Source organism: Marinobacter fonticola (genome assembly GCF_008122265.1).
Lineage (GTDB): Bacteria > Pseudomonadota > Gammaproteobacteria > Pseudomonadales > Oleiphilaceae > Marinobacter_A > Marinobacter_A fonticola.
On record NZ_CP043042.1, the window covers coordinates 3794918 to 4256290 of the forward strand.

At 58.5% G+C, this 461373-nt stretch carries 403 protein-coding genes, 2 tRNA genes, 2 other RNA genes and 2 pseudogenes (2 of these 409 only partly in view); 217 read left to right on the plus strand and 192 right to left on the minus strand.

Going from position 1 to position 461373, the window contains the following annotated elements:
- From hsdR to FXO11_RS16945, 6 genes are all read left to right on the plus strand, one after another.
- On the plus strand, positions 1-2199 hold the 3' portion of the coding sequence (hsdR, locus tag FXO11_RS16920) for an EcoAI/FtnUII family type I restriction enzme subunit R (protein WP_148864123.1). The gene continues 222 nt to the left of window position 1, outside the view; 2199 of the gene's 2421 nt are visible here — the last part of the coding sequence; its start codon lies off the left edge, out of view; it ends in the stop codon at positions 2197-2199.
- 54 nt (positions 2200-2253) lie between these two features.
- On the plus strand, positions 2254-3750 hold the full coding sequence (locus FXO11_RS16925; protein ID WP_148864124.1) for a type I restriction-modification system subunit M: 1497 nt from the start codon (positions 2254-2256) through the stop codon (positions 3748-3750).
- Positions 3747-5486: a restriction endonuclease subunit S gene (locus FXO11_RS16930; protein ID WP_148864125.1), complete on the plus strand. Its 1740-nt coding sequence runs from the start codon at positions 3747-3749 to the stop codon at positions 5484-5486. The genes FXO11_RS16925 and FXO11_RS16930 overlap by 4 nt, the downstream gene beginning before the upstream one ends.
- Complete coding sequence (locus FXO11_RS16935) at positions 5486-6466, plus strand: Abi family protein (protein WP_202980243.1); 981 nt, start codon at positions 5486-5488, stop codon at positions 6464-6466. The genes FXO11_RS16930 and FXO11_RS16935 overlap by 1 nt, the downstream gene beginning before the upstream one ends.
- A 178-nt stretch (positions 6467-6644) precedes the next feature.
- On the plus strand, positions 6645-7628 hold the full coding sequence (locus FXO11_RS16940; RefSeq protein ID WP_148864126.1) for a restriction endonuclease: 984 nt from the start codon (positions 6645-6647) through the stop codon (positions 7626-7628).
- Positions 7629-8474: 846 nt separating this feature from the next.
- Entirely contained in the window at positions 8475-9332 is an 858-nt protein-coding gene (locus tag FXO11_RS16945; RefSeq protein ID WP_148864127.1) for a Crp/Fnr family transcriptional regulator, read from the plus strand.
- 401 nt (positions 9333-9733) lie between these two features.
- Here FXO11_RS16945 and FXO11_RS16950 read toward each other — a convergent pair whose 3' ends face one another.
- Together FXO11_RS16950 and FXO11_RS16955 are read right to left on the minus strand one after the other, a co-directional pair.
- A complete protein-coding gene (locus FXO11_RS16950; protein ID WP_148864128.1) occupies positions 9734-9979 on the minus strand; it encodes a hypothetical protein in 246 nt (81 codons plus the stop codon).
- Positions 9980-10301: 322 nt separating this feature from the next.
- Positions 10302-10988 carry a DUF2959 domain-containing protein gene (locus tag FXO11_RS16955; protein ID WP_148864129.1) on the minus strand — a complete coding sequence of 229 codons (687 nt, stop codon included), beginning with the start codon at positions 10986-10988 and terminating at the stop codon, positions 10302-10304.
- Between the two features lie 252 nt (positions 10989-11240).
- Between FXO11_RS16955 and FXO11_RS16960 the strand changes: the two genes are divergently transcribed.
- A complete protein-coding gene (locus tag FXO11_RS16960; RefSeq protein ID WP_148864130.1) occupies positions 11241-11516 on the plus strand; it encodes a TIGR02647 family protein in 276 nt (91 codons plus the stop codon).
- Positions 11517-11535: 19 nt separating this feature from the next.
- Here FXO11_RS16960 and FXO11_RS16965 read toward each other — a convergent pair whose 3' ends face one another.
- A complete protein-coding gene (locus FXO11_RS16965; protein ID WP_148864131.1) occupies positions 11536-11733 on the minus strand; it encodes a hypothetical protein in 198 nt (65 codons plus the stop codon).
- 692 nt (positions 11734-12425) lie between these two features.
- Here FXO11_RS16965 and FXO11_RS16970 point away from each other — a divergent pair.
- The 5 genes from FXO11_RS16970 (at position 12426) to astE (ending at position 16627) form a co-directional block, all read left to right on the plus strand.
- Positions 12426-13196, plus strand: a complete 771-nt coding sequence (locus FXO11_RS16970; protein WP_148864132.1) for an ABC transporter ATP-binding protein — start codon at positions 12426-12428, stop codon at positions 13194-13196.
- Positions 13197-13366: 170 nt separating this feature from the next.
- A complete protein-coding gene (locus tag FXO11_RS16975) occupies positions 13367-14122 on the plus strand; it encodes a transporter substrate-binding domain-containing protein (RefSeq protein WP_148864133.1) in 756 nt (251 codons plus the stop codon).
- Between the two features lie 57 nt (positions 14123-14179).
- The gene (locus FXO11_RS16980) at positions 14180-14884 is read left to right on the plus strand and encodes an ABC transporter permease (RefSeq protein ID WP_148864134.1); all 705 of its coding nucleotides are present in this window, start codon (positions 14180-14182) and stop codon (positions 14882-14884) included.
- Positions 14885-14888: 4 nt separating this feature from the next.
- Positions 14889-15608 carry an ABC transporter permease gene (locus FXO11_RS16985; RefSeq protein ID WP_148864135.1) on the plus strand — a complete coding sequence of 240 codons (720 nt, stop codon included), beginning with the start codon at positions 14889-14891 and terminating at the stop codon, positions 15606-15608.
- Between the two features lie 2 nt (positions 15609-15610).
- Entirely contained in the window at positions 15611-16627 is a 1017-nt protein-coding gene (gene astE / locus FXO11_RS16990; RefSeq protein WP_148864136.1) for a succinylglutamate desuccinylase, read from the plus strand.
- Between the two features lie 51 nt (positions 16628-16678).
- On the opposite strand, the gene FXO11_RS16995 is transcribed toward astE, so the two are convergent.
- Positions 16679-19705 (minus strand): efflux RND transporter permease subunit, encoded by a 3027-nt coding sequence (locus tag FXO11_RS16995; RefSeq protein WP_148864137.1) that lies wholly within the window; start codon positions 19703-19705, stop codon positions 16679-16681.
- A complete protein-coding gene (locus tag FXO11_RS17000; protein ID WP_148864138.1) occupies positions 19702-20796 on the minus strand; it encodes an efflux RND transporter periplasmic adaptor subunit in 1095 nt (364 codons plus the stop codon). Before FXO11_RS17000 ends, FXO11_RS16995 begins: the two co-directional genes overlap by 4 nt.
- Before the next feature lie 221 nt (positions 20797-21017).
- Between FXO11_RS17000 and FXO11_RS17005 the strand changes: the two genes are divergently transcribed.
- Positions 21018-21656 (plus strand): TetR/AcrR family transcriptional regulator, encoded by a 639-nt coding sequence (locus FXO11_RS17005; RefSeq protein WP_148864139.1) that lies wholly within the window; start codon positions 21018-21020, stop codon positions 21654-21656.
- A 326-nt stretch (positions 21657-21982) separates the two neighbouring features.
- Here FXO11_RS17005 and astB read toward each other — a convergent pair whose 3' ends face one another.
- The 7 genes from astB to FXO11_RS17040 all read right to left on the minus strand — a co-directional run bounded on the left by astB (position 21983) and on the right by FXO11_RS17040 (position 30995).
- A complete protein-coding gene (gene astB / locus FXO11_RS17010) occupies positions 21983-23326 on the minus strand; it encodes an N-succinylarginine dihydrolase (RefSeq protein WP_148864140.1) in 1344 nt (447 codons plus the stop codon).
- Between the two features lie 199 nt (positions 23327-23525).
- Positions 23526-25007 carry a succinylglutamate-semialdehyde dehydrogenase gene (gene astD, locus FXO11_RS17015; RefSeq protein WP_148864141.1) on the minus strand — a complete coding sequence of 494 codons (1482 nt, stop codon included), beginning with the start codon at positions 25005-25007 and terminating at the stop codon, positions 23526-23528.
- 19 nt (positions 25008-25026) lie between these two features.
- Positions 25027-26085 (minus strand): arginine N-succinyltransferase, encoded by a 1059-nt coding sequence (gene astA / locus FXO11_RS17020; protein WP_148864142.1) that lies wholly within the window; start codon positions 26083-26085, stop codon positions 25027-25029.
- Positions 26086-26118: 33 nt separating this feature from the next.
- Positions 26119-27132: an arginine N-succinyltransferase gene (locus FXO11_RS17025; protein ID WP_148864143.1), complete on the minus strand. Its 1014-nt coding sequence runs from the start codon at positions 27130-27132 to the stop codon at positions 26119-26121.
- Between the two features lie 72 nt (positions 27133-27204).
- Positions 27205-28416, minus strand: a complete 1212-nt coding sequence (locus FXO11_RS17030) for an aspartate aminotransferase family protein (RefSeq protein ID WP_148864144.1) — start codon at positions 28414-28416, stop codon at positions 27205-27207.
- A 148-nt stretch (positions 28417-28564) separates the two neighbouring features.
- Positions 28565-29494 (minus strand): GlxA family transcriptional regulator, encoded by a 930-nt coding sequence (locus FXO11_RS17035; RefSeq protein WP_148864145.1) that lies wholly within the window; start codon positions 29492-29494, stop codon positions 28565-28567.
- A 34-nt stretch (positions 29495-29528) separates the two neighbouring features.
- Complete coding sequence (locus FXO11_RS17040; protein WP_148864146.1) at positions 29529-30995, minus strand: exonuclease domain-containing protein; 1467 nt, start codon at positions 30993-30995, stop codon at positions 29529-29531.
- A 199-nt stretch (positions 30996-31194) separates the two neighbouring features.
- Here FXO11_RS17040 and FXO11_RS17045 point away from each other — a divergent pair, with 199 nt between their 5' ends.
- Both FXO11_RS17045 and FXO11_RS17050 read left to right on the plus strand, forming a co-directional pair.
- Positions 31195-32361, plus strand: a complete 1167-nt coding sequence (locus FXO11_RS17045) for a DcaP family trimeric outer membrane transporter (protein ID WP_148864147.1) — start codon at positions 31195-31197, stop codon at positions 32359-32361.
- Between the two features lie 605 nt (positions 32362-32966).
- Positions 32967-33368, plus strand: a complete 402-nt coding sequence (locus FXO11_RS17050) for a hypothetical protein (RefSeq protein ID WP_148864148.1) — start codon at positions 32967-32969, stop codon at positions 33366-33368.
- 757 nt (positions 33369-34125) lie between these two features.
- Here FXO11_RS17050 and aceF read toward each other — a convergent pair.
- Positions 34126-36171, minus strand: a complete 2046-nt coding sequence (gene aceF / locus FXO11_RS17055) for a dihydrolipoyllysine-residue acetyltransferase (protein ID WP_148864149.1) — start codon at positions 36169-36171, stop codon at positions 34126-34128.
- Between the two features lie 10 nt (positions 36172-36181).
- Complete coding sequence (gene aceE, locus FXO11_RS17060; protein WP_148864150.1) at positions 36182-38842, minus strand: pyruvate dehydrogenase (acetyl-transferring), homodimeric type; 2661 nt, start codon at positions 38840-38842, stop codon at positions 36182-36184.
- A 688-nt stretch (positions 38843-39530) separates the two neighbouring features.
- Between aceE and FXO11_RS17065 the strand changes: the two genes are divergently transcribed.
- The 4 genes from FXO11_RS17065 to FXO11_RS17080 all read left to right on the plus strand — a co-directional run bounded on the left by FXO11_RS17065 (position 39531) and on the right by FXO11_RS17080 (position 44171).
- Entirely contained in the window at positions 39531-40283 is a 753-nt protein-coding gene (locus FXO11_RS17065; RefSeq protein ID WP_148864151.1) for a (Fe-S)-binding protein, read from the plus strand.
- The gene (locus FXO11_RS17070; RefSeq protein WP_148864152.1) at positions 40280-41722 is read left to right on the plus strand and encodes a LutB/LldF family L-lactate oxidation iron-sulfur protein; all 1443 of its coding nucleotides are present in this window, start codon (positions 40280-40282) and stop codon (positions 41720-41722) included. Before FXO11_RS17065 ends, FXO11_RS17070 begins: the two co-directional genes overlap by 4 nt.
- Positions 41719-42360 (plus strand): LutC/YkgG family protein, encoded by a 642-nt coding sequence (locus FXO11_RS17075; protein WP_148864153.1) that lies wholly within the window; start codon positions 41719-41721, stop codon positions 42358-42360. Before FXO11_RS17070 ends, FXO11_RS17075 begins: the two co-directional genes overlap by 4 nt.
- A gap of 434 nt (positions 42361-42794) precedes the next feature.
- Positions 42795-44171: a KamA family radical SAM protein gene (locus tag FXO11_RS17080; protein ID WP_148864154.1), complete on the plus strand. Its 1377-nt coding sequence runs from the start codon at positions 42795-42797 to the stop codon at positions 44169-44171.
- Between the two features lie 118 nt (positions 44172-44289).
- On the opposite strand, the gene FXO11_RS17085 is transcribed toward FXO11_RS17080, so the two are convergent.
- On the minus strand, positions 44290-44604 hold the full coding sequence (locus FXO11_RS17085; protein ID WP_148864966.1) for a hypothetical protein: 315 nt from the start codon (positions 44602-44604) through the stop codon (positions 44290-44292).
- A 33-nt stretch (positions 44605-44637) separates the two neighbouring features.
- On the minus strand, positions 44638-45501 hold the full coding sequence (gene trxA, locus FXO11_RS17090) for a thioredoxin (protein ID WP_148864155.1): 864 nt from the start codon (positions 45499-45501) through the stop codon (positions 44638-44640).
- 214 nt (positions 45502-45715) lie between these two features.
- Between trxA (FXO11_RS17090) and lon the strand changes: the two genes are divergently transcribed.
- Positions 45716-48145 carry an endopeptidase La gene (lon, locus tag FXO11_RS17095; RefSeq protein WP_148864156.1) on the plus strand — a complete coding sequence of 810 codons (2430 nt, stop codon included), beginning with the start codon at positions 45716-45718 and terminating at the stop codon, positions 48143-48145.
- Positions 48146-48497: 352 nt separating this feature from the next.
- Here lon and FXO11_RS17100 read toward each other — a convergent pair whose 3' ends face one another.
- Positions 48498-48998 carry a MarR family winged helix-turn-helix transcriptional regulator gene (locus FXO11_RS17100; RefSeq protein ID WP_148864967.1) on the minus strand — a complete coding sequence of 167 codons (501 nt, stop codon included), beginning with the start codon at positions 48996-48998 and terminating at the stop codon, positions 48498-48500.
- A 505-nt stretch (positions 48999-49503) separates the two neighbouring features.
- On the opposite strand from FXO11_RS17100, the gene FXO11_RS17105 reads away from it, so the two are divergent.
- The 9 genes from FXO11_RS17105 to FXO11_RS17145 all read left to right on the plus strand — a co-directional run bounded on the left by FXO11_RS17105 (position 49504) and on the right by FXO11_RS17145 (position 59350).
- On the plus strand, positions 49504-50445 hold the full coding sequence (locus FXO11_RS17105) for a TPR end-of-group domain-containing protein (protein ID WP_148864157.1): 942 nt from the start codon (positions 49504-49506) through the stop codon (positions 50443-50445).
- Between the two features lie 204 nt (positions 50446-50649).
- Positions 50650-51762, plus strand: coding sequence for a branched-chain amino acid ABC transporter substrate-binding protein (locus FXO11_RS17110; RefSeq protein WP_148864158.1), 1113 nt, complete (start codon positions 50650-50652; stop codon positions 51760-51762).
- 205 nt (positions 51763-51967) lie between these two features.
- Complete coding sequence (gene livH / locus FXO11_RS17115; RefSeq protein WP_148864159.1) at positions 51968-52894, plus strand: high-affinity branched-chain amino acid ABC transporter permease LivH; 927 nt, start codon at positions 51968-51970, stop codon at positions 52892-52894.
- Positions 52894-54165, plus strand: a complete 1272-nt coding sequence (locus FXO11_RS17120; RefSeq protein ID WP_148864160.1) for a high-affinity branched-chain amino acid ABC transporter permease LivM — start codon at positions 52894-52896, stop codon at positions 54163-54165. Before livH ends, FXO11_RS17120 begins: the two co-directional genes overlap by 1 nt.
- Positions 54166-54171: 6 nt before the next feature.
- Complete coding sequence (gene livG, locus FXO11_RS17125) at positions 54172-54927, plus strand: high-affinity branched-chain amino acid ABC transporter ATP-binding protein LivG (protein WP_148864161.1); 756 nt, start codon at positions 54172-54174, stop codon at positions 54925-54927.
- 9 nt (positions 54928-54936) lie between these two features.
- Complete coding sequence (locus FXO11_RS17130) at positions 54937-55638, plus strand: ABC transporter ATP-binding protein (RefSeq protein ID WP_148864162.1); 702 nt, start codon at positions 54937-54939, stop codon at positions 55636-55638.
- 448 nt (positions 55639-56086) lie between these two features.
- Positions 56087-56548, plus strand: a complete 462-nt coding sequence (locus FXO11_RS17135; protein ID WP_148864163.1) for a DUF3015 domain-containing protein — start codon at positions 56087-56089, stop codon at positions 56546-56548.
- 85 nt (positions 56549-56633) lie between these two features.
- Positions 56634-58514: an Lnb N-terminal periplasmic domain-containing protein gene (locus tag FXO11_RS17140; RefSeq protein WP_148864164.1), complete on the plus strand. Its 1881-nt coding sequence runs from the start codon at positions 56634-56636 to the stop codon at positions 58512-58514.
- Entirely contained in the window at positions 58484-59350 is an 867-nt protein-coding gene (locus tag FXO11_RS17145) for an alpha/beta hydrolase (RefSeq protein WP_148864165.1), read from the plus strand. The genes FXO11_RS17140 and FXO11_RS17145 overlap by 31 nt, the downstream gene beginning before the upstream one ends.
- A 99-nt stretch (positions 59351-59449) precedes the next feature.
- Here FXO11_RS17145 and pnp read toward each other — a convergent pair whose 3' ends face one another.
- From pnp to rlmE, 14 genes are all read right to left on the minus strand, one after another.
- Positions 59450-61564 (minus strand): polyribonucleotide nucleotidyltransferase, encoded by a 2115-nt coding sequence (gene pnp / locus FXO11_RS17150; protein WP_148864166.1) that lies wholly within the window; start codon positions 61562-61564, stop codon positions 59450-59452.
- A 672-nt stretch (positions 61565-62236) separates the two neighbouring features.
- Complete coding sequence (gene rpsO, locus FXO11_RS17155; RefSeq protein ID WP_148864167.1) at positions 62237-62506, minus strand: 30S ribosomal protein S15; 270 nt, start codon at positions 62504-62506, stop codon at positions 62237-62239.
- Positions 62507-62595: 89 nt separating this feature from the next.
- Positions 62596-63504: a tRNA pseudouridine(55) synthase TruB gene (gene truB / locus FXO11_RS17160; RefSeq protein WP_148864168.1), complete on the minus strand. Its 909-nt coding sequence runs from the start codon at positions 63502-63504 to the stop codon at positions 62596-62598.
- Positions 63501-63908, minus strand: coding sequence for a 30S ribosome-binding factor RbfA (gene rbfA, locus FXO11_RS17165; protein ID WP_148864169.1), 408 nt, complete (start codon positions 63906-63908; stop codon positions 63501-63503). The genes truB and rbfA overlap by 4 nt, the downstream gene beginning before the upstream one ends.
- 209 nt (positions 63909-64117) lie before the next feature.
- A complete protein-coding gene (gene infB / locus FXO11_RS17170) occupies positions 64118-66655 on the minus strand; it encodes a translation initiation factor IF-2 (RefSeq protein ID WP_148864170.1) in 2538 nt (845 codons plus the stop codon).
- An 18-nt stretch (positions 66656-66673) separates the two neighbouring features.
- Positions 66674-68167 carry a transcription termination factor NusA gene (gene nusA, locus FXO11_RS17175; protein ID WP_148864171.1) on the minus strand — a complete coding sequence of 498 codons (1494 nt, stop codon included), beginning with the start codon at positions 68165-68167 and terminating at the stop codon, positions 66674-66676.
- Positions 68168-68210: 43 nt separating this feature from the next.
- The gene (rimP, locus tag FXO11_RS17180; protein WP_148864172.1) at positions 68211-68672 is read right to left on the minus strand and encodes a ribosome maturation factor RimP; all 462 of its coding nucleotides are present in this window, start codon (positions 68670-68672) and stop codon (positions 68211-68213) included.
- 399 nt (positions 68673-69071) lie between these two features.
- Positions 69072-69156: transfer RNA gene (locus tag FXO11_RS17185), tRNA-Leu, on the minus strand.
- Between the two features lie 7 nt (positions 69157-69163).
- On the minus strand, positions 69164-69595 hold the full coding sequence (gene secG, locus FXO11_RS17190; protein ID WP_148864173.1) for a preprotein translocase subunit SecG: 432 nt from the start codon (positions 69593-69595) through the stop codon (positions 69164-69166).
- 11 nt (positions 69596-69606) lie between these two features.
- Complete coding sequence (gene tpiA / locus FXO11_RS17195; RefSeq protein ID WP_148864968.1) at positions 69607-70353, minus strand: triose-phosphate isomerase; 747 nt, start codon at positions 70351-70353, stop codon at positions 69607-69609.
- A gap of 246 nt (positions 70354-70599) precedes the next feature.
- Positions 70600-71946, minus strand: coding sequence for a phosphoglucosamine mutase (gene glmM / locus FXO11_RS17200; protein ID WP_148864174.1), 1347 nt, complete (start codon positions 71944-71946; stop codon positions 70600-70602).
- Positions 71939-72769: a dihydropteroate synthase gene (gene folP, locus FXO11_RS17205; RefSeq protein ID WP_148864175.1), complete on the minus strand. Its 831-nt coding sequence runs from the start codon at positions 72767-72769 to the stop codon at positions 71939-71941. Before folP ends, glmM begins: the two co-directional genes overlap by 8 nt.
- A 215-nt stretch (positions 72770-72984) precedes the next feature.
- Positions 72985-74928, minus strand: a complete 1944-nt coding sequence (ftsH, locus tag FXO11_RS17210) for an ATP-dependent zinc metalloprotease FtsH (protein WP_148864969.1) — start codon at positions 74926-74928, stop codon at positions 72985-72987.
- Between the two features lie 197 nt (positions 74929-75125).
- Positions 75126-75749 (minus strand): 23S rRNA (uridine(2552)-2'-O)-methyltransferase RlmE, encoded by a 624-nt coding sequence (gene rlmE, locus FXO11_RS17215; RefSeq protein WP_148864176.1) that lies wholly within the window; start codon positions 75747-75749, stop codon positions 75126-75128.
- A gap of 244 nt (positions 75750-75993) precedes the next feature.
- On the opposite strand from rlmE, the gene yhbY reads away from it, so the two are divergent.
- Positions 75994-76305, plus strand: coding sequence for a ribosome assembly RNA-binding protein YhbY (yhbY, locus tag FXO11_RS17220; RefSeq protein ID WP_148864177.1), 312 nt, complete (start codon positions 75994-75996; stop codon positions 76303-76305).
- Positions 76306-76367: 62 nt separating this feature from the next.
- Here yhbY and greA read toward each other — a convergent pair whose 3' ends face one another.
- The 7 genes from greA to grpE form a co-directional block, all read right to left on the minus strand.
- On the minus strand, positions 76368-76829 hold the full coding sequence (greA, locus tag FXO11_RS17225; protein WP_264766237.1) for a transcription elongation factor GreA: 462 nt from the start codon (positions 76827-76829) through the stop codon (positions 76368-76370).
- Between the two features lie 23 nt (positions 76830-76852).
- Complete coding sequence (gene carB / locus FXO11_RS17230) at positions 76853-80068, minus strand: carbamoyl-phosphate synthase large subunit (RefSeq protein WP_148864179.1); 3216 nt, start codon at positions 80066-80068, stop codon at positions 76853-76855.
- A 72-nt stretch (positions 80069-80140) separates the two neighbouring features.
- A complete protein-coding gene (gene carA, locus FXO11_RS17235; RefSeq protein WP_148864180.1) occupies positions 80141-81283 on the minus strand; it encodes a glutamine-hydrolyzing carbamoyl-phosphate synthase small subunit in 1143 nt (380 codons plus the stop codon).
- A 320-nt stretch (positions 81284-81603) separates the two neighbouring features.
- Positions 81604-82413, minus strand: coding sequence for a 4-hydroxy-tetrahydrodipicolinate reductase (gene dapB, locus FXO11_RS17240; RefSeq protein ID WP_148864181.1), 810 nt, complete (start codon positions 82411-82413; stop codon positions 81604-81606).
- 56 nt (positions 82414-82469) lie between these two features.
- Positions 82470-83594 (minus strand): molecular chaperone DnaJ, encoded by a 1125-nt coding sequence (dnaJ, locus tag FXO11_RS17245; RefSeq protein WP_148864182.1) that lies wholly within the window; start codon positions 83592-83594, stop codon positions 82470-82472.
- Between the two features lie 162 nt (positions 83595-83756).
- Positions 83757-85682 (minus strand): molecular chaperone DnaK, encoded by a 1926-nt coding sequence (gene dnaK / locus FXO11_RS17250; protein WP_148864183.1) that lies wholly within the window; start codon positions 85680-85682, stop codon positions 83757-83759.
- Between the two features lie 111 nt (positions 85683-85793).
- On the minus strand, positions 85794-86480 hold the full coding sequence (gene grpE / locus FXO11_RS17255; RefSeq protein WP_148864184.1) for a nucleotide exchange factor GrpE: 687 nt from the start codon (positions 86478-86480) through the stop codon (positions 85794-85796).
- Between the two features lie 268 nt (positions 86481-86748).
- Between grpE and recN the strand changes: the two genes are divergently transcribed.
- Positions 86749-88428 (plus strand): DNA repair protein RecN, encoded by a 1680-nt coding sequence (gene recN / locus FXO11_RS17260; protein ID WP_148864185.1) that lies wholly within the window; start codon positions 86749-86751, stop codon positions 88426-88428.
- A 345-nt stretch (positions 88429-88773) separates the two neighbouring features.
- On the opposite strand, the gene fur is transcribed toward recN, so the two are convergent.
- Entirely contained in the window at positions 88774-89187 is a 414-nt protein-coding gene (gene fur, locus FXO11_RS17265; RefSeq protein ID WP_148864186.1) for a ferric iron uptake transcriptional regulator, read from the minus strand.
- Between the two features lie 122 nt (positions 89188-89309).
- On the opposite strand from fur, the gene FXO11_RS17270 reads away from it, so the two are divergent.
- Positions 89310-89636 carry an outer membrane protein assembly factor BamE gene (locus tag FXO11_RS17270; RefSeq protein ID WP_148864187.1) on the plus strand — a complete coding sequence of 109 codons (327 nt, stop codon included), beginning with the start codon at positions 89310-89312 and terminating at the stop codon, positions 89634-89636.
- 72 nt (positions 89637-89708) lie between these two features.
- Here the strand turns inward: FXO11_RS17270 and FXO11_RS17275 are convergent, their stop codons facing one another.
- Genes FXO11_RS17275 through FXO11_RS17285 form a run of 3 tightly spaced genes read right to left on the minus strand, consistent with a single transcriptional unit; the run spans position 89709 to position 92185 of the window.
- Positions 89709-89990 (minus strand): RnfH family protein, encoded by a 282-nt coding sequence (locus FXO11_RS17275; RefSeq protein ID WP_148864188.1) that lies wholly within the window; start codon positions 89988-89990, stop codon positions 89709-89711.
- An 8-nt stretch (positions 89991-89998) separates the two neighbouring features.
- Positions 89999-90445 (minus strand): type II toxin-antitoxin system RatA family toxin, encoded by a 447-nt coding sequence (locus tag FXO11_RS17280; protein ID WP_148864189.1) that lies wholly within the window; start codon positions 90443-90445, stop codon positions 89999-90001.
- Between the two features lie 57 nt (positions 90446-90502).
- Complete coding sequence (locus tag FXO11_RS17285; protein WP_148864190.1) at positions 90503-92185, minus strand: sodium-dependent transporter; 1683 nt, start codon at positions 92183-92185, stop codon at positions 90503-90505.
- Between the two features lie 434 nt (positions 92186-92619).
- Between FXO11_RS17285 and smpB the strand changes: the two genes are divergently transcribed.
- The 3 genes from smpB (at position 92620) to ssrA (ending at position 95161) form a co-directional block, all read left to right on the plus strand.
- The gene (gene smpB, locus FXO11_RS17290; protein ID WP_148864191.1) at positions 92620-93102 is read left to right on the plus strand and encodes an SsrA-binding protein SmpB; all 483 of its coding nucleotides are present in this window, start codon (positions 92620-92622) and stop codon (positions 93100-93102) included.
- Positions 93103-93254: 152 nt separating this feature from the next.
- A complete protein-coding gene (locus FXO11_RS17295; protein WP_227545951.1) occupies positions 93255-94688 on the plus strand; it encodes a wax ester/triacylglycerol synthase family O-acyltransferase in 1434 nt (477 codons plus the stop codon).
- Positions 94689-94796: 108 nt separating this feature from the next.
- Positions 94797-95161: a transfer-messenger RNA gene (gene ssrA / locus FXO11_RS17300) on the plus strand.
- A gap of 161 nt (positions 95162-95322) precedes the next feature.
- Here the strand turns inward: ssrA and FXO11_RS17305 are convergent.
- The 6 genes from FXO11_RS17305 to FXO11_RS17330 all read right to left on the minus strand — a co-directional run bounded on the left by FXO11_RS17305 (position 95323) and on the right by FXO11_RS17330 (position 99675).
- Positions 95323-95589, minus strand: a complete 267-nt coding sequence (locus FXO11_RS17305) for a hypothetical protein (RefSeq protein ID WP_148864192.1) — start codon at positions 95587-95589, stop codon at positions 95323-95325.
- Positions 95590-96142: 553 nt separating this feature from the next.
- Positions 96143-96397, minus strand: coding sequence for a hypothetical protein (locus tag FXO11_RS17310; protein WP_148864193.1), 255 nt, complete (start codon positions 96395-96397; stop codon positions 96143-96145).
- A 155-nt stretch (positions 96398-96552) separates the two neighbouring features.
- Complete coding sequence (chrA, locus tag FXO11_RS17315) at positions 96553-97722, minus strand: chromate efflux transporter (protein ID WP_148864194.1); 1170 nt, start codon at positions 97720-97722, stop codon at positions 96553-96555.
- Between the two features lie 327 nt (positions 97723-98049).
- Positions 98050-98544 (minus strand): copper chaperone PCu(A)C, encoded by a 495-nt coding sequence (locus FXO11_RS17320; protein WP_148864195.1) that lies wholly within the window; start codon positions 98542-98544, stop codon positions 98050-98052.
- A gap of 316 nt (positions 98545-98860) precedes the next feature.
- Positions 98861-99109 carry a hypothetical protein gene (locus FXO11_RS17325; protein ID WP_148864196.1) on the minus strand — a complete coding sequence of 83 codons (249 nt, stop codon included), beginning with the start codon at positions 99107-99109 and terminating at the stop codon, positions 98861-98863.
- Between the two features lie 194 nt (positions 99110-99303).
- Positions 99304-99675, minus strand: a complete 372-nt coding sequence (locus FXO11_RS17330) for a VOC family protein (RefSeq protein ID WP_148864197.1) — start codon at positions 99673-99675, stop codon at positions 99304-99306.
- 181 nt (positions 99676-99856) lie between these two features.
- On the opposite strand from FXO11_RS17330, the gene FXO11_RS17335 reads away from it, so the two are divergent.
- The 3 genes from FXO11_RS17335 (at position 99857) to FXO11_RS17345 (ending at position 105189) form a co-directional block, all read left to right on the plus strand.
- The gene (locus tag FXO11_RS17335; RefSeq protein ID WP_148864198.1) at positions 99857-100669 is read left to right on the plus strand and encodes an ATP-grasp domain-containing protein; all 813 of its coding nucleotides are present in this window, start codon (positions 99857-99859) and stop codon (positions 100667-100669) included.
- Positions 100670-100984: 315 nt separating this feature from the next.
- Positions 100985-102118, plus strand: coding sequence for an efflux RND transporter periplasmic adaptor subunit (locus tag FXO11_RS17340; RefSeq protein WP_148864199.1), 1134 nt, complete (start codon positions 100985-100987; stop codon positions 102116-102118).
- Entirely contained in the window at positions 102118-105189 is a 3072-nt protein-coding gene (locus FXO11_RS17345; protein WP_148864200.1) for an efflux RND transporter permease subunit, read from the plus strand. The genes FXO11_RS17340 and FXO11_RS17345 overlap by 1 nt, the downstream gene beginning before the upstream one ends.
- Before the next feature lie 164 nt (positions 105190-105353).
- Here FXO11_RS17345 and FXO11_RS17350 read toward each other — a convergent pair whose 3' ends face one another.
- Positions 105354-107087 carry a carbohydrate-binding module family 20 domain-containing protein gene (locus FXO11_RS17350; RefSeq protein ID WP_148864201.1) on the minus strand — a complete coding sequence of 578 codons (1734 nt, stop codon included), beginning with the start codon at positions 107085-107087 and terminating at the stop codon, positions 105354-105356.
- 290 nt (positions 107088-107377) lie between these two features.
- Positions 107378-108874: a malate dehydrogenase (quinone) gene (mqo, locus tag FXO11_RS17355; protein ID WP_148864202.1), complete on the minus strand. Its 1497-nt coding sequence runs from the start codon at positions 108872-108874 to the stop codon at positions 107378-107380.
- Positions 108875-109158: 284 nt separating this feature from the next.
- On the opposite strand from mqo, the gene nhaD reads away from it, so the two are divergent.
- Positions 109159-110406, plus strand: a complete 1248-nt coding sequence (nhaD, locus tag FXO11_RS17360; protein ID WP_148864203.1) for a sodium:proton antiporter NhaD — start codon at positions 109159-109161, stop codon at positions 110404-110406.
- A 100-nt stretch (positions 110407-110506) separates the two neighbouring features.
- Complete coding sequence (locus FXO11_RS17365) at positions 110507-111145, plus strand: Rossmann-fold NAD(P)-binding domain-containing protein (RefSeq protein ID WP_148864204.1); 639 nt, start codon at positions 110507-110509, stop codon at positions 111143-111145.
- A 3-nt stretch (positions 111146-111148) separates the two neighbouring features.
- Here FXO11_RS17365 and msrB read toward each other — a convergent pair whose 3' ends face one another.
- A complete protein-coding gene (msrB, locus tag FXO11_RS17370) occupies positions 111149-111577 on the minus strand; it encodes a peptide-methionine (R)-S-oxide reductase MsrB (RefSeq protein ID WP_148864205.1) in 429 nt (142 codons plus the stop codon).
- A 67-nt stretch (positions 111578-111644) separates the two neighbouring features.
- Entirely contained in the window at positions 111645-112292 is a 648-nt protein-coding gene (msrA, locus tag FXO11_RS17375; protein ID WP_148864206.1) for a peptide-methionine (S)-S-oxide reductase MsrA, read from the minus strand.
- 238 nt (positions 112293-112530) lie between these two features.
- On the opposite strand from msrA, the gene FXO11_RS17380 reads away from it, so the two are divergent.
- Positions 112531-113505 carry a metallophosphoesterase gene (locus tag FXO11_RS17380; RefSeq protein WP_148864207.1) on the plus strand — a complete coding sequence of 325 codons (975 nt, stop codon included), beginning with the start codon at positions 112531-112533 and terminating at the stop codon, positions 113503-113505.
- Between the two features lie 120 nt (positions 113506-113625).
- Here FXO11_RS17380 and FXO11_RS17385 read toward each other — a convergent pair whose 3' ends face one another.
- From FXO11_RS17385 to FXO11_RS17445, 13 genes are all read right to left on the minus strand, one after another.
- A complete protein-coding gene (locus FXO11_RS17385) occupies positions 113626-114105 on the minus strand; it encodes a CDP-archaeol synthase (protein WP_148864208.1) in 480 nt (159 codons plus the stop codon).
- 11 nt (positions 114106-114116) lie between these two features.
- Positions 114117-115508 (minus strand): class II fumarate hydratase, encoded by a 1392-nt coding sequence (locus tag FXO11_RS17390; protein WP_148864209.1) that lies wholly within the window; start codon positions 115506-115508, stop codon positions 114117-114119.
- Positions 115509-115712: 204 nt separating this feature from the next.
- A complete protein-coding gene (locus FXO11_RS17395) occupies positions 115713-115997 on the minus strand; it encodes a hypothetical protein (protein WP_148864210.1) in 285 nt (94 codons plus the stop codon).
- Between the two features lie 116 nt (positions 115998-116113).
- On the minus strand, positions 116114-117955 hold the full coding sequence (locus FXO11_RS17400; protein ID WP_148864211.1) for an alpha/beta hydrolase family protein: 1842 nt from the start codon (positions 117953-117955) through the stop codon (positions 116114-116116).
- A gap of 1 nt (position 117956) precedes the next feature.
- Positions 117957-119111 carry a pyrroloquinoline quinone biosynthesis protein PqqE gene (pqqE, locus tag FXO11_RS17405; protein WP_148864212.1) on the minus strand — a complete coding sequence of 385 codons (1155 nt, stop codon included), beginning with the start codon at positions 119109-119111 and terminating at the stop codon, positions 117957-117959.
- Positions 119077-119355, minus strand: a complete 279-nt coding sequence (pqqD, locus tag FXO11_RS17410; protein ID WP_148864213.1) for a pyrroloquinoline quinone biosynthesis peptide chaperone PqqD — start codon at positions 119353-119355, stop codon at positions 119077-119079. Before pqqD ends, pqqE begins: the two co-directional genes overlap by 35 nt.
- Positions 119352-120110, minus strand: coding sequence for a pyrroloquinoline-quinone synthase PqqC (pqqC, locus tag FXO11_RS17415; RefSeq protein WP_148864214.1), 759 nt, complete (start codon positions 120108-120110; stop codon positions 119352-119354). Before pqqC ends, pqqD begins: the two co-directional genes overlap by 4 nt.
- Positions 120107-121039 (minus strand): pyrroloquinoline quinone biosynthesis protein PqqB, encoded by a 933-nt coding sequence (pqqB, locus tag FXO11_RS17420; protein WP_148864215.1) that lies wholly within the window; start codon positions 121037-121039, stop codon positions 120107-120109. The genes pqqC and pqqB overlap by 4 nt, the downstream gene beginning before the upstream one ends.
- A gap of 104 nt (positions 121040-121143) precedes the next feature.
- Positions 121144-121215, minus strand: coding sequence for a pyrroloquinoline quinone precursor peptide PqqA (gene pqqA, locus FXO11_RS17425; RefSeq protein WP_007153157.1), 72 nt, complete (start codon positions 121213-121215; stop codon positions 121144-121146).
- Positions 121216-121543: 328 nt separating this feature from the next.
- A complete protein-coding gene (gene exaC, locus FXO11_RS17430) occupies positions 121544-123064 on the minus strand; it encodes an acetaldehyde dehydrogenase ExaC (RefSeq protein WP_148864216.1) in 1521 nt (506 codons plus the stop codon).
- Positions 123065-123490: 426 nt separating this feature from the next.
- The gene (locus FXO11_RS17435; protein ID WP_148864217.1) at positions 123491-125002 is read right to left on the minus strand and encodes a methyl-accepting chemotaxis protein; all 1512 of its coding nucleotides are present in this window, start codon (positions 125000-125002) and stop codon (positions 123491-123493) included.
- Positions 124999-125505 carry an SCO family protein gene (locus tag FXO11_RS17440; RefSeq protein ID WP_168203193.1) on the minus strand — a complete coding sequence of 169 codons (507 nt, stop codon included), beginning with the start codon at positions 125503-125505 and terminating at the stop codon, positions 124999-125001. Before FXO11_RS17440 ends, FXO11_RS17435 begins: the two co-directional genes overlap by 4 nt.
- Before the next feature lie 632 nt (positions 125506-126137).
- Positions 126138-128150, minus strand: a complete 2013-nt coding sequence (locus tag FXO11_RS17445) for a methyl-accepting chemotaxis protein (RefSeq protein WP_148864219.1) — start codon at positions 128148-128150, stop codon at positions 126138-126140.
- A gap of 930 nt (positions 128151-129080) precedes the next feature.
- Here FXO11_RS17445 and FXO11_RS20545 point away from each other — a divergent pair.
- Positions 129081-130072 (plus strand): annotated as a pseudogene (locus FXO11_RS20545) (IS30 family transposase).
- A gap of 579 nt (positions 130073-130651) precedes the next feature.
- Here the strand turns inward: FXO11_RS20545 and FXO11_RS20595 are convergent.
- Positions 130652-130783 (minus strand): hypothetical protein, encoded by a 132-nt coding sequence (locus tag FXO11_RS20595; protein WP_264766185.1) that lies wholly within the window; start codon positions 130781-130783, stop codon positions 130652-130654.
- Positions 130784-130792: 9 nt separating this feature from the next.
- On the minus strand, positions 130793-131287 hold the full coding sequence (locus tag FXO11_RS17455) for a glutathione S-transferase family protein (protein WP_227545952.1): 495 nt from the start codon (positions 131285-131287) through the stop codon (positions 130793-130795).
- Between the two features lie 125 nt (positions 131288-131412).
- On the opposite strand from FXO11_RS17455, the gene FXO11_RS17460 reads away from it, so the two are divergent.
- Complete coding sequence (locus FXO11_RS17460) at positions 131413-132375, plus strand: helix-turn-helix transcriptional regulator (RefSeq protein WP_148864220.1); 963 nt, start codon at positions 131413-131415, stop codon at positions 132373-132375.
- A gap of 141 nt (positions 132376-132516) precedes the next feature.
- Here FXO11_RS17460 and FXO11_RS17465 read toward each other — a convergent pair whose 3' ends face one another.
- Positions 132517-133707: a CynX/NimT family MFS transporter gene (locus FXO11_RS17465; RefSeq protein WP_148864221.1), complete on the minus strand. Its 1191-nt coding sequence runs from the start codon at positions 133705-133707 to the stop codon at positions 132517-132519.
- A gap of 696 nt (positions 133708-134403) precedes the next feature.
- On the opposite strand from FXO11_RS17465, the gene FXO11_RS17470 reads away from it, so the two are divergent.
- From FXO11_RS17470 to FXO11_RS17495, 6 genes and pseudogenes are all read left to right on the plus strand, one after another.
- Entirely contained in the window at positions 134404-135333 is a 930-nt protein-coding gene (locus FXO11_RS17470) for a LysR family transcriptional regulator (protein WP_148864222.1), read from the plus strand.
- Positions 135334-135609: 276 nt separating this feature from the next.
- Positions 135610-136362, plus strand: a complete 753-nt coding sequence (locus tag FXO11_RS17475; protein WP_148864223.1) for an NAD(P)H-dependent oxidoreductase — start codon at positions 135610-135612, stop codon at positions 136360-136362.
- A 104-nt stretch (positions 136363-136466) separates the two neighbouring features.
- A complete protein-coding gene (locus FXO11_RS17480; RefSeq protein WP_148864224.1) occupies positions 136467-136760 on the plus strand; it encodes a YkgJ family cysteine cluster protein in 294 nt (97 codons plus the stop codon).
- A gap of 206 nt (positions 136761-136966) precedes the next feature.
- Entirely contained in the window at positions 136967-137521 is a 555-nt protein-coding gene (locus FXO11_RS17485; protein WP_227545953.1) for a GNAT family N-acetyltransferase, read from the plus strand.
- A 91-nt stretch (positions 137522-137612) separates the two neighbouring features.
- A pseudogene (locus FXO11_RS17490) lies at positions 137613-137858 on the plus strand (DHCW motif cupin fold protein); the annotation flags it as partial.
- A complete protein-coding gene (locus FXO11_RS17495) occupies positions 137851-138189 on the plus strand; it encodes a hypothetical protein (protein WP_202980371.1) in 339 nt (112 codons plus the stop codon). The pseudogene FXO11_RS17490 and the gene FXO11_RS17495, both read left to right, overlap by 8 nt.
- A 138-nt stretch (positions 138190-138327) precedes the next feature.
- On the opposite strand, the gene FXO11_RS17500 is transcribed toward FXO11_RS17495, so the two are convergent.
- Positions 138328-138927: a DUF502 domain-containing protein gene (locus FXO11_RS17500; protein ID WP_148864225.1), complete on the minus strand. Its 600-nt coding sequence runs from the start codon at positions 138925-138927 to the stop codon at positions 138328-138330.
- A gap of 523 nt (positions 138928-139450) precedes the next feature.
- On the opposite strand from FXO11_RS17500, the gene FXO11_RS17505 reads away from it, so the two are divergent.
- On the plus strand, positions 139451-139651 hold the full coding sequence (locus FXO11_RS17505) for a CsbD family protein (RefSeq protein WP_148864226.1): 201 nt from the start codon (positions 139451-139453) through the stop codon (positions 139649-139651).
- Between the two features lie 30 nt (positions 139652-139681).
- Here the strand turns inward: FXO11_RS17505 and FXO11_RS17510 are convergent, their stop codons facing one another.
- From FXO11_RS17510 to FXO11_RS17520, 3 genes are all read right to left on the minus strand, one after another.
- Positions 139682-140440, minus strand: a complete 759-nt coding sequence (locus FXO11_RS17510) for a Crp/Fnr family transcriptional regulator (protein ID WP_148864972.1) — start codon at positions 140438-140440, stop codon at positions 139682-139684.
- Between the two features lie 134 nt (positions 140441-140574).
- A complete protein-coding gene (locus tag FXO11_RS17515) occupies positions 140575-140976 on the minus strand; it encodes a DUF1090 domain-containing protein (RefSeq protein ID WP_168203194.1) in 402 nt (133 codons plus the stop codon).
- A gap of 224 nt (positions 140977-141200) precedes the next feature.
- Positions 141201-142106, minus strand: coding sequence for a LysR family transcriptional regulator (locus FXO11_RS17520; RefSeq protein WP_148864228.1), 906 nt, complete (start codon positions 142104-142106; stop codon positions 141201-141203).
- A 110-nt stretch (positions 142107-142216) separates the two neighbouring features.
- Here FXO11_RS17520 and trpB point away from each other — a divergent pair, with 110 nt between their 5' ends.
- From trpB to FXO11_RS17575, 11 genes are all read left to right on the plus strand, one after another.
- Positions 142217-143422 (plus strand): tryptophan synthase subunit beta, encoded by a 1206-nt coding sequence (gene trpB, locus FXO11_RS17525; RefSeq protein ID WP_148864229.1) that lies wholly within the window; start codon positions 142217-142219, stop codon positions 143420-143422.
- Positions 143423-143442: 20 nt separating this feature from the next.
- Positions 143443-144309 carry a tryptophan synthase subunit alpha gene (gene trpA, locus FXO11_RS17530; protein WP_148864230.1) on the plus strand — a complete coding sequence of 289 codons (867 nt, stop codon included), beginning with the start codon at positions 143443-143445 and terminating at the stop codon, positions 144307-144309.
- A gap of 325 nt (positions 144310-144634) precedes the next feature.
- Complete coding sequence (locus FXO11_RS17535; protein ID WP_148864231.1) at positions 144635-145642, plus strand: DctP family TRAP transporter solute-binding subunit; 1008 nt, start codon at positions 144635-144637, stop codon at positions 145640-145642.
- Positions 145643-145703: 61 nt separating this feature from the next.
- Positions 145704-146198, plus strand: coding sequence for a TRAP transporter small permease (locus tag FXO11_RS17540; protein ID WP_148864232.1), 495 nt, complete (start codon positions 145704-145706; stop codon positions 146196-146198).
- Positions 146188-147492 (plus strand): TRAP transporter large permease, encoded by a 1305-nt coding sequence (locus tag FXO11_RS17545; RefSeq protein WP_148864233.1) that lies wholly within the window; start codon positions 146188-146190, stop codon positions 147490-147492. The genes FXO11_RS17540 and FXO11_RS17545 overlap by 11 nt, the downstream gene beginning before the upstream one ends.
- 176 nt (positions 147493-147668) lie before the next feature.
- Positions 147669-148019, plus strand: coding sequence for a hypothetical protein (locus FXO11_RS17550; RefSeq protein WP_148864234.1), 351 nt, complete (start codon positions 147669-147671; stop codon positions 148017-148019).
- 257 nt (positions 148020-148276) lie between these two features.
- A complete protein-coding gene (locus tag FXO11_RS17555) occupies positions 148277-148885 on the plus strand; it encodes an outer membrane beta-barrel protein (RefSeq protein ID WP_168203195.1) in 609 nt (202 codons plus the stop codon).
- A gap of 234 nt (positions 148886-149119) precedes the next feature.
- A complete protein-coding gene (locus tag FXO11_RS17560) occupies positions 149120-149746 on the plus strand; it encodes a hypothetical protein (protein ID WP_148864236.1) in 627 nt (208 codons plus the stop codon).
- A gap of 306 nt (positions 149747-150052) precedes the next feature.
- Positions 150053-151207: a TAXI family TRAP transporter solute-binding subunit gene (locus FXO11_RS17565; protein ID WP_148864237.1), complete on the plus strand. Its 1155-nt coding sequence runs from the start codon at positions 150053-150055 to the stop codon at positions 151205-151207.
- A 68-nt stretch (positions 151208-151275) separates the two neighbouring features.
- Positions 151276-153264 (plus strand): TRAP transporter permease, encoded by a 1989-nt coding sequence (locus tag FXO11_RS17570; RefSeq protein ID WP_148864238.1) that lies wholly within the window; start codon positions 151276-151278, stop codon positions 153262-153264.
- A gap of 159 nt (positions 153265-153423) precedes the next feature.
- Positions 153424-154389 (plus strand): zinc-binding metallopeptidase family protein, encoded by a 966-nt coding sequence (locus tag FXO11_RS17575; RefSeq protein WP_148864239.1) that lies wholly within the window; start codon positions 153424-153426, stop codon positions 154387-154389.
- A 190-nt stretch (positions 154390-154579) separates the two neighbouring features.
- On the opposite strand, the gene FXO11_RS17580 is transcribed toward FXO11_RS17575, so the two are convergent.
- From FXO11_RS17580 to FXO11_RS20295, 5 genes are all read right to left on the minus strand, one after another.
- Positions 154580-154756 carry a DUF2897 family protein gene (locus FXO11_RS17580; protein WP_148864240.1) on the minus strand — a complete coding sequence of 59 codons (177 nt, stop codon included), beginning with the start codon at positions 154754-154756 and terminating at the stop codon, positions 154580-154582.
- Between the two features lie 128 nt (positions 154757-154884).
- Positions 154885-155220, minus strand: a complete 336-nt coding sequence (locus FXO11_RS17585) for a DUF3703 domain-containing protein (RefSeq protein WP_148864241.1) — start codon at positions 155218-155220, stop codon at positions 154885-154887.
- Positions 155213-156028 carry a cation transporter gene (locus tag FXO11_RS17590; protein ID WP_148864242.1) on the minus strand — a complete coding sequence of 272 codons (816 nt, stop codon included), beginning with the start codon at positions 156026-156028 and terminating at the stop codon, positions 155213-155215. The genes FXO11_RS17585 and FXO11_RS17590 overlap by 8 nt, the downstream gene beginning before the upstream one ends.
- A gap of 168 nt (positions 156029-156196) precedes the next feature.
- Positions 156197-156272, minus strand: a tRNA-Thr gene (locus FXO11_RS17595).
- A gap of 316 nt (positions 156273-156588) precedes the next feature.
- Positions 156589-156762: an RSP_7527 family protein gene (locus FXO11_RS20295; protein ID WP_168203196.1), complete on the minus strand. Its 174-nt coding sequence runs from the start codon at positions 156760-156762 to the stop codon at positions 156589-156591.
- A gap of 128 nt (positions 156763-156890) precedes the next feature.
- Between FXO11_RS20295 and gcvA the strand changes: the two genes are divergently transcribed.
- The 3 genes from gcvA (at position 156891) to FXO11_RS17610 (ending at position 160302) form a co-directional block, all read left to right on the plus strand.
- Complete coding sequence (gene gcvA / locus FXO11_RS17600) at positions 156891-157817, plus strand: transcriptional regulator GcvA (protein WP_148864243.1); 927 nt, start codon at positions 156891-156893, stop codon at positions 157815-157817.
- A 229-nt stretch (positions 157818-158046) separates the two neighbouring features.
- Positions 158047-158265, plus strand: coding sequence for a hypothetical protein (locus tag FXO11_RS17605; protein ID WP_148864244.1), 219 nt, complete (start codon positions 158047-158049; stop codon positions 158263-158265).
- A gap of 201 nt (positions 158266-158466) precedes the next feature.
- Positions 158467-160302: a sensor domain-containing diguanylate cyclase gene (locus tag FXO11_RS17610; RefSeq protein ID WP_148864245.1), complete on the plus strand. Its 1836-nt coding sequence runs from the start codon at positions 158467-158469 to the stop codon at positions 160300-160302.
- Positions 160303-160309: 7 nt separating this feature from the next.
- Here the strand turns inward: FXO11_RS17610 and FXO11_RS17615 are convergent, their stop codons facing one another.
- Positions 160310-161884 (minus strand): methyl-accepting chemotaxis protein, encoded by a 1575-nt coding sequence (locus tag FXO11_RS17615; protein WP_148864246.1) that lies wholly within the window; start codon positions 161882-161884, stop codon positions 160310-160312.
- Between the two features lie 237 nt (positions 161885-162121).
- Positions 162122-162895, minus strand: coding sequence for an SDR family oxidoreductase (locus FXO11_RS17620; RefSeq protein ID WP_148864247.1), 774 nt, complete (start codon positions 162893-162895; stop codon positions 162122-162124).
- Between the two features lie 188 nt (positions 162896-163083).
- On the opposite strand from FXO11_RS17620, the gene FXO11_RS17625 reads away from it, so the two are divergent.
- Positions 163084-163869, plus strand: coding sequence for a substrate-binding periplasmic protein (locus tag FXO11_RS17625; RefSeq protein WP_148864248.1), 786 nt, complete (start codon positions 163084-163086; stop codon positions 163867-163869).
- Between the two features lie 21 nt (positions 163870-163890).
- Here FXO11_RS17625 and FXO11_RS17630 read toward each other — a convergent pair whose 3' ends face one another.
- Positions 163891-164100: a hypothetical protein gene (locus FXO11_RS17630; protein WP_148864249.1), complete on the minus strand. Its 210-nt coding sequence runs from the start codon at positions 164098-164100 to the stop codon at positions 163891-163893.
- A gap of 229 nt (positions 164101-164329) precedes the next feature.
- On the opposite strand from FXO11_RS17630, the gene FXO11_RS17635 reads away from it, so the two are divergent.
- Positions 164330-165283 (plus strand): bile acid:sodium symporter family protein, encoded by a 954-nt coding sequence (locus FXO11_RS17635; RefSeq protein WP_148864250.1) that lies wholly within the window; start codon positions 164330-164332, stop codon positions 165281-165283.
- Between the two features lie 485 nt (positions 165284-165768).
- Positions 165769-166959, plus strand: coding sequence for an AGE family epimerase/isomerase (locus tag FXO11_RS17640; protein ID WP_148864251.1), 1191 nt, complete (start codon positions 165769-165771; stop codon positions 166957-166959).
- A gap of 47 nt (positions 166960-167006) precedes the next feature.
- Here the strand turns inward: FXO11_RS17640 and FXO11_RS17645 are convergent, their stop codons facing one another.
- Positions 167007-167711 carry a dienelactone hydrolase family protein gene (locus tag FXO11_RS17645; protein WP_148864252.1) on the minus strand — a complete coding sequence of 235 codons (705 nt, stop codon included), beginning with the start codon at positions 167709-167711 and terminating at the stop codon, positions 167007-167009.
- A gap of 274 nt (positions 167712-167985) precedes the next feature.
- On the opposite strand from FXO11_RS17645, the gene FXO11_RS17650 reads away from it, so the two are divergent.
- From FXO11_RS17650 to FXO11_RS17660, 3 genes are all read left to right on the plus strand, one after another.
- The gene (locus tag FXO11_RS17650) at positions 167986-169215 is read left to right on the plus strand and encodes an FAD-dependent oxidoreductase (RefSeq protein WP_168203197.1); all 1230 of its coding nucleotides are present in this window, start codon (positions 167986-167988) and stop codon (positions 169213-169215) included.
- A 198-nt stretch (positions 169216-169413) separates the two neighbouring features.
- The gene (locus tag FXO11_RS17655) at positions 169414-169791 is read left to right on the plus strand and encodes a hypothetical protein (RefSeq protein WP_148864254.1); all 378 of its coding nucleotides are present in this window, start codon (positions 169414-169416) and stop codon (positions 169789-169791) included.
- A 126-nt stretch (positions 169792-169917) separates the two neighbouring features.
- Positions 169918-170706, plus strand: a complete 789-nt coding sequence (locus FXO11_RS17660; protein ID WP_148864255.1) for a hypothetical protein — start codon at positions 169918-169920, stop codon at positions 170704-170706.
- Positions 170707-170780: 74 nt separating this feature from the next.
- Here the strand turns inward: FXO11_RS17660 and FXO11_RS17665 are convergent, their stop codons facing one another.
- Complete coding sequence (locus FXO11_RS17665) at positions 170781-171731, minus strand: choline ABC transporter substrate-binding protein (RefSeq protein WP_148864256.1); 951 nt, start codon at positions 171729-171731, stop codon at positions 170781-170783.
- A gap of 678 nt (positions 171732-172409) precedes the next feature.
- On the opposite strand from FXO11_RS17665, the gene FXO11_RS17670 reads away from it, so the two are divergent.
- Positions 172410-172922 carry a hypothetical protein gene (locus FXO11_RS17670; RefSeq protein ID WP_148864257.1) on the plus strand — a complete coding sequence of 171 codons (513 nt, stop codon included), beginning with the start codon at positions 172410-172412 and terminating at the stop codon, positions 172920-172922.
- A 57-nt stretch (positions 172923-172979) separates the two neighbouring features.
- Here FXO11_RS17670 and FXO11_RS17675 read toward each other — a convergent pair whose 3' ends face one another.
- The gene (locus FXO11_RS17675) at positions 172980-173981 is read right to left on the minus strand and encodes a Gfo/Idh/MocA family protein (RefSeq protein ID WP_148864258.1); all 1002 of its coding nucleotides are present in this window, start codon (positions 173979-173981) and stop codon (positions 172980-172982) included.
- Positions 173982-174225: 244 nt separating this feature from the next.
- On the opposite strand from FXO11_RS17675, the gene FXO11_RS17680 reads away from it, so the two are divergent.
- Entirely contained in the window at positions 174226-178797 is a 4572-nt protein-coding gene (locus FXO11_RS17680) for an EAL domain-containing protein (protein ID WP_148864259.1), read from the plus strand.
- Between the two features lie 216 nt (positions 178798-179013).
- On the opposite strand, the gene FXO11_RS17685 is transcribed toward FXO11_RS17680, so the two are convergent.
- A complete protein-coding gene (locus FXO11_RS17685; RefSeq protein WP_148864260.1) occupies positions 179014-180024 on the minus strand; it encodes a LacI family DNA-binding transcriptional regulator in 1011 nt (336 codons plus the stop codon).
- A 315-nt stretch (positions 180025-180339) separates the two neighbouring features.
- Between FXO11_RS17685 and FXO11_RS17690 the strand changes: the two genes are divergently transcribed.
- From FXO11_RS17690 to FXO11_RS17725, 8 genes are all read left to right on the plus strand, one after another.
- Complete coding sequence (locus FXO11_RS17690; protein WP_148864261.1) at positions 180340-181398, plus strand: sugar phosphate isomerase/epimerase family protein; 1059 nt, start codon at positions 180340-180342, stop codon at positions 181396-181398.
- A 13-nt stretch (positions 181399-181411) separates the two neighbouring features.
- Positions 181412-182584, plus strand: a complete 1173-nt coding sequence (locus FXO11_RS17695; RefSeq protein ID WP_148864262.1) for a Gfo/Idh/MocA family protein — start codon at positions 181412-181414, stop codon at positions 182582-182584.
- A complete protein-coding gene (locus tag FXO11_RS17700) occupies positions 182577-184103 on the plus strand; it encodes a sugar ABC transporter ATP-binding protein (RefSeq protein ID WP_148864263.1) in 1527 nt (508 codons plus the stop codon). The genes FXO11_RS17695 and FXO11_RS17700 overlap by 8 nt, the downstream gene beginning before the upstream one ends.
- Positions 184100-185086: an ABC transporter permease gene (locus FXO11_RS17705; protein ID WP_148864264.1), complete on the plus strand. Its 987-nt coding sequence runs from the start codon at positions 184100-184102 to the stop codon at positions 185084-185086. Before FXO11_RS17700 ends, FXO11_RS17705 begins: the two co-directional genes overlap by 4 nt.
- Positions 185087-185210: 124 nt before the next feature.
- A complete protein-coding gene (locus FXO11_RS17710; protein WP_148864265.1) occupies positions 185211-186179 on the plus strand; it encodes a substrate-binding domain-containing protein in 969 nt (322 codons plus the stop codon).
- A 180-nt stretch (positions 186180-186359) separates the two neighbouring features.
- Positions 186360-188987, plus strand: a complete 2628-nt coding sequence (locus FXO11_RS17715; protein ID WP_148864266.1) for an intermembrane phospholipid transport protein YdbH family protein — start codon at positions 186360-186362, stop codon at positions 188985-188987.
- A 64-nt stretch (positions 188988-189051) separates the two neighbouring features.
- Positions 189052-189273, plus strand: a complete 222-nt coding sequence (locus FXO11_RS17720; RefSeq protein ID WP_148864267.1) for a YnbE family lipoprotein — start codon at positions 189052-189054, stop codon at positions 189271-189273.
- 22 nt (positions 189274-189295) lie between these two features.
- Entirely contained in the window at positions 189296-189640 is a 345-nt protein-coding gene (locus tag FXO11_RS17725) for a YdbL family protein (RefSeq protein WP_148864268.1), read from the plus strand.
- Between the two features lie 65 nt (positions 189641-189705).
- Here FXO11_RS17725 and FXO11_RS17730 read toward each other — a convergent pair whose 3' ends face one another.
- Positions 189706-190332 carry a PEP-CTERM sorting domain-containing protein gene (locus FXO11_RS17730; protein ID WP_148864269.1) on the minus strand — a complete coding sequence of 209 codons (627 nt, stop codon included), beginning with the start codon at positions 190330-190332 and terminating at the stop codon, positions 189706-189708.
- A gap of 409 nt (positions 190333-190741) precedes the next feature.
- On the minus strand, positions 190742-192145 hold the full coding sequence (locus tag FXO11_RS17735; RefSeq protein ID WP_148864270.1) for a WS/DGAT domain-containing protein: 1404 nt from the start codon (positions 192143-192145) through the stop codon (positions 190742-190744).
- A gap of 502 nt (positions 192146-192647) precedes the next feature.
- Here FXO11_RS17735 and FXO11_RS17740 point away from each other — a divergent pair.
- On the plus strand, positions 192648-193574 hold the full coding sequence (locus tag FXO11_RS17740) for an alpha/beta hydrolase (RefSeq protein ID WP_148864271.1): 927 nt from the start codon (positions 192648-192650) through the stop codon (positions 193572-193574).
- A 60-nt stretch (positions 193575-193634) separates the two neighbouring features.
- Here FXO11_RS17740 and FXO11_RS17745 read toward each other — a convergent pair whose 3' ends face one another.
- Entirely contained in the window at positions 193635-193916 is a 282-nt protein-coding gene (locus tag FXO11_RS17745) for a polyhydroxyalkanoic acid system family protein (protein ID WP_148864272.1), read from the minus strand.
- 386 nt (positions 193917-194302) lie between these two features.
- Between FXO11_RS17745 and ubiE the strand changes: the two genes are divergently transcribed.
- The 9 genes from ubiE to FXO11_RS17790 all read left to right on the plus strand — a co-directional run bounded on the left by ubiE (position 194303) and on the right by FXO11_RS17790 (position 200658).
- Positions 194303-195094, plus strand: a complete 792-nt coding sequence (gene ubiE, locus FXO11_RS17750) for a bifunctional demethylmenaquinone methyltransferase/2-methoxy-6-polyprenyl-1,4-benzoquinol methylase UbiE (RefSeq protein WP_148864273.1) — start codon at positions 194303-194305, stop codon at positions 195092-195094.
- Positions 195094-195741: a ubiquinone biosynthesis accessory factor UbiJ gene (locus tag FXO11_RS17755; RefSeq protein ID WP_148864274.1), complete on the plus strand. Its 648-nt coding sequence runs from the start codon at positions 195094-195096 to the stop codon at positions 195739-195741. The genes ubiE and FXO11_RS17755 overlap by 1 nt, the downstream gene beginning before the upstream one ends.
- The gene (gene ubiB / locus FXO11_RS17760; protein ID WP_148864275.1) at positions 195738-197387 is read left to right on the plus strand and encodes a ubiquinone biosynthesis regulatory protein kinase UbiB; all 1650 of its coding nucleotides are present in this window, start codon (positions 195738-195740) and stop codon (positions 197385-197387) included. Before FXO11_RS17755 ends, ubiB begins: the two co-directional genes overlap by 4 nt.
- A gap of 19 nt (positions 197388-197406) precedes the next feature.
- Entirely contained in the window at positions 197407-197835 is a 429-nt protein-coding gene (gene hisI / locus FXO11_RS17765; protein WP_148864276.1) for a phosphoribosyl-AMP cyclohydrolase, read from the plus strand.
- A complete protein-coding gene (locus tag FXO11_RS17770; protein WP_148864277.1) occupies positions 197832-198209 on the plus strand; it encodes a phosphoribosyl-ATP diphosphatase in 378 nt (125 codons plus the stop codon). Before hisI ends, FXO11_RS17770 begins: the two co-directional genes overlap by 4 nt.
- A gap of 169 nt (positions 198210-198378) precedes the next feature.
- Positions 198379-198618, plus strand: coding sequence for a twin-arginine translocase TatA/TatE family subunit (tatA, locus tag FXO11_RS17775; protein WP_148864278.1), 240 nt, complete (start codon positions 198379-198381; stop codon positions 198616-198618).
- Positions 198619-198629: 11 nt separating this feature from the next.
- The gene (tatB, locus tag FXO11_RS17780) at positions 198630-199109 is read left to right on the plus strand and encodes a Sec-independent protein translocase protein TatB (protein WP_148864279.1); all 480 of its coding nucleotides are present in this window, start codon (positions 198630-198632) and stop codon (positions 199107-199109) included.
- A 101-nt stretch (positions 199110-199210) separates the two neighbouring features.
- Positions 199211-199942, plus strand: a complete 732-nt coding sequence (tatC, locus tag FXO11_RS17785) for a twin-arginine translocase subunit TatC (RefSeq protein WP_227546168.1) — start codon at positions 199211-199213, stop codon at positions 199940-199942.
- Positions 199939-200658, plus strand: a complete 720-nt coding sequence (locus FXO11_RS17790; RefSeq protein ID WP_148864281.1) for a 16S rRNA (uracil(1498)-N(3))-methyltransferase — start codon at positions 199939-199941, stop codon at positions 200656-200658. The genes tatC and FXO11_RS17790 overlap by 4 nt, the downstream gene beginning before the upstream one ends.
- Here FXO11_RS17790 and FXO11_RS17795 read toward each other — a convergent pair.
- From FXO11_RS17795 to FXO11_RS17810, 4 genes are all read right to left on the minus strand, one after another.
- On the minus strand, positions 200655-201875 hold the full coding sequence (locus FXO11_RS17795) for a UbiH/UbiF/VisC/COQ6 family ubiquinone biosynthesis hydroxylase (protein ID WP_148864282.1): 1221 nt from the start codon (positions 201873-201875) through the stop codon (positions 200655-200657). The two genes, FXO11_RS17790 and FXO11_RS17795, sit on opposite strands and share 4 nt — an antisense overlap.
- The gene (gene ubiH, locus FXO11_RS17800) at positions 201872-203140 is read right to left on the minus strand and encodes a 2-octaprenyl-6-methoxyphenyl hydroxylase (protein WP_148864973.1); all 1269 of its coding nucleotides are present in this window, start codon (positions 203138-203140) and stop codon (positions 201872-201874) included. The genes FXO11_RS17795 and ubiH overlap by 4 nt, the downstream gene beginning before the upstream one ends.
- Positions 203141-203165: 25 nt before the next feature.
- A complete protein-coding gene (pepP, locus tag FXO11_RS17805; RefSeq protein WP_148864283.1) occupies positions 203166-204482 on the minus strand; it encodes a Xaa-Pro aminopeptidase in 1317 nt (438 codons plus the stop codon).
- Positions 204483-204574: 92 nt separating this feature from the next.
- Positions 204575-205165 (minus strand): UPF0149 family protein, encoded by a 591-nt coding sequence (locus tag FXO11_RS17810; protein WP_148864284.1) that lies wholly within the window; start codon positions 205163-205165, stop codon positions 204575-204577.
- A 138-nt stretch (positions 205166-205303) separates the two neighbouring features.
- On the opposite strand from FXO11_RS17810, the gene FXO11_RS17815 reads away from it, so the two are divergent.
- Positions 205304-205891 (plus strand): ZrgA family zinc uptake protein, encoded by a 588-nt coding sequence (locus FXO11_RS17815; RefSeq protein ID WP_148864285.1) that lies wholly within the window; start codon positions 205304-205306, stop codon positions 205889-205891.
- Positions 205892-205918: 27 nt separating this feature from the next.
- On the opposite strand, the gene FXO11_RS17820 is transcribed toward FXO11_RS17815, so the two are convergent.
- The gene (locus FXO11_RS17820) at positions 205919-206422 is read right to left on the minus strand and encodes a DUF3299 domain-containing protein (RefSeq protein ID WP_227545955.1); all 504 of its coding nucleotides are present in this window, start codon (positions 206420-206422) and stop codon (positions 205919-205921) included.
- 77 nt (positions 206423-206499) lie between these two features.
- On the opposite strand from FXO11_RS17820, the gene FXO11_RS17825 reads away from it, so the two are divergent.
- The 6 genes from FXO11_RS17825 (at position 206500) to FXO11_RS17850 (ending at position 210227) form a co-directional block, all read left to right on the plus strand.
- Entirely contained in the window at positions 206500-207204 is a 705-nt protein-coding gene (locus FXO11_RS17825; RefSeq protein WP_148864287.1) for an ATP-binding cassette domain-containing protein, read from the plus strand.
- Positions 207201-208469 (plus strand): ABC transporter permease, encoded by a 1269-nt coding sequence (locus FXO11_RS17830; RefSeq protein ID WP_148864288.1) that lies wholly within the window; start codon positions 207201-207203, stop codon positions 208467-208469. The genes FXO11_RS17825 and FXO11_RS17830 overlap by 4 nt, the downstream gene beginning before the upstream one ends.
- Before the next feature lie 196 nt (positions 208470-208665).
- The gene (locus tag FXO11_RS17835; RefSeq protein WP_148864289.1) at positions 208666-208872 is read left to right on the plus strand and encodes a TIGR02449 family protein; all 207 of its coding nucleotides are present in this window, start codon (positions 208666-208668) and stop codon (positions 208870-208872) included.
- Positions 208872-209168, plus strand: a complete 297-nt coding sequence (locus tag FXO11_RS17840) for a cell division protein ZapA (protein ID WP_148864290.1) — start codon at positions 208872-208874, stop codon at positions 209166-209168. Before FXO11_RS17835 ends, FXO11_RS17840 begins: the two co-directional genes overlap by 1 nt.
- A gap of 72 nt (positions 209169-209240) precedes the next feature.
- Positions 209241-209422, plus strand: a non-coding RNA gene (ssrS, locus tag FXO11_RS17845) — 6S RNA.
- A gap of 49 nt (positions 209423-209471) precedes the next feature.
- Positions 209472-210227: a 5-formyltetrahydrofolate cyclo-ligase gene (locus tag FXO11_RS17850; RefSeq protein ID WP_148864291.1), complete on the plus strand. Its 756-nt coding sequence runs from the start codon at positions 209472-209474 to the stop codon at positions 210225-210227.
- Between the two features lie 393 nt (positions 210228-210620).
- Here FXO11_RS17850 and ilvA read toward each other — a convergent pair whose 3' ends face one another.
- Positions 210621-212162 (minus strand): threonine ammonia-lyase, biosynthetic, encoded by a 1542-nt coding sequence (gene ilvA / locus FXO11_RS17855; RefSeq protein WP_148864292.1) that lies wholly within the window; start codon positions 212160-212162, stop codon positions 210621-210623.
- 209 nt (positions 212163-212371) lie between these two features.
- On the opposite strand from ilvA, the gene rpiA reads away from it, so the two are divergent.
- Positions 212372-213043 carry a ribose-5-phosphate isomerase RpiA gene (rpiA, locus tag FXO11_RS17860; protein ID WP_148864293.1) on the plus strand — a complete coding sequence of 224 codons (672 nt, stop codon included), beginning with the start codon at positions 212372-212374 and terminating at the stop codon, positions 213041-213043.
- Between the two features lie 287 nt (positions 213044-213330).
- Here the strand turns inward: rpiA and oadA are convergent, their stop codons facing one another.
- Positions 213331-215133 (minus strand): sodium-extruding oxaloacetate decarboxylase subunit alpha, encoded by a 1803-nt coding sequence (gene oadA / locus FXO11_RS17865; protein WP_148864294.1) that lies wholly within the window; start codon positions 215131-215133, stop codon positions 213331-213333.
- Positions 215134-215146: 13 nt separating this feature from the next.
- On the minus strand, positions 215147-216568 hold the full coding sequence (locus FXO11_RS17870) for an acetyl-CoA carboxylase biotin carboxylase subunit (protein ID WP_148864295.1): 1422 nt from the start codon (positions 216566-216568) through the stop codon (positions 215147-215149).
- A gap of 332 nt (positions 216569-216900) precedes the next feature.
- On the opposite strand from FXO11_RS17870, the gene FXO11_RS17875 reads away from it, so the two are divergent.
- Positions 216901-218040 carry an acyl-CoA dehydrogenase family protein gene (locus FXO11_RS17875; protein ID WP_148864974.1) on the plus strand — a complete coding sequence of 380 codons (1140 nt, stop codon included), beginning with the start codon at positions 216901-216903 and terminating at the stop codon, positions 218038-218040.
- A 184-nt stretch (positions 218041-218224) separates the two neighbouring features.
- Here FXO11_RS17875 and FXO11_RS17880 read toward each other — a convergent pair whose 3' ends face one another.
- Together FXO11_RS17880 and FXO11_RS17885 are read right to left on the minus strand one after the other, a co-directional pair.
- Positions 218225-218761 (minus strand): DUF898 domain-containing protein, encoded by a 537-nt coding sequence (locus FXO11_RS17880; RefSeq protein WP_148864296.1) that lies wholly within the window; start codon positions 218759-218761, stop codon positions 218225-218227.
- Positions 218762-219085 carry a DUF883 family protein gene (locus FXO11_RS17885; RefSeq protein WP_148864297.1) on the minus strand — a complete coding sequence of 108 codons (324 nt, stop codon included), beginning with the start codon at positions 219083-219085 and terminating at the stop codon, positions 218762-218764.
- Positions 219086-219470: 385 nt separating this feature from the next.
- On the opposite strand from FXO11_RS17885, the gene ppa reads away from it, so the two are divergent.
- Positions 219471-220001: an inorganic diphosphatase gene (gene ppa, locus FXO11_RS17890; RefSeq protein WP_148864298.1), complete on the plus strand. Its 531-nt coding sequence runs from the start codon at positions 219471-219473 to the stop codon at positions 219999-220001.
- Between the two features lie 163 nt (positions 220002-220164).
- Here ppa and FXO11_RS17895 read toward each other — a convergent pair whose 3' ends face one another.
- Together FXO11_RS17895 and FXO11_RS17900 are read right to left on the minus strand one after the other, a co-directional pair.
- Positions 220165-221199, minus strand: coding sequence for a DUF2333 family protein (locus tag FXO11_RS17895; protein ID WP_148864299.1), 1035 nt, complete (start codon positions 221197-221199; stop codon positions 220165-220167).
- 142 nt (positions 221200-221341) lie between these two features.
- A complete protein-coding gene (locus FXO11_RS17900; protein WP_148864300.1) occupies positions 221342-223312 on the minus strand; it encodes an EAL domain-containing protein in 1971 nt (656 codons plus the stop codon).
- A 484-nt stretch (positions 223313-223796) separates the two neighbouring features.
- Here FXO11_RS17900 and FXO11_RS17905 point away from each other — a divergent pair, with 484 nt between their 5' ends.
- The 12 genes from FXO11_RS17905 to FXO11_RS17960 all read left to right on the plus strand — a co-directional run bounded on the left by FXO11_RS17905 (position 223797) and on the right by FXO11_RS17960 (position 238285).
- The gene (locus FXO11_RS17905; protein WP_148864301.1) at positions 223797-225410 is read left to right on the plus strand and encodes a diguanylate cyclase; all 1614 of its coding nucleotides are present in this window, start codon (positions 223797-223799) and stop codon (positions 225408-225410) included.
- A gap of 499 nt (positions 225411-225909) precedes the next feature.
- Entirely contained in the window at positions 225910-226350 is a 441-nt protein-coding gene (gene aroQ, locus FXO11_RS17910; RefSeq protein WP_148864302.1) for a type II 3-dehydroquinate dehydratase, read from the plus strand.
- A gap of 59 nt (positions 226351-226409) precedes the next feature.
- Complete coding sequence (accB, locus tag FXO11_RS17915) at positions 226410-226868, plus strand: acetyl-CoA carboxylase biotin carboxyl carrier protein (protein ID WP_148864303.1); 459 nt, start codon at positions 226410-226412, stop codon at positions 226866-226868.
- 17 nt (positions 226869-226885) lie between these two features.
- A complete protein-coding gene (gene accC / locus FXO11_RS17920) occupies positions 226886-228232 on the plus strand; it encodes an acetyl-CoA carboxylase biotin carboxylase subunit (protein WP_148864304.1) in 1347 nt (448 codons plus the stop codon).
- Positions 228233-228401: 169 nt separating this feature from the next.
- Positions 228402-229298, plus strand: coding sequence for a 50S ribosomal protein L11 methyltransferase (gene prmA / locus FXO11_RS17925; protein WP_148864305.1), 897 nt, complete (start codon positions 228402-228404; stop codon positions 229296-229298).
- A 171-nt stretch (positions 229299-229469) separates the two neighbouring features.
- Positions 229470-230738, plus strand: coding sequence for a DUF3426 domain-containing protein (locus tag FXO11_RS17930; protein ID WP_148864306.1), 1269 nt, complete (start codon positions 229470-229472; stop codon positions 230736-230738).
- 419 nt (positions 230739-231157) lie between these two features.
- Positions 231158-232156: a tRNA dihydrouridine synthase DusB gene (gene dusB, locus FXO11_RS17935; RefSeq protein ID WP_148864307.1), complete on the plus strand. Its 999-nt coding sequence runs from the start codon at positions 231158-231160 to the stop codon at positions 232154-232156.
- Entirely contained in the window at positions 232153-232470 is a 318-nt protein-coding gene (gene fis, locus FXO11_RS17940) for a DNA-binding transcriptional regulator Fis (protein WP_148864308.1), read from the plus strand. The genes dusB and fis overlap by 4 nt, the downstream gene beginning before the upstream one ends.
- 83 nt (positions 232471-232553) lie before the next feature.
- Positions 232554-234134, plus strand: a complete 1581-nt coding sequence (purH, locus tag FXO11_RS17945) for a bifunctional phosphoribosylaminoimidazolecarboxamide formyltransferase/IMP cyclohydrolase (RefSeq protein WP_148864309.1) — start codon at positions 232554-232556, stop codon at positions 234132-234134.
- Positions 234135-234250: 116 nt separating this feature from the next.
- Positions 234251-235543, plus strand: a complete 1293-nt coding sequence (purD, locus tag FXO11_RS17950; protein WP_148864311.1) for a phosphoribosylamine--glycine ligase — start codon at positions 234251-234253, stop codon at positions 235541-235543.
- Between the two features lie 81 nt (positions 235544-235624).
- The gene (locus FXO11_RS17955; RefSeq protein WP_148864312.1) at positions 235625-236605 is read left to right on the plus strand and encodes an alpha/beta fold hydrolase; all 981 of its coding nucleotides are present in this window, start codon (positions 235625-235627) and stop codon (positions 236603-236605) included.
- Positions 236606-236698: 93 nt separating this feature from the next.
- On the plus strand, positions 236699-238285 hold the full coding sequence (locus FXO11_RS17960) for a cation:proton antiporter domain-containing protein (protein WP_148864313.1): 1587 nt from the start codon (positions 236699-236701) through the stop codon (positions 238283-238285).
- Positions 238286-238325: 40 nt separating this feature from the next.
- Here FXO11_RS17960 and cadR read toward each other — a convergent pair whose 3' ends face one another.
- The 3 genes from cadR to FXO11_RS17975 form a co-directional block, all read right to left on the minus strand.
- Positions 238326-238778 carry a Cd(II)/Pb(II)-responsive transcriptional regulator gene (gene cadR, locus FXO11_RS17965; protein WP_148864314.1) on the minus strand — a complete coding sequence of 151 codons (453 nt, stop codon included), beginning with the start codon at positions 238776-238778 and terminating at the stop codon, positions 238326-238328.
- A gap of 156 nt (positions 238779-238934) precedes the next feature.
- A complete protein-coding gene (gene ybaK, locus FXO11_RS17970) occupies positions 238935-239405 on the minus strand; it encodes a Cys-tRNA(Pro) deacylase (protein WP_148864315.1) in 471 nt (156 codons plus the stop codon).
- Between the two features lie 47 nt (positions 239406-239452).
- Positions 239453-241414: a CASTOR/POLLUX-related putative ion channel gene (locus FXO11_RS17975; RefSeq protein ID WP_148864316.1), complete on the minus strand. Its 1962-nt coding sequence runs from the start codon at positions 241412-241414 to the stop codon at positions 239453-239455.
- Positions 241415-241908: 494 nt separating this feature from the next.
- Between FXO11_RS17975 and FXO11_RS17980 the strand changes: the two genes are divergently transcribed.
- The gene (locus tag FXO11_RS17980) at positions 241909-243309 is read left to right on the plus strand and encodes a sigma-54 dependent transcriptional regulator (RefSeq protein WP_148864317.1); all 1401 of its coding nucleotides are present in this window, start codon (positions 241909-241911) and stop codon (positions 243307-243309) included.
- Positions 243306-244361, plus strand: coding sequence for a transporter (locus FXO11_RS17985; protein ID WP_148864318.1), 1056 nt, complete (start codon positions 243306-243308; stop codon positions 244359-244361). The genes FXO11_RS17980 and FXO11_RS17985 overlap by 4 nt, the downstream gene beginning before the upstream one ends.
- A gap of 29 nt (positions 244362-244390) precedes the next feature.
- Here FXO11_RS17985 and FXO11_RS17990 read toward each other — a convergent pair whose 3' ends face one another.
- From FXO11_RS17990 to FXO11_RS18010, 5 genes are all read right to left on the minus strand, one after another.
- Positions 244391-244954, minus strand: coding sequence for a hypothetical protein (locus tag FXO11_RS17990; protein ID WP_148864319.1), 564 nt, complete (start codon positions 244952-244954; stop codon positions 244391-244393).
- A gap of 4 nt (positions 244955-244958) precedes the next feature.
- Positions 244959-245654: a C39 family peptidase gene (locus FXO11_RS17995; RefSeq protein ID WP_148864320.1), complete on the minus strand. Its 696-nt coding sequence runs from the start codon at positions 245652-245654 to the stop codon at positions 244959-244961.
- Positions 245655-245669: 15 nt separating this feature from the next.
- Positions 245670-246074 (minus strand): hypothetical protein, encoded by a 405-nt coding sequence (locus FXO11_RS18000; protein ID WP_148864322.1) that lies wholly within the window; start codon positions 246072-246074, stop codon positions 245670-245672.
- Between the two features lie 59 nt (positions 246075-246133).
- A complete protein-coding gene (locus tag FXO11_RS18005; RefSeq protein WP_227545957.1) occupies positions 246134-247120 on the minus strand; it encodes a hypothetical protein in 987 nt (328 codons plus the stop codon).
- Positions 247121-247463: 343 nt separating this feature from the next.
- Positions 247464-249059, minus strand: coding sequence for an isocitrate lyase (locus FXO11_RS18010; RefSeq protein WP_148864323.1), 1596 nt, complete (start codon positions 249057-249059; stop codon positions 247464-247466).
- A 441-nt stretch (positions 249060-249500) separates the two neighbouring features.
- Here FXO11_RS18010 and FXO11_RS18015 point away from each other — a divergent pair, with 441 nt between their 5' ends.
- The 15 genes from FXO11_RS18015 (at position 249501) to FXO11_RS18085 (ending at position 267088) form a co-directional block, all read left to right on the plus strand.
- Entirely contained in the window at positions 249501-250577 is a 1077-nt protein-coding gene (locus tag FXO11_RS18015; RefSeq protein WP_148864325.1) for a PA0069 family radical SAM protein, read from the plus strand.
- A 133-nt stretch (positions 250578-250710) separates the two neighbouring features.
- Positions 250711-252753: an LTA synthase family protein gene (locus FXO11_RS18020; protein WP_202980248.1), complete on the plus strand. Its 2043-nt coding sequence runs from the start codon at positions 250711-250713 to the stop codon at positions 252751-252753.
- A gap of 58 nt (positions 252754-252811) precedes the next feature.
- Positions 252812-253210: a GtrA family protein gene (locus FXO11_RS18025; RefSeq protein ID WP_168203198.1), complete on the plus strand. Its 399-nt coding sequence runs from the start codon at positions 252812-252814 to the stop codon at positions 253208-253210.
- On the plus strand, positions 253203-254234 hold the full coding sequence (locus tag FXO11_RS18030; RefSeq protein ID WP_148864327.1) for a glycosyltransferase family 2 protein: 1032 nt from the start codon (positions 253203-253205) through the stop codon (positions 254232-254234). The genes FXO11_RS18025 and FXO11_RS18030 overlap by 8 nt, the downstream gene beginning before the upstream one ends.
- Positions 254235-254283: 49 nt before the next feature.
- Positions 254284-255696, plus strand: a complete 1413-nt coding sequence (locus FXO11_RS18035) for an ArnT family glycosyltransferase (RefSeq protein ID WP_227545958.1) — start codon at positions 254284-254286, stop codon at positions 255694-255696.
- A gap of 7 nt (positions 255697-255703) precedes the next feature.
- The gene (locus tag FXO11_RS18040) at positions 255704-256447 is read left to right on the plus strand and encodes a response regulator transcription factor (RefSeq protein WP_148864329.1); all 744 of its coding nucleotides are present in this window, start codon (positions 255704-255706) and stop codon (positions 256445-256447) included.
- On the plus strand, positions 256444-257727 hold the full coding sequence (locus tag FXO11_RS18045) for a sensor histidine kinase (protein ID WP_148864330.1): 1284 nt from the start codon (positions 256444-256446) through the stop codon (positions 257725-257727). The genes FXO11_RS18040 and FXO11_RS18045 overlap by 4 nt, the downstream gene beginning before the upstream one ends.
- A 346-nt stretch (positions 257728-258073) precedes the next feature.
- Positions 258074-259639 carry an ABC transporter substrate-binding protein gene (locus tag FXO11_RS18050; protein ID WP_148864331.1) on the plus strand — a complete coding sequence of 522 codons (1566 nt, stop codon included), beginning with the start codon at positions 258074-258076 and terminating at the stop codon, positions 259637-259639.
- 149 nt (positions 259640-259788) lie between these two features.
- On the plus strand, positions 259789-260835 hold the full coding sequence (locus FXO11_RS18055) for an ABC transporter permease (protein WP_148864332.1): 1047 nt from the start codon (positions 259789-259791) through the stop codon (positions 260833-260835).
- Entirely contained in the window at positions 260832-261770 is a 939-nt protein-coding gene (locus FXO11_RS18060; protein WP_148864333.1) for an ABC transporter permease, read from the plus strand. The genes FXO11_RS18055 and FXO11_RS18060 overlap by 4 nt, the downstream gene beginning before the upstream one ends.
- Positions 261771-261773: 3 nt before the next feature.
- Entirely contained in the window at positions 261774-262772 is a 999-nt protein-coding gene (locus FXO11_RS18065; RefSeq protein WP_148864334.1) for an ABC transporter ATP-binding protein, read from the plus strand.
- Positions 262769-263782 carry an ABC transporter ATP-binding protein gene (locus tag FXO11_RS18070; RefSeq protein ID WP_148864335.1) on the plus strand — a complete coding sequence of 338 codons (1014 nt, stop codon included), beginning with the start codon at positions 262769-262771 and terminating at the stop codon, positions 263780-263782. The genes FXO11_RS18065 and FXO11_RS18070 overlap by 4 nt, the downstream gene beginning before the upstream one ends.
- Before the next feature lie 51 nt (positions 263783-263833).
- On the plus strand, positions 263834-264748 hold the full coding sequence (locus tag FXO11_RS18075) for a LysR family transcriptional regulator (protein ID WP_148864336.1): 915 nt from the start codon (positions 263834-263836) through the stop codon (positions 264746-264748).
- Positions 264741-266036 (plus strand): Xaa-Pro dipeptidase, encoded by a 1296-nt coding sequence (gene pepQ / locus FXO11_RS18080; protein WP_148864337.1) that lies wholly within the window; start codon positions 264741-264743, stop codon positions 266034-266036. Before FXO11_RS18075 ends, pepQ begins: the two co-directional genes overlap by 8 nt.
- Positions 266037-266053: 17 nt before the next feature.
- Positions 266054-267088 carry a threonine aldolase family protein gene (locus tag FXO11_RS18085; protein WP_148864338.1) on the plus strand — a complete coding sequence of 345 codons (1035 nt, stop codon included), beginning with the start codon at positions 266054-266056 and terminating at the stop codon, positions 267086-267088.
- 5 nt (positions 267089-267093) lie between these two features.
- Here FXO11_RS18085 and FXO11_RS18090 read toward each other — a convergent pair whose 3' ends face one another.
- Both FXO11_RS18090 and FXO11_RS18095 read right to left on the minus strand, forming a co-directional pair.
- Positions 267094-267768 (minus strand): substrate-binding periplasmic protein, encoded by a 675-nt coding sequence (locus FXO11_RS18090; protein WP_168203199.1) that lies wholly within the window; start codon positions 267766-267768, stop codon positions 267094-267096.
- Between the two features lie 395 nt (positions 267769-268163).
- The gene (locus FXO11_RS18095) at positions 268164-268592 is read right to left on the minus strand and encodes an Lrp/AsnC family transcriptional regulator (RefSeq protein WP_148864340.1); all 429 of its coding nucleotides are present in this window, start codon (positions 268590-268592) and stop codon (positions 268164-268166) included.
- Between the two features lie 244 nt (positions 268593-268836).
- Between FXO11_RS18095 and astA (FXO11_RS18100) the strand changes: the two genes are divergently transcribed.
- From astA (FXO11_RS18100) to FXO11_RS18110, 3 genes are all read left to right on the plus strand, one after another.
- A complete protein-coding gene (astA, locus tag FXO11_RS18100; RefSeq protein ID WP_148864341.1) occupies positions 268837-269973 on the plus strand; it encodes an arginine N-succinyltransferase in 1137 nt (378 codons plus the stop codon).
- Complete coding sequence (locus FXO11_RS18105) at positions 269963-270769, plus strand: DUF1338 domain-containing protein (RefSeq protein ID WP_148864342.1); 807 nt, start codon at positions 269963-269965, stop codon at positions 270767-270769. The genes astA (FXO11_RS18100) and FXO11_RS18105 overlap by 11 nt, the downstream gene beginning before the upstream one ends.
- A 102-nt stretch (positions 270770-270871) precedes the next feature.
- Positions 270872-271411: a Mut7-C RNAse domain-containing protein gene (locus FXO11_RS18110; RefSeq protein ID WP_148864343.1), complete on the plus strand. Its 540-nt coding sequence runs from the start codon at positions 270872-270874 to the stop codon at positions 271409-271411.
- 4 nt (positions 271412-271415) lie between these two features.
- On the opposite strand, the gene FXO11_RS18115 is transcribed toward FXO11_RS18110, so the two are convergent.
- Both FXO11_RS18115 and bla read right to left on the minus strand, forming a co-directional pair.
- Positions 271416-272543, minus strand: coding sequence for a fatty acid desaturase (locus FXO11_RS18115; RefSeq protein ID WP_148864344.1), 1128 nt, complete (start codon positions 272541-272543; stop codon positions 271416-271418).
- A gap of 319 nt (positions 272544-272862) precedes the next feature.
- The gene (gene bla / locus FXO11_RS18120) at positions 272863-273759 is read right to left on the minus strand and encodes a class A beta-lactamase (protein WP_148864345.1); all 897 of its coding nucleotides are present in this window, start codon (positions 273757-273759) and stop codon (positions 272863-272865) included.
- Positions 273760-274112: 353 nt separating this feature from the next.
- Between bla and FXO11_RS18125 the strand changes: the two genes are divergently transcribed.
- Complete coding sequence (locus tag FXO11_RS18125) at positions 274113-275537, plus strand: sodium/glutamate symporter (RefSeq protein WP_148864346.1); 1425 nt, start codon at positions 274113-274115, stop codon at positions 275535-275537.
- 156 nt (positions 275538-275693) lie between these two features.
- Here the strand turns inward: FXO11_RS18125 and FXO11_RS18130 are convergent, their stop codons facing one another.
- From FXO11_RS18130 to FXO11_RS18155, 6 genes are all read right to left on the minus strand, one after another.
- Positions 275694-277013: a PQQ-dependent sugar dehydrogenase gene (locus FXO11_RS18130; protein ID WP_202980250.1), complete on the minus strand. Its 1320-nt coding sequence runs from the start codon at positions 277011-277013 to the stop codon at positions 275694-275696.
- A gap of 171 nt (positions 277014-277184) precedes the next feature.
- Positions 277185-279281: an FUSC family protein gene (locus FXO11_RS18135; protein WP_148864347.1), complete on the minus strand. Its 2097-nt coding sequence runs from the start codon at positions 279279-279281 to the stop codon at positions 277185-277187.
- Positions 279282-279293: 12 nt separating this feature from the next.
- Positions 279294-280154, minus strand: a complete 861-nt coding sequence (locus tag FXO11_RS18140) for an efflux RND transporter periplasmic adaptor subunit (protein WP_148864348.1) — start codon at positions 280152-280154, stop codon at positions 279294-279296.
- A gap of 6 nt (positions 280155-280160) precedes the next feature.
- Positions 280161-280367 (minus strand): DUF1656 domain-containing protein, encoded by a 207-nt coding sequence (locus FXO11_RS18145; RefSeq protein WP_148864349.1) that lies wholly within the window; start codon positions 280365-280367, stop codon positions 280161-280163.
- A 318-nt stretch (positions 280368-280685) separates the two neighbouring features.
- Positions 280686-281063, minus strand: a complete 378-nt coding sequence (locus tag FXO11_RS18150; RefSeq protein WP_148864350.1) for a nuclear transport factor 2-like protein — start codon at positions 281061-281063, stop codon at positions 280686-280688.
- 242 nt (positions 281064-281305) lie between these two features.
- Positions 281306-281548 carry a hypothetical protein gene (locus tag FXO11_RS18155; protein WP_148864351.1) on the minus strand — a complete coding sequence of 81 codons (243 nt, stop codon included), beginning with the start codon at positions 281546-281548 and terminating at the stop codon, positions 281306-281308.
- 262 nt (positions 281549-281810) lie between these two features.
- On the opposite strand from FXO11_RS18155, the gene FXO11_RS18160 reads away from it, so the two are divergent.
- From FXO11_RS18160 to FXO11_RS18170, 3 genes are all read left to right on the plus strand, one after another.
- Entirely contained in the window at positions 281811-282659 is an 849-nt protein-coding gene (locus FXO11_RS18160; RefSeq protein ID WP_148864352.1) for an ABC transporter permease, read from the plus strand.
- A 17-nt stretch (positions 282660-282676) separates the two neighbouring features.
- Positions 282677-283993, plus strand: a complete 1317-nt coding sequence (locus FXO11_RS18165) for an ABC transporter ATP-binding protein (protein WP_148864353.1) — start codon at positions 282677-282679, stop codon at positions 283991-283993.
- Positions 283994-284088: 95 nt separating this feature from the next.
- On the plus strand, positions 284089-285174 hold the full coding sequence (locus tag FXO11_RS18170) for a glycosyltransferase (protein WP_148864354.1): 1086 nt from the start codon (positions 284089-284091) through the stop codon (positions 285172-285174).
- A gap of 69 nt (positions 285175-285243) precedes the next feature.
- Here FXO11_RS18170 and FXO11_RS18175 read toward each other — a convergent pair whose 3' ends face one another.
- The 7 genes from FXO11_RS18175 to FXO11_RS18205 all read right to left on the minus strand — a co-directional run bounded on the left by FXO11_RS18175 (position 285244) and on the right by FXO11_RS18205 (position 292263).
- Positions 285244-286320 carry a glycosyltransferase family 4 protein gene (locus FXO11_RS18175; RefSeq protein ID WP_148864355.1) on the minus strand — a complete coding sequence of 359 codons (1077 nt, stop codon included), beginning with the start codon at positions 286318-286320 and terminating at the stop codon, positions 285244-285246.
- Between the two features lie 81 nt (positions 286321-286401).
- Positions 286402-288426: a glycosyltransferase family 2 protein gene (locus FXO11_RS18180; protein ID WP_148864356.1), complete on the minus strand. Its 2025-nt coding sequence runs from the start codon at positions 288424-288426 to the stop codon at positions 286402-286404.
- A 10-nt stretch (positions 288427-288436) separates the two neighbouring features.
- The gene (locus FXO11_RS18185) at positions 288437-289549 is read right to left on the minus strand and encodes a glycosyltransferase family 61 protein (RefSeq protein ID WP_168203200.1); all 1113 of its coding nucleotides are present in this window, start codon (positions 289547-289549) and stop codon (positions 288437-288439) included.
- A gap of 637 nt (positions 289550-290186) precedes the next feature.
- On the minus strand, positions 290187-290609 hold the full coding sequence (locus tag FXO11_RS18190; protein WP_227545959.1) for a PaaI family thioesterase: 423 nt from the start codon (positions 290607-290609) through the stop codon (positions 290187-290189).
- Between the two features lie 18 nt (positions 290610-290627).
- Positions 290628-290879, minus strand: a complete 252-nt coding sequence (locus FXO11_RS18195; RefSeq protein ID WP_202980252.1) for a YciI family protein — start codon at positions 290877-290879, stop codon at positions 290628-290630.
- 90 nt (positions 290880-290969) lie between these two features.
- On the minus strand, positions 290970-291512 hold the full coding sequence (locus FXO11_RS18200; protein WP_148864359.1) for a DinB family protein: 543 nt from the start codon (positions 291510-291512) through the stop codon (positions 290970-290972).
- A 154-nt stretch (positions 291513-291666) separates the two neighbouring features.
- Positions 291667-292263, minus strand: a complete 597-nt coding sequence (locus FXO11_RS18205; protein ID WP_148864360.1) for an NADPH-dependent FMN reductase — start codon at positions 292261-292263, stop codon at positions 291667-291669.
- A gap of 442 nt (positions 292264-292705) precedes the next feature.
- On the opposite strand from FXO11_RS18205, the gene FXO11_RS18210 reads away from it, so the two are divergent.
- Together FXO11_RS18210 and FXO11_RS18215 are read left to right on the plus strand one after the other, a co-directional pair.
- The gene (locus tag FXO11_RS18210) at positions 292706-294034 is read left to right on the plus strand and encodes an SAM-dependent methyltransferase (protein WP_148864361.1); all 1329 of its coding nucleotides are present in this window, start codon (positions 292706-292708) and stop codon (positions 294032-294034) included.
- Positions 294035-294036: 2 nt separating this feature from the next.
- Entirely contained in the window at positions 294037-295164 is a 1128-nt protein-coding gene (locus FXO11_RS18215; protein ID WP_148864362.1) for an NAD(P)/FAD-dependent oxidoreductase, read from the plus strand.
- Positions 295165-295332: 168 nt separating this feature from the next.
- On the opposite strand, the gene FXO11_RS18220 is transcribed toward FXO11_RS18215, so the two are convergent.
- Positions 295333-295806, minus strand: a complete 474-nt coding sequence (locus tag FXO11_RS18220; RefSeq protein ID WP_148864363.1) for a Dps family protein — start codon at positions 295804-295806, stop codon at positions 295333-295335.
- Positions 295807-296076: 270 nt separating this feature from the next.
- Here FXO11_RS18220 and FXO11_RS18225 point away from each other — a divergent pair, with 270 nt between their 5' ends.
- The 7 genes from FXO11_RS18225 (at position 296077) to FXO11_RS18255 (ending at position 303674) form a co-directional block, all read left to right on the plus strand.
- Positions 296077-296349, plus strand: coding sequence for a DUF2061 domain-containing protein (locus FXO11_RS18225; protein ID WP_148864364.1), 273 nt, complete (start codon positions 296077-296079; stop codon positions 296347-296349).
- 193 nt (positions 296350-296542) lie between these two features.
- A complete protein-coding gene (locus FXO11_RS18230) occupies positions 296543-298591 on the plus strand; it encodes a TonB-dependent receptor plug domain-containing protein (RefSeq protein WP_148864365.1) in 2049 nt (682 codons plus the stop codon).
- 64 nt (positions 298592-298655) lie between these two features.
- Positions 298656-299843, plus strand: coding sequence for an HmuY family protein (locus tag FXO11_RS18235; protein WP_148864366.1), 1188 nt, complete (start codon positions 298656-298658; stop codon positions 299841-299843).
- Between the two features lie 17 nt (positions 299844-299860).
- The gene (locus FXO11_RS18240) at positions 299861-300955 is read left to right on the plus strand and encodes a hemin-degrading factor (protein ID WP_148864367.1); all 1095 of its coding nucleotides are present in this window, start codon (positions 299861-299863) and stop codon (positions 300953-300955) included.
- Positions 300946-301809: a heme/hemin ABC transporter substrate-binding protein gene (locus tag FXO11_RS18245; RefSeq protein ID WP_148864368.1), complete on the plus strand. Its 864-nt coding sequence runs from the start codon at positions 300946-300948 to the stop codon at positions 301807-301809. Before FXO11_RS18240 ends, FXO11_RS18245 begins: the two co-directional genes overlap by 10 nt.
- Positions 301799-302836, plus strand: a complete 1038-nt coding sequence (locus FXO11_RS18250; protein ID WP_148864369.1) for a FecCD family ABC transporter permease — start codon at positions 301799-301801, stop codon at positions 302834-302836. Before FXO11_RS18245 ends, FXO11_RS18250 begins: the two co-directional genes overlap by 11 nt.
- Before the next feature lie 7 nt (positions 302837-302843).
- Entirely contained in the window at positions 302844-303674 is an 831-nt protein-coding gene (locus FXO11_RS18255) for a heme ABC transporter ATP-binding protein (RefSeq protein ID WP_148864370.1), read from the plus strand.
- A 1-nt stretch (position 303675) separates the two neighbouring features.
- Here FXO11_RS18255 and FXO11_RS18260 read toward each other — a convergent pair whose 3' ends face one another.
- The gene (locus FXO11_RS18260; RefSeq protein WP_148864371.1) at positions 303676-305130 is read right to left on the minus strand and encodes a dihydrolipoyl dehydrogenase; all 1455 of its coding nucleotides are present in this window, start codon (positions 305128-305130) and stop codon (positions 303676-303678) included.
- Positions 305131-305368: 238 nt separating this feature from the next.
- Here FXO11_RS18260 and FXO11_RS18265 point away from each other — a divergent pair, with 238 nt between their 5' ends.
- Positions 305369-306013 (plus strand): LysE family translocator, encoded by a 645-nt coding sequence (locus tag FXO11_RS18265; RefSeq protein WP_148864372.1) that lies wholly within the window; start codon positions 305369-305371, stop codon positions 306011-306013.
- Between the two features lie 165 nt (positions 306014-306178).
- Here FXO11_RS18265 and FXO11_RS18270 read toward each other — a convergent pair whose 3' ends face one another.
- Complete coding sequence (locus FXO11_RS18270; protein WP_148864979.1) at positions 306179-307267, minus strand: 3-deoxy-7-phosphoheptulonate synthase; 1089 nt, start codon at positions 307265-307267, stop codon at positions 306179-306181.
- Positions 307268-307792: 525 nt separating this feature from the next.
- On the opposite strand from FXO11_RS18270, the gene FXO11_RS18275 reads away from it, so the two are divergent.
- Positions 307793-308578 (plus strand): secretin N-terminal domain-containing protein, encoded by a 786-nt coding sequence (locus FXO11_RS18275; RefSeq protein ID WP_148864373.1) that lies wholly within the window; start codon positions 307793-307795, stop codon positions 308576-308578.
- Position 308579: 1 nt separating this feature from the next.
- Here the strand turns inward: FXO11_RS18275 and FXO11_RS18280 are convergent, their stop codons facing one another.
- Positions 308580-309107: a DnaJ domain-containing protein gene (locus FXO11_RS18280; protein ID WP_148864374.1), complete on the minus strand. Its 528-nt coding sequence runs from the start codon at positions 309105-309107 to the stop codon at positions 308580-308582.
- 221 nt (positions 309108-309328) lie between these two features.
- On the opposite strand from FXO11_RS18280, the gene FXO11_RS18285 reads away from it, so the two are divergent.
- The 5 genes from FXO11_RS18285 to FXO11_RS18305 all read left to right on the plus strand — a co-directional run bounded on the left by FXO11_RS18285 (position 309329) and on the right by FXO11_RS18305 (position 314873).
- Positions 309329-310201, plus strand: coding sequence for a prephenate dehydratase (locus FXO11_RS18285; RefSeq protein ID WP_148864375.1), 873 nt, complete (start codon positions 309329-309331; stop codon positions 310199-310201).
- A 2-nt stretch (positions 310202-310203) separates the two neighbouring features.
- On the plus strand, positions 310204-310533 hold the full coding sequence (locus FXO11_RS18290) for a DUF3301 domain-containing protein (RefSeq protein ID WP_148864376.1): 330 nt from the start codon (positions 310204-310206) through the stop codon (positions 310531-310533).
- Between the two features lie 229 nt (positions 310534-310762).
- Positions 310763-312427 (plus strand): acetolactate synthase large subunit, encoded by a 1665-nt coding sequence (locus tag FXO11_RS18295; protein ID WP_148864377.1) that lies wholly within the window; start codon positions 310763-310765, stop codon positions 312425-312427.
- 215 nt (positions 312428-312642) lie between these two features.
- On the plus strand, positions 312643-313938 hold the full coding sequence (locus FXO11_RS18300) for a pyridoxal phosphate-dependent aminotransferase (RefSeq protein ID WP_148864378.1): 1296 nt from the start codon (positions 312643-312645) through the stop codon (positions 313936-313938).
- A 125-nt stretch (positions 313939-314063) separates the two neighbouring features.
- Positions 314064-314873 carry an inositol monophosphatase family protein gene (locus FXO11_RS18305; RefSeq protein ID WP_148864379.1) on the plus strand — a complete coding sequence of 270 codons (810 nt, stop codon included), beginning with the start codon at positions 314064-314066 and terminating at the stop codon, positions 314871-314873.
- 3 nt (positions 314874-314876) lie between these two features.
- Here FXO11_RS18305 and FXO11_RS18310 read toward each other — a convergent pair whose 3' ends face one another.
- The 11 genes from FXO11_RS18310 to FXO11_RS20300 form a co-directional block, all read right to left on the minus strand.
- Complete coding sequence (locus FXO11_RS18310) at positions 314877-315689, minus strand: substrate-binding periplasmic protein (protein WP_148864380.1); 813 nt, start codon at positions 315687-315689, stop codon at positions 314877-314879.
- A gap of 286 nt (positions 315690-315975) precedes the next feature.
- Positions 315976-316572: a nucleoid occlusion factor SlmA gene (gene slmA / locus FXO11_RS18315; RefSeq protein WP_148864381.1), complete on the minus strand. Its 597-nt coding sequence runs from the start codon at positions 316570-316572 to the stop codon at positions 315976-315978.
- Positions 316573-316859: 287 nt separating this feature from the next.
- Complete coding sequence (locus FXO11_RS18320) at positions 316860-317654, minus strand: thiazole synthase (RefSeq protein ID WP_148864382.1); 795 nt, start codon at positions 317652-317654, stop codon at positions 316860-316862.
- 75 nt (positions 317655-317729) lie between these two features.
- The gene (gene thiS / locus FXO11_RS18325) at positions 317730-317930 is read right to left on the minus strand and encodes a sulfur carrier protein ThiS (RefSeq protein WP_148864383.1); all 201 of its coding nucleotides are present in this window, start codon (positions 317928-317930) and stop codon (positions 317730-317732) included.
- A 1-nt stretch (position 317931) separates the two neighbouring features.
- A complete protein-coding gene (locus FXO11_RS18330) occupies positions 317932-318315 on the minus strand; it encodes a DUF423 domain-containing protein (RefSeq protein WP_148864384.1) in 384 nt (127 codons plus the stop codon).
- Positions 318316-318322: 7 nt separating this feature from the next.
- Positions 318323-319126 (minus strand): symmetrical bis(5'-nucleosyl)-tetraphosphatase, encoded by an 804-nt coding sequence (locus FXO11_RS18335; protein ID WP_148864385.1) that lies wholly within the window; start codon positions 319124-319126, stop codon positions 318323-318325.
- Positions 319123-319959, minus strand: a complete 837-nt coding sequence (gene rsmA / locus FXO11_RS18340) for a 16S rRNA (adenine(1518)-N(6)/adenine(1519)-N(6))-dimethyltransferase RsmA (RefSeq protein ID WP_148864386.1) — start codon at positions 319957-319959, stop codon at positions 319123-319125. Before rsmA ends, FXO11_RS18335 begins: the two co-directional genes overlap by 4 nt.
- Positions 319952-320953 (minus strand): 4-hydroxythreonine-4-phosphate dehydrogenase PdxA, encoded by a 1002-nt coding sequence (gene pdxA, locus FXO11_RS18345; RefSeq protein ID WP_148864387.1) that lies wholly within the window; start codon positions 320951-320953, stop codon positions 319952-319954. Before pdxA ends, rsmA begins: the two co-directional genes overlap by 8 nt.
- A complete protein-coding gene (locus FXO11_RS18350; RefSeq protein ID WP_148864388.1) occupies positions 320950-322332 on the minus strand; it encodes a peptidylprolyl isomerase in 1383 nt (460 codons plus the stop codon). The genes pdxA and FXO11_RS18350 overlap by 4 nt, the downstream gene beginning before the upstream one ends.
- Positions 322333-322381: 49 nt before the next feature.
- Entirely contained in the window at positions 322382-324703 is a 2322-nt protein-coding gene (locus tag FXO11_RS18355; RefSeq protein WP_227545961.1) for an LPS-assembly protein LptD, read from the minus strand.
- 267 nt (positions 324704-324970) lie between these two features.
- Positions 324971-325123: a hypothetical protein gene (locus FXO11_RS20300; protein ID WP_168203201.1), complete on the minus strand. Its 153-nt coding sequence runs from the start codon at positions 325121-325123 to the stop codon at positions 324971-324973.
- A gap of 45 nt (positions 325124-325168) precedes the next feature.
- On the opposite strand from FXO11_RS20300, the gene FXO11_RS18360 reads away from it, so the two are divergent.
- From FXO11_RS18360 to FXO11_RS18370, 3 genes are read left to right on the plus strand one after another with little or no spacing between them, the layout of a single operon-like run.
- A complete protein-coding gene (locus FXO11_RS18360) occupies positions 325169-326176 on the plus strand; it encodes an aminoglycoside phosphotransferase family protein (RefSeq protein WP_148864390.1) in 1008 nt (335 codons plus the stop codon).
- Positions 326173-326922, plus strand: coding sequence for an N-acetylmuramate alpha-1-phosphate uridylyltransferase MurU (murU, locus tag FXO11_RS18365; protein ID WP_148864391.1), 750 nt, complete (start codon positions 326173-326175; stop codon positions 326920-326922). The genes FXO11_RS18360 and murU overlap by 4 nt, the downstream gene beginning before the upstream one ends.
- Positions 326919-327680: a co-chaperone DjlA gene (locus FXO11_RS18370; RefSeq protein ID WP_148864392.1), complete on the plus strand. Its 762-nt coding sequence runs from the start codon at positions 326919-326921 to the stop codon at positions 327678-327680. Before murU ends, FXO11_RS18370 begins: the two co-directional genes overlap by 4 nt.
- A gap of 67 nt (positions 327681-327747) precedes the next feature.
- Here FXO11_RS18370 and FXO11_RS18375 read toward each other — a convergent pair whose 3' ends face one another.
- The gene (locus tag FXO11_RS18375; RefSeq protein WP_168203202.1) at positions 327748-328761 is read right to left on the minus strand and encodes a DUF3530 family protein; all 1014 of its coding nucleotides are present in this window, start codon (positions 328759-328761) and stop codon (positions 327748-327750) included.
- A gap of 116 nt (positions 328762-328877) precedes the next feature.
- Here FXO11_RS18375 and rpe point away from each other — a divergent pair, with 116 nt between their 5' ends.
- The 11 genes from rpe (at position 328878) to FXO11_RS18430 (ending at position 345065) form a co-directional block, all read left to right on the plus strand.
- Positions 328878-329555, plus strand: coding sequence for a ribulose-phosphate 3-epimerase (gene rpe / locus FXO11_RS18380; protein WP_148864394.1), 678 nt, complete (start codon positions 328878-328880; stop codon positions 329553-329555).
- Complete coding sequence (locus FXO11_RS18385) at positions 329552-330235, plus strand: phosphoglycolate phosphatase (protein WP_148864395.1); 684 nt, start codon at positions 329552-329554, stop codon at positions 330233-330235. Before rpe ends, FXO11_RS18385 begins: the two co-directional genes overlap by 4 nt.
- Positions 330236-330476: 241 nt before the next feature.
- Positions 330477-331964 (plus strand): anthranilate synthase component I, encoded by a 1488-nt coding sequence (gene trpE / locus FXO11_RS18390; protein WP_148864396.1) that lies wholly within the window; start codon positions 330477-330479, stop codon positions 331962-331964.
- 280 nt (positions 331965-332244) lie between these two features.
- Positions 332245-332850, plus strand: a complete 606-nt coding sequence (locus FXO11_RS18395) for an aminodeoxychorismate/anthranilate synthase component II (RefSeq protein ID WP_148864397.1) — start codon at positions 332245-332247, stop codon at positions 332848-332850.
- 26 nt (positions 332851-332876) lie between these two features.
- Positions 332877-333905 carry an anthranilate phosphoribosyltransferase gene (gene trpD / locus FXO11_RS18400; protein ID WP_148864398.1) on the plus strand — a complete coding sequence of 343 codons (1029 nt, stop codon included), beginning with the start codon at positions 332877-332879 and terminating at the stop codon, positions 333903-333905.
- A 135-nt stretch (positions 333906-334040) separates the two neighbouring features.
- A complete protein-coding gene (gene trpC / locus FXO11_RS18405; protein ID WP_148864399.1) occupies positions 334041-334853 on the plus strand; it encodes an indole-3-glycerol phosphate synthase TrpC in 813 nt (270 codons plus the stop codon).
- A 426-nt stretch (positions 334854-335279) separates the two neighbouring features.
- Positions 335280-335798, plus strand: a complete 519-nt coding sequence (locus tag FXO11_RS18410) for an Hcp family type VI secretion system effector (RefSeq protein WP_148861191.1) — start codon at positions 335280-335282, stop codon at positions 335796-335798.
- Between the two features lie 426 nt (positions 335799-336224).
- Positions 336225-338294: a type VI secretion system Vgr family protein gene (locus tag FXO11_RS18415; RefSeq protein ID WP_148864400.1), complete on the plus strand. Its 2070-nt coding sequence runs from the start codon at positions 336225-336227 to the stop codon at positions 338292-338294.
- A complete protein-coding gene (locus tag FXO11_RS18420; RefSeq protein WP_148864401.1) occupies positions 338287-339081 on the plus strand; it encodes a DUF4123 domain-containing protein in 795 nt (264 codons plus the stop codon). Before FXO11_RS18415 ends, FXO11_RS18420 begins: the two co-directional genes overlap by 8 nt.
- A 2-nt stretch (positions 339082-339083) precedes the next feature.
- Positions 339084-343928 (plus strand): RHS repeat-associated core domain-containing protein, encoded by a 4845-nt coding sequence (locus tag FXO11_RS18425; protein WP_227545962.1) that lies wholly within the window; start codon positions 339084-339086, stop codon positions 343926-343928.
- Positions 343929-344681: 753 nt separating this feature from the next.
- Positions 344682-345065, plus strand: coding sequence for a hypothetical protein (locus tag FXO11_RS18430; RefSeq protein ID WP_148864402.1), 384 nt, complete (start codon positions 344682-344684; stop codon positions 345063-345065).
- 316 nt (positions 345066-345381) lie between these two features.
- Here the strand turns inward: FXO11_RS18430 and FXO11_RS18435 are convergent, their stop codons facing one another.
- From FXO11_RS18435 to FXO11_RS18450, 4 genes are all read right to left on the minus strand, one after another.
- Positions 345382-346047, minus strand: a complete 666-nt coding sequence (locus FXO11_RS18435; RefSeq protein WP_148864403.1) for a glutathione S-transferase family protein — start codon at positions 346045-346047, stop codon at positions 345382-345384.
- Positions 346048-346058: 11 nt separating this feature from the next.
- Complete coding sequence (locus FXO11_RS18440) at positions 346059-346676, minus strand: glutathione S-transferase family protein (protein WP_148864404.1); 618 nt, start codon at positions 346674-346676, stop codon at positions 346059-346061.
- Between the two features lie 129 nt (positions 346677-346805).
- The gene (locus FXO11_RS18445; protein ID WP_148864405.1) at positions 346806-347552 is read right to left on the minus strand and encodes an alpha/beta fold hydrolase; all 747 of its coding nucleotides are present in this window, start codon (positions 347550-347552) and stop codon (positions 346806-346808) included.
- Between the two features lie 64 nt (positions 347553-347616).
- A complete protein-coding gene (locus tag FXO11_RS18450) occupies positions 347617-348717 on the minus strand; it encodes a M14 family zinc carboxypeptidase (protein WP_148864406.1) in 1101 nt (366 codons plus the stop codon).
- Between the two features lie 133 nt (positions 348718-348850).
- Here FXO11_RS18450 and FXO11_RS18455 point away from each other — a divergent pair, with 133 nt between their 5' ends.
- Both FXO11_RS18455 and FXO11_RS18460 read left to right on the plus strand, forming a co-directional pair.
- Positions 348851-349294: a GNAT family N-acetyltransferase gene (locus FXO11_RS18455; protein ID WP_148864407.1), complete on the plus strand. Its 444-nt coding sequence runs from the start codon at positions 348851-348853 to the stop codon at positions 349292-349294.
- A 36-nt stretch (positions 349295-349330) separates the two neighbouring features.
- Complete coding sequence (locus FXO11_RS18460) at positions 349331-349963, plus strand: SagB/ThcOx family dehydrogenase (protein WP_148864408.1); 633 nt, start codon at positions 349331-349333, stop codon at positions 349961-349963.
- Between the two features lie 64 nt (positions 349964-350027).
- On the opposite strand, the gene FXO11_RS20305 is transcribed toward FXO11_RS18460, so the two are convergent.
- A complete protein-coding gene (locus FXO11_RS20305) occupies positions 350028-350183 on the minus strand; it encodes a hypothetical protein (protein WP_168203203.1) in 156 nt (51 codons plus the stop codon).
- A 256-nt stretch (positions 350184-350439) separates the two neighbouring features.
- Here FXO11_RS20305 and FXO11_RS18465 point away from each other — a divergent pair, with 256 nt between their 5' ends.
- The gene (locus FXO11_RS18465) at positions 350440-352125 is read left to right on the plus strand and encodes a methyl-accepting chemotaxis protein (RefSeq protein WP_148864409.1); all 1686 of its coding nucleotides are present in this window, start codon (positions 350440-350442) and stop codon (positions 352123-352125) included.
- Between the two features lie 51 nt (positions 352126-352176).
- Here FXO11_RS18465 and FXO11_RS18470 read toward each other — a convergent pair whose 3' ends face one another.
- The 3 genes from FXO11_RS18470 to FXO11_RS18480 form a co-directional block, all read right to left on the minus strand.
- Positions 352177-352752, minus strand: a complete 576-nt coding sequence (locus FXO11_RS18470; protein WP_148864410.1) for an NnrU family protein — start codon at positions 352750-352752, stop codon at positions 352177-352179.
- Between the two features lie 126 nt (positions 352753-352878).
- On the minus strand, positions 352879-353598 hold the full coding sequence (locus FXO11_RS18475; RefSeq protein WP_148864411.1) for a YebC/PmpR family DNA-binding transcriptional regulator: 720 nt from the start codon (positions 353596-353598) through the stop codon (positions 352879-352881).
- A gap of 120 nt (positions 353599-353718) precedes the next feature.
- The gene (locus FXO11_RS18480; RefSeq protein WP_148864412.1) at positions 353719-354912 is read right to left on the minus strand and encodes a benzoate/H(+) symporter BenE family transporter; all 1194 of its coding nucleotides are present in this window, start codon (positions 354910-354912) and stop codon (positions 353719-353721) included.
- Between the two features lie 150 nt (positions 354913-355062).
- Between FXO11_RS18480 and FXO11_RS18485 the strand changes: the two genes are divergently transcribed.
- Genes FXO11_RS18485 through FXO11_RS18495 form a run of 3 tightly spaced genes read left to right on the plus strand, consistent with a single transcriptional unit; the run spans position 355063 to position 357048 of the window.
- Complete coding sequence (locus FXO11_RS18485; RefSeq protein WP_148864413.1) at positions 355063-355629, plus strand: helix-turn-helix domain-containing protein; 567 nt, start codon at positions 355063-355065, stop codon at positions 355627-355629.
- A gap of 53 nt (positions 355630-355682) precedes the next feature.
- Entirely contained in the window at positions 355683-356744 is a 1062-nt protein-coding gene (locus FXO11_RS18490; RefSeq protein ID WP_148864414.1) for a beta-N-acetylglucosaminidase domain-containing protein, read from the plus strand.
- 22 nt (positions 356745-356766) lie between these two features.
- On the plus strand, positions 356767-357048 hold the full coding sequence (locus FXO11_RS18495; protein ID WP_148864415.1) for a DUF1330 domain-containing protein: 282 nt from the start codon (positions 356767-356769) through the stop codon (positions 357046-357048).
- A gap of 130 nt (positions 357049-357178) precedes the next feature.
- On the opposite strand, the gene crp is transcribed toward FXO11_RS18495, so the two are convergent.
- On the minus strand, positions 357179-357820 hold the full coding sequence (crp, locus tag FXO11_RS18500; RefSeq protein WP_148864416.1) for a cAMP-activated global transcriptional regulator CRP: 642 nt from the start codon (positions 357818-357820) through the stop codon (positions 357179-357181).
- A 545-nt stretch (positions 357821-358365) separates the two neighbouring features.
- Here crp and FXO11_RS18505 point away from each other — a divergent pair.
- The 4 genes from FXO11_RS18505 (at position 358366) to FXO11_RS18520 (ending at position 361502) form a co-directional block, all read left to right on the plus strand.
- Complete coding sequence (locus FXO11_RS18505; protein WP_148864417.1) at positions 358366-358788, plus strand: OsmC family protein; 423 nt, start codon at positions 358366-358368, stop codon at positions 358786-358788.
- A gap of 272 nt (positions 358789-359060) precedes the next feature.
- Positions 359061-359852 (plus strand): adenosylmethionine decarboxylase, encoded by a 792-nt coding sequence (speD, locus tag FXO11_RS18510; RefSeq protein WP_148864418.1) that lies wholly within the window; start codon positions 359061-359063, stop codon positions 359850-359852.
- A 150-nt stretch (positions 359853-360002) separates the two neighbouring features.
- Positions 360003-360605, plus strand: coding sequence for an FMN-dependent NADH-azoreductase (locus tag FXO11_RS18515; protein ID WP_148864419.1), 603 nt, complete (start codon positions 360003-360005; stop codon positions 360603-360605).
- A 51-nt stretch (positions 360606-360656) separates the two neighbouring features.
- The gene (locus FXO11_RS18520; RefSeq protein WP_148864420.1) at positions 360657-361502 is read left to right on the plus strand and encodes a pirin family protein; all 846 of its coding nucleotides are present in this window, start codon (positions 360657-360659) and stop codon (positions 361500-361502) included.
- 66 nt (positions 361503-361568) lie between these two features.
- Here the strand turns inward: FXO11_RS18520 and FXO11_RS18525 are convergent, their stop codons facing one another.
- On the minus strand, positions 361569-362435 hold the full coding sequence (locus FXO11_RS18525; protein WP_148864421.1) for a phosphoribulokinase: 867 nt from the start codon (positions 362433-362435) through the stop codon (positions 361569-361571).
- A gap of 98 nt (positions 362436-362533) precedes the next feature.
- The gene (locus FXO11_RS18530; RefSeq protein WP_148864422.1) at positions 362534-366274 is read right to left on the minus strand and encodes a DUF1631 family protein; all 3741 of its coding nucleotides are present in this window, start codon (positions 366272-366274) and stop codon (positions 362534-362536) included.
- Positions 366275-366468: 194 nt separating this feature from the next.
- Here FXO11_RS18530 and FXO11_RS18535 point away from each other — a divergent pair, with 194 nt between their 5' ends.
- Positions 366469-367569: an aminopeptidase gene (locus FXO11_RS18535; protein ID WP_148864423.1), complete on the plus strand. Its 1101-nt coding sequence runs from the start codon at positions 366469-366471 to the stop codon at positions 367567-367569.
- Here FXO11_RS18535 and argA read toward each other — a convergent pair.
- From argA to FXO11_RS18550, 3 genes are all read right to left on the minus strand, one after another.
- Complete coding sequence (gene argA / locus FXO11_RS18540; protein ID WP_148864424.1) at positions 367540-368850, minus strand: amino-acid N-acetyltransferase; 1311 nt, start codon at positions 368848-368850, stop codon at positions 367540-367542. The genes FXO11_RS18535 and argA overlap by 30 nt on opposite strands.
- A 56-nt stretch (positions 368851-368906) precedes the next feature.
- Positions 368907-370091 carry an acetylornithine deacetylase gene (argE, locus tag FXO11_RS18545; protein ID WP_148864425.1) on the minus strand — a complete coding sequence of 395 codons (1185 nt, stop codon included), beginning with the start codon at positions 370089-370091 and terminating at the stop codon, positions 368907-368909.
- A 105-nt stretch (positions 370092-370196) separates the two neighbouring features.
- A complete protein-coding gene (locus FXO11_RS18550) occupies positions 370197-371597 on the minus strand; it encodes an LSm family protein (RefSeq protein ID WP_148864426.1) in 1401 nt (466 codons plus the stop codon).
- Between the two features lie 207 nt (positions 371598-371804).
- On the opposite strand from FXO11_RS18550, the gene FXO11_RS18555 reads away from it, so the two are divergent.
- Entirely contained in the window at positions 371805-372281 is a 477-nt protein-coding gene (locus tag FXO11_RS18555) for a PilZ domain-containing protein (RefSeq protein WP_148864427.1), read from the plus strand.
- 65 nt (positions 372282-372346) lie between these two features.
- Here the strand turns inward: FXO11_RS18555 and argB are convergent, their stop codons facing one another.
- From argB to coaBC, 4 genes are all read right to left on the minus strand, one after another.
- Positions 372347-373243 carry an acetylglutamate kinase gene (argB, locus tag FXO11_RS18560; RefSeq protein ID WP_148864428.1) on the minus strand — a complete coding sequence of 299 codons (897 nt, stop codon included), beginning with the start codon at positions 373241-373243 and terminating at the stop codon, positions 372347-372349.
- A 176-nt stretch (positions 373244-373419) separates the two neighbouring features.
- A complete protein-coding gene (locus tag FXO11_RS20630) occupies positions 373420-376065 on the minus strand; it encodes a phosphomannomutase/phosphoglucomutase (protein ID WP_148864429.1) in 2646 nt (881 codons plus the stop codon).
- A gap of 231 nt (positions 376066-376296) precedes the next feature.
- Positions 376297-376758, minus strand: coding sequence for a dUTP diphosphatase (gene dut / locus FXO11_RS18570; RefSeq protein WP_148864430.1), 462 nt, complete (start codon positions 376756-376758; stop codon positions 376297-376299).
- Between the two features lie 145 nt (positions 376759-376903).
- Entirely contained in the window at positions 376904-378106 is a 1203-nt protein-coding gene (gene coaBC, locus FXO11_RS18575; RefSeq protein WP_148864431.1) for a bifunctional phosphopantothenoylcysteine decarboxylase/phosphopantothenate--cysteine ligase CoaBC, read from the minus strand.
- Between the two features lie 187 nt (positions 378107-378293).
- Between coaBC and radC the strand changes: the two genes are divergently transcribed.
- The 3 genes from radC to rpmG all read left to right on the plus strand — a co-directional run bounded on the left by radC (position 378294) and on the right by rpmG (position 379577).
- Complete coding sequence (gene radC / locus FXO11_RS18580) at positions 378294-378971, plus strand: RadC family protein (protein WP_148864432.1); 678 nt, start codon at positions 378294-378296, stop codon at positions 378969-378971.
- A gap of 202 nt (positions 378972-379173) precedes the next feature.
- Positions 379174-379410, plus strand: a complete 237-nt coding sequence (rpmB, locus tag FXO11_RS18585; RefSeq protein ID WP_148864433.1) for a 50S ribosomal protein L28 — start codon at positions 379174-379176, stop codon at positions 379408-379410.
- 11 nt (positions 379411-379421) lie between these two features.
- Positions 379422-379577: a 50S ribosomal protein L33 gene (gene rpmG, locus FXO11_RS18590; RefSeq protein ID WP_148864434.1), complete on the plus strand. Its 156-nt coding sequence runs from the start codon at positions 379422-379424 to the stop codon at positions 379575-379577.
- Between the two features lie 98 nt (positions 379578-379675).
- On the opposite strand, the gene FXO11_RS18595 is transcribed toward rpmG, so the two are convergent.
- The 3 genes from FXO11_RS18595 to FXO11_RS18605 form a co-directional block, all read right to left on the minus strand.
- Positions 379676-380542 (minus strand): endonuclease/exonuclease/phosphatase family protein, encoded by an 867-nt coding sequence (locus tag FXO11_RS18595; protein WP_148864435.1) that lies wholly within the window; start codon positions 380540-380542, stop codon positions 379676-379678.
- Between the two features lie 26 nt (positions 380543-380568).
- Complete coding sequence (locus FXO11_RS18600; protein ID WP_148864436.1) at positions 380569-381204, minus strand: thiol:disulfide interchange protein DsbA/DsbL; 636 nt, start codon at positions 381202-381204, stop codon at positions 380569-380571.
- Positions 381205-381419: 215 nt separating this feature from the next.
- Positions 381420-382028 (minus strand): c-type cytochrome, encoded by a 609-nt coding sequence (locus FXO11_RS18605; protein ID WP_148864437.1) that lies wholly within the window; start codon positions 382026-382028, stop codon positions 381420-381422.
- 345 nt (positions 382029-382373) lie between these two features.
- Between FXO11_RS18605 and yihA the strand changes: the two genes are divergently transcribed.
- Positions 382374-383063, plus strand: coding sequence for a ribosome biogenesis GTP-binding protein YihA/YsxC (yihA, locus tag FXO11_RS18610; RefSeq protein ID WP_148864438.1), 690 nt, complete (start codon positions 382374-382376; stop codon positions 383061-383063).
- A gap of 335 nt (positions 383064-383398) precedes the next feature.
- On the opposite strand, the gene FXO11_RS18615 is transcribed toward yihA, so the two are convergent.
- The gene (locus FXO11_RS18615) at positions 383399-384088 is read right to left on the minus strand and encodes a TetR/AcrR family transcriptional regulator (protein ID WP_148864439.1); all 690 of its coding nucleotides are present in this window, start codon (positions 384086-384088) and stop codon (positions 383399-383401) included.
- Between the two features lie 297 nt (positions 384089-384385).
- Between FXO11_RS18615 and FXO11_RS18620 the strand changes: the two genes are divergently transcribed.
- From FXO11_RS18620 to ggt, 4 genes are all read left to right on the plus strand, one after another.
- Positions 384386-385831, plus strand: coding sequence for a coniferyl aldehyde dehydrogenase (locus tag FXO11_RS18620; RefSeq protein WP_148864440.1), 1446 nt, complete (start codon positions 384386-384388; stop codon positions 385829-385831).
- 152 nt (positions 385832-385983) lie between these two features.
- Positions 385984-386472, plus strand: a complete 489-nt coding sequence (gene coaD / locus FXO11_RS18625) for a pantetheine-phosphate adenylyltransferase (RefSeq protein ID WP_148864441.1) — start codon at positions 385984-385986, stop codon at positions 386470-386472.
- A 183-nt stretch (positions 386473-386655) separates the two neighbouring features.
- Positions 386656-386904: a YfhL family 4Fe-4S dicluster ferredoxin gene (locus FXO11_RS18630; protein WP_148864442.1), complete on the plus strand. Its 249-nt coding sequence runs from the start codon at positions 386656-386658 to the stop codon at positions 386902-386904.
- A 15-nt stretch (positions 386905-386919) separates the two neighbouring features.
- Positions 386920-388623, plus strand: coding sequence for a gamma-glutamyltransferase (gene ggt / locus FXO11_RS18635; protein WP_148864443.1), 1704 nt, complete (start codon positions 386920-386922; stop codon positions 388621-388623).
- A gap of 75 nt (positions 388624-388698) precedes the next feature.
- Here the strand turns inward: ggt and FXO11_RS18640 are convergent, their stop codons facing one another.
- From FXO11_RS18640 to hemB, 4 genes are read right to left on the minus strand one after another with little or no spacing between them, the layout of a single operon-like run.
- Complete coding sequence (locus FXO11_RS18640) at positions 388699-389991, minus strand: DUF945 family protein (RefSeq protein WP_148864444.1); 1293 nt, start codon at positions 389989-389991, stop codon at positions 388699-388701.
- On the minus strand, positions 389988-390893 hold the full coding sequence (locus FXO11_RS18645) for a cobalamin-binding protein (protein ID WP_148864445.1): 906 nt from the start codon (positions 390891-390893) through the stop codon (positions 389988-389990). The genes FXO11_RS18640 and FXO11_RS18645 overlap by 4 nt, the downstream gene beginning before the upstream one ends.
- A gap of 1 nt (position 390894) precedes the next feature.
- On the minus strand, positions 390895-393000 hold the full coding sequence (ppk1, locus tag FXO11_RS18650) for a polyphosphate kinase 1 (RefSeq protein ID WP_148864446.1): 2106 nt from the start codon (positions 392998-393000) through the stop codon (positions 390895-390897).
- A gap of 37 nt (positions 393001-393037) precedes the next feature.
- A complete protein-coding gene (hemB, locus tag FXO11_RS18655; RefSeq protein ID WP_148864447.1) occupies positions 393038-394054 on the minus strand; it encodes a porphobilinogen synthase in 1017 nt (338 codons plus the stop codon).
- Between the two features lie 293 nt (positions 394055-394347).
- Here hemB and FXO11_RS18660 point away from each other — a divergent pair, with 293 nt between their 5' ends.
- Positions 394348-396486, plus strand: a complete 2139-nt coding sequence (locus FXO11_RS18660; protein ID WP_148864448.1) for an FAD-dependent oxidoreductase — start codon at positions 394348-394350, stop codon at positions 396484-396486.
- Positions 396487-396634: 148 nt separating this feature from the next.
- Here the strand turns inward: FXO11_RS18660 and FXO11_RS18665 are convergent, their stop codons facing one another.
- Complete coding sequence (locus FXO11_RS18665; protein WP_148864449.1) at positions 396635-396856, minus strand: hypothetical protein; 222 nt, start codon at positions 396854-396856, stop codon at positions 396635-396637.
- Positions 396857-397132: 276 nt separating this feature from the next.
- Between FXO11_RS18665 and FXO11_RS18670 the strand changes: the two genes are divergently transcribed.
- From FXO11_RS18670 to FXO11_RS18690, 5 genes are all read left to right on the plus strand, one after another.
- Positions 397133-397777 carry a TetR/AcrR family transcriptional regulator gene (locus FXO11_RS18670; RefSeq protein ID WP_148864450.1) on the plus strand — a complete coding sequence of 215 codons (645 nt, stop codon included), beginning with the start codon at positions 397133-397135 and terminating at the stop codon, positions 397775-397777.
- A gap of 4 nt (positions 397778-397781) precedes the next feature.
- Complete coding sequence (locus tag FXO11_RS18675) at positions 397782-399488, plus strand: isovaleryl-CoA dehydrogenase (protein WP_148864451.1); 1707 nt, start codon at positions 397782-397784, stop codon at positions 399486-399488.
- A gap of 107 nt (positions 399489-399595) precedes the next feature.
- Positions 399596-399937, plus strand: coding sequence for a DUF503 domain-containing protein (locus FXO11_RS18680; protein WP_148864452.1), 342 nt, complete (start codon positions 399596-399598; stop codon positions 399935-399937).
- Between the two features lie 268 nt (positions 399938-400205).
- On the plus strand, positions 400206-401876 hold the full coding sequence (gene panP / locus FXO11_RS18685; RefSeq protein WP_148864453.1) for a pyridoxal-dependent aspartate 1-decarboxylase PanP: 1671 nt from the start codon (positions 400206-400208) through the stop codon (positions 401874-401876).
- 106 nt (positions 401877-401982) lie between these two features.
- Complete coding sequence (locus tag FXO11_RS18690; RefSeq protein WP_148864454.1) at positions 401983-402453, plus strand: Mpo1 family 2-hydroxy fatty acid dioxygenase; 471 nt, start codon at positions 401983-401985, stop codon at positions 402451-402453.
- A 215-nt stretch (positions 402454-402668) separates the two neighbouring features.
- On the opposite strand, the gene FXO11_RS18695 is transcribed toward FXO11_RS18690, so the two are convergent.
- A complete protein-coding gene (locus FXO11_RS18695) occupies positions 402669-402935 on the minus strand; it encodes a hypothetical protein (RefSeq protein WP_148864455.1) in 267 nt (88 codons plus the stop codon).
- Positions 402936-403043: 108 nt separating this feature from the next.
- A complete protein-coding gene (locus FXO11_RS18700) occupies positions 403044-404606 on the minus strand; it encodes an inorganic phosphate transporter (RefSeq protein ID WP_148864456.1) in 1563 nt (520 codons plus the stop codon).
- Between the two features lie 234 nt (positions 404607-404840).
- Here FXO11_RS18700 and FXO11_RS18705 point away from each other — a divergent pair, with 234 nt between their 5' ends.
- Both FXO11_RS18705 and FXO11_RS18710 read left to right on the plus strand, forming a co-directional pair.
- The gene (locus tag FXO11_RS18705; protein ID WP_148864457.1) at positions 404841-405296 is read left to right on the plus strand and encodes a flavodoxin domain-containing protein; all 456 of its coding nucleotides are present in this window, start codon (positions 404841-404843) and stop codon (positions 405294-405296) included.
- A gap of 152 nt (positions 405297-405448) precedes the next feature.
- Positions 405449-408016, plus strand: a complete 2568-nt coding sequence (locus FXO11_RS18710) for an EAL domain-containing protein (RefSeq protein ID WP_148864458.1) — start codon at positions 405449-405451, stop codon at positions 408014-408016.
- 36 nt (positions 408017-408052) lie between these two features.
- Here FXO11_RS18710 and tesB read toward each other — a convergent pair whose 3' ends face one another.
- Positions 408053-408928 (minus strand): acyl-CoA thioesterase II, encoded by an 876-nt coding sequence (gene tesB / locus FXO11_RS18715; protein ID WP_148864459.1) that lies wholly within the window; start codon positions 408926-408928, stop codon positions 408053-408055.
- Here tesB and FXO11_RS18720 point away from each other — a divergent pair.
- On the plus strand, positions 408927-409475 hold the full coding sequence (locus tag FXO11_RS18720) for a hypothetical protein (RefSeq protein ID WP_148864460.1): 549 nt from the start codon (positions 408927-408929) through the stop codon (positions 409473-409475). The two genes, tesB and FXO11_RS18720, sit on opposite strands and share 2 nt — an antisense overlap.
- Positions 409476-409496: 21 nt before the next feature.
- Here FXO11_RS18720 and FXO11_RS18725 read toward each other — a convergent pair whose 3' ends face one another.
- Together FXO11_RS18725 and FXO11_RS18730 are read right to left on the minus strand one after the other, a co-directional pair.
- Complete coding sequence (locus FXO11_RS18725) at positions 409497-410648, minus strand: FAD-dependent oxidoreductase (RefSeq protein WP_148864461.1); 1152 nt, start codon at positions 410646-410648, stop codon at positions 409497-409499.
- Positions 410649-410800: 152 nt separating this feature from the next.
- Entirely contained in the window at positions 410801-410968 is a 168-nt protein-coding gene (locus FXO11_RS18730) for a rubredoxin (protein ID WP_148864462.1), read from the minus strand.
- Between the two features lie 264 nt (positions 410969-411232).
- Between FXO11_RS18730 and FXO11_RS18735 the strand changes: the two genes are divergently transcribed.
- From FXO11_RS18735 to phoR, 5 genes are all read left to right on the plus strand, one after another.
- A complete protein-coding gene (locus tag FXO11_RS18735; RefSeq protein ID WP_148864463.1) occupies positions 411233-411787 on the plus strand; it encodes a hypoxanthine-guanine phosphoribosyltransferase in 555 nt (184 codons plus the stop codon).
- A complete protein-coding gene (locus FXO11_RS18740) occupies positions 411768-412367 on the plus strand; it encodes a chorismate--pyruvate lyase family protein (RefSeq protein WP_148864464.1) in 600 nt (199 codons plus the stop codon). The genes FXO11_RS18735 and FXO11_RS18740 overlap by 20 nt, the downstream gene beginning before the upstream one ends.
- Before the next feature lie 78 nt (positions 412368-412445).
- The gene (gene ubiA, locus FXO11_RS18745; protein ID WP_148864465.1) at positions 412446-413333 is read left to right on the plus strand and encodes a 4-hydroxybenzoate octaprenyltransferase; all 888 of its coding nucleotides are present in this window, start codon (positions 412446-412448) and stop codon (positions 413331-413333) included.
- 197 nt (positions 413334-413530) lie between these two features.
- Positions 413531-414223 carry a phosphate regulon transcriptional regulator PhoB gene (gene phoB, locus FXO11_RS18750; protein WP_148864466.1) on the plus strand — a complete coding sequence of 231 codons (693 nt, stop codon included), beginning with the start codon at positions 413531-413533 and terminating at the stop codon, positions 414221-414223.
- Positions 414224-414308: 85 nt separating this feature from the next.
- Positions 414309-415622, plus strand: coding sequence for a phosphate regulon sensor histidine kinase PhoR (gene phoR / locus FXO11_RS18755; RefSeq protein ID WP_148864467.1), 1314 nt, complete (start codon positions 414309-414311; stop codon positions 415620-415622).
- Between the two features lie 48 nt (positions 415623-415670).
- Here phoR and FXO11_RS18760 read toward each other — a convergent pair whose 3' ends face one another.
- Positions 415671-416498: a response regulator gene (locus FXO11_RS18760; protein ID WP_148864468.1), complete on the minus strand. Its 828-nt coding sequence runs from the start codon at positions 416496-416498 to the stop codon at positions 415671-415673.
- A gap of 181 nt (positions 416499-416679) precedes the next feature.
- On the opposite strand from FXO11_RS18760, the gene FXO11_RS18765 reads away from it, so the two are divergent.
- From FXO11_RS18765 to rsuA, 4 genes are all read left to right on the plus strand, one after another.
- Positions 416680-417930 (plus strand): lytic murein transglycosylase, encoded by a 1251-nt coding sequence (locus FXO11_RS18765; protein WP_227545966.1) that lies wholly within the window; start codon positions 416680-416682, stop codon positions 417928-417930.
- A 5-nt stretch (positions 417931-417935) separates the two neighbouring features.
- Positions 417936-418490 carry an ADP compounds hydrolase NudE gene (gene nudE, locus FXO11_RS18770; protein ID WP_148864980.1) on the plus strand — a complete coding sequence of 185 codons (555 nt, stop codon included), beginning with the start codon at positions 417936-417938 and terminating at the stop codon, positions 418488-418490.
- A 225-nt stretch (positions 418491-418715) separates the two neighbouring features.
- On the plus strand, positions 418716-419621 hold the full coding sequence (locus FXO11_RS18775) for a metal-dependent hydrolase (protein WP_227545967.1): 906 nt from the start codon (positions 418716-418718) through the stop codon (positions 419619-419621).
- A 305-nt stretch (positions 419622-419926) separates the two neighbouring features.
- Positions 419927-420616, plus strand: coding sequence for a 16S rRNA pseudouridine(516) synthase RsuA (rsuA, locus tag FXO11_RS18780; RefSeq protein WP_148864470.1), 690 nt, complete (start codon positions 419927-419929; stop codon positions 420614-420616).
- 6 nt (positions 420617-420622) lie between these two features.
- Here rsuA and FXO11_RS18785 read toward each other — a convergent pair whose 3' ends face one another.
- The 7 genes from FXO11_RS18785 to FXO11_RS18815 form a co-directional block, all read right to left on the minus strand.
- Positions 420623-421129 (minus strand): asparaginase domain-containing protein, encoded by a 507-nt coding sequence (locus tag FXO11_RS18785; protein WP_148864471.1) that lies wholly within the window; start codon positions 421127-421129, stop codon positions 420623-420625.
- A gap of 15 nt (positions 421130-421144) precedes the next feature.
- Positions 421145-422086 (minus strand): D-alanyl-D-alanine endopeptidase, encoded by a 942-nt coding sequence (gene pbpG / locus FXO11_RS18790; RefSeq protein ID WP_148864472.1) that lies wholly within the window; start codon positions 422084-422086, stop codon positions 421145-421147.
- A 301-nt stretch (positions 422087-422387) separates the two neighbouring features.
- Positions 422388-422858: a CopD family protein gene (locus tag FXO11_RS18795; RefSeq protein ID WP_148864473.1), complete on the minus strand. Its 471-nt coding sequence runs from the start codon at positions 422856-422858 to the stop codon at positions 422388-422390.
- 181 nt (positions 422859-423039) lie between these two features.
- Positions 423040-423366, minus strand: a complete 327-nt coding sequence (gene trxA / locus FXO11_RS18800) for a thioredoxin (RefSeq protein WP_148864474.1) — start codon at positions 423364-423366, stop codon at positions 423040-423042.
- A 224-nt stretch (positions 423367-423590) separates the two neighbouring features.
- Positions 423591-424217, minus strand: a complete 627-nt coding sequence (locus FXO11_RS18805) for a TetR family transcriptional regulator C-terminal domain-containing protein (RefSeq protein WP_227545968.1) — start codon at positions 424215-424217, stop codon at positions 423591-423593.
- 169 nt (positions 424218-424386) lie between these two features.
- Positions 424387-426063 carry a dihydroxy-acid dehydratase gene (gene ilvD, locus FXO11_RS18810; protein ID WP_148864476.1) on the minus strand — a complete coding sequence of 559 codons (1677 nt, stop codon included), beginning with the start codon at positions 426061-426063 and terminating at the stop codon, positions 424387-424389.
- Positions 426064-426159: 96 nt separating this feature from the next.
- Positions 426160-426750: a DUF938 domain-containing protein gene (locus FXO11_RS18815; protein WP_148864477.1), complete on the minus strand. Its 591-nt coding sequence runs from the start codon at positions 426748-426750 to the stop codon at positions 426160-426162.
- A gap of 287 nt (positions 426751-427037) precedes the next feature.
- Between FXO11_RS18815 and FXO11_RS18820 the strand changes: the two genes are divergently transcribed.
- Positions 427038-429590, plus strand: a complete 2553-nt coding sequence (locus tag FXO11_RS18820; RefSeq protein ID WP_148864478.1) for an EAL domain-containing protein — start codon at positions 427038-427040, stop codon at positions 429588-429590.
- Here the strand turns inward: FXO11_RS18820 and FXO11_RS18825 are convergent.
- The 3 genes from FXO11_RS18825 to FXO11_RS18835 all read right to left on the minus strand — a co-directional run bounded on the left by FXO11_RS18825 (position 429554) and on the right by FXO11_RS18835 (position 433024).
- A complete protein-coding gene (locus FXO11_RS18825) occupies positions 429554-431095 on the minus strand; it encodes a flavin-containing monooxygenase (RefSeq protein ID WP_148864479.1) in 1542 nt (513 codons plus the stop codon). The genes FXO11_RS18820 and FXO11_RS18825 overlap by 37 nt on opposite strands.
- 157 nt (positions 431096-431252) lie before the next feature.
- Positions 431253-432176: a ferritin-like domain-containing protein gene (locus FXO11_RS18830; RefSeq protein ID WP_148864480.1), complete on the minus strand. Its 924-nt coding sequence runs from the start codon at positions 432174-432176 to the stop codon at positions 431253-431255.
- A gap of 20 nt (positions 432177-432196) precedes the next feature.
- Complete coding sequence (locus FXO11_RS18835; RefSeq protein WP_148864481.1) at positions 432197-433024, minus strand: SDR family NAD(P)-dependent oxidoreductase; 828 nt, start codon at positions 433022-433024, stop codon at positions 432197-432199.
- 156 nt (positions 433025-433180) lie between these two features.
- Between FXO11_RS18835 and FXO11_RS18840 the strand changes: the two genes are divergently transcribed.
- Positions 433181-433840, plus strand: coding sequence for a TetR/AcrR family transcriptional regulator (locus FXO11_RS18840; RefSeq protein WP_202980254.1), 660 nt, complete (start codon positions 433181-433183; stop codon positions 433838-433840).
- A gap of 44 nt (positions 433841-433884) precedes the next feature.
- Here the strand turns inward: FXO11_RS18840 and FXO11_RS18845 are convergent, their stop codons facing one another.
- A complete protein-coding gene (locus tag FXO11_RS18845) occupies positions 433885-434493 on the minus strand; it encodes a Yip1 family protein (protein ID WP_148864483.1) in 609 nt (202 codons plus the stop codon).
- Positions 434494-434774: 281 nt separating this feature from the next.
- On the opposite strand from FXO11_RS18845, the gene FXO11_RS18850 reads away from it, so the two are divergent.
- On the plus strand, positions 434775-435575 hold the full coding sequence (locus FXO11_RS18850) for a dienelactone hydrolase family protein (protein ID WP_148864484.1): 801 nt from the start codon (positions 434775-434777) through the stop codon (positions 435573-435575).
- Between the two features lie 181 nt (positions 435576-435756).
- On the opposite strand, the gene FXO11_RS18855 is transcribed toward FXO11_RS18850, so the two are convergent.
- Positions 435757-436326: a glutathione S-transferase family protein gene (locus FXO11_RS18855; RefSeq protein WP_148864485.1), complete on the minus strand. Its 570-nt coding sequence runs from the start codon at positions 436324-436326 to the stop codon at positions 435757-435759.
- A 167-nt stretch (positions 436327-436493) separates the two neighbouring features.
- On the opposite strand from FXO11_RS18855, the gene FXO11_RS18860 reads away from it, so the two are divergent.
- The 8 genes from FXO11_RS18860 (at position 436494) to FXO11_RS18895 (ending at position 449954) form a co-directional block, all read left to right on the plus strand.
- Positions 436494-439262, plus strand: coding sequence for an endo alpha-1,4 polygalactosaminidase (locus FXO11_RS18860; RefSeq protein ID WP_148864486.1), 2769 nt, complete (start codon positions 436494-436496; stop codon positions 439260-439262).
- Entirely contained in the window at positions 439262-442687 is a 3426-nt protein-coding gene (locus tag FXO11_RS18865; RefSeq protein WP_168203204.1) for a tetratricopeptide repeat protein, read from the plus strand. The genes FXO11_RS18860 and FXO11_RS18865 overlap by 1 nt, the downstream gene beginning before the upstream one ends.
- A 10-nt stretch (positions 442688-442697) precedes the next feature.
- On the plus strand, positions 442698-443237 hold the full coding sequence (locus FXO11_RS18870; protein ID WP_148864488.1) for a hypothetical protein: 540 nt from the start codon (positions 442698-442700) through the stop codon (positions 443235-443237).
- 10 nt (positions 443238-443247) lie between these two features.
- Positions 443248-444576, plus strand: a complete 1329-nt coding sequence (locus tag FXO11_RS18875; protein WP_148864489.1) for a PelD GGDEF domain-containing protein — start codon at positions 443248-443250, stop codon at positions 444574-444576.
- A complete protein-coding gene (locus FXO11_RS18880) occupies positions 444566-445552 on the plus strand; it encodes a HEAT repeat domain-containing protein (RefSeq protein ID WP_148864490.1) in 987 nt (328 codons plus the stop codon). Before FXO11_RS18875 ends, FXO11_RS18880 begins: the two co-directional genes overlap by 11 nt.
- Entirely contained in the window at positions 445549-447072 is a 1524-nt protein-coding gene (gene pelF, locus FXO11_RS18885) for a GT4 family glycosyltransferase PelF (protein ID WP_148864491.1), read from the plus strand. Before FXO11_RS18880 ends, pelF begins: the two co-directional genes overlap by 4 nt.
- Positions 447072-448448: an exopolysaccharide Pel transporter PelG gene (pelG, locus tag FXO11_RS18890; protein WP_148864492.1), complete on the plus strand. Its 1377-nt coding sequence runs from the start codon at positions 447072-447074 to the stop codon at positions 448446-448448. The genes pelF and pelG overlap by 1 nt, the downstream gene beginning before the upstream one ends.
- A 192-nt stretch (positions 448449-448640) precedes the next feature.
- On the plus strand, positions 448641-449954 hold the full coding sequence (locus FXO11_RS18895) for a glycerophosphodiester phosphodiesterase family protein (protein ID WP_148864493.1): 1314 nt from the start codon (positions 448641-448643) through the stop codon (positions 449952-449954).
- Between the two features lie 28 nt (positions 449955-449982).
- On the opposite strand, the gene FXO11_RS18900 is transcribed toward FXO11_RS18895, so the two are convergent.
- The 6 genes from FXO11_RS18900 to cysZ form a co-directional block, all read right to left on the minus strand.
- A complete protein-coding gene (locus FXO11_RS18900) occupies positions 449983-451254 on the minus strand; it encodes a D-amino acid dehydrogenase (RefSeq protein WP_148864494.1) in 1272 nt (423 codons plus the stop codon).
- Between the two features lie 207 nt (positions 451255-451461).
- A complete protein-coding gene (locus FXO11_RS18905; RefSeq protein WP_148864495.1) occupies positions 451462-451668 on the minus strand; it encodes a cold-shock protein in 207 nt (68 codons plus the stop codon).
- 373 nt (positions 451669-452041) lie between these two features.
- Positions 452042-452422 carry a fluoride efflux transporter CrcB gene (gene crcB / locus FXO11_RS18910; RefSeq protein ID WP_148864981.1) on the minus strand — a complete coding sequence of 127 codons (381 nt, stop codon included), beginning with the start codon at positions 452420-452422 and terminating at the stop codon, positions 452042-452044.
- 120 nt (positions 452423-452542) lie between these two features.
- Complete coding sequence (locus FXO11_RS18915) at positions 452543-454993, minus strand: acyl-CoA dehydrogenase (RefSeq protein ID WP_148864496.1); 2451 nt, start codon at positions 454991-454993, stop codon at positions 452543-452545.
- A 293-nt stretch (positions 454994-455286) separates the two neighbouring features.
- The gene (rapA, locus tag FXO11_RS18920) at positions 455287-458157 is read right to left on the minus strand and encodes an RNA polymerase-associated protein RapA (protein ID WP_148864982.1); all 2871 of its coding nucleotides are present in this window, start codon (positions 458155-458157) and stop codon (positions 455287-455289) included.
- 44 nt (positions 458158-458201) lie between these two features.
- A complete protein-coding gene (gene cysZ, locus FXO11_RS18925; protein ID WP_148864497.1) occupies positions 458202-458951 on the minus strand; it encodes a sulfate transporter CysZ in 750 nt (249 codons plus the stop codon).
- A gap of 122 nt (positions 458952-459073) precedes the next feature.
- Here cysZ and FXO11_RS18930 point away from each other — a divergent pair, with 122 nt between their 5' ends.
- Positions 459074-459490, plus strand: coding sequence for a VanZ family protein (locus tag FXO11_RS18930; protein ID WP_227545970.1), 417 nt, complete (start codon positions 459074-459076; stop codon positions 459488-459490).
- A 517-nt stretch (positions 459491-460007) separates the two neighbouring features.
- Here the strand turns inward: FXO11_RS18930 and FXO11_RS18935 are convergent.
- The gene (locus FXO11_RS18935; protein ID WP_148864498.1) at positions 460008-460682 is read right to left on the minus strand and encodes a class I SAM-dependent methyltransferase; all 675 of its coding nucleotides are present in this window, start codon (positions 460680-460682) and stop codon (positions 460008-460010) included.
- A 90-nt stretch (positions 460683-460772) separates the two neighbouring features.
- On the opposite strand from FXO11_RS18935, the gene mnmH reads away from it, so the two are divergent.
- Positions 460773-461373: the 5' portion of a tRNA 2-selenouridine(34) synthase MnmH gene (mnmH, locus tag FXO11_RS18940; protein ID WP_148864499.1), read on the plus strand. Its footprint extends 518 nt past the window's final position; 601 of the gene's 1119 nt are visible here — the first part of the coding sequence; it begins with the start codon at positions 460773-460775; its stop codon lies off the right edge, out of view.

The following is a 461373-nucleotide window of genomic DNA, read 5'->3' on the forward strand; positions in this document are numbered from 1 at the left end:
AAGGACAACAACCACAGCCTGGGCGACGGTATGCAGCAAGCCCTCGCCTACAGTGATGCCCTCGCTGCACCGTTCGTATTCAGCAGCAATGGCGATGGCTTTCTCTTTCACGACCGTACGGGATTGATTAGTAAAACCGAAACGTCTCTGTCCCTGGATGAATTCCCCTCGCCTGAGCGCCTCTGGGAGCTCTACTGCCAGCACAAAGGCCTAACGCAGCCCGAGGCCCGGGAAACGGTGGAACAGCCCTACTACGACGATGGCAGCGGCCGAGTGCCGCGCTATTACCAGATGGTGGCCGTTAACCGAACTATAGAAGCTGTCGCCAAAGGTCAGGACCGCTTGCTGCTGGTTATGGCCACCGGAACCGGCAAGACTTTTACCGCTTTCCAGATTATCTGGCGCCTCTGGAAATCGAAGCAGAAGAAGCGAATTCTGTTTCTGGCCGATAGGAACATCCTCGTCGACCAAACTAAGAACAACGACTTCAAGCCGTTCGGCCAGGCCATGACGAAGGTGACGAATCGTACTGTCGATAAGTCCTACGAAATTTACCTCTCCCTTTACCAGGCCGTCACAGGCAGCGAGGAAGAGAAGAACATCTACAAACAGTTCTCACCGGATTTCTTCGACCTAATCGTTATCGACGAATGCCACCGCGGCAGCGCAGCCGCAGACTCCGCTTGGCGGCAGATTCTCGATTACTTCTCCAGCGCCACGCACATCGGTTTAACGGCCACCCCGAAGGAAACGAAAGACGTCTCCAACATCGACTACTTCGGCGACCCGGTTTACACCTACTCGTTGAAACAAGGCATTGAGGACGGTTTTCTCGCGCCCTACAAAGTCGTTCGCGTGGATTTGGACAGGGACCTACAGGGCTGGCGCCCCAGCAAGGGCCAGACCGACAAGCACGGCGAGCTCATTGAAGACCGGATATATAATCAGAAAGATTTCGACCGCAATCTGGTGCTTGAGAAGCGCACTAAGAAGATTGCTGAGAAGGTTACCGAGTTTCTAGAAAATACCGATCCCTACCAGAAAACCATCGTGTTCTGTGAAGATATCGACCATGCCGAGCGCATGCGCCAGGCACTAGTTAATCTGAACCCTCGGCGCGTACAGGAAAACCGTAAATACGTGATGCGCATTACGGGTGACGAACAGGAAGGCAAAGCCGAGCTGGACAACTTCATCAACCCGGAAGAGCGCTATCCGGTCATCGCGACCACCAGCAAACTTATGACAACGGGCGTAGACGCCCAGACCTGCAAACTCATTGTGCTGGACCAACGCATCCAGTCCCTGACTGAGTTCAAGCAGATTATCGGCCGCGGCACGCGCATCAATGACGACTACAACAAGCACTGGTTCACCATCCTCGACTTCAAGAAGGCGACCGAGCTGTTTGCTGACCCGGCGTTTGACGGCGAACCAGTGAAAGTCTATCAACCCAAGGGCGATGAGCCCATTGTGCCCGACGATGAGCGTGAAGCCTTTGACCCCACGGCCAGCGAATTTGGTACGGAAGAAGAACCCCATGATTACGCCGTCGATTCAGACCAAGTCTGGCAGAGCGACGACAGCAACCCGGGCGCGTCGGATGATGCCAAAGGCAAGCGCATCAAATACGTTGTCGGCGATGTCGAGGTCAACGTCATGGCCGAGCGAGTGCAATACCTGAGCCCCGACGGCAAGCTCATTACAGAAAGCCTGCGAGACTACACCCGTAAGAAGGTCAAAGAGCAGTACGCTTCCCTGGAGGACTTCCTGCGCCGCTGGAATACCTCTGACCGCAAGCAAACCATTGTCGAGGAACTGGCCGAACAAGGCGTGTTCTGGGACGACCTCACCAAGGATGTCAGCAAGAAACTGGGCGCCGAACCGGACCCCTTCGATGTCATTTGCCACATCGTTTACGACCAACCGCCATTGACCCGCAAGGAACGCGCGGAACAGGTCCGCAAGAAAAACTATTTCAGCAAATATGAAGGCGCCAGTCGTCTGGTTCTGGACGCCCTGCTCGACAAGTACACCGATGCCGGCATCGAGCCTATCGAAGACGTCAAAGTGCTCACCCTCGCACCTTTCGACCGCATAGGTGCCCCGATGGAACTTCTGCAGGCCTTTGGCGGCAAACCTGGCTATACCGACGCCGTGAAAGATCTCGAAGACGCCCTCTACCAAAAGACCTCGTAAGCGATACACTCACGCGCGTATATACATCTCCGAAAATTCAGGAACAGCGAAGTCATGCCAATCAGCACCACCATCAAATCGATCCAAGACATCATGCGCAAAGACGTTGGCGTCGACGGCGACGCACAGCGTATCGGCCAGTTAGTCTGGATGCTGTTCCTAAAGATATTCGACGACCGGGAGCAGGAGTGGGAGCTTTTCTACGACGGCTACAAGTCGCCGATTCCGGACAATCTCCGCTGGCGTAATTGGGCCTCCGACCCCGAGGGCATGACCGGCGATGAGCTCAAAGACTTTGTCGATAACACTTTGTTCCCGGGATTACAGAACCTTGAGGCCGCCGGCGATGACTATCGCGGCATTGTCATCCGCAATGTGTTCGAGGATGCCTACAACTACATGAAGTCCGGGCAGCTTATGCGCCAGGTCATCAATAAGCTTCAGGACGGCATCGATTTCAACAAATCCGCTGAGCGTCACGAACTCGGGGATATGTACGAACAGATCCTGAAGGACCTACAAAGCGCCGGGAATGCGGGCGAGTTCTACACGCCTCGGGCGGTAACGCAGTTCATGGTGAATCAGGTCGACCCAAAACTGGATGAATTGGTAATGGACCCGGCCTGCGGTACCGGCGGCTTCCTGACTTGCACCATCGACCACAAGCGCAAGCACTACGTAAAGACACCCCAAGACGAGGAAGTTCTACAACGCAGCATTATAGGTGTCGAGAAGAAGCCGTTACCGCACCTGCTGGCGACGACAAACATGGTTCTGCATGGCATTGAGGTGCCGGACCAAATCAAGCACACCAACACCCTGGCGCGTCCTCTCATCGACTGGGGGCCGCGCGAGCGGGTAAACGTCATTGTCGCCAACCCGCCTTTCGGCGGCATGGAAGAGGACGGCATCGAAACCAACTTCCCCAGCGCCTTCCGCACCCGGGAAACCGCCGACCTATTCATGACCCTTTTCATTCACTTACTGAAAGAGGGTGGCCGCGCTGCCGTGGTGCTGCCAGACGGCTTTCTGTTCGGCGAAGGCATGAAAACCCGCCTCAAGGAAAAACTGCTGCACGAGTGCAACCTGCACACCATCGTGCGCCTGCCCAACGGCGTGTTTAACCCCTACACCGGCATCAAGACCAACCTGCTGTTCTTCACCAAGGGCAAGCCCACCGAAACCTTGTGGTACTACGAACACCCCTACCCGGAAGGCTACAAGAGCTACAGCAAAACCAAGCCCATGAAGTTCTCCGAGTTCCAGACCGAAATCGACTGGTGGGGCACCGAGGCCGACGGATTCGCGAGCCGTGAGGAAACCGAACAGGCCTGGGAAGTGTCCGTCGACGACATCAAGGCCCGCAACTACAACCTGGACATCAAGAACCCTCACGTAGGCGAGCAGATCAGCCACGACCCGGACGAACTGCTGGCCAAGTACGAACAACAACAGGCCGAGATTCAGGAGATCCGCCACCAACTTAGGGACATCCTCGCCGATGCACTTTCCCACAACAACGGTGAGAGCACCGATGGAGGTGCGGCGTGAGTGCGCGGGAGCTGATTACCGAGCACCTGGATTTGTGGACCGGGGCGGTTACGAAAAAGTCCAGCAGTGGCCGGGGGAGTAATGGCAAGGTTGAGCTGACTGGGGTTAAGAAGCTTCGGGAGTTGATTCTGGAGTTGGCTCTATTGGGCAAACTAGTTAAAGCAGAGGAAAGCGATGAACCAGCGCACCAGCTGTTGTCGAAGATTGAGTCGGAAAAATCTCGCTTGGCTGCCGAGAAGGTAATCAAGAAACCCAAAAAACTTGAAGCCGCCAGTGGTGGGGAACCCTATCAAGTTCCGTCAAATTGGTGCTGGGTTCGCCTAGGGCAAGTAACGAACTACGGAGTCACAGACAAAGCTGAACCCAATCAGGTTGCTGATAATACATGGGTATTAGAGCTGGAGGATATTGAAAAAGAGAGCTCCAAGCTTCTCAACAAAGTTCGCTACACGGAGCGCCAGTTCAGGAGCTCGAAGAATCGGTTTGAGCGGGGTGATGTACTTTATGGAAAGCTACGCCCCTACCTCGATAAAGTGCTCGTTGCGGATGAGCCTGGTGTTTGTACGACCGAAATCATCCCCATTCGGGGCTACTTGGGACTATTGCCAGAATTCCTTCGGTTGGCGCTGAAGTCGCCGAGTTTTAGGCGGTACGCAAATGATTCCACGCATGGTATGAATTTACCTCGACTGGGAACCGACAAGGCCAGATTGGCCATGATTCCGTTGCCCCCTGAACGAGAACAACACCGCATCGTCCAAAAAGTCGATGAACTCATGGCCCTTTGCGACCGGCTGGAACAACAAACCAGCGACCAGCTCGAAGCCCACGAAACCCTCGTGGACACTCTGCTCGGCACCCTCACCCAATCCGAAAACGCCACCGAACTGGCCGACAACTGGGCCCGCCTCGCCGCCCACTTCGACGCCCTGCTCACCACCGAGCAGAGCATCGACAAGCTCAAGCAAACCATTCTGCAACTGGCGGTGACGGGGCGGTTGGTGAAGCGGGATGTGGGGGATGAGCCCGCCTCAGAGTTACTTAATAGTGTTACTGCTGAACGCCGGGAGTTAGTTCAGTCAGGGAAGGTACGGGCACCCAAAATCCCTGCGAACACCGACTTGCAGATATCGCCGCCGTTTCCTTTGCCACGCAACTGGAATTGGGTCCGGCTCGGAGAACTTTTCGCAATCGTGACAGATGGAGACCATCAAGCTCCGCCCAAGAGCGAAGAGGGCGTCCCCTTCTTGGTTATCGGCAATTTAAACACCGGCCGTATAGACTTTGCGGGCTGCAAACACGTCAACGAGAACTATTATTCCCAGCTGGACTGGAGCAGAAAACCAACCAATGGCGACCTCCTCTATACCGTCACAGGTTCATACGGTATTCCTATTAAGGTGCTTACATGCAAAGCCTTTTGTGTTCAACGTCACGTCGCAATACTTAGAGCCACAGCCTCAACTCCGCGCGATTACGTCAAGCTAGTTCTTGAGAGCGAATACGGGCAGTTCTACGCCGACGAGATTGCAACGGGTATAGCGCAAAAGACTGTCCCCCTGACGGGACTACGTAAAATGCCAATTCCCTTGCCCCCTCAGGCGGAACAGTACCGCATAGTCCAGAAAGTCGATGAACTCATGGCCCTCTGCGACCAACTCAAGGAACGCCTGAACCAGGCCAGCGAAACCCGCTGTCAGTTGGCCGAATCGATAGTAGAAGGAGCCCTGAGCTAATGGTGTACAGCAGGCCATGGAAGTCCTTCCCTGAGCAACTGGAACTGCTGAAATCTCGGGGCATGGTGGTCACCGATGAAGCCGCCGCCCTGGATTACCTGGAGCGTGTGGGCTACTACCGCCTGAGCGCCTACTGGTATCCATTTCGAAAGTTCGAAGTGGTTCAGGACAATAACACTGGAAAACTTGCCTCCCAGGCTTTGGACGAGTTCCATCCGGACACTCAGTTTGTCGATGCGGTGCGCCTCTACCTTTTTGATAAGCAGCTGCGTCTGTATCTGGCGGATGCTCTGGAACGGATTGAAATTTCCCTGCGGGTAGACCTGTCTTACCTCTTGGGCAAACGCAGCTCTTTTGCCCACATCGAGAACACCAAGGCTCACTTTCACCCAGGCTTTGCAAGCCGACCGTTCCACAAGGGCAGCCCGCATTCTGCCTTTGATGCCTGGCTGAACAAATACCGGGGGCTGGTCAGTCGCTCCAAGGAAGACTTCGTTCGGCATTACCACACTAACCATGGTGAAGAACTGCCGATATGGGTAGCAGTGGAGGTGCTGGATTTCGGTGCCATCTCCCAGTTGTTCAGCATGCTCAACGTTAAAGACCAGCTGACCATTGCCAACCGCTACGGCGTGAACGACTGGAAGGTGTTCAAAAGCTGGCTGTTCAGTCTGAGTTACCTGCGCAACCTGGTAGCCCACCACAGCCGCCTGTGGAACCGGAACATCACCTCCAAGCCAATGCTCCCCAAACGAGGCGAGATAGCCTGGTGCGATTCGTTCATCGACAACGAAGACACCCGCTTCAAGCCGTTCCTGCTGCTGGCCATTTCACGCACGCTGGTGAAGTCGATATGTCCAAATACCCAGTGGCACAACCGCCTGGCACAACACCTGGAACAGTTTCCGGAGCAGAACTCATCGAGAAAGCTGGATTTGAGCGGAATGGGGATTACAGAAGACTGGAAGGACTGGTGGTAGCCAGAAAATAAAAACCCCAGCGTAAGTTGCAAGCAACCAAGAGGCCAGGGTCATGTTGAGAGAAAGATTAGAGACTAGCCCAACTATTGTCAAGTCGACGCATACGCAGCCTGAAATGGCAGCCAGCGATTGGGCATAGTGAAACCTCCAATTTTCAATTAAATGCAGGGAGTCCTACGTGGAAAATTCGAAAGTTTATCTCGTTCGCAGTCCCAGTAAACTCATTACTGAGAACTTGGCGGGTTACGGATGGCCCCAGGTTAACTTTTCAGAAGCAGAAGACATCGCCCGTCTCATGGCGCTATTTGCAGAAAAGAGCATTAATCCGGGACGTCATCGCAACCAGATAAAGCGATTCTTCGCGATTCAGGAAGGTGACATTGTGGTTGTTCCCCTTCACCGAGCAGCGGCCTTCGGGATAGCGACAGGCAAGAGGTCTTACGCGAGGGACATTGGTTACGGAGAGAATCGTATTGGCGTGGAATACTTCCGCCACGAAGATGGCTCCGTTGTTCGGGTGCCTCGCTCGGAACTACCGGAAGCGTTGTCTACTCGGCTCAAAATTCGTATGTCGGTCGTCTCCCTCGGGGAGTTCAACGACGACATCATCCGCATCATCAATCAAATTAAGGACAAGGGAGCTGCAAGTTTCGACTCCCATATTCAGGAGTTAGAAGCAGACGCTCTGAGTAGCCTTCGCGAACAACTCCTGAATAACATTCGAGCCGGCAAAACCAACCTTGAGAGCGGTGGGATTGGGCTTGAAAAGCTGGTAGCCGAGCTTTTACGCACAGAGGGATATGCAGCAAAGATTCTAGCCAAAACAGCTTTTGAAGGGCGCGCTGACGCTGATATCGAAGCATTCCGTGAAGACCGTTTCACCTCAAACAAATTGCTGATTCAGGTGAAACATCATAACGGCAATACTGGACACCACGCGCTACGGCAGCTTCAACAGCTCGACAGCGATGACGATATTCAGAGGTGGCTCATCACTACCGGGGATGTCCAGCAAGAGCTGATAGAAGAGGCAGAAGGCCAAGGCATTGGAGTTATGGACGGCGAGCGTTTCGTCGAGTGGGTGATAGAACGCTCTGACCGGCTATCTCCAGCAACACTCAATCGGCTTGGATTATCGACGGGGCCTTCATTGCTGATTTAACAACGGGTTACAAAGATGCCCTCTCAATTAAAATCGCAGATAATGAAGCTACCAGTCACTCCGCTGACCTACCTTGCCCAGGATGAGAAATGGCGTTATGACTGGCGCTCTTCACAGCGGACGCTTCCCCGGAGTCGAAACTGCCCCATGGGGCAGTTATGGGACAGTAACTGATAAAATCAGGCGGTTACTGACGGCATCTAGCAAGATCAGTAAAGCGGTACCGGGGAGAAACGGGGACGGGGAGAAATGGGGACCGAGATCTATTAGAGGCAACCACCGAATTAACCGCCAGCCACTTTGCCGTTGTTCGGCTCGTCATCACCGTCACCTTCCGGATCCGTAGTTCAACGGCACGTTCTCGCAGAATGCGTTTCTTCTCTGCGTCTGCAAATCGCTTCTAGACCTGACGAATCAGGGGGCTGATAGCCAATGCCATTGATCTCAGCGATCATCTTGTAATCGTCAATGAGCGACTGCTGCAAGCGAATGGAAATCGGCTTCAAGCCGACGGCTTCGTTCAGCGGGCTTCATCGACGTTGGTCGATACACGCACATATTCTTCATCGCGCCCAAGACTCCCGTCTTCCCAGACCTTCGGGCGTGCCTTCTATCTTGCGATGCTTACCCATAATGCTCTCCTCCAGTCGCCTTAATTCTTATGCGCTGTTCCCTTGCCCGACAATCAGCCGCAAACAACTGCTTAACCTATGTTATTGCTTAGATTGTTAATTTTAGCGACTTGTATAAATATAAGAACTGGCGACTCGGCTGGGGATGCAACACGCATGGTCGAACACCCCCGCACAGATAACCACCCATTAACGACCGGACAAAGGACGGCCAATGAACTCCAATGTAAGTGATCTCTCCCACTTCGATTCTTCACTTGCACCGCTACTTCGCAAACTTGGCAAACACGTTTCGCTCACCCCAGCGGATGTGCACCAGCTGCAACAACTCGTCGTCCGCAAAGAGGAATTCCGCAAAGGCGATGAAGTGATTGTCCGCGGCAGGCACCACGAAGAAATTCATGTCATCGAAGAAGGCTGGGCCTCTCAGGATATTCTGTTGGAAGATGGTCAGATCTGCATCATTGGCTTCCTGCTGCCCGGAGATACCACAGAGATCAATAGTTCCCTGACACCGACGTCTGACTTTGCCGTTAAGGCAATCACTCCGCTGAAAACCATGCGCATAGCCTCCAAAGAGCTGAAGAAGGTGCTGGCCGGTAACCCCAACCTCACCCGTGCTTTTTCATTGGTCAAGCTGGGCGGCGAAGCCATCGATCGGGAACTGCTGATTAACGTGACGGCAAAACCTGCCGAACAACGGCTCGCGAACCTGCTCTGCGAGCTCGCATTCCGGGCCAGCACGGTCCAACCGGAAAATCCTGTGCGAGGAGAAAACCATACCCACGCGGGGGGAAAAAATGGACAGCCGCAGGCCAATGCGTCGCTAAAGATCCCGCTGACCCAGGCCCACCTGGCCCGGGCGCTGGGCCTGTCTGCCGTTCATGTTAATCGGGTGGTTAAGCGATTGCGGCAGGAGGGGCTGGTCGCGGTGACTTCGGGAAACATCACCGTGCTGGACTGGTCAGCGCTGGCAAACTTCGGCAGTTTCCATAGCCATTATCTGACCCAGTATCAGAGCGAACCGGACGAGCCGTTCGCGCAAATGGCGTCTAGTGTGCCATGCGGTTAATTCGCTGATCTACTGATCCCCTGAGAGCTTTGAGAGCAAGGCGCGGTGGCGAAGGTTCGGTGGTTCCAAATCGAGCCAGCGCAACGCGGCTATCAAAGCTCTCAGGGGCTCCCGAAGGGCGCGTCGCTGACGACGCTGGGCCGTCGTTCCCAAACCTTGACGGGGAACCACCCCGCCTGCGGCTTGGCGCCTTGTCCAGCGTCGTCAGCGACGCGCAGTAGATCAGCGAATTAACCGCACGGCACACTAGAAGTGCAGGATGAAAAGGCTGGTGTCAGAACTCTCCCTGACAAGTCACACCACTGTGCAGGTGTCGCTTCCGCCAGGCATCCCAGCCGGCATCGTTTTAAACAACGCTATCGGTTTCACGATCACTGGTTAATCCACGCGCGGACGTCGATTCAAGCCCGGCGTTCCAGCGGTTCGCCCTGTGCAATCAGGTTGAACTGCCACTCCCCTGCACAGTAGGCGCATAGGTGGGCGCGCCTGAAGAGCGTTTTTGCCGGTCGCAATGCCGTCTCGGGCCGGTGGTGATAGCCGAGTAAGCGGCATTCATGCGACTCAGGTAGGAGACTGCAGCCCTCAACATGGACTTCATGGCTGCCGTTCGGGTGCGGAACCTTATCGACAAAGTATCTGTTAGCCATAAGTCAGATCCTCATGAAGCTCTCATACTGCTCTACTAGAAAGCCTCCGCACGCCCCTCGATTCAAGTTAATTTGCCTTCCCTGACCGGCTTTTAATGGTGCGAATACGAACCGACTTTTCGTTTACCAACAGCGCTTCGAGAGAACACCGGTAGCGACTGAACTTACTCCTCACCCGTGATTTTAAAGAGGTTTGTTTAATGCCTACCATTTTTTAATGTGCTTCATTTTGGTCCAGCTAATGCTTTATCGGTAACCGCCCCAACCCTAATGAAGCACATTGTATCCTCAGTAGCCTGTGCGACTGATGCCCCACCGGCGATTACTGGCCATTCTGGAAGCGCTGGATAAACGCTTCGGATTCGGCGATGGAAGCTTCCATATTCTGTATGAGCGCATCCACATCCTGACGGATATTGCCTAGCTCGTTTTCAAGTGACCCGATCGCCTGAGCGTTAAGGTTGTGCTTGAGGAACAGCACCTGATCCTCGAAGGCCTGCAACACCGGATCCATGCGCTCCTCCGCCTGATGCATACGATCAACGAGCTGGCTGTACTGCTGGCGGGTTTCGCGCAGTTGTTCTTCGCTGGACTGACGCAAGGAGGCGCTTTCATACGCGTCCAGTTCGTCTTCCCACTCCTCGAACAGAGCACCGGAAACATCCTCCACAGCATCAATGCGGTCGCTCACCTCTTGAGCCACATCCTGACTGTCTTCGAAGGCGCTACTGATCCGCGCATATTTTTCCTTCAATTCGGTATCCGGCGAACCGACTACACTCTGGAACCGCTCAAGGGCAGACCGGAAAGTCTCTTGCGCCTCGGACTGGGCGTCTCGCGCTTCTTCGACACGATCCACGAGGATCTCCCGCTTTTCAAAGCCTAGATTCTCCATAGCGCTGTAATACATGGAACTGCAGCCGCCTAAGGCCAACGCCATTAGGCAGAGCGAGAGTAGTTGGACGAACGAACCGTACTGCAGATTCGGGGTTGGTTTACGGTTGAGCATCAGTTCCCTCCTTTAAAATTAGTGTCGCTGAGTCGATACCCAGCGCCGTATTCTTTTTACCTTGCGCCTATCTCCACCGGGACACAATTGACTCCACAGGGGGCCAACTGGCGTCACGAGCACACTGTGGGCTTTACTTTTGCCCTTGGGATAACGCAACTGGGCTGCCTGCAACTTGCGAATCCCGCCAGGTCGTATACAACTGTGTAAAGAGACTTACAAGAATTGGCCACAACATAGGATAGAACCCATATGCCCTTTACCCCGGAACTGGTTGCGGAACTCAACTTGCTGGCGCTATTCAATCTGCATTCGACACAGGAGGGTATCAAAGTCCACCAGCACTCTGCTTCGCCCGAAGCGGTAGCCGCCGCCGAGCGGCTGTATAGCAAAGGGCTGACAACGCAAATGGACGGCGGTTACCTCACGCAACTGGGTATAGAAGTGGCCGAGCACGCGCAACGGGTGCAGGATATTCTTGCCCACTCTCCTAAGCAGACCCAACAGAACCCATCTCAACAGTATTGAGCTTAATAGGAATGAACACTTATTCACCGGTGGCCGGCGCCACCATATCCACGAACTGGCAAGCCTCGTCGAAGGTCGGGAAAGTCTGAAGCACTTCCTGGCCGACGATTTCCACATCGTATGTCAGGTCACGGGGGCAAGGCGCTTTTTCGCAGGGGCGGGCCACAATCCGCAGCAAGCCGCGTTCGAGCAATACAGTGTTTTGCGTAACAGCCATTAAACGCGTTCCTGTTGTTTTTTTGTCTGAACGACTTGAGTGTACAGTAAGCCTCCTTCCCGGGCGCATGCCGTAAAAACTAACAGAATCAGACCCTCGTTAAGATTAAAACCGTATCTTTTTGTGACGCGTATCGCCCTCCGCGGTATTTATGAAGTTCGCCGTAAGCGTCTATCTACACTCTGTTTTTTTGACTTTTACGTCTTAAATCACCGGCATCGCCGATCCCAGCCAAGTCATGCGCCTATTGATTTTTACCCCAACAGTCCGTAAAACTTTATGCTATCAAGCCGCGTTCCATACGCAATTTCCGTGTCGGCAAAATCCATCAGCACGGCAATTGTCGGACAAGGTCCACAAAACGAGAAAGGCAATGCCGAGGTCGGTGATCCCGACTAAGACGGCTGGAAAAAGCAGAATGCAAAGCCTTCAAATAACGACAGACCCATCAACAATCCCTACGGTGATTCGTCCGCGCCTTCAACCGGCCGCACTGATCGGACAGTCTCCCGTGGCTAAGCTTGTGCTCGCGAAAGTCCTCGACGAGTAGATTCCCCCCTCACCCTCTTGCATCGGATGCAGTAGCCTCGTTAACCACGTGGAGTTCGTGGTTCAGTGGGTTAGTGCAGCCGCTCGAATGCGTCTATCTTTATCGAGTACCGACTGTTTCAGAACAGGACCAGGAGTCATCCATGGCGGACAACGCGCCCTTGATCTGTAAAGACATCCACAAAACCTTCAACGATAACGAGGTCCTCAAGGGGATTTCACTGGAAACCCGCAAAGGCGATGTGGTGTCGCTGATCGGCAGCTCCGGTTCCGGCAAGAGTACCTTCCTGCGCTGTATCAACCTCCTGGAAACGCCCACATCCGGGGAGGTGATCGTTCACGGTGACCCCATTCGGTTCAAGCACAATCGCAAGGGCACGCGTATTCCGGCAGATACCAAACAGGTGGAATTGATTCGCGCCAAGCTCTCCATGGTGTTCCAGAGCTTCAACCTTTGGTCCCACATGACGGTACTGGAAAACATCATCGAAGCGCCGATCCACGTACTTAAAGTGCCCAAGAAAGAGGCCATCGAACGTGCCGAAGGCTACCTGCACAAGGTCGGCATCTACGAGCGCAAAGATTACTACCCGTCGCAGATGTCCGGTGGCCAGCAGCAGCGTGCGGCTATTGCGCGCGCATTGGCGATGGAGCCGGAAGTCATGCTGTTCGACGAGCCCACCTCGGCCCTGGACCCGGAATTGGTCGGCGAAGTGTTGCGCGTCATGCAGAGTCTGGCCGAAGAAGGCCGCACGATGATCGTGGTGACCCATGAGATGGCCTTTGCCAGGGATGTGTCCTCGCAGGTCCTGTTCTTGCATCAAGGGCGTATTGAAGAACAAGGGACCCCGGAAAAAGTCTTCGACAATCCCGACTCGGAACGTATGAAACAGTTTCTGGCACCCAACTTCTAAGGAGCCTAGGTACAAGTCCTGAATACCTTCTGGTGTTCGGAGGCTCCCGAAACCGAATTCTGATCCGTCACGGCAGGTGCTACCTTGGCCCTGTCAAAACAGTTCAGAGATAAGGCGGTGCCTGCACCGCCGATAAAAAAGCCAAACGGCAAACAATGGAGAAGCGACTCATGAAAAAGCTGATTGTTGCAGCAAGCTGCGCACTGGCACTCGTGGCCGGCACGGTACAGGCAAAAGAATGGAAGAATATCCGTATTGCGTTTGACGTGCCCTACGAGCCGTTCGAGTACAAAACCCCGGATGGCGAGTTGACCGGTTTCGAAGTTGAATTGGCCGAAGCCATGTGTAAAGAAATGAACGCCCAATGCGACTTCGTTATCCAGGCATGGGACGGCATGATTCCGGGCCTGCTGGCGCGTAAGTTCGACGCCATCATGTCGTCCATGTCTATCACCCCTGAGCGCGCCGAGAAGGTGCTGTTCTCCGAACCCTACTACAACACGCCGGGCGCCTGGTTCGCCAAGACCGACGAAACCACCGACCCGTCCGACAAGGACGCCCTGAAAGGCAAGGTCGTGGGCGTTCAGCGCGGCACCACCATGGATAGCCACGTCACCGAGAACATGAGCGACGTGGTCGACATCAAGCGCTACACCACCGCCGACGACATGGTCCTGGACCTGGAAGGCGAGCGTCTGGACATGATCTTCGTTGACTACCCGGTAGGCGAGCAAGTTTTGGCTGGCCGCGAAGGCTTCCACGAAATCGGCGAGCAAGTAAAGCTGGGCGAGGGCGTTGGCGTTGCGATGCGTAAGCGTGACGAGGACCTGGCCAAGCAGATCAACGCCGCGCTGGAAACACTGAAGAACGACGGCACCTACGACGAGATCATGAAGAAGTACTTCAGCTACGACATCAAGATGTAAAACCTGACGCGGCCGCCGGAAAATAGCCGGCGGCCCGTCCCTGACTCGGACCTATCCATGCTCGATTTGCACGGCTACGGCCCTTCATTGCTGGAAGGCGCATTTGTCACCGTTCAACTGGCGCTGGCATCGCTGGCACTTGCACTCGCCCTCGGTTTGATTGGCGCCTCGTCAAAGCTTTCAGGGAGCCGCGGGCTCTATGCCGGCGCGACCTTTTACACCACCGTGATCCGTGGCGTACCCGACCTGGTCATGATGTTGCTGTTCTACTACGGCGGCCAGGTGCTGGTGAACATGATTTCCGATTTCCTCTACTACGAGTTCGAAATCGACTGGTTTCTGCAATTCAATCCTTTTATTGCAGGTGTTCTGACCATCGGCCTGATCTTTGGCGCCTATATGACGGAAACCTTCCGCGGTGCTTTTATGGCCGTCGACTCTGGTCAGATCGAAGCTGGCAAGGCCTACGGCTTCACCCGCTGGCATACCTTCCGCCGCATCATGTTTCCGCAGATGCTGCGCCATGCCCTGCCGGGTATCGGCAACAATTGGCAGGTGTTGCTCAAAACAACCGCGCTGGTGTCCATTATCGGTCTGACCGATATGGTACGTGTGGCGGAACAGGCCAGTAAGGCCGAGCACGAACCGTTCAAGTTCTTCATTCCGGTCGCCGCCGTCTACCTTATCCTGACGGCCATCTCGGAACTGTTCATCAAGTGGCTCCATGCCCGAGTCAGTGTCGGCGTTGCCAAAGGGGACTGAGCTCATGCCTGAATTTATTGCCGAATGGCTGAACCAGAACGATGTCTTCACCGCGACCACCATGCTGCACTATTGGGATGGCTTGGTGACCACGGTTCAACTGGTATTCCTGTCGCTGATCATCGGCTTGGTACTCTCCATCCCGCTGGCGCTGATGCGCACCTCCCGCAATCCGCTAATCAATGCCCCGGTTTGGCTCTATACCTACCTCTTCCGCGGCACGCCGCTGCTGATTCAGCTCTACATCATCTATTACGGTGTGGCGCAGATCGAAGGTATCCAGGACACGTTCTGGTGGGTGATCTTCAAGCAGCCGTTCTACCCGGCCCTGCTGGCCTTTGTGCTCAACACCACGGCGTATACCACGGAGATCATTCGCGGCGCTATCGTGGCGACGCCTCATGGAGAAATCGAGGCCGCCAAGGCCTATGGCATGTCCTGGATCATGCGGGTCCGCCGTATTATCCTGCCCAGCGCGGCGCGGCGGGCACTACAGGCCTACTCGAACGAGGTGATTTTCATGCTCCACGCCAGCGCCATCGCCAGCGTGGTGACCATTGTCGACCTCACCGGCGCAGCCAGAGATATATACTCGCGCTTCTATGCGCCGTTCGACGCCTTTATCGCGGTGGCGCTGATCTACATGGCGCTGACCTTCACCATCGTGTTTATCTTCCGACACCTTGAAAAACGGATGCTTCGGCACCTCAAGCCAGCCAATTAATCATGTCTGTACGAGAAAACCTGTTCGACGGCGAGCCTGATTGGCTCGCTCACACCCTCGCCTCTCACGGCCAATCGTCCTCACCGGTGGCCGTCACGCTGCCGGACGGCGCCCGTATCGAGCTTCTGGATACCGGTCTGCTCGAGCTGACGCCACCCCACGGGGACGGCGAGCGGCTGATCGTCTCTGCCGGTGTACACGGGAACGAAACCGCCCCCATCGAGGTTGTCAACGGCTTGGTCAATGAGCTGCTTGATGGCGAGTGGACCCTGGGAAAACGCACGCTGCTGATACTCGGCAATCCGCCATCGATGGCAAAGGGCGACCGCTTCGTCGAGTTCAACATGAACCGTCTTTTCGCCGGCGCCCATGCCAAGGCACCCTATGCGGGTACGCCGGAAGCAAACAGAGCCGCGCTGCTGGAATCGGTATGCCGGGAGTTCGCGAAGGGAGCGGGCGCATTGGTGCACTATGACCTGCATACGGCGATTCGCCCTTCGCATCGGGAGAAGTTTGCGCTCTATCCCTTTGTGGAAGGACGTACGGTGCCGCAACGGCAATGCGATTTCCTGCTGGAAGCCGACGTGCCGACGCTGCTACTGCAGCACAAGAGCGGCACAACGTTTTCATCGTTCTCCTCGACCCACCTGGGTGCCGAGAGCTTTACCATCGAGCTGGGCAAGGTTAGCCCATTCGGCCAGAACGATCTCAGCCGTTTTACCGGCGTCCAGAGCGCCTTACGTCGCCTGCTGAAAGGTAAACCGACGCCCAAGCCGGCTCGCTCTCAAGAGCTGGCCGTATTCGAAGTCGTTCACGAAATTCTCAACACCGGCGATAGCTTCCGGTTTCACGTGCCCGATGACGTAGCTAATTTTACGGCTTATGAACCCGGGACGGTGATTTGGGAAGATAATGAGACGACGTACCGGGTCGGCGACCGACCGGAGGCGATTATCTTTCCGAACCGGAATGTCCCGGTTGGGCAGCGCGTGGGGTTATTGGTCAGAGAGAAGTCATAGGCGACCTCCAGTGTCGCTGATGGGGCGGTCCGCTCCCATCAGCGACACTGGTCAAGCCGGCACATTCTCCATATCCGGCACCCGCCCCCGAATCACCTTGATGCATAGCGATGGCACCACCAACAGCGTCAGGACCGTCGAAGCCAAAAGGCCCGAGATAATGGCCCAAGCCATCGGCGGCCACAGCGTCGAACTGGAAAAAGCCAGCGGCAACAACCCCGCAACCGTCGTCCCGGTCGTCAGCAGGATCGGCCGCGTGCGCTGCTCCACCGCCATCCGCACCGCATCGCGAATCGACTCGCCCGCCTCCAGCTTGCGATCCATCACATCCAGCAGGACGATAGCGTTGTTCACCACAATCCCCACCAGCGCAATCACGCCCAGCAGCGACTGAAAACCGAACGGCGATCCGGAGAGCACCAGTCCCGGAAAAATCCCCACCGTCGCCAGCGGTACGGTCAGCAGAATAATTCCTACCCGCTTGAACGAGTTGAACTGCAACAACAAGAAGAATAGCAGTAGTAGCACACCGATGGGCGCGGTGGTCAGCAGCGCATTGTTGGCATCGTCGGAGCCTTCGGCGTCGCCGCCATACTCCAAACGCGTCCCGGACGGGAGCGGATTCTGCACCAGATAATCCTGCAATCCGTTCAGAGCCTGACTGAAACTGTAACCGGTTTCTAGATTGGCCGTTACGGTATTCACGCGAACGCCGTTGCGCAGGTAGCGCGCTGCCGGTTCCCAGGTCGTCTCCACGGTGGCAATCGCGGATAAAGGCACCGCATCGCCGCGGTCGGTGTAGACGTTGATCGACAGCAATCGCGACAGGGAAAGCTGGGTGCCGTCCCGCGAGCGCAATACCAGCGGGATAGGGTCGTCTTCACGGCGGAACTGCTCGGCTATGATACCGAAACTCTGGCCGTAAAGGCTCTGGGCCACATCCGCCCGGTTGATGCCGTAACGGGCAGCCGTGGCGTCGTCGACGTTGATGCGAACGCTGGGAATGCCCGGATCCAGGTCATGACGAACGTCGACAGTACCCGGCGCCTGCCGCAAACCGGCAAAGACCTGTTCGATAGCCTCTGCACGCACAGCATCGTCCGGATGGTACAGCCGGACTTCGACCGGCGCCGCCCGGGGCGGGCCTTGCCCCAGGATACCGACGGTCAGGTCCAGTTCAGGTAGGGCCTGGGCGGCGTAGTCGCGAATCCAGTGGACCAGGCCGGTGGTCTGCGCCAGAGTCCCGGTCTTCACCACGATACGGCCCCGGTTGGGCGCCTGCGGCGCACGCTGGAGGTTGTAGTAAAAACTGGGGCCGGTAAAGCCGACAAAACGGTGGACGTTAACGGTTTCCGGCCGGCTGCGAATGGCCTTCTCAAGTTCCGCTGCAATGCTGGCTGTCCTTGCCTGGTCCGTTCCCTCCGGCATGTGCATCTCAACAATCACCCGGGGCCGGTCGGCGTTGGGGAAGAATTGCTGCTTGAGGAACGGGGTCAGCGCGACGCTGGCCGCGACCATAACCAGACCGGCCAGCACCAGCAGGCCTGGCGCCTTCGAAACCAACCCGCCGAGGAATCGGGCCAGACCTGCCAGACGATCCGCTCGCACCTGTTTGCGTGGTTTCAAGAACCGGCTCGCCAGCAACGGCACCGCCGAAATCGCCAGCAGGTAGCTGATCGAGAGCGTCAGCATGATCATCACCGGAATGCCCCGAGTGAAATCCGCCGTACCCCCCTTGGACAGCAGCAAAGGTGCAAAGGCCGCCAGCGTGGTGCCGGTTGACGCGCCCAGCGGACCGGCCAGTTCCCGGACCGACTGCTTAAGCGCATCCAGCCGGCGGACGCCCTGATCCAGCAGGGCCTGAATATTTTCGACAATCACGATGGCGTTATCGATCAGGATGCCCAGCGATATGACCATACCGATGACGGCAATCTGATGCAGCACCCCGCCACCCAAGTCATACAGGCCGATACTGATCAGCGCCACCATGGGCAGAATGGTCGCCACCAGCAACCCCATCCGAATGCCCATTCCGGTAAACACCACGGCGACGATAATGACAACCGATAGCACCAGACTCCAGGCCAGATTGTCCAACCGATCTTCCACCTTGTCCGGCTGGAAGAACATTTCCTTGAGGGTGTAGGGCGCAAAGTCGCCCTGTATTTCAGCCAAGCGCTCGCGCACCCGCTCGCCGAAGCGAATGGCATCCGTGGTGCCCTCTTCCATGATCAACGACAGCAGAACCACCCGCTCGCCGTCATACCAGGTTTCCGGCTGACGCGGTTCCACCGGTCCACGCCAGACCTCGGCAGCCGCAGCCAGCGGTACCTGGGAGCCATCCGGCAACTCAATCGGCGTGGCGCGAATGGCATCGATGTCGTCGAATTCACTGTTGGGCAGGATCGACAGCCGCTGACCGTCCACCACGAGGAAGCCGCCCGGGATCACTTGATTACGCTGGGCCAGAGTATCGAGCACGCGGGACGGAGAAATGCCCAGGCGATAGAGCGCCGCATCGTCGAGCGCCAGGGTGATCTGCTCATCCACGTCCCCGTCCAGTTCGACGCGGGACACACCGGGGATATCCAGCAGATTGTTCTTGAGGCGTTCCGCCTGACCTGACAGTTCAGTGATCGAAGGCGAACCGCCCACCGCCAGCACGATGGCCGGAATATCGATCAGCCGATCCTCCAGGGCCATTCGGCCGACGTCATCCGGAAACTCAAGCCGTGCCCGTTCCATGGCCTGGCGTACCCGGTCCCAGGCCGCATCGGTGTCGTAAATATCATCGTTGAGGCGGATGTTGACCACGGCAACGCCGGTGCGTGCGGTACCTGAAGCGAAATCCACTTCCTCAACCTGCAAAAGCTCATCCGCCAGCGGTCGCATGACCAGACGTTCGACAGCGTCAGCATTAGCGCCGGGGTAGCTAACCGTCAGCATCCCCGCACGGTAAGGAAACGAGGGATCTTCTTGGCGCGGCATTGTGCTGTAGGCCGCAATCCCCAGCAGGCAGAGCATGATCACCACCATGCCCAGCAAACGCTGGCAGCGCAGCAGGCGGGCGGTCACGGTAGAATCTCCACCGCATCGCCCTGTGTGACACGCGTCATGCCGGCATAGACCACCTGATCGCCGGCTTCGAGCGAACCCTCACCGATAATCGCCTGTTCCCCGGCAATGCGCTCGACAGTGACGCTCACCCGCTCGGCGGAGGGACGATCACCGTCCTCGACGACGCGAAAAACACTGGTACCGGTGGCGGAGCGGATAATCGAAAGCAGCGGTACGGTGGTCAACGATTCCGACGGTGGCGCGATGCCGACTTCGACGGGGACGCCCGCCTCCAACGTACCACCGGGCACACCAACCAGAACCGCATGCAACTCACCCCGCACGGCACTGGGCGAGGCGATTTCGACAATATCGCCGGACACCGGGGGACGACGGCGATCCTGTACCGACCAGATGGGCAGTTTCTGGCCGAGCCGGACCTGTTCCAGCAAGTAGGCCGGCACACGCAGTTCCACTTCGCGGCCGCTGGGAGACGACATACGCGCTACCGGCTGGCCTGCGCTCACAAACTCATCTCGTTCTACCAGCAAGGCTTCCACCCGCCCGGAAAAGGGTGCCTTCAGCGTGCTCTCGGACACCATACGCCGAGCCTCTGCCAAGGCGGCCCGTGCGGTGGCGACACCCGCTTCCAGACTGTCCCGACGGGCGTCCAGTTGCTCCAGGGTCTGTTCGGATACCACGCCTCGCTTAAACAGTTTGCCGGACCGATCCGACTCCCGGCGGGCCTGATCGAGCTGTGTTTGCAGCTCTTGCAGTCGCGCGGCGGCAGAATCCCGTGCCGGCTCCAACCCCGGATTGTAGAGTGTGGCCAGCACTTGGCCGGACTCCACCTGCTCGCCCAACGCGACAGGCCGCTCCCGCAAAGTTCCGCTGACCTGAAATGTCAACGTCGCCCGTTGCCGGGCCTGAACGATGCCGGCAAACCGCAGGGGTTCGGTAGCGGATTCGCGGGTGGTCACCGGCGCTGTGCGTACGGTGATCGCGGATGCGGACGCGGCGGGAGCGCTGACGGAGTCGGCACAACCCGCCAGCACGCCGGTCAGAAGGAGAGGGATAAAGGGCATGAAAGCGCGGATCGTCGGGCTCATGGAGCGTCACCTGCTAGCGGGCGTTGGCGTGGAGTGACATTGGCGTGGAGTAACAATGCGGCCTATGCGGACTTGTCTTCCTGCGCCGATTACCGGATGATTTTAGACATGATGTCACTCTTTGACACTTTGTCAACGATTCATCTATGCATAGAGTTGCGAATCGGATCACGGTTCATTTCATTCCAGCGGTACGCCGCTCGCAGCGGAAGGGCAAGCTTATGAGCGACCTGCAAAAACGGCGGGAACGGGAAAAGCAGCAGCGACAAGACACCATCCTGGACGCTGCCGAAACCATGTTCGGCGAGAAAGGCTACGACCGAACGTCAATGGACGATATCGCCCGCACCGCCAGCCTGAGTCGCGCCCTGCTTTATGTTTATTTCAAAGACAAAGCAGCGATCCAACGAGGCATCATGCTACGGGCCGCCGAGCGGCTTCGGGAGCGGTTCCGCGCGGCATTGGATTCGGCGGATTCCGGGTTGGAGAAGATCATGGCCGTAGGCCAGTCCTACTATCGTTTCTGGCAGGAGGAGCCGGACTACTTCGAGGCACTGACCAAGGCGAGCACCGCCATGCAGGATGCCGACGACGACGAAGTCCAGGTCATGACCGGCTGTGAACTTGAGAGCATGCAGTTGATGGTGGAAGCGCTGGATGTGGGCCTGAAAGACGGGAGCATCAGCGCCGAACAGGTCAAGGATCCGTTCCAGACCGCGCTTTATCTACGGGGCGCGCTCCATGGCGTTATTATGATGTGCCAGCAGGAAATGGGGGACGACGGGCCGCTGGCAATGTATCCCTGCGATGCCCTAATCAAGCACACCATGGAGATGCTGGTGCGATCGATTAAGGCCTGATGGGTTTTAGAGCGGAATAGATGGCCGGCTGGGGCTTTCACCCCGGGATGCGTCTTCGCCAGGGCAGCCCTGCAGGCTGCTCCGAAGCTGAAGAGGGTGTTGCAAAACGTAGCGAGCGAAGGCCAGGCAAGGCGGAAATTCGCGAAAAAGCGCAGTTTACTGATAGTAAATGAGCATTTTGAGCGGATTTCCAACGCCGCATGGCCGAGCGCAGTAGTTTTGCAACACCCTCTGAAGCATCGGCTACATTTTGAGATTAACTCGAGTATGTAGCAGAAGCTTCAGCTTCTGAGGCGTCGAAGGCGCCCACGGGTTTCCCGCAAGCGCTACCGCTGGAAATCGTAGATCGAGCCCAGCCCAAGGATACCGCTTAATTCGTCCAACGCATGCCGGCACTCATCAAGCAGCATCGGGTCGGCCAGATCCGCCTGGGTTAACTCGTCCCGGTAATGGCCTTCCACCCACGTCACCAAACGCTCGTACAGGGCATCGTTGAGTAGCACTCCATCGTGCATGGCCTTGAGTTCGTCGTCGGTCAGTACGACCCGCAGACGCAGGCAGGCCGGACCGCCGCCGTTGCGCATCGACTGCTTCACGTCGAACACTTCCACCGTGCTGATCGGACCGCCCTGGGCCACCAGGTTGTCGAGGTAGCGGCTGACGGAATCGATCTCTCGACACTCTCCCGGCACGGCGAGGAGCATGGAGCCGTCTTTCTGAGTCAGCAACTGACTGTTGAACAGGTAGGAGCTCACGGCATCGGCGATAGGCACCTCGTCGGAACTAACCCGCACGCCTTGCAGTTCGGCTCCCTTCAGCTTGCCGCGGATATCCGCCAGCACCCTTTCCTCGTTGAGAAAAGCCTGATCGTGGTAGAACAGCACGTTGCCGTTACCCACCGCGATCACGTCGTTGTGAAACACACCGGCATCGATCGCGCTCGGATTCTGTTGAGCAAACACCGCGTGGTTATCGCTCAGGCCATGCAAGCGGGCGATAGCCTGGGAGGCTTCCAGGGTCTGGCGTGCCGGGAAACGCTTTGGCGCAGGCGCGGCTTCGTCGAAAGCGGTCTGCCCGTATACGAACAGCTCCACACCCGGCTCGCCGTAGGCACTGCACAGGCGCGTGTGGTTGGCTGCGCCCTCGTCGCCGAAGTGACTGACGGAAGGCAGGGCCTTGTGGTGGGCGAAGTAGGCTTCATCCGTAAAGATGGAAGCCAGTGCCCGCCCGGTCACCTCGTGCTCGATGGAGCGGTGGAACTTGGCGCTCAGGTTCGCCGGGGTGAAGTGTACCCGGTGATCCTTGGTATCCGCACTCGGTGAAACCGTGGCCGCATTGGCGGTCCACATCGTGGAGGCGGAAGCCGCAGCGGAGAGAATCACCGGGTTGCTTTTCGCCGCCGCAGCCAGCACGTCGGCGTCACTGCCCGTGAAGCCCAGCTTGCGCAGCGTGGGAATATGCGGACGTTCATGGGGCGGCAGAATGCCTTGAACAAACCCCCGGTCCGCCAGGATCTTCATCTTTTTAAGGCCCTGGAGCGCCGCTTCCTTGGGGTTGGATACCGCACTGACGTTGGATTTAGAGGCCACATTACCCCAGGACAGGCCCGCGTAATTGTGGGTCGGTCCAACCAGACCGTCGAAATTGGCTTCTGTGGCGTGTTGGGTCATGCAAACCTCGCTGGAAATCGTCTTGATAAATCCGTGTTGGCTCGGCTTAACGGAGGCAGTACCACCGATGTAACCGACGCTTTAGCTTCGGAGCAGGCGCAAGCCTGCCGGGAACTATCGGGGGACTGGCGTCCCCTCCGAAGCTGAAGCGTCGGCTACATTTAGTATCGTGGCACGTTGCACTAGCCTGGCCTTGTCTCTATTCGAAGCTCAGGCCCGGGGCCAGGCTGTCCGGCATCGCGCTCTTGTCGGATTCCAGCGAGGCCATCGGCCAAGCGCAGTAATCCGCCGCGTAGTAGGCGCTCGGACGATGGTTGCCGCTGGCGCCCACGCCGCCGAACGGCGCGGCACTGCTGGCGCCGGTGAGCGGACGGTTCCAGTTGACGATACCGGCACGGACTTCCTCGGTCAGCCGTTCGTAAAGTTTACGGTCGTCGGTCAGGATGCCGGCGGACAGCCCATAACGCGTGTCATTCGCGATGGCCAGGGCCTGATCGAAGTCGTCGTAGCGAATGACGCTCAGCAGCGGACCGAAAAACTCTTCATCCTCGACATCATCGGCGTCAGTGATATCGATAATGCCTGGCGTCAGCATGGCGGGGCCGTCATCCGCACGGCGCAGTTCCAGCAGTGACTTGGCGCCTTTCTCCAACAGGTTAGCCTGAGCATCCACTAGTCGCTGCGCCGCAGCGGCCGATACCAGCGAACCCATGAATGGCTGGGGGTCGGCGTCGAAGCGGCCGACCTTGATGCTCTTGGCGACTTCGACGAGGCGCTCGATAAACTGATCGCCCTCCTTGCCTTTGCGAACCAGCAGACGGCGCGCACAGGTACAGCGCTGTCCAGCGGAGAGAAAAGCGGATTGGATGGCGTGATGTACGGCGCCGTCCATGTCCGAGATATCCTGGACAATCAGCGGATTATTGCCACCCATCTCCAGTGCGAGGATTTTCTCCGGCTGACCGCCAAACTGCTGGTGTAGCTGATGGCCAACGTTGGAGCTGCCGGTAAAGAACAAGCCGTCGATGCCCGGATGCCCCGCCAGCGCGATACCCGCCTCCTTCTCACCTTGAAGCAGGCTGATGACCGAGTCCGGCAATCCCGCCTTGATCCAGAGGCGGACCGTCAGCTCGGCCACGGCGGGCGCAATTTCGCTGGGCTTAAAGATAACGGTATTGCCTGCCAGCAGCGCCGGAACGATGTGCCCGTTGGGCAGGTGGCCCGGGAAGTTGTAAGGTCCGAATACAGCCACCACGCCATGAGGCCGGTGACGCAGAACCGCTTGACCACCGGCCATAGCGGACTCGGAATAGCCGGTACGATCCTCGTAGGCTTTCTTGGAAATACCGATCTTGCCAATCATCGCCGCCACTTCGGTACGCGACTCCCATAGCGGCTTACCGGTCTCCTCACCGATGGTGTGGGCCAACTCTTCCTTATGCGCTTCGAGCTCCTTGCCGAAGGCTTCGACAATGGCCAGGCGCTCCTCGAAGGTCTTGCGGCGCCACTCGGGGAAGGCCGCCCTCGCGGCGCGCACGGCGGCATCCACATCTTCCACGTCGGCGCTCTGGCCACTCCAGACGGTGTCACCGGAAACCGGCTGCAGGGATTCCATGTCCGGGCCGTGGCCGGTCAGCCATTTACCCTGAATCAGAAGTTCTCCGGTCAGTTCGATACTCATCTGTCACTCCTTCTCTGAATTATTTGGCCGTGCGGACATTCGCGCCGTCTTTCAGCGGCGAGAGACGCACCATGTCCCCGGAGGATACCTGCAGCGCCTCCGCCACTTCGGCGGGCATGCTCACGGTATCTGGCTTGATGCATTTCATGGGCAGCGTGGTCACGCGAAAATCGCGGAACGACCGGTTGGACACCATGACGCGCTGTTCGGCAGGCACATCCAATTCTACCGGCTGACGCGTAACGAGCACGTGGCGCTTGATGCTTTCCCGCACCGTGCGTACGTTGTGAATAAACGCTTCAACCACCGGGCCGGCATCGAAGATGTCCACCAGGCCATTGAAGTTGAACCCTTCGGCCTGAAGCATTCGCAGGGCGGGCTTGGTGTTTTCGTGAACCTGGCTCACCACCTCCCGCGCGGATTGCGGCAGTAGCGGCAGGTAAATCGGATATTTCGGCATCAATTCGGCGATGAAGGACTTGTTGCCCATGCCGGACAGAAAATCCGCCTCGCTGAAGTCCATATCGAAGAACCGGCGGCCCAGAGCGTCCCACAATGGACTGCGGCCATTCTCGTCGGAATAGCCGCGCATTTCCGCAAACACCTTCTCGGAGAAAAGATTCCGGAAATCCGCCATAAACAGAAAACGGCAGCGGGATAGCAGCAGGCCATTCCCCCCCTGGCGATGGGTTTTCGACAGCAGCAACGAACAGATCTCGCTGGTATCGGTCATGTCGTTGGTCAGATGCAGGGTCGGCGTGCGCACATGGACGCCCAGCTCCCGCGAGGCATTGACCGTCGTGCTCAACCGGTAGTTGTACCAGACTTCGTCCAGACCCACGCGAGCCTCGATACCACTGATACCCACGCACTTACCCTGAGCGGTATCTTCCAGCGCGAACAGGTACATGCCCGCTTCCGGCTCGCAGCGCTCGCCGAAGGTATCCTCCGAACGCGCAATCTTGCGGGCCAGGAGATCGCGGTTGGGGGGCAGTGACGTCAGGCCCTTGCCGGCTCCTTCGGCCATTTTGTGCAAGTCTTCCAGATCGCCCTGGTTAATGGGTCGAATCAATAGCATGCGTACTTTCTCCCATTCATGCGTGTTCCCCCTTTATAGAGCGACCAGAATCAAGTCGTCGCCGTCACTCACCTGGAGCACATCGGCAACCGACGTATTTAATCGGACGACGTCACCCAGCCCATCGCTGACGTTGGTCAAGGTGCAGCGGAAAGCTTCGCTCTCGCCATTGGCCACCAGGTAACGAAGCCCGCGGCTGCCTTCACCCCGGCGAACGGTCTTGATGCGACGGCTAGTGAGCGTACTTAATGCGTCGGTACGGGCTTCCAGCACCGGGCCGCCGTCAAAGATGTCGATATGCTTGCCCATGCGGAAGCCTTCACGCTCCAGCAACTGACAGGTGCGTTCGGCGGCTTCGTGAGGCTGGCTGATCGCTGTTTGAGCCGCTTCGGACAAAAGCGTGACGTAGATCGGGTTGGGCGGCATCAGCTCGGCGATGAAGGTCTTGCTCTTCACGCCGGAATAGTAGTCCGCAGTGGCAAAATCCATGTGGAAGAAGTGGCGGCCCAGGCTATCCCAGAATGGCGCGTCGCCCTCTTCGGTTTGTACGCCTTGGATTTCCACCACCAGATCGTTGGCAAAGCGCTCCCGGTGCCGGTCGATAAACAACAGACGGGACCGGGACAGCAGCTCGAACGCGTCGCCATCACGCAGCTCGGGATCGATCGTAAACGAACACAGCAAGGTATCGCCGGTCAGCTCGTGGGTCGGGTAGAGCACCGCCACGCGCTTGGAGACATCCAGCTCATGGGAGGCGTGAATCAGCTCGTCGCGGCGGTAGTTGTAAAACGGCTGGCCATTACCCGCACGGGCGTCGATGCCGGCGGTGCCGTGGATCTTGCCGGTTTCGCTATCCTCCAGCACGAACAGGAACCGCTCGCGCTCCAGCAGGGCCGGATCGCTTGCCAGAGAGCGTAGCGAATGGTCGATTTTCTCGCTCAGCTTGTCCCGGGACTGGGGCAAGGTGGAAACGCGGGCACCGTGACCGGTCGCCAGCTTCTCGATGCCGGCCAGATCCTCATGCCGTGCGGGGCGGACTATCCACATAGTTCCTGTTCTCCTGTTATTCGCGGCAAACGCCGGAGCCTGCGCAATCAGCGCAGGCCCTTTGTTGAGGACTTAGCCAGCGACCTTGGCGACGGCGCGCTCGAAACGCACTAGGGCTTCGTCGATATCGGATTCAGGAATAATCAGGGATGGCGCCAGACGCACCACGTTCAGACCGGCCACCAGAACCATGACGCCTTCGTCCAGGCCGGCATTGAGGAAATCCTTGGCCTTGCCCTGCCACTTCTCGGACAGCACACCGCCGAGCAGCAGGCCAGCACCGCGGACGTGATCAAATACACCATACTTCTCGCCGATGGCTTCCATCCCCTGACGCAAACGCAGCGAACGGGCTTCCACGCCTTTGAGCACATCCGGCTGGCTGACGATATCGATCACGCGCTGAGCTACGGCACAGGCCAGCGGGTTGCCGCCATAGGTGCTGCCGTGAGTGCCCACGCCCAAGCTGTCTGCGATCTTGGCGGTGGTCAGCATGGCCCCGATAGGGAAGCCCCCACCCAGAGCTTTGGCGGTCGAGAGAATATCCGGGGTCACGCCGTATTTTTGATAGGCGTAAAGGTGGCCGGTGCGGCCAACACCGGTTTGTACCTCATCGAAGACCAGCAAGGCGTCATGCTTATCGCACAGCTCGCGCAGGGCTTCGAGGAAGCCGGGCTTCGCCGGTAGGATGCCGCCTTCACCCTGGATCGGCTCGACGACGATGGCACAGGTCTTGTCGGAAATCAGTTTCTCGACACTGGCCAGGTCGTTGAAGTCCGCATGATGAATGCCTTGGGGCGCAGGCTCGAAGCCTTCCAGGTATTTTGGCTGGCCACCGACGGACACGGTAAACAGGGTGCGTCCGTGAAAACTGTTTTTGAACGCGATGATTTCGTGCTTGTCCGGGCCGTGGTGCTGCCACGCGTAGCGGCGAGCCAATTTGAAGGCGGCTTCGTTGGCTTCACCGCCGGAGTTGGCGAAGAACACACGCTCGGCGAAAGTCAGATCACACAGGGTTTTGGCCAGATGAATCGCCGGCTCGTTGGTCATGACATTGGACAGGTGCCAGATCTTCTCCGCCTGGGAGGTCAGTGCACCCACCAGACCGGGATGGGCGTGGCCCAGAGAGGTCACCGCGATCCCGCCGGCCAGGTCCACGTACTCCTTCCCTTCCTGATCCCAGATTCGCGAACCTTCGCCGCGTACCGGGATGATCTTGCCCGGGGCATAATTGGGAACCATAACGTCATCGAACATGGCACGGGTAATGGCGGCTGTAGTCATAACATCCTCTCGTTGTATTGGCACACGCTGCAGGCAGTCTAGACGGATGGGAACGATGTCGCTTTCATGTTTGCGACCCGGGCGTTACAGGAATGCGACCTGGGTTGGGGCCAGGGTCGTTAAATGTAGCCAGATGAGAGACCCGTTTTTAAACCTCCCGATCTTCGGACGGCGTCAACCCAAATGCGTTACGGTAAGTGGTACTGAAATGCGCCCCCGAGGAAAATCCACAGGCCATGGCGATATCCGTCAGGCTGAGCCCGCTGCTGCGCACCAGCTCTCGCGCCTTGTCCAGACGGATCTTGAGGTAATAGCGGGAAGGCACTGTGTCGAGGTACTTACGGAATAGTCGCTCGAGCTGCCGGCGTGAGAGATTGACATGGCCGGCAATGTCGTCGCCGGATAGCGGCTCTTCGATGTTGGCGAACATCAAGTCCACCGCTTCGGCCAGAGCCGGTTGTTCAGACCGCGTAGCCTGATCCAGTTCCGCACCGGCCCCCAATTCGGGCTCGCCAACCCGCTCGCGGACAAACCATTGCGCCAGGGCCTCGGCAACGTCCCGACCCAGCTCACGACCGATGGTCCAAATCATCAAATCCTGGGCGGCCGTGGCGCCACGGCAGGTCAGGCGGTTGCGGTCGACGCAGAAGACATCGTCTGCAAGCCGCACGCCGCTATAGCGCTGGCGCAATTCCGGCGCTGGCAAGCCATGCAGCGTCGCCCGATAGCCATCCAGCAGGCCAGCATCCGCTAGCACCAACGAGCCACTGGCCAGTCCGCCCACGACAGGAACGGCGTTACAACGATCAACGAGGGTTTGCGTCAGATCTGCGGGCAATCCCCGGCACGGTGCATGGCCGCCCACGACGAGAAGCCAGTGGAAGTTGTCGAGGCAGTCGCCAAGCGGCGTTTCCGGCAAGGGCAACCCGGAGCTGAAAGCGGCGCCGAGTCCTAAATGGCGAAGGGCAAAGCTGTTCTCGCCCAGCAGCCGGTTACACGCCTGCAGCGGCTCGACCGCAGCGGCATAAGACAATGCGGACGCCCCTGGAAGCAACAGCAACCCCACATTCAGCGTCAATATTCCCCCTACGGCTCTGGATTTTATTCGGTGATCAACCGGTATTCGCGTCAGGCATCAGGATATCCGGCGAGTGAACGGCCGGCAGCTCAATGAGGCGGCGACGATGGCCGTCGCGCTGATGCAAGGCTTTAATCACCAGTTTATAGGAATCCAGATCGAAGGTAACACTCTGCCCGCGCAGAGAGAGATCGCTCATGTCGCTTTCATCATGCAGCGTCGTGATATGCATCCAATTATAGATAACCAGGATATCGGTGCGTTCTCGCCGGGGATTATGCTCAACGACGCCGACGGGGCCCGCCCACGGCCAGGTTTTCAGGCGCAGTGCGTGGAAGCCGATCTGGGTGCGCAGATTGTAGCGGGTGACGTCTTCGCCGCCATCGCAGGCCCCCTTACACCGGCCAAGGGTCCTCTGGAAGCAGGGGCCCTCGTTTCCAAACTCCAAGCCGAGTAGCCGGTTGCAGAGTTCGTTCTTCGCCGAAATGCCCTTCAACGCTCGCTCGGCATCGCGAATACTGCGAAAAAGGCCATAGTAATCGCCTAGCCGGTGGGGCTCGATTTCACGCACCAGCCGAGCCTGAAGGTATCCCTGATCGTTCTGCCTCAGCTCGATACTTACCAGATTTTTCGCCGGGCGGGAGCGCCGGTTGTATAGCGGGCTCAGGGTTTTGATCTGTTTCAGTTCCAGCAACAAAGCGCCCAGTTCACCTGCGGTCTCGGTCCATTCCACCCGGCGCAGGCTCTGGGACATGCGTATCCCGCGGTGTGAGTTGTGATCGCCAGAAAAATGCGAGGCCACCCGCTGCAGGATATTGGTGCTCTTCCCCACATAGAGCAGCACGTCGTTTTCGCCATAGAATCGATAGACACCCGGACACTGGGGCAACGTATCCAGCACGTCGTTGGGCAAATGCGACGGGATGCTAGGCCGCTTCAATAATGCACGGGATGTGTGCTCCACCATCCCATAGCCATGATCGGCCAGCGCCGTTTCGAAAAAGGCATGCATCGCATGAACATCGCCCATGGCCCGATGGCGCTCGACAACCGGTAAGCCATGGCGTGCGATGAGCTCATCCATATTGTGACGCCGATAAGCGGGATAGAGCCGGCGCGACAACTTCACGGTGCAAAGCACTCGCGCCGAAAAGGCCTGCCCCAACCGACGAAATTCCGCTTTGACGAAGCCATAGTCGAAGCGGGCGTTGTGGGCGACGAACACACAATCCTTAAGTTTCTCGCGCAGCGTGTCGGCGACATCTTCGAACAGGGGTGCGTCCGCCACCATGGCGTTCGTAATGCCCGTCAGTTGTTCTATAAAGGGGGAAATACGGGTCTGGGGGTTAAGTAACGTTTGCCATTCATCGACAACCTCGCCGTTGCGCCAGAAACGGATACCAACCTCCGTAATACGGTCACACGACGCATTACCACCGGTGGTTTCCAGATCGATAAAGGCAAGGGTACACGAGTCCAGGAACGGGCTTGATTCATTCATGCTTGCTATCTACGCGAAATGTTCAGGACTGGACCGAAAAATAAGACGCCCATGTGTGAGTGGCTGTTAACGCCTGCGGCCGCCTCTGGAGGGCCTTTAGACCTTGGTATAAATAATGTGCAATCTGTTTGAATTGTCATTAATCCGTAACTACTTTGAAGAAGACGCAACACAACAATAACGCACGGAGAACACTTCAATGAACCGCAACACAATAACAATTGCAGTTCGGGCGGCGACCTCTGTACTAGCTCTCGGCTTCGCTGGATCGACAATGGCGCTGGGTATCGCAGGGAAGACCAGCGATGGGATGGAGTATAGTGCAGAGATATATGGTTACGCCCGCCTCAACGCTTCCTACGATGTCGACGAAGACATTTCTAACAGTACTCGCTCCGGGGATTTCAGCAAGGTGAATACCGGCGATGACGAGGACAACGAAATATCCGGTCATTTTGGCGCAGACGCGGTTCAAAGCCGCCTAGGGGTGAAGGCTATGTTGCCGCACGACGTTAAGGTCGTGGTTGAGGGCGATTTCCGTCCAGGCAGCTTGCGACTCCGACATGCGTATGGTGAGTACATGGGCTGGATGGCAGGACAAAACTGGTCCAACTACACAAGCTTTGTCGGGTTTACGCCCACCCTGGATTTTGACGCTCTCCCAGGAAACGCGGGAGTGCAGTTCCGAGCCGCACAGCTGCGCTATACAAACGGCCCTCTATCCATTTCTGCAGAAGAACCTCTTAGTTATAGTGGATTAATTGATGGCGCAGGCGGAGATGCTGAAAAAGAAGGACTTCCCGTTCTAACGGCGCGGCTTGAAAACAAATCCGGCGTTTTCTCCTATTCTACCGCCGCGATTTTGCGACAAGTCAGCTACGACACCGGCACAAACGATGATGATGCTATAGGCTACGGGGCATTTGCAGCAGTTACCCTCTCTGCCACGGATAGCCTCAAGCTCTATGGCGTTATCAACTACACCAATGGCGCAAATACTTATCTATATCGCTCCGGGGAGAATTTCGCTGCAGAAGACGGCTATGTCGATGGTAGTGGAAACCTTGAACTCATCAGTGGGTACGGGGGCACGGTTGGCTTAACGATTGACCTTGGGAGTGATCGTTCAATCAATGCCGGTGTTGGCATGACCGAAGTCGATTGGGACGATGCTGAACAAGACTTGGGATCTGCCGTTATTGGCGACAAGCACGAAACCAACACCAGCGCTATGATCAACTACCAGTGGCACCTTCAAAAGAACGTAACCATGGGTATTGAATACGCCTACTACATGGTAGATGAGGTGGATGGCGACGATGGCGACGCCAGTCGGCTACTGTTCGCTGCCCAATATAACTTCTAAATAGTTAAACGATAAGCACTGAATGACATGGCCTAACAACCCAGATTGTCATTCAGTGCAAGTCAAACCCGGCTTTGGCCCGGAGACTGCCCCTGACGCATTATCAACATAAGCGTCACACGGTCAGTAGTGGTGAGGTGGTGATAATGATTTCGCATGGCAACACGATACTCGATTAGAGGGGATTGCACTTAATTATTGAGCGTGCGCTGCCTTAGCCACAAGAACTCCGCGGCTTCTTGCCTGCTCGCCGCCGTGTATCCAGTTCTTGTTTATCAGCTCATGGTTTACGATCCACGCTTTCCCCATGGGCGATACTGCCCGTAGCTGCCCTTCACTCCATTCGCTGTGGCCAGTTTACGGAGGGCCTTACACCTCCAAGAGTACGGCGGACATACAAAAAAGGAGGCTTAAGCCTCCAAACGCAGAAATCTAAGTTAACTCGCAAGTATATTTAACATGTTTAACTGAAGCCAAACTGAAAATTAAAATAATAGCCATCCATTTTAAATCCGAAAAAACATTGGCATTCAGGGTGGATTCAGAATCACCTGCTTAACTAACAGTAACGAGGCCCATTCGGGCAAGAAGCAGGAGATTACACCATGATTCCCAAGTACATCACTATCACTTTAACAGCCCTTTCTATCACCATTGCGTCTATTGCGAGTAACGCCCAAGGCCTGGCGGACCGTAAGAGCGATGTTTGGTCTTCAAATAAGTCTATCGTGCATCTTCATAGTCAAAACAACGACATGCCAAGAAAACCGCAGCCTACTTTTGGCAGCGGTGATAGCTTTGCGGAGCGACAGCAGATAGGCATAGAATCATTGTCTAATGATACACCTGATCACAGTCACAAACTCTATGAGAACAAACCTAATATTGCGCAGCCTGAGCATCCGCACTGGAAACACATCCACACAATAACTAGTGTCAAAATACCTGACGATGCTAAAACGGCTTATGATGCCAAACGATACATATTTGATAGCCAAACCTTCTAGGGCTGCAATATTACAAATAATGTGACCTTTTAATTTCGCGGCCTTGTGAATACATCTGTGCGGTAGCGTAATAACGTTTAAGTCTAAGCGTTAATGTTACATTTCATAAAGGCAAGGACATTTGACTGGATATTTTTTTACCAAGCGATCCCATCGCCGGGAACCGCATCGGTTCCCGGCTTTCTTTCCTTTTCGCCGCATTTACCTAAAACACCAAAATTGTGTATTTTTTGCACACTTACGCCGAGCTAGCGCACTGTCAATTTAATCGATGTTTTACCGATTAGCGTAAGCGTCCATTGTAGGTATATGCGTAAAGCTTCAGAGCTGTCCGACCCGTTGGCATAGCTCATGCTGTGAACCCTGCTAAGGGTTAACTAGAGGTCGGCGCCTGCAATCAAAAGAGCAATCAAAAGAGGAATCAAAAGAGCCTTCAAGGAGGTGACACCTTATGAAACGCGCTGATAGCAATCGTATTTTGTTCGAACTCACCCAGCCCCATGAGCGTGAGGTGATGGAAGATCTTCATCAGTATCTGGACTGGATGTTCTTCGCCAACTGATTCTATGCCGTGCCTGGCTTGAGCCGGGCACGCCCCTCCCGATCCATTGACCGCCTTCGCTCGCGCCGCCTCTGCAACACTTCACGAGTCCCCGATGATCCCTGTCCCGCCAGCCTGTGCCTTGGAAAGCGCGACCCAAAAAAAGCAGGCCGGAGCCTGCTTTTCATATTTCTTCTTCGCCAACTCTCCTTTCCGTTAGAGCAACAACCGGCGCACATCGCCCAGCAAGTTGCCGAGTAACGTGGTAAAGCGTGCGGCATCCGCGCCATTGACAGCGCGATGGTCGTAGGACAGGGAGAGCGGCATCATCAACCGCGGCTGGAATGCCTCGCCATCCCATGTCGGTTTCATGGACGCCTTGGATAGCCCCAATATGGCCACCTCCGGCGTGTTGACGATGGGCGTGAACGCGGTGCCGCCGATCCCCCCCAAGCTGGTAATGGAGAAGCAGGCGCCCTGCATTTCGTTGGGTTTGAGCTTCTTCTCCCGCGCTTTGGCGGCCAACTCCGAGGCTTCCGCCGCTAGCTCCCACAGGCCTTTCTTGTCGACATCCTTGATGACCGGCACCATCAGACCGGCCGGCGTGTCCACCGCAATGCCGATATGCACGTAACGCTTACGGATCAGCTCTTTGCGCTCCATGTCCAGAGACACGTTGAACTGCGGCAGTTCCGCCAGCGCGTGAGCGCAGGCCTTGAGTACGAAAGGCAGTGGTGTCATCTTCACACCCCGCTTCTCGCCTTCGGCTTTCAGGTCCTTGCGGAAGGCTTCCATATCGGTGATATCCGCATCTTCGTGCTGGGTGACATGAGGCACGTTGAGCCAGCTGCGCTGCATATTGGTGGCCGTAGCCACCTGCATGCGCGACATGCTTTCCCGCTCGATCTCACCGAATTGGCCGAAGTCCGGCAGTTTGATGCCCGGGATACCAGCCCCGGCCGATGCAGAACCTCCTTCCTGGGTGCGCTTGAGCTCGGACTTCACATAGCCCTGGACATCGTCCTTGAGAATGCGTCCTTTCGGTCCGCTGCCCTTGATCCGGCCCATGTCCACGCCGAACTCTCGGGCCAGCTTGCGGACCGCAGGCCCCGCATGCACCTTGGCACCATCGGTGCGGGGCACCGGCTCGGAGTCGTCGGATTTCCCGGCATCTTCCTTTTTCGAGGCAGCTTTCTTCTCGCTTTGCTTTTGCTGGGACGCTTCTTCCTCGGCCGCTTCGTCCGATTCGTCCTCGGCAGCGTCTTCCTCACCTTCGTCGGTGACGGTCAACTCAAGCAGATCATCGCCTTCCGACAGTTTGTCGCCTTCACTGACCAGCACCTTGGTGACTTTGCCAGCATAGGGGGAAGGAATTTCGAAGGTCGCCTTATCCGATTCGACGGTGACCAGCGGATCTTCCTCGGCCACCTCATCCCCATCCTTGACGTTAATCTCGATAACCGGCACATCCTCGGCGCCATCCATGCTGGGCACCTTGACGATTTCCTTGCGGGTACCACCAGAGGACTTCTTGGTTTTTCCTTTCTTCGGCTCGGATTCCGCTTTTTCCTCGGATTTGTCTTCAGCCTCGCTCTCGGGTTCGTCGGTCGGCGCTTCATCGGCGGCCTCATCACCCTCGCCGGAGAGTGTCATTTCCAGCAGATCGTTGCCTTCCGAGAGCTTGTCGCCCTCCTTTACCAGCACTTTTTCCACTTTGCCGGCGTAGGGCGACGGAATCTCGAAGGTCGCCTTATCGGACTCCACGGTGACCAGTGGATCCTCTTCGGCCACTTCGTCGCCAGGCTGAACGTTGATCTCGATAACCGGCACATCTTCGGCGCCGTCCATGCTGGGGACTTTGACCGTCTCCTTGCGAGAGCCGCCAGCGGATTTCTTCTCCGCCTTTTTGGGCTTTTCTTCCTTATCGCCCGTATCCTTCTTACTGCCTTTATCTTCCTTATCTTCCTTTTCAGACTCGGCCGGTTTTTCCTCCTCCGGCTCATCGTCATCGGCGCCGTCGGCATCGTCGGTTTCGATCATGCCGACGACATCGCCTTCCTTGACCTTGTCGCCCACCTTGGCGGTGATTTTGGTGATCTTGCCCGCCGCGGGTGACGGCAGATCGACTGAGGCTTTGTCGGATTCCACCGTCAGGATGGAATCTTCCTCCTCGACCGTGTCGCCCTTGCTGACGGTGATCTCGATGATCTCAACTTCGTCCGCACCGCCGAGATCGGGAACCTTGATTTCCTGTTCGCTCATGGCGGTCTCCTTAAACCTTCAGCGGGTTGGGTTTGTTGCGGTCGATACCGTATTTACGCATCGCCTCAAGCACTTGATCCTGCTTGACCTCCCCTTCCCGGGACAACGCCGTCAGTGCCGCAACCACCACATGGTAGCGATCGACCTCGAAGAAGCTGCGTAGGCGCTCGCGTGTATCGCTGCGACCGTAGCCATCGGTGCCAAGCACCTCGTATTCGGTCGGAATCCAGCGGCGTACCTGATCGGCGTAGAGCTTCATGTAGTCCGTGGATGCGACTACCGGGCCCTTCTGCTTTTCCAGGCATTTGGTAATGTAAGGCTGTTTCGCCTTATCGTCCGGATGAAGCCTGTTCCAGCGGTCCACGTGCTGGCCGTCGCGGGCCAGTTCGTTGAAGCTGGTCACGCTCCACACGTCGCTGGCCACGCTGAAGTCATCTTTGAGTAACTGGGCGGCCGCCCGGACCTCGTTGAGGATCGCGCCGCAACCCAGTAGCTGAACCCGAGGCGTCTTCTTGCGGCCTTTGGTTTCGACGGACTCCAGTTGGTACATGCCTTTGACGATGCCGTCCTCGACACCTTTGGGCATGGCCGGCTGCTGGTAATTTTCGTTCAGCAACGTGATGTAATAGAAAACATTTTCGTTGTTTTCGTACATTCGCTTCATGCCATCGTGCACAATCACGGCCAGTTCGTAGGCATAGGTGGGGTCGTAGGACACGCAGGACGGGAACGTCTGGGCCAGGATATGGCTGTGCCCATCCTGGTGCTGCAAGCCCTCGCCGTTGAGCGTGGTACGGCCGGAAGTGCCGCCCATGAGGAAGCCTCGGGCCTGGATATCGCAGGAGGCCCAAGCCAAGTCGCCCACCCGCTGGAAACCGAACATGGAGTAGAAACTGTAGAACGGAATCAGCGGGAAATCATTGGTGCTGTAGGAGGTGGCACACGCCATCCAGGCGGCCATCGAGCCATCCTCGGTGATGCCTTCCTCGAGGATCTGGCCCTGCTTGTCCTCCTTGTAGTACATGATCTGTTCACGGTCCTGGGGCGTGTATTTCTGCCCCTCGGAGGTATAGATCCCCATCTGGCGGAACATCCCTTCCATGCCGAACGTTCGCGCCTCGTCCGGTACGATAGGCACCACCCGCTTGCCAACGCGCTTGTCCTTGGACAATGAGGTCAGAAGGCGCACAAACGCCATGGTGGTTGAGATTTCCCGGTCGCCGGAACCGTCCAGCAGATTGCTGAAAATGTCGACTTTCGGAATTTGCAGCGGCTGGCTGTCCCTGCGGCGTTTGGGATAGAAACCACCCAGTTCCTGCCGGCGCTTTTTCATGTAGACCATTTCCGGACTATCCGGCGCCGGACGGTAATAGGGCACGTCCTTGAGTTCTTCGTCCTTCAACGGGATGCCGAAACGATCACGGAAAGCCTTGAGCCCCTCAATATCCATCTTCTTAAGGGAATGGGCGGTGTTCTGCGCCTCGCCGGCGGCGCCGAAACCATAGCCCTTGATGGTGTGCGCAAGAATGACCGTCGGCTTGCCTTTATTATGAACGGCGTTGTGATAGGCGGCGTAGACCTTGTACGGGTCATGACCGCCACGGTTGAGCTGGTTGATGTCGTCGTCGGTCATGTCCTCGACCAACTTCGCCAGCTCCGGGTACTTGCCGAAGAAGTGCTTACGGGTATAGGCCGGACCATTGCTCTTATAGTTCTGCAGTTCACCGTCGCAGATTTCATCCATGGCGTGCTGCATCACACCGTCGGTATCGCGTTCAAACAACTGGTCCCACATGCGGCCCCAAACCACCTTGAGTACGTTCCAGTTGGCCCCCCGGAACACACCTTCCAATTCCTGGATGATTTTGCCGTTGCCACGCACCGGGCCGTCCAGGCGCTGCAGGTTGCAGTTGATGACGAAGATCAGGTTGTCCAGCTTTTCGCGGCCGGCCAGCGCGATAGCGCCCAGGGTTTCCGGCTCGTCGCATTCGCCATCGCCGATAAAGCACCACACGTGGCGGTCGCCCATATCGATCAACTCGCGACTGTGGAGGTACTTCATGACGTGCGCTTGGTAGATCGCCTGAATGGGCCCCAACCCCATGGAAACGGTGGGAAATTCCCAGTAATCCGGCATTAACCAAGGGTGCGGGTAGGACGACAAGCCGTTGCCATCGACCTCTTCGCGATATTTATCCAGGTGCTCTTCTTCAAATCGCCCTTCCAGATAAGAGCGGGCGTAGATACCCGGCGACGAATGACCCTGGAAATACACCGAATCGGATTCTTGCTTCTCGTTGCCGGCATTAAAGAAGTAGTTGAAACCAACATCGTAAAGCGTGGCCGCCGACGAGAACGAGGATACGTGTCCGCCCAGTTCGCCTGGGCGCTTGTTCGCCCGCAGCACCATCGCCAGGGCATTCCAGCGGATCAACGAACGAATGCGGCGTTCCATGAACAGGTCGCCCGGCATCCGTGATTCCTGGGTGACGGGAATGGTGTTGCGAAACGGCGTGGTAATCGAATAGGGAAGCTGGGTACCGTCCCGGCTGGCACGCTCGGAAAGACGTTCCATGATGAACTTGGCACGCTCCAACCCCTCATTCTCGATGAGGGAGTCCAGCGCCTCCATCCATTCCTGGGTTTCGATAGGATCTTCGTCCTGATACATCCGACCCTCCTAAAGGTGTCAGTTGAGGCGCCTTGTGGGCGCTCCTGATTGCGGCAAATCATTGCGCTCGTTGCGCGGGGTTACTGCACTCATGACAGCATGACGTTCACGGCGGGAGCGGTTTGGCTCCCTCGACGGCTTGAAACAGGAAAGCAGGTATGCCGGGGCCCAGTAAAGCAAAATTCAATAGCCGGATGACCTGCGTCAGGCGCCTTGAACTCGCTGGACATCGTCCCGCTGTGGCCAGCGTGTATTTTCGCAGGCACTCTCTAAGCCCAACTAAGCCCAACTAAGCCAAAATTAAGCCCAACTAAGCCAAAATTCCTAAGCCAGAAACCCCTAAGCATAGAACAGGATCAACAACTTGCTTATGACGAACCGTTAAGGAATCCTTGAGCAGGCTCTGTATAGCGTCCGGCTTCAACGCAGGCTGAATGCTCTTCAGGGCCTGTTCAAAGGCTCCTTAGGCATGTCCATGACCTACCGTCATACAAGACAGCTAGGATGAAATGTTCCGCCGATAGTCACAAGGGCTATGCGACCAATTTCTAAGAACGCTTGAGAAAAGCGCCAGCGAACCGCCCCGCCCGTTCGATTTTGGCGTCAGTCCACACTAGTCTAGTGAGAGACATAAAGACCTCAGAATATGCAAAGGTGTCACAAGACTGATGAGAGATCGCGCATCCGTATGAACGCTACGCCTGTAAATCGTGTCTATCTGTTCGGAACTTGCCTAGTCGATGTGTTCCACCCCCGCGCCGGTATGGCCGCCGTCCGTCTGCTGGAACGCGAGGGCATCTTCGTCGATTTCCCGCCCGAGCAAACCTGCTGCGGTCAGCCGCCTTATAACTCGGGCTACGATGAACAAGCTCGGGACGTTGCCCGGCAGGTGGTCGAGCGTTTCAGCGATCCGATCCCCGTTATCGTCCCCTCCGGTTCTTGTGCCGGTATGCTGCGCCACCACTACCCCAGCCTGCTCGCGGACGACCCCCTTGCCAACGCCGCACAGGATCTGGCGGCACGTACCTATGAGCTGCACGAATTTCTGAATCGCGTACTTAAGATTCGCCTGGAGGACCAGGGCGCCCCTGTCCGCGTGGCGATGCACACCGCGTGCTCCGCGCGGCGCGAGATGGGCGTACGGGACGATGGGCTCGCCCTGCTGGGTCAGTTGAAACACGTCGAAGTGTGCGAGCCGGAGAATGCAGAAGCCTGCTGCGGTTTCGGCGGCACCTTCGCGGTGAAAATGTCCGAGGTTTCCGCTGCCATGGCCTCAGATAAGTGCGGGGCGATCCGGGCCACCGGAGCCCGTCAGTTGCTGAGCAGCGACTGTGGCTGTCTGATGAATATCGACGGCATGCTGCGTAAGCAAGGACAGGACCTGAACGGCGAACATCTGGCAGAATTTATCTGGAAGCGGACGGGAGGCGAACCTTTATGAGTGGATTCAGCACCCATCCCGATCACGACTTCGACGTTCGCATCCACGATGCCCTGGGCAACGCGGAGTTACGCGAGAGTTTTCACGGGGCAATGCATTTTCTGCGGGATAAGCGTCGCACCCAGTTTCCGGACCCGAACGCCCTGGAAGCCCTGCGCGACCGTGGTGCCGCCATCCGCGACCGCGCGTTGGCCCGGCTGCCCGATTTGCTCGAGCAGCTCGAGCGCAACTGCACCCGCAACGGCATACAGGTGCATTGGGCGGAGACCGCCGAAGAGGCAAACACCCTGATTACCGGTCTGGTCAACGCCGCCCAGGGCAAACGCATCGTCAAAGGCAAATCGATGGCCACCGAGGAAATAGGCCTGAACTCGGCTTTCGAAGCCGCCGGCTTTACCTGCCTGGAATCCGATATGGGCGAATACATCGTCCAGCAAGCGAACGAAACGCCGTCCCACATCATCATGCCGGCGATTCATCGCAACAAGGCAAGCATCGCGCGTCAGTTCCACACGCAGATCCCCGAGACGCCGTACACGGAGGATGTGGATGAACTGATCGGCACCGGACGCCGGGTTCTGCGCCGGGCGTTTGCCGAGGCGGATGTGGGCATTTCCGGCGTCAATTTCGCGGTGGCCGAAACCGGCACCCTCTGCCTGGTGGAGAACGAAGGCAACGGCCGCATGTCCACCACGGTACCCGACATGCACATCGCCGTGATGGGTATCGAGAAAGTTATTGAGCGTTTGGCCGACCTGCCGGACCTACTGCGGCTGCTCACCCGGTCCGCCACCGGCCAGGCTGTCACGACTTATCTCAACTTGATCAGCAGCCCCCGCAAGCAAGACGAGTGCGACGGCCCGCGCCAGGTGCATTTGGTGCTTCTGGACAACGGCCGCAGTCGGATCTATGCCGACCGCCAGCTACGCGAAACCCTACGCTGTATCCGTTGCGGCGCATGCATGAATCATTGCCCCGTCTACGAGCGCTTGGGCGGACACGCTTACGGCACAGTTTACCCGGGGCCCATCGGACAGGTCGTCATGCCGCAACTGCACGGGCTTGACCGCGCCGGCAAGCTGACCCAGGCCTGCAGCCTCAACGGCGCCTGCGGCGAAGCCTGCCCCGTACGCATCCCCCTCCCCGACCTGATCCGCCGACTGCGGCATGAAGGTGTCACCCAGGACACCGGGAGTCCGGTCAAAGGCCATGGCCGCCAGCGCAAACCGGCAGAGGCGCTGACCTGGAAGATCTGGAGCCTGATCCACCGTACGCCTTGGCTCTATAGCCTGACCACCCACCTCGCCACCCGGGCGCGGAAGCTGTTGCCACCCTGGCCCCGCGCCTGGACAAACCACCGCGCACCGCTCGAACCTGCCGAACGGAGTTTCCGCGAGATGATGGAGCAGCGCGGACGTGATCCCGGAGGCAAGCAATGAACAGTAAAGAGCGCATCCTGGCCCGCTTGCGACACGGTCGCGCAAGCTCGCCGGCAACGCCCTACGATGCCGGTGGCAGCCCGGCGGAAACGCCCGTTCAGCTCGACATCGACAGCATGATTCAAGCGTTGGAAGCGGCACACGCCACAGTGTTTCGCTTACCGGCGAAGGACTGGCCCAACCATTTGGCCGGCTTGGCCAAGGAGCGGGAATGGACGCGCTGGTGGATCGGCCGCGACGAAGCTGGAAAAACCTGGCAAAACCGTGAGCCGAATTCGCCAGCCACCCTATTCACCGATTGGGACACCCAGAAACACGACCTCTTCGACAATGCGCAAGTCGCCCTTAGCCAAGCCCAGGGCGGCATTACCGAAACCGGCACCCTGATCGTCGAGAGCCATTCCAACGTGCCCCGCACGCTCTCGCTGGTGCCGCCGGTCCACATCGTGATCGTGCACGAGTCGACGCTGGTGGCCACGCTGCAGCAGGCGCTCGATCAGTATGGGCCAGGCAAGATGCCCACTAACCTGATCTTTATTTCCGGTCCCTCGAAGACCGCCGATATCCAACAAACCCTGGCCTATGGCGCTCATGGACCTAAAGAGCTGGTCGTTTATCTCTGCACCGCCGAGGACTGACCTGGCACTGAGGCCTATCCGCTATTTTCCTTTTTGGCGGGTGTAATTCGCTTACCGTTCTAAATATACCCTCGGTCGAGCTTGGTGCGTTCCGCCTTAGAGCGCATACGTTTTTACGGTATTTCTTTTGAAATCGCTGAAAACAACGCAGATAAACCGTGGATGGCCGGCAGCTTTCCCGAGACATTTAATTAGACCTGAAAATAAATCGCCATTCCGGTATACTCCGCGTCCCGTTTATTGCCGGGGGTTAAGGAGGGTGAGACAGAAGGAATTCGTGTAGCGCGATCGCACAAGCGTGCGGCCCTCTCTTGCTCCATAAAACGAGCCGTCAATGCCCATAAGAAGGCATTCGCATCAGCACCAAGACCTAAGTGCTGAGACCGAGATAGTAGTGCCGAGACCAAGACATTAGCGCCGTGAGAGGGAGGCCCATGAATTCCATCGTCAACGTCCCCGAAAATTTTTCCAACCGTATTCCCACCGTGGAATTTGAAGAGCGCCGCTTCCAGGTCTACACCGACCGCCAGCTCGACAAGATCGAAGCCATTCAATCGCTGCCCGAAGACACCCTTTTCGAGATGAAGGTGGTCTCCAGCGTGCTACCGTTTCGGGTCAACGAGTATGTAATCAACGAGCTCATCAACTGGGACAAGGTCCCCAACGACCCGCTCTATCAATTGGTTTTTCCCCAACGCGAGATGCTCAAGGCCGAGCACTATGAGCGCATGGCCCAGCTGCATCGCAGTGGCGCCGACAAGAAGGAGATCCAAGCGGTCGCCAAAGAGATTCGCGAGGAACTGAACCCGCATCCGGCGGGCCAAATGCAGATGAATCTGCCTGAGCTGGATGGCGAAGTTCTCGAGGGCGTGCAGCACAAATACCGGGAAACCGTGCTCTTCTTCCCCGCCCAGGGCCAGACATGCCACTCCTACTGCACCTTCTGCTTCCGCTGGGCACAGTTCGTCGGCGATAAAGACCTGAAAATGTCCAGCACCGATGCCGAGAAACTGCACGGCTACCTGCGCGAACATACCGAGATTTCCGACCTGCTGGTCACCGGCGGCGATCCCATGGTGATGAAAACCAAGAACCTGGTGCAGTACCTGGAGCCATTGCTGGAGCCAGAGTACGACCACATCCAGACCGTCCGTATCGGTACCAAGGCACTGACCTTCTGGCCATACCGCTTCGTCACCGACAAGGACGCGGACGCGTTGATCGACCTGTTTGCACGCCTGGTCGACGGCGGCAAGCACGTCGCCATCATGGCCCACTATAACCACTGGCAGGAAATCACCACCGACATCGCCGAAGAAGCGATCCGCCGTATCCGCGCTACCGGCGCCGAGATCCGTGCTCAGGGCCCCATTATCAAGCACGTCAACGACGACGCCGAAGCCTGGTCCAAGATGTGGAAGAAGCAGGTGAAGCTGGGCATCATCCCCTACTACATGTTCGTCGAGCGGGACACCGGCGCAAAGAACTACTTCGAACTCCCACTCGCGCAGGCGTACGACATCTACCGCGAAGCTATGAAGCAAGTCTCCGGCCTTGGCCGCACCGCCCGCGGCCCCTCCATGAGCGCAGGTCCGGGCAAAGTCGAAGTCCAGGGTATTGCCGAAATCAAAGGCGAAAAGGTTTTCGTCCTACGCTTCCTCCAGGGCCGCAACCCGGATTGGGTCCAGCGTCCGTTCTTCGCCAAGTACAGCGACACAGCGACCTGGCTGCATGAGCTGGAGCCGGCCTTCGGAGAGGAGAAGTTCTTCTTTGAGGACGAATATGAGGCGATGAGGAAGGGGAATGGTTAAGCCGCATTCGCACGACTCGGAAGCCGGACCTTGTGTCCGGTTTTTTTGAGAGCAAAGCAGGTCAATCTGGACGACAAGAACGAGGAAATCTCTACCCCACCCCACGGGGCTAACGGGGCTAACGCTTCGGCACAAACCCTTCCGGCTTATCCTTCAACCACTCGACGAACGTCCGCAGTTCTTCAAGCGCCAGCAGCTTCTCCCGGGTGTTGAAGGTCATCCCCAGTTCATATTCCGAGCAGGCTGAGTGAATGGCATTATGGCAAGGTCGGCAGACCCAGAGGGTTCGGGTGATCATGTCTTCACGGCTAAACAGTTTCCGGAAGCGCTTCTTGCTGTGCAAACGGCGGGGAATAAGATGGTGCCGTGTGAGCTTGGCCACGGGGCGCTGGCAAAGCTCACAGGCTTCCGGCTGGGGCGGGAGTTTCAGCATCGTCACGATACCGCTCCCGCAGCCACCGGTTGATCAGTGCATGAGGGTATACAGTTTACGGCGGTAGGTACGCACATCCGGATTGCTATTGCCCAGTTTATCGAACAGTTCCACCAGGGTCGTCTTAGCCACGCCCTCTTTGTAGCCGGCATCCACCTGCATCAGACGGATCAGCAGCGCCATGGCCTCGGCGTTGTTCTCCTTCAGTACGTGCTGGAGCGCCAGCTGGTGCAATGCTTCGCTATCCTTGGGATCGGCTTCCAGCCGCTTTTCCAGCTCAGCCACCGGGGGTAGCTGGCCCGCCTGTTCCATGAACTTCAGACGGGCGACCAACTGGCGCGCATGAGGCTGCATTTTGTCCTCGGGCGCCAGACTGTCGAGAATCTGCTGAGCCGTTTCGGCGTCACCAAGCTCCGCCTTGATCTGTGCCAGATCGATGAGCACGGCGGTATCGTTCGGGTCTTGCTGATTCAAAGTGGTCAGGATGGCCAGTGCGCCCTCGAGATCCCCTTCTTCCCATAGACGGTTGGCCTTGTCGTGGGGGTTCTCTTCCGGCGGCTCGACATGCTTGTCCAGCACCTTGCGTATCTCGCCCTCAGTCAATGCGCCGTTGAACCCGTCAACGGCCTGGCCGTTCTTGATCAACATCACCGTGGGCAAGCTGCGGACACCCAGATGGCCGGTTAGCTCCTGCTGCTCGTCGGCGTTCACCTTAGCCAGGGCGAAGGCGCCTTTGTATTCCGTCGCCAATCGCTCCAATACCGGCATCAACTGCTTGCAGGGCTCGCACCAATCGGCCCACACATCCACCAGCACCGGCGCCTGCATGGAAGCCTGCAAGACCTTTTCCTGGAAGTTCTCGAGGGTGGCATCAAAGATGTAGGACGTCTCACTCATGGTGCAAACCTTGTCTGTTATCAGATCGGAGCAAATCCGACGGCAAAAGTGGTGGTAATGAACGAAGCTCTACTATGGAGTCAATGGCGCTAAATTCAAGCTCCCCGATTACGTACGCAGTGGCTTGAAATTACAGACGGTGCCGTCACATACGAAAGATACTGGTTCACATCTGAAGATATTGGTTCACATCTAATAGGGACACAGAGCGACAATGACTGACGCACACCACGACGACGATGAAACCATGGAATATATCGGCAAGGACGAGAACCGGCAAAGCCTGGCACTGCCCCAGCAGATGATGCCCAAGCGCATGTATCTGCTGCCGGTCCAGAACAGGCCGTTCTTCCCGGCTCAGGTTCAGCCCGTCGTGGTGAACCAGGATCCCTGGCAAGAAACCCTTAAGCGCGTTGGCGAAACCGACCATCACGTGGTGGGCCTTTGCTTCGTCGATGCCGATGAGGAGATGAACGTCCCGGAAAGCGACGACCTGGAAATCATGGGCTGTGCCGCACGGGTTCACCAAAGCCAACGGGAGAGCGGCAAGATCCAGTTCATCGCCCAAGGCCTGCAGCGCTTCCGTATTGTACAGTGGCTGCGTCGCAAGCCGCCTTACCTGGTGGAAGTCAGCTACCCCCAGGAACCGGAGGAAAATGCGGACGAGCTGAAGGCCTATACGCTGGCCATTATCAGCGCCATCAAGGATCTGCTGCGCACCAACCCGCTCTACGGTGAAGAGGTGAAACAGTACCTATCCCGCTTCGGGCCGGACGACAGCTCGCCGCTGGCCGATTTCGGCGCTTCGATGACCAGCGCCAAGGGTCCGGAACTGCAGGATGTACTCGATACCGTACCGCTGCTACGCCGCATGGAGAAAGTCCTGCTACTGATGCGCAAGGAGCAGGAAGTTGCCCGCTTGCAAGCGGAAATCAACGACGAGGTGAACACCAAGGTCCAGAAGCACCAGCGAGAATTCTTCCTACGCGAGCAGCTCAAGGTGATCCAGCGCGAACTGGGTATGTCCAAGGACGACAAGACCGCCGACGTGGAGCGGTTCAAAACCCGCATGGCGGAACTGGAACCACCCGAACACGTGCAGCAGCGCTTCGACGACGAGGTACAGAAGCTATCTGTGCTGGAACAGGGCTCGCCCGAATATGGCGTCACCCGCAACTATCTCGACTGGCTGACGCAAGTGCCTTGGGGCCGATACTCTGAGGATCACTTCGACCTTGCCGCTGCGCGTCAGGTTCTGGACCGGGATCACGATGGCCTCGAAGACGTCAAAGACCGCATCATTGAGTTTCTCGCTGAAGGGGCGTACCGCGGAGAAGTTTCGGGCTCCATCGTTTTGCTGGTCGGCCCGCCCGGCGTCGGCAAGACGTCCGTTGGCCGCTCTGTTGCCGATGCATTAGGTCGCAAGTTCTACCGCTTCAGCCTGGGCGGTATGCGCGACGAAGCGGAGATTAAGGGCCATCGCCGAACCTATATCGGCGCCATGCCCGGCAAGCTGGTGCAGGCACTGAAGGATTCCCAGGTGTCGAATCCGGTGATCATGTTGGACGAAATCGATAAAGTCGGCGCTTCTTTTCAGGGCGATCCGGCCTCAGCCCTGCTGGAAACCCTCGACCCGGAGCAGAACAGCGATTTCCTGGACCACTACCTGGATGTGCGCATGGACCTGTCCAAGGTTCTGTTCATCTGCACCGCCAACGTGCTGGATACCATTCCGCGTCCGCTGCTCGACCGCATGGATGTCATCCGCCTGTCCGGCTATATCACGGAGGAAAAGCTGGCCATCGCCAAGCATCACCTGCTGCCTCGATTGCTCAAAAGAGCGGGACTGCTCAAGAAACAGCTCAACATTACCGACGCCGCCATCCGCCAGGTGATCGAAGGTTATGCCCGAGAATCCGGCGTGCGTAACCTGGAAAAGACACTGCACAAAATCGTCCGCAAGGGCATTGTTAAACTGCTGGAAGAGCCGGATACACCGATCAAGGTCGGTGTTGGCGACCTGCAGGACTTTCTGGGGCAGCCGTACTTCAAAAAGGAGAAGTCGCTTAAGGGTATCGGCGTGGTGAGCGGCCTGGCTTGGACAGCCATGGGCGGGGCGACGCTGAGCATCGAAGCGTCGCGCATTCATTCCAGCCAGCGCGGTTTCAAACTCACCGGGCAACTGGGTGACGTCATGCGGGAGTCGGCGGATATTGCCTACAGTTACGTCTCTTCGAATCTCAAACGCTACAAGGGCGATCCGACGTTTTTCGACAAATCCTTCGTGCACCTGCACGTCCCCGAGGGCGCGACACCGAAAGACGGCCCCAGCGCAGGCGTCACCATGGCCACCGCCTTGCTGTCCATCGCCCGGAAGGAAGCACCCCAGCCGGGCATTGCCATGACCGGCGAATTAACGCTGACAGGCCAGGTGCTCCCCGTGGGGGGCATCCGCGAAAAAGTGATTGCCGCACGGCGCCAGAAGATCAATACATTAATCTTGCCGGAAGCCAACCGCGGTGATTACGAAGAGTTGCCTGATTATTTGAAAGAGGGACTGGATGTGCATTTCGCGAAGCATTTTTCGGATGTTTATCCGGTGTGTTTCAGCCACAAACCCCGCGGTGGAACCAGCGTCCATTAATCATGCGTCGTAGTTTTACGGCATGCCCTGCAGGCCTCTCTGCCAGCGGCCTGCAGGGTCCGGAAAACTTCGTACGCGCAATCCACTATGGCTGGGATTCAAGCCGATACTTATACTTCTAAACATTGAATTCATCGCAATCGCGTCGAATTCCTGTCATCTGAGAAGAGCCCATTAGGCGTCACGTTTGTGGCGTCTTTTTTTTGCTCCGGGAAAGGCTCACGCGCCCGAAGCCCTCGCCTCCCCCGACATCCGATCAACGGTTGCCGATAAAACGCGCCACCAGATCATGCAGACCAAACAGTGAACTCTCGTGCTTGTAGTCCTTTATCGAGACTGGTAACTGTGGCCCCTAGCGCTTCTTCTGAGCCTTCCAACCGTCTTCACGGTTGATCGGTCCTAAATCGAGAACAGGCGAGGCGTCGATTTCATCCGCATCCATCATGTTGGCCACGCGCTGAAGAGAAGCCACGATCATGCTCTGCTCCCATTCGTGGAGGTTCTGGAACTTCTGGATGAACTCTTCCTGCAAAGGCTGGGGAGCGGAGGCCAGCAGGGCGGCCCCGTCGTCGGTAAGGTGCGCATGAACTTTACGCTTATCCGAGGTGCTGCGTACCCGATACACCAGCTTGCGATGCTCAAGACGATCGAGGATTGTGGTCACCGTCGCCTGACTCAGACTGACTTTGTCCGCAATGGTCCCAATGGTCACCTGACCGAGATCCCGGATCGTCCGCATAATCAGCAACTGGGGCGCCGTAAGCCCGGCATTTTTACTGAGTCGCTTGGAATGAAGATCGGTTGCGCGAATCACGCGCCTGAGAGCGACAAGCACCTGCTCGTAATTATTCATGAAGGTATCCCACTCTGCCGGATCGGCAAGCTCGCGATTATAGTGTCCCATCTTTTTCGAGTACAAAACTTTCTCGTCCAACATACTTTCCAATATCACGACCTTGTTGGCCCGCGAAACCTCGAGAAGCTTCCGGCACTGAGGGCGCCAGCCACATCCGGGTTACACATCGGCGCAGACTCTTGCTCAAAAGACAACGATAGCCATAAACATTGTTTATAACTCTAACTATTTGAGCACGTAAAGTCTAATCAGATGTTTTTACAGGGTTTTGCCTCCTAGCGCCCGGTGAGGCACTATGCAGGATGCCCGCGCGGAGAGCGGCGGCAAAAGGCCTGAGTGGCCAACCGTTAATCGTTTATGCTTCAAAATAACCAGGACCGTGATGACGACATTTAGGGAATGGCTCCCTCAACACCGCTATGCAACGCTTATCCGCACGGAGCTGCCTCATCGCCTCATCGTGCCCCGTTTGTTGCTTAAAGTTTTGTTCACTAAAACTTTAATGCTCAAAACGACGTTCCTTGCAGCGACCCTATTCCTTGCCCTGACCGCCCCGATCTCCCTCGCTCAGACCGTGGAGCCCGCCGAAGAGGAGGCGCCGACAAGCGCTGACGCCGAAGACGTACGCGAGCGCGTGAACGCCCTGGAAGAACCGCTCTATAACCCGTTCGTCGAACGCTACCTTCTTGACGAGGTCAAGATACTGCGTACCGAAATGCTGAACACGCGGGCCGAACTGATCGAGAAAGTGGTCGATAAAGAGCTCACTGTGGCGGACAAAACCATGTCCTACGCCACCGACACCGTGACCTACTTTTTCTACCTGATTGCCGGTGCCACCTCGATTCTCGTTGTCATCGGCTGGAACTCCATTCGCGATATGCGCAACCAGTTGCACAGCGTGGCCGAAAAACGGGTGAACGAACTGGTGGTGGAATACGAGAAGCGCCTGAAATTCATCGAGGAACAGCTGCAGCAGAAGTCGGACATTATCAATCGGAACCAGGAAGAGATCGAACGCACCAACGAAGTGCACTCCCTATGGCTTAAGGCCAGCCAGGAAACGTCCCAGCAAAACAAGATCTCTGTTTACGACCAGATTCTCGATCTGCGCCCGGACGACGTCGAGGCGCTCAGCTACAAAGCCGACGCGGTGCTGGAGCTGAACGAACCCCTATGGGCCATCAGTTTGTGCCTGCGCGCCCTCAAACTAGCGCCGGAAAACGGCCATGCCCACTACCAGCTGGCGTGCGCCTACGCGGAGATTGGTCGCTGGGAAGACGCCATCAAAACCCTCACCAGCGCCATTGAAATGGGCGAGGCCTATCGTGACGATGCCTCGGTGGATCCAAGCTTCGATCGCCTGCGGGATTTCGACCAATTCAAACAGCTGGTCAGTCCCGATAATCTGGATGACCCGGACCTGACACCGCCTTCGGCTTGATACTGGCACGAACCCTGCCCGTTTCACGAACTTCGCGACTTGAGTCGCTACCGGACAATTGCTTGGTTCTTCTTGCACCGTTTCTTGACAACGAAGAACGGGTGGTGTTTGTTTGTTGCATCGTCACGATTGGCATCGGCCCTTGTGACTGCATAAAAGATCAAAAAAATATTCTCAGAGATATCCAAGGCAGGACACACCAACATGAAAACCAAACTGAACAAGCTTGTTGTCGGGGTAGGCGCTTCTCTGGCCGTTATGGCCGCAGGTACGGCCCACGCCGAAATCAAAATCGGTATCGCGGGGCCGATGACCGGTGCTGTCGCTCAATACGGCGACATGCAATTCTCCGGCGCTCGCATGGCGATTGAGCAAATCAACAAGAATGGCGGCGTGATGGGAGAAGAGCTTGTCGCGGTCGAACAGGACGACGTTTGCGATCCGAAACAGGCCGTCTCCGTAGCCAACAACATGGTCAACGAAGGCGTGCGCTACGTGGTGGGTCATCTGTGCTCCAGCTCCACGCAACCGGCGTCCGACATCTACGAGGATGAAGGCATCCTGATGGTGACGCCGGCCTCCACCAGCCCGGCGATCACCGAGCGCGGCTACGAGCTGGTCTTCCGCACTATCGGCTTGGACAGCATGCAGGGCCCGGTGGCCGGCAACTACATTGTTTCGCAGAAGCCAGAGCGCGTTGCCGTCATTCACGACAAGCAGCAGTACGGTGAAGGGATTGCCAGCGCGGTCAAGTCCACGCTGGAAGACAAGGACATCAACGTGGTGATGTATGAAGGCGTCACCGCCGGTCAGAAAGACTTCTCTTCTCTGGTGACCAAGCTCAAGCAGGCCAATGTGGACTTCGTCTACTACGGTGGCTACCACCCGGAACTGGGCTTAATCCTGCGCCAGGCCGAACAGGCAGAGCTGGATGCCCAGTTCATGGGACCTGAAGGCGTGGGCAACAAAGATATCAATACCATTGCTGGCGGCGCGGCCGAGGGCCTGCTCGTGACCTTGCCACCGAGCTTCGACCAGCAGGCCGAGAACCAGGAACTGGTCGCGGCCTTCGAGGAAAAAGGGGAAGACCCCTCCGGCCCGTTCGTATTGACCTCTTACGCCGCCGTACAGCTGATTGCCGAGGGCATCGAAAAAGCCGAATCCAAGGATCCGTTCGACGTGGCCCAGGCCCTGCGCGAAAGCTCATTCGAGACGCCGATCGGCACGGTTGAGTACGACAAATCGGGCGACCTGAAATCGTTCGAGTTCGTTGTGTACGAATGGCATTCAGATGGCAGCAAAACTCCGGTAAACTAAGCACCGTTAAAAATCAGTAATGGAAGCGAGAGTCGTGGCGCCATCGCCCGCGCTCTCCGCTAACACCTTCCCTCATAAGGGGAAGGTGTTTTTTTGGAACCCTGATTGCATTTCATGGATGTAAGCGTTTGAGCACTGCGCCACAAGCAGCTTTCCGTCCGTGTTAATGCAAACAGGGTTTTTCTATATCGGAGTTCCAAAAAAAATGAACGATGTACTGTACTTTCTCCAACAGCTCATCAACGGGCTGACGGTAGGAAGCGCTTACGCCCTGATCGCCATCGGCTACACCATGGTGTACGGCATTATCGGCATGATCAACTTCGCCCACGGTGAAATCTACATGATCGGCGCCTATGTCTCGCTGATCGTGATCACCGGCCTGGCAGTAATGAGTCCGGCCTGGCTCCCCCTGGTCCTTCTTGTGGCCCTGATCTGTGCGGTAATCGTTTCCAGCTCCATGGGCTGGGCTGTCGAGCGCGTTGCCTATCGTCCCGTTCGCGGACAACACCGGCTGATCCCGCTGATTTCCGCCATCGGTATGTCCATCTTCCTGCAGAACTACGTCCACCTGGCTCAAGGCTCACGCAACATCGGCTTCCCGCTGTTGATCGAAGGCGGCCTGTCCCTCGGTGGCACTGAAGACGGTTTCCAGGCTTCATTGTCCTACATGCAGATTACGATTTTTGTCACCACACTGATCTGCATGACCGCGCTTTCCCTGTTCATCTCCCGGTCCCGCATCGGACGCGCTTGCCGTGCGGTGTCCCAGGACCGAAAAATGTCCAACCTGCTGGGCATCGACACTAACCGCATCATTGCTGCAACGTTCGTGATCGGCGCCGCTCTGGCAGCCGTCGCAGGTCTGTTGCTGGGCATGTACTACGGTTCCATCGATCCACTGTTTGGCTTCATCGCCGGCCTCAAGGCGTTTACCGCAGCGGTATTGGGCGGTATCGGCAGCATCCCCGGCGCCATGCTGGGCGGTCTCATCCTCGGCGTGGGCGAAAGTTTCACCGCTGGCTATTTGAGCAGCGAGTATAAAGATGTGGTGTCCTTCGGACTACTGATCCTCATCCTCCTGTTCCGGCCCACCGGCCTTCTCGGCAAACCGGAAGTGGAGAAGATCTGATGGTTGCACAGAATTTCCGACACGCGCTGTTCTGCGCGTTCATCACACTGATTATCTCCTATCCGATCCTGGGGCTCGATTTGGTTGCCCAAGGCATCGATATCAAGCTGGAAGGCGGCGATACCTCCACGTTTATCGGCATCGCGCTGGCCGTACTGGCTGTCTTCCTGTTCCAGCTCTTCCGGCCGGCCGTCATGGGTGGTTTGAGCGCGCTCAAAACCATCAACCCGCTAGCAGACCGGGCCCCCATGCCCGAAGCCAAGCGCCAGCTGCTGGAAAAAGCCGTGATCATGCTGATTGTCGTGGGCGCCCTGATCTGGCCGTTTATGGGCTCACGGGGCGCGGTGGACCTGGCGACTCTGGTACTGATCTACGTCATCCTCGCTCTGGGCCTGAACGTGGTGGTCGGCCTGGCGGGACTGCTTGATCTGGGCTACGTGGCCTTCTATGCGGTCGGCGCCTATACATTCGCGCTGCTGTCCCAGTATTTCGGCGTATCCTTCTGGTTCGCCTTGCCCCTCGGCGCTATCCTGGCCGCTGCTTTCGGCTTTGTACTGGGCTTTCCGGTACTGCGGCTGCGCGGCGACTATCTGGCGATCGTGACTCTGGGTTTCGGTGAGATTATCCGGATTCTGCTGAACAACCTGACCTGGCTCACGGGCGGACCCAACGGCATAGGCGGCATTCCCGAACCCACCCTGTTCGGCATGGAATTCGGTCGCCGCGTCAAGGAGGAAGGCAACACCTCATTCCATGAAACTTTCGGTCTGGCCTATGACAGTACCGACAAAGTCATCTTCCTCTACTTGATCGCTTTGGTACTGGCATTGATTACCCTGGTTGTCATTCGCCGCCTGATCCGCATGCCTGTCGGCCGCTCCTGGGAGGCGCTACGCGAGGATGAGATCGCAGCTCGTTCACTGGGCCTGAGCCGGACCGGCGTGAAGCTCTCCGCGTTCACCATCGGCGCGTTCTTCGCCGGTTTCGCCGGTACCGTGTTTGCCTCCAAGCAGGGCTTTATCAGCCCGGAATCGTTTGTTTTCCTCGAGTCCGCCATCATTCTGGCCATCGTGGTGCTGGGCGGCATGGGGTCGCAGCTGGGCGTTATCCTCGCCGCTATCGCCGTGACCATCCTGCCGGAACTGGCACGTGAGTTCTCGGAATACCGCATGCTGATTTTCGGCGCCGCCATGGTGCTGATGATGGTCTGGCGTCCGCAAGGCCTGCTGCCCATGAGCCGTGTCCATATCAAACTCAAACAGCAGGAGTGACCGAGCATGCTTGACGTACGCAATCTGTCCATGCGATTCGGCGGCCTGCTGGCTGTGGACCAGGTATCGCTGGACGTAAAGGAACGGGAAATCGTTTCCATCATCGGCCCCAACGGGGCCGGAAAAACCACGGTGTTTAACTGCCTGAGCGGCTTCTATCGCCCTACCGGCGGCCAAATCCTGTTCAAGGGTCAGGAGATCCAAGGCAAACCGGACTACAAAATCTCCCGCCTGGGATTGGTTCGCACTTTCCAGCACGTGCGGCTATTCAACAAGATGACGGTGGTGGAAAACCTGCTGGTGGCCCAGAACCGTCACCTGAACACAAATCTGTTTGCCGGCCTGATAAAGACCCCGGATTACCGCAAGCGGGAAGAAAAATCCTTAGAGCGCGCATCTTACTGGCTGGAACGGGTTGGTCTGCTGGAACTGGCCAACCGGGATGCCGGCAACCTGGCCTACGGTCAGCAGCGCCGTCTGGAAATTGCCCGCTGCATGGTCACCGAGCCCGAGCTGCTGATGCTGGATGAACCGGCAGCCGGCCTGAACCCGAACGAGACCCGCGAACTCAACGAGCTGATCATCAGCCTGAAGGAAGACTACTGCGTCTCCGTTGTGCTGATCGAACACGACATGAGCCTTGTAATGGGCATCTCCGACCGGATCAACGTCATCAACCAAGGCCGCCCGCTGGCCAGCGGGACGCCGGATGAAATCCGGCAGAACGATGACGTCATCAAGGCCTACTTGGGCGAGGAGTAAGGATCAACCATGCTGGTACTTGAAAACATCCATACCCATTACGGGAAAATCGAGGCGCTGCATGGCGTCTCGGTTGAGATCCAGAAGGGCGAGATCGTTTCGCTAATCGGCGCCAACGGCGCTGGCAAAACCACCTTGTTGATGACGGTGTGCGGGGATCCGCAGGCCAGTTCCGGGCGTGTACTGTTCGAGGACGAAGACATCACCCACAAACCGACGGCGGACATCATGCGCTCCGGGATTGCCATCGTGCCGGAAGGGCGACGCGTATTCCCGGGCCTGACAGTTGAAGAGAACCTGCACATGGGCGGTTTCTTCAATAGCAAGGCAGAAATACGTAAGAGTCAGGCCCACGTGTTCGAACTATTCCCCCGCTTGAAGGAGCGAATGCATCAGCGCGCGGGCACGATGTCCGGCGGTGAACAGCAAATGCTGGCCATTGGCCGCGCGTTGATGTCCAAGCCGAAGATGATCATCCTCGACGAACCCTCTCTCGGCCTGGCACCGATCATCATCAAGCAGATCTTTAGCATCATTGGCACCTTGCGCGACGAAGGCATCACCGTCTTCCTCGTTGAGCAGAATGCCAAGCAGGCATTGAAGCTGGCCGATCGGGGTTATGTGCTGGAAACCGGACGCATTCGCCTGGAGGATTCCGGCGAAAACCTGCTGGCCAACGAAGATGTACAAAAGGCCTACCTCGGCGGCTAGCGCCGTGCATCCTTCTACCCTCCGGATGACAGCGTCTTTCAGGACGGGATAAAGCAAGCACAAAAGCCGGGCCTCAAAACCCCGGCTTTTTCTATGCCTTCCACGGCATGCTCCCAGCGTATGAATGAGCATTCTGCCCAGTGCATATGGTAAGCACTCTGGCGAACACAACGGGAGAGCGACGACGGGCCGAGTCTTTTAGCGAAGTGAATTCATTGGATGAGGTGGCTAACTCTCTTTAAAGAATATACAAGAGCACCGTATTTACTTTTTTATCCATACAATCAGTAAATTGAGCACAATGAACCATCGCGGCTGACGGATTATGTTCTATACTCGAGACAACGGTCAGGTATCCGCGGCTGACGACCACCCGCGCGATCAAAAACGTCAGGGCCGTTAGTCATTGTTTTCACATCGATGATAAAACACGACAAGGAGTTGAATAATGAAAAAATTGATCGCAGGTGCCATGCTTTTAGGCGCGTCCAGCCTTGCCTTCGCTCAACCGGGTTGTGGTGTAGGCGCCATGATCTGGAAGGGCCAGTCGGGTATTGCTCCGCATGTCCTGGCAGCGACCACTAACGGCACGTTCGGCAACCAGACCTTTGGCATGACCACCGGTACCCTGGGCTGTAATACCAACGAGTCCGTTAAATCCATGGCCATGTACATGGACAGCAATATCGACAAGATCGCCCGTGATATGTCACGCGGCGAAGGCGAAAACCTCGACACCCTGGCTGTCTTACTGAACGTGGAGCAGAACGACCGCGCGGCGTTCCGCCAGCTGCTTCAGGACAACTTCGCAACCGTTTTCCCGTCTTCCGACACTACGTCTGACGAAGCGGTTTCCGCCATCGTTGCCCTGCTGGAATCTCACGCGTCATTCAGCAAGTACGTCGCCTAATTCAGCGGCACAGGGATGAATCACGCACCAGGGACGGTGCATCGACCGGCTTCGGCCATTCCCACCCTGATCGACTCGAGTCTACATGCACCGACATCTTGCGTCGGGGCGCGTGCCCCGCTTGTTCCTCGCATTACTGGCACTCGCGCTAACCTGCCCGATTTTGGCCAACGAGCAGCTTAAGAACCTGGCCCAAGATCCAGCTTGGCTGACGCTGGGGCACTATCGGCCCGATACTCTGGGCTCCAGCTATACCTCGCAGGCGGACGATCCCGGCTTTTTTCTCAGCGCCGGTGGCAAAACATCGCCTTACGCCGAGCTCGTTGCCACGCTGGACGCCATTCGCAAGTCCGGCGCCGGAGACCGCCATGCCCGCTGCCGTTTTCCAGCCCGGGACCGCTGGCTACGCGAACAACTGGATCTACCTCAAACCCAGGTCTCCTGCCCGGCCTTCGAGCAATGGGAGGAGACGCTGAATACGGAAACCGTCACCCTGGTGTTCGCCGCTTCATACCTTAATAGCCCCTCTTCCATGTTCGGCCACACGTTTATCCGTCTCGATCCGCCAAAAGTGGACGAGCAGGCCGACCTGCTGCTGGCGAGCACTATTTCCTATGCGGCTGACGCCGCCGCCCACGACAGCGAGATCATGTTCGCCTATCGCGGCATCTTCGGCGGTTATCCCGGTATTACCACGATCCAGCCGTATTACGAGAAAATTCGGCTTTACTCGGATATCGAAAACCGCGACCTGTGGGAGTATCGGCTCAACCTAACGCCGGAAGAGACCGGCATGCTGCTGGCGCATGCCTGGGAAATTCGGGGAAAGAACTTTGACTACTACTTTTTTGACGAAAACTGCGCCTACCGACTACTGGCGCTGATCGACGTTGCCCGACCGGGCACCCACCTGCTGGATGAAGTGAGCACACATGCCATCCCATCCGACACGGTGCGCTGGGTGGTGGATCATGACCTGGTAGCTTCGGTTCACTACCGGCCGTCCTCGGCAACGGTGGTCGAGCACTATATTGACCAACTGCCACCGGATCACCGCACCCTGGCGGCCGATCTGGCGAGCGGGGATTTGAGTGTCAACGCTGAAGCCATCCAGTCGGTACCGCCGAAAGAGCGGGCCAGGATTTTGGATGCTACCTATGACTACGTGCGCTACCAGACTCAAGAGGAAGGGTGGTCCCGCGAGCGAGCCGCCCCGCTATCCTACGACCTACTGAGGGCCCGTAGCCGGATTGAGCAGTCGGCACCGTTGGCGCCACCGCCTGAACCGGCCGTTCGCGATGATCAGGGTCATGCTACGTTCAGGGCTAGTCTACTAGGCGGACGCCAGGGCGAACGCAATTTCACGCAGCTTACCCTTCGCCCGGCTTACCATGATGTGCTCGATCCACCCGAGGGCTATCGCCGCGGCGCCCAGCTGCAATTTCTGCGTCTCGATACGCGGCTTTACACCGACAATCAGGAATTTCAGGTCGAACAACTCACCGGCGTGGAGATCCGATCCCTCTCCGTACGCGACCGCTTCTTCTCTCCGCTCTCCTGGCAGGTCGGCTTCGGGGGGCGGCGCAGTGAGATTGAATCGGACCAGCGAATCTTCACCCCCTACCTGGATGGCGGAGCCGGGTTTGGCTGGGCGCCGACACCCCAGAGCCAGCTCTTCGCCATGGCCACGGCCGACCTGGAGATCGACAACGATTTACCTAAGGGCTACGACGCGGCGCCCGGTGCCGATCTCGGCTGGTTATACCAAGGGCACCTTGTGAGCATCATCGGGGGCATCAAGACCAAAGCCTGGTTTGTTGGCGACGAGCACCGCGAAGACACCGCCTACGCCGAACTGAACTGGCATATCACCCGGGATTTTGGTCTGTCCGCCGGCTGGGAACGACAACATCACTTCGACAGGTATGAAACGGCATGGCAAATCGGACTCAACGCCTACTTCTGAAACTTATGCTGCTGAGCTGGCTGGCAGCGGTGAGCGGCTGCTCCAGCCTGTTTTTTTACCCCGACAACACGGTTTACATCACCCCAGACCGCCTCGAACTGGACTACCAGGATATCTACCTGGACACAGCCGACGGCGAGCGCCTGCACGGCTGGTGGATACCGGCGACCACCGAAGCCAGCGGCACGGTCTACTTCCTCCACGGCAACGCCCAGAACATCAGTAGCCATTTACTGAACGTCGCCTGGCTGCCCAAGGAAGGCTACAACGTGTTCATGATCGATTACCGGGGCTACGGGCAATCCACGGGTGCTCCGGATATCGAAGGCGCGCTACACGACTCTGAGATTGGCCTGCGCTGGCTAGTGGACGCCAAGGCTGGCGAAAGCCCGTTTTTCATGCTGGGGCAAAGTCTGGGCGGCGGACTTTCCATCATGCTGGCCAGTGAGTGGGTACAGCGCGAAGAACAGCCTCCCCTGGCCGGCGTTATCCTCGACAGCGCCTTTGCCGGTTTTCGAGACATCGCCCGGGAAAAACTGGACGGTTTCTGGCTGACCTGGCTATTCCAGGCACCCCTGAGCTGGACAATTCCGGACGACTACGAGGGCATCGACCACATTGCCCGGATCAGCCCGGTACCGGTGATGATCACCCACAGCGTACGTGACGGCATCATCCCTTTTCATCACGGCCAGGACCTATACGACGCCGCCCGGGAGCCGAAACGATTCCTGCAAACGGACACGCCCCATGCGGGGACCTTTGTCATCCCAGCCTACCGACAGGCGGTGATGGCGTTTATGGAGGATGCGGCGGGGGGCGAACACGACCAATAGCCACCCCCGGGAATAGGGGTAAACCTTATTCAGGACGAGTCAAGAGCATAAAAAAAGCCGCCTCGCAAAGCGGGGCGGCTTTTTCACAACGGGCCTAAATCAGGCGCCGAAGTCGGTCGGCTGTTCGCCTTCCTTCACTTCCTTCATGGACAGCTTCACGCGACCGCGGTTGTCCACATCCAGCACCTTAACCAGTACTTCCTGGCCTTCGCTGAGTTCGTCGGTGACGTTCTCAATGCGGCGCTCGGCGATCTGGGAGATGTGCACCAGGCCGTCCTTACCCGGCAGGATGTTCACGAAGGCGCCAAAGTCGACAATGCGTTCAACCTTGCCTTGGTAAATCGCACCCACTTCGATCTCGGCGGTAATCTCCATGACGCGCTTCTGCGCTGCCTGGGCAGATTCCTGATTATCGGCGTAGATTTTTACGTTGCCGTCGTCATCCAGGTCGATAGACGCACCGGTATCGTCACAGATGGATCGAATCACAGAACCACCCTTGCCGATGACATCGCGGATCTTGTCCGGATGAATCTTCATAGTGGTAATGCTCGGCGCCCGGTCAGACAGGCTCGAACGCGGCTCGGCGATCACCTTGGCCATCTCGCCCAAGATATGCTGGCGTGCATGATGAGCCTGCTCTAGGGCAACTTCCATGATTTCTTCGGTGATACCGTTGATCTTGATATCCATCTGCAGCGCAGTGATACCTGCTGAAGTACCGGCCACCTTGAAGTCCATATCGCCCAGGTGATCCTCGTCACCCAAGATGTCGGTCAGGACGGCGAACTGCTCACCTTCCTTCACCAGCCCCATGGCGATACCGGCGACGGGCGCCTTGATAGGCACACCCGCGTCCATCAGCGCCAGGCTGGAACCACAGACTGACGCCATGGAGCTGGAACCGTTGGACTCGGTGATCTCGGAGACTGCACGAATGGTGTACGGGAATTCTTCGATGGTTGGCATGACCGCGGCAACACCACGCTTGGCCAGACGACCGTGACCGATCTCACGACGGCCCGGCGCACCCACACGGCCGGTTTCGCCAACACTGTAAGGAGGGAAGTTGTAGTGGAATAGGAACGGGTCCTTTCTCTCGCCTTCCAGCGCATCGATAATCTGCATGTCGCGCGCGGTACCCAGGGTGGTAGTCACGATAGCCTGGGTTTCGCCACGGGTGAACAGTGCAGAACCGTGCGTGCTGGGCAGCACACCCACCTCGATCTCGATCGGACGGACAGTCTTGTTGTCACGACCATCGATACGTGGCTTGCCTTCGATAACCTGACGACGAACGATGGCCTTTTCCAGCTTACCGAAGTAGGCCTTCACTTCCTCTTCGGAAGGTTGACCTTCCTCCTCGCCAGCCAGCTTCTCGACAGCCTGACTGCGAATGTCGCTCAGACGGCCGTAACGCTCCATCTTGTCGCGGATACCGTAGGCATCGGTGACTGCGCTCATGAACTCGGCTTTGAGCGCGTCGGCAAGCGCCGTGTTCTCCGCTTCAGCCTGCCAGTTCCAGCGTGGCTGACCCGCTTCAGCAGCCAACTCGCGGATTGCAGCGATTGCAGTTTGCATTTCCTGATGGGCGAAAAGCACGCCACCCAGCATCTGGTCTTCGGTCAGGCCTTGAGCTTCGGACTCGACCATCAGCACGGCGTCTTCGGTACCGGCCACGACCATGTCCAGGCTGGAGCTTCCCAGTTGTTCAAAGGTCGGGTTCAGAAAGTAACCCTGCTCTTCAGTGAAACCGACACGAGAGGCGCCTACAGGGCCTTCGAACGGTACGCCAGACAGAGCTAACGCCGCTGAAGCCGCCAGCATACCCGCGATATCCGGATCCTGGGTCTTGCTGGAAGACATGACCGTACAGACGACCTGAACTTCGTTCATGAAGCCTTTCGGGAAAAGCGGACGGATCGGGCGGTCGATCAAGCGTGATGTCAGGGTTTCTTTTTCCGAGGGGCGGCCTTCGCGCTTAAAGAAACCACCAGGAATACGCCCAACGGCGTAAGTCTTCTCGAAGTAGTTGACGGTCAGCGGGAAGAACGGTTGACCCGGCTTGGCTTCCTTTGCCGCGACAACAGTACCCAGTACCGAGATATCGTCGATAGTCACCAGTACAGAACCAGTAGCCTGACGGGCAATGCGGCCCGTTTCGAGGGTGACGGTCTTGCCGCCTAGTTCAAATGTCTTTTTTACCGGATTCACGGTAACTCCTTACTCGTTTTCGCATCGCTGCAATGAATAATTGCAACGTCGATAGTTGAAATTGAATGTGCAAATGGCCGGAGCCACTTGGTTCTGCGGCATGGAGGCGATCGGAGTGCGGGACTTACCGGACTGAAAGCTAACAGGCTGTTGGAAATCGTTCCGGCTATGGAAGCTAACGACTTTCAACAACCTGCTAATGTTCGGGCTTTCATCACTGACCGGCGCGTCGAAAACAGTTCCTGATACCCTTCATGTCAATAACTTGCATGTCAATAACTTGCCAACTATTTCCCAGCTATCTTTACCAACTATTTTCGCAAACTATTGTTGTAAACCATCTGTGTAAACCAGGGTGCCTGATTGTCGCCGGCGGGACTGTTTTTGCCGGCGGGTCTACCGGGCCTGGAAACAACATGCTGTCTTGCACTTAAGGTCGGCAGAGTCGGCTTCTTTCCAGGTGATCCACTCCGGTATTACCAGATCTGGCCTGGGCTTTTAAGCTGGGCAGTACAGCGGGCGAGAAAACTGCCTGGAGAGCTTTCGCTCTCCGGACAGCACCGGCAAATGCGCTGCTCGCCTTGCCCGATTAAAATCGAGAGCTGATAACTCCGATTGGAATCGAGGACTGACAACATCTTTGCCGATGCAGAGATTGTCGCGATCAGACGATCAACGACGCAGACCGAGACGCTTGATCAGGTCGATATACCGATCCGCGTTCTTCTTCTTCAGATAGTCCAACAGTTTACGACGCTGGTTAACCATCCGAATCAGACCACGGCGGGAATGGTGATCCTGCTTGTTGGTCTTGAAGTGATCTTGCAGCTTGTCGATGTTGGCACTCAGAAGAGCAACCTGCACTTCCGGAGAACCGGTATCACTGTCACCCTGCTGAAAATCCTTGACGATCTGTGACTTCTCTGTGGCAGTCAACGCCATAACTCACCTCATTACTTGCGATGCCAATGATTCGGCCGAACCGCGCATCTCTACAGTCCGGCTAGAGACCGAATACGGCTTTGGCCGATTCAGTCCTGCTTGACCAGACGCCGGGGTGCAACCTCGCCATCTGGTAACTGCTCACCCAACCCGAGAAAACGATCGCCTCCGAAAAGGCGGACCCACCCAGGTGGATGACCCGACATTTTAACGGGTTGTCCGTTCAATATCGATACAATCTGCGCATCCTGGAGCATTAATTTAGGAAAGTCCGCGAGCGCGGTTTCAACCGGAATCAGCAACGGGTCCAGAGACTCGCCCGCTTCCCGCAACTGTTCCAATGCACTGACCTGGCTCGCCTGATCGAGGCCAAAGCCCGCTGCACACGTTCGTCGCAAGCTGGTAACGTGAGCGCCGCACCCCAAGGCTTGGCCGATGTCCTCCACCAGGGAGCGGATATAAGTACCCTTGCTACACGTGACAGCAATCTCGAACCGGTCACCCTCGAATCCGACCAGATCCAGCGCATGAATGGTCACTGGCCGCGCGGGGCGCTCGACCTCGATTCCCTCTCGGGCATACTCATACAGCGGCCGCCCCTTGTGCTTAAGCGCCGAGTACATGGAAGGCACCTGTTCGATATTGCCGCGAAATGCCGCCAGCACGCTCTCCAGCGTCTCGTGGGTGAGGTCTGCCGGTATCGCTTGTTCGGCCATAATCCGGCCATCGCTATCGCCACTATCGGTGACCACCCCCAGCTTGCCCACGGCCACGTAGGACTTATCGCTGTCGAGCATGAGCTGGGAAAATTTAGTCGCTTCCCCAAAGCATAGTGGCAGGACACCGGTGGCCAGGGGATCCAGGCTTCCGGTATGGCCGGCCTTCGCAGCACCGTAGAGCCGCTTGACCTGTTGCAGCACCCCATTCGACGTGACGCCCTGTGGCTTGTCGACAATCAGGATACCGTTAACGTCACGTCCTCGACGCCGCCGACTCAACCCTCATTCTCCCCACTATCCGGGCCGACCACAGGCTTCTTGCCCACGGCCTGGTTGATCAGGCTGTCGATCCGGCGGCTTTTGCCGCCCAGGGTATCGAAATGAAAACGCAGCTGGGGAACAACGCGCAATTTCATGGCTCGGCCGAGCTGGGTGCGAAGAAAACCGGCGGCATTGCGCAAAACTTTGAGCGAATCGCGCACGCGCTCATCGTCTTCGCTCAGTTCTTCAGCGGTCAGTAAGGAGATATAAGCGTCGGCATAGCCGAGATCCCGGCTCACTTTGACGTCATTAATAGTCACCATGCCCAGGCGGGGATCTTTGATTTCCCGCTGCACCAGCAACGCCAACTCTTTCTGGATCTGATCGGCAACCCGTTCTACACGGCTGAACTCTTTCGGCATGTTTACGCCCTGTCGATGGAGCGCCCGCGAACAATGGTTTCGCCGGTCTCCTGGTGAAGCCAAAGTATGTGGACAAACTCAAGTATTCGATCTGTCACGTATGCGATAGATCAAAGAATGTCATAAACCTACGTATGGGCCTGCTGAAATGCACAGCGCCCCGGGAGCCGGGGCGCGTGTCTTTTCAGGCTGGGCTTTCGTCTCGCGGATCAGCTCTCGAGCTGACGCTCGACTCTTACCCGATCGAAGACCTCGATCTGATCGCCAACCTTGACGTCATAACCCTTAACGCCAATCCCGCACTCAATCCCTTTCTTAACTTCCGGCACGTCGTCCTTGAAGCGGCGCAAGGATTCCAGCTCACCTTCAAAGATAACCACGTTATCGCGCAGGACACGGATTGGTTTGTTACGGAAAACGCTGCCTTCGGTCACCATACAGCCAGCGACCTGACCGAACTTGGGCGAGCGGAATGTATCCCGTACGTCGGCGATGCCCACGATGTCCTCGCGGAACTCCGGCGCCAACATGCCGGTCAGGGCTGCTCGCACATCATCGATCATGTTATAGATGATGCTGTAGTAGCGCAGATCGATGCCTTCCTGTTCCACCAGCCGCTTGGCCGACGCATCGGCACGCACGTTGAAACCGAAGATCACCGAGCTTGTGGCAAGCGCCAGGCTAACATCGGTCTCGGCAATACCGCCAACGCCGGAAGAGACGATCTTGACCTGAACTTCCTCGTTACCGATGTCCTGAAGCGCCTTGGTAATGGCTTCCAGCGAACCGCGCACGTCGGTCTTGAGCACCACATTGAGAGTCTTGACCTCGTCCTTGCCCATGTTCTCGAACAAGTTCTCAAGCTTGGCCGCCTGCTGGCGCTGCAAGCGCTGTTCACGCTCACGCTTCTGACGGAACTCAGCCAGCTCTTTCGCTTTGCGCTCATCGGCCACAACGAAGAACTCATCACCGGCATCCGGCGTACCGTTCAGACCCAATACTTCAACGGGAATGGATGGACCAGCTTCTTTCACCTGGTCGCCAGTTTCGCTCATCATCGCCCGAACCTTACCGAAGTAGGCGCCGGCGACCAGCATATCGCCCTGACGGACGGTACCATTCTGAACCAGGATCGTCGCTACGGAGCCACGGCCCTTCTCCAGACTGGACTCGACCACCACACCGGTACCCGGTGCTGTAGGAACGGCTTCCAGCTCGAGAATCTCCGACTGCAGCAGGACCGCTTCCAGAAGATCGTCGATCCCCTCGCCAGAGTGCGCCGACACCGGCACGAACTGGACGTCACCGCCCCAGTCCTCTGGGATCACGTCCATACCTGACAGTTCGTTCTTGATCCTGTCAGGATCCGCCTGCTCCTTGTCCATCTTATTGATCGCCACTACCAGCGGAACACCCGCAGAGCGTGCGTGGTTGACCGCTTCCTTGGTCTGCGGCATAACACCATCGTCAGCCGCAACCACCAGAATAACGATATCCGTGCTCTGGGCGCCTCGCGCACGCATGGCTGTAAAAGCCGCGTGCCCCGGAGTATCCAGGAACGTGATCATGCCGTGGTCGGTCTCGACATGGTAGGCGCCAATATGCTGGGTGATGCCACCAGACTCGCCAGCAGCCACTTTGGTACGGCGAATGTGGTCCAGCAACGAGGTCTTACCGTGGTCGACGTGGCCCATTACACTGATAACCGGGGCCCGTCTGACTTTATCGCCCTCAAAGGAAATCCCGCTAAGCACTTCCTCCTCGAACGCATCCTCGCTAGTCGTCCTGGGTTTGTGACCCAATTCTTCGGTCACCAGAACTGCGGTTTCTTGATCCAGCGGCTGGTTGATCGTCGTCATGACGCCCATATTCATCAGCGTCTTGATCACGTCGGCGGCTTTGACAGCCATCCGCTGCGCCAGATCACCCACGGTAATGGTTTCCGGAATTTCTACTTCACGCACCATAGGCTTGGTCGGCTTCTCGAAAGCGTGTCTTTTTTGCTTGGGTTTCTTTTTGGCCCGCAAAGGCTTGCGCAGGGTGGTTTCCTCTTCGTCTTCCGTGAGGGCCACCGGCTCTACCGGGCGGTTGCGTGGACCACGATGGCCGGCCGATTTTTTCTTCGGCTTGCCGTCCTCGACCTCCTCCGGACGTTCACGCACTTTCTCTTTCTTTTTCTTAGGCTTGCGGTCCTTGGAATTCTCTTCGTCAGCCGGCGGAATGGGCATATCCTCCAGCGCTGGCTCAGGCACAACCTCATCCTCAACCGGCTCTTCGATAGCCGCTTCTTCTGGCTCAGGAGCAGACTCCGCGTCAGGCTTAGCCTCCTCGGCTACCGACACTGTCTCCTCAGGTGCCGTAGGTTCGCTGACCTCCGGCTGAATCGGTGTTTCCTGCGGTGCCTCTTCCGCTACGAGTGTTTCTTCAGATTCCTGCTGGGGCGTCTCGGTCCGCTTGATGTAAGTCCGCTTTTTGCGGACTTCCACGTTAACCGTCTTGGCGCGGCCAGCACCGCTGCCCGCCTTCAAGGTCGTCGTGGTTTTTCGCTTGAGCGTGATCTTGCGCGGATCGGCATCGGATTCGCCGTGGTTTTTGCGCAGGAACGCCAGCAGTTGCTGCTTTTCATCGCTGCTGACAGCATCATTCTCAGAACGGGCTTTCAGGCCAGCCTCTACGATCTGGCGCAGCAAGCGGTCCACGGGAGCGCCTACGTCATCGGCCAGCTGTTTTACAGTTACTTCAGCCATCTGGTCCTCCTCTCCCGATTATTCCTGGTCCTGGAACCAGGGCGCACGTGCGGTCATGATTAACTGGCCCGCGCGCTCTTCATCCATATCTTCAATTTGCATGAGATCGTCGACGGACTGTTCTGCCAAATCGTCCATCGTACGAATACCCATTCCAGCCAACTTAAAGGCCAAGGAACGATCCATGCCATCCATACTCAGCAAATCATCTGCCGGCTCGTTGCCCTCCAGGGCTTCCTCACTGGCCAGCGCCTGATTCAGCAGACGATCTTTGGCCCGGCGGCGCAGTTCGGTCACTGTGTCCTCGTCGAAGCCTTCGATTGCCAGCATTTCATCCATGGGAACGTAGGCCACTTCCTCAAGAGAAGTGAACCCCTCCTCAATCAGGAAGCCCGCCAGCTCCTCATCAACATCGAGGTTTTCAGTAAAATTATTCAGCAAGCGATTATATTCCTGTTCCTGCCGCTCCCCCGCTTCCTCCTCGGTCATGACGTTGAGCGTCCAACTGGTCAACTCACTGGCCAGACGGACATTCTGCCCATTGCGACCAATGGCCTGCGCCAGGTTGTCCTCGGCAACAGCCACTTCCATGGTTTGGCGATCTTCGTCCATAACGATGGAAGCAACTTCCGCCGGCGCCATGGCATTAATCACCAGTTGGGCCGGGTTGTCGTCCCAAAGCACGATATCGACACGCTCGCCACCCAGCTCATTAGACACTGCCTGAACCCGTGAACCACGCATACCCACGCAGGCGCCAACCGGATCAATGCGACGATCATTAGTTTTGACCGCAATCTTGGCACGCGAGCCCGGGTCACGAGCCGCGCCACGAATCTCGATCAGCTCCTCGGCGATTTCCGGCACTTCGATGCGGAACAACTCGATCAACATGGCGGGATTGGTCCGACTCAGAATCAACTGCGGACCGCGATGGTCTGTGCGGATTTCCAGCAGCAGCGCGCGCACTCGATCGCCCATGCGGAAGGTTTCACGCGGAATCAATTGATCCCGGGGTAAAAGTGCTTCGGCGTTAGCACCCAGATCAACAATAACGTTGTCGCGGGTGACTTTCTTGACGGTACCGGAAACCAGCTCGCCTACTCGATCGCGGTAGCTGTCGACGATCTTCATCCGCTCGGCTTCGCGAACTTTCTGGAAAATGATTTGTTTGGCGGCCTGAGCGCCGATACGACCGAAGGATACCGACTCCACTTTTTCCTCGTGGACGTCGCCCGGCTGCAAACTCGTATCGATCTCTTCGGCTTCCTGCATGGTCAATTCGGTGCCCAAGGCCGGTACAGCCTCGTTGTCGACGACCAGCCAGCGGCGGAAGGTTTCGTATTCGCCGGTTTTGCGGTCTATCTGGACGCGAATATCCGCTTCCTCTTCTTCATAACGTTTCTTGGCTGCTGTAGCCAGGGCAAGTTCGATGGCCTCGAAAATGACCTCTTTTTCCACGCCCTTCTCATTGGAGACGGCTTCAACTACCAGCAAGATCTCTTTACTCATCAGATTGCCCTGCCCTTAACCCTTAGACTTGCAGTCAAACGATTTACTTAAAAACCGGAACGATATTGGCTTTGTCGATACTGTCGATGGGAAGCAGATATTCGTGGTCATCCACGATAACAATGACATCGCTTCCTTCGATTCCATTGAGGAGTCCCTCAAACTTCCGACGCCCCTCGAACGCCATACGCAGGCGAACACGAACCCTATGACCCGCCCAGGCCTCATACTGCGCAAGATAGAAAAGCGGGCGGTCCATTCCCGGCGAAGACACTTCCAGCGTGTACTCAGTTTGGATCGGATCTTCTACATCCAGCACACCACTGACCTGCCGGCTTACCGTCTCGCAGTCCTCAACGCTGATACCATTCTCTGTATCTTCGATGTAGACCCGAAGAACTGACTTGTGGCCCTGAGAGTGGAATTCAATCCCCCAACAGGCATAACCCAAGCCTTCGATTACCGGGACCAGGATATTTTCGAGTTGCTTTACCTTGGCTGACAAATTGCTGCCATCTCCGCTGTTCTGGGAGCCGCATAGCTCCTGGATCGTCTCTGCGCACCCTTCTAGGCTTCCAGAGCCATTCAGAGGCTCCTTGCTTTGCAAAAACCAGTTTCGCACAAACAAAAAAAGGGCCTGTATCTCAGCCCTTTTTCAAGCAATCGGGCCCTTGCGCCAGGCCCCTGAACCAAAAAACCCCTAATAAAGCGGGGCCTTCTGAAGTCGTTGCGTGCCAGAAGCGTTTGAACCGCGACGCTTCCGCCGACAGACACCTGGCCTGTCTGAGCGGGTTCGGCTTACGCCGATGCCCACTGCAATAATCGCCGGAGTATAAGGACGCCGACAAGACTGGTCAAGGACTGACCAAAAAAAACGGCTTGGTATTCCAAGCCGTTTCAATAATGGTGCCGAAGGCCGGACTCGAACCGGCACGGCTTACGCCACTACCCCCTCAAGATAGCGTGTCTACCAGTTCCACCACTTCGGCAATAACCTCACTCAAGCTCAGGAAGTGAATTGTCACTTCCGGTCTTCGATTCTTCATTCGCAGCGCCTTCCGAATCAGAAGAGCCTGCTGGCGATCCTTCCTCAAGCGCCGGCGTCGATTCTTCAGCAGGCACACCTTCCTCGGTGGCCGAACCGCCGTGCTGAACGCTCGGAATGCCGGTCTGACCGGCAACTTCCGCGCGCTGCTTGGCAAAAACTGCCAATGTAAAACTTGTCACAAAGAACAGGACGGCTAAAAAGGTCGTTACACGGGTCAAAAAGCTACCGCTACCTTGACTACCGAAAACCGTCTGAGATGCACCGCCACCAAAAGCAGCACCTGCGTCCGCGCCCTTGCCCTGCTGAATCAGAACGAGACCCACCAGCGCCACCGCAATCACGACGTGCGCAACGACAACCAGTGTTTCCATCCAATCCATAAAAAACTCTCTTAAAACGCCTCGCAAATGGCGAGGAAATCTGACGCCTTCAAGGAAGCGCCGCCGATCAGTCCGCCATCGATATCCGGCTGGGCGAACAACTCAGCCGCATTATTCGGCTTAACACTACCGCCATAAAGCAAGGACAAATCCTGCGCCGGAGCGCCCATCTCAGCGAGCACGCTGCGCATGGCACCATGAACGGCCTGAGCATCTTCCGCCGTTGCGGTTTTCCCTGTACCGATGGCCCAAACAGGCTCATAGGCAACTACAATGTGCTTCCAGTCGCTTCCGGACACGCCCTTTAAGGCTTCCTTCAGCTGCGCGCTGACAACATCAACTGCCAGCCCCGCCTCTCTCTGATGCAAGGTCTCGCCCACACAGAGAATCAAATTCAGCTTAGCGGCCAGCCCTTGGCTGACCTTATCCGCAATCACCGCATCGGTTTCACCGAACAGTTCGCGGCGCTCGGAATGACCGACGATGGCAAACCGGCATCCGGAATCAGCGGCCATGCCAGCCGAAATCTCGCCGGTGTAGGCTCCCTCGCCCCAGGGCGCAATATCTTGCACACCGAGCCAGGCTCTCTCGCCGACGAGCTGTTGAACCCTCGCGATATATAGAGCGGGAGGAATAATAACAACCTCCACGCCATTATCAAGCTTCGCCAAGCCTTCTCGAACCTCGCCGACCAAGGCGTCAGCCAAGTCGTTCGATCCGTTCATCTTCCAGTTGGCAGCTACAATTTTGCGTCGCATCAACAGCCCTCTATTCAAGGGAGGGCGAACTATACAGCAGTCCTCAAACGGACACAACCTGAAGAGAGGGGGAGCAAACAATTCGCCCACCGGATCGCGCTTGTGCCTATATACGAGTGCCTGTATCAATGCACCAGCGGGCACGACCCACTCTCCAACCCCTCTTCACCTGACTTCGACCCCAGGGGTTACCTGGCCTCGATTCCAGGGGCTGAACCTGCACAGTTAACGCCCTCAATAACGTATTTAACCCGCAGGGGAGCCTTTCACTACGTCCGCCAGCTTTTTCGCCCAACGGTGCATTTCCGCTTCGTCCTGACCCTCGGTCATCACCCGGATCAACGGCTCGGTTCCCGACGCCCGTAGCAGAACCCGTCCGGTGGCACCCATTTCTTTCTCTGCCACAGCCACCGCCTCAGCAATATCCGGACGGGACAGTGGATCAAAACGCTGGTCGACACGGACATTGATCAAAACCTGCGGCAAGCGGGTCATTTCATGGCGCAGCTCGGTAATCGAGCGCCCGGAACTCCAGGACGCCAGCAGCACCTGTAGTGCGGATACGATGCCGTCCCCGGTTGAAGTACAGTCGCGCACCACCAAGTGCCCCGAGCCCTCGCCGCCGAGATGCCAACCGTTGGCAACCAGCCGCTCCATCACGTAGCGGTCACCCACCTTGGCCCGTTCGAACGGTATGCCTTTCTCTTTCAACGCCAGCTCGACCCCCAGGTTGGTCATCAAGGTGCCGACGACCCCGCCTTTTAAGCGCCCTTCGATCTGACGCTGCGCGGCAATGATGAACATTAACTCATCGCCGTCGATCACCGAACCGTCACGGTCGATCATCAGCACCCGGTCACCGTCGCCATCAAAGGCAATACCGAGATCTGCATTGCCCTCCAAGACTTTTTCGCGGAGGGTGTCCAAATGGGTGGAGCCAACCTTTAGGTTGATATTGAGACCGTCTGGCGACGCACCCAGCACAGTGACGCTGGCGCCAAGCTCCCGGAATACTTTGGGCGCCACATGATAGGTGGCGCCGTGAGCACAATCCAGGACGATACGCTTGCCCTCTAACGTGAAGTCGTTCGGCACGGTGCTCTTGCAAAACTCCACGTAGCGGCCCGGCGCATCATCGACCCGCGAAGCCTTACCCAGCTCTCCCGGCGCGCAGACATCAATCTCGCGTTCGAGCCAAGCTTCAATTTCCGCCTCCACACTGTCATTCAGCTTGGTACCTTGGGGCGAGAAAAACTTGATGCCATTGTCATAGTGCGGGTTGTGCGAGGCACTGATCACGATACCCGCCGATGCGCGGAAGGTACGCGTCAGATAGGCAATGGCGGGCGTTGGCATCGGTCCAAGCAATGACACATCCACGCCTGCCGCGGAAAGCCCGGCTTCCAGCGCTGACTCGAACATGTAACCGGACAGCCGGGTGTCCTTGCCGATAATCACGCGATTGCGCTGCCCGTCTTGCTTGAATACCTGGCCGGCGGCCCAGCCCAGCTTAAGCATAAAGTCCGGCGTGATTGGTGCCGAACCGACACGACCGCGAATACCGTCCGTTCCAAAATACTTACGTTCACTCATTGAATAGCACCCTTAGTGCAGCCACCACTTTGACGGCGTCTACAGTTTCCTTAACATCATGCACCCGAAGAATCGCGGCGCCTTTCATAGCCGCTATTGTCGCGACTGCAAGACTTGCCGGCAACCGCTCGGAAACATCACGCCCGGTAATTTCGCCCAGCATGGATTTGCGCGACATTCCCACCAGCAAGGGATAACCGAGAGCCCCGAGCTGCTCCAGCGCATCTAGCAACTGGAGGTTGTGCTCAAGGGACTTGCCGAAACCGAACCCTGGATCGAGAATCAGCTTTTCCGATGGAATGCCCGCGTCCTTCGCCGCGGCTACGCGGGCCATCAGAAAGGCCGTCACCTCGGCCTTCACGCTGTCGTATTGCGGGCGCCGCTGCATCGTGCCGGGCTGTCCTTGCATATGCATCAGGCAGACAGGCAGGCCTGTAGTTGCCGCCGCATCTAAAGCTCCCTCACGCTGCAATGCGCGCACATCGTTAATTAACCCCGCCCCCAGCCTTGCCGTATGAACAATAACCTCAGGCGTACTGGTATCTACAGAAATAGCCACATCGAGACGCTCATGGATCGCCTCGACCACCGAGCACACCCGATCAAGCTCTTCCTGTACGGTGACCTCGGCCGCCCCGGGACGGGTTGACTCCCCACCGACGTCGATAAAGGCTGCCCCCTCCCGTACGAGGCGCTCCGCCTGGGCCAACGCGGTATCCAGGCGATTAAATTGGCCGCCATCGGAAAAGGAGTCCGGCGTTACGTTGACGACGCCCATGACTTGAGGTTGCGACAAGTCAACCGTATGCCCTGCAAAATCCATTTTCACTTCGCCTCCACCTCTCTATCGGAGGAACCCGATAGCCACCCACAAAGCGGCGCCTTATGATTCAGAGCCGCCCCGCGGCCTGCTCGAAGCCAAAATCGCCCCTTCTGCTCGCACCAACCTGCAAAAACCAAAAAAAACGCCGCCCCGTGGGACGGCGTCTGACTTGACATTCAGGTTACGCTTTTAGCATCCGATTAAACGCCAGACCTTTAGTGCTCGCCGGCCGGGCTGCCGATGCCGTCACCCGGACGACGGCCACTGTCCGAATCACCAGCTGGCCTTGCCACCGGCTCAGGATCATCGCTGGACGCGTTACCGCCCGCACTTGGTCCGTTCCACCCTTGGGGTGGACGCGGCGTTTTGCCCGCCATAATGTCATCGATCTGGTGGCGGTCAATGGTCTCATAGCGCATCAGCGCATCGGCCATCATTTCCAGCTTGTCGCGGTTTTCGATCAATAGACGGCGTGCCGTTTCGTAGCAGTCGTCAATGATTGAACGCACTTCCTCATCGATGCGCTGAGCAGTCTCCGGCGAGTACACCGTATGACTTTGACCTGCCGAGCGACCCAGGAACGGCTCTTCACTGTCGGTATCGTACTGCAGCGGGCCCAGCTTCTCGGACAACCCCCAGCGAGTCACCATATTGCGGGCCAGACTGGTCGCACGCTCGATATCGTTGGAAGCCCCGGTTGTCACACCCTCGAAGCCAAGGGTCAACTCTTCGGCAATACGGCCGCCGAACAGGCTACAGATTGAGCTGACCAGGTAGCGCTTAGAGTGGCTGTACCTATCCTCTTCCGGCAGGAACATGGTGACACCCAATGCTCGGCCGCGCGGAATAATACTGACCTTGTACACCGGATCGTGCTCCGGCACGAGACGCCCGACGATGGCGTGACCGGATTCGTGATACGCGGTATTGAGCTTTTCTTTCTCGTTCATGACCATGGATTTGCGCTCGGCGCCCATCATGATCTTGTCTTTGGCCAACTCAAGCTCTTCCATAGATACCAGCCGCTGGTTGCGACGTGCTGCGAACAGCGCTGCCTCGTTTACCAGGTTGGCCAAGTCAGCACCGGAAAAGCCGGGCGTGCCGCGGGCAACAAGCTTGGGATCTACACCATCGGCCATCGGAACTTTCTTGAGATGGACCTTCAAAATCTGCTCGCGACCAACAATATCCGGCAGATTGACCACGACCTGGCGATCGAAGCGACCCGGACGAAGCAACGCAGGGTCCAGCACGTCCGGACGGTTCGTGGCTGCGATGACAATGACGCCTTCGTTGCCTTCGAAACCATCCATTTCCACCAGCAGCGCGTTCAGGGTCTGCTCGCGCTCGTCGTGCCCACCACCCAGGCCAGCGCCACGGTGACGGCCGACGGCGTCGATCTCATCGATAAAGATGATGCACGGGCTCTGTTTCTTGGCCTGCTCGAACATGTCACGCACACGGGATGCGCCCACACCTACGAACATTTCCACAAAGTCCGAACCGGAAATCGAGAAAAACGGTACCTTGGCCTCGCCGGCAATCGCCTTGGCGAGAAGGGTTTTACCCGTGCCGGGAGGCCCGACCATCAGCACACCCCGGGGAATGCGGCCACCCAGGCGCTGGAATTTGCTTGGATCCCGCAGGAAATCCACCAGCTCCTTGACGTCCTCTTTAGCTTCGTCGACACCGGCAACATCAGAGAAGGTCGTCTTGATCTGGTCTTCGCTCATCAGGCGAGCCTTACTCTTACCGAACGACATGGGGCCTTTGCCGCCCCCACCGCCTTGCATCTGTCGCATGAAAAAGACGAACAGTGCAATGATGATCAAGATCGGGAACGATGCCACCAGCAACTGAGTCCAGATGCTCTGACGATCCGGCTCCTTGCCGACAATCTCGACGTTGTTGGCCAGTAGATCATCCATCAGCTTGTTATCGGGGACCTGCGGACGAATCGTCTCGAAGCGGCCGTTGTCTTCACGCACCCCCTGAATTTCAAGCCCGTCGATAGTGACCTGCTTGATTTGTCCCTGCTGCACCATCTGTACAAACTGGGAATAATTGACTTGCTGCCCCGTCGTAGTCGGCGAGAAGTTTTGGAAAACCATCAGCAAGACGGCTGCTATTATCAGCCAGAGAACCAGATTTTTAGCCATATCGTTCAAGGATCATCACCTGTGAATGTACGGGCCACACGCTCGGCGCAACCCCGAAGAAAATGCCCGGCCTCCTACCGAAACACTCCCTTTTTACCAACCTTACATCAATTGTACGCTCCACCACTAGCAATGGTGCAGTATGGTTAATACGCAGTCACCGAACCGCCAGCCTTACTGCCAAGCGAGGTAAGCCGCTATTCACCCTTAAAGCCCCGACATACTTGATAAACCTCCCGAGAGCGGGACCGGGACGCGCCCGGCTTGCGGCTCACCACTGAGCGAAAGTTCACCTTCATGTCTTGCAAGAGGACATCAAACCCCTCCCCCTGAAAAACCTTAGCCACAAATACGCCGTCGACCTTTAACACCTGCTTCGCCATATCCAGCGCCAATTCCACCAGATCCATGGCCTTGGGAATGTCCACGGCAGGCATACCACTCATATTGGGGGCCATATCGGAGATTACAACGTCTGCCCGCGCATCGCCGAGGACCTCCAACAGCGTATCCAGCACCGACTGGTCGGTGAAGTCGCCCTGTACGAAGTCGACTCCGGCAATAGGGTTCATCTCCAGGACGTCGCTTGCGACTACACGGCCTTTATGTCCAACCCGGTCCATTGCCACCTGAGACCACCCACCAGGCGCCGCTCCCAGGTCCACCACAAGCTGCCCTGGCCGGAGAAAACGATCTTTGTCGTCCAGCTCAATCAGTTTGTAGCTTGCCCGGGACCGATAACCATCAACCTGAGAACGTTTGACATACTCATCGTCAAAATGTTCTTTCAACCAGCGTTTGCTGGATTTGGAACGCGCCAAAACATTTCTCCACGGAGGCAACACAACATGAACGACTATGCGTTGCTTAGTAATACGCGGTGACAGCCACCTGGCGCCCCGCCTAACGGATACGATCTAACGGATACGTAGTGACAGCAATTCAACGTACGCCGGGCTGCTGCTACAATGTGCCGATTACACCCGAACAATCACAAATTATACGGGATAGCGCCGTCACCTGCTGCCCGATAATTTTAAATCGCTTTCATAAAGAGACTGAATTATGAGCCTGTCGCCGGAACAGCGCCGGGAGTACCGCGCTATTGCCCACCATCTCAAGCCGGTCGTCATTATCGGCGATAAAGGCTTGAGCGAAGGCCTGCAGCAGGAACTGGACCGAGCCCTGAACGACCATGAACTGATCAAGATCAAGGTTGCCAGCCCGGACCGCGACGAGCGCCGCGAAGCCATTGAGGCTCTGTGCGCCGGATCCGGCGCCGAGCTGGTGCAGATGATCGGCAAAGTTGCCATCATTCTGCGCCGTGCAAAAGAGCCCAACCCCAAGCTCTCCAACCTCCAGCGCCATAAGTCCTGAAGCCTTCCGGGCACGAACAAAAAAGCCGGCAAGCGCCGGCTTTTTTGCGCATCACGAAAGTGTCAAAGGTGCTCGACAGTTTCGATCTCGTACTCAACGGTTCCCGACGGCACACGTACCGCGACAACGTCCCCTTCGCTCTTGCCAATTAAAGCCCGCGCGATCGGTGACGATACGGACAGCTTGCCGGCTTTCACGTCCGCCTCGTCTTCGCCACAGATCTGATAGCTGACTTCCTCGTCAGTATCGGCATTGATCAACTTGACGGTCACACCAAAGATCACTTTCCCGGTATTTTCCATCTTGGTCACATCGATGACCTGAGCGGCCGACAGCTTGCCCTCGATTTCCTGAATGCGGCCTTCGATAAAACTCTGCTGCTCTCGCGCCGCGTGATATTCCGCATTTTCTTTCAGGTCGCCGTGTTCACGCGCTTCCGCGATGGCCGCGATAACCCGGGGGCGATCCTCGCTCTTGAGCTTTTTGAGCTCCTCGCGCAGACGCGCTTCACCGTTGATTGTCATCGGCACTCGATTGTTCATAGCGTTCAAATTCCTGCGTGTAAGTCCTGGAGTCGGCGCACCGTCCGCTCCGGTCCGAATTTAATGGCACGACAGAATGCCTCGCCACCAGCCAGGGTCGTGGTGTATGTCACTTTGTGCTGCAAGGCGGACTGGCGAATCTGGGCCGAGTCGGAAATAGCCTTGCGCCCTTCTGTCGTGTTGATAATCAACTGGATCTGACCGTTTTTGATGGAATCGACAACATGCGGACGTCCTTCACGAACCTTATTCGCCCGATCCACCTCGATACCGGCCTCACGCAGTGCCTTTGCGGTACCGGTGGTTGCCACCAGACGGAATCCGGCATCGATCAGGTCACGGGCAACCTTGACGGCACCGCACTTGTCCACATCCCGCACCGATATAAAGGCTGTGCCCTTTTCCGGCAGACGTTCACCGGAGGCCAGCGCGGCCTTGGCAAAAGCTTCGTCAAAGCTATCACCCAATCCCATGACCTCGCCGGTCGATTTCATCTCCGGGCCGAGGATGGGGTCGACCGCAGGGAACTTGTTAAACGGGAAGACGGATTCCTTCACCGCATAATACTTGGGCACCACCTCTTCCGTGAAGTTCTGATCCACCAACGAGCGCCCGGCCATGCAGCGAGCCGCGACTTTAGCCAAGGAAACGCCAATGGCCTTGGAGACGAAAGGTACGGTCCGGGATGCCCGAGGATTCACTTCGATGACGTAGACGGCATCGTCCTGCCAAGCCAACTGGACGTTCATCAGACCCACTACTTCCAGCTCGATGGCCATGCGGCGCACGGTTTCGCGCATCTCGTCCTGCACCGCCTTCGGCAGCGTATAGGGCGGCAACGAACAGGCGGAGTCGCCCGAGTGCACACCGGCCTGTTCGATGTGCTGCATGATGCCGCCGATCACAACGTCTTTTCCGTCACTGACTGCATCGATATCCACTTCGATGGCCGCATTGAGAAAATGATCCAGCAGCACAGGACTGTCGTTGGAAACCAGCACGGCATTGCGCATGTAGCGCACCAGCTCCTGCTCGTCGTAGACAATTTCCATGGCGCGCCCACCCAGCACGTAGGACGGGCGAACTACCAGCGGGTAGCCGATTTCACGCGCCGCCGTCACGCCTTCCTCGTGACTGCGCACGGTCGCGTTATCCGGCTGACGCAGATTGAGACGGTTGATCATCTGCTGGAAGCGCTCGCGGTCTTCGGCACGATCGATCGCATCCGGCGTGGTGCCGATAATCGGCACACCCGCCGCCTCCAGGCCGCGCGCCAGCTTCAGTGGCGTCTGGCCGCCAAACTGGACGATCACGCCCTTGGGCTTCTCGATATTCACGATCTCCAGCACGTCTTCGAGAGTAATCGGCTCGAAGTAGAGGCGATCGGACGTATCGTAATCCGTGGAGACGGTCTCCGGATTGCAGTTGATCATGATGGTTTCGTAACCGTCCTCGCGCATGGCGAGAGCGGCATGGACACAACAGTAATCGAACTCAATGCCCTGGCCGATCCGGTTCGGCCCACCACCGATGACAATGATCTTCTCTCGGTCGGACACGTCAGACTCGCACTCCTCCTCATAGGTGGAGTACATATAAGCGGTATCAGACGCGAATTCGGCAGCGCAGGTATCGACGCGCTTGTAAACCGGGCGGATGCCCAAATCATGACGATGCTTGCGCAAGCTCGCTTCGGAGATGCTCAGCAGCTTAGCCAGGCGCGCGTCGGAAAATCCCTTGCGCTTGAGGCGGAACAAGGTGGCATGATCGATGTCGGTTTTACCGGCAGTCTTGAGCGCGGCTTCCTCACGGATCAAGTCCTCAATCTGGACGAGGTACCAGGGATCCACATTGGTATGACGATAAACCTCGTCCACCGTCATTCCGGCGCGAAACGCATCGCCGATATACCAGATACGCTCCGCACCTGGCACGTTCATTTCCTGGATCAGGGTTTCGCGGCCATTGTCAGTGTCGACATCGACCATCTCCTCGAAGCCCTCGGAACCCACTTCCAGGCCACGCAGCGCTTTTTGCAGAGATTCCTGGAAGGTCCGGCCAATTGCCATCACCTCACCGACAGACTTCATCTGCGTCGTCAGGCGAGCATCCGCCTGCGGAAATTTCTCGAAGGTAAAGCGGGGAATCTTGGTAACGACGTAGTCAATGCTGGGCTCGAACGAGGCCGGCGTGATGCCGCCGGTAATATCGTTCTGCAACTCGTCCAAGGTGTAACCCACGGCCAGCTTGGCCGCGACCTTGGCAATGGGGAAACCCGTGGCCTTTGAGGCCAACGCCGACGAGCGTGAAACCCGCGGATTCATCTCAATGACCACCATGCGGCCGGTTTCCGGATGGATACCGAACTGCACGTTGGAACCGCCTGTTTCCACACCAATTTCACGCAGCACCGCCAGGGAGGCGTTGCGCATGATTTGGTACTCTTTGTCAGTCAGGGTCTGCGCCGGCGCCACAGTGATCGAGTCGCCGGTATGAACACCCATGGCATCGAAGTTTTCGATGGCACAGACGATGATGCAGTTGTCCTTCTTGTCGCGGACAACCTCCATCTCGTATTCCTTCCAGCCGATCAGGGACTCGTCGATCAGTAGCTCGTTCGTTGGAGAGAGATCGAGACCGCGGGCACAGATCTCCTCGAATTCGTCACGGTTGTAGGCAATACCGCCGCCGGAACCACCCATAGTGAAAGACGGGCGGATAATGCAGGGGAAGCCGATACTATCGAGAACCCGAAGGGCTTCTTCCATGGTATGCGCGATGGACGCGCGCGGGCACTCCAGGCCGATGGACTTCATCGCCTTATCGAAGCGCTCCCGGTCTTCCGCCTTATCGATGGTATCGGCATTGGCACCAATCATTTCTACGCCGAACTCATCCAGCACACCGTGCTTTTCCAGGTCTAGCGCGCAGTTCAGCGCGGTCTGCCCGCCCATGGTCGGCAACAAGGCGTCCGGCCGCTCCTTCTCGATAATCTTGGCGACTGTCTTCCAGGTAATGGGCTCGATGTAGGTGGCATCGGCCATGGCCGGGTCGGTCATGATGGTGGCAGGATTGGAGTTCACCAAAATAACGCGGAAGCCTTCTTCCCGCAGCGCCTTACAGGCCTGAGCCCCGGAGTAGTCGAACTCGCATGCCTGCCCGATCACGATGGGCCCGGCGCCCAGGATCAGGATGCTTTTGATATCAGTACGTTTTGGCATTTCGTAGTAAACCTGTCAGCAGCTTAAATCAGTCTTCAGCGCGTACCGCGTCGGTGCGGCGATCCAAGGCCCTCAGGCCGTCTTGGAGGCTGCCCCTTCGTCCATCAACCGGATGAAGGTATCGAACAGCGGCGCCACGTCGTGGGGTCCCGGACTGGCTTCCGGGTGGCCCTGAAAGCTGAAGGCCGGTCGATCTTTCCGACGAATTCCCTGTAGAGTGCCGTCAAACAGAGACTTGTGGGTCGCGATGAGGCTGTCGGGCAGGCTGGACTCATCCACCGCAAAACCGTGGTTCTGGCTGGTAATCATCACAGTGCCGTCTTCCAGATTCTGTACGGGATGGTTGGCACCGTGATGGCCATGCCCCATCTTCAGGGTCTTGGCCCCACTGGCCAGCGCCAGCAACTGATGACCTAGGCAGATACCAAACACAGGGACCTCAGTCTCGAGGATGTCGCTGATGGCCTTGATGGCGTAGTCGCAGGGCTCGGGATCACCGGGGCCGTTGGACAGAAAAACACCATCCGGATTCATTGCCAACACCTCGGCTGCCGGCGTTTGGGGCGGCACTACGGTAATGTCGCAGCCACGGGACGCAAGCATACGCAAAATATTCAGCTTGATGCCGTAATCGTAGGCCACCACACGGTACGTGGGCGCAGCCTGCTCACCGTAACCGTCCACCAGGCTCCAGGCCGTCTGGTTCCATTTATAACTGGTTTTGCTGCCGGTTTCCTTGGCCAAATCCATGCCCTTGAGTCCCGGAAAAGCACGCGCCAGCTCCAGTGCTCGCTCTTCCGTGGCCTCCGCACCGGCCACAATAGCACCGTTCTGCGCGCCCTTATCACGCAGGATGCGTGTCAGGCGGCGAGTATCTATACCGGCGATGCCGACCACATTGCTGTCACGCAGATAGACATCCAGAGGCCGTGTCTGGCGCCAGTTACTGGCCATCAACGGCAGGTCGCGAATAATCAGTCCGGCTGCCTGAATCCGATCGGACTCAACGTCCTCTTCGTTGACCCCGGTATTGCCGATGTGGGGGTAGGTCAGCGTGACGATCTGGCGGACATAGGATGGGTCTGTCAGAATTTCCTGATAGCCGGTCATGGCGGTATTAAACACGACCTCGCCACTGGTTTCGCCGTCAGCGCCGATGGCGATTCCTTTGAACAGGCTACCGTCTGCGAGTGCAAGGATTGCGGGTGTACTCAAGGCTTGTATCCTCATCGAGTGGCGTATCGTTAGTTCCGAATCGGGCCTTCCCGCTCCGCAGCCGTACACTACACATACAGGCACACGAGAACAGGCGACCTCAACGTCACGAACAGGAACGCAAGCGCAAATTCAGGTCGCAAAAAAGCGAGAGGGAGATTTATCACTCCGTCCCGCTCTTTCGTTGCTAGCTTTTTCAAACTAAGCCGTTTTCAAACCACGCTTGGTGCAGTTAAACCGTCCCATTGTAGAAAATTCGAGCTTTTCTGTCCACGAGAAAAGCCGCGAACGGACGGTATATCCGCGACGGACTAAAGAACTCAGCTGGCGTCCTTAAGGTTTAGCACATCCTGCATGTCGTACAGCCCGGCCGGCTTGCCTTCCAACCACTGCGCCGCCCGCATAGCGCCTTGGGCAAACGTCATGCGGCTGCTCGCCTTGTGTGTGATTTCAACCCGTTCGCCAATGCCGGCAAACAACACCGTGTGATCACCCACGACATCGCCGCCGCGAATGGTTTCAAAACCAATCTCAGTACGCGAACGCTCGCCGACGAATCCTTCACGACCGTAAACCGCACACTCCCGCAAATCACGCCCCAGGGCATCGGCTACCACTTCACCCATGCGCACCGCGGTGCCGGACGGCGAGTCCTTCTTGTGGCGGTGATGCGCTTCGATAATTTCGATATCGTAGTCATCGCCCAATGCCTGCGCCGCCGTGCGCAGTAAATTCAACACCACGTTGACGCCGACACTCATATTCGGAGCGAGCATAATGGGAATATCAGCTGCGGCCTGGCTCAGCTCACTGCGCTCAGCCTCCGTCATGCCCGTTGTGCCAACGACCATCTTCTTGCCGTGGCTCCGGCAAAAGGCGGCATTCCGGAGCGTCAGGTCCGGAAAGGTGAAATCGATGAGCAGGTCGAAGTCATCCTTAACCTGATCCAGACTGTCGACCATGAGCACACCGGTTTTGCCGATACCGGTCATTTCACCGGCATCGGCGCCAATCAAGCTACTACCGGGCTCGACCACGGCGGCGCCCAGCTCGACGCCGTCAGCCTCTTCAACCGCCTCGATCAACACCTTGCCCATGCGCCCGGCGGCGCCCATGATCGCTACCTTCATGGTGACCATCCTTATGATGACTCTTGTGGTTGCTACTCTTAGAGCTTCTAAAACTTCTAGAACTTCATTTCGTCAAAGAAGCTTTTTACACCTTCAAACCACGACGTCTTGCGGGGCGCATGATTATTGCCGTCCTGACCATCCAGCGTTTTCTGGAATTCGGCCAGGAGCTCCTTCTGACGCTTGGTCAGATTGACCGGCGTTTCTACGATGACGCGGCACAGCAGGTCGCCGGATGGACCGCCACGCACCGGCGCTACACCCTTGTTACGCAAACGGAACAGCTTGCCGGTCTGGGTTTCCGCCGGGATCTTGAGCTTCACTCGACCATCGAGGGTCGGCACCTCAAGCTCGCCGCCAAGCGTCGCGTCGATGATGCTGATGGGCACCTCGCAATAGAGGTTGCGGCCATCCCGCGTGAAAATAGAATGCTCGCGCACCGCAACCTGCACATAAAGGTCGCCCGCCGGGCCACCCTCCATGCCCATTTCGCCCTCACCGGATAACCGTATCCGGTCGCCTGTATCGACGCCGGGCGGCACCTTCACAGACAACGTCTTAGGCTGCTCGACACGGCCTGCGCCGTGACACTTCTTACAGGGATTCTTGATGACCTTGCCAGCACCCCGACAGGTCGGACAGGTCTGCTGCACGGCAAAGAAGCCCTGCTGCATGCGCACTTGCCCCATACCGGCACAGGTTCCACAGGTTTCTGCAGTACTGCCTTTCTCCGCTCCGGAACCATGGCAGAAGTCACATTCCACATGCCCAGGCACTTTGATCTGAACCGTAGTCCCTTTGACCGCCTGCTCAAGGTCCAGCTGAAGGGTGTAGCGCAGGTCCGCGCCGCGATTGCTACGACCACGCCCACCGCCGAAGATATCGCCGAAAACATCGCCGAAGATATCAGAGAAGCTCCCGCCACCCCCGCCGAAGCCGCTGCCTCCACCCTGACCGTCGACACCGGCATGGCCGAACTGGTCATAAGCGCTGCGCTTGCTCGCGTCCGCCAGAATTTCGTAAGCCTCGCTGGCTTCCTTAAACTTGTTCTCGGCTTCTTTATCGTCCGGATTGCGATCCGGGTGATACTTCATCGCGAGCTTGCGATACGCGCGCTTTATTTCTTTCTCATCCGCATCCCGGGAGACGCCGAGAATCTCGTAATAGTCGCGTTTGGCCATGTTCCGATACCCATTTCAGACTCCATCTGGTCAGGAGCCTTGTGACTACTTTCAATCGCAACCGCCCGCAAACGGACGTCTGCAATTTATGATTCCATCAAACGAGCAAAACGCGGGAAGCAAGCCCCCCGCGTTTTGCTCACTCTCATGAAGACTCCGCGCTTACCGCTTGTCTTCGTCTTTCACTTCTTCGAACTCAGCGTCAACCGCGTCGTCGCCGCTGGACTTGGCGCTTTCCTGGCCTTCGGCCTGGTCACCTGCCTGCTCGGCTTGATCAGCGTACATCTTCTGCGCCAGTTCGGATGAAGCTTCGGTCAGCTTCTGGGTCTTCGCTTCGATGTCGTCCTTATCATCACCTTTCAGCGCCTCTTCAAGCTCGCTGATGGCGGTTTCGATGGACTCTTTCTCCTGCTCGGACACCTTATCGCCCGCCTCGGAGAGCGTCTTGCGCACGGCGTGGATCATACCATCGCCCTGGTTGCGCGCCTGCACCAGCTCTTCGAACTTGCGATCTTCCTCGGCATTCGCCTCGGCATCCGCGACCATCTTATCGATCTCGTCGTCGTTCAGGCCGGAAGAGGCCTTGATGACGATGGACTGCTCCTTACCGGTTGCCTTGTCCTTGGCGGACACGTTGAGAATACCGTTGGCATCGATGTCGAAGGTGACCTCGATCTGCGGTACGCCACGGGGCGCCGGTGGAATGTCAGCCAAGTCAAAGCGGCCCAGCGACTTGTTCTGGGTCGCTTGCTTGCGCTCACCCTGAACCACGTGAATGGTTACCGCAGTTTGGTTGTCATCCGCAGTCGAGAAGGTTTGCGACTTCTTGGTCGGAATCGTCGTGTTCTTCTCGATTAGCGATGTGGACACACCGCCCATGGTTTCGATGCCCAGGGTCAGCGGGGTCACGTCCAGCAGCAGTACGTCTTTAACGTCACCTGACAGAACGGCCGCCTGGATGGCCGCACCCATGGCGACGGCTTCATCCGGGTTCACATCCTTACGCGCTTCCTTGCCAAAGAAGTTCTTAACCTTTTCCTGAACCTGCGGCATGCGCGTTTGGCCACCGACCAAGATCACTTCGTCGATTTCGCTGCTGTCCACACCGGAATCAGCCAGAGCGATCTTGCAAGGCTCGAGACTGCGATCGACCAAGTCTTCCACCAACGCTTCCAGCTTGGCCCGGGTCAGCTTGACGTTCATGTGCTTGGGACCGCTCTGATCTGCCGTGATGTATGGCAGATTGACATCCGTCTGCTGGCTGCTGGACAGCTCGATCTTGGCCTTCTCAGCCGCCTCTTTCAAACGCTGCATCGCCAGTGAATCACCACGCAGGTCGATGCCACTGTCTTTCTTGAACTGGTCCGCCAAGAACTCGATGATCTTCATATCGAAGTCTTCACCACCGAGGAAGGTATCGCCATTGGTGGCCAGTACTTCGAACTGATGCTCGCCGTCAACGTCTGCGATCTCGATGATGGAGATATCGAAGGTACCGCCACCCAGGTCGTATACAGCGACCTTGCGGTCACCGCTTCTCTTATCCAGGCCATAAGCCAACGCGGCCGCAGTGGGCTCGTTGATGATTCGCTTGACCTCGAGACCGGCGATCTTGCCGGCATCTTTGGTGGCCTGACGCTGGCTATCGTTGAAATAGGCCGGAACGGTAATAACCGCTTGAGTGACCTTCTCGCCAAGATAATCCTCAGCGGTTTTCTTCATCTTCTTCAACACTTCCGCAGAAACCTGCGGCGGCGCCATTTTCTTGCCTTTCACTTCAACCCAAGCATCACCGTTGTCCGCGCTGGCAATCTTGTAGGGCACCATCTTGATGTCTTTCTGAACGACGCTGTCTTCAAAGCGACGGCCAATCAGACGCTTGATGGCGTATAGGGTATTGTTCGGGTTGGTCACCGCCTGACGCTTGGCTGACTGACCGACCAGCGTTTCACCCTCTTCGGTATACGCGATGATGGACGGCGTCGTGCGATCGCCTTCCGCGTTCTCGATCACCTTGACCTTGTCGCCATCCATGATGGCTACACAAGAGTTGGTGGTCCCCAGGTCGATACCAATAATCTTACTCATTGAATGACTCCAGTTCCTGTAGCTGCTGATCTGCTTCGCTTGCGAATAAATTCTTGGGTTCGATCGGCTTAATTACCGTTTAATGCCTATATTGGCTCGGACCGCTCGTTTTCAAGCCTGTTCGTCAATTTTTGCTGAATCATCGGGACGAGCGACCACGACCATAGCCGGGCGTACCAAGCGCTCGTTCAAGGTGTAACCCTTCTGAATGCATGCGACGACACTATTGGGCTCGGCATCGGGCGCCGGCACCATGGACATGGCTTCGTGGAGCTGAGGATCGAATGGCTCACCCACGGGATTGACCTGTTTCACATTGAACTTTTCGAGACTGTTCATGAACAGGTTGAGTGTCATCTCCGCACCTTCTCGAATGGAGGCAACGACCTCATCGGAAGACGTCTTGCCTTCGGTGCTTTCCACCGCCTTTTCCAGGCTATCGGCTATCGGCAGCAGTTCCTTGACGAACTTCTCAAGCGCAAATTTGCGAGCCTTATCCACATCAATCTCGGCGCGGCGGCGCACATTCTGCATCTCCGCCTGAGTCCTCAACACCAGCTCCCTCTGCTCGGCCACCTGTCCCTGCAGCGCCTCAAGTTCACCGGCTTCCCGATCGCCCTGATCGTCTTCCGGCTGCTTCGACTGCGCCTGGGGCTCGGCTTGCTCGGCCTTCTCGGAGCCGGCTTCGGGCTTGCGCTCGCTGCCTGCGCGTCCGCTTCTCGCCGGGTCGAGAGCATCCTCAGGAACCGCTTTCAGCTCGTCCTCGTTGTGTTCTTTGCGGGTGTCTTCTGCGCTCATCAGTCAACTCCTGATCAATCATCTCAGACGGGCGAAACCGCCCTTATCCAATAGCTTGCCAGCGATATGGGGATCAGCCGGAACGCTTTCAACCGTTGCCTATCGATTAACGCTACGCCGTCCATGTTTTTGCTTGCATCGCGAAATTTCACTGTATATATTCACAGCTACTGTATATTTGAACAGATCGACGCACTTAAACCGATCACAGCGCTCACCCCGAACAACCGTCTTGCACCACGGAAGCGCCAGGAAACCGGAGTCCACCATGCTGAATCAACTGATCGTCGCCAATTACGCCATTGCCGAGCGCGTCGAACTACAGTTCCGCCAGGGCATGACCACCCTGACCGGGGAAACCGGTGCCGGCAAATCCATCGTTCTCGACGCGCTCGGCCTGGTACTGGGTGGCCGTGCCGACGCCGGCGCAGTCCGGCATGGCGCCAAGCGCGCAGACATCACGGCCAGCTTCGACGTCAGCCGCATTCCAGAAGCCCAACTTTGGCTGGAAAATCATGATCTCGATGACGAACACGAGTGCATCCTGCGCCGCGTGATCAGCAAGGACGGTCGTTCCCGCGCCTACATCAATGGCCAGCCCTGCCCGCTGGCCGACCTGCGCGAGCTGGGCGGTATGCTGATGGACATCCACAGCCAGCATCAGCACCAGTCCCTACTACAGAAAGACACTCACCGCAAACTGCTCGACGAGTTTGCCGGCGCAGAGAAACTGGCGGAAGCAACCCGCACAGCCTGGAAACAATGGCACAAAACCCGTCAACGTCTGAGTGAGCTTCAGTCCTACAAGGATGAAAACGAAGCCCGCCTGCAACTGCTGCGCTATCAAGTCGAAGAACTGGACGGCCTGGCTTTGGGCGAGAACGAACTGACCGAACTGGAAAACGAGCAGGCCCAACTCGGCCATGCAGAAACCGTCCTGCGCAATTGCCACCAAGCGTCTTTACTCTGTAGCGAAGACGAACCCAGCGCCGCCTCCCTGGTCCAGCAGGCCCTACAGCAATTGGAGCAACTACCGGTCGAGATCCCACAACTGGCCGACACTCTCCAGATGCTTAACGAAGCCCAGATCCAACTCAGCGAGGCAGGCAACAACCTTCGGCATTTCATCGATGACTACGAAGCGAACCCCGCTCGACTGGAAGAAGTTGAAACACGACTGAGCACAATCTACGACCTGGCACGCAAACACCGGGTCACTCCGGAAACCCTCGGCGAACTGCACACTCAACTGCAGTCCGAACTGGATGAACTGGACGGCGGTGAAGGCAGCCTGGAAAAGCTGGAAGCCGATGTAGAGACGTTTCGCGATGAATGGCAGGCGCAGGCTGATGCCCTTACCGGAAAACGGGAGAAAGCGGCGGCGGAATTGGACAATCGCATTGCCGAGGAACTGGCTCAGCTGAGCATGCCCTCCGTGCAATTCGTCACCCGCCTGGCCCGGCAGGAAAAAGCCGAACCTGCGCCCACGGGCAACGAAGACATCGAGTTCCTGATCAGTGCCAACCCGGGCCAGCCCGCGCGCGCGCTGAGCAAGGTGGCCTCAGGCGGCGAGCTGTCTCGAATCAGCCTGGCGATCCAGGTGGTTGTCGCCCAGACGTCCACCATTCCCACGCTGGTTTTCGACGAGGTGGATGTGGGTATCGGCGGCGGTACAGCAGAGGTGGTCGGACGACTGTTACGCCAGCTAGGTCAGAACGGCCAAGTACTGTGCGTAACGCACCTGCCACAGGTTGCCGCTCAAGCGCACCAGCACCTTTTCGTCAGCAAGTTCAGCGAGCAGAACGCCACTTTCTCACGCATCGAGACGCTTAACGACGATGGCCGGGTGCGCGAGGTCGCTCGCATGCTCGGTGGCGTAGACATGACTGAACAAACCCTGGCTCATGCCCAGGAAATGGTCCAAAAAGGCCAGGCTACCCACCATTGAACGCCAAGGCGACGGAGCATTGCCGTCGCCCTAACCGAGCATTTCCCCTACGCTCAAACCCCGAGCGTTGCCTGAGGCAGGCCTTCCTGCCTCCTTTTTAACGTCCTTGATTCGTGATTGCCCATTCGCATTAGACTCTATAAGCAAGCGAGCAATAATTAAGCAAGCAAGCAATAATAAAGTGCCGCTCAACATCAGGAGAGATCACCCAAAAATACGGGCAGAGAACGAATCGGAAGGACGATCAACAATTAGAGGGGAGGGACGAACAAACAGGAATACAAATGCCCATGGACCTTGCAGGTGCCCCACAGGCATTCTGGAAGAAGAATCTGAGACTAGAGATCAGCGCTTCTTCATCGGCCTTACATAGAGAATCAGGCTGTGATCGACAATTTCGTAGCCGTGCTCCTCGGCGATCTTACGCTGACGCTCTTCGATCACTTCGTCAACGAACTCGACCACCTCACCCGTCTCGGTACACACCATGTGGTCATGGTGATCGTCACGGGCCATTTCGAACACGGCGTGGCCGCCCTCAAAATTGTGGCGCAAGACAAGACCGGCCGCCTCGAACTGGGTGAGCACACGGTATACCGTGGCCAAGCCCACGTCATCACCGGCTTCCAAGAGTTTTTTGTAAACATCTTCTGCGCTTAGATGATGCTCATTGGAGCTCTCGAGGATATTGAAGATCTTGACCCGAGGCAGGGTCACCTTGAGACCGACCTTGCGTAATTCAGCGTTTTCGGATGACATGCTGCTGTTTCGCTCTTTGGTGAACTGTCTGGTTCCGTTATGATAGCCAGCGCAGAGACGGCTGACCAAACGTTTTGCCCGCCGTCGGGCAAGCACTCCAAGATAGAGGATTTCACCCCCTGATGCAAAAGCTCGCTGCCCTACTCTCCCTTGTCCTCCTGGCCGGTTGCGTATTCCCGGGCGTGTACAAGATCAACGTCCAGCAAGGAAATATTGTCGACGACGAAGCACTTGGCCAGCTGGAAGAAGGCATGCCCAGAAACCAAGTCCATGCGATCCTGGGGACACCCATCATGCTCAACCCAGTCGACGACTCTCGCGAGTATTATACGTATACGTACCAAAAAGCCGGCGGCGAAATAAAGGAGCAGCGGGTCATCGTTTACTATGAGGCCGATAGCTATTTGCACTACGAGGCACAGCTACTTGAGGAAACGCCAGCCTACTAATGCACGAGTGCCCTTAGAACTATCGACACAGCATAGGACCATCAGCACCGGCCCGTGCGCTACGTATCCGTTTTATGTCTTTTTACGAGCCCGGTTGAGCCGGGCCTGTTTCGGATCGATCTTCAAGGGCCGGTAGATTTCCACACGGTCGCCGTCCCGTAATTCATAGCTCTTAGGGCCTTTGATAACCTTGCCAAAAATACCCATATCAGAGGCTTCCGGATCAATCTCGGGAAAAAGACTGCAGATCGCCGATTTCAATACCGCATCGTAAGCACTGGCCCCTTCGGCCACTTGGAGCGTGCAGATTTCCTGCCTCTCCGGTGTAGCGTACGCCACTTCAACCCGAATCATGCCCTCGCTCATCGCGCTCCACTTCCGTAGACGTCATGGGCACGCTGGCAAAACGCATCCACCATCGTATTGGCTGCCTGACTGAAAACCCGGCCGAATGTCATGCGGGCAAGGGAACCTGAAAATTCGAAATTCAGACGCAGGATGACCTTGCACGCGCCCTCGTCCAATGCCAGAAACTCCCAGGTGCCGCCCAGATTCCTGAACGGACCCTCGACCAACGACATGCGGATTTCGCTCGGCGATTTCAGGCGATTTCGTGTGGTCAACCTATGACGTACGCCCGAACGGGCAACGTCAATCGATGCGACGATTTCGGATTCGTTTTCCTCGTGAATCTCCGTACTGGCGCACCAGGGAAGAAAATCAGGGTAGCGACCGATATCGTTGACCAGATCGTACATTTGTTCGGCGGAGTGCCAGACCAGGGCTGACTTTTCGATGACGTGGGCCATGCGGTCGTAACTGAACCTGAAAGTGAGAGAATGTGAGTCGGACGGTCGCCCGGCAAATCAGACGCTATGGTAAAGCATATCGCCGTCCGATGGGCCGGGATCACCCTCAACGCCTGCTGGATTGGCCTGACGGGGCGATCCAGACCTATTGGCGCCGGGCGCCCGGTCCTCGGAACTTTGATCGTCCGGCACAATATCCGGCATTTCTTCCGGCAGTTCAATTTCCGGCGCGGAATCGGGCCTTGGCTGTTCCGGGGACGTCCTCTCTTCGCGCTGATCGTCGTCGCGCCGATCGCTCATATGGCACCAGAAGGGCTCATTTTCGTCATGACGTGGCTGCTCGGCGTTACAAAGGGAAGTGCCGGACTGGATTGCATAATGGATACCGATGTACAGGATGGCGGCTGGCAGCAGCAAGCGAATGACCCAATGCCAGAGGAGTCGAGCCAGGCGGGGGCTGCGCCCCAGTAACCTATGGGCCAGACGATCCGGCAGAGCCCAGCCGGCAAAAAAGGCCAGCAAAACACTCACGATGGGAATGAGGAACGTGCTCGTCACAAGCTCGATCCAGCGATAAGGCGTCCCGCCAAGGACACGGATATCTGCCCAGGCGTTGAACGAGAGCAGACTCGCCAAGCCAAGCAACCAAGCCGCAAACCCGACGACAAGCACACTCCAGCCGCGAGGCGAGGCGATGCGTTCCTGTAGCCAGCCAACCGCCGGCTCCAGCAGTGCGATGGACGAACTCCAGGCCGCCAGTACGATGGTGACGAAAAAAGCCGTCGTGACAAACTGCCCGCCCGGCATACTGGCCAAACTTTCCGGCAAGGCCAGAAACACTAGACTGAAGCCCTGCATTGGATCCGCACCCGCGGGCAGGCTGCTGAACACAAAGGTATAAATCACAAGCCCGGCCAGGATCGCGATCAACGTATCCATCAGCGCCACAGCTAATACCGAGCGCTTCAGGGGTGTCGTCGGAGCCGAGTAGGCGCCAAACACGATCAGCACGCCCGTGCCCAGCGACAGTGTGTAAAAAGCATGCGTCAATGCCATGCGTATGCTGTTGAAAGACACCTGTTCAGGACGCATCTGCAGGATGAAATCAGCTGCAGCCTGGACGTCGCCGTGGCGCACGCCGAACACGAAAAGTCCTAGCAACAGCAACACAAACGTTGGCATCACGAACCGGAAAGCCCGTTCCAGCCCGTAGTGAACGCCCTGCATCGAGGTGGCCACCACCAGCATCAGGAAGAACGCATGCCAACCCATGAATTCACGGTAGTTCTCCGGCTGCTGCACCAGGGCTGTCAGCAGTCCGGCCAGCTTCTCGGGAGACGCACCGTCCAACCGGCCATAGGCCGCATAAAAGACGTAGGCCAGGCAGATGCCGCCGATCACGGCATAAAAAGACAAGACCAGGAAGCCCGCCAGAACGCTGAGCCGTCCACCCCAGATCCAGCGCGAGGGTTGTTGCGCTTCTCGCGCGAGCTCGTCGACCGCCAGCACCGCGCCATGACGGGCACCGCGGCCGATAATGGATTCGGTCAGCATCAAGGGCAGCGTGAGGACAAGCAGGCAAGCCAAATAGAAGAGAATGAAGACGCCGCCGCCGTTTTCACCGGCCAAATGCGGAAAGCTCCAGAGGTTGCTCAGCCCAACGGTGGCACCGATCGTGGCCCAGAAATAGGTGGTTCGGTGCGACCAGGCGCCAACCGGGGTTTGATAACGACCTAGCATTCAAGGAGCCTCTGAATAATTCATGCAGCAATTCTGCGGCGCCTCTGAAAAAGAACATCCTGTGGCAGGAGCGCAAGAAGCGAGGCATACCTTGCGGTAGCCGTGAGCTTGATCGCGTCGCGATTTTCCACAGAATGGACTTTTACCGAGACGCCCTGGCTTTCAGGGCACAACCTGGAGCAGGCACCAGCGATCCGTTCATGCAGTGGCCAGCCTCTCTGCGGGCACGACCGAGCGTTATCGTCCCGAGGCTCCGAGGAGTCCAATTCCACTGGCATTGTAGCCGAAACCTGTCGCCGCAATAACCCATTGAGCCAGCAGACGGCGCGCACCCGTGACCCGGTTTGCGGAACTGAGCTACAATGCTGCGTTTCGCCGGGCGGACAGCGATCCCCGATCCGCCGACGCATTCCCGATTCACAGATCAGGCACCCATGAGCAAGAAGAAACCCGGTACAGGCAGTAGCACGATCGCGCTGAACAAAAAGGCCAAGCACGAGTACCACATCGAAGAACGTTTCGAAGCAGGTCTCGCCCTGCTGGGCTGGGAGGTCAAATCCCTACGCGCTGGCAAATGCCAGCTGGTGGACGCTTACGTTCTGCTCAAGGGCGGCGAAGCCTTTCTGCTTGGCGCCCACATCACGCCGCTCATCGCAGCATCCACCCACGTTATCGCCGATCCGACACGAACCCGTAAGCTGCTGCTTCACGCCAAGGAAATCAGCAAACTCATCGGCGCGACTCAGCAACAAGGCCACACCTGTGTTCCACTCGCCCTGTACTGGAAGAAAAACAAGGTGAAATGCGAGATCGCTATGGTGAAAGGCAAAAAGCAGTACGACAAACGACAAACGGAAAAAGAGCGGGACTGGAACCGCCAGAAGCAGCGGGTCTTGAGGGAAGTCAACCAAAGCTGAGGGGGACAAGCTCCGAAATCCCGTCGCCTATAGCATCACTTTTATCGCCTGCACCATGGATCTATACTACTGCGCTCCGGGTGGGTACGTGCCCTGAGCCTGCAGTCTGACTCGGCGATCTCATCCTCTCAAACATGGAAGAAGAGAGGCTTATGACTCGTTCAAGAACACCGATGACATCTGTTGACCGCTCCTGGTTGCGGATGGAATCTCCAGAAAATCCAATGATGATCGGCGTCGTCCTGGTGTTCGACGAGCCCATTTCAATAGTGCGTTTACGCCAAGTGCTCGACGAACGATTCCTACGCTTTCGCCGGTTTCGTCAAACCGTCGCCCATTCCGGCGACCGCACCTACTGGCAGGACGACCTTTCGTTCGATCTGGACAACCACATCCAGATCATCGCATTACCCGGCAAGGCCGATCAGCATGCGCTGCAGTCGCTGGCCAGCGACCTGAACAGTGCGCCGCTGAACCCCTTTCGTCCGCTGTGGCAGATCCACTATGTGGACAACTATCAGGGTGGCTGCGCGCTCGTCATACGCATTCATCACTGCATTGCCGATGGCATCTCGCTGGTGCGCGTACTCATGGCCCTAACCGACGACGCCCCCGGCCGGCACCTGCATTCGGTGCCCAGCGTGGAGCATCAGCGGGAAACGCGCTGGGAACGTCTGCGTCGTGGCGCGAGGGAGCTGCGGCACAGCGCGGCGACAGGAATCGAGCAGCTCGGCTATTTCCGCAAAAACGTGCAGGACAAGCCCTCCTATGCGCTCAAGCTGTTGCGCACTGGCGGCCAAATTGGCATGGAATGCGCCAAGCTGGCACTGGCCCCTGCTGATCCACCGACTCTGCTGAAGGGCTCGCTCACCGGCCGCAAGCGTGTTGCCTGGGCCGAACCTCTCCCCCTCAAGGACGTTAAGGACACTGCTAGAGCGCTCAAAGGCACCGTCAACGATGTACTGATGACAGCTGCCACCGGCGCCATTCATCAGTATTTGGTCGACCAGAATGAGACACCGCCGGACTGCGGCATTCGGGTTGCGGTACCGTTCAATTTGCGCCCTCTACGCCAACCGGTGGAAACGCTGGGTAATCAATTCGGGCTGGTGCTGGTACCTCTACCGGTGGATGTCGTGTGCCCGCGCATGCGCTTCCGCCAAGTGCAAGATCACATGAACCGGCTCAAACGCTCCTGGCAGGCGCAGGTCACCTATAGCCTCCTGGACTTGTTTGGACGAGGCCCGGACATCCTTGAGCGGCGTGCGCTGCACCTGCTTAGCCGGAAGGCTTCAGCGGTGCTGACCAACGTACCAGGCCCGCGCAAGCACGTTTACCTGGCCGGAGCCAAACTGACCCAACCGATGTTCTGGGTGCCGCAGACCGGCGGCATTGGTATCGGCTTGAGCATTTTCACCTACGCGGACACGGTTCAATTCGGCATTATCGTCGACAAGAATCTGGCCGTGGACCCGGCGCGGGTGATGGATGCCTTCTCCCAAAGCTTTGCCGATCTACAAAGCGTCGCTGGCAAGCCGGGCACCTATCCGCAAGTAGAGCGTCGTAGAGCGGCCGCCTCCGTTTAATGGCCGGGCCTGGCTTCACGCGCAAAAGGCGATAAGAGCAAATACGGAGTCAGCCCACGATTTAAGCCTTGAAGTCGTAGGCTTCAGCCCCATATACTCTCTTCAAAGGGGGACGACATGGCTTCGACGCCGGTTGCAAACCCTTGGGTGCATGTCGAGATGGCAGCCAATCTCGTTAATCCAAAGCTGCATTCAAATAGTCGCAAACGACGAAAACTACGCACTAGCAGCGTAAGCTGCTAGTCGTCCTGACTGGGGTGCCTGTAACCCAGAAGCAACACCTCAGGACGTCATCGCTTACAGGATGCTCTATCAGTCAGAGCTCACTGGCTGATGGCTAAGATATAAAGAGCTCGCCTCTTGCGCCCTGACCTTCGGGCCGCTTGAGGTTAAATTAATAGAAGGAAGCTAAGCATGTAGATCTCAAGGCAGAGTACTGGCGGACGCGGGTTCGATTCCCGCCGTCTCCACCACGATCCTTAAAAAGCCTCTGATTTTCAGGGGCTTTTTTATTCCCGGCGGAAGCTCACTACTCACTGGAACGCACATTCGCTGTGAGGCGCAAACCGAGGTACAAAAAAGCCGCTGAACGACAGCGGCTTTTCGATAACCTGAACACATGCGCTGGCGAGACTTAGAAATTCTCGCAGCGAGCAAACGTTTCCTCGGGATGAGGTGCGTCGATAGCCTGCGCCTCGTGCTCCTGAAGCTCCTCTTCGATTCCAGCCGTTATTTCTTCCAGCAGCGCCAAACCCTGCGCATACGACAAGCCCACCTGGAAGAGTTCTCCGTTCGGCTCGACCACGATGTGGTATTCGCGTGTCACTTCGCCGTTTTCGCGGACGACTGAAATCTTCATCAGCTTATAACCGCTGATGTCCTTCACCACCATTGCAGGCATACTACGCTCCCCTCTCAATAACCTGACAGTTGAGCAGTTTGCCACCACTCCTCCCTCTTGTGTGTAGTGTTTTGAAATGCAATTGTTTTCCCCATTTCACATTTTTCACGAAGGCTAACGGTGGGGCACTTTATGCAACATAAAGCCGCAAATTACTGCCTTGTTTTGCCATGCAAAACGCGCATTCCGTATGCGGTATTCCAATGGATGGAGACGAGCTTGCGAGGTGGAAAACGGGACGTTTGCAGGAGGGAATCTGCACCAGATTCAGGCCGAAGAACGCTCCAATACGCCGACTAACGAGACATCGGTTACAGAGCTACCGATCCGGCTTACAGATTATTACGATCATTCGGAGAAAAGCGGAGCAGCTTAAGCCGTAAACCAACGCAAACGACCAGCACCACAGTCTACTCGTCCGTGGACCCGGAGAAACCCGAATCTCAGCTGCTCGAATTGGCTACCCCCACCTACGTTCGCGCCTCTTAAGGGACAGATCACAGTCGCGCTGACAGGCGACGAACGTGTGTTGAGGGACACTGGCAGCCACCGTTTACCCTTCGCTGTATAGCCCTACCGTCTTGCGGTCGATCAGTTCGCCATCAGCGTCGTACTCGAAATACCCGAAGAAGCTGTCTTCCATTGCCCAGGCATTAAACCGGGCAATCAGGTTGCCTTCCCCGTCGACGAGTTGGAAGTTTTCAGCTTCGTAGGTGGTCGCCCGCTCAGGATCGGGCTCGGAATCGAGGTGGACCAAGTGATGGCCTTCAGGAATGCGGATGCTTCTCTTGAGTTGCTGCTCAATCATGATCGCCTCCTTTTAACGCATGAGTCGTTGTGCTCAAACGTTGATCAGTAAGCGACGTTAAACCATTTAACGCGGCTCGACAATCAAACTTCTTGAGCCCAGCAAAAAGATTCTCGCTGTCATATTTTCCTCATATTTCACTGTCATACTGCGGCTCAGGCGACCGATATCAGCAGCCCGCCTGCCGCCGATACTACCACCACAATCCACGGTGCCACTTTCCAGACGGTCAGCATGACGAAGCAAACCAGCGCCAGAGCAAAGGCGCTAGAGCCCGTGATGGCGGCGGTCCATACCGGGTCGTAGAGAGCCGCGCCAAGAATCCCCACGACCGCTGCATTTGTCCCGCGCATCAGCGCCGGAGCCCAGGCGTTCTGCCGCAAGGATGCCCAGTATGGCAAGACGCCAACCAGCAGCAAAAACCCGGGTACGAAGATAGCCACCAAGGCGACTAGAGCCCCGGAAACGCCACCGAGAAGCGTGCCGAGGTACGCGGAAAAGGTGAAGAGTGGCCCCGGAACCGCCTGCGCCGCACCATAGCCAGCGAGAAAGTCACCGGCGCTCATCCAGCCCGAACGCACCACTTCCGATTCCAGCAAGGGCAGTACCACATGCCCTCCGCCAAAAACCAGCGCACCGGCGCGATAGAACACGTCGAATAGGTCTATCAGCCGGGACGGTGCTGCCGAGGCCAGCACGGGTAAACCTATCAGCAAGAGGACAAACGCCACCAAAGCGAGGATGCCGACCCGGCGAGTCACCGGATGAGCAATATCCCGGGCTGCTTCAGCCACTCCGCTTCGGCAGAAGCTATAGCCCGCTATCGCTCCAGTAAGAATGGCAAACACCTGTCCGCCCGGGCCACCAAAGCCGACCACAATCAACACTGCAAGCACGGCAATGGCCGACCGTGTGCGATCGGGACACAGGCTGCGCGCCATACCCCATACCGCCTGAGCGACAATGGCAACCGCAACGATTTTCAGGCCGGACACAACGCCCTGTCCAATGGTGTTGTCCAAGGCAAAACCGACACCGGCCAACACGGCAAGCAGAATCGCGGACGGCAGGGTGAACGCCACCCAGGCCGCCAATGCACCCGCGTAGCCGCCCCGGAGAAGGCCGATGGCAAAACCCACCTGACTGCTGGCCGGCCCCGGCAAAAACTGACATAAGGCGACAATATCGCCGTAGGCCGCGTCACTCAGCCAACGGCGGCGTTCGACGAACTCCGTTCGAAAATAGCCCAAATGAGCGATGGGGCCGCCAAACGACGTCAGACCCAACATTAGGAAGGCGCGGAAAATTTCTGCACATCGCCGCAAGACGGCCTCCGGAAATACGTCGCTTATTCGACAGGCGGGTAGCGGCTACTCGCAGCTTGGTTAGAGAGCATCAGCTCTGACCTGCAGAGCGATTCAGTCGCCAACGACAAAAAATCTCTTGGGAATTAAAGCAAAAAAATGGCCGGTCAAAAGCCGGCCAAAAGTTTCACAGTGTAATAACAGAAGACTGACACGCATCTCAGATGTCATTTGTTCAGCTTAGAGCGGCGACCATTTCAGTTTCATGACACAAGCCTCGTTCGAGGTTCGACGGTCGCAACCGAGGCCGGTCGTGAGCTCAATACGCCATAAATCAGGGAGAAAGGACTAATGCTCATGAGCGGACATGGCCTCCGAAGATCCTGGGCCATGCTCAATCCGGACGTCCAGTTCGATGTTGTCCTGTTGAGCGAATTTCAGCGTCAGCGGGAAGCTTTTGCCTTCTTTTAGCGGCTCGTCGAGATTCATCAGCATCACGTGATAGCCATTCGGCTCAAACCGCACGGTTTCACCGGGCGCGATTTCCAGACCGCCCTCTACGGCGCCCATACGTAGGGTGCCGCCCTCTTCCCGGGTCTGATGCATACTGGCCATATCGGTTATTGGCGTACTGATACCTTCGAGGATTGCAGCCCTGTCGCCGTGGTTACTGATAACGAAATAGGCGGCGCCATTGATAGGCTTCACCGGCGGCGTAGGCCGGGCCCAGGGCTGGTCGACCTGGATGCCCTGATGGTGGGATTCATGCGCCATCGCACCTGACGCCGTCAGAATGGCATACGTCAACATCATGGATATCATAATGCGTGTCGCTACTTGCATAGATTGCCTCCGGAAATCCGTTCTGCTCCAATGCTAGAACCTTAGCATGGCAGTGGCCATTCGACTCCCGAGTTCAACCATCACCTTTAGAGATATTGCCTTTGGAGGCATTACAGAAGGGCGAGGAGTGGAAGGCGGCGCTGACAACACAACCGGTCATTTTTGCTTGCCAAAAATAGCGGAGGGTGCTTGCCAAAAATAGCGGAGGGTGCTTGCCAAGATCTACGGAGGGTACTTGCCAAAAATAGCGAAGGGCGCTGGCGCCCTCCACTCCACGCGCGTTGCCAGCTCATTGGCAACTTACTTTCAGGGCCCGTCAGGCGGCCCGGCATCGCAGCCGCTTTATCATTTCATTGGCCGCCGAATAGCTGGTCAGTGCCCGCAGATAACTTTCCACTGTGGAAAGATAAGTACAGGTTAACAACGTGCCTTCTCCGTCGATCAAAACCTTGAATTCCGTGGGTCGGTCCGTGTGCTTATCGGCAAAAACCTGAATCGGGCCTTCGCTGAGTAACAGCTCCATAACAGCGTCCTCCGGTACAACGGATGGGGCGGCTGACGTCATCAGACGCCTACTACTAATGTAGCATGCGGGAATTATCTGTCAGGCACATTGACATAGGTTATGACGCAACAGAAGAAGGGCCATGTCCGTGTTCAAACCGCTAGGTGTGGACGATGAGAGTGTGAACGATGAGAGGGCGTCCGATCTGCTTGCACAGATGCCGGGCTAAGGCCCGGCATTTTCTGGCCCAAAGTCTAGCCAAAGTGAAAGAAGGCAACTTTGTTGCCATCAAGATCGTGGATGTAGGCGCCGTAAAATCGATCCGCAATACGCTGTCCCGGCTCGCCTCCACACGTCGCACCCAGATCGATAGCCTTGCGGTAGCAGTCATCCACGGCTTCTTTCGATCCCGGTTGAAACGCAACCATGTTGCCGTTGCCCGGCTGGTTGGGTTGCTCGTTGTGGGGTGTACAGACCGCCAGCATGGGTTCGCTCATGCGCTTGCCGATAAACGCAATGCGCCCCATATCCATGAGCACTTTGCCTCCCATGTCGGCTAACAGGTTGCTATAGAAATCCTTGGCCCGTTCCATATCGCTGACGCCGATCGTGACGTATCCAATCATGAGTCGTGCTCCTTTTGTGTGTCCCATTGCCGATTTTCAGCGGTGTCGACGCGTAGAGTCGCCCTTTCGAGAAGCAGCATACGTTAAGGGAGTCGAAGCAGGCCAGCTTCGAGAATTCGCTTGCCGGCGAAGAAAAACTGACTAAAATGCGCGCAACCTGCTCATCGCCAGACGTACCTTGATGTTCATATCCTTTGATATCTTCCGCACCCTCGGCTTTCCCGACACCCGCGTCCTAAAGCCCGAGCAAATGTTTGCCGAGAAAGAATTGCTGCGTAGCGCGGACTGGGTACTATTTCCCGAATATTGGCAGCTCAACGCGCTGGTGCACGGATTAAAGTGCCGGGTCTTCCCAAGCATAGCCAGTTATCAGATCGGTCATAACAAGATCGAAATGACCCGCGCCTTTCAAATGCTGGTACCCGGCCACACCCCGTTTACCGTCATTGAAGCTAACGGGCCTCAAGAGCGGGAAAAGATCTGGGACACGCTGCCACTGCCGTTTGTCGCCAAGTTGCCGCGTGCGAGCATGGGTGAAGGTGTTTGGCTGATCGAGAACCGGGCCGACTGGCAACGCTACTGCGAGCGCACCGACGTGCTCTACGTCCAGGAATACCTACCTATTGACCGGGACCTACGCATCGTCGTCATCGGCTACCGTGTGGTCACGGCTTACTGGCGTCATCAAGCCGAGCAGGGTTTCTACAATAACGTGGCCAAAGGCGGCCGCGTGGAGCATGGGCCAGTCCCCAAAGCGGCGACCGATCTCGCTCTGCGCGTTGCCCGGGAGCTTGGCGTCGATCACGCCGGTTTCGATGTGGCCATGGTGGGCGGGCACCCGTACCTGCTGGAGTTTAATCGCCTGTTCGGCAACCAGGGCCTGCAAGGTGGCATGCTGCGTGAGGCCATCCTCGACTACCTACAGCGGGAGGCCTCTCCCCAGGACCCGGACGGACCACCTCCGCCCCAGGAGCTGTTCCCCATCGCGGTCTGAACGATGGAGCCTCTGGATAATGCCAGGCTGCGCGTTTTGCGTGGCCTGTACATTATTGTCAAACCCGTCTCGTATAGCCTAGAAAGCCCTTAAATTGAGGCACCCAGCCAACCAACCTAAGGGATTGTGCGTATCTACGTTAATGATTCGAGAAGTTATATATGAGCGTTTGGATGGATCCGGCCTTCCGGTTGGGATGACCAAACCGCTCCAATTGCCCTCTGCGGGAACCGAGGCTTGTGTAGCTGCCTAATCTTTCCGCTATACTCTGGCGCTTATCCATAATCAAGTGACGAAAAACACAGGGAACCCCTCATGCGCACCGCGTCCCGCTTTGCCATTGTCATCGTTGTTCTGGTGGTCGTTCTTGGCGGCATTTTCGGTTATACCTTCCATCGATTCGGGAAAATGCAGGAGCAAATGTCCCAGCCCCAGCCGCCCGCTATTGTAGAAGCGACAACCGCCCAGAGTGACACCTGGATCCAGGCCATCAAAGCCGTCGGCAGCATTACCGCCATTAATGGTGTCGAGATTGCCAATGAAGTGGCCGGGGTGGTTGAATCCGTTGGCTTCGAATCGGGCGACCGGGTAAAGAAGGGCGACACCCTGTTGCGGATGGATACGTCTACCGACGAGGCGGCACTCCGGACCCAGCGGGCCGACGCGCAACTGGCACAACAGCAGTTCGACCGAAATGCAAACCTGCTGCCCAAGCGCGCGGTGTCCCAGGCTCAATACGATGAAGCTAAGGCTAACATGGAAGCGGCACAGGCCCGCGTGAACGAAGCAGAGGCCCAGCTCCAGAAGAAAGTTATCAAGGCCCCGTTCGATGGCACGCTGGGCCTGCGCCTCGTGGATCAGGGGCAATACCTGGGTGTCGGCACCTCAATCGTCGAGATCAACATGCTGGACCCGATCTACGTCGACTACACCCTCCCTGAAAAAGAACTAGCCAACGTCGATGTGGGACACGATGTCATCGCCACCGTCGCCGCCGTGCCCAACAAGTCCTTCCGCGGCAAGGTCAGCGCTATCAACAGCTCGGTTAACCCGCAAACACGCACGGTCCGCATCCGCGCCACCCTGCCCAACCCGGAGCAGGCGTTGCGGCCAGGCATGTTCGCGACGATCCAGACCGTTCGCCCGGAAGACCGCGACGTGGTGACCTTACCGCGTACCGCCATCTCTTTTAATACGTACGGCGACTTCGTTTACGTCTTAAAGAAGAACGATCAGGACCAACTGGTAACCGAGCGCCGTGGCGTGGAAACCGGGGGAACCCGAGAAGGTCGCGTGGAGGTCACCCAGAACCTGGACGCCGGCGAACGAGTTGTCGCCACAGGCCTGCTGCGACTGCGCGCCGACCAGCCGGTCAAGCTCGCGTCGGAAGAGGACACCTCATCATCCGCGAAACCGGGTGAATCCAGTGGCGGGGAGGCCGGCAACTGATGCGTTTCACGGACATATTCGTACACCGTCCTGTCCTGTCGACGGTTGTCAGTCTGCTGATCCTATTGCTAGGTGTACGCGCCGCCATGGATATGGAAGTGCGCGAATACCCGCAGCTGGAGAGCACGACCGTCACGGTGACCACCGCCTATCCCGGCGCCAGCTCGGACCTGATCAAGGGCTTTATTACCACGCCCTTGCAGCAGGCCATCGCCGAAGCCAGCGGCATCGACTACCTCACATCTACCAGCTCCCAAGGCACGTCGACCATCGAAGCCCACATGGAGCTGAACTACGACGCCAACGCCGCGCTGGCGGAGATCCAGGCCAAAGTGGCCAGTCAGCGCAACGTGCTGCCGGAAGACGCCCAGGACCCGGTAATCACCTCCACCACCGGTGACAGCACGGCGCTGATGTACATCGCCTTCTACAGCGAAACCATGCCGGTGCCGCGAATCACCGACTACCTGACCCGCGTGGTTCAGCCCAAGCTCCAGGCTCTCTCCGGCGTGGGCAAGGCCGAACTGCTGGGACGAACCTTCGCACTGCGGGTTTGGCTCGATCCGCAGCGTCTGTCGGCGGTCGACATGACCGCCAGCGAAGTGGTTCAAGTTCTACTCAATAACAACTACCAGGCCGCAGTTGGCAACACCAAGGGCGAATTGGTCCAGATCAGCCTCACCAGCGATACGGATGTGGGCAGCCTTGAGCAATTCCAGGACCTGGTCATTAAAGAATACGAAGGCTCGCTGATCCGGCTGCAGGATATCGCCCGAGTCGAGCTGGGTGCCGAAAGCTACGAGAACCTGGCGCTCTACAAAGGCCAGCCGTCCACCTACGTCGCCATCGAAATGTCCCCTGGGGCCAATCCGCTGACGGTCGCGGAGCTGGTCAAGAACGAGCTGCCGGGCATCGAAGCCCAACTGCCGTCCGAACTCAAAGTGGAACTGCCGTACGACGCCTCCGAGTTTATCGAGGATTCCATCAACGAAGTGGTTCAGACGCTGGGCGAAGCGATCATCATCGTTCTCGTGGTGGTTTTCCTATGCCTCGGCTCCTTGCGGGCTGCGATCGTCCCCTCTGTGGCGGTGCCGCTATCGATTGTTGGTGGCGCCTTTATCATGCTGATGCTCGGCTACTCACTGAACCTGATGACGCTGCTCTCCATGGTTCTCGCCATCGGCCTGGTGGTGGACGACGCGATCATCGTGGTGGAAAACGTCCATCGTCACATCGAGGCGGGTGAATCCAAATTCGATGCCGCAATCAACGGCGCGCGTGAAATGGCCACGCCGATCATCGCGATGACCACGACCCTGGTGGCGGTCTATGCACCCATCGGTTTTATGGGCGGCTTGGTCGGCTCGCTGTTCACCGAGTTCGCCTTCACTCTGGCCGGCACGGTGGTGATTTCAGGCATCGTGGCGCTGACGCTCTCGCCGATGCTATCGGGCAAGGTGCTCAAACCTCACGGTCAGCCGACCAAGTTTGAATCCAAGGTAGAGAACTTTTTCAACGGCTTGGCGAACGGCTATAGCCGGGCGCTGGCTTCAACCCTGGAAACAAAGTCGGTCACCATTTTCTTCGCCTTGGTGCTGCTGGTATCGATCTACGGCATGGTCTCACTGAGCCAGAACGAACTGGCGCCGAACGAAGACCAGGGCATCCTGCTGTTCCAGGGTACCGGCCCGCAGACATCGACCTTGGATTACCTACAAAAGTACGGTGCCGAGATGCAGTCCTTGATGGAAGAGCTGCCCGGCTACGACGAGACCTTCATGCTGCTGGGCGTCACCAGCCCCAACGCCGTCTTTGGGGGCTTCAAGATGAAGCCCTGGAGCGAGCGAGAGGTATCCCAGTTCGCGGTCCAGCCGCAGTTACAGCAAAAACTGCAACAGGTCACCGGCTTGCAGACCGCTGTTTTCCCGATTCCGGCCCTGCCCGGTTCCAGTGGCGGCCTGCCGTTCCAGTTCGTGATTACGACCGGCGCCAGCTATGACCAACTGGACGGCGTGGCGGACCAGCTACTGGGCAAGGCGATGGAGAGCGGTAACTTCATGTTCGTGCGCAAGTCGATCGAGATCGACCGGCCGATCACGACCATCAAGGTGGACCGGGATCGCGTAGCGGATTTAGGTCTGTCCATGCAGGACATCGGTCAGGCGATGTCGAGCATGCTCGGCGGCGGCTACATCAACCGCTTCAATATGGAAGGCCGCTCTTACCAGGTCATCCCCCAGGCCGAACGCTATGCCCGGGAGGATTTGGAAAAGCTGAACGAGTACTACATCCGTGCGGACTCGGGCGAACTGGTGCCGCTCTCCAGCGTTATTACCTTCGAGGAAGGTGTGGAGCCGTCCCAGCGCACCCAGTTCAACCAACAGAACTCGCTAACGCTGGAAGGCATTCCCATTGTGCCGATGGGCCAGGCCATCGATTCCTTGACCCAGGCCGCAGACGAGATTTTCCCCCAGGGCTTCACCTACGATTTCAAAGGGGATTCCCGCCAGTACGTGCAGCAAGGCAGCGCGTTGGCTGTGACGTTCTTCCTGTCCCTGTTGGTAATCTACCTTGTACTCGCGGCGCAATTCGAAAGCTGGCGTGACCCGTTTATCATCCTGGTCTCGGTCCCCATGTCGGTGGCCGGTGCCATGGCGTTTATCGTGACCGGCTTCACCACCATGAACATCTACACCCAGGTGGGCCTGATCACCCTGATCGGCGTGGTGTCGAAGAACGGTATCCTGATCGTGGAGTTCGCCAATCAGCTTCAACACGACAAGGGGCTGAATAAGCTGAAAGCGGTTATCGAGGCGTCGTCCATTCGCCTGCGCCCGATCATCATGACGTCACTGGCGCTGATCGTGGCCATGGTGCCGTTGTTGATCGCAGTGGGGCCGGGTGCTCAGAGCCGGTTTGCTATCGGCCTGACCATCGCGACCGGACTGGGGATCGGTACGTTGTTCACGCTGTTCGTACTGCCGGCATTCTATGTGCTGCTGGCGAAGGACCATAACGCCAGCCGGGACGAAGGCGCCAAGGCAAACGCCGAACCTGCGCAGTCTCCCTAGTCACCCTGAACGAATAGTCACGCTGATCGAATAGTCACGCTGAACGAGCAGCGGGCTCAAGAAAGGGGCCCAAGAAAAGGGCCCCTTTTTTGTTTTTACAGCTTGAATTGCCGCGGCCTTGAGACAGGGATGAGTCCCAAAGGCCGCCTACTTGTCCATCCAATTCAGAAACTGCTTGAAGCCGTCACGGTGCTACCCGCGCTTTGCCCTGCCAGAGCATTATTCGCCCCACCCTGCCAGACAAGCTGCTGGTCGGGGTCGCTCTCGCTACGCTTGATGCATTTCCACTCCGCGGCGGTATCCGGCGGGATCTCAACGGTACCGGTCCAGTTTGGGTAGTTGTCGGCAGACAGCATGATGGCCGAAGCCGGATTCCAATTGCCCAATTCGCCGGTGCTGCCGGTCACGTACACGCTCTGCCCCGTGACCGTAGTGCCATTCCGGCACTCAAAATTCACCGTTACCTGGCTGCCGGTCTCGTTGCCTGGGCCACCGGCATCACCGCCGCCATCGCAAGGCGCACCCACATGCAACGCCGCTGCCTGCATGGCGGGGACGTTCAGATTTATCTGCCCGCCCGACACGGTAATACAGGCACCGTCTCCCGCGACATTCTCGTAGCTGCCATCCGGCAGACCCGTGGCGAAGCTGCGATTAAGCGCGCCACCTTCGCGGTTGATCGCCACGAAGCCACGGTCGCCACGGCCAAAGGCAATCTGATCGTTGCCGTTGTCCCACCAATTGCTGACTCCGGTCCCCTCGGTTGCATTCCGGAAGGCCACCATGTTGGCGATGGAGGACCAGCGGTGTTCACAGATCCACGCGCCGCCACATTGGGCGGTGCCATTCTGATAGACCGGTGACGCCGGCGGTCCTTGGTCGCCGCCCGAAAACGCATAGCTGGACATCACCTTGGGATAGCCGTATGGCCAGGCCAGCATGAACACGTTGGCGAGGTTGTACAGCGCGCCGTCCTTGTAGGTGAGCACATTGCTACCACCGGCACCGTGGCCGCGCTGGTTATCGTGATTGTCGGTGAACACCACAGCCCGTTGGCTGCCGATAAAGCCCCAGTTCTCGCCAAACTGATTCAGGTTGCTGAGTTGCTGGTTCTTGAACACATCACCGATAGAGGCGCTGTAGCGAAACTCGGTCACGTCGGCCTGACCGGTGTACTCCGAAGCGCTGACCGCCTCGCCCCCCAGGTCGATTACTTCTTGAAAGGCATACAGATTGCCGTTCACCCGGCCGAGAATGCCGGCGATATCTCCCGGTGACATATGCTTGGCGGCGTCAATACGCACGCCCTTCACGCCCAGGTTGACCATGGTGTTGAGGTAGTCGGCGATGGTCTGCTGCACGTAGTTGTCGGCCGTATTCAAGTCCGGCAATCCCACCAACTGGCAATTGCGCACCCGCCAGGCATCGCCCGCATAGTCACCGCTGTTAATCGTGCAGGGACTGTGGAAATCCTGGCGGCTATACATCGGATAGCTCATGCTGCCGGCATCGTAACCGGAGCCCGCCGTACCGGTGCCCGACCCCGCCGCCGTATGGTTGATCACCGCATCGGCGTAGACATCGACACCCACGGCGTTGCAGCGTGAGACCATGTTGGCGAAATCAGCCGCATTACCGCTGCGGCTGAGCAACTGATAACTCACCGGCTGGTACCGGGTCCACCATTGACTACCCTGGATATGCTCTTGCGGCGGCGATACCTGTACCGCAGAAAAGCCCTTAGGCCCCAGAAAGCTCTCGCATTCCTCGGCGACATCGTTCCACGACCACTCGAACAGATGCACGAAGGCGCCCGCCTGAGCCTGGGACGCAGGACCGAGCAACAGCAATGAGGAAGCGACGGCAGCTAAGGCATGCCCTTGGTTGATTACTTTCATTGTTAGCTCCTTGAGCCTCCTTGAGAGGCTCTTCTTGTATTTGTTTTGGGGAGCATCCAACTGCGCAATTCATCACGCACGAGCAGCTGATGAATCATGGATTCCCATGTGCAACGTGCGCTGAACGGGGATTAACCAACAACCTCCTTCAAGACGCAAAAAAGGGGCGTAGCAAGGGGGCGTATCGGAGACAGAGCGCTCATTAACGCTGCCGGACAGCTTTGAGTCGCCGAGGGAAAACAGGGGGGGAAAGAAGACCCACGGCTTTAAAAAGCTGTGGGTCCGAACAACTAGCGGGGACGCAATTTGTCTAATTTTAGGGTCGACAGTGTGCGGGAACGAACGTCGTTCAGCAGTTCCGCATCGTCGACCAGCGATTGACCGTAAGACGGGATCAGCTCGCGCATGCGCGCCTGCCACTCCGGCGATTTGATGCGCTCGGGGAAACAGCGTTCGACGACGTCGACCATCGCGTTCACCGCAGTGGATGCGCCGGGCGAGGCGCCTAACAAGGCGGCCAGTGAGCCATCCTTCGCCGCGACGATCTCGGTACCGAATTCCAGTTTGCCGCGACCGTCAGCCGACTTCTTGATGATTTGCACCCGCTGGCCCGCTTCGCGCAAATGCCAATTCTCCGCCTTGGCATCGGTGAAGAAGTCGCGCAGTGCCTCCATTCGATCCTCGTGAGACTGGAAAGCCTCCTTGATCAGGTAGCGGGTCAGATCCATGTTGCTCTTGCCCACCTGCATCATCGGCACAATATTCCCACCTTTGACCGATGAGAACAGGTCCATGACTGACCCCTGCTTGAGGAACTTGGTGGTGAAGCCGGCAAAGGGACCGAACAATAGCGCCGGTTCGCCGCCAATGATGCGGGTATCGAGGTGCGGCACCGACATGGGCGGTGCACCGACCGGCGCCTTGCCGTAGACCTTGGAGTAGTGCTGCTTGACCACCTCCGGGTTCTGGCACACCAGCCATTGACCGCTGACCGGGAAGCCGCCATAGCCTTTCGCTTCGTCGATCTCGGATTTCTGCAGTAGGGGCAAGGCCGCGCCACCGGCACCAATAAAGACAAAACCCGCCTCAATTTTCTTGATTTCGCCGGAGTTTTCGTCCTTTAGCCGCACTTTCCAGCGGCCATTATCACGCCGGGCGAGCCGTTTCACCGAATGGCTCAACAGCACGTCGAAGTTAGGCTCTTTGCTGAGCCACTCGACCATGTTGCGGGTCAAGGAACCGAAATCCACGTCCGAGCCATGCTCGACCCGGGTCGCAGCGACCGGCTGCATCGGGTCGCGATTCTGGATGATCAGCGGCATCCATTCCTTTAGGGTTTCGGGGGACTCGGTATAGCGCATGTCCTTGAACAGATGATGCTTGCTCAGCAGTTCATGGCGCTTACGCAGGTAAGCGACGTTATCTTCACCCCACACGAAACTTTGGTGCGGCGTAGCGTTAATGAACTGGGCCGGGTCGGGCAAGGCGCCCTGCTCCACCAGATAGGACCAGAACTGCAGCGAGACTTCGAAGGCTGCATTGATGGTCAGCGCCCGTTCGATCTGAACGCTGCCATCTTCGGTTTCCGGGGTGTAGTTCAGCTCGCAGTAGCCGGCATGACCGGTCCCCGCATTGTTCCAACCGTCTGTGCTTTCATGGGCCACGTGATCGAGACGCTCTACCATGACGATGTCCAGGGACGGATCTAGCTGCCTGAGCATCATGCCGAGGGTAGCGCTCATGACGCCACCGCCGACCAGCACGACATCTGCCTGTCTTGCAGTCATTATTTTTCTACCTTAATCCGATGATCAAAACGGAGTTCAGGGAACCCCCCGATAAATGCTCTATCGCTGCACCCCCTCTGCTACGGGCTTGTCCAGGGATTCCTCGGATGGGGCACGATTATCCGTTTTTTTGGCGCAAGATGAAATTGCCTAGAGCAATCGTCACAGAACTCGCGTGACCGAGGCAAAGATGCCAGTGGCCGCTGCCGGACCCCGGGGAGTAAACTCCTCGGCTGCTTTCACACCTGTTCTATACGTAACAGCCTTCGGATGGTTTGTCCCTTATGCATTGGTTGGATATTACGCTGGTCAGCTTTGCCGTTCTGGCCTTGCTGGGCGTCATCTTCGAAGAAGTCACCCACGTCAACAAAGCAAAGGTCACCCTGTTTTTCGGTACTCTGTCTTGGTTGCTGCTATTCATCGGCAGCGAGTCTCCAGCGCAAACGCAAGCGGTCTCGCACGGCTTGGCGGAAAGCATCTCGGAAATTGCCGGACTCTGGCTGTTTCTGGTGGCGGCCATGACTTTCGTGGCCTATCTGAACAAGAAAGGCATGATCGAGAACCTGATCTATCTGATCATGCCCAAACGGATCAAAGAGAACCACCTCCTTCTGCTGACAGGGCTGTTCTGCTTCGTTTTCTCGTCTCTGGCGGACAACATTACCGCCACACTGGTGTCTTGCGCGCTGATCCTCTCTCTACATCTGGACAGGAGAAAGCAGATCAGGTTCATCACGCTGGTGGTTTTCGCGGTGAACTCCGGCGGCGTCGCCCTGATCACGGGCGATGTCACCACGCTGATGATCTTCCTGGCCGATAAGGTGGAAATCCTCACCCTGCTAGCGTTGTCGTTACCTGCCGCCTGCGGTGTGTGCCTGCTGGCGCTGTTGCTGTCCCGCGGCATGACGGACGAAGTGGCGCTGGTGCATGACCGCAACGAGGTGCGCCGGGTGGATATCGTTATTGCCGGACTTTTCCTGCTGACGATTGTCTCGACCATCGTCTTTAACGTGCTGTTTCAGGTTCCGCCGATGCTGATGTTCCTGTTCGGATTGTCGGTGATGTTCCTGATATCCCGCTTTTTCAGCTCGGATTCCGACCTGGATCCGATTCTCGAATATATCCGCACCATCGAATTCGAAACCCTGCTGTTCTTCCTGGGCATCCTGCTGATCGTCGGCATGCTCAAGGAAATCCAGGCCCTGGGCAGCTTCGTTGCCATCTACGACGTTCTGCCGCCGCTGGTAGCCAATTATCTCATGGGTATATTCTCGGCGATTATCGACAACGTGCCTCTGACGGCTGCGCTACTGAAGGCGGGTATCGAGATGTCCCCAAGCGAGTGGCTGGGACTGACCTATGCGGTGGGTGTGGGCGGCTCGCTACTGGTGATTGGCTCGGCTGCCGGCATCGTCGCCATGAGCAAGATCCCTGGTCTCACGTTTGCCAGTTACCTGCGCTACAGTCTGTGGCTACTGGTGGCTTATACGGTGGGTTACGCGGGCGTATACGTCCTGGGCATGTTTCTTTGAATGGCGGCGGATAACCGTCTGCTCGGCTATAGTCGAGGTCATAAGCGAGCAAAGAAAAAGCATTATCCCTGATGCCGGGAATGCTAAACGCGGAGTGACTATGGAACTATTACTCTTGGGCGCCACCGGCGCCGTCGGACGTGAAGTGCTGGACATGGCACTGGCCGACCCGTCGGTGTCGCGAATCACCGCGCCGACGAGGCGGGCGCTGCTCCCGCACGACAAGCTGCACAACCCGGTATTGGATTTCGACAAGGGGCTGCCCGATGCCGATTGGTGGCACGCAGACGCCCTCGTTTCCTGCCTGGGGACCACCATACGCAAGGCCGGTGACCGGGCGGCCTTCCGGCGTGTGGATCACGACCTGATTCTGATGTGTGCCCACCGCGCCAAAACCCAGGAAACACCGGTTATGGTGCTGAACTCATCAGTAGGCGCCAATCCGCGGAGTCGGAATTTTTATTTGCGTACCAAGGGCGAAATCGAGAAATCCCTGCAGAAACTGGCTTTCGAGCGGTTAGTGCTGGTGCGTCCGTCGCTGATCGATGCGCAACGGGACGAGCCCCGGCTGGCTGAACAGGTGAGCTTGTTAGCCAGCCGTTTGATGCGCCCCCTGACGCCAGCGCGTTACCGGCCCGTGACGGCACGGCACATCGCCGATTGCCTGTTGCGGGCCACTCGGGGCGATGCCGGCGTGTCGGTTATCGAATCCGAAAAGATCCGATCCGCCGGCGCCTGAAGACTAGGCCTCCTTGGCTTCGAACACCATTGCGATGGAGTTCAGGCAATAACGCTGCCCGGTAGGCGGCGGGCCGTCCGGAAAAACGTGCCCCAGGTGGCTGTCGCAACGCGGACAACGGATTTCCGTTCGCGCCATCCCCATGCTGATGTCTTCCAGGTAACGGATGTGGTCTGGATCGTAGGGGGAGAAGAAGCTGGGCCATCCGGTGCCGGAATCGAACTTGTGCTCGGAGCTGAACAGCGGCAGCTCGCACAGCCGGCAATGGTAGGCGCCGCTTTGCTTGTTATCCAGCAAGGTGCCGCAGAAAGGTTGCTCGGTGCCGTGGTCGAGCAGAATCCGGCGCTCGTCCTCGCTCAGGCCGGCAGCCCGCTTGTCGATCTCTGCCTTGGACAACGGGGTGAGATCGTATCCCGCTTCAGATGTGGACATGGCTTACGCTCCTGGTAACTGACTCTTGTAACTGGCTTTCGTAACTGACTGTCGTAACGGGCTTTCATCAAGCCTGGTCGTCGTTGAATTCAGGTTTCAGCCGGTCGCCGAAATTGTCACGCAGCTTTTCCATTTTCGGCGCGGCTACCGCCATCACATACGGTTGGTATGGATTGCGGGCGGCAAAGTTCTGGTGATAGTCCTCGGCCGGGTAAAAGGCCTCCAGCGGTTCTAGCGTGGTGACCACCGAATCGCCAAACACGCCGGATTCGTTCAGTTTGCGGATATAGGCTTCCGCCACCTGGCGCTGCTGCTCGCTCTCGTAGAAGATCGCCGACCGGTACTGGGTACCGCGATCATTGCCCTGGCGATTGAGCTGGGTGGGATCGTGGGCAACCGAGAAGAAGATACGCAACAGCTCGCCGAAGCTGGCCTTGGCTGGATCGTAGCGCACCTCGATGACCTCGGCGTGCCCTGTTGTACCGCTGCAGACACTCTCGTAATTGGCGGTTTCCGCCGACCCGCCGGCATATCCGGAGGTCACCGCGCTGACGCCGTCGACCGCCAGGTACACGGCCTCGGTGCACCAGAAACAGCCGCCACCCAGAACCGCCCGCTGCTCGCCGGCTTCCGCCGGTACGTCCAGATCGTCATCCGGTGCCGGAAAACGGCTACGGGGGACGTTCATACCCGGTATATCACAAGACTGGCTCATGCTACCTCCACGATGAAAAGACGTTCCGAGGGCGTTTCAGCGCCCTGTTCGATAGGCCATTTTCGCCCTTATCACCCTGATTTACCAATACGACGTGAACTTGGATCAGGTCGTTGGTGTGCGGCTTGGTCAATCAGTCGCATTTACTGTGCTCCGTCACCGGCTCATACTTGGGAAATATTTCTGACATCGACGTCAAGGTTCCGGTTTACGCCGGGGTCAAAGCAAGGAGCGGAGAATGACGCAGGTCGCCCCTGAACCGCAACATGACGACGAGCTTCTGGCATACCGTCTGTCCCTCAGACTCGGACCCGTGCATGCACGTCAACGGCTGGGTATCGAGCGCGAATTCGAGACGCGGCTGATCGATCGCGAAGGCAATTTCTGCCATCTCGAGAAATGGTACTCCATCCACGGCGTCATTCGCGGCTGTCTGCGCATGGCTGGCCTGCTGGGCCGGGCGCGGGCCAACGCCCGGCGTATACGCACGGTGGACCATCGCTTCGTACTACAGGATCTACCGGAAGCCTTGGAGGGTTTTCGCATTCTGCAGTTAACCGATCTGCACGTCGATATGGATGCCGAAGCTCTGGACGCGATGGTCCAGCACGTATCCACGCTGGATTACGACCTGTGCGTGCTTACCGGAGACTACCGCAAACTCACCTGGGGCCCGATCGAAGCCAGCCTGGAAGGCATGCGCCGGCTGCGCAACGTGATCAAGGGCTCGCCCCTGGCCGTATTGGGAAATCACGACAGCATTCGCATGCTACCGGCGCTGGAGGATATGGGCTACCAGTTGCTGGTGAACGAAAATACCGTCGTGGAGCATAACGGCGCCAAGCTCTACGTTGCCGGTGTCGACGACGCCCATTTCTACAAAGTGCACAACCTGCAGCGCGCGGCAGAGGGAATAGAACCGGGCTACACCTCGCTACTGCTGAGTCACACCCCCGAAATCTATCTGCAGGCTGCCCATGCCGGCTATGATATTTTTCTCTGCGGCCACACTCATGGCGGCCAGATCTGCCTGCCCGGCGGTATTCCCATCCTTCTCGATGCGGATTGCCCGCGCTTCGTCGGCAAGGGGCCTTGGCAACACATGGGCATGCAAGGGTATACCTCCTGCGGCGCCGGAACGTCCGTCGTCCAGGCCCGGCTGAACTGCCCGCCCGAGGTGAATATGCATACGCTTACGCGGGGACCGACCTGACACCGATCTTTCGGGCTTCACGCGCATTGCTTATCAACGCAGCCCCTGAGAGCTGCGATAACACCCATTCCCTTCAATCAAGTTACAGTGTCATATGGGAACGGAACTTGGTTTCATGCATCAATACGGCCGCCGCCGAATGCCTATGCGATACAGCATTGGCGAGAGCACCATGTTCGCGATCATGAAAGCCACCACGGTTACCACCACAACGACCCAGCCATAGCCAATCCAGAAGGCTCCGAATAGCGCCGGCAGGAAGGCTTCGGGAAGCTGATCCAGACCGGTAGCGCGGGAGCTGGGGCGCATGTGGTTGCGGCGTTTGATAAAGCTGCTAATCAGATCGCCCATTAACCCCAGCGCACCAAAAAGGGCGCCGAATAAGGCGCCCATGCCCATCGACGCACTGCACAACGTCGTTGCCGCTACGCCGATGATGAGCCCGCGCCATGTCTTGCTGTCGCCCAGCAGACGTTCGCCGTCGCGCCAGATGCGCCCGCCGTCCACCGGCTTGCCGCCGCGATGCCCCAACAACACCCGGCCCAATACCGGGGAGCCGTGGGTGGCAAGCAGCAAGACCAGAAGCTGGAGAATCAGCATGACGGTCACCGTCAGCTTTCCAGCCCTCCCCGGGTTAGCTTGAGTGGATCGAGAATTTTCTCCAGCTGAGAGCGGGATAAATCCGTTCGCTCCTCGGCAACATCGATAATCGAACGTCCGCTGGCATAGGCTTCCTTGGCGATTTCCGCAGCCCGGCTGTAGCCGATTTCCGGGTTCAGTGCGGTCACCAGCACCGGGTTCTTATCCACGGCATCCGCCAGATGTTGCGCGTTGACGGTGAAACCGGCAATCGCCTTGTCCGCCAGCACACGGCAGCTGTTGCTCAACAGACCGATCATTTCCACCAGGTTGGCGCCTACCAGCGGCAACATCACGTTGAGCTGGAAGTTACCGGACTGACCGGCAATGGCCACGGCGCTATCCAGCCCCATCACCTGGGCTGCCACCATCGCGGTGGACTCGGGAATCACCGGATTCACCTTACCCGGCATGATGCTGCTGCCCGGTTGCAACGCGGGGAGACTGATCTCCGCCAGACCGTGGATCGGCCCACTGTTCATCCAGCGCAGGTCATTGGCGATCTTCATCAGCACCACGGCCGCGCCCCGCAACTGCCCGGATAGGCTGACCGGTCCGTCGATCGCGCTTTGACCCACGAATTTGTGCTCCATCGTTCTGAAGAAAAACCCGGTCTTTTCGTTGAGTGCGGTAATGAAGCGGTCGGCGAAGTGCGAGTGAGCGTTAACCCCGGTACCTACGGCAGTGCCGCCCTGAGGTACCTCCAGTAGTTGCTCGCAGGCCCACTCGATGCGTTTTTCCACCGCTGCGAGCTGCTCGCGCCAGGTTTGCAACTCTTGACCCACGGTGACCGGCATGGCGTCCATCAGGTGCGTCCGGCCGGTCTTCACGATCTCGGACAGCGCGCCCTCGCGCTCGTAAATCGTGCCCTGCAGGTGGGACAGCGCCGGTAACAGCTCAGTCTGGATCAGCGTTACGGCGCTGACATGGATAGCCGTGGGGATCACATCGTTGGAGCTCTGGCTCATGTTGACGTGGTCGTTGGGATTAATCTCAACGCCATTGGTCTTGCCATGAGCGTTCGCAATCTGAGCGATCACCTCATTGACGTTCATGTTGGTGCTGGTGCCAGAGCCAGTCTGGTAGATATCGACCGGAAACTGGTCCCGGTGCTCGCCCCAGAGCAGGTCGTCACAGGCTTTGACAATCGCGTCCCGATGGCTGTTCTCAAGCAGGCTGAGTTTGCTATTGGCCTGAGCCGCCGCCCGTTTGATCTGAACCACCGCATCGATAAACGCAGGCGGCATGGGGCGCCCGCCGATGGGAAAATTATCTACCGCACGCTGGGTCTGGGCGCCCCAAAGCGCATCTTGCGGTACTTTAACCTCGCCCAGACTATCCTTCTCGATCCGATAATCACTCATCACAGCCTCCTTTCCTTCGAAACGCCTTGAAGCGTCATCGGCCCGAGCCGCTCTCCCACGGCCCGCCAGTGCCAAACACCGAGGCCGGACGCCTGTATTAATGCTCTACTTGCCGTTCACCGTAGGTCTGTCGATCACCATAGATCTGTCGGTCACCATAGCCTTGTCATTCACCTTAGGTGTATCACTCACCCCCGAGCGAACTCACTGGTCGGGATGGTGCTTGAGTCTTACATGATCACAGACCCCCGTCACTTGGGAAAAGTTCAGGATCAGGGTGTGAACTGTGTTGGTATAGGTATCGTGCAGGAAGAACTTGAAACGCTTCTGCGGCTCGCCTTGAAGAAAGGCGTCGTACTCCTTGACCAATTCCCGCACGTCGCCCCCGGCATCCTTGGTCCAGGTGGCATTGAATGGGCCCAGCACGGCTCCGCCACTCAGGCAGACCGTCACTTCATGGTTCGTCAGCGGATTGTCATTAGCTTGCATGGTTGCAGTCCCCTTAGGTCATGGACGAGCAGACGAAGACCGTTCTCCGGGAACGATCCGTTTTCATGCAGTGTAGTCGGGGCACGCCGGTCCCGTCAGGCCTAAAATAACGCCCCTTACGCGACAGGTAAGCACTCACGGAAGAACTGCAGAGTCTCCCGCAACACCCTTGCCTGGTTTTCCGCGCGCCGGAAACCATGCCCCTCGTCCGGGAAGCGTACAACCTTTACCGGCACGCCACCGCACTCCAGCACGTGCGCCATGCTATCGGTCTGCTCCGGCACCACCACGGCGTCCTGCTCTCCCTGGAAGAAGATCACCGGGCAAGTAATGCGATCGGCCCAGAACAGCGGGGTGCGTTGCTGCCAGGTTTCCAGGTGCGTGTCCGGGTTGCCCAGCAGCCAATCCAGGTAGCCGGATTCAAAGCGGTGGGTCATGTGGCGCAAGGATTCCGGATCGCTGACGCCGAACAGACTCGCCCCGGCCAAAAACACATCGGAATGGATCAGCGCATTGAGTACGGTGAACCCACCGGCGCTGCGTCCCATCACGAAGGCACGGCGCCCATCCACGAGCGTCTGCCCCGCGAGGTGCGTCACCGCGTCGCAGATATCCTCCCAGTCCGATTGGCCCCACTGGCCCTTTAGGGACATTCGGAAAACGCGCCCGTAGCCGGTGCTACCGCGATAGTTGACGTCAGCCACGGCAAAGCCGTTCGAGGTCCAGAACGCAACCTGAGGATCAAACACTGCGTAGGCCGCGGACGTCGGCCCACCGTGGACACGCACGATCACGGGCGGGGATGGGCTCTCCTCTCCGGCGGGCCGGTACAGGTAGCCATGTACGGTCTGATTGTCCCGGGCGCTGAAGTCGAACGGTTCCGGTGGCGGCATACGTTGGCAGGCCGGCGTCGTCTCGCCCCCGGCCAGCACCCGGTAGATCCCGCTGTCCGGCTCGATCTGCAGAACGCTATCGAGGCTCTCGCTGCGGCGGGCAATCACATAGATCTTGCCATCCATCACCTGCAGCGAGCGAAAGTCGGTGTACTCGTCCGCCAGCCGGCGTGTCACCCGGCCAGCTTCATCGGTCAGGACCAGCGACGCCCATCCTTGATCGTAACGCACCCGCACCCAGCACCCGTCGCCAAGCCAGGCATAATGGCGTTCGTCGAGTTGCCAGGGCGCGTTGGCATAATCCACTTGGTCCAGCGACTGCACGATCCAGCGACCGTAATGATCGACCCAATAGGGCAGCCACCACCCCGCATGATCGGACAGCGCGTAGAGCTGATCGCCAATGAAAAGTGGCTGCTGGATGGCCGCCGGCGCGGGAGTCGGGCACTCCTCCGTAGCGCTGACGGCACCTGCCTCATCTAGCACCGCCCGGCGCAGACGGGTCTGCTCCCAGGGCATGGCAGGCAGCGTCCACTCGACCCAAGCCAACCCGTGGCCATCGGCCGATAGCGTGGCGCAACCCAGATTCACGCGCCCGCGATAGTCCCCGGCAAGCTGCATCGATTCGCCGGTCGCTGCATCCACCGAGACCAGTGTCTGCCCGACCCCATAACCCTCGTCGAGGTGTTCGCACACCGCGAGGATACGTCCGCGGACGGGATCAGCCACCAAAGCACCGAAGCGCACGCCGGTCTGATGGGTCAAGGGCCGCTGACTATCATCCGCCAGGTTCAGCATCTGGATCTGCTGATCTGTGCCATCGACGAAGTAGACACACTCGCCCAGTATGCAGAAGGCACCGCCGCCATAGCCATTGACCTGACTGCGCACGCTGACCTCCGGCGGTGTCAGTGCCTGAACGCCGTCGTCACCGTAACGAAGCAACCGATTGTTGCCGGTCGCGGGCTCGGTTTCCAGCCACAAGAGCTGCCCCGCCCCCACACGCAGATTCCCGCGCTGGGCGTGGGCGGCTATCGCTTCTTCGGCGGACAGGGGGCGTGTCACATCAGGCCTTGGCAATAACGCGCGAATTCCTGGCGTTGCGGTAGGTCAGATCGGCCAGTGATGCAGTGGCGTGATCTGCCGCGCGGCGGGCCGCCAGGACGCGATCGTGGTGGGGGGATTTGCTGCACACCGGGTCGGCGTTGTCGGCGTTGCCGGTCAACAGGTAGGCCTGGCAGCGGCAGCCGCCGAAATCCTTGTCTTTTTCATCACAGGACCGGCAGGGGTCAGGCATCCAGGCATCGCCCCGGTAATGATTGAACCCTGGGCTGTCGTACCAGATCGACCTCAGGGTCTGATCCCGGACATTGGGGAATTCGATGGGAAGAATACGCGCACTGTGGCAGGGCAACGCCGTACCGTCGGGCGCAATGGTCAGGAAGATACTGCCCCAGCCGTTCATGCAACCTTTGGGGCGCTCCTCGTAATAATCCGGCGTGACGAAGATCAGCTTCATGGCGGAGTCCGCTTCGCGCAGCCGCTGGCGGTGGGCCTGCACCCGGTCTTCGGCGGTGTCCAGTTGCGCCTTGGAGGGCATGAGACCCTCACGGTTCTCGAACGCCCAGCCATAATACTGGCAAGTGGCCAGTTCAACGTAGTCGGCGCCGAGCTCTTCGCACAGGTAAATAATGTCATCCATCTGATGGATGTTGTGCCGGTGGATAACGAAGTTGAGCACCATGGGGTAGCCGGCTTCGCGCACGGCCCGGGTCATCGCCAGCTTTTTCTCGAAGGCCTTGCGCGAACCGGCGACGGCGTTGTTCAGCTCCGGATCGGAGGCCTGGAAGCTGACTTGAATATGATCCAGCCCGGCCTCGCGGAACTGCTCGATCTTGGCTTCGGTGAGACCGATACCGGAGGTGATCAGGTTGGTGTAGTAACCCAGCTTACGGGCCTCAGCGATCAGTTCCGGCAGATCCGGGCGCACCAGAGGCTCGCCGCCGGAAAAGCCCAATTGCGCGGCCCCCATGTCCCGCGCCTGGCGCAGTACGCTGATCCAGCCGTCGGTGTCCAGCTCCTGCTGGGTATTGACGAAATCCAACGGATTGGAGCAATACGGGCATTGCAGTGGGCAACGGTATGTGAGCTCGGCCAGCAGCCATAGCGGCGGGCCGGGCTGCGTTCTATTCGAGGCTGATCCAGTGTTGCTCACGGGCATCCTCCAGGAACTGGCAAATGTCATCCGACAGGTCACCGGCGTCGGCGAACCGGGCTTCCAGATTGCGGATGATCTGGTCCACCGGGGTCTTGCCATCCACCTCGCCGAGGATGGCGGCGGCGCTCTCGTTGAGCTTCACCATCCCCTCCGGATAAAGCAGAACATGCGCCTCTTGGGCCGGCTCCCACTGGAAGCGGAAACCCGGCCGCAATCGCGGTATTTCATCGATCATTGGAGCACTCATTGGTCGAGCCCCCGGTGCCAGACCTGCTCGCGGGTCACGGTGTGATAGGGCGGCGTCTGGTGGATATAGGCCATGGTCAGCGCGTCCAGCATCGTCCATAGGATATCCAGCTTGAATTGCAGTATCTCCAGCGCTCGCTGTTGCTGCTCAGGCGTGTTGAAATGATCCAGGGTAATCGTCAGACCGTGCTCGACATCCCGGCGGGCTTCGCCCAGGCGCTTGCGAAAGTAGCTGTAGCCGGATTCTTCAATCCACGGATAGTGCTGGGGCCAGCTATCCAGGCGCGACTGGTGAATCGCGGGTGCGAACAGTTCGGTCAATGACGAACAGGCCGCTTCTTGCCAGCTCGCCCAACGGGCAAAGTTGACGTAGGCATCCACCGCAAAACGCACCCCCGGCAACACATGGCGCTGGTCGGTCACTTCTTCCCGGGTCAGGCCCACGGCCTCGGCCAAGTTCAGCCAGGCCTCGATACCGCCGGGCCCGGTGCCGTCGCCGTCATGATCCAGCACCCGTTGCAGCCACTGGCGCCGAACATCTGCGTCCGGGCAATTCGCCATAATGGCGGCATCTTTGCGAGGAATATTAATTTGGTAGTAGTAGCGGTTGGCCACCCAGCCCTGAATCTGTTCGCGGCTACACGCCCCGGCGTACATCGCCTTATGGTAAGGGTGATGGATATGGTAGTAGTCGCCCTTTTCACGCAGGGCCTGTTCGAAGGCGGCACGGTCCAGTGCCACATTCGGCGCATTCATGCGGCACCTCCGCCCAGATCCAAATGCAACCCGTCGTAGGCGACTTCGATGTTGTGGATCTTGAGGATGGCGCGCTCCATCGAGTCGTCATCGAGAATCGGGTTGGTGTTGTTGATGTGGATCAGGATCTTGCGCTTGGCCGGCATCGTATCCAGCAGTTCGATCATGCCACCTGGTCCATGCTGGGCCAGGTGCCCCATCTCCCGGCCCGTTTTGGTGCCCACTTCGAGGCGCTGCATTTCATCATCGTCCCAGACCGTGCCATCCACCAGCAGAATGTCCGCGTGGCGCATCCACTCCTTCAACCGGTCGTCCGGCTGCCCCAGGCCCGGGGCGTAGAGTACGCGGGTACCGGTGCGGGTGTCTTCGATAAACAGACCGACATTATCGCCGGGAATCGTCTTGCCCCGGCGTGGCGAATACGGGGGTGCGTTGGAGAGCAGCGGAATTGCGGTCAGTTTCAGAGACGGCGCTGCCGGAATCCAGAACGATTCGCTATCCTCCGTCGGCATTTCTCGCCAGTTCAATCCGCCGTTCCAGTGCTTGAGCATGGGAAACAACGGAAAGCCGGTGGACAGGTCCTCGTGGACCTGGGGTGTACACCACACATCCAGCGGACAGCCCTCGCGCAGAGTTAGCAGGCCCGTCGTATGATCGATCTGGCTGTCCATCAGCAACACCGCGTCGATGCCGGTATCGCGGGCGTGGCGAGCCGGTTGTAGCGGCGCAAAGTCAGCCAGCTGACTACGAATATCCGGCGATGCGTTGCACACAATCCAGCGCTCGCCATCTTCGCTGATAGCAATGGATGACTGGGTGCGGGGCGTGGCGTTCAACGTACCCTTGCGCACGCCATCGCAATTGGGACAGTTACAGTTCCACTGCGGGAAGCCCCCGCCGGCCGCGGAGCCGAGGACATGAATCTGCATGGGGTTTCTCCTGAAAAAGCCTCTGGAGAACTCACGAACGCATCATGAATTTTCCAGAGGCCTTCATGTCGACGGCCGGCAGAACGCCGGCCGTCACGTACACCTTAGCGGTTGGCGAAGTACATGGTGACTTCGAAGCCGATCCTCAGGTCTTCATAGGCTGGCTTGGTCCACATAATCCTTACCTCGTCTCTATCGTCAGTGAATGAAAATCACAAGCTGATCATAGAAGGCGTTTCACGGGTTTCGTGATGTACTTTGGAACACATTTCGTTCCCATTCCACCTTCCTTAGTGGCATTACGATAAGAATAGTTCACCGGTTTGATACAACCCTCCGGCTTCTTTCAATGTTCCTAATACGAGTGTTAACGAACACTAGCTTAACCCGACTATAAAGCCTGACGCTGCCGGTAAACACAACCCAGGTCAATTGGCGTGTCGAGAGACCATTATACGCAACCCGCGGAGTGACCCGCAGTGTAGCCGGACTTTCCGCCGGACCTCAGAAAAAGCCCAGCGGATTGGTGTCGTAGCTGATGAGCATGTTCTTGGTCCGCTGATAATGCTCAAGCGCCATCTTATGGGTTTCACGGCCCACACCCGACTTCTTGTAGCCGCCAAACGCCGCATGCGCCGGATAGGCGTGGTAGCAATTCATCCACACACGGCCAGCCTGGATACCGCGCCCCATGCGGTACTGGCGATTGGTATCGCGCGTCCACACACCGGCGCCCAGCCCGTATTCGGTGTCGTTGGCGATGGCCAGGGCTTCCGCCTCGTCCTTGAAGGTGGTCACCCCCACCACCGGGCCGAAGATTTCCTCCTGAAACACCCGCATCTTGTTGTCGCCCTTAAACAACGTCGGCTGGACGTAGAAGCCGTTGTTGAACTCCACATCCAACTCCTCTCGACCGCCGCCCGTCAGCACTTCAGCGCCTTCCTGTTTACCGATTTCCAGGTAGGACATGATCTTGTCGAACTGTTCCTTGCTGGCCTGGGCGCCAACCTGAACATCAGTGTCCAGCGGGTTACCGCGCTTGATGCTCTTGGTGCGCTCCACCACCTTGGCCATGAACTCCTCGTACATGTCTTCCTGCACCAACGCACGGGACGGGCAGGTGCAGACTTCACCCTGGTTGAAGAACGCCAGCACCAGACCTTCGACGCACTTATCGATGAACTCCGGCTCGCCCTGCATGACATCGGAGAAATAGATATTCGGCGACTTGCCACCCAACTCCACCGTGGACGGAATAATGTTCTCGGCGGCGCACTTCAAAATGTGCGAGCCCACCGGCGTGGAGCCGGTGAAGGCGATCTTGGCGATACGCTTGCTGCTGGCCAGCGCCTCACCGGCTTCATTGCCGTAGCCATTGACGATGTTGATCACCCCCGCAGGCAGCAGATCGCCGATCAGCTCCATCAGCACCAGGATGGATGCCGGGGTCTGCTCGGCCGGCTTGAGTATGGTGCAGTTACCGGCGGCCAGGCACGGCGCGAGTTTCCAGGTCGCCATCAGGATCGGGAAGTTCCACGGAATGATCTGACCGACCACACCCAACGGCTCATGGAAGTGGTACGCCACGGTATTGCCGTCAATCTCGCCCATATGGCCTTCCTGAGCGCGAATGCAGCCAGCGAAGTAGCGGAAGTGATCCACCGCCAGCGGGATATCGGCATTCAGAGTCTCGCGCACCGCCTTGCCGTTATCCCAGGCTTCCGCGACCGCCAGCATTTCGAGGTTCTGCTCGATGCGGTCGGCAATCTTCAGCAGGATGTTGGAGCGCTCGGCGGCTGACGTCTGCCCCCAGGCCGGCGCGGCCTTGTGCGCAGCATCCAGCGCCAACTCGATATCTTCCGCGCTGGAGCGTGGGATGCTGCAAATCACATCCCCGGTGATGGGGGTAATGTTCTCGAAATACTGCCCCTTGACCGGCGCGACCCACTCGCCGCCGATATAGTTCTCGTATTGGGATTTGAAGGAGACGACGGAACCTTCCTTGCCAGGCTGTGCGTAGATCATGACAGAGTCCTTTTATTGTGGAATCGCGTGTTATCGAACCGAAACGGAGTTGCGTACCGCGACAGGCGTGGGACGACTTCCATAGCATCCCTCAGCCACCTATACCCGCCGAATGCTCCCTTCGGAGCGCTCACCTCGTCATTTGGTAGTAGGCTAAAAATGCTGCGAATACAAATATTAAAAGGATTGCTGGGGGTGGTTTTTCATGACTTCTGGACCTGAACGGACGAACCGTTGCAGGCCACCGCGCCCTTGGCGCTTTGCAGGGTGTTACCGTGTTTGCGTGATTCGGCTCAAGCCAGGCGATCTCATATCCCATACCAAGTTTAAAGCGGCGTCACTAAATCGCGGCATTTTCTATACCGCTTCCAAGTCTACTCTTGGGTCGAGCTAAAGGGGTCAGAGTGAACTGCCCCCAATTACTCCCTAACGCTTATACTCGGCGATAAATTGGCGCATATCGTCGACTAGTTCCTCAAGCGCGGTCGCGGTCGAATTAACGCGCTCGGCCTCTTCAAGCACTTTGCGGTTCTGGTTTGCCGCCTGCTGTAAGCTCTGGTTGATATCCAAGGAGGCTGCGGCCTGCTGCTCAGAGGTCGAGGCGATTTGGTAGTTCATCTCGTTCACTTTGGCAATCGCTGATTCTATATATTGAATAGAATCGCCCGTTTGGCGGATGGATTCGCTGGTCTCCAAGGACTGGCTTTGGCCTTGCCCGATAGCCGAAAGCGCCGCCTGAGCACGATTAGCCAGAGCATCAATCGTCTGCCGGATATCTTGTGTGAACTCCTGCGTCCGACGGGAGAGGGAGCGAACCTCATCAGCGACGACCGCGAAGCCCCGCCCCTGCTCACCCGCCCGCGCCGCTTCGATGGCCGCATTCAGAGCCAGCAGGTTGGTTTGTTCAGAAATATCGTCAATCGATCCGATAACCTGGCTAATGGTAGCGACGTTTTTGACGACCAAGTCGACCGTGTCGGCGGATTCTTGCAGGGACCGATTCGTCGCCTCGGTGAGATCAATCGACTGATGGATTCGGGCTTGGCCTTCTGCCGCATGGCGGTATGCCACGTCCGACGCTTCAGACGCGACCTGCGCATTGGTAGCAACAGCCTGAACGGTTGTGGTCATTTCCTCGGTCGCAGAGGCGGCCTTTGCCGTCTCGAGACTTTGAGCTTCCAAAACCGTATGCGAGCCATCGCTCAGTGAACTCAGCGTCGCGGCATTGGCGCTCACCCGTTCAGCGAGTCCGCCGACTCTTTCAATTAATGCCCCAAACTGGCTGAGCAAATTGTTGAACGACGATACCGTGATGTCGTCGCCGCGGCCTTGCAGTCGGAGCGTTAAGTCCTTGTCGTTACAAAATTTTTCCACGAGCCCGATCATAGCATGCGATGTCTGTCGCTCGCGCCCGAGGCCCAGGGCAAAATAGATGAGGACGCCTGCCTCAAATATAACGAAGGCGGCGTGAAGTAACGCGATCGACCAGCTGCATCCATAATTAAAAACCATCAACGGCAGTCCGCCAATCGATGCCTCGCTTAACTGGAGCGCCGTCAGTGCCAAATGATGCACCGCTATGAGTCCGGCTGCGGCGACAACAGGAAGCCAGTCGCGATAAGCCATGATGATGGCAAGCGCCGCAAAAATGTGGAAGTGCATTTCAATCCGTCCAAGCTGGGCCTGAATCATGATTGCGGAAAACATCATCAATACAGCCGCAGCGACGACCGAGAAGCCCCTGGTGCCCCTGAGAAAGCTGTAACCAAGCATTGCCAGGCCGCTCGCAATAATCACTCCGGCAATGGCAAACGAGTGGGTGCCATACCCGACGGGCACCCAGAGTGCGACTACCGGTGTATGGGCCATGATGATAAACATTAGCTGGCGATCTGTTTTAAGACGTTCGCGCTTTGAGTAGGAAGATGTGCTGCTCATTTTGTGCTCGGACCGAATGGTCTTACTTCAGCGATCAGACGATGCATGTCCTCTTGCAGCCGCTCTAGATCTAAGTTGGAGGTGGGATAAACCAGGACCTTACGGCCCGCCTTGGTTACCACATGTAAGAAAGCGTTATGATCGAGTCTGCCATTTCTGGGGATACCATTGACGTTTGCCTGATAAGCGTGCGCCAGACGCCGCGCAGCCTCCTCGCTTGGCGGGAGGTTAAGTCGGAAATTTGGACCGAAGTGTTCGAGGGTGCGGGCAATGGCCCCGTCTTTATCCTGCGACGGCATCAAGCTGACAAAGACATAGTGAATGGGTAGATCGGTCAGCCGTTGGCTGATTTTGTAAAGGTTTGCAAGCTGGGGCGGACAGACATCATCACAGTGTCCGTAACCGAAGAAGACTATACTAAGCTCACTGCTATCGAGCGGGGGCACCTCGACATCGGTGCGGAAGCCGTAGTAACCCGACTCATTCGAGAGCGTCAACAGCATTGGCAACGATGCTATGGCGAGTGCACAGGCAAAAAAAAGCAGGCAACAGCGTAAAATATACTTCGATCGGCTCATTGTACGAATGTCAATCTACTACATGTTATTGGACACGAATGCTACTTACGTCGCGCGTGGCTGATCAGATCAGTGGAGACACGGTGCGGCGCTTTTAGAGCCAAAGTCGGGCGTGCGACAGTCAACCATTGCCAAAGGGGAACTTGCTTATTGCTAGCAAGCTTTCGAAAGGCAAAAGCCAAGGCCAACCCCCGTGCGTACTTCCTGCTTGATTGTGTATGGGGCGAGATTGTCCGGATTGCGCTTTTCTTTTTTGTGCGAGGCGGGTACTCAACATCGATCTCGTCACCTCAACAATTGTCGATTGCTGAGCGGGTTATTCTAAATAGCGCGCATGTTTGTTACTGCTCGCATCATTAGCCGGTTAGCTAACAGCGATGACTGTCTGGATTACACTTTGGCGCAATCGCACACCCCAACGACCCCGGCCTTGCGATGAGGCTCATATTGCACTTCAGCATCGCCCTTCCCCCGTGGCTCAAGGGAAGGGTATGACTCGCACTTTATGAAATCACTCTCCCGAGTGAGGCGGACGGACACCTCACTCATCCCGGGTATTAGTGTGTATTTGCAGAATGAGAAGTATTAGTCGTGAATTCAGCCACCAATGCCTGCAACTCCGTAGCCATTTTTGCAAGATTTACGCTGGCCAGGGCCGCCTGCTCAGACCCTTCGGTGGTTTCGTCGAATGATAGATTGATGCTGGTGATCGTTTTATTGATTTCTTCACAGACAGCGCTTTGCTCTTCCGCTGCACTCGCAATCTCGGCGCTCATGTTGACGATTCGATTAGTGGACAGTCCGATGGATTCGAGAGCGGCGCCAGAGGCCTGGGATTTCGTCACGGCATCGTCGCTCTGGTTCTGACTCTGACGAATCAGTCGAACCACCTCATTCGCACCATTGTGTATCTTTTGGATGATATCCTTGATTTCTTCGGTACTATCTTGGGTTTGCTTGGCCAAAGAACGAACTTCATCCGCAACCACGGCAAATCCGCGTCCATGCTCACCGGCCCGTGCCGCCTCAATAGCCGCATTCAGGGCCAACAGATTGGTTTGCTCAGCCACCCCCCGGATTACATCAAGTACGGTTCCAATCGCCTCACTGTTCGTGGCGAGGGCATTGACCGCTTCAGCCGAGTCGTCAATGCTCCGTTCGACGACGTTGATTGCCGAAATAGCTGCTTCTACGATCGACTGCCCCTGCTCTGCGTTGGTTTCAGCGTGCCCCGCGGTTTCGCGCGCTAACTCTGTGTTTCGGGCTACTTCCTGAATGGAGGCACTCATTTCATTGATCGCGGTTGCCAACTGCTCGGTATCGGCTTGTTGGCGCTGCATCGTCTGGCTTGTCTGTTCCGAGATAGCAGAGGTTTCTTCCGCCGACGACGACAATTCAATACTGGTTTGCGAGACCTGCTCGATGACACGTTCAAATTTGTCCATTGTTTTGTTAAACGAGGCGGCCATCTCGCCCAACTCGTCCTTGGCCATGACCTCCGCTCGCGATCGCAGATCAAGTTGTTTACCAACCCGCGTAATTGCGTTTGTGAGGCTTTGAACCTGCGCATTCAGCCCTTTCGCAATATTGAAGCCCAACAGGCCAGAAACAGCGAGAATAGCGAGAGTAATACTGCCGAACACCATCATGCCCGTAAACGTCGAAGTCTCCTGCGCTTCGGCCACGTCGCGAATGGTTTCACCAGTTGTTCCAATGACGTTGCCGAGGGCAGCAATACGCTTGCTGGCTAAGTCAAACCATTGCGGTCCCGTCAATGCTAGAGACTCAAGCCGGCCCGTATCCATGATGGTATTCTGCACCCGTGCAATGGCCTGGTTTTCGGACGATGACATGAAGTCGGAAATCTGCCGCTCGACCGCCGGCCACGCCAGAAAAGCGGCGTTTTCCAATGCGTTACGCTGTTCGGTAATTTTCGGGGCATGGTCAATTGCGGTCATTCGGTCGTAGCGATCGTCAGTGAAGGCTGCGGCAAGTATGCCGCGCTCAATCCCGGCTGCCTCCTGCGCTTCGACCAGATAGCCCTGATAGGTCAGCATCTCGGCGAGTGACGGGTCCCCCATGCTGCCGGCGATCCGCCGGATCGATCGGATAAAGGCCTCGGTGATCTCCGTATAACTCTCCATGATCTCTGCCGAGCTCATCTCGCTGCGATCGACTCGTGACCGTGTACTTTGCACAACATCAAGACGATTCTTCAGCTTTCCGAGAGAACCTTGAATCGAATCACGCCCCTGCGTCACTGAAATGGCATCAATAGCTACCTTGACCTGACGCCACTGGGAATCAACCTGCTGTCGTTGATCACGCAATTTGGCCAGCATGTCCGTCGAAGCAGCGGCGGCAACGGCAGCGGACAGGCCGCGCTCTTTTTGGAGCGCGACTAAGCCAGGAAGTAGCGTTTCGATAAGCGCAACATTCTCTTGCGCAAGTACAGCCTGCTGATGCTTGTATTTCCGATCCCCTATATCATCAACCGCAAAAAACATGAGGCTGACAAGGGGGATAAATAGTGCGATTTGGAGCTTTCTCTTGATAGACAGTGCTGACATCTTTTTTAGTCCGGGGATAGAAAAAACGAATTAATCATACCCCTAGATATCGAAAAAATATGCTACCCAATTTTAAACTATTGAAAAATCATAGACACAAACACTAAGCAAATATACTTATCTGCTAAAGCATTAAACGCGCATTTTAAAATATGCGCCGCCAAGTACAAACAGACATATAAGAAAGCCGTTATCAAAGGAACGACACAAAGGGCAACTTGGAAAAACAGAATAAGTCGATGACTCGACTATAATATTATCGTGATCTGTGTCGCTAATTAACATTAAATGACAATTAATAACCTACAACTCAGAAAAACGACTTTTTGAGGCATTAAAAACTACCTATAGCAGTTAATATTACTTCGAATCATTGCACTAATTTTTGGGGCTGCCGTATTTATTAATAGAAGCCGACTAAACCATCAATGCAGTCAATCTATCGTTTGATATCTGTTAGCGAGGCCAGTCCCTCTTCGAACATCATCTCTGCCCCTTCACCGATCTATTTAATACACATGATACTCCAATAAATCTCCTCTGCAGCACTATGCTGCTACCACTCAATTACGTCCGAGATACCGCCACAATGCGCTCTGAATATCATGTAGCCCGCCCCAATGATTGGGGGGTCTGATTCGGTGGGCCAGTGATTCGGTCGATTCGGGGGTCAGATTGAGTTAATTTTTATCAGATCTACCAATCGCTTAGTCCGGCTACCCCCAAGTTTTGAGAACAAAGAGCAGTATGTGCCCTGTCTTAAGGCAGGAGCTTGGCGAATGGTGCACCGATTTCACCTTGCTGCGCAGGACGTTTAGCTCTTAGCTCCTGAATTCAGATAATAACCGCAGCACTTTGGCGTAACCGGGTAGAGGAAGGAGGGCCGCTGCCGGTACCCTCATTCGCTTTACCGACCAAAGTGAAGCAGTGATGGGATACCGACAACTGACCCAAGAGCAACGATACCAGATTTCCGCCCTGCTTGTGGCGGGCAAGAGCCAGCGACAGATCGCTACCTTGTTGGGCTGTCACAGCAGCACGATCAGCCGAGAATTGAGGCGTAACGGCACATCGCAGGGTTATCAGGCGGACAGAGCACACCGAAGTAGCGAACAACGACGCAGCTTGGCGACCAAGGCTCACAAGCAGGTGTACACCTTGATTGACTGGGTGAGCAGCCTGATCCGAAAGCGCTGGAGCCCGGATCAGATCGCCGGAGTGATGGCGCGACTGGAATCGCTTCGGGTCAGCCGTCAATGGATCTATGACCTCATTCATCGTGACCGGATTAAGGGCGGCACGCTCTGGACCTATGGCCGCCAACCTCGACGACGCCGTTGCCAGAGGAGTCTGGCCAAACGGGCCGGGTTGGGCAAGATCCCGAACAGAACCGGCATTGAGCACCGCCCTCGGAGATTGATAAGCGAGGTCACCTGGGGCACTGGGAAGGCGACACGGTCCTGTACGGCCATAAGCAGTCGGGCGTTGCCACACTGGTGGAGCGTCGGAGCGGCTACCTGCTGGCAGGCCAGCTAAACCGTGTCACGGCCGGCCTGACCACGAGCGCGATCATACGGTTAATGCGACCGATCCGGGGCGCGGTGAGAACGCTAACGCTGGATAACGGCAGCGAGTTTGCGAACCACCAGTGCATGGCCAGGACATTGAACATGAAAACGTACTTCTGCGATCCGTACCGCTCGGGACAACGAGGTACCAACGAGAACACCAACGGTCTGCTCCGCCAATATTTTCCCAAGGGAACGGACTTCGCGAACATCAGTCAGCGCGAGCTTAATTGGGTCGTGGACGAGCTCAACAATCGCCCCAGAAAACGGCTGGGATATCGGACACCGGCAGAGGTGTTCTGGGGTGAATACTCCGGAGCACTACCAACGAGTGGTGCTGCACTTATTACTTGAACTCAGGAAAACAGGTGCTTATTGCAACGTAAGGTAAATGACGGCGTGGCTGCCCTATGTGTCAGCGTAGTTGTCGCCTGATGATTTCAGTGACTAACGGGGGTCGGAGTGCATTAAATTTGATCAGTTCCGTACATGCTAGTGGCTTGTTTAGCCGGACAGACTCCAGACGGCATCGAATCGCTCCAGCGACGATGCTTCCGTGCTGAGCCAATCCATTATGCGCCGCGCCTGCTCGGCGCCGGCTTGATCTTGATGTCGTAAGCGTCCGGCCCTGACCAGCGTGTCCCTCGTGCTGACGCGTATCGGCGACGGTCTAAAATTAATTCGATCTGACCTCTGGAACCTCCCTCACTCAAGTTGATTTGAGGATTTTATCGCCTCTACTCCCGGAGAAAGCGGGACAGAATTATTTCGATGTTCAACATGCTCAAGGAGTCATAACGATTTATTGTTGTTCATATTGATGACAATTAAACCAATCTGAAAGTCAGGTAGCCAACCTGCATTGTTGCCTTTGGGTCCGGAAGACTTCCACGGCCCACCACTCTGGCAGACCATGGAAGCAGAACCGAAGAATTAGGCGATAGCCCCGCTTATCCGTTCAGCCAGCTCGTCGTCAATCTGGTTGGCCTTTTTTGCGGCGGGCCGGCTTTCCATGCGTTTGACGTAGTCCTGAAAGATGTCATTCGGTGGCAGGTTCTTCTGCATCGTCTCCCATCATAGGTAGCTGCTGACCAGCACATCGGCAGCGGTGAACTGTTCCCCACAAATATGCGCCCCTGTCGATAGCGCCTGCTCCAGCGATCCGATGACGTCTTGCAGGCGGCCACAGCCCACGGCCTGAACATTGGAATCGTCGATGCGCCAATCGTAGGCGGTGGCGGTGGTCGCCATTTCGAACGGCCCGGCCATGAAGAACAGCCAGCGGTAGTAAGGCCCACGTTCAGGGCTGTCTACAGGCGGCGCCAGCCCCTTATCCGGGAACCGGTCGGCCAGGTAGGTGCAGATGGCCGCCACCTCGGTAACCACGGTGTCGCCGTGCTTGATGGCGGGCACCTTACCCATGGGGTTGATGGCGAGGTAATCGGGCGTCTTCATTTCCGCACCAAAGGACATGATCTCGGTTTTATAGGGGATGGCCAATTCTTCGAGCATCCAGCGCACGACCCGACCGCGGGACATCGGGTGGGTATAGAACGTCAATTCTGGCATGGCGGTTTCCTTCCTTGTTGGTGAACATGACTGCTGCAAGGTCAGATTAGAGTGGTAATAGGAGAGAAAGCGTCCTATATAAGCGGGATCATAAAAATTTAACGCTTAGCCGAAAGGGGGGAATTATGTCGGGGCCCACAACCCGCGTACTGGCAGCATTGGAGCTGCTTCAGTCCCACCGACAAATAGGTGGAGGCGAACTGGCGGAACGCCTGGGGGTGGATCGCCGTACCGTGCGCCGTTATATCTCGGTGTTGGAGGAGCTGGGCATTCCCGTCACCACCGAGCAGGGGCGCTATGGCGGCTATTCCCTGGTGGCGGGCTTCAAGCTGCCGCCGATGATGTTCACAGACGAAGAAACACTGGCTATCGCCCTGGGTCTGCTGACCGCCCGCCAACTGGGGCTGGCGGCCTATGCACCCGCCATTGCCGGCGTGGAAGCCAAGCTGGAGCGGGTCATGCCGGAGAAGCTGAAGCGCCGGGTACGCGCGGTCCGCGACACGACCCGTGTAATCCTGCCCCGGGGCGAACCCAGCCTCGACGACAATGCTCTGCTAACCCTCACCCATGCTGCCGAAGACAGCCAACGGGTGGCCTTCCGCTACCACTCGCCCGAGCTAGGCATGATGGACCGGGCCATCGATCCCTATGGTGCCGTGTTCCGGCAGGGACGATGGTATGTCATCGGGTTCTGCCACCGGCGCCAGGCTATGCGCTCCTTCCGGCTCGACCGGATTGATCGCGTGGTGGCGCAGCCGGAGACGTTCCAGCGGCCGCCGGGTTTCGATCCCGCGGAATTCCTTCAGGATAGCCTCTCCTCCTGGGGTCAGGCATACGAGGTGAGCGTGCTACTACACACGGACCGCAAGACTCTCGCTGCCATGGGCACCTTTATGCCCGAGTGCACGGGACCGTTCGAGTCCCACGAGGATGGCTTGCTGCTGAACACCCACACCGACAGCCTGCAATGGTTTGCCGGGTGGCTGGCGCAACTGCCCATCCGCTTCACGGTTCTGGCCCCGGAGGGGCTGAAGCAGGCGTTGCGCCGACATGCGCAGCAATTGATGACGGCCTGCGGCCCTGATTGAAGGAAACAGCCGTGGGTCGGCTAACTTCGGGAATATATGAAAACGGGACGCCTATGTGAAAACGGAATACCCATTAGCCAACCTCCCCTAGCCCTGCTCCAGTTCCGCTGATGATCGGTTGACGGCCTCAAGCCGATACCTTCAGCGCACGTCGCCCACGTAAAGCGGACGGCCAGCGGCGATACCAAACAGGAGAGTCGCGAGGGCAATCACGCCAATGAATACGCCGGCCACCTGCCAGTTGTGGAAGGAGTCGTGCAGCAGCCCCAGCACCAGCGGGCCGGTGGCCGCCAGAGTGTAGCCGACGCCCTGAGCCATGCCGGACAGGCGCGCGGCGGTCTCGTGGTCCCGGGCGCGCACGGCCAGCAGCGTCAGCGCCATACTGAATGTCCCGCCCTGGCCCAGACCGAGGATAACCACCCAGAACCAGATGCCACCGATCGGCGCGTAAATACAGCCCAGCAGCCCCGCGCCGGTAAAAAGGACGACCAGCGCTATCATTACCCGCTGGTCCCGCATATGACTGCTGATCCATGGCGCTGCGATAGCTGAGCCGATCTGAATTAGGATCGAGACGGACAGGCCAATACCGGCATCCACCGGAGTCAGCCCGCGATCCTGCAGAATGGTCGGTAGCCAGCCAAACACCGAATACGCCAGGGACGATTGCAGTCCCATATAGAGCGTCACCTGCCACGCGAGCGGATCACGGAACAGCGAGCGGGCCGGTTTGGACGGGGGCTTCGGGATGTGCTTGCCGTCAAGCTGCAGCCACCAGAATACAACGGCCACCCAGGCCGGGATCGTCCAGATCGCCAGCGCTGCCTGCCAGTCGCCACCGAAGGCCAAGCGCAGAGGCTCGGTTGCGCCAGCGGCGGCCGATGCACCGAGGCAGAGCACGGCGGTATAGAACCCCGTCAGGATGCTGGCGGTCGCCGGGAAATCGCGCTTGACCACGCCCGGCAGCAGCACGCCCATCACGCCGATACAGCCGCCGGCGATTAGCGTGCCGGCAAACAAGCCGATAACACCGCTATAGGGTCTCAGAAGCAGAACCGTGCCCAGCATTGCCGTCGCCGCCAACACAGCCCGGTCTACCCCGATACGTCGGGCCAGCCGGGGCGCCAGCGGTGCGCACAGACCCAGGAACAGGACCGGCAACGTCGTTAAGATTCCCTGGCCGAAAGACGACAAGGCCAGTCCCTCGCCGATGCGCGTCAGCACGGGGGACACGCTGGTCAGGGCCGGGCGCAAATTGAGCGCCACAAACAGCAGGCCGGTCAACGTGAGGAGGGTGGACGACGCACGGGATTTCACAGAGGCCTGAGTCATAAGATCATGTATCTGCCAGAAGTGGGTTCGAGTGAACGACGATCACCGGACTCACGACACTGGGGGGACGGTCGTGAGTTATGTCGCTTGTACGGATTGCCCGTGACACAGATCGGATGGGCTGGAAAAAAGAAACTCTCGATCAATAAACTTAATAATTACAAGCATTTGTTGCACCCCGGCCTGCAAAGAGATAGTACCTCAGGCGGCATATTGCAGCCAGCCAAGTATTTGGCGTGCCGGCGCACAACCCAAAACTAAACCGTTGGTCTCCTTTGATTGCTGGCTAGGGCTCTCGCTGGCCCGGCTACAGACACCGACTCAGTCGAGCTAGCACGGTCCGCACAACCTGGCGCCGGGCTCGACGCTGATCCCGCTTCACCTGCTCCAGATCAATACCTCCCAGTCCATCTCGATATCTGGTTGGAATACTTACCTTGAGCGCGTCATCGCTACGTTCACTTCCGCCTTTATCCTGGTCCCGGAAAATTAATGGACTGGCGTTGCGAAAGTACTGTGCTTCTCCTGAAATCATCATCTTCCGACCTCCTTAACGCCGCCCTGACGTGACGCGTTGGTTATCTCATGGGTTCGGTAAGATGCTAGCCTTGTTCTAGACTGCAAGACATTCCCCAAGCGCGAGTGTTTACTTTGCAAAAACGAACAGACAAACAAGAGAAGCGTGCTGCGCCTGCAATGCAGAAAACACGTAATCATCTGGCGTGGAACGACTTTGAGTTGGTTCTGGCCATTGCGGCTGCCGGCTCTCTGTCTGGTGCCGCTCGCACTCTGGGCGTCAGCCACGCGACCGTTTTCAGACGTCTTGGCGATACCGAACAACGACTGGGGGTGACACTCTTTGACCGGAGTCGTACCGGCTATCAACCGACACTCGCCGGTGAAGAGCTCGCCGAAACCGCCAAGGTGATGGACGAGGCCGCCCTGACCGCCGAGCGTAAAGTCGCGGGTCGTGATCTGGAACCTAGCGGGGAAATCTGGGCTACAACAACGGATTCCTTGCTCATGGGACTGTTGGCGCCCCTGTTTACGCAGTTCCGAGATAAGTATCCGGGCATTCTGCTGGATGTGGCCGTTTCCAATCAGCTATTCAACCTGACACGGCGGGAGGCGGACGTTGCCATTCGCCCGTCCAACCGGCCACCGGAAAACCTGATCGGCCGGCCGCTGACGACCATTGGCCAGGCCGTTTATGGGCACCGTAGCTTAGGCCTGTCACCGGGGGAGACTATCGATGCCTATGCGGGCCAGCCCTGGATCGGGGCCGGGCCGCGACTGACCGATTCAGCACTGGACCAGTGGATGGACAGTCACGCATTGAAAACGTCCTGCATCTACCGCGTCGATACTTTGGTCAGCATATTGAGCGCCGTTCGTTCCGGAATGGGCCTTGCGGTCCTGCCGTGTTATCTGGCGGATGGTGATACAGACGTTGTCCAGCTCACCGATCCAATCCCTGAATTGGAGTACGGCTTGTGGTTTTTGATGCATCCTGATCTGCGAGGCGTGGTCCGGATTCATGCCCTGATGGATTTTCTGACGGATGCCATACGGGCACAGAAAGACCGTCTTGCGGGAACCGCAGTTCTAACGGGCAAGTCGAATTAACCCTGATCCGTCAAGGAAGCCTCCGCTTCGGGGATACTCGAACGGGCCAGCCCAACCACTATTCCCTATTCGTAAGCCGACTAAAGGCGGTGGCGTGGCTGATGCCGAGTCGCCCCCGAAAAGACAGGCGCTATCGGAGTTAGCCTGCACGATCTGAAGGTCATCCTGGCGAATCGCCTGTTCATTCATGCAAGCGTATCTTTCAGTTTTCGGGAATACCTGTTACCTCATGAACAGCTTAGGCTGTTGGAAAATGGACGTAACAGGGAGCCATGTATGAATATCCTCATTGTGCTTGCCCATCCCGAGCGCGACTCATTCAACGGGGCCTTGGTGGATGTGGCGATGGCGAGGCTTCAGGAGGCCGGACACGCGGTTGAATTGGATGATCTCTACCGGGATAACTTCGATCCCGTGGAACGGGCCTCGAACTATCCGATGGATTCTGCTGCTGACCACTTCTCGCCGTTAGCCGTACAGCGGGAGAACTACAAGCAAGGTAGCCTGCCAGCAGACGTGCAGCGGGAAATCGCCCGGTTGGAATGGGCGGATCTGGTGATTTTCCAGTTCCCGCTATGGTGGCACGCGCAGCCCGCTATCCTGAAAGGGTGGTTTGACCGTGTGCTGGTTTATGGCGGACTCTATTCCGGTAGCATGCGCTATGACCGGGGGTATTTCCGGGGCAAGCGAGCGATCTGCTCGGTCACAACAGGATCGCCTGAACAGGCATTCATGCCCTTCGGCCGCGCGGGCAACATGGTCGAATGGCTATGGCCAATGCATTCGTCCCTTTACTATGTCGGGTATGAGGTTCTTGCGCCCCAGGTGCACTATGGTGTGCAGGGCGGCGGTATCCAATATCAGGAGGAAGCGGCGTTTAGGGCCAGGCTTGTATCCATGGAAGAAGCCTGGGCCTCACGGCTCGCTGGCTTGGCGCAGGAATCTCCGATTCCCTTTAGCACTTGGGACGATTGGGATGAGAACGGCGTCCTGAAACACTCCCACCCACTGCGGTGGCGACTGTCCTAAGCCTTGCGTCATTTAGGGTCTACCAATGGCGGATGGGTTTTCGAGGGTCAATTTTCGGGATCAGAGCACGTTAATTTTTATCAGAAAACAGGTACGTGATAAGAATGAAGATTGAAACGACGAGCCTACCTAGCGCCGACGTAACATGCGCGACATGCCGAGCGAATTGTTGCCGCTTAGAGGTCATGCTGATTACGGAAACGGGTGTGCCCGAAAGGTATGTTGAGTTTGATGACTGGGGTGGAATGGTGATGGCTCGCCTGGAAGACGGTTGGTGTGCAGCTTTGGACCGATCGACCATGCTTTGTAGTATCTATGACAAACGCCCATTGATCTGCCGTGAATTTGAAATGGGCGGCTATGACTGTCTCGCTGAACGAGCTGCTCATATCGAATAAGTAGAAGGGACCTGGCTGCATTGATCTCGATCATCACGAAGCCCGGCGTTCAGCCTCTTTCGGGTGCAGCGAAGCGCCCTGAGCTATCCTCCCTGTATACTCTCAACGATCTGGCTCGCCGAAGCCCTTCCGGCGGGGCCTGTTCGGCCCCTTCCTAAGCTCCGCAAAAAACGCCGTTGAGTAATGAAGTTATGCACAGGGAGACAATGGTGCAAATTTGCGAAACAGAGAGGTTGATTGTTCGCCCGTTATCCCTCGCGGACGTTCCCGCATTGACCGAAATTCTAAGCGATCCTGAAGTGATGAAACACTCGGTCCGTGGTGTTTGTGATGAGGCCGCCACCCGCAAGTTCATCGAGTGGTGTTTAGCCTGTTACGAGTCACATGCCGTGGGGCCGTGGGCACTCATCGATAAAAAAAGTTCTGACCTCATAGGCTTCTGCGGTGTGGGACCAGAACTGGTCGCTGATGTTGAGGAAATCAGCCTTGGCTACCGACTTGCCAAGCGCTGCTGGAATAAGGGGCTGGCATCTGAGGCAGCCAGAGCTGTTCTAAATTACGCTTTCGGGAAGAAGCTGTTCCACTCGGTGGTCGTGATCATCGAGCCTGATCATGTGGCATCGCTGAAGGTTGCTGAGAAAGCAGGGTTTACCAACTTCGATGCCCTCGAATTTCATGGCCGTCCAGTGAGAGTGTACCGGCTGACCCCAGAGCAGTGGGGCTCATTGCAGAATAACGCAATGCACGCGTCGAGCGCCTGATAACTGCCACTACGAATAACGCACATCCCATCGCTGCTATTGGATAATTTTTAACCGCTTTGCTACTCCAAAATAGCTGCAAAGCCCCGTTATGTGCTTAAGGAGAAGCCGTTTGAACATTAGGGATCTGCCCTTCGGGGTTACAGACTGGTCTGAAGTTGAGAAGACTGAACACACAGGGGAACAGGGTGCTGCTTATTGGCAAACCCGTACCTTCGGTGATATCCGTGTTCGTATGGTCGAGTACAGCCCCGGTTATCTGGCTGATCATTGGTGCGCCAAAGGGCACATCCTGCTCTGCTCGGAAGGTGAGCTCCACACTGAGCTAAATGAAGGCTACAGCAAATGCTATGGGCATCCATGCTGAAGACGAATCACTTTGGTCAGATACCCAGCACGTCAGGGAGATGTTGTCGCACGCCGGAGCCGAGACGTCGGCCGATGAAATTCCTTTTGAATCATGGAATACGCTGCCGGATTTGGCATTACTGTCCATCAAGCACCATCAGGAAGATGGAAAAAATTTCTGGCACTGGGTGGTTTTCAAGCGCATAGATGGTCAGGGTTTTGTCCTGGATTCAGCGAGTTACCTGCCATCCAATATTCGAACGGACTTCAATGAGATGGACCCTAAGTGGTTCATTGAGGTAAAGAAGCCAAGCTGTTAAATACGCCCGGGCGGTCGCCGGGCGCTTGTCACTCGCGCCGTTTTTAGCCGGCGTTAAAGCCTTATGCAGTTCGAGGCGGCGGATTGAATTAGTTTTGGTCAACTCTCGCCCCGACTGGTTTGATAACAAATCGCGCGGTTACTGGCCCGAAGGTGTTTCTTCGCGCAAAGCCGCCGCCAGAATATCGCTCCCGCGTCCCAGCCGCCGCAGGTGGCTCACCGCCTGCGGCACAGTCATCGCCAGCGGACGAATGCGATCTTCAACGAAATAAGCCACCGAGCCCGACCAAGGATCTGGCGCTCCCGGCAGGTAAACCACCACGTTGCCACTGTCTAGCCGCTCGATCTCGAACCCTAGCTGGGCATTGTCGTCGAACTGCACCAACACCGGCTGCATGCTGCGGGTTTGGCCCTCTTCCATCTGCAAGTGATCGGCGAAGCCCTTAACGAAGGCGTAGCCGGGAATGGCTAGAAGGCCGTTGTCGATTCGTCGATAGGCCCGGCGCGCCAGTTTGCTACGAGCCGCTAGTCCCGCAATGAAGCAGATGAACAGGAGCGCCAGCAACGCCAGTATCTCGGCGACAGCCACACCCGCCACAGAATCAACGGGCAGCAGGCGCCCTAACGGTTTGGCCAAGTGCAGCATGAGCGCATAAGCCTTGCCCAGCACGACAAGAATGACCACCAGCGGCAGCAGAAACACGATTCCACCGACGATAGTCGTGCGGATAAATGTCATGAGTGCTCCTCTTTATGCGTCACGCCGTCGGGCTTTCCCTAGGTTGTGCGTGGGCATTGGGCCCGTTTGCTTAAACCTCGGGCCTTCAGCGAAGGATATTGAGGCACGACCTTAAGCGTAGTCTTCAAATCGCGCGCCCGCCGGTCCGTGCAATGCCGTCGACTCGTTATGATCGAACGCTAAGGAAAGGCCACAGCCAAAGAACACACGATCCTAGACAAAATATAAACCACCGAGCCCGGTCAAAGTCCCGGTGAGGCCAACAAAGGGCAAACCAATCCCTCAAAGATCCCTCGACGCATTGAAATAACGTAACCTCTTTATGTGTCCCACCGCACAGATTCCACACGCGCCCTTATCGGATCATCAGTGTTGCACACCGACCAACTTAACGACGGATAAGGGTAGCCAGGCTGGCTCGAATGTCGCCATTGCCGCCGGTGTGCCAGGCATGGTCGACAGGTTTTTTTGGCAGCCCCATACCAGGCACCCTCCTTCCGTACGCTACCAAAGGATTGACGCTATGAACTGGGACAAAATCGAAGGCAACTGGAAGCAGATGAAGGGTGATGTCAAAACTCGGTGGGGCAAACTTACCGATGATCAGCTCGATGTCATCGGCGGCAAGCGCGAGAAGCTGGCTGGTCAAATTCAGGAAAGCTATGGCGTTGGCCAAGAAGAAGCCGAGAAGCAAATCAAGGAGTTCGAAGATACCTCCAGATAATCTGCTTTCGTAGCCCAGAAGAAGCCATCACTAGGTGCTGTGAACTCGTGATGGCTTCCGCCTGTTGGTATCTGCTGCACCCGGATCGGGCAGCAGTCTGTCGTACTCTTTTTTGACCACCGCATAACACTCGCAGCTCAGCCGTTCGAGCGCGCCGCGATTGAGCACGCTGATATGGCCCCGCTTGTAAAGAATAACGCCGAGCCTGTTCAGCCTACCTGCGGCATCCGTCACACCCTCCCGACGCACGCCGAGCATATTGGCGATCCGCTCCTGGGTCATCGTCAGTTCATTACCGTGCAAGCGGTCTAGCGCGAGCAGCAACCAGCGACAGAGCTGCTGGTCGATGGAATGGTAACGGTTGCATACCGCTGTCTGCGCCATTTGGGACATTAATGACTGGGTATACCGCAGCATCAGATCCAAAAATCCACCATGACGGCTGAACTCGTCCTTAAGGTACTGACTTGGCAGCCGGAAGGCAGCGCCGGCACTTTGGGTGATCGCCCGGCTCGTCGTACTCTCTCCTCCCATGAATAGAGCCACACCAACGATGCCCTCTCTCCCCACCATCGATATTTCCGCTGCAGCGCCATTGCTCATCACGTGGAGCAGCGAGACGATACAGTCAGCGGGAAAGTAGACGTAATGTTCAGTCTCACCCGACTCGTATATCACTTTGCCAAGGGGCAGGTTCACCCGCTCAAGGTGAGGTAGCAGACGGTCCCGGGCATCCTGAGGCAGGGCCGCGATGAGAAGATTGTCTTCCGGGGAAGCGGCTTTCAATATGGTCGCTCCGAAGTGCTTGCCGATGGACGTGCTCGCGGATGGGCGTGCCTGCGGCCACACGTGGATAGTCACGATACCAGACTGGAGTACCTGTTCGATTAAGAAATTATTATCGGAACGCGGGACAAATTGGATCAGTCGCGCATCGACTTGAGCTTTTGCGTGTGCTCTTCGAGTTCGCTTGTTGCTTCCTCTAGCTTTTCTCGGCGTTCTTCGACCTCGTCCATGTCACCCTCCTGAAGTGCTTCCTCCATGTCCCGTTGACGCTCTTCAACCTCCTCCATGCTTTCCTGAACCTCCGCCTCGGCCTCGGCGATTACCTTTTCGTCGCTACAGTGGTTACGGATACCTTCAAGCGAAGCTTCCAGACCCCGCAGTCGTTCGGTATTGCCATGCTCCCGGGCTGCGTCAATTTGCTGCTGGACTTCGGCCTCCTTGGCAGCGCAGTGTGGGTTTTCGTCGGAGGCAGCAAAGACAGGCGCCCCCAGACTCATGGCGAGAAGACTAGCCGACAAATTGATGCTTAGCTTTTTCATGTTGACCATCCATGCTCTGGAAAATTCAGACTGACATATTGAGCCAGGTTCAATCTCAAGTCACACAGAAAGCACTCATGCGGAGGCTCTAGACATGTGGAGTCATGACTAATTCTAACGGTCTCGTCATAGCACGGTTGGCGTGATTCAACGTCACAAGACCTCAACCTAGGTTTAGGTCAATACTTTTATATAGACGATGAGAAAAATGCGCTGAACCTCTATTACGGCTGGGGTCCTTGGTTTAACTCACGCCTAAGCCACTCCGCAAGCCGGATGCCCCGTCTAGACGAGGCGTAATGCGGCAGCAAGAGGCATAACCGGCCCGGCGTCTCGACCGATCCCCACGGCGCAATCAGTCGCCCGGCGGCCAGATCGTCCTGGACCAATAACCGGGGTGCGATGGCTACGCCCAAACCGGCCAACGCTGCCTCGATCAGGTAGTAGAGATGATCAAAACCCTGGCCCTCATCCAGGGCTTGCGACAGGCGCGCCGGGTCGAGCGCGTGGACCTCGGCCCACTGCGGCCAGGCCTGTGGGCGCGAATGGGTATACAGCATGGGCACCGAAAAAAGCGTGCCGGGACGCTCCGGATTGCAGTGTGCTGCATGCTGCGGGCTCACCACCACACAGATGTCTTCAGGGGCCAGTTCGACCACGTCGAACCCGGCGGGCCACGGTGCTTCTGAAAACAGAAGCGCTGCACTGGCCTCATTGCGCCTGGGGTCGAGTTCACTGTCACTGGATACCACCTGTAGTTTGATGTCAGGCAGATCCCGGTGGAGGCGCTCAAGACGGGGGATGAACCAGCGCGCCAGGAGGCTACCGGGGCAGTTCAGCACGAAGGGCGTCTCCTCGGCACTGTGCCTCAGCTCCGAACAGCTTTCCCGCAGGCGGGCAAAGGCCTCGCCGACACCTCGTTGCAGCTGCGCGCCTTGGCGCGTCAGGCGGAGTCCACGGCCCGCCTTGGCAAACAGCATCGTACCGAAGTGCTCGTCGAGGCTGCGGAGTTGGCGGCTTACCGCACCGTGAGTGACGTGAAGTTCGCGCGCGGCGGACGTCACGCTGCCCAGTCGCGCAGTGGCTTCGAAGGCGCGCAATGCGCTCAGGGGCGGCAGATCCTGACTCATCGTTAGGTGACTCCAGCTCACGTATTGATGCAATTCTATCGATTTTTATTCGAACGCGCCTTCGATAACCTCGTTATCAGTCACCTTGTTCACTCCCATGCAGGTCGCTTATGAACCCTTACTCGATGCAGCCAGACGCCGCAGGATTCTTCGGCCAGTTCGGCGGCAGCTTTGTTGCGGAAACGTTGATGCCCCTGATCATGGACCTTCAAACCAGTTACAAAAACGCACAGGCTGATTGCGAGTTCCAAGACCAACTGGCGTATTTTCAGCGGGATTACGTGGGTCGCCCCAGCCCGCTCTATCTGGCCGAGCGACTCACGGACTATTTCGGCGGCGCGACGATCTATCTCAAGCGTGAAGAGCTCAACCACACCGGCGCGCACAAAATCAATAACTGCATTGGCCAGATCCTGCTGGCCCGGCAGATGGGCAAGACGCGCATCATCGCCGAGACCGGCGCCGGCATGCACGGTGTGGCCACGGCCACGGTTGCCGCACGCTTCGGCATGCCCTGCGTGATCTATATGGGCAAAAAGGACATGGAACGCCAGCAACCCAATGTCTTCCGCATGAAACTGCTCGGGGCCGAGGTCATTCCGGTCACCGGCGGCACCGGGACATTGAAGGATGCCATGAACGAAGCACTCCGGGATTGGGTCACCAACGTCGACGACACCTTTTACATCATCGGCACCGTAGCCGGACCTCACCCCTACCCGGCAATGGTTCGCGACTTCCAGGCGGTGATTGGCCGCGAAACCCGGACGCAGATACTGGAACACGAGGGGCGCTTGCCCGACTCGTTGGTCGCCTGTATCGGCGGCGGATCGAACGCGATGGGCCTGTTTCATCCGTTTTTGGCGGACGACACGGTGCACATGATTGGCGTCGAGGCCGGAGGTCTGGGTATCGGCACCGGCCAGCATGCCGCGAGCCTGAACGGCGGCGTGCCCGGCGTACTCCACGGCAATCGCACCTATCTGCTGCAGGATGAAGACGGCCAGATCAACGACGCCCACTCGATTTCGGCCGGGCTGGATTATCCGGGCATCGGCCCCGAGCACGCCTGGCTGCACGAACAGGCGCGCGTCGAGTACGTCTCGGTCACCGACGAGGAAGCACTCCAGGCGTTCCAACTGTGCTGCCGGCAGGAAGGCATCATCCCCGCGCTGGAACCGGCCCACGCCCTGGCCGAAGTGGCCAAACGGGCGCCGTTACTGCCCCGTGATCACCTGATGGTGGTCAACCTGAGCGGCCGTGGCGACAAGGACATGATGAGCGTTGCCGAGTATCTCGGCGGTGAATCCCAATGACATCCGCTAGGATCTCCCAAATGAAACAGGCCTCTCGAATCGAATACCGCTTCGCGGCGATCACGTCAGAAAACCGCCCTGCGCTGGTAACCTATATCACCGCCGGCGATCCCGACCCGGGCACCTCGTTTGACATCCTCCAGGGCTTGCCGGCCGCAGGCGCCGATATTATCGAGCTGGGCATGCCGTTCTCGGACCCCATGGCCGATGGCCCGGCCATTCAGAAGGCCTCGCAACGCGCCCTCGGCAACGGACAGACCCAGCGAAAGACGCTTGAGATGGTGCACCGGTTCCGCCAGCGGGACAGCGATACGCCGCTCGTGCTGATGGGCTACTACAATCCAATCTACCGGTATGGCGTCGAACGATTCCTGAGCGACGCGGCCGAAGCCGGTGTCGACGGCCTGATCATCGTGGATTTGCCACCTGGACATGATAAAGCGCTGTTCCGTACCGCCTCGGAGCTCGGTATCAGTCTCATTCGGCTGGTCACGCCGACCACTCAGGGTGAACGGTTGACCGACGTGCTTCGTGATGCCTCCGGCTTTATTTATTACGTCTCGGTCGCCGGTGTCACCGGCGGTGCGTCTCCCAGCCTGCAAAGCGTTGAAAGCGCGCTGGCGCGAATCCGCGAACAGACAACGCTGCCCATTGCCGTCGGTTTTGGTATTCGCACCGCGGAGCATGCAGCAGCTATCGGACAGATCAGCGACGCCGTTGTGGTCGGTTCAGCACTGGTGGACTGCATCGAGCATGCTGAAACACCCGGAGCCGCCCGGGAGGCGGTGCATAAGCTGACGCGCCAATTGGTTGAGGGCGCACGGAGCGCAAGACGAGAGACATACCTTGCCGGTAGGCGAGTGTCTGAGCACCGCGCAACGCAGTGATTCGCTGCAGAATGGACTTTTTCAGAAGCTCCTTAAAACCGAGCCTTGGTACGTGACCGCCATCCGTGCCAAAGCTCGAATTCAGGAGATCACTGTCGAGGCCAGTTCGAACAGGCTCTCGCCAAAAACGATTGATTCGCCCAACTCCAATCTTGTCGCCTCATTTTATCGCTATAACAACAGGTTAGCTTTTTGATTTTTTGCGTCCCGGTAGAACCCTTTCTATAATCGCCTAGCAGGACGTTTTTTGCTCGCAGCGTAGCGCTCTATCCAATTCCAATAACGCGCAGCGGACCGTCTACCTCCAATAAAAAGGAAAAACAACATGTCGAAACGTCGCTTAGTTCTAGCTGCGGCGGCTACGCTGCTGTTCAGTGCCGCCTCCCACGCCCAGTACAAGGATGAATACACCGTCTCCACCGTTCTGCCGTCGGCTTTCCCCTGGGGCCAGGCAGCCGACAAATGGGTGGAGCTGGTGAAAGAGCGCTCCGATGGGCGCATCAACATGAAGATCTACAGCAATTCCCAATTGGTCTCCGGCGACCAAACCAAGGAGTTTTCAGCCATGCGTTCTGGGCTGATCGACATGGCGGTCGGCTCCACTATCAACTGGTCGCCGCAGGTGCCGGAACTGAACCTGTTCTCGCTGCCTTTCCTGATGCCGGACTATGCAGCGATTGATGCGATCACCCAGGGCGACGCCGGCGAAGCCGTCTTTGCGGCCATTGAGAAGCGTGGTGTTACCCCGCTGGCCTGGGGCGAGAATGGCTTCCGTGAACTCTCCAATTCCAAGCTGAAGATCGATGAACCCGCCGATTTGGACGGCCTGAAAATACGCGTAGTCGGCTCGCCGTTGTTCCAGGATACGTTCACAGCGCTGGGCGCCAATCCGACCCAGATGAGCTGGGCCGATGCCAAGCCAGCGCTGACCACCGGCGCGGTCGACGGGCAGGAAAACCCGTTATCGGTCTTCGATGTGGCGCGAATCGACCAAGTCGGCCAGGAGTACCTGACGCGCTGGCACTATATGGCGGATCCGCTGGTTTTCGCGGTCAGCAACCGCGTTTGGGCCCAGTTCACGCCGGAAGATCAGGCCCTGCTGAAACAGGCGGCCATCGATGCCGGACAATGGGAGATCGAGAAGTCCCGCAGCGAAATCGATGAAACCCTTGCCGCGATCAAGGAACGCGGCGTGGACGTCACCGAACTGACAGACGAACAGCGCGACGCGTTCAAGCAGGCCACCCAGTCGGTCTACGAACAATGGACGCCAAAAATCGGCGAGGATCTGGTGAAGCAAGCGCAGGACGCGGTGGCCAACCGCACGCAGTAACCACTGCCTGCCCAGGCGCCCGTCCTCCCCGGCGGGCGCCGTAATCTGAACCGGAGCCCTCATGCCGCCCCGCCCTCCCAAATTCCAGCCCGATGCCTGGCTGGCCACCGTCGCCCTGGTTGCCATCTGCGTGATCAGCCTGGGCAATGTGATCGTGCGCTACGCTACGGATGCGTCGTTTGCCTTTACCGAAGAGTTTTCGGTGTTCTGTCTGGTGGTGCTCACCTTCGCGGGTGCGGCGGTGGCGGCGCGTCACAACCAGCACATCCGTATCGAGCTGATCGAACACTACCTGCCGCACTGGGCGCGAAAGGGGGTCTTCGTACTGCAGTGGCTGGGCGGCGTTACCGTGCTGGGGATTATGACCTGGTACGGCAGCACCTTCGCCCTGCAGGAATACCAATGGGAGTCACTATCGCCGGGCCTGGGGTTCCCAAACTGGATTTACGTGATGTGGCTGCCACTGCTGTCCGTCGCCATCATCTTCCGCATGACTCAGAACCTCGTCGATCGTCTGCGCGGCAAGGACGACCCGGAGACAATCCATGAGTCCTGACTTGCTGATGATTGGCAGTTTCCTGCTGGCACTGTTGCTGGGGATGCCCGTGGCGATTGCTCTTGGCGTGGGCGGAGTCGTCGGCATTGTGGCCGGGTTGCCGCCAACCATGCTGGGCACCTTCGGCACGAATACCTACAACAGCGTGGCCAAGTACCCGCTGATTGCGATTCCGCTGTTTATTCTTACCGGCCTCATTTTCGAGCGGGCGGGTGTGGCGGCCAGCCTGGTACGCTTCGCTCAGGCCGTTATCGGCCCCCGCCACGGGGGCCTGACCATCGTCGCGGTGCTGGTATGCCTGATCATGGGCGGGATGAGCGGCTCGGGACCGGCGGATGCCGCAGCGGTCGCGATGGTGATGCTGCCCAGCATGCAAAAGGCCGGCTATCCGAAACCGTTCTCGGCGTCGCTGATTGCCGCCTCGTCATCCACGGCGATCCTGATCCCGCCTTCGATTGCACTGATTCTCTATTCCATCGTGGTACCCGGCGTAGATCTGCGGGCGCTGTTTGCAGCGGGCTTGTTTCCGGGCATCCTGGCGGGCGTTTCCCTGCTGGCGCCGGCGCTTTTCTTCGCCAAGAAATACCGCTGGGAAGATCCGGAAACGGTCGAGCGTCCGGCGTTCTGGCCCAGCTTCAAGGCGGCGATTCCTGCCCTATTTGCGCCGGTCATCATTCTCGGCGGGCTGCGCTCAGGCCTGTTCACCCCGACTGAAGCTGCAGTGGTTGCCGTCGCCTACGGCGTGCTCGTCGGCTGCCTGCTCTACCGCAATCTCGGCCTCCGGGATCTGTGGCATCTGATGACCGAAGCTGCCGTCACGTCTGGCGTGGTCATGTTCATCATCGCGCTGGCGGGTATCTTCGCCTGGGCAGGCACAACCCTGGGCACGTTCCAACATCTGGCCGATGCCCTGCTGTCGCTTTCCGAAAACGGCTGGGTTTTGCTGGGTCTGGTCATGGTATTGGTGCTGATCGCCGGCATGCTGCTGGATGCAATCTCGATCTACCTGATCCTGATCCCGATTGTGCTGCCGCTGATGAACCATTTTGGCTGGAACCCGATCTGGTTCGGCATCCTGCTGGCGATGAATATCGCCATCGGCCAGTTCACGCCACCGGTCGCCGTCAACCTGATGGTGACCACCCGAATCGCCAACATCCGCCTGGAGCATACCATCGGCTGGTCGCTGGTTTTTATCGCTGCCATGGCTGTCAGCCTGATGCTGGTGATGCTAGTGCCGGGCATTGCGCTGTGGTTGCCGGAGACGCTCGGCTACAGGGTGGGCCAGTGGTAGAGAATGCCAAGCCCGATGGGCATCGGATGCGGGTGTCCTTTGCAACGTCTTCCCGACCTCTCTCCAACGTCTTTGCAACATTGTGGGCCTCTTTACGCCCAGGCGCCTGCGCGGTAACAATTATGCTAGGCGAGAACGCACCTCCTTGAGGCCCATTTGACCGTCAGGAACCTTCGATGTCCGAACAAGCCCTTAAAGCCCTATCCGACATGGCCAGCGACGCCCATGCCCGGATCCAGCAGATGTACCGGCACATTAATCCTGTGGTGGGCGTACGGCGCGGAATGCGCGACATCGGTATTCCCGCCGATGCCATGACAATTGACTGCCTACGCACCCGGCGCCGCATCGTGCTGGTCTTACATGACGACGATCCCGGCGTTCTGCTCTATCAGTTTTCGACCATTGACGAGGACATCGGCGTGGACTTCCAGCGCATGGCGTTGGCCGACGCCAGCGCAGCGACCCTATTCGATTGGATGCAGGACTACTTCTCGACCGACGCCCCCGCCCGCACGAAGCACTGACGCTATACCGATAGGCTCCGTACGCCGCCCGGCTGGCGGCAGAAATCGCCAGAATGCGAGGCGGTCTACAATTAACGTGTGTTCATCCGCTTGGGGGCGCTGTATCTTTATAAGCGTCACACGGAGGACATCACGCAACGGAAACCTCCGGACTATTCCTGAATCGCCTCTAAAATCTCCAACACATGGACGGGGAGGGTTGGGCTGTGAAGCTGAAATGGATCGGACCGGCACTGCTCGTGGGAGCACTTTTCCCAATGGCTGTTCAGGCAGAACGGACAGCCGCCTGGGACTTGTCGGTTCACCTGCTGGGCAACTTTCACGAGTCAAGCAAAGGGAGCAATGGATCAAGTCTGAACATTGATTCCTCGGTGGGATTAGGTCTGGGCGGCGGCTATAACTTCAGCGAACACTTGAAGCTGGGCGCCGAGCTCTCTTTCCTGAGTCCTGATTACACCGCCAATATAACGGTGGACGGCGGCGCCCAACAGAAGATCGAATCGGAGATGGAGGTCTTCAACGGGCACCTGTATGGCGCCTGGAACTTTCTTGAAGGCCCGTTGACGCCCTATGTCCGGGCGGGTCTGGGTTGGACATACGTTAACTCCAACATCGTCTCCAACGAAGTGCCCATGGGCGTTTGCTGGTGGGATCCCTGGTGGGGCTATATCTGCTCGGGCTTCTACGACACCTACGACGACACCCGATTCTCCTACGGCGGCGGCCTGGGCATGCGGTACGAACTCGATAATCAGTACTACATACAAGGCGGCGTCGACCGCTATGAAATGAGTGGCGAAGGGCTCGGAGCCAGCCCCAACTTCGAACTCTGGCGCCTCGAGTTTGGCTGGCGTTTCAGCTATTAAGGCCGCTTTTTAGGTCAATCACCCCGGACCGGCACTCGCCGATTGCCTGGCGACGAAAGCCATCACGTCCCGTCCACGTTCATCGATTTGCCGAAGCCAACAAGCGAACGGCAGGATCTTTATCTATAATTCTCCCGCTGACGTCTCAGAACACGGAGTGTGTGGTGGTCGTTGTCGGCTGTCAGTTGATTAGCAGACCCGATCTTTTCACATCCGGTTAAGGGACCCTCGCCAATGAACATTAAGCCTATTTTCTCCAAACACACCGCCGGTATCGCCCTTATCGCGAGCCTGCTGGCCGCCTGCAGTACACCTTCCGAAGACTCGACGAACGCGATGACTGCCGATGTATCCGAAACCGTGACTACGGTTGATGGCGTCCCCGGGGGCGTCGTGACCCGCACTGCACGCCTCGAGGCGACGGTTAAAGCCATTGATTACGACGCCCGCAGGGTTACGCTGGTCGATGACAACGGTACACAGAAAACGGTCGACATTGGCCCCGACGCGGTCAACTTCAATCAGGTCGAAAAGGGCGACCGTGTCGAAATCGCGTACGTGGAAGAAATGGCGGTTTATCTCAGAGGCGCTGGTGCCGCCCCGGAGGACGGCCTCTCAGGCGCAGCGGGGCGTGCGCCGGAAGGCGAAAAACCACGGGGATTCGCGGCCGGTAGTGTTGAAATGACAGCCGTGGTCACCGCCGTGGATTTGGCCGAACACACCGCCACGCTGCAGTTTCCTGACGGCAGTAGTCACATTCTTCCTGTACGTGACGATGTTGAACTGAGCACCGATCACGTGGGCCGTGAGGTCGTCGTTCAATCGACGGAGGCCGTGGCCGTGTCGGTGGAAAAGCCGTAGTAATTTGCGGCGGAGCACCCCGTCCTACGCGGGTGCTCTGAACCATTGCAGACCGGCGTTGCGCCTAGGATGTCCTTCAACTTTTCTCTCTCGATCAGCAACAATCCCGCCACGTTTCCCGCCACATTGGACTTTTTCACAACCTCTCAGGGCGCGTTTAATAGCCCTAACACCCGATCACCTTGCTTTTTCACAATTGTTGACAGCTTCTCAGAAAACTGCCTAAAGTCGTATATGCATAACAGAATTATGTTTTGCACAGCAAAACATCGAACCATAAATACAAAACCGCAGAAGGATTCTGACATGCCAAAAATCAAACGCTATCTAGCTGCTGCCACCCTGGCATCGGTGCCCACGCTAGGTTTCGCCGCCGAGGGCGTGGAACTCCCCAATACACTCGGTATGACAGCCTATGGCACCAGCTCCGCGGGTTATAGTCAGATGGTGTCTATCGGCAATCTGCTTCGCAACGAGTACGGCGTCTCGCTGCGTATCCTGCCGGGCGAGAACGACGTATCCCGGATGACGCCGCTCAAGATGGGCCGCGTGCCGGTCTGTGCCTGCGGTATCGCCGCCTACTACGGTGCCGAAGGGGTACTGATGTTCGCCGATGAGAACTGGGGGCCTCAGCCAATCCGGGTCATCACGACATCGATGGCCAGTTTTGGACTGAGCATCGCGGTCGCCGGCGATATCGATGTCGAAACACCGTCTGACCTCAAGGGTAAGCGCGTGTCCTATATTCGAGGTGACGACGCGCTTAATCTGGGCTCCGAAGCCATGCTAGCCTTTGGCGACCTAAGCTGGGACGACGTCGAGCGGGTGGAATTCCCCGGTTACGGACGCTCGTTCGAAGGCATCATCGCCGATCAGACCGATACCGCTTTTACCGTCTCGGTGGCGGGCGGCCCCCAGCAATTGGCGGCTAGCCCTCGGGGTATCACGTGGCTCACGCTGGACCCGGAAGACAAAGCGGGCTGGAAACGTCTGAAGGACGTTGCACCCTACTTTCAGCCGCATAAAGTCACCTCCGGCGCAGGGATCAGCGAGGAGGACCCCTGGATCGGTTCAAGCTATCCCTACCCGATTGTGGTGGCCAACGCCAAGACCGACGACACCCTGGTCAAAAGCCTGGTCAAGGTCTTTACCGAAGACTACGACAAGTACAAGGATGCCGCTCCCGGTAACCAGGGATATGCCCTGGAAAATCAGAACATGGAGTGGGTCATTCCGTTCCACGATGCGGTTGTTACCTACTACAAAGAAATCGGCCACTGGACTGATGAAATGCAGGCCCACCAGGATAAGCTTGTGCGCCGCCAGAACATTCTGATGGATACCTGGGACCAGTTTATTGCCGGTAACCCGCCGTCCGACGAGGAGGCTTTCCGCCAGGGCTGGATGACCGCCCGCGCCGATGCACTCGAGGCGGCCGACATGAACCCCGTCTTCCGCTAAATCACGCTCAGCCCGGGAGGAGCCCAGCCTCTTCCCGGCCTATCCTGTTCTCTGGAGCGTCCTGCATCATGACTCAAGAGCCCTCCTCCAGTCCGGATCGCGAAAAGATCTCCGGCGTCCGGCAACTGCCCGGAGCCTGGCCCTGGATTCCACGGCTGACCACGCTGGCCCTGACGCTGTTTACCATCGATTATCTGTTCAACCTGCAACTGATCAACGTCGTCACGCAGGTGGAGAGTCAATTTTTCTATACGGTGGTGGCCCTGATGCTGCCACTGGTTTTCCTGCTCTGGCCCATGCACCGTCGCGCCGCGCGGGAAAGCGTGCCCTGGTACGATGTTCTGTTGTTTATAGCGGCAGGCGGGATTTGCGGCTTCTTCGTCTACAACGCGGAAGCGATTCTGGACCAAGGCTGGGAGTATGCCGCACCCCAATATGCGGTGATTATGAGCGTCCTGTTCTGGGTGCTTGTCGTGGAGGCGATTCGCCGGGCCGGCGGGATCACGATCGCCGCCATCGTAGGGCTGGCCAGTCTGTACCCGATTGTCGCCGATAAAATGCCCGGTCCGATTCAGGGTTTTCCTTCCTCACCCGGACAAACCGCGATCTACATGGCGATGAGCCGCGAAGCCGTCATGGGGGTGCCCTTGCAAGCCTTCGCCAATATCGTGATCGGTTTCTTACTGTTCGGTGTCGCCCTGCAACAAACCGGTGGGGGCCGTTTTTTCATCAACCTGGCGTTTGCCCTGCTCGGCCACGTTCGCGGCGGACCAGCCAAAGTCGCGGTATTTTCCAGCGGCCTGATGGGTTCGATGAGCGGGAGCGTGATTACCAACGTCATGACCACGGGCGTGATGTCTATTCCCGCCATGCGACGCGTGGGTTTTGGCAGATCCTATGCCGCTGGCGTGGAGGCCTGCGCGTCAACCGGCGGCGTGCTGATGCCACCGGTGATGGGCGCCACCGCTTTTATCATGGCCGCCTTCCTGAACATTCCCTACGGCACCATTGCACTGGCCGCCGTGGTGCCCTCAGCTCTGTATTTTCTGGGACTTTTTATCCAGATCGATGCTTACGCAGCCCGGCACAACCTGCAGGGGCTGCCCAGTGAAGAGCTGCCCTCACTACGTAAAACGCTCAAGGAAGGCTGGTACTTCATCTTTGTATTTGCACTGCTGATCTGGATGCTATTTTTCCTCCGCCGGGAGGCTACTGCGCCATTCTATGCCACTGCGTTGCTGCTGGTTATCAACCAAGTGCTACCCTACCAGCGCTGGGGCTGGCAAAACGTGAAGGATTTCTTTGCCGACGCCGGCAAGTTGTTTGCCGAACTTATCGCTATTCTGGCGGGGGTCGGCTTGCTCGTCGGCGCACTTTCGGTCACGGGCCTTTCCGGTACTATCGCCAATGACCTGATTTACCTCGCCGGCGGCAATACGCTGACCCTCCTGATGATGGGAGCGCTAACCAGCTTCATCCTGGGGATAGGGATGACGGTAACCGCTGCTTATATTTTTCTCGCCGTTGCCCTCGCGCCAGCCTTGATCAATGGTGGTGGTATGGACCCTCTGGCGGTCCACCTGTTCATCCTGTACTGGGGCATGCTCAGCTTTATCACCCCGCCAGTCGCCCTCGGTGCCTTTGCAGCCGCCACAGTGGCGGGCTCCAACGCGATGAAAACCGGGTTTCAGGCCATGCGCTTGGGCAGCGTTATCTACTTTATCCCGTTCCTGTTCGTGCTCAACCCGGCACTGATTTTCCAGGGCAGCTGGGCCGAGATCGGCATCGTCATTCTTCAAGCATTGATTGGGGTGGTTCTTATAGCGGGGGCCATGCAGGGCTGGCTGCTAGGCATCGGCAGCCTCGCCGCCAGCCGAGTCCTGCAATGGCCGGTACGGCTGGCCCTAATCATTGGCGGCCTGCTGCTGGCAATTCCTGGCGGTGGTCCGGTACCGCTATCCAACGTCCAGCTATCGATGATCAGCGCCGTGCTCATACTGCCGGCCATTGCCGTCGCCTTGATTGCCCAGAGGCGATACGGACCGGTTTCTATTTAGGCGCGCCGGTGTCACGGGACCACAACGCCCCGATGGCCGGTAAAAAGAGCAGGCCTGGCAACCAAGCCCCTCGGCCACGTTGAGGGGTTTTAATTAGACGGGTGGCGGCAGCCGTTCCTATACTGGGTTTCACCTCCCTACAACTAGAAGGCCTCTCTCATGCGAGTCTTCACCAATCCGGTTGGCTCTGGATCACTCTGGTTCGACAATCTCGCCACCGCAGACGGAACGCCCGTCGCTTACGATCCTCAGGCGCGCGCCTTTCTGCCCATGCCCCCGTTTTGTGTCAACAGGGAAGTGATCGGCTGTAACTGGATTGCCCCTGAACAAGGCGCTTTCTGTCGCTCGTGCGCGATGACGACACTGGCCCCGGATCCCTCCATTCCCGATGCCGTTCCCAACTGGGCAGTGACCGAGGCAGCCAAACGGTGGACGCTCGACAACCTCGGGCGCTGGCATTGGTTCCGGCCGGAAGATCCAGGTGCGCGACCGGCTTTCCGCATGCTCGCCGAAGGACGGACCCCGGTGTATATGGGGCATGTGGACGGCATCGTGACTATCAGTGTGGCCGAGGCGGATCCGGTGGTGCGCACCACCCGCCGCGAAGCACTGGAGGAACCCTACCGGACCATGATCGGCCATATGCGCCACGAAATTTCGCATATGCTCTGGTGGCGGCTGAGTCTACGTGAGGACTTTCTCGACGCCTTTCGCGCGATGTTCGGCGATGAACGCGCGGATTACGGTGCCGCGCTCCAGCATCACTACAAAAACGGTCCGCCACCCGACTGGACGCTACGTTTCCTGACTAGTTACGCCTCGGCTCACCCGCACGAGGACTGGGCCGAAACAGCGGCGCACCTGTTACACCTAACCGATATCACCGACAGCTTTGTCGCGGCGGGCCTTACCCTGCCCGGGTTACCCAGCGCGAATTGGGATCCGTATTCGGAGCCCGATGCCGAACGCCTCATCCATGTCGCGACCTCGGTGGCCATTGGGGTCAATCATGTCAATCGATCCATGGGACTGTCGGATCTTTACCCCTTCATGCTCTCGGATGCGGCCCATCGTAAGCTTGCCTTCGTGCATGACTGGCTGCGCCGGGGTGCCCAGGGACGCTGAATAACGGGGTCATTAAGGGTCATTAAGTCATCAGTCGAGCCGTGGCGCGCGAACGCCAGCTCGAAAAGGTGGGAAGCTGCGACTGAGGCGATCGATGTTCCAATTCGGTTACCGCAAGCCGCGATTCCGGTAACCGATCCCAAATCCACCGGCCTGGAAAGTTAATTCAGGTCGGTGGCGGGCAACAAGCTCACCACTTCTCCTCTTCAGCCTGATCCTTCGCCTCCATTTCCGCTTTGCGCTTGCGTATGCGCTCCATCTTGTCTTCTGAGATCGGCATACTGCGGGCGCTATTGCGCAGAAACATCAGCCCACCGACGATAAGGATCAGGGCAACGATCAGGAATATCCATCCTTCGAGTGGCATAAGAAGAACTCTCCGCTGGGAACGTCTTTCTATGATGGACCAAGCGGCGCTCTTTGTCAGGAACGCACGGTCAGGAGAGTACTGTCAGGAGAGCGCTGTCAGGTGAGCACCTATCAGAAGAGCGCCTATCAGGAGAGCACCTCGGCCAGATCGGCAGGAACGGTCATCGGCGCAAGGGCGCTGACAGTGGCTCGTCCGGTATTGCCAACAGGCACCCAAATGCGAGAGAAGACCAATGCCGCCAGGGCACGCGTGATTTGCCCGCGCACTTCCCGGCCGTCACTTAGACGCAAACCTAACCTGAGCATGCGTAGGTGTGTCGCCGTGTGCGCCAGGGCAAATCGCTGGCTAAGGATATGGGCCCGCTCCAGGTGCGTGAAAGCCAGCTGGCAATCGCCTCGGGCTTCCTCAGCTCGGGCCGAGGCCAGCTCGTTCCGGTAGGCCACCTTCAATCGCTCATGCATTGTTCTGCCACTCTTTATTTTCGTTCTCAGTTGAAGCGCCGCAGCAGCTTGGTTTGGGCTTCGCCTTTGCCGGACCACAGTGATCGTCCAAGTCGCTCCCGTCGCTGGAGCATTCTTTAACTGGCAACGGCGATGCTGCGGCTCCACAGCATGTGTCGGCTCTGTCCACAGAACTCTCGGTATCAGGCGGAACATTAGCATGCCGCCACTCCCGCCAGGCTTCGGTTAGCACTTGCCAGGCGGAATGCAGGAACAGGCCGGCAATGGCGATACCGACGACGACGTCCGGCCAGAGCGTCCCGGTAAGGGCCACAAGCACGGCGGCGGCAATGACGCTGGTATTGGCGACGAGGTCGTTCCTGGAACATAGCCAGGTTGAACGCATGTTCAGATCGTCGCTGCGATGACTGTACAGCAGGAGAAAGCAGACCGTATTGGCCGCCAAAGCGATCAAGCCGACAACGCCCATCCAGTTTGCCTCCGGGATCACACCCAGCAGGCTCTTACGGACCGCGTCGCCAATAACCACCAAGCCGAAGAGCAACATGAACACACCCTTGGCTAACGCGGCGCTGGCTTTGGCGCGGGCACTTCGATGCAGAGTGTAAAGCGTCAGCGCGTACACCGAAGCGTCGCCGAACATGTCCAGCGAATCGCCCAGCAACGCCGTGGAGTTCGCCAGCCAACCACTGATGAATTCAAAGAAAAACATAACGGCATTGATGCCTAGCACGACATACAACACCCGGGCTTGCTTCTCGCGCAAGTGAGCAAGCTCGCCGGCCTTATTTTCGCAACAGCTATCCACCCATCTATCCTCTTGGAGATATTGATGGTGGCATCATCAAGGTTGTAGCTACTACAGGGTCAAGCAATTTATGGATTCAGGGAAGGGTTGCCAAACGTGTGAGCGGAACATGGTTCTTTTTCGAGCAGTGAGCCCAGGGTAACGTCTCTAGCGCAAACACATCGAACTTGGTGCCGGGAACAGGAGTCGAACCTGCGACCTGAGCATTACGAATGCCCTGCTCTACCGACTGAGCTATCCCGGCGTTGGCACGTTCTGCAGGCCTCTTTGAAGGCGTTGTAGGCCACTGATAACGACGCGAGTGCGTTGTCTAAACAATCAAGTTAGTCGATTTTTGCTGGCGCAAAAAGGGGCTTTGCGAAACATTAAACAGCTTTGTGATCGCGCTTTCGAGATTGCTAACGAAAAGCTTTTGATGTGCGCCGAAGGCGTTGGGAGGTGTGAATCGCGAAGTCGGCAGGTCGCCGACAATAATGCGCAGAAGATGTGTGCGGAGCAGACAGGCTGGCTAGGCGATTTCAGGCCTCGCCAGCCAATCTCCACACGAGGTCGCTGGGCCGTTAGTGACTGGTCGACATCCTCGGCGGCGCTACTCGAAATAAGGCTTTAACTTTAGATGCAAAAGCGGCACCTAGCTCACCCATGTATTGGTTGCGCTGCTGACGGGCCAGCTTTACGTAATAATCGACGTCAACGTTACCGCGTGCGTCCAGTTTCAGGTCTTGCTCAGTCATAATACGAGTCCTCGTCTGTGGGCGTATTCAATGTCTACAGGGTGAATATTAGAGATCGAGCGACTATTGAAAAAGCGATCATTTCTAAGCAGAATGCTGAAATTATTTCATGCTTAGTAAAAACCACTATGCGCCGACTCCCGCCCCTAAACGCTCTCCGCGTTTTCGAATCTTCCGCCAGAAACAGTAGCTTTGCAGCCGCTGCCGAGGAGCTTTTCGTGACCGCCTCCGCGGTCAGTCACCAAGTAAAAACGCTTGAGGAATATTTGGGAGTTTCGCTATTCAGCCGAACCAAACGTAAAGTCGAACTGACACCGGCTGGCGAACAATACTTGAGCTCGGTCAAACACGCCCTGGACGAGATAGAGATGGCCACCCAGCGACTGACGGCAAGCCACGAACCCAACGTGGTGAAAATCAGCGTGGCTCCCAATTTTCTGACCCGCTGGCTAATGCCACGCATGAGCCGTTTCCGGGAGCTCTACCCGGATATCGAACTACAGATCAACGCATCCATGGGTCTGCTGGACTTCAACCGCTCCAGCACCGACATGGCGGTCTACTACGGCAACGGCGAGTGGGACGATATCGAGGTGCATTTTCTGCGTAAGGTTTTGCTGATGCCGGTGTGCAGTCCGGATTTACTGAAAGGCAGGCTTCCGCTGGAAAAGCCGGAAGACCTAAAGCACCACACATTGATCTATGTCAGCAAACGCAAGTGGGAGTGGGAAAACTGGCTGCAGCAGGCCGGCGTCGAATTCATCGTTCCCAAAGGCAGCCTACAGCTCTCCAGCGGGCAACTGGCTACCGCAGCCGCCCAGGAAAGTCTGGGCGTTGCTCTAGCCGACCGGACCCTGACGTCCCGGGAGATTAATGCTGGGCACCTGGTGGTGCCCTTCGACATTCGGCTCGATACCCACAAGGCATTTTATCTGGTATACCAAAAGCATCGCCCACTGACCGCTGGGATGAAAGCGTTTAAGGAATGGTTGATGAGCGAAATGCAGACGGCTGGCGCCAGTGACGAAGAGGATTATGAACCGGTGCCTGACTGAATTTCATCCAGCGATGCCGGGGTTTTTCGGACATTATTTAAGCGGTCAACGTAACGCTGGTCATTAGCCGGCCAGTGCGCTGAATCACCCACCCCAAGGGGCTTTCGGGCATCTATCATTACGTTGCACACAAAGTTATCCACTGATTTTGTGGACAAGCTATTGGCGGGTTGTTGCACCGCCACCACTCCCCCATACTTCGCATTGAACGCCTTGAGCAGGGCCCGGCATGGATCAACGCGATATTCTTGAAAACATTCCCGATGTGCGGGACGGACTGACACGCACCGAACGTATCATCCTGTACGTGCTCAATGAGACCCAGCGTGAATTGAAGGGCCGGTCTGTGCCCACGGTCATGCTTTATGGCCGTGTGGTGGAGCACATCAACCTGACGGAAGCCGAGCTACACGTCTATCTGGATCGCCTGGGCATCAGGACGGGTTGAACCGCTTTAAATATGTCGTCAGAGCGCGCACAACTAGCGAAACGAACAGGTAAACTGTCGCTTAAGTGTAGGCTTTTAAGGCATCTGTGCTAGAGTTTCATCGATTATGGAACATGGTGGCAGGGGCCGTTTCCCGTCTAACCGGTAAGGCATTAACCCCCACCTGACGGCAGTAGTCGTTTGAGTTCAGGGGGAACACCAATGCGGCGATGGCTTACGGCCCTTTGCCTATGTCTGGCCAGCAGCTTCTGCCTGGCGCAGACCATACCGGTACAGGATGCCTCCACTCTCCTGCAGACGGGTACCCTTCCGCTCAACCCCGATCTCCAGTACACGCGAATGCCCGCGGGTTCCTCCATCGCCGACGTATTGGGTCTTGCCAGCGATGCCTGGCTACCCTCCAACGGCAATCGCAACTACGGCTATCAAGCAGACGCCTTCTGGTTCCGCGCCCGCCTCTCTGGAATGGTGGATATAGCCGAAGGCGCGCTCCTAAGGCTGAATCTGCCCCACCACGACACTATTCGCGTGGCCCTCGTTGCCGATGGCAAACCGCTACGTCAATTTACGGTGGGCGATGCACTGCCCTTTGCGGCGCGGCCTTTCCTGGAAACCGTATTCCTGTTTCCACTCGATGCCGTGCAATCCGCCAGCGTCGATGTTTACATCGGCATCGAGACCACCGGCGCTATCATCACCCCCGTCGACCTGATGACGCGGCAGGCCTTCGACCAAGACGACAAGCGCGACGTGATGGCTTTGGCCGCCTTTTATGGCGTGATGACCGTCATGTTCCTGTACAACCTGATTATCTATCTGGTGGTACGCGACCGAGCCTACCTTTACTACCTGGCTTATCTGGTCAGCTTGGTGTTCATGTTATCGGTGATGAAGGGCGTGGCATTTCGCTACCTCTGGCCGGATATGCCGCTGATCAACGCCTACTCGGTGATCTTTGCCACCTGCCTTATGCCGATGGCTGCGGTGCTTTTCGCGCGGCGCTTTTTGAACTTGGCTGTCTCCGGATCGTCATTCGACAACCGGCTGGTCAATGTCTTAGTCGCGATCTATGCGCTGCTTATGGTAGCGGGTCTGTTCCTGCCCTATGCACTGGTCGTGCGCACGGGCTTGTTCTTTTCGACCCTGGCGGTGTTCTTAGGCTTCTACCTGGGGATCAAGTATTCGCTGCGCGGCATTCGCGCGGCCCGCATTTTTGCAAGCGCCTGGTTTGTCTACCTGCTCTTTCTGAGTCTGTTTATTCTCGAATCCGCAGGACTGATACAACCCTCGCTCCTAACGCGCTATGCGGTGGAAATCGGGTCGGCACTGGAGGTCGTCCTGCTCTCACTGGGTTTCGCCGACCGGCTCAACCAGGAAAAACAACAGCGTCTGCGGGCGCAAAGCCAGGCGCTGCAAGTGCATCGAAGTCTCAACGAGGAATTGGAGTCGATGGTGCAGGCCCGGACCGAGGAGTTGGAAGAAGCCAACAGACAGCTGAAACGCCTGAGTATCTCGGACGGATTGACAGGGGTCTATAACCGGCGCCACTTCGACGAGCAGCTCGAGATCGAATACCAGCGCGCCTTGCGCAACGGCGACTCCCTGTGCCTGTTGCTGATCGACGCCGACCACTTCAAGAAGATCAACGACACCTACGGCCATGGGTTTGGCGATGAATGCCTGAAGGCGATGGCCCTAACGCTCGACCAATGTGCCCATCGGCCAACCGATATCGTGGCGCGCTATGGCGGCGAGGAGTTCGTGGTTTTGCTACCGGGCGTCAACCTGCCTGGCGGTAAGATAGTCGCTGAGAACATTCGCAGTCAGATTGAAAGTCTGTCACTCAACTCCCAGGGCCATGCCGTGGCCATCACGGTCAGTATCGGCCTGATCGCCTGCTCACCCCACTGTCTCCACGACAAACATGAACTGCTGGCGATCGCCGACGACAATCTCTATGCAGCAAAAGCGGCGGGACGCAACGAGGTGAAAGCATCAGGCGGGGTTCCATCCCGCGCCTTAGTGCGCCCGAGGTAGGCTTTGCTCAGGTGCGGAAGCGCGCCACTTGGTTTTTAAGGCCACCTGCCAACCGGGCCAATTCATTGCTGGATGCAGAAACCTGCTCGGTAGCACTGGCGGTTTGATCCCCCTCTTCACGTATATCGGTAACATTGCGGTTGATATCTTCAGCTACCGATGCCTGTTGCTCCGCCGCTGTGGCAATCTGGCTGTTGTATTGGCGAATATCCTCCACCGACTGCACCACATCCCGAATGATTTCCTGCGTCGTTTCAGCACTTTGCAGAGTCCGCTCTGCCAACGAAGTACTTCGCTCCATACTTGTGCTGGAGCTCTCAGCGCTGGCAACCAGATTGTTAATCAGGCTCTCGATCTCCCCCGCAGAACTCTGCGTACGGCGGGCCAGCGAACGAACCTCATCGGCGACCACCGCAAAGCCTCGGCCGTGCTCACCGGCCCGAGCCGCCTCTATGGCAGCGTTCAGGGCCAGCAGGTTGGTCTGTTCCGCCACTGCCTTGATGACGTCCAGGATGCTGCCAATATTATGTGTTTCAGACTGCAGGCTATTCAGCTGCCCCATCACGTTGTCGATCTGCTGCTTGAGCTCGCTCACATAGGACAGGGTTTCGCGTACAGCACTCTCACCCTGAGTCGACCGATCCGTTGCGGTGTTAGCAGACTCAAATGCGGCTTCGGCGCTTTTGGCAACTTCACTGACTGTCGCGACCATTTCATTCATCGCGGTCGCGACCTGATCGGTCTTGTCTTTCTGGTTGTTAACCGCCGCACTGGTCTGATGGGTCACTATAGACATCTCTTCCGAGGCGGAGGCAATACTGTTTGAGCCGGTGCTGATCTCGCCGATCAATGCGCGGAGGCTCGTTATCATAGTGTCGAAAGCACTAAGCAGCTGGCCGAATTCGTCGGTTCGATTGCTACTGGCATCTACGGTCAAGTCCCCTGAAGCCACTTTGTTCGCTATCTCAACCGTCTGACGAATCGGTTGTGTGATATGCCGAGTGAGAATCCAACCGAGGACCGTTGCTATAAGAACGGCGGCGATGGCCGCGCCCACAATCAGTGTCATGGATTCACTGTAATCGGCGTCCATCCGTTCCATCTGAACATTCTGCAGTTCAACGGCTGTCTCCACGGCCTTGCGGGCTACCTTCAGCAAGTTGTTTTCAATAGCCGCAATTGTTTGGGAGTCTGCCTCGATGCTGTCACGATATTCATCTAGCAGAGCTTTATAGGAATCAACGTTACTAACAATGGTTCTCACACGCTCGTTGTCGGCAGGAACCACGAGAACATCATTCAACTTTTCTGCCCGTGTCGCTGCCTGATCCGCCAATTCAATGGCGCGGTCAACGTACTTATTCTCACGACGAATCTGGAAGTTCTTCTCATCGGTGCGTGCGTCCAACAACCGGGACTCGATAGCACTAGCTCCAGCCACGATCAGTGATCGGTCGGCGTATGACTGCAGCGCCATAGCACCTGTCACGGAAATGATGATGGCCAGCACAACCAGTACTGCGAACCCGCCAGCGAGCTTGAAACCGACGTTGATGTTATTGATGCGTTGACCTAACTGCATACTAGATCTCTTGGTGAATGTTGGGAGCTTTCATATACGACAACGACGCTCATTCAGACTCAGTCGCTGCCTTAGGAACGGCTGCTAAATTGTCACTCTTCCGTTAATTTTTGTTGCAGCCCTTACGAGACGGGTACCACCGCCATCTTATTCAGATCGCCAGTCGAACAGGGCACGTAGAAAGTTAAATGAGTTGCCCCGTCCTAGAATCAGAAGCGACGCGATTTTCAATGGCAATTACTCCTCGTAAATCATCTTTCGCGTCATCCCCCCATCGATCACCACATTCTGGCCGGTCATAAAACCGGCTTCCGGTGAAATCAGGTACGCCACCATGGAGGCGATATCGTCCGGCACGCCCACTCGGCCTGCCGGGTGCTGCTGGTGATCCGTTGCTGATAGAGGCTCGATTTCGGCTGGCGAATCCGCCTGCCTGGCGCGGACATCGATCCACCCGGGACTGACTGCGTTCACGCGGATGTTAGGTCCGAGACTGATTGCCAAGGCATGAGTCAGCGCCACGACCCCACCCTTGGTGGCTGCGTAGGCTTCGGTATCCGGTTCGGACTGGAGCGCCCGGGAAGACGCCATGTTAACGATGCTGCCCTGCGTTTTTCGCAGGTGGGGCACGGCGTATTTAGTCATCAGGAAGGGTCCGGTCAGATTTACATCCAGCCGGCGCTGCCATTGCGCCAGGTCCAGGGCCTCGACCGGCCCGGTTTCCGGGTCCGCCAACCCCGCATTGTTGACCAGTGCGTCCAGGCGGCCGCCCCAGGCGACAGTTTTTTCAATGGCCTCGCGAACATCGGCCTCAACCGACACATCGGTCTTCACGAACAGCAAGTCATCGCTACCGTCAGTCTTCATGTCGGTGACACAGCGTTGGCCTGCGGCCTCGTTTTTGTCGCATATAGCCACACGCCAGCCCTTGCCAAGAAGATAGGCGGCTATGCCCTGGCCGATACCTTGTGCACCACCGGTGATCAACACGACCCGTTGTTCATTGCTCATGGATGCCTCCTTTTCCGGCTCCGATGGTTTAATAACCGTGTGAGTTACCGGACACATCGCGTGGTTCACCGGCTCAACACACGGCGTGTGTTTTTGACCAGATTTAGAGCTACTCTTTAATACATGCTTTAAAAACGTCGCTGGGCCTTGGGCATGGAACGGAGAGCCCGCACCCTTAGAGAGGCCTTATGAAACCACTTCGTACGGCTTGTTTTGTCCTTATCGGATGGCTCCTTACATTACCCTTCACTTCCGTTTGCGCCAATGATCTGCCGCGAACACTCACTTTTGCGATGATACCCGGCAACCCGTTTAACCGGGTCGGCCAACCGCTCATCGAAGCGATCTACCGGGAAGTGGGCATCGAGATCACTGTAATGGAGACGCCGCCCGCACGGGAAATCGCCATGCTGTCCAGCGGCCAGCTCGATGGCAGCATGGGCCGCGTTGCCGGACTGGACGATCAGGTGCAGGAAGTCACGCGCATTCCAGTGCCCCTGACCCACATAAACCTTGTGGTCTTCTCTACGCTGGAACAGCTACCTAAACTGGCGCAGCCCTCGACGGCAACGTTGCGGGTCGGGCAATTGCGCGGAATCGACTTTGGTATCGAATCATCCCGACCGGTCGAGGTCGTCTTCCTGGACACGACCGAGCAGCTTATGGCGGTGTTGGCGAAACGCCGGATCGATGTGGCTATTGCCTCTGAATTGGGTGGCGCCTTTTTCGTTCAGACGCAAAATTACGCCAACGTACGCATCGTGGCCAAGCCGTTGAAAGTGATCCCGGTCTACCACTACCTCCATAAGAAGCATGTAGCGCTGGCACCGGACGTCCAGAGGGTCATGGAAAGGCTTCAGAGCAGCGGCTACCTGGAAGATCAGCACAACATTTTCCGGGCGCAGCTTCAGTTGGAGAGAATAATGCTGCCGGCGAGCCAGTTGGTGTCGAATGACACTCTTCGAGTGGAATAGAAACGCGAAGCCTGACCGGAATCAGTCCAGTCTCTGGTTCGCAGCCTGGATATCCGACTCGCGAATTACCATGATTCTGCCATCCCGCTTTTCCAGCAGTACACGGTCACCCAGATCGTCAACCGCGTAGGGCGTTCCGCCAATGTCGAGCAGCGTTGCCGCCCGCGCTTCGCCGGCCAAAAAATGTACTTCACCCCGTTCATTGATGTGAACAACGATCGATTGATCCATCAGACCTGTCTCTCTTAATAGCTCGTCAACACACCATACGCGCTCAGTGCGATAAGCGCCTAATCATAGGATACGTTTGTTGCAATCTTTCACATCGATGCGCGACGTTTAACTCGGCCGCGACCTTCTGCGGCTTTTGACGTAGGCTAAGGCTCCAAAAGCTAGTGTCCGGCTAATTCGCTGACCTGAACAAAGCGATCTTCTACCATAAAAACGTCAGGGTTTTTCCATGGCTCTTTTCGAACGCATCAACCGCCTGTTTCCGGTCTGGGCTATCCTGTTTGCGGCGATTGCCGCCTGGCAGCCCGGCTGGTTCACCGACTTCGCCTCGCTAATCAAACTGCTGCTCGCGGTCATCATGTTTGCCATGGGTCTAACGCTGTCGCGCCATGATTTCATGGGGGTGCTGCGAGCGCCGCAGCCTGTGGCCGTCGGCGTACTCCTCCAATTCACCGTGATGCCTCTGGCCGCGCTGTTTGTAGCGTGGTTTCTTAGGTTGTCGCCGGAACTGACAATCGGCATGTTCCTGGTCGGCGCGACTGCCGGCGGCACGGCCTCGAACGTGATTACCTGGCTGGCTAACGGCCATGTGGCGCTGTCGGTGTCCATGACGCTGACATCGACCATCGTGTCCGTGGCGGCAACGCCACTGCTCACCCAACTCCTGGTAGGCCAGACCGTTGATGTGCCGGTGTTCGGCATGTTCGTGAGTATTGCCCAACTGGTTATAGGCCCGGTCGTCCTGGGGGTGATCGTCCACCACTTCCTGGGCAAACAGATCAAGCGCATGGAGCCGGCGCTGGCGACCCTGGCCATGGCCGCCATCGTGTTTATCATTGCTATCGTGGTGGCTTTGAACGCAAGCCGGCTCGCGACCTTAGGCCCTCTGGTGATTGTTGCGGTGGTGCTACACAACATGCTCGGCCTGGCCGGTGGCTACGGGATCGGCCGTCTGTTCGGCTTCAGCCAGCGGGTCGCCAGGACCATGGCTATCGAAGTAGGCATGCAGAACTCCGGCCTTGCTGTAGCTCTCGCCAATCAGTTTTTCACCGCCACGGCAGCCTTGCCGGGGGCGCTGTTCTCAATCTGGCACAACGTTTCCGGGTCGCTGCTGGCGGGATATTGGAAGCGGCGGCCGTTGGAGGATCGCCAGACTATAGAGCCGGCCGATACAGGATCCTGAGAAAGAGCAAAGACTGACTCATGTTAAGGGCGATTAATGGTCGCGCTGATAATCTAATGGGTGATGTATCGATAAGTACCCCTTACTTAGCTGGCCTCCACGCCAGCTTTTTTGCTTTACCCCTCCCCCGATCCTTTTAAATCTCTGTAACAAAAGCCAAAAAACTAACCTGGGTTGATCTATTCCGGGTTCTCGAGAGTACATGCTAGTGAAGTGTTTTATGAGCCTGTCTTGCTGGCCCGTCCTTCGGGCCAGCCTTTTTCCAGGCTTGAGACACCCCAGATTCACAGCACCCCGGATTTACAGGAAAGAGTAGAGACGCTCGATATCTGCATTGCTGCCAAGCTCCTAGCTTGGCTTTTTTATGCGCGTCGAAACGTTGGCCTCACCGCACTCATACTTTGAGCGCACTGAACGCGCCGGGTCGATCCTCTATGATGGCAGGCTAAAAGCTAAAAGAAACCCTGACCCGGACGGTGACCCACGTGACAGCTTCTCCCGACTTTCAGAGCCCCGCATTCCTGACCCGGCACATCCAGGACACCCTGGCGTTCTACGAAGGCCGCTGCAAGGACCCCGAGGGCGGTTTTTTCCAGTATTTCCGTGACGACGGCAGTGTGTATAACGCGCATCATCGCCACCTGGTCAGCTCGACGCGCTTCGTTTTCAACTACGCCAAGGCGGGCCGCTTCTTCAATCGTCCGGACTATCTCGATCTCGCCCGGCACGGCCTAGCCTATTTAGCCAATGTGCACTGGGAGCCCAGCCATCGGGGCTACGCCTGGACGCTGGATAACCACAAGCCGGAAGACAGCACCCGCCATTGCTACGGCACGGCGTTCGTACTGCTGGCCTACGCCACGGCTTACGAATGCGGTATCGACGAAGCCCACCCGGGTATCGGCAAGACGTTCGATCTGATGGAAAAGCATTTCTGGCAGCCTGAGGCGGGGCTTTACGCCGACGAAGCCAGTTCGGACTGGTCCGAACTTTCGTCCTACCGGGGCCAGAACGCCAACATGCACACCTGCGAGGCGATGCTGGCAGCCTTCGAAGCCACCGGCGAGACAACTTACCTCGAGCGTGCCTACACCCTTGCCCAGAACATCTGCCAGCGGCAGGCGGCTCAAGGCGATGGGTTGATTTGGGAGCATTACGACGAGAATTGGCAGATCGACTGGGACTACAACCGCGACAACCCGAGCCACCTATTCCGCCCTTGGGGCTTCCAGCCCGGGCACCAGACCGAGTGGACAAAACTGCTGCTGACACTGCATCGCCACCGGCCCGAACCTTGGATGATCGATCGCGCACGCGTGCTTTTCGACAGCGCCCTGGCCCACGGCTGGGACGATGAACACGGCGGCATCGTGTACGGCTTCGCGCCGGACGGCAGCATTTGCGACGGCGACAAGTATTTCTGGGTGCAAGCTGAAACCTTCGCGGCGGCGGCACGACTCGCCAAGGTGACAGGCGAAACGAAATACTGGGATTGGTACAACCGGATCTGGGACTACGCCTGGACGCACTTCATCGACCACGAATACGGCGCTTGGTACCGCATTCTGACCAACGACAATCGGAAGTATTCCGACGAAAAGAGCCCCGCCGGAAAAACCGATTACCACACCATGGGCGCCTGTTACGACGTCATCCGCTGCTTACGCGGGGAATAGCGAGACATAAAAGGGGCGCAGTCGTCTACGCCGCCGTTTCAGACTATTCAGTCTTCGAGGAAGGACAGCACCCGCCCATGCGACAGTGCCGCCGCGTGGCGCTGGTAGGACCCGCGCGCCCAGCAATTGAAGCCGTGTTCGGCACCGTCGTAGACGTGAATGTCCACGTCGCTGCGATCAGCAAAAGCCTGGCGGGTCTGGCTCACGTGGTCGTCGGTAATATGGGCGTCGTTACCCCCAAAGTGGAACTGGACGGGGACTGTTAATTCAGCGGCCTTGTCCAAGTGCTTGGCGATACCGCCGGGATAAAAGCTTGCGGCACGGTCGACGCCCGCACGTACGGCCGCCAGAAAGGCGAGAATGCCACCCATGCAGTAGCCGACGGCGGCCACGTCGCCTTCACATTCCGGGCGGTCGCGTAGGGCCGTTGTCGTCGTTGCCAGATCCTTGACCGCTTCGGCAAAGTCGATCTGACCCACCAGGCTGCGTGCCTTATCCATATCCGCGCCTTCATAGGTCAGTTCAACGCCCGGCTCCTGGCGCCAGAACACGTCCGGCGCAAGCACCACGTAGCCGGCCAAAGCATACTGCTCGGCCACGGCGCGAATGTGGTGATTCACACCGAAGATTTCCTGAATCAGCACGATACCAGGGCCTTTACCGGCGGGCGGTAGCGCCAGATAACCTTTGAAGGTCTGGCCATCGTCGCTGTTGATGTCGATCCATTGGGTGGGGATGGCTGGCTGGGTCATAGGATTCTCCTGTCCTGAGTGCGTTTGAGGACTCAAAAGCGTGATAGAACATGGACGCGGTATTCATGGAGCGTAGAAAAGTGTATCAGTCGAGGGCCGTCCGGAGGGAGGTACTGGCTTAACTTTGATCAATCCTGCATCCACTCCCACGGGCATAGCATTCGGATGCGCATCGGTTGAGGTTTCCGTAGCCTGTCTGGTGAGTTCGTCCATGATAAGGACAACCCTGCCCTTAGATGACATTCTTACGTCATATTCCAATCGAGGAACCAGAATGACATATTCCATTGCAGTCGTTGGCAGCGGCATGGCGGGTCTGGCCGCCGCCTATGGGTGCCGGCAAAACGGCCATTCGGTGACCCTATTCGAGGCCGAAGCGGGCCACGGCATGGATGCCCATTCCATGACGGTGGATGGCGGCATCGTCGATGTCCCGCTACGGGTAATGAGCCCGGATTTCTGGCCCGGTATGCTGGCCCTGGCCAAGAGCCTGGGCGTGGACACCTTTTCGGTATCGACACGAACCGCCTGCAGTTGGCTCGACGGCACCACCTGGTTCCGTAGCGGACGCCTGCCCGTTCTCCAATGGCCTTTTGTGGGCTCTGGCCGCTTTCTGAACGGGCGGACCCTGCGCCTGACCCGCGGCCGACTCCAGTTGGCTCGCCTCACTCGCAACCTCAAGACCACGCCCACCCATATGACGTTGGGGGACGTACTGACACGGTATTCCCTCGATCCCCTATTCTGGCGCGGCCTGATGTTACCGGTGCTAACCACGATCTGTACCTGCGACGAAGACCATCTCCTGGCTTGGCCGGCGGATCAGCTCCTACCCATGCTCGACGGCATTCTCGGGCAGGCCTCGTTGTATCGGCTCAAAGGCGGCACGTCCGAGCTGGTGGAGCAACTCGTAAAAGGGCTCGAGATCACCTCCGGCAGCCCCGTGACAGAAGTGAAAAACGTAAGCGACGGCGTGCAGGTCGGCAATGCACGGGGCGACAGGGGCGTGTTCGACCGGGTTATTGTGGCAACCCAGGCGAACGATCTGGATTTTCTGGACAGCAGCCAATTCGCCGAAGAGCGGCGCGTACTCAGCGATATCCCCTTCGCCGACGGCGAACTTTGGGTTCACCGCGACGAACGCTTCATGCCCCGGCGCCGGCAGGACTGGACGGCACTCAGCTTCCAGATGGACCGGGAACTGCAGAAGCCGATGTTCACGGTCTGGGTGAACGCTGTCGAACCCACGATGGAAGGACGGCCACCCGTCTTCCAAACCTGGAACCCACTTTACGAACCCGATGCGGCTCAGGTTCTGGGCCGCTTTCCCATGCAGCGGGCCGTGGTCCATACCGGTACGGCTCAGGTACACGCGCAGCTCCAGCGCTGGCACCGTGAGACGGATCGAGCGGTGTTCTTCTGCGGCTCCTGGGCTTACGAAGGTGTTCCGCTACTGGAATCAGCGGTGCAGTCGGCGCAGGCTATCGTTGACCGCATCGGCTGATGCCGCCAGTTTACCGTTGAGAGCCGAACACACTTGATTCGCCCGCCCGTTTCTCCGACATTAGACAAAACCCCTGAAAACAAAGCCCTATGAAACCGCTGATTGAGTCTATTGGAGACTCAGAGGTTCCTTAGAGCAAGAAGCAGGTTCCCGCTTAAACAGGGAGCAAACCGGCATGCTGAAAAGGAAATCAAACCGATGAACGCTATGGTGAAAGACCTCGCCCTGATCGCTCTCTTCGCCGCTCTCTTCACCACTGCTGGCTGGGCTAGCGCCGACGCTCAATTCCTGTCCGTTGCCGACGAAAACATCCCCGACGCCATGGCGCTGTCCCGCAGCCTCGACGCGGTGATGGATGACGCCACCACATGCCGTCAGGAAAATCGTGAGCTGTCGGGCTGCCTGTGCGGCAAGCAATCGATCGAAACCATGAGCGCAACTTACGAACGTATGATCGACAAGCATCCGGAATGGGCCGGCAAGACCTTGCGTTTCGACGCCGACAATACGAGCCACGCCATCCAACTCCCTACCTACAAGCAAGAGCTGCAGCGTATCCAGAACCAGTGCGGCTGATGCATCCGATAGATGCGCTGAAGGCGGAGCGTCAAAAACGCCATGCTCTCGCTACGGGCCAAAACGTGCTACGTTGAATACAGGGCATCCAGATTCGAAAGGATGCACGAGCCTCAAGGAGACGCAATGGCAGCACTCTCACGTGGCGCACAGCATTATATTCTCCTGTTGATACCCAGCCTGCTGCATGAGATCGAGCGACTGGGACTTAAGCACGTCATCGCCCACGCCAGCCTGGCCGAGCGCGAAATCACCGCCCTCTATTTCGATGCCAAATCCATTACACAGTTACTTCCGGACGACCCCGCCCGAATCGAGCCGTCACTGTGGCACGACCTGATCCACTGCGTGCAGCTCATGCAACTGTTGATCGGTGAAGCGGAAGGCGACGCGTTGGCTCAGACACGGCAGCGGGCCGTCAACAAATTCCTGCCCCAGGCCCGTCAAAGCCTACAGAGCGAATTTGAGAAGCGCCGGCAGTCGGGCCAGGTGGATTTCCGGCTGGCGAGTATCGCCCGCAACAGGGCCGGCGACTCACATGCGGAGGAAACCTGCATGGAGGCCCTGAGATTGGAGCGCCAGCAACGTTTCGAAAGCATGAAGGCGCTTAGCATGCACGGACTGAACTGGCACCAAGCGGTGATCGCCCAGCAGGCCAAGGCTTGTGTGCAACAGCAGATGACGACGCCGCCGGATGATTTCGCGTCTGTCGATCTTTTGATCAGCTTGCTGGATCTACTGCGACGGCTCATCCCGCTGGAGCAGGCTGACGAACCGGATAAGCAGGGAAACCCACCGAATATGGATATAGAAACGGTGGTGATGAGTCTGGGCAACCTGCTTTACAGGCAGGAACTGGGCCTGCGACAAGTCGGCGAGCACAACCTCGAGCAAAAGCAACACGCCAACATCTAACGGTTAGTCCAGGGCGCCCAGGATACAAGGGCATCCGCGAAGCCGCATCTGCCCTTGTATTGATCGTGCCAAATCTAGCGTGCGTCCAAGTGCTGCTTTACCGCCGGCAGGCCGGGCTCGCCATCCACGGTTTTTACGCCGGCAAGCCATGTATCCAACACATCCGGATGCTGGCTGAGCCATTGCTGTGCGGCTTCGCCTGCGTCCTCCCCTTCGTTCAGGATCGCGCCCATGATCTCGCTTTCCATATCCAGGGTGAATTCCAGGTTGTTCAGCAGTTCACCCACATTGGCACAGGTCTCGGTGTAACCGTTTCGGGTTAGCGTATAAACCGTCGCGCCACCGTAGTTGGGGCCGAAGTACTCATCGCCCCCGGACAAGTAGGCCAGGTCCTGCTGCAGGTTCATCGGATGCGGCTCCCACGCCAGGAAGACCATAAATTCGTCCCGCCGGGCCGCACGATTGACCTGGCTGAGCATGCCTTGCTCGCTGGATTCGACGAGCCTCCAATCGCCCAGACCGAATTCGTCGGCATCGATCATCTTCTGGATCAGGTTGTTGGCCGGCGCACCCGGCTCGATCCCGTAAATGCGTTTATCGAATTTCTCCGCATGCTTGTCGAGATCGGAGAAGCTGTTAATGCCTGCGTCTTTCACAGACTGCGGCACCGCCAGTGTGAATTTTGCCCCTTCCAGGTTCGCGCGAATACGCTCGTAGCCGCCCTCGTACTGGTCGGCAAACGTCTGTTGTGCCGGCATCCAATTCCCCAGGAAGACGTCGATGTCATTGTTCTGCAGCGATTTGAAGCCAATGGGAACGGAGAGCAGATCAATACTGGTTTCGTAACCCAGCCCTTCAAGCAGAGTGGTCGTTATCGCATTGGTGACATTGATGTCGGTCCAACCCGGGTCGCTAAAGCGGACGGTCTGGCATTCCTCCGGCACGGCCGCCTGAGCCTGGGCCAAGCTCATAACGCAGACGCCTGCCAGCGCCACCTGTTTAAGCGTTCGCATTCGGTCATGCATGTGGGGCTCTCCTATTGGTCTAGTGCACTTTTTCGAGTTCTGCTGATCTCGGTGTTCAGTTGACTACGAATCGTTCGGCGCGATCAATCTGCGCGCTCACCGCGTTGATCGATACCTCGGAACAGCGGCCTGAAAAAGGCCAAATGGCGGGACCTGAACAGGCGAAACACGGTCCGTTAGGCCGCCATCAGATTAAGTTTGTTTAACTTTAAAAAGAATCTCTTCGACGCAGCGCATGCCGATAAAATATGACAGGTCGAAGGCATCCGTTCACCAGCAACCTGAGAGAAACTAGGAACGGGACTAGTAACACGACACACGCTCGGCACCTCATCGAATTTATAAAGCAAATATGGTAAATAAATTCATATAGTTACAAGAAGTACCTCACGAAGAAAGATAAAAGATCGATGCGATTCGCGTCTCGACAAAAACGCGACAACCGTCCCTTCAATACCTTAGATGAGGGTAAGTCTTCCAACTGGCGAGGTCTTCACTGCACATTACAAGTGAGGCGACCACGTTAATTTTCTTCGAACCCTGTCTTACGCTCAGTCGTAGTAGCAGTGAAATACTACTTCCGGAACCCGGCGCACGAGCCGGTAATGGAAAGAAAAAGGACCAAGGTTCCGGTGAAACTTGGCGCAGCCAGCGCCGGACCAATAGGAGATCGCTACCATGCAATGGAAAACATCCCTCGCTGTCATCTGTCTGTCCCTGTCGCCGGCTCTGGCTTCTGCCGACCCCTCGGTAGGCGATCGGCTTTTCACACTGACCGGCTCCGGCTCCAGTGACACGGATTTCGATAACAATACCGCTGCAGTCAGTTTCGATATCGGGCAGTTTTACACTGAAAGCGTATTGCTGGGCCTGCGTCAAAGCGCCGGCTTCTCCGATTCGGAAGCAGGATCAAGCTGGAGCGGCGCCTCGCGGGTATTCGCCGACTATCACTTCGACGCAGGTCAGTGGCAGCCTTTCCTGGGCGCCAACATCGGCGGCATCTACGGTGACGATACCGACGAAACCTTCTTCGCCGGTCCAGAAGGCGGCGTGAAGTACTACGTCAAACCAAAGACGTTCATTACCGCTCAGGTCGAGTACCAGGTGTTCTTCGATAGCGCCGGCGATGCCGACGACAACTTCGATGACGGCGCCTGGGCTTACAGTGCCGGTATTGGCTTCAACTTCTAGCAGATGACAGACAACCAAGGCCCCGGTCGCTCCGGGGTCTTGGCTCACTGCGGTCGTTTAAAGAAACGGATACACCACCCCACCTGTCGCCAGCACCTGGTCGATCACCCGTAGCGTGGCCAACGTATCGGCCCACGGGATCACCGCATTCTCCAGACGTCCCGCCCGGATATCCGCCATGGCGGCTTCGATCTGATACTCGAAGCCATTGGCGCGATGAGGCTGCTCGAATAACTGCGATTCACCATCGAACGGTTTCAGCGTTGCTCGCGTTGCACTCCAGAAGTTGCTTTCCATCTGAATGACCCCGCGACTCCCCTCAATCTGGAAGCCATTGTCACGCCGGGCAAGGAAGCTGCAGGTGAAGGTACTCACGCCATCGCCGTAATCCAGCAAGGCGGCCGTGCGTACATCCACCCCGGTTTCACCCTTGAGCACACTGGACTGAATGCGATCCGGTCCGCGCCCGAACACAAAGTTGGACAAGTTCAGCGGGTAGACGCCCATATCCAGCAGCACGCCACCCGCCTGCTCGATATCCCATAAGCGGTCGTCGGCCTGAAACGGTATTTTGAAGCAGAAGTTGGCGTTTACCGAATGCACCTGGCCGATAGCGCCTTCGTCGATCCAACGCCGGACTTGCTGCCACGCGGGAAGAAACCGCGTCCACAGCGCTTCCATCAGGAAAACATTGCGCTCTTCGGCCAATTGGAACAGCGCTTCGGCCTGCGCCGCGTTCACGGTCAGTGGCTTTTCGCAAAGCACCGGCTTGCCCGCCTCCAGGCATTGCCGGACACAGTCCGCATGAAACCGGTGCGGGTTAGCGATATAGATCGCATCGACAGCGGGGTCGCGGATCAGGTCAGCGTATTCGCGGTAGACCTTCACCGGCACATCGCTGCCCTGATAGCGCCGGGCAAATTGCTCACCCCGCGAGGGATCGCGACTGGCCACGGCGTATAGCTGCGCATCCCCTACGACCTCCAGCGCTTCAGCAAATTTATGGGCGATGCGGCCGGGGGCCAGAATGCCCCAGCGGAAGTTGGACTTAGATGTCATCTGAGGAATACCTCCTGGGCGCAACCAGTAAATCCTGCGGAAAAACCGTCATTACCCTCTCCGAACGATAATCGAAGATGAGCAAACCGTCGTATTGCTTGCACCGTAAACTTCAACATTAAATTACCACCCAGAACGAACATGTCTTGTGTAATTGCGCGGCACAACCCTTTTCGCTAGTTTTTGGGCCTTTCGTCCTCACGATTTAGACTACGCAAACTTTTTACGCGGGAAACCTGTCTTTATGAAACCCATGGTCGTTGGTGTAGCGGCGTCTGCAGGTGGGCTGGAGGCGCTGATTGGCGTGCTCAAAGGCTTGAGAAATATTGACGCGCTGACGGTGGTCATTGCCCAGCATCTGGCTCCGGATCACGAAAGTTTGCTGGCAACCCTGTTGTCGCGCGATAGCTCCATTCCAGTCAGAAACGCGGAGCATGGGCAACGCTTGGAAGCGGGCCAGATTGTCGTTATTCCCCCCGGCCACAATGCCACGATTGGCGACGGGTGTCTGTTGCTGGAAGAAACCCACTCTTACGGCGTTCCGAAGCCTTCAGCTAACGCACTGTTCGTTTCGATCGCCGAGGAATATGGGGACCGCGGCATCGGGGTTGTACTGTCTGGCACAGGCTCGGACGGAGCACGGGGTTGCCGCGAAATTAAAGCTCGTGACGGCTTCGTGCTGGTCCAGGAGCCGGAAACCGCCAAATATGGCGGCATGCCTTCCGCGGCTATCGAGACCGGCGCCGTTGATCGGGTGCTCAAGATCGAGGAGATCGGAGCGGAGCTCGAGCGCCTGGCCCGGCAGCATGACTCTTCAGAGAGGACCTCGTCCACCCGGCTTTCCGATGCGGGGGCCGCCGATATCTACAGCCTGCTGCGTAGCGAATACGGTGTTAATTTCGCCGAATACAAACCCAGCACCGTTAATCGACGCATCCTGCGCCGCATTGTCGCCACCAATACCTCGACTATCCCGGAATACCGACGTTATTTGAGCGATCATCCGGAAGAGCTCGCTCTGCTTTACCAAGATCTGCTGATCTCGGTCACCGGTTTTTTTCGCGACCAGGATATTTATAAGGATCTTAAGCCCTATATCAAGCGCATCCTGGAAACGAAGAGCAAAGGGGATGAACTCCGCTTTTGGGTCGCCGGTTGCGCCACCGGCGAGGAAGCCTACAGCCTGGCAATCATGCTGGACCAAATTTTGGGCGGAGATTACGCTCACTACAAAGTCCAGATTTTCGCCACAGATATCGACAATCGCGCCCTGGACATCGCTCGCAAGGGTTTCTACGAGGACGTAAGCCTCAGCAATATTCCCCAGGACGTACGACGCCGATATTTTCAGCCTATCGGCGACGGTTGTCTGGTCAACAAAGCCATTCGGGAAATGGTGATTTTTGCGCGCCACAACCTCAGCGCCGACCCGCCTTTTCTCAATATGGACATGATCGCCTGTCGTAACGTCATGATCTATTTTGGCACCCGCCTGCAGCAACGGGTGCTGGGCACCTTCCATTACGCCCTCAAACCTGGCGGCGTCGTTTTTCTTGGTAAATCCGAGTCACTGCCGACCAGCAAGATCTTCGACGTTATCGACGGCACCGTAAAGCTATTCCGGCGCAAGGACATCTCCAGCCAAAAAGTCCTGCGGGAGTTCGGGCGCGTCGATTTCGCCTCGCGCAAGTCCGAGCGAGCCCCCTCGGAGGAGCCGGAGCCGCCCAAACCCCTGGATGAACGCGTCAAGTCGTCGGTCAACGACTACCTGGTGAACACCGGTTTTGTCATTGACGACTTGTTGGACATCCGTTTCATCTACGGCGATATCAGCGCTATTTCCCAGGTCAAGGCGGGGAAACCCAGCCTTAACATCCAGAATCTGATCGCGCCGACCTATCAGTTCGAGCTTAAAAGCCTGATTTTCAAAGCGCGCAAGAATCCTGGTCTGAACCGTTCAAACCCGGTACATACCGACAATACGTCGGTGATTTTCGAGGTCATTCCAGTGGCGCCGGATAAAACCAAAGAAAAACTCTATTTTGTGCGCTTCGAGCTGTTCGAACGTATGGATGCCAACAACAACGGCCATCAGCAAACCAATGAACAGGTGGCCCAGTTGCAACACGAATTGGCGGTCAACCGGGAACATCTGCAGACCCTGATTGAGGAGCTTGAGACCTCCAATGAAGAACTGCAGTCGGTCAATGAAGAACTGCAATCATCCAATGAAGAATTGCAGAGTACCAATGAAGAACTGGAAACCTCGAATGAGGAACTGCAGTCGACCAACGAAGAACTGCTGACCGTCAACCAGGAGATGGAAGTAAAGACCGAAGAAATCGCTTCGCTGAATAGCGACCTGACAAACCTCCAGGACAGCCTGCCGCATCCGCTGCTCATGGTGGATGACCAATACCAGATCCTGCATCACAATCAGGCTTGCCAGGAAATTTTCAACTTCGATTTATCGCTACGCGGCCGGCGTCTGAACAGCCTGGATGGCCCCTACGATCTGCCGAATCTGGTTGCCATCGTCGAGGAAGCTCGGCGTGTAGATGGTGAGATAAACCGCCAAATCGTCGGCAAGAAGTCCTATTGGATGAGCTGCACCCCCTGTAAGGACAACGATGGTCAACAGCAAGGCGCCGTCATTGTCTTTTGGAACAACACTGAACTACTCGACACCTACCGGCGACTGGACGAGAGCGTGACCCAGTCCAACGTCCAGGGAAAGGCGTTGGAAGCCGCACAGCAAGGCATCGTTATCGTCGATGCCACCAAACCGACCATGCCGATCCTCTATATCAATAAAGCATTTACCCGTATTACTGGCTATTCGAAAGAAGAGGTGTTTGGTCGCAATTGCCGTTTCCTGCAAGGTGAAGGCACCGATAAGGCGACCAGGAACGCGCTTCGTAAGGCGCTTAGCGATGGCCGGGAACACAGCTGTCATATACTCAACTACCGTAAGGATGGCTCGCCGTTCTACAACAATCTGAGCATTTCCCCCATCTTTGAAAACGGCAAGCTCACGCACTTTGTCGGCATCCAGAGCGACTTAACCAACATACTCGAAACCCAGCGTGAAAGCGCCTTCGCCCGATCAGTGTTCGAACACACGCAGGAGAGCATCCTGGTGCTCGATACTTCGCGGCAAGTCCAGTATGCCAATCCAGCGGCCTGCAACCTGTTTGGCATACCTAACCGGCTAAGTGCCCACGATCGTAACCCCAACGCGGTCGATTTCAACCTGTTTAGCAAGCGCGATGATTTTGATGCGATCTGGAAGCATGTTGACAAACATGGCTTCTGGCAAGGCGAGATCGAGGAAGCAATAGATCACACGGATATTTCACTCCTGGTATCCGTCAACCGGATCATTGGGCAGGATATTCTCGATGATCAGTTCGTACTCCAAGCCACCGACGTCAGCCTGTTGAAACAGAAAGAGCGACAGCTACAAAAACTGGCCACCTTTGATCAGTTGACGGAATTGCCCAACCGTCGTCTATTCAATACCCGGTTGAAAGAAGCCATCGCCCGAGCGGAGCGCGTGGACAAAACGTTCGCCCTGCTGTTCATGGACGTGGACAACTTCAAGCGGATCAATGATACCCTCGGCCACAAGGTCGGCGACGAGGTGCTCCTGCATTTCACGAAAACCGTAAAAAAAATGACCCGAGAAAATGACACCTTTGCCCGTATGAGTGGCGATGAGTTCGTGTTGATCCTCGATGGTGTCGAAGACGCATCCGATGCACAGCATTTCTCCCAGCGCATCGTCGACACCATCTCCCGCCCCTACCGGACAGAAGACGGCGACCTACTGCTTTCCGTAAGTATCGGTGTGGCCCTCTTCCCCACAGACGGCTACAACCCCGAAACCCTGGTCCGCAATGCCGACATGGCCATGTACCGCGCCAAACAAAGCGGTAAGGCCAAGGTAGCCTTCGTCGAGCCGGGGCGCAGCAACGAACTGTGGCAGCAAATGCAGATCGAAGGCGAGCTGCGTAAGGGCCTGATCGATGGTGAAGATATCGGCCTTTATCTGGTTTACCAGCCCATTTTTGATGTCTCGGACAGTAACCGCCTCTACGGGTTTGAGGCGCTAATACGTTGGAATCACCCATCGTTCGGCCCACTGCAGCCAGACGAATTTCTGCCTCTGGCCCGCTCCGTCGGCTTCGGGCGTGATTTGGACACTTGGGTCTTCAACGAGTTTCTCAAGCAGTATGCCGAGTGGGTTATCAAATGCCCGATGGCAGAAACGCTACAGTACGCAATTAACATCGATCCTTCGAGCAGCACCCTGCTGAACCATTCTCAAATAAGCGCATTGCTGGCCGAATTGGACAACAACCTAAATCGTCCTCGTCTGACCTTTGAAATTACTGAAAACGCGCTAATCAACCGGTCTGAAGACCTGGTAAATGGCCTTCAATCCCTGCATGACATGAATACCACCATAGCCATCGATGACTTTGGTAACGGCTATTCCAACTTCGGCTATATCACAGATTTCGCCTCAATCCGCCAGATCAAGTTGGACCGCAGCTTGATCCAGGATATCGAGCAGAACCTGGACAAGCTCAAGCGCATGCGTGCGATCATCCGCATGCTGAATGAGATTGGTTACACGACAGTGATCGAGGGCATTGAAACGCAGCAACAGCTAGCGCTGCTCAACGACGCCGGACACGATTTCGTGCAAGGTTTCCACCTGTCGACGCCGCTGGACGCCTCCGATGCCGAACGCCTGATCGTCAAGATGGCATCCGAAAGACAGACCGCGTCAGACAAACTGGAAGAATAACGCAGGCCACCGAAGGCGAGCATCATGCTCGCCCCACGATTGGCTGGCGCTCACCATCGCTACTGGACACAGATGGCGTCCGATACCCTCTACCAGAAAATAGCTACAGAAAGGACAACCTTTGAGCCCCCGGCCGGTAGAGCGGCGGACAGTGCGACGGAAATCCCGGGTCAACACCGACAAGTAGACTATCCCTCTGGCAACCCCGACAGCGAATCAGCCTTCCGGCGCTCGCCCCGTACTGCCACGCACAATCAGCTGGGTCTTGAGCGTCTGATCGAAGGGCACGTTGCGGTCCTTGAGAATATCCAGCAGCAGGCGCATGGCCGTGCGGCCGATGGCCTGGCGGGGCTGGTGCACGGTGGTCAGTTCCGGCTCGCAGTATTGGCTGAAGCCGATATCGTCGAAGCCGACGACCGAGAGCTGGCCCGGCACCGTTACGCCCTGATCCCGCGCGGCTTTGAGCACACCAATGGCCATCTCGTCGTTCTGGCAGAAGATCGCCGTCGGGCGCTGGCTGTCACGTTGCAGCAGGATGCGACCCTGCTCATAGCCGGAATGAAAGCTGAAGTCGCCTTCCAGTACGCCGTCGGGCGGACTCTCGAGCCCGGCCCCTTCCAGACCGCGCCTGTAGCCCGCCAACCGGTCCTTGCAGATGGGGTTCCGGCCAGGGCCGGTGATGGTGGCAATTGCCCGGTGGCCCAGTGAGATCAGGTATTCGGTGGCCTTGTGGGCGGCCTGTTCGTTATCGATATGGATGGTAGGCAGGGACAGGTTGTCGAAGTATTCGCAGGCCACCACCAGGGGGAAACCGGAGTCCGCCTGGCGCTCCTTGACCAAGGCCCTGGGCACTTCCGTAGTGAGCAGGATGATGCCGTCCGCCTGGTTCGAAGGCACGAGGTTGAAGTACGACTTCACCCGCTCGGGATTATGCCCGGCGTCGCCCAGCAGCACTTGGTAGCCGGCTTGGTGAGCCACGGATTCGAGCCCGCTGATCACCTCGGAGAAGAACGGATTGGCGATATCCGGCAGGATCACCACGATGGTGCGCGATTCACTGCGGCGCAAGTTACGGGCCGCGGCATTCAGCGAATAGCCCACCTCGGCCACCGCCTGAGCCACTCTTTGGCGCGTAGCATCGGAGACTTTTTCGGGACTGGCAAGCGCGCGGGACACGGTGGCCGTGGAGCAATTCGCCGCCTTGGCAACGTCTTTTATCGTCGGCATGGAATGGCTTTTGTTATGCGAGTTGCGCGATGTTATCACAGTCTTCACGAGCCCCGAGTCTCCCAAGCCAGCCGCTATTTCAATGCCCCTACCGCTATTCCAACCCGGCACCAGCGGTGTCAGCTTGGTCATCATAATGCAATCGATTACATAAATCTAAACACCAACGCTGTGTCTTGCTTTAAAAAACCTATTTTATTCGCTTACTACCGTTAAAAAGTTCCTTTATTAAGGGTTGACGATCAAATTTTAGTCTGCTGGAATGTAATCGATTACAAGCAATAAGCCAAAACAACAACAGCAAGGCGAATCCTCATGAAAACCATACAAGGGCCAGGGCTCTTCCTGGCACAGTACGTCAGCGACGAAGCGCCTTTCGACTCATTGCCGACCCTGGCGGCGTGGGCTGCAAAGCTTGGCTTCAAGGGCGTACAGATTCCCACCTGGGACGAGCGATTGTTCGATCTCAAGCGTGCCGCCGAAGATCTCGATTATTGCCGGTCCATCCAGACCCTGTTGAGCGAACACGGCGTGGTGATCACCGAGCTGTCTACCCACCTACAGGGTCAGCTGGTGGCGGTGCATCCGGTTTATGATGACGTGTTCGACGGTTTTGCACCGGCCCACCTGCACGGCAACCCGGAGGCCCGTCAGGCCTGGGCGGTGGATCAGGTCAAGTTGGCCGCCAAGGCGAGCAAGAACCTCGGACTCAAGGCGGTCGCGACCTTCTCCGGCGCCCTGCTCTGGCCCTTTCTCTATCCTTGGCCACAGCGCCCGGCGGGCCTGGTGGAAGCGGGGTTCGAGGAGATGGCCCAACGCTGGCTTCCGATTCTGGACGTGTACGAAGAAGCCGGTGTCGACCTCTGCTACGAGATTCATCCCGGCGAAGACCTGCACGACGGCGCCACCCTCGAGCGTTTCCTTAAGGCCACGAACCATCACCCGCGCTGCTGCATTCTGTACGACCCGTCCCACTTGCTGCTGCAGCAGCTCGACTACCTGGCCTTCATTGACCACTTCCACGACCGTATTCGCATGTTTCACGTCAAGGACGCCGAGTTTAATCCCACGGCCCTGCAAGGCGTTTATGGCGGCTACGAATCCTGGATCGACCGTGCCGGCCGCTTCCGTTCCCTCGGCGACGGCCAGGTGGACTTCAAGGGCATCTTCTCCCGGCTGACGCAGTACGATTTCGGCGGCTGGGCGGTGATCGAGTGGGAGTGTGCCATGAAGCATCCCGAACAAGGCGCCGCCGAAGGCGCACGTTTCGTGGACGAGCACATCATCCGTGTCACCGACCGCGCCTTCGACGATTTCGCCGATGCCGGCGTGGACGACGCCGGCAACCGGCGCTTGCTGGGTCTGAAAGACTGAGGATGGTATCGCCATGACAAGTAATAACCGTATTCGGCTAGGCATGATCGGCGGCGGCCAGGGCGCTTTTATCGGTGGCGTCCACCGCTACGCAGCCCGACTGGATGACCGCTATGAACTGGTTGCCGGGGTCTTCAGTGCCCGGCCCGAGGTCAATCGCGCGTCAGCCGAGGAACTCCGGGTCGACCCGGCGCGTTGCTACGACGATGTACCGGCGCTGATTGCCGGCGAGTCCGGCCGCGAAGACGGCATCCAGGCCGTAGCCATCGTCACCCCCAATCACCTGCACTTCGAGGCCGCAAAAGCCTGCCTGGAGGCGGGCCTGCACGTCATCTGCGAAAAGCCGATGACCCTCACCGCAGACGAAGCGGAAACCCTGGCAGATCTGGCCCAACAGAAACAGGTCCAGTTTCTGCTCACTCATCCCTATGTCGGCTACCCGCTGATCCAGCACGCGCGAGAAATGGTCAAGCGCGGCGACCTGGGCAAACTGCGGATGGTTCATGTGGAATATGTGCAGGAATGGCTGGCCGAAGCGCCGGGACCGGATAATAAACAAGCGGAGTGGAGACTGGATCCCGAGCGCGCCGGTGCGGCGGGTTGCCTGGGCGATATCGGCACCCATGCCTATCAGCTCTCTGCCTTTATTTCCGGCCTCACCCTGGATGCGGTCAGTGCCGACATCAGCGCGATGGTTGAAGGCCGCCAGCTCGATGACAACGTCCACGCGCTGCTGCGCTATACCTCCGGCGCCAAGGGCATGCTTTGGGCCAGCCAGTGCGCGCCGGGCTTCGAGAACGGCCTGCGCATCCGTGTCGTCGGTGAACGGGCCTCAATGGAGTGGGGCCAGGAGAATCCCAACGAACTCTGGTTCGCCCCCCTCAACGCACCGCGCCAGCGGATTACCCGGCGCGATGACTGGCTGAGCGACGATATCAACCGCAGCGTGCGGATTCCCGGCGGCCACCCGGAAGGCTATATCGAAGCCTTCGCCAATCTATATCAGGCCCTGGCGGATGCCTTGGAGGGCGATACCGCAGCCTCGCTGCCCGATGCCAACACCGGCATCGACGGTCTGCACTTCATCAGCGCGGTACTACGTTCCAACCAGGCGGATGGCGCTTGGGCCACGGTGCCGCCACCGGTCGGCAAGGAACGGCGCTCAGGGAGACGCTTCGATGACTGACCCCATTATCCGCACCCACAACCTGTGCAAGTCATTTGGCCCGGTCAAGGTGCTCAAGGGCATCTCGCTGGACATTCAACCCGGCGAAGTCCTGGGTATCCTGGGCGAGAACGGCGCGGGCAAGTCCACCTTGCTCAAGCTCATCAGCGGGGTCTACACGCCCACCAGCGGGAGCATCGAGATTCAGGGCGAGCGCTTCGATCAATTGGACCCGATCCTGTCCCGGCACAAAGGCATCGCCATGATTCCCCAGGAATTCAACCTGGTGCCGACACTCAAGGTGTACGAGAACGTGTTCCTCGGTCAAGAACGCCGGCGCAAGGGGCTGCTGGACAAGGCCGCCATGCGCGCCGAAACCGCCCAAGTGCTTGAATCCCTCAAGGTCAATCTCAATCCCAACGCCACCATCGGCGAACTCAGTGTCGCAGAAAAGCAGATGGTGGAAGTGGCGCGCGTGCTGGTGAACGACGCCCGTGTGGTCATCCTGGACGAGCCCACCACCGTGCTCACCGAGCGCGAAGTCACGGTGCTGTTCGATGTGGTTCGCGCCATGCAGGAACGCGGCGTCGCCGTGCTGTTCATCTCCCACAAGCTCAAGGAGGTGAAAAACCTCTGCCAGCGCCTGTTGATCCTGCGGGACGGCGAGCAGGTGGAGCTGTGCGATGTAGCCGACCTGAACGAAGACGACATGGCCCGCAAAATGGTCGGGCGCGAACTGTCCCAGACCTTCCCGGAGAAGCAGGACCATCCTACCTCCGTCGCGCTGGAGCTGAAGAATCTCAACATCCCCGGCCTGGTCCGGGATGTCAGCCTGAAACTGCACCACGGCCAGGTATTGGGATTGTCCGGGCTGGTGGGCTCGGGTCGCACGGAAATCGCCGAGGCCCTGATGGGCCTGCGCAAACATAGCAAAGAAAAACTCGTCATCAACGGCAAGGAACCGGTGATCCGTTCGGCCAACGACGCCCATGCGGCGGGTTTGGCCTACCTGTCGGAAGACCGGCAGGGCAAAGGTCTGGTGATGAACTTCAGCCTCACCGAGAACATCACCCTGCTCAGTCTGAAGAAGTACACCGCCGGGCTGATCAATCGCGCCCAGGAACGCCGACAAGCCCGGGATTTCCAATCCAAATTGGCGATCAAGGCCGCCAGCCTGGAAACCCATGTGGGCCTGCTCAGTGGCGGCAACCAGCAGAAGGTGTACCTGGCCAAACTGCTGGATATCGACCCGGACATCCTGATTCTGGACGAGCCCACCCGCGGTATCGACGTCAACACCAAGCGCGAGATCTATTACCTGACTCGCGGCCTGGCCGAACAGGGCAAGGCGGTGATCGTGATTTCCTCGGAGCTGGAAGAAATCATCGGCCTGTGCGATCCGGTGCTGGTGGTGCGTGAGGGGCGCATTGCGGCACAACTCACGGGCGACCAGATCAACGAAGAAGACATCATGCTTTATGCCGCCGGCGCGCGGGAGACCGCTTCCGGAACAACAGAACAACAAGGAATAACCCCATGAACCAGGCCAGACTTGCCGGCGCCCGGCTCTCCGACCGCCTCCGCAACAGCGGGCTCGATTTCAGCATCCTGGCGCCACTGATCGCGCTGATTGTGCTGCTGGTGATCTCGTCGCTCGCCAGCGAATATTTTCTCGACCTGCGCAACCTGACCAACATAGCCCGCCAGGTGTCCTATACCGGCATCATCGCCATTGGCGTCACCTTCGTCATTATCGCCGCTGGCATCGACCTCTCGGTGGGCTCGATGGTGGCGCTAGTAGGCGTGGTACTGGTGTATACCATCAACCAGTTCGCCGACCCGGTGCAGGGCGTCATATTCGGCCTGGCCATGGCGGTCCTGAGTGGCGCCTTGTTTGGGCTCATCAACGGCGTGCTGGTGACTTGGGGGCGAATCACTCCCTTTATAGCCACCCTGGCTACCATGTCGATCTACCGCTCGCTGGCGCTGTATTTCTCCGATGCGGGGGAGATGGTCTCGACGAATTCTCTGTTCCCCGAGATCGGCGGCGGTTACGCCCTGGGCCTGCCGATTCCGGTCTGGACCTTCCTGATCATTGCCGTGCTGGCCCACATCCTGTTGGCGCACACGCCCTTTGGCAGGCATCTGTGTGCCGTGGGCTCCAACGCCCAAGTGGCGCGCTATTCGGGCATCCGGGTGCCACGGATCATTCTGACCACGTTCATCATTGCCGGGGCCTGCGTGGGAATTTCATCCATCATGCTGGCCTCCCGCCTGAACTCCATCAGCCCCAGCGACGCTGGGGTGTTCTACGAGCTGGATGCCATTGCCGCCGTGGTGATTGGCGGCACCGCCCTGTCGGGTGGTCGCGGCTCGATCTGGGGCACCGTTCTGGGCGCACTGATCCTGGGCGTGATCAATAACATGCTCAACATGCTGGGCGTCTCCCCCTACCTGCAGGGGCTGGTGAAAGGCGGCGTCATCCTGGTGGCGGTGCTGATGCAGTACAAGCAAAGCCGTTAGCGATCTAAAACGCCGTTAGCTCTCTGAAAACGCAGTGAACAACAAAAAACCATGGCGAAAGCCATTCGATCGCACCGATACACCTGTGTCGGATGACAACAACAAGACAGAAAGGATCAAGACTATGGGACTCAAGCGACTGATCAAAGGCACCCTGTTCGTCGGGGCGCTGTTACTGACTCCGTTTGCCGCCAGCCATGCGGACTACCGCATCGGTGTCAGCGTACCGGCCGCTGACCACGGCTGGACCGCCGGGCTGCTCTGGTGGGCCCAGAAAGCCGCCGACGACCTGGGCAAGAAGTATCCGGACACCGAATTCTTCGTGGTCGCGGCCAATTCCGGCACCAAGCAGGTGGCGGATGTGGAAGACCTGATGGTCAAGCAGATCGATGCGCTGGTCATCCTGCCCCACAACCCGGCCACCCTCCAGCAGGTCATTTCCGAGGCCTACGACAGTGGCATCTACACCGTGGTTGTCGACCGGGAACTGGAAACCCCCGCGCAAAACGTCTTCATCGCCGGCGACAACGCGGGCATGGGCCGCGAGGCCGCCAAGTACATGGCCGAGAAGATGGATGAAAGCGGCAATATCATCGTCATCGAGGGCATGCCAATCCCCATCAACGCCCAGCGTGTGAACGCCTTCAACGAGGTCATGGCCCAATACCCCGATATCAAGATCCTCGACTCCCAGCCGTCGGACTGGTCGCCGCAAAAAGCCCTGCGTGTGATGGAGAACCTGCTGCGCAAGCATCACGATATCGATGCAGTTTGGGCCGGGGACGACGACGTGCTCAAGGCCGTCATGCAGGCTATCGAGGAAGCTGGCCGTGACGACATCAAGCTGGTCGTCGGCGGTGGCGGCTCCAAGGATGTGATCGGCATGATCAAGGATGACCATCCGGTGGTGCAGGCTACGGTGACCTACCCGCCATCAATGGTGGCCTCCGCCATCGCCCTGGCCAATACCGGCGTGCGCGGCAAGAACCTGGGCGATATGTACCACCATGTACCGGCCCGCATCGTGCTGGATGCCGAGCTGATCACCGAGGAGAACGCCAAGAACTTCTACGTGGAAGATGCGGCTTACTGAGTTGGACCCGCTGCCCGGGGGTTCCTCGGGCAGCCTTGCCCTCCCCTCTCCACCCATCCCCTCCCTGGCTCGCCTGAACGATCCGACCTCAACACCCGCGGCAAACACCTGTATATTCATTCCTTTGTGCTGTCAGACTGACCGCATGACACGCCTTGGTGAATAACGACAGGGAGCGCCATGACGCGGCGTCGCATTGGGTTCTGGCTTGTCCTTACTCTGATCGCGGTATTACTGGCCGCCGGCCTTTGGGTCCGGCACGCCTGGCATGACTTGTTGCAGGCCAATGGCATCGAACAGCTGGATTGGCAGGGGCTCGACCTGTCGTTTTCATCGCTGCTTGTGGACGCGTTTACCGTGCACCAGACGCAAAGGTCCCGGCAGATCCAAGCGCAGGGCCAGGGTCTGAAGCTCGATTGGGAATGGCGCGGGCTGGACCTACAGGTTACGGCGCTAGAACTGCGGCAACTCCGGCTCGACGTACACACGCAACCCGAGCCTGAAGTGGATTCAACCGGAATCGCCGAATCGATACCGGACATACCGCCAGAACCACCCACCTGGCTGCCGCGCACGCTGAACATCGAGCGTTTTCACGTGACGCTGCCCTGCGCGACCGGTCGTTGTCCGCTGCAAGGTACGCTCGACGCCGCTCGAAATTCCGACCTGCTCCCGGCTCAGATAACGCTGGTCCTTCACCACGACGATCATGACGTTGAAGCCGACATCCACATGGATGGAGGTGAGACTAATGCGCTGGACCTTACCGGAACATTGGCTATTGACGGCGAACGTGCACTAGCGGCACAAACCGAATACCGGACCGACGACGGGCATGGACTTACCCGCTGGACTGGAACCGTCGAACTGCCCCGAATCCCCCGCACCGACTGGTTGCTCAGCTGGCTGAAAGCCTGGCAATCCTTGCCGGTCGACACTTTGCCCGACGGCCCGGAAACCGGCGAACTCAAGACTGAATGGCAACTGCAGTGGCCAACCGACGCGGCTCCGCTGCAGCAGGTGACCGGCTCGGCCTCCGTCCATGGGCGCCTGCCGCAGCCCTGGCCGTTGCCCGGCGTGGGCACGCTCCAGGGCAGCATCAGCGCTGAACTGCAGGCTCAGCAAGGCACATGGCGGGCGCAAACAGCCCAGGCCGATCTGCAACTCACACAGCCGGCAAGCTGGATCTCGACGCTCCCGGAGCCGCTGCGCGCCAAGCGCATTGCCCTGAGAATCCAGCCGGCGAACCCACTGCCGGGCACGGCTCGCCCGTTGCTGCCTCTCAAGGTCACTGTTCAGACCCAGGGCAACGCCGATTTAAACATCGACAGTCATCTAGCGGTCGCAACCGAAGCACCATGGGCCGCCAAACTTGGACACACCCGAATTCAGGGGAGCCTGCCCCGCTACGAGATCGCCGGCTGGCGCCTGGAAAAACCCGAGCTGGATATCACGGTCTCCGGCCAGGCCGATGCCAAAGCGCTTGCTCTCAAGCTGGCCAAGGGCTCCAGCTTGCGTGTGAGTCAGGTCAACGGCGGCGAATCAGAGGCTCCCTTGTCGATAACCGGTTTCCAGGCGAACCTGGCCAATCTACCGCTGGAAGCCCGCTACGATCTGCAGCAAGCCCGTCTCGGCACGCTTTCCCTTCGCGGCCCGGTCACGCTATCCGCGCAGCGCCTGCAGCAGCCGCAGCTAAAACCCCAGGGCTGGACGTTCGATGGCGACCTCGCCGCCAATCTGCAACGCCTGACTCTCGAAGGCCGTTTGGGCAGCCGGGCCGGCGCCAATGCCGACATCGCCCTCCGCTATCCGTTCCAGGGCGCCCTGAGCCTCGATGCCGAAGCGCAGATCGACGGCAAGCAAGGCGGGGAAAACTGGGCCGCCACGCTCTCTCAATGGCCGGCCACATTGTCTATCGACCGGGGCGGCATCGAAGCCGTTGCGAACCTGACCGTACCCCACAGCGGAGCATGGACGCTTGAAAGCACCCTGGATGCCGACGCTCTGTCCGTCACCTATAACCGCATGGCGCTGACCGAACTGGATGGCGACGTTGTTTTTGACCTTACCCCGAATCAGCTTGAGGCCAGGACCATCGAACTCCGCCTGAGCGAGGTAAACCCGGGCCTCCCGATTGGCCCTATTACCGTCGCTGGCCGCTACCGCGCGCAGTTCGACCGTCCGGCCACTGGCACCCTAACACTGGATGCGGCCAAGGCCGAGCTGCTGGGCGGCAGGGTTCGTGTCGCCCCGCAACGCTGGGAGCTTGCCGAAACACCCCTCCGCATTCCGCTACAGGTCAGCAACCTTCAGCTATCGCGGCTCATGGCACTCTACCCCGCAGAGAATCTCTCCGGCACCGGCATACTTAACGGCGAAGTGCCGGTATGGATCGCGCCGGACGGGGTGCATGTGGAAAAAGGGCGGATCAGCGCGCAGGCGCCGGGCGGCCGGCTTCAATTGCCCGGCGATCGGCTGGCCGGTTTTGCCCAGGGTAACGCAGCGATGCAAATCGTGGCCGAAGCCGTGAAGAACTTTCATTATTCCGTGCTCGACAGCACCATCGACTACGCAAAAGACGGCACGCTGAACCTAGGCCTGCACATCGAAGGCAACAATCCGAATGTGCGCGACGGCCAGCCGGTTGTGCTCAATATCAATCTGGAGGAGGACATTCCCGCCCTATTGACCAGTCTGCAACTCAGTGGCCGAGTGAACGAGGCCGTGACCCAGCGGGTCAAAAAACTGGTCGAGAAACAACAATCCGGCGATATGCCCGACCTCGAAATAGAGCGCGGGATCGAGTAAAACGGAATACAGCATCAACACGAGGCCACCGATGTACGGTAGCCACAGAAAGGAGTGCGTAGTTATGGCGAGTTCCATACCGGAACGCTTTTCTCCGGGCCGATGCCGGCTGGCCCTGGCCGGGCTACTGGTTGCATTTGTCAGCGCGGCCTGTACCCCGACGGTGCAGATGGCGGCGCCGAAAGAGCCCATCACCGTTAATCTGAACGTCAAGATCCAGCACGAAATCTACGTCAAGGTGGACAAGGATGTGGAAGCGCTGTTCGAAGAAGAAGGCCTGTTTTGATCGCTATCCGGGAGACTATGACATGACTGTATTTGCACGCATCGGCACGCTATTACTGGCCCTCTGCCTCAGCCTGCCGGCCCTGGCCATCGGCCTGGACCAGGCCAAGAGCCAGCTTGAATCGGCCAAGAGTCAGGGCCTTGTCGGCGAAACCGCCACCGGCTATTTGGCTGTGGTGAAGAATCAGGGGCAGGCCCAGGCCATCGTCGAAGCCATCAACGAAGCCCGCCGGGACGAATACGCCCGCATCGCCGAAAAACACGGCATCGCCGTAACCAAGGTGGAATCGGTCGCCGGAAAAAAAGCCATCGAAAAGACGCCAACGGGACAGTACATCAAGGTAAATGGGGAGTGGCGAGAGAAGTAGATCCACGCTGGCCGAACAAAACCGGGGCGTTCGAAGACGCCCCTTCTTACGAGTACTGTCAGGGTTCAGCTTGCGCGGTGCTTTGCCCGAACGCTTAAAAGACCAAGCACACCCAGAGCCAGTAACGCTAATGTGCCCGGTTCGGACACAGACACTACTGCTGGGCGGATGAAACCCGATGCAAAGGAGAAATCGTTAACCGTTTGCTGATTCGGGTTCAGCCAGAAGTTATTGAATAGGCCATCAATGCCCAAGGTGACATCCTCGAACAGGTACGTCACATAGCTGTTGCTCGACTGCTTGATGCCCAGGACCCAGTCTACGGTCTGCCCCAACCACGCCTCAGGCACATCCAGCGAATAGGCAAATTTATAGGCGTCTGCCTCGTCGTTCTCGGCAACCGTCAGAGTGAATCCCGGCAAATCGCCGGCCTCATCGTCCTTGCCGATATAGTCGAAACCGCCGCCCCAGGCGCTGTTCACGTAGCTGGTAATATCCGCACCGTTGGCTATGCCGGCGTCGGTGTATTGGCAGGCATCCGCGAAAGCGCCATTGGCCACGGCGCTTTCCGTGGTATTGACGCCATCTCCGCACGCCACGGGCACGGCCATGACGTTGCCAGAACCCAGGGCAAGCGACATCAGCGCCATACCCCCAATAAAACCGTGTGAAATCAATCCTTTTGTATTCATGATCGCAACCTCCCACGCTTAGGGAGCCTCTGGAAAAGTCCATTCTGCGGCGAATCGCAGCGTTGCGCGGTGCTCGAAAGCTCACCTACCAGGCAGGTATGCCTCGCTTTCTGCGCTCCGTGCGCCTTGCGCTTCATCCACAGCCTGAACTTTTTCAGAGGCTCCTTAGAACATGACCTCCGTTTGGGGCCCATCCCGAATCGTTACCGATCAAATCTGACTTATTCAGGCAAAAGAGGGGCCAGAAGCCATCAACTCTAGGAATTAACATAGGTTAAGAATAAGAGGTAAGTATCCAGAGCTGGAAAGCGTAAAAAACCCTGACACAAAGGCTGCAAAGCAAGCTCTTCGAACCATGAATCACACAGATCATGACGAGCAGGTATACCGTCACAGGAGGGTCTTGCGGCTACTGCCAACCCCGCAGAGCGTCCAGGCAGTCATCCAGAAAAGGTTGCGGATCGGGCAATACGGCCTCATCGGCCACGACACCAAACTGCACCTGGCCAGCATAACTGACGATGCTCAGGCCTAGCCCGATGTCGCCGGATTGCGGTACCCAAAACATCTGCTCGCGCACCCGGCAACCCGCTAGATAGCGGGTCTCGGGCGAACCGCGAACATTGGAAACCACGGCGGTTGCCTTGCGGCAAAACAGGTCGGCGACAGGCTGCTGCCATAGCCTGGGCAACAAGCCGGCAGAGCACATCAACCCCCAGGAAATGCCCGGCTGCCAGGAGCGCTTCAGCCGGCGTGTTTCCTGCTTGACCCGGTACAGGCTCTCCAGCGGACTCTGAGCGTCCACCGGTAAGGGCACGAACACGGTACCGAACAGATTGCCCAGCTCGCCAGGCTCAGGCCGCACGCTGTCGGGCAGCAAGCCCCGAATGTCCACCGGCACAGCCGCGTGGAGCATGACCTCTTCCAGGTCGAGATTGTCCTGCTCAAGTTGCTTGCGCAACGCCTGGGCCACGCAGGCCAACAGTACGTCATTGATCTTACAATTCGTGTCGCGGGCGATGGTGCGGAATGCGGCAAGGGGTACCGGGGCGGACCAGCGGCACGTGCGCCGCCCCAGTAGTCCCGGTTTAAGACGCGTAGGCGTGTCCGCCGGCTCCAGCACATACTGACTCAGCTCGTTGACCAGACGCAGACCGGTCCACGCCGCCCGCTCCAGTTGCTGGCGCCGGCCATCCAGTGTGCTACCCGGCTGGTCTTTCTCTGCCGCTTCCACGTCATCCAGCGTTCCGGTGTCCGCCAGCTTGACCTGGGACTGCAGCCATTGCCACCCGGCGTCCCTCCAGCGCGAGGCGTCGGATGCTTTTTCCGAGCCGAGCGTTGCAGCGGGCATGGCGTCCGGAGCGGTAGTCGTCAGGGCATTGAAAAGATCGATCAGCGATAGGCCGTCGGCATAGCAGTGATGCAGCCGCAGCACCAACGCCGCGCCACCCCGTGCCTGGGGCAACAGCCAGAAACACCAGCGCGGCCGGTAGTCCGGTAACGGTTGATTGAGTCTTGCGGAAAGCCAGGTTTGCAACGCCGGCTCATCGAAAGCGTCTGGCACCACCTTGAGATGATGGCGCAGACGGAAGAGCTCATCCTCTTCCCACCACCAGGCCGCCCCATTGCGCACTGGGCGGCAGCGAAAGCGTTCGACCCGGAGCCAATGATTTTCCAGAAAGCGTTTGAAAACCGGCGCCGTCAAACCGTCGACCCGGAGCATGACCGTGATGGTCATAGGATTGGCAGGGGATTCCATGGATAGCCAAGCGGCGTCGACCGGTGACAACAAGCTGGTTTCCGCGTGGCTCAAGATCCGACGTCCCTAAGGTGTTCTCGTTATCCATAGCGCTGCCCCGAAGAGAGGCAGCGAACGATTGGCATATGGCAGTCCGATGACAGCCCAGCATTGTGCCAGACATACAGAACCCGCTCCACTTACACGCAGGCCAGATAAGCATCGGATCCACCACAAAAAATTACACCCTGTTAAACGCAAATCCATATACTCGAAGAGGTGAGGCGCCGCTATAAAATTGTCATTTCGGGCCAAACACCACTTCATACTTTGGTCGCACTTTCTGGATAAGCTGCTGATTTCGCTTAGAATGAAAGTAGGTGGCCGAAATAGCGGGGACCTGAGCGCAATCGCGCCAATACAGGTCTGCAACAATAGCGTTAGAACGAATAAGGATTGGAACGGACAAATTTGCAAACACGGAGAGTTTCCGTAAAACAATAGGTAGCTCTGAACAGTCCGGAGACCTTCGGGCTGGCGTTCAGAAGCTTCCAACCCCGATTTCGGGAGGCCAACGATGAAAGCAAGTGACGTACGCAAGCTGATCAAGCCAATCGACAGCATCTACTCGGAGATGTTTTCCGGGCGCGTGTATCGAATTGGCAAAGGTGCCGTATCGGTTCGCAACCACAGTGGCGAGGCAGAGCAGACGGTTATCGGCGTACATGGCTTCCTGGAGAATCACTGCTACTTCACTCAGGCCTACGACGCGCCAACCACCGAACTGATCCTGCTGAGCTGCAGCAATTACCACATCCCGGTTAACGGCGTGACGCCGGAAGATGCGCACTGGGAAGTGCCCATCAAGTACCTGGAAGCCACTATCGATTACGACGCCTGCATTCTTAACCAAGTGCTCGCGAACTTGCCAACCACCGATCAAGTCCGTGTGCATGGCCATTCCCGCGGTGGTGCCGTGATCCTGGAAGCCGTCCGCCAGCGTCCGGAACTGTATGAAAACGTCGAGATCATCCTGGAAGCGCCCGTGCTGCCCCAGGCCAAACTTCACGCCCTGGTCACCACGGTGCTGGAACCCGTGAGCCACGGCATGTGGCCCTGGCTGATCCGGCTGATCAACAGCGCACCGTCCTCGGCCTACGGCCAGACCTTCTTCGGCAAGATGAACCCGCGCAAGAAGCAGTTGCTAAGCCACCTGTTCTCAGCCACCAAGGACCACCTGACCATCGTGCGTAATATCGAAGACATCATGGCGTGGATGGAGCGCACACCGACGGATATCTACGACAACATCCGTCACGGCACCTTCTTGATTCCCCGGGTGGACCGCATCCTCGACCGCACGACCATGCTCCAGAGCGCCAGCCAGAGCCCCACCACCATGCGTATTATCGAGACCGAGGCGCCCAGCCACTTCATCACGCTGGACAGCAAGGAGTGGATTCCGTCGCTGGAAAGCGTACCGCCAGCTTCGAGTATTGCCTGAGGCCGCAAGCGGCGCGATGCGGCTTAGAGGTCGCGACCAGGCAAACACGTTGCGCCTTGCTCAGGCGACGCCGGTCAGCTTGTCCAACTGGGAATGAATCTCTGACTCGATACGGGACTTGAACGGACGCAGCATCAGGCCCAATTCAAGGTGCACGTTCAGCGCCTGCGGCAACACATCGAGATAGCCTTTCACGCCACTGCGCTTGAACCGTAGCGTATCCTCGTCCCAGCTGTAATCCACGTCGAATTGTTTGGACAGGTCCTTGGCAAGTTCTTCCGCGGCCTCCCGTGCATGGGCATGATCAAGGGAATGGCTGCGGTTGATATCAATCGTGGACATGGACACTCCGGGTAAAAACAGTTTGAAGTTGAAGATCGAGCCGGTTTCCGACCGCTGTCAGCCGGCACTCTCTGCCAGCACTCTCTGCCAGCACTCTCTGCCGGCACTCTCTGCCGGCACTCTCTGCCGGCACTCTCTGAAAGTTTAAGAGTTTCCCTCGCCGGCGCAAGCAGCCAAGATAATCCGCGCTTCTCGATACGGCCTGCACAAGCCGCTTGTAGCCTGTCGCCTGACCGTTAGAATACAGGATTGGCCTGGAACGGCAGAGGGCTGTTCCTACGGAACCTCCGAATACATCGATTGGCGATTCTGCACGCCTTATGGGGCTCGTGCTGAAAGCTCATGGTTCAAGGAGGCTCCCTACATTTCCGGACAGGAAACCGCTCATGACAGACCCGCAGACCTCCAGCAACGCACCGCAGTCCACCGGCGCCCCGGAGGACACCATCGATTTTGGCTACCGGCAAGTCAAAAAGCAGGAGAAAGCCGGCCAGGTGGCTGAAGTTTTCCATTCGGTAGCCGGTAAGTACGACATGATGAACGACCTCATGTCGATGGGTATCCACCGGTTGTGGAAGCGGTTCACCATCGAGTTGAGCGGCGTTCGCCCCGGGCACCGTGTGCTGGATATTGCCGGCGGCACCGGCGATCTGACCATGAAGTTCTCCGATTTGGTGGGCCGTGACGGCCAGGTGGTGCTGGCGGACATCAACGCCTCGATGCTGCAGGTCGGCCGTAGCCGCCTGACCGACCGGGGCTACGTGGGCAACATCGAGTACGTTCAAGCCGATGCCGAACACCTGCCCTTCCCGGACAACAGCTTCAATGCGGTCAGCATCGCTTTCGGCCTCCGCAACGTTACCGACAAGGACCAGGCCCTGCGCGACATGTGCCGGGTGCTCAAGCCCGGCGGCAAGCTGCTGGTGTTGGAATTTTCCAAACCGACCAATGCGCTGCTGAGCAAAGCGTACGATCTATACTCATTCAATGCCCTCCCCTTGATGGGTCAGTTGGTGGCCGGTGACGGCAACAGCTATCAATACCTGGCGGAATCTATCCGCATGCACCCCGACCAGGAGACGCTCAAAGGCATGATGGATTCAGCCGGTTTCGTGAACACCCGGTATCACAACATGACCGGCGGCATTGTCGCGCTACACGCGGGGATCAAGCCCTGATGTTTCCCGGTCCGACCCTGCAGGCAGCCGTCACACAGGTTGTCGAACTGGCTCTGAATCGGGCCCTGGCACTGGATTCGGTGGGGCGCCCGGCACTGCTCAAAGCCCTGGATCAGCCGGTACTGTTCGTGTTCGACGGCCTCAAATTATGCCTCTCGTTGCAGACGGCCGGCGACCAGGTCCGGGTCGGCAGCACCGAACCCGAGGCCCCCGCCTTAACGGTGAGTGGCCGCCCGCTGGCTTTTGCCGCTTTGGCTCAAGGCGATGCACGCGTCTTCAGCGACGGCCGGCTCAACGTGGACGGCGATGTCGCCCGCGCCCACGCCCTGCAACGGGCGATCGATCAGCTCCAACCGGATTGGGAAGCGGCCCTCGCGCGTCATCTGGGCGACATGCCGGCGCACTTTATCGGCCAGCGGGTTCGCGCCGCCCTGAGCTGGCAACGCCAGGCCCTAGCCTCCCTGAACGCCAGCCTGGAGGAGTACATTCATGAGGAAAGCCGCTCCCTGCCGGGACGTAATGAATTATCGGCGACGTTCGAGGACATCGACCGCCTGAGCCTGCAGGCCGACCGGCTCGACGCCCGTGTGCAAAAACTGAAAACCCGGCTTGAAGCCGATCCATCCCAACCGTCGGAGCCGTCGTGACTCGCATTCAACGTGTTTTTCGCATTGGCTGGGTATTCAGCAAGTACCGACTCGACGAATTTCTACCCCTGACCGATCTGCCGTGGCCCCTTCGCTTTGTGCTGCTGTTCGCCCCCTGGCATTTTTTCCCGGCACCCAACAAGCCACGCGGTGAGCGCCTGCGTTTGGCGCTAGAGGAACTCGGCCCGATTTTCGTCAAGTTCGGCCAGATTCTCTCCACCCGGCGCGACCTGTTGCCGGACGACATGGCACTGGCGCTACAGCAGCTGCAGGATCGGGTTCCGCCCTTCCCCGGCGAGCAGGCGCGAGCGATTGTCGAACGCTCACTGGGACAAACCGTCGCCCAGCTGTTCCAGACCTTCGACAGCAACCCTATGGCTTCGGCCTCTGTGGCCCAGGTGCATGCCGCCACGCTGCATAGCGGTCAATCGGTGGTGGTCAAGGTGATCCGTCCGGGCATCGAGCGTGTGATCCGCCAGGACATCGCCCTGATGCTGCTGATGGCGACCCTGCTTGAGCGCTATTGGTCCGAGGGGCGGCGGCTAAGGCCGCTCGACGTCGTACGCGATTACGAACAGACCATCTACGATGAGCTGGACATGCAGCGCGAGGCCGCCAACGCCAGCCAGCTACGGCGCAATTTCGAGGGCTCAACGCTGATCTACATTCCGGATGTGTTCTGGGATTACACCAGCCAGCAGGTGATGGTTATGGAGCGCGTCTCCGGCATTCCTGTCGCCGACACCGAGGCACTGAACGCCGCCGGCGTCGACATGAAGGTGCTGGCCGAAAAAGGTGTGGAGATCTTCTTCACCCAGGTTTTCCGTGACAGCTTCTTTCATGCCGATATGCATCCGGGCAACATCTTTGTCGATGCCAGCAATCCCCAGGACCCGCGTTACATTGCCATCGATTTCGGTATCGTCGGCACCCTGGCACCGGAAGATCAGAGCTACCTGGCGCGCAACTTGCTCGCCTTCTTCCGCCGCAACTACCGCCAGGTGGCCGAACTCCACATCCAGTCCGGCTGGGTACCCGCCCATACCCGGGTGAATGAATTCGAGGCCGCTATCCGCACTGTGTGCGAACCCATTTTCGAGCGCCCCTTGAAGGAAATTTCCTTCGGCCACTTTCTGTTGCGCCTGTTCCAGACCGCCCGGCGCTTCGAGATGGAGGTGCAGCCGCAACTGGTTCTGCTACAAAAAACACTACTCAATGTCGAAGGCCTGGGCCGCCAGCTCTATCCCGATCTGGATCTGTGGAGCACCGCCCAGCCTTTCCTCGAAAGCTGGATGCGCCGCCGTATCGGGCCTCCGGGCATGCTGAAATCCCTCAAGGAACATCTACCCGCGTGGTTGGAACAATCGCCGGAGATGCCGCAACTGGTGCATGACGCCCTGCTGCGTTTGCGCGACCTGGATCGCACCCATAACACGGATCACGCTACACTACGGGCTTTACAGAAAGCGGAAGCGGATCACCGGCGCGGTCTACGCCGCATCGTCCTCGGCATCGTCTGTCTGGCCGGCGCGTGGATGACCACGCAGCAGGCAAGCTGGGCCTCCATCGAGGCGATACCGCCGCAAGGCTGGGTGCTCGTTGCAGCCGCCGGCTGGCTTCTGATCGGCCGCCGCTCCGGAACCTAATTACAACTGACGGAACACTATGCAAGACTCGACTTCGAACACCGCCGGCGACTGGCTCGATGCGGTGCGCTGGGATGACCAGGGCTTGGTACCGGCGATTGCGCAAGACGCTGCCACGGGCGACGTGCTAATGATGGCGTGGATGAACCGCGAGGCGCTGGAACTCACCGCGAAAGAACAGCGCGCCATCTATTGGTCCCGTTCACGGGGAAAGCTCTGGCGCAAAGGTGAATCGTCCGGTCACGTGCAGCAGGTCGCCGAAATCCGCCTCGACTGCGATGCCGACGTAGTGCTGCTCAAGGTGGAACAACTGGGGGGCATTGCCTGTCACACTGGACGTCGCAGCTGTTTCTACAGCCGGCTGGAAAATGATCGCTGGGTCAGCGTCGAGCCCGTCCTGAAAGACCCTGAGGCGATTTACGGCGGCAGCGGAGATGCACAGCTATGAGCAATGAGACTGAAGCCCGCGTGAGCAACGAGATTGAAACCCGGGACGTACTCGGCGCCTTGGCCGGCGTGCTTGAGGCACGCAAGGCGGCCAGCCCGGACAGCTCCTATGTCTCGAGCCTGCACCATAAGGGTCTGAACAAGATCCTGGAGAAAGTAGGCGAGGAATGCACCGAAATGCTGCTTGCGGCCAAGGATGCCCAGCAATCGGGCGATACCCGGGAACTGGTCTGCGAAACCGCCGATCTTTGGTTCCACAGCCTTGTAGCCCTATCTCACCTGGGGCTGGGGCCGGACGATGTCCTGCAGGAACTTGCGCGTCGCTTTGATCTTTCAGGCCTGGACGAGAAAGCGGCACGGGCAGCAAAATCGTAAATAGGCAAACCGCGGAAGTCACAGTGGCCGATCCAGGCGTTATTCAGAGGCTCCTTAGCAAATCCGTAACCGTCAGGGGTTAGGGTACCTCCGGTCAACTGGCGTACACTATCCGTGTGGGTGGCGACAGACAGCCATCCAAGGCTACAACGTGAATGAGGAACCCGGAATGGGTATCAGTATCTGGCAACTTTTAATCGTTCTTGGCATCGTCGTGCTTCTGTTCGGAACCAAGAAACTGCGTAATATCGGTACCGATCTGGGTGGCGCGATACGTGGCTTCAAGAAGTCCATGGGCGAAGAAGACGACGCTGCCAAGGACCGTAACGACAACCTCGAGCAAAAGCGCGACGGTAACGTCTACGAGTCCACCAGCACCGAGCATTCGGACGAAAAATCACGTAGCTGAGTCCAGCCTGTATGTTCGACATTGGCTTTCTTGAGCTGCTGATTTGCGGGGTGATCGCGCTACTGATTCTCGGGCCCGAGCGTCTACCCGGTGCGGCCCGCACCGCAGGCCGCTGGATCGGGCGCAGCCGCCGTCTGGTCAGCCAGTTCACCACGGAGCTGGACCGTCAGATAAAGGCGGAAGAGCTGAGGGAAAAGTTGAGCAAAGAAGGTGGTATCGATCTGGCGGGCGTTCAGAAGAACATCCGCGAGGGTCTCGACGAAGCCCGTAAATACCAGCACATGGTCTTATCCGATAAGCAAGCCCGCCAGTCAACCCAGGCATCGGCCTCGCGGCAGGATACTGTAGAGCGGACCGGCACGACCGCACCCATGCGCTCGGCGCCGGAGGCCGAACTGCCTTCCGCACCGGATGAGCGTCCCAAACTGGACCACGATGCCGAACAGACCCGTTCGGACTCAGAGAAATCCGCCCCGGAAGAACGTAAATGACGTCCCGCCCCGCAGGAGATGACGTGTCCTCCGCTGACAAGGATAAATTGGAGAACACCGCACCGGCCAACGATGGCCCGGATCCGGAAGAACATCAGGAAATGTCTCTGATCGATCACCTGCTGGAGCTGCGCAACCGGCTGCTGAAAGTTGTCTTGGCCGTATTGATCTGCTTTGGCGCCATCTACCCGTTCGCCAACGAGCTTTATCTCTGGCTCTCCCAGCCCTTGCGGGATCTGCTGCCCGAAGGCCAGGTGATGATTGCCACCGACGTCACTTCGCCGTTCTTTGCACCGCTCAAATTGGCGTTGGTGCTGGCCGTGTTTGCCGCCATTCCCTATATCCTCTACCAGATCTGGAGCTTCATCGCCCCCGGCCTGTACAAGCACGAGAAAAAGCTGGCCTTCCCGCTGCTATTCTCGTCAGTGCTGCTGTTCTACCTCGGTGCCGTATTTGCCTACTTTGTGGTGTTCCCGCTGGTCTTCGGCTTCTTCACCACCGTCGGGCCGGAAGGCATATCCGAGATGCCCGACATCAATAGCTATCTGAACTTTGTGCTGAAGATGTTCTTCGCCTTCGGCGTCGCTTTCGAGATCCCCATTGCCGTAATCCTGATGATTCTTGCCGGCATCACCACACCGGCGGACCTGGCGGCCAAGCGTCCTTATGTGGTGGTGGGCTGCTTTGTCGTCGGGATGCTGCTGACCCCGCCGGACATCATCTCCCAGACGTTGCTGGCTGTACCGATGTGGCTACTGTTCGAAATGGGCATCCTGTTCGGCCACCTGGCCTATCGCCGTACGGCGAACGCGGAAATCGATAACGCCTCATGAATCTGGCACTGTTGTTCGACGAGGATTTCATCGCCGATGACCAGGTCGTATTGCGTGGTCGCCGCCGGCAGCATCTGGAAACCGTTCTCAAGGCGCAATCAGGCGACCAAGTGCCGGTCGGCCGGGTCGGCGGTCTGATGGGGACAGGAACCCTCAAACATCTCGACGACCGGGAAGCTCGTCTCGCGGTCTGTCTGAATATGCCGCCTCCCGAACCCTTACCCCTCACCCTGATACTGGCCATGCCCCGGCCCAAGATGTTCCGCCGGGTATTGCAGACCTGCGCTGCCCTCGGGGTCAAGGACATCTGGCTGATCAACGCCTACAAGGTAGAGAAGAGCTTTTGGCAGACTCCCTGGCTGCAGGAGGACCAGTTGCGTGAAAATCTCGCTCTGGGGTTGGAGCAAGCCTGCGACACGCTCATGCCCAATGTGCATATCCGCAAGCTGTTCAAGCCTTTCGTGGAAGACGAGCTGCCCGGTTTGATGGACGGTCGACGCGGGTTGGTGGCGCATCCCGGTACCCACACCGCCTGCCCGGCGCACCTGGCCGAACCGGCCACGCTGTGTATCGGCCCGGAAGGCGGGTTTATTCCGTATGAAGTGGACAAAATCATCGAAGCCGGCGCCGAGGCCGTCCATCTGGGATCTCGCATTCTGCGGGTGGAAACGGCGGTGCCGGTGCTGGTCAGCCGCCTGTACGACAGCTGCGGCTAATCAATTCCCATGGCCTGAGCGGCCAACCGATTCTTCAGCGGACCCGCACCATCCAACCAGCGCATTCCGGCATTACGCATCCAGCGTAGCGGTAGCTCGTCCCGGGCGAAGAGCTGTTTAAAGCCCTCCATCGCCGCCATCATCGCCAGGTTTTCACCCTTGCGCCGCCGTTGGTACCGAGCCAGGGTGTCAGGATCGTCTGGAGCCATGCCAGCGGCACGCAGGCGCCCCAACTCTTCAAGCAGCACACGCACGTCGCTGTAGCCCAGATTTACGCCCTGCCCCGCCAGCGGATGGATGGTGTGCGCGGCGTCGCCAATCAGCGCCAACCCAGGCCCGATATAGGCTTTGGCATGGCGCTGGCGCAGCGGGAAGGCAAAGCGCCGGGAAACAGTCTGGATTTGGCCTAGCCGGCCCTCTATCGCGTTCTCGAGTTCGGCGCTAAAACGGGCGTCATCCAAAGCCATCAGACGGCGCGACTCGTCCGTATCCTGGGACCAGACGATAGAGCAGAAACGGGACTCCCCAGCGTCGTTGATCAACGGCAGGAAGGCCAGCGGACCCGTGGCTGAAAAACGCTGCCAGGCGGTAAATCCATGGGACTGGGCGGTTTCAACCGTGCAAACGATGCCCTGCTGATCGTAATCCCATTCCCGGGTGGGGAGACCGGCCCACTGGCGCACCCGTGATTGCGGTCCATCCGCCGCCACGATCAATGGCGCATCGAGCTTGCGGCCGTCAGCCAGGGTGATGGATTTATACCGGCCCTGGCCGCTCCAGCCGGTGACCGAAACACCGTCGATCAACCTAATCGGACTCGCGACAACCGCTGTCATCAGCGCTTTGACAAGGATTCGGTTTTCGACAATAACACCCAGTGCCGGCACCGCCATTTCGGCGGCATCGAAGCGAATACAGCCGGTGCCCTCGGCATCCCACACACTCATCTGGTCGTAGGCGCAGTGCCGGCATGCAGCGACGTCGGACCAGACACCCAAACCGTCCAGCAGTTTCTGACTGGCCAGTGACAACGCACTAACACGCGGTTCGAAATCGTCAACGGTTTTGGCCGGCGACAGCGCGCTGAGCAAAGACTCGCGCTCGGCGCTTTCCACCACAGCCACCTGCCAACCCTGCCGGGCCAGGCCCAATGCGGCGGCGGCGCCGATCATACCGCCGCCAACCACGATGATGTCGAAGCGGTTTTCCGAATTCATTTGTCCAGCCCTTCCGTGTCGCTTCGAAGCGAGCGGCGACCCAGGCCCATGGCGCGTTTGGCAAACCACCGGCGCGCGCCTGGCACCAGGTCCATGCCCACCAGTCCCGCATCCCGCGCCGCCGCCAGCAGGGGCGAGCGAGCACCGAAAATCTGAATTAGGGAGTCCGAGAATCTCACGGTATCCTGCCAGTCCTGACGGTGTTTAGCCTGATAGGCATTCAATACATCGATACGCCCCAGCGGCACTTGGCCCATCTCGGCCGATTCGAACTGGTCCACCAGCGCCATCAGTCCCCGTAGCGCCAAATTGAAGCCTTGGCCAGCGACCGGATGCAGCGTGTGAGCCGCATTGCCGATCAAGACGATGCCCGGCCGAACCGACTCCTGCACCGTGCTCAGGGTTAGCGGATAGTGGCTGCACTCGCCGATACGGGTAAACCGGCCCAGGCGCCAACCGAAACGCTGCTGCAGGCGTTCGCAGCGCTGCTCGTCCGTCAAGGCCAGCGTCGCATCCAGCGCATCGCCATCCAGCGTCCAGACCAACGCCGAATCTTGTCCCGCACGCCGCGAGCCGCCACGGGGCAACAGGGCCATGGGCCCCGCGTCGGTGAAACGTTCGTAGGCCGTGAACCGATGCGGATCGCTTGTGGACACGTTGGCGATGAGCGCATGCTGGTCATACCGGGTCTGCTCAACCCGAAAACCCAGCTGTTCCCGCAAACCGGAGCGACCTCCGTCGGCGATCACCAGGCATTGGGCCGTCAAATCCACCGTTCCGCCGGACTTATCGAGACGTACCGAAACGCCCTCGGCCAGCGGCGTTACGTCCACCACTTTGGCCGGTGCCTGCCACTGGACCTGCGGCAGATCCGCCAGCCTTTGCATCAGGCTCAGTCCCAGCCAGCGATTGTCCACCACGTAGCCCAGGGCATCCTGGGCATGCTCCTCTGCGGTCATGCGCGTGGAGCCGAAACGCCCGCGGTCGGAAACATGAATATGGCGGATTGGCGTGGCATGCGGTGCCAGATCATCCCATAGGCCCAGCGCCTGATAAATCAGACGCGAGCTCCAAGCCAAGGCGGTGGAGCGGGCATCGTAGCTGGGCTGGTAGTCTTTTGGCTGAGCATCGGGCGCCAGCGGGAAGGCTTCGACCACGGTGACCCGCAGTCGCGGCAAGCGTTGCACCAACGCAAGCGCTAAGGTTGCCCCGGCCAAGCCGCCGCCCGCAATCAGGATGTCCGTATCGAAGGCTGTGTGATCCACCACGTCTCTGGCTGCTCCGGTTAGCTCACGCGTCCGCCATAAAGGCTTCGATCTCGGCGATCGTCTTCGGCGCGCCTTCGGACAGAATGCGGCAACCCTCTTTGGTCACCACCACGTCATCCTCGATACGAATGCCGATACCGCGCCATTGCTCGGCGACATCGGTATTGTTGGGCGAGATATACAACCCGGGCTCGACGGTCAACACCATGCCCGGCTCCAGTACCCGCCACGCGTCGCCGACCCGGTAGTCGCCTACGTCGTGCACATCCAGCCCGAGCCAGTGCCCGGTGCGGTGCATGAAGAAAGGCTTGTAAGCCTCCTGCTCAAGCGCCTCGTCGAGGGAACCCTGCAACAATCCGAGATCGAGCAGTCCCTGGGTCAGCACCCTGAGCGCGGCTTCATGAGAGTGATTCCAGTGGTTGCCGGGCTTCACCGCTTCGATCGCCGCGTACTGGGCCGCTAGCACCACCTCGTAGAGGGCTTTCTGAGGATCGGTAAAGCGGCCGTTGATCGGGAAGGTGCGGGTGATATCCGACGCATAGTTTTCCAGCTCGCAGCCGGCATCGATCAGGACCAGATCACCGTCTTTAAGCGGCGCGCTGTTCTCAATGTAATGCAGAATACAGCCGTTGAGGCCACTGCCGACAATCGACGGATAGGCTGTGGACCGGGCACCGTGAGACATAAACGTGTGGATCAGTTCGGCTTCCAGATGATATTCGTAGCCACCGCGCTTAGCCCGCTTCATCGCCCGGCAATGAGCCTCTGCGCTGATTTCGCCGGCCTTGGCCATTACCTTGATTTCCGACGCGCTTTTATAAAGGCGCAAGTCATGCAGCGTGTGCTCCAGCGCCACGAATTCACCGGGTGGGTGGGCGCCTGTACGCACTTTGGAGCGGATGGTTTTGACCCACTCCATCACCTGGCTGTCAAACGCCCTGTCTTTGCCCAACGGGTAGTAGACCCGGCTGCGCCCCTCGATCATGCCGGGCAGGATGTCGTCGATATCGGCAATGGGGAACGCGTCGTCGAACCCATACGTTTCGATAGCCCCTTCCGGGCCGGCGAGAAAACCGTCCCAAAGCTCCTTTTCAGGATTGCGTTCTTTGCAGAACAGCACCGACTCGCCATGTTCCCGCCCCGGGATCAGCACCAGCACAGCGTCGGGTTCGTCGAAGCCGGTCAGGTAATAGAAATCGCTGTCCTGGCGATAGGGGTGCAGTACGTCCCGGTTGCGCACCCGCTCGGGGGCAGCCGGTACGATTGCGATACTGTTGGCCGCCATGTGCTCACTCAGGGTCTTTCGGCGTGAGGCAAATTCTTTTATCGGCATCAACATGCGGACACTCCGGTTAGATCTATCGAAAAGAGGATTGCGCACTTCAGTGAGCTGCTCTTTAGTTCATGTCGTTCAGCGAGTCGTTCTGCCTGTCAGTGAAGCGTGGTTTCCGCCGGCGGGACGGGCGGATTGAATTCAGTGAATACGGTCAGTGCACCGACACGGACGTACTCCATGATCTCGTTGAACTGCTGCTCACCTTCCTCGCTGTCCTCCTCGCCCTGAGCAACCTGGCTGATAGAAACCATGTCTTCCACCACTTCACGTACTTCGCCGGTGGCTTCGCCCAACTCTCGGCTCGCCATCACCGCCATCCCCTCGAGAAAGCCGCGCACCCAGGCAGAGAGGGCTTGCAGGCGCTGATCCAGGGTGTACTCGTCGTCCGGCAGCAGCGGACGAAAACCCAGGTCGGACGACTGCATCGCCGCGAGGGTGACGTCGTAAACGGTATCGAGGAACGTGGCCAGCTCATCCGAGCCTTGCGCGACGTCGGGCGCGACACCCATCTGCTCGCAAGCGAGACTACGCCACTCTTCGGTTTTCAGACGGCCACCGGCAGCGAGCCGGCCGCACAGGCCGCCATGCAGCTCCGCCGGGTGGCTGAAAGCCTTGTAGCTTGTAAAAAAGTTGGCCCAGGTTTCAAAGTCGTCGAGGGCCGGTGCTTGGGATATGTGATCAGTCATTGAACGGCTATCTGTGGATGCATTTGAAGCTCTCTATCGTAGCACTCAGGCAGACCAAACACATCGACCGGAAGCCGTTGACGCAGCCGCTCTTTCGAATTACGTTATAATATAACATTTAATAGCGAGAAATTGCCGATGACGCCCTTTAGATTTGCCCTGTCCTTGCCACTGCTATGCCTCACATTCACAGCTCAAGCCGCCGAAGGACTCGGCGCCCACGTGCATGGCGAGGCCCGCCTGCAGGCCGCTATCGAGGGCCAATCCATCGACCTTATCCTTGAATCCCCAGCGTTCAACCTGGTGGGTTTCGAACATGCCCCGGAGAACTACGCCCAGGCTGCACGCATAGCCGAAACAGTGCAGTGGCTCGAGTCCACTCCCCTGCTGTCAGGCGCAGGCTGCGAGATCACCGAAGCCAGCGCCAGCCACACCCTGACAGAACATGAGCATGGTCGCGATGCGGACCACGAAGAGACTGAAGCACACGAGCACGAGCACGAGCACGAGCACGAGCACGAGCACGAAGAGCGTGGTGGCAGCCACGCGGAATTCGAAGTCAGCCAGCATCTGTCCTGTGACGAATCACCGCTTGCGAGCGAGTTCGGCACGCTGCTGTTCGACCGTTTCGAAGCATTGGAGCGGTTGGATGTGGAATGGGTCAGCGATCAGGGCCAGGGCGCAACGACGTTGACCGGCGATCAAACCCGATTCACCGCCGAGTAAAGCGGCGCCCTATTGCTCCCATTCATTCTATTGCTCGTAGGGCGTCACGGCCTGGGCGTCGATGGCGTAGGACGAAGCGCCCACCTCATTCTCGTTATCCTCGATCTGCAATACGCCCTTGACCCAGAACGGGTTGTAGAGCACATCCACAGCGAAACCGGGCTTATAGGTGACGTGGATAATCTGGTTGGGCGGTGGCGGCGGTACGTGGATACAGGCACCGAAGTAAGGCACCAGGAAAAACTCGTAAATGCGCTGGTCGTCGCCCACTTTAAGAGGCACGACGAAGCCGGGAATGCGGACCTTGCGATTGTCGAATGCCGGTACCGTGCGTCCGGTCATAATCTCGTCAGGCAGCGTGACGGGGCCGTCACCTTGGTGCTCGACTTGCGGCAGACTCTCCAGTAGCGCAAGGTCTTCGGCAGGCATGAGTTCCAGCCAGTCCACTTCGGCCCAGTCCTCGTCCGCCGTTAGCGAAACGCTCAGAATGAGGCAAGACAAAAGAAACAGAGCCCGGACGGCATGAAACACGTTTAGAATCCTCGCAAGTTGATTCGAGCTGATCATACACTGCCAGACGGCGACCACAAGGTGACGTTTTTATTGCCATGACTGCCCGCCAAGCCCCCCCCGTTATCGAGGCAACCCACCTGGCCTTCCGCTGGCCCGGCGCCGACCACCGCCTGCATTTCCCGGATCTCAGCCTACAGGCGAACGACCACCTGTTCCTGCGTGGCCCTAGCGGCAGCGGCAAGAGCACGCTACTAGCCATGCTGGCGGGCCTGAGCCTGCCCGAGAGCGGCGAGTTGAAATTCCGAGGTACCACGTTGTCCAATATCAGCCGGCGGGCGCGAGACCGGCTTAGGGCTGACCAGCTCGGTGTCATATTCCAGCAGTTCAATCTGGTGCCGTATCTGAGCGTGATCGACAACGTCACGCTACCCTGCCGGCTCTCGAAACCTCGCGCTGGCCGGGCTGTCTCGTCTCCGGCCGCTGAAGCCCGCTATCTGCTGATGGCCCTCGACGTCTCCGAAGCTCTCTGGCAACGCCCGGTGACCCGGCTCAGTGTCGGCCAGCAGCAACGGGTGGCCTGCGCCCGAGCGCTGATCGGCGGTCCTGCGCTTGTTCTCGCCGACGAGCCGACGTCAGCGCTGGATACAGACAACCGGGATCGCTTCCTCGAATTATTGATGAGCCAATGCCGGGTCAGCGGCGCCGCACTAGTCTTCGTCAGTCACGATGCCAGCCTGGCGAACGCGTTCGACCGCAGGCTGGACCTGGGACAAACCGTAAAAACGGAGACCACGGCATGAGTCTTTCGCGTTTTCTGCGCCTCGCCCTGGCCAGTATCTGGCACCGGCGCGGCGTGCTCAGCCTGGTCACCCTGACACTCACGCTGAGCGTGACTTTGCTGCTCGGCGTTCAGTACCTGCGCTCCGAGGTCAAGGACACCTTTACCCGCACTATCAGCGGCACCGATCTGATCATTGGCGCGCGAGCGGGCCAGCTCAACCTGTTGCTCTATACCGTGTTCCATATCGGCGATGCCACTAACAACATCCGCTGGAGCACTTACGAAACCCTGGCTGCGGACAAACGTATCGACTGGCTGGTGCCTATTTCCCTAGGGGACAGTTACCAGGGCTTTCGCGTGGTGGGCACCTCCAAAGCGTTTCCCGAGCATTTCCGCTACGGGCGGGACCACGCTGTGACCGTGACTCAGGGAGCGTGGTTCGACGACCTGTTCGACGTGGTCCTAGGAGCGGATGTGGCGCGGGATCTCGGCCACGCCCCCGGCGACCGTATTACCCTGGCCCATGGCACCGGTAGCGTCAGCTTCATGAAGCACGAGGATATGCCGTTCAAGGTCTCCGGCATCCTGGCACCAACCGGCACCCCGGTAGACCGCGCCGTGTATATCAGCCTGGCAGGCATGGAAGCCATCCACGTGGGCTGGCAGTCCGGCGTTCGGATTCCGGGCCGCACCCCTTCGCCCGATGCCGTGCGCGAACGGGACCTGACACCCCGCGCCATTACTGCCGCCTATGCCGGGGTCGGCCGCAAGGTGCTGACCTTCCAGGTCCAGCGTGCGATCAATGAATCCGCCCTGGAGCCGCTCAGCGCCATACTCCCCGGGGTCGCGCTGAGTGAACTCTGGCGCTTGATGGGCCAATTCGAGCGTGCGCTGGTGGCGTTAAGCGGCTTTGTCGTGGTTACCAGTCTGATCGGGCTCATCGCTGTGCTATTGGCGATCCAGAACCAGCGAAAGCGGGAAATTGCGATCTTGCGCGCGGTCGGCGCGTCCCCCGGCCTGATCGCAGCCCTTTATGCGGTAGAGTGTGTACTACTGTCGCTGTTGGCCTGCGCCCTGGCTTTGATCTTTGGCGCCGCGCTGCTTACCGCGCTCGCGCCGTGGCTACTCTCCCACTGGGGAATTGCTCTCAGCCTGCGATGGCCGGATAGCCAGGAGTGGGCCTTGCTCGCGGCCGTGCCGCTGGCAGCTTTGATCGTTTCTCTGGCGCCTGCCTGGCGGGCCTATCGCGGTAGCCTGAACGAAGGTCTTTCCGCGGCATCTTGAGCGGAGGATCACAAGGCACTACCAAGATGAACGGACGGCAAGGTGATCAAATTGACCGCTCTTCAGGCCGCATTTATAGTTGGTGGGTAAGTGACGGATTATTGGTGCCCTGTTCCCTCGTCATGATGGCCGCTCGGCCCGTTTCGGCAGGCGCCAGCAGTAAATCCAGAAACTATTCGCCGGGATGTAGAAAGCCATGGATCAGTCTGAACTGCAGGCCCTCGCCAACAAGGTGGATCGCCTGATTGCTCGTTGCCAGAAACTGGAGCAAGAAAATACCGCCTTGCGTCAGATGCAGGATGACTGGAATCGCGAGCGCGCCCAGCTCATGCAGAAAAACGACCTCGCCCGCAACAAAATCGAAGCGATGATTGGCCGCCTTAGAGCACTGGAGCAACACTGATGCCGGAAAAACCGACCACGGTCGAAGTCAATATTCTGGATAAGGCTTATTTGGTAGCCTGCCCCGACAATGCCCGCCAAGCCCTGTTGCAGGCTGCTCAGCATCTGGACTCGCAAATGCGCGAGATTCGCGCGAGCGGCAAAGTGTTCGGCACCGAACGCATCGCCGTCATGGCAGCGCTGAACATTACCCACGACCTGCTGCAGCAAAGCCATATGTCCGAAGATGCCACCGGCATCCTCAAGCGGGTCGACAACCGCCTCGACGAAGCGCTGGGTGAACCCAACGAGGGCTAATTGAAAAAGCCAATCTCGGGTATTCCCGAAACAGGTTTGCATCCCGCCCCGGTATAGCCCGTATAATAGAGGTACTTCCTGGGTTGTTCGCTGGTCGGATACGTCCTCGAGCCGATGCGCAATACCTAGGTGGCTACTTCAGGGCATTGTGAGCATGTCCCCCGCGAAGGGGAAAGCCTAATATGTTACAGCGGCCACCACCTTGAACTGTTGGGTTCAAGGGCCACATCCGATAACGGCAACCCGGGAAGCTTTCTTCTACTTCAATAGCCTTCAGCCAGCCATCAGCGGACCCGACCGAACGTGAAGTCCATCGCGCCGCCGCTTCCGGCCAGAGCCGACCGAAAGACCCTTCGACGTGATTTGAGACAGCGTCGACGCGCCTTGTCTGCCGCTGCCCAACGGGTTGCCGCCCGGGCTTTGACCCGCCAACTGATACTGCATTTTGGTCATTCCCGAGCCCGGCACATCGGCCTTTATCTACCCAACGACGGCGAGATCGATCCACGTGCGTTTATCGAAGAAGCCCGCCGCCGAAATTTGAGCGTTTACCTACCCGTATTGCACCCGGTCTTGGGGAATCAGCTCTGGTTCTATCGTTTCGACGCCAACACCGAACTACGCCCCAATCGTTTCGGCATTCCGGAGCCGACCGATCGAAGAGCACCACGCCGCCCACCCTGGGCACTGGACGCCGTACTGATGCCGCTGGTGGGATTCGATCGTGAAGGCGGACGCCTCGGCATGGGGGGCGGTTTCTATGACCGTACGTTTGCCTTCAAGCGCTTGGCACCTCAGCGGCCTCCGGCATTGATCGGATTAGCACATGAGGTTCAGCAAGTGGAACGTTTGCCGATTGCCAGTTGGGATGTGCCCATGGATGGGGTGATTACGCCAGCCCGGCACCTGGACTGCTCTCCCCAAGGCATTATCGAGCGGACACAGCCGCGAGCGGTTTTTTTTGGCCGGTACCGGCTGGCAGACCGGCGTCATGGCAGGCAGCGCACGTCAGGCTGGTTGCTCTCGGTTTTCGCTTTCCTGCGTCGCTTTATTCTTTAAGCACTGGCACCAATAGCTAGTCGACCACTTCTGCTGCTGTCTTCGACCGCGGTTCGGATGCCTGGAGCGAGGTGAATCCGGTAACCGCAAGACCAATAGCAAAAAGAAAAACGAGCGCCCGTATAACGTCAGGCTTTCGTTCCATTTTATTGCATCCCCCAATGCTGGCGACTCAAATGTCGCCTTTTGTTTTTCTGTGCTGCTGGCCGACTACAGAACGACGCTATATAACCACCGAACTAACAGAAACGTCATAAATACAAAATTGTAAATGTCGCTCACAATCAGATGGTTAGTTTTTATTCACAGAATTGTTATAAATAATAACAGCTCACTTCGTTAATACAATTTAAGAGTGATTACAAGGGTTTCATTTTTGCTACGACATGGTCGTTACTGCGTAACAGACGATCCGTTACCGTTACCTAAAAACAAGCGATAAGCCTCATTATCGGTCACATTCTCGTAGCGGAAGCCCACCTTATCGAGCATCTGGGTGAAGGCGCCGATTTCATGGTCTTCCACCTGCGCGCCCATGAGCACCCGGCTATAGGCCGCACCGTGGTTGCGATAGTGAAACATGGAAATATTCCAGCGCGTGCCCAGGGACATCAGAAACTTCAGCAAGGCGCCCGGGCGCTCCGGGAACTCGAACTGAAACACCTTCTCGTTGTGAATGCTCGGCGCGTGACCGCCCACCATATGGCGAATATGCTGCTTCGCGATATCGCTGTCGGTCAGATCAATCACGGGATAGCCGCCATCGCGCAGGTCCTGAACCAGCTCGTCACGCCCCAGCCCACCGGATTGGATATGGATACCGACGAAGATTCGCGCCTCGTCGCCGTCGGAATACCGGTAATTGAACTCGGTAATGCTGCGCTTGTGCAGGGCATTGATGAATGACTTGAAGCTGCCCGGGCGCTCCGGAATGGTCACGGCCAGAATCGCTTCGCGCTGCTCGCCAATTTCCGTGCGCTCGGAAATGTAACGCAACCGATCGAAATTCATGTTGGCGCCGCTAAGGATACCCGCCAGGTTCTGGCCGACGATTTCTTCGCGCTGAATGTACTTTTTGATGCCCGCCACGGCGAGCGCACCGGCCGGCTCGCAGATAGAACGGGTGTCGTCGAACACGTCCTTGATGGCTGCACAGATTTCATCGGTGCTGACCGTCACTACCTCGTCCACAGTCTCCTTGCAAACATCCCAGGTATTCTCGCCAATTTGCTTGACGGCCACGCCGTCGGCAAAAATACCCACCTCGTCGAGGATCACCCGCTCGCCGGCTTCAAGCGCCGCCTGCAGACAGTTGGAGTCTTCCGGTTCCACCCCGATTATCCGCGTGTCCGGGCGCAAGTATTTGATATAGGCTGCCATGCCCGCAATCAGACCGCCGCCACCTACCGGAATGAATACAGCGTGCAGGGGCTTGGTGAATTGCCACAGCAGTTCCATGGCCACGGTGCCCTGGCCGGCAATGACGTCGGGATGATCATAGGGCGGAATGTAGGTAAGCCCCTGCTTTTCCATCAGCTCTTTGGCGTGGGCTGCGGCCTCGTCAAAAGCATCCCCCTTGAGCACAACCTTGGCGCCGCGGTCGCGCACCGACTTCACCTTGATCTCGGGCGTCGTCTGGGGCATCACGATCACCGCTTTGATACCCAGCTCCTGGGCCGCCATGGCGACGCCCTGGGCATGGTTACCCGCGGAGGCGCAAATCACGCCTTTGTTTCTCGCTTCTTCTGTGAGATGGGCAATCGCGTTGTAGGCGCCACGGCACTTGAACGAGAACACCGGCTGCAGATCTTCCCGCTTCAGAATAATGTGATTATTGAACCGCTTGGACAGGTTACGGGCATGAGTCAGCGGCGATTCGATCGCCACATCGTAGACTCGGGCATCGAGTATTTTCTTGATGTAGCGCTGTGGCATGGGGCATTTCCCTTCTGGGTTTGCGTCAGTCATCGTGAGCTTGGGGTTTCGGAGCGCGAAAACCCTCAAGTCTAAGGAGTTTGGCGGCGCTACGTCCACTCATTCATTGTACTGGGCACGCCTCAGGCTTTTCCTGTATGACCGGCCTTTGCCCGGCTATACTGTGAGCCCTTCTTCGACATCCATCGAGATACCCTTCCGAGGACGCTATGACTCAGGACGAACTCAAACAGGCCGTGGCCCAGGCGGCCATCGACATTCTCCGCCCGCAGCTCGATCCGGATAGCGTGATCGGCGTCGGCACCGGCAGCACCGCCAACTTCTTTATCGACCTCTTGGCGGCATTGAAAACCGAGTTCGACGGCGCAGTCGCCAGCTCCGATGCCACCGCCGAACGCCTGAAGAAACACGGCATTCCGGTCTACGACCTCAATGCAGCATCCCATCTTGAGTTCTACATCGACGGCGCGGACGAAACCAATGAACACCTGGAGCTGATCAAGGGTGGCGGCGCGGCCCTCACCCGGGAAAAGGTCGTGGCGGCCGTTGCCAAGACGTTTATCTGTATCGCCGACGAGTCCAAGAAAGTGGGCGTGCTGGGCGAATTTCCCCTGCCGGTGGAAGTCATTCCCATGGCCCGCAGCCATGTGGGCCGGGAGATTGTCAAATTGGGGGGCGACCCGGTCTACCGCGAGGGCGTGAAAACCGATAACGGCAACATCATCATCGATGTGCACAATATGAGCATCGACAATCCGATTGAGCTGGAAGCGAAGTTGAACCAGATTGTGGGCGTGGTGACCAATGGCCTGTTTGCGCAGCGGCCGGCGGACATTTTGCTGTTGGGTACTGCAAACGGGGTAGAGACAGTGAAACGTTGATGGGACAAGCGATCTGGTCCCAAGTCTATCGGTAGAATGTAGCCGACGCTTCAGCTTCGGAGGGGCCGACCAGGCCCCTGAGCTTTATCGGCAGGCCTGCGCCCTGCTCGGAAGCTAAAGAGGGTGTTGCAAAACGTAGCGAGCGAAGGCCAGGCAAGGCGGAAATTCGCGAAAAAGCGCAGTTTACTGATAGTAAATGAGCATTTTGAGCGAATTTCCAACGCCGCATGGCCGAGCGCAGTAGTTTTGCAACACCCTCTAAAGCGTCCGCTACATTGGCCGGCTGATCATGCCGGCTCGATTTCCATCAGCACCTCGGACGGCGTCACGCGGTCGCCTTTCTTGATGCAAACCTCGATCACCTTGCCGGAGACCGGGGCTTTCACCTCGGTTTCCATCTTCATCGCTTCGATGATCAGGACCGGCTTGCCTGCCTCGACCGAGTCGCCTTCGTTCACCAGCACATCAACGATGTTGCCCGGCATGCTGGTGGTCACGTGGCCTTCCTTCGAGGCTTTGCCGCGCTTGCCACCACCACTTTCGCGTTCGAAATCACCAGTGGACTCCATGCTGATTTCTTCCGGCATGCCGTCGACGGTCATGTAGAAGCGACGCTCGTCCTCGCCCTTGGGGCTCACCCCGGTGACATGGATGTCGAAGGTTTCGCCATGGACCGTCACCTTGAACTCGGTGGAAATCGCACCGGCAGCGCCCGCTTCAGGCTTCGGCTCCAGTGGCTCCGGCTTGAGAGTACCGTCCTTGCGCTGCTCCAGGAACTGGCGCGCCTGGTCCGGGAACATGGCATAAGTGAGTACATCTTCCTCGGATTCGGCCAGATCGCCGATCTGATCCTTGAGGGTATGGAACTCACGCTTGAGCAAGTTCGCGGGACGCTCGTCAATCAGCTCCTCGTTGCCCACCGCACGCTTCTGCAGTTGCGCATCGACTTCGCCCGGCGCAGCGCCGTACCAGCCCTGCAGGTACTTCTTCACCTCGTTGGTGATGTTCTCGTAACGCTTACCGGACAGCACGTTCATTACCGCCTGGGTCCCCACGATCTGCGACGTCGGCGTTACCAGCGGCGGGTAACCCAGGTCCTTGCGCACCCGCGGAATCTCGGCAAAGACGTCGCGAATTTTATCCAAGGCGCCTTGCTCTTTGAGCTGGTTGGCCAGGTTGGACATCATGCCACCCGGCACTTGGGAGAGCAGGACCGCCGTATCCACGCCGTTATACTCGCTTTCGAACTGATGGTACTTCTTACGCACTTCGCGGAAGTGGCTGGTGAGTTCGTCCAGCAGTTCCAGGTCCAGATCCACCTGATAGCCGGCATCCTTAAGGGCTGCCACGACCGACTCGGTGGGCGGATGACTGGTACCGCCCGCAAAGGCGGACAGCGCCGTGTCGATGTGATCGACACCGGCATCCAACGCCGCCCACTGACACATGGTGGCCATGCCGGAGGTATAGTGCGAGTGCAGGAACACCGGCAGCGACAACTCCTTCTTCAGGGCGCTGACCAGGTCATGGGTGGCTGTGGGTGTGAGCAGGCCCGCCATATCCTTGATGGCGATACTGTCGACGCCCATATCGGCCATTTCTTTCGCCTGCTTCAGGAACAGATCAGTGCCGTGGACCGGGCTGACGGTGTAGCAAAGGGTACCCTGAGCATGCTTACCGGCCTTCTTGACCGCCTTGATGCTGGTTTCCAGATTGCGCACGTCGTTTAGCGCGTCGAAGATCCGGAACACATCGATACCGTTATCCGCCGCTTTTTGGCAGAAGGCTTCCACCACGTCATCGGCATAATGCCGGTAGCCCAGCAAGTTCTGTCCACGCAGCAGCATTTGCAGCCGGGTGTTCGGCAAGGCCTCACGCAGTTGACGCAGGCGCTCCCAAGGGTCTTCCTTGAGGAAGCGGACACAGGCATCAAAGGTGGCACCGCCCCAGCATTCCAGCGACCAGTAACCGGCCCTGTCGAGCTTGTCGCAGGCGGGCAGCATATCTTCGGTGCGCATACGGGTGGCGATGAGGGACTGGTGGGCGTCCCGCAGAATGACATCAGTGATTTCAATTTTACGCTTGGTCATACAATGACTCCCATCAGATTCCGGCCTGGGCGGCAATCGCGGCGGCTATGGCGGCGGCGAACGATTCCGGACGCTTCTTGATGCTGTAATTGATCAATTCCGGATGCTCTTCCACAAATCCAGTATTGAACGAAGCAGCCCTGAACTCCGGATGGCTGAGGATTTCCAGGTAATAAGGGATGGTGGTCTTGATGCCATAGATCCCCATATCCTTGAGTGCACGCTGGGAACGTTCCAGCAACTCGTCCCAATCCATGGCCGAGACGATCAGCTTGGCGCACATAGAATCGTAGTACGGTGGAATTTCGTAGCCGGTGTAAATGGCTGCGTCCGTCCGTACACCGGGTCCGCCCGGCGAGTAGTACCGGGTGATCTGACCGAAACTGGGCAGGAAGTTGTTCTTCGGATCCTCGGCGTTAATACGGAACTGCGCGGCATAACCCCGGTAGCTGATATCTTCCTGGGCGAATCGCAGCTTCGCACCGCCAGCAATGCGGATCTGCTCCTTAACGATGTCCACGCCGGTGATCTGCTCGGAGATGGTGTGCTCCACCTGCACCCGAGTGTTCATTTCCATGAAGTAGAAGTCGTCCTTGTCGTCGAGCAGGAACTCGACGGTGCCAGCATTCTCGTAACCGGTTTCCTTGGATACACGCACCGCCAGATCGCCGATGTACTCCCGCTGCTCGTCGCTGAGCTGGGGCGACGGCGCCAGCTCTATCAGCTTCTGGTTACGGCGCTGGATGGAGCAGTCCCGCTCGTACAGGTGGATAACGTTACCGTGGCTATCCGCCAGTACCTGGACTTCGATGTGGCGCGGGTTGACGATGCACTTCTCCAGAAACACATCGGCGCTGCCGAAGGCTTTGCTGGCTTCGGAAATCACCCGTTTGTAATTCTGGCGCAGACTTTCTTCATCGTCGCAGCGCCGGATACCGCGTCCGCCACCACCGGAGGTGGCCTTGAGCATCACCGGGTAGCCGATGGATTCGGCCTGTTTGACCGCGTCCTCGACATCTTCCAGGTTGCCTTCAGAGCCCGGCGTAACCGGCACGCCCGCGTTGACTGCGGTCTGCCGCGCATGGGTCTTGTCGCCCATGGACTCGATCACTTCCGCAGAAGGACCGATGAAGCGGATCCCCCGCTCCTTGCAGACCGCCGCCAGGGTGGCGTTCTCGGACAGGAAACCGTAGCCCGGATGCAGCGCATCGCAGCCGGTTTCCACAGCCAAGTTCACGATGTGATGGGGATTGAGGTACCCCGTCAGTGGATCCTCACTGATCCGGTGCGCTTCATCCGCTTTTTTGACATGTAGGGAATAACGGTCGGCTTCGGAATAGATAGCCACAGCCTTGACGCCCAATTCCTGGCAGGCGCGGGCTATCCGGACCGCAATCTCACCGCGATTGGCGATGAGCACTTTCTTAATCGTCATTTTGTGGTGCTCCCTGTCATCCGTCAGGAAGTTGTTTTATCCGGGCAGAATGCCCTTCCCCGAACGCGAAGAGGATCGTCGACAGCGTCGCAGCGCTACCGAGGACATCTCTGAGTCGTTGCTGTCCGGGGCACCTGTACTACTCCTGTACCACTCTAACGCATCTGGTTAGTGAGGCGTAGAGAAGCGCCAACACTCTATCCATCACCCGGAACCCCGGCCAGAGAAGACTTGACCCAGATCAGGTTGCTTACCAAGCGCTTGCTTGGTTTTTACCAATCAGCCACACTCATGCCTTCACAATAATTCCGCAAAGGATAGGTGGATTTATGCTGACCGATTACTTCACCGAGACCCACGATCAGGCCCGGCAGACTGCTCGCAAGTTCGTCAGCACCCATGTGCTGCCTCATATCGACGAATGGGAGGAAGCCGGCGAGTTTCCACGGGACATCTATCGCCTTGCCGGCGACGCCGGCCTGCTCGGCGCCGGATACCCCGAGGCACTCGGCGGCCACAGCGAGGGCGATGTCTTTCTGAAAGTTGTCATCAGCGAGGAGTTGATGCGCTCCACCTCGGGCGGTTTCGTCGCTGGCATGGGGTCGCTGGATATCGGCCTGCCTCCGGTCGTGCGCTGGGCCCGTCCCGAAATCCGCGAGCAGATTGTGCCGCCGGTGCTGCGGGGCGAAAAGATCATGGCGCTGGCCGTTACTGAACCCGCTGGCGGCTCGGACGTGGCCAACCTGAAAACCCACGCCGTCCGGGATGGCGACCACTATGTCGTCAACGGCAGTAAAACTTTCATCACCAGCGGCCATCGCGCCGACCACTACACGGTCGCAGTTCGTACCGGCGAACCCGGTCACGGCGGTATCAGCTTGCTGCTGATCGACCGCGATACGCCCGGCTTTGTCCGCGGCCGCAAGCTGAAAAAGATGGGCTGGTGGGCCAGCGATACCGCCGAGCTTTTCTTCGAGGATTGCCGGGTGCCCGCTGAACGCCTGATTGGTAGCGAGAACGGCGGTTTCGTCGCAATCATGACCAACTTTCTGTCCGAGCGGTTGATGCTCGCTATTATGGGTTACATGACCGCCGAGATTGCTCTGGAAGCCGCTCTCACCTACTGTCGTTCCCGCGAGGCGTTCGGCCGTTCGCTGACCGGCTTCCAGGTCACCCGCCACAAGCTGGTGGAGATGGCCACCCAGGTGGATATCGCGCGGGAATATACTTATCGGTGCGCTGCCCTGATGCAGGCCGGCAAGAGCCCGGTTAAGCAGGTCGCCATGGCCAAGAACTTTGCTGCAGATGTTTGCGAAAATGTCACCCGCGAGGCCATCCAGCTTCACGGCGGCATGGGATACATGCGGGAAGCCATGGTCGAACGGCTGCACCGTGATGGCAAACTGCTGTCCATCGGCGGCGGCACCACGGAAATCATGAAGGAATTGATCGGTAAGCAAATGGGACTTTGACAGATCGTCAACGCGAGTTCCTGCAGGAGACGATGTACCTAAGCGTGGAGAGGTATCCACGCCTGGAAAGAGGTCAACGCCTAAATAAGGGGCCGTCACGGGTCAGATCACCTTTGCGGTCAGGGCGACCGGGGTCCGTCGTCACGCGTGCAGTTCCGGTAGCGCCCGAAGACTAGTTAGTGCACTAGGCCTTCGGGGCGCTTACTTCAGCACCTTCGCTCTCGTCGTTAGACGCTCGATCCATGGCAGCCTCTTCGTCGCCCGGTTCGCCATCATCCATAATGTTGCCCACTTTGAGGAAGGCGATACCACTCTGAATCAACATTTGACGCATGCGAGGATCGCTATGCTCTGTCACGCCCAGCGCAAATGCGATCAAGACCGCTTCCCAGGGATTCTTGGTGATCAGCTTACGGAATGCGTTTGCCGGCGATACGCCACCCTCTTTACCATCATCATCGGCGCCTTCACCGGAACTCTTGTTCGGCTGACGAAGCACACAGTAAAAGAAGATACCCAGCAACAGAAAACAAACGAAGCCGGTGATACCGTAGGCGCCTGCCTCGCCCACCCAGGGCGAGAGGCCAAGCGTGGCGGCCTTGAGAAGCATCACAAAGCCGCCAATTATTAGGGCGCTAAGCAGCACAAAGCCCAGCACCGCCCCAATAAAGGCGGCAAGAGCCTTGCGCAGAAGCGCCTTGATATCGCCAGGACTGATCATCTAGCGATCAAGCAACTTACCGACCACCAGACCGACTAAGAACATGATGACCACACTGAGGAAAGGGCGCTCCTCGATTTTGTGCTCTACGTCATGATAGGCCTTGCTGCCAGCATCCCGTGCGCGATTCAATGCTTCGTCTCCGCGCTCCCGTGCATGGCGGAGTGCGTCTCGGCTTTCCTTGCGAATTTCATCGCGCAAGCTGCTGATATTGCTTTTCTGGCCGTCAGCCACGGCGCGGCTCAACTTGGCGAGATCGTCACGCAGGAGCTGAAGATCTTCTTTTACGTGTCTGTAATCGTCCTGTGTATTCTTGGCTTCCATGGTGTGACTCCTTGTATTTGGACATACCTGGCTTTAAAGCAGACTCTGAGAAGCATATTCACGGACAGGCGATGATTCGGGGCGAGGCCAGTTCCCAGCTCCCGGTCGATCCTGCCGTCGCTGCACATCTGGTCTGACTACAACCCCCTAAACAGATACGTCGGCGAAACCATTCCGGAAACGCACGACCGCACCGTAGGGACAGACAAATTAACTCTAGCACACTGAGGCGCCGGCGCTAGATTCATGACCGTACTGTCATGCGACGGATCGTAAAGCCGCCGTTAATTTGAAGGTATATTTCACCCCTCACGGGACGATGGGTATAATCCGTCACCATTCACGTTTGCACGATTCCATTCACGACCATTAGGAAGGACGCTTCATGAACATCGACAACATTCCTCCCGGAAAGAATCCCCCCGAGGACATTAACGTCCTGATCGAGATCCCGGCCAATGCCTCTTCGCCGATCAAGTACGAAGTCGACAAGGACATGGGCGCGGTTGTCGTCGACCGTTTCATGGCGACGCCGATGTTCTACCCGGCCAATTACGGCTTTATCCCCAACACCCTGGCTGACGACGGCGATCCACTGGATGTTCTGGTGGTCACGCCTTACCCGATCATGCCAGGTTGCGTCATCCGCTGCCGGCCGGTGGGCGTGCTGAACATGGAAGACGAAGCCGGCGGCGATGCCAAGCTGGTCGCCGTGCCGCACGATAAGGTCTGCGCCCAGTACAAGGACATCCAGGACGTGGAGGATCTGCCGGAGCTACTGCGTAATCAGATCCAGCACTTCTTCGAGAACTACAAGGATCTGGAAGCTGGCAAATGGGTCAAAGTTGAAGGCTGGGACAATGCCGCGGCTGCGCGCCAGGCGGTTGAAGCGTCAGTGGCAGCCTACAAGAAGTAATTGCGTTCACGCCGGCAAGTGCCGGCTGTTCGAATAAAAAGGCAGCGATCCCGAGGATCGCTGCCTTTTTATAACCAGTAGGCCAAATTACGCTTTACGCTTTTAGGTGAACCTGACCTCCATCGATTGGCGATTCGACGACATTTAGCGTCCGCGCGTTCGATCACCCCTGACTCAACAGCTCCCGCAAATCCGTAATCGCCGAGTTGGCTCTTGCCAGGTAGGACGCCATGGTCAGTGAGTGGTTGGCGAGAATGCCGAATCCGCTACCATTGAGCACCACCGGACTCCACATCGACTCCTGAGAGCCTTCAAGCTCGATAATGACCTGACGCACGCTTACCAACGCGTTCTTGTCCATCAAGACCTTGCGGAAATCCACTTCGATGGCGCGGAAGATGTGCAGCAGCGCCCAAGAGGTACCCCGAGCCTCGTAGAAGACATCGTCGATTTGGCTCCAAGGGGTCCTAACCACTTTGTATTCGTCAGATGTTTCGGTTTCCGGCAGCTCCCGCATACCCTCGCCAATGCTCTGCTTGCCCACGCTCTCACTCAAGCGCCGGGAGAGACTGCCCAGCCGGGTTTCCAGATCCGCCAGCCAATTGTTGAGATTGTCGGCACGCGCATAGAACTGAGCCCGGGGCTGCTGGGGGTCGGACAGACGGCTCAGGTAGCGTTTGAGGGCATCGATCCCCTTCTGGTATTCGGACTCGGTGGCAGGCAGAACCCAACTGCTATTGTCGAAGTGCATTTGCGGCTCGGCAACCGTCAGGTCCGGATCTTCCGCCGACTGGCTCTGCGAGCGGCTGATATCCTTGCGCAGCGCCCGGGTCATATCCCGCAGCTGTACCAGCACACCGAACTCCCAGCGGGGCATGTTATCCATCCACACGCCGGGCGGAAAAAGATCGTTGGTAATATAGCCGCCGGGCTTGTTCAACAGGGTTTCGGCCATCTTGATCAACGTCGCCGTGGTGGTAAAACCGGTCACCATTTCCCGATCCATCGCGCGCGCCGTCTCGCGCGTTTGCTCCTTGACCGAAAACGTATTCGGTTCGCTACTCCAGTAAATGCCAAGAATGGCCACCACCACCAGATAGACCACCAGCAAGGCCACGAGGAGCTTCGCCACCTTGCCGGCGCCACCCCGCGTATCGCCCGCCGATCCCCGGAAAAACCGTTTGGTTTTGCTCCACATAGCCTTGCACCTTGTTTCGTCTGTGATGAGGTTGATGCTGTTAGCCCTGCTCTATCCTGAGCGGACACCGCGCTATCGTGCCCTTACCTTGCCGGATTGTCGGGATCACCGCAATTGGAGCCGGGGCCTAGAGCGCCTGGCCTCAGGGCAAGTTTTCATCGGGACGCGCCAGATGGTAACCGGTACCGCCATCCACGCCTGACTCGGTGACTATATGCCATTCGGCTGCGGTTTCGACCCCGGCCGCAAACACCTCGACCCCGCGACTGTGGGCGATAGTCACGATGGACTTCAGGTAAAAACGGTTATCCGGATGCGTGTCGATATTGTGAATAAAGCTTGGATCAATACGCAGCGCCTGAAAAGGCAGATTACGCAGATAGCTGAAAGGTACGCCACCGACGCCAAAGTGGTCGACCAACACTCTGACGCCAAGCCGCCGCAGCAGGCGCACACAAAGCCCCACCTCGGTCCGGCGATGCTGCACGGCATCTTCCGCCACGCAAACCCAGAGACGGCTCCTGACGCCGTGAGCCTGTGTCAGCATCTGATCGATCTGCTCCCGAAACGCCTTGTCGGCAACGGATGACGAGCCGAAGGTGATGCTAAATTCAAGCGCCGGGTGCTGGTGCAGCAGCGCCAACACCCGGTCGAGAACCCGCACGTCCAGTTGTGCCATTAACTGGAACCGTTCAGCCATGGGCACGAACACGCCCGCCGCAACCCACTCACCATCGATCTCCAGACGCGACATGACATGATAGTGGTGGACCTCGCGGCTGGAGATTCTCAGCAGTGGCTGGAACAATAACTTGATGGAATCGTTCTCCAACGCCGCCTGCAGGTGTTCGCGCCACTGTTCGACACCGTGCTGGGTCGACTGAGTGACATCGAACACTTTACAGTTGCTCTCGCGTGACATTTGAGCCTGACGCAGCGCTTCGTCGCAGGCTTCGAAGAGCCCGCTCACACGGCTATCGTCGTTAGCGGCCGCCAGTCCGGCGTGAACCGCCACGTCTACTCCATTAGCCCGATCCGAGTATATGCCGTCCAGCTCCATCACCAGCGACTGCAACCAGAAGCGGGCATCGACAAGGGCAGCGCCGGGCAGGAACAGCGCAAATTCGGCACCGGCCCGACGCCCGGTGAAGGCCCCCGGGTGCAGACGCTCAAAGGTCCGCAGCTGCGAGGCCACGGCCTGCAGCATGGCGTCTGCCTCAGAGCGCCCGATCTGGTTATTGAAGTCCCCCAACCCGGCCAGCTGCAGCAACACCAGTACGCCCTGACGGCGGGATTCCTGGGTTTCGATCATCACCCGAAGACGCTGGTCGAATGCCGAACGGCTGGCGAGGCCAGTCAGGCGATCCTCGTTGTTCATTTGCCGCAAATGCGCTATCAGCTTGCCCTGACCTTCGAACAGCGCCCCCATATCTCCGGCCATTTGGTTCATGGCGTATGTCACCCTGGCCAGCTCTCGGGTACCCGCATCCGGTGCCTTAAATCGGAAGTCGCGACGGCGAATCGCCTCAGCCTGCCGTTCCAGCCCGTCAAGCGGACGCAGGGCACGCCGCATCATCAGGTAAAGCAGCAGCAGCGCACCACCGCCAATGACCAAAGTCCCCAAAGCCAACCGCCGGGCCATACGCCACAGGTCCTGATAGCCCGCCCCGGGATGGCTGGTCACCTCCACGGTGCCCAAAAATTGCCAGCCACGCATGACCGACGCCTCTGCGCGAAAGTCTTCCAGCGGTAGATCCGTCAGCTCGACAAACCAGGCGGGCACCCTGGAAACGAGCGCATTATCGCGGCGTTCGATCACGAACGCCTGAGCAACGTTCTCATAGCGAATGGATAAATAGCGGCTGCTGTCGAAGGTGGCATCGATCAGAGACGACGATGCCACCGGATCGCGACCGTCGATTGCATTGGAAAGGGACAGGCCCACGGCCACCGCACCGTCGTTCGCGTGGCCTTCGAGCTGCTCGACGATATAGCCTCGGAATACCGCCATACTCGCCAGCAGACTGGCCACGAGCAGGAGCAAAATCAGGCTCCCGGTAAAAAGCAACAGCAACAGCCGGAGTGAAACGATCCCACGACTTTTTCTGTGCATCCCTGGCCAATCCCTTTTCGTGAATGGGTGAGCCGGTGCCCGGAACTCGCTCTACGAATCCCCTCCGGCGGCTCGCGGGCTTCCGGATATGACAAACATTTACATAGCGTCACCTACGCCGACAACATAAAACACTATAGACTCTTCCGTAACCCGATGATGACTCTACAATCACAAGATGCAGGAGTTTCTGGACCCGTCTTTGTGCAGATCCGGCGTTCAGAGTTCAGAGTTCAGAGTTCAGAGTTCAGAGTTCAGAGTTCAGAGTTCAGAGTTCAGAGTTCAGAGTTCCGTGTCGTTACCGACGCCCCGCTTGGGCAAAAGCTGACACGTAAGAAAAATAACGCTATCCCGGGAAGACGTTGCCGGCGGGCACCCGCATTTCCGGACCATTGGAGCCCCTGAATAGCGCCTAAATCAATCGGAAAGCCAGAGGCAATCCAGGCGCTGTTCAGGGTTCCCATAGTGACGGGCCAGAGACTCAATGACTGAAGACAATCAAAAGGAAAAACTGAAGCAGCACTTTGCCCGGCGGGTGACCACCCAGGCACGCGTTGTCCTCGACACCTGGCAGAAAGTAAAAGAATCGGCCGATCAGGCGGAAATTCTGCACCGAGACCTTTCCAGCGCCACTGAAAAACTGGTGCGCTACGCCCAGCGCTTCGAGATGGAAAAGCATGCCGCTGCCGGTGAACAACTGCTTTCGATTCTCCAGCGCTGGCCCCCGGGAAGTCCGCTCTCCGGCGACGTGCAGGACGACATGCAAAGCGCCATAGATCAGCTCAGCCAGTGCACCCTGCGCCGCACGGACCAAGACCTGGAGGAAGCGCCACGCACCTATCTGCGCACCCCGGTCTATGTTGCCCTGTGCGAGATGGAGATGGCCCACCGGCTGATTAAACAACTGGAATTCTTTGGCTTCCGCGCCGCTGCCTTCGAGGATGCGGAAACCCTGATCGACGCCTGCAGCCGGCACAAACCGGAAACCATCCTGGTCGACGTCAACTTCGGCAACGCTCCCCTGACGGGCATCGCCACGGTTGAAGCTCTGCAGGAACGTCACGACACGCCCATTCCCATCGTTTTCATGAGCGACGAAGACGGCAGCATCGAAACCCGGCTGCGAGCCTCCCGCTGTGGCGGCGAAGAGTTTTTCTATCCATCGGTCGATCCCGGTCAGTTGATCGAGAAGATTGAGTCCTACACCCACGGCAACACCGTGGAGCCCTATCGCGTGCTGGTCCTGGACGACTCCCGTGCCCAAGCCAAGTTCATGGAGAACGTGCTGACCCGCGCCGGCATGAAAGCGCACATCATCACCGACCCCATGCAGATCATCCGTGCGCTGGACGAGTTCTCGCCGGAAATCATCGTGCTGGACATGTACATGCCCGGCTGTACCGGCATGGAGATCGCGCGGGTCATCCGCCAGCAGGACCGGTTGCACAGCGTGCCGATCATCTATTTGTCCGCCGAAGACGATGTCACCAAGCAGCTCCACGCGATGAGCCTGGGTGGCGACGACTTCCTCACCAAGCCGATCGACCCGAAGCACCTGATTGCCACCATCCATAACCGGGGCCGCAGAGCAAGATCGCTGCTGGCGCTGATGATCCGGGACAGCCTGACCGGATTGTTCAATCACACCCATACCCTGCACCTGCTCGACCAGGAAATCGTCAAGGCCAAGCAGAAGGACCAGCCCCTGTGCTTCGCCATGCTGGATATCGACTACTTCAAAAAGATCAACGACACCTACGGCCACCCTATCGGTGACCGCGTGCTGCGCAGCCTGTCGATGTTCCTCAAGCAGCGTCTGCGTAAGACCGACCACATCGGGCGTTATGGCGGCGAAGAATTCGCCCTGATTCTGCCTGGCACGCGGGAAAGCGACGCCAAGAACGTCATCAATGAAATCCGCGAGCGCTTCTCCGAACTTCTGCAACCGGCTGGCGCCAACGAATTCAGCGTGACCTTCAGTTGCGGCATTGCCTCCTGGAGCGGCGACAGCGCGCAAGCCCTGTGCGAGCGCGCTGACCGGGCCCTGTACGAGGCCAAGCGGTTGGGCCGCAACACCGTGGTATCGGCAAGCATCTGATCCGGATCCTCGATTCGGATCAGTCCGGGCAAGTTCTACCGGCGCCAGCGCACGTTCGGATTGATCCACATTAGCAACGACACAAGTGGATGTCGGCGCTGCACAAGCCGCCATCCACCGACTCCGACGCCTTACCGCCTTGTATTTCCCGTCAACTTTAAGCTCTCGTTTTCCCGCCTTTTTAGCCTCTTCGCTCTCCACTTTCCCTGGTTTCCCAGCCGGGAAAACTCTGATTAGGTCTCTTGGCAATTCTGGGTTGCCCTGAACGCCGGGATTGCCCTTAACGTCAATCAGCGGCGCCTTAGACCCCCCGCTATGAAACCAACGTCTTATGGACGTTATTTCCTACCTTGTTAACAATGGCCTCGGAGTTGGCGAGATTGGCCCGCCAAATTGTCAAAAAGTGTTGAAGATATCGTCTGCACTAATCATTATGATTGGAAAATGTCGTTATTTTCGGCGATCCTTCCAAAAACAATGCGACAACAAGGTTTCAGTCATGGCCACTATTCTCGCTCTACACGGCCCCAATCTGAATATGCTTGGCGTTCGGGAGCCAGACGTCTACGGCCACGAGACCCTGAACGACATCAACGAGCGCCTGCATCAGCAAGCCAGCGCAGCGGGCCACCATCTACTGCACCTGCAGTCGAACGCAGAGTATGAACTGATCAACCGCATCCATGAGGCGCGACAGGAAGAGGTGGACTACATTCTGATTAACCCGGCGGCCTTTACGCACACCAGTGTGGCGTTGCGTGACGCTCTGCTGGCGTCGGAAATACCTTTCATCGAAGTGCACTTGTCCAACGTGCATGCACGCGAACCCTTTCGCCGCCACTCCTACTTTTCGGATGTGGCGGATGGCGTGATCAGCGGCCTTGGCAGCCAGAGCTATGACCTGGCACTGCAAGCCGCGATGACGCGATTTGATGACTGAGTGGCGATAGAAGCTCAAGCAATTTCGACGAGAACAAGCCTATTTCGACGAGAAAAACTATGGATATTCGCAAAGTTAAAAAGCTGATTGAACTGATTGAAGAGTCGGACGTGGAAGAGCTGGAAATCCGCGAGGGCGAGGACGCTGTGCGCATCACCCGCCGTCGCAGCCAGGCTGAATTCGCGCAAATGCCCGCCCAGTATGCGCCGCAACCTGCGGCGGCACCGGCGCCGCAAAACGAAGCGCCTTCGGCGTCCGAGGAGTCGGCCGACAACAAGCCTTCCGGTCATTCGGTGCTGTCGCCCATGGTAGGTACCTTCTATCGTGCGCCCTCGCCGACCTCCAAGTCGTTCGCTGAAGTGGGCCAATCGGTGGTGGCCGGCGATGTGATTTGTATCGTTGAAGCGATGAAGATGATGAACCAGATTGAAGCCGACAAGAGCGGCACCATCGTCGACATCCTCGTAGAGAACGGGCAACCGGTCGAGTTTGACCAGCCCCTTTTTGTAATCGCCTGATCGAAGACGACTGACCCATGGCCATGATTGAAAAAGTCCTGATAGCCAACCGGGGCGAGATTGCGCTTCGCATCCTGCGCGCTTGCAAGGAGCTAGGCATCCGCACCGTTGCCGTGCATTCCCAGGTCGATCGCGACCTGATGCACGTACGGCTCGCCGACGAGTCCGTCTGTATCGGACCCAACAGCGCGAGTGAAAGTTACCTCAACATTCCCGCCATTATCAGCGCGGCCGAAGTCACCGACGCCGTGGGCATCCACCCCGGTTACGGCTTCCTGGCGGAAAATGCCGACTTCGCCGAACAGGTGGAAAAAAGCGGTTTCCGCTTTATCGGCCCGCGGGCGGAAACCATCCGCTTGATGGGCAACAAGGTGTCCGCCATCAACGCCATGGTCAAGGCCGGCGTACCGACGGTTCCGGGCTCCGACGGTCCGATTACCGACGACGACGAACACACCCTGGCTGTGGCCCGCAAGATCGGCTATCCAGTGATCATCAAGGCCGCTTCCGGTGGTGGCGGTCGCGGTATGCAGGTGGTGCACTCCGAAGCATCGCTGCTCAAGAGCATTCAGATTACCCAGTCCGAAGCCCGCAACGCCTTTGGCGACGAAACCTGCTACCTGGAGAAATACCTGGAGCGGCCGCGCCACGTAGAAGTTCAGGTGCTGGCTGACACCCACGGCAACGTCATTCACCTGGGCGACCGCGACTGTTCCATGCAGCGCCGCCACCAGAAGGTGATCGAAGAGGCCCCTGCCCCGAACATCGATCCCAAAGCCCGGGAACAGGCGCTCAAGGCCTGCGTCGATGCCTGTCAGGAAATCGGCTATGTCGGTGCAGGCACCTTCGAATTCCTGTATCAGGACGGCAACTTCTACTTTATCGAAATGAATACGCGGGTCCAGGTCGAACACCCCGTCTCGGAAATGGTGACCGGGGTGGATATCGTCAAGGAGCAGCTACGGGTCGCCAGCGGTCTGCCGCTGACCTTCAGCCAGGACGAAATCCGTATTGCCGGACACGCTATCGAGTGTCGAATCAACGCGGAAGACCCTAAAACCTTTGTTCCCAGTCCCGGCCAGGTTAAGCACTTCCACGCGCCGGGCGGCAATGGCGTGAGGGTGGATTCGCACATGTACAGCGGTTACACCGTGCCGCCGTTCTACGATTCCCTCGTGGGCAAGCTGATCACGTTCGGCGAAGATCGGGAGACGGCCCGCAAGCGCATGAAAAACGCCCTGGACGAGCTGGTCGTGGAAGGTATCAAGACTAACCAGAGCCTGCATCGGCGGTTGATTCTTGACGCTGGCTTCAAGAACGTGGAGTTTACCATCCACTATCTTGAGAAGCTGATCAGGGACTAGGCGTCTGCCAGGGTAGCACTGCGGGGCGTCCTACGGGCGCGGCTGTGCTGCTGCCCGACGGCGCTGCACTCGCTTGAATTGGCCACGACCAGCCCTGCGCTCTTGCGCCTGCCAGGCAACCGTACAGCCAGCCTGACAGGCGACCAACTTTTGTTAAGGGACACTAGCTATGCGCTGGATCCAGATGCGTGTTCCCACTGACCCGGAGCACGCCGAATTACTGGAAGACATTCTTATGGAGGCCGGCGCCGAGGCGGTCACCATGGAGGACGCCGCAGACCAGCCTCTGTACGAACCCGATCCCGGCACGACGCCCCTTTGGGGCCAGACCCGGGTCACCGGTCTGTTCAATGCCGACGCCAGCATCGACTCGCTACAGGCTATGGTAGCCACCGCCTATCACCAGCAAACCCAGGAGGAGCTCGGCGAGATTGATGTCGAGCTGCTCGAAGATAAGGACTGGGAGCGGGCCTGGATGGAGGATTTCAAACCTTTGTCCTTCGGTGATCGCCTGTGGATCGTTCCTAGCTGGCACGATGCGCCGGACCCCCATGCCGCAAACCTGTTGCTCGATCCTGGTTTGGCTTTTGGTACCGGCACTCACCCCACCACCGCGCTATGTCTGGAATGGCTTGACGGCCAGGATGTCGAGGACAACCAAGTCATCGACTACGGCTGCGGCTCCGGCATTCTCGGCCTCGCCGCGCTGTTACTCGGCGCCAAACACGTGATCGGTGTGGACACCGATCCCCAGGCTCTGGAAGCCAGCCGCGACAACGCCCGCCGCAACCAGATCGAGGATCCGCGTATGGACCTCTATCTGCCGGATCAAGAGCCGGATACGCAGACTGACGTCATGCTTGCCAACATCCTCGCCCAGCCATTAATCGGCCTGGCATCCAAACTGGCCAGCCGAGTTCGCGATGGTGGCGATATCGTACTGTCCGGCATCCTATCGACCCAGGCCCGTGACGTGATGGACGCGTACGAGCCTTGGTTCGCGATGGACGAGCCGGCCCAGCGGGAAGACTGGATTCGCCTGACAGGGCGGCGTCGCAACAGATGACGGCAGCGCAGCGACGGTCTACACTGTGGTCCTCAAAACGCCTGTAGACCTCAGAACGATTGTAGACCTCGAAATGCGCATACGCACCAATCTGTTGAGTACGATAAACAGAGGTCTGTTCAGTAGGACAAATAAGGAAATCTGCGCCGTTACCCGCAACAGGAACAGAGGATGAGCCAGAGCAGTACGCTGACACGTTGTCCCCATTGTGAGACCCGGTTCCGGGTGACCGAAGAGCAGCTCGGTATAGCGCGCGGTAAGGTGCGCTGCGGGAACTGCATGGAGGTTTTCAACGCCCTGGAGCACAGCGAGCCTGAATCCCCCGTCAGCCCATCTCCGTCCAAACCTGCGCCAGGCGCTGACACGCCATCCTCCGACGGCACCGGGAGTAGCCGGTTCGAAGTGGAGGACGACTTTGTTTTCGAAGACGATCCTGAGGAGGACGCCGCAGAAGGCAATTACGCGGGAACCAAGACCGCCTTCACCGAGGACGAACTCAGCGACAGCTTCCTGAAATACGATGAGAAGACCTCGGGCAGCTTCGGCGAAGAGGACGACGACATGACGTCCGATATCGATGAGAGCTGGGCCGAAGCGATTCTCGACGAGGACGAAAAACTGTCCCGCAAGCGCGCTGTCGCGCCCGAGGAATCCAGACCGGAAACCCAGCAACCGCCTGAGAAGACCAAAGCGCCCCAGCCTCCCGAGCGTGAGCCCGAACCCATAGCGCCGCCTTCTCACGCTCGCGAGCGCGCGAGCCAAGAAACGCCCGGCTTTGACCTGCCGGACGACGACGAGACCCTGGACGAAGCGGAACGTCCGATTAGCGCATCGCCCAGGGACGAACACGACGACCCCTTGGCGGCAACCCAGCGGATGGGCGGCGCAGCCCCCTACGACAACCTGCGCTACGAGCCGATAGCCGTCACGGGGCAACGCAGTTCCTGGGCACGTAAGACCTTATGGACCCTGGTCATCCTCGCCCTGATCGGACTACTGATCTCTCAAGTCACCTATTTCCAGCTCGACCGGTTGTCCAGCGTCCCCGAATTGCGCCCCTACTACGAGCAGGGTTGCGATATTCTCGGCTGCGACCTGCCACCCCTGGTAGCCATCGATCACATTCAGAGCCAAAAGCTGGTAGTCAGGACCGATCCGCAAAAAAGGGACACGCTCATCGTCGACGCGGTCATCGTCAACCAAGCCGGGTTCGAGCAACCCTTCCCCAACATTGGCCTCACATTCTCGAACCTCAATGGCGACGTAGTTGCCCAGAGCGTATTCGAGCCTGACGAATACCTGTCAGGCGAGGCCGGGCAGATGGAACGGATGCCGAGCCAGACGCCGGTGCGAATCTCGATATCCATTCGCGATCCCGGTCGGGACGCCGTCAATTACAACCTCTCGTTCCTCGCCCGGGACCGGAGTAGCTCCCAATAACTCAGACGTATCTCTCACGCCTGAATGGCACAGGACTACCTCTGAATAGCCCATGAATCACATCTGCGCGTTCCGAGTCAGTAATTGCACGCGGCATGATCTGCATCGACGCCTTTCCCTCGGGGCGCCCAGAGCGATTCACGCCCTGCCTTGCGGCTTTCTTAAAGGCTCTTCGCATGCCTGCGAAGACGCGCCTCGATAACGAGTCGCGCTGAAAGTCAGCGGCAATCCTGGGTTCGTTCAGAGATGCCTAAAGTCCCATCCCCGTCGGCACCTCACCGCTGAAAAGTCAACCAGATAGAACGAAAAATAATCAATTTTTTCGGCGCCTTACCCCTTCAATCACGGGTGGGTCGGGGGTATCATTGTCGCCCCTTGAGAACTGGTTGACTTTTAACCAGATCACCTGGTGTGAGCAGATGTTACCTGAAGCGAAGATCGGTTCCTACACACTACCCAATTCGTTGATCGTTGCGCCGATGGCCGGTGTGACGGACCGCCCCTTCCGTCTCCTGTGTCGTCGGCTCGGAGCCGGTCTGGCGGTCTCGGAAATGGTTATAGCAGACAGCCGGTTGTGGCACACCCGCAAGTCGCGCCTGCGTCTGGATCACGCCGGCGAGCCCGAGCCGCGATCAGTACAGATCGCCGGCGGCGACGCTGAAATGCTGGCCAACGCTGCACGCCTGAACGTGGAAAACGGCGCCCAGATCATCGACATCAACATGGGTTGCCCGGCGAAAAAAGTCTGCAATAAGGCCGCGGGCTCGGCACTGATGAAAGACGAGCCGCTGGTGCGCCAGATCTTGCAGGATGTAGTGGCCGCCGTGGACGTGCCGGTTACGCTGAAGATGCGCACCGGCTGGGACCGGGAGCACCGGAATGCCCCGCTAATCGCGCGCATGGCCCAGGACGCCGGCATCAAGGCCCTGGCCATCCATGGACGAACCCGGGCCGATGCCTACCTGGGCGACGCCGAGTACGACACCATCGCCGAAGTTAAGGCGAGCGTCGACATCCCGGTCTTCGCCAACGGTGACATCGTTTCGCCGGAGAAGGCCCGGCACGTGCTCCAGCACACCGGGGCCGACGGCCTGCTGATCGGCCGCGCTGCACAGGGCAGCCCGTGGATATTCCGGGAAATCGAGCATTTCCTCCGCACGGGCACCTTCATGGCAGCCCCTGCTCTGGACGAGGTCGAAGCCCTATTGCGGGAGCATCTGATCGCGCTTCATGGGTTCTATGGCGAGCGCATGGGCACTCGCATCGCCCGCAAGCATGTGGGCTGGTACCTCCAGTCCCATGACGTAGACAAACAGTTTCGCCGTCACTTCAACCAACTTGAGGCGGCGCAAACGCAACTCGACAGTATTGAACAGTATTTTTCAGGCTTACGAAATGGAGAGGTATTCGCAGCATGACCGCTGAGACACTGGCCAACGACAATGCACTCAATCCCAAAGGTGAAGGCAACCAGAGCCTGCAGGCCCCGGGCCGGAACGGCAATACCGTCACCCTGCGCGACAGCGTGGAAGTGGCGCTGAAGAACTACTTTGAACAGCTCGACGGCGCGCCCGTTACCGACGTCTACCAGCTCGTGCTGAGCGAGGTGGAAGCGCCGCTGCTGGAGCAGGTCATGCGTTACACGCGCAACAACCAGACCAAGGCTTCAACCATGCTGGGGCTGAACCGCGGCACCCTGCGCAAGAAACTGAAGCAGTACGGTCTGCTATAATCGCAGAACCCGACTCGACGAGGGCCACCGGTATCCACCGCGCGGCCCTCATTTCGTTCAGACTCAGTGAAAAACCGAGACCCATGGCAAACCAGGCTCCTATCCGTATTCGTCGAGCGCTGATCAGCGTCTCCGATAAGACCGGCATTATTGACTTCGCCCGCGCCCTGACCGGACGCAACGTAGAACTGCTCTCCACCGGCGGCACCTTCCGCCTGCTCCAGGACAACGGCATCGCCGTGACCGAAGTGTCCGACTACACCGGCTTTCCGGAGATGATGGCCGGCCGTGTCAAAACGCTGCATCCCAAGATCCACGGCGGCATTCTTGGCCGTCGCGGCACGGATGATGGCGTGATGGACGAGCACGGCATCCAGCCCATCGACATGGTGGTGGTCAACCTGTATCCCTTTGAAGACGCGATCGCCAAACCCGAGTGCGACCTGCCCACGGCCATCGAGAATATCGATATTGGCGGGCCCACCATGGTGCGTGCCGCCGCAAAGAACCATGACGATGTCGCCATCGTGGTCAACGCTTCGGATTACGGCCGCGTACTGGGTGAGCTTGACGGCGAGAGCGGCAAACTCAGCTATGCCACCCGTTTCGACCTGGCGGTCAAGGCGTTCGAACACACCGCTGGCTACGACGGCGCCATCGCCAACTACCTGGGCGGCCGTACCGCGGATAACGACAACGCCGACTTCCCACGCACGTTCAACGCCCAGTTCGTCAAAGTACAGGACATGCGTTATGGCGAGAATCCTCACCAGCGGGCCGCTTTCTATGCCGAGCGCCATCCCCGCGAGGCCTCCGTGGCCACGGCAGAACAGTTGCAGGGTAAAGCGCTGTCCTATAACAACGTGGCCGACACCGACGCCGCGCTGGAGTGCGTCAAACCCTTCGCCGATCCCGCCTGCGTCATCGTCAAGCATGCCAATCCCTGCGGCGTCGCCATCGGCGCGGATATCCGTCAGGCCTATGACCTGGCGTTCGCTACCGACCCCACGTCAGCTTTCGGCGGCATTATTGCGTTCAACCGCGAACTGGATGCGGAAACCGCCAAAGCCATCATCGACCGCCAGTTCGTGGAAGTGATTATCGCCCCGACCATTGCGCAGGATGCGGTGGATATCGTGGCGGCCAAGAAGAATGTGCGCCTGCTGGCCTGTGGCGACTTCAGCGGTGAGCGCGAGAAGGCGATGGACTACAAGCGTGTTACCGGCGGCCTGTTGGTACAGGACCGGGATCTGGGCATGGTGTCGATGGACGACGTTAAGGTGGTCACCGAGCGCCAGCCCAGCGAGGAAGAACTCAACGACCTGCTGTTCGCTTGGGAAGTCGCCAAATACGTGAAGTCCAACGCCATCGTCTACGCCAAGGCGGGGCGTACCATTGGCGTCGGCGCCGGCCAGATGAGCCGCGTTTACAGCGCCAAGATCGCCGGCATCAAGGCTGCGGACGAGGGGCTTGAAGTGGCCGGATCGGTGATGGCATCAGACGCCTTCTTCCCGTTCCGTGACGGTATCGACGCTGCGGCCACGGCCGGCATCAAGGCGGTCATTCAGCCAGGCGGCTCCATGCGCGACCAGGAAGTGATCGACGCCGCCAACGAACACGGCATTGCCATGGTCTTCACCGGCATGCGCCATTTTCGTCATTGATTGAGAACGGGCCTCGTGCCGGATGACGCCTTTGGCCCATCCGACCGAGATCGCTTCGGACTCGAACCGTAGGTCGGATGAGCCCAAGGCGCACTCCGACAAATAGGAATACAGCCATGAACATTCTGATCATCGGTAGCGGCGGTCGCGAACACGCCCTGGCCTGGAAAGCCGCCCAATCCCCCAGCGCCGATCGTGTTTTTGTAGCGCCGGGCAACGCCGGTACCGCTCGCGAACCGCGTCTGGAAAACGTCAGCATCGATGTACTGGCGCTGGACAAACTGGCCGACTTCGCTGCCGCCAACAACGTCGGGCTGACCATCGTGGGCCCGGAAGCACCGCTGGTTGAGGGTATCGTCGACCTGTTCCGCAAACGCGGCCTCCGGGTTTTCGGCCCGAACAAGGGCGCGGCGCAGCTGGAGGGGTCCAAGGCCTTCAGCAAAGATTTCCTGGCGCGCCACGCTATCCCAACCGCGGCCTACGCCAACTTTACCGATGTTAACGACGCCTTGGACTACGTCCGTGAGCAAGGGGCTCCTATCGTAGTCAAGGCCGATGGGCTGGCCGCAGGCAAGGGCGTGATCGTCGCCATGACCCTACAGGAAGCCGAGGACGCTATCCGCGACATGCTCGCGGGCAACGCGTTCGGCGATGCAGGCAGCCGGGTCGTCATCGAAGAATTCCTGGACGGCGAGGAAGCCAGCTTTATTGTCATGGCGGACGGCAAGAACGTCTTGCCCATGGCCACCAGCCAGGATCACAAGCGCGTGGGCGATGGCGATACGGGCCCCAATACCGGTGGCATGGGCGCCTATTCGCCGGCGCCGGTCGTCACCGATGCTGTCTACCAGCGCATCATGGACGACGTGATCCATCCGACCATTGAAGGCATGGCAAAAGAGGGGCTTCCCTACACCGGTTTCCTCTACGCCGGTCTGATGATCGATGCTCAGGGCGCCCCCAAGGTGATCGAGTTCAACTGCCGCTTCGGCGATCCGGAAACCCAGCCCATCATGCTGCGCATGCAGTCCGATCTGGTCGCGCTGTGTGACGCGGCCATTGACGGCAAACTGGACCAGTGCCGGTCCGAATGGGACCCACGCGCCTCGGTGGGTATCGTGCTCGCGGCCGGCGGCTATCCGGGCAGCTACGAGAAAGGCAAAGTCATCGGCGGCCTGCCCCCGAGCGAGGTAGACGGTGAAAAGGTTTTCCATGCCGGTACCCAACTCAACGGTGAAGACGTGGTCACCAGTGGCGGCCGTGTACTTTGTGCCACGGCTTTGGGCAACACGGTGACCGAAGCCCAGGAGAGAGCCTATCGGCTGGCTGGCCAGGTCGACTGGGAAGGTGCCTTCTATCGCAAGGACATTGCCTACCGGGCCATTGCCCGCGAACAGAACAAGCGGTAAGTTCAAGAGGCCCGGTCAAACACCGGGCCTCTTTCATTGGGTGAACCCCATGACCTGCCATCGTGTGGCATAAGGATATCCATGCACCGGCTTACACTGCGCTTCAAGGGCATCGTTACTCTGCTCGTTCTGTTGGTATGGCTATCGGGCTGCTCCCGCCAGGACCTTTACGATGCGGCCATCGCCTACGAGCGCAACGCGGCGGGGCTGGTCGAAGCAAGCATCGTTGTGGATGGTCGCACTATCGCGTATCTCCATAATAAGACGCCGCAAGAGGGCCGGGCGCTGGTCCTGCTACACGGCTTCGCCGCCAATAAGGCCCACTGGCTGCGCATGGCCCGCTATCTCACCGGCACCTATAACGTCTACGCCATCGACCTGCCTGGCCACGGGGATAGCAGCCAGGCCCCCGACGGCGATTACAGCATCGAAGCCCAGACGGGCTATGTGAACGCCATCCTCGATGCGCTCGGGCTGGGCCAGGTACACATGGTCGGCAACTCCATGGGCGGCGCCATCACTGCGCTGTATGCCGCCCGCTACCCCACCCACCTCGACAGCGCGACGCTGCTCGACCCAGCCGGTGTTCTCGAATATGACAGCGAATTTGTGTCATTGGTGCGGGAAGGTAATAATCCGTTGATTGTCCGCGAGCCCGGTGACTTTGAACGCCTGGTCGATTTTACCCTGGAGCAAGAGCCCTTCGTCCCCTGGCCCATCTATAGTGTTATGGAAGACCGGGCCCTAGCGCGCGAGGCCATCAATGAACGCATCTTTCTGCAAATCCGGGACTTCGGCTACCAACCGGCATTCCGCGACGCGCTGAACTCAATCACAGCGCCCGTGCTGATCGTCTGGGGCAAGAAGGACCGGGTGATCAACTACCGCAACGCCGAGGTGTTTGCCGAGCGGATCACCCGCTCGCGCAAGGTAATCCTCGACAATGTGGGGCACGCGCCGATGATCGAAGTACCCGAGGAGACGGCGAAGCTGGTCGCGGACTGGATCGAGAGGTCCTCCCCACCCCCAACCGAGGCGCTCTCCCGAATCGCGCCGGATTGATCTCGCGCAGTGGTAACCCTGCCGGTAACTTGCAACACTCGGCCGCTCCAGCACCCAATAACAAGCGCCGCGAAAATAGACCATTAGGGCCCTATGACTGAAGCTATTTGGATTCTCTTTGCATTCACCCTCGGCCTGCTCGCCCGTGCTGCCGGTTTACCGCCTCTGGTAGGTTATCTGGTGGCGGGTTTCGCCTTGAACGGCCTGGCCGCCGAGTTCGGCTTACCCACCGAAAGCAGCGAGACACTCGAACACCTCGCCCATTTGGGCGTCCTGCTGCTGTTGTTCACGGTGGGGCTCAAGCTGAAGTTCCGGTCGATATTCCGCCCGGAAGTCATCGGCGGCGGGCTGGTGCATTTCGTTATCACCTGTCTGGTATTTATGCCGGGTCTCTACCTGTTCCTGGGACTGACCGGCCTGGATGCGTTGATGCTGGCGATCGCCTTGTCCTTTTCCAGTACGGTGCTGGCGGCCAAAGTGCTTGAATCCAAGCAAGAACTCCGCGCTTTCCATGGCCGCGTGGCCATCGGCATTCTGATCGTCCAGGACCTGATCGCTCTGGTGGTGATGAGCCTTACTGCCGGTCATGCGCCATCGATCTATGCCCTGCTGGTATTTGCGCTGCCATTGCTGCGCCCGCTGTTGTTTCGACTCATGGATGCCACCGGGCACGACGAATTACTGGTGTTGCTGGGCTTGATGCTGGCGCTAGCAGTGGGCGGCATCGGCTTCGAGCTGGTTGGATTGAGTTCCGAGCTGGGCGCCCTGTTGATCGGTGCGCTCCTGGCCAAGCACCCGCGGGCGGTGGAGCTCTCCAATTCCCTATGGAGCGTCAAGGAAGTCTTCCTGGTGGGCTTTTTCCTGCAGATAGGCATGAACGGCCTACCCGACGACCGAGCGCTGATGTTCGCCATCGTGGCGGCTTGCCTGCTGCCCCTGAAGGGCCTTCTGTTCTTTTTCCTGCTGCTGGTGTTCCGCTTGCGGTCCCGCAGCAGCTTTCTCTCCAGCTTGCTACTGGCCAACTACAGCGAATTCGGTCTGATCCTGGCAAGCGTCGCGCTACCCCAGTGGCTCGTCCCGCTGGCGTTGACGGTGGCGCTGTCGTTCATTGTCTCGGCGCCGCTTAACCGCATGGCCCACCCGCTCTATGCGCGATTGGGGCGTTACATCGATGCGTTGGAAAGCAGTAAACGCCACCCTGACGAACAACCGGTTTCGCTGGGCGCAACCCGGGTATTGATTATCGGTATGGGGCGTACCGGCACGGCAGCCTACGACGAACTGCGGGAGATCGAACCCAATCTGATGGGCCTGGACTCCGACCCGGCCCGCCTCAAAGGCCATCAAGATGCGGAACGGCATGTGTTTTTCGCCGACGCCGAAGACTTCAACTTCTGGCAGACCCTCGACATGCCGCACCTGGAGGCGGTGGTTCTCTGTCTGCATGACATCGAAGGCAAGAAAATCGCGGCCCGGAAGCTGCGGGAGCGCGGCTTCACCGGCTTTATTGCCTCCCATACCCTACACGTGGATGAAGTGGCCCAGATTCTCGATGCGGGCGCCGATAATGCCTATCTGACCATGAACGAGACGGGGGTGGCCCTCGCGGGACACGTCCAGCAGAAACTCAGCCTGCCGCCACGGGACCCGGTGACGGACACCCAACGAACTTCTGATTAGGTCTGTTGCCGATTCAGCATTTTTCAAAGGCGCCCGGATGTCAGCCCGGTCGATGGCCATGGCTGCCCGGGACGTGAGTCTCCTTATCGTCCGCCGCGGCCTCCATCCGGTCCAATTCGTTGAGGATGCCGCAATCCCGGGCGGCCTGCTCTTCGTGGCACTGGCCTTGGATGACTTCAAGCTGGTGCGCGAGCTGGTTAAGCTCGTCGATGCGCCGCCGGACATGCCCAAGGTGTTCCCCCAACAGCTGGTTGGCCTCGCCACACCGGGCTTCCGGGTTATCGCGCAGCTCCAGCAGGTGACGCACTTCATCAAGGGTCATGTCGAGTGACCGGCAATTGGCAATGAAGCGCAGCCGGTCGACGAAGCCGGCCCCATAATCCCGGTAATTGGATTCACTGCGCAGAGGCGCCGGAATCAGACCGATGCGTTCGTAGTAACGGATGGTTTCCTGGGTGAAACCGGTTTCAGACGCCAGTGTTCCGATACGCATCGCATTCCTCCTTACACCCGGTGCAGCTCTTTGCACACAGTGTATTTCTCTTTGCACCTAGTGTATTTCTCTCTGCACATAGAGTATGTCCCTTGCAGCCACCGTTCTCTTCCTTGCGGACAGTGCTCATACAGCGTCATCCGGTTGGCGACCGGCTCACTCCTGAGCAATCGGCGCAAAGGTTGCCCCGGTCAGGCGTGCGAGGTCGGCCGGGGCCAGCTCGATCTCCAGACCACGGCGACCGGCACTGACATAGACGGTAGAAAAAGCCTCCGCCGAGGCGTCGATGACGGTACGTAGACGCTTTTTCTGGCCCAGCGGGCTGACACCGCCGAGGACGTAACCGGTGGCACGTTCCACGTCCCGGGCATCGGCCATGGCCGCTTTTTTCGCGCCCGCCGCCTTGGCAAGCCGCTTCAGATTGAGCTTGCCGGTGACGGGCACGATGCCCACGGCCAAACCTTGGCCGTCCAACTGCAAGACCAGCGTCTTAAACACCTGTTCCGGCGCCAACCCCAGCTTGGCTGCGGCTTCTTCGCCGTAGCTCTCGGCGTGGGCATCATGTTCGTACGCGTGGATTTCGAAGTCTATCCCGGCTTTGCTGGCCTGTTCGATAGCGGGCGTCATACGTATTGCTCTCCTGATCCTGCATTTGAGGTCGCAGTGTCCCGAGCTCAACTCGTCCCCATCACCACCAGCTGGTCGCCCGGCTTCAGATCGAGCGGCGTATGGCGTTCAGGGTTCATCTCTATCAAGCGGCCGTGCTCGTCGGGTGTGCTTCTGAAAATGCCGAGGGCGGTTTCACCGCGGGCGCCAGCGGCCTGTTCGAAGGCCGCGAAATCAGCCTGCTCCGGCAAATCGAAATCCGCCGCCGGGCGTATCATGATTTCGGCCCCGCCGGGCGTAAACAATTCGTCCAGGACCACCCGCAGTTCCCGGCGCAGGGCCACTTGGGCGAGAATATGACTGAGGATCATTGGCGTGACCAGGGTCTCGCTCTGGTTGGTGACCAGCAACGTTTCGTTATCCGGGTCGCTCAACTCCATGATGACCTGAGGCATGGCCTCGGCGGACATCAAGACCTCCTGCAGTTGCAGATAGCCCATCATGGTACGGGCATCGGCCTCCTCACCGGTCGAAAGCCGGTCGCTACTCAGCAGAAACACGGCGTCGTAGCCCGCCGGATCGACGCGGCGCAACTCTTCCTCGACGACAAAATCGGCGACCAACTGGCGGTGCGTGACGCTGCCCCCCTGCGGCAGGTAGCGGGCGATTTCGCTATCGCGCATGTCCGCGGCGAGAATCGACACCAAGTCCACCTCGTAAGCATGGCCGGGATAACGGGCCATTTCCGCCAGCATAGCCGGCACGCGTCGATTCCATCCCAGTATCAGCACCCGGTGATGCGGACCGCTTTGCATAACCGGCAGTTGCTGGCCGCTTACGCGCTCCACCGGTTCGAGGCGCGTCTGGCCCTTGGTCTCGCCTGGCCCCAGGGGATCGGTATCGTCGTAGTCCTGAGCCATCACGATAATCCGGTCTTCATCCGTTATCGTGGTACCGGACGGCGCATTCAATCTTACACTCCAACCGTCTCCAGCTCGCTCGAGGATGCCGAGGACAACGGCGTGGGGACAGTCCCGGGCAAACTCGCCCAGAGTCCGCCCTTCGGCAAGGTCACCCGACCGGACAAAAACATCGTTGCCAAACCGGGCTGTGAGCAGTTCATTGAGAACCTCGGACAATCCAGGGTGCAGCAGGGTCTGCACCAGCAGGCGGCTGATCATGGCGTCGCTGGCAATCACCTCTAACGGGCCCGGGTAGGCGCGTTCCACCACCGCCTGCTTGCGGATATCCTCGATCTCGGCCACCACATAAGGTAACCGGGCGTGCAAATACTGCGCCTGCGAAGTCATCGACAGCAGCGCCTTGACCGTTTCCACATCGGAGGTCACCAAGCTGTCGGGCCCATGGGAGGAACTGGGTACGATCACCGCCGCTGCATCGAGGCAGGCCACCCGATGCAAGGCTTCCGGTTGCAGGGGGGTTCCCGAGCGCAAGACAATCTGCCGGGCGCGGCGGCCAATATCCCGCTCGTTACGAAGACTCAAGGTTTGTGCGGACGTCACCTCTTCAGAAAGCACCACCAGCCGCAAACGCTTGGTGGCATGACGCTCCAGAAACCGTTTGACCCGGCCGGTAGATGCCAGCAACTCCTGCAGGATGGGAACGGTGCGGCTGGTCCAGCCCAGGACAACAACGTGGTTGCGTAGGGTGACCGGCGTCAGGCCGCGTTCCAGATCGGTCATCTTGGCTATCAGCGAGCGCGTCAGGATCGCCACCAGCGTACCCATGAAAACGACGTAACCGGTCACGGTTAGCATGGTGGATACGAGCCTGCGCCAATCACCTTCGTCATCGCCGAGATAACCCGGGTCCGTCAGTCTCAGGAAGGCCCACCAGACCGCGTCGCCCAGATCGGCGAAAGAATCCGAGCCGGGCCAGACCAGCAACCCTCCGATCAGCGATATCAGACCAATACCCACGCCGACTACCAACAGTTGGAAAAGGGCCCCTTTTACAAACTGTCGTTCGACAATGTACTTAACACGATCTAGCAGTGACAACGGCAGCATGGGTTTTCCTTTTTCTTTATGTTTCGCAACCGACGGAGCCGACTCAATAGTCGGTAAATCATCATGTTAGCAACAGATCAAGCGGTCAATAGATCCGCTCTGTCTAGGCTGGGCGACTTCGCTCGGCATTAACCTATGTCAAGTCCCTTTACGACTTGTTCTTAACCGTCGCATGTCGTTCCTCACAACACTTCGGAAAAGGCGGCTTTTTACCGGATCGGCATTAAAAATGCTCCCGTTTTGGCCGGAGTCATTTTAGGTCAGCGGCGGGGATCGATGCTGCAGATCCAATGACTTTCAGGGAGCGTCCCTCCACCGTGGTCTCATTTCGAGTGATCGAGGCGATAGCGTAGTCTCCCGGGAAACCGAGACGGACTCGCTGCGGTGCAGCGCATGTCCTACGTTATCTCCCGGTTTCCCTCCAGGTATGACCTATTACTGTTGAAAGGACGTCGACGTCTATTTGTCAAAGACGGACACCCTGGGGACTGGCCATGCTTTCCAATAAAAACCTGATATGGCTCGCACCGGGCAACGAGCTAATAGCTCCCGGCAATGAACTGTCGTCCAACTGGACACTGACGCCTATCGATATAGCCTATCCGCCGCGACGACGACGTCCGGCCTTTCCCCTGACCAGAGTGGGGCTTATTGACCTGACCGGATTCAATGCCGACCACTGTCAGTACCTGGAAGCCTGGATAGAACAGCTACGACCCACCCACTGGGTTGGATTGCTCGACACACAGCCAGACCAGGCCGGGCCCCTGAGCGACATCGTTACGGACTTTTGTTCGGATTACCACACCCATCCCTATGATCTGCGGCGGCTTGATCACTGCCTGGGGCATCTCTGGGGCATGGCGAACCTGCGTCTGCGTCGCGGCTATGTTGGGAACAACGCCTTCAAGCATCAAGCCTTGAACGGAGCATCGCCTGCCATCCGTCAGGCCCGTGAATTGCTAAGACGCTACGCGCATACGCTTGAACCTGTGCTCATCACCGGCGAGAGCGGGACCGGCAAAAACGCCGCTGCCCGTTTTTTGCACGATTACTCCAACGTACGACAAGGCCCCTACATTGCCGTAAATTGCGCTGCTCTGCCGCCGACCCTGACACAGAGCGAGCTGTTCGGACACGAAAAAGGTGCATTTACCCACGCGCTGTCCGCCCGTACCGGTCGTATCGAACAGGCGAACGGCGGCAGCCTGGTATTCCGCGACATCGATGAACTACAGCCGGCGCAGCAATCGGTATTATTGCGCTTTCTTCAGGAAGGTCAGATCGAACGCCTGGGCGGTCATCGTCCGCGGAACGTGCAGGTGCGGGTAATCGCCACCAGTTCGAGACCATTGGAAAAGTTGGTCAGTACCGGGGAGTTCCGCGCCGACATGTTCTACCGGCTGGGTGGCCTGCAGGTGCGCCTCCCTCCCTTACGTGAGCGTCTAGAGGACATACCGTTGCTGGCCGAGGCTATCCTCGGCTCACCCGGTGGCCCGATCCTCCAGCAGGGCAAGCGACTGGGAGAAGAGGCTCTTCGCAGCCTACTACTGCATTACTGGCCCGGCAATCTGCGGGAACTGGAAAACCGGCTGCACCGGGCAATGCTGCTTGGGGAATCGATCGTCATTACCCCCCACGACCTGGAACTGAAACCCCCGGCGGCAATCAGTGGCGCCCTGCCTCATCTAACCCTCGCACGCGTCCGGGCACGCGCCGAACGCGAAGCCATTACTCACTGCCTCAACCTGTCGAATCAGAACATTTCCGCCGCCGCCCGACTGCTGCGGATATCAAGACTGTCACTGTACCGGCTCATGAAAAAACACGGCGCAAAACCGGTATATCCGACACCCAGTACCCGGGCGCTCAAGCGCAAAGGAGGTCTGTCATGAACTCGAGTTTTGTCGTGAAACGCATTGTCCTGCTATCGACTTTGGCTACCGCGCCTGTACTTGCCCAGGAGACACCATCCGAGGCAGAGGCAGAAGCCGAGCGTATCCAGGAAAAAGCCAGCGTGATCGCCTCGATCACGACCGACCGCGGCATTGTCACCCGCGCCGGACGTTTCGTCATCGAACCTGCATTCTCATATGCCAACAGCAACTCCACGGTTGTGGCCATCGAGGGCTACACGGTGGTGCCTGCCCTGTTGGTGGGGCTGATCAATATTTCCGAGGTGCAACGTGATATCTTCGTCGGTGCAGTCACCTTGAAGTACGGCATCACCAGTCGGCTGGAAACCACCGTGCGGGTCCCCTATCTCAGTATTGACGAAGATCTGCGCGAGCGTCAGGCCTTTCAAGGCACACCGGTTGATACGCTGAGCGAGTCATCGGGGGAAGGCCTGGGCGACGCCGAAGCCACCATCAGGTACCAGTTCAATGATGGCCTAGCCGGCTGGCCCTATATTCTGGGCACCCTGCGTGTTAAAGCGCCCACGGGAGAAGGCCCCTATGATGTTGATCGGCGAGTGTTGGAGGACAGCGAGGGCAACCCTATTGGCGTGGCCTTTTCCGAACGACCCACAGGCTCTGGTTTCTGGGGCATCGAGCCCGGGCTTTCCTTTATCTACCCTTCCGACCCGGCAGTACTGTTCGGCAATCTCAGTTACACCTATACGATTGAGGAGGACGAAGGCTTCGAGAATGGCGGTACGATCGACCCAGGCAATATCGTGCGATTCGGTTTCGGGATGGGATTCGCATTTAACGAGCGGACATCGTTCAGTCTGGGCTACGACCACTCAGTGATCCCCAAGACCGATGTGGAGTTCGACAACGATTTGAACAATGCTCAGTTCGACCGGATTCAAGTGGGCTCACTGGCATTTGGCCTGTCCCATCAACTGACCGCCGATACCAGCCTAAGTCTTTCCGTCAGTATCGGCGTTACGGAGAATGCGCCCACAACCGAGCTGACACTAAAGCTACCGATGGCATTTTAAGTCAGCGAGTTAACCAAACAGCTCACTAGCTAGCGGCTGGGCGACTGCAGAAACTGTTCGCCAAAGCGCTCGGATAGCCGTCCAGTACGCCCTACATTCCCGAGTTTGATATTCAGCGACCGGATGTTCTGAATGACACGCTCATTCATATCGTTTTGGATGCGTGTCACCCAGCTACCATTGCGCAACTCGGAAGCCGACACCACGGCGCCCGCCACTTGACTCGGTGTGGTGACAGTGGGAGTACCCGCGGACGATGGCGCCGTCACGATGCGTGCCACCTCAACACTCTCAACGTGCTGCTCGACGGGCCCATCACGTAGCGGTCGGTTCAGGTTCGGGATCAATAACCGATTGATAATCTCGATCTGGCCATCAATGGCGACGACCTGTTCGAGACCAATTTCGATTTCCATATTGCCCAAACGAAACCCACCACGCTGCTGATCCAGCGCCGGTTCGTCCAGTCGTGGGGATGTAGTCCTCCAGTCAACGCTCCAGGCCGGTGAGCCCAGAACGCTCCCGACAATAGCCAACAGGGTCGTGACGCATCGACCTGCTCGCCGTCTTGCCAAAGCATCTGTATTGTTCATGGGGTCACCACTCCTGGCCCAATGGCGAAAAAAGTACAGTTCTATCCATCGGCGACATCCCCGTGGGCTGGTCACCGAGTGGCGCCCGCGCCACCTGCCCCCATTCATCTTCACGATTGAACATGGTCCGCCCTTCCGGCAAATGGCTCCGGATCACAAAGGCAATGCCGTCCCACCGTGAAAGGAAATCCGCATGGGTAAAGATTTTAAGCCCCCTGGACGGGTCGCCGACCAGCACCTCTCCTTCGGAAATACCTTTGACGACAACGAAATGGCGAAACCCGTCCATATCCAACAGCACCACCAGCGGGATACGGACGGCTTCCCGAAGCTGGCCGAGCGGCATACGAAACCCGTCCGCCAGGAACCCCTGATTCGCCAGATAACGCTTCATATCCAGCATCGAGAAACCTTGCCGACGGACCTTTTCCTCGTCGGCAAGGGCTATCATCGAGGTAAAGACCGTCTGTTCGGAGACCGGATGATCGTAGTGATACGTCAGCAATGAAGCGACGGCCGCTGACCCGCAGCTGAAATCATATTGCTGCTGCACGACGGTCAGAAAACGCCGCTCCTTGAAGCTGGTAACGTTCACCAGCAGATCTCCGCCCAGGCCAGGCAACACCACAGTGCCGGCCTGGGCCATGGATCCGCTGACAACCAGCGCTGCCAGAAGTAAAACCGTCACTTTGCGATCCATGGCCCGATCCCTCCGTTACTGATTGATCAGAACATTGATTTGCGTGCTGTCCTGTATCACCACATGATTACCCGTATTCTGGATAACCGTGGCGACGCCGTTCATGTTCTCGAATGCGTGGTCGGAGATGGTGTTGTTACCGGTCACCACCGTACCGCTGAGCACATTGTCGGAAACGATAGCGTTCTGTTCGGTATCATTGACCTGCCACTGAAAGGGAACTCCCTGTCGCCCGTTGGACTCCTCCAGTTGCCCCGATGTCAGCGCGGTCGCGCCTTCAAAAAGGGCTTCGTCAACCAATGCCGAGTCGTTCGCCGATACCACCTCGCCAGCCCACACGTCGTCAACCAACACAAAGCGGGAAAAGACCAACAGGCCAATCCAGAGCACACACCCGGTATAACGCCGTCCAGTTACCATGGCTGCACCTCCCGAGAGACAGCCGCACCTCTGCCAAAGGCGCGGCCTATCCCATCAAATTACCGTGAACCGCCACCAGTGCTCAGGTTGGACATCACACTCACGTTGGATTGGGTCACTGCACCCGCCCCGTTGTTCTGAGAGAACGCGCCCACACCGGTGAAGTTGGCTGAACCACCGGAAATCTCATTGTGATGAGAAACCGTCGCGTAAGAGCCTTCGCCGTTGGCGTCGCCGTAAGTGGACGTGATATTGGAAACACTGCCATCCAGCGCCGCATTGTTCAGGAAGACATCGAGGTCCAGCGTGGTGGTTGTGGCGCTATTATCGGAGTTGTCGGAATTATCCGAGTTATCCGACATATCATTACCGCTATCGGCGATCTTGAAGGAATCGTTGACGTTGGTGCTGTTATCCGAGCTGTCTGAGTTATCCGAACTATCCGAATTGTCTGAGTTATCGGAATTATCAGAGTTGTCATTGCCACTATCGGCAACATCAACATTGGTGCTGTTATCGGAACTGTCTGAGCTGTCGGAGTTGTCCGAATTATCTGAATTGTCGGAGTTGTCCGACATATCGTTACCGCTTTCCGCAATTTTGAAGGCGTCATTCACGTTGGTGCTGTTATCTGAACTGTCGGAATTATCCGAACTGTCAGAGTTATCAGACATGTCATTACCGCTATCCGCGATTTTGAAGGAATCAGTCGCGTTCGCACTGTTATCGGAGTTGTCAGAGTTATCTGAACTGTCGGAGTTATCGGAATTGTTAGTGTTGTCATTTCCGGAATCGGAGTTGCCGGAATATCCATTGTTTGCGCTGGAGGTATTGTCGGCATTCACGTTCGGATCGCCGTCGCCACCTTGATCGGCCAGTGCTGCGCCAGACAGGCCCAGACTCATTGCGATAGCCAGTACCAGCAAACTCTTTTGTGCTTTCATGATGTCGTTCCCTCTTTGGTTGGCAATGTCACTGGAGCCACGTTGATGCCGCGTCCAGCGGGCGCCGGTGAACCCATGACGGAAGACCGGCGAGGTGGGCATTAGCGATTCCCATGCCAATCGCCGAAGGAAGGCAACAGCTTGTTGAAAGGTTTACGTTTTTCTTCAAATAGCCTCGACGCTTCCAGAACCGGAGAGTAGCAACCTGTTCCAACCTTGAAACAGGTTCTAGCTATTTGAAGAACAAGCTCGAGCGAAATTTTCAGGGATTCAAGGTGTTAGTGAGGCGAGGAGCCTGTATTCACCATTGACGGATACAACAGGGTGAGTTTGGCTGAATCAGAACGCCATGGAGACTGGAAAACAAAAGCCCCGCTCGGAAGCGGGGCTTTTAATATATCGAGCCGGGGCCACAACCCCGGTCGATGACAACCGAACCGTTCGATTAACCGAACTGATTCATGGTGTTGTCTTTACCACCAGCCTTCAGGGCGGCGTCACCGGCGAAGAACTCTTTGTGGTCGTCGCCGATGTTAGAGCCCGCCATGTCCTGGTGCTTGACCGTGGCGATGCCCTGACGAATTTCCTTACGCTGCACGCCGCCGACGTAAGCCAGCATGCCTTCGTCGCCGAAGTAGCCCTTGGCCAGGTTGTCGGTGGACAGGGCCGCGGTGTGGTAAGTCGGCAGGGTGATCAGGTGGTGGAAAATACCCGCTTCGCGAGCGGCATCGCGCTGGAAGTTACGGGTCCACTCGTCAGCCAGCTGGCCCAGCTCGGTTTCATCGTACTCAGCGCCCATCAGAGCGGCACGGTCGTATGCAGACACGTCCTTGCCTTCTTCTTTCCATGCGTCGAAGACCTGCTGACGGAAGCTCAGGGTCCAGTTGAAGGACGGGCTGTTGTTGTAGACCAGCTTGGCGTTGGGCACCACTTCACGGACGCGATTGACCATGGCGGCGATCTGGCCAACGTGCGGCTTCTCGGTTTCGATCCACAGCAGGTCGGCGCCGTTCTGCAGGCTGGTGATACAGTCCAGAACCACACGGTCTTCGCCGGTACCCGGACGGAACTGGAACAGGCCGGATGCCAGACGCTTGGGCTTCATCAGCTTGCCGTTAGCCTTGATGACCACGTCGCCGTTGTTGATGTCTTCCGGCTTCTCGATGTAATCGCCATCCAGGAAGCTGTTGTACTGGTCGCCCAGATCGCCCGGCTCGTCGGTCACGGCCAGTTTCTGGGTCAGGCCAGCGCCCAGGGAGTCGGTACGGGCAACGATAACGCCGTCATCGATACCCAGCTCCAGGAACGCCAGACGCACGGCGTTGATCTTGGACAGGAAGTCGGCGTGGGGAACGGTGACTTTACCGTCCTGGTGGCCACACTGCTTCTCGTCGGAAACCTGGTTCTCGATCTGGACGCAGCAGGCACCGGCTTCGATCATCTTCTTGGCCAGCAGGTAGGTCGCTTCGGCGTTACCGAAACCGGCGTCAATGTCGGCAATAATCGGCACCACGTGAGTTTCGTGGTTCTCGATCTGCTCGAGGATGTCGGCGGCCTTGGCGGTATCGCCGGCGCTCTTGGCCTCTTCCAGGCCACGGAACAGGTGGTTCAGTTCCCAGGAATCCGCCTGACGCAGGAAGGTGTACAGCTCCTCGATCAGGCTGGCAACAGACGTCTTCTCGTGCATGGACTGGTCAGGCAGCGGGCCGAACTCGGAACGCAAGGCGGCAACCATCCAGCCGGACAGGTACAGGTAACGACGCTTGGTGGAACCGAAGTGCTTCTTGATGGAGATCAGCTTTTGCTGACCGATGAAGCCGTGCCAGCAACCCAGGGACTGGGTGTACTGCGAGGTGTCCTTGTCATAGTTCGCCATATCTTCGCGCATAATCTTCGCGGTGTACTTGGCGATGTCCAGACCGGTCTTGAACTTGTTCTGGGCGCGCATGCGAGCGGCGTGCTCAGGGTTGATCGCATCCCAGCCCTTCATCTTTTCCTTAAGGGCTTTGATGGCCTCGATGTCTTGGTTGTACTGTGACATGGTCGATCCCGTTTTCAGTTGAGTGAGCCAAACGTCCTGCCTGCAACGGTGATTACCGGGCGCTGCTGGCTGACGATAGGGCCATTCTACGAACCACATAGCCATAACTAAAATTTATATTATGTATTTCCGCTATTTTTTTAGTGAATGGCAGAGCGATTCGCCTAACTGCCTGTTTGATCATTAGTTAATCACCCACACGACATATCGCTACTTTCTATCGCTCTATCGCTCTATCGCTCTATCGTTCTATCGTTCTTTCTCGCTTCCTTGCTTTGCGCCTTTCTTCCTTTGCTTCTTGCTTTTTGTGCTTTCGCTTTCATAACGCCTTTCGTGTTCAAGGTTGCGAAGTTTCGCAATCCGGCGTACTCTCCACTCAATATACTGTATATATAAACAGTATCCAATAGAGTCTGGACCGTTCAACGCCAGGTAATCGCTATGCGCACACGCGGCACCGGGAATAACCCCCACAATCGCTACCAACCCCTCACGTCCGATCGGGATATGGACGACGGCTGGTACCATGATCCGGATGACATGCTGTGTCCTGACTCCGTCGCTACCCAGGTGATAGACGAACAGGTGCGCTCGATTATCAGTACCAACCAGTCACCGGATGTGCCCTTCGATCAGTCGATCAATCCCTATCGTGGTTGCGAGCACGGCTGCATCTACTGCTTTGCCCGGCCGACCCATGCCTACTGGGACCTTTCGCCGGGACTGGATTTCGAAACCCGGCTGATTGCCAAGCCTAATGGCGCCAGGCTTCTGCGGCAGACATTCGATAAACCGAACTATATGCCCAGCCCCATCGCCCTGGGCGTCAATACCGATGCCTACCAGCCGCTGGAAAAGAAACGCCGCCTGACCCGGGAATTGCTACAGGTGCTCCGTGAATACAATCACCCAGTATCGGTTATTACCAAAGGGGCCCTGATTCTGCGCGATCTGGACCTGCTTGCGAGCCTTGCCCGGGATGGCCTGTGTTCGGTGCGCGTCAGCCTGACGACACTGGACAACGATTTGAAACGCCGCATGGAACCACGGACCGCTGCCCCGGCTACGCGCTTGAAAATATTGAGAGAGCTGTCTGATGCTGGCGTGCCCACCGGTATCATCATGGGGCCGGTGATTCCCTTTATTAACGATGCCGAGATCGAGGCGGTACTGGAGGCAGCAGCGGAAAACGGTGCCCAGCGGGCGAGCTGGGTCATGCTTCGCTTGCCATTGGAGATCCATGAACTGTTCGAGGACTGGCTGCTACGTCACTTCCCCGACCGTGCCCGCCACGTGATGAACCGCATCCGCGACCTGCGCGGTGGCAAAGCCAATGACAGCCGCTTTGGCCATCGCATGCGTGGCCAGGGGGTTTACGCCGATCTGATCCGCCAGCGCTTCAACCGTAAGGTGAAAAAGCTGGGGCTGAACCAGCCGGGCGCCGAGCCTTTGCGCACCGATCTTTTTGCGCGGCCGGGCGGTGAGCAGTTGAACCTGATACCGGTGGCGTCGATATGAAATCGCAACGGATAAAACATGCATCACCCATGCCGGTGGGGTTTGATATTTCTTTGACACTCGCCTGACAAAACCCTGATAGCACCCTACTTATCATAGCGCCTCCCCAACGACCGAATTCCGGGATGGCGCGATGTCCAATCAGGTGCAGTCACACGCAGGTTCAATCACTCACACGGGCAACCCCGTGGAGGCGCAATCATTTGTCAGCCGCCTCTATCGGCCATTTCGAGGCGGAGGCGCCTATACGCCCCTGCTCATGCTGTTCTGCGCAATACTTCTTATTGGAAGCCTGTCCCGGCTGTTGCTCGTGATCTGGAAAGCGGACCGGTTTGCGGACACCGGAATCGGTGCCACTCTGTTCCTTCAAGGGCTTCGGGTCGACGCGATCGCTGCCGGGATGGCGGTCGCCGTTCCTTTGCTCCTGTTGCCCTTGCTCGCCCATCGATTCGGCTGGCCGGCCTGGCGCCGCTTCAGCTATATCTGGGCGCTGATTATGGTGTTTGCCGTCCTGTTTATGGAGTTGGCGACACCGCCTTTTATCGCCCAATATGACGTTCGACCCAACCGGCTTTTCATCGAGTACCTGAAGTACCCGCAGGAAGTTCTCGCTACGCTCTGGCATGGCTTCCGGTTGCCGGTGCTGCTGGGCTCCGGCCTGTGCATTCTGCTGACCGCCTTATTCGCCAGGCTGTTGCGCCCCTGGCTGCGCGAGCAGCGGCGGCCGGCCTACAAGTGGACACTCATGGCCTGGCCGGTAGCCGTGCTCGCCGTCTTTATGAGCATCCGTTCCACGACCGACCACCGGCCGGCCAACCCGGCCATGTTTGCCCTGACCTCCGATGCGCTAGTCAATTCCCTGATCCTGAATTCGGCCTGGTCGGTCGGTTTTGCCCTTTACAATCTCAAGCACGAAGCTCAGGCAAGCGAGGCTTACGGCGCCCTGAAACCACAGGCCATGCTCGATGAAATACGCAACGCCCCCTGGTTGCGAGGTGCAGACTTTCCCTCCGAGCAATACCCAACCCTGCACTATCAGGCGGCGACGGTGGAGCGGAAACGGCCGCTCAATCTCGTCATCATCCTGGAAGAAAGCCTGGGAGCCACCTTCGTGAAATCCCTCGGCGGCGTACCCGTAACTCCCAACCTCGAGACGCTCAAGGATCAGGGATGGTGGTTTGAAAATCTCTACGCCACGGGCACCCGCTCTGTCCGCGGCATTGAAGCGGTGGTCTCGGGCTACCTGCCATCGCCGGCACGCAGTGTGGTCAAGCTGTCTTTGTCGCAAAACCACTTCTTTACCCTGGCCGGGCTACTTCGGGAACAGGGCTACGACACCGGTTTCGTCTATGGCGGCGAGGCGCATTTCGACAACATGCGCAGCTTCTTCACCGGCAATGGCTTCGAGCAGATTATCGATCAAAGCGATTACATCGATCCCGCATTTACAGGTAGCTGGGGTGTTAGCGACGAGGATCTCTTCGCCATGGCCGACAAACAGCTCGCAGCTCTTCACCAGACAGGAAAACCTTTTTTCCGCCTGGTTTTTACATCGTCGAACCACACCCCATTTGAATTCCCCGACGGTCGTATCGATTTGCACGATGCCGACAAGCAAACCGTCAACAACGCCGTTAAATATGCCGATTACGCGCTGGGAGGTTTCATTGCCCAGGCCCGCCAACGTGACTACTGGAAGGACACCCTCTTCCTGGTTGTGGCCGATCATGACGACCGGGTATGGGGCAACGAACTTGTGCCCATCAAGAACTTTCACATTCCCGGGTTGATTCTCGGAGCCGACACCCAGCCCAAGCGCGTCGGGACACTGGCCAGCCAGATCGATCTGGCGCCCACCCTGCTGTCCCTGATGGGCGTGAGCGCCACACACCCGATGATCGGCCGGGACCTGACCCTGCCCGACGAGGCTCCGGGCCGGGCGATGATGCAGTTCTACGACAACTACGCCTGGTTGACGGCCAATAACGACGTAACCGTGCTGCGCCGTGACCAGCCACCGTTGAAGGGACATTACGACCCGCGTGCCGGGATCACCAACTATCTCCGCCAGGCGCCCGGCGAGGCTAGCGTTCGCGAGGCCAAAGCCCATGCCATGCTTCCGTTGTGGCTCTATCGCGAACGAAAGTATCCGGGCGCCGAAGACATCGCGCCTTGACGTTTCCCTGACTTTTGCTGAACACCGGCTTCACACACCGCTCGTTAGGATGTCCGTTATGCAAACAGGGCTAATGACAGATGGCCGCAGAGGTTGGCGGTGGCTTCGTTTTCTGCTGACCGGCGGACTCTCGACCGCTATCCACTGGACCGTGATGGCAGCAGCGATAGCGATCGGCCAGGCGGCGCTCACTGCAAGCATTATCGGCAGCGTCGCCGGTGCGCTGACGAACTACCAGCTTCAGCGCAACATCACCTTCAACCATCGAGGCGCCCATCGACCGGCGCTTGTACGTTACCTGCTTTGCTATGCCTTCGGCGGCATCGTCAACGCGGCCTTTTTCTGGCTGCTGCATGGCCCGCTCGAACTATCGACAGTACCGGCCCAAACGCTGACAACGGCGGTAATCACGGGTCTGAACTATGTGCTTTACGCGAGGATTGTGTTCCATGACTAGCATCAACACGGAACATCGGGCGGTCGCCCTGCCCACGAAACTACTTTCGATCATCGTACCGGTCTTCAATGAACGGGCCGTATTACCCATCCTGCTCGAGCATTTGCGTCCGATTCTCCGGCAACTCGAACTGAGAACTGAAATCGTCTTTGTCGACGATGGCAGCGAAGACGGCAGCGCAGAATTCATCCGGGGAGAAATTCTCAAGGATTCATCCCTACGGCTTGGCCGGCTAAGCCGTAATTTTGGTAAAGAAGCTGCGCTTACCGCCGGCATAGAGCTGGCCCGGGGGCACGCCATCGTCATTCTCGACGCCGACCTGCAGGACCCGCCCGAGCTGATTCCGGACATGGTCGCGCGCTGGCAGGCCGGCGCCGATGTGGTGTTGATGCAGCGGCGTTCGCGCAGTGGCGAGTCCGGTTTCAAGCGTTTCTGTGCCTACGGTTTCTACCGCATTCTCAATCGCGCCTGTCGCGGGACCATACCGGTCGACACCGGCGATTTCCGACTGATGAGCCGCAAGGCGGTGGACGCCCTGCTCACCCTGGAAGAACGCAACCGCTACATGAAGGGACTGTTCGCCTGGGTTGGCCTGCCCACTGCCGTTATCGAGTATGACCGGGCGCCGCGCTCGGCCGGTGTCTCGAAATGGGACACCTTCGGCCTGTTCGGACTCGCCCTGGAAGCGCTGACGTCATTCTCGATCATGCCCCTGCGCTGGACTGCCGGTATCGGGCTGACCGCAGCCATCGCGGGAGCACTGTTTGGGCTGTGGATCGTCGCCAAGGCCCTGATACTTGGTAACGTTACCGCCGGCTATCCGTCGTTGATCGCCATCATCACCTTCCTCGGGGGTATGCAGTTACTCGGTATCGGGATTGTCGGCGAGTATGTCGGCAAGACCTACCTGGAATCCAAACGCAGGCCGGTTTACATCCTGCGTGACATCGTCGAGCAGTCAGGGCCGGCGGATCGAAGCATCAATACATTCCACGAGGCCAGTCGTTATGTTGAAGCGGGTTAGTCCCTGGTTTTGGTTGTTAGCGGCCGTCCTGCTCAGCCGGCTTTTGAGCATGACGATTTTCCCCCTGGTGGACACCACGGAACCGCGTTACGGCGAGATCGCACGCCTGATGGCCGCCACCGGAGACTGGATTACCCCGTGGTTCGAGCCCGGTGTGCCGTTTTGGGGTAAGCCCCCCTTGTCATTCTGGGCCCAGGCGTTAGCCATACGCGCCTTCGGCCTGACCGAATTCGCGTTACGGTTTCCTTCCTGGCTCTGCATGCTGGCCACCGTCGCGCTCATCTGGCGGTACACCCTGGAGATCAGCGGTTACCGTACCGCTCGCTGGTGCGCGCTGATTCTCTCCAGTATGGCGCTGACCTACGTGGCCTCCGGCGCGGTGATGACGGACCCTTTCCTCGCGTTAGGTACGACCCTGAGCCTCGTGAGTTTCGGCATGGTCATCGCCGGCCGGGTCGACAACTGGCGCTGGCTCTTTTTTCTAGGGATCGCCATTGGTCTTCTGGCAAAAGGCCCGCTGGCCGTTGTGCTGACAGGGTTTCCCATGGCCCTGTGGCTATCCTGCCGTGCACGCTGGCACTTCTACGGCAGGAGTCTGCCCTGGGTAAGAGGCACCCTGCTGACACTGGCGATAACGCTACCCTGGTACATTGCCGCCGAACTCAAGACACCCGGTTTCCTGGATTACTTTATCGTTGGGGAACATATTCGGCGCTTTCTCGACCCAGGCTGGGCGGGCGACCTCTATGGCAGCGCCCATGACCAGCCGAAAGGCATGATTTGGATATTCTGGCTCTGGGCCTCTTTTCCCTGGGGTGTGCTGGGGCTGGCGGGCCTGGTCACGGTCGCCGTAAAAGGACAGGCTGGACGACTGCGCAGGCACCTCAGCGGCGACAAATACAGTCAGTTCGCCCTGATGTGCGCCCTGTCCCCCATGCTATTTTTCACGCTCGCGGGCAATACGCTCTGGACTTACATTCTGCCGTCTCTACCTTTTAGCGCGCTGCTGATTGCCGAAGCCGTTAATGCCTGGCAAGTGCGGCTTACCCGCACCCGCCGTAACGTCGGTAGAGCCCTGATTCCGGCAACACTGGCGACGCCGGTTCTATTATCCGCGTTCGCATTGGTAGCCGTGACCAATCAACAGGAACTCAAGACAGAAGAAGGTGTGGCGAGCTACTATTTCTCGCAGCGCCAGCCCGGCGATAGCGCGCTACTCTATCTCGACAAACTGCCTTTCTCAGCCCAATTTTATAGCCGCGGAACCGCTAACGAGGTGACGCTGGAAGAGCTGCTCGATATGCATCAGAATCAGGCGTTTCAGCGCTATTTTGTCGCCGTGCCCAGAGATGAGGAAAACCGGGTGCTCGCCAAGCTACCGGTATCGCCCCGGATCGGGGCCGAGAACCAGCGCTACGTGCTACTCCAGTTTGAAGACCCGAAAGTACCGACCGAAGGCTGAGTGATCCATGTCAAAACCGCCGTCGCACACGTCAGGAGTGGTCAGCCCACTTCGCCTTCTCATCGTCGAAGATCAGGTCGACCTGGCTGAAAATCTGTTTGAGTTTTTGGGTGAGAGCCGTTATGCGCTGGATTTCGCGGCCGACGGCCTGACGGCGTTACACCTGCTGGCCACCCATAACTACGATGTGATCGTGCTGGACCTGATGCTGCCCGGCGTTTCGGGCTTCGAGATCTGCCGGCGCATCCGCAATGACCTGCAATGTTCAACACCGATCATCATGATGACCGCACGCGGATCGATGACGGATAAAGAACAGGGCTTCGAGTTCGGCGCCGACGACTACCTGGTCAAACCCTTTGAACTACGCGAACTGCAACTGCGTATCGAGGCCCTCCATCGCCGCTATAGCGGTCCGGGACAGACCGGACTGGTGGCGGGCCCGGTGCGCTTTGATCCGGGCACGCTGAGGGTCGACCTGGCTGGCCAGCAGGCCGAATTGACGGGCATCCCCGCCCGGCTGTTCGAGTTACTGGTGCGCGCCTATCCCAACTTCCTCAGCCACGAAGCCCTCAGCGAAACCATCTGGGGCCACGACGGCGCCGGTATCGAAGGGCACACGCTACGAACCCACATTTACTCTCTACGCCAAACACTGCAAAAAGCCCTTGGGCATTCTCTGATCAAAACCGTCTACGGGCGAGGCTACCGTATCGACCCACCGGCTGAGGTGGAGTCATCGTTACGGTGAGACGCTCCCTGGCAACCCGGCTTTTCCGCAACCTCTTTCTGGTCAGTCTGGTCACCGCGCTACTCTCCATCGGCGGTATCGAACTTTTCTATGGGGATATGGAAGACACCATTCTCACACTTGAGCTGACCGAGGAGCGGACGTTTTTTCGCCAACAGATTAACGAAGCCCGTTACCAGACCTGGCGAACGGCCCGGCTCCGCGCCTTTTATCTCCCCAAGGGCGAAAGCGATGCGGTGTTGCCAGAGTACCTGCAGGGCAGGCCGTCGCCTTTTTCGGATGAGATTGAGCTTCCCGGGGCGACCTACCTGGTATTGGTCACCGACGTGGATACGCCACCGGGCCGCCTGTATCTCTCCCAGGACATTTCAATCATGGAAGAACAGGAGCTGCTTTCCCAACTCACCGTTATGGCTGTGTTGCTGGGTATGGCCCTGTTGGGTTTTATCCTTTCCCGGCTGAGCGCCCGCTATCTCGTGCACCCGTTACGCAAGCTGACCCACCAAATCCAGGGGACGGAGCCGGCAAAGTCCATGCGCCGGCTTGAAACCAACTACCGCGACACCGAATTTGCCGATATCGCGGCGGCCTTCAATCGCTTTCTGGACGCCATTGAAACCTTTGTCGAGCGGGAGAAATCGTTCGTCAAACTGGCCAGCCACGAACTGCGCACGCCGCTGGCGGTGATGACCGGCGCTTTGGATATCATCGAGAGGCGAGACAGCCTGTCGCCGGCAGACAAACGCACCCTCGCCCGCATTCGGCGCGCGACTCAGGACATGCAGTCCGACGTCGATGTACTGCTTAAACTCGCCCGTGGGCATATCGACAGTGACGAGCACCGCACACTGAGCCTCCACCACAGCATCGAAGATACATTGGATGAATTGGAGAGCAGCCAGGCCGATTATCGATCCAGACTCCGGTTCACGCCTGGCCCGTCCGACCAGACCGTAACGACGGACCCAGCCCTCCTGCGCATGTTGCTGCGCAATCTGCTGCTAAATGCGTTGAAACATACCCAGCAAACCGTCGAAATTGACGCTCTCCCAGGGCACCTGCGTATTCGCGACTACGGCAGTGGACTACCGGACCATATCTCCGAAAGACTCACTCATACGCCCTTGGCTGAAGAGGGACGTATTCAGGAAACCAGTTTCGGCTTGTTGATCGTCCAACTGATTTGCGAACGGCTTGGCTGGCAACTGGCCGTCATCCAGACCAGCCCCAAGGGCACGGAAATCGAGATCCGGTTCGACGACACGGTAAAGATTCACTAACTCAAAATCCGGGAAACCGCTCCATCTGCCAGCAAAAAACGGAAGGAAACATTACCATTTGTCGGGTATCGATCTGGTGCGTACCTAGGCCAAGCTGGTTCTCTTCTCCGTCGTCAACCCGTCGGCTCGCCTCCTACCTCTCTGTTTCTAAAACCTTTCCCGGATATTGTCGGACACAGTAGAAATCGACCTCATTCAGGTCATTCATGCCGCGAATAACCGCATGTCGTTTTTTCGATTGCTCAGTGAACATCCAGTCACTAGTTTTAAAAGCCACTGCAATCTGTACTTCCCGCAGAGCGCACTACAAAAATTTAAAACAAACAGCGACAGGATACGCAACCCTATGAAACGACTCCTCACAGCCTTCATGAGCTGCGTGGTAATGGCGGGGGCCGCACCCCTCGCCTCCGCAGCAGAGGCCAACAAAGAACTGAAGATGGCCTACGACGCCGATCCCATCAGCCTCGACATCCACGAGCAGCTCTCCGGCGGCATGCTTCAGTTGTCGCACATGAATTTCGATCCACTCATTCGCTGGACCAAGGATCTGGAATTCGAACCCCGCCTGGCCAAGAGCTGGGAACGGGTCGACGACAAGACTATGCGCTTTCACCTGCGCGAAGGCGTCAAGTTCCACTCCGGCAACACGCTGACCAGCGAAGACGTGAAGTTCACCTTCGAGCGTCTTAAAAAGAGTCAGGACTACAAGGCGATTTTCCAGCCGTTCAGCGAGCTCAAGGTCATTGACGAACACACTTTCGAGCTGATCACCAAAGAGCCCTACCCGCTGGTACTGAATACCGCCACCTACATCTTCCCGCTGGACAAGGCGTTCTACACCGGGACCGACAAAGACGGCAAGGACAAGAGCGCCATTAGTAAGCAGGCGAATACCTTCGCGTCTCGCAACCAATCCGGCACTGGTCCGTTCAAAGTGACCTCGCGCCAGCAAGGCGTAAAAGTGGAATTCGAGCGCTTCGAAGACTACTGGGACCAGGACTCGCCGGGTAACGTCGGCCAAATCGTCCTGACGCCCATCAAGGAGAACAACACCCGTGTCTCCGCCCTGCTCTCCGGCGGCGTGGACTTCATCGCACCGGTTCCGCCCACCGATCTCGATCGTATCAAGAACGACCCCAAGACCAACCTGGTCACCATGAGCGGCACCCGCATCATCCTGTTCCACATGAATCAGGAGCGGGTCGAAGCCTTTAAAGACAAGCGCGTGCGCCAGGCCATTGCCTACGCCATCAACCAGGAAGGCATCGCGGCCAAGATCATGAAAGGTTTCGCCACCCCGGCCGCCCAGCTTTCCCCGGAAGGCTACCAGGGCCACGTCGACAGCCTGGAAAAGCGCTTTGATGTCGAGAAGGCCAAGCAGCTGATGAAAGAAGCGGGCTACGAGGACGGTTTCACCATCTCCATGATGGCGCCCAACAACCGTTACGTGAACGACGACAAGATTGCTCAGGCGGTTGCCGCCATGCTGGCTCGCATCAACATCAGGGTCGACCTGAAGACACTGCCGAAAGCCCAGTACTGGCCCGAGTACGATAACCGTGCTGCGGACATGATGCTGATCGGCTGGCATGCGGATACCGAGGACTCGGCCAACTTCTACGAGTTCCTGACCATGTGCGTGGACGCCGAGTCCGGCACCGGCCAGTACAACGCCGGCAACTACTGCAACCCGGAGCTGGACAAGCTGGTGCAGCAGGCCAACGTCGAAACCGATACCGCCAAGCGCACCGAGATGCTGCAGAAAGTGGAAAAGGGTCTGTATGAAGATGCCGCTTTCGTCCCGCTGCACTGGCAGGATCTGGCCTGGGCCTCCAAGGAGAACGTGAAGATCGAGCCGATCCTCAACGTAATGAACTTCCCCTATATCGGTGACCTGGTCGTTGAGTAACGGGACCTGAAATAAAAACCGGGTCCAACGCGACAGCGGACCCGGTTTTTTTGTACCCGCTCATGCAGATGAGCACGCAGTAAACCAATAAAACCCGGGAACACGCGGCTTTTCGGCGGCGCTTCCCAGCCAGTTTTCGGTGTGACCCCATGTTAGCGTTTTTGGTTCAACGGATAGGCCAGGCGATCCTGGTAATGTTCGTGATCAGCGTGATCAGCTTTGCCATCCGGGATGGTTTGGGCGATCCGTTGCGAGAAATGGTCGGGCAGTCCGTGTCCGAGGCCGAACGGGAACAGCTCCGCGAGGACTTGGGCCTGAACGATCCCTTCCTGGTGCAATATGTTCGCTTTGCCGGCAATGCAATCCAGGGCGATCTGGGCAACTCCTATTTCTATGGCAAACCCACCATGGATGTCATTATGGAGCACCTGCCCGCCACATTGGAGCTGGTCATCGCCGCCGGCCTGATGATCGGCTTTCTGTCCGTGCCTATCGGGGTTTATGCCGCGATCCGGCCACGCGCATTACTATCAAAATTTTTCATGGGCGTGAGTACGGTGGGCATTTCCATCCCGGTGTTCCTCACGGCCATCGTTCTGATCCAGCTGTTCTCCATCGGCGTGACGGTGTCCTGGTTCCCGTCAGACACCGGCTGGGGCCAATGGTTAAACGATTTTTTCTCCACCGATGGCGGCATGCCGTCCTATGGTCGCGGCGAGCTGACGCATCTGTTTGGCAGCTGGCACTCCAATTTCTTCACCTGGAACGGCCTGTTGCACCTGCTCCTGCCGGCGGTATCCCTGGCGTCGATCATGCTGCCGCTGTTTATCCGTCTGATCCGCGCCGAAATGATGGAAGTGCTGCAGAGCGACTATATCCGCTACGCCCAGGCAAAGGGCGTCTCACCGCGCCGCATCCACTTCCTGCATGCCCTGAAGAACACCATGCTGCCGGTGATCACGGTTGGCGGGGTGCAATTGGGCATCATGGTGGCCTACACCATTCTCACCGAAACCGTATTCCAGTGGCCCGGCGTCGGTTTGATGTTCCTCGAGGCCATCACCCGCAGCGACATTCCGCTGATCGTCGCCTATCTGATGGTGGTGGGCCTCATTTTCGTCATCACCAATACGGTGGTTGACCTGATCTATGGTCTGGTGAACCCCACAGTCAAACTGACAGGTAAGAAGGCATGACCACAGCGACCGCAACTGCATCCCGCTGGAGCCGCTTCCGGGAATCCTTTCTCTGGTACAGCTTCAAACGTGACAAGGTGGCGATTGCCAGCTTCATCGTCTTCGTGCTGATCGCCCTGGCGGCCATCTTCGCGCCGGTGCTGGCTCCGCACGATCCATACGACCTGGCTACCATCAACATCATGAACTCGGAACTGCCGCCGATCTGGGGCGACGGCGCCGATCCGGCTTTCCCCCTGGGTACCGATGCCCAGGGGCGCGACCTGCTTTCCACGATCCTTTACGGCACGCGCGTATCGCTGCTGATCGGTTTTGGCGCGGTCATCCTGCAAGCGGCGCTGGGCATCCTGTTTGGCCTGCTGGCGGGGTATCTGGGCGGTCGGGTGGATTCCATCCTGATGCGTATCGCCGATGTGCAGCTGTCGTTCTCCACCCTGATGGTGGCGATTATCGTCGGCGCCGTGTTCAAGGCCAGCTTCGGCAACCTGATGTTCGGCGAGATCGCCGTCTACATGCTGATCCTGATCATCGGCGTAGCGGAGTGGCCGCAGATCGCCCGCACCGTGCGCGCTTCGGTGCTGGCCGAAAAAAAGAAGGAATACGTGGACGCAGCGAAGGTCATGGGCTTTCGCACCAAGCGCATCATGTTCCGCCACATCCTGCCCAACACGCTGTCGCCAATCTTCGTAATCGGCACCGTGCAGATCGCCAACGCGATCATTTCCGAGGCGGCGCTGTCGTTCCTCGGTCTGGGCATGCCGGAAACCCAGCCGTCGCTGGGCTCGCTGATCAAATCCGGTTTCGATTATATCCAGAGCGGTTCCTGGTGGATCACGCTGATTCCCGGCCTGGTGCTGGTGGTCCTCGTGCTGGTCATCAACCTGTTGGGTGACTGGCTGCGTGATGTGATGAACCCGAGACTGTACAAGGGGTAAGCCATGGCACTGCTGGAAGTTAAAGATCTCGATGTCCGCTTCGCTGTGCGTGGCGGCGACCTCAAGGCCCTGCGCAAGATCAGCTTCTCCCTGGACAAGGGCGAGCGGCTGGGCCTAGTAGGGGAATCCGGCGCCGGCAAGTCAGTCGCCGCCTTCTCCATCCTCAACCTGATTGCCCGCCCCGGTTACATCGCCGGCGGCGAAATCCTGTTCGAAGGCAAGAACCTGGCCGCCATGAGCGACCGGGAGCTGCGTAAGATTCGCGGCAACCGTATCGCCATGATCTTCCAGGATCCGATGATGACGCTGAACCCGGTGCTGAGCATCGGCACCCAGATGGTCGAGGCCCTCAAGGCACACCGCCGCATCAGCACCAAGGCGGCGCGGCAGATCGCCCTGGACCGGCTCAAGCAGGTGCAGATCCCATCGCCGGACAAACGGCTGGACCAGTACCCCCACGAGCTGTCGGGCGGCATGCGCCAGCGGGTGATCATCGCCATCGCCCTGCTGCTGGACCCGGAAATCATCATTGCCGACGAGCCTACAACCGCCCTGGACGTCACCATCCAGGCGGAAATCATGGCCCTGCTGCTGGAGCTGTGCGAGCAGCGCAACGTCGCCCTGATGCTGATCACCCATGACCTGGGCGTGGTATCCCAGGTAAGCCAGCGCATGCTGGTCATGTACGCCGGGCGCATCATCGAGCAGGGTCCGACCAAGGAAATCATCAACGACGCCCAGCACCCCTACACTCAGGGCCTGATCAACGCCCTGCCGCAAATGGGTGAGCCGGGGCGCCGCCTGTTCCAGATACCCGGTTCCATGCCGTCGCTGGCGAAGATCCCCACCGGTTGCCCCTTCCACCCGCGCTGCCAGTTCGCCACCGATCTGTGCAAGCAGGAAATGCCGGAATACGTAGCCTCCGGCAACGTCGATGTGGCCTGCCATGAAGTGCGCAAGCTGATCGACGAAGAGAAACAACAGCGGGAGATGACACCATGACGGCCCAACCCCTGGTTCAAATACGGGATCTGAAGAAGCGCTTCGACCTCTCCGGCAACTTCCTGGAGCAACTGCGTTTCCGCAACGGCCGCTTTGTGCGTCACCAGGAATTCGTCCATGCCATCAATGGCGTCAACCTGAACGTACAAAAAGGCGAAGCCCTGTGCGTGGTGGGCGAATCCGGCTGCGGCAAGTCCACCGTAGCACGTACCGTGATGGGCCTGCTGTCGCCGTCAGAGGGCGAGATCCATTACAGCGGCCAACGCATCGACGACATGGAAGGCAAGGCCGTCCTGCCCTATCGCCAGAAAATGCAGATGATCTTCCAGAACCCCTATGCCTCGCTGAATCCGCGGATGAGTATCCAGCAAACCCTGGAGGAGCCGATCAAGTTCCATCATCCGAACTGGTCGAAAGTCGAGATTCGCGACAAGGTGCACGAGGTCATGCATTCGGTGGGCATCGACCCCGACTGGGGCAAACGCTTCGGCCACGAATTCTCCGGCGGACAGCGCCAGCGTATCGCCATTGCCCGAGCCCTGGCGGTCGACCCGGAATTCATCGTCGCCGACGAGCCGATTTCCGCACTGGACGTGTCCATCCAGGCACAGGTGCTGAACCTGCTCATGGACGCCCAGGAAGACCGTGGCCTGACCTACCTGTTCATCACCCACGATCTCTCGGTGGTGGAACATTTCGGCACCCGCGTAGCCGTCATGTACCTGGGGACCGTCTGCGAACTGGCGGATACCAAAACGCTGTTCGACAGCCCGCGCCACCCGTATACCCAGGCGCTGCTATCGGCGATCCCGCGACTGGAGGATGACCGGCCCAACCACATCCGCCTGCACGGCGAAGTCTCGACCCCGGTGCACCTGCCGTCAGGTTGCGTGTTCCACGGGCGCTGTCCCTACGCCAACGACCGTTGCAGACAGGAAGTCCCCCAGTTGATCGCCACCGACGGCGGCGCGCAGGTGGCTTGCCATGCTGTGGAAGAGGGCCGTCTATAGTGTTCTATAGCGCAAGTCCGCGAAGCGAACACGCAGACAGGTAGCCCAGGCATGGAAGTACGCTGGTTAGAAGACTTCATGGCATTGGCCAAAACGCGGCATTTTTCCCGTGCGGCGGACATGCAGCATGTCAGTCAGCCCACGTTCAGCCGGCGCATCAAGCTGCTGGAAGACACCATGGGCGCAACGCTGATCAACCGCCAGACCCTGCCTCTGTCGCTAACGCCGGCGGGAGAAGTCTTCCTGGACATGTGCGAGCGCATTACCCGGGACGTGCGCGATACGCGAGAGCAGATCGCGTCTCTGGAGGCCGATGCCGCAACGCGCATCAGCGTCGGCTCAACCCAGGGACTGTTCTCCCATTTCTTTTCGGGGTGGGCGGAAGAAACCGGCCTGCGAGAGCGGTTGGAGATCAATCTCAAGTCCATCAACTGGGTTGGCGAGGATTTTCTCGACGCCCTGGATAACGGCGAAGTGGACATAGCGCTGTGCTACTGGCACGACGACCTGCCTTGGAAGCACCGGTTGGATGCATCGCGCTACGACTGGCTCACCCTGACGGACGAGCAGATCACGCCGTTCAGTATCTGCCAGGAGTCCGGCGCACCGCGCTTTTCGCTGCCCGGCTCGCTGGAGCAGCCGGTGCCGGTGATTGCTTACCACCCGCGCGGCTTTCTGGCGTCGGCCATCCTAGCCAAGCTCGGGCGGACCCGGCCCCAGGCGCACCTGCTGCCGTTGAACGAGAACACCCACTCCGCCAGCGTCAAAGCGCTGATCAAGCAGGGGTTCGGCATGGGCTGGCTACCCTACCGGATGGGCGAAAAGAGCGAACATTTCGGACAACTTCAGCGCGCCGGCGACGAGCGCTGGGACGTGCACGTGGAGATCCGTCTGATTCGTCTGCGCCAGCCACGCACGGACGATACCCTGAACCTATGGAATGAACTGGTAACGCAATATGCCTGACACGCGACTCGACGACCTGCAGCAAGCCCATATCCGGCAACTGCAAAAAGCCTACGCCGATATCCTGCAACAGCAGGGTTACGATGCCGTACTGATCAGCTCCGGCGCTGCACCTGTACGCTATGCCGACGACCAGTACCATCACCACCAGGGCTACGGCCACTTCCTGCACTGGACCGGGCTCGCCGGCATCGAACACAGCTGGCTATTGATCGATCGCGACGGCAGTGCCCGGTTGTGGCTGCATACACCGGTGGACTTCTGGCACGCCACGGCTGAGATTCCCGCCGAGGCCTGGACCCAACTGATTCACGTGGAAGGCCAGGCCGGCACCGGCGTTCCCGAAATCGCCTACCCCGAGCGTCTCGCCGTCATTGGCGACCCAGCCCAGATCAACACGGTTAAGGGTCAGGTCAACCCACCCGCGCTGCTGGCGGCGCTGGATCACCTGCGGATCTACAAATCGGAGTACGAGGTCGAATGTATCGAGCGTGCCAACGCCCAGGCTGCGCGGGGCCACAAGGCAGCGCGTGACGCTTTCCTGAACGGTGCCAGCGAATTCGCCATTAATCTCGCTTACCAGCAGGCCACCGCGCAGCGAGAAGTGGATGCCCCCTACCACAGCATCATCGGACTCAATGACCATGCCGGTATCCTGCATTACCAGCACTATCAAATCGACTCCCCGCCGCGAGCCCGCAGCCTGCTGATCGACGCCGGCTGCCGCTACCGCGGTTACTGCTCCGATATCACACGGACCACCGCCGCACCTGGCGAGAGCCGCTTTCAAGCGCTGGTCAACGGCGTCGAGTCCCTGCAACAGCGCCTGTGCGACGCCGTCGCTCCGGGGGCGGACTACGTCGAGCTGCATCACCGCACGCACTTGGGGATTGCCGCATTGCTCAAAGCGGCGGACCTGGTCACCGGACTATCCGAGGAAGCCATGGTGGACAAACAGATCACCCGCGCCTTCTTCCCTCACGGCCTGGGCCACTTCCTCGGCATCCAGGTGCACGATGTGGCCGGCAAGCCACGCCCCTCGCCGGAACACGCCCCGGCTCTACGCCTGACGCATCGTCTGGAACCCGGCATGGTCGTTACCATCGAGCCGGGGCTGTATTTTATTCCGTCTCTGCTCCCGCCCCTTCTCAACGGCGCCGATGGCCAGCACCTGAACCGGCCGCTGATCGACGAACTCAAGAGCTGCGGCGGCATCCGGATCGAAGACAATGTGCAGGTGACCGATAGCGGCGCTCGCAATCTGACCCGCCCATACCTACCTGAATAGGATTTCAAGGACGCACCATGCCCCACCACGAACAGTTCGCAAGCGACAACTACGCCGGTATCTGCCCGGAAGCCTGGGACTTTATGGGCCGCGCCAACGAGCGCGATGCCAGTGCCTACGGTGAGGACCCATGGACCCAGATGGCGGCGGACCGTCTGCGCGAGACCTTCGAGTCCGACTGCGAGGTGTTCTTCGTGTTCAACGGCACCGCCGCCAATTCCCTGAGCTTGGCGGCCATGTGCCAGTCCTTCCACAGCGTGATCTGCCACGAACTGGCCCACGTGGAAACCGACGAATGCGGCGGCCCGGAATACGCCTCCAACGGTTCGAAGCTCTTGGTCGGCGACGGCCCCAACGGCAAGCTGACGCCAGAGAGCATCGAGCGGCTGGTCACCCGGCGCACAGACATCCACTACCCCAAGCCCCGGGTCATCACGCTCACCCAGTCTACGGAAGTGGGCACCCTCTATACGGTCGAGGAGCTCAAAGCCATTCGCGAAGTGGCCGACCGGTACGGCCTGCGCATCCACATGGACGGCGCTCGCTTTGCCAACGCCGTGGCATCGCTGGATGTAACCCCGGCGGAGATCACCTGGAAGTCCGGCGTCGACGTATTGTGCTTTTCAGGCACCAAGAATGGTTTGGCTGTGGGCGAAGCGATCCTGTTCTTCAACCGGGAACTGGCAGAGGATTTCGAGTGGCGTTGCAAGCAGGCGGGGCAACTGGCTTCAAAGATGCGCTTCATCTCCGCCCCCTGGTGCGGCCTGCTGGAGAATGGGGCCTGGCTGAAGAACGCCGAACACGCCAATGCCTGCGCCGCGCGCCTTGAGGCAGGCATCAGCCAACTGGACGGACTTGAGCTTTGCTTCCCGCGCCAAGCCAATGCGGTGTTCGTCGACCTGCCGGAAGCGGTACAGGCCCAACTACGTGCCAAGGGCTGGCACTTCTATACCTTTATCGGCGGCGCCGCGCGCTTCGTATGCTCATGGTCCAGCACGCTGGAGCAGGTGGATCGGCTGGTGAAAGATATCGCAGCTGCAACCCGAGCCTGATCCGGTCAGGGTGCGGCCAGGCCGGGCGGCGTGTTGAAGTCCTGGACAATACGCCGATAGTCTTCGGTCTCTCGGTAGGCGCGCAGTTCGCGATCGAAGGCAGCTACAAGTTCGGGCGGCACCGCCAACGAGAAGGCAAGGTATACAGGGCCTCCACTGACCGTTTTCTCGGAGGCCACCAACTGATCGGCGATGCCGAGCTTTCTCGCCGCGTACCAGCCCACGGCCCGATTGGCCAGAAAGGCGTCGACGCGGCCGAACGTCACCAGCTGCAGACCGGCGCCGATATCACGTATCTCCGTGCGCTTGAAATCAGCTGCGGATTCCACTTCAAGGCCGTACGAATAGCCTGCCGATACCGCGACATGCTTACCCGCTAGACTCGCCAGACTTTCAACTACCACGGGATCTTGCTTGCGTGAAAAAACGACGGTCTCGCTGAAAAATAGGGGAACGGACGAGAAGCGCATACGCCGGCTCCGCTCGCTTGACGAGAAAGCACCGATCAGCCCGTCCTTTCGCTTGCGCGACACCTGCTCCAAAGCGCGTTTCCAGGGCACGAACGCCACTGAAACCTGAATACCGGCCCTTTGCGCAACGTTCTGGGTGATCGTCCACAGCGGACCGGTGGGCGAGCCGTCCGCCGATTGCGCAATAAACGGAGGCCAGGTCTCGGTCACCAGACTCAGCGTCTGCGCCGAGGTTAACGGCGCGAATAATGTTAGGAAAACAAGACAGAGGGTAAGCAACCCACCTCGAAAACAGCCTGCGGACAACATTCTCGCAACTCACTCCGGTGGACGACATCTGCAGAGTATCAGCCGACAGCCACGAGCGGTGTTCGCCATCGCTCGATGTCGCCTAACAGGACATACTCAGATGAACGCTGTCAGATGCCAAACGATGCGAACACCCCGGGCTGACTTTCCATAGCCCCTGGGTTCAACCAGATCAGAATGACGCCAGCCGCAAATGCGGGCATGGCGTCTTGGTGCAGATTATCACCAACCCCAGCCACTTTATTAGATGCAAAAGACAACTTTTGCAAAATCATCGGGAGCAAAGACCAAGGCACTCAGCGCTTGAATTTGGTTTCCAGCACTACCGCCGAATTGGTTCTTTCCACGCCGTCCAAATTACCGATCTCATCCAGCACCGCGCTCAACGCCTCCAGCGACTGAGCCTGGACGATAGCCAACAAGTCGTATTCGCCGCTCACCGAATAGAGCTGGGCCACGTGACTGATTTGCTCCAGCGCGATATTGGTCTTGGCGGTCAACTTCTGATGCACCTTAATCGAAACATGGGCTTCCACCTGCTGGGCGGTGTACTCGCCGCCCACATCCAGGGAATATCCCTTGATAACCCCATTGGCCTCAAGACGGGCAATTCGGTTCTGCACTGTCGAACGCGACAGATTCAAGGCGCGGGCCAGATCCGAAACACTGGTACGGGCATTGCGGCGCAGCAAAAAAAGCAGCCGCTGGTCCTGTTGATTGATCATATTGCTCTTTCAAACCGTTATTTTGACCGATTCTGTCACTATTCCGGCTATTTCGACACTAAAAACTGACATAACCAAACCGCATAATAGTGGCAATAGCGCTCACACACCTTAAGGGTTGGCGACTAAGTTCCTGAAAAGCGGTTACTTCGATGCAAGTCCCTCGCGCCCCGGTCAGCCAAGGCTGAATACAGTTCCACGACGCGGTTTTTCGATAGCCGCTTTACGAAAAAGAGGATGCGCCATGATTATTCGACCGATTGCGCATAAGGACCTGCCCGCCCTGCAAGCGATTGCCATAGAGTCCGGCGCTGGCTTCACCTCTCTGGTGGACGACCGCGAATTCCTGATTAACAAGATCCAGCACTCGATCGACAGCTTCGCCCGTTGCGTCCAGCAGCCGGAAGACGAGGGCTACCTGTTCGTGCTGGAAGATCCGGATACCGGCGAGGTGATCGGCACCACCGGCATCGAGGCTTCCGTGGGCCTGGACAGTCCGCTCTACCACTACCACAAGAGTCAGGTGGTACATCGTTCCCGGGAGCTGGGTCTGTTCAAGCGGGTGGATGTGCTCAACATGTGCAACCATTACACCGGCTGCAGCGAGATCTGCACCCTGTTCCTGCGCCCGCAGTTCCGGCGTCCCAACGCGGGCAAGCTGCTGTCCAAGGTGCGCTTCCTGTTCATGGCTCAGAACCCGCAGCGCTTTGCCAGCACGGTGATAGCCGAGATGCGCGGCATCTCCAGCGATGACGGTATTTCACCCTTCTGGGACTGGCTACGCAGCAACTTTGTCGATCTGGATTTTGCGACCGTCACCCAGCTCGTCGGGGCCGGCAACAATGGATTTATCGCCGAGCTGATGCCCAAGTACCCGCTCTACACCCATCTATTGAGCGAAGACGCCCAGTCGGTGATCGGCGAAGTTCACGAGAAGACGCGCCCTGCCTTGCGCCTGCTGGAGGCCGAGGGCTTTCGTCATAAGGGGTATGTGGACCTGTTCGACGCGGGCCCCACGGTAGAAGCCGAACTGGATCAAATCCGCAGCATTGCCGGTTCCGTGGAATGCCGGGTGCAGGTAATCAAGGAAGGCACATCCGCATTCAAACCCAAAGCTGAAGGTATGGGACAGGCGGTCATGGTGGCAAACACGGCAGTGGAGCATTTCCGCGCCACGATCACTGACCAAGCCACCTACCTGCCTCAACACGATCTGCTACAACTACCGTCAGCACTGGCCGAATCTTTGGGCCTGCGCGACGGCGCCAGCGCTCGTTTTATCCCGATGGCGACCGCCAAGACCAGCGGTCTGCCCGAGACCGCGGCCGCACAGCCCGTTCCGCAGCCCCGTCAGCAACAGGAGCTCAAGTATGCACTCTGATCGCGATACCCTTTTCCAGAATCTCTGGGACAACTACCGCGAAGTGACCCCCAAGGCCGAGGAAATTCACCGCATCCTCGGCGGCACCCAGGGCAGCGAGATCGTCAACGACCACATCGCCCTGCGAACCTTCAACATCGACAAAGTAAGCCTGAGCAAGCTGGCCGAGCACTTCCTTCAGCTCGGCTACCGGGAAGGGGGCGAATACCACTTCGAAGCCAAGAAGCTCTATGCCAAGCACTTCGAACACGACGACCCGACCGCGCCCAAGGTGTTCATCTCCGAACTGCTGGTGGAGAAGTTTTCTCCGGAGCTGCAGAAGACCGTGCACGAAATGGTGGATCAGGTCAGCGAGGAAACCGTCACCGCCGATAACTTCCTCTATTCCGGCACGCACTGGCAGGTCGACTATGCGACCTACCAACAGCTTTTGGCCGAGAGCGAATACGCCGCCTGGATGGCCGCCTGGGGTTACCGTGCCAACCACTTCACAGTCAGCGTGAACCAATTGAAGCAATTCAAGACGCTGGAAGACGTGAACCAACTGCTGAAAGATGAAGGCTACACCCTCAACAGCTCAGGCGGCGAGATCAAAGGATCGCCGGAAGAACTGCTGGAGCAGTCCTCCACCATGGCGGATAAGGTCGATGTCCGGTTCAAGGACCAGACGGCCACTATTCCCAGCTGCTTCTATGAATTCGCCCTGCGCTACCCCAAGCCGGACGGTCAACTTTACTCCGGTTTCGTCGCGGCCTCGGCGGACAAGATCTTCGAGAGCACCGACGCGGGCATGTAAGGCGCGGGAACACACGTGCGGGAACTGTGCTAGGGTCAGAAGTATCGGCCGGGTTGCAAGCAACCCGGCTTGAGATGCCCAGACTGCAACGGCTATCCGGCCATGACCCGATCACACAGCAAATGGATTGAGGGGGCTCTCTGTCCCCTTGAAACCCCGAAATTCCTCTGCGATGAAATGCTTCGCGGCTTCGGCCAATGGCTGCGCGTGGCCGGTTACGATACCACCCTGCCCGTTAGCGGCACCCAGGATCGGGAGGTTTTGGCCGCCGCCGTCGAGGAGAGCCGTTGGCTCATCACCCGGGACCGGGAGTTGCTGCAACACCGCGACGCCCCACAACACGTCATCTTTCTGGCTAGCGATGGGCTGGAAGCCAACCTGCACGAATTGACGCGCCGTCTGGACCTGGACTGGCAATACGCCCCTTTTTCCCGCTGCAAGCGCTGCAATACCCTGCTGGTCCCCGGCAACCTGCCCGGCCACGACAAGCCACCCCACGCCTGGCAACGGGTGTTCTGTCATTGCCCGCAGTGTGAACAGATCTACTGGGAAGGCAGTCACGTACGGCGGATGCGGGAGAAACTGTTGCAATTCAGCCGCTGGCGCCGGCGCACGCCGGATGCAGCGCCAGCTTCGACTTAAACACTCAGGCAGATGTTTCGGAAAGCAACCCGCTTTGCGCGGCGCCTGTTACCGCCGTCAAGGAGGTAATACGCTGGTTGTGTACATCCCAGAGGTTGTTCTTCAGGGCACCGGGAATGTCTTTCAGAGAGACTCGCTTCACGTCATCGAACAGGTGACTGTAGGCCTTATGGCAAGCTGCCAGTCGATAGTTGGGAATCGCTGCGGAAAGATGGTGAATGTGATGGTAGGCAATATTGGCGGTAAACCAGTTCAGCCACTTGGGCACGACCAGAAAGCTGGTCCCGTCGACGGCGGCGCGGTCGTAGTCCCAATGGGCCTCGTCTGCGGCCCAGGAATCTTCGAAATTGTGCTGCACGGTGAACAGGATAATGCCGCCGGCGCCAGAGAGTGACAGGCTAATCACGTAGACCGTAAAGAAGGCCGCCGGGCCCATCGCCAGACACATCAAGACCCAGATCGACAGCAGCGCGATATTGTTGCCCGTCATGTGCCGGTAATCTTTCCAGGTCTTCCAGTACCGGCACTTGAAGTTCACGGCAATCGTCCGGACCGGCGTGCTCGGCTGTGCCAGCTTGGTTTTGACCACGTGAGCCAACAACATCAGGCTGCCTTTGAGCCAAGTAAAACGGGGATTGAAAATCAGATAGAGAAAACCGCCGACCGGAGCGAACGCGATGTTGCGGGTCATCCGGTACATTCGCTGCTGTTTGGGCGACAGGGCGTTGTACTCATCCAGCGACAACGTCGCCAGCGGACCGCGATACTGGTCCCAATTGCCGTTGGTCGCGTGGTGGAAAGCGTGGTTCTTCGACCAGACGTACTGGGGCATGCCGCACACCACGCCAAGCATAAAACCGGCGATCTGGTTGTATTTGCGGGTGGCGAACAGGGAGTTATGACCCGCCTCGTGCATCAGTACGAAGACGCGCAGCAGAAAAAGGCAAATAACGGCGACGCAGAGAGCCGTCAGCCAATAGGAAATGGACAGGCTGACGACCGCCAGATACCACGTAGCGGCGTAGGGGATGAGGGTGGACGCCATCTGGCCGAAAGCGATCCTATCGCTCTTGGCCGAGAACTCGGCAACGATCTTTTTCTTGTCCAGGGTGAGCGTTTGCATTGAACCCATGCGCTAATATCTCATAGCGTCAGTAATGGTTATGGTCCTTCCTTACGGCATTGAAGAACGCCGACGCTCTCGATCCCTCTGAAAGCTATGCGAATTCTACTTGCAAATTGTCTACCCAACGGCCCTTAAGTAGCGCTACGCACCGCAAACTACAGATCCAATGAGTGCACCAAGCAATTTGTTGCAAAACACTCATTTTATATTGGAATACATTTGCATTATCAGGTAATCGCGCACGCCAAATTAACACGCCTGATGGGGGATTCCTATGGAAGCGCCGGAGTTTTAGGAAACAGTTTGTGACAAGAGCTGACCCCAATCATTGGGAGACGCGTGAGAAAACCCCGGCTATGACGCGCCCCACCTCGGCATGCACCGCATTGAGCGCCTCATTCGGCAGCATGGTGCCAGAGTAATAGACCGCGATCAGAATCGGCGCCGCGCCTTTTTTGGGCCAGACAATCGCAACATCGTTGCTGGCCCCGCGGTCCCCCGCCCCGGTCTTATCGCCCACGGTCCAATCCGGGTCGAGACCGGCACGCAGTTTGGTATCGCCGGTGGTGTTGCGAATCAGCCAATCCTGCAGCTGCTGTCTGGATGCCGCAGACAACGCATCACCGACCAGCGCCAACCGCATGAGACCCACCATGGCCGCTGGCGTCGTAGTATCCCGCTTATCACCGGGTCGATTGGTGTTCAACCCGGGCTCGTTGCGGTCCAGGCGCGTCATGTCGTCGCCCAGGGTACGGATGTAGGCGGTCAATCCGGCCGGGCCGCCAAGCGTTTCCAGCAGGAGATTGGCCGCGGTGTTGTCGCTGTAGCGGATGGCGGCATCACTAAGCTCGGCGACCGTCATCTCGCCAGCGGGTAGATGCTGTTTAGCGATGGGCGCGTAGGACAGTATGTCTGATTCATCGTACTGAATCTGGCGATCCAGCGCGTCTTCGCCGGCGTCCACTCGCGACAATACCGCCGCCACGAGCACCCATTTGAAGGTGCTGGTCATGGCGAAGCGTTCATTGGCACGGTAGGTCAGCCGTTCGCCGCTCGCCGTGTCCAGTACGGCGACACCAAGGCGACCGCCGTTTTGGGATTCAATTTCAGCCATCGCCTCGTCAAAAGTGATGCTGGCAGTGGGCTCGGCCGCCAGGGCATGGGTAGCGGTCAGCGCCAGGAGCAGTATGCTCGCAAACGTAGGAAGCAATCGGGCGGGCATGAGCGCTCTCCGTAGGCATGTCGAGATAGGTCAACTACGCAGCAGCATAACCTAACCGGAGCGTCGATTTGAGGCGGTAGCGTGGCGAATTATGGATCAAATGTGGCACTAGTGTGCGCATCGATTGCCGAGACACAGATTACTTTACGAGTTCGGATCTTACTTGTGTTTTACAACACCCTCTTATATAGATTGACATGGGAGCGTTGCTTGCGACACGCCCGTCGGAGACCTGACACAACGCGTATTTACCCTGCAGTTTAATGACGACGGAGTTCATACAGTAGCAATCCCGAGCAGCCATGCCTTCGCCCGCGGAATCGGAATCCACATAGAACGAAGAAGGACACGTGATGAGCGCCGAGCAAATTGGTTTCGCTCTACTGATACTCGCCATACTTCTTTACGCCGGCAAATGGGTGCGCATGCATTGGCGGCCGGCCCAGAAGCTCTTTCTACCTGCCTCTATCCTCGCCGGCGCTATCGGACTGCTGCTTGGCCCGGGTGTGCTCGGGCTGCTGGTTCGCTCTACTGCCGGTCCCGACGCTGCGCTATCCCAGGGCGCCATCCCCGAAGCCATGCTTTCAATATGGAGTGACTTGCCAGGCCTGCTCATCAACGTGGTGTTTGCCACGCTCTTGCTCGGCGTGCCCTTGCCAAAGTGGAAACGGGTATGGAATCTGGCCGGGCCTCAGCTGGCTTTTGGCGTAACGCTGGGCGCGGGACAGTACGTCATCGGCATCCTGATCGCGGCTCTTATTCTGGCCCCGTTTTTTGGTCTTCCGCTGATGGCGGGGGCGCTGATCGAAATCGGCTTTGAGGGCGGACACGGCACGGCGGCCGGCCTACAGGGCGTCTTTGAAGACTTGGACTTCCCCGAAGGCGCAGACCTCGCGGTCGGCATGGCGACGGTCGGGGTCATTTCCGGCATTGTCGGCGGCATCATACTCATCAACTGGGGCGTGCGTAACGGCAAAAGCGCCGTGCTGGACAAGGACGTCGGGAAGATCCCACCCAGCCAGCAGCGCGGGCTGGTCGACAAGGAGGAGCGTCCTGTCCCGACCGGCAACATGACCGTGCGGTCGGAATCGATAGAACCGCTCACCCTGCATTTCGGGTTCATCGCCATGGCGATTCTGGTTGGCCTGGGAATTCTCGAAGGGCTTACCTGGATTGAAACGCATACATGGGGTAGCGGCGAAGACGGCGTGGAACTACTCGCAGCCGTTCCTCTGTTCCCTTTGGCCATGATTGGCGGGCTCGTCGTCCAGCAAGTGCTTACACGCTTCGATAAAAACGATCTGCTTGATCGCGACACCATGGTGCGCATTCAAGGCTTTGCCCTCGACATTCTCATTGCGGCAGCCATCGCGAGCTTGTCGCTGGCCGTGATTGCGGCCAACCTCGTTCCGTTCATTCTGCTGGGTGTTGCCGGCGTTACCTGGAACATCTGTATGTTCCTGTGGCTCGCGCCACGCGTTATTCCGAAATACTGGTTCGAGCGAGGCATTGGCGATATCGGTCAATCCATGGGCGTGACCGCAACCGGCCTGATTCTGATGAAAATCGCCGATCCCGAAAACAAAACCCCAGCCTACGAGGCCTTTGGCTACAAGCAGATGGTCTTCGAACCCTTCTTTGGCGGCGGCCTGATTACCGGCATCGCCGTACCCGTGATCTACAACTTCGGACCCTGGCCCCTGTTCGGCGTGATGCTGGTTTTGGTCGTTGTCGGGGTCGGTTCTGGGCTGTTCTATTTCGGAAGGCTGAAGCAGTAGCGGTTGGGCGATACCGTTAAAGCCAAGCCAATCTGGCACAAGTCTGCTGGGCAGGCTCGCAACTCAAGTGCCCTACTGGGGTGAATCGCGGGTTCGAATGAAAAGCCCCGTAGAGCACGGGGCTTTCCATTTAGGGAAGGTGCCAATACTGGCTGGTTAGCTACTCGGCGCCACCGCCGGCCTACCGGCATCGGTGCGAACGGGTAGCAAACGCAGCAGGCTACCTTTCTTGTCGTCCACCAGAACGTAGAGCGAGCCGTCCGGCGCCTGAACCAGATCGCGGATACGGCGCTGCATATCCACCCGCTCCTCGACGGCAATACGGTTGCCGTCCATCTCCAGGCGAACGATGGCCGTCGAAGAAAGACCGCCCACGAGAACACTGCCCTGCCACTCCGGAATAAGCCCACCGTCGTAGACCATAGCACCGGAAGGCGAGATCACCGGGGTCCATGAGCGAATCGGCTTCTGGTACTCCTCTGTGCCCGCATGGGGCGGAATGGTCGCGCGGTTGTATTGAGCGCCATTGCTCACCTTCGGCCAGCCGTAGTTTTTGCCCGGCTCGATGACATTGACCTCGTCGCCACCCAGCGGCCCCATCTCGAACGCCAGCAGCAGGTCCGATTCAGGGTGCATCACCATCGCCAGGATATTGCGGTGACCGTAGCTCCAGATATCGCCAAGGGCGTCCTGCTTGCCAACGAACGGATTGTCCTCGGGAACGGAACCGTCGGCGTTGATCCGTACCACCTTGCCGAGGTTGCTGCTCAGGCTTTGCGACGGATCAAACCGCATGCGCTCGCCGGAGGTGATGAACAGCTTGCCGTCGGGCCCGAACAGCAAGCGGTGGCCGAAGTGGCCGCGCCCCAGGGTCTTGGGCGCCTGTCGCCAGATCACTTCCAGATCCGTCAGCTGGTGACCCTCCAGCTTGGCGCGAGCGACGGCACCGCCACGAACGATGTTGTCGGACTTGTCGAGATTGCCGCCAAAGCGGGCATCGCCAGTATCGCCAATGCTGGAAGGCTGCTGATCCGAAGCCTCGACATAGGAAAGGTAGATTAGCTTATTGCTTTGAAAGTCCGGATGCAGGGCCACATCCAGCAGACCGCCCTGATCTTTGGGGCCGCGATAGGCCACCTCGGGCACGCCCTGGACCGGTTCGGAAAGCTCGCCCGCCTCGAAGATTCGCAGGCGGCCCGGCTTTTCGGTAATCAGCATACGGTTACCGGGCAAAATAGCCAGGGCCCAAGGAAACTCCAGCTTGGCCAGTGTTTCTACGGCCAAGTCGCCGGCACTGGACGACGTTACCGTGTCGCCAGACACCTGCGCCTCCGCCTGGGCAGCGGCGGAGAAACACAGAGACATCGTCAGCAGTGCCGCCAGTGCGGCGCCAACAAAGGGTTGAGGGTTCGAGAAGGCATGCGTTTGCAGCCTGTTGCGGCCGGTACAGTGGGCACGGGTTAAGAGCGTCGACATATTGGACCTCCTGTCCACGTGGATTGAGGGGGACTACCAGAAAGAACATCAGCTTCTTCAGCCTAGATAGATAGGCGAGGTTCGTCCATGTCGACGGGACAACACGGCACTCACGAAAACGTAAGCTTCGATTAAGGCTGCCAAACCGCTCTCACGATTCCTTTCCGACGGCTAGGCCGGCGCCGTCCCCTGATCCACCGGCTTAAAAGTCACCTTGCCCTCGGCAGCGGCGACCGTTCGGGCGGTGCGCTCGAAGGTCAGCGCAAGGCGCTCGAACATGCCCTCGATGGTGGCGGTCTGCTCATTCGGCTCGCTAGCGATGTGGATCGCAGCCAGTAAGTTGGCGCTTACCTCGCGAAAGCGGCGATTGAAATCGCCCCGCGCGCTCATGAGATAGGTCTCGGCCAAGGCGTGTTGCCATTGCTCGAGTAATACGTCGACAGCCTGGCTACGATGTGCATGAATGAGCCGCCGCAAGCGGATAGATACGTGGCCGAGATTGAGTCCGGTGAAGCCAAGGTCTGTCATGTAGCGGTCGCTGCGGCCCGTACCCTGATCGTAGTTTGCCAGCCGTAACAGACGCTCGCCCATACGCCCGTTAAACCAATTCTCCGGCTGCTCATGATTGTCGATATCCACCAGGTCCCGCGCGGTGGCCTTGAGCAGGCGGCGCTGCATGAGCTGACTGTCCGGCGGGGTGATCAGTTTAAAAACCCAGTACAGCACGCTGATCCCGACGAACAGACCGAGCGCCGTACTAACCGCACTGTCGGCGCTGAATGTCATGTTGTTGCTGGGCTGGGTAATAATGGTGAACGGGATGCAAAAGCCCAGCCCGTAGGGCAACGTTACCCGGTTGGCGAGCGCCAGCAAGCCCACAAAATAAGGGCCGGCCAATACCAGGACCATCATTTCAAAATCGCCACTGCTCTGCGACAGCAAGGCCAACCCGAAGAATAGGGCTGCCGGAATGGCGACGACCGCTCCCATCAGCAGTCGTCGCAGGAGAAGTGTGAGCACGCCCAGTGAGAAGCGAGCAAACATCACTGAAAATACGACCGGCATGATCATCAGCATCAGTGCCGCTGAACCTGCAGTCTGGATCCAGACCGTCGCCCCGATAACGAATACCAGCGCCGTGCGAAAGCCATTGATCGCGCCAATCAGCGGGTCACGATGGGTTTTCAGCTTGGGCGCGTTCAACAATGTCTGATCGCGGTTTTCCAGCGCGTTATAGGCCCGTAGCACCATCACCAGATCGGCTACCAGTTCCAGCGCTGTCTGCGTCAGCCGGGTGACGATGGCGGACTCGTTCTCATAGCCGGCCCGATGCTCCAGCAGTCTCCGGCGTAACGCATGCGCCAGTTGGTAGCTCTCCTCGTAACTGTCCGCCTCGGCAATCTGCTGGAAGTACGTACGCATCCAACGCAGCAGTTCGCTGAAGGCGGGCGACACCAGATCCGCATGATTACGCTGAAAGCGCCCCATGATCTGCGTCACGGCCAGCAGGGACATGACCCGGTTGCATAGAAGATTTGCCGCCCTACCCCGCCCTGGCCCTTCCGGCCCCTCGTAAACTACCGCACTGGAATCGTCGTTGAGCGCGACCAGGATTTCCAGAATCTGGTCGGCGTGCTGATGGCGCTGGTCGTGGGAGCTGTCGATATCCAGCTCCAGCGACAGGTACTCAAGGGTCTTGTTAATGACGCTACGGGCGTGCTCGCGCAGTCCATCTTTCACTTTTACCGGCCATAACAACTGGCTGACCAGCATGGCGCATAAGGCTCCGACCGTTATTTCGCTGATACGCGCCTGGGCGATAGCAAGCACGGACTCACCGCTTGTGGTACTGGCATCGGCCATGACCAGCACGACCACCAGACCCGCGGTCATCCCCGCCATGGCAAAGGCATAAATAAAATTGGTGTTGTGCACCATGGACGCCGCCGCAGAATTCAATCCAATCCAGAGGGTCAGGCATCCCAGCGCGAGGATGGGATAGGGCATCAGGAATGCGAGAATCAGGATACCGAAGCCGCCCCCTATCGCCGAACCGAAGATCTGGCATAGCGCCTTCTCGATCACCAACCCGCTTTCCGGGCGAAGTTGCAAAAAAACGGCGGACACCACCGCCCAATAAGGATGGCTCAGTTGAAGATACATGGAGACAAAGAGCGCCAACGCCATCGAGATCACCCCTTTCAGGGCGAAAATCACCGCGCGCTTATCCGGCATCAGAAGCTGAGCCAGTAGCGGATGAAGTGGCATCGGCAGGCTCCGCTAGTCGCTTTCCAAATAGATCGACGCCGTCATTCCGGCGCTGATATTGACGCCCTCCGGTAGCGGATCCAGCGCAATATCCACGGGAATGCGCTGAGCCAGGCGCACCCAGTTGAACGTCTGCTGAACCTGCGGGAGCAACTGGTTGTTGCCGCGGGTGTTAGTGTCGGCGATACCCTGGGCGATACTGGTCACCGTGCCAGTCAGCGAGTGATCGCCACTCATCAATTTGATGCGCGCTTTCTGCCCCACGTGGACCCTCTGCAACTTGGTTTCCTCGAAGTAGCCGGTCACGTAAAACGATCCACGCCGGATCAGCGACAAGACCGGATCACCTTTGTGGACGTAGTTACCTTCGCGCAGACTCAAGTTGATGATCGTGCCATCGTCCGGACCGTTTATCTGAGTGCGCGCAAGATCGATTTGTGAGGTTTCAAGCTCAGCCTGAGCCAGTTGATAGCTCGCTTTAGCCGATTCCGTATTGATCCGCGAGGTTTCCAGACCTTCTTCACTGATCGCCCGTTTCAAACTCAACGTCTGGCGCCGCCCATATTTGTGCTCAGCGAGCTCCCAGGCGGTTTTCTTTTGCGCGACACGGGCTTCATGTTCGGCCACCGCAGCCCGGTAGCGAGTATCGTCGATCGTGAAAACGGGGTCGCCCTTATCCACCGGCTGATTGTCGGCGACGCTCAGCTGCGTTACCCAGCCCGAAACGTCCGGCGCAACGGTGATCACGTCGGCCCGAATCCGTCCGTCGCGCGTCCAGGGAGAGTACAGATAATGATTCCAGACCCAGTTGCCGGCAACGATAGCAACGACCACCACCAGTAACGTCAGTCCTATACGCAATAACGTTCCCATGAGTCCCTACGAATAATTCCCAAACAGATAAACGATGGCTGCCAGATAGCAGACGAAGAGCGCGACATCGAACCAGGCGTCCTTCCAGATATAACGCCGTAAATCCAGGTGGTGTAGCGCCAGCCGGGTGATCGCCGTCAGAATAAAAGCCATTGGCATCAGGACCACCAATGGACTGAATAGCATTCCGCCAAACCCCAGTTCGTGAAGCATGTAACCCTTAGCGTCGCTTAAACACCGGACGAATAAATGCGCTGTCAGAAAGGATAGTCAAATCAGGCCCTTTTGCTTCGCGCTCGGAAAGTAAGTTAGTGAACTACGGTCGGGCTCGCTCAGACAAACGAAACTGGGACAATGTGAGGGAAGACACTCTATTTCCGGGCCGCTCCGGGGCCTATGGACGAGAGCGGCAACCGGGGGGCGGTCCTATTGCTAGTGCACTAGATTAGGGCTCACGCCCGGTTTAGCACCGCGTTAACCCAGGACTACACTCAACTGAGACCGAGCAAACACCGGCATTTGCCTACGCTTTCAGATCGCCGAAGGAAGGTTTCCCCCCAGCATATTTTCAACCACTGCCGCATTGTAGAAGGCTTCAACCGTCTGGATTTTGTCGTCCCGGACACGAAACCAGACCGCGAGCCGCACGTCCCCGATCGGTTCAAAATTGGTCCGGTAATCCAGGATCGCGAATACGTGCTCCCCGTCGGCACTGAGCTGACGGACGATCAGGTCTTTCTGGATGGCAGCCATACCGAATTGGTAGCCCAGCATGTCGTCCCGGCTAAGGAATCGCATATTCGGCCCCACGTACTCAAAGCCCTCGGCAACCAGCAAGGACTTTGCCTCATCAAAACGCTGGGCATGAATATCAGCGATGAACTGTGCCACGGTGTCTTTTGGCTGCATGAATAAACTCCACTTCCAATGCGGGGACGATTTGAGTGTTTGGATCCGGGTAGGCCATAAAATTGGCGTACCCATCTCACCTGTATACAAACCCTGTATACCAAAACCTTGTATACCAAAAAAGAGACGATGCCGGTGAGTCTGAGGACACCCTGTTTTGCCGTGAACCGTTTTGACGCGAAATAGTGAGACATCAGGAGATCATTGCCAATGGATATTTTAGCACCTGACCTTTTTTCGGATTACGACTTTATCCCAATCAGTGAATCAATGCCCTCGTCCCGAATGGTTGCCCTGGCTTCGTCCAACGCATTCGCATCGGTGTCGAATTCATCGTCCCAGACTGTGGAGTTGCCAAATTCATCGATGACTTCAAGAATCCAACCGCCGGTATCGCCTCGATAAATATCGGCCTGGACGGATTTACCGCCATCCGTCAGTGCCTGACTCAAAGGACTCATTTCGATCTCAAATTCATCGTCCATTTGCGGTCTCCGCCATGTGTTCTCCCGGATGGTGAACGAGGGGTCTGAACGAGAGGTCAGTTCGATTTATTTTTAGCCAAAACGCCCAAATTTAGATCGATCTGGCTCGCTGCAACGCTGGCCCCTTTAATTGTTATAGAGTGTTAGAGCGATTTTTCATCATGAGACTCACAGTGTAATATTGGTAGCCAATTTTATAAAAACCCCATTTATCAGGTGTTTTTTGTAGCACTTCGGAGAAACGATATGACAAGGAACGCTCATGCCTGACCAGCAGAATGATGCTCATGAACCCTACGTGACGGTCATTGAACCTCATACAGGGTGGCGCTCAGTTGATTGGAAGGAGCTTCGGGAATACAAGGACTTATTCTTTTTTCTTATCTGGCGCAATATCAAGGTACGTTACGCTCAGAGCTCCATTGGCGTGGGCTGGGCGGTCCTTCAACCTTTGGCCTCGATGCTGGTGTTTACGATTATTTTCGGGAACCTGGTCGGCGTCGAATCGGACGGAGCATCCTATGGGTTGTTCGCCTTTGCGGCGCTGGTGCCGTGGACCTACTTTGCGAACAGCCTCACTGAAGGCACCGCAAGCATGGTCACCAATTCTGGCATGATCAGCAAAATCTACTTCCCACGTCTTATCATGCCCCTCGCCATCATCGGCGCCCGCATGGTGGATTTCTTTATCTCCCTGGGCATTCTCGGGGTTCTACTGCTTTTCTTTGGGAAGATGCCTAACAGCGGCGTGATTGTGCTGCCATTACTCATTGTCATGCTGACCATCAGTGCTGCGGGCCTGGGACTGTGGCTGACAGCCCTGGCAATCCAGTATCGCGATATCAACTATGGCATGAGCTTCGGTGTACAGTTGTTGATGTACTCTGCCCCAGTGGTTTATCCGACCAGCATGATTCCGGAGCGCTTCCAACTGCTGTACGCCCTGAACCCCATGGTCGGCGTTATTGAAGGCTTTCGGTCTGCCCTTCTTGGAACCCGTGATATGCCCTGGGACTTTATAGCCATCGGTGCTGTCGTTTCCGTCATGCTCTTTGCCAGCGGTGTCATGTATTTCCGCCGCAAAGAACATGTATTTGCAGATGTAGCGTGACAGCGAGGAGTAGTTAAATGACGGATATCGCGATAAAAGTTGAGAATTTAGGCAAGGCTTACCGTCTTGGCAGCGAGGCCGAACGGGCCGAAACCTTTGTGGAGGCTGGCCTCAATCTAATCAAGGCTCCGCTGCGGAATTTCCGCAAGCTGCGAAACCTCGATACTTTTTCTACCGACCGCAGTGCAGACGATATCCTATGGGCGCTTGACGATGTTTCTTTCGACATTCGGCGCGGGGAAGTGGTTGGGTTTGTCGGGCGCAATGGTGCCGGTAAATCGACCTTGCTGAAGGTCCTGTCCCGTATTACCGAGCCCACCACAGGGCGTATCGAAATACACGGCAGGGTTTCGAGCCTGCTTGAAGTAGGCACCGGGTTTCACCCCGAGCTGAGTGGTCGCGAAAACATCTACATGAACGGCACCATTCTTGGCATGAAAAAGGCTGAGATTGATCGTAAATTCGAAGAAATTGTCGAATTTTCGGGCGTAGAACGCTTCCTGGACACACCGGTCAAACGCTACAGTTCGGGCATGAAAGTCAGATTGGCGTTTTCTGTGGCGGCCCATCTTGAGCCCGAGATACTCATCATTGACGAAGTGCTCGCCGTAGGCGATGCAGAGTTCCAGAAAAAATGCCTCGGCAAGATGGAAGAGGTGGCTGGAGGCGGCCGTACCGTCTTGTTCGTCAGTCACAACATGGCCGCGATACAGAACCTCTGTGGTCGTGCGATCAGTCTTAAGGCCGGGCAGGTCGTGGATGACGGCCCAACCAAAACCGTGATCGAAGATTACCTTGCCCGGTTCAAGTCGGAGGCAACCAGTGGTTTCCACGGCAACACCGACCGCAAGATCCTGTCGTCTACCCAGGTCACTGACGGTCGCATGCTGAATAGCAAGGGCACGCCTACGTCAGCACCTTGCGCAGGCGAGCCAACCATTTTTGAGCTGGATTATAAAACCTCGGAGAAATCCGTAGATGCAATCTTCGACATCGTTATCGCCAACCAGCACAACGTTGCTGTGACGCAAATGCGGACTGAGCCTCCGATTCCACTGGGTAAAGAGGGAACCGTCAGACTGACATTGGAAGATACACCGCTGCCTATCGGAAAATACACGGCAACCGTGACAGTCAAAGACGCCCGCAGCTTCAAGAATATCGATAAAGTGCCCAATGCGTTCAGCTTCGAGATTTTCATATTGAAAGACTTCTTCCATCTGGAAAGAGTCAATACTCAATATTGCAGTACACTGTCCAGACAGAAGGTTGAGCACAGTACTAGTACTGAGCGGCTGGAAAAAAATACCGAAGAAACGAATCCCGCAAGCTAAGCGTTACCGGGAAAACACAGACCAGGGTAGCGGGAGCACTCTGGTCTTTTTGTTAATAGCGAGTCACATCTTTTATTTAAGAGGCCACTGGGGAAATGAAGCGAAGTCGAAAGAAAGTTATTTTTCTTCCCCAGTGGAATCAGCAGAACCCCTATCAGGACTGCCTAGCATCTGCTCTGGAAGAAAAAGGCTTCTCCATTACGTTAGACAACTACCCCAAACACTCGCTCGTATTTTCAGCTACTGCAGATAAACACCCCGACGCCGGTGTTATTCATATCCATTGGATCGCTCCGATTTTTAATCGGTTATATTTCAGTAAAAACCGGTTTAAAAGTGAGGCTCGTTTTCTTATATACGCGTTGTATATGTTGATAGATATCCAACTGGCCAAAAGAAAAGGGGTGAAGATTGCCTGGACCATTCACAACCTGATCAACCATGAATCCAAAAACCCGAGGATGGAACTGAAGTACCGTCGTCTTTTGGCTAAACAGGCAGACATTCTTTGCTTCCATAGTAAAGAGGCGCAAGAGCTTGTCTACCATGAATACGATCTCAGCCCCCGGAAACCTTTCACTATTACGCAGCATGCCTGTTATCAGCCGTCAGTTCCTGATAGCTCAGTGGGAGAAGAATCCATTCGGGAGGCATACGGCATAGGCCCCGGCAAGTTTGTTTACCTTTTCTTCGGCCAGATCCGGAAGTATAAAGGCGTCAAACAGCTCATCGAGTCCTTCAGAGCATTGAAAGGACAAGATTTTCAGCTTGTCATTGCCGGCCATATCGTGCCCAGCGAAGAAGAATGGATTACGAACGAAGTAGCCAAGGACCCAAGAATAATTCTGAAAAACCGGTTCCTGCAAGATGAAGAGCTCGGACGCCTCATTAAGTCTAGTGACATTGTCGTACTGCCTTATGCCCGTACTCTGAGTTCAGGATCGGCCTTGCTGGCGATCAGTTATGGAAAGCCCTTGATTCTGCCAGAGAGCGGAAAGGTCATTGGAGTACCGGGGCAGCGCGGGGCCATCTATTTTGGCGACGACTATACCCTGGCGAATGCGCTGGACGACGCCTCGAGGGCAGACCTGGAATCGCAAGGCGCATTTAATCTTGAGCTGTCCAAAGAGCTGACCTGGGAAAAAATGACAGATCCGTTGCCAGCGCACTACCTTAGATAACACCCCTGAGATCCCAGGCTCCGCCACCGCGCCTGAAACCGCCGAAAAAGGGACCGGTTTGCCTGCCTGTCACTTAGTGGACTTATCAGTGTAGCCGGTGGATTTCTGACGCGCCGGCACAAGCGTCGGCAGAGCGTAGTTAAGTGCAGCAGCCATATTCTTCAGTCTGGCAAGAGACAGTGCCGGCGTAACAAGCTGGGCCAGACTCTCTGTGTACCGGGTACCTGCGGTCGCTGAGAAATTATGGGTTATAGTCGGCCCGATTCTGTTAAGGATCTTCAAGGTCTTGAAATAACGCAAATGCTCCGAGACTTGCTCAGGCGTCCTTGCTAACCAGCATCCATCAAACGCCTCCGAATAGATAACGTAACGACTTCGGGCAAGGGCTTCGAGCACCATTCGAGGCATACCGTCGTGTTTCGTGACCCGCAACAGAACGCCGACCTTTGGCCAGACATGGTCGAGACTCTCGATCCACCCAAAGCTCGTGACATTGGGATAATGGCCCAAAGAATGCGATTCGTCGCCGACGACAAAAAACGGCAAATCCGGGTTTGACTCTATGGCAGATACCAGTACGTCCTCACCATAAAACGTCTTGCGCTTGGTTGGCAGATACGCAAGGACACCCTTGGGAAGTTCTTCTGCGGCCGGGGAATTTTCAACGTTTTTGAGATCGCAGAGCGAGGGCACATACTCAGCCTTAATTCCAATATCCCCAAGCTCGCCGATAAGGTGCGGGGAGACAGCAATGTTCAGATCAACGGCCCTGTCCACCATTCTGGCGGCACGCATCGTCTCTTCGGATGCGAGACAGTTCAGAACATCGGTACCGACCCACCAACGGACCACAGCGCACCCCAAGAGTTTGGCCCTGAACAACTGGCGTTGCAAAAAACGACCATTACCGTTCTGGTAACGGATGAAAATGAGAGCCTGGCTTCGTCGTGCAAAATTCAGCCATTTTGCCGTATCGACGCTTATCGAGTCCCCGGCAAGTAGGACGTCAATGCCCTGATCGCGAAACTCCTGTGCCAACCCGTTCACCGGGTCAGAGTAGTCAGCACTCCCCGGGGCGAGGAGCACGCGCTTTAACAGTACGTCTTTTTGTGCTTCAGGCTTCGTGGACATGATGGTTCCATTCATAATTATTATCCTGTTTGGACATCACCAAACCAGCTTCCCCCGAACGATACAGGATCCCGGACCAACCTGCGCCAACCTGCGTTATCTTCGACTGCGGCTACCGCTTGGCATCCGCGAACTGAGCCCCTGAAAACTTCCAAGAACGTGACGGCCTTTGTCAACGCCCGCTCTTAACACCGCTAAAGGCCAGAACGTACGTATCAATACATCCCGGGCACCCCAAGCCTTTGGCGCAAGTAGAAGGGCCTTGAAAGCCAGGCGCCTGGCACCCCGCACGTCATTCCATTCCGGAACCAGACTGCGGCGTGCACTAGTGATGAGAAACAGATGGGCGAGGCCGGCCCGCCGCATCTCCGCACCATGTTTTTCAAAGAATCGGGCACGTGCATCGAGGTTTGCTTTGACATCGAGTGAGCGCCGCTCTTGACGCTCTTTGCCTTCCAGGGGTACCCGAAAATCGTTGTAACGGATAAGTGGAGCAGAGACAACCTCAGTCTTGTACCACCGGCAAATGCGCAGCCAATAATCGTAATCTTCTATCGCAGGCAGGTTCTCATCAAAGAAACCCACCCGGGCGATAACGTTTCTAGGGATCATTATGTTGGAGCCGCCGCCATGAAGAAGATTTCTGACCAGAAGCTCCCGATAAAGGTCGCCACGTGCAGACGGAACCTGCAGCGTGTAGCTACCGTCATCGGCGACCGTTTCCACCCCCGTATAAACAAGACCGACCTCAGGCGACGAGCGGCGAAAGAGTTCAACCTGTAACGCCAGCTTTTCCGGGAACCATTCGTCGTCATCGTCGAGAAAGGCGATGTATTCTCCCTTTGCCTCTCTCAGCCCCCTATTTCGGGCGGCCGCCACGCCCTGATTCTGAGGCTGACGCAGATAACGTAGACGCGAATCACCGAAAGATTCAACCACAGCAGCGGGATCGTCGTCTGAGCAATCGTCCACAAGAAGTACTTCGAAGTCCGGAAAGGATTGGGCGACAACGCTGTCGATCGTTCGCCGGAGGAGATGGGCGCGATTGAATACCGGAATAATGACACTGACGGTTGGGCGGTGTATCGGAGTAGGCCAAGGCAGACGCTCTTCGGTGGCTGCAGCCTCAGAGTCAGCCAGTAGTTGCTCGGCCAACGCGATCCCAAATGAAATTTCGTCAGGTTCTTCCGAACTCGCTTGAGTCACCGGCTGTGTTTGGCTACCACTCCCCTGGGACTCCCCTGCGCGGGCCATCAGGCGCTGCCAGCGTGATAGACCGTAATGCTCCTTCTTCAGCCGGGCCTGCTGAGACAGTCCGGCATAATACTTGGCCGCGTCTTTCTCAATGAATTCGAAGGCACGGGCCACGGCACTTCTATAAGTCTCGATCAGACCCTGTTCTTCCAGAGTGACCGCAATTTTTTCAACAACGGAAAACCGGCCGGTCAAGCCTCCGTAAGTGGCTTTTTTGCCACTCAGAGAAACCTGGCCCTCTGGCAGCACCCGGTAATAAGCCGTGCCCGAGGATGTTTCCGCCAACGGGATGCCGTTGGCGAGGGCCCGCATCACGAGGTCGCCATCGTCATTGACCGTGGCCTCCTCATCCCACCGGCCACTCTGGACGAACGCCGTCTTCGACCACAACAGAGCGCAGGGTGGGTAGTACCAGCCCGTTAACCAAGCCGCAAGGGCATCCTGATCAGGGTGTCTTGGTGCACAGGTTGCAGGCCGACCGGTCCATTTATTTTCCACGAGCTTGAGCCGGCGCCATGGGCAGGCGGCCATACCTTTTGGCTGGCTAGACAATGCACTTGCCAGGGCTGCCAGGGCATCGGGAGCGAGCACGTCATCAGCATCGAGAAACATGAATGCATCGGCCTCAGAGAGCGACGCGCCAATGTTCCGGCTTCGGGCCGCATTACCGGAGCGCTCAGTGTGGACCCGGACCTGGCCTTTGCAAGCGGCTTCAAATGTTCGGGCGATGGCGAGACTTTCGTCAGTCGAGCCGTCGTCAATCACAATGATTTGATGGGGAGCGAGGGTCTGCTCTAACGCAGAGCCTATGGTCTGTGCAAGATAGCGTTCTGCGTTGTAGCAGGGAATGATGACGTCGACTTTCATGCCAGGCCCCTTACGTGTGCTCAAGAGGTCGGGTAGACGGCGGATGATCGGTATGAGGCAGAATTTCGCTGACCCGCGCCGGATCCACTTTGAGGTCTTTTTCCAGGGGGTGGACGTCCCCGAGCGATTCGGCCCGCGCTAATGAATAACGATGCCCAAGGGCGGATGCCAGCGCATAGAAATTAGGGTTTGGGAAGCTCAAATCCGCAATTTCTACGATATGGGTACCTTTAGGGCAGAACAGCATATTGGTAAGCCCGGCACCATGAGGTGCAACAAGTACGGCTGTCTCACGCATCAGCCGTACCTGGTCTTCAAAGGTCATCTCTTCCATAAGCACGCGTTCGAAACCCTGGGGTTCAAGCAGAGCCCAGATGTCCTCTTCATTGACCAGCCGCCGGCGGGCCGCATTAAGGCGGCTTATGAATACCTTCCTCTGGGGCTCCGGCGCCTCATGAACGCCATACGCTTCCGGAACAAGTCGCAGGAGGTCTGGCCGGAACCGGTCGGTCCCCATAATAGTAAGCTCTTCTACAAAAAGCGGGCGGGCCGGATCGTATGTCTGGAAGTCTTCCGGCTTCAGGCCAAGCATACGCAGAGAGCCATCAATCGCGGGCGACCTCTCCGGGGGCAGAAGCACTTGGCCCAGCATGCCTTTCTTTCGCAATAGCAGAAGCTTGGGTAGATGAGCTGTCAGCCAGTGAGAGTGGTTATGGTAAACCCTCTCAATGAACCAGGTGGCCTTTTTCAGTTTGGCGGGCTCCGGCGACTTACGAAGCGTTTCGGCATGCATGGGTCTGAATCGAACCTCTCGCATGTCAAAAGCCCGTGCGTCCTGATTCAGGATGGCCGGATAAAAATCGTTTTCCTGAGCCGGATTTCGATACCACGTAATAAGGCAGTTCGGCACCGTGGCGATAAAGGTTTCACCACTCACGCGCTTTGGTACGTCGCGGAATGAATAGCCCCACCAGCCTTGATCGTCTGGCAATTCGTCAGGCGAACTAAAGTTTACCGGCAGAGCGTTCTTCTCTACAGCTTCAGGATGCACGGTTTCATAACGACCGGCGCCGGAATCACCTGAGTGCCGGGCAAAGTACGCCTGGACGCTTTCGCGTATCACACCCCGATAACCAAACCACCTCGGATGAGCCCCACGCTTTACACTCGCAGTCGCTATCCGGTCCCACTTTGACTCTGCGCTCCTGATGAATCGATCAAGGGAGCCCTGTCCTTTTGAAGTCATACTACATCCTTCCTGATGGCACCCGAGTTAGCGTCGGCATGGGTAAGCTACGAGGCCTGGTTCGTTCTATGCGAACCGCTGTAGCAAACGAGGCTTCTTGTCGGTGTCTCGCCGTTCGGTTTACTACTACTTATTAAAGGCTGATGACGAGTCTCACCTATACAGGAAACGCGACTGCTCGTTTATTCAAGTGCAGAGATAATTCTTTTAATAACTCTATAGCCTAAAAAGGCAGGTGTCCACAGCGCACAAATCAGCTACCGGGTTCGAGTTAGCGCGTTTTCTTATCATGAGGCCTTCCGGAAAGCTGACGCGAAACGGCGGCCCTTCAGGAACGTCCGCCTCACGCGGTTTGTTAAGCTTTTGACTTCAGGGCATAATTTTGTAGATCAAATGTGTAGAATTTGGTGCCGGGCGTTAACCTAGAAACCGTGACAGGATTAGTTTCAGCTGAATTATCGGCCATGGCATAGTGGATGCTTGAAAAAACCAGCGCCAACTTTTAATAGTTAGATTACTGGGCTTCGATCTTGCTAATGGTACCAAGAGAAACTGCAACTAGCTTTTCCTCTCCGTCTTTATAAGCATACACTTTACACTCGCAAGTAGACTGACGCTTTCCAGAGTATAAAACTTCAGATCTCGCAACCAACCGCTCTCCAATTGCGGGGCGAACATAGTTTACCTTGTATTCCGAGGTGACACAGGCTCCAAGCACCGAAGCGCCAGCGAACGTAATACAGTTATCCGCCAAATAACTAACAACACCTCCATGAGCAAAGCCGTTATTCTGCTTTAAATCTTCTCTTATCTCTAAGCTCAACTCGGCACACCCGTCGCCAAACTTTATTAATTCTGCCCCCAGAAGCAAGCTAAAAGGCTGCTGGTATAATATTTTCTTTCCCATCTCTAGCATGTTTGCATCTTTCTTGAACATGGCCTTGGCGTATCCCCTTCAAACTGCATTCCACTCGTAAACCGATACCTCGGACGATCCGCTGGTATGAACTGGGTCGCCAAATGCAATTGCTTGCGCCGCCGTTAAATCCTTAGCCGTAATAACGTACGCGCCACCTGACTTGTCAGTGAAGGGGCCTGCAAGTTCAAGGGCGCCATCCGCTTTAAGTTGAGCCAAGTATGCTTTATGCGCATCAATGATCGACTGATGAAACTGTGGAGTGCGCATTGTCATGACTAGGTATCGCATCAAGATCTCCCTTGGGTCGACTAAACGCAGAGATTTGCGTCAATTTTGGGGTCGCGAAGCAGTGGAAAAATACCCGGCAATAGCGACTTGTCATACATCAGTCTCCTCCGGAATCTGATCCAATAGGTCAGTAACGCCAATATCCGCGCCCACCTGTGATAGCAAAGTAGAAACTTGCCCTCGATGATGAGTCTGATGGTTAAAGAAATGAAGCACTAGGCTCGAATATCGTTTATTGCCAGGGACCCCTTTAATATTGTGATAGCTGAGGATGAAATCGAAATCATTTTCGGACAGTTCGGCTATCCAGCTGATGATCTGGCGATCCAACCGGATTCGCTGCTCGAATAAACTATCAAAATCTTCAAAGAGCATCTGATCTAGGCTGGTTGAGTTTTGAAGATCGGTGACCTCCCGCAACGAGTTCAGGCAGGACGGATGGGTAGAAAAACGTTTAAGCCAGATAGCATCCCCAACGAAGATATGGTTCAGAGTTCCTAGGATGGAGCCAAAAAAGGCGCCACGATCTTTCGCCAAATCCGCGGCAGAGAGCTGTCCCGCAGCCTCATAAACCTTCAAGTTCATCCACTGATTATAGGTGGCTAGCAGTTCGAAGTGATTTTTCAGGCTCATCAGAGTTTCGTCTCATGCATAGTTGGATAGGGAGTCACCCGCAAAAAGCGGGGACAAATAAATTTCGGCTGGGTTATCCAAAAAGGCCATGCAGCCCCCGTACAGCATTCTAGATACAGGGCCTCGTGTTCGCTCTTAAATCTTCAAACGAGACTTACCCCTCAGCCTTCCCTACAACTTCAGCCGTAGACACCAGTTCATCGATCATCGCCTCCAGCCGTTGCTGCCAAGTCTCATCGCTGAAACGCCCACTCTCGTCGAACGCCTTATGGGCTTGGGGCACGGCTAGCTGGGCGGGAATCACGTGCACTCCGATATTTCCCAGCATCATTCGCAGCGGTACCAACCCGCGCAGGCCGCCGAAGCCTCCAGGCGACGCGGCCATCAGTCCAGCCACTTTACCTTTGAAGGCGACCAACCCCGGTTCGTTCTCCGATTCGGGGCGGCTGATCCAGTGCAGCGCATTGACGATCAGAGGGCTCAGGGTGCTGTTGTATTCCGGTGAGGCCAAGCAGAAACCGTGGTGGGTGCGGAACTGGTGTTTGAGGTTTTTGGCAGCCTCGGGCAAACCGCTGTCTTTTTCCAGGTCGCCGTTATAGAGAGGCATGTCGTAGTCGGCGAGGTTGATACGGGTGACGGTGACGTCGCCGCGCTGCTCGGCAGTGTCGGCAGCCCGTGCGGCCAGCTGAGCGTTAAAGGAGCCTGTTCGGGTGCTGCCGGCGATGAAGAGGATCTTGATGGTATCGGGCATGGTATTGCTTCCTGCAGGGGTGAGCTGAATTCGATATCTCTATTTCATATAAGCAATGTCTATGAATGCGATAGAAACCGCTTAAGTAGCAATGAGTTGTGACTTTAAGTGGCCAATTTCTATACTGAGAGGTACTTTTAAGATTAGGGCACGTCGACGCTGTCGAAATCTGCTAATGGTTAAATTTTGCACTTTATGGTTAGCGTGCATAATGACTAAACTGTTTTAGCGATTCTAGTGCACTGTTTGGTTAATTCGCTGACTTACTGCGAGCTTCTGAAGGCTTTGGCCGCTGGTCTGCAGACATGGTGGTCCCATGTCAAAGAGCAGCAACGCAGATCCAGAGCCTTCAGAAGCTCGCCCGAAGGGAGACCCTGAGAATCTGGACCTCATTAAGTCAGCGAATTAACCAAACAGTGCACTATAGTTCAGGGAGAACACTATGGCTTATCAGGACACCCGATCACGGGATGAAGCCGCAGAAACACCCCTCTCGGCTTCACGGCAGGGCAATGCCCTTTCCATCCCCCTTTCCCAATATGAAACCCGGCGTTCCCCTTTTATCTGGGAGCGTAAGCTGCTGCAGAAGCTGTTGAAGCTTGCCGGCGGGCCGCCGGTGCAGTTCGAGCTTTGGGATGGCAGCCAGATCCGGCTCGACGGAACGTCACCTAGATTCACGCTGGGCCTGACCGACCCAAAGGCCCTCTACCAGCTTATGGGCAATCCCAACCTTGCCTTTGGCGATCTTTACAGCTCGGGCCGGCTGCAGGTTGAAGGCGATCTGCCTGAACTTCTTCATCTGCTCTACCGCTCAATCCACCGCGCACGCGAAAAATGGCCTTATTGGCTGGAGCGGCTTTGGGCCAACCACGCGCCCCGCTCCACCGGGGTCAGCGAAGCCCGGCAGAACATCAATCACCATTACGACCTCGGCAATGAATTCTATCGCCTGTGGCTGGACAAGGCGCAGATGCAATACACCTGCGCCTATTACGAGACCGAAGACCTGACGCTGGAACAGGCCCAGCTCGCCAAGCTGGAGCATGTGTGCCGCAAGCTACAGCTTAAACCCGGCCAGACCGTGGTGGAAGCCGGCTGCGGCTGGGGCGGATTGGCCCGCTACATGGCGCGCCATTACGGCGTAAAGGTGCATGCCTACAACATTTCCCGGGAGCAGCTGGCGTTCGCCCGCGAAGAAGCAAAGCGCCAGGAACTCGATCACCTGATCGATTATGTTGAGGACGACTACCGCAATATCGATGGTCAGTACGATGCTTTCGTCTCGATAGGCATGCTCGAGCATGTGGGTAAGAACCATTACGGCGATATGTCGGAAGTCGTCCGCCGCGCGCTCAAACCGGAGGGTTTGGCCCTGCTGCACAGCATTGGCCGCAACCGGCCGATGAAGATGAATGCCTGGATCGAGAAGCGCATCTTCCCCGGCGCCTATCCGCCGAGCATTGCCGAGTTCATGGCACTGTGCGAGAACGGCGGCTTCTCGGTGCTGGATGTGGAGAACCTGCGCCTGCACTACGCCCACACCCTGGAGCATTGGAAAGAACGCTTCGAGGAGAATGTCGAGCATGTGACCCAGATGTACGATGAGCACTTCACCCGTGCCTGGCGCATGTATCTGTCCGGCTCAATCGCGGCGTTCAAGGCCAGCTCCCTGCAACTGTTCCAGGTGGTGCTCACCCATGGCGAAAATAATCAGGTGCCGCGTAATCGCAAGCATCTGTATGACACACCCGCCGCACCGGAGTCTGCCTGACTATGGACCATTATGACGTGATCATCGTCGGCGGCGGCCCGTCCGGCTCCACCTTGGCCTGGGCACTGCGCAACAACGGCAAGAACGTGCTGTTGATCGACAAGGCCGATTTCCCCCGGGACAAGACCTGTGCCGGCTGGGTCACGCCGGCGGTCGTCGACAGCCTGGGTATCGACCTCGAGGACTATCGCCAGTCCCGCGTGCTGCAGCCGATCACCCAATTCCGCATCGGCATGATGGGCCAGCCGCCGGTAGACAACGACCACGGCGACGAGCCGGTCAGCTACGGCATCCGCCGTTGTGAGTTCGACACCTACCTGCTCGATCGCGTGACGGCGGATAAGCAACTGAAAACGCCGGTTAAGTCGATCACGCGGGAAGAAGGCAACTGGATCGTCAACGAGCGTTGGCAGGCGCCCCTGCTGGTCGGCGCTGGCGGCCACTTCTGCCCGGTCGCACGCCAATTGGGCGAGGGACCGGGCAAACACGAGACCGTCGTGGCTGCCAAGGAAGTGGAATTCGAAATGACGCAGGAGCAAGCGCAGGTATGCGAAGCCCGGGGCGAGCAGCCGGAGCTTTGGTTCTGCCGAGATCTGAAAGGGTATGCCTGGGTGTTCCGCAAGGACAACTTCCTCAACATTGGCCTGGGCCGGGAAGATAACCACAAGCTTACCGAGCACCTGGAGGCCTTCGTCGACGAGATGAAGGCTCAGGGTCGTATTCCTTCTGACTTGCCCGGCCGCTTTAAAGGCCATGCCTACCTGTTGTATGCCCACGCGGACCGCCCGCTGGTAGACGACGGCATCATGCTGATCGGCGATGCTGCGGGGCTGGCCTACACCCAGAGTGGTGAAGGCATCCGCCCCGCCATCGAATCCGCCCTGATGGCGGCCGACACCATCCGACGGGCCAAAGACATGAGCGCCCAGAGCCTACAGCAGTATGGAGACGCGATTGCCGACCGGTTCGGCCGCCGCGCCCTACCGGATAATGGTGGCTGGCAACTGCCAGGGTGGGTGAAGTCATCCGTCGCTAGCGGGCTGATGCGGTCGCATTGGTTTACGCGGAAGGTGGTGACGGAGAAATGGTTCCTGCATCAGGATGTGCCGACATTGAGGGCGTCGGTGTAAAGCAAGCCACTTGAGGTATGCAACTCTACCTGCGACACATAAAAGCTCGTTGACCGATGTAAAACAGAACGATGGGGTTGTGTAAAAAAGCTAGAGAGATACAGGGAAGGCTTACGCAATGGAACGCAACCCCCGCAGCTTGCGGGGGTTTGAAAAACTAGCGTGGGATTATTCGCCCAGGTATGAGCGATACATCCAAACGGTCTTTTCCTGCTGGGAAATGTAGTCGCTCATCAACGCAACGGTACCCTCGTCGTCCGATTCGCCTGCGGTGTTGAGGATATCGCGCTGTTTACGGATCAGCTTGGCAAAGCTTTCAACAATATGACCCACCGCAGTCTTGCCATCGCTGACGTCCTTGCGCTCTTCCACGTCGGAACGCTCAATGTAGGTGCTGTAGGCATGTGCCGGACGATGCCCCAGCGTCAGGATGCGCTCGGCCACTTCATCGATCTTGAGCAGCAGGTCATCGTACAACTCTTCGAACTTGGCGTGCAGCTCGAAAAAGTTGTCACCTTTAATATTCCAGTGGTAGCCGCGAACGTTCATGTAGAAGATCTGATAGTTAGATAACAGTCCGTTCAGGTCATCGGCGAGCTGTTCCGTCTTGCTGGTATCAAGACCAATCAGATTGGTGCTCATGAATAACTCCTTTTTGACGATTGTGAGTCGAGCTTAATACATCGCAGCCCGATGAAAAGTTCATTGCCGTTATACTTTCAATAGTGGCGTGCTATGAATTTTCAACTTAGGTGACTGAAATTTCACATCTCATTTGCGGAGAAGGTCGCAATGCAAAAGCGCCATTTTCAATAGCTAACCGCTATGCAAAATCGAAAAACAATTCATTTATCACTGATTCTCAATTACGCTTCAATGGATAGCATCAGGTTTTTAGTCGCGGAGTTGATCATGAGTGCATTGAAGCTATTTATCCACAGCCACGGCGCAGCGGGCGACCATTCTCTGATGAAAACGATCACCTTCGCCTGCACCCACTTTGCCGTCGCCTTCACGGTCGCTTATCTGCTGACAGGTGACATCATTATTGGCAGTCTGATCGCTATGGTGGAACCCGCCATTAACACGGTGGCTTACTTCTTCCACGAAAAGTTCTGGAATCGGCGCACCCACCGGGGCAAGCAGCAAAGCCTGTCTATCAATCGAACGCCAACGGCAGCCTAGAGTTTCTCTCTTCAAGCGTCCCTCCTTCCTGCCCCGCCCTGCTCGGGGCTTTTTTGACTAAACGACACGCGATACCCGCTTAATCTGGCAACATCTCTGGATTAACGTCCTAATTCGCGCCAGGTTTATTGACTCCGAGCACCAATTAAAATAATAATCGTTCGCATTCGCATTTGTGTCGACGGAGTCATTCATGACGTTCCCAGAAAACTGCGCTCGCCCTTCGGTCGCGAGCGGCACCTTGCTGTGTACCTTACTCGCCGGCACGCCACTCCTTGCAGCGGAAACTTCGGCGTTGCCGCTCCTAACCCATAACCTCTACCTGGATGAGTTGGTGATCACCGGTACGCGAACACCCCGCAAGGTGAGCGATACGCCGGTGCGCACCGAGGTGGTCTCCGGCGAAGACATCCGCAACACCCACGCCCACACCGTGAAAGAAGCCCTCGAGTACGCGCCCGGCGTTCTGTTGCGTGAAATCCATGGCAAAGCGGGCTACGAAGTCTGGATGCAGGGCCTCAACGCCGACCGTGTGCGGGTGTTGATCGATGGCCTGCCCATGACCGCCACCACCGGCTCATCCGTGGACGTCAGCCAACTCGACACCCTGGATATCGAACGCATCGAGATCGTGAAAGGGGCTGTGTCGGCTCAGTACGGCAGCTCGGCAATGGGCGGTGTAGTGAATATCGTCACCCGGCCGATCGATGCCGGTGTGTCCGCTCGGGCCACCGTGGATGGCGGTACTTACGGCGACCAGAACCCCAGTGGCGAGGCTCTGGATTTCGCTCGCCGCAACGGTCAGGCCAACCTCGACCTGGGTGGCGAGCATGTGCGTTACCGGCTGTCTGCAACACGGCAGGAAACCGACGGTATCGATCCCGAGCCGGAGACCTGGGCGCGCCCGGGCGATGCGATAGAACGCGCCCACGTGACCAACAGGCTGGAATGGCTACCGAGCGACGGGCACCGGATCTATGGCCAGGTGAACTATTTCCGCGAAGACGGCGTCTCCCGCTATTCGCTGGTCAATCCGGGTCGCGCTCCGGCGAAAGCGGGCAAAGACGAACTCGCCGAACGCTGGCGCGGCGCCTTGGTCGGCCAACATGTCCCCACAAGCGGTCCCCAGTGGCACTGGAGCCTGCTGCACGAGAATCTCGAAAACAACACCCGCAAGTACACCGCCGCGAGAAGCTTCGACAACCGGGACGCCACCCATACGCTCTCGCAGGCCTCCGGCTGGACCCAATTCGAACCGCTCGAAGACCACCAGTTGCAGTTGGGCACGGATCTTCGCCATACCCGTCTTGAACAATACAAGGACCGTGTTTCGGAGTTGTCCGGGGAGGAAGACGCTTCCCAGAACAGTAAGGAGCTGTGGCTGCAGGATACCTGGTTTGCCAGCCCGCACTGGGAATGGGTAGGCGGCGTGCGGTTCCAGCACGATTCCGACTTCGGCGACCACTTCGCACCCAAGGTCAATGCCCGCTACGACCTCTTCAGCGGCGACGCCGTCAATATATACCTGCGTGGCGGCTGGGGAGCGGGCTATCGGGTGCCTAACCTGAAGGAACGTCACTATTTGTTCGATCACAGCCAGCTCGGCTATATCGTCAATGGCAACCCGGACCTTGAGCCGGAAGAGTCTGACAGCTATCAGCTCGGTTGGGGTCTGACGTATCGGAATACCGCCTGGTTCGAGGTTAACGCTTTCCTCAACAACATCGACCGGTTGATCCAAACCGACGTGGACGAAGACGCCACCGCCGCGCGTGAAGACAACATTCAGGTCTTCCGTTACACCAACGTCGACCGTGCCCGCACCCAGGGTTTCGAGGTCACCGCCGGCTGGCAGTTCCGCCCGGGCTGGAAGCTCTCCGCCGGTTACACCTATCTCGACGCCGAGGACCGGGATACGGGGCAGCCACTCACCCGCCGCCCCGAGCATCAAGGCACGCTGTCCCTGGATGGCCTGACGCCGGTACCGGGCATGGCCTGGCTAGCGCGATTGCGTAGCCAGAGCGACGAGGTCGTCGACGCTAACAGCGGCCACGAATCTTCCGGCTTCACCACGATCGATCTCAAGCTTAACCAGGATCTGGGCGACAACCTGCGCCTGTTTACCGGGGTGAACAACCTTACCGATGCCCAACGCAACTTCAATGACGCCAACGACTTCGGCCCGGTCTCCGGACGTTATATCTACGCCGGCGTGACCCTGGGCTTCGGCAACCCCCTGTAACGCAACACATTAGCCAAAAACGACGCGCTTTTATAAACAACGCTCACTCAGAAGGAAAGACGCTATGATTCAGGCACGTTCCATCCTCTCCCTGGCGGTTGCCGCTATCCTCCTTGCTGGCTGCGGAGGCGGCAGCAGCAATGACATCGGCGACGACAGCGGAGAGTCCGATCAAGGTGAGTCCAGTACCGTCGACGACCAGCAGGCCGGCGTCGCCACCAAACAGCTCGATGCCAGCGATTCAGCCACGCCCGTATTTTTGAACCTGGAAACCGGCCAAACGGTGGAGCTGACCGCTGAAGAAGCCGCCACGTCGACCGCCTGGCACCTGGCGTTTCGGCGCAACAACATCCAGCTCAATAGCGGCGCTTCCGGTCCCGGCAATGTGGTCGGCGCCATCGGCGCCGGTCAGGCCGATTTCTACGACAGCAACGGCGAACCCAGTGCCAGCGTCTTCCTTAATGCGACCGCGGACAGCGAGCTCGAACACCTACTCGCGGAAATGGCCGAACCTTCGAGCTGGACACGCGACGAGCTGATCAGTGGATTCGCCGAGGACTGGTACACCTACGACGCCAGGAACGGCAATATCACGGCCAACTCAGAGGCTGGATGGCTGGTGCGTTCGGGTGAAGGCAACAGCTACGCCCGGATGCGAGTGACCTCGCTGGACTTCCCTACGCGCACAGGCGAAGGGATCAAGGCGTTCACCCTAGAGTTCGACGTGCAACCGGCCGGTGCGCTGACCTTTGCCGACAATGCCGCGCTATTTTCCGGCAGCATTCCAGCTACCGGCGGCGAAAGCTGCTTCGACTTCGACGCCAACGCCAAGGTCGCTTGCGATGACGCGGCATGGGACATCACCATCGGCTTTGCCGGTCGCGACTTTTACCTTCGCACCAACAGCGGCCCATCCGGAGAGGGCGAGGGGGGAGTTTTCGGTCCCCATATGCTGGCCGAACTGGCGAGTTACACCAACGGAACGACCTCCAACGCCGACACCGATATCTCCCACCATTACACCGCCGACTCAACCGGGGGGATTTTCGTGATGCAATCCTGGTACGCCTACAGCCTCCAGGGCGCGCACAAACTCTGGCCCAACTACCGCGTCTACCTGATCGACACCGACAGCACCAACGACACCTCGCCCGTATACGGCCTGCAGGTCATCGGTTACTACAACGACGCGGGCGCCAGCGGCTTCCCTAACGTCCGCTGGAAAACCGTCGAACTGACGGCGGCTGAATGATGACGGAGGTCGAAACCATGCAAACTGAAGCAATCGCCCCATCGTCTCTGGCCGACCGCTGGGCGGCACTACGCGCCGAAAATCCCGGTTTACGCATCCGCCAGGCAGCCCACGAACTGCAAGTGAGCGAACTAGAACTGTTACTGTGCCGCGAGCCCGAGACAGTGCAGCCATTGAAGCCGTCGTTTCCAGCCCTGCTGGAGGCCATGGACACGGTGGGCGAAGTGATGATCCTCGCCCGCAACGAATCCGTGGTGCACGAGGTGACAGGCCGCTTCAAGGAGTTCCGCACCTCCAGTTCCGGTGCCATGGGGCTTGCCCTCGGTCAAATCGACGTGCGGGTATTTTTTCGCAACTGGGCTCACGGTTTCCGCGTACAAGAACAGGTGCGTTCAGGTCAGCGGGAGAGCCTGCAGTTCTTCGACGCCCATGGCCAGGCGGTGCAGAAGATCTACCGCACGGATAACACCGACGCCACCGGCTGGCAGTCACTGCTTGACCGCTTCCTGAGCCAGAGCGACAAGACACCGGCCCTCGAGCCCCCGCGCCCGCCATTGCAACGTACTGACCGGCATACGGTGGATGTGAACGCGCTACGCCGGGACTGGGCGGCGCTCAAGGACACCCACCACTTCAACGCCCTACTCAAGCGCCACGCCACGGACCGGCTGACCGCCCTGGAACTGATCGGCGTGGAGTACGCGCAGCGACTGGACAAGGCCGCTGCAGAAAGTGCATCAGGCGTCCGCCCGTCCGTGCTTGAGCAACTGTTGCACCAAGTCAGCGCGAGCCGCTGCCCCATTATGGTTTTTGTCGGCAATCCCGGTATCGTGCAGATCTTTACCGGGCCGGTCTCGCGCGTCGTGCCCACCGGCCCTTGGATGAACATTCTAGACCCCGGTTTTAACCTGCATGCCAACGTTCGCTCGATTGACCAGTGGTGGCGCGTACGACGCCCAACGACCGATGGCGTGGTAACCTCTGTCGAGGGTTACGATGCCCAGGGCGAACTGGTGTTGACGCTGTTCGGCGAACGCAAGCCGGGGCAAGCCGAAGACGAGCGATGGCAACAGGAGGTTCAGACCTTGGAGAACGCGGCATTATGCGGTTGACGACCATCACAGGCGTGGCGCTGGCTTTACTATTCACGCTTGCCGCTGCGGCAGCCGTAGCCGGGCCACGCATCGTCAGCGCCGATGGCGCCATTACTGAAACCATCGTCGCTCTGGATGCCGCCGACCTGCTGGTGGGGGTGGATACCACTAGCCAGTATCCGCCGCAGATTATCGATAGTTTACCCAAGATCGGTTACCTGCGGGCGCTGCCGCTGGAAGGCGTGCTTTCGCTCAAGCCCAGCCGGCTGATCACCACTGAGGAAGCCGGTCCGGACGCCACTCTGGAGCGCCTCGCGGCTGCAGGCGTGGATGTGGTGGAGCTGCCGTTAGCGCGAGATGTGGAAGCCACTTTGAAGCGCATCCGGCGCGTGGGCGAACTGGTCGGACATCCAGCCGAAGCCAGACAGCTCACCACAACGATGGCGGCCGACATCGACAAGGTGAAAGCTTTCATGGCCGGCAAAACCGATGCGCGAGTGCTGATCCTACTTGCTGCAGGCGATCACGGTGTGATGCTCGCCGGCCAGGACACGGCGGCGGATGCCCTGCTCCAGGCACTCGGTCTGCGCAACGCGCTGGCAAATGTGAGTGGCTACAAACCCGCCAGCCGGGAAGCGCTGCTGGCGGCTAAACCCGACGCCATTGTCATAGCCGAAGCCCGGCCCGGTCAGTTCCGTCCCACCGACTGGCCCGCCCTGACACATTTAGATGCCTGGCAAAAAGGCCATCGGGTCACGGCCAATGCCATGCTCCTGCTGGGCTTTGGTCCGCGCTTGCCGGAAGCGATGCAGACCGTCGCTGCCATCCTCGTCAACACCGCCCCGGGAAACGATACCGCCCATGCACGCTGAGGATGTCAGGCGACTACCGGCGCCGGTGAGCTACGCCGTTTTGCTCATCATCCTGCTGGGAGCGGCCCTGCTGGCGCTTTCCAGCGGCGCCTACCCAGTCGCCATCGACGACCTGCTACGAATGTTCACCGGCAACACGCCGGACGATCCCACGGCGGAACTGGTGCTGTGGGACATCCGCATTCCCAGGCTTCTGCTGGGCTTGCTGACCGGCGCGGTACTGGCCGTGTCGGGCGCCCTGCTTCAAGGCCTGTTCCGCAATCCGCTGGCCGATCCCGGCCTGATCGGCGTTTCCAGCGGTGCGGCCCTGGCGGCGGTTGCCGTTATTGTCCTCGGCGGTAGCGGACTGGCGGGCTGGAGCGCCTTGGCCGGACGCTGGGCGTTGCCGCTGGCGGCCTTTATCGGTGGCAGCGTGACCACGTTGTTGGCCTGGCGCATCGCGCGCCGGCAGGGGCAGACCAGCGTCGCGCTGTTGCTGCTTGCCGGTATCGCCATCAATGCCATCGCCGGAGCGGGTACCGGGCTGCTGACCTTCTATGCGGACGATAACGCCTTACGTTCACTGACGTTCTGGACCATGGGCAGCCTCGCCCATGCCCGCTGGGAAGACCTGTGGCTGGCCGGCCCCTGGATGCTGGTTACTCTGATCGTCGCGCCGTTGCTGGCCCGACCGCTGGATGCCTTCCTGCTGGGCGAACCGGTGGCCGGCCATATGGGCTACTCCACCGACTGGGTCAAGCGTGGCGCCATCGTGCTGGCGGCGCTGGGCGTTGGCGCGGCGGTCGCGGTAACCGGATTGATCGGCTTTGTCGGGCTGGTCATCCCTCACCTTTTGCGACAGATTTTCGGCGCTGGGCATCGCCTTCTACTTCCCGCCTGCGCTTTGGGCGGCGGCGCGCTGCTGGTGCTGGCCGACTGCCTGGCCCGGGTTATCGTGGCACCGGCGGAACTGCCGATCGGTCTGATGATGGCATTACTGGGTGGGCCGTTTTTCCTGATGCTGCTGATGCGCAATCGATTTGTCTGAGCCAACCATGAATAAACTATCCGCTCGCCCAAACACGCAAACCGCCGAACCCATACTTCAGGTTGACCGGCTCGACATTCGCATTTCCGGCCGCCGCATCCTCGATAGCGTCCGCCTGCGACTATACTCCGGCGAACTGGTCGCCCTGCTCGGCCCCAACGGTGCCGGTAAGTCGACCCTGGTACGCGCCCTCGCCGGGGAAATCCATACGCCCGCCGAATGCATTCGATTCGCAGGCAAGGCACTCAGCCATTGGCGCCGCTCGGAGATCGCCCAACATCGGGCCGTCATGCCCCAGAAAGTCGATCTGCAATTCCCGATGACCGTCGAGGAAGTGGTGGCTTTGGGACGCCCGCGGGAAAAACCGCAGCAGCGTGCGCAGGTCGTGGGCACGCTGCTCGAACGGCTGGATATCGTTCATTTGAAATCCCGGCTGGTGCCGACCTTATCCGGCGGCGAGCAGCAACGCGTGCAACTAGCGCGGGTGCTGGCTCAGATTTGGGATCAGCCCGATCCGCACTTGCTCCTATTGGACGAGTGCACGTCCGCCCTGGACCCGGCGCACCAGCAGCTGGTATTTAGTCAGCTGCGATATCGGGCTTCAGCGGGTTATGGCTTGCTGGTCGCCGTACACGACCTGAACCTGGCCGCTCAGTACGCCGACCGTCTGGTGCTGATGAAGGATGGCCGCATAGTCTCCGAGGGAGCGCCCAGCACCGTACTGACTCCGGAAAACCTGAAAGCCGTCTACGGCCTGTCCGCCAGAGTGACGATGCTGCCGGAGGGCTATCCGCTGGTGATCCCCACGCCCCATGTTCCCCAAGCGCCAGCAGGCTGAGTCAAGCGCCGGGGCCGCACTCCAGGGCGCGGTCGATCATCTGCGGATCGATATTGAGCTTGTAATTGAGATCGCGCAAGGCGGTACGTACCCCCTCTTCGATCATCGGATGATAGAAGGGCATATCCAGCATTTCGGTCACCGTCATGTGCTTTTGAGCCGCCCAGGCCAGCAGATGGCCAATATGCTCCGCCGCAGGCCCGAACATCTCGGCGCCGAGAAACAGGCCGCTGCCACGCTCGCCATAGACCTTTAACAGGCCGCGGTTTTTGCCGATGACCCGGCTACGTCCCTGGTCCTCGAACGACACCTCGCCCACCCCGTAATACCCTTTGCAGCGCTCCTTCACCTGATCCAGAGTCAAACCCATGACGGCGATCTGAGGATCGGTGAAGACAACCGACAAGGGCGCGCGCCGCATGCCCGAGCGAATATCCGGGTAGCGCCCGGCGTTGTCACCGGCGATCCGGCCTTCGTCAGTGGCTTCATGCAAGAGCGGCACGTCCTTGTTGGCGTCGCCGGCGATAAAGATGTGGTCCTTACTGCAGCGCAGGGTGTAATGATCGAAAATGGGGGTGCCGCGCTCGTCCAGCTCGATCCCCGTGTTCTGGATGTCCAGATGATCCACGTTGGCGCGCCGGCCAGTGGCTGCCAGCAGATAATCGAAGTCTTCGCTCACCTCACTCGGCGATTTTCCCTTGGGTTTATCGGTGAACGTTACGCGAACACCTTTGTCGGTGCGCTCCACCCTATTGACTTGCGCCGAGGGATCCAGAGGGAATTCCTGATTGAAGGTCTCCAGGGCATATTGGCGGATAGCGTCATCCCGAATGCCGCCAAGATTGCCACTGACACCGAACATGCGCACACGCACGCCCAGGCGACTCAGAGCCTGGCCCAGCTCCAGGCCGATGATGCCGGGCCCGAACACCGCCACCGAATCCGGCAGATTTTCGAGTTCAAATACACTGTCGTTGACGAGCAAGCGGTCGCCGGCCACCTGGAGGAAATCGGGCACATTCGGCCGTGAGCCCGTGGCGATAACGATACGTCCGGCCTCGACTTCCAGTTTTTCATCCACCATCAGTCGATGATCGTCGATAAAGCGGGCCATGCCCTGCAGGCGATGCTCCGCCGGGAACCCGTCCACGGTTTCCAACACGCCTCCGACGAAGCGGTCGCGCTCACGACGAACACGGGCCATGACCGCCTTGCCATCGATGCTTACGTGCTCGGCATGAATACCGAACATATCGGCGCCGGCCACCTGATGAGCCACTTCGGCAGCGGCGATGAGCAGTTTACTGGGCATACAGCCGACGCGGGCGCAGGTGGTGCCATACCGCTCGCCCTCGATGACCACCAGGTTGTCCGTATGCTTGCGGGCCGCCTTGTACGCAACCATGCCGGCGGTCCCGGTGCCGATCACCGCCACATCAACCTTACGTCTTTCCATGCTGGCGTCCTCCTTAGTTAAGGCTTAAGGGGCCTCTGAATAACTCACATTAGGTGATTCCATACGCGCTTGCACGTGATCTGGAGCAGGGTCATGTTCATGCTCGCCGACAGCGTTTGCCGCGCTTATTTAGCGCAAGCATCAAGGCCTGCCCCAAACAGTTCCCCGTCTGTACCTTGACGCGCACCCTCGTTTTCCCGATGCTCGCCTTTTCAACCCGTCTGACGAGGCTGACACAATGCTCCAGTATTGGCCGGAATTCCTCACCGTTGCTCTGATTCACTTTCTCGCCGTGGCCAGTCCGGGGCCGGATTTTGCGGTGGTGCTGCGTCAGGCGATTTGCCAGAGCCGACGCAACGCCCTGCTGACCGCCACCGGCGTGGGCCTGGGCATCCTGGTGCACGTGACCTATTCCTTGTTGGGGATCGGCCTGCTCATCCAGCAATCGGTCACCTTGTTCAATATTCTCAAGGTCATCGGCGCCCTTTACCTGACCTGGATTGCGATCCAGTGTCTACGCGCCAAGCCCGGTGGCCTTCAGGTGACGGCGGATAAGGGTGCGGCACAGTCGCCGGGCAAGGCGTTCCGACTGGGGTTCTTGACCAACACCCTCAATCCCAAAGCCACGCTGTTCTTCGTGTCCCTGTTCTCGGTGGTCATCAGCCCCGGCACCCCGGTGGACGTACAAGCGTTCTACGGCCTCTACATGGCGGTGGCCACGGGCGCTTGGTTCGCTTTGGTGGCGCTCTTTTTCACCCTACCCCCAGTACGGCATGTTTTTGCCCGGTTTGGACACTGGCTAGACCGGCTGATGGGCGGCGCTCTGATGGTTCTTGCGGGACGTTTGCTGTTCTCCGTCGCTGGCTCGGATTCTACGCGTTAACACGCGTAACGGACGGGGACGGATTTGTCGGTCACAGGGCCGGGCCTTGGCCTGACCCTCTCGTCATGGAGAGTCAGGCATCGGAAGGGGCTCGGTTGCTGGATAATACAATGCAGCGGTCGGCGGAGACGGTGGGACGGTTTCGGGATGGGCGTGTGATTGCGCCTACGGATTCCGCCCTGTGGCCGCCAGCGATTTCAGCAAGACCTCCGTCTGCTTCCAGCCCAAGCACGGGTCGGTAATTGACTGCCCGTAGACCAGGTCCTCTCCATCATTCTGGCGACCTTTTTCCAGGAAGCTTTCCAGCATGATCGCGCGGATACTCCGGTTTCCGGCGCAGCGCTGAGCCATGACGTGGTGAGCGATATCCAACTGGCGCTCGGCCTGTTTGCAGGCGTTGTCGTGGCTGCAGTCCACCATCACCGCCGGGTTCATGCCCGCGTTGCGCAGAGCGTCGGTGGCTTCGCCGATACTTTGGCGATCGTAGTTGGTCACGCCGCGGCCACCGCGCAAGACAAGATGCACATCCGGGTTGCCGGGCGTCGAGATCATTGCTGGGGAACCCTCGATATCCGTGCCCAATCGATGATGGGTGTGGGCAGCGGACTGCATCGCGTTGATCGCCATGCCCACGCTGCCGTCCGTGCCGTTCTTGAAACCGACCGGCATATCCAGGCCGCTGGCCATTTCCCGGTGAACCTGAGATTCGGTAGTGCGGGCGCCGATAGCGGTCCAGCTCACCAGGTCGTCCAGGTAGCTGAACGCCACCGGGTTCAATGCTTCGGTGGCAATCGGCAGACCCAGCTTGGCCAGGTTCAGCATCAGCCGGCGCGAACGCACCAACCCCTGCGCCAGATCGCCCTCGCCGGTGCGCTCCGGATCATATAGCAGCCCCTTCCAGCCGACCGTCGTGCGCGGCTTCTCGACGTAGGCGCGCATCACCACCACGCACTGATCGCTGATCTCTTCCGCCAGCCGCGCCAGCCGCTCGCCGTATTCCAGAGCGGCCACTTCGTCATGCACGGAACAGGGACCAATGACCACCAGCATACGGGGATCGGTGCCGTTCAGAACCTGGCGCACGGTGTCGCGCTGCTGGACAATCTGGCGCGCCAAGTCGGCGCTGAGCGGGAGCTCGTGGCGCAGTTGCGCCGGGGTGGGCAGTTTGACGACGCTGCCAGTGGCACTTTCGGGGACCACAGTCGATCGCTCATCGTGAAGGGACTGGGCAGCGGATGTGAGTTGCATGTTCATCATGAGTACTCCGGCAATGTAAAAACGTGATGGCAATAGTCAGAAAATTCGAAATCGATATCGAAGATGACCGCAGGGGCTGACGCTCAATAACGCCAGCCGCTGATAAATCGCCAACCGTTCTGGCCAGAGAGCCTTAGGCTGCGTTGAAGCGGGTTTTTTGCTTGAGACTCGCTACTCATGGTTTTGTCCTTGCACTCTTTCTCAGTTCCGAAACTAAAAAGCCCCGAGGGCTGGCTGCCGATCGGGGCTTTTAGTCCGGTGGCAGCCTGGGTTTCCGCCGGGCCGCCTTCTGAATCTGGTGAAGGTTTCTACGCGTGGCCCGACCTCTGGCTAAAATAAAAGCCATAGGCATGCCACCAAAAAGACACAGACGCGATGCCGCCAGCCAGCGCACCAGCAGCGACAGCGACAGCGACAGCGACAGCGACAGCGACAGAGTTAAATTGACAGGCGTCGTGTGAGATATTCATGCTCTGAATCATAGCGCAGTCTGACTGCATTGCAACCATCGGAGAGGATTGGATGAGCAAACACAGGCGTACCTCGTACGGACCGCTGACCCTGATTTTCCTGATGATGGCCCAGGTGGCCCTGGCTGCGGCGGAGGTTCGAACGTTCCCCCTCAATAACCGTCCCGCCCAGGATATCGCGGCCCAGCTCCACCAGCTCTACCCCAACAATGAGCTGAACACCACCGCTCAAGGCCAAACCTTGGTGGTACGCGCAGAACCCCGGATTCTCAATGAAGTGGAACAACTCATCGGCACCATGGATGTAGCGCAGGCCCAGCTGCGCATTACCGTACGCAGTGGCAGTACCGGTGCCAGTGAACGGCAGGGCGGAGGTGTCTCGATCAATAACGGTAACGTGAGTGTTCAGGGTGAGCGCAAAGTCATCACCACGCGGCGCAACCAAGTGCAAACCCTGACGGTGCAGGATGGCCAGTCGGCCCATATCAAGTCCGGCCAGGTGCGCGCCTTACCCATTGCCATCCAGGGTGGCCGTAACCCGGCGGCGATCATCCAGCAGGTGGATATCAGCAGCGGCTTCCTGATCACACCTCAGGTGATTTCCGAACGGCAGGTGGAGTTGCAGATCATGGCCTTCGACAATATCCCCCAGGGCGACCTGCCAGCCGGCTACGAGACGGAGGCGGTGATGACGATTCGCCGCATTGAGCCTGGAGAGTGGGTCACGCTTGGCGCCACCGAAACCCGTCAAGCCGGCAACCAGAGCGGTATCACTTACGAGGTGGGCGGCAATAGCCAGCGTTCGCAGAGCTTCGACGTCAAAATCGAGGTCATGTAACTCAGGCCTGACGCCGGTTTCCCAATAGTGTCGTCTTGGCTTCGTTGATCTGTGCCGCCAGGAAATCGTTGCCTCCGCGATCAGGATGGACTTTCTGCATCAACCTGCGGTGGGCGGCCACAATCTCGTCCTGCGAGGCCTCGGCGCCGACACCCAGTATATTGCGCGCCTCGTCCTGACTCATGCGGTTAATGCTCGCACCGGCATGCTGACGGTGACCGGCGTCGGCCTGATCCTGCTGGCGCTGCTGATCCGCGCCCTGCCCTTTGTAGTCCCGGTAAAGTCGATTGATCAGCGGCAGATACCGAACGAGTGCCGGTAGCTTGCGCAGTAGCGGGAGCAGTGCAGCGCCCGCGGCCACGAGCACATGAATGCGCCCGGTGAGCAGGAGCAGCAGGATAAACAGTAAGAACCCGCCCGCCAAGCCGCGGAACAGATAGGCCTTCCTCTTAGGTTCCGGCAACTGCGACCAGGCGCGCAAAATATAGAACAGCGCGATGGTCAGACCGATTCCGAGAATCCAGTGCATGATTCAGCACACTCCACCAAAACTTAATACGTCACCGAAACTAGTGTCCCTTAACACCAGTCAGGCGCAGCAAAAATACCCCGGCACCATGAAACGCGCCTTTGCGATCATCAGCGCCAGCCATCCCGTCACAATGCCAATACGGTATGATGCCATGAGCATACAGCAAGCGCCCGGCTTTGCTATGCTTGCCGGGCTTCCGAAGATCAGGACCGCTCACCATGAGTTACAACTTACCCGCCGATGCCGCCATCGCATTCCAGGGCCATCGCGGCGCCTATTCCCACCTGGCGTGTCAGAAGATGTTCCCCGATCACGCCGTCCAGCCCTGCACCAGCTTTATCGATGCCATGCGGGCGGTGGAAAACGGCATGGCGGCGCGGGCGATGATTCCATTGGAAAACTCCACGGCGGGCCGGGTCGAGGAGATCTACCGGCTGATCCCGGAACTCAAGTTGCATCTGGTTGGCGAACATTTCGAACCGGTGGATCACTGCCTCATGGCCAGGCCCGGCACCGGCATCGACGCTCTGAAGACCGTCGCCTCCCACCCCCAGGCACTGGCCCAATGTGCGCGTCACATCGAATCGCTGGGCCTGAATGCCCAAGCGATGCTGGACACTGCCGGCGCCGCCCTCGCCGTCAGTGAAAGCAGCGATCCGACCCGCGGCGCCATCGCCTCGCGACTGGCGGCGGAACTCTACGGGCTCGACATCCTCCATGACCAGTTTCAGGATGTGAAGGGCAACACCACCCGCTTCATCATCCTGTCTGGCACGGAGATCCTGCCGGAGTTCCAGCCGGATCGGGCTTACATTACCTCGATCGTGTTCCGCGTACGCAATATCCCGGCCGCGCTTTATAAGGCGCTGGGCGGGTTTGCCACCAACGGCGTCAACATGGTGAAGCTGGAAAGTTACATTCTCGGCAGTCGCCTCAGCGCCAGTCAATTCCACGTGGATATCGAAGGGCATGTCGACCAGCGACCATTACAGTTGGCGATTGAGGAGCTGGGTTTCTTCGCTGAAGACCTGCGCATCCTGGGCACTTACGAGGCCCATCCGTTCCGTGCCAGCCACCAGTTCAGGGATTAACCGTGACTTTAGGTCAACTCTTCTTACTCTTCCTGATCGTCTTTGGCGCCTGGTATTGGTGGCGAGCGAAGGAGATCAAGGATACCGTGCTTCAGTCCGTCAAGCAGTATTGCAAAACCATGGATGTGATGCTGCTGGACGATGCCATCTACCTGCGAGGCGTCTGGTTCAAACGTGACCCGGAAGGCCAGCTCCGGGTCTGGCGGCGTTTCCTGTTCGAGTTCACCGCCACCGGCGAGGAACGCTACACCGGCCGCGCCATCCTGCTGGGCAAGCATATCGAACATATCCAGCTGGACGCCCATCGCATGCCGCCCAGCAACCTGCACTGAACGACCGCTTTCGACTGCCATCCCACGATTACTAATAATGCCGGAGGGCCGGTCGCCACGACGATCTCGAGACCGGCAAAACCTGTCCCTTGCCCGGGGGGCAGCAGATACCGCATAGTTGGGGTATGCCTGAGAGCCTCTCTTGGCGATTCTGGACACTTCCACGGCAACGGGCTCCGTCCACCGTCACCCGCCTGCCCGATGTGACATCACGACACAGGGAGCGAGCATGAGCGATAAAGCACCGATCAAGGGTTCGGATCTGTTCATCAAAGCACTGGAAAAGGAAGGCGTCGAATATATCTTTGCCGTGCCCGGTGAGGAAAACCTGGATCTGCTCGAGTCCATCCGTAATTCGAGCATCCATCTGATCGTCAACCGCCATGAGCAGGCTGCCGGTTTTATGGCGGCTACCTATGGCCGGCTAACAGGCAAGGTCGGCGTTTGCCTATCCACCCTGGGCCCGGGCGCCACCAACTTGATGACCGCCGCCGCCTACGCCCAGCTCGGGGCCATGCCGATGCTGATGATCTCGGGCCAAAAGCCGATTAAATCGTCCAAGCAGGGCTTGTTTCAAATCATTGATACCGTTGACTTGATGCGCCCGCTGACCAAGTACACACGGCAGATCAACAACGCCAACACCATTCCCGCCAAGCTGCGCGAAGCCGTGCGGCTAGCGACGGAGGAGCGCCCTGGCGCGGTCCACCTGGAGCTGCCTGAAGATATCGCGTCAGAGATGGCAGACTCCGATACCCATATTTTCGAACCCAGCGACGCCCGCCGCCCGTCCGCCAGCCTCAAGAGCCTCGATCAGGCCTGCAAGCTGATCCGCGAAGCGAAGCATCCGCTGATCATGATCGGCGCCGGCGCCAACCGGAAGCGTATCTCCAAGGCCCTCATTCGATTCGTGGAATCCACCGGTATCCCGTTCTTCACCACACAGATGGGCAAGGGCGTCGTGGATGAGCGGCATCCGCGCTATCTCGGCAGCGCCGCCCTGTCCGACGGCGACTTTGTACACTGCGCGATCGACCATGCGGACCTGGTCGTCAACGTCGGGCATGACGTGGTGGAGAAACCGCCGTTCTTCATGACACCCGGTGGCAAGCGGGTAATTCACGTTAATTTCAGCCCAGCCGATGTCGATCCGGTGTATTTCCCTCACCTGGAGGTGGTTGGCGACGTCGCCAATAGTGTTGAATGGCTCGCCGAGCATTGCGGCTCCTGTGAAAGCCATGACTTCGACGAGTTCATGCGCGTCAAGAAATCGGTTGAGAAACACCTGACCGAAAGAGTCAACGACGACCGCTTCCCCATTATTCCCCAACGCATTGTGGCTGATGTGCGTTCGGTAATGCCCGACGACGGCATCATTGCGCTGGACAACGGCATGTACAAAATCTGGTTTGCGCGCAACTACAAGGCCTACGACAACAACACCGTGTTGCTGGATAACGCCCTGGCTTCCATGGGCGCGGGTTTGCCCAGCGCTATGGCGGCCGCCATGCTCTATCCGCACCAGCGGATCATGGCCATCTGCGGTGACGGCGGCTTCATGATGAACAGCCAGGAACTTGAGACGGCGGTGCGCCTCAAGCTTAACCTGGTGGTCATGATCATCAACGATAACGCCTACGGAATGATCAAGTGGAAGCAGAAACAGGATGGTTTCGAGATCTTCGGCCTGGACTACGGCAACCCGGATTTCGTGCGCTATGCCGAAGCCTACGGCGCCCAGGGGCACAGCGTAGAATCCGCCGCCGAGCTGGCGCCAACACTGGCAAAAGCCCTCGAGGCCGGTGGCGTGCATGTCGTCAGCGTCCCCGTCGATTACAGCGAGAATGACCGGGTATTCAACCAGGAACTGGGTGACATGACGTGTTCGCGTTAACGGGCACGTTGAACCCAAGCGCAAACCGGACTTCGGCAATCACCTACTTGGGAACAGCCCCTCTGGGAGCGCGATTTCCTATACTGGCCATGACGCCCCGGACACTTTCTGCTGGAGAGTCTCGTGGCAAGAAGCTCTCGGGCGAGACTCCTGTCCCACCGATCAGCCGGTCCGGGCTGGCGTTTTTTCAGAAACAGCCAACATAGACTGGAGCCATGGACATACAAACCGACCACCGTTATGCAATTAACCTCAACGTTCGCGGCATCCAGCCATCCGCGACCCTCCGCATCAATGAACTGAGTAATCAGCTTCGGCTCGAAGGTCGCGACATCATCAAGCTCGGCTTGGGCCAGTCCCCTTTCCCGGTGCCCGAGCGCGTGACTGAAGCCCTACGCCAGCATGCGCATCAGAAAGACTATCTGCCGGTTAAAGGGCTGAAGGTCCTGCGCGAAGCCATTTCGGGTTACATGAATCGCTCCCAGCGAACCCGCACCAGCTGGGAAGACGTGCTGATCGGGCCCGGCTCCAAAGAATTGTTATTTATCCTGCAACTCGCCTACTACGGCGACCTGCTGATCCCCCGGCCAAGTTGGGTCTCCTACGCGCCACAGGCGCGCATCATCGGACGCTCGGTCCACTGGCTGCCTACCCACGCTGAAAACAACTGGCAACTGACTGCCGAAGAATTGGATATCTTCTGCCGGGACGATCCGACCCGTCCGCGCATTTTGATCCTCAACTACCCATCCAACCCGACCGGCTGTACCTATACCGACGACCAGCTTCTGGCCATCGCCAATGTGGCCCGTAAATACGGCTTGATCCTGCTCTCGGACGAAATTTATGGGGAAGTGCATTTCGAGGGCCAGCACAAATCCATCGCCCGCTACTATCCTGAAGGCACGATTATCAGCACCGGTTTAAGCAAGTGGGCCGGCGCGGGCGGCTGGCGGCTCGGCTGCTTTATCTTCCCGCAGGAACTGCGTCCGCTGCAGGATGCCATGGCGATTATTGCCAGCGAGACCTATACCGCCACCAGCGCGCCAATCCAGCACGCGGCGGTGACCGCTTTCGAAGGCGGCGAGGATATCGACGAATATCTACACCAGTCGCGCCGGATCCTGAAGGTGCTGGGCGAATACCTGCACCGCCGGCTGGAAGACATGAGCATCTGGAGTCAGCGGCCCCAGGGCGGGTTCTATCTGTTCCCGGACTTCTGCGACTACCAGGACGCCTTGGCCAAGCGCGACATCAAGACCAGCCCCGCCCTGTGCAAGGCATTGTTGGAAGACACCGGCATCGCCATCCTGCCAGCCAGCGACTTCGGCTTCGTGCCGGACAAACTCAGCGCCCGCCTGGCTTTCGTCGACTTCGACGGCACTGAAGCTATCGCCCTGGCTGCCAGCGACTTCGCCGACCGCACGCTGGACGATACGTTCATCGATCAAGCCTGCCCACGCCTGAAGCTGGCCATGGATAAATTGCAGCAGTGGTTGAAAAGCCTCTGACCCCGGCACACCAGCCCCGCGCTTTCGCGTGGGGCTCCTTCCTCCTCGCTGCGTTGAGCATCGCCCGCTAAACCGGCATGCTATTGTTTCACCCTATTTCGTCACGCCCATAAAAAGGACTATCCGTGCCCCAACCCAATCGCGTTGAAATAGCCGACTTCGCCGAAAAACTGGCCCGCGAGGCGGGAGAACTGATTGTCCGCGAACGCAACGAGAACACCTTGCGCACGGATTACAAGGATCAGACCGAACTGGTGACCCACGCCGATGTGATGGCCGATGAATACATTGCCAAGGCGATCCGCGAGACATTTCCCGATCACCGTTTGCTGTCGGAAGAGGCGGCCCCCGATCGCAGCCAGGCCAGAAATATCGATACGCCGCTGTGGATCGTGGACCCCATCGACGGCACGGTGAACTACGCTTACGGCCACCCGCAAGTAGCGGTATCCATTGCCTATGCCGATCAGGGCGCTGTTCAGTTGGGTGTGGTTCACGCGCCTTTTTCCGGCGAGACGTTTCGCGGCGTGCTCGGCCAGGGCGCGACGCTGAATGGCCAGCCCATCAGCAACAGCGGCGCCGAAGATCTGCGCCAATCGCTGTTCGCGACCGGCTTCCCTTACACCAAGGATAAGCTTGAACCGCTAATGCGGCGATTGAATGCCATGATTCACACTTGCCGCGACCTACGCCGGATCGGCTCGGCGGCGCTGGACATCTGCTGGGTGGCGAACGGGCGTCTGGATGCCTATTACGAAAGCGTCAGCCCCTGGGACTTTGCGGCGGCTCGGGTGATTGCGCTGGAAGCCGGCGCGCGTTGCGGTCACTTCAACCCGGCCCCGGAAGGCTACCCGGAGGATCTCTGGGGGCAGGATATCCTGATCTGTGCGCCGGCGCTGTTCGATCCACTGCGCGAGTTACTGCATCGCGCCTGACGCCTAAAGCTCGCCGCGCACGGCCCGCTGATCGGCGTAGATCGGGCTTAGCAGCTCTTCCAGTTCGCCGCTTTCGCGCATGGCGGACAACTCACGGTCGAATGCTTTCATCAACGTCTTGCCACGCTCGGTCGTCCGACTAAACAACAGGTGCAGAGCCTTGCTATGCAGTGGCCGCGGATGGTGGGTAATTTCGCTCCACTGCGCCTGGGGTAATAGCGCACGGACCATGCCATAGCCTACCGCCCGATCCTGGGGATAAAGGTCGATCCGGCCGCTCATCAGCAGCTTCAGGTTGCCCCGGTCCTCGGCAATGCGCTTAACGGCAATCCCGCCGGACTGCTCCGCCTTCTCAAAGGGTTGGCCGTAAAAATAACCGAGCGTAGCGCCAATAGTGTAGGGTTTGAGGTCGTCCATATCGTCCCAAGACAACGCCAACCCCCGCCGGTGAAAGAACACCTGCTCACCATCGACGACGGGATCGCTGCACAGGTAACGTAATGCCCGAGCCTCGGAACAATAATAAGGCATCATCGCATCCTGTTCGCCAGTGGCGACGAACTGGGCATTGCGCGTCCAGGGATAGACATTGAACTCGACGTCGTAGCCCGCCCGTGCGAAAGCAGTCTTGATGACATTGCCCATAGGCCCAAATTCAGGCGCTGAGGAATCGACATAGGGTTGCCAATCGCCGGTGGCGATGGTCACCGTCTGCGGTGGTGAAGATTCGGACCCTGCAAGGGTGGTACTGGAATACAGGCAAAGGCTGGCGCAAGCCGCCAAAACACTGGTGCAAACCGTTTTGTAACAGGACATTCTGATATCGCCGAGCTGGTTTAAGCTACCACGCGATCTCACCGGCACCGGTCCGAATGCAGGGAAACCGGCAACAACTTCCCGGACTACTGGGGTCACGCCTCATGGACAGTCCCGCAGCACAGTGCGGTCTGTCCGCTTGTTCAGAGTCCCTCAAAATCCTATGCGCTCCTGCTCCAGTCCACCGCACTGATCAGCGGACCAGAGAGCTCATGAGCCTTGTCGTAGAATGCAACATTGTCCTAGGAGGACGCTGATTTCGGGGGTCTCTTTATTTTTGTAGCCGCTATTCTGCTGTACGCCAGATACCGAGTGCAAGTGCATCCCAAAATTCGTCGAAGTGTGCATCCGGCGTATGCTGAAACGAGGAGCGGGCGAAACGCTGGATCCGGCCTTCAATCAGGCTCATGTACCACTCGGCGGTGCGTGACACGCTAGTCCGTGGGCGCAGCGCCTGGCGAATTTCGCCTTCCTTGATAACCTGGCGGGCCTGGGTTTCAAGACGCTCGAAAAATTGGGACGCCCGCTGGCGCAGACCTGCGTCTTCCCCTACCAGAGCGTCGCCGGTCAGCACCCGGCATAGACCCGGATTGCGACGGGCGAACACCAGCACGAGCTGAGCGAGCTTACGCAGCCGAATCCTGGCGTCGTCCTCTTCCTGCTGAATCAACTGGCATCGGGTGAACACGGTCTCTTCGATGAAATCGATCAGACCTTCGAACATTTTCTTCTTGGACGGAAAATGGCGGTAGAGGGCGGCTTCGGTGACACCAACCGAGCGCGCCAGCGCTGCGGTGGTGATGCGTGCATCCGGTGCCTGCTCCAGCATTTCTGCCAGGGCATGCAAAATCCGCTCACGGCGGCTTGGCGTGTTGTCAGTCATTTCGGTAATTCCAGCTCCGAAAGAATTTTCTTGGTTTTTCTTCTTCGGGGTCAGCGCAGCCCCAGATTGTTCTGACGCCACTTATGTCGTGGCTGGAGTAGTCTTACCTAAATCGCGGAAAAAGTGTGTTCCATTTCGTTTCAGAGCTGTTGTTTCAGGCATCTGGCTATTTCGGAGGACGGAGCTTTTCGGGGGATGGGAAGCGCTTTGGGGATGGAGAGCAGTCTAGCGGCGGGGGTGTTGGTGGGCTTGGATGCCCGCTTTACGCAGGCATCCAAAACAGGCGTTCAGAAAAACGTGCCGTCGATGGGCGAAGAGGCGCTTGCATAAGCCTTGCGCGGCATGCGTCCCGCCAACCAGGCTTCACGTCCGGACTCAATCGCCAAACGCATGGCGTTGGCCATACGGATCGGGTCGCCCGCTTGGGCAATGGCGGTATTCATCAGCACGCCGTCGCAACCCAGTTCCATGGCAATGGTGGCGTCCGATGCGGTGCCTACGCCGGCATCCACCAGAATCGGCACGTTGGCATTCTCTACAATCATGCGGATGTTGTAGCGGTTTTGAATCCCCAAACCCGAGCCAATCGGGGCGCCCAGGGGCATCACCGCAATGCAGCCCATCTCTTCCAGGCGCTTGGCCATCAGCGGATCGTCGTTGGTGTACACCATCACCTGAAAACCATCGTTGATCAGAGTCTCGGCGGCATCCAGGGTTTCTACCATGTTCGGGTAAAGCGTCTTTTCTTCACCCAACACTTCCAGTTTGACCAAGTTGTGGCCGTCGAGCAGCTCCCGGGCCAGCTTGCAGGTGCGCACGGCATCCTTGGCGTTAAAGCAGCCGGCAGTATTGGGTAGGATCGTGTAGCGATCCGGGGAGACGACATCCAACAGGTTCGGCTCATCCGGATTCTGGCCAATATTGGTGCGGCGCACCGCGACAGTTACGATCTCGGCACCGCTGGCTTCAATGGCTTGGCCGGTCTGTTCCAGATCGCGGTACTTGCCGGTACCGACCAGCAAGCGGGACTGGTAAGTTCGGCCGGCGATGATCAACGGTTTGTCCTGTTTCGGTTCGGTCATAACATGATCCTGGCAACGGGCAGTCGAAGCGGTACCCGATTCATCAAATGGAAAATGGGACTAACACGACCCGTATCAGCCGCCACCGATAGCGTGAACGACTTCAACGCGATCACCGTCGTTGAGCCGGTGTTCGCTGTGCAAACTGCGCGGCACGATATCTTCGTTCACCTCGACCGCGAGGCGGCGGCCGTTCAACCCAAGCTTTTCGATCAAGGTAGCGATGGTGGCTGCTTGGGGCAGCTCCTGCTGTTCGCCATTCAATTGGATATGCACGCTAACCACTCTCCGGTGCTCGCTTCAAAGCAGCAATGATTAAGCTCACCCAGGCGGCCATAAAGCAGAGGCCGCCAATGGGTGTGACAGGCCCCAGCGCCCTGATATCCATGAGGACCAAGCCATAAAGGCTGCCGCTGAACAACAGAATGCCGAGGATAAATAGAATCGCCGAGGCCGCCAGCCAGCGCCGGGCCAACCCGAAACCGCTGAACGTTGCCACGGCCAATAACGCTAACGCGTGGTATATCTGATAGGTAATGCCAGTTTGGAAAACTTCAAGGTCCCGGGCCGAGACGGTCTGGCGTAGCCCGTGGGCGCCAAAAGCGCCGGCCATGACGCCGGTCAGCGCGGCCAACGCGCCGGCTACCAGCACCCAGCGCATAAGGGGCTCACGAGCAATCACAGGTAATACGCTCGAGAGTATCCAGATTCATCAGGGTCAAGGCGCCACCCCAGACGCAGCCGGTATCCAGGGCCATGTAGCGATCGATACCGGTTTTGCCTTCCAGCGCGGCCCAGTGACCGAAGATAACGCGGGTTTCGTCGTCACGGGGGAACGTAAACCAAGGGGCGTATCCATTCGGAGCAGTATCCACGGCATCCTTTGCCGCCAACTCCAAACGTCCGTCTTCGGCGATAAATCGCATCCGGGTGAAATAGTTGGTGATGACCCGCCAGCGGTCCATGCCGGTCAGAGAGGGCGACCAACCCGCTGGGTCGTTGCCGTACATTTCGCGGAAATAGGTGGGGGCCTCTTCGCCTTGCAGAACGCCTTCAAGCTCCTGACCCAACGCCAGCGCTTGATCCACGCCCCAGATATGCGGCAGACCGGCATGGCTCATAAAGATATTGCGATCCGGATCGAACACCGCCAAATGTTGCTGACGCAGCCAATTGACCAGGTCATTGCAATCGTCCGCGTCAAGTATGGCCTGCAGCGTGTCCTTGGGTTTGACCCCGTGATCGCCCAGCACCACCGCCAGCAGGTGCAAATCGTGATTGCCCAGCACGACGTTGGCAGAACTGCCTAAACTCGAGATGTAGCGCAGCGCGGCCAGTGAGGATGGACCACGGTTGATCAGGTCCCCCGCCACCCAGAGACAGTCCCGGGAGGGCGAGAAGTCGACTTTATCCAGTACATCCAGCAAGCGTTCATAGCATCCCTGGATGTCGCCTACGGCATAATCGGTCATGGGCTTCCGTTTGCATCTTGGGTCTGTTCGGCCGGAGTCTGGCGCTGACCGGCGAGCGAATCGGCGATACTGACGTAATCTGCCAACGTAAGATTTTCCGGGCGCAGGCCGTCGTCGATACCCAAAGCCCGCAACTGCTCGGCTGAAATCAGCCCACCCAGCGCCTTGCGCAGGGTTTTACGCCGAGCATTGAAGGCGGTGCGCACCACGGCCTGCAGCTGTCCCAAATCCTGCGCCGGGAAAGGCAGCGTCTTGTGAGGTACCAGACGCACGATTGCCGAATCCACTTTAGGCGCCGGTCGGAAGGCGCCGGAGCCCACCTCGAATAACGGCTGCACCTGACAATGGTACTGCGCCATGATGCCGAGGCGCCCGTAGTTGTTCTCGCCGGCGGTTGCCGCCAGACGCTGTACGACCTCTTTTTGCAGCATGAAGTGCATGTCGTGCACCACACCCGCCTGCTCAAGCAGGTGGAAAATCAACGGTGTGGATATGTTGTACGGCAGATTGCCGACGATCCGCAACGGCTTTTCCGCTGCCAGCGCTGCAAAATCGAATCGAAGGGCATCCGCTTCGTGAATACGGAAATCCGGGTAGTTGAAGAACTTGGTCCGCAGCACCGGTATCAGGTCGCGGTCCAGCTCGACAACCTGGAGCGACGGGGTAACGGCCAGCAACTCTTCGGTCAGGGCCCCCAAACCGGGGCCAATTTCCACCAGGGCGTCGTCCGGCTTCGGATTGATGGCACGAACAATTCGCTCGATCACGCCAGGGTCGTGTAGGAAGTTCTGGCCGAAACGCTTGCGCGCCTGATGGCCGGCGGTTTTAGCCATGAGTCTGTTCCCGGCGGCAACGCGCCATCTGGATTGCGGTTTCGATTGCGGTGCGCAGGCTCCCGGCATCGGCCGTGCCAGTGCCGGCCAGATCCAGGGCCGTGCCGTGATCGACGGAGGTGCGCACGATAGGCAACCCCAAGGTCACGTTCACCGCGCTACCGAATCCCTTGTATTTGAGCACGGGCAAGCCCTGATCGTGATACATCGCCAATACGGCATCCGCCTTTTCCAGCAGGTGCGGCGTGAACAGCGTATCTGCAGGCAACGGCCCGGTCAGATTCAGCCCCTCGTCGCGAAGCTTCACCAGGGCCGGCTCGATCACCTCGATTTCTTCCCTGCCCAAGTGACCACCCTCTCCCGCATGGGGATTGAGGCCCGCGACCAGAATGCGAGGGCTCTCCACGCCGAAAAAGGCTTTCAGATCGCTATGGAGAATGCGCGCGACCTGCATGAGCCGGGATTCAGTAACCGCAGCCGGGACATCCTTGAGCGGCAGGTGCGTGGTGACCAAAGCCACCCGCAAGCCTTCGGTTGCCAGCATCATCACGACGCGCTCGACACCGCAAAGTGCTTGTAAAAATTCGGTGTGGCCGCTAAAAACGATGCCCGCCTCGTTGATGACACCTTTGTGGACGGGCGCCGTGACCATGCCGTCGAAGGTGCCATCCAGGCAGCCACGGGCGGCTATTTCCAGCGTGGTCAAGACATAACGGCTGTTGTCCGGATCGAGTTGACCGGCTTTGCGGCTGTTGATGCCGCCGACCTTAAGCACCGAGAGCTCCCCGGCGCCGGTGCTTGCCGTTTCCCCTGGCGACCACGCCGTCAAACGTATCGACAGCCCGAGCTGTTGCGCACGCTCGGCCAACAGGTCGATATCCGCCACCACGACAATGCCGGCCGGGCGGTCCTGTCCAGCCAGTTGCAGGCAGAGGTCGGGGCCGATGCCCGCCGGTTCTCCGGCGGTCAACGCCAAGGTCAGCGGTCGTGTCATAACGTTTTGGTGGACTCCTCTTGGCCGTCCTGGCCAGCGGCTTCTTCGTTCTCGCCGGTGGTTTCTTCCTTCTCATAGCCGGCCATCTTGATATCCACGTAGGCTTCTTCCCGTATTTCGCGCAGCCAGTTCTGTAATTCAACCTCGAACTTACGACGGTACAGGACCTGGCGGGCTTCTGTCTCTTTGAGCTGGTCGCCAATGTCCTGCTGGCGGCGCTCTTCAACTTCCAGGATGTGCCAGCCGAAGCGGGAACGGAAGGGGCCCTTCAGTTCGCCCACACTGGTTTCCTGCATGGCCTGTTCGAACGCCGGAACCATCTCGCCCGGGCTGACCCAGCCCAGGTTTCCGCCGTCGGAGCCCGACACCTTGTCATCCGAGTACTCACGGGCCAGTTCGGCAAAGTCGTCCCCGCTCTCCAAACGCCCGCGCAGCTCATTGATCAGATCTTCCGCCGCTGTGTCGGTGCGGGCTTCAGTCGGCCGAATCAGAATGTGCCGGACCTTGGATTGCTGGATCACCTGTCCGGTATCGCCGCCGCGCTTGTCCAGCACCGACACGATATGAAAACCGCTGCCACTGCGCAGGACCTGGGAGGGCTCGCCCACGGCCAGATCGGGGGCCACATCGACCACCAGCGATGGCAGCTGGTTCTCGGTCCGCCAGCCCAGCACCCCACCTTCGAGGGCGTTGGCGCCGTCGGATTCGGCCACGGCTACCTGCTGGAAATCCGAACCGCCGACAATTTGCTCGCGCAGGCTCTCGGCCTCGGTGCGGGCGGTTTCCACTTCCTCGGCGTTATTGAAATCGTCCACCGACACCAGGATATGGCCCAGCAGGTACTCGACGCCGGACGCTTCACGCCCGGCCTGGGCCTGCACGAAGTTCTGCACTTCGCGCCCGGTAATCCGGACCCGGTTGTCGACCCGGCGCTGCTGGACCCGGCTAAGCAGCATTTCCCGGCGGATCTGCTCACGCGCCTCACGGTAGGTCAGCCCCTCGCTGGCCAGCGCCTCCTCGAACTGCTCGATCGTGTAGCCGTTGCGGCTGGCGATATTCTGCATGGTGTCGTTCAGCTCGTTATCGCTGATCCGCATGCCCATCTTATCCGCCATCTGCAGCTGGATCGCATCGAGGATCAGCTGATCGAGCACCCGTTCCTCCAGTACGCTATCCGAGGGCAGAGGCGTCCCCTGGGCGTTGAGCCGGGCTTTGACGGTGCGCACCCGGCTTTCCAGTTCGGATTCCAGAATCACGCTGTCATCGACGATAGCGATCACGCTATCCAGCGGCTTGCGCTCTGCAAATGCGGATTGGGCGGCCACTACACACAGCAGCAGGACCATGACACGTGCGCACAGGCGCAGGGATGCCTTCATATTCACCTCAATTTAACGTCTTATACGGGCCACTTGGCTGACCCGCGTTTCAATAACGCATATTGGTTCGACCAAAGCGCCTATCGTCACGTTCGTCGAAGCCATAGATCGCTTCGGAAACACGGCCGCTGGAGTCGCCGCTGCCACCCAGTCCTTTGAGCTGGATTTGGAACAGGATGCGATTCTCCAGCTCGCGGTCATCCGTCAGGTAGTTCTGGCTAACCAGTTGCAGGCTCCAGCAGCAGTCCGTGTATTCGATACCGGCGAGGGAACCTGCCGTGCGGTCAGCCTCGGAGTCGTAAAGCCAGCGACCGATCAGGCTGACGCGGTCTGTGACAGGGAAAACGGCGCCAATATCCATCTGTTCGAAATCGTCCCGGTCGTAGGTATGCCCCAGGGTCGCCAGATACCGGTAGTCTGGCGAGTGGAAAACCAATTGACTACGACCTTCCTCGGTTTGCTTGCTGCGAGGATCCCAAAGCCCCGATGTGCGGATATCCAGAGTCTCCAGCGGTCGAAAAACCGCCTCCCCCGCCAAAGGCGAGTCGCTGCGGTCGTCCGCACCCACGCCGTTCAGGCTGACCTGGCGCTCATCATAGTAGTATACTTGGCCGATACTCAGACGCGCCCGCTCGATACCGGTATTGAGATCGTTGAAACGGGTGGTGACCGCCGCGGTCAGGCGATTATTGTCCGAAACCCGGTCGCCCCCGCTAAAGCGATTGGGGGAAAACAGCTGGTCGAAACTGAAGTCCTTCAGCGCGGTATCGAAGTCCGGAATGTCGCTCTGGTCCTCGTAGTCGGAATAGGCGTAGTAGAGCCGGGGTTCCAGGGTCTGATTGTAGGGAATGCCGAACATCGAGTCGCGGCGGTCGAAATAGAGCCCATTGTCCCATTCATAGATCGGCACCGTCCGGCTAAAGGTATCGTCCTCTCGAGCGGTATAATCCTCGAGCTGGTACTGCGTGTAGTCCAGTGTCACCGAAGGCCGCGAATACCCCCAAAGCGCGCGGAAATCCAGCGCCAATTCCGGTGCCGCCCGGAAGCGATGGCCGTTGGCCCGTGACAGCCCGGTCAGCGTGTCGTTGTCGCGATGAAAATACGTGTATTGGGTCGCCAACAGCGTCTCGACCACGCTCCACTGGTAATCGGCGCCGTAGATAATTTCCGGTAACTGGGAATAGGGTTTCTGGCTATCGGCGATAGTGTCGCTCAGCGTCTGGTAACCACTCAGGTACGCTTCGAAATATTGATGACGGCTGTCGTACCGTATCCCGCCCCGGCGCTGCAAATGAGTGACCTGATTGATTTCCAGCGTGCGGTTCAAGTCGCTGAGGTAGTCGTCGTCGGACACGGTGGAGTAGTCGGCATACCCTGTCCAGTTGTAGCCGAAATTGAGCTGACTGGTGAAGTCCAGCCCCCAGCGCTCGCCGTCTTCGCCGGGAAATTCGTCGGCGTAGTGCCGATCGTCACGGATATAGCCCAACTGCAGCACGGACTCGCCATACTCGCTGAGATAACGGCCTTCCACCTCGTTGAACAGCCCCCGCCCGTGAATGTACTGGGGCGTCAATGTCACATCGTAGTGCGGCGCCAGGTTCAGGTAGTAAGGCGTGGATATAAACATGCCGCTACCGGTATTCGATGTGCCGAACGAGGGGTACAGAAAGCCGGTCTTGCGGCGGTCGTCGATAGGAAAGGTCGCGTAAGGCCAGTAGAAAACCGGTACGTCCTTGACCTCAAGCCTGACATGAGTCGCTGTGCCGAAACCTTCCGCCCGGTCCAGCTCGATGTCGGAGGCGACAATGGCCCAGGCGTTGCTCTCGGGCGAGCAGGTGGTCAACCGGCCTTGTTCGATATTGACCAGGCTCTCCGTCGGCCGGGACAGGAAGCCTGCCTGTCCGCGCATCTCGGCCGCATGGATCAGGAAGGTGGCGGTATTCATCTCCAGTTCGCCGCTGTTGGCATCGTACTCAGCGGATTCGCCCGTCAGCAGAAAACCCTCGCCACGGGACACAATCGGTCCGCTCAACGCCATTTGCCCCGTTGCCTGATCATATTGCGCCCGGCTGCCCTGCGCACTGAAGGTACCCTGGCGCAGGTGGACATCGCCCTCAAGGGTAAGCTGCGAATCCACTTCGTAGCGGGCATTCAGGCCGCTGGCCTCAATAGGCATGTGCGCATTGCCTGACGAATTACTGTCAAATAGCGGGGATTGCGCACTGCCCAGCTCAGGCTGTAGGTAGCCGCCTTCGCAATAAGCCGGCAGCTCCGCCTGCTGTTCCGGGGGAAGCTCCGACCGCGGACGCCAGTCGATTTCCGCGGCGCTCTGGGCGCCCACTTGAGGCGCAAAAAGGGTCGAGGCGAGCACGCCAACCCACCAGTGGCCACTGCTGCCAGTCCGGAGACTCGTTTTCGTTTGAGGTCGCAATGGCACGAATGAAGGGTCCCGTTCCGTCTGTAAGGCCGCCGGTAGTTTACACGGCCCGGTCGGCCTTGTTAATGACGCGTCCTCATGGCCTTCGGCGCAACGCCTCAACCGGCCCCCGAGTGACTGTGCCAGCAGCGCCAAAACCTAGCTGCCAGCGCACTGACAGGGACCGGGCAGTGCCGCCCGCCGCCAATCATTACGACACCCTCATGTAGATTTTAGCTGCGGACCTTTTGCCGCCACACCGGCCTTCTGATATTTTCCGGTGAATTGGGTGTCACTTTGCAGATCGGCAGCTTGTCGATCTGCATCGTCTACTGGATTTGTCCCGATCAGGTTTAAAATAGGATCGATCGGCATCCGGACGCATCCCCTTTCCAGCCAGGTATATAACAGACAACATTCATGGATAGTAGACTGTCAGCACTAACGGACTGGGTCGCCCAGCAGCCGGGATTTGAAAGCGCACAACCGGTCACCGTGTCAGGCGATGCCAGCTTTCGCCGCTATTTCCGGGTGGCCCGTGCCAACGATGGCCGCACCTTTATCGTGATGGATGCGCCCCCGGAGAAAGAAGACGTACGCCCCTTTATCGCCATTGCCCGCCACTGGCACGAACAGGGTGTGCAGGTCCCCGCTATCCATGCCGAAAATCTCGACCAGGGTTTTCTTCTGCTGGACGACTTTGGCGATGCACTCCTGTTGGGACAGCTCAACCCGGATAACGTCGACCACTACTACGGTAAAGCCCTGGCAGCACTGGTCGGCATTCAACAGACCGGCGAACCGGAAGACTATACGCTCCCCCTTTACGACACCGCACTGCTCGAACGGGAGATGGCACTGTTTCGCGACTGGCTGATCGAAAAACATCTGGGGCTGACCCTGAGCGACCAGGAGCATTGCCTGCTCGATACGACTTTTGCCCTGCTCAAGGAAGCGGCCTTGGCCCAGCCCCGTGTCCCGGTCCATCGTGATTATCACTCGCGCAATTTGCTGGTGGTGGACGACGACTTGGGCGTCATCGACTTCCAGGACGCGGTACGCGGCCCGGTGACCTATGACCTGGTCTCGTTAATCAAGGATTGCTATATCCGCTGGCCCGAAGACCAACTCAGCCGCTGGATCGAAGACTTCCGCCAGCTGACGTTGCAAGCCGGCACCCATCGCGCCGATGCGGATACGTTTCGCCAATGGGTGGAATTGATGGGGATGCAGCGCCACCTCAAGGCGTCCGGCATTTTCGCGCGCCTGGCCATCCGCGACGGTAAACCGCGCTATCTGGACGACATCCCGCGTACGGTGGGCTACTTGACCGAAGCCAGTGCCCGCCAGCCGGCGTTGCGGCACTTCAACGAGTGGCTCGAGTCCCGTGTCATCCCGGCCCTGAACCAGAAGGCATCCGGTACGTGAAAGCCATGATTCTCGCCGCCGGCAAGGGCGAGCGCATGCGCCCGCTCACTCTGGACACGCCCAAACCGCTACTGCAAGTCGGCGGCAAGCCGCTGATCGTGCATCAGATCGAAAAGCTGGCGCGGGCCGGCTTCCGCGAACTGGTCATCAACCCGTCCTGGCTGGGCGATAAATTACAGGCGGCGCTGGGCGACGGTCAGCGCTACGGCGTCAGCATCAGCTATTCGCCAGAACCCGAAGCTCTGGAAACCGCCGGCGGCATCCGTCAGGCATTGCCCAAACTGATCGGCGAGAATGACTGGTTCCTGGTGGTCAACGGCGATATCTGGACCGATTTCGACGTTGCCCGGCTCACACCCCATGCTCATGACCAAGCTGTATTGGTGCTGACAGACAATCCGCCCCAGCATCCCGAGGGCGATTTTCACCTGTCCGACAACGAACGGGTCAGGACCGAGGGCGATCCACGCCTCACCTTCACCGGCATTAGCCTACTGCATCGCAGTCTGTTCGAAGGGTTGCAGCCAGGGTATCGTAAGCTGGCTCCGATCCTGCGCGATGCCATGCAGCGGGATACGGTGGCCGGGGTGTATCATGACGGCGACTGGCAGGATATCGGCACACCGGAACGCCTGGCGCGACTGGACCAGCAACTCCGGCAGGCCGCCGGCACCCGCCACCGGGGAAACGCTAGCGACGACGACAAAGAACGCGGCGATCACAAAGAAAAAGGAGCGCAGCAATGAGTTCATCCGCCGCATCGACGTCTATGCCGGCGCGACTGGAGAACGTCTTCTATGAACTGCTGGGCGAACTGAATGCCTGCGGCCACCAGGCGTCAACCTTACTGGAGCGCACCCGTTTGCCAGGCTGGAGCCGCCGCAGCCTGTTCTATCTCCTGGGCTATGTCGCCCGTGCCGATGGGCGGGTCACGGAAACGGACATCCGCTTTGCCGAGAGCCTGATGAAATCATTGCGCCTGTCATCCCGGCAGCGGCGCAGTGCCATCGAGCATTTCCGCGAGGGCAAACAGTCCGAATCCATCGCCCGCCGCCGCGGCCTACGCCTGCGCATGACCCGCTGGATCATACCCCGGCCGTCGATTCAGGTTGTGCTGTGCTTATGTCACGCGGCGCAGTTACATGGGGTGCCCAGCCAGGCCCGCCGTTACCGCTGCGAAGATGCCATCGACCGCACCGGCTTGCCCGTGGACCTGATGGATATTGTGCTCGACAGCTACGCGCAAAAGGTCTGGATCACCCAGCCGGAGCTCAAGGCTGCGCCCACATCCTACGAAGAGGCCTGCAAGCTACTGGGTGCGAGCCGCAACGATTCCTTCGAAGAGCTCAAGCGCGCTTACCGCCGGCGCGTCTCCGAGTCTCACCCGGACAAACTGGGCAGTGGGCTTTCAGATAAGGAATATGCCCTGGCCAAAGAGCGCATGCATCGCTATCAACTGGCCTGGGAGCTGATCAAACGTCGCGAAAAGGTGCGCTCGACCTAGTGCACTAGCGTACCGTCAAGCAGCGAACTACTCGAGCAAAGCGCCTCTTTTGAGGACTCAGCGGCGACTACGGGGATACGAAGCGGCGCTGTAGCCAAGCGCTGATCCGGCTGGCCACCTGTCGCGCATCTTGCGCCGTTGGCCGAGCCTGCATGGCAATCTGCTGTTGCGCGTAACCCCGGAAGCCGGAACGACGCACCGCTGACCGATGCTCGTTTGCGGCCCGGTCCGGGGTACGGCTGGAGCGCAGGTCGAGCACCTGAAGCTCAGCCGCCTGTGCCCCGGCGAGCGCGTCCAGGTCCGCTGCTTCGACGGTCGGCGCCACCCAAATCAGTGCCTGGGGCTCGTTCGCACCCGCGCCACTGCCGTTCAGCGACGAGCTAGCCACCGGCGCAGCCCCGTGACCGATACCTGCCAGCGCCACCCGCTGATAACCCTGCGCCCGCAAGTGAGCTATTGCCGCACCGATTTGAGCATCGAGCTTGTCGCGGTAATCCTGGCGCAGTTGGTCCAGATCGGCCTTGTCGATAACATCGATGACCGACCCGGCATCCCCCGCCGTTTCAGCCGAGCCGGTCGCGTTACCCTCTCCCTGCTCAGGCGATTGAACGGCCTCGCCGGCGTCCTTGGGCGCCGCCGGTGGCTGATTTCTCGCTCTGACCAGCGGATAGGGCGGTGGCTCCAGTCCCAGTGTCATCGCTGCCCAGCCGGCTGAAGCGAGCGGGCGACGCAACGCACCGGCAAGCGCGGCATCGGCCGTTTGCCCCTCGTCGGCAAGTATCAGTATCGCGCCTTTGGCCGGCGACTCTATCTCTCGCTCCAGCAATCCGAGCACACGATCATCGCCACCAACATCAAGCCAGACCGCCTGTCCCGGAAACTGTGCCGCCAGAGATTCACTGTGCAGCTGCGTGGAAATAAACGGGCGTGACGGAGACGCCGTCGCGGGCGCCTCTTTAGCCACATCGCCCGCGTTGCCTTCAGTCTCGGCCTGTTCGGTCGTTTGCGCCGCCACACTGGCAGTACCCAGCGCTCCCAAAACAATCGACAACAGGCGCCAACGCCTCTTGATCTGCTGCACAACCAACCCTCTTACATTACCTATCAAACTGTTAGACTACTGCTCGACCAGCCCCCGCGTCCAAGCAGCAAACCCGTTCGGGGATACGCCAGACTATGCCATGAGAGAGATTCGACATGCTTCCCGATCTTATCGCCCCCTCGATCCTGTCCGCCGATTTTGCCCGACTGGGCGAGGAAGTCGATAACGTCCTGGCCGCCGGTGCCGATGTCGTTCATTTCGACGTTATGGACAACCACTACGTCCCCAACCTGACCATTGGCCCGATGGTATGCGAAGCCCTGCGCAAGCACGGCGTTACCGCGCCCATCGACGTTCATCTGATGGTCACACCGGTGGACGACCTGATCCGCATGTTTATCGACGCCGGCGCCACCTACATTACGTTTCACCCGGAAGCCTCCGCGCACGTCGACCGTTCCTTGCAACTGATCAAGAACGGTGGCTGCCAGGCCGGCCTGGTGTTCAACCCGGCTACGCCCCTGCATCACCTGGATTACGTGATGGACCGGATCGACATGATCCTGCTGATGTCGGTCAACCCCGGCTTCGGCGGCCAGTCATTCATTCCCGGCACCCTAGACAAGCTACGTGAAGCCCGACAGCGCATCGACGCCAGCAAGCGCGACATCCGCCTGGAGATCGATGGTGGCGTGAAAGTCGACAACATCCGCGAAATTGCCGCCGCGGGCGCCGATACCTTCGTGGCCGGGTCGGCTATCTTCAACACCGAAAACTACACCGCCACCATTGCCGCCATGCGCGAGCAGTTGGCCTTGGGCCGCTCCGTATGAGACACCTTTTCAACGGCCAATGGCCCGACACCGCCCTGTTCGACCTGGATGGCACGCTGGTCGATAGCGCGCCGGACCTGGCGACCGCTATCGATGCCATGCTGGAAGCGACCGGCCGGCAGCCGGTTGGCGCTGACAGAGTACGCGGATGGGTGGGCAATGGCGCCCAGGTTCTGGTTAAACGGGCCCTGGCCGGGCAGTTCGATTACCAAACCGGCACACCGTTCAGCGACGACGATTTCCAGCATGCCCTCACGCTGTTCTTCGACACCTATAGCGACATGAACGGCCGACTGAGCTCGGTTTACGCTGGCGTTGAGCCCTTTCTTAAAGCCTTGGTGGCGGAAAATGTCAGGCTTGGCGTGGTGACCAATAAGCCCACCGCATTCACCGGACCGCTGTTGGAAAAGATGGACCTTCACCATTGGTTTAAAGTATCGGTCTGCGGCGATACCCTGCCGGTCAAGAAACCCGACCCGGAACAGATCTACCACGCCGTGGAAGCATTAGGCGGCGATATGGCTCGAACGCTGATGGTAGGCGACTCGATCAACGACATTCAGGCGGCCCAGCGAGCCGGCGTACCGGTGGTCGCAGTCCGTTATGGCTACAACTATGGCGGCAATATCGACGACGCCGGCGCGGATATTGTGGTTGATTCGCTCGTGGAGCTTTTGTAACCTCATCCAGATCTTTGAACAATCCTTTCTCGGAGTATCCTCGTGCGGGGACTGAAACTGACTGCAAATGCGCGTAGCGTGCTGACCTCACGCGCAACCCGATGGTGGCGATGGCGCACCGGCTGATTGTCAGCCCGGCGAGTGCGTCCCGTTCTGCACTTGCCTGAAACCGGCCCTGCAGTGCCCGTTCCTACGGAGAGCTGTGGAGGCTTGAGCAGATCAGATTTCAGGAAGCCGATTCATGACACCCGAACAGTTCGCCGACCTAACCGAGGCCGGCTATAACCGCATCCCTGTCCAACGCGAAGTCCTGGCCGATCTGGACACGCCGCTGAGCACCTACCTCAAGCTGGCCAACGGTCCCTATACCTACCTGTTTGAATCCGTCACCGGCGGCGAAAAATGGGGCCGCTACTCGATCATCGGCCTGCCCTGCCGCGAAATCCTGCGGGTGCAGGGCGACCAGATCACCATCACCCGCGATGGCGACGTGATCGAGACCCATACCAGCAGCGATCCGTTGGCCTTCGTTGAAGACTATCAGGCACGGTTCAACTCACCGGACCTGCCGGGACTGCCGCTCTTCAACGGCGGCCTGGTCGGCTACTTCGGCTACGACACCGTACGCTTTATCGAGAAGCGCCTGGCCAACACCTGCCCGCCGGACAAGCTGGGCACACCGGATATCCTGTTGATGGTGTCCGACGAGGTGGTGGTCTTCGACAACCTGCGCGGCAAACTACACCTGATCGTGCACGTAAACCCCTCCGACACCGACGGGCTGGCCGATGCGGAACGTCGTTTGAATGCGTTGGAAGATCGGCTCCATCGTCAGACCGCCGATGCGCCGGTGACCCCGGAAGCGCTACGCGGCACCCAGGTGGACGAGACCGATTTCGTCTCCGGCTTTACCGAAGAGCGCTTCAAGGAGGCTGTCGGCACCATCAAGAACTACGTGCTCGACGGCGACGTCATGCAGACGGTGATTTCCCAGCGCATGTCGATTCCCTTCGCTGCACCGCCGCTAAACCTTTATCGCTCGCTGCGGGTGCTTAACCCGTCGCCCTACATGTATTTCCTCGACCTCGACGATTTCCATATCGTTGGCTCTTCGCCGGAAATCCTGGCGCGGGTCGAAGACGAGCAGGTCACCGTGAGGCCCATCGCCGGCACCCGCAAACGCGGAGCCACCGAAGCCGAGGACCGCGCGCTCGAAGCCGAGCTGGTGGCCGACCCGAAAGAGATCGCCGAGCACTTAATGCTGATCGACCTGGGCCGCAACGACGCCGGCCGGGTCTCGGAAACCGGCACCGTGCGCCTGACCGAGAAAATGGCGGTGGAACGCTATTCCCACGTCATGCATATCGTCTCCAACGTCACCGGCCGACTGTTGCCGGACACCTCCTGCATTGACGTGCTGCGTGCCACTCTGCCCGCGGGCACCCTGAGCGGCGCACCCAAAATCCGCGCCATGGAGATTATCGACGAACTGGAGCCGGTCAAACGCGGCGTCTACGGCGGTGCTGTCGGTTACTTATCGTGGAACGGTAATATGGATACGGCCATTGCCATCCGCACCGCGGTGATCAAGGACGAAACCCTACATATCCAGGCCGGCGCTGGCATCGTCGCCGATTCGGTGCCCCGTCTCGAATGGAAAGAGACGATGAACAAGGGCCGCGCCATTTTCCGCGCGGTCGCCATGGCACTGAACGCGTTCGACCGCTAAGCGAGGAACTATGGAACCTCTGATTGAATCTATTGGCGATTCTGCAAGCCTTGAGGGCCTTTCTGGCAAGGCGCGAATCGCCGGGAATGGTGGTTCCATTGCCAAGATTCGCAACGCAGTCCAGAAAGGTCCTCAAGGCTTGCCCGAAGGGGCTCGCCCTGAAAGCCGGACTCCGCGTTGCGGCTTCTTGAAAGACAACCAGCCTTCCTGCACAGCCGCGCCTTGATTCCGGCTTTCAGGGCGAGCCAGAATCGCCAATAGATTCAATCAGAGGTTCCCTATGTTACTGATGATCGACAACTACGATAGCTTCACCTACAACGTGGTCCAGTACCTTGCCGAGCTGGGCGCAGAGGTGAAGGTTTACCGCAACGATGAAATCACCATTGAACAGATCGAAGCGCTCAACCCGGAACGGCTGGTCGTTTCACCCGGCCCCTGTACGCCCAACGAAGCGGGCATTTCCTTGGCGGCCATTCGCCATTTCGCCGGACGTCTGCCGATTCTCGGCGTCTGCCTCGGCCACCAGGCGATTGGCCAGGTCTACGGTGGTAACGTCATTCGTGCCGGCCAGGTGATGCACGGCAAGACATCGCCCGTCTTCCACGCCGACAAAGGTGTTTTTCGCGGCCTCAACAATCCGCTGGAAGCGACCCGCTACCACAGCCTGGTGATCGATAAGGAGCAGCTTCCGGATTGCCTGGAAGTCACCGCCTGGACCCGCAACGGCGACGGTTCCGTCGAGGAAATCATGGGGGTGCGCCACAAGACGCTGCCGATCGAAGGCGTCCAGTTCCACCCGGAATCCATCATGACCGAACAGGGCCACGAGCTGCTGCGTAACTTCCTGCGCATGCCGTCCTCCGCCCCGGAACAGGCGGCCTGAGCGTCACGGACTAGAGAGAGATCGCAATGGATATCAAAGCTGCACTGAATCGCATCGTCGAGAACCTGGACCTCTCCACCGAGGAGATGAAAGCGGTGATGCGCATCGTCATGAACGGCGAAGCCACCGACGCCCAGATCGGCGCCCTGCTGATGGGCCTGCGCATGAAGAGCGAGACCATCGACGAAATCACCGGGGCCACCGAGGTCATGCGGGAGTTGGTTACGGGTGTCACCATCGAGACCAACAACCTGGTGGATATCGTCGGCACCGGCGGCGACGGCGCCAATTTGTTCAACGTTTCGTCTGCCGCCTCCTTTGTGGTCGCAGCCGCTGGCGGCGCCGTTGCCAAGCACGGCAACCGGTCGGTCTCATCGAAAAGCGGCAGCGCAGATCTGCTGGAAAAAGCCGGGATCAATCTCAATATGACCCCGGAACAGGTCGCACGCTGCGTAGAGGAAATCGGCGTCGGCTTTATGTTCGCGCCGTCCCATCACGGCGCCATGAAGTACGCCATCGGCCCGCGCAAAGAGCTGGGCATGCGCACGCTCTTCAACATCGTCGGCCCCATGACCAACCCGGCCGGCGTCAAGCGTCAGTTGATCGGCGTATTTACCGAGCGCCTGTGCCGTCCCATGGCGGAAGTCCTGCAGCGACTGGGCAGCGAGCACATCATGGTCGTGCACTCCAAGGATGGCCTGGATGAAATCAGCCTGGCCAACAAGACCCACGTGGCTGAATTGAAAGACGGCCAGATCACCGAATACGACATCGCGCCGGAAGATTTCGGGATCAAAAGCCAGAGCTTGGTGGGCCTCACAGTGGACAGCTCCGAAGAGTCCCTGGCCATGGTCCAGGCCGCACTAGGCCGTGGCCACACCGAGAACGTCGACAAGGCCCGCGACCTGATCGCCCTGAATGCTGGCGCGGCCATCTATGTGGCCGGTTTGGCGAGCACCGTTGCGGAAGGCGTCGATCTTGCCCAGGACGCCATCGGCAGCGGGCTCGCGATGGGCAAGATGACGGAACTCGCGGATTTCTCCCACTGCTTCTGACGAGTGGCTAATGTAGCCGACGCTTTAGCTTCGGAGCAGGCTCTGCCTGCCGGGGCCTTTTCAGGCCCACCGAAGCTAAAGCGTCGGCTACATTTTATGAACAGCACCTGAACCGAATTTCATAGGATTGCACCGATGACCCGTTCCGGCACCGACCGCACCCCAACCATCCTGCGCCGCATCGTCGGCCGCAAGTGGGAGGAAATCGACTACCGCCAGCGCCGGCAGCCGTTGGCCGACGTTCGCGCCCGGGCAACGGATACGCCGGCTGCGCGCGGTTTTGCCAATGCGTTGCGATCACGCATCGAAAAGCAGTCGCCCGCAGTGATCGCCGAAGTAAAGAAAGCCTCACCCAGCAAGGGCGTCCTGCGTGATCCGTTCGAGCCGGCTGCAATTGCCGAAAGCTACGAAGCCGGCGGCGCGACTTGCCTGTCCGTGCTCACCGACAAAGACTTCTTTCAAGGCCATGAGGACTATCTGACGGCCGCCCGCAAGGCCTGCAGCCTGCCGGTGATCCGTAAGGACTTTATGGTCGCGCCCTACCAGATCTATGAAAGCAAGATGATCGAGGCGGACTGCATCCTGCTGATCGCCGCCTGTCTCACCCGCGACCAAATGCAGGAACTGGCCGGCATCGCCGGTGAGATTGGGCTCGACGTGCTGGTGGAAGTCCACAACGGCGAAGAAATGGACGATGCCCTCACCCTCGATACGCCACTAATGGGCATCAACAACCGCGATCTACATACCTTTGAAGTATCGCTGGACACCACCTTCGAACTGCATCGCCGCATTCCGGAGGATCGCCTGACCATCACCGAAAGCGGCATCCTCACCCGCGACGACGTAACGGCGATGAGCGAGCAGGGTATCCATGGCTTCCTGGTAGGCGAATCGTTCATGCGCGCTCCAGACCCGGGTAAAAAGCTGCAAGAGCTTTTCTTCTAAAGCGCGTTATCGCGACATCCAAAAAGCCGATACCGCAGGTCCAAACGAAGCGGAGGCTGACCTTCACCGAAGTAGGGGCAGGGACGCCCCGATCCGCCATAGCGGGCCAAGGATGGCCCTCTAGGGCGGCGCAGGCGACGGTCAGCCTCCGCTTCGGGCTCGAGTTCCCTGCCTTACCCTTTCGATGTTCTCGATCCTTTACTTTCCTTCCGTTTCCTTTCGAAGCAGCGGGCAATATTTCGCCCAGCCAGCAAGATCTGGCTCGACCGGTGCAAGAACTTGCTTGGCCTGCTGAGGGCTTGAGCCGTGGCTTTTGGTTAATCGTCTGTTTTTGTTTGTTTTTCTTTTTCTGGCACAAGTATTGTTATCTCTTTGACGTCCGCAAGCGAATGGACTCCACTTTTTCTTTCCGTCAAGGAGCAGACTATGCCAACCCCATGTTATATCAGCATCGAAGGTAAGACTCAGGGCAACATCACCGCCGGTGCCTTTACCTCCGACTCCGTCGGCAACATCTACGTCGAAGGTCACGAAGACGAGATGCTGGTCCAGGAATTCAACCACATCGTCACCGTGCCGACCGATCCCCAGTCCGGTCAGCCCGCCGGCCAGCGCGTGCACAAGCCGTTCAAGTTCACCGCCGCCCTGAACAAGGCTACCCCGCTGATGTACAACTCCCTGGCCTCCGGCGAAATGCTGCCCAAGGTCGAGCTGAAGTGGTACCGCACCTCGGTCGAGGGCAAGCAGGAGCACTTCTTCTCTACCATCCTGGAAGACGCCACCATCATTAACATCGACTGTAAGATGCCCCACTGCCAGGACCCGGCCAAGGCCGAGTTCACCCAGCTGGTGGAAGTGTCTGTCGCCTACCGTAAGGTCACCTGGGAGCACGGCGTGGCCGGTACTTCCGGCTCTGACGACTGGCGTTCGCCGGTAGAAGCGTAAGGCTTCGCGCTTGGTTCATCGATCCTGTGAGGGATTCATGAACTGAGGTTTTGGAACGGCCAGCCCTTGCTGGCCGTTTTCGGGTGTGTTGCACAAGTTGCTTAGTCCCGCTGGGCGTTCGCCTATAGAGCTCGAGCCTGAAGCGAATGGACACCTGCGCTTGCGCTGCCCTGGATGGCCATCCTTGGCCAGCCAGGACGACCGGGGCGTCCCTGCCCCTCCTCCAGCGCAGGCCTCCATTCCCTTCGATCAACCGGGTGCGGGCTGCGTCGCTTTTGCAACACGCCTGCAGGCGTCAGCGATCACCACTGCACTTGTCCGATATCGCTTACAGCGCTGATTGCAGGTAACCGTTACACTTTGGCGCTTCAGCGGGTCACTTGTGCCCGCTGCAGGAAGCAGTAATGACTCAAGGAAGAGACCCCCATGCCCCAGCCTACCGGCCTGCAGTTTACGGCCCGCCTTGGTCGCTTGCCCGACGACACCTTCGCGGTGGTGGATTTCGAGCTGACCGAGCATCTTTCGCAGCCCTTTGTCCTGAAACTGAATCTGGCCAGTCGCTTTGCCGACCTGGCGGTTGCCGATGTGCTGGATCAGGGCGCGGAGCTGGTGATCTGGCAGGACGGCCAGGCGGTGCGGACCGTGCAGGGGGTGGTCAGCGCCTTTAGCCGGGGCGATACCGGTCACCGGCGTACACGCTACTGGGTGGCCGTCCAACCCGCCCTGTGGCGGTTAGGATTAATGCACAACAGCCGCATCTTCCAGCAGCAAACCCCGGAGACGATTCTGGGCACCTTGCTGGACGAGCGGGGGCTGGTGGATAAACGCTTTAATCTCAAACGGACCCCCACCGAACGGGAATACTGCGTCCAGCACCGGGAGACCGATCTCGACTTTCTCAACCGGCTCGCTGCCGAGGAAGGCTGGCACTACCGCTTTGATCATGACACGGCGGGTCAGCCGTTGGTGATGGCCGATCATCACCGGGATGCGCCGGAACTGCCCGAGGTGGGTTACAACGCCATGGCCGGGGGCAGCCACAAGGTTCCCTGTATCTTCACATTCCAGTACACCGAGACCGTCTCGGTGGCCGGTGTATCGTTGAAGGACTACACCTTCAAGAACCCCGCCTATGCGCTGATGCACCAGGCCCATGCCGCCGATAGCGAAGCGAACCAGCGGACCGACTACGAACACTACGACTATCCGGGCCGCTTCAAGGCCGATGCGGCGGGGCAGCCGTTTACCGAATCACGGCTTGATAGCCTGAGACGGGACGCCAGTATCGGAAAAGGGGAAAGCAATCGCGCTGACTTTACCGCCGGGGCGAAGTTCACGCTGGACGGCCATACCCAACCAACGTTCAACCGGGACTGGCTGATCACCGCCGTCAAGCACGAAGGCAAACAACCCCAGGCGCTGGAAGAGGAAGGCGGTAGCGGGGCCACCACTTACAGCAATGACTTCTGGACCGTGCCCGGGGATAGAACCTGGCGGCCCCCGATAACGGATAAAGAGAACCCCCGCCCGCGCATGGACGGCCCGCAGATGGCCCTCGTCACCGGCCCCGAGGGCGAAGAGATCCACTGCGACGAACATGGCAGAGTCAAAGTCCGATTTCCCTGGGACCGCTACTCACAAAACAACGAACACAGCAGTGCCTGGCTCAGAGTCTCCCAGGGCTGGGCCGGCGGCAGTTACGGGTTTATGGCCATCCCCAGAATCGACCATGAAGTCATCGTCTCCTTCCTCGATGGCGATCCGGACCAGCCGATCATCACCGGGCGGACCTACCACGCCACCAATACCCCGCCCTACGCGCTGCCGGAACATAAAACCCGCACGACAATAAAGACCCAGACCCACAAGGGCGAAGGCAGTAACGAACTGCGCTTCGAGGACGAAGCCGATCAGGAACAGATCTACGTTCACGCCCAAAAAGACCTGGACCTGCTGACCGAGAACGACCGCACTGAGGTCATTCACCACAACAGCCACCTCACGGTCGACAACGACCGCTACAGTCACATTAAGGCCAATAATCACAGCACGGTCGATGGGGAGAAGCGGGAGAAGGTCGGCAAGGACGCCAGTATCAGCGTGGGCGGCACGCTGCACCAAAAGTCCGGCACATCCACCCTCACCGAAGCGGGTAGCGAAGCCCACTACAAGGCCGGGGCCAAGGTAGTACTGGACGCCGGCGCCGAACTGACCATTGCCGCCGGCGGCAGCTTCCTGAAACTGGATGCCAGCGGCGTGACGTTGTCCGGCCCCACGTTGAAGATCAACTCCGGTGGCGCGCCGGGGAGCGGGTCCGGGCAGGATGCAGCCGGCCCGATGTTGCCGCAGGATCTCGAGAAGAATAGCCATCAAGCGATCGAACCGGCGCAGCTTGCGGAAGTGCCGCTCACACGCCCCCAGGCCAACAACCTCAAATCCGCCGCCCCATTCTGCGAGGAGTGCGTGAAGTGCCGCGAGGGTGTTTGCGATGTCTGAGCAGCCCTCGCTTCGACAACGCCTGGAACAGGCTGCCAGCGAACTGCCGGAAACACCCGACATCTACCTGGTCCTGAGCGGCACCAGCGACAGCGAACCGGTCCGCCATTTCTTCGACCGGGATGGCCTGAGCGCCCAGCCCCTCTATCGAGGTACGCCTTACGCCGGCTGGCAGGACGTCATGCCCTACCTCGTCGCCGTGTCCCCCGATAGCCGCTTTCTGGATTGGATCGATGAAACATCGTCGACCGACTGGGGCTGGGCCGCACTCTCGATGGCATCCATGGAGCAGGTATTCACCCATCTGCGCAGCCTGACCCAGATCGCTCTGAGCAATGGGAAAGCCGTTTTCTTCCGCCACTGGGATGCCCGCTTTCTCGGCCCTATTTACGATCATCTCGAGAGTGGCCAGCAGGCCCGGTTGATGGGACCGATCGAGAGCTGGATCGCCCCAGATCAAATCCAGCGCCGTAACCCCGGCCCGGTCATTGATGCCGAAGAAAAACCGTACCCTTGGTTCACGCTTCCCAAGTCGGTTGAGGATGCGCTGGCGACACTCTGCTGGGATCAGCTGATCGATAGCACGGTAGCGGCGCTCCACCAACTGGAGCCCTCGCCCATCGCTGCCTACCCGGCGCCGGTCGCGCGGCAGAAAGTCCAGCGTCACCTTCGTCGCCTGGTTGGGCAAACACCGGTGACCGAAATCGACACCGCCACCTTCAACACATTGCACCATCGCCTCCAGCAGGACGCTGGGCGCTCAATCCGAGGTAAGGATCACCCATGACCATGGCGCAAAGGACAGGACACGCCGCGTCCTCATCGGAAGACACCCTCAAGCCGGACATCAACGCCCTGACCCGCGAACTGCGCGAAGCGGTGGTCAAGAACTACGACGCCTGGAAAGACGACTGGTTCAAGTCCGTCTTCCTCGGCCACGAGCAGGTGCTAGCCATCAATGGCGCAAACACCAGCGCCGGTTCCGATGACGATCAAGTGGTGTCCGCCACCGTCGCGCCCTGTGAGGAGTTGCGCAAACTCAAGATTGCCCACTTCCACGAGAACATCAAGAAGACTCCCATCCCGGTCACCCCCTTCGAAGTACAGGAAAACCAGGGCGGCTGGCTGGGCGACGACTGGACAACGGTCACCACCGGCATCACCGACGCTAATGGTCTGGCCGAAGTCACCGTCACACCGGGCAAGGAATACCGCGTGATCCTCGTCCCGGATATTTCCAAGGCGGACATGGACGCCCTCTACACCAGCTACGACGGCTTTATCGAAAGCTGCTGCGGGGTGCTGGAAGACGCCTGGAACAGCGGCGCCAGCCGGCAGTGGGACACCTACTTGGCACTGCCTGCCGACCGCCGCGATGACGCCGTCTACGCCAGCGCGGTTAGCGGCCTTGCCGATGGCTTTACCGGCATTCTCGACGACCTCAAGCGCATCTACGACATCATCTGCGGCCTGCTGGATTACGACTTCTCCGACATGCCTGAAGACATGGCCGCGCAGATGGAGAAGCTCAAGGAAGCCGACGACGCCTACCTGAAAGCCTGCCTGGTGGCGAACGACGAGATCTTCCTGTTCATCGTCATGTCCACGCTGCGCCAGTACTTTCGCATGCAGTCCCCCACCCAGCTTGCGGACATGGCGGGCGAGTTGCTCGGGCAGGTGCTGTTCGACGTGGTGGTGGGCCTGATCATTACCGGCGGCGCCGGACTGGCGGCCAAGTACGGCACCCGTATCGGCACCAAGGCGGTGGCCAAAGCGGTCGGCCGGGCCGGAGATGACGCTCCTGACAGCGTGGACCTGGGTCCCTTCCTGGTGAAGCTGTCCGATGGCTTCCAGCACTATATGGACGACATCGGCACCAATCACCGTAAAATCCAGACGGCGGGCGAAAGTAATCTGTCGCCCTCCTCGGCAGCTCGCGCATCCGACATGCAAGCCCAGCACCCGGCCTACAACGCCCTGGGGGCCGACGAAAGGGCATTGCCGCTACAGGCCAACCGACACGACAGCGCCGCCTTAAGCGAGAAACCCCGGGAGACCGGCGCACCGGACGAGCCGTCGCCCGCCACCACCGATCAGGGCCGCGCCACCCAGGACAATGCGTCGACCGAGACCTGCGGCGACCCGGTCAGCACCGTCACCGGCGAGGAACTCCTGGAGCTGGTGGATGTCCGCCTGGAAGGCCCGCTGCCGTTCGAGTTCAAACGGATCTACCGCTCCGGTTCCAGTGACCGCCAACTGGACATGGGCTACGGCTGGCGTCACAGCCTGAATCACAGCCTGTCCTTGACCGAAGACGGGATCACCTGGCACGACCACGAAGGCAAGAATACGCGCCTGCCGTCCCTCGACAGCACCCCGTTCGGCAGCAATTCACAGTCCGGCATGGCCGCCTGGCGCGACGGTGAGCAAATCGTTACCTGTGCCGGCGAAAAGCAGCCCCGCTATCATTTCGAGCGGCATGGCGATGAAGGCCGGCTGATCCGCATCAGCGACCGCCATGGTAACGAACTGCGGCTCGGCTACGACCTGCACGGGCGTCTGCATCGGCTCGTCAACGATGCCAACCGGGCATTGGCCTTCGAGTATCGGGACGACCGCCTCGTGTCGGTCAGCCTCCTGCATCGCCGGCTGACCGACAACGGACCGGCCTGGGAGCCGCTGCAAACCGCCCACACCTACGGGTACGACAACGGCGATCTGGTCGAAGCCACCAATGCCGCGGCCGAAACCGAGCGCTACGCATTCGACAACCACCTGCTGGTCCAGCGCACCCTGGCGAGTGGCTACAGCTTCTACCTGGCCTGGGACGACACCACCCCCAAGGGCCGTTGTGTCCGCCAGTGGGGCGACAGCCCGGAAATCGACACCCACTTCGCCTGGGACGACGAGAAGCACACCTGCACCATCACCTACGTCGACGGCAGCGAGGAGCATTGGCAGTACGACGACGGCGCCCAACTCCAGACCAAGATCGATCCGGACGGCGCCCGGCACGTCAACGAATACGACGACCAGGGCCGGCTGACGGCCAGCATCGATCCGCTCGGCGCCAAAACCACCTACGGCTACGACGACGCCGGACGCCTGGTCAGCAAGGTCGGCCCCGACGAGAAACCCATCCTCTTCACCTACCGCCAGGGGCGCATTGCCGAGATCCACCGCAGCGGCCAGGTTTGGGCCTTTGCCTACACGCCCCAAGGCGATCTGGCGAAAGAAACCGACCCCAAGGGCCGCATCACCGACTACAGCTACAACCGCCTGGGCCAATTGACGCGGGTCGACCTGCCCGACGGCCGCCGCCATACCTGGCAATGGAATGATCAGGGCCAATTGCTGGAAGAACAGACCCCCACCGGCGCGCTCCAGAAATACCGCTACGACGCCTTCGGCCGGCTGCTGGCGAAGAAGGACGCCCGGGGTGCGATCACCCAGTACACCCACGATGCGCTGGGCCGGGTGGTCGAGGAGAAACTGTCCGGCAACCGCTCCCGCCGCTATGCCTACAACAGCTTCGGCAAGGTCACCCGCTTCGTCGACGAACAGGGCCGGGAAACCCGTTACGAGTACGACCGCAACCTGCATCTGCTGACCCGCCGCATCAATCCGGACGGCAGCGAGCTGAGGTACCGCTACGATCACCACCGCTTCCTGCTGACCCGGATCGAGAACGAGCGCGGCGAGCGCTACCGCATCGACTACTACCCGAACGGCTTGGTACGTGAGGAAACCGCCTTCGACGGTCGCCGTACGGGCTACAGCTACGATCTCAACGGTCATTTGCTAGAGAAGACCGAGTACGGCACCCGCGATGAAGCACTACAGGTCACGCAGTACGAGCGCGATGTCCTCGGCCAGTTAACCCAAAAAGTGCTCCCGGATGGCCGCGAGGTCCAGTACCGCTATAACCGCGACGGCCAACTGGTCGGGGTCGACGACGGTCACTGGCCGCTGGCGTTCCAGTACGACGAACAGGGCTTACTGCGCACCGAACATCAAGGCTGGGCCTCCCTGCATTATCACTATGATGCCTTCGACCGCCTGACCGGCATGACCATGCCCGACAGCCAGCGCGTGGACTATCAGCGCGATGCCGCGGGCCTGCTGGCGGGCATCGACCTCAATGGCGCCATCCTGACCCGCCACCGCCTGTCGGCGACCGGCGAGGAACTGGAACGCACCCAGGGCGACCTGCTCAGCGCCTACGTCTACGACGACGAAGGCCGGCTGACCCAGCACCGCCTCCACCAACAGCGCATCAAGGACGTCTTCTACCAGCGCGACTACCAGTACGACACCACCGGTAACCTCAAGTCCGTTAACGACAGCCGCAAAGGCCTCCGGGAATACGTCTATGATCCCCGGGACCGCCTGGTGGGCGTGCGCGGTGACGTCTACGAACAACTGATCCACGACCCCGCCGGCAACCTGCTGGAACAGGCGCAGAACTCATCACCGCAGGTCAACGCCAAAGTCCAGGGCAACCGCCTGACCCTGCACGGCGACTGCCATTACGAATACGATGACTTCGGCAACCTCGTCGCCGAGCGGCGCGGCAAGGACCAGAAGCTGGTCACCACCTACCGCTACGATTGCGAACACCGCCTGGTGGAAGTCACCCGCCCCGATGGACGAACCTTCCGCTATGAATACGATGCCTTCGGCCGCCGCATCGCCAAGGAAGACGATCATCAGCGCACCGAATTCATCTGGCAGGGCGACCGCCTGATCGCCGAAGAAAGCGGCAACGACTACCGCACCTACCTCTACGAACCGGACAGCTTCCGCCCACTCGCGCTGGCCGAAGGCTACGGTGCTGAAAACAGCCGCGTCTACTACTACCACCTGGACCACCTGGGCACGCCCCAGGAAATGACGGATTCCGGCGGCCAAATCGTCTGGTCCGCCACCTACCGCGCCTACGGCAGCGTGGTCAGAAAAGAAATCGCCCAGATCCAGAATCCACTGCGATTCCAAGGCCAGTACTACGACCCCGAAACCGGCCTCCACTACAACCGCCATCGGTACTACAATCCGGCTACGGGACGGTTTATGACGCCTGACCCGATTGGGTTGGCGGGTGGCTTGAATAACTACCAGTACGTGCCGAATCCGACGGGATGGGTGGATCCGTTGGGGTTGGCTTGTGTGCCAAAGGATGAGCCAAAGTCAGCAAATAATAGGCCTGATTTTTACGTAGGCCCGAGTGGACCGTCCGCTACCCTTCCTTCCTCAGGTTACCGTTACATGGATTCCAGCTTCGCTGAACAGACCTTTACCTCTAAAGAGGCTCCTCTAAGCTATTTTGGCTTCTCCGAATTCAAGTCCGGCGCCGAGGCACGTGATGCTTTCCAAGTTTATTATAAAGCGGGCGATCCGGCCTCTTGGAGTGACGCCAGATTGCTGGGCAAGTTTGATACACTTCAGCTTTTTGATGGGGCCGGTATACCGAACGCTGAAATTCCAAAAGAATTTGGAGGCAAGGGACCAGGATTAGAGCCTTTCACTGCTTCTTACCCAGAGTATGGAAAAGGGGGAGAACGACAACTCAAGCCCAAAGAGAAGCTATGGGTTAAATTCTACGAAATAAAACTACTACCGGAGTCTGCAAAATGACCGAGGACCAGTTCATCAAGAGCTATCAATATCTAGTAGACAAATACGTACAAGACGCCTCTATAGCACAAGAACTGATTAATCGAGTTAAGGCTGAAGGATCAAATTCAGCCAAAGATCTTATGCACAACTTTCAAGTTAACAGCACCCCAGTGCACGAAGATGATTCAAAACTCATAAAAGAAATTGCTTTCTTTTTTATATAACACCGGCAGGCCAAACAGAAAAATCCCTGTTGGCCCACAAGTCGACAAGGGATCTAAAAGCTATCTTTCGGGGGGTGAGTCACAGCTTGAAGTTATGAGCCTTCCTGCAGATCGTATGTCACACCTTAGCGTTGTTAAGAAAGCGCCAATTGACTAATGGGAAAATTTCGTTTGAGTGCTCTTCAAGATTTAGCTGTGAGGAAAGAACATTCCTTGCTTCAGTGGAAGTATGGGAATCAATCACGAGAGGCTCTAATTCCTCAAATTGATCAAGCGCTAGAGGACGCAGATTCCGGACATATTGTTGTTCTTTCTGGAGAAAAGAATAGTCTTCCAGCGAAGCTCATGGTCGTCTCCGCAGAATCAACGCAAGTGACAAATATCCACCCACCAGACGAATTCGACTACTACTATTTATCCAGGCACCCAGAACTAGGGGTTTCCGTGGTGTGCGTGTCTGAAAAGCCAGTAGAAGGATGGCGAGATTGGCACTTCGGAATCAACTATAGTGATAGAGAGCTCTTTAGGCACTGCCCGGCGTACTAATATGACTAAAGAGAAAATTTCATCAATGCTCACGGAATACAAGATCGCGGAGCACATTCCCTTTATTAACGACCTCCTAACGTCGGAAGACTTTCGTTGGATCACTGATCAGCCAGTTCGAGTCGATACCGCCACAGAGCTTAGGCACCTAAATATCCATCGTGAAGCCGTGGAGCAATCCAACGTCGAAAGCTGGGGTTTCAAACAGAGTACAGAGAAACTCTCAAGAGCAAGTGGGTACGTAGATTTCGTCGCGTTTAAAGCTTCGGGATATTCGGCGAAAGTTTACCTAGACGACGTAACCGAAGAACTCCTCGGTTTAGTAGTAATCAAAAGACAGAGTCCAGCTCCCAGCATCGACAGCGTAGGCAGAGCAATGGGCTAAATGCCCAAGATTATTACGCGCTAAGTTTCGTAAAATTTTTGACGTAAATTTGCTATGGCGGAAAGCGTTACTTGATACCGTGTTCGCGATTGGCCCCATTCGAGTTTTCATCTGTTTGTAGATGGAAGTGTTTATTCGGACGATGGGGTGGGCGGTGAGAACAATTCGTTGAATGTTGGCGAGATTAATGCGGTTCGGCAGGTCTCACCAGACATAGTAGGTTGGGCTGACGAAGAAAGCCCAACATAATGATTACCTTTTGGAATGTTGGGCCTCGCAAGCTCATACCGCCAGCGAACAGCGGATATGACAAAATCTACCGCTGAACCATCGTCCTAGCCCCCTGAATAAACTTCTCCTTATCCCGCTCCCGCTGCGGCTTCTCAACCCCACTCTGACACCCCGGCCGCTGGCCCAATTCATCTAACCAACGGTTCAAGTGGTCCAAGCCTTCCACAGAGGCACCCGACCACTTATGGGTCCGCACCCAGGTCCAGTTGGCGATGTCGGCGATGGTGTATTCGTCGCCGGCCAGGTAGGGCGATTCCGCCAGCCGTGAATCGAGCACTTCGAATAGGCGACGGCATTCGTTCTGGTAGCGGTCGATGGCGGGCTGGATCTTTTCCGGGAAGTAGCGATAGAAGACATTGGCCTGGCCCATCATGGGGCCGACGCCGCCCATTTGGAACATGAGCCACTGCAGCACTTGAAAGCGCACCTTCGGGTCGCTGGGGTAGAGCTTGCCGTATTTCTCGCCCAGGTAGATCAAAATGGCGCCGGACTCGAAGACCACAAAATCGTCGTTGTCCCGATCCACGATGACCGGGATGCGACCGTTGGGATTCATGCTCAGAAATTCCGGCGTTTTCTGCTCGCCTTTGGAAAGATCCACGGCAATCAGGTTGTACTCGACACCCATTTCGTCGAGTGCAACCGTCACCTTGTGCCCGTTCGGTGTAGGCGCGGTGTAGACATCAATCATCGGGTAGCTCCTTACACCTTGGCGGACGGACGAGCCTTGACCCGGTCATACCACGCTTGGAGGTTGGCCTGCTCCGGCTTGATACGGATGTTGTTCACCTTATTGAAGTCGATAGTGGTGAAGGCGTTGATATCGGCAGCGGTGAAGGTGTCGCCACAGAGGTATTCACGGTCTTCCAGGTGCTTGTCCAGGAAGTGGAAGAACTTCTCGACGTTCTTGCCGCACTCTTCGCCCCATTCCTTGATCGGGTTCATGCGGTCCTTGAAATAGCCGGTGGTGTGCTGAAAGCACATGCCCGTGGGCAGGAAGAAGAAAAACTCGATCCAGCGTAGCCACTGTTCCACGTGGGCCTTGCCGACTGCGCCTTCACCCAGCAACGGCGTGGTGCCCGGATGCAGTTCTTCGAAATAGCGGCAGATCGCCATGGTCTCGGCGATGCTGGTCCCGTCGTCGAGTTGCAGCACCGGCACCTTCTTCATCGGGTTCATAGCGGCATATTCCGGCGTCAGGTTCTCGCCTTTTTGCAGGTCGATCTGGACGAACTCGGCCTCGTCCAGCAGGCCTTTTTCAGCCAGGAACATACGAACACGGCGGGGATTCGGGGCGGTCTTGGTTTCGTAGATCTTCATGGACTCTCCTGTCGGCATCGGTCATTTGTTGTTGTTTCGGCCATTGTTCTGCAATTCGGTATCACTCTGCAGAATGCGCTATCGTTAGCGGGCTTAGGGATCAAAGCTTGCCGCCAGGTTGGACCCGGGTCAAGCAGCCAATGACGTGCCGTTGATGTAGCGGGTGATTTCGTCGATAAGCCAATCGGGATCGTCGAGAGGTAAGTCGTGACCCGCATCGGGGTGCAGGCGAAAAGTCCAGTGCCAACGTTCGGCCAGATCCTCGCTACAGCGCCAATCGACAATACGATCACCTGTGCTTGCCAGCAATAGGGCATGCGTCAGGGGGCGTTCCTGAAGGGGGCGATAGCGCGCGGCCGCCATCAACTGGCGCGTAGCATTGGTAGCGGAAACCGGACGTTGGGTCTGGATACTGTACCAACGCTGGACGGTCGCCGGGTTGAGTTGTCGGTTGGACGTCAACGCCAGCACCTGTGCTTCGCGCTCGCGCAGATCCCGCAATGTCAGCAGGCGAAGCAGGGTGGGCCAGGTGGCCGGCTTGAGCCGATGCCAGGGGCGATTGAAGCCACTGCTGGTGTTAATGAGGATTAGGTGCTCGATCTCCCGATCAGCCTGCTGCGCCCAATCCACAGCGACCATGGCACCCATGGAGAGAGCGATCAGTCCGTACGGTCCCGGAATATGGTCTACCTGCCTTTGCACGGCCGCTCGTATGGCCGGCACGGTCCAGGGGCTCGGCTCACGAAATCGGGTGCCGGTACCCGGCAGATCGACGGTGTGGAACCTGTGTTCCGGAAAGGTATCGCGCAGACGCTCGGGTAACACGCCCCAATGCGCATGCTCGCGGGTTAAACCACGCAACAAGATCCAGTGCATTCAGCGTTCCTTAAAGCGCCACTTCGATTCCGGTTTCAGGCATCGCCGGAACCACGAACTCACTTTATCCCTGCTCGCGGTACCAATGCATGATGGCCGCCTCCCGGAGCATGGGCTCCTGGTCCTCGGCTGGCAACCAGTTTTCATGATTGGCTGCGGCCCGCATCAGAAAATCGATAAAGCTTAGATGAGAGCGTAGCACCCGCTGGTGGCGGTGGGGGACCATCGGGTTAAAAAGCCCTTCCAGCCTTAAAAGCTGACGCGGCCGTTTGCGGATCCAGCGCCAGGAGCCCATTTCCAGCGTCAGCGGAATAAAAGCCCCCTCCCCTTTGCGGTTAACCTGCTTGTAAAAATAGTCCCATAGATCGCCGTGGGTCAGATAATGGCGGGACTGCGGCTCAAAAGCGTAGGTGTGATTAGGATAGGCCTGTTCCCACAACAACTTGAGTGCCATCACCGAGGCAATGCGGCGCATAGGCCGGCGACGGTAAGCATAGGGGAACCAGATTTGGTCCTGCCAGCCAAAGCCGGAGTGGCAATCCAGCGCCACGCTGAAGGGACGGCCCGGCAGCAAATCCCGGATGACGGCTTCGAGCGCCCGGTTCTCGGGTTCCATGCCGTTTTCCGGCGTGCCGGTATACCAGGGCAGGCGGCGCGAAACCCGCTGCCCGCCGAGCAGGAAAGTGCTGGTGCCCTGAGCCTCGATCGGTGCATTGCGCATTAAGTCTACACCGTTGGGATTGCTGCGCTGGTTGAGGAACATGCCGCCCGGATTGAGGACCGGCAGCAGAGTGATGCGAATGCGCGAAAGCAGATCCTGCATTTCACGGTCCCAGGTCAAACGGTTGATCAAGCTCTGCAGCCAGGCCAGGATCACTTGCGCGCCAATGCGCTCCAAACCGTGCACGCCGCCGACCAGCAGCAGCACCGGCACGTCGTCCGCCTCGCTGCCGATATCCACGCGATAGAGCGGGAGCGGCACGTCTTTCAACGCCACACGCTCTATAACGCGGGCTTTAACGAGCTCCGGTGCCTCGGCCAGCATCCGCTCAAGGGAGACGATTTCCGGCAGGTAGTCCCGTAGCAATCGTCGCTGTCGTCGATCCCGAGTGGACTGCTCCAATGGAATCGCCGCATGAGGCGTGAGGTCCCGCAGTTCTGTCATAACGCTCTCCCGGATGACATCAACCTGTCATTTTAGCGAGCCGTTGCTACAGATTGATGAAAGGCGCGTTGTCGTCCATCCTCAAGCTGATCAGGATTAAAACCAAACCTGCCTACCCAAAGAGCGCGCGCCTATGCACATCCGCAAAGCCTCCCTATACGACGCCCCCCAAATTGCCCGCCTGGCTACCGAACTGGGCTATCGATCCACCGCGGTGGACATCAATAACCGGCTGGACCAGTTGATGGGCCGCGCTGACCGTTACATCGCCGTTGCGGACGCCGGCGACGAAAAAATATTGGGATGGATTGCGGTGGAAAAACGCCTGTTGCTGGAATCCGGTGAGAAGGCCGAAATTGTCGGGTTGATCGTTACCGGACAAAGTGCACGGCAGGGTGTCGGCGCTGCGCTGGTCAAAGCCGCAGAGAAGTGGGCGGCCAGGCGTGGTCTCGAACACATCACTGTTCGCTCCAACGCGGAACGCGAAGGTTCCCATCCCTTTTACGAAGCCCAGGGATACGTGCGCCGCAAGACGCAGCATGTCTACCTCAAGTCGCTCAGCTCCAACAAAAGCTGATGCCCGACTCCAAACAGGCGACCAGAGGATCCATTGATGGACACGAAGGAACGTTTCCTGAAACTGCCCCACCCGCCCCATGACAGCCAAGTACCCCTCGAAACCGCCATCGCCTCTCGGCGCAGCTGTCGCGAGTTCGATCGCCGCATTATTCCGCTGCCAGCGCTTTCTCAACTGCTCTGGGCCGGCCAGGGCCAGGATCCCCAGACCCGCCTACGCTCGGCGCCGTCGGCCAATCAGACCTACCCGCTGACGCTGCATGTTGCGGCCCACCACGTGAGCAAGCTCGCTATCGATCTCTACCGCTACACGCCAGGCAACCATAGCCTCACTCCCGCCGGTCTGGGCGATGTGCGAACAGCCTTACAAGAACTCGCCCTCGAGAAGCAGCCCTGGATCGGGCAGGCGCCGATGACTATCGTCGTCAGCGCGGCTGTCGACACAATGAACGGCGAGTTCACGGGACAGCCGCCCGCGGGCCGGGGCGCTCGCTATGCCTATATCGAAGTAGGCGCCGCGACGCAGAATATCCAGTTGCAGGCGAGTGCGCTTGAAATGGGGACGGTGCTGGTGGGCGCGTTTGACGACGAGGGTATTGCAGAGGCTCTGAAGCTACCGTCAGGGCATCTGCCGATAGCTCTGATGTGTATCGGCTACCCGCACGAGTAGAGCAACCTGGAGTGGAGAAACGGACCGAATAGGCGTTCGGTCGAGGACTTTCGTAAAACAACCCTCAGGCTGCCTTGCGAAAGTCCTCGGACCGGACGATCTTGGCGCGCTTGCGGTTATAGCGGGTTTTGTCCTTAACAACCTGCAGCCGATAAAGCGGTGAACGCAGATCGCGCTGAACCTGATTGTGTTGGGTGGGTGTTCGTTTCTTTCTTGCCATAACAAAGCTCCTTCGTTGGAACCCGTATCGTAGGCGTCGTCGGCACCCTATGCAATCCGCAGCAGTACTGAGTTTTGCTTCAGGTGACGCTTGGCCTATCAGGGTCTGTCAAACACATGATGACAGCTAATAGTTTTGCAGAGCGGAATTATATTTCCTATCGCAAAATTACGTTACATAATTCAATGGAAACACCGCGCCATTTCCGGATACTGGCAGGCCTTCTTGAAGCTCAATTTCCATCGGAGTGCTGCCCATGGGTTTCTTTCAGCGGCTACGTATCCGCTCGCGCCTGCTCATTGCTATCTTGGTTCCTGTTTTGCTCACCGCAGCCGTCGTGGCCTGGGTGACCACCGTTCAACTTAAAACCAACGGTGACGCTGAAATCGAGCGATTGCGAGGCAACCTCATCGAGGCCCATAAAACCGGGCTCAAGCATATCGTCGAAGCCGCCCGCACGGCTATCGAGGCGGATTACAACAGCACAACGCTCAGCGCGGAAGAAGCCAAGTTACGTGTCCGAGACACGATTCGGTCGATGGGTTTTGGCGCCAAGAACTACATCTTTGCCTACACCCACGACTCCTTCAATCTCGCATTCCGCCCCAAGCCCAGCGCCGAAGGCTATGTCAAGAACAGCACCGCGGAGACAAAGGCCTTGCTCAAGGCCTTGTTCGACGCTGGCCGCAATGGTGGCGGTTTCTATGCTTACGAGCGCAAGAACCCGGCATCCGGTGAGGTGGAGCCGAAGATCTCCTACTCGCTGGTCCTCGACAAGTGGAATTGGGTGATTGGCACCGGGGTCTACGTCACCAGCGTCGATAAGACGGTCGCCGCAGCCGAGGCCCAGATTGCCGATAACATCAGCGCAGCACTGGCTTCGATTCTCGCGGTGACGGGCATTGTCGTCCTTATCGCCATCGGTTTCGGCGTGCTGGTTGGCCGAACGGTCACCCGGCCGCTGGCAAACGTGAGTCGCACCATGCAGGAAATCGCCGAGGGTGAAGGCGACCTGACCCAGCGTCTGCCCGACAGTGGCCACGATGAGCTGGCCGAACTAGGCCGCCGTTTCAACGCATTCGTAATCAAAATACAGAAAACGATTCGCGACGTGGGCGATACCACCCATCAGGTAGCCTCCGCCGCCGAGGAACTCAGCCGTGTCGCGGAAGAAACCCGCCGCTCGGTGCAGGTACAGGGTTCGGAGACCGACCAGATCGCCTCGGCAATCAACGAAATGGCGGCCACCATCCACCAGATTTCAAAGAACGCTAATGAAGTCCAAACCGCCGGAGCCGATGCCGACCAACGAGCAAAAGAAGGCGGCCAAACAATTTCAGCCTCCCAGCGCTCGGTTCGCGAACTTTCCGCCAATATCCTCAAGAGCGCCGAATCCATCGATGCACTGGCAGCCCGCAGTAACGACATTCAGTCGGTGCTGGACGTGATCCACGATGTAACCGACCAGACCAATTTACTTGCGCTGAACGCCGCTATCGAAGCGGCCAGGGCTGGCGAGCACGGGCGCGGATTTGCCGTCGTCGCCGACGAGGTCCGTCAGCTTGCACGACGTAGCGGTGAATCGGCCGGTCAGATTAGAACCATGATTGATGGCTTTATCGCAGAATCCCGCAGCGCGGTGGAAACCATGCGTGCGTCACAGGCGCTGTCTGACGGCACCGTCGAACGCATCGACCAAGCCACTACTGCCCTGAATACGATTGAGTGTTCGGTGGATGAAATCCATAACCAGGTTACCCAGATCGCCACGGCGGCAGAACAGCAAAGCCAGGTCGCCGAAGAGATCAACCAAAACGTGATCCGTATTGTCGAGGCGGCCCAGCACAGCGACGAAGGCGTCACTCAGACCAACGAAGCAAGCCACGAACTGGCCCAGCTCAGCGAACAATTGCGCACGCTCGTTAGTCAGTTCAGGGTTTGATAATACGAATCTGTCAGGCCGCTGTGCAATTGTGTGCAGCGGCCTTTTCCTTCACATCGCCACCGGCGCCACACCGATCAGCACCCGGTGCAGCCACACCACAAACAGCGCATAAACCACCAGGCCGCCGGCAATAGCGATGATGTCGTTCATGGGGTTGTGAGGCAGCTCCGGCTTTGCCCGGGGTGCACGGCGTTTGAGAGAAATCCGGTCCGCCACCGCCCAGGCCAGAAAACCACCGAATAACAGCACATCCGCGAGCATGCCATTGGCCAGCAGGTGGGCCAGCGCCCAGAGCTTGACCGCCACCAGCATCGGGTGCTTCACCGCACGCTGGATACGGCCGGGCAGATAAGTGGCGAACAGCAGGACAAAGACCGGGATCAACAGCACCATGGCGAGGTGGCGCATCCACATGGGCGGCGTGTAGATCACCACCGGCTCCAGTCGCGCCTGACCGTAGCCCCAGATCAGGAGCACCAACCCCACTAGCGCCACCAGCGAGTAAAGACCCTTGAACGGCCCCTCGCCCAAGCGCTCCGCCATGCGGTTACGCCAGGGCTCGGCGACGATCGACAGCGAGTGCACGCCCAGGAAGATGATCAGTCCAAGGATCAGTACGGTCATTGCGGTGCTCCCTCATCGTTTTTCAGGAGCTTAGCGGAGAAGTCTGACGCCCGAAAGACAGGAGGGAGAATAAGGGAGGCCGGGCAATAGGTACTTGCCCGGCCAAACGCTTACTGAACGTCAGCCCTATTGAACGTCGGCGTTATGATAGACGTTCTGCACGTCGTCGAGGTCGTTGAGCATGTCGAGGAACTTGTCGAACATCTCCACGTCCTCGCCGGTGACCGGCGCGGTGGTCTGGGGCAGGAACTGGATTTCGTCCACTTCGAAGTCGATCTCGCCAAAGGCATCGGCCAGCGCCTGCTTGGCTTTGGCGTATTCGGTGTTGGGCGCGAAAACGGTAATACGGCCCTCTTCGTTCTCGATGTCAGTGACATCCACCTCAGCTTCCATCAATGCTTCGAGAACCGCCTCTTCGTCGTCTCCGGCGAACGCGAATATGGCGCAGTGATCGAACATGTGACTGACGCTGCCCGGCGTGCCGATCTTGCTCTTGGTCTTAGTGAAACAGACGCGGACATCGCCAAAGGTCCGGTTGGGATTGTCGGTCAAGCAGTCGACGATGACCATGCAGTTGCCCGGACCGAACCCTTCGTAACGGGCTGCCGAGTAATCTTCGCCGCCGCTACCTTTGGCTTTCTCGATCGCACGCTCGATAACGTGGGTCGGCACCTGGTCTTTCTTGGCCCGGTCGATCAGGTTGCGCAGGGACAAGTTACCATCCGGGTCGGGGCCACCCTGCTTGGCGCAGACGTAGATCTCACGCCCGTACTTGCTGTAGACCTTGGTTTTGGCGTTGGCCGTCTTGGCCATGGAATCTTTGCGGTTTTGGTAGGCTCTGCCCATACCCGTGCCTCAATGTGTAAACGCAGTACTTGCTAGTGAACAGAATACGTAAAGAATTAAGTGGAACAGCCGGTGCTGTTCAAAAGAGCAGCGATTTTACACATAGAGCGCTGGCCAGTTCTATTTTTTAATCGCCGCTTTCTGTAACCCGAGGTTCACTGCAAGCCGTACCAGCAGCCCGGCCACCAAGCCCCAGAAGGCTGCGCCAACACCCCAAAGGGTCACCCCGGACACGGTCACCAGAAAGGTGATGAGCGCCGCTTCCCGGCCTTGGGCGTCATCCAGGGCCGCATGCAGGCTGTTACCGATGGTGCCCAACAGCGCCAGCCCTGCCAGGGCAACGACGAAAGCCTTCGGAAAAGCCGCAAACAGAGCCACGACGGTGGCGCCAAACAATCCCACCAGGATATAAACCACACCTGCGCAGACGGCGGCCAGATAGCGGGCCGACTTCTTTTCGCCAGCTTCTTCGCCCATGCAGATGGCGGCTGTAATCGCGGCGAGGTTGAAAGCATAGCCGCCGAAAGGCGCGAGGATCAGCGTGGCCAGGCCGGTCACCGTCAGTACGGGAGAAAGGGGCGTGCGAAAACCGTTGGCCCGAAGCACAGCCAGGCCCGGAACGTTCTGGGAGGTCATGGTGACGACAAACAGCGGTACACCAACACTGATCAGCACCGGCAGCGAGAAGTCCGGCCAGACCAACCGCGGCTCAGCCAACGCCAGTTCCAGCCCACCCCAATGCAAGCTTCCCTGCAGCCAGGCAGTCAACATTCCCACAGCCAGCACCAGCAGGATCGCATACCGCGGCAGCAGTTGCCGGCTGATCACATAAGTCACCAGCATCAGCGCGACCAACAGGAAGCTGCCCTCCAGCGCCACGAATGCATCGAGCCCGAACTGGAACAGGATGCCCGCCAGCATAGCCGCTGCCAGGGATTGCGGCAGGTGTTTCAGGATACGCTCGAACCAACCGGTCCAGCCGACGATGATGGTCAACACAGCGGCGAAAATGAAGGCTGCCGTCGCCTGCTCCAGGGAGAATCCTGACAGACTGGTTGCCAGCAAGGCCGCACCTGGCGTGGACCAGGCCGTCAGCACAGGCTCCCTGAAATAAAGCGAGAGGCCGGCACTGGTCAGCCCCATGCCCAACCCCAACGCCCAAATCCACGAACTGATTTGAGCCGACGTGGCCCCGGCGCTCTCGGCAGCCTGCAGAATAATCACCACAGAACTGCTAAAACCCACTAGGACGGCCACGAAGCCGGCGGTCACATGGGAAAGCGATAGGTCTTTGAGCGCACTGGGCAAGGCCACGGCTTTATCCTTAGTTTTTTGTGCGCTATAACGCACGCTTTACGCGACGTTAGCATTGTGCGTTATGACGCACAAGTTCTAGAATGCGTTGATTGAAACCAACCTTGGAACGAACCTTGGATTGGAACGAACCTTGGAGAGCCCGGCTGCATGGACATCGCCGCCCATCTGGCACAAACCCTACGCCAATTGCGCAAACAACGCGGCTGGAGCCTGGATCGCGCTTCGGAGGCCACTGGCGTGAGCAAAGCCATGCTGGGCCAGATCGAACGCGGTGAATCCAGCCCCACCGTGGCGACCCTGTGGAAAATAGCCACCGGTTTCAGTACCGCCTTCTCCGGACTGATCACGCCTCCACCTCACGCCTCGGACCTGCCACGCTTCGCGAGAAACTCGCAGACCGATGTCGAGCTGCCAGCGGATCGCCTGCAGGTAAGACCGCTCTTTCCTTTCGACGCCAGTTTCGGCTTTGAATTGATGGCGCTGACCCTCCCCCCGGAAACAGAGCACGTATCAGAGCCCCACGAAACCGGTGTGATCGAGCATGTGACTGTGGTCGACGGCCCGATGGAGGTCCTGATCGATGGCCGATGGCGGGCCCTGGCCACCGACGAGGCCGTTAGATTCGCTGCCGACGCGCCTCATGGCTACCGTAATCGGGGCAATCAGGCAGCCACATTCCATAACTTGATCCACTATCCTGCCGGTACGCGCTAACCTGTTGAGAATGATCGACGACACCTAATTTTGCGACGCCTTTTGGACACCGTATGAAAACACCCCTGGGTATTATCGAAGGCTTCTTTGGCCGCCCCTGGAGCTGGGAAGCCCGCACCAAGCTGGTTTCCTTGCTGGCCAGGCACGGTTACAGCTTCTACCTCTATGCGCCCAAGGCGGATGCCTACCTGCGGCGGCGCTGGAACGAACTTCACCCCGCCGAGACCGCCGACACCCTGCGACGTTTCTCCAGGCACTGCCAGAACCAGGGCATGCGTTTCGGTGTGGGCCTCAGCCCTTTCGAGACCTACCGCAACTTCGACGCCGCCGCGCGCCGGGCGCTCACGGAAAAGCTCGCCTCTCTCGACAGTATGGGGATTGATGACCTGGCCATCCTGTTCGACGATATGCGGGGCGATACGCCGGATTTGGCCCAGCGTCAGCTGGAAATCATCGACTGGATCCGCCATCGCAGCGGCGCCCGTCTGAGGGTCTGCCCCACTTACTATTCCGATGATCCAGTACTCGACCGGGTCTTCGGTCAGCGTCCGGTCGACTACCTGGAGACGCTGGGCGAGTCGCTTGCAGACGACGTCGATATCTTCTGGACCGGCGAAGAAGTATGCGCCAAAGAAGTGTCCCCCGGTCATCTCAGGCAGGTCGCGGCGCTGCTAAAGCGTAAGCCGCTGCTGTGGGACAACTATCCGGTGAATGATGGGCCACGCATGTCGCAGCACCTGCATTTGCGCGGTTTCACCGGTCGTCGCGCAGACATCGGCGAGCACTTGGCCGGCCACGCTATCAACCCGGCCCTCCAGCCCACCCTTTCCTGTATTCCGGCGCTGACCCTGGCTGCCAGTTACCGGGAGCCGGACAATTACAGCTACATGGCGGCTTTTCGCAAAGCTGCCCGAGAAGTGGCGGGGGAGGGTCTGGCACGCCTGATCGAAGAAGACATCATGGCTCTCCAGGATATCGGTCTCGATAAGCTCGGGGAGCGAGAAACCCGCTTACGCCGTCACTACGGCGAGCACCCACATCCGGCGGCACAGGAAATCATGGCCTGGCTGGATGGCTACTACCGCATCACCGATGAAGCGGTGCAGACGCAATAACAGCATAGAGGAGATTCCGGCGATGGCCGCTTACCTGATCGGACATATCAAGGTGCATGACGAGCGCCTCTGGCAGCACTATGTCGAAGGCGTGGCAGCCTCGCTGGAGCCCATCGACGCGCGGATTCTCTTTCGCGGGGAAAAGCAGGCCGACCTTGCAGGAACGAACCCACGTGATCGAGCGGTGGTCGTCGAGTTTGCCGATGCCGGTGAACTGGGCCGCTGGTTCCACTCCGACGCCTATCAGGCGTTGATTCCCTTACGGGACCGGGCGGCGGATGTGATGATTACCAGTTACGGATAAATTTGCGGGGGTCGTGCTGGCAGTCATATGTAGCTGAAGGGATGGTCCCCTCTCATCAGCTACATACTGAAGAGCAGCCAACAAAAAAACGGGCCGCGGCCCGTTTTTATAGATCGAATACACGCCGCCGCTATCGCGTCCCGTAAACCACCATGGTCTTACCTTTCACCTGCACCAGTCCCTGATCTTCCAGGGTCTTGAGCACGCGGCCAACCATCTCGCGAGAACAGCCGACGATGCGGCCGATTTCCTGTCGCGTGATCTTGATCTGCATGCCGTCTGGATGGGTCATGGCATCCGGTTCTTTGCACAGGTCCAGCAGCGTGCGCGCCACTCGGCCGGTCACATCCAGGAACGCCAGGTCGCCCACCTTGCGGGTCGTCTGGCGCAGGCGTGTGGCCATCTGCTCACCGATAAAGTAGAGCACCCTTGGATCCTGCTGGGCAATCTCGCGGAACTTGGTGTAACTGATCTCCGCCACTTCGCATTCGGTCTTGGCTTTGACCCAGGCACTGCGTGAATCCATGTTGTCGAACAGGCCCATCTCACCGAAGAAGTCGCCGGCATTGAGGTACGCCATGATCATTTCGCGGCCATCGTCGTCCTCGATGATGACCGTGACCGAGCCCTTGACGATATGGAACAGGGAGTCACTTTTGTCTCCGGCGTAAATAATAGTGCTTTTGGCCGGATAGCGCCGACGGTGGCATTGCGAGAGGAAATAGTCGAGGTGTTTGGTCTTTTGCTCAACCGGTCTGAGAATCGTTGCCATAATACTGTTGTGCCTCCTTCAATGGCGAATCCCGGTGTTGTTGTATTCACCCAGCATCCGTGTGGGCTACTTTTGTACTGTTTGCCAGTACTTTTTTCAGTACTTCTTTTTCAGTACTTCTTTTTCAGTACTTCTTTTTCAGTACTTCTTTTTAACATCTTGCCGTGCTGTTAATGCCGGTGCTTTCGCGGCCGGTACTTTTGTTGCTGGTACTTGTGCTTCAGTACGTTTTTTTCTCAGTGAGGCATAAGCCTTCACTGCCGCCCGGTATGTCCGGATCCCCCTGAACGGAACACAACATTCCGTCGATCCAACCGGTCAGCCACTTGTCGCGTGTGGCGAGCCACTTATAACAGGAAGCCTCAACCCCGGCAACACGGCACGGCGGCTGTGTTCACCGGTTCGAACGTCGAGAGAAAACGCGCAATACGTTTCGAGTATAGAACAAACGTCCCGATTATCCGCAACTTGCGTCGAGCCGTCCGCTGCCGTTTCTCCCGGGGCGCGCTGTGGTAGCATTCAGCCTTTGATCACAGGAGACCCACATGAAAGCAACCATCGACTGGACCGGCGAAGCCAGCTTCAAAGCCACCAGCGGTTCCGGCCATAACGTCCAACTGGACGGCCCCCCGGATCACGGCGGCAAAGACCTGGGGCCGCGCCCCATGGAAATGGTACTCATGGGTCTCGGCGGCTGCTCGGCTTTCGACGTCATGAGCATTCTGCAGAAATCCCGCCAGGAGGTTACAGACTGCCGCTGCGAATTGGACGCCGAACGCGCCGATGCCGTACCTGCCGTGTTCACGCGCATTCACCTTCACTTTGTCGTGACGGGTCGCAACCTCAAGGATAATCTGGTCAAGCGCGCCGTTTCCCTATCGGCGGAGAAGTATTGTTCAGCATCGATCATGCTGGAAAAAGGCGGTGTGGAAATCACTCACGACTACGAAATCCACGAGGCCGAATAAGGCGCGAGCAAACCGTCCATCAACGATGTAGCCCGCGTTCATGCTAAATTTTCCCGTAATATGCGGCAGATAACGTTTGAACTACGGGAAACCGCTACAAAATTCGGGGTGGGCTATCTGTTCAACGCTTGGGCGGATAGGCATAATACGCCCCCTCTCCGCCGGCCTGCGCAAAAGGTGAGCAATCCTGGTCAGTTACCGGTGGCGGCCTGGGCGGCACAAATTGCGCTTTGTGCCCGCTGTCATTCATCTCCTTAACCGGGGGGGCTGTGATGGAAACCAAACTCGAGCTTCATGGTTTCAACAACCTGACCAAGTCGTTGAGCTTCAACATCTACGACATTTGCTACGCGCGGACCGAAGAACAGCGCAGGGCTTACATCGACTACATCGACGAGATGTATAACGCGGAGCGACTGACGCAGATCCTGTCCGACGTGGTCAAGATCATCGGCGCCAATATTCTCAACATCGCGCGCCAGGACTACGAGCCCCATGGCGCCTCGGTGACGATGCTCATCGCCGAGCACGAAGTCGGCCATCCCTCGACCGATAACGAGGAATCACCCGGCCCGCTGCCCGACGCCATCGTTGCTCACTTGGACAAGAGCCACGTCACCGTCCACACCTATCCGGAAAGTCACCCCTACGAGGGCATCAGCACCTTCCGCGCGGACATTGACGTTTCCACTTGCGGCCTGATCTCGCCGCTGAAGGCGTTGAACTACCTGATCCACAGCTTCGACTCCGATGTAGTCACCGTGGATTACCGGGTACGCGGCTTCACCCGCGACGTGGACGGCAAGAAGCACTACATCGACCACGACATCAACTCGATCCAGAACTACCTGAGCGAAGACACCCAGAACGCGTACCAGATGATCGATGTCAACGTGTATCAGGAGAACCTGTTCCACACGAAGATGAAGCTCAAGAACTTCAACCTGGACAACTACGTGTTCGGCGTCAATGCCAATGATCTGGGCCAGGAAGAAGCTACAAGCATCTCCGAACGCCTGCAGCGGGAAATGCTGGAGATCTTCTACTCCCGCAACGTCGAATAGCGTCGCAGTCTACAAGTAGCGGCGTCCCCTGGGCGCCTGCTGCTTGTTCAAATTTTCTGATCGACCCTTCCAGAATTCTCCGTTTTCATCTTTTCGCCCCACGCAGTTCAATAGCCTCAACAGATTCATTCGGCACTGGAGGCTTTGAACATGACTAATATCCTCGTTATCACAACCAGCATTTTCGGCGCAGAAGGCCAGTCATCCCAACTCGTCAAACGTATGCTGGATCAACTTCGTCAAGCCCATGGCGAAGCCCATATCGTTACGCGCGACTTGGCGACGGAACCCGTCCCGCACCTGGACGCGACTCGTTTCGCCGCCTTAATTGCGGGAGCAGACGACCGTAACGACGAACAGAAGCGTGTGGTTGATTATTCAGATTCTCTGATCCAGGAAATTCAGGACGCCGACATCATTGTGCTGGGCGTGCCCATGTACAACTTCGGCATCCCCTCGGCGCTGAAGGCTTACTTCGACCATATCGCCCGCGCTGGCGTGACCTTTCGCTACACCGAGAACGGACCGGTGGGTTTGCTTGAGGACCGCCCGGTCTACGTACTGGCAGCGCGCGGCGGGATCTATGCCGGCACGCCGAATGATTCGCAGACCCCGCATGTCCGCTCGTTCCTAGGCTTACTGGGACTGAAAGACGTTCACTTTGTCTATGCCGAAGGGCTAAACATGGGCGATGATCGTAAAACAACCGCACTGAGAGAAGCCGGCGAGAACATGGCTAACCTGACGGCTTGAGCACACTAGGTTTATCAAGCAACCACTTTTCCCAAAAGGGAGGAGATCGAGATGACCACACGTACCATCAAGCAACTCATTCCGGGCGCGGAGACGTCCGATGGCGCAGGCGTTCGCATCAAGCGCACGCTGGGGCAGCAGCCATCGGTGCGACTCGACCCCTTCCTGATGCTGGATGAGTTCGGCTCGGCACAGGCATCCGATTACATTGCCGGGTTCCCGTCCCATCCGCACCGGGGGTTCGAGACCGTCACCTACATGATCGAAGGCCACATGCTGCACGAGGACCACCTCGGCAACCAGGGCAATCTACGCAACGGTGGCGTGCAGTGGATGACCGCAGGGCGTGGCATCGTCCATTCGGAAATGCCGCAGCAGGAAGAAGGCATGATGCGCGGCTTCCAGCTCTGGCTGAACCTACCGGCAGCGGAGAAGATGAAGGATGCAGACTACCGGGATATCCAGCCGGACGAGATTCCGAATATTGCCATCGATGGCGGATCGATCAAGCTGATTGCAGGCGAGCTGGAAATCGCGGGCGAGCCTCATCGAGGCGCCGTTACCGGCGGTAGTACGCAGCCGATCTATGCCGATGTACTTCTCGAGCCCGCTGCTCGCATTAAACTGCCGGTGCCTGAGGGCCATAACGCCCTGCTATATCTGTACGAAGGTGATGCCAGCGTACATCAGAAACCGCTGCAACGAAGCGCCGCGCACATCCTGACCGAAGGTGACCGTGTAACGCTCTCTGCCGGCCCGACCGGCGCGCGCGCGTTGCTGATCGCCGGCAAGCCCATCGGCGAGCCTGTCGTGCAGTATGGGCCTTTCGTGATGAACAGCCGTGAGGAAATCGAACAGGCCTTGCAGGATTACCGGGAGGGGCGTTTGACGGCCTGAATGTATTGAATGTTTAAGGGACTCATGGCGCACGGGTGGGGCATTTTCGCTATAGCGAACGTAACCCTAAGCGAACTGCTTGTGTGCCATTAGCTCCAGCACCATCGGCCTGACAATCAGGTCCATCGCCAACGGCAGCTTGGTTCCTGGAATCACCAGCGTGTCGTGCCGGGACATATGGCTGTCCGGAATCATCGTCAGCAGGTAGGGAAAATCGATATCCCGGTGGTCCCGAAAACGGATAACGATCAAGCTTTCATCGTCCGTCGGCACCTCCCGCACGTTGAACGGGTTGGAGGTATCCACCATGGGCACCCGCTGAAAATTCACGTGGGTATGGCCGAACTGGGGCACGATATCGGTGACGTAGTCGTCCATGCGGTTGATGATGGTCTTGACCACGGCTTCCTGAGAGTAGCCACGTTCGTTGGTGTCGCGGTAGATCTTCTGCATCCACTCCAGGTTGATGATGGGCACCACCCCGATCAGCAGGTCTACGTAGTGGGCAATGTTGTACTGCTCGCTGATGACCCCACCGTGTAAGCCCTCGTAGAACAGCAGGTCGGTATCCGCCGGCAACGGCGCCCAGCGGGTGAAGGTGCCTGGCTCGTAGCCTTCGCGGATGAGGTCGAGGTCTTCCTCATGGACGTATTCGCGGAACTGGCCGGTGCCGTTGATGCCGTAATCGTAGAGCAGGCCTTCGAGACGATCGATGTGATTGGCGTCCAGAGCAAAATGATTGCGCTGCCCGTAACGGCCCTTTTCGGCGAGCACGGCCATCTGCGCACGGGTGTAGCGATGGAAGCTGTCACCACTGACCATCGCGGCGTGGATACGCTCGCTCGCGAAGATTTGGTTAAAAATGCGACCGGTCGTTGTCGTGCCGGCACCGGATGAGCCGGTCACTGCGATAATCGGGTGGCGCTTCGACATAATCGGGAAATCCTGAAATCCGGGAGCCTCGAGCGGCTTTTGCGTTTGCCTCGATCAAGCCTGCAAAAGGGGCAGCATAGCGGGGAAGTGCGAACCTGTCAGCTCAGGATATTATTGAGCAGTTGCGGCTTATCGATGATATAGCCTTGGGCATAGTCCACACCGAGGCTGCGCAAGGTGTCGAGGGTTTGCCGGTCCTCGACCTGGGTGGCAATGACCTCGCGGCCGGTATAGTGAGCCATGTCCACCATCGAGCGCACCATGGCCCTATCTGTCTCGCTACCGGACACATGCCGGGTGAACGCGCCGTCCAGCTTGATTAAGTCCACCGGCAGGGTGCGCATGTATTGGTAGGATATCGGGCCGCTGCCGAAATTACCCAAGCAGAAACGGCAGCCCAGCTCCTTCATTTCCGCCATAAAATCCGCCACTTCCTGCAGGTTGTGGATGGCAGCCGCTTCGGTGATTTCGAACCAGAGGCGCTCGATGGGCGCATCTTTCTCGCTGAGTTTTTCGTAGATGAATTCCAGTAGCGATTCGTCGTTGAGGGAGTAGCCGGATAGGTTGATGCAGACACCGCCCAGCTTGCTGGCCCCGGACTCGGCATCACGTAGGGCATCGAGCATGCGGCCCACGACCCAACGGTCGACCGCCTGCATGCGGTTGTAACGCTCCGCCATACGCACGAACTCAGCGCCGGTAATCAGATTGCCGGTGTCGTCATACATACTGATCAGAATTTCGTACTGAGTGCCCATCTGCGCTTCCTGGTGCAGCGGGATCATCTTCTGACAGCGCAATAGCACCCGATCCTCGTCCAGGTTGCCAAGATTGGCCACCTTCGCGGCAATCTTCTCCTGCTGGGCTTGTACTTGAGCGTCCATGACATAGGTGGAGGTGCGACCGTTGCCAAGCTGTTTGGCCCGCTTACAGGCATCGTCCACGGCCCGTAACCAGCGTTCGGCGGTGACCAGGGCCGGCAGCACCGGGGCAATACCGGCGCAGGCGCTGATCGCGTAGTGGTTGCGCCCGAAAACCAGCTCCAGCGCCTCAATGGCGTGGATAATCGCTATCGCCCGCTGCTCGGCGTCTTGCGCTTGGCACAAAAAGGCAAACCCGTCGCTGTCGAGCCGCGACAGCGGACAGTCGGGCCCCATATGCGTGCGCAGACATTCCGCCACCCGTGCCAGGGTATCGTCGCCGGCTTTGTAACCGGCGCTGTCGTTGAGCCGCCTGAATTGGCGCAGGTCGACCTTCACCAAACTCAGCGACTCGCCGCCGGACCGGGTCAGGTGCTGCTCCAAAACACGTTCGAACTCGCGCCGGATCAGCAGCCCCGTCAGTTCGTCGTGTGTCGAGGCCCATGACAACTGGTCGTAGACCCGCTTAACCATACGATCGATACTTTCATCCACCAGCGGACGCTCGTACTGGCTATCCGGGATCAATATCCCCTGTTGGAGCTGCTTGGCCAGGGGTTCAAGCTCCAGCTCCACCACTCTCATGCCCTGGTGGTTAACAAAAACGAAACGGCTGAATTCACGGGCGATCCAGACCAGACGAACGTAAAAAGGCTCATTGGGATTATCCTGGTTACGCAACCAGTCGCCCGTACGCAGCCGCTGGGCTCTTGCAATCCAACGCTGCAGACTCCGTTTTTGCCGTTCGCTGGCCTCTTCCTCGGCCGGCTTCGCGACAGGTCGGGCCTTGGGAAATTCGACCCATTCCATATCGGCCGTCTGACGTTTCACCAAAAAACGTTTAAGCTCGTCCCGAATCAGCGCCGATGGCATGTGGTTGCTGGAAATCGAGGCCAACCCATCCTGGATGACCCGAAGCAGCTCCGGCAGATTGACACTGGATTGCGGATCGTCACCATACGCCAGCAGCGAATCGATCACCGACAGGTAATCCTGCCAGAGCTGACTTTCGGGGCCTTGGCGGATCCAGGTCAGGGAGAGCAAGTCACGCCACCCGCCGTTGAGGAGACTCACCACCGGCTGCGGCACCTGGCGACCGCCCAGGCGCTCGTCCAACAGCTCGCCCACGGCTTTCTTGGCATCCGCCACTTTCTGAGCGCCCTCAGCGGCAGCGGTAACCCGCTCTGTATTGCGGCGGTAAACCAGATTCTGGCGTTCAATTAAATTGTCCAGTTCGCCCTGGACACTCTCGAATACCCGGGTATCCCGTTCGAATTCCTGAGTGACGCGGTGAACCATGTCATCCACCCGGCGCTGGATCACAGGGCTAATGCGCCCCCCTCTCACACCCAGCTGCGCCAGGCGATTCATCACCCCACGCACCGGGCTCTTGTGGTCGTCAAAGAAGGCGCGATCACGTAGCACCACCTTGAGCACGGGCACTTCCAGCCGGCGCAATTGCTGACGTGACGACTCGTTCAGCCGTGGGCTATCCACGACACTGCGCAAGAACTGATCGACCACATCGACGGCTTCTTGTTGGTCTGTATCGAGACTAACCGCGCCTGCCGCTTTCACCTTGCCCACCACGCGCTCGCGCAGGGGCTCCTCCGGCAAGGCATCGACGGATTCAGCCTGAACTTTTTGCAGCATCTGCAGTTCGCGCTGGAACTCGCCTGCGGACAACGGGCGGGCCTCGGCAGGAAAATCCATCGGTGCGAGCACGCCGCGATCCCCTCGACTTGAACTCAGGGTCGCTAACAGATTGCGTACAGTCTCGAATGCGGTCTGAGCACTCTGCGAATGGCCGCGGAAGCTGTCTGGAGACGCGCGGCCAGGTTTGACGCCGGAACGATCCGGTTCCGCTTGGAGCTTCGGTTCAGGCGCGGGCTTCGGTTCGACTTTGGACACGGGTTTGGGCGCTTCCGGCCGCGGTGTGCGATCGCTGAGGTAACGGCTCAGGTCCAAATCCGGCAATATGCCATGACGAATCAGGATCTGGTTAAGCGCCTTGTAGAGCGGCTCCAACGCTTGAAGAACGGTCTGCTCGAAGATTTTGAGGCAATTTTTTTCTACTTCGCGGCCGGCCTTCAGGTGCTGCACGCTGCCATGGAAAGCGTCGCATATCAGCGCCGGCCCTAACGGATTTTGGTGCCCGGTAGCATTGCTAACGCCCAGTTTATCCAGACGCATCCGCAGTTGTAGCAGCTCACCACGATAGAGAGTATCGGCCTTGGTCACCATAACCTTGAGGGTTAGCCAGTCCTCAAACTCGCTCTTGTCCACCAGGGACAACTCACTACCCGGCGCACCCTGGCGTTCAGGCTTCAACGGCGATTCCAGGGCCAGGCTCATCTGATGCCAGATCGTCCGCTGGCGCGCCTCGATCTGACTCGAAGCATCGACCATCTCGTTGGCGAGCTGGTCCGAGCTTGCCTGCAAGGCAGACTTTTTCAACCCGTCGACCATTTGCATCAAGCAGTTGGCCATCAGCGGTTCGATATGTTGGACCACGGCCCGCGCGCACTGATGCAGGATGAACTGGACCCGCTCGGTAGGGGGTTTCAGGTGGGCTCGTTCTTGGGGGGAGTTTGCGCCGTAGAGCTGTAACATGGCATCCAGGGCCGCTGGACTGGAACGCGTGAAGGCCACGCCCATGGCACCTTCGATCAAGCGAGCCACCTGCACGTGAAGCGCGTGCTGGGTTCGGCCGTCCGCACCGCGAAAACGCACCACAAATTCGTCCGGAGCCCGCTCGGATAGTGTCTGACGAACACGACGCGTGGTATCGCCGGAAAAGCGGATAAACAGCCCCTCGGCGCAGAAGTCGGCAATTTGACAAGATAAAGGCTGGCCATCGCCCAGCTGAAGCTGCGCAGCAAGCTTTATCGGTCGGCGGGGGCTGGCGCGTCGTTCCATCGATACCCTTGACTGAGAGGTAGATCCGAAAGGCGTCCTGGCGACCTCCCATTCCAATACACCAGTACACTAGCTCCAGTATAGTGGCTGGTGTCGCGCTTGTCGGGCCGTTGACAAGCTTTTACAAAGCCATCGTTCAGGCCTTTCGTGTCTGTTCCGATTTAATCGATCACGTGACGGACAGGACAAATTCAATGCGACAGCTTAGCCAGATCTATCCTGTTCTGCTACTGATCTTTGGTTTGACCGGCTGCCAATCCACCCATCCAGAGTCTTCATTGTTCGATTCCCTGCAGTATTATCAGCAAGCCGCAAGCGGACAACTATCGCTACTTTGGCACCGTGAGCCCATCGACAATTTGCTTAACGGACCCGATGCGCCAGAGCCGCTACAACGCAAGCTGGCATTGGCAATGAAGGCCCGCGCTTTCGCTGAAAAACAGCTTGCCCTACCCGTCGAAGGGACCTTCTCGGATTTCGTTACCCTGGATCAACCCTACGTGGTGTACAACCTAATGGTTGCACCGGAATTCTCGTTAGAGCCACTCGCCTGGTGCTACCCGGTCGTGGGTTGCCAGTCCTACCGCGGCTACTTCCACCTCGAGGATGCCCGGGCCGCTCGCGACCGCTACGCACGCGAGGGGAACGATACGTTTATTGGCGGCGTCACCGCCTATTCCAGCCTGGGCTGGTTCGACGACCCGCTGCATACGGGCTTTACCGCCTTGCCGGACGACCGCATGGTGGCCCTGATGTTCCACGAGCTGGCCCACAAAGTGGTCTATATCGCCGACGACACCCGCTTCAACGAAAGCTTTGCCACGGCCGTCGAACTTGAAGGGCTCAAACGCTGGCTGGACGCCACCGGACAGCCGGACAAATATCAGGCGACCTTGGCCCAGCTGAGTCAGCGGCGCGCGACCCTGGCGCTGATCGAACAGGCTGCGGGCCGTCTGGAGACGCTTTATGCGCAACGTGAGTCATTGGATGAGAACATCCTGCGGGAGCGCAAAGCCGACATTCTGGCGAGCCTGGCATCGGACTACGCCCGGCTCGAAGACCGCTGGACCGAACCGGGTCCCTTGGCCGGGGTGATCACGCAGATGAATAACGCCGTGCTGGGGCTCTTTCGCCAATACAACAGCGACGTACCGGGGTTCCGCCAGATGCTGGTCGAAGCCGGAGGAGATTTCGCGCGTTTTTATGCACAGGTGAAAGTGCTGGCCGGGGCGCCGGCGGACATGCGCCGCCGGCAACTGGAACGGCTAGGCGAGTCTTTTCACGAAGACCTTTGAATTGCGCTGGGTATTGTAGCTGGCCAGCTTGGGTCCGGGCAGGGACTGGACGGTAGAGGGCTCGAATCCACGTTCGCGAAACCAATGCTCGGTCTGGGTGGTCAGCACGAACAGATTTTCCAATCCCCGGCCCCGGGCAAGGCGCTCGACCATGGCCAGAATCTCGTCGCCGCGACCGGACCGGCGGTAGGTTGGATCCACCGCAAAACAGGAAAGCTCACCGGATTTCTCGCTCGGATACTCGTATAAAGCTGCACAACCCACGATAGTTCCGTCCCGCTCCACGACCGTGAAGCGATCGACTTCCGTTTCCAGCAGCTCACGGGAACGCCGCACGAGAATCCCCTGGTCTTCCAGCGGCTGAATCAGCTCCAGGATACCGCCAATGTCCTCCACTCGAGCACCGCGGATCTGTTCGTAGTTGTCGTCACTGACCAGGGTGCCGGAACCATCCCGGGTAAACAGCTCTTCCAGCAGCGCCCCGTCACGCACGTAACTGATGATCTGGCTGCGCCGTACCCCACGCACGCAGGCCTCGCAGGCGGCCCGCAACAGGTCGGCGGCGTGCCCTTCCAGCGGGGCGTCGCTGAGCCGATCCCGGGCCTGACGCACGGTCATCTCACGGATGAGCTGGCCATCCTCGTCCAGCACGCCCTCTTGTTCGGTGAAGATGATCAGCTTCTCCGCTTTGAGGGCCGAGGCCACCTGACTGCCTACATCCTCATAAGACAGGTTGAACACATCGCCGGTGGGCGAATAGCCCAATGGCGGCAGCAGTACGATATGGTTCATCTTCAACAGGGCGTCCACACCGTCCACATCGACCCGGCGCACCCGGCCGGTATACCCGAAATCCACGCCATTGAGCACGCCCACCGGCCGCGCGGCCACCAGGTTGCCACTGCTCACACGGATGCGGGCGCCATGCATGGGCGAGTTGATCAGCCCCATGGATAACCGGCTTTCCAGGTGTGCACGCAAGGCACCGACCGCTTCGACCACCAGCGGTAGCTGTTCTTCCGGGGTGACTCGCAATCCTTCGTGAAAGTTGGAGTCCAGGCCGGCCTGATCGAACCGGCGCTGAATCTGTGGGCGGGCGCCAAAAGCCACCACCAGCTTGACTCCGAGACTACTGAGCAGGGTGATGTCGTGGATGATGTTGATCAGGTTATCGTGGGCGAGCGCTTCCCCGCCCAGGGTCAGGACAACGGTTCGGCCGCGATGGGCATTGATATAGGGGGATGAATGGCGGAATCCGTGCAGCCAGTCATTCGATTTCAAACGCGTTGTCTCCTTGGTCTAGGTGGTCCGTTCCCGGCTCAGAGCATAGCGCTGCGTCAGGCTTGAGGTTGAATACAGAAATGCTGGATCAACCGGCTCAAGATGTCCACGCCGGGCTTTACCTGGGATAGGTCAAGATATTCGTCTGGCTGGTGCGCTTGGTCGATGTGGCCCGGCCCCATCACCAGCGTTTCCATACCCAATTTCTGCAGCCAGGGTGCTTCGGTGGCAAAGGCGACTGCCTGGGCCGGATGCCCTGTCAGACGTTCGCAGACTTTGACCAGCTCGGAATCGGCGGAGGTTTCGAACGGCGGCACACCATCGAACAGGGGTTCGAAGCGCAGGCCGAGTTCCCGGCTTTGGGCCACGGGCCTCACCTTATCGAGGATCGCCTGGCGCAGAGTCTCCATATCCATACCCGGTAGCGGGCGTAGGTCAAAATGCAGCTCGCAGTTGGCGCAGATGCGGTTTGGATTGTCGCCCCCGTGTATGCAGCCCAGGTTCATGGTCGGGACCTGGACCTGGAAATTGTCATTCCGGTACTTGGATTGCCAATGATCACGCAGGCTCAGCAATTCGCCAATCGCCGTATGCATCCCCTCCATCGCATTGCGGCCCAAAGCCGGATCGGAGGAATGACCGGACTGGCCCTCGAATACCAGGCGTTCCATCATGATGCCCTTGTGCATACGCACCGGTTTGAGCCCCGTGGGTTCGCCGATCACCGCGTAACGTCCTTTGGGCCGGCCAGCTTCCGCCAGGGCCCGGGCGCCGTTCATGGAACTTTCCTCGTCGGCGGTCGCCAGGATAATCAGTGGCTGCTGAAAGGTCTGATCGAGATGGGCGCGCGCGGCCTCGATCGCAAGCGCAAAGAAGCCCTTCATATCGCAGGTGCCCAAACCGTACCAGCGGTCATCGCGCTCAGTCAGCTTGAACGGGTCGCTCTGCCAGCGCTGATCGTCGAAAGGCACCGTATCGGTGTGGCCCGATAGCACCAAGCCCCCTGGGCCGCTGCCCAGGGTCGCAATCAGGTTGAATTTCCCCGGCATGCCGGGCACCGGCATGATTTCAACGGTGAAACCCATGGGTTCGAGCCACCCGGCCAGGATGTTCACCACCGCTTCGTTACTGTGATCCCACTCCGGCGACGCACTGCTGATGGAGGGCTGGGCGATCAAACGCTCCAGCATTCCCCGGATATCGGGGGCGGCGTTGCGGGTGTCGGCGCTGTGTTGCGTCATGGGAAAGCCTCAGAATAAGACTTCGGAACTGAATCGGTACCGGCCGGATAATCCGGCCAACCTCGCCCGTGCAGGATTCACGGGCTGCGATTCACGGACTACGATTCACGGACTACTTTGAACAGCAGGCGGCGTGTCGTCGGAAATCGCGTCCGGCAACTCGGTCTGCGTCTCCGGCGCCGTTTCCTGAACGTCGTCCGGCGCGGGCTCGGCTACCGGTCGTGACGGCAGCTCAAGCCCCTTATCACCCGGCCGCCGCCATACTTCGAACAGTGTAATCGCTGAGTTGGCCAGTGGATAGGCCACCTCGCCGCCATCGACGATCCGCGTGACTTCCAGCCGCCGGTCGTCGACTCCGGACAACCGGCCCTCGACCACTCGGCCACTGCTCAGCGCAACGCGCACGTTCTTACCCAGCCAGCGTCGCGCCTCGTCAGGGTTCGCCTTCACGTATCGAAGCGAGTCGCCGCCGTTATCGGACGATCGCTCAAAAGCCGTGCTTGTCACCGGCGACACCGGTTCGCTGCGCGGCAGGTAACGCACGAACAGGTCCGGCACCTGTGCGCCGTTGTAAAAGACGTCGAAGTTGCCCACGCCCGGGTCAAGCGGCACGACCTCACCGGGCACGTCCCGCTGGGGCAAGCCGAACAACGGATCGCCTGCGGTCAAGGTCGCGTTCAGCTCGCCGCCATCACGCAGCCAGACTTTGTACAGCGCACGGAGCTGGTCGCTCGGGCTGAATCCCTGCGCCACCAGCCGCTCGCTGAACACCCGCGTCGCCTGCGCCGCCCAGGCGTCAATCTCGAGCCCGGATTCGCGAGCACAGAAGGCGGCGACACGCCGCATAAACCCGCCATCGCGTGCAACCAGTGCGACCGACCCACCATATTCGTCAAAACCTTCGGCATCGTCACCGAACGTATCCAATCGCAAGCCCGGTGCCCGCAGCTCCAGACTGCCCAACTTGCCCGCATTGACCTCCAACCCCAGTCCACCGGTATCGTCCAGCATGGCGCTCTGTTCGAGCTGCAGGTCCATGGCCACTTGGGTGACACCGAGCTGCATCAACGCTGCGATATCCAGCGCCGAGTTGCCACAGGGAATATTGACCAGACCGGCTTGAACCGCTGAGTTTCGAGGCGCAACCCAGTCACGGATCAACGGCGTGGCCAAGGCCATGTGCAGATGTTCTACCTGCAACTGCCACTCCCCGGGCAGCGGTCCACCGGAAATGGCATCGAGCAACTCGGGAGCAGCGGCGGTGGAAAAGGTCAGGCGGCCGGCCTGGATCGACTGGGTCAACGAGAAGTGCTGGTACTGCAGGTCATAAACCGATACCTGACCGGAAAGACTGGAGCCGATGCCGCCCCAGCTTAGGACGCCCTCATCCTCTACGACTTTTTGTGCCCTCTTCAGCGCCTCATTGACCTGATACCAGGCCACCCCCTTGAAACCCATATACCCCAGCAACAGGATACCAATCAGGGACAAAAACAGCTTTTTCATGCCGACTACTCTTTGCTCTGTTAGGAGGATATCCTGTTGCTGCTTGGCTCTGCCCGGCGCCATTTGGCAGGGTATTTGGTTTCGGCAAACTGACAGGTATTCCGCAGATTTTGACAGGACGCCATCAATTACATTTATTGTGCATCCTGAGCAACTATACTTTAGCAGGTTGCGGCAAACCTAAGAGGCAACCCGCTCGCACTTTTAATGCAACCGAACGTTCAACTCAACGGCTACGAGCGCGACAGCATGATTGCTCATCACGAACGAGCCTATATCCGTCATCCAGCCGATATTCCGCTGGAAGTCAGCCCTTCATACCAACCATCCGCCCCCGGTGAGTTACGCAATCTAAGCCGTGGCGGTCTGGCCTTCACGGCACAGCAACCCTTCCCGGCGGGCAGCGATGTCACACTGGTCATCAATTGCTGTCCGAATTCGCTGAAAGTTCGCGGGCAAGTCGTCTGGTGCGAAGCCCGGGATGGCGGATACGAAGTGGGCATTGCGTTCTATACGCCAGCCGAGGCCTACCAAGTGCGTATGGTGGAGCAGATTTGCCAGATCGAGCAGTACCGCCAGGACGTGTGGCGCAAGGAAGGCCGCCATTTGACGCAGGACGAAGCCGCGCAGGAATGGATCAGCCGTTATGCGGATCAATTCGCTCAAACCGGCTGGTCGGACTAGCGACTGCACGCGGCCCACACATCAGAGGTCCCTAGACAGCCGCCCGACAATCCAAAAGGGCTTAATCAGCCACGGGAAATCAGCGTTCCTACACCTTCGTCGGTGAAAATTTCCAATAACGTGGCATGGGCCACGCGGCCATCGATAATGTGGGCGGTGCGCACGCCATTTTCCACGGCACTCAGCGCACAGCGGATCTTGGGAAGCATGCCGCCGTGGATCGTGCCATCCTCGATCAGCTCATTGACACGCGTGGCTTTGAGCCCGGTCAGCACGTTGCCTTCTTTGCTCTTGAGGCCAGACACGTTGGTCAGCAGAATCAGCTTCTCGGCATTCAGCGCCTCGGCCACCTTGCCGGCCACCAGATCGGCGTTGATGTTATAGGACGCACCATCCTTGCCCACACCGATAGGCGCAATCACCGGGATCACATTGCTGCGGGTGAGCAGGTTGATCACTTCGGTATTGACGCTTTCCACCTCGCCAACGTGGCCAATGTCGATAATCTCGGGGCGGGTCAGTTCCGGCGAACGATTAAGAACTTCCAGTTTGCGGGCGCGGATCAGGTTGGCGTCCTTACCGGTCAAACCAATGGCAGTACCGCCATGATGGTTGATCAGGGAGACGATTTCCTTGTTTACCTGACCGCCGAGTACCATTTCCACCACGTCCATGGTTTCGCTGTCGGTGACACGCATGCCGTTGACGAAGCGGGAGTTGATATTCAGCCGCTCCAGCAACTCGCCGATCTGCGGGCCGCCACCGTGGACGACAATCGGGTTCAGACCGACGGTTTTCATCAGCACCATGTCGCGCGCGAAGCTGCTCTTGAGGTCATCGTTCTCCATGGCATTGCCGCCGTACTTGACGACCACCGTCTTGCCGGTAAAACGCTGGATGTAGGGCAGGCCCTTGCTCAATACCGCGGCCACCTGCATAGCGGTTTCACGATCCAATGCCATGTCAATCAACCTTCTAAATCTTGCGCAAGCCGAAATGCCAGCTCGCACCGGGGTTCACGTTGCGCGCATTGTAATGCAGCCCCGGCGAGGCGCAATATTGCCGGGATGGCAAGTGGGGCTAAACGGATACGAACTTACCCTGATCGTAGACGCCCCATGCAGATCCAAGCCGTCGCCTAAAACCCAAGCTCGAGATCCGGAGCCACGCCTTTTAGCTGCGTACGGAAAACATCCTTGATACGCTCCAGCGCCTCCTCGGACTCCGCCTCGAAACGCAACACCAGCACCGGCGTGGTATTGGAAGCGCGGCATAAACCCCAGCCATCCGGATAATCCACCCGCACGCCATCGATGCTGGTCACGTTACCGCCGCTGAAATCGCCTTGGGCACTGAGTTTGTCGACAATACCGAACTTATTGTCGTCGGTCACTGCGACGTTCAGCTCCGGCGTACTGACATCCTCGGGGAATTCAGCAAACACGTCCTGACTGTCCCGATCCTCGATGCCAAGGATTTCCAGCAGGCGCGCCGCGGAATAGAGCCCGTCGTCGAAACCGTACCAGCGCTCCTTGAAGAACACATGGCCAGACATCTCCCCGGCCAGCAAGGCGCCCGTTTCGCGCATTTTCGCCTTCATCAGCGAATGCCCGGTTTTCCACATGATCGGCCGGCCACCCGCCTCGTTGATCACGGTTGCCAGGCGACGGCTGCACTTCACATCGTAGATAACATCGGAACCGGGGTTGCGGGAGACCACATCGCGGGCAAATAGCATCAGCAAGCGATCCGGCCAGATGATCTTGCCGGTGTTCGTCACCACGCCCAAACGATCGCCGTCACCGTCGAAAGCCAGGCCGATGTCCGCTTTCTCGGATTTCACCTTCTCGATCAGCGACGCCAGGTTCTCGGGTTTACCCGGATCGGGATGATGGTTGGGGAAATTACCGTCCACCTCGCAAAACAGCGGCACCACCTCGCAGCCCAGCTCTTCCACCAGGATGGGTGCCAGTTCCCCGGCGATACCGTTGCCGGCATCGAGAACGACTTTGAGCGGCGCGGCAACGGCAATGTCACCAATGATGCGGTCGAGGTAGGCACGGCGTACGTCCTGCTCCGAATAGTCGCCCTGACCCTGGGCAAAATCGCCGCTCTGGATGCGATGCAGCAGTTTCTGAATATCATCGCCCGACAGCGTATCCTCGCCGAGCATCATCTTCAGACCGTTGTAGTCGGACGGATTATGACTACCTGTGACCATCACGCCCGAGCCGGTGCCCAGATGCTGGGTCGCGAAGTACAGCACCGGTGTGGGCACCGCGCCCACGTTGATAACATTGCAGCCGGTACTCACCAGACCGCGCGTCAAGGCATCGGTCAGTTCGGGGCTGGAATGACGGCCATCGTAACCGACACAGATATCGGTCAGACTTCGGCTGCGCGCCTCGCTGCCGATGGCACGGCCAATCTCGTGCACGGTTTCGGCAGTCAGGGTGTCGCCAACGACACCCCGGATATCGTAGGCACGGAAGATCGACGATGAAACGGAGGCCGCCGGTGGCGTTTCCTCGACCATCGCAAAGGCGTCGTCGCTGCCGGCGTTGCCGAAGCCGAGTACGTCTTCGTCGCTGTCCAGCATATCGATATCCAGCATATCGTTTTCCTGAAACAGCGGTTCCTCACCGGTACTGTCGCGCTGGCCGCTGGCCGCTGGCCTGGCGCTCTTGGCAGCTGACTTAGACTTAGCGGCCTCTTCTGCCTTGCCAATACGCTTCTCCACGGCCTGGGCCAAACGCTGGAGCACCTCGCCGATGGACGCGACTACGTCCCACCGATAGCTCGGGGCCTTAAGACGGTCGCCGGCGAAAGCCTTATGCGCCCATTGTACGAGTCCTGCCACATCGCGCCGCAAGTCGGATTGCGCACGGCTAAGCAGCAACCAGATCAAAATCATCGCAATGACGGCCGGTATGACAACGACCGTCAAGGCCATGATGGGATTGACCAAGGGTGCCAACGCCTGCTGCGGCTGATACTGCAGCGACCAGTTGGGTGCCGAAAGTTCCCGGGTTGTCGCTTCGCCGCTCCCGGAGCCGGCAAATGCCACCGTTTGGCTGCTGCCTGAGACCGTCTGGATCAACGCCAAACGTCCGCCCATGGCGGGGTCGCCCAGGCTCAGGGCCGGGACGATGACCGAAGGCTCGAAAATGACCAGCAACGTCCCCTTGACGGCACGACTGCCAGGATCGGTGACGGGTGCGGCGAACTGCACGAACCAAGTTCCTTCCCGCGGGAAGGCATCCGGGTGGAGTTGGCGACCGGACTCGGCCTTCTTGGCCAGATCAAGATTAACGAAACTGAGTTCGAAGTTGCGTCCGGACTGACGCCCCACGTCGCCATAGGGGAAGACGAACACCGCGTGGGTGCCGGGCAGCATCGTCTCCAATTCGGCAACCAGACGCGCCCGGCTATCCGGCTGATCGATGGCCTCGCGCACGTGCGCCTGGCGGCTATAACCATCCACCACGTCACGGATCAGCGACAAACGTTGTTCCAGACGCGCCTTGGCATGATCCGCCACCAGCGCGACACGTGCAGCCTCGCGCTGCCCTTGCGCCGGTACCAGGACCAAAAAGTAGAGCAGAGCCGCCGCCGCCAACCCTGCCAGCAACACCACGATAGCCTGTTGCGAGCCGACACCGGCCAGACTCTTCAGCTTCACGCCATTCTTCGGTTTGGCCTCGCCGCGCGGCTGCTTTTTCTCCTTGGCGTCCGGTTGCGCCGGGCTGTCCACATCGGACGTTTTCTTTTTGCCGAGTTTCATAGGTATCCCGTTATTCTTCTTGAATCTTGCTGTTCTTGGCCGAACTCTCTTGCCAGTATAGATCCCAAACGACCGACTCGTGGGCTGGCTCGTTCGTTAACCCGTTAAGGCTCGAAGCATCTGTCTAGCGGCGTTGCAGCACTCGATGTGGAATCGTCCTGCCTGCCGAACGGTCCTTTGTCCAAAGCACTCAACACTCGCAGCAAATTAACGAACGAGCCGGACAGCACCCTAAACGCTGCCTGTAGAACCGAAACCGCCCTCCCCTCGCGCGCTTGCGCCGAACTCGTCAACGATGTCGAAATCAGCTTGCACGACGGGCACCAGAACGAGCTGGGCGATTCGCTCGCCTGGCTCGATTGTGAATGCGGTTTGCCCCCGGTTCCAGCAGGACACCATTAGCTCACCCTGGTAATCGGAATCGATCAGCCCCACCAGATTGCCCAAAACGATACCGTGCTTATGCCCCAATCCGGACCTCGGCAAAATCATGGCCGCCAATGTGGGATCGCCGATATGCAGGGAAAGCCCCGTCTTGAGCAGTTCGGTATCGCCAGGCTGCAGCGTCAGCGACGCATCCAGGCAGGCACGCAGGTCCAAACCGGCAGAGCCCTCGGTTGCATAGGTGGGCATGGGAATTTCACGGCCGATCCGCGGATCGAGGATTCGCACCTGGAAGGTCTGTCGAGTCATGCAAAACGCCTTAATCTATTGTTAATAAGAGGATTGTTCTTGCAACCGCTTACTTGGACGCTGATTTACGCGCACAATGATTTAGTCGTACAAGGGCTTATTTATACATTGCCTTATTTACACAGCGGTTGGTTTTCATATTCGTTTATTGAGCCGGAAACGCCTGTTCCGCGATCAATCGAAGCAGTTCGCGTGCCAGCCCCCGTTTATCGGCTGGCGGGAAGGACCGGCTGCCGGCTCTCCAGATCACCGTCACGGCGTTCTGGTCGCTGTTGAAGCCCAGACCCGGCTGGGATACGTCGTTAGCCACAATCATGTCCAGATTCTTGCGCGCCATTTTATCCCGGGCATAGTGTTCGACATCCCGGGTCTCCGCCGCGAAACCGACAGTAAACGGTTTGTCAGGACGTGACGCAATCGTTGCAAGGGTGTCGGGATTGCGCACCAACATCATGCTCATGGTTTCTTCGGACTTCTTGATCTTATCCCTGGCCAGGGAATCGGGGCGGTAATCCGCCACCGCGGCGGTTGCCACAAAGACATCGCATCCCTGATCCACCGCTTTTTCAGTCGCCTTGAGCATCTCCTCCGCGGTCGTCACGGAAATACGCTCGACCCCTCTGGGGCATTCCAGGCTGACCGGCCCGCTCACTAACACGACCTCGGCGCCCGCATCTTTGGCAGCTATCGCCAGTGCATAGCCCATCTTGCCGGAGCTGTGGTTGGAGATGTAGCGCACGGGGTCTATCGGTTCCCGGGTGGGGCCAGCGGTGATCACTACGCGCTTACCGGCCAATGACTGCGGTTCGTCCAAACGCGCCGACAATCGGTCTGCCAGCGCCTGAGCCTCCAGCATCCGGCCCGGCCCCACATCGCCACAAGCCTGATCACCGGCATCCGGCCCCCACAGCTCGATCTGGGCATCCTCGGCGAGCAACCGCGCATTGCGCTGAGTGCGGGCATTGCTCCACATCGCCTGATTCATCGCCGGCGCCAGAACGATCGGCGCCGTGGTCGCGCAGCACACGGTGGTCAGCAGATCGTCCGCCAACCCATTGGCCAGGCGCGCCATAAAGTTCGCGGACGCCGGTGCCACCATAACGATATCGGCCCAGCGAGCCAGCTCGATATGCCCCATGCCGGCCTCGGCTTCGGGATCCAGCAGGGAATTGCGTACAGGCTCACCGCTCAGGGCCTGGAAGGTCATCGGGGTCATGAAGGCCTCGGCTCCCGAGGTCATGACCACCTGAACCTTGTGTCCAGCCTTTTTCAGCAATCTGACCAGTTCTGCGCTCTTATAGGCGGCAATGCCCCCGGTCACACCCAGCAGAATGTTTTTCTGCGCCATGCTCGGCTCCATTTCTCTAATCATTCAGCAGTGTGCGGCGATCCGAACCGTCCCTGCGATAAGCTCTGTAAGATAGCATTGCAGCCGGGCTCCCGACAGTCCGGGCAACCTATGGTATGCTTCTTTCACGGTGCAGGACGCACCCTTAGAGTCACTGAAGAGTAACTAACCCCGGAGGGACTCGGGAATGAACCACCCACACCCCTGGCCGACTGACGAGCGGCCCCGCGAGCGCCTGCTCAAACACGGCGCGGAAAGCCTCAGTGACGCCGAGCTGCTCGCCATTTTCCTGCGCACAGGTACAGCGGGCCAACCCGTCATGGCACTATCCCGACATCTTATTGACGAGTTCGGCAGCCTGCGAGAGCTGATGACAGCCTCCGCACGTCGATTTTGCGCGATCCACGGTCTGGGCACCGCCAAATACGCACAGCTTCAGGCCGCCATGGAAATGGCCCGACGCGTGCTCGACCAGCCCCTGCACCAGGGCGATCCACTACGCTCTCCGGAAGACACCCGGCGTTATTTGAGTAGCCGGCTGGGCCACTACCCGCACGAGGTGTTCGCCGGTTTGTTCCTGGACAATCGCCACCGCATCATTCGCTACGAGGAACTGTTCCGCGGTACTATAGACGGCGCTGCCGTATATCCCCGGGAGGTGGTCCGCCACGCTTTAGAGTACAATGCGGCGGCCGTCATCTTTGCCCACAACCATCCGTCGGGGGTCGCCGAACCCAGTCAGGCCGATATCAGCTTGACCCAACGCCTGACCGAAGCCCTCAAATTGGTGGATATCCGGGTGCTGGACCATATGGTCGTGGGACATGGCGAAGTGACGTCCCTGGCGGAGCGGGGTTTGATGTAAGGGTTGAGGAGCCATTCATAGGCCCCTTCTCCTCCTTATATAAGGAATCTCCGAAGAATTGGACAAATTCCCAACAATTTTTTGCGTTGGGCCAGCCATTCTGGTATAAAAGCGTCCCTTTCTGGCGGCGTCTGGCGAGCACCCAGAGGCGCGAAATAAAGAATTCCGTATTTCAGGACTTAAGCTCAGGTCGGAGGCAAAAATGTCCAGAGTCTGTCAGGTTACCGGTAAGCGGCCGGTCTCCGGTAATAACGTTTCTCACGCGATGAACCATACCCGGCGTCGTTTTCTGCCCAATTTGCAGAGCCATCGCTTCTGGGTAGAAACTGAAAAGCGCTTTATTAAGCTGCGCGTTTCTACGAAAGGTATGCGTATCATCGATAAAAAAGGCATTGACGCTGTGCTGGCCGACCTTCGTGCCCGCGGCGAGAAAGTGTAAGGAGCCGCATCATGCGCGAGAAGATCAGATTGGTATCATCAGCAGGTACAGGTCACTTCTATACGACCTATAAGAACAAGCGCAACACGCCCGAGAAGATGGAGATCAACAAGTACGATCCCGTCGTTCGTAAGCATGTTGCCTACAAGGAAGCCAAGATCAAGTAATTGGTCCGCTTCTAAAAAAGCCGGCACCCCATTGTGGCTGCCGGCTTTTTTGTGCCTGAATCTTCAATGATCAATGCCAGCACGAACCAACATCTACTTCAGAATTTCTCCACATAGCCCGACGGCAGCGAGATATCCATGGCAATAGGAAGGTGATCCGACACTGGATGATTCACCACTTCGGCCTTACGAATCTCCAGTGACGGACTGACCAGAATATGGTCCAGTGCCCGCTCCGGGCGCCAGCTGGGAAAGCTGTGCGCCGTAGCCGGCAGGGGGACCAAGTCGGTTTCACTGAGCGGGGTATTTCTGAGCAACTGCTCGGCGTGGTTATTCATATCCCCCATCAAAACCACATGCCGGTATTCGCTGACGAGATCGCGGATGAACCGGAGCTGGCGATTCTGGGCCTGAGCGCTGAGCGACAGGTGCATCATAACCAGAACCAGGGGATCTTCAGGATCGCCATAACGGGCCACGATAGCCCCACGCCCCGGAATCAGCGCCGGCAGTTTATGCTCGGTGACATCCAGCGGCCGGTAACGGCTCAACAAGCCATTGCTGTGCTGCGCCAGGCGACCCAGGTTTCGATTAAGCTGCTGGTACCAATACGGAATACCGCTGGCTTCCGCCAAGTATTGCACCTGGTTGATAAAGCCACTCCGCAAGCTACCACCATCGCACTCCTGCAACGCCACCACGTCGTAGTTCCGCAACAGAGCGGAAATTTTATCGAGATTTTCGACGCGCTTACGATAAGGAAGGACGTGCTGCCAACTGCGGGTAAAGTAGTGGTGGTAGGACGAGGTATTGATACCGACCTGGATATTGTATGTCAGCAACCGGATGTGGCGGTGAGGCTCGAATTCCGGAACATGATCGGTTCCGGAATTCGAGCCTCGACTAATTGTCCCTTGCTGGGATCCGACCATTTCCGAGAGCTGTTTGCGGATTCGCTCGTACATGCCCTGCTGACCCGGCCGATGGAGACTTAGTTGGCGCTGCGCTCCTTCTCAACCAGATAGTCGATAACCTCGATCATATTCTCGTGATTACCGGCCATGGAAGCGCTGACTTTGTATTTCCCATTGACAACCATAGTCGGAACGCCAGTAATCCGCGCGGCCCGAACTTTCGACTGTGCTTGCTGCATCTTCGCATTCACGCCGAAACTGTCAAAGGTCTTGATGAATTTTTCCTTGTCGACGCCATAGTCGGCCAGGTAGTCGGCAATACGCTCCGGGGTATTCAGCGGCTTGCGATCACGCGCCAGGGCGTCGAACATCGGCGAATGGGTTTCATCGAGCACACCGAGGGCCTGCGTTGTGTAGAAGGCGCGGGCATGGGTTTCCCAGGAGCTACCTAGAGCAGCCGGCAGCAGGATAAACTCCACATCGTCCGCTGCGTTCTTTTCCCATTCCTCGATCAACGGCTTAAAATCGTAACAGTGCGGGCAGCCGTACCAGAAAACTTCGGTCACCTCAATTTTTTCCGGGTTACCGGTCGGCAGCGGTGTACTCATTTTTTCGTAATGCGTACCTTCCTGCCATCGCCCCTCTTGGGCAAACGCTACCAACGGCAGCATCAAGAAGGCACAAACCCAGACTTTCAAGAACTTCGACATCATTAACTCCTGTAATCCGTTGTCGCAGGGGCTTCTGACCCGGGCTGCGTACGAAAATTCCCGACGCTCCGTAAAAAGCCTTAAACAAGCATTCCTTAACACTCGCGTGATGCAGCATTATTGCGACTCTGATCCACACACGCAACGCCTGAACTTTTGCGGATTCTTAATCAAAAAACCCCCGCCAGAGGCGAGGGTTCTTCTACAACGTATGCAGATCAATGCAGGCCAGAAACGTAGCTGGCTACCGCTTCCATTTCGTCATCGGACAGCTTGGTAGCGATATCGATCATGATTTGACTCATGGCGCCAGTGCTCCGCTCGCCATTCCGGTAGGCCTGGAGTTGCTTGACCACATAGTCCGCATGCTGGCCGCTCAGACGCGGAAAGCCCGCAGGCTCATTACCCATGCCCTGCGGGCTGTGACATGCCGCGCAGGCCGGAATATTTTTGGCCAGACTGCCGCCGCGATAAAGCGCTTCGCCCGCATCCACCAGCTCCGGATTGGCCTGGCCGATAGGCATCTGCTGCTGATTAAAGTAAGCAGCCAAATCTTCCAGATCCTGCTCGGACAGATTGTCCAGCAGACCGGTCATCTCTGGAATTTGACGGTCACCGGACTTGATATGGCGAAGCTGATCGAAAAGATAGTCTTCCCCGACGCCGGACAGTTTTGGATAGACGGGCTGGATCGGCTGTGCCCCGCCCTGACCGTGACATCCCGCGCAAACCGTGGCATTGGCCTTACCCGCTTCCGGATCACCGGCGCCGTGTGCTGTTGTCGCCAGGCAAAAACCCAAGACTACACCTGCGATCAGTTTTTTCATGCTCGCCCCGCTCTCTCTCATCAGAAAATCTTTTCTCAGCTAACGCCGCCGCGAACTGCACTCATGGGCGCCCGCGTTTGAATTGGTGTGGTATTATACATAAATATCGGGCAAGCGCTGCCCCAGTCCCCGGCAATTCTGGCGTGCGCAGACCCCGGAATCAAGCAACGGTACCACAGGGTTGGAACAATAGTAGGCTTACAACAGGGTTGGGCTTGTAACGAGGCGGGGTTGTTACCAAACAGACGCTACCACAACGCTAAACGCCGCCCTCCGAGCCAGCCGCAGTATACCGGTCGCCAACCCCTATCCATCTGCGCCAAAACCAACAGGAACACGTCTGCCGTGCACGATTTGCCCGAGTCCGAAACACCCCTACTCAAGCCGATTGCTTTCAATAGCGCCCGCTTTCTCATCAGTGCGTCCCGAGTCAAGGAATGCCCATCGGACGAGGGAAGCGAAGTGGCGTTCGCCGGCCGCTCCAATGCCGGCAAGTCCAGCGCCATCAACGCCATTACGGTGAACGGCAAACTCGCCCGCACCAGCAAGACGCCGGGGCGTACGCGCCTGATTAATTTCTTTTCGCTCAACCGCCCGGGATGCCGTTTGGTGGATCTGCCGGGATACGGTTATGCCAAGGTCGCAAAGGAAATGCAGGACGACTGGCAAAAGCACCTGGACGACTACCTGTCCCGTCGCGAATGTCTGCGCGGACTGGTGCTGGTGATGGACATCCGTCATCCGTTACAGGATTTCGACCGCATGATGATCGAATGGTGCGAGCACAGCCAGATGCCGCTGATGATCCTGGCGACCAAAGCCGACAAACTGAAATCCGGGCAGGCCAAGCAGGCCATGTTGCAAATACGGCAGGCGCTACAGGACTTTAACTGCGTGGAACATCTCATCCAGTTTTCCGCTATAAAAAAACAGGGATTGGATCAGGCAAGGCATGCGCTCGAAGCGTGGCTGGAAGCGGGCTTGGAATTGGAGCGAGGCGAGAAGGCTGGTACGGATACCCCTCAACCCAAGTGACTAACCAAGTAACTATCCCAAGTGACTATCTATCACGCATCTATCACGCACTAACGCGCAGGCCATCGCCCCAGTTCATCAACCAGTCAAGCCGGTCACATGAGTGACGACCCCATCGCTCAGCGGGACTTTCAGAGGCCCATACAAAAAGCTCCCGGCTTGCAGGAGCCGGGAGAACGTCAGGGTTTTGCTTTCAGCTAAAACCTGAGCCCTCAAGCTCAGGAAGACGCAACCAGTAATCCGTTCTGGCTTGCGTCCGGTTATTAAGACGCCGCCAAGCACCAAAAGTTCCCACAAGCCGTCTATTTTTTAGACTATTTCAGCCCGTTTTTAGACTATTTCAGCCCGCCGGGAATAAACACCGAATCTGGCGTCGAACCAATCACGTCCGGCCGGTAGCGGGCCCGGATAGCCATCACGTCATCGCGATACTCGGCATTCAGGTAGGGCATCTCCAGCGTCAGTACCTGGAAAATACCCTGCTTGAGCTGGTTTCGGGTGATGCTGTCGTAGGGGTGGCTGGCGTGGGCCGTCTTGAGAAAGGCCATCCAGTTGGTGATGACCAGCCAGACATTCAACGACAACGCGTCTTTCAATTCATCGGGCTGGTGCTGAAACAGGCCACCTTCCCCTAGTCCCGAGAGAATCTGTTTGATCGCCGTCAGGCAGCGTGAAGTGAAGCGCCGGTAGTCCTCCCGCAGGCGTTCGTCGTTATCCAGCAGGAATTCCAGGTCGCGATGGAAGAAACGATAGCTCCAGAGCCCGTCGAACACCGACTCCAGGTAGAACATCATGTCATCCAGCCCCAACGGCCGATCCTCGGGGATCTCCAGGTAATAATTCACTAACTTCTCATACTCCTGGAAAATTTCGTAAATAATGTCGGACTTGTTGCGAAAATGGTAATAGAGGTTGCCTGGGGAAATTCCCAGATGCGCTGCGATATGGTTGGTGGTGACGTTGCGCTCGCCGCGTTCGTTGAAGAGATCCAGGCTGCAAAGCAGAATTTTGTCGCGTGTTTTCATGAAGCAGGCTTTTGTTGTCGGGACGTTTTGGGAGGGATTGAAACTCCAGGCAAAAACACCTTGGCCCAGGCTGCATGGGCCAACTCTTGACTCTCTAGAGTATATACTCTAATAATAGCCAAAAAATACAATATGAATAATTTTTGATCACCCTAATCGCTTTTGATTTCTCTTGATTACCCTAACAAACACCCAGCGTTGCCCGCCTTAAACGGGTCGTCGCCAGTGATACAAGCAAGGGATGCAGAAGCATCAAGAGCGTACGGACGCTCGAGGCTACCGGCTAGGAGAGGCATCATGTCTGCAAGTGTGGTTCATCTGACAGAAAGCAAAAAACAGATCCAGCAGACCGCACGGATCTTCGAGGAACAGCGCCGCGCCTTTCGGCGCAGCCCTGCGCCGACTCACACCGAACGCCGAGAGAACCTCAAGCGCCTAAAACGGATGCTGTTGACCCATGAGGACAGGCTGATCGAGGCTATCGACAGGGACTTCAGCTGTCGCTCGGCGGATGAGACCAAGATCGCCGAGTTAATGCCCAGTGTGCAGGGCATCAACCACACGCTCAAGCACCTGAATGACTGGATGAAGCCTGACAAGCGCAGTGTCAGCGTTCTGTTCCAGCCCGCGAGTAACCGCGTGCACTATCAGCCTGTCGGCGTGGTCGGCATTATCGTACCCTGGAACTACCCGCTGCTGCTGGCCATGGGGCCGCTAACCGGTGCCCTGGCGGCCGGCAACCGCGTCATGATCAAGATGACCGAGTTCACCCCCCGCTTTTCGGCACTGCTCAAGGAACTGATCGAGGACAATTTTCCCCAGGATCTGGTCAGCGTGATCACCGGAGAAGCGGATGTGGCCGCCGATTTCTCCAGCCGTCCGTTCGACCACCTCCTGTTCACCGGCTCTACCGCCGTCGGCCATCATGTCATGAAGGCCGCAGCGGAAAACCTGACACCCGTTACGCTGGAGCTGGGTGGTAAATCGCCCGCGATCATTTCACCGGACGTCCCCATGAAGGATGCGGCGGAACGCCTCGCGTTCGGCAAATCGGTCAACGCCGGCCAGACCTGTGTCGCGCCGGATTACGTTTTGTGTCCAGCCGACCGCCTGCAGGTCTTCGTCGATGAATTCCGCAGCAAGCTATCGGACATGTATCCAAGCTTGCGGGACAATAACGACTACACCGCAATCATCAACGAACGCCAGTATGCCCGGCTCCAACGCCTGTTGGACGATGCCCGCAACAAAGGTGCAAAAGTCGTCGAAATCAACCCTGCCGCGGAGAATCTGAGCGACGGCACCCGTAAGATGGCCATGCATCTGGTGCTGAATCCTACGGACGACATGCTGGTCATGCAGGAAGAGATTTTCGGGCCGATTCTGCCGGTGATCGCCTACGGCAATCTGGACGAAGCCATCGACTACATCAACGACCGGGCGCGGCCTCTGGCGCTGTATTATTTCGGCTATGACCGGGATACCCAGGATTTTGTGGTCAACAACACCCATTCCGGCGGCATGTGCATCAACGACACGCTGATGCACGTCGCCCAGGACGATCTTCCTTTCGGCGGTATCGGTGCCTCTGGCATGGGCCACTATCACGGCAAGGAAGGCTTCCTCACGTTCTCCCATGCCAAGGGCATCTACGCGCGGCAAAAGGTCAACAGCGGACGCTTTGTGTATCCGCCCTATAAGACGCCGTTCCACAAAATGGTTTACCGGATGTTTATCCGCTAGGGCCGTCCGAGGTTCCTCGCAAACAAGGCATTGTTCACTTGAGCCGGGGCATGGAAGCCCCAACGTCGGCTCACGCCGTTGCGCTTCTAATTTGAACCCTCCTGTAAAGTCAGGCTACTATCGCGCTGCATCATCGTCAGCGAGGGCAGAAAATGAATTCCGTCGTCTATCCCGGTACGTTCGATCCGGTTACCAATGGTCATCTGGATCTGATCGCTCGAGCATCGCGCCTGTTCGATAACGTCATCGTCGCCGTGGCCGCCAGCACGAAGAAGAACCCCTTGCTGACCCTGGACGAGCGCGTCCAGTTGATCGAGGAATCCGCCAGCCATCTACCCAACATCAAGGTCGTCGGTTTCAGCAAGTTACTGGCTGAATTCGTCCAGGATCAAGGCGCCAATGCGCTGATCCGGGGGCTGCGGGCCGTGTCCGATTTCGAGTACGAATTCCAGCTTGCCGACATGAACAGGCGCTTGGCCCCCGGGGTGGAAAGTATTTTTCTAACACCGGCGAATCACCTGTCCTATATTTCCTCCAGCCTGATCCGGGAGATCGCCTCCCTGGGTGGCGACATCACCGAATTCGTGCCGCCTCCCGTAGCGGCGGCACTAAAGAAAAAATTCACCGCTGCGGATAACTGACCCACCGCCGTATACGGACTTTTGCGGGTAGGCAGACTCTGACAGCGGGCGGGTAAATCCGTTAAACTAGCGGACTCTAGTAGAGCTAGTAGCGGAACGATAGAGAGACCAAGAGGTCTCTCCGCAGGCCTCGAACACGAGCGCCCCGAGCACCCGAATATTATCCTCCCAGAGGACTTCTGCATGGCCCTGATGATTACGGACGAGTGCATCAACTGCGACGTCTGTGAGCCGGAATGCCCGAACGAGGCGATCTCGCCGGGCGACGACATCTATATTATCGATCCCAACAAGTGCACCGAATGCGTGGGTCACTACGACGAGCCCCAATGCCAGCAGGTGTGCCCGGTCGACTGCATTCCACTTGACCCGGGACACAAAGAGACCGAAGCTCAGTTGATGGACAAATACCATCGCCTGACAGGGGCCTGATAAGGAGCTGATCGCATGCTGGCACGGACGCCCGGAATAAGCCTGATTGTCACGGTTTTATTCATTCTGGGCGGCTGTGCCTCGGCACCCCCTGCCGAAACCGGCGTCAACGCTGTCTCCAGCGCCCATCCGCTGGCAACTCAGGCCGGCCTGAAAGCCTTGGAGAGCGGCGGCAACGCCTTCGATGCCGCCATTGCTACGGCCGCGGTCCTGGCAGTCGTGGAACCCTACAGTGCCGGCATGGGCGGTGGCGGCTTCTGGCTGCTGCAACAGCCGGACCGGTCGACCGTCCTGCTGGATGCCCGGGAAAAGGCGCCGGCCGCGAGCACCCGCACCATGTATCTCGACGACAACGGCGAGGTGCACCCCGACAAGCTCTCAATCAACGGCCCCATGGCGGCCGGCATTCCGGGTCAGCCCGGCGCTTTCGTCCACATCAACGAGCATTTCGCCGAACGCCCGCTGCGCGCCAACCTGGATGATGCCATCCGTCTGGCCCGCAACGGCTTCCGCGTCGACGAGCATTACCGCGCCCGAGCCGAATGGCGAGTGGATGTGATGCGCCGCTACCCCGCCACCCGGGAGACCTTCCTGGTCGACGGCGACATTCCCGAACCCGGCACCCTGATACGTCAGCCGGCGCTCGCCGACACGCTGGAAACCTTGGCCAAAGAGGGCTGGGATGGCTTCTACGCCGGCGACGTCGCGCGCAGCATCGTGGACGACGTGCGAGCCGGTGGCGGCATCTGGCAGATCGAGGATCTGCAGGACTACACGGTCGTCGAACGCCGGCCGGTCGTCATCGACTATGAGGGCGCGACCATCTGGACCACACCCCCGCCCTCTTCCGGCGGGATCGCCCTGGCGCAGATGTTCGGCATGATGCGCGAGCGGCCGTTTGCCGACGTTTACCCCGATACGCCCGCCAACGATCCTGTCGCCCGCGCCCACTATCTGACGGAAGTCATGCGCCGGGCCTACCGGGACAGGGCGCTTCACTTGGGTGACCCGGATTTCACCGACATTCCGGTCGATCACCTGCTGGACACCGAGTATCTGGCCAAGCGCATGCGCAGCGTCGAACCGGGGCAGGCCACCACCAGTCAGAGCTTGGAAGGTGAATTTTCCGGCGGCAACCACACGACACATCTCTCCGTTATGGATGCCCAGGGACGTAAAGTGAGCGCCACCCTCAGCATCAACCTGCCTTTCGGGTCCGGGTTCCTATCCGAGCAAACCGGCGTACTGCTGAACAACGAGATGGACGACTTTGCCATTAAGCCCGGCGTACCCAACGCCTACGGCTTGGTGGGCGGAGAAGCCAACAGCGTAGAACCGGGCAAGCGGCCACTGTCGAGCATGACGCCGACGATCATGGAATCGGATGAGTATATGGCCATTATCGGCACGCCAGGCGGCAGCCGGATTATTACCATGGTGTACCTCGGGCTACTGGATGTGATGGACGGCCGATCCGCTGAGCAAACAGTGGCTGAGCCCCGCTTCCACCATCAGTATCTGCCCGATGCCATCCAGCATGAACCTGACACGTTTACTCCCCAACAGCAGGCCGAACTTGAAGCCATGGGCCACAGCCTGAAGGATGTGGGGCGCCAGTACGGCAACATGCAGTTGATCCTGCGCAAGCCCACGGGAGAAACCACCGCCGCAGCCGACCCCCGAGGGATCGGCCAGGCCGTGGTTAAACCTGTCCGTTAGAAGCCCCCGTTAGACAGCCCACTAATCATGTGGGCGTGGCATGTGGGCGTGACATCGAGGATCAATGAAGGGAAATCAGATCAACGGCGGAATCGGGAATTCCTGTTCGTTGATTTTCAGCATCATGTCGGCCAGCTCGGCATCGATCCGGTAAACGTCACCATCGCGGACCAGGACGCCCTGCCGGACCAACCCCTCCAGGTTTTGGGCCAGGGCCGGACGCCCCTCAAACAGTGCCACGGGGACCGACAGGTCCAGCTCACCTGAGAGCTGCTGGACAATTAGCGGCATCTGCGCGCGCTCATCTTCCGGCACCGCCGGATGGGACAGTTGCCAATGGCCCGAGATCGCTCCGGCGGGTGCCTGCAGTTCGATCTCAGGCATACCGATGGTCAACCCGGCGGCGGCCACGTTCTTGGCAGCCTGACTGAAGCGCTGCATCAGCATCATCTGTTGCTGAAACCGTTCCTGGCCGGACATATCGGGGTCCATTTGCGCGTTATTGGCCTGGATGTCCGTCGCCACTTGCTGAAAGTCCATCCAAGCCGCCACATCCAAATTGTCGATATCCAGGACAATACGATGCGGACCGTAGGTCTCGTCGTTGACGGCCACCTCTTCGAGGGTAAGTTCGGAATGGGACGAAAGACGCGTGTCGTCCTCGGCTGGCGAGGTCTGGCCGGTAAACTTCAGATTTTCCAGCTTCACGGTAGTCTGATCCGTCTCTACAAACTCCGCGTTTTCCAGGGTCATTTCGCCGCCCCCGGTCCACAGATTCCCGGCGATCCGGTCTCCTTCCTGAGAGATCTGCAAATTGTCGAAGCTCATTTTGACGGTATCGCTACGCACCACGGCACCCGGCCAATTCAGATCGAGCTCGATATGATTGCCAGCCTCGGAAATCTTTGCCCAGCCATAGGCTTCGGCGGCATTGAGCGTCTCTCCTGTCTGCTCGTCTTCGGCGTTGATCGCCGGCACGTTCAAATCCGCTTCCAGGGTGCCCCATAGCCAGGTACTCAGCGTCAGCCGCGGCGACTCCTCGGGGAACAGGCGCTGTAAGCCGTCGTTATCTTCGGCTACCGGCGTAAGAGCGACTTCGCTACCCAGCGCACCGTGGGAGACGTCGCCATCGAAACCCACGCGATAGGTTTCTCCGGACTCCGGATCCATCACGTGAATCTCGCCGGTAATCTCGCCGCCGAAAAAACCGCGATCGTATGTGTCGGTCACGATCCGTAAAAATCGCTGTTCGTTGTTAAGCTGGCCGGTCGCCTGTCTCCAATGCTGTTCCGTCAGTACACCAACACCGTAGGGTGCGCCAATAGCGACAACCAGCACCACGGCACCGGCCAAAATCCTTTTTTTCATGTACTGCGTTCTCCTGATTCATGAATGACTTGTCGTGCGCCGTCGATCACCTGACAGAGCTGATCCAGACCGTCTACCAGACGCAAGGTGGGGCGGGCCAGGGTATCCGGCGGGAGCAGGACGAGCTGATCGTACTCTACTGCCGGAATGCCGCCAAGCGCACGCCACCGGCCGAAGACGGACTCGGGCTCGCCCTCGCCCGCGGAGAGAATCATTTGCGGGCGGCGTGCCAGTACCGCTTCCTCGCTGACGGCGGCCGTCTTGCCGGACAGATCGGCAAAAACATTGTGCCCGCCGCAACGGGCGATGGCATCGGTGATGTATTGATCGCCGGCGAGCGTCATTAGCGGTGCATCCCAGACCTGATAGAAAACCCGTACCGGGGCACGCTCCGAATACGCTTGGGTTAGCTGTTCGAGCTGCCCCCTGTATTGCCCGGCTTTCACCCGAGCGCGCTCTTCGGTGCCGGTCAGCCGGCCAAGCCGAACCAGCGCTTCGGGAACAGCCGTTAGGGTGTCCGGCTCCAACACGAAAACCGGCAGATCGAATTGCCGCAGGCGATCGATGATCTCGGAACCGTTACCGCTCGCCCAGGCGAGAACCAGATCGGGCTTTAGTGCCAGGATGCGCTCGAGGTTAAAGCTGTCGTGACGACCGACCCGGGGAATAGCCTGCGCCGGCGGCGGATAATCGCTGTATTCCGTAACGCCCACCACCCGCGAACCCAGCCCCAGGGAGAAAAGCAGCTCTGTGGTATGCGGTGCCAGACTGATAATCCGCTGGGGCGGCGTCTCGAGGGTGACCTGCGTACCGGTATCGTCCGTGGCTGTGAGCGCCGCGCACGGAAGCGCCCAGGCCATCAACGCTAACAACGTAAGGCGCCGTGCCAGTTCGGTCAGCACGTCATTTACTGGTCAGCCGGTCCAGTAGCAAGGTTTGGGCTGCCAGCCGATCTTCGCCCTCCTCAGGCGAGTTCTGGAGATAGCCCCCGTCCGGCTGTAGCACCCAGCTTTGGCAATTGTCCGCCAGATAGGTTTCCAGATCCGAACGCAGGCGATCGGCCAGTTCCCGGTCGTCCACAGGGAAGGCCACTTCCACCCGGTTGATCAGGTTGCGCACCATGCCGTCCGCACTTGAGCAATACACCTCGAACTTGCCGCCGTGGCCGAAGTAGTAAACCCGGGTATGCTCGAGGAAACGGCCGACAACGGAGCGCACATGGACATTCTCGGACAATCCGGGCACCCCCGGCCGCAGGCAGCAGATACCGCGAATGATTAGCTCCACCCGCACCCCGGAACGCGACGCCCGGTACAGGGCCCTGATCAGATCCGGGTCGGTCAGAGCATTGATTTTTATAATGATATGGCCGTGCTCGCCCAGCAGCGCTTCTCGGTCGACCAACTCGATCAGGCGCTTGTGCAGGGTAAAGGGCGCGTGGAACAGCTTTTTGATTTTCAGCGCCTTGCCCATACCGGTGAGCTGCTGGAACAGCTTGTTGACGTCATCGCCGAGGGCGTCGTCACAGGAGAGCAGGCTATAGTCGGTATAGAGCCGGGCGTTGCCTGCGTGGTAGTTGCCGGTACCCAGGTGCACGTAACGCTTGAGCCGGCCTTCCTCGCGCCGCACGATCAAGATCATCTTGGCGTGTGTTTTGTAACCCACCACGCCGTAGACCACGACAACACCGGACTCCTGCAAGCGGCTGGCCAGCTCCAGGTTTTCTGCCTCGTCAAAACGGGCCCGCAGCTCGATCACTGCGGTCACTTCTTTGCCCCGCCGGGCCGCATCCATCAGCGCCTCGACGATCTCCGAATCGGCGCCCGTACGGTACAGGGTCTGACGGATGGCCAACACCTGCGGATCCCTGGCAGCCTGACGTAGGAAGTCGATGACCGGCGTGAAGCTTTCATAGGGGTGCAGCAGGAGGATCGGCTGCTGCCGGATGGCGTCGAAGATGATTTCCTTGTGACGAATCTGCTTGGGCACCACCGGCGAAAAACCGCCGTACATCAGGTCCGGACGATCCACCAAACCACCCACGGCCATCAAGCGGGTCAGGTTGACCGGGCCGTGAACGCGATAAAGCTCACGTTCGGTCAGACCGAATTCGCGTAGCAGGAATTCAATCAGGTCCGGCGGGCAGTTATCCGCCACTTCCAGCCGCACGCCGTCCCCGAAGCGGCGACTTAGCAGTTCACCGCGCAGAGCCGAGGCCAGATCTTCCAAGTCGTCTTCCAATTCCAAATCGGCATTGCGGGTGAGACGGAATTGATAGCAGCCCTTGATTTCCATACCCGGGAACAACTCGTCGGCATGGGCGTGGATCATCGAGGAGAGGAACACCAGGTTCTCGCCACCCTTGCAGATATCGTCCGGCAACCGCACTAAGCGCGGCAGCGAGCGCGGCGCCGGAACGATGGCCATACCGGTCTCACGACCGAACGCATCCTTGCCGTCCAATTCGACGATGAAATTCAGGCTCTTGTTGACCAGTCGCGGGAACGGGTGGGACGGGTCGAGACCGATGGGATTGATCACCGGCAGGATTTCGTCTTCGAAGTAACGCTGCACCCACTCCGCCTGCGCTTCAGTCCAGTCGCGACGGCGCACGAAGTGGATATTCTCCTGCTCCATCGCCGGAATCAGCACGTTGTTGAGAATGTCGTACTGTTCGTAGATATAATCGTGGGCGACGCGACTGATCTCATTAAGCAGTTGTTCGGGCAGTAGCCCGTCCGGCCCCACGCTCTCGCGCCCGTACTTCATCTGCTGCCGCAAACCCGCCACACGAATCTCGAAAAACTCGTCCATATTGCTGCTAAAAATGCAGCAGAACATCAGCCGGTTGATCAGTGGATGGGTCTCGTCCATTGCCTGCTGCAGCACCCGGTAGTTAAACCGCAGATGGCTGAGCTCGCGGTTAAAGTAATTCTCGCTGGCATTGATATCCGGCAATTGCTCAACAGGCAGTTCAGCGGCAGTGGAGGCTTCCGTTTCAGTGGTCATAATCAGTCGGTTTCCGGTTCGGTGACTTCGCGGCCGTTCAACGGGGGTCAGAGCGCAGAAGCTGTGCGGCGCGCTTGGCAAAATACGTCAGGATGGCATCGGCGCCGGCCCGGCGCAGACACAACAGGCTTTCCATCATCACGGCGTCGCCGTCCAGCCAGCCGTTCTGAGCCGCCGCCATATGCATGGCGTACTCGCCGCTGACCTGGTAGACAAAAGTGGGCACCTGGAGTTCGTGCTTAACCCGGTAAACGATGTCCAGATAAGGCATGCCGGGCTTAATCATCACCATATCGGCGCCTTCCGACAGATCAATGGCTACTTCGTGCAAGGCCTCGTCGCTGTTGGCCGGGTCCATCTGATAGGTGGCCTTATTGCCTTTGCCGAGGTTGGCAGCGGAACCCACGGCATCGCGGAACGGTCCATAGTAGCTGGAGGCGTACTTGGCGGAATACGCCAAGATACGGGTATTGTGGTGTCCCGACTCTTCCAGGGCCTGACGGATCGCGCCCACGCGGCCATCCATCATATCCGAGGGCGCGACCATGTCCGCGCCGGCGTCCGCATGGGAGAGCGCCTGGCGTACAAGCGCTTCGACGGTGATATCGTTCAGGACATAGCCTTCGTCGTCGATAATGCCGTCCTGGCCATGGGTGGTGAACGGGTCCAGAGCGACATCGGTAATCACCCCCAGATCGGGGCACGCCTGCTTGATCGCGCGCACCGCACGCTGAGCCAACCCGTCGCGATCCCAGGCGGCGGAGCCGTCCAGGTTTTTGATTTCTGGCGGCGTCACGGGGAACAAAGCGACGGCGGGGATGCCCAAACGCACCAGTTCGTAGGCCTCTTCCACCAGCAGGTCGATGGTCAGACGCTCGACACCCGGCATGGAAGGCACCGACTCGCGGGCGTTTTCGCCTTCGATGACGAAGACTGGATAGATCAGGTTATCCGTAGTCAGGCGGTTCTCGCGCACCATCCGGCGGGTAAAATCGTCTTTCCGATTACGGCGGGGACGCGAAGCGGGAAAGACACGTTGGCTTGACGAAAACACAGCTAGACCTCCTTAAAGTGCGGATGCAGCGCGACGGCAGCAATCCCGTTGGCCGGAAATGTCGTATCCCACGCTGTTTCAACGCATTATAGCGAGCGTATCGGGGAAATGTGACAGTCAACGAACAACGGCCTCTATGGCCGCCCATCGGGACCGGAATTTTGCCGTTTCCGGATAAAAATGTGACAACTGGACTGTAATGTCTGGCCTCAAAACGGGTCAGTACGCTTTAGCCGAAAGGCTCTGTGCACTAGATACGCCAATAACACCGCCGTCGCAAGGAAAATGCCTGCATGAAAACATCCCGGAAAGTCGTCCTGCTGGCCGCTATCGCCATCCTGATCGCCTTGTTCTTTGCCTTCGACCTGGGGCGTTTCCTCAGCCTGGATTATATCGTTCAACAGCGGGATGTCCTCCAGCAGCAAGTCGACCAGTATCCTTGGGTGAGCGGCGCCACCTTTTTCCTGATCTACGTCGCAGTGACCGGTTTATCGCTGCCAGGGGCCGCAGTCATGACCCTGCTCGGTGGCGCTCTGTTTGGACTGTTCTCCGGGCTTTTGCTGGTTTCGTTCGCCAGTTCCATCGGCGCCACCTTGGCTTTCCTGGCCTCCCGCATACTGTTCCGGGATACCGTGCAGCGCCGTTTCGGCGACTCCCTGCGGGCGGTAAACAAGGGCGTAGAGCGGGACGGCAGTTTCTACCTGTTCGGTCTGCGTCTGGTGCCGATCTTTCCGTTCTTCGTGATCAACCTGGTCATGGGGCTAACCCCAATGAAGACCTTGCGCTTCTATGGGATCAGTCAACTGGGCATGCTGCCGGGCACTATCGTCTACGTGAACGCGGGCACCCAGCTGGGCCAGGTCGACAGCCTGGGCGGCATCGTGTCGGCGGAGCTGATCGGCTCCTTCGTGCTCCTGGCGATATTCCCGATCATTGCCCGGGCGGTCATGAATCTGATCAAGCGCCGGCGTTTGCTAAAAGACTATAGCCGCCCCAAAAAGTTCGACCGCAACCTGATTGTGATCGGGGCCGGATCCGCAGGACTGGTCACGGCCTACATCGCCGCCGCCACCAAGGCCAGCGTTACGCTCATCGAAAAGCACAAGATGGGCGGCGACTGCCTGAACACCGGCTGCGTCCCCAGTAAAACGCTGATTAAAAGCGCGCGCATTGCCCACGATGTGCGTCGCGGACAGCAGTTCGGCATTGCAACCTCGGAGGTGAGTGTCGATTTTCCCGCAGTCATGGCGCGCATTCAGTCGGTCATCAAAACCATAGAGCCCCACGACTCCATCGAACGCTATACCGATCTGGGCGTCCATTGCGTGACCGGCGAGGCGCGCATCGTCGACCCCTGGCGAGTCGAAGTCGCGGGTCAAACGCTAACCGCCCGCAATATCGTCATCGCCACCGGGGCACGCCCCTTCGTGCCTCCCATCGAGGGCATCGATCAGGTGCCCTACTACACGTCGGATAATCTCTGGGAGCTGCGGCAGGCGCCGCGCCAGATGCTGATTCTGGGGGGCGGGCCGATTGGCTGCGAGCTCGCCCAGGCGTTTGCCCGGCTAGATGTACCGGTTGTCCAGCTAGATCAGGCGCCGCGCATTCTTCCACGCGAAGACGACGACGCTGCTCAAGCGGTAACCGATAGCCTGGTGGCCAGCGGCGTCGATCTGCGCACCGGCGCGAAAGCCAAACGGTTTGAGCGGGAAGGCACGACCTATACGCTGGTATACGAACAAGACGGTGAAGACCGGCGTGTTGAGTTCGATGCCCTGTTATTGGCGGTTGGCCGCAAGGCCAACACCGAAGGACTGGGACTGGACGCGCTGGGCATCGAGACCCAGGCCAATGGAACGGTGCAAGTGGACGAAACCTTGCAAACCCGCATTCCCGGCATCTATGCCTGTGGCGATGTGGCGGGGCCCTACCAGTTCACCCACGCGGCCGCCCACCAGGCTTGGTATGCCTCGGTGAACAGCCTGTTTGGCAGCTTCAAGACCTTCAAAGTGGATTACCGGGTGCTGCCCTGGACCACCTTTACCGATCCGGAAGTCGCCCGTGTTGGCCTTAACGAGCAGGAGGCCAAGGAGCAGGGTATCGCCGTCGAAGTCACCACTTACGCACTCGACGACCTTGATCGTGCCATTGCCGAAGGTGATACCGAAGGCTTTGTGAAAGTGTTAACCCCCCCCGGAAAAGACCGCATTCTGGGTGCGACCGTTGTCGGCAGCCATGGCGGTGAACTCATCACCGAATTTATCAGCGCCATGAAGCACGGTTACGGGCTCAACAAGATTCTGGGCACTATCCATGTTTATCCGACGCTGTCCGAAGCCAACAAATTTGCAGCGGGCAACTGGAAGAAAGCCCATGCACCGCAAAGCGCCTTGCGTTGGCTGGAACGGTTTCATGCCTGGCGGCGGGCCTAGTGTTAATTCGCTGATCTACCGCACGGCACACTCGCGCACTCCAACGTCGGTGGAAGTGGTAACCTCTAAGGAGCCGTGCGAGGCCGGCCACCGCAAACACTCGCTGGCCGGCCTTACGTCGCGTCCTCTGAATGAACCAGACAGCGCATTAGATGGAGCGGTTATTGAAACCGGACTCCGCCCGCCTGGGTGCATCCGAGCGCAGTGTCGTGTCGAGCTCGGTAATCTGGCCGCCTTGACGTAGAAACTCATGCATGTCGGCCTCGAGCTTGGCCCTTACCCGGGCCCGGCCGGCAATGCTATGCGTATCTTCGGTATCAGACGTCCAGTTACTGGAGCTTTCCAGATTACTTTCGTCGAATTCACTCATGGTTCAACCTCCATCAGCGAAAACAAAGCTGCAGTCCGAAAAATCGGACCCGTCTCGGCCTCGGAAGCCAGTCACTGCCGCGCCTTGCGCACTATATAATCCCGATTCGGTTTAAACACCATTAACCTAAAAGCCTATTTTTGTAATTTTTTGTAACAAGCATCAGGCGCATCAAAGCCAATGTATTGAAAACTCAGTACAGGCCTGTCCTGATGGAGGTTTTATGCAAATTGACACAAGAAATGAATAGTGATTCACTTCTTAAAAGGAGAGCGAATGGCCTATCGCGAAACGGAGAAAATGCGGCTAAGGAAAGCCGAGGTGCGTCAACGCATTCTCAGTTGCGCCTATCAGTGTGTCGCTGAAGGTGGATTCCGCAATGCCCAGATCAACCAGGTGGCCGACGTCGCCGGTGTGGCAACAGGAACTGTGTACCGCCACTTCGAGTCGAAGACCGAGCTTTTTGCCGAAGTGTTCCGAATCGCCACCCAGCGCGAAGTGGACAAGGTGGCGGAGGCGTTGGCGGGCAGCGGTTCAGCGTCGCAGCGTCTAGAGCGAGCGTTGCGGCAATTTGCCGAACGCGCCTTACACGGCCCCGTGATGGCCTGGTCGCTGATTGCCGAACCGGTAGATCCGCAGGTGGAAGGCGAACGACTGGCCTACCGCCGGGCGTACGCCGAACACTTTGAACAGGTCATTGGTCAAGGCATAGAGGAAGGGTCGCTGCCAGCACAGGATGCGCGGCTGAGCGCTACTTGCCTGGTGGGCGCGATCGCAGAAAGTTTGGTGGGACCGCTCTCTCCAACACAACAGACACCACAACACAATAAGGCCGGCGTTTTCAACGACAAACAGATCAACGCCCTGATCGAGCCGATCATCAGCTTCTGTCTGCAGGGGGTGACCGGCCAACGGAGATAACGCGATGAATACGGCACACCCCTCGATTAAGCCGCAGTACGATCCCCAACCGGCAACTGACCGCTACCTGGCCACAACCCACGACGTGCTCAATCAGCCGCCGGCGCTGGAAAACTATAACCTGTTCGAGCAGGACCAGGCATTGCGCGAAGGGATCTCACGCGAGGGCGCCGAATGGGCGCGGGACGAGTTGACCGGTTACGGCGAACTGGTGGGCCAGGCTGGCATTATCGAGCTTGGTTTCCTCGCCAACGAAAACAAACCTGCGTTTCATACCCATGACCGTTTCGGTCATCGACAGGATCTGGTGAAGTTCCATCCTGCCTATCACCAGCTGATGGACCTGGCCCTCTCTCACGGCTTGCACAGCAGCCCCTGGCGCGATCCCGGCCGGGGCGCTCACGTAGCGCGGGCGGCTAAGTACTACATGCATTCGCAAGTGGAAGCGGCGCACTGCTGCCCGATCACCATGACGTTTGCAGCCATGCCGTCGATCCAGAAACAGCCGGAACTGGCCCAGATATGGGCACCGAAGATCACGGCCCGGGCCTACGACCCCCGCAATGTGCCCGATGGTCAAAAGTCGGCAGTCACCATCGGCATGGCCATGACGGAGAAGCAAGGCGGATCGGATGTGCGCGCCAACACGACGCGCGCCTATCCGCAAGGCAGTGGCGGCCCAGGCCAGGCTTATGAACTGGTCGGCCACAAATGGTTTGTTTCAGCCCCCATGTGCGACGCCTTTCTGGTGCTGGCCCATGCGCCAGGGGGTCTCTCCTGTTTCCTGATGCCGCGCTGGCGGCCGGATGGCAGCAAGAACCCGTGGCAAATCCAGCGGCTGAAGAACAAAATGGGCAACGTGGCCAATGCGTCCTCCGAAGCGGAATTGCGCGGTGCCCTCGCCTGGATGATAGGCGAGGAAGGCCGTGGTGTACCGACCATTATCGAAATGGTCGCCATGACGCGTTTCGACTGCATGATCGGCAGCTCCGCCGGTATGCGCCAGGCAGCGGCCCAGGCCTTGCACCATTGCCGGCACAGGGAGGCCTTCGGCGCACGCTTAGTCCAGCAGCCGCTGATGCAGAACGTACTGGCCGACCTGGCCCTGGAAAGCGAAGCGGCGCTGGCCATGACGCTGCGCGTAGCAAGGGCTTTGGACAACCAGGACCGGGAGCAGGAACGCCTATTTACCCGTCTGGCCACGCCGGTCGGCAAATACTGGATCTGCAAGCGCGCCCCGAACCATGCCTATGAGGCCATGGAGTGCCTCGGCGGCAGCGGCGTAATGGAAGACTGCATCATGCCTCGCCTGCTGCGGGAATCGCCGGTCAACGCTATCTGGGAAGGCAGTGGCAATGTGCAGTGCCTGGATACCCTGCGTGCCTTGCAGAAATCCCCTGACAGTCTCGAGGCCTACTTCAACGAAATCGGCGAAGCCAGGGGCAGCGACCCACGACTTGACCGCTTCGTCGCGCAGTTGCATAGCGATTTTTCCCGCACGGACCATATCGAGTATCGAGCTCGCAATCTGGTGGACCGTCTGGCACTGGCTTTACAGGGCTCGCTGCTCATCCGTCACTCCACTGCGGCAATCGCCGACGCGTTCTGTGCCAGTCGGCTGGAGTCTCATGGCGGCCTCAATATCGGCAATCTGCCGGTGGGTACCGATGCTGCCGCCATTATCGAACGTGCGACGCCTATTGTCGGCTAGCGCCACGCGTTGCCGGCTAATATAGTAGACTGATAGCTTACCCCGCCCGACGGCCTCAGCGGGCGGGACGAGCCAGAATCGCCAATAGACTTGATCAGAGGTTCCTTATGTCCGAAGCCATGCGTCGGCTACTGCTCGAAGCGGCCGGGGATCAGCCCGTTATTACACCCCACCTGGGCATTCTGACCCTTCATTTCCAGCTTTACGGTTGCGACGACATCAAGGCCAAACGCCGGGCACTTTCGCCCCTCAAGGCCATCTGGGGCAAAGAGTCCGATCTGGCCGTGGTCGAAACCGGCGACATTGACGCCGTGGATCGCGCTACTTGGTCCATCGCTGCCCTGGGTACCTCGACCCAGTTGATCCAGCAACGCCTGGATCAGGTGGAGAAGGCCATCGAGCAACGTATCGACGCCCCGATTCTCGACGTTCACCGCGAAATGCTTTGAGACATTTCGCTCGCTGGTATCATCATTACTGACAATTTATACTACGCGGCCTTGGAATCCTCGAAAGCGGGTCGCAGACAGTCATGTCAGCCTGTTGGACCCGCGCGGGAAATCGTTCAGGGACGCGAAGCATGTTTCTGGCAGATATGCCAGACTGGCGCATGGTAAGGCGAGTGTGTTGTGAGCACACCGAGCCCCAGAATTCCGATGCGAACCGGCCGGTGGACACCACCGGTTCGTATCAACCACTGAAAGATGTGTGGCGCGTATGACCGGTAAGAAAAAGACGGCTCAGGCTTCCCTTGAAGCCATGTACAGGGTATTTACGGTGCCAGAAGCGCCGGAGTCGACCCTGAGCCGGATCGACCAGGATATTTCTCGCAATCTAGCCGGGTTCCTGCAGGAACACATCGTTGCCATCGAGCGGGATCTGGGCGACGTGGTCAAGGATTTTAACGAGTCCGCCGTTCCCGAGAAGCCCATCTTCGTTTCGGAGCAGACCCAGTTCCTGCTGGACAAGCTGGTCGCCAATTCGGTCCATACCGCATCCCCCAGTTTTGTCGGCCATATGACATCGGCACTGCCCTACTTCATGCTGCCGCTGTCGAAAATCATGATCGCCCTCAACCAGAACCTGGTTAAAACCGAGACCTCCAAAGCCTTCACCCCGCTGGAACGCCAAGTACTGGGGATGATCCACCGGCTGGTCTACAACGAAGACAGCGCCTATTACCGTAAATGGATGCACGATCCTCGCTATGCGCTGGGGGCGATGTGTTCCGGCGGCACCATCGCCAACCTGACCGCACTGTGGGTGGCCCGCAACCAGGCGCTCCCCGCCGAAGGCAGTTTCCGCGGTTTGCACGAAGAAGGCCTGTTCCGGGCGCTACGCTACTACGGCTACGAAGGCGCGGCCATTCTGGTATCCCGGCGCGGCCACTACTCCCTGCGCAAGGCCGCGGACGTTCTGGGCCTGGGCCGCAGTGCGCTTATTGCCATCGACACCGATGAGGAAAACCGCATCCAGACCGACGCCCTGCGCGACAAGTGCCTGGAGTTGCAAAAGCAGAAAATCAAGGTGATCGCCATCTGCGGCATCGCCGGTACCACGGAAACCGGCAATGTCGACCCCCTGGAACCCATGGCCGACATCGCCCGGGAATTCGGCGCTCACTTCCACGTGGACGCCGCCTGGGGCGGTCCCACGCTGTTTTCCCGGACCTATGGCCCGCTACTCGCCGGGATCGAGCAGGCGGACTCGGTCACCTTCGACGCCCACAAACAGCTTTACGTGCCCATGGGGGCCGGCCTGGTCGTCTTCCGCAGCCCTGAACTGGTCGGTGCCATCGAGCACCACGCCCAGTACATTATTCGCAAGGGCTCGCGAGACCTGGGCAGCACCACACTGGAAGGCTCTCGTCCCGGCATGGCCATGCTGATCCACTCCGGCTTGAAGATCCTGGCCCGGGAAGGTTATGAATTGCTGATCGACCAGGGCATCGAAAAAGCCAAGCTGTTTGCCGATATGATCAACCAGCGCGAAGACTTCGAGTTGGTCACCAAGCCGGAACTGAACATCCTCACCTATCGCTACTGCCCGGCCGCTACCCAGGACGCATTGGTCCATGCCGATACCCTGCAGTCCGAACGCATCAATGCCTCGCTGAACCGTATTACCAAATACATCCAGAAGGCCCAACGGGAACATGGCAAGGCGTTTGTTTCACGGACCCGGCTGGAGCCGGCCAGGCATCACCACTTCCCCTGTGTGGTATTCCGGGTGGTGCTCGCCAACCCGCTAACCACCCCCGACATCCTGCGCGACATCCTCGACGAGCAAGCGCAACTGGCCCTGGACAGCGAACTGCAGGATGAGATGGACGTACTGGAGAACCTGACCCAGGCGGTCTCTCCCTCGCCGCGCGCCCACCGGGCCTGATGCCGCGTTGCTGGCAGCCTGTATCGCGTGGATCCGCAGCGGCGTTATACTGAACGTTGCCTCTAAAACAGACTCATAAAAACAACAGACACACAGGAGTCCATCTATGGCCAAAACCGCAGATCAGTGGTTTGCCGAATACGGCGAAAGCCACCGCAACCCGACCAACAAGGCCATCCACTGGGTGGCCGTTCCGGTGATTTTTACCACCATCATCGGCCTATTGTGGTCGATACCCACGCCAGCCGCCTTCGACAGCGTGCCCTACTTGAATTGGGCGACTCTCGCTTTGGTCGTCACGACGGCTTGGTACGTGCACCTGTCACCGCCCTTAGGCATCGGCATGGGCCTTTTTAGCATGCTGATGGTGCTGGCGATATCGGCTTTCGAACAGACCGGCCTGATGCCGGTGTGGGCCGCATCCTTGCTACTGTTCGTGATTATGTGGATTCTGCAGTTCGTCGGGCATCACATCGAAGGCAAGAAACCATCCTTTTTCAAAGACATTCAGTTTCTGCTGATCGGCCCGGCGTGGTTGATGGGGTTTATCTATCGGAGTCTGGGGATTCGTTACTGAGGCTCCACAGCTCAGAGATACAAGGGAGTCAATGTAGCCGGAGCTTCAGCTTCGGAGGTGCCGAAGGCGCCCCTCTCAAACGGGGATTGTTATCGCGGAAGCCGTCCTGTGGACGGCTCGGAAGCTGAAGCATCCGCTACATTGACTCCCCTGACCAACCAAAAAAAACGGCGCCTGCTTTGGCGCCGTTTTTCATTCCGCCTCTAAACGGGCAGTCAGTAAAGCGCCGCCTCGTCGTCCAGCACATCCCGCAGGATATCCAGAAACATGCGGTCCGCCTCGCTCCACTGCTCGGGGATGCGCACCGTGGTATTGGCGCTGATTTCCTCGGCGATTTTCTGGGTGGCATTAGGATCGTCCCGGTAGCGGCGTGCGATTTCCACGCACTTGACCGCCACGGTTGGATCGCTCAGGACTTTCTTGATAAAGGCACGCAGCTCATCGATGATGCGCGCCTGACGGCCTTCGGATGCAGTGCTCATTCGGTGTCTCCACGTTTTTTAGGTATCAAATCGAGATTTCAGCGTATCGCGTTAAGCTAACCAAGCCCAACCCCCAGGGCAAGCAATAGAACGGTGACACCTGCGTAATCACACCATCAAGCCGCGCAACATGAAGAACAGCAGGGCCGCCATCAGCGCCGAGGCCGGCACAGTGATAATCCAGGCCGCGGCGATACGGATTAGCTGAGAGCGCTTGACCAATTCTTCCTGGTAAATTTTCTTCAGGCGCTTGCGCTCCTTCTTCGACAGCGGGACATCGACCTTGTTCTTCTTGGCCTGCTTGAGCATCGCCTCCATCTCCTGCACAGTCGCCTCGCGGAAACGGCTCAGGAAGGACTGCAGGCGTTCACGGTCTTCCGGCTCATGATCCTTGATGATGCGATGAAGCTGGGTCGCGTAGCTGCGTTTGAGGTACTCACGTAGGAAGCCGACCCCAAACACGCCGCCCAAAGCAATGTGCGTCGAGCTTACCGGGAGCCCCAACTGGGAGGCGATAATCACGGTAATGGCCGCCGAAAGCGCAATACAGAAAGCGCGCGTCTTATCCAGTTCGGTGATTTCACTGCCGACAGTTCTAATCAGGCGCGGCCCGAATAACGTCAACCCCAGCGCAATACCAATGGCACCCACCATCATCACCCAGAGCGGGATGGCCGCCGCGGTAGCGACTGCCCCTTGAGACAGGGCCTCGTTGATGGCAGCCAACGGACCAATAGCATTGGCCACATCGTTCGCCCCATGGGCAAAGCTGAGCAACGCCGCGGCAAAGATCAAGGGCCAGGTAAATAGGCCGTTGACGCCGTCTTCGCCATTGCTCATGGTTGCGGCCTTACGGCCCACCATGGCACGCATCAGGAAGAAAACCCCGACAGCCACCGCCAGCCCCACCAGGGCCGCAGTCGTAAAATCCACCGACATGAGGTGCTTGACGCCCTTGAGCATGAGGTAGGTGCCGAATGCCCAAGCCATGATGGCCACGATGACGGGCACTACCTTGCGGGCCGCAGCGATCATGTTCGACTGATAGAGCACGGATTTTTTGATGACGTAAAGAAAGAAGGCGGCAATCAACCCGCCCAGCACCGGGGAAATCACCCAGCTGGCGGCAATAGCGCCCATCACGCTCCAGTCGGCGATACCCCAGCCACCGGCTGCAATGCCGGCACCGAGCACACCGCCTACGATCGAGTGCGTGGTGGACACCGGAGCACCCATCCAGGTCGCCAGGTTGAGCCAGAGGGCGCCGGCCAGCAGAGCCGCCGTCATCAGCCAGACAAAGGCTTGAACATCCGTTAGGCCGGCAGGATCGATAATGCCTTTCTTGATCGTCGAGACCACCTCGCCGCCGGCAATCAACGCGCCCCCGGCCTCGAACAGGCCCGCAAGCAAAATGGCAGCACCCAGGCTGAGAGCGCCCGAACCCACGGCTGGACCGACATTGTTGGCAACATCGTTGGCGCCGATATTGATGGCCATGTAAGCGCCGATAACAGCGGCGGCCATGAGGAGACTACTTCCGGGGAGGCCTTCGGTCAGCTGGCCGACGAAAAGCCAGACAATCACCAGGAAGAGAAGACTGATGCCGAGTCGGAAGCGCTCGGTGCGTTTACTGGTTAGGGCGCTGTCCATAAAGGACGTGTTCTGGGCCATGACGAATCACCACAGTTGCTCGTTCGTTAGGTGGCGTCACTATAGGCAGTTCGTCAGAAAAATGAAATATAACTGACATACTTACCGGCTCAGACCAACGAGGGCACCACTGCAGTCGCGATCTAGCTACAGTCGATCGAGCCATCGCCATCGGCCTGAACCGCCCAACCTTGAGCCGCCAGAGCCCGGCAGCTACCATAATTCGCCGAAACCCAACCGAGGCAGCACAATCCCATGGCCCGAATTCGAATTCTCGTTGGCAGCGTCTTTGGCGGTGCCTTGTTGACCGCGCGCGAACTGCGCAAGGATCTGGAACAGGCGGAACATCACGTCGTCGTACTGGAAAAACCGTCCCTCGACGACATCACCAGCAACGACGATGCACTGCTGGTATGTACCTCCACGACCGGCCAAGGCGAAATTCCCGAAACGCTGCTGCCGCTCTACCTGGAGCTGCGGGACAAGCTGCCGCTGCAGCAGGACCGACCGTTCGGGGTAATCGTGCTGGGCGACAGCTCCTACGGAGACACGTTCTGCGGCGCCGGAGACCTGATGGAAGAAGTCCTCTACGAAATCGCCTGCCGCAAGGTAAGCAATACCTTACGGATCGACGCCCTGGAAACCGTCAACCCGGAACAGGTCGCTTTGCCCTGGGCACGCGAATGGGCTGCATCATTAGACTGGGAATAACGCACAGCCTCTCTCACGACAACAACTGAACGCACCTTCCTTTTACTTGAGGCGCCCGGGGAGTTTGGCCATACTGAAACTGAACGTGCTCGCGTGAACGCCTGTGGCCACAGGCCGCAAGCACAACAACCACAACAACAAGACTCAGACCCGTGCGCCAATCCGTTGTGTTTTTCGTCCTACTGGGCGTATTGATGACGGCTGTCTCGGGTGTGCAGGCTAATCTCGTCGACGACGGGTATATCGAGCCTGCCATCGAGTACATCCGCCTTCCCTACGGCCAGACCGATTCTGCCGGCCCGGTTGAAATCAATGCACTGGACCGGTGGCAGCGGCTGGCAGGGGACGTGCCCAACTTTGGCTACGTGCGCGACGTGGTCTGGCTTCGCTTCGATGTACCGACGCCGGCCGGCGCCCTGGATCAGATGCTGGAAATTCGCTACCCGCAGCTGGATTCGGTACAGATCTTCCTGTTCGAGAACGGCAGGCCGGTAAAACAGATGACCACCGGCGATTGGCTACCCATGTCGACCCGGCCCATCCAGCACCCGCATTTCCTCATGCCCTACAGGGTGAACCCGGACAGCCGCTATCACTTCCTGGTGCGGGTACAAACTGACGGCGCCCTCCAGGTGCCCACCCGCCTCTGGCAGCGAGACGTCTTTTTTGGCCACACGTCCCAGCTCGGCCAGGCTCACGCGATCTATTACGGGATTCTGATCACGGTTGTCTTCTTCAACCTATTCGTGTTCCTGGCCATGCGCGAGGCCACCTATCTCTACTACGCACTGTCGACACTGGGCTATCTGTTCCTGCTCGGCTCGTTACACGGGACTACTTATCCGCTGCTCTGGCCGGACAGTCCATGGTTACAGAACCAGTCGATGATGATGTCGGTGCCGATCGCGATGCTGTTCTCCCTGCTGTTCGCCCGTTCATTCTTGAACTTGCACAGTCGCAACCCGGCCTGGGACCGTTTCTTGCGCGGCGCGGTCATTGCCAACCTGCTGGCGATCCTCGGCACCTTCCTCTTGGGATACAACACGTCGATGCAAGTCTCGGTAGCGCTGGCCATACCCTGCTGCCTGCTGCTCACCGTGGTGGGGCCTGTCGAATGGGCGCGGGGCAATCGCCAGGCGATTCTTTACACCATCGCCTGGGGGGTACTGACCGTGGGCAGCGCGCTGACCGCCGCCAATAAGTTCGGCTGGATACCCACCAATTTCGTCACCGAGTTCGGCATGGAGCTCGGCTCGGCTCTGGAGGCGATTTTGCTGACCATCGGCCTCGCCATGCGACTCTACCAAGAGCGTGAAGACAAAGTCGCAGCCCGGGAATCCCAGCTGCGGGCCCTGGCCGCCCGTCGCAATGCAGAATTGCGCATGATGGACCAGGCCCTACACCATCCGTTAACCAAACTGCCCAATCGGACCTCATTCGAGCTGCATTTGCAGGACCTGATGATTCGCGAGCCGCAACGGCGCCATGCAGTGGGTGTCGTACAGCTCACAAACCTGGCCGCGATAACCAAAACCCTGGGCCATCAAAATGCCGAGCGGATCCTCGAGCTGGCAGCCCAAAGCTTCAACCACATCTGCCAGGATCTACCCGGGGTGCGCACCATCGAGCAAGACGACACGCGCTGCTTTCATGCGGCGTCGCTGGAATCGGGCACTTTCGGCTTTATCATCGACGCCGACGCCGCACGCGCCCAGCCCCGCAAGATCCTGGAATGCCTGGAAGCCGTTCGCGCCCCGGTAGACTACCTGGGCATGCAACTACCGCTGGATCCGCTCGCCGGTGTCGCCATCTATCCCAACCACTCGGACGATCCCAGCACCCTGATCCGGCAAGCCTACATCGCACTTGAAAGCGGGGACGCTCTTGATCGTGGCCTCGCCTACTACCGGTCGGAGCTGGATTCTTACAACGCCAGTAACCTCACACTGGCTTCGGAACTGCGCCAGGCGATCCGGCAAAATGACCTGACCCTTTTCTTCCAGCCCAAATTGGCGCTGGCGGATCAGCGAGTCGTCGGTGTCGAAGCGTTGATTCGATGGCCCAGCCGCGGCGAGGTGACTGCCGACCAGATTGTCGCCGTCGCGGAACAAACCGGCCTGATTAAGCCATTTACACGCTGGGTACTACAACAGGCCGTTAAAGCCCGAGACGGCTTGATCGCAGCCGGTCACGGTGAGCTGAGCGTGGCCGTCAACATTTCACCCAACAATCTGCGGGAACAGGATTTTCCGCTGTTTGTACAACGGCTGATGAGCAATCACCCGGAGCATGCCGGCAAGATTATCCTCGAAGTGACGGAGACCTCGATGATGCAGGATCCGGCCAACTCGCTGCGGGCGCTGCGCTCGCTGGATTTCGCGGGCATTCCGCTATCCATCGATGATTTCGGCTCCGGCTACTCCTCGCTGTCCTATATCAAGCGCCTACCCGCAGGGGAGATCAAGATCGATCGCTCCCTCATCGTCGACCTGGCTCTGCAGGCCGAAGACCGGGTGATTGTGCAAACCACCATCACCATGTGCCATGACTTGGGTTACAAGGTTGTCGCCGAGGGTGTCGAGGACGAAGCAACGATGCAGGTTCTCAGAGACATGCGGTGCGACATGATTCAAGGCTTCGTGCTGACACCCCCGCAACCCATGGACGACTTCATGCGCTGGCTAACGAATCAGGGGATGCAGGCAAAGCGTCGCGCCTGAATGGGCAGCGGTCCTGCCGATTCAGGCGCAGAACACTCAGCCTTCGGACGTCTTGTTCGGACGGCGGCGGATCAACGCTTCCTGCGCGGTGGAGGCCACCAGCACGCCGTCTCGGTTGAAAATATTGCCGCGGTTGAATCCGCGTCCGGCGGCAGCGCTGGGGCTGTCGGTGTCGTACAGCAACCAGTCGTCCATACGGAATTCCCGGTGGAACCAAATGGCGTGATCAAGACTGGCGACCTGCATGCCACGGTTCATGAACGTGACGCCGTGAGGATTCAACGAGGTGCCCAGAAAACCGAAGTCGGAGGAGTAGGCGAGCAGGCAGCGATGCAGGACGGGATCGTCCGGCAACTCTCCCTGTGCGCGGAGCCAGGCCTGCTTGTGGGGGTCACGGCGCTCCGGTTTAAGCGGGTTCATGGGATTGACCGGACGAATCTCGATGGGTCGATCCCGCGTAAACTTTTCTCGCATATGCTCCGGGATGTACTGTTTCATCATCAACGCCAGTGTATGCTCGGACTTGAGGGACTCAAAATCCGGCGCTTCCGGCATGTCGTGCTGGTGATCGAAGCCGGTCTCCTCGACCTGAAACGACATGGATCCGGTCAAGATTTCCTTGCCGTCCTGACGCGCAATGACCCGGCGCACGGAGAAGCTACCGCCGTCCCGCACGCGATGGACTTCATAATCGATCGGCAGGCGGTGGTTACCCGGCCGGAGAAAATAGGCATGGAGAGAATGCGCCACTCGATCTTCAACGGTACGGCTTGCGGCCATCAAGGCTTGGCCGAGCACCTGGCCACCGAACACGTTCGGAAACCCCAAGTCCTCGCTTTCGCCCTGGAAATGATCGTCGCCAATGGGCGCCAGATCCAGCAATTCGACTAATTTGCGGGTGACCTCCAACATGCCTGCTCCTGTTGCTCTCGTTCTGTTAAAACAGCTTGTTCTACCCCAGGCGCCCGAATGGCGCAATGACAATATTGCCAACACCGGTTATCCGGAACGCTCAGGCAAGCGCCGCACGCTCGGCTACAAACCCGCTCTAGTGGCACTGCTCTTGAGCCTCATCGCCCTCCCCTGCCAGGCCTGCGGACTGGACTGGCGCTACGATCCACAACGGGACGCCACGCTGGTGCGGCCCACACCGGCAATCGCAGAATGTTCGGTGCAAGGGGACGAAATTAATCCGGTGGTACTACCCCAGCCACAATGGCCGGAAGCTTACACCGCCGAAGATTCCGAGAGGGGTTGGCAAGTGGCCGACCCCCAGCTGTCCACCGGGCGGCCGGAAGCCTATAAGGACAATCGAGAGGCAGTGCGCATCGCCCAGTCCAATCAAGACCAGGCTGCCCTGGCCCGCAGCGGAGGGCCACTCGGCGATGTCGACCAATTGCCCGACGCACTGAATGGCATCAATTACCGCTTGGATTTCGGCATTCAATACCGGTTCTGACCCCGCCGTCAGACCCCGCCGTCAGTGAATGGGCGGGACTTCCTTGGACAGCCCCTGCTTCTCCATCGCATAGTCGCCAGTCACGGCAAAGCCAAGCAGGGTGCCGGCGGCGTCTTTGAACAACGCACGCACGTTGCGCCCGTCACGTTCGATATGCCATTTGCCTTCGGCTCCCGCTGGTGGCGGACACACCGCGGTCGGGCAACAGGGTGTTTTCACCATGACCGGCATCACGCCATAGGCCACCTCGGTCGGCGTACCGAGTAACGTCTTGGCCAGCGCCCGGGAACTGGCCATCAGCGGCAGCACGTAGAGCAGCACATGACCGTCGACCTCGGCGCAGTCGCCCAGGGCGTAGATATCCTCGGCACTGGTTTGCAGGGCGCGGTCGACGACGATACCGCGATTGACCTGCAGTCCGGCGGCCTGGGCCAAGTCTACCCGCGGGCGCAGACCCACCGCGGAGATGACGCGATCGGCGTCGACGGTCTCGCCATTGGCCAGGGTAAGACGAACGCCCTTGTCTTGGCGGTCGATCCGGTCGACGACGGTTTCCAAGTGGAAAGCCACCCCTTCTTCGGTGAGCGCTTCCACCACGGCGTCGCCGGCGGCTGGCGGCACAAGGCCCGGCATAGCGGTGTCGGAAGGTGCAATCACGTCCACCTCGTAGCCGCCGTTACGCAGGTCGTTGGCGAACTCGCAGCCAATGAGACCGGCACCCATGATGGCGACCCGGGATTGACCATCGAGCGCCTGGCGGAACGCCCGGTAATCCATAAGATCATTGATGGAGTAAACGTGCTCCTGCCCTTCGCCTTCCAGCGGGATACGAATCACGTCCGCCCCCCAGGCCAGCACCAACTTGCTATAAGCAAGCCGCTCGTCGCCGATCATCACGCAGTGACCTGCCGGATCCAGTCCGGTGATCGTGGTATGGGTGCGTACTTCAATATTGAGCTGTTCAACCATACCGGCCGCATCGGCCTGGGCCAGTTCGTCGGCGTTCTTACCTTTGGTAAAACCCGTGGAGAGCATGGGCTTGGAATAGCTGTGCCCGTCGTCCGCGGTAATCATCAGAACCGGCGCCTCCTTGTCCTGCTTGCGGATTTCACGGGCCAGCGAGTAACCCGACAGGCCGGTACCAATAATAACGATGGGGGCATCCTGACTCATGCCGCTGCTCTCCTCTCTACAATCTTTCTTTTCAATCTTTATATCGGTGCCTTTTGCCGGGTGATCGACCGGCGTTCTATCCCTTCCAGCATCCCGACTTTCGACCTATTTGCCAGAGGAGCCCTCCGGCATTCCCTGCCGGGCATTGACCCTCAGCCGATCTCGATCATTTCGAAATCTTCCTTGCCAACACCGCAATCCGGGCATACCCACTCCTCCGGTACATCTTCCCATGCTGTGCCCGGCTCGATACCATCTTCAGGCCAGCCTTCAGCCTCGTCATAGATCAAACCACAGACGACACACTGCCACTTCTTCATCACTCTCCTCCAGGATCCCATTAAAGGCGGGATAGTATTTATTCTACAATCCGGCATACACGTGATGCCGAATCGCGGATAGATATTGGGCCCGCTATGATACGCCTTGTGCGCTCCATGACCAATGCCGACGGGGACAGCCAGAGATGAGAGTTTCCAACCCTCGCACCAAGCCCCTCCCCGCACCGGTCCGGCTTCGGTATAATGCCCCGCTTTTGGAGCAACGCCTACGGGCGTCCCTCCCTGAAACAGGATTTGCGCCCTATGACGACTTCCCACGAACTTCAGAAGGTTTTCGACGAAGCCGACTGTATCTGCACCGAGCAGGAGGTTCAGCAGGCCATTGGCCGGATGGCGAGCGCCATTGCCGAGCGGCTCAGGGAGCGCGATCCCCTGCTGTTCTGCGTCATGAATGGGGGGCTGATTCTGATGGGCCAGCTACTGCCGCGTCTGGCGTTCCCCTTGCAAGCGGAATACCTGCACGCTACGCGCTACCGTCAGGAAACCACCGGCGGCATTCTCGAGTGGAAACTGCGTCCGGACGCCGACATGCGCGGCCGCACCGTATTGATTGTCGACGACATCCTGGACGAAGGCACCACGCTCAATGCCATCGCCGATTACTGCAAAACCCAGGGCGCCGACGAGGTGCTAACGGCGGTGCTGGTGGACAAGCAGCATAAGCGCAAGTGCCGCCCCGATTTCAAGGCTGATTTTACCGGTCTTGAGGTGGAGGATCGCTTCCTGTTCGGCTACGGCATGGATTACAAAGGTTACTGGCGCAACGCCCCTGGCATCTATGCCGTCAAGGGACTCTGAGATTTCCGCCGCGCTCAGGTTCTCGTCCGTCGCAACGGCAACGGACCAGCCCCGCGTGCCCGAGGCTCGCTGGTATCCCAGCGCTGCTGCCGCTCAGCTTGTGCTTGGCCCTCCCCTGGACGATGAAAAGTTCTGGCTGACCCTGGAAGGCTCCCTGACGCGCGCCCTGCAACGACGTTGCCACGAACGTTTCCATGTGGACGTCCTCTGGGAAGGCTATGCGCGTCCGACGCTGGAAGAGGCGCGAACGCTGACTATTCCCGACCGGCAAGTGGCCTGGATTCGCGAGGTCCACCTGTGCGGCGATGGCCAGCCCTGGGTTATGGCGCGCACCGTGATTCCCCTCGACACGCTCAAGGGTAACGGCCGCCGCCTGCGACACCTGGGTCGCCGACCGCTAGGTCATTTCCTGTTCAGCCAGCGCCGCTGGCATCGCGGCCCCTTCCAGGTCGGGCTTGTCCGGCGCCGGCATGCCAGCCAGCCTTCGATCGGAAGGCGCTCCCGCTTCTACCGGGGCAATCACGCCTTATTGGTCGGGGAGTACTTCTTGCCCAGCCTTTTGCAGCGCGATTTGGGGTAATCGCTTCAAACCGGCCGCTGTGCATCGCTATAATCCGGCTGACTGCCGATTCACGCCGACGACCCGAGCCAAGCTACCATGACTTTCGACTTCCTGCCCGCCCCCGTGCTAGCGAAACTCACCGCGTATATTCAGCTCCTGCGCCTGGATCGCCCCATTGGCACCTTGCTGCTGCTCTGGCCCACCTACTGGGCGCTCTGGCTTGCTGCAGACGGAATGCCCAGCCTGGCCAACGTCGTAATTTTCACCCTCGGCGTGTTCATGATGCGGGCGGCGGGTTGCGCCATCAACGATTTCGCCGATCGCAAGGTGGACGGCCACGTCAAGCGCACCAAGTCGCGCCCCCTGGCGACAGGTCGCATTGTCCCGGCCGAAGCCGTGATGCTGTTCCTGGTGCTGGTAATGCTGTCGTTTCTGATGGTGGTCTTTTTCACCAACACGCTGACGCTCTACCTGTCTTTCGGCGGCTTGGTGCTGGCCTTCATTTATCCTTTTATGAAGCGTTACACCCACCTGCCTCAACTTTTTCTCGGTGCCGCGTTTTCCTGGGCTATTCCCATGGCCTGGGCCGCCGAAGCCAACGACGTCACGCGCATGGCCTGGCTGCTTTTCACCGCCAACGTGCTCTGGACCGTCGCCTACGACACCCAATACGCCATGGTGGATCGGGACGATGACGTGAAGATCGGCGTCAAGTCCACAGCCATCCTGTTCGGCGAAGCGGACACGTTGATCATCGGTGTACTGCAAGCCCTTACGGTGCTAATCCTTGCATTGATCGGCGCCCAGGCGGAACTTGGTCTGCTCTATTATTTGGGCCTTTCGGCTATGGCGGTGCTATTCGTCTACCAGCAGCGTCTGATCCGATTCCGCCAGCGCGAAGCCTGCTTCAAGGCTTTTCTCAATAACCAGTGGGCCGGCGCTAGCGTGTTCGCGGGGTTGCTGCTGGACACCGTGCTCCACTGACAACGCGCTTGCCGATAGCATCCGATCCGGTCTGCTGCCTGTCATATACTTGTAACAATTGAAGGTTGTAATGTCCCAGCAATACTTAGGCGTCTCTGAATAAGATCCTGGGTTACCCGCTGGTACTTAGCGGTACTTAGGGTACCTAGAGAATTTCAGAGGCTCCGTAACCGAAGGTGATGACAAGGTGGGACGTCATGACGGGAAAAACAGTACTCATAGTCGATGATGAAGCATCGATCCGCGAGATGATTGCCGTAGCCCTGGAGATGGCGGACTACGACTATCTCGAGGCTGCCGACGCACTGGATGCGCACGCCATGATTGTGGACAAGAAACCGGACCTGATTCTGTTGGACTGGATGCTTCCGGGCACCAGCGGCATTGAGCTGGCCCGGCGCCTGAAAAAAGATGAAACCACGGCGGAAATACCCATAATCATCCTGACCGCCAAGGTCGAGGAAGACAACAAGGTGCAAGGCCTGGAATCCGGGGCCGACGACTATATCACCAAACCGTTTTCCCCTCGCGAGCTGGTTGCGCGACTCAAGGCGGTACTGCGGCGCACAACCCCTGCCGGTGTGGAAACGCCGGTGGAGGTCAACGGCCTGCACCTGGACCCAGCCAGCCACCGCGTGACTTCCCCATTGGGAGCGGTGGACATGGGCCCCACAGAATATAAACTGCTCCAGTTCTTCATGACGCATCAGGAGCGGGTCTATACCCGGGCCCAACTCCTGGATCAAGTCTGGGGTGGCAATGTCTACGTCGAAGAGCGTACCGTTGACGTCCACATTCGCCGGTTGCGCAAGGCTCTGGGCGAGCACTACGATCACCTGATCCAGACCGTGCGCGGCACAGGCTACCGATTTTCTACACGCGCCGCCTGATTCGGTAGCGAAGATGCCTGACGTGGTCGTCTTCGTGGCTGTCATCCAGTGCCGGCGCGCCCCGGCATGCTGAAAGGAAGTATCCATGCAGCATAACTGGTCGCGTTACCTGCGCCTGATTATCGCGCTGTTGGTGGCATTCTTCGTGGTCGGCCTATGGGTCGGTTACCCCCTTATGGGCCTGACCATAGGCCTGACCGTCTACCTCGTTTGGACGCTGCTCCAATTGCGCCGCCTGCACCATTGGCTGCACCATCCCGACGATAGCGACGAGGCGCCGGGCAGTATCGGTCTATGGGGCGAAATTTTCGACGGCCTGCACCGCATGCACCAAACCCACCAGCGGTCTCGCGATTTACTGCAGACTCGCATCAACCGTGTGCAGGAATCCACCAACGCCATGCGCGACGGCGTCATTATGACCGATGCCGAAGGTGCCATGGAGTGGTGGAACTGGTCCGCCGAATACCTGCTGGGCTTCCGGCGTGATACCGACCGCGGCCAACCGATCCATAACCTGATCCGCAGTCCGGCATTCAAGACGTATTTCGACGCCCGGGACTACCGCGAGCCGATGGATCTGAAATCCCCCGCCAAGCCCCATATCCACCTGCAAGTTCAGATCAGCCTCTTCGGCGACGACGACCGATTGATCGTGGCCAAGGACGTCACCCGGCTGTTCCAGCTTGAGCAGATGCGCCGGGATTTCGTCTCCAACGTCTCCCACGAGATGCGTACCCCGCTGACCGTTATCAGCGGCTATCTGGAAACCTTGTCGGATAACGCCGACGATGCGCCGCCGCGCTGGCGCCGAGCCATCGGCACCATGACCCAGCAGGCGGAGCGAATGGAAGCGCTGATCACCGACCTGATTCTCCTAGCCAAACTGGAAACCGGAGAGCAGCATGTCGACGACCGGGTGACCGACATCGACGCACTGATCCGGTACATCTGCCGCGACGCCCAGGCGGTGAGCGGCGAAGGCCAGCACGTGATCGAAACGGATATCGGCGAGCGCCACTTTTTGTTCGGCGACGAGAATCAGTTGCGCAGTGCCTTCTCCAACATCATCTTCAATGCGGTGAAATACACGCCGGCAGGCGGCAATATCAAGGTGAAGTGGCATACCGACCGGGAGGGCGCCCACCTGTCGGTAAAGGACAGCGGTATCGGCATCGACCCGATCCATATTCCCCGTCTGACAGAGCGTTTCTATCGCGCCGATCCCAGCCGGCACCAGCAGACCGGTGGCACCGGCCTGGGTTTGGCGATCGTCAAGCACGTGCTGCTGAATCATGACGGTACATTGGAGATCAACAGCCACCCGGGCGACGGCAGCGAGTTCGTCTGCCACTTTCCGCGGTCGCGTATCACCGAAGCGCCCATCGAGACCGCTTGAGGTCTATTCGCCTTTGCCGCTAGCTCCTTCCTTTAACCTCAGCTTTCGCTAACCGGTACGGAAACGGGCAATAAAGCGGGACAGGTCTTCCATCTTCTTGGGGTCTTCGTCGACGAAGCGCACCGTCAGACTGACGAAGTCCGTATCCTGGCGTTTTTCCACCGCCTGTAGCTGGTGAACATAGCCATTGAGTCGTGCCATCTCGCCTTCACTGACCTCGATATCCACCACCGCCTGATCCAGGATGCCCGGAAAGTCCTGATCGCGCTTGGCAATCACCCGGATCTCGGTCAGGGTGATATCCTTGACCACGCAGCGCAAAGTGGCTTCAGCGAAACGGATCGCGGCGACGGCACGCACCCGGGATGCCGCTGCGTTATCCTTCTCAGCAGGTTTTTCGGAAGAAGACGACCGCTGAGTCAGCAGCGTCGCGGACTCTTTGAATGCATCGGCCGGCCCCTCTATCGATTTGCCGGACGACATCATGGCCGCTTTTAGCTTGCGCCCCATCACCTTGATAATTTTCTTGCTCAGGCCGTCCGGGCTGAAGGGCTTGCCCAGATACTCCGACACCCCTTCCTGCACGGCTTCGATAACGTGGGTCTTGTCGCCCCGGCTGGTAATCATGATAAAGGGACAGCTCTTAAAGCGGTCCTGCTGGCGCATCCAACGCAGTAGTTCCAGCCCCGACATCTCCGGCATTTCCCAATCGCACAGCACCAAGTCGAAAGACGTCTTGGTCATCATGAACTGGGCCTTCTTGCCATTCGGGGCCTCGGTAATTTCGATCACAGGGAAGCGGTTGCGCACGGTGCGCTTGACCAGGTCCCTCACAAAGCTGGCGTCGTCGACCACCAGCGCCTTCAGTGTTGCCATACGACGGCCCTTTCAGCGAATTCCGATCACTACTATAGCCTAGTGTCTCGTCCGAACTTTTTACGTGTTGTGTAACTTCCTTAAAAAATTGTCACCGGCCAAGGGTGGCAGCGGTATTTTCCCGTCCCTAAAACAAGCTACCATGCGGTTTTCCGGGATCTTCTGCACGAGGCAACGTATTGTGAAAAGAGGGACATCCGCCGTCCGCCGTCTGGCCCCTTGGCTTGCCGCCATCAGCCTGGCCGCCCCTTACACCCTTGCCCAGGAAACCACTCAACCCACGTCCCAAGCCGATTTTGGTCAATGCATCGGTCAGCTCAAGGACCGGGCCCTGAAAGAAGGCGTCTCGCCGGAAGTGGCCCAGAATGTCCTGGATCAGGTCACATTCCTCGACCGTGTGATCGAACTTGACCGGCGCCAGCCGGAATTCACCACCACTTTTGCCGACTATCTCAATCGCCGTGTTAACGAAGCGCGTATCGACAAGGGCCGCGAGCTTCTAAACACCCACGCCGAGCTGCTGGCCAAGGTATCGCGGGAGACCGGCGTACCTGCGCCTTATCTGGTGGCCTTCTGGGGACTGGAAACCAACTTCGGCAGCTATTTCGGCAAAATGTCCGTCCCCAGCGCCCTGGCGACCCTCGCCTGCGATCCGCGCCGCAGCGATTACTTCTCCGGCGAGCTGATTTCTGCCCTGCGTATCATCGACGAAGGCGCCATCGCCCCGGAACAAATGGAAGGTTCCTGGGCCGGCGCCATGGGCCATGTGCAATTTATGCCGTCGGTCTTCCTGCGTTACGCGGTCGATGCGGATAACGATGGCAAGCGTGACCTCTGGAACAGCATTCCCGACGCCATGATGTCTGCCGGCAACTTCCTCCAGAGTCTGGGCTGGAACGGCGATTACCGCTGGGGCCGCGAAGTACAGTTGCCGCCTGGTTTCGACTACAGCCTGGCCGGTCTGAAGCGCGAGCGAACGCTGTCCGAGTGGCGCAAACTCGATGTCCGTGACGCCTTTGGCAAGCCGCTGCCCCAAGCGGCTGTCGACGCGGCCCTACTGGTACCCGCAGGGCATGAAGGACCCGCCTTCCTCGTCTACCACAACTTCCACGTGATCATGGGCTGGAACCGCTCGGAATACTACGCCCTGGCTGTCGGCCACCTGGCGGATCGCATCGCGGGTGCCGGCGGTCTGCAGAACCCGCCGCCGGAAGATCTGCCGCGACTCTCCCGGGAAGATATCGAAGCATTACAAGCCGCCCTGAACCAGCGCGGCTACGACAGTGGCGAGCCTGACGGCATCCTCGGCCCGGCCACCCGCAGTGCCATCCGGGATTTCCAGAAGGACCAGAAGCGGATTGCCGACGGTTATCCCGACCCGGGGCTGTTCGAGGCATTAGACATTAAACTCCAGGGCACCGAAGCGAGCTGACCGTGATGGAGAAGAAACCGGAGATCCTCGACACACGATTGGTGGCCCGCAGCCGGCTGTTCGGTATCGAATCCGTCCATCTTCGATTTACCAATGGCGAAGAGCGGGAATTCGAGCGCCTGCGCACACCACCGATTGCCGCCGTCATGTGCGTACCGATGCTCGACGACGATACGGTCGTGCTGATACGCGAGTATGGCGCGGGGGTGGAAGACTATGTCCTGACTCTACCCAAAGGCGCCTATGAACACGGTGAGGACTGGCGCGAAGCCGCCAACCGGGAACTCAAGGAAGAAGCCGGCTACGGCGCCCGCAATCTGACTCTGCTCAAAGACATGACCTTGTCGCCGGGCTACATGGGTCATCGTATTCATGTCGCCCTGGCCGAGGACCTCTACGAAGAACGTCTGCCCGGCGACGAACCGGAGCCTTTGGAAGTGCTGACCTGGAAGTTATCGGAACTGGAGTCGCTGGTGCAGCGTGACGACATGAATGAAGCGAGGGTGATCGCGGCGCTGTATATGGCGAGAGCGGTATTGCAGCGGCGGACGCTTCCATAATTAAAGTGAACGCCAGATGCCGCCGAAACCGCAATAAGGTCATCAGGTTGATCCACACGGTTTCGGCCAAACGAGCCGCATCAACCGACATCCACGAACAGAACCCGGTGCGGGATGCACCCGCCGCCCTTTACCCGCATAATAGATACCCAATTCGCCACCTGTCGTAGGGATTAGGCAGACACCACCTACTGCCCACAGCCGCAGTACCGAACAGGATACCTCATGGATTCAGTGACCCAAGCCGCCCTCGGCGCCACTCTCGGTGGCGTGGTACTGGGCTCCCGGCTCGGCCGCAAAGCCGTTCTCGGCGGCGCTCTTTTAGGTACGCTTCCAGATATGGACGTCGTGCTCGACTACGGTAGCGCCGTGGCTAATTTCACCCGGCACCGAGGATTCAGCCACTCGTTGCTTGTGTTGTTTCCGCTGGCTGTCGTGCTGGCGTATGCCTTTTACCGTTGGCGACCGCAGATTGGCTTCCCCCACTGGGTGCTATTCACCACCCTGACCTTGGTCACCCATCCTATTCTCGATGCCTTCACCACCTACGGCACCCAGATTTTCTGGCCCTTTGGCGGTCCGGTGGCCGTCGGCAGTCTGTTTATTATCGACCCGGCCTATACCCTACCGCTGCTGATCGGCGTGGCTATTTTCCTTTGGCGTCCCGCCCGGGTGCGGCCATTGGCGATTGCTGCGGTGTTGTCGACAGCCTATATCGGGTGGAGCGTGATGGCGCAGCAAATCGTCGCGGATCGAGTGCAGCCACTGCTAGCCGAGCGTAATCTGACGAATGCGCCCACACTGATCCAGCCCATGCCTTTCTCGACGTTACTTTGGCGGATTACCGTGCTGGGGCAAAATGATCGATTGGAAATCGTGACCGGTTTCTTCGACGGTGACCAAGTGCCCCGGGTGGAAGTTTTCGATCGCAATCGAACCTTGGCCCATGTCGCCCGGCAACTGCCGGAAGGCCAACAGCTGGCCTGGTTCACGCGCGATTTTCTCGCCTACCACAACAGCAATAACGAACTGCGGGCCACAGACATTCGCCTGGGATTGCCCGGCGCCCATCCGTTCACTTTCGTGTTAGCGCACCGTGAAAAACGGCGAATGGCAACCGCTGCGCAGTGAGCGCACGCCGCGCCCCGCGATCCAGGAAGATCTGCTGGGCACGCTCTGGCGCCGGATGACTGGCGACGTCAACGTTCTATGCCTGGCGAGGCTGGATACCCAGCCCCGGGCCGGAGAATGCAGCTAGTGCCCTGTTTGGTTAATTCGCTGACTTACTGCGAGCTTCTGAAGGGAGGCCCTGAGAATCTGGCTAGCGGCGTTGCGGCGGCCCGATGTGGAACCACCACACCCTCGCCACCGCGCCTTGCTATCCAGATTCTCTGGGTCTCATTAAGTCAGCGAATTAACCAAACAGGGCACTAACCATGCGACTCGATTATTTCATTGCCAACAGTGCTAACGTGTCACGCAAGGAAGCGCGTCGGCTGATCCTCGCTGCGCGGGCCAGCGTCGATGGCGTCATTTGCAAGAAGGCAGCAACCCAGCTTTCTGGCAGCGAACGCGTCACCCTTGACGATGAATCCATGGTCTTGCCGGGCGAACGTTACTTGATGCTGCATAAGCCCGAGGGGGTGGTCAGCGCCACGACCGACAGCGAGCACCCTACCGCCCTGGACCTGCTACCGCCGGACTGGCGCCGCAACCTGCACATCGCCGGCCGGCTGGACAAAGACACTACCGGGCTGCTGTTGCTATCCACCGATGGCCAGTGGACCCACCGGGTGACGTCCCCGCGGGCGGAGTGCCCCAAGACCTATTTGGCGACGCTGGCCGAACCGCTTCCTGACGACGCGCTGTCCCAACTGGAAAAAGGTGTGGAACTGCGGGGTGAAACCAAGCTGACAGCGCCTGCGACGGTCGAGCGCCTCAATGAGGACAGGCTGCGGCTGACGATTTCAGAAGGCCGCTACCACCAGGTCAAACGGATGTTGGCCGCAGTGGGCAACCGGGTGGTAGCGCTACACCGGGAACGCATCGGCGCGGTCAGTCTCGATCCGGAGCTGGTCAGCGGCAACTACCGGGAACTGAGCCAGGCCGAGATCGATAGCTTTTAGTGCCGTTCAGGCGGGCCCCTCGAACCGCCCCGCCTCCCGGTTCTTGCGCGCCGTGCGAGGGTCCAGGATCTGGCCGCTCATGGCAATATAGACGCCCTTCGGCAGACTCATCAACGCACCGATAGCAAAACCCAGGTTGAACGGCGCATCGGTAACGCGCATGCGGGACGGCTGCATGGCCCCGGTGAACACGATCGTGCGATCGGTTAAATCCATCAGCACCCGCGCCGTGTCCACCATGGTGTCGGTGCCATGGGTAATCAGGATACGGGACTCTTTCGAAGCCTCGACGACCGCGCGAATGGCCTGCCGGTCTTCATCGGTCATCTCCAGGCTATCCTTACGCAACACCGACTGCACCCGGTAGGGCATCTGCATTTGCGCCACCTCGGCGATGGCGGGGAATTCGCTGTCGCCTATGCTGAACTCGCTCTTGGCATCGAAATAGATCTTGTCGATCGTTCCGCCCGTCGTCAGCAGTAAAAGACCGCTCTCGTGCGGTTGTTCCGTCATGTCAGGCCTTCCCGGTCACTGCGCCAATTCGGCGGTTGTGGTGGAGCTTCGCGCCGCTTTTTGTTCGGCGTAAAACGCATTACGGCGATTTTCGTACTCGCGCGCAGCCTTGGCAACCGTTCCGCCCTGCCCCGTGGTCAGCCAGCGTTTGATACGTCCGGCATCGCCTAGCGGCGTACGGGTGCCGAACGAATCCAGCAGCACGGTGATCACCTCCCGCCCATCGATCTTCGTCACCATGACCAGACAGCGGCCGGCTTCGGTGAGATAACCCGTTTTGCTCAGCCCCACACCCCAGCTTTTACGGTGAACCAGGACATTGGTATTGCCGAACGCCAGGGAATAGCGCGGATCGCGAAAATGCGCGGTGAAGTAGCCGGTGGTGGTGTATTCACGCAACTCAGGATGGGCAAACGCCGCTCGCATCAGCTTTACCAAGTCCGTCGCCGAGGCATAGTTCTTGGGCGAGAGGCCTGTAGGCTCGACGAAGTGACTCTGACGCATACCCAGCGCCTGGGCCTTCTCGTTCATCGCCTTAACGAAGGCGTCGAACCCGCCGGGATAGTGACGCGCCAGCGTGTAGGCCGCCAGGTTTTCCGAGGACATCAGGGCGATACGCAGCAGATCGCCACGGGTTAAGGTGGACCCGATGCGAATGCGGGAATAGCCGTTGTTCGCGGCCTGGCGATGCCGCTCATAGATCTCGAGCCGTTGGTCCAGCGGCTGTCCGGCTTCCATCACGACCAGCGCCGTCATCATCTTGGTCACCGATGCGATAGGTACCGGACGGTCTGGATGTTTGCTGTATATCGGTTCGCCACCATCGACATACGCCACCGCCGCATTGACCGACGCCAGGCTGAGCCCGGCAGAATCCGGTGCCGCCCAGGCACGCCCTGACGCCATAAACAGACAGATAACGAAAAGAAACAGCGGAACCCGCCCAGCCCATTGCATACTGAAATCACCTCAACAAAATCCTGACTGACGCTCTGCACATGGGGCGTGCAGTAAGTACGTACTTATTGCTCCGCTTTATACACCGATAGGCCACAAAATTCAGCTTCAGTACGTTACCGGCAAAGGGCTTCGATCCATGTAATGCGCCATCTCTCTGATATTGCTTAGCCTGTTGCGGGTCGCATGCAGCGAGCCGAAATTCGATCCGGTGTTCGAATCTGGCGTTCGCGTCAGGCTACCGGACGCTGGCAGAACCACTCTACCAGCGCCTGCGGGACGAAGGCGCGTTATAGCCGCCTCACAGGTTCATCAGAACCAGATAGCGCCCCCCGGAACCCACCACAACGACAATCAGGCCGAGGATCAGGTTGATGAGGACGAAGGTGCGAATCTGTCCGATGCGCCGTCCAGCCTCGGGAATATCGTTGTCGGCCACCGCCCGCTTGAGCCGGCGGTAGGGCGCGAACCAAACGTGCATAAACAGCAGCATCATCAGGATACCCAGCGTCAGCATGGCGTGCACATGCCAGCCGGCCGAACCCAGCCCGTCAAAATACATGCCCAGCATGCCGAAACCGGACACCAGGAGAACGATAATCGACGCCCAAACCCAGCGGAAGAAGATCGCCAGCGTATGACACCATAGCGGCGCCCTTTGAGCCGGTTCCAATACCGCTCCGGCCGCCGGACGCAACGCCATATAGGCGAAGAACATACCGCCCACCCAGATGACCGCCGCCAGTGTGTGCAATGCCACGAAAAAGCCCATCGTTATTCCTCTCTGGTTTCAGAAAACAGCGGCACTATAACAGGTAGTGCCAACAGGAACAGGTCGTGCCAACAGGTAGCGCCCGATCTCCCGCAATGGGCTTTAGTGTAGCCAGAGAACGACAAGGCCATGGCGAAAAAAAGCCGCCCGGAGGCGGCGAAGGGGTTATGGGACGAGCGCCTTACACATGGGTTTCGATAAAGCCGTTGAGCTCACGGGCGCCAACGGCTCCGATTTGGGTACCGACCGGTTCGCCGCCCTTGAACATCATCAGCGTGGGAATGGAGCGGATACCGAACTTCACGGCTAGCTCGCCGTAGGCATCCACATCCACTTTCGCCACCTTCAAGGTATCGGCCTGATCATCGGCGACCTCTTCCAGCAGAGGCGCGACGGATTTACAGGGTCCGCACCATTCTGCCCAAAAGTCGACTAACACCGGCTTCTCGGAGTTGATCACTTCCTGCTCGAACGTGTCGACAGTGACATTTATCGGTTGCTGGCTCATGGAACATCCTCCTCTGTATTAACAACGATTTTCTTTGATTTAACAACAATCTAAGTAACTACAATCTAAGCAACAACAACTGTTCGAAGGCCAAGCACCCTGACTGCTGATTCTCTTTCAGGGTGAACGCCACACTGAATAGACCAGTCTACTATTGATTGGCGCCAATTTTTGGCGGTTCGGTTTCCCCAACCGCCAGGAATCATTTAGGGACCAACACCTACCTACTGAGGCTTGGCTCGCGGCCGACCAAGGATCTGGTCAAAAAACATACTGGCAAACTGCGCCATTGGCTCCACCGATTTACTGACCTTGGACCGGAGCGTCGCCCCCTGCCAACCCATTTGCATTAATTGCGCCAATGACCTCGGATCCGCGGAGGCATCGATCTCGCCTTGTTCGCGTGCCTGCTCCAGACACTCGGCAAACCGTGCCTGCCAATCGGAAAAAATACTATCGAGACGCAGGCGGAAACTTTCGTTCTGCCCTGCCAACTCCTGCCCCAGGTTACCGATCAGGCAACCCCGGCAGTAGTCGCAGGACTGCATATCGGACACACCCATATCCAGATAGCGGCGTATACGTTCCAACGGTGACAAGGCCGGGTTGCCCAACGTCCGGTCCAACTGCGCATTGTACTCGGCAGCAAACCCGTCGATCACCGCGAGCCCGAAGTCTTCCTTGCTGGCAAAATAGTAATAGAACGAGCCCTTTGGCACGCCAGCCTCTTTCAACACCGCATTGATACCCGTGCTGTTAAAACCCCGCTGGGCGATGATATCGCCACCTACGCGGATAAGTTCCGCGCGGGTATCGTTACTGGGTTTGGCTTGGGATTTTGGTGCTGTCATTGTCATAAGAATTATAATAGACCAGTCGTCTAGTTGTCGTCAAATTGATCAATCAGCGCGAAGAACACACGTCCATACCCGCACAGGAACCGTGACGGGATGCGCAGCACGAACGCTATTCTAGGCCTGAGCGCGGAGCCAGCCCAATAGCCGGCTCCAACGAGGTGTTTCAGAAATCGTCGGTAACGGCACCGTTCGAAGCAGAACTTACCGTGCGCGCATATTTGGCCAGGACACCACGGGTGTACTTGGGCTTGGGCGGCTGCCAGCGGGCCCGGCGGCTGTTCAATACATCGTCCGTGACATCCAGGTCGATGGTATTGGCCTCGGCATCGATAGTGATCGTATCGCCGTTTTCCACTAAAGCGATCGGTCCACCCTCGGCCGCTTCGGGCGTGATATGACCGACCACGAAGCCATGACTGCCACCCGAGAAGCGGCCATCGGTAATCAACGCCACATCCTTGCCTAGTCCCTTGCCCATAATGGCCGAAGTGGGCGTAAGCATCTCGCGCATACCCGGTCCGCCCTTGGGGCCTTCATAGCGAATGACCAGAACATCGCCGGCCACCACCGTGCCGTCCATGATGCGTTCCTGGGCCTCTTCTTCGGAATGGAAGACCCGCGCCTTACCCGTGAAATAGGTCCCCTCTTTGCCGGTGATCTTGGCCACCGCACCGTCTGGCGCCAGGTTGCCACGCAGGATACGCAGGTGGCTGTCTTTCTTGATGGGGTCTTGCAGCGCATGGACGATCTTCTGGCTTTCCGGGTACGGTGCCACATCCGCCAGGTTCTCGCCCAGCGTCAGACCGGTAACCGTCAGGCAATCGCCGCGCAGCAGGCCCGCTTCCAGCAACATCTTCATCAGCGGCTGGATGCCCCCAATCGCCACCAGTTCGGACATCATGTAGTGTCCGCTGGGTCGCAGATCCGCCAGCACCGGAACCCGTTTGCCAATCTCGGTAAAATCATCGATAGACAGCGCCACCCCAACGGTATTGGCCATAGCGATCAGGTGCAGCACCGCATTGGTGGAGCCACCGAGGGCGATCACCACGGTGATGGCGTTCTCGAAGGCCTCGCGGGTCATGATGTCCCGGGGTTTGATGTCCTTGTCCAGCAGGTTGAGCACCGCCGCGCCCGCCGCCCGGCAATCCGCCAGCTTGGTATCGGATACCGCATTCTGCGCCGAACTGCCCGGCAAGCTCATACCCATGGCTTCAATCGCCGAAGCCATGGTGTTGGCGGTATACATACCGCCGCATGACCCCGGACCCGGCACCGCGGTTTCTTCGATCTGTTTCACTTCGATCAGATCCATGTCGCCCTTGGCGTGGGCTCCCACGGCTTCGAAAACGGAAATCAGGTCCGTGTGATTGGCGCCGGGTTGGATCGTGCCACCATAAACGAAAACTGACGGTCGGTTCAGCCGCGCCAGCCCCATCAAACAGCCCGGCATATTCTTGTCACAGCCGCCGATAGCGACCAGACCGTCGAAACCCTCGCAGCCGGCGGTGGTCTCTATGGAGTCAGCGATCACTTCCCGCGAGACGAGGGAATATTTCATACCCTCGGTGCCGTTGGCGATACCGTCCGATACGGTGATGGTGTTGAAAGTTAAGCTTTTACCACCGGCCTCTTCGGCACCCCGGCCGGCTTCCTCCGCCAGACCGTTGATGTGCATGTTGCAGGGGGTGAGGTTGCTCCAGGTGGAGGCAATCCCGATCTGGGGCTTGTTGAAATCTTCATCCGTGAAGCCCACCGCACGCAGCATCGCGCGGCTGGCGGATTTCCCGAGGCCATCGACCACAGGGCTCGAATAGCGGCGGCGTTTGTCTTCGCTCATGATCTCTCCCAACTGTCTTGTCACTTGCTGGCTGTACTTGCCGTTTCTTGACTGTACTTATCGTTTCTTAACCGTACCTGTCGTTTCCGCCTGCGCTCATCGTTTCCTGAAGAACAGCATGCGATTGTTGGCGGGCATCGCCTGATCTTGGTCGAATGCCAGATCATAGCTCAGAGCCAACTCGATGACCGCGGTGTCATCCTTAATCCCGCTGGCCGGATCCCGGGACTTGAGCCAGGCATCCAGCGCTTCGTTTCCCTGACTGGTGTACTGCCCGTTCTTGTTGAAGGGCCCATACACCGCGAACCAGCCGCCAGCCTCCAGTACGCTGGACGCGCAGCTCATCAAGCCCTTCACCACCGGCCACCCGACAAAGTGGACCGTATTGGCCGTAAATACGCCATCGTAGTGCTCCGGTGGCGGGGTCTGACAGGCAACGTCCAACTCCCGAGGCACCGGCAGATTGGGAAGCCCGACATCCGTTTGCCAGGCGCGCAAACCCGGCTGAGCTGCAGCGACGTCGGACAGCTGCCAGACGACATGCGGGTGACGCTGGGCCAGAAAGACGCCATGCTGGCCGGTCCCGCTGCCCAGCTCAAGCCAACGACCGGGTTGATCGAGCAGCGGCGCCAGGGCCTCGGCAATGGGTTGCTGATTTCTTAGGCAGGCTTCGGCAACAGGTTTCAATGCGGCTTCTCGCTAACGATGAACGGTGGCTTGGATCGCTGTTCAGGTTAGCACTGTGAAGGACCAACGTCCCGAACCGAGGATGCTAGGGGGAGCAACTCTACACACAAAACCCAATGCAGGAAAACTCAAGATGTAGTAAAATTTTCGGTAATTCAACATGTTACACAACATTTCCGCATGTAAATAGCGTGTAACCACAAACGCCGGAAACGCGCTCCACATGTGAGCAACAGGATAGAACCCCATGCCCGAACGGAATCAGGTATCAACGCAACGAGGCCAGCATGGCTGAGTTTCCGCCTATGTCTTTGCGTCTGCGCTACCGGGTTTGGCTACCGCTGCTTCTGTTCTTCGCTATCGGCGCCTATTGCCTGAGTCTTAACCTGGCACCGGCCGAGGGCTTCGAACACGCATCACCCCTGATGTCCCAACCCCCGCCCAAGTCCCTTCAACCCAACATCCGGTTCCGCACCGAAAGTCTGGAACGGACCCTTCGGCATCGAAGCTGGATGGATGACCAAGGCTGGCTTCCCATGGAAATCCATGGCGCGGGGCTGGGATATCTGGATACGCCCGTCACCTTCCAAGTAGAGCTGACCAACGCATCGGTCCACTCATTGTCGCTACTGCTTCGTATACAGGCGCCTTCGCTGGATCAGGTTCGCGCCGTCGCTCTGGGCGATGCGGGTGAAATCGAGCGCCTACCGACTTTGGGCGACACCTTTCCCTTCGCCGAACGTATGGTGGCCTTACCCGAGCTGATCTGGCCGGTGACGCTTAGCCCCTCCTCTGACAGCACGTTTCTGTTCGAAGTGGTCAACGCTGGCCCCACCCTGTTCCCCTTTGCCGCCACGCCCCCCGAACAACTCCTGAGCCAAATCGGCGGCGAGATCGTGTGGAAAGCCGGCCTCTATGGCCTATTGCTGTTCGCGCTGATATTCGACCTCGCCTTGCTGCTGACCCTACGCAGCATGGCGGCGGCCTGGCTTACCTGCCTGCTTGGCACCGTTCTGGTCGTCCAACTGTGTCTGGACGGCTTTGGGCTCTGGTTGCTGTGGCCTCAGTGGCCAGCCATGAACAACCTGCTGACACCGATGCTTCCCCTAGGCGCTATCGCCCTGCTCGGTTTCAGCCGCCATTTCCTTGGGTTGGGTCGCCGCGCCCGCCGAGTATTTTGCCTTGCATCCATGCCGTTGCTCGCCGTGGCCGTTCTGGCGCCACTGCATGTGCCCGGCGTCGGTCAGGTCACGGCACTGGTAGGCGCCAGCGCCGCGCCGTTGCTGGTGCTCGGCGTCGCCCTGTTTCATACCCGCGAGAATCCGCAAGCACGTTACCTGGCCCTGGCCCTTGTGTTGCTACTGTCCGGTTCCGCCATCGCCATGTTGAGAACCATCGGCTGGGTGCCGGTCAATGCCGTGACCACGTCGGGCTATTATCTGGGTACTGCGGCAGCCGCCGTTTTCCTCACCTTGGTCGTAGGCTATCGTCTGCTGGAAGAGCGGCGCCAACGCGTGAGCGCCACCCAGAAAGTGGCGGAAGAGCGTCAACTGCGCACGCGGCTCGAGCAGGACTACGATCGTCTGATGGCCTCGCACCCAGTGTCCCGCCGTCCCAACCGGCCCATTATGGAGCAGACGCTGGACCAACTGATTCAATCGGGGCAATCCTTCGTGGTGGGTCTGTTGAGGCTGGAGCGCTACGGGGAAATCGAACGAGCGCTGGGTTATCAGGAAGCGGAAAACCTGCTCCGCGTCTACCTCACCCGTTTTTGCCGCTACCTGGAAGGTCAATTCCCCGAACAACTGGTGCTTTTCCAGGGCCATGCGCTGGGGACGGTAGACACCGCCAACCATGTGATTGCGCTGCGCACCGACTACGGTAGCCTGCCCTGGAACGTGATCCGCCAATGGCTGGAACAGCCCTTCAGCGAGGATCACTACGCCTTTAGCTGGCGCTCGAAGTTGGGGCTGGCCTATGCGCCCGAACATGGCAGCGGCGGTTCCCAACTGATTTCACGTGCGGGCTTTGCTTCGGTGGCGACGGATACGGCCATCAACGTCTACGATCCGCGCTCCGAGGAAGAACAAAACCTGCAGCACTTCCTCATCCTCGATCTCGACCGGGCCCTGCGCACCGGTAGCATTTATCTCGCATACCAGCCCAAAGTCTGCCTCAGGGACAGTCGCGTCATCGCCTACGAAGCGCTGATTCGCTGGAACCATCCAGACTACGGGCCCATTCGTCCCGATCAGTGGATACCCTTTGCCGAGCACGTCGGCGCTATCCACGGCGTTACCCTCTGGGCGATCGAGCGGGCGGTGCAGGATTTGTCGGCGCTGGAGCGGCAAGCGGGGCGCCCGGTACCGGTAGCGGTCAACATCTCCGCCCGCGACCTTGCGCGCGCCGACTTCCATACCGAGGCCCTAGGCATCCTCGCGCGCCATAACGTAACGCCCAACAACATGATTCTCGAAATCACCGAAACCGCGGTCATGCGCAACACCGATCAGGCCCGGCAAATGCTGGAAAAGCTCAACCGCGCCGGTTTCCGCATTGCCTTGGATGATTTTGGTACCGGTTACTCGTCCCTGAGCGCTCTCGCCTCCTTCAACCTGGACGAGCTGAAGATCGATCGCAACTTCCTCACGGATATTCCGTCGAACGACATCCGCCAGCGCATCTTTCATACCGCGGTCGAGCTGGGCGATGCATTGAACCTGAGAATCGTGGTCGAAGGGGTGGAAACCGAGGCCGTCGCCAACTGGCTGCAGCGCTATCCCGGTCTTTGCGGGCAGGGCTACTACTGGGGCCGGCCGGAACCTCTCTCAACCTTGTAGTCCTTCAGGTTCAGCCCCTTCATCTGACGAGCGTACTGGGTGGCGAAGCCGGGGAACATGGTGGCATTGAAGCCGTCCCCGGTGAGATACCAGCTCTTACAGCCGGAGTTCCAGTTGGTCTTTGCCAGGCGTTTCTGAATCGAACGATTGTGACGCCGCTGAACCTCCTTGCGGACCTCCAGGCTCTTAAAATCGTTCTCCTCCATCAACCGGATCGCCCGGACCAGATACTCGATCTGCGATTCCATATAGACCAGCGCCGAATTATGGCCCGGACCCGAGTTGGGACCGAACGTCATGAACAGGTTGGGATAACCGGCGACGTTGATGCTCTTGTAGGCCTGGGCGCCCCGACGCCAGTCCTCTGCCAACTCCTGGCCCTTGCGCCCCACTACCCTGAACGGCGTACCGCTGTGGGACACATCGAAGCCAGTGGCGAACACGATACAATCGAACTGGTGTTCAATCCCTTCGGCCGTGCGAATCCCGTTTTCGCTGATACGGGCAATGGGCCAAGTGATCAGCTCGCAGTTGTCTTTCTGCAGCGCCGGGTAATAGTCGCTGGACATCAGCACCCGCTTGCAGCCGATACGAAAGTCCGGCTTCAGCTGACGACGCATCCAGGAGTCTTTTACCTGACGGTGAAGATGGGCCTGCGCCATTCGTTCCATCAGTCCGGTCAACGGCGAGTTCCAGATAATGCCCAGCGCCATGGACTCGTGAGTCAGGTACAGCGCCCGGCGCACGGCAGATTGCGCCCTGGGCGAGCGGCGAAAAAGTAGCTTATTCCACTCCGGCGTCGCGAAATCCGGTCTCGGCAGCACCCAGCCCGGCGTCCGCTGGAACACCTTGAGTTTGTCCACCTGCTTGGCCAGCTCGGGAACGATCTGTACCCCGCTCGCGCCCGTGCCGATCACCGCCACGCGTTTGCCGTGGAAATCATAGCCGTGGTCCCAGCGCGCACTGTGAACCTTGGTGCCCTTGAAGCTGTCGATGCCGGGGATAGCGGGGAAACTGCAATTGGACAGCGGCCCTTGAGCCATAATCGCCGACCGGGCCTGGAAGGCTTCGCCTGAACGGGTGGTCGCCGTCCACACCCCGGCTTTATCATCGAAGATCAGCTCGCTCACGTCCTGATTAAAGTGGATCTTGCGCCTCAGGTTGTGGTGATCTGCCAGATGGTGGATGTACTGCAGGATTTCCCAGCTGCCAGCAAAACTACGGGACCAGTCCGGATTCGGCACAAAGGAAAACGAGTAGAGATTGGATGGAATATCGCAGGCTGCCCCCGGGTAGGTGTTATCCCGCCAGGTGCCGCCGATATCCGCCGCGCGCTCCAGGATCACCACATCGCGGATGCCTTCCTGCTGCAAGCGCAACGCCGCGCCGAGACCGGCAAAACCGGCACCTACGATTAACACGGTGTGCGGCCGTGTCCGGCTGTGGCCGGATTTGGAAACCGGTGCCTTGCGGCGGTTTCTGGAGGGTGCTGTTGCCGTACTCATAATGCGTTCTCGATAGTCGTCATAAATAGTCGTCATAAACAGGCGTCACAAACACGATTCACAAACAGTTGTCACAGACAGTAAACACCGATAAACGGGAGCCGAGCCGCTCTTGAAGCGGCGTTGGACCCGCTGAAAAAGTGCACGAAGGGCCAAATCAGGCCGTCGGCCGCCAGGTGAGCTGCTTGACCCAGGTGGGTACGGGGCCCAGAGCCTTTCGCGGAATGTAGTCGCTCAATTTGACCAGGGCATCCACCGGCTTGTGATAGATGTGATCCCGGTTGATCACCATCTGCCCGTGCTGGCTGATGATCTGGTACCAAGGATTACGCCGGCCCTCTTTTGTGCGGCCACCAATGCGCCGGTACTTGCCCATCGCCTCGTAGAGCCGCTCCTCCTGTAAACCCATGGCGACGATGTTATCGCGCATGCGGTTGAGCAGCGGCGCGTAGGCCAGCACCCCAAGGATCAGCTTGGGGCTGGCGACCGTGCCCAAGGTCTTGATCGCCAGCTGATGCAACCGACCGTGACCGAGCATCTCCATGACATGAAAATCCACCCCAAGATGACGCGCCTCGTCGGCGTTGATTTTCTCGAACACCTCGTGACATAGCGGATCGTTCACTTCGTCCAGCAGGAACTTGAGCAAGGCGCCGTCCAGGGCGATTTCCAACATCGGGATCACCGAGCCCAGCACCTCCAACGGCATGTCATCGCTATAGCGATCCAGCCATTCGATCGTGAGGCGCAGGTTGATGTTGGGCTCGGGCAGCTCTTCACCGTCCAACATGCCCCAGCGGCGCATCAGCGCCATTTCCGCGTTGGCATGGCGCTGCTCTTCGGCATGGAAGTAGGTGTAGATTTCCTTGAGCGTGTCGGTGGGCGCCTTTTTCGCCATCGCAGCGAAACCGCGGGCGCCGACGTGCTCGATCCACATCAGGTCCGACATGAAGGCCTTGAGTTTGGGCCACTGTTCCGGCGCGATTTTGTCGGCGCCGGGCTTTTCCCAGTCGATATCCGCCAGCGCCCATTGGCTGTCCTTGATCTTGGCCAGCATTTTGTCGAGATCGATTTGAGCCATGATCGACTCCTCCCATTTAATTAGTGAAGGCGATTAAACAGCCCGGCGCCCATCGCGTAGGTGCGGGGCATCAGGCGTTTGGCGCGCCAAATCAGGCGTGCATCGAATTGCGGCATCACGTAAAGATCGCCGCGTTGGTGGGCATCCAGGGTCATTCGCACGACCCGGTCCGGCGCCATGCCGAAGCGGTCCATCAGCCGGTCGAATAGCTTCGAGGCGTCGCCCACGATGCGGCCGTTAGCGTTGATGTTGGTCTTCACCAGCGTGGGGCACAGCGCGGTGATTTTCACTCCGGTGCCCGCCAGTTCCGCAGCCAGAGTCTCACTCAGCGCCAGGACGCCGGCCTTACTGACGTTATAGGGACCCATGAGTGGCGCTGCCGAATAACTGGCTGTGGACGCCACGTTGACGATGCCGCCATGGCCCTGGTGCCTGAGCAACGGCGCAAAGACGTGACAGCCGTGGATCACCCCCCAGAGATTGATACCCAGGGTCCACTTCCAGTCCGTCAAGGGCGTCTCACCTACCGGCTTTCCCCCGGCACCGACACCCGCGTTATTGACGACCAAGTTCACGGGTTGCGGCAAAATCTCCCCGGCTTGGCGGGCCAGTTTCTGCACTTCGGCTATTTTGCTGACGTCGCAAACGACAGCCCATGCCCGACCGCCAGCAGCGACAATCTCGTCAGCCGTGAGCTGAGCTGCCGCCTCATCGATATCCGAACACAGTACCGCGCCGCGCCGCCGGGCAATTTCCAGGGCAAACGCCCGCCCGATACCGCTGCCGGCACCGGTTACGACTGCAGAAACGGAATTCCCGGGGTTCCCGGGCAAACGACTTCCGAACATAGGTCACCTAAACTGATTGATGTTGACGAGCCTCGGACCAGCGCCTGAATCGTCGCTGCACGCCGTTGATGGCTTCCAGAGCAAACGCCAGGCGCCGCTTCCAGGGTCCATTTAAAATTAAAGCGAATGCTTGTTCGGATTCAATTCGGAAAAAATATGGCGAGAAAACCCAGACAGGAACGGGCCAAGGCCACCGTCAATGCCATCGTCGAGGCCGGTTTCATTGCCATGGCCGAACGCGGCCCTTCGGCAACCACCACTCGGCAAATCGCTGATATTGCAGGGGTGGGAGTGGGATCGCTCTACGAGTACTTCGACAACAAGGAGGCCATCTTCAGCGTCATGTCCGAGCGCTTCGTGGCGGATACCGTGGCGATGATTCAGCCGCTAGTTCCCGATCTTGTTCGGATGCCGATAGCGGACGCGATAAAGGAGTTGTTGAACAGCTTCCGGGATTTCCTTCAGGAAGACGGTGGTCGCTATCTGAACTGTATCCAGTACGCCATGACTCTGGACTTCGAGATGTACCTGGAACCGCTGCAGAAAACACTTTCCGAACTGGTGACTCAGTACCTGATGCATCACCCGGAAACCCTGCAGATCCGGAGCATTCCAACGATGAGCTACATCATGATCAACGGCGGCATTTTTGCGGTGGTCCGGCATTTGACCGACCCCAATCCGCCCATCGGTTTCGACGAACTGGCAGACGGTTTGGCACGAATGGTGGGCCATTACACGGAACAGGAAATCCAGATCGCCAAAGCGACTCGGGACCGGCTATCCAAGGAAGGAGAAGGACAAGAAAAAGAGTGAGCCGGGGCAGTGGTAATGGTTCCTCCACTGCCCTCAATGTCATCTTAGCCAACGAACTGGGGTGAGAACCCGTGGTTCCATATAAGCACCGAACCCACTCGGGTCGTCACCAGAATCACCAGCGCGACCGTAAGCACAGCGCCCGCATAGACGATCGCCTGTTCCTTGGGAATACCCATGACGATAGGCAACCCGTCATAGATCAGATAACCGGCGTAGGCTGCAGCAGCCAGAAACACCAGTCCATTGAACCAGGGCACGGGATAGAGTAATGCGAAACCCGCCAGGAACAGCGGCGTCGCCGCGTAGGCTGCCAGGGCAACCCCGTTGGACTTGTCGACCTCGCTTTTCGCGCCATAGGTGCTGGCCATCCAATCGATCATCCAGCCCAGGGCGAAAACCCCAACCAGGATCGCGACGTAAGTGAGTACACTCAGCTGAATAGCGCTGACATTCGATAGCTTGATCAGTCGCTCGCTGCCGACCGTCCAGCCAAAATACGTAGTGGATATATACGCACAAATCGGACCGATAGCCGCCAGGATCAACACATAGGCGGCATAGACGTGCCACGCCGCTTCGTGTTCCCGGCGGATTTCCGCCCATTCATCGTCAGGGTGGGTGAACAGACCGAAGGCATGTTTGAGAAGCATTGCGTTCCCCTTTCTTGTTGTACCTTTCTACCTGCACTGCGTGTTATTCGCACCGCGCTACCTGCACTGCGTGCTACTCGCACCGCGTGCCGTGCGAACTTACACAGCTCGCTATGAGCATAGTTCACATTCGCCAAATCAGCCTGCCGGATGCAATGACAAGAACACCTGGCTTGCGCCGGCAACGTCTCCCATCAGATGATGGGGGCCGCAAGGCCCTGTGAGATTCACGTCCACGGCCAGGCGATGGGAAAGATAAAATCGACTAAGGAGGGTTATCGATGAACTTCAGAACACTTCGGGCGGGCCTGCCGGTCGCCCTGCTTCTGACGCTGGGTACCGCCCAGGCGGCGCTTAAAACGGAAACCGTGAACTACGACGTCGACGGCGAACCGTTTACCGGCTATATCGCCTGGGACGACCGTTTCGAAGGTGAGCGTCCGGGCATTCTGGTGGTTCACGAATGGTGGGGCCACAACGATTTTGCCCGTCAGCAGGCAGAGCGCCTGGCGGAACTGGGCTACACCGCGTTCGCGCTGGATATGTATGGCCAGGGCAAAGTGGCCCAGCATCCCGAAGATGCCAAGAAATTCATGCAGGCGGCCATGGGTCAGGAAGGCGCCATCAAATCACGTTTTACCCAGGCGATGGAACTCCTGAAGAACCGCGACACCGTGAATCCTGAACAGATTGCCGCTCAGGGATACTGCTTCGGCGGCGGGGTCGTGCTGAACATGGCGCGGATGGGCGTAGACCTGGATGGCGTGGTGAGCTTCCATGGTTCGCTCGGCAGCGATATCACCGCCGAGCCGGGCAGCGTCACCGCAGCGGTTCAGGTCCATACCGGCGGTGCCGACAGTTTTGTGCCGCCGGATCAGGTCGCGGCGTTCGTGCGGGAAATGCAGGTTGCCGAAGTCAACCTGGGCTTCTTCAACTACCCCGGAGCGCAACACTCCTTCACCAGTCCGGCTGCTGACGAACTGGCTGAAAAGTTCGAGATGCCGCTAGCCTATGACGAAAAGGCGGCAGAAGAATCGTGGGAAAGCATGAAGGTATTCTACGAAGACATTTTTGCGGATTAAGGCGAAGCGGAGAGGCCAAAATCCGCGAAGCAAGCAAATAGGCCACTCTAGAGCAACCGGCGGGCCAGCAATGCTGGCCCAATATCACGCTCACACGTGTTTGTTCGGGCCCTGAAAATGGCTGTTGTCTGAGCCATTGAGCCAGTTGTCTAAAGGTGCCGAACGCCCCCGAATAACTGCCTTATTGCCGTGGGTCGGTATCCGCCACCTTCGGCTGGTCTTTATTGCTATCCCGGAACTGCACCAGACTCTCCACACCGTTAAAGTCCACCACCTCCCGGAACTGCATCCAGTCCACTAGGCTGTAAAGGCACATGGCCGGATAATTCCACTCAGCGAATTCGCCGGCATCCACCATGGCCGCCAGGGTCCGCATGGACATCATGATGCGTTCGCGCTGGAGATCGTAGAACATCATATCCTGATCCACGTCGATACCGGACTTCTTCGATAGCAACAAAGTGACGCACGAATCGTTGACGGCGTCGATCAGGGTCAACTGGTTTTCCTGATCCCAGGACAGGGGCTTGTCCTCACGTTTGCTGGCGACGTAACGCGAAATTACACGGGAGTCATAGACGTCTTGACCGCCGTCCTGAATCATGGGGATTTTCAGCGCAGGATTATTGCGGCGCAACGCCTCGCGGTCCTTCCCGTAGATGTCCAGATTTTCGAAGTCGTAACTGTCGTCGCCAAGCAGAAGACGGATGCGACGAACATAGGGGGACGTGGTCGAGCCAATCAATTTCATCGTTGTGTATCCTCTAAAGACATCCAAGTTTTTGAAATTGCATCTAAACTACGTGGTAAACCGTATGGCTTTGGCCACCGTTGCGCCCTGCAGGAACGTCGGGACAGCCATTTTCAATGCCTAGTCGTTCGCCAGTCTTACAATTCGAAAAGCGTCAAACAAGCCCGATGGGATATCGACTTTTACCCTGGATATTACTGACATCGCTGATTTTCTCCGCGAACCACTCCGTCGCGGCTCTGGGTAACATCGGCTTCTATTACGGCAGCGAAGCCCCCGTCAACGCCTTGATGGCCTACGACTGGCTGGTCCTGCAACCGCCTCAGGTGAGCCAGTCACGCTTGACCACCCTGAGCGAGGCCGGCGTAGAAACCCTAGCCTACGTCAGTCTCGGTGAAATCGCCCGTAGCCACCGGTTGTTCGGGGCCTTCCCCGAAACAGGACTGATGACCGACAACCCGGCGTGGAATAGCCGCGTACTGGACCTGCGCAGGGAGGATGTACGCCAGATCTTGCAAAACCAGCTGATCGAGCCCGCGTTCGAAGCCGGGTTTCAGGGAGTGTTTCTGGATACCCTCGACAGCTACCAATTGACCGAAGCCGGCCAAACCCATCCGAATGCTTTTCTGGAAGCCCAAGCCGAACTGATCCGAACGATTCGCGACAAGCACCCGAGCGCTCGCATCGTCATTAATCGTGGGTTCGACTTGCCCGAGGACACCCACTCGCAGGTCGACGCCCTGGCTTTCGAATCCTATCGCGAGGGTTTCGATCCAGCACGCAAGCGTTATCGCGCCGTGCCGGAGACTGATCGCGAGTGGCTTGATCGGCAACTGAACCACTGGCGCCAGGCGCACCCGGAGAAACCGCTGATCGCCATCGATTACATCCAGGATCCCGACGCGGCCGGCACCCTGGCTCAGCAACTTCGCGCCGATGGTTTTATTCCCTATGTCAGCAACCCCCAACTGACCCGTCTAGGACCCACGCAGCCGGGCCGGGTGAAGCGCGAAGTCCTGGTAATTCAGGACAGCCCGTCGACGCTGCTGAGCCAGAGTTCAGCGCATCGTTACGCCGCCGTGCCGTTGGAAGAGCTGGGCTACATACCGGTTTACCGGCACGTTGGCGAACCGTTGCCCGATGAACCCCTCGCGGACCGTTACGCCGGTATTCTCATCTGGTGGGAAGTGGGAGCGCGAAGTCAAAAACTATGCCGCTGGCTGAAACAACACCAGGCAACTGGCCTGCCGGTTGTTACTTTGGGACTCCTGCCGGCGGACCCCGCCTGCCAGTCACTTACCCGCGCGCCAGAGTGGGCGGTGCCAACGCCGCCTCTCACGTACAGTGAACGCCAATCCTCGGTGGGCCAGTATGAGAGTCAGCGCTTGCCGGTGGTGTCGGGCGTCGCTCTGCCAGAACCGGAGGCCGGACGCTTCTGGCTGACGGTCACCGACCGAGAAGGCCAGCGTTTCCACCCCATTTACACCCACGACGGTGGTGGTGTGGCCGTGGCACCCTATCTGTTCGAACCCGGTCCCGAGGATCAGCTTTATTGGCTATTCGATCCTATCGCTTTCCTGGACGAGGCCTTCGGCCACCCGGACTTTCCGGCGAGCGACGTTACCACAGAGTCCGGCCGACTTATCCTGACGTCCCATATCGACGGAGACGGGTTCGTTTCCAGGGCAGAGGTTCCCGGCAATCCACTCGCCGCGCAAGTCATCATGGACGATATCCTGCAAGCCTATAACTTGCCCCACACGGTATCCGTTATCGAGGCGGAAACCTCCCCGGATGGCATCTACCCGAAGACCAGCGCCGAGGCCGAGCAGCTGGCCCGCCAAATCTTTCGTTTAGATAACGTTGAGGTGGCCTCACATTCGTTCAGCCATCCCTTTTTCTGGCAGATCGTCGCTGAGGACGGGAAACGGGAGCTGCCCGTGTTCGCTGAGTATGGCTATTCGCTGAATGTACCCGAATACACACCTGAGTTAGAGCGCGAGGTAGCCGGCTCCATACGCTACATTAACCGGAAACTGACGCCCCCCGGCAAGTCAGTGCAGGTCTTCCTGTGGACTGGCGATGCGCTGCCCACCGAGGCCGCCCTGCGAAAAGTCAGAGAGGCCGGCCTGGCCAACGTTAATGGGGGCGATACCCATCCACTGCCCTACGATTCAGAGCTGGCCGGCGTCTGGCCCATCGCCCGTCCGGTCGGAGATGAATTGCAAATCTACGCACCGGTGATGAACGAAAACGTCTACACCAACCTCTGGCAAGGGCCCTATTACGGCTTCCGTGACGTGGTGGACACCTTCAGGCTGCTGGAGGCTAGGGGCCGGCTAAAGCCGCTCAGTCTCTACTACCACTTCTACTCGGGCTCCAAACCCGCGGCGCTCGGTGCCCTGCACACTGTCTACGACTACGCCATGAGTCAGCCTACAACTCAGCTTTATCTGAGCCAGTACGCAGATCGCGCCCGCACCGCGTACCGCTCAGCGTTGATGCGAGACGATGGTGGTCAGTATCACTGGCGCGGTGTCGGCCAGCCCCACACCGTTCGCATCGATCCGCATCATCAGTTTCCGGATCTGACGAACAGCCAGGGCGTGGCAGGATACCGGGACGCCGCAGGTAAACGCTTTGTACACCTTGCAGGCAACAATCCAAAACTCATGTTATCCGATAGGCCGCCGAGCGGGCCTTATTTGCGTGAGGCAAACGCGGTGATCACGCATTGGTCCCGCTCGGAAAAAAACAAACGCTGGCATATCACCCTTGGCTTCGCGGGCCACCAGCCGGTGAATTTCATACTCGATAACACCTCGAACTGCCGCGTCTTGGACGGCCCGAAAACGCAGTTCAACAAAATGAAAAATGCTGTGGCAGTAAGGCTGACGTTAAAGCACGTTGATTCCCTGGCACTGGAGTGTCGCTAGTGGTCCGCCAGCGGGAGAAATTTTTCAACCTGCCCTCACTGCTGGTGATTGGCGTGCTGATCAGTCTGGCTCTGTTCATTCTATTCCCGCGGCAGGCCGTGTTCGAAGACATTGACTATCTGGAAAACCCGGACGCTCTCTCCATCGCCTACCTGCGTGTACTGGTGCGCGCCGATCCCGATAATCCCGCCCTTCGCATCAACCTGGCGCGCATGTTGCGCGAAACCGGCCAGCCATCAGCAGCCATGGCCGTGCTTGAGGCCCTTCTGGCCCAGGACAGCGTGCCGTCGCTGGCTATGGAGGAATACCTGAAGCTACTGAAGCAACAGCTTTACGCTACAACGTCGGACGTCGCGCGCGACGATGCTCGCCGGGCGCTGTTTGCCCAGGCCATCTCCGTCCCCGAACAAGGCTACAGCTTCGACCGCAACATGGCTCTGCTCAGTCCGCTGTTGGATGCCCTGCGCCCGACCCAGTCGGGCCTGTTACTACAAATGCTGCAAGAGCAAGCCGATAGCCCACGCCAAAAACTCGCGTTGGCCCGTCGTTTGGCCAAACTGCACGAGGCCCAAAACCAACCGGGTGCGGCCGCCGAGGTATTGAAAGCACAACTGACGGAAGCGACTGACCAGGAATTGGACCCGTTGGTGGACGATATCTTGCGATTGCAACTGGCCAGCGGCAACCCGAGAGGCGCACTGGAAACCTTTCGTGCCTTTATTGCCGACGACGATATGGCCCAGCGAGATCTGGAACAGGGCATCCGCGTGGCTCGCATGGCCGGAGCGCCTGACGATGCACGGAGGTGGCTCGGGCGCCTGGCAGGCACGCAACCAAACAACCTCGATCTTCAGCGCGAGCTACTGATCGCACAACTGGCGGATAATCGGGTCGACCAAGCGCTGACCACTATCCGCAGATTGCAGCGACACCCCAAAGAGCTCTCCCAAGACGACCGTCAGCGCGTGGCTCAGGTGCTGGAGTGGAACAACCGTCCGAAGGAGGCGTTGCCCATCTGGCTACAGCTCTACCGGGAGACCGGTAGCTCGCTGGCCTACGAACGCGGCCGGGCGCTGTCTGACTCGCTAGCAGATAGAAACGCAATCGCAAGCCTGCTAAAACTCGCGGAAGCGCGGGGCCAGCTCGACCCGAAAGGCTATCGGGCACTGGCCGAAACCCGGATTCGCGACGGCCGCATCGACCAAGCGCTGGCCGCGCTGGAGCGTGGGCTGCAACAGTACCCTGGATCGGCCATGCTGCAGGCCGGCCAGCTGGACCTACTGATCAATACCCGCGATTACCAGGGTGCGATTGATGCACTTCTAGCCCGTTCCGCAATGAGCGACGAGCAACGTTTGCAATTGGCTAACCTATACTGGCGTACGCGCCGCCCCGAAGACGCTTTCGAATCGCTGGACTTCGAGGCTGAAGATCCAACCCTTAACGCCGAGGTGCGAGCTTCGCGTTTGCGGTTGGGTACCTATTTGGGCCGCACCCACCAAATCCGTGACGATTACCGCAGGCTGCTGGATGACATCGACACTGTTTCCCCGGTCCTGCAGGATCAATTGCTGAACCTGGCCGTTGTCTTCGGGGATTACGCCGCCGCGAGCCGCCTGAGCCAAATGCGCTATTCAGCCACCGGCGACACCCGATACCTAGCGTCCAATGCCGAGTACCAGGCCGTTCTGGCGAATTGGGGGGGCGTGACGGACACTCTGGATCGATGGCTTACCGTATCGCCGGCAGCGGAGCAATTGCCCCGCTACTGGACATTGCGTGCGCTAGCCTACCAACAGCAGGGACAACTGGCTGCCGCCGACCAGGCCTACCGGCGCGCTTATCAGTTGCAACCGGATGACCGGGAAGTGCTCACCGGCTGGGCCTGGCTCCAGTTGAACGATGTCCAGCGGTTCCAAGATACCCTGCCACATCTGTTGGCCCGTCTCGCCCGGGAGCCAACCCCGGAAACCAATGCAGTACTCGCTTATGGCTACAGCGCCCTGGGGGATACCTGGCAGGCGCGGCAGTGGTTCCTGCGCGGCCTTTCCCGACACAGCCGCGAACCCGAATGGCTCTGGTCCACCGCCAATGTTCTCGAGCAGACCGGCAATCATCGCTCGGCCGACGCACTGTTGGCCCGACTGGAGCCACAAGATTTCGCCAACGCAGAATCTCGTCTGGCCTTCTACCGCAGCCGGGGGCTGGATAGACAGGCGCGTCGCCTGCTCGCCCGCTCCCTTGAACTCGATGTCGAAAATGTGGCTGAACGGCGGCGGGACCTGGGCAATCAAGCACAGAACGACGACAACGCCCTGCTGGCGGAAAGCTGGTACGCGCGCGCTGGCCTGCCCCACGCGAGCCTCCTTTACCCGGCGCCGGAAAACCGCGAGCAACAAGCCGCGCGACTCAGCCGCCAGCTCGAGTCTCTCGAATCGCCAGAGACACCGGCCACAGCACGGGAACGGCTTCGCGATACGATTAACCTTCAGCAGCAATTTCCTCGCAGCCTGCAACTAGGGAGCGAGTGGCAGGATCTGGGTAGCTTTAGGGTGCACCAGACCCGGCTATCCGGCCGCTACGCCATGAATGACGTCATCGTCGAAGCTGAAGCGCGATCACTCAACGCCAGCGGCTCCGGACGTTTGCGCCGGGAGCCTGACCGCTCAAACGAAGGCAGCATTGCCCTGACCCTGCCGGGTAAGCGCTTCGACACCACGCTGGGAGTGGAGCAGTTGGCCCGCGCCGAGGGCCACGAGACCGCCTGGCAGCTGGAAACCCGCTGGGCACCGGCTGATCGCTGGGCCGTCAGCCTGGGCCTGGGCCGCAACGAGCGCGCGCCCGACAGCGCCGAATCCTGGTGGCTGGTGGACCGTGACCGAGAGTACGTCGGCGCCAACTACGCCCCCTGGTCCCGGCTAAGCTTATACGGTCAATTGGCTGCGCTACATCACCACAGTGAGGACGGCGAGAAGCTGGGCAATGGCTACAGCGCCAGCCTCACCGGCAGCTACACTCTATGGCGCGAGGACCCGGTCTTCACGTTGAGCGCTGGCTATCAGCGTCAGTCCCTGAATCTGACCGATCCGTTACCGCCCAGCATCCAGACGCAGTTGGACACACCACTGGAAGCCGGCAGCCTATTGACCGAAGACTACGAGCGTCTCGGCATCGCCGCGCGCTGGAGTCACGGCGAGCCGCACGCAACTTATCGCACCGCCCCTTCTCCCAGAGCCTTCGTGGAAATCGGGAGCGGTTATGTGCTATCCACAAAGACGCCGGAAATCGGCATAGGCGCGGGCGTGGGCTGGCAACTGTTCGGCGACGACGAACTGGCCCTGTCCGGCCGCTGGACCTCCGAGGGTCTGGATGGCAGTGGTAGGGCGGATTTGAACCTAACCTATACGATATTCCCCGGCCGTTAAGGAGATACTCATGAAACGACAACTTCGACACGCCTGGCTCTTCGCTGGCATGGCCCTGGTCCTACTTGGCGGCTGCGCTGTGATCCAGAGCGAGCGAGGTAGCCCGATTCCGAGGGAGAGCGCTTTTGCAGTGGTCCCGCTCGTCAACCTGTCACAAACGCCCCGGGCCGGAGAGCAGGCGGCCAGCGTTCTGGCAGCCATCCTACGGGCTAAAGGCAGCGGCGGAGTCACGCTTTACCTGCCGGAAGAACGCGATCCTTTGCTGTCCGACACGCGCGAGCAGCGCCAGGCGGCTATTGAACAGGCCCGGTCCGGCGGCAACGATTACGTGGTCAGCGGCACCGTGGAAGAGTGGCGCTATAAGAGCGGCCTGGACGGTGAACCCGCGGTGGGCGTCACTCTTGAGGTCCGCAGCGCGGACGGCCAGCACGTCATCTGGTCGGGCACCGCAGCCCGCACCGGCTGGGGCCGGGAGAGTCTGAGCGTGGCCGCCCACAAGGTGATCGACGAACTGACCGACGCCATGCCGCTGGTCAGCGGCGGGAATTAGCCGGACGCCAATGGATAATCTAGAGCACACCGCGGAGCGCGCCCGTAACGTCAGCCAGCCCCTGCGCTGGTTCGAGACCTTGGCGATCACTGCCATCTGTTTCGCCCTGGGCGCCTGGAACCGCCCGGACGATCCGTTTTACCTGAGCGGCAGCTTCCCGTGGCCGGTGCTCGGCCCACTCCTCGTGGGGCTCCGCTACGGTTTCTTCATGGCATTGGTAGCGTCGATCCTCATCGTCGCCGGCCTGGACCTATACCAACGCTACCTGGGCGTTTTGGACGAACCCTACCCATACATCTGGGCGGTCGGCATTCTCGGAGTCAGCCTAGTGGCCGGGGAGTTTCGCGACTACTGGGAACGCCGCCGCGCCAAGCTGGAAGCGTCAAACGATTACCGCGAAGCCCGCCTGGAGGAATTTACCCGCAACTATTATCTGCTCAAAGTCTCCCACGACCGCCTGGAACAACAATTGGCCGGCAGTTCCCGCAGTCTACGTGAAGCCCTACGCCGCCTCTACGACGAGCTGGGGCAGGACTCCGCGGCCGGCCTGACCCGCAGCCGGGCCAACGCCATGCTGCAGTTGTTAGTCCGTTACGGCCAGCTTCAGATTGCCGGTATTTTCCCGGTACAGGATGGTCAAGCCCTAACAGAGCCGTTGGCGACCGTCGGCAATGCCAAAATACTCCCCGCAACCGACCCGCTCGTTCAACACGCCTTGGCCGAGGCGAAGCTGATCTCCATTCAGACCGAGTACCGCCAGCGCCAACCGGACATGGATACCCGGTTTTTGGCGGTCATTCCCTTTATCGACGCGAATGGCCACATCAATGCGCTCTGTGCCATCGAGGCAATGCCGTTCTTCAGCTTCGAGCCTCAAGCCCTCCGCTTCCTGGCAATCCTGGCCGGACACATGGCCGACATCATCGTGGAGCAGGACCACACCACGCCGACCGATCCACCGGCATTGCGCACCCTGCGACATCAGCTTGCTCGCGTGGGCCGGGACGCGGAAGACTTCGACCTCCCCGGAGCGCTGTTGGCCCTACACATGCCAGCGGGACTGAGGGCACAACAAGTGGCCGAACACATCAAACGTGTCCGCCGCGGCCTGGACCTCGTCTACGAGAAACATAGCGATCGCAGGCTCTCGGTGCTGGTATTGATGCCGCTTACCGACGAGCTGGGCCAAGCGGGCTATATCCAGCGCCTGGAAGACGGCATTCGCGAACAATTGGGGGTTACACTGATCGACGTCGAGGGCGAGTTGCAGGTCCTTCAGATTGCGGACCAGAAGAGCGCTGAAACCTGGTTACAGGAGGCCCTCGACCATGGGGAGTAATTGGTTGATCGCCCAGGCCGTAGTCCTGGAAATCGCCGGCATCGTCGGGTTGGCTTCCCCCTTGCCCAGCGAGGCGCAACTGCTAGCCTACCTGGCCGGTCACGCTATCGCCTGCGCCCTACTCGCTGTGGTTCTGCTACGTCTGCTACCCAAGCGTTACCAGGGTTCGCCCCGACGGGCAGCTCTGTTTCTGTTCAGCCTCCAGTTCGCCATTCCGTTAATCGGCAGCATAGGCGTGGCGCTCGGTGTCTTGCTGGCGCTGTACCTGCCACGTTCGGAACGGGAAGTTCCCTGGCAGGAAATTGCCATCCCTGAACTGCCTTACAAACCTATCGATATGAGTCTACAAATGGTGTACAGCCAGGGTGGACTGCGCCAGATCCTACGTGAAGCCAGCGACCCCGAAAAACGGCTCAAGGCGCTACTCTCCACCCGTCAAATGCAGGACCGGGACGCGGTGCAGATCCTGCGCGAAGCCTTGCGCGACAAGGTCGACGACGTGCGACTTCTGGCTTATTCCATGCTTGAGCAGAAGGAAAAGGCCCTGACCCATCGAGCCAACCGGCTGCAGCAGGCACTGACCAGTGCAACCGACGAGCAAACCCCGCGGCTGCAGCGCCGATTGGCCCAGGCTTGGTGGGAAATGGGCTATCTGGGCCTGGCTCAGGGCGGACTGCGCATTCACTATTTGAAAAGTGCTCAAGCTATGTTGCAACGGCTGATCCAGCGCCGGCCCCAGCATAATGACTGGCGTTTGCTCGGGCGGGTCGAACTCGAGCTAGGCAACTTGGAAACCGCAAGAGAAGCCTTCCATACCGCACTGGACAAAGGTGCGCCGGACGACCTGATACGCCCCTATCTGGCTGAAGTGGCCTTCCATACGCGCGACCTCGACCAGGTGCGAGCAGAGCTGGCTGCCTGCTCGCCCAACTCTCAGAACTCCGGCATCCGTTCACTGGTACAGGCGTGGTTATGACTCCAAAAAAACCCCAAGACATTCCGGTAACCGCCGATATCGCCCTGCTGCTGGAGGGCACCTACCCGTTCATCCGGGGCGGTGTCTCTTCCTGGGTGCATCAAATCATCACGGGGCTGCCGGAGTTCACCTTTGCCTTGATTTTCCTGGGTGGCGAACGCAGTCATTACAGCAAACAACAGTACACTCTGCCGGACAACGTCAAACACCTGGAAGTCCATTACCTGATGGATAGCGACGCCCGTGGTCAGCCCCGTTCGCGCCGTGGCAACAAGACCGCCTTTGCCGCCCAGCACGCGTTGCACGAAGGCTTCAAATCCGGTGAGCCGGTAGCCCCCGACATCCTGCACAAAGTGTTCTCGGACCTCGGCCAGGCCGGTGGCATCAGTCGCGAGGACTTCCTGTTCAGCCAGTCCAGTTGGGAAATGATCGACGACCACTACCGGCGCTACTGCACCGAACCCTCGTTCGTCGATTATTTCTGGTCCGTACGCATCATGCATGCGCCGCTGTTCCAGCTTGCAGCCATCGCTCGCAACATGCCCCGTGTACGCATGCTCCACTCCATCTCCACGGGTTATGCCGGGTTGCTGGGTGCGATTGCCAGCAACCAGCGCGGCCTGCCCCTCGCCCTGTCCGAACATGGCATCTACACCAAAGAGCGCAAGATTGACCTATCGCAGGCGCAATGGATTCATGACCCCACCGACCAGGTCAGTGGCACGCTCAACGAGGAAGTGGGCTATATCCGGCGTATGTGGATTCGCTTCTTTGAGGCGCTGGGACGGCTGACCTACCAGCAGGCTGATCCGATCGTGGCGCTCTACCAGGGCAACCAGCAGCGCCAGTGGCAGGACGGCGCGCCCCGGGAGCGCACTACTCTCATTCCCAACGGCATCGACCCGGCCCGATTCAACGCGGTGCGCGCGTCCCGTCCGGAGCATATCCCCAAGGTGCTGGGGCTGGTGGGCCGGGTGGTGCCGATCAAGGACATCAAGACCTTCATCCGCGCCATGCGCACGGTGTGCGATGACATGCCCGATGCCGAGGGCTGGATCGCCGGACCGGAAGACGAGGACGCGGACTACGTCACCGAGTGCAAGGAGCTGGTAATCAGCCTCGACCTTCAGGATAAAGTGAAATTTCTCGGCTTTCAGAACATCAACGACATTCTGCCGCAACTGGGTCTGATGGTGTTGACCTCTATCTCGGAAGCATTGCCGCTGGTCATTCTCGAAGCCCATGCTGCCGGTCTACCCTGCCTGGCCACCGATGTAGGCGCCTGCCGCGAGTTACTCGAAGGTGCCAGCGAAGAGGACCGGGCGCTCGGTGCCAGCGGTGCAGTGGTGCCCATTGCCGATCCCGAAGCCACCGCCCGGGAAGCGGTCCGGTTGCTGAGCGACGAGCCCACGTGGTACGCCGCACAGAAATCCGGGCTGGCGCGGGTGGAGGCATTTTATACGCTGGAGAGCATGTTCAGCGCCTACCGCGACATCTACCGCAAGGCCCTGGAGGACTGATGGCCGGCATCGGTTTCGAAATCCGCCGTATTTTGCGGCGCGAAAGCTTCCTCAACCTGATCGAAGCCTATGGCCTGGCCGGCATCATCAGCTCCGGACCCTGGGTACTCTCCGTACTGGGCGTGATGATGATCGGTATTTTCAGCGTCACCCTTGCAGTCTCCGACCTGGAGGTGGTTCAGTTTCTCGTATCGGTCACCTACCTGATGGCCTTCTCGTTGATTTTGTCCGGAATTTTCCAGCATGTGTTTACCCGTTGGGTAGCAGATAAGCTTTATGCCCGGGAGAGCGCATTAATCCTGCCCAATCTGATGGGCTTGATTTGGGTTGCCACAGTGTTAGCGGTGTTGGTGGGCAGTCTGGGGATCGCGTTGCTGTTGTGGGATACCTCGGTGCTCTACAGGCTCCTGATGCTGGCCAACTTCGTGGTGCTATGTAATCTCTGGCTGGTGACGATTTTCCTATCCAGCATGAAATCCTACCGGCGCATCGTGCTGCTGTTCGCACTGGGTTACGGCACGGCAGTCATTGCTTCGCTGCGACTGGCGGATTGGGGGCTGGAGGGGCTACTGCTGGGTATTCTGCTGGGCCATAGCCTGCTGTTCTTCAGCTTTTTCTACACCATCATTCGCCAGTATCCGGGCAACAGCTTTATCCGCTTCGACTTCCTGCAGCGCAAGCAGATCTTTCCCGCACTGATCTTTACGGGACTACTGTTCAATGCGGCGGTCTGGGTGGACAAGCTGATCTTCTGGTTCCATCCGGATACCTCTCAGCGCATCATCGACGGTCTGAGAGCGTCGGTGATCTATGACCTGCCTATTTTTCTGGCGTACTTGTCGATTATCCCCGGCATGGCGGTGTTTCTGGTGCGGATGGAAGCGGATTTTGCGGAGGCCTACGACCGCTTCTACACGGCCGTCCGGGAAGGAGACACGCTGGAACGGATCAACCGTTTCCGCGACGAAATGGTGCTCATCGCGCGCAACGGCATCTACGAAATTTTCAAGGTGCAGGGCCTGACCATCATTGTCTTGTTTGTCTGGGCGGAAGATATTCTTAAAGCCATCGGGATATCGCCTCTGTACCTGCCCCTGTTCCAGATCGATCTGGTGGCAGTAGGCACCCAGCTTTTGCTGCTGGCCATACAGAACGTGCTCTTCTACCTGGATGCCCGCCGCATCAATGTGAGCCTATGCCTGCTGTTTTTTATCAGCAACATTGTTTTTACACTGATTACGATTCGCCTCGGGGCCTCCTTTTTTGGCTACGGGTTTGCTGGCGCTACGCTGGTTTCCGCCCTGGCTGGCCTGTTTATGCTCTCGCGCAAATTCGAACGCCTGGAGTACGAGACCTTTATGCTACAAGGTCGCTAACCGGGGAGACGGGCCGTGCGGCCCGTAACTTCGGAAAAACCTGCCGGCTATTTCCGAGCGCCTCTTGTATTGACTACGCTTAATCATACCGTCACTGCTATGTCACGGACCCTTGGCAGGCTAAAGTCGTTTATGGCTGTTCATCGAGAAAACGACAGGCCACCAACAAACAAAACGTAAAAGGATTTTACTATGAAAAATGCTTCGATTTGCTTGCTGGTTCTATCTCTAACGCTGACCGGCCTAAGCAGCACCCCGCTGCAGGCTGACGAGAAAGACCGGGGCCTTAACGACGAACGCGGCTGGAAGGACGATCGTCATGATGACCGTGGCTGGCATAACCGTAACCCGGCTTCCATCCAAGTGGGCCCGCGTCCGTACTACCTGGTTAACGACATGGACGACGGCCGCCTGAAGCAAAAACTTCAAGCCTGCGAGAGCAAGCCGCTTAAGCGCACCGACTTTTCCATCGGCCATCGCGGCGCGCCACTTCAGTTTCCGGAGCATACCCGCGAATCCTATGTCGCCGCCGCCCGCATGGGCGCCGGTATCGTCGAGTGTGATGTCGCCTTCACCCAGGACCGCGAACTGGTTTGCCGTCATGCCCAGAACGACCTGCACACCACCACCGACATCGTCACCATTCCCGAGCTGAACGCCAAGTGCACCCAACCGTTCGTGCCGGCCGATGCAGCCAATGGCACGCCGGCCCAGGCCGAATGCCGGACCAGCGACATCACTCTGGACGAGTTCAAGCAGTTGCGCGGCAAGATGGATGCCTTCAACCCCAACGCGACAACGCCGGAAGAGTATGTCCAAGGGACCGCCGACTGGCGCACGGACCTTTACACCACCGAAACCAGCGGCACGCTGATGACCCACAAAGAAAGCATCGAGCTGTTTCAGGAGCTGGGCGTTAAATTCACACCGGAACTGAAAACACCCGTGGTCGACATGCCGTATGAGGGAAACTATACCCAGGAAGACTACGCGCGACAGCTCATTGCCGAATACGAGGAAGCCGGGGTCGATCCAGCGGATGTGTGGCCGCAGTCGTTCCGGCTTGAAGATGTGCTTTACTGGATCAACACTACCCCCGCCTACGGTCGCCAGGCCGTGTTCCTGGACGAGCGCCCCAACGAGCCGGACGTGAGTTCGCTGGACTACATGCGCTCCCTGAAAGACCAAGGCGTCAACATTATTGCGCCCGCCATCTGGAAGATGCTGACCCTGAATGCGCGTGGGGAAATCGCGCCCTCCGACTATGCCAAGAATGCCCGCAGAGCCGGTTTGGACATGATTGCTTGGAGCCTCGAGCGTAGCGGTCCGCTGGCGTCCGGCGGTGGCTGGTATTACCAGTCGGTCGCCGACGCCATCGACAACGACGGCGATATGTTCACCGTGCTCGACGTGCTAGCCCGGGACGTCGGTGTGATCGGGGTGTTCTCCGACTGGCCGGCCACGACCACTTACTACGCCAGCTGCATGATGAAGGGCCGACACTAAGGCATAGGAATAGCCCAAACGCCTGAAGCTATTCCGCAAACCGCCCCGGCCTGAACGCGTCTAGCGACAGCGCCGGGGCTTCGCCATCGATCACCTGGGCCATCAGCTCGGCACTGCCAGCGGACAGGGTCCAGCCAAACGTACCGTGGCCGGTATTCAGGAACAGATTCTCCCGTGTACCCCGGCCGATAATCGGCGGGCCGTCCGGCGTCATGGGCCGGAAGCCGGTCCACGTGGTGGCGGCCGACAAATCGGCGGCGCCCGGAAAACGGGCGTTCACTGACTTGCGAATGGTCTGTAGACGCGTCTCCGGAATCTGGCGGTCAAAGCCGTTCAGCTCGACGAAACCAGTGGCCCGTAAGCGGTCGCCGAACCGGGTCGACACCACTTTGAAGTTGTCGTCGTGTACGGTTGAGCGGGGTGCTCGCTCAGCATCCACCAGCGGCGCGGTGATGGAATAGCCCTTGACCGGATAGATTGGCAGGTACAACCCGAGATCCCGGGCTAATTCCGGCGAAGCACACCCGGCAGAAAGCACCACGGCATCCGCCTCCAGTTGCTCCGGTGCGCCCGGAGCCCCTTCCAACTCAACACCAAGGATGCGCCGGTGATCGGCAATCAGACGGCTGACGCGAGTGCTGTAACGAAAGTGAACGCCGGCGTTTTCACAGGCTTGCGCCAAGCCCCGAGAGAACAGGTGGCAGTCACCGGTGCCATCGGTGACATAGCGCAGGCCGCCATAAAGCGGGCCATCGCCACGCATTCCGGGCTCGTATTCCCGCACGGCCTCCGGCCCCAGCAACTGATGCTCGATACCCAACTCACGGAGGACCTCCGCCGAGTCTACGTAGTCAGTCATGGCGTTTGGCGAACTGGCCAGCTGCAGCAAACCAGCATGGCCGCCATCGAACGCCAGGTCCAGCTCATCTTCCAGCGCCAGGAACCGCTCCCGACTGTGGATGCCCAGGCGCAACATGGCACGTTTGTTAAGCCCAAATACGCCCGGTGCGTACGCAAAGCGCAATGTGGAGACAAGGAAACGCAGGGTATCGATAGACGGTGGCAGGCGCATTTTAAGTGGCCCATCGCGGTCCATCAGGTAAGACAGCGCTTTGCGCACCATCGCGGCAGAGGCCCAGGGATAGACGACGCCATAGGACCGCTGGCCGGCGTTACCCTTACTGGTTTCCTGCCCGGCGCCCTCCAGGCGCTCAATGACCGTGACCTGATGTCCCCGCTTGCGCAGCGCCCAAGCTGTCGTGACACCGACCACGCCGGCACCGATAACCACAATGTGCATAACGCTCTCCTCCTTTTGAATCCCTATCACAGAGGTTGGACGACTCTACGTCAAGAAAGTCATATGGGTGATTACCGAAGAAACCTGCGGCTGTGGCATGAGAGAGGACGTGATCGCAATTTATAGGCAATAAAAAAGGCAGCCGAGGCTGCCTTTCTTTGAATAGTCTGCGGTCTGGAAGACCGCGACTCATTCGATTCTACTGGCTTAGAGCGGGTTAACGTTCTCAGCCTGCGGACCCTTCTGGCCCTGAGTTACAGTGAACTCGACCTGCTGGCCTTCAGCCAGGGTCTTGAAGCCTGAGCCTTGAATGGCGCTGTAGTGAACGAAAACGTCCGGGCCGCTTTCACGAGTAATGAAGCCAAAGCCTTTAGTTTCGTTGAAAAACTTAACGGTACCAGTCTCTGTAGACATATCTGTGTCTTCCTGTAATCAATCAATCAAATGCCCGAGGGCGGTATTCGGAAACGCAATTCGCTTTATCAAAAACAGGACGAGCACTACCTGACTACAGAGGAATCCGTCTTATTTATGAAACGCTTTGCTGAACCTTTCCTACGCCACCCACTGTAACCCCGATGTTGCGCTTTGCCAACAAAATTTTACGAGGTAGGTACATATACGTGGGTTCAGCACCTGTGAATGCCTCCCAGGCGCCTTCCGTGGGGCCCGGCGCATACTGTCGCGTTCACAAGCGCCTTCCGTTTCCGTACGTACGCGACAGGCCCGCTTGCGCTCCTGCAAGCAGCGGCACTCCCAACAACAGCCACTGGCCACTGAGAGTCACTTAGCCGCGTAACGTATGGAAACAATAAATCCCCAGGGCGGTCATTGACAAGGACCCAATGACATGAAGTGCCACACCGCCAAAAGCAGCCAGCCATTTCCCGGCCTGGAGGGCTCCATACATTTCCACGGAAAAGGTGGAGAAGGTGGTGAGCGCACCGCATAAGCCGGTCACCGCAAACAGCCGCCACTCCGGCCCCAGATGCGGCGCTTGGCTGAAATAGCTGATCAGCCAGCCAACCATCCAGCCACCGCAGAGGTTAGCGACCAAAGTACCCAACGGTATGGCCTGGCCACTGGCATTGAGCCAGATACTCAATAGCCAGCGCAGGTTGGCGCCAATCACAGCCCCCAGACTGACCGCAAGCATGGAATACGCGATAGGCACCCTGTTCTCCTTCTAACTGGACACAGACGCTTGGTCACAAAAAAACCCGCTATGCTGGCGCATAACGGGTTCGAGTCTACCAGACCCGGGCATAAATGCCCGGCCCGGCTACGCTCAGGCGGCGTTGTGCTGGATGACGGTCTCCTTCTTCTGTGCCAGAGCATCGAACGGGAAATCGTCGACGGTAAGCATCTCCAGCACCTTGGCCTCATAATCACGCATGAACTCGATATCCTCCTCGGTGAAGATCTCGGCCTTGTAGGCTGCCTCGAAGCGGTCTTCCGGATGCAGCACTTCCATGGGCAGGTCGCCCTTGGCGTAGGCCTTGCCGGCGGCACGGTAGAGCTTCTCGGCACGGTCGTAATCCGCCAGTAGATCATTGTACTGCGCGACGGGATTGGCGACCCCGTCTTCCACATGCGTCGACCAGACCGGACGCAAGAGCTTCTCGCGAAGCGGCGTCGCGGTACTGATCGCCTTGGCGATACCGCGGGTCACGTCGTCGTGCGGCATCTCCCACTTGCGACCCAGCGGCAGGGTGAGCGCGCGCAGCGCCCAGGCAACCGGACGGTTCGGCAGGTTATGCAACAGTTCGTCCAGGGCATGCTCGGTGCGGTACAGCAGATACTGCAGGCTGTATTGCACCAGCACCTTCTCGCCTTCCACCGGCTGGGTCTCGTTCCAGTTCTTCAGCACCATGGACGCCATGTAGAGATTGGACAGCATATCGCCCAGGCGAGCGGAGATCAGCTCGCGCATCTTCAGCTCGGAGCCGAGCGTGGTCATAGCCGCGTCAGCGCACAGACCGAAGGCTGCGCTGAAGCGCGCCACAGCCTGGGCGTAACGGCGGGTGACCGCATCGAAGGGGACGTCCGCATGACCGACCCCCAGCGCCTGGGTAAAGGCCCGAGCGGCGTTGCCGAAGATCAGGCCGGCATGATTGAAGAACGCGGTGTCGAACGCATCGATGTCATCGTTGTCCTTGGCCGCCAGCTCTTCCAGCACATAGGGATGGCAGCGAATGGCCCCCTGACCGAAGATCATCAGGCTGCGGGTCATAATGTTCGCGCCTTCCACGGTAATCGATACCGCGGAGCCACTGTACCCGATGCCCAGGTAGTTGCGCGGCCCCAACGTAACGGTCTTGCCGCCATGAACGTCCATGGCGTCAGTGAGGGTGGCGCGCTGCATCTCGGTGAGCTGGTATTTCAGAATCGCGGACGGTACCGACGGCTTCTCGCCGTTGTCCACCATGTTGGCGGTCTGGTACACCGAGGACTGGGTGATGTAGGTCATGGCGGCAATGCGGGCCAGTGGCCCCTGCACGCCTTCCATCTCGGCCACCGGTGTATTGAACTGGCGACGGACCCGGGTGAAGCCGCCGGCGGTGCCCAGGGCAGACGCCGCAGCGCCGGCAGCTCCGGACGGCAGGGTGATGCAGCGGCCCACGGACAGGCACTCAACCAGCATCCGCCAGCCCTCGCCAGCCATTTCCGGGCCGCCAATGAGGTAATCCAGAGGAATAAATACATCCTTGCCCTTGATCGGACCGTTCATGAACGGCGAGCCGATGGGACAATGACGACGGCCTATTTCCATGCCCTTGGTATCCCGCGGGATCAGGGCGCAGGTGATGCCCAGGTCTTTTTCCTCGCCCAGCAGGTTATCCGGGTCGAACATGCGGAAAGCCAGGCCTACGACCGTGGCGATCGGCGCCAGCGTGATCCAGCGCTTCTCGAAGTTCAGGCGTAGCCCGAGCACTTCCTTACCGTCAAACTCGCCCTTGCAGACGATGCCGGTATCCGGCAGGGATGTGGCGTCCGAACCCGCCCGCGGGCCGGTCAGGCCGAAGCAGGGAATATCGCGTCCATCGGCCAGACGCGGCAGATAATGGTCTTTCTGCTCATCGGTACCGTACTTGAGCAGCAGCTCGCCCGGCCCCAGGGAGTTGGGGACGCCGACGGAAACCATCAGCGTCTCATTGGAGGCCAAGCGCTGGAGCACGGCGGATTGCGCCTTGGCGGAAAAGCCGAGACCACCGTACTCCTTGGGGATGATCATGCCGAAGAATTTTTCCTTCTTAAGAAACTCCCAGACTTCCGGCGGCAGGTCGGCACGCTCGACCGCCACGTCCCAGGAGTTGCAGCGGCTGATGGCCCAGGTGCACTGGTTGTCGATAAACGCCTGCTCTTCTTCGGTAAGCCCGTTGTTGCGATTGACCAGCAGTTGGTGCCAGTTCGGACGGCCGGTGAATATTTCGCCGTCCCAGCCCACGGTGCCGGCATCCAGGGCAACTTTCTCGGTGTCGGACACCTTGGGCGCGACTTTCTTGAACATGTCGAATACCCGCGGCGTCAACCAGGACCGGCGCAGTCCCGGCAGACCGCAAGCGGCTGTCAGTGCGGCACCGATAAACAGGACCAAGGCCAGCCAGCCGGAACCAAAGAACATGGATACAACACCAAACCCGGCCATTACCGCGATCGCGGGCTTGGCCCCGGCTTCCTGGCGCAAGACCATCAGCAGGCCGGCAATTGCGAGTAAAAGAATGATCAAAGTCGTCATAGGCGTTCTCTGTCTTCCATGTAGTGAAATGAGCGGCGGTATAGCGTTCTGAATGGCTATTTCCAACCCGCAGATTTTGTAACTAAACGTTACGCTAAAGCTACCTGATTGGATGGCTGCAAGCCAGTGACTAAGTCGCGATCTGTCAATGAGGCTTTCGGCTAACCCGATTTAGCCCCACCCAATACGGTTGGCGGAAGACGCAAACCATTCTGGTCACCCGTCAGCCGACGGACGGACGCCAAAAACGCTGACGCCCGCAAACCACAACCAATACGGATCCAGACAGTGCACTAGGAAGAGACAATTACCCGCAAACCGCTGAGAGCCATCCGCGCTTTACCGACAACCTCCTCACCGGCCGCGATCTGATTTTCAAAGAAGTGGATCTCGTCCTCGCGAATGGCGGGATTGACCTTACGCAAAGCCTTGAGACGATCAGCCTCCGGCTGAATCAGCTGGCGCAGCCGCTCGGCGGCCTGCTGTTGCACCTCGCCCAACCGTTCGGCGGCGAACCCCTCGGCGTGGTCGATCATGGTTTCCACCTCGGCACGGATTTGCGGCACGACGGCCTGCGCCGTGCGGCGGCGAATGTTGGAACAGAGCTCGTTAAGCCGGTCATGAGGCAAGGCCGCCGAAAGGTCTTTACCGTTGACATCCACCAGCAGACGCAGCGGCGCCAGTGGCAGACAACGCGCCAGCTGCAGACTGCCCGGCGCCGGGCAATGCAGCGTGAACAGGGTTTCCAGCAGCAACGTGCCCGGCGGCAGACCTTTTACCGACAGGCTCGCCAGAGCGGCGTTGCCCAGTTCGGATTCAGTCATCAGCTCCATCACCCCGGTGACCATCGGGTGCTCCCAGCTCAGGAAGGCCAGGTCTTCCCGCTCCAGTGCCTGCTGACGATCGAAGGTCACTGTCAGCCCCTCCTCGGTTAATTCCGGAAAGTGGCCTGTTAGCATGTGATCCGAGGGTTTGAGCACGTCGGAGGTTTCGGTGTGCGCCTCGGTATCGACGCCGAAAATATCGAACGCCTCGGTCATGTAATTGACCAGGCCGGAAGACTGCTCTTCCGCTTCGATGCTTTCGATCAGCGCCTGCGCCTCGGCCGGGCGGCAGGAATTCATCTCGATCAGTGCGTCCCGCCCCTCTTGCAGGCGCAGCCTGAGCTGTTGGGCCTGGTCGCGAGTGGTTTCAATCAGGGTATCGGCCGTTGTTTCGGGATTCGCCAAAGCGGATTCGAATTCCGGCTGCACAGCCGCTTTGACGGCAACGCCGACGGCGCAGCTGCGGGCAAAGGCATCCAGGCCTTCGTGATACCAGCGGAAGAGGATCGACTGAGCGGTATTCTCCAGGTAGGGCACATGGATATCGATAACGTCGCCCTGCCCAATCCGGTCCAGGCGGCCGATACGCTGCTCCAGAAGGTCCGGGTTCGCGGGTAGATCGAACAGCACCAGATGATGTGCGAACTGGAAGTTGCGGCCTTCACTGCCGATTTCTGAGCAGATCAGCGCCTGGGCACCCTGCTCGGTTTCGGTGAAATAGGCCGCGGCCCGGTCACGCTCAAGCAAGCTCAAACCTTCATGGAAGGCCGTACTGCGAATGCCGGCGCGTAGCTGCAGATAGTGCTCGAGTGCCGTAGCGGTCTCAGCCCTGGCGCAGATCACCACGACCTTGGCCGGCTTCAGCGCCGCCAGTTTCTTTTCCAGCCAGGCGACCCGTGGATCGTCAGCCAGCCAGGCCTCCTCGTCCATGCCGGCTTCCGGTGTCAGGCCGGCAATACCGGCGGTCAGACTCGCCTCTGCGTACAACTCGGGGCACGGCAGCGGCTCGGGCTGGACGTGGCGTTCAGGGAATCCCCGCACTGCAGCGCGGGTATTACGAAGGAGTACCCGGCCCGTGCCATGACGATCCAGCAGCGTGTCGATCAGCGCCTGGCCAGCGTCATCTTTTGCCACCAAATCGGAGACTTCGTCACCGAGCCAGCCCTCCAGCCGCTTCTGCTGCGCACTGTCGGGCCGACCGCCCTGTTGCTGCAGATCCTGCACCAAGGCATTGATTTCGGCGTAACGGCTTTCTTCCTGCTCGAACGCTGCCAGGTCGTGGTAACGGGCCGGGTCCAGCAGACGCAGGCGGGCAAAGTGGCCGGCCAGGCCCATCTGCTCGGGCGTAGCCGTCAGCAGAAGCAGGCCGCGAGTCTGGTTCGCGAGGCGCTCGACGGCCTGGTACTCTGCACTGGCCGCCTCGGGCGCCCATTCCAGGTGATGCGCCTCGTCGACCACCACCAAATCCCAGCCGGCGCGGACCGCATCGTTAGCGGCCTTTTCACTGGCTGTCAGAAAATCCAGACTGCAAATAACCAGCTGCGCTTGCTCAAAGGGATTATCGTCGCTCGGTTCTTCTGCGGACTCTTCCCCCAGCAGCGCCAGGATCTGGTCAGCGGCGTCGTCGACCTCGTAATGGCTGTTGTCGACGATGGAGAATCGCAGATTGAACCGGCGCAGCATCTCCACCAGCCATTGATGCACCAGCGAATCCGGCACCACTACCAGTACCCGCTGAGCCAATCCCGTCTGCAATTGCGCGTGAAGGATGAGTCCGGCCTCTATGGTCTTGCCCAGCCCCACTTCGTCCGCCAGCAACACACGGGGGGCGTAGCGGCGGGCCACTTCCCCGGCAATGTAGATTTGATGTGGCAGGTGGCTGGTGCGGGCGCCGATCAGCCCGCGCGCCGGTGACTGACGCAGGCGCTCCTGATGTTCGACGGTCGCCATCCGCAGGCGGAAGGCGCCATTGCGGTCGAACCGTCCGGCGAACAGGCGTTGGCGCGGGTCGGTAAAACGCACATGACTGCCTAGCTTGACCTCGGACACCTGTTGCAGGTCGCCGTTCTCGTCTTCGGCGTGGTACATCAGTACCCCATCGACATCTTCCACGGCCCTTACCGTCAGCGATTCGCCATCGAATGTCTCGATCCGGTCACCTAACTGATATTGCACCCGGGCCAGCGGGGCGTTGTCGGTGGCGTAGGTACGCTCCTCGTCGATTGCGGGAAAACCCAGCGTAACCCGCCGACCGGAGACGTCCGTGACGATACCCAATCCCAGGGTGGCATCGCTGTGGCTGACCCATCGCTGACCAATGACAAATTCCATGCTTCGAATCACCTTAAACGCTAAGACTTGAAAGGGTTACCGGCTGTATTTCGTTATTCAGCTTCAGGCCGACGCTCGCGCACCCAATAGGCTGTGGCGCCGCATACTGCCGCAGGCACCACGAAAAGATTGAGCACCGGCACCATGGCCCCCAGCGCCACCGGCAGGCCGAAACCGAAAGCGGACAGCCGCTGGCTGCCCAGGGTTCGGCGCAGATCGCCAAAACTGACGCGATGGTTATCCGCCGGGTAGTCCACGTACTGCAGCGCCATCATCCAGCTGTTGAACAGAAACCAGAGCACCGCCGCCACCAGGTTCACCACGGGAATCAGCCCGATAATGAGCAGCAATACGGCACGCGGCAGGTAGTAGAGAATCTTCTGAACCTCCCGCAACAATGCCCGGGGGACATCCTTGAGAATTTGGACCCATCCGCCCCCGGCATCCAGATCCTGACCGGTCAGGTGCTTTTCCGTCAGCTCGGAGAGATAGCCATAAAAAGGAGAGCCGATCAGGTTGGCGACGATAACGAAACCGTAAGCCAGCATCAGCAAAATCACCACGCCGTACAGAATCCAGAATACCCAGTCCATGGCTTGCAGCCAGGCCCAATCCGGCAGCCAGCCCATGGCGGTCGCAATCATGAGTCCGAAGGCTTCGGCCAGGAAGTAGAACAGGAGGCCGAACAGGAGGATATTGATAATCAGCGGGATAATGACGAACAGACGCAGCCCCGGCTGGCGGATCAGCCGGAATCCTTCGCCAAGGTAGCTCAGGCCATGAAAGAAATTGCCTTTAAGCATGTCCGCATCCTCCGGTTTTCGAGGGCCTGTTGACGTATCGCCTACATGCCTGCTGAGCCGCGCGAAGACGCCTGACTGGCATCGAGAAGGGCCGCTGGCAGAATTCGGGCGCAGAGCATACCATGACCGGCCACCGGACCAATACCTTGGGAACCATGACTGAACTTCTACGCCGACTCACACAGTGGACGCCCGCCTGGCGCCTCGCACTTGTCGCTTCCATGGCACTGATCCTCTGGCTATCGACCGCCGAGCTCACCCACCCGGTCGCCACCTCCACCTGGGACAAGGCCAATCATACCCTTGCTTTTATAGAATTGATGCTGCTCGCACGCCTGGGCTGGCCCCGTCTTCCGGTCCTGCACAGTGGCCTGCTGATTTTGGCTTTCGGCGCATTGATCGAGCTGATCCAGGCGCCCATTCCCTACCGGTCGGCGTCGCTGCTGGATCTTGTCGCGGATGCCATCGGCATCGGCCTGGGTTTAATGCTCTGGTGGTTCATACTAAGGCCGCTTCAGGCTATTCGTCAGTCCGATTGACGCGAGAAGCCCCCGGCAACGGGAACTTTTTGAACGATCGACGAATAGCCCGCCTCTCTCGCTTGAGATATCGCCCGTTAACCTTGTGAGATATTTCCTACAAAGGCGTGAGAAATAGCGAATTCGTACTGTGCGAAGCGCCAGCATCAACATTCAACTAATTCGCATATTGCTGATATTTAAGATTATTTATTTCCGATCACTTCCTGATCACGTCAAGACGGGTATGCTGTCACACGAAAGTCATCTTCAAGTCGGTATAGTGGATCTGGTCAGGATGACAGGGACAGGACGACACAGGGAGTCGTTCCTCACAGGATGTGAGGGGAAGCAGGGACCAAAAGGATTTAATGCTTAAGGGATACTTATTTTGGATCGCCGGCTCGGAAGCTGGCGCCACGGAGCTGGCCAGGGATCAGATAGCGACAGGATGTCGAAGAGCACAAGGACGAGATACCTGTTCCGACAAAGGGCAACATCTGTTGCCCTTCTTTTCGTTCCCGGAAAACTCGCCTCGTTAAGCGCTCGCCAGGTAGATACGCACCCGATTGAATTCCTCGAACTCGTGCAGATCCGGCCATGTTCTTCCTTCGCGCACCGCTTGCAGCCGGTACCGCGTATCGCCCAGATCCTTCACTCGCGAATCCGCCAGCAAAACTTCAGGCGCCCCCTCAAGGAAATACCCCAGTAACGGACGATTCTCCGGATCGTAGAGTACATCGGCCGCTGTGATGACATCGAATTTACCCTCTCGGGCGGTCCAATCGCCGCAAACGGTGACGGCCACTCCGTTGACTTGAGCGTTCGCCGCGATGGCGATCAAGGCGTCCGGGTCGATATCGCAGGCCACCACCTCACGGGCGCCGGCCTTAGCCGCAGCAATAGCAACTACCCCGGAACCGGAGCCGAAATCGATGACCCGTTTGCCGGCTACCCGTTCCGGATGATCGAGAATAAATTGCGCCAAAACCTGGCCGCTGGCCCAGCAGAACGCCCAATACGCCGGTTCAGCCACGACCGCTTGTGCTTCGTCATGGGTTAGCGGACCTTCGAGCACCGCTGGATCGAACAGATAGAGCGCTAGCGACGGACAGCCGGCTGGACGGGATAACGCGACTCGTCCGCGACGGAGGGTCCGGCTCATGCATGCGTTGAGCGTGCTATTGGTAGGGGCATCATCGGCTTGAAGCATGCCGCATTCTACCCGGCTGCCAGTGCGGACTGAAGCGGGAGCAGTCATCCGTTATACTGCGACCATTCATTCAGCCCAAACCAGGCCGTTATGACCCGACCCGACACGACCGATTACCTTCATCTCTTTCTCGACGACACGCCTTTGCTGGACGTGCGTGCGCCGGTGGAATTCGATAAAGGCTCATTTCCCAACGCTCTTAACGCCCCGCTGATGAACGACGAGGAGCGCCACAGCGTTGGCATCTGTTACAAGGAAAGGGGCCAACAGGCCGCGATCGAGTTAGGCCACCAACTGGTCCGGGACGATATCAAGCGCGAACGTGTCGAGAACTGGGTCCGCTTCGCCAACCGGAACCCGCGGGGTTATCTGTTCTGCTTCCGGGGCGGCTTACGCTCTCAGCTTACCCAGCGATGGATGCACGAGGCCGGTGTGGACTATCCGCTGGTTAAAGGCGGCTATAAGGCTCTGCGCCGCTTCCTGATCGACAGTCAGGAGGCGCTACTGAAGGAATTGCCCCTATTTATCATCAGCGGCCGCACCGGCAGTGGAAAAACACGCTTGTTATTGGAAACACCCAATCCGGTTGATCTGGAAGGCATGGCCCACCACCGGGGTTCGAGTTTCGGCCGCACCCTGACGCCCCAACCCAGCCAGATCGATTTTGAAAACCGTATCGCGGTGGCCTTGT

Excerpts from the sequence above, each read along its gene's own strand:
- FXO11_RS18295 (WP_148864377.1), top strand. The coding sequence starts at position 310,763 with ATGAGCGATAAAGCACCGATCAAGGGTTCGGATCTGTTCATCAAAGCA.
- FXO11_RS18705 (WP_148864457.1), top strand. The coding sequence starts at position 404,841 with ATGGCCCGAATTCGAATTCTCGTTGGCAGCGTCTTTGGCGGTGCCTTG.
- FXO11_RS18200 (WP_148864359.1), bottom strand. The coding sequence starts at position 291,512 with ATGAGCCTGAAAAATCACTTCGAACTGCTAGCCACCTATAATCAGTGG.
- FXO11_RS17690 (WP_148864261.1), top strand. The coding sequence starts at position 180,340 with ATGAAAACCATACAAGGGCCAGGGCTCTTCCTGGCACAGTACGTCAGC.
- FXO11_RS17535 (WP_148864231.1), top strand. The coding sequence starts at position 144,635 with ATGTCGAAACGTCGCTTAGTTCTAGCTGCGGCGGCTACGCTGCTGTTC.
- pelF (WP_148864491.1), top strand. The coding sequence starts at position 445,549 with ATGACTCCAAAAAAACCCCAAGACATTCCGGTAACCGCCGATATCGCC.
- rsuA (WP_148864470.1), top strand. The coding sequence starts at position 419,927 with ATGCGACTCGATTATTTCATTGCCAACAGTGCTAACGTGTCACGCAAG.
- msrB (WP_148864205.1), bottom strand. The coding sequence starts at position 111,577 with ATGTCCACATCTGAAGCGGGATACGATCTCACCCCGTTGTCCAAGGCA.
- FXO11_RS17345 (WP_148864200.1), top strand. The coding sequence starts at position 102,118 with ATGCGTTTCACGGACATATTCGTACACCGTCCTGTCCTGTCGACGGTT.
- FXO11_RS17930 (WP_148864306.1), top strand. The coding sequence starts at position 229,470 with ATGAGCCAGAGCAGTACGCTGACACGTTGTCCCCATTGTGAGACCCGG.
- FXO11_RS17050 (WP_148864148.1), top strand. The coding sequence starts at position 32,967 with ATGATTCCCAAGTACATCACTATCACTTTAACAGCCCTTTCTATCACC.
- pqqE (WP_148864212.1), bottom strand. The coding sequence starts at position 119,111 with ATGCCCGTGAGCAACACTGGATCAGCCTCGAATAGAACGCAGCCCGGC.
- FXO11_RS17270 (WP_148864187.1), top strand. The coding sequence starts at position 89,310 with ATGCAAAAGCTCGCTGCCCTACTCTCCCTTGTCCTCCTGGCCGGTTGC.
- dapB (WP_148864181.1), bottom strand. The coding sequence starts at position 82,413 with ATGAAGGTAGCGATCATGGGCGCCGCCGGGCGCATGGGCAAGGTGTTG.
- FXO11_RS18670 (WP_148864450.1), top strand. The coding sequence starts at position 397,133 with ATGGCCTATCGCGAAACGGAGAAAATGCGGCTAAGGAAAGCCGAGGTG.
- ybaK (WP_148864315.1), bottom strand. The coding sequence starts at position 239,405 with ATGACGCCCGCTATCGAACAGGCCAGCAAAGCCGGGATAGACTTCGAA.
- FXO11_RS18020 (WP_202980248.1), top strand. The coding sequence starts at position 250,711 with ATGTCCAATCAGGTGCAGTCACACGCAGGTTCAATCACTCACACGGGC.
- FXO11_RS18870 (WP_148864488.1), top strand. The coding sequence starts at position 442,698 with ATGAAACGACAACTTCGACACGCCTGGCTCTTCGCTGGCATGGCCCTG.
- FXO11_RS18055 (WP_148864332.1), top strand. The coding sequence starts at position 259,789 with ATGTTAGCGTTTTTGGTTCAACGGATAGGCCAGGCGATCCTGGTAATG.
- pqqB (WP_148864215.1), bottom strand. The coding sequence starts at position 121,039 with ATGCAGATTCATGTCCTCGGCTCCGCGGCCGGCGGGGGCTTCCCGCAG.
- FXO11_RS18555 (WP_148864427.1), top strand. The coding sequence starts at position 371,805 with ATGCAACCGAACGTTCAACTCAACGGCTACGAGCGCGACAGCATGATT.
- FXO11_RS18695 (WP_148864455.1), bottom strand. The coding sequence starts at position 402,935 with ATGAGCACTGCATCCGAAGGCCGTCAGGCGCGCATCATCGATGAGCTG.
- FXO11_RS18015 (WP_148864325.1), top strand. The coding sequence starts at position 249,501 with ATGCGCACACGCGGCACCGGGAATAACCCCCACAATCGCTACCAACCC.
- FXO11_RS17080 (WP_148864154.1), top strand. The coding sequence starts at position 42,795 with ATGAATTCCATCGTCAACGTCCCCGAAAATTTTTCCAACCGTATTCCC.
- FXO11_RS17740 (WP_148864271.1), top strand. The coding sequence starts at position 192,648 with ATGAAAGCAAGTGACGTACGCAAGCTGATCAAGCCAATCGACAGCATC.
- FXO11_RS17905 (WP_148864301.1), top strand. The coding sequence starts at position 223,797 with ATGACTGAAGACAATCAAAAGGAAAAACTGAAGCAGCACTTTGCCCGG.
- FXO11_RS18370 (WP_148864392.1), top strand. The coding sequence starts at position 326,919 with ATGAGTTCATCCGCCGCATCGACGTCTATGCCGGCGCGACTGGAGAAC.
- FXO11_RS18450 (WP_148864406.1), bottom strand. The coding sequence starts at position 348,717 with ATGACAGAACTGCGGGACCTCACGCCTCATGCGGCGATTCCATTGGAG.
- FXO11_RS18000 (WP_148864322.1), bottom strand. The coding sequence starts at position 246,074 with ATGGTAACTGGACGGCGTTATACCGGGTGTGTGCTCTGGATTGGCCTG.
- FXO11_RS17550 (WP_148864234.1), top strand. The coding sequence starts at position 147,669 with ATGTCCGAACAAGCCCTTAAAGCCCTATCCGACATGGCCAGCGACGCC.
- FXO11_RS18265 (WP_148864372.1), top strand. The coding sequence starts at position 305,369 with ATGCTCCAGTATTGGCCGGAATTCCTCACCGTTGCTCTGATTCACTTT.
- trpA (WP_148864230.1), top strand. The coding sequence starts at position 143,443 with ATGAAACAGGCCTCTCGAATCGAATACCGCTTCGCGGCGATCACGTCA.
- FXO11_RS18445 (WP_148864405.1), bottom strand. The coding sequence starts at position 347,552 with ATGCACTGGATCTTGTTGCGTGGTTTAACCCGCGAGCATGCGCATTGG.
- FXO11_RS18860 (WP_148864486.1), top strand. The coding sequence starts at position 436,494 with ATGGGATATCGACTTTTACCCTGGATATTACTGACATCGCTGATTTTC.
- FXO11_RS18180 (WP_148864356.1), bottom strand. The coding sequence starts at position 288,426 with ATGAAAGTCGACGTCATCATTCCCTGCTACAACGCAGAACGCTATCTT.
- FXO11_RS18095 (WP_148864340.1), bottom strand. The coding sequence starts at position 268,592 with ATGATCAATCAACAGGACCAGCGGCTGCTTTTTTTGCTGCGCCGCAAT.
- FXO11_RS18005 (WP_227545957.1), bottom strand. The coding sequence starts at position 247,120 with ATGCCCACCTCGCCGGTCTTCCGTCATGGGTTCACCGGCGCCCGCTGG.
- FXO11_RS17330 (WP_148864197.1), bottom strand. The coding sequence starts at position 99,675 with ATGATTGGATACGTCACGATCGGCGTCAGCGATATGGAACGGGCCAAG.
- rpsO (WP_148864167.1), bottom strand. The coding sequence starts at position 62,506 with ATGGCGTTGACTGCCACAGAGAAGTCACAGATCGTCAAGGATTTTCAG.
- FXO11_RS17770 (WP_148864277.1), top strand. The coding sequence starts at position 197,832 with ATGAGCAATGAGACTGAAGCCCGCGTGAGCAACGAGATTGAAACCCGG.
- FXO11_RS18895 (WP_148864493.1), top strand. The coding sequence starts at position 448,641 with ATGAAAAATGCTTCGATTTGCTTGCTGGTTCTATCTCTAACGCTGACC.
- FXO11_RS18795 (WP_148864473.1), bottom strand. The coding sequence starts at position 422,858 with ATGGGCTTTTTCGTGGCATTGCACACACTGGCGGCGGTCATCTGGGTG.
- FXO11_RS17445 (WP_148864219.1), bottom strand. The coding sequence starts at position 128,150 with ATGTCAGCACTGTCTATCAAGAGAAAGCTCCAAATCGCACTATTTATC.
- FXO11_RS18195 (WP_202980252.1), bottom strand. The coding sequence starts at position 290,879 with ATGCGATACCTAGTCATGACAATGCGCACTCCACAGTTTCATCAGTCG.
- aceE (WP_148864150.1), bottom strand. The coding sequence starts at position 38,842 with ATGTATCAGGACGAAGATCCTATCGAAACCCAGGAATGGATGGAGGCG.
- livG (WP_148864161.1), top strand. The coding sequence starts at position 54,172 with ATGCTTGACGTACGCAATCTGTCCATGCGATTCGGCGGCCTGCTGGCT.
- FXO11_RS18310 (WP_148864380.1), bottom strand. The coding sequence starts at position 315,689 with ATGTCCTGTTACAAAACGGTTTGCACCAGTGTTTTGGCGGCTTGCGCC.
- FXO11_RS17660 (WP_148864255.1), top strand. The coding sequence starts at position 169,918 with ATGGCAGCACTCTCACGTGGCGCACAGCATTATATTCTCCTGTTGATA.
- hisI (WP_148864276.1), top strand. The coding sequence starts at position 197,407 with ATGCAAGACTCGACTTCGAACACCGCCGGCGACTGGCTCGATGCGGTG.
- FXO11_RS17705 (WP_148864264.1), top strand. The coding sequence starts at position 184,100 with ATGAACCAGGCCAGACTTGCCGGCGCCCGGCTCTCCGACCGCCTCCGC.
- FXO11_RS17520 (WP_148864228.1), bottom strand. The coding sequence starts at position 142,106 with ATGAGTCAGGATCTGCCGCCCCTGAGCGCATTGCGCGCCTTCGAAGCC.
- FXO11_RS18040 (WP_148864329.1), top strand. The coding sequence starts at position 255,704 with ATGTCAAAACCGCCGTCGCACACGTCAGGAGTGGTCAGCCCACTTCGC.
- dut (WP_148864430.1), bottom strand. The coding sequence starts at position 376,758 with ATGACTCGACAGACCTTCCAGGTGCGAATCCTCGATCCGCGGATCGGC.
- phoB (WP_148864466.1), top strand. The coding sequence starts at position 413,531 with ATGACGGGAAAAACAGTACTCATAGTCGATGATGAAGCATCGATCCGC.
- FXO11_RS18435 (WP_148864403.1), bottom strand. The coding sequence starts at position 346,047 with ATGATTGATGTCTACACCGCGCCTACACCGAACGGGCACAAGGTGACG.
- FXO11_RS18150 (WP_148864350.1), bottom strand. The coding sequence starts at position 281,063 with ATGCAGCCAAAAGACACCGTGGCACAGTTCATCGCTGATATTCATGCC.
- FXO11_RS17980 (WP_148864317.1), top strand. The coding sequence starts at position 241,909 with ATGCTTTCCAATAAAAACCTGATATGGCTCGCACCGGGCAACGAGCTA.
- tatB (WP_148864279.1), top strand. The coding sequence starts at position 198,630 with ATGTTCGACATTGGCTTTCTTGAGCTGCTGATTTGCGGGGTGATCGCG.
- FXO11_RS17955 (WP_148864312.1), top strand. The coding sequence starts at position 235,625 with ATGCACCGGCTTACACTGCGCTTCAAGGGCATCGTTACTCTGCTCGTT.
- FXO11_RS18155 (WP_148864351.1), bottom strand. The coding sequence starts at position 281,548 with ATGGACGATGAATTTGAGATCGAAATGAGTCCTTTGAGTCAGGCACTG.
- astE (WP_148864136.1), top strand. The coding sequence starts at position 15,611 with ATGTCTGTACGAGAAAACCTGTTCGACGGCGAGCCTGATTGGCTCGCT.
- FXO11_RS17480 (WP_148864224.1), top strand. The coding sequence starts at position 136,467 with ATGAAGATTGAAACGACGAGCCTACCTAGCGCCGACGTAACATGCGCG.
- radC (WP_148864432.1), top strand. The coding sequence starts at position 378,294 with ATGAACCACCCACACCCCTGGCCGACTGACGAGCGGCCCCGCGAGCGC.
- FXO11_RS18415 (WP_148864400.1), top strand. The coding sequence starts at position 336,225 with ATGCCCCAGCCTACCGGCCTGCAGTTTACGGCCCGCCTTGGTCGCTTG.
- FXO11_RS18915 (WP_148864496.1), bottom strand. The coding sequence starts at position 454,993 with ATGACGACTTTGATCATTCTTTTACTCGCAATTGCCGGCCTGCTGATG.
- prmA (WP_148864305.1), top strand. The coding sequence starts at position 228,402 with ATGCGCTGGATCCAGATGCGTGTTCCCACTGACCCGGAGCACGCCGAA.
- rpe (WP_148864394.1), top strand. The coding sequence starts at position 328,878 with ATGCTTCCCGATCTTATCGCCCCCTCGATCCTGTCCGCCGATTTTGCC.
- FXO11_RS18785 (WP_148864471.1), bottom strand. The coding sequence starts at position 421,129 with ATGACGGAACAACCGCACGAGAGCGGTCTTTTACTGCTGACGACGGGC.
- dnaK (WP_148864183.1), bottom strand. The coding sequence starts at position 85,682 with ATGAGTAAGATTATTGGTATCGACCTGGGGACCACCAACTCTTGTGTA.
- FXO11_RS17555 (WP_168203195.1), top strand. The coding sequence starts at position 148,277 with ATGGCTGTTCAGGCAGAACGGACAGCCGCCTGGGACTTGTCGGTTCAC.
- FXO11_RS18460 (WP_148864408.1), top strand. The coding sequence starts at position 349,331 with ATGGACACGAAGGAACGTTTCCTGAAACTGCCCCACCCGCCCCATGAC.
- crp (WP_148864416.1), bottom strand. The coding sequence starts at position 357,820 with ATGGCAACGATTCTCAGACCGGTTGAGCAAAAGACCAAACACCTCGAC.
- FXO11_RS18835 (WP_148864481.1), bottom strand. The coding sequence starts at position 433,024 with ATGTTCGGAAGTCGTTTGCCCGGGAACCCCGGGAATTCCGTTTCTGCA.
- FXO11_RS17680 (WP_148864259.1), top strand. The coding sequence starts at position 174,226 with ATGAAACCCATGGTCGTTGGTGTAGCGGCGTCTGCAGGTGGGCTGGAG.
- FXO11_RS18220 (WP_148864363.1), bottom strand. The coding sequence starts at position 295,806 with ATGAGCACCAATCTGATTGGTCTTGATACCAGCAAGACGGAACAGCTC.
- FXO11_RS17140 (WP_148864164.1), top strand. The coding sequence starts at position 56,634 with ATGCACCGACATCTTGCGTCGGGGCGCGTGCCCCGCTTGTTCCTCGCA.
- tesB (WP_148864459.1), bottom strand. The coding sequence starts at position 408,928 with ATGTTGGAGGTCACCCGCAAATTAGTCGAATTGCTGGATCTGGCGCCC.
- recN (WP_148864185.1), top strand. The coding sequence starts at position 86,749 with ATGCTGAATCAACTGATCGTCGCCAATTACGCCATTGCCGAGCGCGTC.
- FXO11_RS17995 (WP_148864320.1), bottom strand. The coding sequence starts at position 245,654 with ATGGATCGCAAAGTGACGGTTTTACTTCTGGCAGCGCTGGTTGTCAGC.
- FXO11_RS17730 (WP_148864269.1), bottom strand. The coding sequence starts at position 190,332 with ATGAATACAAAAGGATTGATTTCACACGGTTTTATTGGGGGTATGGCG.
- FXO11_RS18805 (WP_227545968.1), bottom strand. The coding sequence starts at position 424,217 with ATGACAGCACCAAAATCCCAAGCCAAACCCAGTAACGATACCCGCGCG.
- FXO11_RS17815 (WP_148864285.1), top strand. The coding sequence starts at position 205,304 with ATGACGCCCTTTAGATTTGCCCTGTCCTTGCCACTGCTATGCCTCACA.
- ubiE (WP_148864273.1), top strand. The coding sequence starts at position 194,303 with ATGACAGACCCGCAGACCTCCAGCAACGCACCGCAGTCCACCGGCGCC.
- FXO11_RS17395 (WP_148864210.1), bottom strand. The coding sequence starts at position 115,997 with ATGCAAGCTAATGACAATCCGCTGACGAACCATGAAGTGACGGTCTGC.
- FXO11_RS17605 (WP_148864244.1), top strand. The coding sequence starts at position 158,047 with ATGGATCAACGCGATATTCTTGAAAACATTCCCGATGTGCGGGACGGA.
- infB (WP_148864170.1), bottom strand. The coding sequence starts at position 66,655 with ATGGCTGAAGTAACTGTAAAACAGCTGGCCGATGACGTAGGCGCTCCC.
- FXO11_RS17625 (WP_148864248.1), top strand. The coding sequence starts at position 163,084 with ATGAAACCACTTCGTACGGCTTGTTTTGTCCTTATCGGATGGCTCCTT.
- FXO11_RS18595 (WP_148864435.1), bottom strand. The coding sequence starts at position 380,542 with ATGTACGAGCGAATCCGCAAACAGCTCTCGGAAATGGTCGGATCCCAG.
- FXO11_RS17900 (WP_148864300.1), bottom strand. The coding sequence starts at position 223,312 with ATGCACAGAAAAAGTCGTGGGATCGTTTCACTCCGGCTGTTGCTGTTG.
- FXO11_RS18535 (WP_148864423.1), top strand. The coding sequence starts at position 366,469 with ATGCGACAGCTTAGCCAGATCTATCCTGTTCTGCTACTGATCTTTGGT.
- FXO11_RS17145 (WP_148864165.1), top strand. The coding sequence starts at position 58,484 with ATGGCAAATCGGACTCAACGCCTACTTCTGAAACTTATGCTGCTGAGC.
- FXO11_RS17340 (WP_148864199.1), top strand. The coding sequence starts at position 100,985 with ATGCGCACCGCGTCCCGCTTTGCCATTGTCATCGTTGTTCTGGTGGTC.
- FXO11_RS20630 (WP_148864429.1), bottom strand. The coding sequence starts at position 376,065 with ATGAAACTCGGCAAAAAGAAAACGTCCGATGTGGACAGCCCGGCGCAA.
- FXO11_RS18660 (WP_148864448.1), top strand. The coding sequence starts at position 394,348 with ATGAAAACATCCCGGAAAGTCGTCCTGCTGGCCGCTATCGCCATCCTG.
- FXO11_RS18485 (WP_148864413.1), top strand. The coding sequence starts at position 355,063 with ATGGACATCGCCGCCCATCTGGCACAAACCCTACGCCAATTGCGCAAA.
- ppk1 (WP_148864446.1), bottom strand. The coding sequence starts at position 393,000 with ATGACCACTGAAACGGAAGCCTCCACTGCCGCTGAACTGCCTGTTGAG.
- fur (WP_148864186.1), bottom strand. The coding sequence starts at position 89,187 with ATGTCATCCGAAAACGCTGAATTACGCAAGGTCGGTCTCAAGGTGACC.
- tpiA (WP_148864968.1), bottom strand. The coding sequence starts at position 70,353 with ATGCGACGCAAAATTGTAGCTGCCAACTGGAAGATGAACGGATCGAAC.
- FXO11_RS18665 (WP_148864449.1), bottom strand. The coding sequence starts at position 396,856 with ATGAGTGAATTCGACGAAAGTAATCTGGAAAGCTCCAGTAACTGGACG.
- FXO11_RS18275 (WP_148864373.1), top strand. The coding sequence starts at position 307,793 with ATGAGCAAACACAGGCGTACCTCGTACGGACCGCTGACCCTGATTTTC.
- FXO11_RS18515 (WP_148864419.1), top strand. The coding sequence starts at position 360,003 with ATGACTAATATCCTCGTTATCACAACCAGCATTTTCGGCGCAGAAGGC.
- FXO11_RS17040 (WP_148864146.1), bottom strand. The coding sequence starts at position 30,995 with ATGAATGAATCAAGCCCGTTCCTGGACTCGTGTACCCTTGCCTTTATC.
- FXO11_RS17715 (WP_148864266.1), top strand. The coding sequence starts at position 186,360 with ATGACGCGGCGTCGCATTGGGTTCTGGCTTGTCCTTACTCTGATCGCG.
- FXO11_RS18735 (WP_148864463.1), top strand. The coding sequence starts at position 411,233 with ATGACGACTTCCCACGAACTTCAGAAGGTTTTCGACGAAGCCGACTGT.
- FXO11_RS18425 (WP_227545962.1), top strand. The coding sequence starts at position 339,084 with ATGGCGCAAAGGACAGGACACGCCGCGTCCTCATCGGAAGACACCCTC.
- FXO11_RS17565 (WP_148864237.1), top strand. The coding sequence starts at position 150,053 with ATGCCAAAAATCAAACGCTATCTAGCTGCTGCCACCCTGGCATCGGTG.
- FXO11_RS18725 (WP_148864461.1), bottom strand. The coding sequence starts at position 410,648 with ATGAGTCAGGATGCCCCCATCGTTATTATTGGTACCGGCCTGTCGGGT.
- FXO11_RS16985 (WP_148864135.1), top strand. The coding sequence starts at position 14,889 with ATGCCTGAATTTATTGCCGAATGGCTGAACCAGAACGATGTCTTCACC.
- FXO11_RS18730 (WP_148864462.1), bottom strand. The coding sequence starts at position 410,968 with ATGAAGAAGTGGCAGTGTGTCGTCTGTGGTTTGATCTATGACGAGGCT.
- FXO11_RS16970 (WP_148864132.1), top strand. The coding sequence starts at position 12,426 with ATGGCGGACAACGCGCCCTTGATCTGTAAAGACATCCACAAAACCTTC.
- FXO11_RS18030 (WP_148864327.1), top strand. The coding sequence starts at position 253,203 with ATGACTAGCATCAACACGGAACATCGGGCGGTCGCCCTGCCCACGAAA.
- FXO11_RS17745 (WP_148864272.1), bottom strand. The coding sequence starts at position 193,916 with ATGTCCACGATTGATATCAACCGCAGCCATTCCCTTGATCATGCCCAT.
- FXO11_RS17620 (WP_148864247.1), bottom strand. The coding sequence starts at position 162,895 with ATGAGCAATGAACAACGGGTCGTGTTGATCACCGGTGGTGCACAAGGT.
- rsmA (WP_148864386.1), bottom strand. The coding sequence starts at position 319,959 with ATGGCTAAAACCGCCGGCCATCAGGCGCGCAAGCGTTTCGGCCAGAAC.
- FXO11_RS18700 (WP_148864456.1), bottom strand. The coding sequence starts at position 404,606 with ATGGCCCAGAACACGTCCTTTATGGACAGCGCCCTAACCAGTAAACGC.
- cadR (WP_148864314.1), bottom strand. The coding sequence starts at position 238,778 with ATGCGTATCGGAACACTGGCGTCTGAAACCGGTTTCACCCAGGAAACC.
- livH (WP_148864159.1), top strand. The coding sequence starts at position 51,968 with ATGAACGATGTACTGTACTTTCTCCAACAGCTCATCAACGGGCTGACG.
- pelG (WP_148864492.1), top strand. The coding sequence starts at position 447,072 with ATGGCCGGCATCGGTTTCGAAATCCGCCGTATTTTGCGGCGCGAAAGC.
- FXO11_RS17485 (WP_227545953.1), top strand. The coding sequence starts at position 136,967 with ATGGTGCAAATTTGCGAAACAGAGAGGTTGATTGTTCGCCCGTTATCC.
- slmA (WP_148864381.1), bottom strand. The coding sequence starts at position 316,572 with ATGACTGACAACACGCCAAGCCGCCGTGAGCGGATTTTGCATGCCCTG.
- greA (WP_264766237.1), bottom strand. The coding sequence starts at position 76,829 with ATGACAATCAACGGTGAAGCGCGTCTGCGCGAGGAGCTCAAAAAGCTC.
- rpiA (WP_148864293.1), top strand. The coding sequence starts at position 212,372 with ATGACTCAGGACGAACTCAAACAGGCCGTGGCCCAGGCGGCCATCGAC.
- FXO11_RS18240 (WP_148864367.1), top strand. The coding sequence starts at position 299,861 with ATGCAAACTGAAGCAATCGCCCCATCGTCTCTGGCCGACCGCTGGGCG.
- trpD (WP_148864398.1), top strand. The coding sequence starts at position 332,877 with ATGGATATCAAAGCTGCACTGAATCGCATCGTCGAGAACCTGGACCTC.
- FXO11_RS17065 (WP_148864151.1), top strand. The coding sequence starts at position 39,531 with ATGAACGCTACGCCTGTAAATCGTGTCTATCTGTTCGGAACTTGCCTA.
- FXO11_RS18600 (WP_148864436.1), bottom strand. The coding sequence starts at position 381,204 with ATGATGTCGAAGTTCTTGAAAGTCTGGGTTTGTGCCTTCTTGATGCTG.
- FXO11_RS17435 (WP_148864217.1), bottom strand. The coding sequence starts at position 125,002 with ATGAGCAGCACATCTTCCTACTCAAAGCGCGAACGTCTTAAAACAGAT.
- yhbY (WP_148864177.1), top strand. The coding sequence starts at position 75,994 with ATGAGCCTGTCGCCGGAACAGCGCCGGGAGTACCGCGCTATTGCCCAC.
- FXO11_RS17610 (WP_148864245.1), top strand. The coding sequence starts at position 158,467 with ATGCGGCGATGGCTTACGGCCCTTTGCCTATGTCTGGCCAGCAGCTTC.
- FXO11_RS18145 (WP_148864349.1), bottom strand. The coding sequence starts at position 280,367 with ATGCTTCACGAACTGGGGTTTGGCGGAATGCTATTCAGTCCATTGGTG.
- folP (WP_148864175.1), bottom strand. The coding sequence starts at position 72,769 with ATGGATTTTGCAGGGCATACGGTTGACTTGTCGCAACCTCAAGTCATG.
- gcvA (WP_148864243.1), top strand. The coding sequence starts at position 156,891 with ATGCGCCGACTCCCGCCCCTAAACGCTCTCCGCGTTTTCGAATCTTCC.
- FXO11_RS17795 (WP_148864282.1), bottom strand. The coding sequence starts at position 201,875 with ATGAATTCGGAAAACCGCTTCGACATCATCGTGGTTGGCGGCGGTATG.
- FXO11_RS16980 (WP_148864134.1), top strand. The coding sequence starts at position 14,180 with ATGCTCGATTTGCACGGCTACGGCCCTTCATTGCTGGAAGGCGCATTT.
- FXO11_RS20300 (WP_168203201.1), bottom strand. The coding sequence starts at position 325,123 with ATGCCGATCGATCCTATTTTAAACCTGATCGGGACAAATCCAGTAGAC.
- FXO11_RS18775 (WP_227545967.1), top strand. The coding sequence starts at position 418,716 with ATGGATTCAGTGACCCAAGCCGCCCTCGGCGCCACTCTCGGTGGCGTG.
- FXO11_RS17790 (WP_148864281.1), top strand. The coding sequence starts at position 199,939 with ATGAATCTGGCACTGTTGTTCGACGAGGATTTCATCGCCGATGACCAG.
- FXO11_RS18140 (WP_148864348.1), bottom strand. The coding sequence starts at position 280,154 with ATGGGAACGTTATTGCGTATAGGACTGACGTTACTGGTGGTGGTCGTT.
- FXO11_RS18025 (WP_168203198.1), top strand. The coding sequence starts at position 252,812 with ATGCAAACAGGGCTAATGACAGATGGCCGCAGAGGTTGGCGGTGGCTT.
- FXO11_RS17000 (WP_148864138.1), bottom strand. The coding sequence starts at position 20,796 with ATGAGCCCGACGATCCGCGCTTTCATGCCCTTTATCCCTCTCCTTCTG.
- FXO11_RS18360 (WP_148864390.1), top strand. The coding sequence starts at position 325,169 with ATGGATAGTAGACTGTCAGCACTAACGGACTGGGTCGCCCAGCAGCCG.
- FXO11_RS18680 (WP_148864452.1), top strand. The coding sequence starts at position 399,596 with ATGTCCGAAGCCATGCGTCGGCTACTGCTCGAAGCGGCCGGGGATCAG.
- trxA (WP_148864474.1), bottom strand. The coding sequence starts at position 423,366 with ATGAGCCAGCAACCGATAAATGTCACTGTCGACACGTTCGAGCAGGAA.
- trxA (WP_148864155.1), bottom strand. The coding sequence starts at position 45,501 with ATGAGTGAGACGTCCTACATCTTTGATGCCACCCTCGAGAACTTCCAG.
- ubiA (WP_148864465.1), top strand. The coding sequence starts at position 412,446 with ATGACTTTCGACTTCCTGCCCGCCCCCGTGCTAGCGAAACTCACCGCG.
- FXO11_RS17975 (WP_148864316.1), bottom strand. The coding sequence starts at position 241,414 with ATGCTGCCGTTGTCACTGCTAGATCGTGTTAAGTACATTGTCGAACGA.
- FXO11_RS18475 (WP_148864411.1), bottom strand. The coding sequence starts at position 353,598 with ATGGGCAGAGCCTACCAAAACCGCAAAGATTCCATGGCCAAGACGGCC.
- FXO11_RS18490 (WP_148864414.1), top strand. The coding sequence starts at position 355,683 with ATGAAAACACCCCTGGGTATTATCGAAGGCTTCTTTGGCCGCCCCTGG.
- argB (WP_148864428.1), bottom strand. The coding sequence starts at position 373,243 with ATGGCATTGGATCGTGAAACCGCTATGCAGGTGGCCGCGGTATTGAGC.
- speD (WP_148864418.1), top strand. The coding sequence starts at position 359,061 with ATGGAAACCAAACTCGAGCTTCATGGTTTCAACAACCTGACCAAGTCG.
- coaD (WP_148864441.1), top strand. The coding sequence starts at position 385,984 with ATGAATTCCGTCGTCTATCCCGGTACGTTCGATCCGGTTACCAATGGT.
- FXO11_RS17985 (WP_148864318.1), top strand. The coding sequence starts at position 243,306 with ATGAACTCGAGTTTTGTCGTGAAACGCATTGTCCTGCTATCGACTTTG.
- FXO11_RS18520 (WP_148864420.1), top strand. The coding sequence starts at position 360,657 with ATGACCACACGTACCATCAAGCAACTCATTCCGGGCGCGGAGACGTCC.
- FXO11_RS16950 (WP_148864128.1), bottom strand. The coding sequence starts at position 9,979 with ATGGCTAACAGATACTTTGTCGATAAGGTTCCGCACCCGAACGGCAGC.
- FXO11_RS17295 (WP_227545951.1), top strand. The coding sequence starts at position 93,255 with ATGACTCGTTCAAGAACACCGATGACATCTGTTGACCGCTCCTGGTTG.
- FXO11_RS17700 (WP_148864263.1), top strand. The coding sequence starts at position 182,577 with ATGACTGACCCCATTATCCGCACCCACAACCTGTGCAAGTCATTTGGC.
- FXO11_RS17665 (WP_148864256.1), bottom strand. The coding sequence starts at position 171,731 with ATGCATGACCGAATGCGAACGCTTAAACAGGTGGCGCTGGCAGGCGTC.
- FXO11_RS18070 (WP_148864335.1), top strand. The coding sequence starts at position 262,769 with ATGACGGCCCAACCCCTGGTTCAAATACGGGATCTGAAGAAGCGCTTC.
- FXO11_RS18825 (WP_148864479.1), bottom strand. The coding sequence starts at position 431,095 with ATGAGTACGGCAACAGCACCCTCCAGAAACCGCCGCAAGGCACCGGTT.
- FXO11_RS18110 (WP_148864343.1), top strand. The coding sequence starts at position 270,872 with ATGACCCGATCACACAGCAAATGGATTGAGGGGGCTCTCTGTCCCCTT.
- glmM (WP_148864174.1), bottom strand. The coding sequence starts at position 71,946 with ATGAGTGAACGTAAGTATTTTGGAACGGACGGTATTCGCGGTCGTGTC.
- FXO11_RS18430 (WP_148864402.1), top strand. The coding sequence starts at position 344,682 with ATGACTAAAGAGAAAATTTCATCAATGCTCACGGAATACAAGATCGCG.
- FXO11_RS18190 (WP_227545959.1), bottom strand. The coding sequence starts at position 290,609 with ATGTTCAAGAAAGATGCAAACATGCTAGAGATGGGAAAGAAAATATTA.
- FXO11_RS18880 (WP_148864490.1), top strand. The coding sequence starts at position 444,566 with ATGGGGAGTAATTGGTTGATCGCCCAGGCCGTAGTCCTGGAAATCGCC.
- FXO11_RS18905 (WP_148864495.1), bottom strand. The coding sequence starts at position 451,668 with ATGTCTACAGAGACTGGTACCGTTAAGTTTTTCAACGAAACTAAAGGC.
- FXO11_RS17070 (WP_148864152.1), top strand. The coding sequence starts at position 40,280 with ATGAGTGGATTCAGCACCCATCCCGATCACGACTTCGACGTTCGCATC.
- FXO11_RS18160 (WP_148864352.1), top strand. The coding sequence starts at position 281,811 with ATGCCTGACCAGCAGAATGATGCTCATGAACCCTACGTGACGGTCATT.
- purD (WP_148864311.1), top strand. The coding sequence starts at position 234,251 with ATGAACATTCTGATCATCGGTAGCGGCGGTCGCGAACACGCCCTGGCC.
- FXO11_RS18075 (WP_148864336.1), top strand. The coding sequence starts at position 263,834 with ATGGAAGTACGCTGGTTAGAAGACTTCATGGCATTGGCCAAAACGCGG.
- FXO11_RS17575 (WP_148864239.1), top strand. The coding sequence starts at position 153,424 with ATGCGAGTCTTCACCAATCCGGTTGGCTCTGGATCACTCTGGTTCGAC.
- FXO11_RS18530 (WP_148864422.1), bottom strand. The coding sequence starts at position 366,274 with ATGGAACGACGCGCCAGCCCCCGCCGACCGATAAAGCTTGCTGCGCAG.
- FXO11_RS17075 (WP_148864153.1), top strand. The coding sequence starts at position 41,719 with ATGAACAGTAAAGAGCGCATCCTGGCCCGCTTGCGACACGGTCGCGCA.
- FXO11_RS18270 (WP_148864979.1), bottom strand. The coding sequence starts at position 307,267 with ATGAACATGCAACTCACATCCGCTGCCCAGTCCCTTCACGATGAGCGA.
- FXO11_RS18035 (WP_227545958.1), top strand. The coding sequence starts at position 254,284 with ATGACGATTTTCCCCCTGGTGGACACCACGGAACCGCGTTACGGCGAG.
- nhaD (WP_148864203.1), top strand. The coding sequence starts at position 109,159 with ATGCATTGGTTGGATATTACGCTGGTCAGCTTTGCCGTTCTGGCCTTG.
- FXO11_RS18855 (WP_148864485.1), bottom strand. The coding sequence starts at position 436,326 with ATGAAATTGATTGGCTCGACCACGTCCCCCTATGTTCGTCGCATCCGT.
- FXO11_RS18640 (WP_148864444.1), bottom strand. The coding sequence starts at position 389,991 with ATGAAAAAAAGGATTTTGGCCGGTGCCGTGGTGCTGGTTGTCGCTATT.
- FXO11_RS17285 (WP_148864190.1), bottom strand. The coding sequence starts at position 92,185 with ATGCTAGGTCGTTATCAAACCCCGGTTGGCGCCTGGTCGCACCGAACC.
- FXO11_RS18845 (WP_148864483.1), bottom strand. The coding sequence starts at position 434,493 with ATGCTTCTCAAACATGCCTTCGGTCTGTTCACCCACCCTGACGATGAA.
- FXO11_RS18105 (WP_148864342.1), top strand. The coding sequence starts at position 269,963 with ATGCACTCTGATCGCGATACCCTTTTCCAGAATCTCTGGGACAACTAC.
- FXO11_RS18125 (WP_148864346.1), top strand. The coding sequence starts at position 274,113 with ATGAGCGCCGAGCAAATTGGTTTCGCTCTACTGATACTCGCCATACTT.
- FXO11_RS17670 (WP_148864257.1), top strand. The coding sequence starts at position 172,410 with ATGCAATGGAAAACATCCCTCGCTGTCATCTGTCTGTCCCTGTCGCCG.
- FXO11_RS17835 (WP_148864289.1), top strand. The coding sequence starts at position 208,666 with ATGGATCAGTCTGAACTGCAGGCCCTCGCCAACAAGGTGGATCGCCTG.
- FXO11_RS18630 (WP_148864442.1), top strand. The coding sequence starts at position 386,656 with ATGGCCCTGATGATTACGGACGAGTGCATCAACTGCGACGTCTGTGAG.
- FXO11_RS18410 (WP_148861191.1), top strand. The coding sequence starts at position 335,280 with ATGCCAACCCCATGTTATATCAGCATCGAAGGTAAGACTCAGGGCAAC.
- FXO11_RS17840 (WP_148864290.1), top strand. The coding sequence starts at position 208,872 with ATGCCGGAAAAACCGACCACGGTCGAAGTCAATATTCTGGATAAGGCT.
- FXO11_RS17275 (WP_148864188.1), bottom strand. The coding sequence starts at position 89,990 with ATGATTCGGGTTGAAGTGGCGTACGCTACACCGGAGAGGCAGGAAATC.
- cysZ (WP_148864497.1), bottom strand. The coding sequence starts at position 458,951 with ATGCTTAAAGGCAATTTCTTTCATGGCCTGAGCTACCTTGGCGAAGGA.
- FXO11_RS18285 (WP_148864375.1), top strand. The coding sequence starts at position 309,329 with ATGAGTTACAACTTACCCGCCGATGCCGCCATCGCATTCCAGGGCCAT.
- FXO11_RS18205 (WP_148864360.1), bottom strand. The coding sequence starts at position 292,263 with ATGCCCGATACCATCAAGATCCTCTTCATCGCCGGCAGCACCCGAACA.
- FXO11_RS17100 (WP_148864967.1), bottom strand. The coding sequence starts at position 48,998 with ATGAATAATTACGAGCAGGTGCTTGTCGCTCTCAGGCGCGTGATTCGC.
- FXO11_RS17365 (WP_148864204.1), top strand. The coding sequence starts at position 110,507 with ATGGAACTATTACTCTTGGGCGCCACCGGCGCCGTCGGACGTGAAGTG.
- oadA (WP_148864294.1), bottom strand. The coding sequence starts at position 215,133 with ATGACCAAGCGTAAAATTGAAATCACTGATGTCATTCTGCGGGACGCC.
- FXO11_RS18495 (WP_148864415.1), top strand. The coding sequence starts at position 356,767 with ATGGCCGCTTACCTGATCGGACATATCAAGGTGCATGACGAGCGCCTC.
- FXO11_RS17350 (WP_148864201.1), bottom strand. The coding sequence starts at position 107,087 with ATGAAAGTAATCAACCAAGGGCATGCCTTAGCTGCCGTCGCTTCCTCA.
- FXO11_RS17870 (WP_148864295.1), bottom strand. The coding sequence starts at position 216,568 with ATGACGATTAAGAAAGTGCTCATCGCCAATCGCGGTGAGATTGCGGTC.
- FXO11_RS17825 (WP_148864287.1), top strand. The coding sequence starts at position 206,500 with ATGACTGCCCGCCAAGCCCCCCCCGTTATCGAGGCAACCCACCTGGCC.
- FXO11_RS18230 (WP_148864365.1), top strand. The coding sequence starts at position 296,543 with ATGACGTTCCCAGAAAACTGCGCTCGCCCTTCGGTCGCGAGCGGCACC.
- FXO11_RS17720 (WP_148864267.1), top strand. The coding sequence starts at position 189,052 with ATGGCGAGTTCCATACCGGAACGCTTTTCTCCGGGCCGATGCCGGCTG.
- FXO11_RS16965 (WP_148864131.1), bottom strand. The coding sequence starts at position 11,733 with ATGGCTGTTACGCAAAACACTGTATTGCTCGAACGCGGCTTGCTGCGG.
- FXO11_RS17440 (WP_168203193.1), bottom strand. The coding sequence starts at position 125,505 with ATGCTGTTGACGCTCTCGAATGAGTCGGGTTACTACGGCTTCCGCACC.
- FXO11_RS18300 (WP_148864378.1), top strand. The coding sequence starts at position 312,643 with ATGGACATACAAACCGACCACCGTTATGCAATTAACCTCAACGTTCGC.
- panP (WP_148864453.1), top strand. The coding sequence starts at position 400,206 with ATGACCGGTAAGAAAAAGACGGCTCAGGCTTCCCTTGAAGCCATGTAC.
- FXO11_RS18420 (WP_148864401.1), top strand. The coding sequence starts at position 338,287 with ATGTCTGAGCAGCCCTCGCTTCGACAACGCCTGGAACAGGCTGCCAGC.
- FXO11_RS17540 (WP_148864232.1), top strand. The coding sequence starts at position 145,704 with ATGCCGCCCCGCCCTCCCAAATTCCAGCCCGATGCCTGGCTGGCCACC.
- FXO11_RS18235 (WP_148864366.1), top strand. The coding sequence starts at position 298,656 with ATGATTCAGGCACGTTCCATCCTCTCCCTGGCGGTTGCCGCTATCCTC.
- FXO11_RS17495 (WP_202980371.1), top strand. The coding sequence starts at position 137,851 with ATGAAGGCTACAGCAAATGCTATGGGCATCCATGCTGAAGACGAATCA.
- pdxA (WP_148864387.1), bottom strand. The coding sequence starts at position 320,953 with ATGACACGACCGCTGACCTTGGCGTTGACCGCCGGAGAACCGGCGGGC.
- FXO11_RS17110 (WP_148864158.1), top strand. The coding sequence starts at position 50,650 with ATGAAAACCAAACTGAACAAGCTTGTTGTCGGGGTAGGCGCTTCTCTG.
- ilvA (WP_148864292.1), bottom strand. The coding sequence starts at position 212,162 with ATGCCACAGCGCTACATCAAGAAAATACTCGATGCCCGAGTCTACGAT.
- trpC (WP_148864399.1), top strand. The coding sequence starts at position 334,041 with ATGACCCGTTCCGGCACCGACCGCACCCCAACCATCCTGCGCCGCATC.
- FXO11_RS17135 (WP_148864163.1), top strand. The coding sequence starts at position 56,087 with ATGAAAAAATTGATCGCAGGTGCCATGCTTTTAGGCGCGTCCAGCCTT.
- dnaJ (WP_148864182.1), bottom strand. The coding sequence starts at position 83,594 with ATGGCCAAACGCGACTATTACGAGATTCTCGGCGTCTCCCGGGATGCG.
- FXO11_RS17120 (WP_148864160.1), top strand. The coding sequence starts at position 52,894 with ATGGTTGCACAGAATTTCCGACACGCGCTGTTCTGCGCGTTCATCACA.
- FXO11_RS17695 (WP_148864262.1), top strand. The coding sequence starts at position 181,412 with ATGACAAGTAATAACCGTATTCGGCTAGGCATGATCGGCGGCGGCCAG.
- FXO11_RS17725 (WP_148864268.1), top strand. The coding sequence starts at position 189,296 with ATGACTGTATTTGCACGCATCGGCACGCTATTACTGGCCCTCTGCCTC.
- bla (WP_148864345.1), bottom strand. The coding sequence starts at position 273,759 with ATGCCCGCCCGATTGCTTCCTACGTTTGCGAGCATACTGCTCCTGGCG.
- FXO11_RS16955 (WP_148864129.1), bottom strand. The coding sequence starts at position 10,988 with ATGCTCAACCGTAAACCAACCCCGAATCTGCAGTACGGTTCGTTCGTC.
- FXO11_RS18210 (WP_148864361.1), top strand. The coding sequence starts at position 292,706 with ATGGCTTATCAGGACACCCGATCACGGGATGAAGCCGCAGAAACACCC.
- pbpG (WP_148864472.1), bottom strand. The coding sequence starts at position 422,086 with ATGCAATGGGCTGGGCGGGTTCCGCTGTTTCTTTTCGTTATCTGTCTG.
- FXO11_RS17630 (WP_148864249.1), bottom strand. The coding sequence starts at position 164,100 with ATGGATCAATCGATCGTTGTTCACATCAATGAACGGGGTGAAGTACAT.
- FXO11_RS16945 (WP_148864127.1), top strand. The coding sequence starts at position 8,475 with ATGAACTCCAATGTAAGTGATCTCTCCCACTTCGATTCTTCACTTGCA.
- FXO11_RS18085 (WP_148864338.1), top strand. The coding sequence starts at position 266,054 with ATGCCCCACCACGAACAGTTCGCAAGCGACAACTACGCCGGTATCTGC.
- lon (WP_148864156.1), top strand. The coding sequence starts at position 45,716 with ATGACTGACGCACACCACGACGACGATGAAACCATGGAATATATCGGC.
- FXO11_RS17025 (WP_148864143.1), bottom strand. The coding sequence starts at position 27,132 with ATGTGGATAGTCCGCCCCGCACGGCATGAGGATCTGGCCGGCATCGAG.
- FXO11_RS18065 (WP_148864334.1), top strand. The coding sequence starts at position 261,774 with ATGGCACTGCTGGAAGTTAAAGATCTCGATGTCCGCTTCGCTGTGCGT.
- dusB (WP_148864307.1), top strand. The coding sequence starts at position 231,158 with ATGTTACCTGAAGCGAAGATCGGTTCCTACACACTACCCAATTCGTTG.
- FXO11_RS18455 (WP_148864407.1), top strand. The coding sequence starts at position 348,851 with ATGCACATCCGCAAAGCCTCCCTATACGACGCCCCCCAAATTGCCCGC.
- nusA (WP_148864171.1), bottom strand. The coding sequence starts at position 68,167 with ATGAGTAAAGAGATCTTGCTGGTAGTTGAAGCCGTCTCCAATGAGAAG.
- FXO11_RS17515 (WP_168203194.1), bottom strand. The coding sequence starts at position 140,976 with ATGAAAAAGCTAAGCATCAATTTGTCGGCTAGTCTTCTCGCCATGAGT.
- FXO11_RS17505 (WP_148864226.1), top strand. The coding sequence starts at position 139,451 with ATGAACTGGGACAAAATCGAAGGCAACTGGAAGCAGATGAAGGGTGAT.
- FXO11_RS17570 (WP_148864238.1), top strand. The coding sequence starts at position 151,276 with ATGACTCAAGAGCCCTCCTCCAGTCCGGATCGCGAAAAGATCTCCGGC.
- msrA (WP_148864206.1), bottom strand. The coding sequence starts at position 112,292 with ATGAGCCAGTCTTGTGATATACCGGGTATGAACGTCCCCCGTAGCCGT.
- FXO11_RS17895 (WP_148864299.1), bottom strand. The coding sequence starts at position 221,199 with ATGTGGAGCAAAACCAAACGGTTTTTCCGGGGATCGGCGGGCGATACG.
- FXO11_RS18470 (WP_148864410.1), bottom strand. The coding sequence starts at position 352,752 with ATGACCGTACTGATCCTTGGACTGATCATCTTCCTGGGCGTGCACTCG.
- FXO11_RS17105 (WP_148864157.1), top strand. The coding sequence starts at position 49,504 with ATGCTCAAAACGACGTTCCTTGCAGCGACCCTATTCCTTGCCCTGACC.
- smpB (WP_148864191.1), top strand. The coding sequence starts at position 92,620 with ATGAGCAAGAAGAAACCCGGTACAGGCAGTAGCACGATCGCGCTGAAC.
- secG (WP_148864173.1), bottom strand. The coding sequence starts at position 69,595 with ATGGATTGGATGGAAACACTGGTTGTCGTTGCGCACGTCGTGATTGCG.
- accC (WP_148864304.1), top strand. The coding sequence starts at position 226,886 with ATGGCCATGATTGAAAAAGTCCTGATAGCCAACCGGGGCGAGATTGCG.
- FXO11_RS18330 (WP_148864384.1), bottom strand. The coding sequence starts at position 318,315 with ATGCGCTGGGTGCTGGTAGCCGGCGCGTTGGCCGCGCTGACCGGCGTC.
- FXO11_RS18615 (WP_148864439.1), bottom strand. The coding sequence starts at position 384,088 with ATGAAAACACGCGACAAAATTCTGCTTTGCAGCCTGGATCTCTTCAAC.
- FXO11_RS17335 (WP_148864198.1), top strand. The coding sequence starts at position 99,857 with ATGTTCATATCCTTTGATATCTTCCGCACCCTCGGCTTTCCCGACACC.
- FXO11_RS18255 (WP_148864370.1), top strand. The coding sequence starts at position 302,844 with ATGAATAAACTATCCGCTCGCCCAAACACGCAAACCGCCGAACCCATA.
- FXO11_RS17030 (WP_148864144.1), bottom strand. The coding sequence starts at position 28,416 with ATGACTACAGCCGCCATTACCCGTGCCATGTTCGATGACGTTATGGTT.
- astB (WP_148864140.1), bottom strand. The coding sequence starts at position 23,326 with ATGACCCAACACGCCACAGAAGCCAATTTCGACGGTCTGGTTGGACCG.
- FXO11_RS18465 (WP_148864409.1), top strand. The coding sequence starts at position 350,440 with ATGGGTTTCTTTCAGCGGCTACGTATCCGCTCGCGCCTGCTCATTGCT.
- FXO11_RS18675 (WP_148864451.1), top strand. The coding sequence starts at position 397,782 with ATGAATACGGCACACCCCTCGATTAAGCCGCAGTACGATCCCCAACCG.
- FXO11_RS17810 (WP_148864284.1), bottom strand. The coding sequence starts at position 205,165 with ATGACTGATCACATATCCCAAGCACCGGCCCTCGACGACTTTGAAACC.
- FXO11_RS18605 (WP_148864437.1), bottom strand. The coding sequence starts at position 382,028 with ATGAAAAAACTGATCGCAGGTGTAGTCTTGGGTTTTTGCCTGGCGACA.
- FXO11_RS17280 (WP_148864189.1), bottom strand. The coding sequence starts at position 90,445 with ATGGCCCACGTCATCGAAAAGTCAGCCCTGGTCTGGCACTCCGCCGAA.
- coaBC (WP_148864431.1), bottom strand. The coding sequence starts at position 378,106 with ATGGCGCAGAAAAACATTCTGCTGGGTGTGACCGGGGGCATTGCCGCC.
- FXO11_RS17310 (WP_148864193.1), bottom strand. The coding sequence starts at position 96,397 with ATGATTGAGCAGCAACTCAAGAGAAGCATCCGCATTCCTGAAGGCCAT.
- FXO11_RS18250 (WP_148864369.1), top strand. The coding sequence starts at position 301,799 with ATGCACGCTGAGGATGTCAGGCGACTACCGGCGCCGGTGAGCTACGCC.
- FXO11_RS18280 (WP_148864374.1), bottom strand. The coding sequence starts at position 309,107 with ATGCACTGGATTCTCGGAATCGGTCTGACCATCGCGCTGTTCTATATT.
- rbfA (WP_148864169.1), bottom strand. The coding sequence starts at position 63,908 with ATGCCGAAAGAGTTCAGCCGTGTAGAACGGGTTGCCGATCAGATCCAG.
- FXO11_RS17085 (WP_148864966.1), bottom strand. The coding sequence starts at position 44,604 with ATGCTGAAACTCCCGCCCCAGCCGGAAGCCTGTGAGCTTTGCCAGCGC.
- FXO11_RS18175 (WP_148864355.1), bottom strand. The coding sequence starts at position 286,320 with ATGAATGGAACCATCATGTCCACGAAGCCTGAAGCACAAAAAGACGTA.
- aceF (WP_148864149.1), bottom strand. The coding sequence starts at position 36,171 with ATGAGCGAACAGGAAATCAAGGTTCCCGATCTCGGCGGTGCGGACGAA.
- FXO11_RS18875 (WP_148864489.1), top strand. The coding sequence starts at position 443,248 with ATGGATAATCTAGAGCACACCGCGGAGCGCGCCCGTAACGTCAGCCAG.
- FXO11_RS17500 (WP_148864225.1), bottom strand. The coding sequence starts at position 138,927 with ATGACATTTATCCGCACGACTATCGTCGGTGGAATCGTGTTTCTGCTG.
- FXO11_RS18760 (WP_148864468.1), bottom strand. The coding sequence starts at position 416,498 with ATGGCAACACTGAAGGCGCTGGTGGTCGACGACGCCAGCTTTGTGAGG.
- FXO11_RS17885 (WP_148864297.1), bottom strand. The coding sequence starts at position 219,085 with ATGGAAGCCAAGAATACACAGGACGATTACAGACACGTAAAAGAAGAT.
- FXO11_RS18385 (WP_148864395.1), top strand. The coding sequence starts at position 329,552 with ATGAGACACCTTTTCAACGGCCAATGGCCCGACACCGCCCTGTTCGAC.
- FXO11_RS18215 (WP_148864362.1), top strand. The coding sequence starts at position 294,037 with ATGGACCATTATGACGTGATCATCGTCGGCGGCGGCCCGTCCGGCTCC.
- carB (WP_148864179.1), bottom strand. The coding sequence starts at position 80,068 with ATGCCAAAACGTACTGATATCAAAAGCATCCTGATCCTGGGCGCCGGG.
- astA (WP_148864142.1), bottom strand. The coding sequence starts at position 26,085 with ATGCTATTGATTCGACCCATTAACCAGGGCGATCTGGAAGACTTGCAC.
- pqqD (WP_148864213.1), bottom strand. The coding sequence starts at position 119,355 with ATGAGTGCTCCAATGATCGATGAAATACCGCGATTGCGGCCGGGTTTC.
- ggt (WP_148864443.1), top strand. The coding sequence starts at position 386,920 with ATGCTGGCACGGACGCCCGGAATAAGCCTGATTGTCACGGTTTTATTC.
- FXO11_RS18010 (WP_148864323.1), bottom strand. The coding sequence starts at position 249,059 with ATGTCACAGTACAACCAAGACATCGAGGCCATCAAAGCCCTTAAGGAA.
- tatC (WP_227546168.1), top strand. The coding sequence starts at position 199,211 with ATGTCTCTGATCGATCACCTGCTGGAGCTGCGCAACCGGCTGCTGAAA.
- FXO11_RS17045 (WP_148864147.1), top strand. The coding sequence starts at position 31,195 with ATGAACCGCAACACAATAACAATTGCAGTTCGGGCGGCGACCTCTGTA.
- FXO11_RS17465 (WP_148864221.1), bottom strand. The coding sequence starts at position 133,707 with ATGACTCAGGCCTCTGTGAAATCCCGTGCGTCGTCCACCCTCCTCACG.
- purH (WP_148864309.1), top strand. The coding sequence starts at position 232,554 with ATGGCAAACCAGGCTCCTATCCGTATTCGTCGAGCGCTGATCAGCGTC.
- FXO11_RS18395 (WP_148864397.1), top strand. The coding sequence starts at position 332,245 with ATGTTACTGATGATCGACAACTACGATAGCTTCACCTACAACGTGGTC.
- tatA (WP_148864278.1), top strand. The coding sequence starts at position 198,379 with ATGGGTATCAGTATCTGGCAACTTTTAATCGTTCTTGGCATCGTCGTG.
- FXO11_RS17655 (WP_148864254.1), top strand. The coding sequence starts at position 169,414 with ATGAACGCTATGGTGAAAGACCTCGCCCTGATCGCTCTCTTCGCCGCT.
- nudE (WP_148864980.1), top strand. The coding sequence starts at position 417,936 with ATGGAGAAGAAACCGGAGATCCTCGACACACGATTGGTGGCCCGCAGC.
- FXO11_RS17580 (WP_148864240.1), bottom strand. The coding sequence starts at position 154,756 with ATGCCACTCGAAGGATGGATATTCCTGATCGTTGCCCTGATCCTTATC.
- rpmG (WP_148864434.1), top strand. The coding sequence starts at position 379,422 with ATGCGCGAGAAGATCAGATTGGTATCATCAGCAGGTACAGGTCACTTC.
- FXO11_RS16925 (WP_148864124.1), top strand. The coding sequence starts at position 2,254 with ATGCCAATCAGCACCACCATCAAATCGATCCAAGACATCATGCGCAAA.
- pqqC (WP_148864214.1), bottom strand. The coding sequence starts at position 120,110 with ATGAATGCGCCGAATGTGGCACTGGACCGTGCCGCCTTCGAACAGGCC.
- FXO11_RS17560 (WP_148864236.1), top strand. The coding sequence starts at position 149,120 with ATGAACATTAAGCCTATTTTCTCCAAACACACCGCCGGTATCGCCCTT.
- FXO11_RS18335 (WP_148864385.1), bottom strand. The coding sequence starts at position 319,126 with ATGACCGATTATGCCGTAGGCGACATCCAGGGATGCTATGAACGCTTG.
- phoR (WP_148864467.1), top strand. The coding sequence starts at position 414,309 with ATGCAGCATAACTGGTCGCGTTACCTGCGCCTGATTATCGCGCTGTTG.
- FXO11_RS18830 (WP_148864480.1), bottom strand. The coding sequence starts at position 432,176 with ATGGCTCAAATCGATCTCGACAAAATGCTGGCCAAGATCAAGGACAGC.
- FXO11_RS18820 (WP_148864478.1), top strand. The coding sequence starts at position 427,038 with ATGGCTGAGTTTCCGCCTATGTCTTTGCGTCTGCGCTACCGGGTTTGG.
- fis (WP_148864308.1), top strand. The coding sequence starts at position 232,153 with ATGACCGCTGAGACACTGGCCAACGACAATGCACTCAATCCCAAAGGT.
- FXO11_RS17615 (WP_148864246.1), bottom strand. The coding sequence starts at position 161,884 with ATGCAGTTAGGTCAACGCATCAATAACATCAACGTCGGTTTCAAGCTC.
- astD (WP_148864141.1), bottom strand. The coding sequence starts at position 25,007 with ATGAGTATCGAACTGACCGGAGAACTTCTGATTCAGGGTAAATGGCTG.
- astA (WP_148864341.1), top strand. The coding sequence starts at position 268,837 with ATGATTATTCGACCGATTGCGCATAAGGACCTGCCCGCCCTGCAAGCG.
- trpB (WP_148864229.1), top strand. The coding sequence starts at position 142,217 with ATGAACCCTTACTCGATGCAGCCAGACGCCGCAGGATTCTTCGGCCAG.
- FXO11_RS18740 (WP_148864464.1), top strand. The coding sequence starts at position 411,768 with ATGCCGTCAAGGGACTCTGAGATTTCCGCCGCGCTCAGGTTCTCGTCC.
- FXO11_RS16975 (WP_148864133.1), top strand. The coding sequence starts at position 13,367 with ATGAAAAAGCTGATTGTTGCAGCAAGCTGCGCACTGGCACTCGTGGCC.
- FXO11_RS18550 (WP_148864426.1), bottom strand. The coding sequence starts at position 371,597 with ATGAAAAAGCTGTTTTTGTCCCTGATTGGTATCCTGTTGCTGGGGTAT.
- FXO11_RS17880 (WP_148864296.1), bottom strand. The coding sequence starts at position 218,761 with ATGATCAGTCCTGGCGATATCAAGGCGCTTCTGCGCAAGGCTCTTGCC.
- FXO11_RS20295 (WP_168203196.1), bottom strand. The coding sequence starts at position 156,762 with ATGACTGAGCAAGACCTGAAACTGGACGCACGCGGTAACGTTGACGTC.
- FXO11_RS17470 (WP_148864222.1), top strand. The coding sequence starts at position 134,404 with ATGCAGAAAACACGTAATCATCTGGCGTGGAACGACTTTGAGTTGGTT.
- FXO11_RS18840 (WP_202980254.1), top strand. The coding sequence starts at position 433,181 with ATGGCGAGAAAACCCAGACAGGAACGGGCCAAGGCCACCGTCAATGCC.
- FXO11_RS17685 (WP_148864260.1), bottom strand. The coding sequence starts at position 180,024 with ATGCCGACGATAAAAGACGTTGCCAAGGCGGCGAATTGCTCCACGGCC.
- mqo (WP_148864202.1), bottom strand. The coding sequence starts at position 108,874 with ATGACTGCAAGACAGGCAGATGTCGTGCTGGTCGGCGGTGGCGTCATG.
- FXO11_RS17305 (WP_148864192.1), bottom strand. The coding sequence starts at position 95,589 with ATGCCTGCAATGGTGGTGAAGGACATCAGCGGTTATAAGCTGATGAAG.
- FXO11_RS17635 (WP_148864250.1), top strand. The coding sequence starts at position 164,330 with ATGGCTCTTTTCGAACGCATCAACCGCCTGTTTCCGGTCTGGGCTATC.
- FXO11_RS18930 (WP_227545970.1), top strand. The coding sequence starts at position 459,074 with ATGACCGGCCACCGGACCAATACCTTGGGAACCATGACTGAACTTCTA.
- FXO11_RS17675 (WP_148864258.1), bottom strand. The coding sequence starts at position 173,981 with ATGACATCTAAGTCCAACTTCCGCTGGGGCATTCTGGCCCCCGGCCGC.
- FXO11_RS17385 (WP_148864208.1), bottom strand. The coding sequence starts at position 114,105 with ATGCTGATTCTCCAGCTTCTGGTCTTGCTGCTTGCCACCCACGGCTCC.
- FXO11_RS18525 (WP_148864421.1), bottom strand. The coding sequence starts at position 362,435 with ATGTCGAAGCGCCACCCGATTATCGCAGTGACCGGCTCATCCGGTGCC.
- FXO11_RS18690 (WP_148864454.1), top strand. The coding sequence starts at position 401,983 with ATGGCCAAAACCGCAGATCAGTGGTTTGCCGAATACGGCGAAAGCCAC.
- FXO11_RS18720 (WP_148864460.1), top strand. The coding sequence starts at position 408,927 with ATGCCTGCTCCTGTTGCTCTCGTTCTGTTAAAACAGCTTGTTCTACCC.
- trpE (WP_148864396.1), top strand. The coding sequence starts at position 330,477 with ATGACACCCGAACAGTTCGCCGACCTAACCGAGGCCGGCTATAACCGC.
- FXO11_RS18060 (WP_148864333.1), top strand. The coding sequence starts at position 260,832 with ATGACCACAGCGACCGCAACTGCATCCCGCTGGAGCCGCTTCCGGGAA.
- ilvD (WP_148864476.1), bottom strand. The coding sequence starts at position 426,063 with ATGAGCGAAGACAAACGCCGCCGCTATTCGAGCCCTGTGGTCGATGGC.
- FXO11_RS17755 (WP_148864274.1), top strand. The coding sequence starts at position 195,094 with ATGTTTCCCGGTCCGACCCTGCAGGCAGCCGTCACACAGGTTGTCGAA.
- FXO11_RS18260 (WP_148864371.1), bottom strand. The coding sequence starts at position 305,130 with ATGGAAAGACGTAAGGTTGATGTGGCGGTGATCGGCACCGGGACCGCC.
- FXO11_RS18850 (WP_148864484.1), top strand. The coding sequence starts at position 434,775 with ATGAACTTCAGAACACTTCGGGCGGGCCTGCCGGTCGCCCTGCTTCTG.
- exaC (WP_148864216.1), bottom strand. The coding sequence starts at position 123,064 with ATGATCTACGCACAGCCTGGCAAGGAAGGTTCCGTCGTCTCCTTCAAA.
- FXO11_RS18170 (WP_148864354.1), top strand. The coding sequence starts at position 284,089 with ATGAAGCGAAGTCGAAAGAAAGTTATTTTTCTTCCCCAGTGGAATCAG.
- FXO11_RS18900 (WP_148864494.1), bottom strand. The coding sequence starts at position 451,254 with ATGCACATTGTGGTTATCGGTGCCGGCGTGGTCGGTGTCACGACAGCT.
- FXO11_RS18130 (WP_202980250.1), bottom strand. The coding sequence starts at position 277,013 with ATGTCGACGCTCTTAACCCGTGCCCACTGTACCGGCCGCAACAGGCTG.
- accB (WP_148864303.1), top strand. The coding sequence starts at position 226,410 with ATGGATATTCGCAAAGTTAAAAAGCTGATTGAACTGATTGAAGAGTCG.
- FXO11_RS17990 (WP_148864319.1), bottom strand. The coding sequence starts at position 244,954 with ATGAACAATACAGATGCTTTGGCAAGACGGCGAGCAGGTCGATGCGTC.
- FXO11_RS17545 (WP_148864233.1), top strand. The coding sequence starts at position 146,188 with ATGAGTCCTGACTTGCTGATGATTGGCAGTTTCCTGCTGGCACTGTTG.
- ftsH (WP_148864969.1), bottom strand. The coding sequence starts at position 74,928 with ATGGCTAAAAATCTGGTTCTCTGGCTGATAATAGCAGCCGTCTTGCTG.
- FXO11_RS18620 (WP_148864440.1), top strand. The coding sequence starts at position 384,386 with ATGTCTGCAAGTGTGGTTCATCTGACAGAAAGCAAAAAACAGATCCAG.
- FXO11_RS20305 (WP_168203203.1), bottom strand. The coding sequence starts at position 350,183 with ATGGCAAGAAAGAAACGAACACCCACCCAACACAATCAGGTTCAGCGC.
- ppa (WP_148864298.1), top strand. The coding sequence starts at position 219,471 with ATGAACATCGACAACATTCCTCCCGGAAAGAATCCCCCCGAGGACATT.
- FXO11_RS18050 (WP_148864331.1), top strand. The coding sequence starts at position 258,074 with ATGAAACGACTCCTCACAGCCTTCATGAGCTGCGTGGTAATGGCGGGG.
- FXO11_RS17830 (WP_148864288.1), top strand. The coding sequence starts at position 207,201 with ATGAGTCTTTCGCGTTTTCTGCGCCTCGCCCTGGCCAGTATCTGGCAC.
- grpE (WP_148864184.1), bottom strand. The coding sequence starts at position 86,480 with ATGAGCGCAGAAGACACCCGCAAAGAACACAACGAGGACGAGCTGAAA.
- FXO11_RS18935 (WP_148864498.1), bottom strand. The coding sequence starts at position 460,682 with ATGCTTCAAGCCGATGATGCCCCTACCAATAGCACGCTCAACGCATGC.
- FXO11_RS18440 (WP_148864404.1), bottom strand. The coding sequence starts at position 346,676 with ATGAAGATCTACGAAACCAAGACCGCCCCGAATCCCCGCCGTGTTCGT.
- FXO11_RS18350 (WP_148864388.1), bottom strand. The coding sequence starts at position 322,332 with ATGAAGGCATCCCTGCGCCTGTGCGCACGTGTCATGGTCCTGCTGCTG.
- FXO11_RS17455 (WP_227545952.1), bottom strand. The coding sequence starts at position 131,287 with ATGCCAGAATTGACGTTCTATACCCACCCGATGTCCCGCGGTCGGGTC.
- pepP (WP_148864283.1), bottom strand. The coding sequence starts at position 204,482 with ATGTTGATGCCGATAAAAGAATTTGCCTCACGCCGAAAGACCCTGAGT.
- rpmB (WP_148864433.1), top strand. The coding sequence starts at position 379,174 with ATGTCCAGAGTCTGTCAGGTTACCGGTAAGCGGCCGGTCTCCGGTAAT.
- FXO11_RS16960 (WP_148864130.1), top strand. The coding sequence starts at position 11,241 with ATGCCCTTTACCCCGGAACTGGTTGCGGAACTCAACTTGCTGGCGCTA.
- FXO11_RS17130 (WP_148864162.1), top strand. The coding sequence starts at position 54,937 with ATGCTGGTACTTGAAAACATCCATACCCATTACGGGAAAATCGAGGCG.
- FXO11_RS18505 (WP_148864417.1), top strand. The coding sequence starts at position 358,366 with ATGAAAGCAACCATCGACTGGACCGGCGAAGCCAGCTTCAAAGCCACC.
- FXO11_RS17005 (WP_148864139.1), top strand. The coding sequence starts at position 21,018 with ATGAGCGACCTGCAAAAACGGCGGGAACGGGAAAAGCAGCAGCGACAA.
- FXO11_RS17325 (WP_148864196.1), bottom strand. The coding sequence starts at position 99,109 with ATGACGTCAGCCGCCCCATCCGTTGTACCGGAGGACGCTGTTATGGAG.
- FXO11_RS18135 (WP_148864347.1), bottom strand. The coding sequence starts at position 279,281 with ATGCCACTTCATCCGCTACTGGCTCAGCTTCTGATGCCGGATAAGCGC.
- FXO11_RS18225 (WP_148864364.1), top strand. The coding sequence starts at position 296,077 with ATGAGTGCATTGAAGCTATTTATCCACAGCCACGGCGCAGCGGGCGAC.
- FXO11_RS17650 (WP_168203197.1), top strand. The coding sequence starts at position 167,986 with ATGACATATTCCATTGCAGTCGTTGGCAGCGGCATGGCGGGTCTGGCC.
- aroQ (WP_148864302.1), top strand. The coding sequence starts at position 225,910 with ATGGCCACTATTCTCGCTCTACACGGCCCCAATCTGAATATGCTTGGC.
- FXO11_RS16935 (WP_202980243.1), top strand. The coding sequence starts at position 5,486 with ATGGTGTACAGCAGGCCATGGAAGTCCTTCCCTGAGCAACTGGAACTG.
- FXO11_RS18245 (WP_148864368.1), top strand. The coding sequence starts at position 300,946 with ATGCGGTTGACGACCATCACAGGCGTGGCGCTGGCTTTACTATTCACG.
- pepQ (WP_148864337.1), top strand. The coding sequence starts at position 264,741 with ATGCCTGACACGCGACTCGACGACCTGCAGCAAGCCCATATCCGGCAA.
- FXO11_RS20595 (WP_264766185.1), bottom strand. The coding sequence starts at position 130,783 with ATGCAGAAGAACCTGCCACCGAATGACATCTTTCAGGACTACGTCAAA.
- FXO11_RS18165 (WP_148864353.1), top strand. The coding sequence starts at position 282,677 with ATGACGGATATCGCGATAAAAGTTGAGAATTTAGGCAAGGCTTACCGT.
- argE (WP_148864425.1), bottom strand. The coding sequence starts at position 370,091 with ATGACGCAACACAGCGCCGACACCCGCAACGCCGCCCCCGATATCCGG.
- FXO11_RS17710 (WP_148864265.1), top strand. The coding sequence starts at position 185,211 with ATGGGACTCAAGCGACTGATCAAAGGCACCCTGTTCGTCGGGGCGCTG.
- FXO11_RS17960 (WP_148864313.1), top strand. The coding sequence starts at position 236,699 with ATGACTGAAGCTATTTGGATTCTCTTTGCATTCACCCTCGGCCTGCTC.
- FXO11_RS17380 (WP_148864207.1), top strand. The coding sequence starts at position 112,531 with ATGACGCAGGTCGCCCCTGAACCGCAACATGACGACGAGCTTCTGGCA.
- FXO11_RS18320 (WP_148864382.1), bottom strand. The coding sequence starts at position 317,654 with ATGACCGAACCGAAACAGGACAAACCGTTGATCATCGCCGGCCGAACT.
- FXO11_RS17645 (WP_148864252.1), bottom strand. The coding sequence starts at position 167,711 with ATGACCCAGCCAGCCATCCCCACCCAATGGATCGACATCAACAGCGAC.
- FXO11_RS17460 (WP_148864220.1), top strand. The coding sequence starts at position 131,413 with ATGTCGGGGCCCACAACCCGCGTACTGGCAGCATTGGAGCTGCTTCAG.
- FXO11_RS17390 (WP_148864209.1), bottom strand. The coding sequence starts at position 115,508 with ATGAGTGATTATCGGATCGAGAAGGATAGTCTGGGCGAGGTTAAAGTA.
- FXO11_RS17585 (WP_148864241.1), bottom strand. The coding sequence starts at position 155,220 with ATGCATGAGCGATTGAAGGTGGCCTACCGGAACGAGCTGGCCTCGGCC.
- FXO11_RS18115 (WP_148864344.1), bottom strand. The coding sequence starts at position 272,543 with ATGGGTTCAATGCAAACGCTCACCCTGGACAAGAAAAAGATCGTTGCC.
- FXO11_RS17475 (WP_148864223.1), top strand. The coding sequence starts at position 135,610 with ATGAATATCCTCATTGTGCTTGCCCATCCCGAGCGCGACTCATTCAAC.
- FXO11_RS17320 (WP_148864195.1), bottom strand. The coding sequence starts at position 98,544 with ATGCAAGTAGCGACACGCATTATGATATCCATGATGTTGACGTATGCC.